General features: G+C 71.6%; 418 protein-coding genes, 6 tRNA genes, 3 rRNA genes, 1 other RNA gene, 15 pseudogenes and 1 riboswitch (2 of these 444 only partly in view). Of the genes and pseudogenes, 266 read left to right on the top strand and 177 right to left on the bottom strand.

Going from position 1 to position 459595, the window contains the following annotated elements; translation table 11 throughout:
- From FA582_RS09430 to trmB, 4 genes are all read left to right on the top strand, one after another.
- Nucleotides 1-435, top strand: the end of a protein-coding gene (locus FA582_RS09430; RefSeq protein ID WP_010147586.1) for a molybdopterin-dependent oxidoreductase. The gene continues 1089 nt to the left of window position 1, outside the view; only the last 435 of its 1524 coding nucleotides appear in the window; its start codon lies beyond the left edge, outside the window; its stop codon occupies nt 433-435.
- Between the two features lie 31 nt (nt 436-466).
- Nucleotides 467-1162, top strand: a complete 696-nt coding sequence (locus tag FA582_RS09425; RefSeq protein WP_193559810.1) for a fasciclin domain-containing protein — start codon at nt 467-469, stop codon at nt 1160-1162.
- A gap of 168 nt (nt 1163-1330) precedes the next feature.
- Complete coding sequence (gene lepA, locus FA582_RS09420; protein ID WP_051125141.1) at nt 1331-3223, top strand: translation elongation factor 4; 1893 nt, start codon at nt 1331-1333, stop codon at nt 3221-3223.
- Nucleotides 3220-4044: a tRNA (guanosine(46)-N7)-methyltransferase TrmB gene (gene trmB / locus FA582_RS09415; RefSeq protein ID WP_010147583.1), complete on the top strand. Its 825-nt coding sequence runs from the start codon at nt 3220-3222 to the stop codon at nt 4042-4044. The genes lepA and trmB overlap by 4 nt, the downstream gene beginning before the upstream one ends.
- 89 nt (nt 4045-4133) lie before the next feature.
- On the opposite strand, the gene ppk2 is transcribed toward trmB, so the two are convergent.
- Nucleotides 4134-5024: a polyphosphate kinase 2 gene (ppk2, locus tag FA582_RS09410; protein ID WP_010147582.1), complete on the bottom strand. Its 891-nt coding sequence runs from the start codon at nt 5022-5024 to the stop codon at nt 4134-4136.
- 84 nt (nt 5025-5108) lie between these two features.
- Between ppk2 and hemW the strand changes: the two genes are divergently transcribed.
- The 5 genes from hemW to FA582_RS09385 all read left to right on the top strand — a co-directional run bounded on the left by hemW (nt 5109) and on the right by FA582_RS09385 (nt 9613).
- A complete protein-coding gene (gene hemW / locus FA582_RS09405; protein ID WP_010147581.1) occupies nt 5109-6329 on the top strand; it encodes a radical SAM family heme chaperone HemW in 1221 nt (406 codons plus the stop codon).
- A gap of 129 nt (nt 6330-6458) precedes the next feature.
- Nucleotides 6459-6716 (top strand): hypothetical protein, encoded by a 258-nt coding sequence (locus FA582_RS09400; protein WP_010147580.1) that lies wholly within the window; start codon nt 6459-6461, stop codon nt 6714-6716.
- 191 nt (nt 6717-6907) lie between these two features.
- Nucleotides 6908-8074 (top strand): hypothetical protein, encoded by a 1167-nt coding sequence (locus FA582_RS09395; RefSeq protein WP_147899796.1) that lies wholly within the window; start codon nt 6908-6910, stop codon nt 8072-8074.
- 64 nt (nt 8075-8138) lie between these two features.
- The gene (locus FA582_RS09390; protein ID WP_010147578.1) at nt 8139-8948 is read left to right on the top strand and encodes a hypothetical protein; all 810 of its coding nucleotides are present in this window, start codon (nt 8139-8141) and stop codon (nt 8946-8948) included.
- A complete protein-coding gene (locus FA582_RS09385; RefSeq protein ID WP_010147577.1) occupies nt 8948-9613 on the top strand; it encodes a hypothetical protein in 666 nt (221 codons plus the stop codon). The genes FA582_RS09390 and FA582_RS09385 overlap by 1 nt, the downstream gene beginning before the upstream one ends.
- Before the next feature lie 421 nt (nt 9614-10034).
- On the opposite strand, the gene FA582_RS09380 is transcribed toward FA582_RS09385, so the two are convergent.
- The 3 genes from FA582_RS09380 to fumC form a co-directional block, all read right to left on the bottom strand.
- Entirely contained in the window at nt 10035-10526 is a 492-nt protein-coding gene (locus FA582_RS09380; protein ID WP_033228910.1) for a DUF4870 domain-containing protein, read from the bottom strand.
- 5 nt (nt 10527-10531) lie between these two features.
- The gene (locus FA582_RS09375) at nt 10532-11419 is read right to left on the bottom strand and encodes a DUF3097 domain-containing protein (RefSeq protein WP_010147575.1); all 888 of its coding nucleotides are present in this window, start codon (nt 11417-11419) and stop codon (nt 10532-10534) included.
- 293 nt (nt 11420-11712) lie between these two features.
- Complete coding sequence (gene fumC / locus FA582_RS09370) at nt 11713-13116, bottom strand: class II fumarate hydratase (RefSeq protein WP_010147574.1); 1404 nt, start codon at nt 13114-13116, stop codon at nt 11713-11715.
- Nucleotides 13117-13203: 87 nt separating this feature from the next.
- On the opposite strand from fumC, the gene hrcA reads away from it, so the two are divergent.
- The 8 genes from hrcA to era all read left to right on the top strand — a co-directional run bounded on the left by hrcA (nt 13204) and on the right by era (nt 21516).
- The gene (hrcA, locus tag FA582_RS09365) at nt 13204-14223 is read left to right on the top strand and encodes a heat-inducible transcriptional repressor HrcA (protein WP_010147573.1); all 1020 of its coding nucleotides are present in this window, start codon (nt 13204-13206) and stop codon (nt 14221-14223) included.
- Between the two features lie 94 nt (nt 14224-14317).
- Entirely contained in the window at nt 14318-15442 is a 1125-nt protein-coding gene (dnaJ, locus tag FA582_RS09360) for a molecular chaperone DnaJ (RefSeq protein ID WP_010147572.1), read from the top strand.
- 3 nt (nt 15443-15445) lie between these two features.
- Nucleotides 15446-16183: a 16S rRNA (uracil(1498)-N(3))-methyltransferase gene (locus FA582_RS09355; protein ID WP_010147571.1), complete on the top strand. Its 738-nt coding sequence runs from the start codon at nt 15446-15448 to the stop codon at nt 16181-16183.
- Nucleotides 16180-17577, top strand: a complete 1398-nt coding sequence (locus FA582_RS09350; protein ID WP_010147569.1) for an MFS transporter — start codon at nt 16180-16182, stop codon at nt 17575-17577. Before FA582_RS09355 ends, FA582_RS09350 begins: the two co-directional genes overlap by 4 nt.
- Before the next feature lie 13 nt (nt 17578-17590).
- Nucleotides 17591-18652, top strand: a complete 1062-nt coding sequence (locus FA582_RS09345) for a PhoH family protein (protein ID WP_010147568.1) — start codon at nt 17591-17593, stop codon at nt 18650-18652.
- Nucleotides 18649-19167 (top strand): rRNA maturation RNase YbeY, encoded by a 519-nt coding sequence (gene ybeY / locus FA582_RS09340; protein WP_010147566.1) that lies wholly within the window; start codon nt 18649-18651, stop codon nt 19165-19167. The genes FA582_RS09345 and ybeY overlap by 4 nt, the downstream gene beginning before the upstream one ends.
- Entirely contained in the window at nt 19164-20603 is a 1440-nt protein-coding gene (locus FA582_RS09335) for a hemolysin family protein (RefSeq protein ID WP_010147565.1), read from the top strand. The genes ybeY and FA582_RS09335 overlap by 4 nt, the downstream gene beginning before the upstream one ends.
- A complete protein-coding gene (gene era / locus FA582_RS09330) occupies nt 20593-21516 on the top strand; it encodes a GTPase Era (RefSeq protein WP_010147564.1) in 924 nt (307 codons plus the stop codon). The genes FA582_RS09335 and era overlap by 11 nt, the downstream gene beginning before the upstream one ends.
- A gap of 13 nt (nt 21517-21529) precedes the next feature.
- Here era and FA582_RS09325 read toward each other — a convergent pair whose 3' ends face one another.
- Nucleotides 21530-22126, bottom strand: coding sequence for a PH domain-containing protein (locus FA582_RS09325; protein WP_010147563.1), 597 nt, complete (start codon nt 22124-22126; stop codon nt 21530-21532).
- Here FA582_RS09325 and dhaK point away from each other — a divergent pair.
- From dhaK to ptsP, 3 genes are read left to right on the top strand one after another with little or no spacing between them, the layout of a single operon-like run.
- The gene (dhaK, locus tag FA582_RS09320; protein WP_010147562.1) at nt 22125-23126 is read left to right on the top strand and encodes a dihydroxyacetone kinase subunit DhaK; all 1002 of its coding nucleotides are present in this window, start codon (nt 22125-22127) and stop codon (nt 23124-23126) included. The genes FA582_RS09325 and dhaK overlap by 2 nt on opposite strands.
- A gap of 4 nt (nt 23127-23130) precedes the next feature.
- Nucleotides 23131-23757, top strand: a complete 627-nt coding sequence (gene dhaL, locus FA582_RS09315) for a dihydroxyacetone kinase subunit DhaL (RefSeq protein WP_010147561.1) — start codon at nt 23131-23133, stop codon at nt 23755-23757.
- Nucleotides 23750-26248, top strand: a complete 2499-nt coding sequence (gene ptsP, locus FA582_RS09310; RefSeq protein WP_202798087.1) for a phosphoenolpyruvate--protein phosphotransferase — start codon at nt 23750-23752, stop codon at nt 26246-26248. Before dhaL ends, ptsP begins: the two co-directional genes overlap by 8 nt.
- Nucleotides 26249-26302: 54 nt before the next feature.
- On the opposite strand, the gene FA582_RS09305 is transcribed toward ptsP, so the two are convergent.
- Nucleotides 26303-26938, bottom strand: coding sequence for an alpha-ketoglutarate-dependent dioxygenase AlkB (locus FA582_RS09305; RefSeq protein WP_010147558.1), 636 nt, complete (start codon nt 26936-26938; stop codon nt 26303-26305).
- A gap of 112 nt (nt 26939-27050) precedes the next feature.
- On the opposite strand from FA582_RS09305, the gene recO reads away from it, so the two are divergent.
- From recO to FA582_RS09290, 3 genes are all read left to right on the top strand, one after another.
- Nucleotides 27051-27782 carry a DNA repair protein RecO gene (recO, locus tag FA582_RS09300; protein ID WP_010147557.1) on the top strand — a complete coding sequence of 244 codons (732 nt, stop codon included), beginning with the start codon at nt 27051-27053 and terminating at the stop codon, nt 27780-27782.
- A gap of 5 nt (nt 27783-27787) precedes the next feature.
- The gene (locus FA582_RS09295; RefSeq protein WP_010147555.1) at nt 27788-28576 is read left to right on the top strand and encodes an isoprenyl transferase; all 789 of its coding nucleotides are present in this window, start codon (nt 27788-27790) and stop codon (nt 28574-28576) included.
- A gap of 95 nt (nt 28577-28671) precedes the next feature.
- Nucleotides 28672-28950 (top strand): hypothetical protein, encoded by a 279-nt coding sequence (locus FA582_RS09290; RefSeq protein WP_141567605.1) that lies wholly within the window; start codon nt 28672-28674, stop codon nt 28948-28950.
- A gap of 112 nt (nt 28951-29062) precedes the next feature.
- Here the strand turns inward: FA582_RS09290 and FA582_RS16755 are convergent, their stop codons facing one another.
- The 6 genes from FA582_RS16755 to FA582_RS09260 all read right to left on the bottom strand — a co-directional run bounded on the left by FA582_RS16755 (nt 29063) and on the right by FA582_RS09260 (nt 34343).
- Nucleotides 29063-30469 (bottom strand): GNAT family N-acetyltransferase, encoded by a 1407-nt coding sequence (locus tag FA582_RS16755; RefSeq protein ID WP_010147554.1) that lies wholly within the window; start codon nt 30467-30469, stop codon nt 29063-29065.
- A gap of 192 nt (nt 30470-30661) precedes the next feature.
- A complete protein-coding gene (locus FA582_RS09280) occupies nt 30662-31048 on the bottom strand; it encodes a Fur family transcriptional regulator (protein WP_010147553.1) in 387 nt (128 codons plus the stop codon).
- The gene (locus tag FA582_RS09275; RefSeq protein WP_010147552.1) at nt 31045-32139 is read right to left on the bottom strand and encodes a metal ABC transporter permease; all 1095 of its coding nucleotides are present in this window, start codon (nt 32137-32139) and stop codon (nt 31045-31047) included. Before FA582_RS09275 ends, FA582_RS09280 begins: the two co-directional genes overlap by 4 nt.
- On the bottom strand, nt 32136-32876 hold the full coding sequence (locus tag FA582_RS09270; RefSeq protein WP_010147551.1) for a metal ABC transporter ATP-binding protein: 741 nt from the start codon (nt 32874-32876) through the stop codon (nt 32136-32138). The genes FA582_RS09275 and FA582_RS09270 overlap by 4 nt, the downstream gene beginning before the upstream one ends.
- The gene (locus FA582_RS09265; protein WP_010147550.1) at nt 32873-33925 is read right to left on the bottom strand and encodes a metal ABC transporter substrate-binding protein; all 1053 of its coding nucleotides are present in this window, start codon (nt 33923-33925) and stop codon (nt 32873-32875) included. Before FA582_RS09265 ends, FA582_RS09270 begins: the two co-directional genes overlap by 4 nt.
- A gap of 76 nt (nt 33926-34001) precedes the next feature.
- Nucleotides 34002-34343, bottom strand: coding sequence for a DUF6703 family protein (locus FA582_RS09260; protein ID WP_010147549.1), 342 nt, complete (start codon nt 34341-34343; stop codon nt 34002-34004).
- A 55-nt stretch (nt 34344-34398) separates the two neighbouring features.
- Between FA582_RS09260 and FA582_RS09255 the strand changes: the two genes are divergently transcribed.
- On the top strand, nt 34399-35805 hold the full coding sequence (locus FA582_RS09255; protein WP_010147548.1) for a glycine--tRNA ligase: 1407 nt from the start codon (nt 34399-34401) through the stop codon (nt 35803-35805).
- A 36-nt stretch (nt 35806-35841) separates the two neighbouring features.
- Here the strand turns inward: FA582_RS09255 and FA582_RS09250 are convergent, their stop codons facing one another.
- Nucleotides 35842-36450, bottom strand: coding sequence for a LysE/ArgO family amino acid transporter (locus tag FA582_RS09250; RefSeq protein WP_010147547.1), 609 nt, complete (start codon nt 36448-36450; stop codon nt 35842-35844).
- A gap of 83 nt (nt 36451-36533) precedes the next feature.
- Between FA582_RS09250 and FA582_RS09245 the strand changes: the two genes are divergently transcribed.
- The gene (locus FA582_RS09245; RefSeq protein WP_010147546.1) at nt 36534-37430 is read left to right on the top strand and encodes a LysR family transcriptional regulator ArgP; all 897 of its coding nucleotides are present in this window, start codon (nt 36534-36536) and stop codon (nt 37428-37430) included.
- A gap of 49 nt (nt 37431-37479) precedes the next feature.
- Here FA582_RS09245 and FA582_RS09240 read toward each other — a convergent pair whose 3' ends face one another.
- Nucleotides 37480-38625: a glycerophosphodiester phosphodiesterase gene (locus FA582_RS09240; RefSeq protein WP_010147545.1), complete on the bottom strand. Its 1146-nt coding sequence runs from the start codon at nt 38623-38625 to the stop codon at nt 37480-37482.
- Nucleotides 38626-38723: 98 nt separating this feature from the next.
- Here FA582_RS09240 and dusB point away from each other — a divergent pair, with 98 nt between their 5' ends.
- Both dusB and FA582_RS09230 read left to right on the top strand, forming a co-directional pair.
- Nucleotides 38724-39923 carry a tRNA dihydrouridine synthase DusB gene (gene dusB, locus FA582_RS09235; RefSeq protein WP_010147544.1) on the top strand — a complete coding sequence of 400 codons (1200 nt, stop codon included), beginning with the start codon at nt 38724-38726 and terminating at the stop codon, nt 39921-39923.
- 44 nt (nt 39924-39967) lie between these two features.
- The gene (locus tag FA582_RS09230; protein WP_010147543.1) at nt 39968-40492 is read left to right on the top strand and encodes a type 1 glutamine amidotransferase domain-containing protein; all 525 of its coding nucleotides are present in this window, start codon (nt 39968-39970) and stop codon (nt 40490-40492) included.
- Between the two features lie 88 nt (nt 40493-40580).
- Here the strand turns inward: FA582_RS09230 and FA582_RS09225 are convergent, their stop codons facing one another.
- Nucleotides 40581-41450 carry a sulfurtransferase gene (locus tag FA582_RS09225; RefSeq protein ID WP_010147542.1) on the bottom strand — a complete coding sequence of 290 codons (870 nt, stop codon included), beginning with the start codon at nt 41448-41450 and terminating at the stop codon, nt 40581-40583.
- Nucleotides 41447-42694, bottom strand: a complete 1248-nt coding sequence (locus FA582_RS09220; protein WP_010147541.1) for an aminotransferase family protein — start codon at nt 42692-42694, stop codon at nt 41447-41449. Before FA582_RS09220 ends, FA582_RS09225 begins: the two co-directional genes overlap by 4 nt.
- A 61-nt stretch (nt 42695-42755) precedes the next feature.
- Here FA582_RS09220 and FA582_RS09215 point away from each other — a divergent pair, with 61 nt between their 5' ends.
- Genes FA582_RS09215 through FA582_RS17170 form a run of 5 tightly spaced genes read left to right on the top strand, consistent with a single transcriptional unit; the run spans nt 42756 to nt 46973 of the window.
- Complete coding sequence (locus tag FA582_RS09215) at nt 42756-43028, top strand: DUF2277 domain-containing protein (RefSeq protein WP_010147540.1); 273 nt, start codon at nt 42756-42758, stop codon at nt 43026-43028.
- Nucleotides 43028-43567 (top strand): hypothetical protein, encoded by a 540-nt coding sequence (locus FA582_RS09210; RefSeq protein WP_010147538.1) that lies wholly within the window; start codon nt 43028-43030, stop codon nt 43565-43567. The genes FA582_RS09215 and FA582_RS09210 overlap by 1 nt, the downstream gene beginning before the upstream one ends.
- Before the next feature lie 30 nt (nt 43568-43597).
- Nucleotides 43598-44872, top strand: a complete 1275-nt coding sequence (locus FA582_RS09205; protein WP_010147537.1) for a deoxyguanosinetriphosphate triphosphohydrolase — start codon at nt 43598-43600, stop codon at nt 44870-44872.
- Nucleotides 44869-45888, top strand: a complete 1020-nt coding sequence (locus FA582_RS09200) for an NAD(P)H-dependent flavin oxidoreductase (protein ID WP_010147536.1) — start codon at nt 44869-44871, stop codon at nt 45886-45888. Before FA582_RS09205 ends, FA582_RS09200 begins: the two co-directional genes overlap by 4 nt.
- The gene (locus FA582_RS17170) at nt 45885-46973 is read left to right on the top strand and encodes a hypothetical protein (RefSeq protein ID WP_238705434.1); all 1089 of its coding nucleotides are present in this window, start codon (nt 45885-45887) and stop codon (nt 46971-46973) included. The genes FA582_RS09200 and FA582_RS17170 overlap by 4 nt, the downstream gene beginning before the upstream one ends.
- A 32-nt stretch (nt 46974-47005) precedes the next feature.
- On the opposite strand, the gene FA582_RS17165 is transcribed toward FA582_RS17170, so the two are convergent.
- Together FA582_RS17165 and FA582_RS17725 are read right to left on the bottom strand one after the other, a co-directional pair.
- Nucleotides 47006-47260, bottom strand: coding sequence for a GlgC family sugar phosphate nucleotidyltransferase (locus tag FA582_RS17165; protein ID WP_238705433.1), 255 nt, complete (start codon nt 47258-47260; stop codon nt 47006-47008).
- A 178-nt stretch (nt 47261-47438) separates the two neighbouring features.
- Nucleotides 47439-48242, bottom strand: a pseudogene (locus tag FA582_RS17725) (sugar phosphate nucleotidyltransferase); the annotation flags it as partial.
- Nucleotides 48243-48566: 324 nt separating this feature from the next.
- Between FA582_RS17725 and FA582_RS09190 the strand changes: the two are divergent.
- On the top strand, nt 48567-52664 hold the full coding sequence (locus tag FA582_RS09190; protein ID WP_010147302.1) for a DNRLRE domain-containing protein: 4098 nt from the start codon (nt 48567-48569) through the stop codon (nt 52662-52664).
- Between the two features lie 17 nt (nt 52665-52681).
- On the opposite strand, the gene FA582_RS09185 is transcribed toward FA582_RS09190, so the two are convergent.
- Nucleotides 52682-54052 carry an IS256 family transposase gene (locus FA582_RS09185; protein WP_420853147.1) on the bottom strand — a complete coding sequence of 457 codons (1371 nt, stop codon included), beginning with the start codon at nt 54050-54052 and terminating at the stop codon, nt 52682-52684.
- Nucleotides 54053-54131: 79 nt separating this feature from the next.
- On the opposite strand from FA582_RS09185, the gene FA582_RS09180 reads away from it, so the two are divergent.
- The 3 genes from FA582_RS09180 to FA582_RS09165 all read left to right on the top strand — a co-directional run bounded on the left by FA582_RS09180 (nt 54132) and on the right by FA582_RS09165 (nt 60423).
- On the top strand, nt 54132-56744 hold the full coding sequence (locus FA582_RS09180; protein ID WP_029541312.1) for an RHS repeat-associated core domain-containing protein: 2613 nt from the start codon (nt 54132-54134) through the stop codon (nt 56742-56744).
- 1691 nt (nt 56745-58435) lie between these two features.
- Complete coding sequence (locus tag FA582_RS09170; RefSeq protein WP_010148349.1) at nt 58436-58945, top strand: SigE family RNA polymerase sigma factor; 510 nt, start codon at nt 58436-58438, stop codon at nt 58943-58945.
- Nucleotides 58942-60423 carry an AMIN-like domain-containing (lipo)protein gene (locus FA582_RS09165; protein ID WP_010148348.1) on the top strand — a complete coding sequence of 494 codons (1482 nt, stop codon included), beginning with the start codon at nt 58942-58944 and terminating at the stop codon, nt 60421-60423. The genes FA582_RS09170 and FA582_RS09165 overlap by 4 nt, the downstream gene beginning before the upstream one ends.
- A gap of 471 nt (nt 60424-60894) precedes the next feature.
- On the opposite strand, the gene ligD is transcribed toward FA582_RS09165, so the two are convergent.
- Both ligD and FA582_RS09155 read right to left on the bottom strand, forming a co-directional pair.
- Nucleotides 60895-61887 carry a non-homologous end-joining DNA ligase gene (gene ligD, locus FA582_RS09160; RefSeq protein ID WP_010148384.1) on the bottom strand — a complete coding sequence of 331 codons (993 nt, stop codon included), beginning with the start codon at nt 61885-61887 and terminating at the stop codon, nt 60895-60897.
- Between the two features lie 4 nt (nt 61888-61891).
- Complete coding sequence (locus tag FA582_RS09155) at nt 61892-63463, bottom strand: DHA2 family efflux MFS transporter permease subunit (protein ID WP_010148383.1); 1572 nt, start codon at nt 63461-63463, stop codon at nt 61892-61894.
- A gap of 160 nt (nt 63464-63623) precedes the next feature.
- On the opposite strand from FA582_RS09155, the gene dnaG reads away from it, so the two are divergent.
- From dnaG to FA582_RS17720, 4 genes and pseudogenes are all read left to right on the top strand, one after another.
- Nucleotides 63624-65558: a DNA primase gene (dnaG, locus tag FA582_RS09150; RefSeq protein WP_010148382.1), complete on the top strand. Its 1935-nt coding sequence runs from the start codon at nt 63624-63626 to the stop codon at nt 65556-65558.
- A 5-nt stretch (nt 65559-65563) separates the two neighbouring features.
- On the top strand, nt 65564-66142 hold the full coding sequence (locus FA582_RS09145) for a hypothetical protein (RefSeq protein WP_010148381.1): 579 nt from the start codon (nt 65564-65566) through the stop codon (nt 66140-66142).
- Between the two features lie 121 nt (nt 66143-66263).
- Nucleotides 66264-66336: transfer RNA gene (locus FA582_RS09140), tRNA-Asn, on the top strand.
- 476 nt (nt 66337-66812) lie between these two features.
- A pseudogene (locus FA582_RS17720) lies at nt 66813-67157 on the top strand (transposase); the annotation flags it as partial.
- An 81-nt stretch (nt 67158-67238) separates the two neighbouring features.
- On the opposite strand, the gene FA582_RS09130 reads toward FA582_RS17720, so the two are convergent.
- Nucleotides 67239-68291, bottom strand: coding sequence for an IS110 family RNA-guided transposase (locus FA582_RS09130; RefSeq protein WP_010148378.1), 1053 nt, complete (start codon nt 68289-68291; stop codon nt 67239-67241).
- A 202-nt stretch (nt 68292-68493) separates the two neighbouring features.
- Between FA582_RS09130 and FA582_RS09125 the strand changes: the two genes are divergently transcribed.
- On the top strand, nt 68494-69543 hold the full coding sequence (locus tag FA582_RS09125; protein WP_010148377.1) for an IS3 family transposase: 1050 nt from the start codon (nt 68494-68496) through the stop codon (nt 69541-69543).
- Nucleotides 69544-69998: 455 nt separating this feature from the next.
- Here the strand turns inward: FA582_RS09125 and FA582_RS09120 are convergent, their stop codons facing one another.
- Together FA582_RS09120 and FA582_RS09115 are read right to left on the bottom strand one after the other, a co-directional pair.
- A complete protein-coding gene (locus FA582_RS09120; RefSeq protein WP_010148376.1) occupies nt 69999-71318 on the bottom strand; it encodes an MFS transporter in 1320 nt (439 codons plus the stop codon).
- Nucleotides 71319-71437: 119 nt separating this feature from the next.
- Entirely contained in the window at nt 71438-72004 is a 567-nt protein-coding gene (locus tag FA582_RS09115) for a flavin reductase family protein (protein ID WP_010148374.1), read from the bottom strand.
- Between the two features lie 141 nt (nt 72005-72145).
- On the opposite strand from FA582_RS09115, the gene FA582_RS09110 reads away from it, so the two are divergent.
- Nucleotides 72146-72799, top strand: coding sequence for a GntR family transcriptional regulator (locus FA582_RS09110; RefSeq protein ID WP_010148373.1), 654 nt, complete (start codon nt 72146-72148; stop codon nt 72797-72799).
- 239 nt (nt 72800-73038) lie between these two features.
- Here FA582_RS09110 and FA582_RS09105 read toward each other — a convergent pair whose 3' ends face one another.
- Both FA582_RS09105 and FA582_RS09100 read right to left on the bottom strand, forming a co-directional pair.
- Nucleotides 73039-73749 (bottom strand): TetR/AcrR family transcriptional regulator, encoded by a 711-nt coding sequence (locus FA582_RS09105; protein WP_029541387.1) that lies wholly within the window; start codon nt 73747-73749, stop codon nt 73039-73041.
- 72 nt (nt 73750-73821) lie between these two features.
- The gene (locus tag FA582_RS09100; protein ID WP_010148371.1) at nt 73822-74094 is read right to left on the bottom strand and encodes a DUF4235 domain-containing protein; all 273 of its coding nucleotides are present in this window, start codon (nt 74092-74094) and stop codon (nt 73822-73824) included.
- 231 nt (nt 74095-74325) lie between these two features.
- Between FA582_RS09100 and FA582_RS17155 the strand changes: the two genes are divergently transcribed.
- From FA582_RS17155 to FA582_RS09085, 4 genes are read left to right on the top strand one after another with little or no spacing between them, the layout of a single operon-like run.
- Complete coding sequence (locus FA582_RS17155; protein ID WP_010148370.1) at nt 74326-74616, top strand: hypothetical protein; 291 nt, start codon at nt 74326-74328, stop codon at nt 74614-74616.
- Nucleotides 74609-75019, top strand: a complete 411-nt coding sequence (locus tag FA582_RS17150; protein WP_010148369.1) for a phage holin family protein — start codon at nt 74609-74611, stop codon at nt 75017-75019. Before FA582_RS17155 ends, FA582_RS17150 begins: the two co-directional genes overlap by 8 nt.
- Nucleotides 75016-75345, top strand: a complete 330-nt coding sequence (locus FA582_RS09090; protein WP_010148368.1) for a DUF3618 domain-containing protein — start codon at nt 75016-75018, stop codon at nt 75343-75345. Before FA582_RS17150 ends, FA582_RS09090 begins: the two co-directional genes overlap by 4 nt.
- Entirely contained in the window at nt 75342-76418 is a 1077-nt protein-coding gene (locus FA582_RS09085; RefSeq protein WP_033229179.1) for a YihY/virulence factor BrkB family protein, read from the top strand. The genes FA582_RS09090 and FA582_RS09085 overlap by 4 nt, the downstream gene beginning before the upstream one ends.
- A gap of 97 nt (nt 76419-76515) precedes the next feature.
- Here FA582_RS09085 and FA582_RS09080 read toward each other — a convergent pair whose 3' ends face one another.
- The gene (locus tag FA582_RS09080; RefSeq protein WP_010148366.1) at nt 76516-77331 is read right to left on the bottom strand and encodes a PRC and DUF2382 domain-containing protein; all 816 of its coding nucleotides are present in this window, start codon (nt 77329-77331) and stop codon (nt 76516-76518) included.
- 471 nt (nt 77332-77802) lie between these two features.
- Here FA582_RS09080 and FA582_RS09075 point away from each other — a divergent pair, with 471 nt between their 5' ends.
- Both FA582_RS09075 and FA582_RS09070 read left to right on the top strand, forming a co-directional pair.
- Nucleotides 77803-79791, top strand: a complete 1989-nt coding sequence (locus FA582_RS09075; protein ID WP_010148364.1) for a catalase — start codon at nt 77803-77805, stop codon at nt 79789-79791.
- A gap of 55 nt (nt 79792-79846) precedes the next feature.
- The gene (locus FA582_RS09070) at nt 79847-80707 is read left to right on the top strand and encodes an SDR family oxidoreductase (RefSeq protein ID WP_010148363.1); all 861 of its coding nucleotides are present in this window, start codon (nt 79847-79849) and stop codon (nt 80705-80707) included.
- Nucleotides 80708-81077: 370 nt separating this feature from the next.
- Here the strand turns inward: FA582_RS09070 and FA582_RS09065 are convergent, their stop codons facing one another.
- Nucleotides 81078-82322, bottom strand: coding sequence for a glucose-1-phosphate adenylyltransferase family protein (locus tag FA582_RS09065; RefSeq protein WP_158640868.1), 1245 nt, complete (start codon nt 82320-82322; stop codon nt 81078-81080).
- A 406-nt stretch (nt 82323-82728) separates the two neighbouring features.
- On the opposite strand from FA582_RS09065, the gene FA582_RS09060 reads away from it, so the two are divergent.
- On the top strand, nt 82729-83403 hold the full coding sequence (locus tag FA582_RS09060; protein WP_158640867.1) for a hypothetical protein: 675 nt from the start codon (nt 82729-82731) through the stop codon (nt 83401-83403).
- A 184-nt stretch (nt 83404-83587) separates the two neighbouring features.
- A pseudogene (locus FA582_RS09055) lies at nt 83588-84776 on the top strand (IS3 family transposase).
- Between the two features lie 309 nt (nt 84777-85085).
- On the opposite strand, the gene FA582_RS09050 reads toward FA582_RS09055, so the two are convergent.
- The 6 genes from FA582_RS09050 to FA582_RS09025 all read right to left on the bottom strand — a co-directional run bounded on the left by FA582_RS09050 (nt 85086) and on the right by FA582_RS09025 (nt 89170).
- Nucleotides 85086-86030, bottom strand: a complete 945-nt coding sequence (locus FA582_RS09050) for an amino acid ABC transporter permease (protein WP_010146537.1) — start codon at nt 86028-86030, stop codon at nt 85086-85088.
- Nucleotides 86027-86710, bottom strand: a complete 684-nt coding sequence (locus tag FA582_RS09045) for an amino acid ABC transporter permease (RefSeq protein ID WP_010146538.1) — start codon at nt 86708-86710, stop codon at nt 86027-86029. The genes FA582_RS09050 and FA582_RS09045 overlap by 4 nt, the downstream gene beginning before the upstream one ends.
- A gap of 74 nt (nt 86711-86784) precedes the next feature.
- Nucleotides 86785-87663: a glutamate ABC transporter substrate-binding protein gene (locus FA582_RS09040; RefSeq protein ID WP_010146539.1), complete on the bottom strand. Its 879-nt coding sequence runs from the start codon at nt 87661-87663 to the stop codon at nt 86785-86787.
- Nucleotides 87664-87686: 23 nt separating this feature from the next.
- The gene (locus FA582_RS09035; RefSeq protein WP_010146540.1) at nt 87687-88460 is read right to left on the bottom strand and encodes an amino acid ABC transporter ATP-binding protein; all 774 of its coding nucleotides are present in this window, start codon (nt 88458-88460) and stop codon (nt 87687-87689) included.
- 134 nt (nt 88461-88594) lie between these two features.
- Nucleotides 88595-88668: transfer RNA gene (locus FA582_RS09030), tRNA-Ile, on the bottom strand.
- An 82-nt stretch (nt 88669-88750) separates the two neighbouring features.
- Entirely contained in the window at nt 88751-89170 is a 420-nt protein-coding gene (locus FA582_RS09025; RefSeq protein WP_010146541.1) for a CBS domain-containing protein, read from the bottom strand.
- A 218-nt stretch (nt 89171-89388) separates the two neighbouring features.
- Between FA582_RS09025 and FA582_RS09020 the strand changes: the two genes are divergently transcribed.
- Complete coding sequence (locus FA582_RS09020; protein ID WP_029540402.1) at nt 89389-89892, top strand: DUF3145 domain-containing protein; 504 nt, start codon at nt 89389-89391, stop codon at nt 89890-89892.
- A gap of 47 nt (nt 89893-89939) precedes the next feature.
- Here FA582_RS09020 and FA582_RS09015 read toward each other — a convergent pair whose 3' ends face one another.
- From FA582_RS09015 to FA582_RS08990, 6 genes are all read right to left on the bottom strand, one after another.
- Nucleotides 89940-91058 (bottom strand): glycosyltransferase, encoded by a 1119-nt coding sequence (locus FA582_RS09015; RefSeq protein ID WP_147899792.1) that lies wholly within the window; start codon nt 91056-91058, stop codon nt 89940-89942.
- A gap of 65 nt (nt 91059-91123) precedes the next feature.
- Nucleotides 91124-92383 (bottom strand): beta-ketoacyl-ACP synthase II, encoded by a 1260-nt coding sequence (gene fabF / locus FA582_RS09010; protein WP_010146544.1) that lies wholly within the window; start codon nt 92381-92383, stop codon nt 91124-91126.
- 117 nt (nt 92384-92500) lie between these two features.
- Nucleotides 92501-92749 (bottom strand): acyl carrier protein, encoded by a 249-nt coding sequence (locus tag FA582_RS09005; RefSeq protein ID WP_010146545.1) that lies wholly within the window; start codon nt 92747-92749, stop codon nt 92501-92503.
- A gap of 84 nt (nt 92750-92833) precedes the next feature.
- A complete protein-coding gene (locus FA582_RS09000) occupies nt 92834-93865 on the bottom strand; it encodes a beta-ketoacyl-ACP synthase III (protein ID WP_010146546.1) in 1032 nt (343 codons plus the stop codon).
- 67 nt (nt 93866-93932) lie between these two features.
- Complete coding sequence (locus FA582_RS08995; protein WP_147899791.1) at nt 93933-94862, bottom strand: ACP S-malonyltransferase; 930 nt, start codon at nt 94860-94862, stop codon at nt 93933-93935.
- A 145-nt stretch (nt 94863-95007) separates the two neighbouring features.
- A complete protein-coding gene (locus tag FA582_RS08990) occupies nt 95008-96177 on the bottom strand; it encodes a PucR family transcriptional regulator (RefSeq protein ID WP_010146550.1) in 1170 nt (389 codons plus the stop codon).
- A gap of 50 nt (nt 96178-96227) precedes the next feature.
- On the opposite strand from FA582_RS08990, the gene FA582_RS08985 reads away from it, so the two are divergent.
- Entirely contained in the window at nt 96228-97289 is a 1062-nt protein-coding gene (locus FA582_RS08985) for a glycerophosphodiester phosphodiesterase family protein (protein WP_010146551.1), read from the top strand.
- 3 nt (nt 97290-97292) lie between these two features.
- Here FA582_RS08985 and aceE read toward each other — a convergent pair.
- Nucleotides 97293-100048, bottom strand: a pseudogene (aceE, locus tag FA582_RS08980) (pyruvate dehydrogenase (acetyl-transferring), homodimeric type).
- A gap of 128 nt (nt 100049-100176) precedes the next feature.
- Here aceE and FA582_RS08975 point away from each other — a divergent pair.
- From FA582_RS08975 to FA582_RS08945, 7 genes are all read left to right on the top strand, one after another.
- Complete coding sequence (locus tag FA582_RS08975; protein WP_237707470.1) at nt 100177-100626, top strand: DUF3052 domain-containing protein; 450 nt, start codon at nt 100177-100179, stop codon at nt 100624-100626.
- Nucleotides 100623-101099, top strand: a complete 477-nt coding sequence (locus FA582_RS08970; protein ID WP_010146554.1) for a peroxiredoxin — start codon at nt 100623-100625, stop codon at nt 101097-101099. Before FA582_RS08975 ends, FA582_RS08970 begins: the two co-directional genes overlap by 4 nt.
- A gap of 19 nt (nt 101100-101118) precedes the next feature.
- A tRNA-Val gene (locus tag FA582_RS08965) sits at nt 101119-101191 on the top strand.
- A 1-nt stretch (nt 101192) separates the two neighbouring features.
- Nucleotides 101193-102092, top strand: a complete 900-nt coding sequence (locus tag FA582_RS08960; protein WP_010146555.1) for a Nif3-like dinuclear metal center hexameric protein — start codon at nt 101193-101195, stop codon at nt 102090-102092.
- Nucleotides 102089-102826 carry a zinc ribbon domain-containing protein gene (locus FA582_RS08955; protein ID WP_010146556.1) on the top strand — a complete coding sequence of 246 codons (738 nt, stop codon included), beginning with the start codon at nt 102089-102091 and terminating at the stop codon, nt 102824-102826. The genes FA582_RS08960 and FA582_RS08955 overlap by 4 nt, the downstream gene beginning before the upstream one ends.
- A gap of 191 nt (nt 102827-103017) precedes the next feature.
- Nucleotides 103018-103698 carry a histidine phosphatase family protein gene (locus tag FA582_RS08950; protein ID WP_158640866.1) on the top strand — a complete coding sequence of 227 codons (681 nt, stop codon included), beginning with the start codon at nt 103018-103020 and terminating at the stop codon, nt 103696-103698.
- Between the two features lie 215 nt (nt 103699-103913).
- Nucleotides 103914-104852 carry a class I SAM-dependent methyltransferase gene (locus tag FA582_RS08945; RefSeq protein WP_010146559.1) on the top strand — a complete coding sequence of 313 codons (939 nt, stop codon included), beginning with the start codon at nt 103914-103916 and terminating at the stop codon, nt 104850-104852.
- 125 nt (nt 104853-104977) lie between these two features.
- Here FA582_RS08945 and FA582_RS08940 read toward each other — a convergent pair whose 3' ends face one another.
- Complete coding sequence (locus FA582_RS08940; RefSeq protein ID WP_010146560.1) at nt 104978-105736, bottom strand: YaaA family protein; 759 nt, start codon at nt 105734-105736, stop codon at nt 104978-104980.
- Nucleotides 105737-105784: 48 nt separating this feature from the next.
- On the opposite strand from FA582_RS08940, the gene FA582_RS08935 reads away from it, so the two are divergent.
- Nucleotides 105785-107254: an RNB domain-containing ribonuclease gene (locus tag FA582_RS08935; protein WP_010146561.1), complete on the top strand. Its 1470-nt coding sequence runs from the start codon at nt 105785-105787 to the stop codon at nt 107252-107254.
- Nucleotides 107251-108144, top strand: a complete 894-nt coding sequence (locus FA582_RS08930; protein ID WP_010146562.1) for an HAD family hydrolase — start codon at nt 107251-107253, stop codon at nt 108142-108144. Before FA582_RS08935 ends, FA582_RS08930 begins: the two co-directional genes overlap by 4 nt.
- Nucleotides 108145-108221: 77 nt before the next feature.
- On the opposite strand, the gene rnpB is transcribed toward FA582_RS08930, so the two are convergent.
- Nucleotides 108222-108609: RNase P RNA component class A (gene rnpB, locus FA582_RS08925), an RNA gene on the bottom strand.
- A gap of 63 nt (nt 108610-108672) precedes the next feature.
- Here rnpB and FA582_RS08920 point away from each other — a divergent pair.
- Entirely contained in the window at nt 108673-109791 is a 1119-nt protein-coding gene (locus FA582_RS08920; protein WP_051125096.1) for a VIT1/CCC1 transporter family protein, read from the top strand.
- Nucleotides 109792-109807: 16 nt separating this feature from the next.
- Here the strand turns inward: FA582_RS08920 and FA582_RS08915 are convergent, their stop codons facing one another.
- Nucleotides 109808-110479 carry an MBL fold metallo-hydrolase gene (locus FA582_RS08915; RefSeq protein WP_010146564.1) on the bottom strand — a complete coding sequence of 224 codons (672 nt, stop codon included), beginning with the start codon at nt 110477-110479 and terminating at the stop codon, nt 109808-109810.
- A gap of 38 nt (nt 110480-110517) precedes the next feature.
- Between FA582_RS08915 and FA582_RS08910 the strand changes: the two genes are divergently transcribed.
- On the top strand, nt 110518-111975 hold the full coding sequence (locus tag FA582_RS08910) for a GuaB1 family IMP dehydrogenase-related protein (protein ID WP_010146565.1): 1458 nt from the start codon (nt 110518-110520) through the stop codon (nt 111973-111975).
- Nucleotides 111976-112131: 156 nt separating this feature from the next.
- On the opposite strand, the gene FA582_RS17715 is transcribed toward FA582_RS08910, so the two are convergent.
- From FA582_RS17715 to map, 3 genes are all read right to left on the bottom strand, one after another.
- Nucleotides 112132-113085 carry a type IV toxin-antitoxin system AbiEi family antitoxin domain-containing protein gene (locus FA582_RS17715; protein WP_010146566.1) on the bottom strand — a complete coding sequence of 318 codons (954 nt, stop codon included), beginning with the start codon at nt 113083-113085 and terminating at the stop codon, nt 112132-112134.
- A gap of 241 nt (nt 113086-113326) precedes the next feature.
- Nucleotides 113327-114085, bottom strand: a complete 759-nt coding sequence (gene ppgK / locus FA582_RS08900; protein ID WP_010146567.1) for a polyphosphate--glucose phosphotransferase — start codon at nt 114083-114085, stop codon at nt 113327-113329.
- A gap of 69 nt (nt 114086-114154) precedes the next feature.
- Entirely contained in the window at nt 114155-115015 is an 861-nt protein-coding gene (gene map, locus FA582_RS08895; protein WP_010146568.1) for a type I methionyl aminopeptidase, read from the bottom strand.
- Nucleotides 115016-115080: 65 nt separating this feature from the next.
- On the opposite strand from map, the gene FA582_RS08890 reads away from it, so the two are divergent.
- Nucleotides 115081-115290 (top strand): hypothetical protein, encoded by a 210-nt coding sequence (locus tag FA582_RS08890; protein ID WP_033228590.1) that lies wholly within the window; start codon nt 115081-115083, stop codon nt 115288-115290.
- Nucleotides 115291-115312: 22 nt separating this feature from the next.
- Here the strand turns inward: FA582_RS08890 and FA582_RS08885 are convergent, their stop codons facing one another.
- Nucleotides 115313-116314, bottom strand: coding sequence for a TIGR03557 family F420-dependent LLM class oxidoreductase (locus tag FA582_RS08885; RefSeq protein WP_010146571.1), 1002 nt, complete (start codon nt 116312-116314; stop codon nt 115313-115315).
- 53 nt (nt 116315-116367) lie between these two features.
- Between FA582_RS08885 and FA582_RS08880 the strand changes: the two genes are divergently transcribed.
- Genes FA582_RS08880 through FA582_RS08860 form a run of 6 tightly spaced genes read left to right on the top strand, consistent with a single transcriptional unit; the run spans nt 116368 to nt 123488 of the window.
- The gene (locus FA582_RS08880) at nt 116368-116715 is read left to right on the top strand and encodes an MGMT family protein (RefSeq protein WP_010146572.1); all 348 of its coding nucleotides are present in this window, start codon (nt 116368-116370) and stop codon (nt 116713-116715) included.
- Nucleotides 116716-116719: 4 nt separating this feature from the next.
- Nucleotides 116720-118048 (top strand): glutamine synthetase family protein, encoded by a 1329-nt coding sequence (locus FA582_RS08875; RefSeq protein ID WP_010146573.1) that lies wholly within the window; start codon nt 116720-116722, stop codon nt 118046-118048.
- A 14-nt stretch (nt 118049-118062) separates the two neighbouring features.
- Nucleotides 118063-121365 (top strand): bifunctional [glutamine synthetase] adenylyltransferase/[glutamine synthetase]-adenylyl-L-tyrosine phosphorylase, encoded by a 3303-nt coding sequence (locus FA582_RS08870; RefSeq protein WP_010146574.1) that lies wholly within the window; start codon nt 118063-118065, stop codon nt 121363-121365.
- 10 nt (nt 121366-121375) lie between these two features.
- Nucleotides 121376-122020, top strand: coding sequence for a hypothetical protein (locus FA582_RS16400; RefSeq protein WP_010146575.1), 645 nt, complete (start codon nt 121376-121378; stop codon nt 122018-122020).
- Nucleotides 122017-122724 (top strand): 1-(5-phosphoribosyl)-5-[(5-phosphoribosylamino)methylideneamino]imidazole-4-carboxamide isomerase, encoded by a 708-nt coding sequence (locus FA582_RS16395; RefSeq protein WP_010146576.1) that lies wholly within the window; start codon nt 122017-122019, stop codon nt 122722-122724. The genes FA582_RS16400 and FA582_RS16395 overlap by 4 nt, the downstream gene beginning before the upstream one ends.
- Nucleotides 122721-123488 (top strand): SseB family protein, encoded by a 768-nt coding sequence (locus tag FA582_RS08860; protein WP_010146577.1) that lies wholly within the window; start codon nt 122721-122723, stop codon nt 123486-123488. The genes FA582_RS16395 and FA582_RS08860 overlap by 4 nt, the downstream gene beginning before the upstream one ends.
- Before the next feature lie 87 nt (nt 123489-123575).
- On the opposite strand, the gene FA582_RS08855 is transcribed toward FA582_RS08860, so the two are convergent.
- The gene (locus FA582_RS08855; RefSeq protein WP_010146578.1) at nt 123576-125144 is read right to left on the bottom strand and encodes a catalase; all 1569 of its coding nucleotides are present in this window, start codon (nt 125142-125144) and stop codon (nt 123576-123578) included.
- The gene (locus tag FA582_RS08850; RefSeq protein ID WP_010146579.1) at nt 125141-125599 is read right to left on the bottom strand and encodes a Fur family transcriptional regulator; all 459 of its coding nucleotides are present in this window, start codon (nt 125597-125599) and stop codon (nt 125141-125143) included. Before FA582_RS08850 ends, FA582_RS08855 begins: the two co-directional genes overlap by 4 nt.
- A gap of 284 nt (nt 125600-125883) precedes the next feature.
- On the opposite strand from FA582_RS08850, the gene FA582_RS08845 reads away from it, so the two are divergent.
- From FA582_RS08845 to FA582_RS08825, 5 genes are all read left to right on the top strand, one after another.
- Nucleotides 125884-130263, top strand: a complete 4380-nt coding sequence (locus FA582_RS08845; protein WP_010146580.1) for a S8 family serine peptidase — start codon at nt 125884-125886, stop codon at nt 130261-130263.
- 359 nt (nt 130264-130622) lie between these two features.
- A complete protein-coding gene (gene infC / locus FA582_RS08840; RefSeq protein WP_420853145.1) occupies nt 130623-131195 on the top strand; it encodes a translation initiation factor IF-3 in 573 nt (190 codons plus the stop codon).
- Nucleotides 131196-131297: 102 nt separating this feature from the next.
- Nucleotides 131298-131492, top strand: a complete 195-nt coding sequence (gene rpmI, locus FA582_RS08835) for a 50S ribosomal protein L35 (RefSeq protein WP_010146583.1) — start codon at nt 131298-131300, stop codon at nt 131490-131492.
- Between the two features lie 56 nt (nt 131493-131548).
- Entirely contained in the window at nt 131549-131929 is a 381-nt protein-coding gene (gene rplT / locus FA582_RS08830; RefSeq protein ID WP_010146584.1) for a 50S ribosomal protein L20, read from the top strand.
- 34 nt (nt 131930-131963) lie between these two features.
- Nucleotides 131964-132791: a TrmH family RNA methyltransferase gene (locus FA582_RS08825; protein WP_010146585.1), complete on the top strand. Its 828-nt coding sequence runs from the start codon at nt 131964-131966 to the stop codon at nt 132789-132791.
- A 112-nt stretch (nt 132792-132903) separates the two neighbouring features.
- Here FA582_RS08825 and FA582_RS08820 read toward each other — a convergent pair whose 3' ends face one another.
- A complete protein-coding gene (locus tag FA582_RS08820; protein ID WP_010146586.1) occupies nt 132904-133821 on the bottom strand; it encodes a hypothetical protein in 918 nt (305 codons plus the stop codon).
- A 356-nt stretch (nt 133822-134177) separates the two neighbouring features.
- On the opposite strand from FA582_RS08820, the gene pheS reads away from it, so the two are divergent.
- The 26 genes and pseudogenes from pheS to aspS all read left to right on the top strand — a co-directional run bounded on the left by pheS (nt 134178) and on the right by aspS (nt 165580).
- Nucleotides 134178-135323: a phenylalanine--tRNA ligase subunit alpha gene (gene pheS / locus FA582_RS08815; protein WP_010148362.1), complete on the top strand. Its 1146-nt coding sequence runs from the start codon at nt 134178-134180 to the stop codon at nt 135321-135323.
- A pseudogene (pheT, locus tag FA582_RS08810) lies at nt 135323-137861 on the top strand (phenylalanine--tRNA ligase subunit beta). The gene pheS and the pseudogene pheT overlap by 1 nt, the downstream one beginning before the upstream one ends.
- Nucleotides 137858-138622: an SDR family NAD(P)-dependent oxidoreductase gene (locus FA582_RS08805; RefSeq protein ID WP_010148360.1), complete on the top strand. Its 765-nt coding sequence runs from the start codon at nt 137858-137860 to the stop codon at nt 138620-138622. Before pheT ends, FA582_RS08805 begins: the two are co-directional and overlap by 4 nt.
- 2 nt (nt 138623-138624) lie before the next feature.
- Nucleotides 138625-139554 carry a phosphotransferase gene (locus tag FA582_RS08800; protein WP_010148359.1) on the top strand — a complete coding sequence of 310 codons (930 nt, stop codon included), beginning with the start codon at nt 138625-138627 and terminating at the stop codon, nt 139552-139554.
- Between the two features lie 68 nt (nt 139555-139622).
- Nucleotides 139623-140126: an arginine repressor gene (locus tag FA582_RS08795; protein ID WP_010148358.1), complete on the top strand. Its 504-nt coding sequence runs from the start codon at nt 139623-139625 to the stop codon at nt 140124-140126.
- A 12-nt stretch (nt 140127-140138) separates the two neighbouring features.
- Nucleotides 140139-141560: an argininosuccinate lyase gene (gene argH, locus FA582_RS08790; RefSeq protein WP_010148357.1), complete on the top strand. Its 1422-nt coding sequence runs from the start codon at nt 140139-140141 to the stop codon at nt 141558-141560.
- Entirely contained in the window at nt 141553-142188 is a 636-nt protein-coding gene (locus tag FA582_RS08785; RefSeq protein ID WP_010148356.1) for a DNA-3-methyladenine glycosylase, read from the top strand. The genes argH and FA582_RS08785 overlap by 8 nt, the downstream gene beginning before the upstream one ends.
- A gap of 46 nt (nt 142189-142234) precedes the next feature.
- The gene (gene tyrS, locus FA582_RS08780) at nt 142235-143497 is read left to right on the top strand and encodes a tyrosine--tRNA ligase (protein ID WP_010148354.1); all 1263 of its coding nucleotides are present in this window, start codon (nt 142235-142237) and stop codon (nt 143495-143497) included.
- 360 nt (nt 143498-143857) lie between these two features.
- Nucleotides 143858-145386: ribosomal RNA gene (locus FA582_RS08775) — 16S ribosomal RNA — on the top strand.
- Between the two features lie 480 nt (nt 145387-145866).
- A 23S ribosomal RNA gene (locus FA582_RS08770) occupies nt 145867-149007 on the top strand.
- Between the two features lie 105 nt (nt 149008-149112).
- Nucleotides 149113-149229 (top strand): 5S ribosomal RNA (gene rrf, locus FA582_RS08765).
- Together the 16S, 23S and 5S rRNA genes form the textbook arrangement of a ribosomal RNA operon.
- A 561-nt stretch (nt 149230-149790) precedes the next feature.
- Complete coding sequence (locus FA582_RS08760; RefSeq protein WP_010148634.1) at nt 149791-150597, top strand: tetratricopeptide repeat protein; 807 nt, start codon at nt 149791-149793, stop codon at nt 150595-150597.
- Nucleotides 150594-151424, top strand: coding sequence for an HAD-IIA family hydrolase (locus FA582_RS08755; RefSeq protein ID WP_010148633.1), 831 nt, complete (start codon nt 150594-150596; stop codon nt 151422-151424). Before FA582_RS08760 ends, FA582_RS08755 begins: the two co-directional genes overlap by 4 nt.
- Nucleotides 151421-151642, top strand: a complete 222-nt coding sequence (locus FA582_RS08750) for a hypothetical protein (protein ID WP_029541506.1) — start codon at nt 151421-151423, stop codon at nt 151640-151642. The genes FA582_RS08755 and FA582_RS08750 overlap by 4 nt, the downstream gene beginning before the upstream one ends.
- A complete protein-coding gene (locus FA582_RS08745) occupies nt 151639-152508 on the top strand; it encodes a TlyA family RNA methyltransferase (RefSeq protein ID WP_010148631.1) in 870 nt (289 codons plus the stop codon). Before FA582_RS08750 ends, FA582_RS08745 begins: the two co-directional genes overlap by 4 nt.
- A complete protein-coding gene (locus tag FA582_RS08740) occupies nt 152505-153434 on the top strand; it encodes an NAD kinase (protein ID WP_010148630.1) in 930 nt (309 codons plus the stop codon). Before FA582_RS08745 ends, FA582_RS08740 begins: the two co-directional genes overlap by 4 nt.
- Complete coding sequence (recN, locus tag FA582_RS08735) at nt 153431-155224, top strand: DNA repair protein RecN (protein WP_147899790.1); 1794 nt, start codon at nt 153431-153433, stop codon at nt 155222-155224. The genes FA582_RS08740 and recN overlap by 4 nt, the downstream gene beginning before the upstream one ends.
- The gene (steA, locus tag FA582_RS08730; protein WP_029541503.1) at nt 155221-156399 is read left to right on the top strand and encodes a putative cytokinetic ring protein SteA; all 1179 of its coding nucleotides are present in this window, start codon (nt 155221-155223) and stop codon (nt 156397-156399) included. The genes recN and steA overlap by 4 nt, the downstream gene beginning before the upstream one ends.
- On the top strand, nt 156396-157466 hold the full coding sequence (locus FA582_RS08725) for a copper transporter (RefSeq protein WP_010148627.1): 1071 nt from the start codon (nt 156396-156398) through the stop codon (nt 157464-157466). Before steA ends, FA582_RS08725 begins: the two co-directional genes overlap by 4 nt.
- A complete protein-coding gene (locus FA582_RS08720) occupies nt 157463-158260 on the top strand; it encodes a hypothetical protein (protein WP_010148625.1) in 798 nt (265 codons plus the stop codon). Before FA582_RS08725 ends, FA582_RS08720 begins: the two co-directional genes overlap by 4 nt.
- A complete protein-coding gene (gene murJ / locus FA582_RS08715) occupies nt 158257-159891 on the top strand; it encodes a murein biosynthesis integral membrane protein MurJ (RefSeq protein WP_158640865.1) in 1635 nt (544 codons plus the stop codon). Before FA582_RS08720 ends, murJ begins: the two co-directional genes overlap by 4 nt.
- Nucleotides 159881-160171, top strand: a pseudogene (locus tag FA582_RS17710) (glycosyltransferase); the annotation flags it as partial. The gene murJ and the pseudogene FA582_RS17710, both read left to right, overlap by 11 nt.
- Nucleotides 160172-160215: 44 nt before the next feature.
- Entirely contained in the window at nt 160216-161091 is an 876-nt protein-coding gene (locus FA582_RS08705) for a glycosyltransferase family 4 protein (RefSeq protein ID WP_147899789.1), read from the top strand.
- A gap of 70 nt (nt 161092-161161) precedes the next feature.
- Nucleotides 161162-162853 (top strand): CTP synthase, encoded by a 1692-nt coding sequence (locus tag FA582_RS08700; protein ID WP_010148622.1) that lies wholly within the window; start codon nt 161162-161164, stop codon nt 162851-162853.
- A complete protein-coding gene (locus FA582_RS08695) occupies nt 162853-163461 on the top strand; it encodes an NUDIX domain-containing protein (RefSeq protein WP_010148621.1) in 609 nt (202 codons plus the stop codon). Before FA582_RS08700 ends, FA582_RS08695 begins: the two co-directional genes overlap by 1 nt.
- A gap of 289 nt (nt 163462-163750) precedes the next feature.
- Nucleotides 163751-165580: an aspartate--tRNA ligase gene (aspS, locus tag FA582_RS08690; RefSeq protein ID WP_010148620.1), complete on the top strand. Its 1830-nt coding sequence runs from the start codon at nt 163751-163753 to the stop codon at nt 165578-165580.
- A gap of 271 nt (nt 165581-165851) precedes the next feature.
- On the opposite strand, the gene FA582_RS08685 is transcribed toward aspS, so the two are convergent.
- The 4 genes from FA582_RS08685 to FA582_RS08670 form a co-directional block, all read right to left on the bottom strand.
- A complete protein-coding gene (locus FA582_RS08685) occupies nt 165852-167357 on the bottom strand; it encodes an HNH endonuclease (protein WP_158640864.1) in 1506 nt (501 codons plus the stop codon).
- 92 nt (nt 167358-167449) lie between these two features.
- Complete coding sequence (locus FA582_RS08680; protein WP_010148618.1) at nt 167450-167902, bottom strand: HesB/IscA family protein; 453 nt, start codon at nt 167900-167902, stop codon at nt 167450-167452.
- Between the two features lie 127 nt (nt 167903-168029).
- On the bottom strand, nt 168030-168686 hold the full coding sequence (locus FA582_RS08675; protein ID WP_010148617.1) for a hypothetical protein: 657 nt from the start codon (nt 168684-168686) through the stop codon (nt 168030-168032).
- A gap of 40 nt (nt 168687-168726) precedes the next feature.
- Nucleotides 168727-169536 (bottom strand): GNAT family N-acetyltransferase, encoded by an 810-nt coding sequence (locus tag FA582_RS08670; RefSeq protein ID WP_010148616.1) that lies wholly within the window; start codon nt 169534-169536, stop codon nt 168727-168729.
- A gap of 18 nt (nt 169537-169554) precedes the next feature.
- Between FA582_RS08670 and FA582_RS08665 the strand changes: the two genes are divergently transcribed.
- The 9 genes and pseudogenes from FA582_RS08665 to aroB all read left to right on the top strand — a co-directional run bounded on the left by FA582_RS08665 (nt 169555) and on the right by aroB (nt 180010).
- Complete coding sequence (locus FA582_RS08665) at nt 169555-170928, top strand: replication-associated recombination protein A (RefSeq protein WP_010148615.1); 1374 nt, start codon at nt 169555-169557, stop codon at nt 170926-170928.
- Between the two features lie 111 nt (nt 170929-171039).
- The gene (alaS, locus tag FA582_RS08660) at nt 171040-173730 is read left to right on the top strand and encodes an alanine--tRNA ligase (protein ID WP_010148614.1); all 2691 of its coding nucleotides are present in this window, start codon (nt 171040-171042) and stop codon (nt 173728-173730) included.
- Nucleotides 173727-174263, top strand: coding sequence for a Holliday junction resolvase RuvX (gene ruvX / locus FA582_RS08655; RefSeq protein WP_010148613.1), 537 nt, complete (start codon nt 173727-173729; stop codon nt 174261-174263). The genes alaS and ruvX overlap by 4 nt, the downstream gene beginning before the upstream one ends.
- The gene (mltG, locus tag FA582_RS08650) at nt 174260-175507 is read left to right on the top strand and encodes an endolytic transglycosylase MltG (protein ID WP_010148612.1); all 1248 of its coding nucleotides are present in this window, start codon (nt 174260-174262) and stop codon (nt 175505-175507) included. The genes ruvX and mltG overlap by 4 nt, the downstream gene beginning before the upstream one ends.
- On the top strand, nt 175501-176328 hold the full coding sequence (locus FA582_RS08645) for a shikimate dehydrogenase (RefSeq protein WP_010148610.1): 828 nt from the start codon (nt 175501-175503) through the stop codon (nt 176326-176328). Before mltG ends, FA582_RS08645 begins: the two co-directional genes overlap by 7 nt.
- A complete protein-coding gene (locus tag FA582_RS08640) occupies nt 176325-177059 on the top strand; it encodes a prepilin peptidase (protein ID WP_010148609.1) in 735 nt (244 codons plus the stop codon). The genes FA582_RS08645 and FA582_RS08640 overlap by 4 nt, the downstream gene beginning before the upstream one ends.
- A 57-nt stretch (nt 177060-177116) precedes the next feature.
- A pseudogene (gene aroC / locus FA582_RS08635) lies at nt 177117-178377 on the top strand (chorismate synthase).
- Nucleotides 178374-178887, top strand: a pseudogene (locus tag FA582_RS08630) (shikimate kinase). Before aroC ends, FA582_RS08630 begins: the two co-directional pseudogenes overlap by 4 nt.
- Nucleotides 178872-180010 (top strand): annotated as a pseudogene (gene aroB / locus FA582_RS08625) (3-dehydroquinate synthase). The pseudogenes FA582_RS08630 and aroB overlap by 16 nt, the downstream one beginning before the upstream one ends.
- Before the next feature lie 90 nt (nt 180011-180100).
- Here the strand turns inward: aroB and FA582_RS08620 are convergent.
- Nucleotides 180101-181942 carry an FMN-binding glutamate synthase family protein gene (locus FA582_RS08620; protein ID WP_010148605.1) on the bottom strand — a complete coding sequence of 614 codons (1842 nt, stop codon included), beginning with the start codon at nt 181940-181942 and terminating at the stop codon, nt 180101-180103.
- Between the two features lie 124 nt (nt 181943-182066).
- On the opposite strand from FA582_RS08620, the gene efp reads away from it, so the two are divergent.
- The 25 genes from efp to FA582_RS08495 all read left to right on the top strand — a co-directional run bounded on the left by efp (nt 182067) and on the right by FA582_RS08495 (nt 210218).
- Complete coding sequence (efp, locus tag FA582_RS08615) at nt 182067-182627, top strand: elongation factor P (protein ID WP_010148604.1); 561 nt, start codon at nt 182067-182069, stop codon at nt 182625-182627.
- A gap of 3 nt (nt 182628-182630) precedes the next feature.
- Nucleotides 182631-183044, top strand: coding sequence for a transcription antitermination factor NusB (gene nusB, locus FA582_RS08610; protein ID WP_010148603.1), 414 nt, complete (start codon nt 182631-182633; stop codon nt 183042-183044).
- A gap of 160 nt (nt 183045-183204) precedes the next feature.
- Nucleotides 183205-183786 (top strand): bifunctional pyr operon transcriptional regulator/uracil phosphoribosyltransferase PyrR, encoded by a 582-nt coding sequence (gene pyrR / locus FA582_RS08605; RefSeq protein WP_010148602.1) that lies wholly within the window; start codon nt 183205-183207, stop codon nt 183784-183786.
- Nucleotides 183783-184718, top strand: a complete 936-nt coding sequence (locus FA582_RS08600) for an aspartate carbamoyltransferase catalytic subunit (RefSeq protein WP_010148601.1) — start codon at nt 183783-183785, stop codon at nt 184716-184718. Before pyrR ends, FA582_RS08600 begins: the two co-directional genes overlap by 4 nt.
- Entirely contained in the window at nt 184715-186034 is a 1320-nt protein-coding gene (locus FA582_RS08595) for a dihydroorotase (protein ID WP_010148600.1), read from the top strand. Before FA582_RS08600 ends, FA582_RS08595 begins: the two co-directional genes overlap by 4 nt.
- A gap of 23 nt (nt 186035-186057) precedes the next feature.
- Complete coding sequence (carA, locus tag FA582_RS08590) at nt 186058-187245, top strand: glutamine-hydrolyzing carbamoyl-phosphate synthase small subunit (protein WP_010148599.1); 1188 nt, start codon at nt 186058-186060, stop codon at nt 187243-187245.
- Between the two features lie 2 nt (nt 187246-187247).
- On the top strand, nt 187248-190586 hold the full coding sequence (gene carB / locus FA582_RS08585) for a carbamoyl-phosphate synthase large subunit (RefSeq protein ID WP_010148597.1): 3339 nt from the start codon (nt 187248-187250) through the stop codon (nt 190584-190586).
- A 12-nt stretch (nt 190587-190598) separates the two neighbouring features.
- Nucleotides 190599-191399 (top strand): iron-sulfur cluster-binding protein, encoded by an 801-nt coding sequence (locus tag FA582_RS08580; protein WP_010148596.1) that lies wholly within the window; start codon nt 190599-190601, stop codon nt 191397-191399.
- Nucleotides 191400-191647: 248 nt separating this feature from the next.
- On the top strand, nt 191648-192202 hold the full coding sequence (locus tag FA582_RS17410) for a nitronate monooxygenase (RefSeq protein ID WP_147899788.1): 555 nt from the start codon (nt 191648-191650) through the stop codon (nt 192200-192202).
- Nucleotides 192199-193071, top strand: a complete 873-nt coding sequence (pyrF, locus tag FA582_RS08570) for an orotidine-5'-phosphate decarboxylase (RefSeq protein ID WP_010148594.1) — start codon at nt 192199-192201, stop codon at nt 193069-193071. Before FA582_RS17410 ends, pyrF begins: the two co-directional genes overlap by 4 nt.
- A 141-nt stretch (nt 193072-193212) precedes the next feature.
- Nucleotides 193213-193530 carry an integration host factor, actinobacterial type gene (gene mihF / locus FA582_RS08565; protein ID WP_010148593.1) on the top strand — a complete coding sequence of 106 codons (318 nt, stop codon included), beginning with the start codon at nt 193213-193215 and terminating at the stop codon, nt 193528-193530.
- 47 nt (nt 193531-193577) lie between these two features.
- A complete protein-coding gene (gene gmk, locus FA582_RS08560) occupies nt 193578-194129 on the top strand; it encodes a guanylate kinase (RefSeq protein ID WP_010148592.1) in 552 nt (183 codons plus the stop codon).
- A 7-nt stretch (nt 194130-194136) separates the two neighbouring features.
- Nucleotides 194137-194406: a DNA-directed RNA polymerase subunit omega gene (gene rpoZ, locus FA582_RS08555; RefSeq protein WP_010148591.1), complete on the top strand. Its 270-nt coding sequence runs from the start codon at nt 194137-194139 to the stop codon at nt 194404-194406.
- A 26-nt stretch (nt 194407-194432) separates the two neighbouring features.
- Nucleotides 194433-195692: a bifunctional phosphopantothenoylcysteine decarboxylase/phosphopantothenate--cysteine ligase CoaBC gene (gene coaBC / locus FA582_RS08550; protein WP_010148590.1), complete on the top strand. Its 1260-nt coding sequence runs from the start codon at nt 194433-194435 to the stop codon at nt 195690-195692.
- A gap of 80 nt (nt 195693-195772) precedes the next feature.
- The gene (gene metK / locus FA582_RS08545; protein WP_010148589.1) at nt 195773-196987 is read left to right on the top strand and encodes a methionine adenosyltransferase; all 1215 of its coding nucleotides are present in this window, start codon (nt 195773-195775) and stop codon (nt 196985-196987) included.
- Between the two features lie 19 nt (nt 196988-197006).
- Nucleotides 197007-199154, top strand: a complete 2148-nt coding sequence (locus FA582_RS08540; RefSeq protein ID WP_238705432.1) for a primosomal protein N' family DNA-binding protein — start codon at nt 197007-197009, stop codon at nt 199152-199154.
- Nucleotides 199155-199366: 212 nt separating this feature from the next.
- Nucleotides 199367-201238: an ABC transporter substrate-binding protein gene (locus tag FA582_RS08535; RefSeq protein WP_029541492.1), complete on the top strand. Its 1872-nt coding sequence runs from the start codon at nt 199367-199369 to the stop codon at nt 201236-201238.
- Nucleotides 201239-201482: 244 nt separating this feature from the next.
- A complete protein-coding gene (locus tag FA582_RS08530; protein ID WP_010148586.1) occupies nt 201483-203015 on the top strand; it encodes an ABC transporter permease in 1533 nt (510 codons plus the stop codon).
- Nucleotides 203016-203079: 64 nt separating this feature from the next.
- The gene (locus FA582_RS08525; RefSeq protein WP_147899787.1) at nt 203080-204075 is read left to right on the top strand and encodes an ABC transporter permease; all 996 of its coding nucleotides are present in this window, start codon (nt 203080-203082) and stop codon (nt 204073-204075) included.
- A complete protein-coding gene (locus FA582_RS08520; protein ID WP_010148584.1) occupies nt 204075-205916 on the top strand; it encodes an ABC transporter ATP-binding protein in 1842 nt (613 codons plus the stop codon). The genes FA582_RS08525 and FA582_RS08520 overlap by 1 nt, the downstream gene beginning before the upstream one ends.
- Before the next feature lie 7 nt (nt 205917-205923).
- Nucleotides 205924-206865, top strand: coding sequence for a methionyl-tRNA formyltransferase (gene fmt, locus FA582_RS08515; protein ID WP_010148583.1), 942 nt, complete (start codon nt 205924-205926; stop codon nt 206863-206865).
- Nucleotides 206858-208366, top strand: a complete 1509-nt coding sequence (locus tag FA582_RS08510) for an RsmB/NOP family class I SAM-dependent RNA methyltransferase (protein ID WP_010148582.1) — start codon at nt 206858-206860, stop codon at nt 208364-208366. The genes fmt and FA582_RS08510 overlap by 8 nt, the downstream gene beginning before the upstream one ends.
- A 4-nt stretch (nt 208367-208370) precedes the next feature.
- Nucleotides 208371-209042, top strand: a complete 672-nt coding sequence (rpe, locus tag FA582_RS08505) for a ribulose-phosphate 3-epimerase (protein ID WP_010148581.1) — start codon at nt 208371-208373, stop codon at nt 209040-209042.
- A gap of 1 nt (nt 209043) precedes the next feature.
- Nucleotides 209044-209769, top strand: coding sequence for a nicotinamide riboside transporter PnuC (gene pnuC / locus FA582_RS08500; protein ID WP_010148579.1), 726 nt, complete (start codon nt 209044-209046; stop codon nt 209767-209769).
- Nucleotides 209766-210218 carry a PH domain-containing protein gene (locus FA582_RS08495; RefSeq protein ID WP_010148577.1) on the top strand — a complete coding sequence of 151 codons (453 nt, stop codon included), beginning with the start codon at nt 209766-209768 and terminating at the stop codon, nt 210216-210218. The genes pnuC and FA582_RS08495 overlap by 4 nt, the downstream gene beginning before the upstream one ends.
- Before the next feature lie 10 nt (nt 210219-210228).
- Here FA582_RS08495 and FA582_RS08490 read toward each other — a convergent pair whose 3' ends face one another.
- Both FA582_RS08490 and FA582_RS08485 read right to left on the bottom strand, forming a co-directional pair.
- Nucleotides 210229-211386: an FUSC family protein gene (locus FA582_RS08490; protein ID WP_147899786.1), complete on the bottom strand. Its 1158-nt coding sequence runs from the start codon at nt 211384-211386 to the stop codon at nt 210229-210231.
- Nucleotides 211387-211436: 50 nt separating this feature from the next.
- The gene (locus FA582_RS08485; RefSeq protein ID WP_010148575.1) at nt 211437-212084 is read right to left on the bottom strand and encodes a TIGR03085 family metal-binding protein; all 648 of its coding nucleotides are present in this window, start codon (nt 212082-212084) and stop codon (nt 211437-211439) included.
- Nucleotides 212085-212202: 118 nt separating this feature from the next.
- Between FA582_RS08485 and FA582_RS08480 the strand changes: the two genes are divergently transcribed.
- The 12 genes from FA582_RS08480 to FA582_RS08425 all read left to right on the top strand — a co-directional run bounded on the left by FA582_RS08480 (nt 212203) and on the right by FA582_RS08425 (nt 223260).
- On the top strand, nt 212203-214038 hold the full coding sequence (locus tag FA582_RS08480) for an ABC transporter ATP-binding protein (protein WP_051125206.1): 1836 nt from the start codon (nt 212203-212205) through the stop codon (nt 214036-214038).
- A 56-nt stretch (nt 214039-214094) separates the two neighbouring features.
- Nucleotides 214095-215840: an ABC transporter ATP-binding protein gene (locus tag FA582_RS08475; RefSeq protein ID WP_141567698.1), complete on the top strand. Its 1746-nt coding sequence runs from the start codon at nt 214095-214097 to the stop codon at nt 215838-215840.
- On the top strand, nt 215833-216438 hold the full coding sequence (locus tag FA582_RS08470) for a hypothetical protein (protein WP_010148572.1): 606 nt from the start codon (nt 215833-215835) through the stop codon (nt 216436-216438). Before FA582_RS08475 ends, FA582_RS08470 begins: the two co-directional genes overlap by 8 nt.
- Nucleotides 216439-216456: 18 nt before the next feature.
- Nucleotides 216457-216669: an HGxxPAAW family protein gene (locus FA582_RS08465; RefSeq protein ID WP_010148571.1), complete on the top strand. Its 213-nt coding sequence runs from the start codon at nt 216457-216459 to the stop codon at nt 216667-216669.
- A gap of 48 nt (nt 216670-216717) precedes the next feature.
- On the top strand, nt 216718-217554 hold the full coding sequence (gene trpC / locus FA582_RS08460) for an indole-3-glycerol phosphate synthase TrpC (protein WP_010148570.1): 837 nt from the start codon (nt 216718-216720) through the stop codon (nt 217552-217554).
- Nucleotides 217551-218804: a tryptophan synthase subunit beta gene (gene trpB / locus FA582_RS08455; RefSeq protein WP_010148569.1), complete on the top strand. Its 1254-nt coding sequence runs from the start codon at nt 217551-217553 to the stop codon at nt 218802-218804. Before trpC ends, trpB begins: the two co-directional genes overlap by 4 nt.
- Nucleotides 218801-219586, top strand: coding sequence for a tryptophan synthase subunit alpha (trpA, locus tag FA582_RS08450; RefSeq protein ID WP_010148568.1), 786 nt, complete (start codon nt 218801-218803; stop codon nt 219584-219586). Before trpB ends, trpA begins: the two co-directional genes overlap by 4 nt.
- The gene (locus tag FA582_RS08445) at nt 219583-220089 is read left to right on the top strand and encodes a MauE/DoxX family redox-associated membrane protein (RefSeq protein ID WP_010148567.1); all 507 of its coding nucleotides are present in this window, start codon (nt 219583-219585) and stop codon (nt 220087-220089) included. Before trpA ends, FA582_RS08445 begins: the two co-directional genes overlap by 4 nt.
- 1 nt (nt 220090) lies before the next feature.
- The gene (locus FA582_RS08440; RefSeq protein WP_010148566.1) at nt 220091-220822 is read left to right on the top strand and encodes a DsbA family protein; all 732 of its coding nucleotides are present in this window, start codon (nt 220091-220093) and stop codon (nt 220820-220822) included.
- 53 nt (nt 220823-220875) lie between these two features.
- Nucleotides 220876-222336: a pyruvate kinase gene (pyk, locus tag FA582_RS08435; RefSeq protein ID WP_010148565.1), complete on the top strand. Its 1461-nt coding sequence runs from the start codon at nt 220876-220878 to the stop codon at nt 222334-222336.
- Between the two features lie 61 nt (nt 222337-222397).
- A tRNA-Leu gene (locus tag FA582_RS08430) sits at nt 222398-222483 on the top strand.
- A gap of 54 nt (nt 222484-222537) precedes the next feature.
- The gene (locus tag FA582_RS08425) at nt 222538-223260 is read left to right on the top strand and encodes an ANTAR domain-containing response regulator (RefSeq protein WP_010148564.1); all 723 of its coding nucleotides are present in this window, start codon (nt 222538-222540) and stop codon (nt 223258-223260) included.
- Between the two features lie 34 nt (nt 223261-223294).
- Here the strand turns inward: FA582_RS08425 and FA582_RS08420 are convergent, their stop codons facing one another.
- A complete protein-coding gene (locus tag FA582_RS08420; protein WP_010148563.1) occupies nt 223295-223729 on the bottom strand; it encodes a PaaI family thioesterase in 435 nt (144 codons plus the stop codon).
- Between the two features lie 19 nt (nt 223730-223748).
- On the opposite strand from FA582_RS08420, the gene polA reads away from it, so the two are divergent.
- The 5 genes from polA to FA582_RS08395 all read left to right on the top strand — a co-directional run bounded on the left by polA (nt 223749) and on the right by FA582_RS08395 (nt 230616).
- Nucleotides 223749-226469, top strand: a complete 2721-nt coding sequence (polA, locus tag FA582_RS08415) for a DNA polymerase I (RefSeq protein WP_010148562.1) — start codon at nt 223749-223751, stop codon at nt 226467-226469.
- Between the two features lie 164 nt (nt 226470-226633).
- Complete coding sequence (locus FA582_RS08410; RefSeq protein ID WP_010148561.1) at nt 226634-227953, top strand: branched-chain amino acid ABC transporter permease; 1320 nt, start codon at nt 226634-226636, stop codon at nt 227951-227953.
- Between the two features lie 11 nt (nt 227954-227964).
- Nucleotides 227965-228954 carry a branched-chain amino acid ABC transporter permease gene (locus tag FA582_RS08405; protein ID WP_010148560.1) on the top strand — a complete coding sequence of 330 codons (990 nt, stop codon included), beginning with the start codon at nt 227965-227967 and terminating at the stop codon, nt 228952-228954.
- A complete protein-coding gene (locus FA582_RS08400) occupies nt 228944-229870 on the top strand; it encodes an ABC transporter ATP-binding protein (RefSeq protein ID WP_010148558.1) in 927 nt (308 codons plus the stop codon). Before FA582_RS08405 ends, FA582_RS08400 begins: the two co-directional genes overlap by 11 nt.
- Complete coding sequence (locus FA582_RS08395) at nt 229867-230616, top strand: ABC transporter ATP-binding protein (protein WP_010148557.1); 750 nt, start codon at nt 229867-229869, stop codon at nt 230614-230616. The genes FA582_RS08400 and FA582_RS08395 overlap by 4 nt, the downstream gene beginning before the upstream one ends.
- Before the next feature lie 123 nt (nt 230617-230739).
- Here the strand turns inward: FA582_RS08395 and FA582_RS08390 are convergent, their stop codons facing one another.
- Nucleotides 230740-232095: an ABC transporter substrate-binding protein gene (locus FA582_RS08390; RefSeq protein WP_029541481.1), complete on the bottom strand. Its 1356-nt coding sequence runs from the start codon at nt 232093-232095 to the stop codon at nt 230740-230742.
- Nucleotides 232096-232198: 103 nt separating this feature from the next.
- Nucleotides 232199-233026: a class I SAM-dependent methyltransferase gene (locus FA582_RS08385; RefSeq protein WP_010148555.1), complete on the bottom strand. Its 828-nt coding sequence runs from the start codon at nt 233024-233026 to the stop codon at nt 232199-232201.
- Between the two features lie 166 nt (nt 233027-233192).
- Between FA582_RS08385 and rpsA the strand changes: the two genes are divergently transcribed.
- From rpsA to FA582_RS08365, 4 genes are all read left to right on the top strand, one after another.
- Nucleotides 233193-234653 (top strand): 30S ribosomal protein S1, encoded by a 1461-nt coding sequence (rpsA, locus tag FA582_RS08380; protein WP_010148554.1) that lies wholly within the window; start codon nt 233193-233195, stop codon nt 234651-234653.
- Nucleotides 234654-234825: 172 nt separating this feature from the next.
- Complete coding sequence (locus FA582_RS08375; RefSeq protein ID WP_010148553.1) at nt 234826-236508, top strand: BCCT family transporter; 1683 nt, start codon at nt 234826-234828, stop codon at nt 236506-236508.
- A gap of 82 nt (nt 236509-236590) precedes the next feature.
- Complete coding sequence (gene uvrB / locus FA582_RS08370) at nt 236591-238696, top strand: excinuclease ABC subunit UvrB (protein ID WP_010148552.1); 2106 nt, start codon at nt 236591-236593, stop codon at nt 238694-238696.
- Between the two features lie 174 nt (nt 238697-238870).
- Nucleotides 238871-240013 carry a TerC family protein gene (locus FA582_RS08365; protein ID WP_147899785.1) on the top strand — a complete coding sequence of 381 codons (1143 nt, stop codon included), beginning with the start codon at nt 238871-238873 and terminating at the stop codon, nt 240011-240013.
- 78 nt (nt 240014-240091) lie between these two features.
- On the opposite strand, the gene FA582_RS08360 is transcribed toward FA582_RS08365, so the two are convergent.
- Genes FA582_RS08360 through gltB form a run of 4 tightly spaced genes read right to left on the bottom strand, consistent with a single transcriptional unit; the run spans nt 240092 to nt 247716 of the window.
- Complete coding sequence (locus FA582_RS08360; protein WP_010148549.1) at nt 240092-240988, bottom strand: EamA family transporter; 897 nt, start codon at nt 240986-240988, stop codon at nt 240092-240094.
- Nucleotides 240967-241653 (bottom strand): MBL fold metallo-hydrolase, encoded by a 687-nt coding sequence (locus FA582_RS08355; protein ID WP_010148548.1) that lies wholly within the window; start codon nt 241651-241653, stop codon nt 240967-240969. Before FA582_RS08355 ends, FA582_RS08360 begins: the two co-directional genes overlap by 22 nt.
- Before the next feature lie 23 nt (nt 241654-241676).
- A complete protein-coding gene (locus tag FA582_RS08350) occupies nt 241677-243137 on the bottom strand; it encodes a glutamate synthase subunit beta (RefSeq protein ID WP_010148547.1) in 1461 nt (486 codons plus the stop codon).
- Complete coding sequence (gltB, locus tag FA582_RS08345; RefSeq protein WP_010148546.1) at nt 243130-247716, bottom strand: glutamate synthase large subunit; 4587 nt, start codon at nt 247714-247716, stop codon at nt 243130-243132. Before gltB ends, FA582_RS08350 begins: the two co-directional genes overlap by 8 nt.
- A gap of 178 nt (nt 247717-247894) precedes the next feature.
- Between gltB and uvrA the strand changes: the two genes are divergently transcribed.
- The 11 genes from uvrA to FA582_RS08290 all read left to right on the top strand — a co-directional run bounded on the left by uvrA (nt 247895) and on the right by FA582_RS08290 (nt 260276).
- Nucleotides 247895-250885, top strand: coding sequence for an excinuclease ABC subunit UvrA (uvrA, locus tag FA582_RS08340; RefSeq protein WP_141567688.1), 2991 nt, complete (start codon nt 247895-247897; stop codon nt 250883-250885).
- Nucleotides 250882-251361: a Rieske (2Fe-2S) protein gene (locus FA582_RS08335; protein WP_010148544.1), complete on the top strand. Its 480-nt coding sequence runs from the start codon at nt 250882-250884 to the stop codon at nt 251359-251361. Before uvrA ends, FA582_RS08335 begins: the two co-directional genes overlap by 4 nt.
- Nucleotides 251354-253267: an excinuclease ABC subunit UvrC gene (uvrC, locus tag FA582_RS08330; protein ID WP_010148543.1), complete on the top strand. Its 1914-nt coding sequence runs from the start codon at nt 251354-251356 to the stop codon at nt 253265-253267. Before FA582_RS08335 ends, uvrC begins: the two co-directional genes overlap by 8 nt.
- Before the next feature lie 52 nt (nt 253268-253319).
- Nucleotides 253320-254243 (top strand): RNase adapter RapZ, encoded by a 924-nt coding sequence (gene rapZ, locus FA582_RS08325; protein ID WP_010148542.1) that lies wholly within the window; start codon nt 253320-253322, stop codon nt 254241-254243.
- Nucleotides 254240-255202, top strand: a complete 963-nt coding sequence (locus tag FA582_RS08320; RefSeq protein ID WP_170264315.1) for a gluconeogenesis factor YvcK family protein — start codon at nt 254240-254242, stop codon at nt 255200-255202. Before rapZ ends, FA582_RS08320 begins: the two co-directional genes overlap by 4 nt.
- 92 nt (nt 255203-255294) lie before the next feature.
- Nucleotides 255295-256275: a DNA-binding protein WhiA gene (whiA, locus tag FA582_RS08315; RefSeq protein ID WP_010148540.1), complete on the top strand. Its 981-nt coding sequence runs from the start codon at nt 255295-255297 to the stop codon at nt 256273-256275.
- Between the two features lie 128 nt (nt 256276-256403).
- Complete coding sequence (gene gap, locus FA582_RS08310; protein ID WP_010148539.1) at nt 256404-257408, top strand: type I glyceraldehyde-3-phosphate dehydrogenase; 1005 nt, start codon at nt 256404-256406, stop codon at nt 257406-257408.
- Nucleotides 257408-258625 carry a phosphoglycerate kinase gene (locus FA582_RS08305; protein ID WP_010148538.1) on the top strand — a complete coding sequence of 406 codons (1218 nt, stop codon included), beginning with the start codon at nt 257408-257410 and terminating at the stop codon, nt 258623-258625. The genes gap and FA582_RS08305 overlap by 1 nt, the downstream gene beginning before the upstream one ends.
- On the top strand, nt 258625-259437 hold the full coding sequence (tpiA, locus tag FA582_RS08300) for a triose-phosphate isomerase (RefSeq protein WP_010148536.1): 813 nt from the start codon (nt 258625-258627) through the stop codon (nt 259435-259437). Before FA582_RS08305 ends, tpiA begins: the two co-directional genes overlap by 1 nt.
- Nucleotides 259438-259550: 113 nt before the next feature.
- On the top strand, nt 259551-259793 hold the full coding sequence (gene secG, locus FA582_RS08295) for a preprotein translocase subunit SecG (protein WP_010148535.1): 243 nt from the start codon (nt 259551-259553) through the stop codon (nt 259791-259793).
- 114 nt (nt 259794-259907) lie between these two features.
- Nucleotides 259908-260276: an RNA polymerase-binding protein RbpA gene (locus FA582_RS08290; protein ID WP_010148534.1), complete on the top strand. Its 369-nt coding sequence runs from the start codon at nt 259908-259910 to the stop codon at nt 260274-260276.
- Nucleotides 260277-260323: 47 nt separating this feature from the next.
- Here FA582_RS08290 and FA582_RS08285 read toward each other — a convergent pair whose 3' ends face one another.
- From FA582_RS08285 to tkt, 5 genes are read right to left on the bottom strand one after another with little or no spacing between them, the layout of a single operon-like run.
- On the bottom strand, nt 260324-261442 hold the full coding sequence (locus tag FA582_RS08285; protein ID WP_010148533.1) for a glucose-6-phosphate dehydrogenase assembly protein OpcA: 1119 nt from the start codon (nt 261440-261442) through the stop codon (nt 260324-260326).
- Complete coding sequence (gene zwf / locus FA582_RS08280) at nt 261439-262992, bottom strand: glucose-6-phosphate dehydrogenase (RefSeq protein WP_010148532.1); 1554 nt, start codon at nt 262990-262992, stop codon at nt 261439-261441. The genes FA582_RS08285 and zwf overlap by 4 nt, the downstream gene beginning before the upstream one ends.
- Entirely contained in the window at nt 262989-264620 is a 1632-nt protein-coding gene (locus tag FA582_RS08275; RefSeq protein ID WP_010148531.1) for a glucose-6-phosphate isomerase, read from the bottom strand. The genes zwf and FA582_RS08275 overlap by 4 nt, the downstream gene beginning before the upstream one ends.
- The gene (gene tal / locus FA582_RS08270; protein ID WP_010148530.1) at nt 264617-265762 is read right to left on the bottom strand and encodes a transaldolase; all 1146 of its coding nucleotides are present in this window, start codon (nt 265760-265762) and stop codon (nt 264617-264619) included. Before tal ends, FA582_RS08275 begins: the two co-directional genes overlap by 4 nt.
- 44 nt (nt 265763-265806) lie before the next feature.
- A complete protein-coding gene (gene tkt / locus FA582_RS08265; protein ID WP_010148529.1) occupies nt 265807-268008 on the bottom strand; it encodes a transketolase in 2202 nt (733 codons plus the stop codon).
- A 218-nt stretch (nt 268009-268226) separates the two neighbouring features.
- Here tkt and FA582_RS08260 point away from each other — a divergent pair, with 218 nt between their 5' ends.
- From FA582_RS08260 to FA582_RS08200, 13 genes are all read left to right on the top strand, one after another.
- Nucleotides 268227-269195, top strand: coding sequence for a heme o synthase (locus FA582_RS08260; RefSeq protein ID WP_010148528.1), 969 nt, complete (start codon nt 268227-268229; stop codon nt 269193-269195).
- Nucleotides 269192-270214, top strand: coding sequence for a COX15/CtaA family protein (locus FA582_RS08255; RefSeq protein ID WP_010148527.1), 1023 nt, complete (start codon nt 269192-269194; stop codon nt 270212-270214). The genes FA582_RS08260 and FA582_RS08255 overlap by 4 nt, the downstream gene beginning before the upstream one ends.
- Nucleotides 270211-270948 carry an ABC transporter ATP-binding protein gene (locus FA582_RS08250; RefSeq protein WP_010148526.1) on the top strand — a complete coding sequence of 246 codons (738 nt, stop codon included), beginning with the start codon at nt 270211-270213 and terminating at the stop codon, nt 270946-270948. Before FA582_RS08255 ends, FA582_RS08250 begins: the two co-directional genes overlap by 4 nt.
- Nucleotides 270945-271724, top strand: a complete 780-nt coding sequence (locus tag FA582_RS08245; protein WP_029541470.1) for an ABC transporter permease — start codon at nt 270945-270947, stop codon at nt 271722-271724. The genes FA582_RS08250 and FA582_RS08245 overlap by 4 nt, the downstream gene beginning before the upstream one ends.
- Before the next feature lie 76 nt (nt 271725-271800).
- Nucleotides 271801-272625 carry a helix-turn-helix transcriptional regulator gene (locus FA582_RS08240; protein WP_010148524.1) on the top strand — a complete coding sequence of 275 codons (825 nt, stop codon included), beginning with the start codon at nt 271801-271803 and terminating at the stop codon, nt 272623-272625.
- A 1-nt stretch (nt 272626) separates the two neighbouring features.
- Complete coding sequence (gene sufB, locus FA582_RS08235; RefSeq protein WP_010148523.1) at nt 272627-274048, top strand: Fe-S cluster assembly protein SufB; 1422 nt, start codon at nt 272627-272629, stop codon at nt 274046-274048.
- Nucleotides 274048-275265 (top strand): Fe-S cluster assembly protein SufD, encoded by a 1218-nt coding sequence (sufD, locus tag FA582_RS08230; protein WP_010148522.1) that lies wholly within the window; start codon nt 274048-274050, stop codon nt 275263-275265. Before sufB ends, sufD begins: the two co-directional genes overlap by 1 nt.
- Nucleotides 275262-275600, top strand: a complete 339-nt coding sequence (locus FA582_RS08225; protein ID WP_010148521.1) for a non-heme iron oxygenase ferredoxin subunit — start codon at nt 275262-275264, stop codon at nt 275598-275600. The genes sufD and FA582_RS08225 overlap by 4 nt, the downstream gene beginning before the upstream one ends.
- A gap of 49 nt (nt 275601-275649) precedes the next feature.
- Nucleotides 275650-276411 carry a Fe-S cluster assembly ATPase SufC gene (gene sufC, locus FA582_RS08220; RefSeq protein ID WP_010148520.1) on the top strand — a complete coding sequence of 254 codons (762 nt, stop codon included), beginning with the start codon at nt 275650-275652 and terminating at the stop codon, nt 276409-276411.
- A 34-nt stretch (nt 276412-276445) separates the two neighbouring features.
- Nucleotides 276446-277783, top strand: a complete 1338-nt coding sequence (locus tag FA582_RS08215) for a SufS family cysteine desulfurase (protein WP_010148518.1) — start codon at nt 276446-276448, stop codon at nt 277781-277783.
- Between the two features lie 16 nt (nt 277784-277799).
- The gene (sufU, locus tag FA582_RS08210) at nt 277800-278288 is read left to right on the top strand and encodes a Fe-S cluster assembly sulfur transfer protein SufU (protein WP_010148517.1); all 489 of its coding nucleotides are present in this window, start codon (nt 277800-277802) and stop codon (nt 278286-278288) included.
- A gap of 37 nt (nt 278289-278325) precedes the next feature.
- Complete coding sequence (locus FA582_RS08205; protein ID WP_010148516.1) at nt 278326-278649, top strand: metal-sulfur cluster assembly factor; 324 nt, start codon at nt 278326-278328, stop codon at nt 278647-278649.
- A gap of 18 nt (nt 278650-278667) precedes the next feature.
- The gene (locus tag FA582_RS08200; protein ID WP_010148515.1) at nt 278668-279351 is read left to right on the top strand and encodes an acVLRF1 family peptidyl-tRNA hydrolase; all 684 of its coding nucleotides are present in this window, start codon (nt 278668-278670) and stop codon (nt 279349-279351) included.
- Between the two features lie 245 nt (nt 279352-279596).
- Here the strand turns inward: FA582_RS08200 and FA582_RS08195 are convergent, their stop codons facing one another.
- Nucleotides 279597-280931 (bottom strand): dicarboxylate/amino acid:cation symporter, encoded by a 1335-nt coding sequence (locus tag FA582_RS08195; protein WP_010148514.1) that lies wholly within the window; start codon nt 280929-280931, stop codon nt 279597-279599.
- Between the two features lie 94 nt (nt 280932-281025).
- Nucleotides 281026-281907, bottom strand: coding sequence for a KPN_02809 family neutral zinc metallopeptidase (ypfJ, locus tag FA582_RS08190; protein ID WP_010148513.1), 882 nt, complete (start codon nt 281905-281907; stop codon nt 281026-281028).
- Nucleotides 281908-282070: 163 nt separating this feature from the next.
- Here ypfJ and FA582_RS08185 point away from each other — a divergent pair, with 163 nt between their 5' ends.
- The gene (locus FA582_RS08185) at nt 282071-283669 is read left to right on the top strand and encodes an ABC-F family ATP-binding cassette domain-containing protein (protein WP_010148512.1); all 1599 of its coding nucleotides are present in this window, start codon (nt 282071-282073) and stop codon (nt 283667-283669) included.
- 35 nt (nt 283670-283704) lie between these two features.
- The gene (locus FA582_RS08180) at nt 283705-285552 is read left to right on the top strand and encodes an ABC transporter ATP-binding protein (RefSeq protein WP_033229225.1); all 1848 of its coding nucleotides are present in this window, start codon (nt 283705-283707) and stop codon (nt 285550-285552) included.
- Nucleotides 285553-285580: 28 nt separating this feature from the next.
- Here FA582_RS08180 and FA582_RS08175 read toward each other — a convergent pair whose 3' ends face one another.
- From FA582_RS08175 to FA582_RS08165, 3 genes are read right to left on the bottom strand one after another with little or no spacing between them, the layout of a single operon-like run.
- The gene (locus tag FA582_RS08175) at nt 285581-286399 is read right to left on the bottom strand and encodes an SURF1 family cytochrome oxidase biogenesis protein (RefSeq protein ID WP_010148510.1); all 819 of its coding nucleotides are present in this window, start codon (nt 286397-286399) and stop codon (nt 285581-285583) included.
- Nucleotide 286400: 1 nt separating this feature from the next.
- Nucleotides 286401-286622, bottom strand: coding sequence for a hypothetical protein (locus tag FA582_RS08170; protein WP_010148509.1), 222 nt, complete (start codon nt 286620-286622; stop codon nt 286401-286403).
- Nucleotides 286619-287029, bottom strand: a complete 411-nt coding sequence (locus FA582_RS08165; protein ID WP_141567687.1) for a DUF3099 domain-containing protein — start codon at nt 287027-287029, stop codon at nt 286619-286621. The genes FA582_RS08170 and FA582_RS08165 overlap by 4 nt, the downstream gene beginning before the upstream one ends.
- Before the next feature lie 28 nt (nt 287030-287057).
- Between FA582_RS08165 and fabG the strand changes: the two genes are divergently transcribed.
- Entirely contained in the window at nt 287058-287798 is a 741-nt protein-coding gene (gene fabG, locus FA582_RS08160) for a beta-ketoacyl-ACP reductase (RefSeq protein ID WP_169316067.1), read from the top strand.
- 56 nt (nt 287799-287854) lie between these two features.
- On the top strand, nt 287855-288610 hold the full coding sequence (gene fabI, locus FA582_RS08155) for an enoyl-ACP reductase FabI (protein ID WP_010148506.1): 756 nt from the start codon (nt 287855-287857) through the stop codon (nt 288608-288610).
- A gap of 45 nt (nt 288611-288655) precedes the next feature.
- Here fabI and glgC read toward each other — a convergent pair whose 3' ends face one another.
- A complete protein-coding gene (gene glgC / locus FA582_RS08150) occupies nt 288656-289912 on the bottom strand; it encodes a glucose-1-phosphate adenylyltransferase (protein WP_029541466.1) in 1257 nt (418 codons plus the stop codon).
- Nucleotides 289913-289976: 64 nt separating this feature from the next.
- Between glgC and glgA the strand changes: the two genes are divergently transcribed.
- Together glgA and FA582_RS08140 are read left to right on the top strand one after the other, a co-directional pair.
- Nucleotides 289977-291224, top strand: a complete 1248-nt coding sequence (gene glgA / locus FA582_RS08145) for a glycogen synthase (RefSeq protein ID WP_010148503.1) — start codon at nt 289977-289979, stop codon at nt 291222-291224.
- A gap of 54 nt (nt 291225-291278) precedes the next feature.
- Entirely contained in the window at nt 291279-291665 is a 387-nt protein-coding gene (locus tag FA582_RS08140) for a four-helix bundle copper-binding protein (protein ID WP_141567686.1), read from the top strand.
- Nucleotides 291666-291676: 11 nt separating this feature from the next.
- On the opposite strand, the gene FA582_RS08135 is transcribed toward FA582_RS08140, so the two are convergent.
- On the bottom strand, nt 291677-292441 hold the full coding sequence (locus tag FA582_RS08135) for a hypothetical protein (RefSeq protein WP_010148501.1): 765 nt from the start codon (nt 292439-292441) through the stop codon (nt 291677-291679).
- Nucleotides 292442-292485: 44 nt separating this feature from the next.
- Here FA582_RS08135 and FA582_RS08130 point away from each other — a divergent pair, with 44 nt between their 5' ends.
- From FA582_RS08130 to FA582_RS17705, 4 genes and pseudogenes are all read left to right on the top strand, one after another.
- Nucleotides 292486-293295 (top strand): ABC transporter ATP-binding protein, encoded by an 810-nt coding sequence (locus FA582_RS08130; RefSeq protein ID WP_010148500.1) that lies wholly within the window; start codon nt 292486-292488, stop codon nt 293293-293295.
- Complete coding sequence (locus tag FA582_RS08125) at nt 293292-294056, top strand: sulfite exporter TauE/SafE family protein (protein ID WP_010148499.1); 765 nt, start codon at nt 293292-293294, stop codon at nt 294054-294056. Before FA582_RS08130 ends, FA582_RS08125 begins: the two co-directional genes overlap by 4 nt.
- A complete protein-coding gene (locus FA582_RS08120) occupies nt 294053-294904 on the top strand; it encodes a TrmH family RNA methyltransferase (protein WP_237707537.1) in 852 nt (283 codons plus the stop codon). Before FA582_RS08125 ends, FA582_RS08120 begins: the two co-directional genes overlap by 4 nt.
- A gap of 127 nt (nt 294905-295031) precedes the next feature.
- A pseudogene (locus FA582_RS17705) lies at nt 295032-295322 on the top strand (class I SAM-dependent methyltransferase); the annotation flags it as partial.
- Nucleotides 295323-295679: 357 nt separating this feature from the next.
- On the opposite strand, the gene FA582_RS08110 reads toward FA582_RS17705, so the two are convergent.
- The 3 genes from FA582_RS08110 to FA582_RS08100 form a co-directional block, all read right to left on the bottom strand.
- Nucleotides 295680-296675 carry a bile acid:sodium symporter family protein gene (locus FA582_RS08110; RefSeq protein ID WP_051125205.1) on the bottom strand — a complete coding sequence of 332 codons (996 nt, stop codon included), beginning with the start codon at nt 296673-296675 and terminating at the stop codon, nt 295680-295682.
- A 113-nt stretch (nt 296676-296788) separates the two neighbouring features.
- The gene (locus FA582_RS08105) at nt 296789-297337 is read right to left on the bottom strand and encodes a YbaK/EbsC family protein (protein ID WP_010148494.1); all 549 of its coding nucleotides are present in this window, start codon (nt 297335-297337) and stop codon (nt 296789-296791) included.
- Nucleotides 297334-297864: a YbhB/YbcL family Raf kinase inhibitor-like protein gene (locus FA582_RS08100; RefSeq protein ID WP_010148493.1), complete on the bottom strand. Its 531-nt coding sequence runs from the start codon at nt 297862-297864 to the stop codon at nt 297334-297336. The genes FA582_RS08105 and FA582_RS08100 overlap by 4 nt, the downstream gene beginning before the upstream one ends.
- Before the next feature lie 79 nt (nt 297865-297943).
- Between FA582_RS08100 and FA582_RS08095 the strand changes: the two genes are divergently transcribed.
- Together FA582_RS08095 and FA582_RS08090 are read left to right on the top strand one after the other, a co-directional pair.
- The gene (locus FA582_RS08095; protein WP_010148492.1) at nt 297944-299380 is read left to right on the top strand and encodes a DNA polymerase IV; all 1437 of its coding nucleotides are present in this window, start codon (nt 297944-297946) and stop codon (nt 299378-299380) included.
- 56 nt (nt 299381-299436) lie between these two features.
- Nucleotides 299437-299520: transfer RNA gene (locus tag FA582_RS08090), tRNA-Leu, on the top strand.
- An 87-nt stretch (nt 299521-299607) separates the two neighbouring features.
- On the opposite strand, the gene FA582_RS08085 is transcribed toward FA582_RS08090, so the two are convergent.
- The 9 genes from FA582_RS08085 to FA582_RS08045 all read right to left on the bottom strand — a co-directional run bounded on the left by FA582_RS08085 (nt 299608) and on the right by FA582_RS08045 (nt 305704).
- Nucleotides 299608-300168, bottom strand: coding sequence for a DUF305 domain-containing protein (locus tag FA582_RS08085; RefSeq protein WP_010148491.1), 561 nt, complete (start codon nt 300166-300168; stop codon nt 299608-299610).
- Nucleotides 300169-300242: 74 nt separating this feature from the next.
- Nucleotides 300243-300593 carry a DUF6153 family protein gene (locus FA582_RS17700; protein ID WP_420181549.1) on the bottom strand — a complete coding sequence of 117 codons (351 nt, stop codon included), beginning with the start codon at nt 300591-300593 and terminating at the stop codon, nt 300243-300245.
- A 307-nt stretch (nt 300594-300900) separates the two neighbouring features.
- Nucleotides 300901-301173 (bottom strand): hypothetical protein, encoded by a 273-nt coding sequence (locus FA582_RS08075; RefSeq protein ID WP_010148489.1) that lies wholly within the window; start codon nt 301171-301173, stop codon nt 300901-300903.
- Between the two features lie 63 nt (nt 301174-301236).
- A complete protein-coding gene (locus FA582_RS08070; RefSeq protein WP_010148488.1) occupies nt 301237-302205 on the bottom strand; it encodes an ABC transporter ATP-binding protein in 969 nt (322 codons plus the stop codon).
- Entirely contained in the window at nt 302202-303023 is an 822-nt protein-coding gene (locus FA582_RS08065; RefSeq protein WP_010148487.1) for an ABC transporter permease, read from the bottom strand. The genes FA582_RS08070 and FA582_RS08065 overlap by 4 nt, the downstream gene beginning before the upstream one ends.
- Complete coding sequence (locus FA582_RS17135; protein WP_010148485.1) at nt 303016-303849, bottom strand: ABC transporter permease; 834 nt, start codon at nt 303847-303849, stop codon at nt 303016-303018. Before FA582_RS17135 ends, FA582_RS08065 begins: the two co-directional genes overlap by 8 nt.
- A 63-nt stretch (nt 303850-303912) precedes the next feature.
- Entirely contained in the window at nt 303913-304683 is a 771-nt protein-coding gene (locus FA582_RS08055; RefSeq protein WP_010148484.1) for an alpha/beta hydrolase, read from the bottom strand.
- Between the two features lie 50 nt (nt 304684-304733).
- Complete coding sequence (locus FA582_RS08050; RefSeq protein WP_010148483.1) at nt 304734-305339, bottom strand: pentapeptide repeat-containing protein; 606 nt, start codon at nt 305337-305339, stop codon at nt 304734-304736.
- Complete coding sequence (locus tag FA582_RS08045) at nt 305336-305704, bottom strand: hypothetical protein (protein WP_010148482.1); 369 nt, start codon at nt 305702-305704, stop codon at nt 305336-305338. Before FA582_RS08045 ends, FA582_RS08050 begins: the two co-directional genes overlap by 4 nt.
- Before the next feature lie 31 nt (nt 305705-305735).
- Here FA582_RS08045 and FA582_RS08040 point away from each other — a divergent pair, with 31 nt between their 5' ends.
- Nucleotides 305736-306329, top strand: coding sequence for a nucleotidyltransferase family protein (locus FA582_RS08040; RefSeq protein ID WP_010148481.1), 594 nt, complete (start codon nt 305736-305738; stop codon nt 306327-306329).
- Between the two features lie 18 nt (nt 306330-306347).
- Here FA582_RS08040 and FA582_RS08035 read toward each other — a convergent pair whose 3' ends face one another.
- The gene (locus FA582_RS08035) at nt 306348-306701 is read right to left on the bottom strand and encodes a GntR family transcriptional regulator (protein ID WP_010148480.1); all 354 of its coding nucleotides are present in this window, start codon (nt 306699-306701) and stop codon (nt 306348-306350) included.
- A gap of 69 nt (nt 306702-306770) precedes the next feature.
- Here FA582_RS08035 and FA582_RS08030 point away from each other — a divergent pair, with 69 nt between their 5' ends.
- Nucleotides 306771-307664 carry an AAA family ATPase gene (locus FA582_RS08030; RefSeq protein WP_010148479.1) on the top strand — a complete coding sequence of 298 codons (894 nt, stop codon included), beginning with the start codon at nt 306771-306773 and terminating at the stop codon, nt 307662-307664.
- A 12-nt stretch (nt 307665-307676) separates the two neighbouring features.
- Nucleotides 307677-308792 carry a vWA domain-containing protein gene (locus tag FA582_RS08025; RefSeq protein ID WP_010148478.1) on the top strand — a complete coding sequence of 372 codons (1116 nt, stop codon included), beginning with the start codon at nt 307677-307679 and terminating at the stop codon, nt 308790-308792.
- On the opposite strand, the gene FA582_RS08020 is transcribed toward FA582_RS08025, so the two are convergent.
- A complete protein-coding gene (locus tag FA582_RS08020) occupies nt 308741-309418 on the bottom strand; it encodes a hypothetical protein (RefSeq protein WP_010148476.1) in 678 nt (225 codons plus the stop codon). The genes FA582_RS08025 and FA582_RS08020 overlap by 52 nt on opposite strands.
- A 71-nt stretch (nt 309419-309489) precedes the next feature.
- Here FA582_RS08020 and FA582_RS08015 point away from each other — a divergent pair, with 71 nt between their 5' ends.
- The 9 genes from FA582_RS08015 (at nt 309490) to FA582_RS07985 (ending at nt 316846) form a co-directional block, all read left to right on the top strand.
- The gene (locus FA582_RS08015) at nt 309490-310626 is read left to right on the top strand and encodes an XdhC family protein (RefSeq protein ID WP_010148475.1); all 1137 of its coding nucleotides are present in this window, start codon (nt 309490-309492) and stop codon (nt 310624-310626) included.
- Between the two features lie 90 nt (nt 310627-310716).
- Nucleotides 310717-311199, top strand: a complete 483-nt coding sequence (locus tag FA582_RS08010; protein WP_010148474.1) for a (2Fe-2S)-binding protein — start codon at nt 310717-310719, stop codon at nt 311197-311199.
- Nucleotides 311196-312527 carry a xanthine dehydrogenase family protein molybdopterin-binding subunit gene (locus FA582_RS17550; protein ID WP_338093018.1) on the top strand — a complete coding sequence of 444 codons (1332 nt, stop codon included), beginning with the start codon at nt 311196-311198 and terminating at the stop codon, nt 312525-312527. Before FA582_RS08010 ends, FA582_RS17550 begins: the two co-directional genes overlap by 4 nt.
- Entirely contained in the window at nt 312463-312822 is a 360-nt protein-coding gene (locus FA582_RS17545) for a molybdopterin cofactor-binding domain-containing protein (RefSeq protein WP_338093021.1), read from the top strand. The genes FA582_RS17550 and FA582_RS17545 overlap by 65 nt, the downstream gene beginning before the upstream one ends.
- A complete protein-coding gene (locus FA582_RS17540) occupies nt 312782-313711 on the top strand; it encodes a xanthine dehydrogenase family protein molybdopterin-binding subunit (protein WP_338093020.1) in 930 nt (309 codons plus the stop codon). Before FA582_RS17545 ends, FA582_RS17540 begins: the two co-directional genes overlap by 41 nt.
- Nucleotides 313708-314562 (top strand): FAD binding domain-containing protein, encoded by an 855-nt coding sequence (locus tag FA582_RS08000; protein ID WP_010148472.1) that lies wholly within the window; start codon nt 313708-313710, stop codon nt 314560-314562. Before FA582_RS17540 ends, FA582_RS08000 begins: the two co-directional genes overlap by 4 nt.
- 4 nt (nt 314563-314566) lie before the next feature.
- Nucleotides 314567-315019 (top strand): SRPBCC family protein, encoded by a 453-nt coding sequence (locus tag FA582_RS07995; protein ID WP_010148471.1) that lies wholly within the window; start codon nt 314567-314569, stop codon nt 315017-315019.
- Between the two features lie 50 nt (nt 315020-315069).
- Nucleotides 315070-315336, top strand: coding sequence for a hypothetical protein (locus tag FA582_RS07990; protein WP_010148470.1), 267 nt, complete (start codon nt 315070-315072; stop codon nt 315334-315336).
- A 157-nt stretch (nt 315337-315493) separates the two neighbouring features.
- On the top strand, nt 315494-316846 hold the full coding sequence (locus FA582_RS07985; RefSeq protein ID WP_010148469.1) for a M20/M25/M40 family metallo-hydrolase: 1353 nt from the start codon (nt 315494-315496) through the stop codon (nt 316844-316846).
- Nucleotides 316847-316857: 11 nt separating this feature from the next.
- Here FA582_RS07985 and FA582_RS07980 read toward each other — a convergent pair whose 3' ends face one another.
- Complete coding sequence (locus FA582_RS07980) at nt 316858-317043, bottom strand: DUF5703 family protein (RefSeq protein WP_010148468.1); 186 nt, start codon at nt 317041-317043, stop codon at nt 316858-316860.
- Between the two features lie 80 nt (nt 317044-317123).
- On the opposite strand from FA582_RS07980, the gene FA582_RS16385 reads away from it, so the two are divergent.
- Genes FA582_RS16385 through mshC form a run of 6 tightly spaced genes read left to right on the top strand, consistent with a single transcriptional unit; the run spans nt 317124 to nt 322053 of the window.
- Nucleotides 317124-317525, top strand: coding sequence for a hypothetical protein (locus tag FA582_RS16385; protein WP_010148467.1), 402 nt, complete (start codon nt 317124-317126; stop codon nt 317523-317525).
- Nucleotides 317526-317528: 3 nt separating this feature from the next.
- Nucleotides 317529-318578: an LLM class F420-dependent oxidoreductase gene (locus FA582_RS07970; RefSeq protein ID WP_010148466.1), complete on the top strand. Its 1050-nt coding sequence runs from the start codon at nt 317529-317531 to the stop codon at nt 318576-318578.
- Nucleotides 318578-319315: an MSMEG_4193 family putative phosphomutase gene (locus FA582_RS07965; protein ID WP_010148465.1), complete on the top strand. Its 738-nt coding sequence runs from the start codon at nt 318578-318580 to the stop codon at nt 319313-319315. The genes FA582_RS07970 and FA582_RS07965 overlap by 1 nt, the downstream gene beginning before the upstream one ends.
- A 5-nt stretch (nt 319316-319320) precedes the next feature.
- Entirely contained in the window at nt 319321-319884 is a 564-nt protein-coding gene (locus FA582_RS07960) for a DUF3090 family protein (protein ID WP_147899784.1), read from the top strand.
- A 1-nt stretch (nt 319885) separates the two neighbouring features.
- Nucleotides 319886-320716, top strand: a complete 831-nt coding sequence (locus tag FA582_RS07955; RefSeq protein WP_010148462.1) for an SCO1664 family protein — start codon at nt 319886-319888, stop codon at nt 320714-320716.
- Between the two features lie 59 nt (nt 320717-320775).
- Nucleotides 320776-322053 carry a cysteine--1-D-myo-inosityl 2-amino-2-deoxy-alpha-D-glucopyranoside ligase gene (gene mshC, locus FA582_RS07950; RefSeq protein WP_010148461.1) on the top strand — a complete coding sequence of 426 codons (1278 nt, stop codon included), beginning with the start codon at nt 320776-320778 and terminating at the stop codon, nt 322051-322053.
- Here the strand turns inward: mshC and FA582_RS07945 are convergent.
- Entirely contained in the window at nt 322003-322743 is a 741-nt protein-coding gene (locus tag FA582_RS07945; RefSeq protein ID WP_010148460.1) for an HAD family hydrolase, read from the bottom strand. The genes mshC and FA582_RS07945 overlap by 51 nt on opposite strands.
- Nucleotides 322744-322813: 70 nt before the next feature.
- Here FA582_RS07945 and FA582_RS07940 point away from each other — a divergent pair, with 70 nt between their 5' ends.
- The gene (locus FA582_RS07940) at nt 322814-323671 is read left to right on the top strand and encodes a PAC2 family protein (protein ID WP_010148459.1); all 858 of its coding nucleotides are present in this window, start codon (nt 322814-322816) and stop codon (nt 323669-323671) included.
- Here the strand turns inward: FA582_RS07940 and FA582_RS07935 are convergent.
- A complete protein-coding gene (locus FA582_RS07935) occupies nt 323657-324484 on the bottom strand; it encodes a RecB family exonuclease (RefSeq protein ID WP_010148458.1) in 828 nt (275 codons plus the stop codon). The two genes, FA582_RS07940 and FA582_RS07935, sit on opposite strands and share 15 nt — an antisense overlap.
- Before the next feature lie 23 nt (nt 324485-324507).
- On the opposite strand from FA582_RS07935, the gene FA582_RS07930 reads away from it, so the two are divergent.
- From FA582_RS07930 to FA582_RS07890, 10 genes are all read left to right on the top strand, one after another.
- On the top strand, nt 324508-325608 hold the full coding sequence (locus FA582_RS07930; RefSeq protein ID WP_010148457.1) for a site-2 protease family protein: 1101 nt from the start codon (nt 324508-324510) through the stop codon (nt 325606-325608).
- 33 nt (nt 325609-325641) lie between these two features.
- Complete coding sequence (locus FA582_RS07925) at nt 325642-326634, top strand: tRNA (adenine-N1)-methyltransferase (protein ID WP_010148456.1); 993 nt, start codon at nt 325642-325644, stop codon at nt 326632-326634.
- Nucleotides 326631-328271 carry a proteasome ATPase gene (arc, locus tag FA582_RS07920; protein ID WP_147899783.1) on the top strand — a complete coding sequence of 547 codons (1641 nt, stop codon included), beginning with the start codon at nt 326631-326633 and terminating at the stop codon, nt 328269-328271. Before FA582_RS07925 ends, arc begins: the two co-directional genes overlap by 4 nt.
- A 47-nt stretch (nt 328272-328318) precedes the next feature.
- Entirely contained in the window at nt 328319-329320 is a 1002-nt protein-coding gene (locus FA582_RS17130) for an MFS transporter (RefSeq protein ID WP_237707536.1), read from the top strand.
- The gene (locus tag FA582_RS17125; RefSeq protein WP_237707535.1) at nt 329245-330333 is read left to right on the top strand and encodes an MFS transporter; all 1089 of its coding nucleotides are present in this window, start codon (nt 329245-329247) and stop codon (nt 330331-330333) included. The genes FA582_RS17130 and FA582_RS17125 overlap by 76 nt, the downstream gene beginning before the upstream one ends.
- Nucleotides 330334-330365: 32 nt before the next feature.
- Nucleotides 330366-331904 carry a depupylase/deamidase Dop gene (gene dop / locus FA582_RS07910; RefSeq protein ID WP_033229220.1) on the top strand — a complete coding sequence of 513 codons (1539 nt, stop codon included), beginning with the start codon at nt 330366-330368 and terminating at the stop codon, nt 331902-331904.
- Between the two features lie 13 nt (nt 331905-331917).
- The gene (locus tag FA582_RS07905; RefSeq protein WP_010148451.1) at nt 331918-332127 is read left to right on the top strand and encodes a ubiquitin-like protein Pup; all 210 of its coding nucleotides are present in this window, start codon (nt 331918-331920) and stop codon (nt 332125-332127) included.
- A 25-nt stretch (nt 332128-332152) separates the two neighbouring features.
- Complete coding sequence (gene pafA, locus FA582_RS07900) at nt 332153-333544, top strand: Pup--protein ligase (protein WP_033229218.1); 1392 nt, start codon at nt 332153-332155, stop codon at nt 333542-333544.
- A 43-nt stretch (nt 333545-333587) separates the two neighbouring features.
- On the top strand, nt 333588-334637 hold the full coding sequence (locus FA582_RS16630; RefSeq protein WP_147899782.1) for an FKBP-type peptidyl-prolyl cis-trans isomerase: 1050 nt from the start codon (nt 333588-333590) through the stop codon (nt 334635-334637).
- Between the two features lie 136 nt (nt 334638-334773).
- On the top strand, nt 334774-335172 hold the full coding sequence (locus FA582_RS07890; protein ID WP_010148447.1) for an FKBP-type peptidyl-prolyl cis-trans isomerase: 399 nt from the start codon (nt 334774-334776) through the stop codon (nt 335170-335172).
- 90 nt (nt 335173-335262) lie between these two features.
- Here the strand turns inward: FA582_RS07890 and FA582_RS07885 are convergent, their stop codons facing one another.
- The 5 genes from FA582_RS07885 to FA582_RS07865 form a co-directional block, all read right to left on the bottom strand.
- Nucleotides 335263-336621: a cation:proton antiporter gene (locus tag FA582_RS07885; protein WP_010148445.1), complete on the bottom strand. Its 1359-nt coding sequence runs from the start codon at nt 336619-336621 to the stop codon at nt 335263-335265.
- A 10-nt stretch (nt 336622-336631) separates the two neighbouring features.
- The gene (gene glsA / locus FA582_RS07880; protein ID WP_010148444.1) at nt 336632-337570 is read right to left on the bottom strand and encodes a glutaminase A; all 939 of its coding nucleotides are present in this window, start codon (nt 337568-337570) and stop codon (nt 336632-336634) included.
- Between the two features lie 75 nt (nt 337571-337645).
- Nucleotides 337646-338425 (bottom strand): hypothetical protein, encoded by a 780-nt coding sequence (locus FA582_RS07875; RefSeq protein ID WP_010148443.1) that lies wholly within the window; start codon nt 338423-338425, stop codon nt 337646-337648.
- Complete coding sequence (locus FA582_RS07870) at nt 338407-339600, bottom strand: hypothetical protein (protein WP_141567683.1); 1194 nt, start codon at nt 339598-339600, stop codon at nt 338407-338409. Before FA582_RS07870 ends, FA582_RS07875 begins: the two co-directional genes overlap by 19 nt.
- A 269-nt stretch (nt 339601-339869) precedes the next feature.
- Nucleotides 339870-341132 (bottom strand): DUF3866 family protein, encoded by a 1263-nt coding sequence (locus tag FA582_RS07865; RefSeq protein WP_010148441.1) that lies wholly within the window; start codon nt 341130-341132, stop codon nt 339870-339872.
- A 57-nt stretch (nt 341133-341189) separates the two neighbouring features.
- Here FA582_RS07865 and FA582_RS07860 point away from each other — a divergent pair, with 57 nt between their 5' ends.
- From FA582_RS07860 to FA582_RS07830, 7 genes are all read left to right on the top strand, one after another.
- Nucleotides 341190-342206, top strand: coding sequence for a helix-turn-helix transcriptional regulator (locus FA582_RS07860; RefSeq protein WP_010148440.1), 1017 nt, complete (start codon nt 341190-341192; stop codon nt 342204-342206).
- The gene (locus tag FA582_RS07855) at nt 342206-343186 is read left to right on the top strand and encodes a helix-turn-helix transcriptional regulator (RefSeq protein WP_010148439.1); all 981 of its coding nucleotides are present in this window, start codon (nt 342206-342208) and stop codon (nt 343184-343186) included. The genes FA582_RS07860 and FA582_RS07855 overlap by 1 nt, the downstream gene beginning before the upstream one ends.
- 66 nt (nt 343187-343252) lie before the next feature.
- On the top strand, nt 343253-343567 hold the full coding sequence (tatA, locus tag FA582_RS07850) for a Sec-independent protein translocase subunit TatA (RefSeq protein WP_010148438.1): 315 nt from the start codon (nt 343253-343255) through the stop codon (nt 343565-343567).
- Nucleotides 343568-343607: 40 nt separating this feature from the next.
- Nucleotides 343608-344432, top strand: coding sequence for a twin-arginine translocase subunit TatC (gene tatC / locus FA582_RS07845; protein ID WP_237707533.1), 825 nt, complete (start codon nt 343608-343610; stop codon nt 344430-344432).
- Nucleotides 344429-345316, top strand: a complete 888-nt coding sequence (locus tag FA582_RS07840) for a diacylglycerol/lipid kinase family protein (RefSeq protein ID WP_010148436.1) — start codon at nt 344429-344431, stop codon at nt 345314-345316. Before tatC ends, FA582_RS07840 begins: the two co-directional genes overlap by 4 nt.
- Nucleotides 345317-345330: 14 nt before the next feature.
- Entirely contained in the window at nt 345331-348216 is a 2886-nt protein-coding gene (locus FA582_RS07835) for a DEAD/DEAH box helicase (protein WP_010148435.1), read from the top strand.
- A 33-nt stretch (nt 348217-348249) separates the two neighbouring features.
- Entirely contained in the window at nt 348250-349455 is a 1206-nt protein-coding gene (locus tag FA582_RS07830) for an acetyl-CoA C-acetyltransferase (RefSeq protein ID WP_010148434.1), read from the top strand.
- Here FA582_RS07830 and FA582_RS07825 read toward each other — a convergent pair.
- Both FA582_RS07825 and FA582_RS07820 read right to left on the bottom strand, forming a co-directional pair.
- A complete protein-coding gene (locus tag FA582_RS07825; protein WP_010148433.1) occupies nt 349448-350074 on the bottom strand; it encodes a phosphatase PAP2 family protein in 627 nt (208 codons plus the stop codon). The genes FA582_RS07830 and FA582_RS07825 overlap by 8 nt on opposite strands.
- Before the next feature lie 52 nt (nt 350075-350126).
- On the bottom strand, nt 350127-351095 hold the full coding sequence (locus tag FA582_RS07820; RefSeq protein ID WP_010148432.1) for a 5'-3' exonuclease: 969 nt from the start codon (nt 351093-351095) through the stop codon (nt 350127-350129).
- A gap of 36 nt (nt 351096-351131) precedes the next feature.
- Here FA582_RS07820 and FA582_RS07815 point away from each other — a divergent pair, with 36 nt between their 5' ends.
- Nucleotides 351132-351365 (top strand): hypothetical protein, encoded by a 234-nt coding sequence (locus FA582_RS07815; protein ID WP_010148431.1) that lies wholly within the window; start codon nt 351132-351134, stop codon nt 351363-351365.
- A gap of 155 nt (nt 351366-351520) precedes the next feature.
- Here the strand turns inward: FA582_RS07815 and FA582_RS07810 are convergent, their stop codons facing one another.
- Nucleotides 351521-352906 (bottom strand): IS1380 family transposase, encoded by a 1386-nt coding sequence (locus FA582_RS07810; RefSeq protein WP_010148430.1) that lies wholly within the window; start codon nt 352904-352906, stop codon nt 351521-351523.
- Nucleotides 352907-353041: 135 nt separating this feature from the next.
- On the opposite strand from FA582_RS07810, the gene FA582_RS07805 reads away from it, so the two are divergent.
- On the top strand, nt 353042-353512 hold the full coding sequence (locus FA582_RS07805; RefSeq protein WP_010148428.1) for an Lrp/AsnC family transcriptional regulator: 471 nt from the start codon (nt 353042-353044) through the stop codon (nt 353510-353512).
- A 224-nt stretch (nt 353513-353736) separates the two neighbouring features.
- Here FA582_RS07805 and ybaK read toward each other — a convergent pair whose 3' ends face one another.
- Entirely contained in the window at nt 353737-354228 is a 492-nt protein-coding gene (gene ybaK, locus FA582_RS07800; RefSeq protein ID WP_029540318.1) for a Cys-tRNA(Pro) deacylase, read from the bottom strand.
- A gap of 119 nt (nt 354229-354347) precedes the next feature.
- Nucleotides 354348-355820: a KamA family radical SAM protein gene (locus tag FA582_RS07795; RefSeq protein WP_029540317.1), complete on the bottom strand. Its 1473-nt coding sequence runs from the start codon at nt 355818-355820 to the stop codon at nt 354348-354350.
- Between the two features lie 447 nt (nt 355821-356267).
- Here FA582_RS07795 and lnt point away from each other — a divergent pair, with 447 nt between their 5' ends.
- The 4 genes from lnt to FA582_RS07775 all read left to right on the top strand — a co-directional run bounded on the left by lnt (nt 356268) and on the right by FA582_RS07775 (nt 359720).
- Nucleotides 356268-357782, top strand: a complete 1515-nt coding sequence (gene lnt, locus FA582_RS07790) for an apolipoprotein N-acyltransferase (protein WP_010146107.1) — start codon at nt 356268-356270, stop codon at nt 357780-357782.
- Nucleotides 357783-357791: 9 nt separating this feature from the next.
- Nucleotides 357792-358592, top strand: coding sequence for a polyprenol monophosphomannose synthase (locus tag FA582_RS07785; protein WP_010146105.1), 801 nt, complete (start codon nt 357792-357794; stop codon nt 358590-358592).
- A complete protein-coding gene (locus FA582_RS07780) occupies nt 358589-359134 on the top strand; it encodes an FxsA family protein (protein WP_010146104.1) in 546 nt (181 codons plus the stop codon). Before FA582_RS07785 ends, FA582_RS07780 begins: the two co-directional genes overlap by 4 nt.
- A gap of 226 nt (nt 359135-359360) precedes the next feature.
- Nucleotides 359361-359720 (top strand): RNA polymerase-binding protein RbpA, encoded by a 360-nt coding sequence (locus tag FA582_RS07775; protein WP_010146102.1) that lies wholly within the window; start codon nt 359361-359363, stop codon nt 359718-359720.
- An 88-nt stretch (nt 359721-359808) separates the two neighbouring features.
- Here the strand turns inward: FA582_RS07775 and FA582_RS07770 are convergent, their stop codons facing one another.
- Complete coding sequence (locus FA582_RS07770) at nt 359809-361197, bottom strand: MFS transporter (RefSeq protein WP_010146101.1); 1389 nt, start codon at nt 361195-361197, stop codon at nt 359809-359811.
- Nucleotides 361198-361315: 118 nt separating this feature from the next.
- Between FA582_RS07770 and FA582_RS07765 the strand changes: the two genes are divergently transcribed.
- Complete coding sequence (locus tag FA582_RS07765) at nt 361316-361498, top strand: CsbD family protein (protein ID WP_010146100.1); 183 nt, start codon at nt 361316-361318, stop codon at nt 361496-361498.
- A gap of 98 nt (nt 361499-361596) precedes the next feature.
- On the opposite strand, the gene FA582_RS07760 is transcribed toward FA582_RS07765, so the two are convergent.
- Both FA582_RS07760 and FA582_RS07755 read right to left on the bottom strand, forming a co-directional pair.
- Nucleotides 361597-363045, bottom strand: a complete 1449-nt coding sequence (locus FA582_RS07760; RefSeq protein WP_010146099.1) for an AI-2E family transporter — start codon at nt 363043-363045, stop codon at nt 361597-361599.
- Nucleotides 363042-363899 carry a D-hexose-6-phosphate mutarotase gene (locus FA582_RS07755; RefSeq protein ID WP_010146098.1) on the bottom strand — a complete coding sequence of 286 codons (858 nt, stop codon included), beginning with the start codon at nt 363897-363899 and terminating at the stop codon, nt 363042-363044. The genes FA582_RS07760 and FA582_RS07755 overlap by 4 nt, the downstream gene beginning before the upstream one ends.
- 80 nt (nt 363900-363979) lie before the next feature.
- On the opposite strand from FA582_RS07755, the gene FA582_RS07750 reads away from it, so the two are divergent.
- Entirely contained in the window at nt 363980-365038 is a 1059-nt protein-coding gene (locus FA582_RS07750) for an acyltransferase (protein ID WP_010146097.1), read from the top strand.
- A gap of 1 nt (nt 365039) precedes the next feature.
- Here FA582_RS07750 and FA582_RS07745 read toward each other — a convergent pair whose 3' ends face one another.
- The 3 genes from FA582_RS07745 to FA582_RS07735 form a co-directional block, all read right to left on the bottom strand.
- Complete coding sequence (locus tag FA582_RS07745; protein ID WP_010146095.1) at nt 365040-365399, bottom strand: single-stranded DNA-binding protein; 360 nt, start codon at nt 365397-365399, stop codon at nt 365040-365042.
- Between the two features lie 109 nt (nt 365400-365508).
- Nucleotides 365509-366333 carry an aldo/keto reductase gene (locus FA582_RS07740; RefSeq protein WP_010146094.1) on the bottom strand — a complete coding sequence of 275 codons (825 nt, stop codon included), beginning with the start codon at nt 366331-366333 and terminating at the stop codon, nt 365509-365511.
- 47 nt (nt 366334-366380) lie between these two features.
- Nucleotides 366381-367421: a YihY/virulence factor BrkB family protein gene (locus FA582_RS07735; protein WP_010146093.1), complete on the bottom strand. Its 1041-nt coding sequence runs from the start codon at nt 367419-367421 to the stop codon at nt 366381-366383.
- A 140-nt stretch (nt 367422-367561) separates the two neighbouring features.
- Between FA582_RS07735 and FA582_RS07730 the strand changes: the two genes are divergently transcribed.
- Nucleotides 367562-367957 (top strand): cupin domain-containing protein, encoded by a 396-nt coding sequence (locus tag FA582_RS07730; protein ID WP_010146092.1) that lies wholly within the window; start codon nt 367562-367564, stop codon nt 367955-367957.
- A gap of 199 nt (nt 367958-368156) precedes the next feature.
- Here FA582_RS07730 and FA582_RS07725 read toward each other — a convergent pair whose 3' ends face one another.
- The 3 genes from FA582_RS07725 to FA582_RS07715 form a co-directional block, all read right to left on the bottom strand.
- Nucleotides 368157-369044: a hypothetical protein gene (locus FA582_RS07725; RefSeq protein ID WP_010146091.1), complete on the bottom strand. Its 888-nt coding sequence runs from the start codon at nt 369042-369044 to the stop codon at nt 368157-368159.
- A 167-nt stretch (nt 369045-369211) separates the two neighbouring features.
- Complete coding sequence (locus tag FA582_RS07720) at nt 369212-369790, bottom strand: hypothetical protein (RefSeq protein WP_141567437.1); 579 nt, start codon at nt 369788-369790, stop codon at nt 369212-369214.
- Nucleotides 369791-369909: 119 nt separating this feature from the next.
- A complete protein-coding gene (locus FA582_RS07715) occupies nt 369910-370623 on the bottom strand; it encodes an alpha/beta fold hydrolase (protein ID WP_010146089.1) in 714 nt (237 codons plus the stop codon).
- Nucleotides 370624-370722: 99 nt separating this feature from the next.
- On the opposite strand from FA582_RS07715, the gene FA582_RS07710 reads away from it, so the two are divergent.
- The 4 genes from FA582_RS07710 to FA582_RS07695 all read left to right on the top strand — a co-directional run bounded on the left by FA582_RS07710 (nt 370723) and on the right by FA582_RS07695 (nt 373243).
- Complete coding sequence (locus FA582_RS07710) at nt 370723-371121, top strand: HIT family protein (protein WP_010146088.1); 399 nt, start codon at nt 370723-370725, stop codon at nt 371119-371121.
- Entirely contained in the window at nt 371118-371633 is a 516-nt protein-coding gene (locus tag FA582_RS07705) for a DoxX family membrane protein (protein ID WP_010146087.1), read from the top strand. Before FA582_RS07710 ends, FA582_RS07705 begins: the two co-directional genes overlap by 4 nt.
- 29 nt (nt 371634-371662) lie before the next feature.
- Complete coding sequence (locus tag FA582_RS07700; protein WP_010146086.1) at nt 371663-372811, top strand: methyltransferase domain-containing protein; 1149 nt, start codon at nt 371663-371665, stop codon at nt 372809-372811.
- 105 nt (nt 372812-372916) lie between these two features.
- Complete coding sequence (locus FA582_RS07695) at nt 372917-373243, top strand: hypothetical protein (protein WP_010146085.1); 327 nt, start codon at nt 372917-372919, stop codon at nt 373241-373243.
- Between the two features lie 10 nt (nt 373244-373253).
- Here the strand turns inward: FA582_RS07695 and FA582_RS07690 are convergent, their stop codons facing one another.
- Nucleotides 373254-373862, bottom strand: coding sequence for a rhodanese-like domain-containing protein (locus FA582_RS07690; protein WP_010146084.1), 609 nt, complete (start codon nt 373860-373862; stop codon nt 373254-373256).
- A 53-nt stretch (nt 373863-373915) separates the two neighbouring features.
- Nucleotides 373916-375271, bottom strand: a complete 1356-nt coding sequence (locus FA582_RS07685) for an MBL fold metallo-hydrolase (RefSeq protein WP_010146083.1) — start codon at nt 375269-375271, stop codon at nt 373916-373918.
- 101 nt (nt 375272-375372) lie between these two features.
- Here FA582_RS07685 and FA582_RS07680 point away from each other — a divergent pair, with 101 nt between their 5' ends.
- Nucleotides 375373-375630: a metal-sensitive transcriptional regulator gene (locus FA582_RS07680; protein ID WP_010146082.1), complete on the top strand. Its 258-nt coding sequence runs from the start codon at nt 375373-375375 to the stop codon at nt 375628-375630.
- An 18-nt stretch (nt 375631-375648) separates the two neighbouring features.
- Here the strand turns inward: FA582_RS07680 and FA582_RS07675 are convergent, their stop codons facing one another.
- The 3 genes from FA582_RS07675 to FA582_RS07665 form a co-directional block, all read right to left on the bottom strand.
- Nucleotides 375649-376269 carry an L-threonylcarbamoyladenylate synthase gene (locus FA582_RS07675; protein ID WP_010146081.1) on the bottom strand — a complete coding sequence of 207 codons (621 nt, stop codon included), beginning with the start codon at nt 376267-376269 and terminating at the stop codon, nt 375649-375651.
- 128 nt (nt 376270-376397) lie between these two features.
- Nucleotides 376398-377216: an alpha/beta fold hydrolase gene (locus FA582_RS07670; protein ID WP_010146080.1), complete on the bottom strand. Its 819-nt coding sequence runs from the start codon at nt 377214-377216 to the stop codon at nt 376398-376400.
- A gap of 37 nt (nt 377217-377253) precedes the next feature.
- The gene (locus tag FA582_RS07665) at nt 377254-378261 is read right to left on the bottom strand and encodes a GNAT family N-acetyltransferase (protein ID WP_010146079.1); all 1008 of its coding nucleotides are present in this window, start codon (nt 378259-378261) and stop codon (nt 377254-377256) included.
- 72 nt (nt 378262-378333) lie between these two features.
- Between FA582_RS07665 and FA582_RS07660 the strand changes: the two genes are divergently transcribed.
- Nucleotides 378334-378957: a DUF421 domain-containing protein gene (locus FA582_RS07660; protein ID WP_010146078.1), complete on the top strand. Its 624-nt coding sequence runs from the start codon at nt 378334-378336 to the stop codon at nt 378955-378957.
- Nucleotides 378958-378990: 33 nt separating this feature from the next.
- On the opposite strand, the gene FA582_RS07655 is transcribed toward FA582_RS07660, so the two are convergent.
- Nucleotides 378991-379422 (bottom strand): OsmC family protein, encoded by a 432-nt coding sequence (locus FA582_RS07655; protein ID WP_010146077.1) that lies wholly within the window; start codon nt 379420-379422, stop codon nt 378991-378993.
- Between the two features lie 18 nt (nt 379423-379440).
- Between FA582_RS07655 and FA582_RS07650 the strand changes: the two genes are divergently transcribed.
- Nucleotides 379441-380070, top strand: a complete 630-nt coding sequence (locus tag FA582_RS07650) for a histidine phosphatase family protein (RefSeq protein ID WP_010146076.1) — start codon at nt 379441-379443, stop codon at nt 380068-380070.
- On the opposite strand, the gene FA582_RS07645 is transcribed toward FA582_RS07650, so the two are convergent.
- From FA582_RS07645 to FA582_RS07595, 11 genes are all read right to left on the bottom strand, one after another.
- Nucleotides 380067-381590: a glutamate-cysteine ligase family protein gene (locus FA582_RS07645; RefSeq protein ID WP_238705470.1), complete on the bottom strand. Its 1524-nt coding sequence runs from the start codon at nt 381588-381590 to the stop codon at nt 380067-380069. The two genes, FA582_RS07650 and FA582_RS07645, sit on opposite strands and share 4 nt — an antisense overlap.
- 82 nt (nt 381591-381672) lie before the next feature.
- The gene (gene gcvP / locus FA582_RS07640; protein WP_029540315.1) at nt 381673-384573 is read right to left on the bottom strand and encodes an aminomethyl-transferring glycine dehydrogenase; all 2901 of its coding nucleotides are present in this window, start codon (nt 384571-384573) and stop codon (nt 381673-381675) included.
- 83 nt (nt 384574-384656) lie between these two features.
- Nucleotides 384657-384753: riboswitch (glycine riboswitch) on the bottom strand.
- Nucleotides 384754-384811: 58 nt separating this feature from the next.
- A complete protein-coding gene (locus FA582_RS07635) occupies nt 384812-385405 on the bottom strand; it encodes a MerR family transcriptional regulator (protein WP_010146071.1) in 594 nt (197 codons plus the stop codon).
- Between the two features lie 103 nt (nt 385406-385508).
- Nucleotides 385509-386006, bottom strand: a complete 498-nt coding sequence (locus tag FA582_RS07630; RefSeq protein WP_010146070.1) for a bifunctional nuclease family protein — start codon at nt 386004-386006, stop codon at nt 385509-385511.
- Nucleotides 386007-386066: 60 nt separating this feature from the next.
- Complete coding sequence (gene ftsR, locus FA582_RS07625; protein WP_051125065.1) at nt 386067-386849, bottom strand: transcriptional regulator FtsR; 783 nt, start codon at nt 386847-386849, stop codon at nt 386067-386069.
- Entirely contained in the window at nt 386846-387307 is a 462-nt protein-coding gene (locus FA582_RS07620; RefSeq protein ID WP_010146068.1) for an FHA domain-containing protein, read from the bottom strand. Before FA582_RS07620 ends, ftsR begins: the two co-directional genes overlap by 4 nt.
- A gap of 91 nt (nt 387308-387398) precedes the next feature.
- Nucleotides 387399-387788, bottom strand: coding sequence for a glycine cleavage system protein GcvH (gene gcvH / locus FA582_RS07615; RefSeq protein WP_010146067.1), 390 nt, complete (start codon nt 387786-387788; stop codon nt 387399-387401).
- 64 nt (nt 387789-387852) lie between these two features.
- Nucleotides 387853-388671, bottom strand: a complete 819-nt coding sequence (locus FA582_RS07610; RefSeq protein ID WP_147899781.1) for a DUF881 domain-containing protein — start codon at nt 388669-388671, stop codon at nt 387853-387855.
- 3 nt (nt 388672-388674) lie between these two features.
- Nucleotides 388675-389007, bottom strand: coding sequence for a small basic family protein (locus tag FA582_RS07605; protein WP_010146065.1), 333 nt, complete (start codon nt 389005-389007; stop codon nt 388675-388677).
- The gene (locus FA582_RS07600) at nt 389004-389927 is read right to left on the bottom strand and encodes a DUF881 domain-containing protein (RefSeq protein WP_010146064.1); all 924 of its coding nucleotides are present in this window, start codon (nt 389925-389927) and stop codon (nt 389004-389006) included. Before FA582_RS07600 ends, FA582_RS07605 begins: the two co-directional genes overlap by 4 nt.
- The gene (locus FA582_RS07595) at nt 389927-390559 is read right to left on the bottom strand and encodes a CDP-alcohol phosphatidyltransferase family protein (RefSeq protein ID WP_010146063.1); all 633 of its coding nucleotides are present in this window, start codon (nt 390557-390559) and stop codon (nt 389927-389929) included. The genes FA582_RS07600 and FA582_RS07595 overlap by 1 nt, the downstream gene beginning before the upstream one ends.
- 166 nt (nt 390560-390725) lie before the next feature.
- Here FA582_RS07595 and FA582_RS07590 point away from each other — a divergent pair, with 166 nt between their 5' ends.
- Nucleotides 390726-391211 carry a glyoxalase family protein gene (locus tag FA582_RS07590; RefSeq protein ID WP_010146061.1) on the top strand — a complete coding sequence of 162 codons (486 nt, stop codon included), beginning with the start codon at nt 390726-390728 and terminating at the stop codon, nt 391209-391211.
- 1 nt (nt 391212) lies between these two features.
- Here FA582_RS07590 and FA582_RS07585 read toward each other — a convergent pair whose 3' ends face one another.
- From FA582_RS07585 to FA582_RS07575, 3 genes are read right to left on the bottom strand one after another with little or no spacing between them, the layout of a single operon-like run.
- Nucleotides 391213-391719 (bottom strand): DUF3830 family protein, encoded by a 507-nt coding sequence (locus tag FA582_RS07585; RefSeq protein ID WP_010146060.1) that lies wholly within the window; start codon nt 391717-391719, stop codon nt 391213-391215.
- A 22-nt stretch (nt 391720-391741) separates the two neighbouring features.
- Nucleotides 391742-393223 (bottom strand): amidase, encoded by a 1482-nt coding sequence (locus FA582_RS07580; RefSeq protein ID WP_010146059.1) that lies wholly within the window; start codon nt 393221-393223, stop codon nt 391742-391744.
- Nucleotides 393220-394221 (bottom strand): D-2-hydroxyacid dehydrogenase, encoded by a 1002-nt coding sequence (locus FA582_RS07575; RefSeq protein WP_010146058.1) that lies wholly within the window; start codon nt 394219-394221, stop codon nt 393220-393222. The genes FA582_RS07580 and FA582_RS07575 overlap by 4 nt, the downstream gene beginning before the upstream one ends.
- A gap of 70 nt (nt 394222-394291) precedes the next feature.
- Here FA582_RS07575 and FA582_RS07570 point away from each other — a divergent pair, with 70 nt between their 5' ends.
- The 4 genes from FA582_RS07570 to FA582_RS07555 are packed head-to-tail and all read left to right on the top strand — an operon-like array spanning nt 394292 to nt 398737.
- On the top strand, nt 394292-395110 hold the full coding sequence (locus FA582_RS07570) for a maleate cis-trans isomerase family protein (protein WP_010146057.1): 819 nt from the start codon (nt 394292-394294) through the stop codon (nt 395108-395110).
- Nucleotides 395107-396327 carry a M24 family metallopeptidase gene (locus FA582_RS07565; protein WP_010146056.1) on the top strand — a complete coding sequence of 407 codons (1221 nt, stop codon included), beginning with the start codon at nt 395107-395109 and terminating at the stop codon, nt 396325-396327. The genes FA582_RS07570 and FA582_RS07565 overlap by 4 nt, the downstream gene beginning before the upstream one ends.
- A complete protein-coding gene (locus FA582_RS07560; RefSeq protein ID WP_010146055.1) occupies nt 396324-397535 on the top strand; it encodes an aminotransferase-like domain-containing protein in 1212 nt (403 codons plus the stop codon). Before FA582_RS07565 ends, FA582_RS07560 begins: the two co-directional genes overlap by 4 nt.
- The gene (locus FA582_RS07555) at nt 397532-398737 is read left to right on the top strand and encodes a M20 family metallopeptidase (RefSeq protein WP_010146054.1); all 1206 of its coding nucleotides are present in this window, start codon (nt 397532-397534) and stop codon (nt 398735-398737) included. Before FA582_RS07560 ends, FA582_RS07555 begins: the two co-directional genes overlap by 4 nt.
- Here FA582_RS07555 and FA582_RS07550 read toward each other — a convergent pair.
- Nucleotides 398709-401603 (bottom strand): FAD-binding and (Fe-S)-binding domain-containing protein, encoded by a 2895-nt coding sequence (locus FA582_RS07550; RefSeq protein ID WP_010146053.1) that lies wholly within the window; start codon nt 401601-401603, stop codon nt 398709-398711. The two genes, FA582_RS07555 and FA582_RS07550, sit on opposite strands and share 29 nt — an antisense overlap.
- An 82-nt stretch (nt 401604-401685) precedes the next feature.
- Between FA582_RS07550 and FA582_RS07545 the strand changes: the two genes are divergently transcribed.
- Both FA582_RS07545 and FA582_RS07540 read left to right on the top strand, forming a co-directional pair.
- Nucleotides 401686-402471 (top strand): aspartate racemase/maleate isomerase family protein, encoded by a 786-nt coding sequence (locus tag FA582_RS07545; RefSeq protein WP_010146052.1) that lies wholly within the window; start codon nt 401686-401688, stop codon nt 402469-402471.
- Nucleotides 402468-403190, top strand: a complete 723-nt coding sequence (locus FA582_RS07540) for a GntR family transcriptional regulator (protein ID WP_010146051.1) — start codon at nt 402468-402470, stop codon at nt 403188-403190. The genes FA582_RS07545 and FA582_RS07540 overlap by 4 nt, the downstream gene beginning before the upstream one ends.
- On the opposite strand, the gene FA582_RS07535 is transcribed toward FA582_RS07540, so the two are convergent.
- Nucleotides 403178-404716 carry an NAD-dependent succinate-semialdehyde dehydrogenase gene (locus FA582_RS07535; protein ID WP_010146050.1) on the bottom strand — a complete coding sequence of 513 codons (1539 nt, stop codon included), beginning with the start codon at nt 404714-404716 and terminating at the stop codon, nt 403178-403180. The genes FA582_RS07540 and FA582_RS07535 overlap by 13 nt on opposite strands.
- A 47-nt stretch (nt 404717-404763) precedes the next feature.
- Between FA582_RS07535 and FA582_RS07530 the strand changes: the two genes are divergently transcribed.
- The gene (locus FA582_RS07530) at nt 404764-406014 is read left to right on the top strand and encodes an aspartate aminotransferase family protein (protein ID WP_010146049.1); all 1251 of its coding nucleotides are present in this window, start codon (nt 404764-404766) and stop codon (nt 406012-406014) included.
- 71 nt (nt 406015-406085) lie between these two features.
- Here the strand turns inward: FA582_RS07530 and FA582_RS07525 are convergent, their stop codons facing one another.
- Nucleotides 406086-407774, bottom strand: a complete 1689-nt coding sequence (locus FA582_RS07525; RefSeq protein ID WP_081480437.1) for a BCCT family transporter — start codon at nt 407772-407774, stop codon at nt 406086-406088.
- Between the two features lie 165 nt (nt 407775-407939).
- Complete coding sequence (locus FA582_RS07520; RefSeq protein ID WP_010146046.1) at nt 407940-408623, bottom strand: sulfatase/phosphatase domain-containing protein; 684 nt, start codon at nt 408621-408623, stop codon at nt 407940-407942.
- 36 nt (nt 408624-408659) lie between these two features.
- On the opposite strand from FA582_RS07520, the pseudogene FA582_RS17695 reads away from it, so the two are divergent.
- Nucleotides 408660-408713, top strand: a pseudogene (locus tag FA582_RS17695) (DUF6112 family protein); the annotation flags it as partial.
- 114 nt (nt 408714-408827) lie between these two features.
- Here FA582_RS17695 and FA582_RS07515 read toward each other — a convergent pair.
- The 12 genes and pseudogenes from FA582_RS07515 to xerD all read right to left on the bottom strand — a co-directional run bounded on the left by FA582_RS07515 (nt 408828) and on the right by xerD (nt 418715).
- Complete coding sequence (locus tag FA582_RS07515; RefSeq protein ID WP_010146044.1) at nt 408828-409847, bottom strand: hypothetical protein; 1020 nt, start codon at nt 409845-409847, stop codon at nt 408828-408830.
- 122 nt (nt 409848-409969) lie between these two features.
- Nucleotides 409970-410092 (bottom strand): annotated as a pseudogene (locus tag FA582_RS17120) (helix-turn-helix transcriptional regulator); the annotation flags it as partial.
- Nucleotides 410093-410282: 190 nt separating this feature from the next.
- A tRNA-Pro gene (locus tag FA582_RS07505) sits at nt 410283-410356 on the bottom strand.
- A gap of 86 nt (nt 410357-410442) precedes the next feature.
- Nucleotides 410443-412000 (bottom strand): annotated as a pseudogene (gene der / locus FA582_RS07500) (ribosome biogenesis GTPase Der).
- Nucleotides 411997-412488 (bottom strand): SufE family protein, encoded by a 492-nt coding sequence (locus FA582_RS07495; RefSeq protein ID WP_010146042.1) that lies wholly within the window; start codon nt 412486-412488, stop codon nt 411997-411999. The pseudogene der and the gene FA582_RS07495 overlap by 4 nt, the downstream one beginning before the upstream one ends.
- 3 nt (nt 412489-412491) lie before the next feature.
- The gene (locus FA582_RS07490) at nt 412492-413343 is read right to left on the bottom strand and encodes a sulfurtransferase (protein WP_010146041.1); all 852 of its coding nucleotides are present in this window, start codon (nt 413341-413343) and stop codon (nt 412492-412494) included.
- A 12-nt stretch (nt 413344-413355) separates the two neighbouring features.
- A complete protein-coding gene (cmk, locus tag FA582_RS07485) occupies nt 413356-414093 on the bottom strand; it encodes a (d)CMP kinase (protein WP_010146040.1) in 738 nt (245 codons plus the stop codon).
- 143 nt (nt 414094-414236) lie between these two features.
- Nucleotides 414237-415169 carry a pseudouridine synthase gene (locus tag FA582_RS07480; RefSeq protein WP_081480432.1) on the bottom strand — a complete coding sequence of 311 codons (933 nt, stop codon included), beginning with the start codon at nt 415167-415169 and terminating at the stop codon, nt 414237-414239.
- A complete protein-coding gene (scpB, locus tag FA582_RS07475) occupies nt 415166-415810 on the bottom strand; it encodes an SMC-Scp complex subunit ScpB (protein WP_010146038.1) in 645 nt (214 codons plus the stop codon). The genes FA582_RS07480 and scpB overlap by 4 nt, the downstream gene beginning before the upstream one ends.
- Nucleotides 415794-416705 carry a segregation and condensation protein A gene (locus FA582_RS07470; protein WP_010146037.1) on the bottom strand — a complete coding sequence of 304 codons (912 nt, stop codon included), beginning with the start codon at nt 416703-416705 and terminating at the stop codon, nt 415794-415796. The genes scpB and FA582_RS07470 overlap by 17 nt, the downstream gene beginning before the upstream one ends.
- An 11-nt stretch (nt 416706-416716) precedes the next feature.
- Nucleotides 416717-417601 (bottom strand): ParA family protein, encoded by an 885-nt coding sequence (locus tag FA582_RS07465; protein WP_010146036.1) that lies wholly within the window; start codon nt 417599-417601, stop codon nt 416717-416719.
- A gap of 133 nt (nt 417602-417734) precedes the next feature.
- Complete coding sequence (xerD, locus tag FA582_RS07460) at nt 417735-418715, bottom strand: site-specific tyrosine recombinase XerD (RefSeq protein ID WP_010146035.1); 981 nt, start codon at nt 418713-418715, stop codon at nt 417735-417737.
- Nucleotides 418716-418792: 77 nt separating this feature from the next.
- Here xerD and FA582_RS07455 point away from each other — a divergent pair, with 77 nt between their 5' ends.
- Complete coding sequence (locus FA582_RS07455; RefSeq protein WP_010146034.1) at nt 418793-419395, top strand: hypothetical protein; 603 nt, start codon at nt 418793-418795, stop codon at nt 419393-419395.
- A 3-nt stretch (nt 419396-419398) separates the two neighbouring features.
- On the opposite strand, the gene FA582_RS07450 is transcribed toward FA582_RS07455, so the two are convergent.
- The 11 genes from FA582_RS07450 to FA582_RS07400 all read right to left on the bottom strand — a co-directional run bounded on the left by FA582_RS07450 (nt 419399) and on the right by FA582_RS07400 (nt 428520).
- The gene (locus tag FA582_RS07450; protein WP_010146033.1) at nt 419399-420418 is read right to left on the bottom strand and encodes a Clp protease N-terminal domain-containing protein; all 1020 of its coding nucleotides are present in this window, start codon (nt 420416-420418) and stop codon (nt 419399-419401) included.
- Nucleotides 420415-420675 (bottom strand): hypothetical protein, encoded by a 261-nt coding sequence (locus FA582_RS07445; RefSeq protein WP_010146032.1) that lies wholly within the window; start codon nt 420673-420675, stop codon nt 420415-420417. Before FA582_RS07445 ends, FA582_RS07450 begins: the two co-directional genes overlap by 4 nt.
- A 53-nt stretch (nt 420676-420728) precedes the next feature.
- Nucleotides 420729-421343: a bifunctional phosphoribosyl-AMP cyclohydrolase/phosphoribosyl-ATP diphosphatase HisIE gene (gene hisIE, locus FA582_RS07440; RefSeq protein WP_010146030.1), complete on the bottom strand. Its 615-nt coding sequence runs from the start codon at nt 421341-421343 to the stop codon at nt 420729-420731.
- Nucleotides 421344-421480: 137 nt separating this feature from the next.
- Nucleotides 421481-422254, bottom strand: a complete 774-nt coding sequence (gene hisF, locus FA582_RS07435; protein ID WP_010146029.1) for an imidazole glycerol phosphate synthase subunit HisF — start codon at nt 422252-422254, stop codon at nt 421481-421483.
- Nucleotides 422251-423045: a 1-(5-phosphoribosyl)-5-[(5-phosphoribosylamino)methylideneamino]imidazole-4-carboxamide isomerase gene (gene hisA / locus FA582_RS07430; RefSeq protein ID WP_010146028.1), complete on the bottom strand. Its 795-nt coding sequence runs from the start codon at nt 423043-423045 to the stop codon at nt 422251-422253. Before hisA ends, hisF begins: the two co-directional genes overlap by 4 nt.
- Complete coding sequence (gene hisH, locus FA582_RS07425; protein WP_010146027.1) at nt 423042-423644, bottom strand: imidazole glycerol phosphate synthase subunit HisH; 603 nt, start codon at nt 423642-423644, stop codon at nt 423042-423044. Before hisH ends, hisA begins: the two co-directional genes overlap by 4 nt.
- Nucleotides 423641-424711 carry a bifunctional histidinol-phosphatase/imidazoleglycerol-phosphate dehydratase HisB gene (gene hisB, locus FA582_RS07420; protein WP_010146026.1) on the bottom strand — a complete coding sequence of 357 codons (1071 nt, stop codon included), beginning with the start codon at nt 424709-424711 and terminating at the stop codon, nt 423641-423643. Before hisB ends, hisH begins: the two co-directional genes overlap by 4 nt.
- A complete protein-coding gene (gene hisC / locus FA582_RS07415) occupies nt 424708-425886 on the bottom strand; it encodes a histidinol-phosphate transaminase (protein WP_010146024.1) in 1179 nt (392 codons plus the stop codon). Before hisC ends, hisB begins: the two co-directional genes overlap by 4 nt.
- The gene (hisD, locus tag FA582_RS07410) at nt 425883-427196 is read right to left on the bottom strand and encodes a histidinol dehydrogenase (RefSeq protein ID WP_010146023.1); all 1314 of its coding nucleotides are present in this window, start codon (nt 427194-427196) and stop codon (nt 425883-425885) included. Before hisD ends, hisC begins: the two co-directional genes overlap by 4 nt.
- Nucleotides 427193-428101: an ATP phosphoribosyltransferase gene (hisG, locus tag FA582_RS07405; protein WP_010146021.1), complete on the bottom strand. Its 909-nt coding sequence runs from the start codon at nt 428099-428101 to the stop codon at nt 427193-427195. The genes hisD and hisG overlap by 4 nt, the downstream gene beginning before the upstream one ends.
- An 89-nt stretch (nt 428102-428190) precedes the next feature.
- A complete protein-coding gene (locus tag FA582_RS07400; protein WP_010146020.1) occupies nt 428191-428520 on the bottom strand; it encodes a YerC/YecD family TrpR-related protein in 330 nt (109 codons plus the stop codon).
- 273 nt (nt 428521-428793) lie between these two features.
- Here FA582_RS07400 and FA582_RS07395 point away from each other — a divergent pair, with 273 nt between their 5' ends.
- Entirely contained in the window at nt 428794-429489 is a 696-nt protein-coding gene (locus FA582_RS07395; RefSeq protein ID WP_010146003.1) for a peptidylprolyl isomerase, read from the top strand.
- A gap of 123 nt (nt 429490-429612) precedes the next feature.
- On the opposite strand, the gene hisS is transcribed toward FA582_RS07395, so the two are convergent.
- Nucleotides 429613-431010 (bottom strand): histidine--tRNA ligase, encoded by a 1398-nt coding sequence (gene hisS, locus FA582_RS07390; RefSeq protein ID WP_010146002.1) that lies wholly within the window; start codon nt 431008-431010, stop codon nt 429613-429615.
- 72 nt (nt 431011-431082) lie between these two features.
- Between hisS and FA582_RS07385 the strand changes: the two genes are divergently transcribed.
- Together FA582_RS07385 and FA582_RS07380 are read left to right on the top strand one after the other, a co-directional pair.
- A complete protein-coding gene (locus FA582_RS07385) occupies nt 431083-431778 on the top strand; it encodes a GTP pyrophosphokinase (RefSeq protein WP_010146001.1) in 696 nt (231 codons plus the stop codon).
- Between the two features lie 137 nt (nt 431779-431915).
- Nucleotides 431916-433283 (top strand): IS4 family transposase, encoded by a 1368-nt coding sequence (locus FA582_RS07380; protein WP_202980108.1) that lies wholly within the window; start codon nt 431916-431918, stop codon nt 433281-433283.
- Between the two features lie 16 nt (nt 433284-433299).
- Here FA582_RS07380 and FA582_RS07375 read toward each other — a convergent pair whose 3' ends face one another.
- The gene (locus FA582_RS07375) at nt 433300-434016 is read right to left on the bottom strand and encodes an MBL fold metallo-hydrolase (RefSeq protein WP_010149434.1); all 717 of its coding nucleotides are present in this window, start codon (nt 434014-434016) and stop codon (nt 433300-433302) included.
- Nucleotides 434017-434156: 140 nt separating this feature from the next.
- On the opposite strand from FA582_RS07375, the gene FA582_RS07370 reads away from it, so the two are divergent.
- From FA582_RS07370 to FA582_RS17530, 3 genes and pseudogenes are all read left to right on the top strand, one after another.
- The gene (locus tag FA582_RS07370; RefSeq protein ID WP_081480659.1) at nt 434157-435911 is read left to right on the top strand and encodes a DUF349 domain-containing protein; all 1755 of its coding nucleotides are present in this window, start codon (nt 434157-434159) and stop codon (nt 435909-435911) included.
- A pseudogene (locus FA582_RS17535) lies at nt 435908-436774 on the top strand (zinc-binding metallopeptidase family protein); the annotation flags it as partial. The gene FA582_RS07370 and the pseudogene FA582_RS17535, both read left to right, overlap by 4 nt.
- The gene (locus FA582_RS17530; protein WP_338093019.1) at nt 436659-437243 is read left to right on the top strand and encodes a zinc-binding metallopeptidase family protein; all 585 of its coding nucleotides are present in this window, start codon (nt 436659-436661) and stop codon (nt 437241-437243) included. The pseudogene FA582_RS17535 and the gene FA582_RS17530, both read left to right, overlap by 116 nt.
- Before the next feature lie 3 nt (nt 437244-437246).
- Here the strand turns inward: FA582_RS17530 and FA582_RS07360 are convergent, their stop codons facing one another.
- The 9 genes from FA582_RS07360 to FA582_RS07320 form a co-directional block, all read right to left on the bottom strand.
- Complete coding sequence (locus FA582_RS07360) at nt 437247-439565, bottom strand: RelA/SpoT family protein (RefSeq protein ID WP_010149431.1); 2319 nt, start codon at nt 439563-439565, stop codon at nt 437247-437249.
- Nucleotides 439566-439628: 63 nt separating this feature from the next.
- Nucleotides 439629-440165: an adenine phosphoribosyltransferase gene (locus FA582_RS07355; RefSeq protein ID WP_010149430.1), complete on the bottom strand. Its 537-nt coding sequence runs from the start codon at nt 440163-440165 to the stop codon at nt 439629-439631.
- 17 nt (nt 440166-440182) lie between these two features.
- Entirely contained in the window at nt 440183-441409 is a 1227-nt protein-coding gene (secF, locus tag FA582_RS07350) for a protein translocase subunit SecF (RefSeq protein ID WP_010149428.1), read from the bottom strand.
- A complete protein-coding gene (gene secD / locus FA582_RS07345; RefSeq protein ID WP_147899780.1) occupies nt 441409-443400 on the bottom strand; it encodes a protein translocase subunit SecD in 1992 nt (663 codons plus the stop codon). Before secD ends, secF begins: the two co-directional genes overlap by 1 nt.
- A complete protein-coding gene (locus FA582_RS07340) occupies nt 443397-443765 on the bottom strand; it encodes a preprotein translocase subunit YajC (RefSeq protein WP_010149425.1) in 369 nt (122 codons plus the stop codon). The genes secD and FA582_RS07340 overlap by 4 nt, the downstream gene beginning before the upstream one ends.
- A gap of 146 nt (nt 443766-443911) precedes the next feature.
- On the bottom strand, nt 443912-445018 hold the full coding sequence (gene ruvB / locus FA582_RS07335) for a Holliday junction branch migration DNA helicase RuvB (RefSeq protein ID WP_237707602.1): 1107 nt from the start codon (nt 445016-445018) through the stop codon (nt 443912-443914).
- A gap of 44 nt (nt 445019-445062) precedes the next feature.
- Nucleotides 445063-445674 carry a Holliday junction branch migration protein RuvA gene (ruvA, locus tag FA582_RS07330; protein ID WP_010149423.1) on the bottom strand — a complete coding sequence of 204 codons (612 nt, stop codon included), beginning with the start codon at nt 445672-445674 and terminating at the stop codon, nt 445063-445065.
- Nucleotides 445671-446342 carry a crossover junction endodeoxyribonuclease RuvC gene (ruvC, locus tag FA582_RS07325; protein ID WP_010149422.1) on the bottom strand — a complete coding sequence of 224 codons (672 nt, stop codon included), beginning with the start codon at nt 446340-446342 and terminating at the stop codon, nt 445671-445673. Before ruvC ends, ruvA begins: the two co-directional genes overlap by 4 nt.
- Nucleotides 446343-446436: 94 nt before the next feature.
- Complete coding sequence (locus FA582_RS07320) at nt 446437-447207, bottom strand: YebC/PmpR family DNA-binding transcriptional regulator (RefSeq protein ID WP_010149421.1); 771 nt, start codon at nt 447205-447207, stop codon at nt 446437-446439.
- Between the two features lie 223 nt (nt 447208-447430).
- Here FA582_RS07320 and FA582_RS07315 point away from each other — a divergent pair, with 223 nt between their 5' ends.
- Nucleotides 447431-449761, top strand: coding sequence for a cell wall-binding repeat-containing protein (locus FA582_RS07315; protein WP_158640863.1), 2331 nt, complete (start codon nt 447431-447433; stop codon nt 449759-449761).
- A 32-nt stretch (nt 449762-449793) separates the two neighbouring features.
- On the top strand, nt 449794-450327 hold the full coding sequence (locus FA582_RS07310; RefSeq protein ID WP_010149419.1) for a GNAT family N-acetyltransferase: 534 nt from the start codon (nt 449794-449796) through the stop codon (nt 450325-450327).
- On the opposite strand, the gene pdxT is transcribed toward FA582_RS07310, so the two are convergent.
- A complete protein-coding gene (pdxT, locus tag FA582_RS07305; protein WP_010149418.1) occupies nt 450319-450921 on the bottom strand; it encodes a pyridoxal 5'-phosphate synthase glutaminase subunit PdxT in 603 nt (200 codons plus the stop codon). The two genes, FA582_RS07310 and pdxT, sit on opposite strands and share 9 nt — an antisense overlap.
- A gap of 106 nt (nt 450922-451027) precedes the next feature.
- Here pdxT and FA582_RS07300 point away from each other — a divergent pair, with 106 nt between their 5' ends.
- Complete coding sequence (locus FA582_RS07300) at nt 451028-451540, top strand: RNA polymerase sigma factor (RefSeq protein WP_010149417.1); 513 nt, start codon at nt 451028-451030, stop codon at nt 451538-451540.
- Complete coding sequence (locus FA582_RS07295; RefSeq protein WP_010149416.1) at nt 451527-452867, top strand: hypothetical protein; 1341 nt, start codon at nt 451527-451529, stop codon at nt 452865-452867. Before FA582_RS07300 ends, FA582_RS07295 begins: the two co-directional genes overlap by 14 nt.
- A 486-nt stretch (nt 452868-453353) precedes the next feature.
- On the opposite strand, the pseudogene FA582_RS17115 reads toward FA582_RS07295, so the two are convergent.
- A pseudogene (locus FA582_RS17115) lies at nt 453354-453742 on the bottom strand (pPIWI-associating nuclease domain-containing protein).
- A complete protein-coding gene (locus FA582_RS07290) occupies nt 453661-454239 on the bottom strand; it encodes a hypothetical protein (protein WP_202798123.1) in 579 nt (192 codons plus the stop codon). Before FA582_RS07290 ends, FA582_RS17115 begins: the two are co-directional and overlap by 82 nt.
- 81 nt (nt 454240-454320) lie before the next feature.
- Between FA582_RS07290 and FA582_RS16380 the strand changes: the two genes are divergently transcribed.
- Both FA582_RS16380 and FA582_RS07285 read left to right on the top strand, forming a co-directional pair.
- Nucleotides 454321-454482 (top strand): hypothetical protein, encoded by a 162-nt coding sequence (locus tag FA582_RS16380; RefSeq protein ID WP_010149412.1) that lies wholly within the window; start codon nt 454321-454323, stop codon nt 454480-454482.
- A gap of 882 nt (nt 454483-455364) precedes the next feature.
- Nucleotides 455365-456123, top strand: a complete 759-nt coding sequence (locus tag FA582_RS07285; RefSeq protein WP_237707599.1) for a DUF5131 family protein — start codon at nt 455365-455367, stop codon at nt 456121-456123.
- Between the two features lie 16 nt (nt 456124-456139).
- Here the strand turns inward: FA582_RS07285 and FA582_RS07280 are convergent, their stop codons facing one another.
- The 3 genes in view from FA582_RS07280 to FA582_RS07270 are tightly spaced (at most 28 nt apart) and all read right to left on the bottom strand, a layout consistent with a single transcriptional unit that may run on beyond the window.
- Nucleotides 456140-457252, bottom strand: a complete 1113-nt coding sequence (locus FA582_RS07280) for a three-Cys-motif partner protein TcmP (protein WP_010149408.1) — start codon at nt 457250-457252, stop codon at nt 456140-456142.
- Between the two features lie 28 nt (nt 457253-457280).
- On the bottom strand, nt 457281-458435 hold the full coding sequence (locus FA582_RS07275; RefSeq protein WP_010149407.1) for an HNH endonuclease family protein: 1155 nt from the start codon (nt 458433-458435) through the stop codon (nt 457281-457283).
- A gap of 8 nt (nt 458436-458443) precedes the next feature.
- Nucleotides 458444-459595 carry the 3' portion of an adenine-specific methyltransferase EcoRI family protein gene (locus FA582_RS07270; protein ID WP_238705469.1) on the bottom strand. It continues 120 nt past the right edge of the window, so 1152 of the gene's 1272 nt are visible here — the last part of the coding sequence; its start codon lies beyond the right edge, outside the window; the stop codon is at nt 458444-458446.

Here is a 459595-nt window from a genome sequence, read left to right as displayed (position 1 = left end):
TACGTGTCGGCGACCAAGTGGCTGACCGAGCTCGAGGTCACCCGGTTCGCCGACTTCACCGCCTACTGGACCGACCGCGGGTATGCCGCGAAGGCCCCGATCAAGCTCTCCTCCCGGATCGACGTGCCCGGCTCCTTCGCCCAGCTCGAGGCGGGCGAGGTCACCGTGGCCGGTGTCGCCTGGGCGCAGACCGTGGGCATCGAGCGCGTGCAGGTGCGCGCTGACGAGGGGGAGTGGCAGGACGCCGAGCTCGGCGCCGAAGACTCCGACCAGACCTGGCGCGCGTGGCGCTGGCGCTGGTCGGCCGAGCCGGGATCACACCGGCTCGAGGTCCGCGCGACCGATCGCGCGGGCACCGTCCAGACCTCCCGGCGGGAGCCCATCGCTCCTGACGGGTCCACCGGATGGCACAACGTGACCGTCTCGGTCTCGTGAGCGATCCGACCCCATCAGAAAGGAATGCATGATGCGTATCTCCAAGGGAATGCTTGCCGTCTCGATGGCCTCCATGTTCGCCCTGACCGCCTGTGGCGGCGAGGACATGGCCGCCGAGGACACCAACGCCGCCGCCGAGGACACCGCCTCGGAGGAGATGGAGTCCGAGGAGGACATGGCCGATGAGGACATGGAGACCGAGGAGGACATGGCGGGCGACGAGATGGACCCCGCCGCCAACCTCGTCGGTGCGGGCTGCGCGGACTACGCGGAGGCCGTGCCGGACGGCGCCGGCTCGGTCGAGGGCATGGCCCAGGACCCGGTCGCCGTGGCCGCCAGCAACAACCCGCTGCTCACCCAGCTGACCGCCGCCGTCTCGGGCGAGGTCAACCCGGACGTCGACCTTGTCGACACCCTCAACGGCGACGAGTTCACCGTCTTCGCGCCGGTCGACGAGGCCTTCGAGGCCATCGACCAGGAGACGATGGCCACCCTCGCCGAGGACGGCGAGCTGCTCAGCTCGATCCTCACCTACCACGTCGTGCCCGGTCAGCTGACCCCCGACGAGGTCGTGGGCGAGCAGACCACGGCGCAGGGCGAGACCCTCGAGGTCTCCGGCTCCGGCGACGAGCTCATGGTCAACGACGCCTCGGTCATCTGCGGCGGAGTCCAGACCGCCAACGCCACCGTCTACCTCATCGACGGGGTGCTGATGCCGCAGGGCTGACCCGCTGCCGCCGCCCGGACCGAGACACCGGTCGGCGGATGAGATGGACCTGCCCGCGTCCCCACCTCGGGGACGTGGGCAGGTCTGTGCCACACGGGCCGCCGTGACGCCCATACCGCCCTGTCGTGGGAGACTGGGGCCGACGACCACCGCCCACCGCCCATCACGATGTCCGTCTACGAGGTGCCCGCCCTGTCTCCGCTCGCCCGTCCCGACTCGGTGCCCCAACCGGCCTCGACCCCGCCCGAGGTCATCCGCAACTTCTGCATCATCGCCCACATCGACCACGGCAAGTCGACCCTGGCCGACCGGATGTTGCAGGTCACCGGCGTGGTGGAGGAGCGCGCCATGCGCGCGCAATACCTCGACCGCATGGACATCGAGCGCGAGCGCGGCATCACCATCAAGAGCCAGGCCGTGCGGATGCCGTGGAGCTCGGACACCCGCACCTACATCCTCAACATGATCGACACCCCGGGCCACGTCGACTTCACCTACGAGGTGAGCCGCAGCCTCGCGGCCTGCGAGGGCGCCGTGCTGCTCGTCGACGCCGCGCAGGGCATCGAGGCCCAGACGCTGGCCAACCTCTACCTCGCGATGGAGAACGACCTCGCCATCATCCCGGTGCTCAACAAGATCGACCTGCCCTCGGCGCAGCCGGAGAAGTATGCCGAGGAGCTCGCCGGGCTCATCGGGTGCGACCCGGGCGACGTCATGCGGGTGTCGGGCAAGACCGGCGAGGGCGTGCCCGAGCTGCTGGACCGCATCGTGGCCGAGCTGCCGCCGCCGGTGGGCGACGCGGACGCCCCGGCGCGCGCCATGATCTTCGACTCCGTCTACGACACCTACCGCGGCGTCGTCACCTACGTCCGGGTCATCGACGGCAGCCTCTCCCCGCGTGAGCGCATCGCGATGATGTCGACCAAGGCGACCCACGAGCTCCTCGAGATCGGGGCCATCAGCCCCGAGCCGGCGCCGACCAAGGGGCTCGGCGTCGGGGAGGTGGGCTACCTCATCACCGGGGTGAAGGACGTCCGGCAGTCCAAGGTCGGAGACACGGTGACGGGGGAGCGGCGCCAGGCCACCCAGGCGCTCGGTGGCTACAAGGACCCCCGGCCTATGGTGTTCTCCGGGCTCTACCCCATCGACGGTTCGGACTACCCGATCCTGCGCGACGCGCTGGACAAGCTCAAGCTCAACGACGCCGCGCTGGTCTACGAGCCGGAGACCTCCGGAGCCCTGGGCTTCGGCTTCCGGGTCGGCTTCCTCGGGATGCTGCACCTGGAGATCGTGCGGGAGCGGCTGGAGCGGGAGTTCAACCTCGACCTCATCTCCACCCTGCCCAACGTGTCCTACGAGGTGCGCCTCGACGACGGCACCGAGATCGAGGTGACCAACCCGAGCGAGTTCCCGGGCGGCAAGATCGCCGCCATCACCGAGCCAGTGGTGCGCGGGACGATCCTGGCGCCGAGCGAGTTCATCGGCGCGATCATGGAGCTGTGCCAGACCCGCCGCGGCACGCTGCTCGGGATGGACTACCTCTCCCCGGAGCGGGTGGAGCTGCGCTACACCCTGCCGCTCGCCGAGATCGTCTTCGACTTCTTCGACGCGTTGAAGTCCAAGACGCGGGGGTATGCCTCGCTCGACTACGAGCCCTCCGGCACCCAGGAGGCCGACCTGGTCAAGGTCGACATCCTCCTCCAGGGCGACACCGTCGACGCCTTCAGCGCCATCGTGCACCGCGACAAGGCCTACGCCTACGGCGTGCAGATGGCCGGCAAGCTCAAGGAGCTCATCCCGCGCCAGCAGTTCGAGGTGCCGGTGCAGGCCGCGATCGGCGCGCGCGTCATCGCCCGCGAGACGATCCGCGCCATCCGCAAGGACGTCCTGGCCAAGTGCTACGGCGGTGACATCAGCCGCAAGCGCAAGCTGCTGGAGAAGCAGAAGGAGGGCAAGAAGCGGATGAAGATGGTCGGCTCCGTCGAGGTGCCGCAGGAGGCCTTCATCGCTGCGCTCTCCCAGGACGGGAGCGGTGCCGAGATCGTCAAGAGCAAGAAGTGAGCGCCTCCGCCGAGGACCGGCCGCAGGAGAGGCCGGCCCCGCAGCCGGAGGGGGCGGCACCCTCCCCGCCCGCACCGCCGGCCGGGCACCAGGCCCTGGGGCACCCTGCGGTGGGGCCACGCCCGCTCGCGCGGACCCGCTCCTTCACCCGTCGTGGTGGCCGGATGCTCAAGGCCTCCCACCAGGACGCGTGGGACCGGTATGCCGACGGGCTCGTCCTGGACGTCCCGCGTCCGCACGGGGCGGACGGCTCGACGGCGGTGGACCCGGGTCACCGGCTCGACCCCGAGCGGATCTTCGGTCGGAGTGCGCCCCTCGTGGTTGAGATCGGCTCCGGCTCCGGCGATGCCCTCGTGCACGCCGCCACCGAGCGGCCGGACTGGGACTTCCTGGCCCTTGAGGTCTGGCGCCCGGGCATCGGGCACGCGATGGCCAAGATGGGCCAGGAACCGCTGCTCAACGTCCGCTTCCTCGAGGCCGATGCCGCGCTGGCCCTGCAGACCCTGCTGCCGCCGGGCGCGATCCACGAGGTGTGGACCTTCTTCCCCGACCCGTGGCCCAAGAACAAGCACCACAAGCGCCGCCTCGTCACGGCCGACTTCGCCTCGACCGTCGCCGACCTGGTGCCGACCGGTGGTCTGTGGCGCCTCGCGACCGACTGGGCCGACTACGCCCATCACGTGCGGGAGGTGCTGGACTCGCACCCTTCCTGGGAGCTCGCCTCCACCGAGCGCGCCCCGCTGCGCCCCATGACCCGCTTCGAGCGGCGTGGCATCGAGGCGGGCCGGGACATCGCCGACCTCGCCTACCGCCGCGTCTGAGCAGGCGCGAGCCCGCCGCGGGTCGCGTGGACCCGTGGGGACACGGCATACCCATCTGGGGAGAGCCGGACCGGGCCGCTCGGCGCCCCTCAGTCGCCCGCGGAGTCCCGGGCGCGCTTGACCAGTCGCGGGTCGGGCCGCAGGACGACGTCGTGGTCCTTGCCCTCGTACTCGAACTGTGACAGGAAGTGGCGCATCGCGTTGATCCGGGCACGCTTCTTGTCGTTGCTCTTGATCGTCACCCACGGAGCCCAGTCGGTGTCGGTGCGGCGGAACATCTCCTCCTTGGCCGCGGTGTAGGCCTCCCACCGGTCCAGGCTCTCGAGGTCCATCGGCGAGAGCTTCCACTGGCGCACCGGGTCGAGCTGGCGGATCGCGAAGCGCGTGCGCTGCTCGGTCTGGGTCACCGAGAACCAGAACTTCGTGATCGAGACCCCCGCGTCGACGAGCATCTGCTCGAAGAGCGGCGCCTGGATCATGAACCGTTCGTACTCCGCCTCGGAGGAGAAGCCCATGACCCGCTCGACACCGGCGCGGTTGTACCACGACCGGTCGAAGAGCACCATCTCTCCCGAGCTGGGCAGATGCTGGATGTAGCGCTGGAAGTACCACTGACCGGCCTCGACCTCGGTGGGCTTGTTGAGCGCCACGACGCGCGCGCCACGGGGGTTGAGGTGCTCGGTGAACCGCTTGATCGACCCGCCCTTGCCCGCGGCGTCCCGCCCCTCGAAGACGAGCACGTGCCGGCTGCCGTTGTCCTTGGCCCAGTACTGGAACTTCAGCAGCTCCACCTGCAGCAGCCACTTCTCGACCTCGTAGTAGTCACGGGTCATCCGCTCGCTGTAGGGGTAGTCCTCCCGCCACGTGTCGACCGCGCTGCCGTCGGGCGTGATGAGATCGGGATCGGAGCCCTGGTCGTCGCGGACCGTGTAGCCCTGGTCCCGCAGACTGTCGATGTATTCACGAAGCCGCTGCTGCACGCCTCCGACCCTAGCGCGCCGCGGTCACCTCGACGGACGCCCGGCGGTTCGGTGCGGGTGGGTGACGGTGGGAGACTGGAGGGTATGCCGTCGACGTTTCCCCCGGGTGAGCCCGCGCCCGCGGACGGCTCGCTCCCGGCCTCCGCGCTGGAGGGGCTGGGGCGGCGCCCCTTCTCCGTCTACCTCCACGTCCCGTTCTGCCGGGTCCGGTGCGGATACTGCGACTTCAACACCTACACGCTGCCTGAGCTCGAGGGGTCGGCGGCGCCGCAGGGGTACCTCGAGTCCGCCCACGCCGAGATCGCGCTCGCGGCCCGTGTCCTGGGGGAGCACGACCCCGCCCCGGTCTCGACGATCTTCGTCGGCGGCGGGACGCCGACGATGCTGCCCGCAGCGGCGCTGGGCTCGCTCGTCGCCGACGTCGTGGCGCGCTGGGGGCTGCGGGCCGGTGCCGAGATCACGACGGAGGCCAACCCGGACACCATCACCCCGCAGGTCGCCGAGGAGCTCGCCGCGTCCGGGTTCACGCGCGTCAGCCTCGGGATGCAGTCCGCGGTGCCCCACGTGCTGCGGACCCTCGACCGCACCCATGAGCGGGCGGGTGTCGCCGCGGCGGTCGAGACCGTCCGGGCCGCCGGGATGCAGGTGAGCCTGGACCTCATCTACGGCACGCCGGGGGAGTCGCTCGCGGACTGGCGGGCGAGCCTGGAGGCCGCGGTGGCGCTGGAGCCCGACCACGTGTCCGCATACGCCCTCGTCGTGGAGCCGGGGACGCGGCTGCACGGACAGGTGCGCCGCGGCGAGGTCGAGGCACCCGAGGATGACGACGAGGCGGACAAGTACGAGCTCGCCGACGAGCTGCTCGCCGCCGCCGGCTACGCGTGGTACGAGATCTCCAACTGGGCCCGGAGCCCGCAGCAGCGGTGCGAGCACAACCTGGCCTACTGGCGTGGGTCCGACTGGTGGGGGATCGGGCCCGGCGCACATAGCCACGTCGGCGGGGTGCGGTGGTGGAACGTCAAGCACCCCCGGGCCTACGACGACCGGCTCGGCCAGGGTCTGAGCCCGGCGCACGCCCGCGAGGTGCTCGCGCCGGAGGAGAGGTATGACGAGCGGGTCTTGCTGGGCGTCCGGCTGGCCGACGGACTCGCGGTCGAGGAGCTCGGGCCCGCCGGCCGGGTCGCGGTGGCGGGCCTGGTCGCCGACGGCCTGCTCGAGGGGCGGGCGGCGGTCGGGGGTCGCGCGGTGCTCACCCTGCGCGGGCGCCTCCTGGCCGACACGGTCGTCCACCGGCTGCTGGGCTGAGGCCCGGTCAGCGTCAGGTTGCGGTGTACATTTGGGACCGCCTGGACGGGCGATTGAGGGGTCGGGCGCGGGTGAGGTGTGAACCAGATGCGGGAGGTGTCCTAGATGGGCTTTTCCGGAGGTGATCCGGTGGCGCTCCGCGCTGCGGCGCGCGCGTTGGACGCGCTGGGGGAGGACTTGGCGCAGGACTCCGTGGGGTGCAAGGGGCCCGGCAGCGACATCGCCGGTGCGGCTCCGGGTGAGGTCGGAGTCCTGGCGGAGAACGCGATCGCCGCGGCCGGCGGTGCGGTGGCGGGTGCGGCGGTCCTCGTGAGTGCGATGGGCACGGGCAGCGACACCGCGGGGCAGCAGGTCGACCTCGCGACCGGCGGACAGGCGGCGAGGTGAGCGTCTTCTCCCGGCCCCCGGGCAACCCAGGCGGCATCCGACTCGGGGCGAGTCGGCTCACACTGTTGGCCGAGCGTGTTGGCGGTGACCGTCTGGACACCCTTTTTACGTCTGCTGGGTCCGCCGAGGCGGCCCTGCCGAGTCGGCGGAAGGCCGACTTCCAGGGTCTGTACGAGCACGGTGCAGCTGCGATGGAGGAGGCTGCCCAGGTCTTCGCCGACGTCGCCGTGGTCCTGGCCGACTACGCCGACGCGTTGGAGGCCGCGCAGTCTGCGGTGGACGTGGCCAGCGAGGAGTACGACGAGGCGCGCCGGTCGTGGACCGTGGCTCGCGACACCGGCGAGACCGAGATGGAGTCGCGGGCCCGCACCGACATGTCCCGGCAACGGGGAGCTGCTCTCAGTGCCCAAGACACGTTCGCCGAGGCTGCTGCTCGGGCACGCGCCTCCCTGTCCGGGCTGGCGGCGACGTGGTCGCCTGACGGAGCTGCCACGTCAGCCGTCGACGCCTGGGGGGCAGCGACAGCTGCGATCGTGCCAGGGCAGGTGGGTCTGTCCGAGGACCAGCTCGAGGCGATTTTCACGGGTGACACCTCACCCCAGCAGCTCGCCGAGGCAGGCAAGAAGGTGCAGAAGGCCCTGATCAACGGCTGGTACAGCTGGCAGGCGATTGCCGTCGGTCGTGACAGCGCTGCCTACCGGCGTGTTGTCGAGGCTATCCGCCAGTCGCGGGGTCAGGGAGGTTCTGCCCGGGCGGTGCTCAAGGCGACGCGACGCAGTCAGGGTCTGGCCGGAGCCCATCGTTACTACAAGAACATGCGCAGGCTTCAGACTGACACCACGGCGCTGCGTCATGCCCAGAGCCGTTACCCCAGGTCGCAGGGAACCCACTTCCGCTACGCCGAGATCAGGTCGGGGGCTCCCCGCAACGTCGCTGCGCCGACTGGCCTGCGGGGCGCGATGGGGCGGATCGGGAACAGTCGGATCGTCTCCGGGATGCGTGCTGGTGGGCGAGTTCTCGCGCCACTCGGGGCGGTCACTGGTGGTTACGACATCTACCGCGCCATCCGCGGCGGTGAGGATATGACCAACACCGACCGGGTCGTCACAGGGCTGGGCGGCGCTGGCGGTCTGGCGGCTGGTGGCCTGGCGACCTATGCCCTGGTCGCTGGAGTCGCCCTCGGTCCGGTGGGCCTGGGTATCGTCGCCGTGGGTGGTGCCGTGGCGGCGGGCGCCTGGCTCTACCAGAACCGTGAGGCCGTGGGCGATGCGGCCGAGAAGGTGGTCGACGCCGGCAAACAGGTCTTCGAGGGAGCCAAGGACGTGGGGCAGAAGGTCTGGGACGGACTGTTCGGATGACCGACTACACGCAGTGGGCCCACCACACGCCCTGACCCAGCCACCATCACGACGGAGACCTGCTGTGCCCGACCATGACCACCGTCCGACCCCTGACCACGCGGATCCGTTCCGCGACCCAGAGGTCATCTCGCTGCTCGATCAACTGGTCGAGGAGTCCGCTGAGGAGGCGATCAACCTCGGTTCGTATAGCGACGAGGAGATCGCAGCCCTGGTCTTCGAAGGCGAAGATCGCCCCGTCCCGCTTCCGTGGTTGGACACCCTGGATTCGTCGGAGCGCGAGCTGGCCGTGGCGATGGGTATGCGCTCCTTGACCGTCCGCGGCCTGGTCGAGGCCCTGCCGCTGGATGACGTGCAGGGCACGATCTACCAGTCCTCCCCGCCGGAGGTATGGGTGCTGCTGGGGCTTCGACGGCGCGCGCCCTCGATCGTGGTCGCGGAGCGCGCCACCACGCTGGGGACGGACTGGATCGTCCTGTACCAGCACGGGCCGGACTGCTGGCTGGCCGAGTTCATCACAGCTCAGGGCTTCCACGAGTTCGTCCTGGCGGCTAGGCAGGACACCGTCCTGGCGTTGATGTCCTGGGCCGGGGTAGACCCGGAGGCACCCGTTCCAGACCTGGACGTCCGTCTCCCCGTGGAGCAGGTGCAGGGGCAAGACCCGCTTCTCGAGCCCGTTGGTCAGGCACTGGTCGCGGTCACTCTGAGTAGGACCGAACCCGCAAGTTCGGAGCAGACAAGATTCTTCGGTCTGTACTCCGGCCCAGGGGGGACCTACCTCTCGCGGCAGGAGAGGGACGGGCTGATCCGCTTCAGAGGCGAGGGTTTCGATCCGGTGATGGAGTTCGTCGGCACACTTCTCCGGGAGAGCTGATGGGGGAGGCCTCGGAGCCGCTGCGCGGGAAGGATATGGGTCGGGTGCTGCAGACCTTCCGTTGCTGGCCCGGACCGATCTCGTCGGTGGTGATGACCGTGACCACCGTCGGGGTGGTGGCCTGGCAGTGGTGGGCCGTTCCGGACGACCCGCTCTGGTTCCGGTTCTTCGTGCTCTTCCTCATGCTGCTGCTGTGCTCCGCCGTGGCGCTGCCGGGGATCCTCGAGCGGCACCGGGTGTGCGAGCACGGTCTGGTGCTGGGCTACGGCCCCACCCGCAGCGCGAGGTATGTCGTCCCGTGGGCGAGCGTGGACCCCGAGCGGGTGCGCCTGCTGCGCCGTAGTCAGCTGATCTCGCGACACCAGGGGATGCCTCAGGTGAGCCCGCACTACCGGATCGGGACCGGGCCGTTGGCCTACCGTTCGGTGGCCGTGAACGGCCTGGACACGGTCAGCAGCGAAATGCAGCACCGACGACGCGAGTCCCGCTACGCGTGGTGGATCCTGGGCAGTCCGCAGCCGGAGAAGATCGCGAGGGCCATCGAAGACGCGATGGTGGCGGACGGGCATACCACGGCGCGAGGGCTGGCTGCCCGAGCCATGGAGCAGGAGATCGTCGTGCCCTGGACTCCTGGGCCCGCTCCTCTGCGGCCGCGCACGAGGTGACCGCGGCTGCCCGACGATTTCAGCGACACGCCGCCGATAGTTCCCGGTGACGACACCTGCTGCACCGATAATGACGTGAGACCCTGCCGGGTATGAGCCTGCAGGGCCTGAGACGTGAATGTGGTGTGGCCCGGTTCGCGAAGTATGAGTTCGCGAACCGGGCCACTGCCCAACCGTGATGCTGCCGGACGGTGCGCAAGGTGCCGGAGGCTCTGCTGCGGCATCACCGCAGGTCCGTCCCGGGGGACGGGGAGAATCCTCGACCAGTCTTGCGACCCGCTCTCCCCGAGGGGAGTGCGTAGGACCAGTTGTAGTCCGTCAAGGCAAGCGGCGCAAGGGGTAGCGCCGAAAGAATGACGATCCCCGGCGTGTCGCGATTGACACACCGGGGACCTGTGACGTGCGAGTCGGGAGTGACTGATCAGCTGAGCAGCTTGATCTGGAACGGGTACACGTAGACCTCACCGCGGGAAGCGCGCAGGGCGCCCTTGATGTGGCACCACAGCTGGACGACGACGATCGCGATCCAGCCCGGGATCGCCCAGATGAGCCCGACGAACAGGGTGAGGATGACGCTGATCCACAGCACCACGGTGGCGATGGTCAGGGTGAGGTTGAAGTTGAACGCACCAGCGGCCGCGGTGCGCACCGCCGGCGACTTGTCCTTGTAGAACAGCCAGATCAGCAGCGGTCCGAGGAAGGGCAGCCAGCCCACGCTGAGCAGCATCGAGATGGGTGCGGACAGGTGGGCGAGAAGCATCATCGTGCGCTCGTCCCCCTGCGGCGGGCTGGAGTAGCCCGACGGCTGGCCGGAGTACCGCGGCCCCGGGGGAGGGGGCTGATGGTCGGCGGGGCCACCGGTGCGGTGCGGGTCCTGCCAAGGCCCGCTCTGGGGCGGTGGTGTCTGGGTCATGCTGCTCACTCCTCGTGAGGTGGTGGAACCGTGACGAAGTCGATCAGCTCTTCGACGCTGGCGAGCAGCGTTGGTTCCAGGTCGCTGTAAGAACGTACGGTGCCCAGGATTCTCTTCCAGCCCAGGGCGACGTCGGTCTGGCTCCGGTGCGGCCACCCGAGCTCGGCGAGGATGCCGTCCTTCCAGGACCGGCCGCGCTCGATGACCGGCCAGGCCTCCAGCCCGAGGCGCGCCGGACGCACCGACTGCCATACGTCGACATAGGGGTGGCCGAGGATGCGGACCCACGGACTGACCCGCTCGGCCTCCGCGACGATCCGGCTCTCCTTGGTGCCCGGGACCAGGTGGTCCACGAGGATGCCGAGGCGTTGGTCGCGGCTCGGCCCGAAGGAGCGGATGAGGTCGGCCACCTCGTCGATGCCGCCCAGCATCTCGACCACGACCCCCTCCACCCGGAGGTCGTCGCCCCAGACCTTCTCGACCAGCTCGGCATCGTGCTTGCCCTCCACCCAGATCCGCGAGCCGCTGGCGACCCGGGCCGGCTGGTCGCTCACGCGCACCGACCCGCTCGCCGTGCGCGTCGCCGCCTCGCGAGCCTGGGCGAGTCGGCCTGCTGCGGCGGCATCGCTCGGCGGGGTGAGTACGACCGGAGCGCCGTCGATGAGGAAGCCGGGCCCGAGCGGGAACCCCTTGCGGCGCCCGCGGCGGTCTTCCAGGTGGACGACCCGCATACCCCCGACCTTCTCGACCCCCACGACGGCGCCGCACCAGCCGGTGTCGACGTCCTCGACCACCAGGCCGCGCTCGGCGGCCACCTCCTGGGCGCGTCCACGACGCGGGGCCCGCCAGTCGGACGCGAGGACATCGGTGCCGTAGCCGTAACGATCGCTCACAACGGTCGACCGTAACGCGTGTGGCTCACGTGACGCACGAGGCGCGCCCACCCCGCCCCCGCACTTCCTCCGCCCCCGCACCTCCTCCGCCCTCACGCCTACCCACCGACGCGCACCCCGACCGAGCGCCGCAGATGGTTGTTCACGACGTGACCGGGCGTCGCAGATGGTTGTTCACGACGTGACCGGGCGTCGGAGATGGTTGGCCGGACTCCCAGCAACAACCATCTGCGGCGCTCGGTGGGTGCTTAGGCGACCATCTGCGGCGCTCGGTGGGGGGTCGGGGGTGGGGGTCAGGGGGTGCGGGGGTGGGTCATGTCCAGCGGGACGACCCAGGCGTCGAACTCCTCGGCGGTGAGGTGGCCGCTCTCCAGGGCCGCCTCGCGCAGGGTCTGACCCGCCTTGTGCGCGGACTTGGCGATGGCGGCGGCCTTGTCGTAGCCGATGTGCGGGTTGAGCGCGGTGACCTGCATGAGGTTGCTCGCGAGGTTGGCCTCGATCCGCTCGGTATGCGGCTCGATCCCCTGGGCGCAGCCGGTGTCGAAGGCCAGGCAGGCATCGGAGATCAGCCGGATGCTCTCCAGCACCGCGTGCACCATGACCGGCTTGAAGACGTTGAGCTGGAAGTTGCCCTGGCTGCCGGCGAAGGCGACGGTCGCGTCGTTGCCGAAGACCCGGGTCGCGACCATGGTCATCGCCTCGGACTGGGTGGGGTTGACCTTGCCCGGCATGATCGAGCTGCCCGGCTCGTTCTCGGGGATGAGCAGCTCGCCGATCCCGTTGCGCGGGCCGGAGGCGAGCCAGCGGACGTCGTTGGCCATCTTCATCAGCGCACCGGCGAGCGTGCGCAGGGCCGCCGAGGTCTGCACGAGCGCGTCGTGCGCCGACAGCGACGCGAACTTGTTGTCCGCGCTGCGCAGCTCCAGCCCGGCCTCCTCGCCCATCTTGCGGGCGGCGAGCGCACCGAAGTCGGGGTGGGCGTTGAGGCCGGTGCCCACGGCGGTGCCGCCGATCGCCAGCTCGCGCAGGCCCTCGCCCGCGTGCCGCACCTCGCCCAGCGCGTAGTCGAGCTGGGCGACCCAGCCGCCGATCTCCTGGCCGAGGGTGATGGGGGTGGCGTCCTGCAGGTGGGTGCGGCCGACCTTGACGACGTCGGCATACTCCTGCGCCTTCGCGGCGAGCGTGTCGCGCAGCTGCCCGACCGAGCCCTCGAGCCGGTCGCGCAGCTCGAGCAGGACCGCGATGTGCATCGCGGTGGGGAAGGTGTCGTTGCTGCTCTGACCCCGGTTGACGTGGTCGTTGGGGTGGACCGGGGTCTTGCTGCCCAGCTCGCCCCCGGCCAGCTCGATCGCCCGGTTGGAGATGACCTCGTTGCTGTTCATGTTGCTCTGCGTGCCCGAGCCCGTCTGGAAGACGACGAGCGGGAAGTGGTCGTCGAGGTCCCCGGCGATCACCTCGTCGGCGGCCCGCACGATGAGGTCGGCGACCTCCTGCGGCAGCTCCCCGAGCTCGGCGTTGGCCTGCGCGGCGCCCTTCTTGAGGATGCCGAGGGCGGTGATGATCGGGCGGCCCCAGACGAAGGTGTCCTGGCCGATGGGGAAGTTGTGGATGCTGCGCTGGGTCTGCGCCCCCCAGTAGCGGTCGGAGGCGACCTCCACCTGGCCCATGCTGTCGGTCTCGATGCGCGCCGTCGTCATGGCGCACATGGTATGCCGCGCCCCCGGCTCGCGTAGACTGGCACTCCGCGTCCGTGAGTGCCAGCGTCGAGGAAGGAGGGTGCCGCCGTGAGCGAGGACCGCCGCCTGGAGATCCTGCGCGCCATCGTGCAGGACTACGTCCGGACCTCCGAGCCCGTCGGCTCCAAGGCGCTCCTCGAGCGCCACCAGCTCGGTGTCTCCGCGGCCACCGTGCGCAACGACATGGCTGCCCTGGAGGACGAGGGCCTCATCACCGCGCCGCACACCAGCGCCGGCCGCATCCCCACCGACGCGGGCTACCGCCTCTTCGTGGACCGGCTCCAGCAGATCAAGCCGATGAGCCGGGCCGAGCGCACCGCCATCGCCCGCTTCCTCGACGGCGCCCTCGACCTCGACGACGTCGTCTCGCGCACCACCCGGCTGCTCTCCAGTCTGACCCACCAGGTCGCGGTGATGCAGTACCCCAGCCTCTCCCGCTCCACGCTGCGCCACGTCGAGCTCGTCCCGGTCGGAGGCACCCGCCTCATGATCGTGCTCATCACGAGCACCGGTCGCGTCGAGCAGCGGGTCGTGGACGTGCGGCGCGACCTCACTCTCGAGCCGGACGCCGTCGCCACCCTGCGCACGCTCGTCAACGAGCTGGCCGTCGGCGAGCTGCTCGCCCGCATCCCGGCCCGGCTCGCCGCGGTGCAGGAGCGGGTGGCCCCGGGCGACCGTCCGCTGGCGCAGACCGTGGTCGACACCCTCGCCGAGGCGGCGCAGGAGCGCACCGAGGAGCGCATCGCCATGGCCGGGACCGCCAACCTGGCCCGGGTCGGCGGCGACTTCCCCACATCGCTGTCGCAGGTGCTCGAGGCGCTGGAGGAGCACGTCGTCCTGCTCCGCCTCATGGGCAGCATGGCCTCCCTCGACGACGGCGAGACCGTCGCCGTCGCGATCGGCGCGGAGAACCCCTACGAGCCGCTGCGCACGACCTCCGTCGTCGCCACGACCTACGGCACCGCCGGCGGGCTGGGCGTCGTCGGACCGACCCGCATGGACTACCCCCAGGCGATGGCCACGGTCCGGGCCGTGGCGCACTACGTCGCCGACATCCTCGACGGGTGAGCCACCTCACGGCATACCTGCGCCCGTCCCACCGTTGCACCATCCGGACCCGAACGAGACCGCACACGACACGACCGCAAGGACGTCCCACGCTGTGAACGACTACTACGCCGATCTCGGTGTCGCCCGCGAGGCCACCCCCGAGGACATCAAGAAGGCCTATCGCAAGAAGGCCCGTCAGCTGCATCCCGACGTGAACCCCGGCGCCGAGGCCGAGTCGGAGTTCAAGCGCGTCAGCCAGGCGTATGACGTGCTGGGCGATGCCGGCAAGCGCGCCGCCTACGACCGTGGCCAGGACCCCTACGGCGGCGCGACCGGCGGCTTCGGCCAGGGCTTCACCTTCAGCGACATCATGGACGCCTTCTTCGGTGGCACCGCCGCCGGCGCCCGCGGACCGCGATCGCGCACCCAGCGCGGCCACGACGCGCTCATCCGCCTGGACATCGACCTCCCGGCCGCGACCTTCGGCGGAGAGCAGACCCTGCAGATCGACACCGCGGTGGTCTGCAGCACGTGCACCGGCGCCGGCTCCCAGCCCGGCACCGGCACCCGCACCTGCGAGGTATGCCAGGGGCGCGGCGAGGTGCAGCAGGTGCAGCGTTCCTTCCTCGGCCAGGTCATGACCTCTCGCCCGTGCCAGGCGTGCCGCGGCTTCGGCGACGTCATCGAGCACCCCTGCTTCGACTGCTCCGGCGAGGGACGGGTCCGCACCCGGCGCGATCTCACCCTCAAGGTGCCCGGCGGTGTCGACACCGGGACCCGGATCGCGCTCGCCGGGGAGGGCGAGGTGGGCCCGTTCGGCGGTGAGCCGGGCGACCTCTACGTCGAGATCCAGGTGGAGCCGCACGACGTCTTCACCCGCCGCGGCGACGACCTGCACTGCACCCTCGAGGTGCCGATGACGGCCGCTGCCTTGGGCGCGACCCTGCCCGTGGAGACGCTAGACGGCCCCGTCGAGGTCGACCTGCGCCCCGGCACCCAGCCCGGCCAGACCGTCTCCCTCGACGACAAGGGCGTCACCCACCTGCGTGGCGAGGGGCGCGGGGACCTGGTGGTCCACCTCGACGTCAAGGTGCCGACGCGGCTCAACGACGCGCAGCGCGACCTCCTCGCGCAGTTCGCCGAGAGCCGCGGGGAGTCCAGCCCGACCGGACGCATGGGCTCCTCGGGCGGCGTGGGCCGCAAGCACAGCCTCTGGGACGCGCTGCGTGGCAGGTAGGCCGTGAGCGATCCGCTGTTCCACCTCCCCACGGAGTCCCTGACGGGTGAGGAGATCGTGCTCGATGGCCCCGAGGGCCGGCACGCGGCGACGGTGCAGCGGATCACGGCGGGGGAGAGCGTCGTGGTCTCCGACGGTCTGGGCCGTGGCGCCCGGTGCGAGGTGACCGACGCCGGTGACGGGGCGCTGTGGCTGCGCGTGCTCGAACGGCTCGTCGACGACGAGCCCGCGCCCCGACTCGTGCTCGCGCAGGCGCTCGCCAAGGGTGAGCGTGACCTGCAGGCCGTCGAGACCGCGACCGAGCTCGACGTCGACGAGGTCGTCCCCTGGCAGGCCGACCGGAGCATCGTGCGGTGGCGGGGCGACCGTGGCGCCAAGGCGCTGCGCAAGTGGGACCAGACGATCCTCGCGGCCACCAAGCAGTCCCGCCGCCTGCGCCGCCCGGTGCTGGCGGAGCCGGTCGGGCGACGCGGGCTGCTCGCGCGGGCCGCGGCCGCCGACCTGACCCTCGTGCTGCACGAAGAGGCGACCGAGCCGCTGAGCGCGGTCGCCGTGCCGGAGACCGGCGAGATCCTGCTCGTCGTCGGCCCTGAGGGAGGCATCTCGCCGGAGGAGCTGGACGACCTGATCGGCGTCGGCGCGCGGCCGGTGCGTCTCGGACGCAGCGTCCTGCGGACCTCGACGGCCGGTCCGGCGGCGTTGGCGGTCCTGCGCGCCGCGTCCTCCCGGTCGTGGCGATGACGGCGCCGGCCGGCGACCGGACGGAACAGGCGCCGCCGATCTCGGTCTTCGCGCCAGGGATCCGCAGCGCCTCCGTCGGGGCGACGGTCCTCATCGCAATCTTCGCGCTGGAATACATCGCCGTCGGGGCCGCCATGCCCACCGTCGCCGCAGCCCTGGACGGCTACCACCTCTACAACATGGCCTTCGGCGCGACCGTCGCAGCCAGCGTGGTCGGCATGATCGTCAGCGGCTGGTGGTCGGATCGCTCGGGCCCACGTCCGGTGGTGCTGGCCGGTGCCGCCACGTTCGTCGCGGGTCTGCTCGTCGCTGGCCTCGCGACCTCGATGGAGGTCTTCGTCCTCGGGCGCGGTCTGCAGGGTCTGGGCAGCGGCCTGGCGAGCGTGGCGATCTACGTCGTCATCGCCCAGCGGGTGCCGGACGGGCTGCGGCCCAAGGTCTTCTCGCTCCTCGCCGCGGCCTGGGTGCTGCCCGGTCTGGCCGGCCCGCTGCTCACCGGGGTGCTCGTCGAGCACCTGTCGTGGCGGTGGGTCTTCCTCGGCGTCGCGCCCGGCTTCCTCGTCGCGGTCTGGGTGCTGCGTCCGGCGCTGCGCGCCACCCGGCCGAGCAGCGAGGCAGGCTTCCTGCGCCCCCGCATCATCGGCTGGGCAGTCCTCGCCGCGGTCGGTGTCGGGCTGCTCAACCTCGCCGGCGAGAGCATCCAACCCTTCGAGTATGTCGTCGGTGCCGTCCTCCTGGTCCTGCTCGCGCTCGCCTCGACCCAGCTGCTGCCGCCGGGCGCGCTCGTGCTCGCCCGGGGGTTGCCGTCCGTGGTGGGTGTGCGGGCCGCCCTGGGTGGGTCCTTCGTCGCGGCCGAGGCCTACCTCCCGCTCATGCTCCGCGACGAGCACGGCTACAGCCCGGCCCAGGCCGGCGGGGTCCTGGCCGCCGCCTCGGTCACGTGGGCGCTTGGGTCGTGGTGGCAGGGCCGGGTCGGCCCCGAGCGCGACCGCTACCGGCTCATGATCGCCGGGGTCTCGGTGTATGCCGCGATCATGGCTGTCCTCGGGGTGGCCGTGTGGGGGTCCTGGCCCGGGTGGGTCGTCATCGGGCTCTACGGTCTGGCGACCTTCGGCGTCGGCGTGGCCTACCCCAGCACCTCGGTGCTCACCCTGCGCCTGTCCCCGGACAGCGAGGTGGGCCGCAACTCCTCGGCCCTGCAGGTCGGGGAGGCTCTCGCCAGCGCCCTGACCCTCGCCGCGACGGGGGTGGTCTTCGGCCTCACCTACGCGAGCGCACCGCATACCGCCTTCGTCGGGACCCTCGTCGTCTCGATCGGGGTCGGGTGGCTCTCGGTGCTCAGCGCAGTCCGGGCGCGGCCCGCACGGACGGCGGCTGTCGGCGCCGCCGTCTAGACTGGAAACCCTCATGACGCAGACCGACCCGAGCTCACGACCCCAGCCCACCCATACCGTCGTCATCCCCGACGAGGTGCCCATGGTCACCCTCCTCGGTCCGCGCGACGAGCTGCTGCGCACCATCGAGCGCGCCTTCCCCAAGGTCGACGTGCACGTGCGCGGCAACGAGTTCCGCCTCACGGGCGACTCCGCGGAGCTGGCGCTCGTCGAGCGTCTCGTCGACGAGCTCCTCGCCATCGTGGGCCGTGGCCAGCCGCTCAACCGCGACGCCGTGGAGCGCAGCATCGGCATGCTGCGCACCGCGACCTCGGACCGCCCTGCCGACGTGCTGACCATGAACATCGTCTCCAACCGGGGCAAGACGATCGGGCCCAAGACGCTCAACCAGAAGCACTACGTCGAGGCGATCGACGCGCACACCATCGTCTTCGGGCTCGGCCCGGCGGGCACCGGCAAGACCTACCTCGCCATGGCCAAGGCGGTCGCGGCCCTCCAGGCCAAGCAGGTCACCCGGATCATCCTCACCCGACCCGCGGTCGAGGCGGGGGAGCGCCTGGGCTTCCTGCCCGGCACGCTCACCGACAAGATCGACCCCTACCTCCGGCCGCTCTACGACGCCCTGCACGACATGGTCGACAGCGAGTCGATGTCCAAGCTCATGGCTGCGGGGACCATCGAGGTGGCGCCGCTGGCCTACATGCGCGGGCGGTCGCTCAACGACGCCTTCATCATCCTCGACGAGGCCCAGAACACCTCGCCCGAGCAGATGAAGATGTTCCTGACGCGGCTCGGCTTCGGCTCCAAGATGGTCGTCACCGGCGACACCACCCAGGTGGACCTGCCCGGTGGCACCCAGTCGGGGCTGCGGGTGGTGCAGGACATCCTCGCCGACGTCGAGGACATCCACTTCTCCCACCTCACCAGCCAGGACGTCGTCCGGCACCGGCTCGTGAGCGACATCGTCGACGCCTACGGCCGCTTCGACGAGCGGCGTCAGCGACGGGCCACGGGCCCGCGTCGGTCGTCGGCATCGGCCGGACCGGAGTCGGCCGCGGAGGACGGCGCCCGATGATCGAGGTGCTCAACGAGTCCGGTGAGGTGCCCTCGCCGGTGCCGGAGCAGGAGCTGGCCGACCTGGGCCGGCACGTGCTGGACCAGCTGCGGGTGAACCCGCGGGCCGAGCTGACGATCACCCTCGTCGACGAGGACACCATGGCCAACCTGCACCAGCGGTGGATGGACCTGCCCGGCCCGACCGACGTCATGAGCTTCCCCATGGACGAGCTGCGCCCGGGTTCGCACGGGCGGGGCGAGGGTGACGACGACGGTCAGGGGGGCATGCTCGGCGACGTCGTGCTCTGCCCGTCGGTGGCCCGCGAGCAGGCCCAGCGCGCCGGCCACGCGGTCGGTGACGAGGTCCTGCTGCTCACGACGCACGGGATCCTGCACCTGCTCGGCTTCGACCACGCCGAGCCCGCGCAGGAGCGCGAGATGTTCGACCTGCAGCGCACGCTGCTGCTGACCTTCCTCGCCCAGCGCGGACGCAGCACCCGCGCGGCCGACGACGACGTGATCGGGCGCTCGTGACCACCCTCGTGCTCGTCGCCGTCGCGACGACGATCATCGCCTTCCTGCTCACGGCGGGTGAGACCGCGCTGCAGCGCGTCACCCTGCGCCGGGCCGAGCAGCTGGCCGACGAGCGACGCGGGGGCGCGCGGGCGCTGCTGCGCATCGCGGGCGACCCGGCGCCCTACCTCGCCGTCGCGGCCTTCGTCCGGGTCGCGGCCGAGGCGGCCACCGCGGTCATGGTCACCGTCGCCGTCGACATCCTCACCGACTCCCACCTGCAGACCGCCCTCATCGCCATCGGGATCATGGTGGTCGTGACCTTCGTGGTCGTCGGGGTCTCGCCGCGCACGCTGGGCCGCCAGCACACCGAGCCGGTGGCCCTGCTGGCCGCGCCGGTCGTGCGTCTGCTGCGCCTCTTCCTCGGCCCGGTCGCCAAGCTCCTCGTTCTCTTCGGCAACGCCGTCACGCCCGGTCGGGGGTATGCCGAGGGGCCGTTCGCCAACGAGACCGAGCTGCGCGAGCTCGTCGACCTCGCGGGGGAGTCCTCGGTCATCGAGGACGACGAGCGGGAGATGATCCACTCCATCTTCGAGCTGGGGGACACCGTGGCCCGGGAGGTCATGGTGCCCCGCCCGGACCTCGTGACCATCAAGGCGGAGAAGGTCCTCCGGCAGGCGATGTCCCTCCTGCTGCGCTCGGGTTTCTCGCGCGTCCCGGTCGTGGGTGAGGACACCGACGACGTGCTCGGGATGCTCTACTTCAAGGATGTGGCGCGCGCCGTCAACAGCCGCGCCGAGTCCGCCAGCGCCGTGCCGGTGACCGAGGTGATGCGGCCCGTGCAGCGCATCCCGGAGATGAAGCGGGTCGATGAGCTGCTCAAGGAGATGCAGCAGGGGCGGCAGCATGTCGCGGTGGTCATCGACGAGTACGGCGGCACCGCAGGTCTCATCACCATCGAGGACATCGTCGAGGAGATCGTGGGGGAGATCACCGACGAGTACGACCGCGACGGCGTCGAGGTCGAGCAGGTCGTCGCCGAGGACGGCACCGAGCGCACCAGGGTCCCGGCGAACCTCCCGGTGGACGACCTCGCGGAGATGTTCGACGTCGAGATCGAGACCGAGGATGTCGACTCCGTCGGCGGGCTGCTCTCGACGGCGATCGGCATGGTCCCCATCCAGGGTGCGGTCGGCGAGGTCGCCGGGCTCGAGCTCACGGCCGAGCGGATGGCGGGCCGTCGTCGGCGGGTCGCGACGGTGCTCGTGCGTCGCGTGCCGGAGGCCGACTCCCGCGACCACGGGACCGAGCAGCAGGACGAGCGTGACGAGGACCGGCACGCCGAGGGGGAGCGCGACGAGCGCGCCCACCGCCCCAGCACCCGCGAGGACCCCACTGCGGGTCGCGGCGACCGACGAACCCACCACCGCGACGAGGTGAGCAGCAGTGTCCGCTGAGCCCGAGGCATACCGTGCCGGATTCGCCTGCCTCGTGGGGCGACCCAACGCAGGCAAGTCGACCCTGACCAACGCCCTGGTGGGCAGCAAGGTCGCCATCACCTCCTCCAAGCCGCAGACCACCCGGCACGCTGTCCGCGGCATCCGCACGACGCCGACCTCCCAGCTCATCCTCGTGGACACCCCCGGGCTCCACCGGCCGCGCTCCCTGCTCGGGCAGCGGCTCAACGACGTCGTCCGCGAGACGCTGCTGTCGGTCGACGTCATCGGGTTCTGTCTGCCGAGCGACCAGCGGGTCGGGCCGGGCGACACCTTCATCGCCCGTGACCTCCTCGACCTGCACCGGGTGCGCAGGGTGCCGGTCGTCGCGATCGCGACGAAGTCGGACGCGGTGACCCGCGACCGGCTCGCCGAGCACCTCGTGGCCATCGACCAGCTGGGGGACTGGGACGCGATCATCCCGTGCTCGGCGACCGGCGGTGAGCAGGTCGAGGAGGTCGCCGACGTGCTGGCGTCCTACCTCCCCGCCTCGCCCGCGCTCTACCCCGCCGACCAGATCACCGACGAGTCCACGCTCGTGCAGATCGCCGAGCTGGTCCGCGAGGCCGCGCTGGAAGGGGTGCGCGACGAGCTGCCGCACAGTCTCGCGGTGCAGGTCGAGGAGATCGTGCCCCGCGAGGACCGTCCGGAGGGTTCCCCGCTCTCCGACGTGCGGGTCAACGTCTTCGTCGAGCGCTCCAGCCAGAAGGCCATCATCATCGGCCGCGGCGGCTCCCGCCTGCGCGACGTCGGCACCGAGGCCCGCCGCGGCATCGAGGCGCTCCTCGGGCACCGGGTGCACCTCGACCTGCACGTCAAGGTGGCCAAGGACTGGCAGCGCGACCCCAAGGCCCTGGACCGCCTCGGCTTCTGAGGCCTGGGCAGGGTCAGCCGACCCCGTCGTCCGACCTGCCCCCGGTGAGGTGGACGCTGGCCGTGCGGACGTCCTCGACGTCAGCAGGCTGGACTCCGGGGAGCGGGAAGCGGCTGCCGTCGGTCAGCCGGGCCGTGACGGTGGTGGCCCAGCGTCCGCCCTCGGCGGTGATGTCCTCCAACTCGGCCCAGGGGACGAGGCGCTCCCGCGACAGGTGGCCACGGACGAGCAGTCCACGGTCGGTCGCGCGTGTGCGCGGGCGGAGGAACATCAGGGTGAGGAGGATCATGGGGATCCCGGTGATCCCCGCCGTCGCACCCAGGGTGGACATCGTCCAGATCCCCTGCGCCAGACGGAGCAGCTGCATGACCAGGAGCAGCGCAAGGAAGGCGATCAGCCATCGGCGGCCACGCCCCCGGTGATTCGGCCACTGGGTGGCGGCATCTTCCTCCCTCTGGTCGTCCTGGCTCACGTCGTCATCCTCTCGGATCTCGATCTGAGGTGCCTGTCGGGGCCACGCCGTGGCCACCCGGATGGGGACGACGCCGAAGAACCTCTTCTCGCCCACGGCATACCCCGGCGGCCTGTTCCGTGGCAGAGTGAGCGCCATGAAGAAGCTGCTCAACGACCCCGCTGACGTGGTCGTCGAGGCGCTGGCCGGGATGGCGGCCGCCCACCCGTCCCACCTGCGCGTCGACCTCGACCACAAGCTCGTGCTCCGCGCCGACTCCCCGGTCTCCGGCAAGGTCGCCCTCGTCTCCGGCGGTGGCTCCGGCCACGAGCCGCTGCACGGTGGCTTCGTCGGGCGCGGGATGCTCGACGCCGCCTGTGCCGGTGAGGTGTTCACCTCGCCCGTGCCCGACCAGATCCTCGCCGCGACCGTCGCCGTCGACGGTGGCGCCGGGGTCCTGCACATCGTCAAGAACTACACCGGCGATGTCATGAACTTCGAGATGGCCGCCGAGCTCGCCGCCGACTCCGGCATTGAGGTCGAGGCCGTGATCACCGACGACGACGTCGCGGTCCAGGACAGCCTCTACACCGCCGGACGCCGCGGCGTCGGGGTCACCGTGCTGCTCGAGAAGATCGTCGGCGCGGCCGCGGAGGAGGGGCAGGACCTCGCGGCCTGCGCCGACCTCGCGCGCCGCGTCAACGACCAGGGCCGGTCCATGGGGATCGCGCTGACCTCGTGCACCGTCCCCGCCGCAGGGAAGCCGACCTTCGAGCTCGCGGAGGACGAGATGGAGATCGGCATCGGCATCCATGGTGAGCCCGGCCGCTCCACCGAGAAGCTCGCCCCCGCGCGCGAGGTCGCCTCCCGCCTCGTCGATCCGGTCCTCGCCGACCTGGGGCTCGAGCGGGGCGAGTCGGTCATCGCCTTCGTCAACGGCCTGGGCGGCACGCCGCTGCTCGAGCTCTACCTCATGTACGGCGAGGTCTCCCGGCTCCTCGACGAGGCCGGCATCACGGTGGCCCGCTCGCTCGTCGGCAACTACATCACCTCCCTCGACATGGCCGGGTGCTCGGTCACGCTCCTCCGGGTGGACGAGGAGATGGTCCGGTTGTGGGATGCTCCCGTGGACACGCCCGGCCTGCGATGGGGAGGATGAGCACATGGCTGACCTGACAGCATTCCAGGCGTGGATCGCAGCATGCTCGGAGAGCATCACGACCCACGCCGAGCACCTGACCGAGCTCGACCGCGCGATCGGGGACGCCGATCACGGGAGCAACATGCTGCGCGGTCTCACCGCCTGCGCCGCGCTGGCCGACACCGAGGAGTTCTCCACCATCGACGCCTACCTCAAAAAGGTCGGTATGACGTTGGTGAGCACCGTCGGTGGCGCCTCGGGGCCGCTCTACGGCACCTTCTTCCTGCGGCTGGCCGGTCCGCTGGCCGCGAGCGAGGACGTCGGGGCACGCGAGTTCGGCCAGGCGCTGCGCGCCGGGGTCGAGGGCATCGTGGCGCGCGGCAAGGCCGAGACCGGCGACAAGACGATGTATGACGCGCTCTCACCCGCGCTCGACGCCTTCGAGGAGGCCGCCGGGTCGGGGGCCGAGCTCGCGGACGCCCTGCGCGCGGCGGCGGACGCCGCGGCGCAGGGGCGCGACGCCACCGAGCCGATGGTGGCGCGCAAGGGACGCGCGTCCTACCTCGGGGAGCGCAGCGCCGGGCACCAGGACCCGGGAGCCACCAGCGCGACCCTGCTCATCGAGGCCGCGGCGAAGACGCTTGCGTGAGCCGGCCGCGATGATCGCGCTGGTCGTCGTCTCGCACAGCCGGGCCCTGGCCACGGCGGCCGTCGCGCTCGCCGCGGAGATGAGCCCCGAGGGCGGCCCGAGGCTCGAGATCGCCGCAGGGCTGGACGAGGAGACGACCGGCACCGACGCGGTCGCCATCGCCGAGGCCGTGGGCCGCGCCGACGAGGCGTCTCAGGGCGCTGGCGTGCTCGTGCTCGTCGACCTGGGCAGCGCGGTGCTCTCCACTGAGATGGCCCTGGAGATGGTGGACCCCGCGGTCGCCGCACGGGTCGTCGTCAGCTCGGCCCCGCTCGTCGAGGGTCTCATCGCGGCCACCGTGGCCGCAGGCACCGGGGCCGACCTCGCCACCTGCGCGACCGAGGCGCGCCGCGGGCTCGACGCCAAGGCGGCCCACCTGGGTGATGCGCCGGCGGACCAGGCTCCCGGCCAGCAGGCCCCAGAGGACGAGCCGTGCGAGTGGGACTGCGTCGAGGTGTCGGTCACGGGGGAGCACGGTCTGCACGCGCGGCCCGCGGCCCGCCTCGTGTCGACCGCCGGCGGGGTGTCGCCCGGGACCAGGGTGCGGGTGCGCAACATGACGACCGGAACCGGACCCGTGGACGCGCTCAGCCTCTCCGGCGTCGCCACGCTCGGCGCGCTGCAGGGCCACGTACTGCGGGTCGAGGCGACGGGGGAGCAGGCCGCCGACGTCCTCGGCCAGATCGAGCGGCTGGCGGCCACCGCCTTCGGGGACGAGCCCGGCCCGGCGCAGCCGCTGGCCGATGAGCAGGCCCCCGCGCCCGCCGTGAGCGACGAGCCCGGGGTCGCCGGCTCCGGGCTCGAGGCCGCGATGGGCCCGGCCGTCCTCCACCAGACGGTGCCGGACCCCGGTGACCTGGTCTCCGAGGGGGCGGAGCAGGAGCAGGGGCGTCTGAGCGGCGCGGTGGCTGACGCTCTCGGCACGCTCGAGCAGCTCGCGACCCGGGCCCGGCGCCATCTCGGCCATGGGCAGGCCGAGGTGTTCGACGCGCACGCCGCGCTGCTGCGCGACCCCGAGCTGATCACCGATGTCGAGACCCGGATCGGCGCGGGCGAGGCGGCTGCCGTTGCCTGGCAGGGCGCGGTCGACACCGTGGCCGCCCGCTTCGAGGCCCTGCCCGACGCCTACCTGCAGGAACGCGCGCAGGACGTGCGCAGCATCGGCGAGCGCGTCATGCGGGTCCTGCTCGACGTGGCCGAGCCCGAGTCCCTGGGGGAGGGCGTCCTCGTCGTCGAAGAGCTCGACCCGGCCCTCGCGATCTCCCTCGACGCCGGCGCCATCCGCGGCGTCGTCACCCGGCACGGGGGCGCTCTGGGGCACGGCGTGCTCATCGCCCGGGCCCGCGGGGTGCCCGTGCTCACCGGCGCAGGTGCCCGCGCCGATGTCGCCCCGGGCACGGTCATCGCCTTCGACGCCCGCGCGGGACGGCTGGAGATCGACCCGCCGCCGGAGGTCCAGGCGGCCTTCTCCCAGGTGCTGGAGCGGCGCGCCGCCGAGCGGGAGCAGGCCCTCGCCGACACCCACCTGCCCGTCGTCACCAGGGACGGCGCCCGCATCACGGTCAAGGCCAACGTCTCCTCGCTCGCGGTCGCCCGGCTGGGAGCAGGGCTGGGTGCAGAGGGGTCTGGGCTGGTGCGGACCGAGGCGGTCTTCGCCCAGTGGCACCGCGCCCCGACCGTCGAGCAGCAGGTGGAGGTCTACTCCGCGATCGCGCAGTCCTTCGCCCCGCACGCCGTGACCATCCGCACGTGGGACGTCGGCGGCGACAAGCCGCTGGACTTCATCCCCATCGAGCCGGAGGCCAACCCCTTCCTCGGGGTGCGCGGGATCCGCGCCTTCCGGGACGACCCGTCGTTGTTGCTCGATCAGCTCGAGGCGCTCTGCCAGGTCGCCCGCGCGCACCGGGTCAACGTCCTCTTCCCCATGGTCACCTCGGTGGACGACGTCGACTGGGCCAGGGCGCGGCTGCAGGAGGCCGCCCGGCGGCTGGGGCTCTCCGCCCCGCCGCACCAGCTGGGCGTCGGCATCATGGTCGAGGTCCCGGCAGTGGCCGTGCGTCTCGCCAGGTTGGCCCGTGGGCTCGACGTCATCTCGATCGGCAGCAACGACCTCAGCCAGTACACCCTGGCCGCCGAGCGCGGCAACCCGAAGGTCGCGACGTGGTCCGACGGCCTCGATCCCTCTGTCCTGCAGCTCATCCGCTACATCTGCGACCGAGCTCCCGAGGGCGTCGTCGTCAGCCTGTGCGGAGAGCTGGCCAGCGACCCCGACGTCGCCGGGCTGCTCGTGGGCCTAGGGGTCCGTGAGCTCAGCGCGTCACCGAGCGCCGTGCCGACGATCAAGTCACGCCTGCGGGCCGGCTCGCTGCGCGACCTGCAGGATCTCGCGGCGGGCGCCGTCGCCGCCCGGGACGCCGCCGCGGTGCGCGACCTGCTCGCGCTCCACGCCTGAGGCCTGACGGTCCGGGCGCGGCGCGCGCCCGGCTCACCGCATACCCTTGCGTGCTCAGCGCACCCCGCGCGGGCGGAACTGGATGCTGATGCGCGGGCCCACCGGTGAGGTCGTCTTGGGCACGCAGTGGTCCCAGGTGCGCTGGCACGACCCGCCCATGACCAACAGGTCTCCGTGGCCGAGGACGTGCCGGATGCTCGTCCCGCCACCCCGCGGGCGCAGCATGAGGGAGCGGGGCGCGCCGAGCGAGACGATGGCGACCATGGTGTCGTGCTCCTTGCTGCGCCCGACCCGGTCACCGTGCCAGGCCACGCTGTCGCGCCCGTCGCGGTAGAGGCACATGCCGGCGGTGACGAAGGGCTCGCCGAGCTCGCCGGCATACCACCGGCTGAGATCCAGGCGCGCGCGCTCCAGGACGGGATCGGGGAGCGTCTCGCGCTCGCGGTAGAAGCGGAGCAGCCGAGGGGTCGTCACCTGCTTGTCCCACATCTGCCGCTCCTCGCCGTGCCACTCCACCCCCGCCGGTCCACCGAGGGCGAGGCGGGAGAAGAGCGCGTCCGAGCCGGTCACCCAGCCCGGGCGCAGGTCGATCCACGCACCGTGGTCGAGCGGGGTGCGGCGCACCCCGCCCGCCAGCGGCCGCAGACCGACCTCGTCGACCTGGTCGAGCAGTGAGCCCTGGAGCATCATGGTCCCCAGTCTAGAACACGTGTGCGAAGAGCGGGGTGTTCGGCGACGGCGGGTCGGGCGCGTCCCGGGGCGGGGTGCCGGGCTGCGACGGGGGTCGGTGGGACACTGGGGTATGCCCACCTACCGTGACGCCGCGATCGTGCTGCGGACGTACAAACTGGGTGAGGCCGACCGCATCGTCATCCTGCTGGGGCGGACACGCGGGCGGATCCGCGCCGTGGCCAAGGGGGTCCGGCGCACGTCCAGCAAGTTCGGGGCCCGGCTGGAGCCGGGGATGGTCGTCGACGTCCAGTGCTACGAGGGGCGCAACCTCGACACCATCACCCAGGCCGACGGGCTCGCGCCCTACGGCGAGGTCATCTCCCGCGACTACCCGTCCTACACCGCCGCCAGCGTCATGCTCGAGACCTGCGAGCAGCTCACGGAGGAGGGGACGCCCGCGCTGCAGCACTTCCGGCTGCTCGCCGGGGGGCTGGCGGCGCTCGCCGGCGGGGAGCACGATGCCCGCCTGGTCCTCGACTCCTACCTGCTGCGTGCCCTCGCCATCGCCGGGTGGCGGGCGAGCTTCGTCAACTGTGCGCGGTGCGGGATGACCGGGCCGCACCGCGCCTTCCACGTGCCCTCGGGCGGCGTGGTCTGCCCGGTCTGCCGCCCGCCGGGCTCGACCGCACCCGCGCCCGAGACGATGGCGCTGCTCGCGGCACTCTTCACCAGCGACTGGACCCTCGCCGACGCCAGCCAGAGCCGTCACCGGGGCGAGGCGAGCGGGCTCGTGGCGGCATACCTGCAGTGGCACCTGGAGCGTGGCGTGCGCTCGCTGCGACACCTGGAGAGGACCCCCTGAGCCAGATGAGAGCCGTCCGACCACCGCAGCCGCCGACCCCGCACCGCTCCGGTGCGAGGCCGCCGCAGATCCCGGCCGAGCTGGTGCCCCGCCACGTGGCGATCGTCATGGACGGCAACGGACGCTGGGCCAACCAGCGTGGGCTGAAGCGCACCCAGGGGCACGAGGCGGGCGAGGCCTCGCTGCTCGACGTCATCGCCGGCGGCATCGAGATCGGGGTGAAGTGCATCAGCGCCTACGCCTTCTCCACCGAGAACTGGCGCCGTAGCCCCGACGAGGTCCGCTTCCTCATGGGCTTCAACCGTGAGGTGATCCACCGGCGCCGCGAGGAGCTGGACTCCTGGGGGGTGCGGGTCGTCTGGTCCGGGCGGCGACCGCGGCTGTGGCGTTCGGTGATCTCCGAGCTGGAGTCGGCCGAGCGCCAGACGCGGGACAACGAGGTGATCACCCTCAACTTCTGCGTCAACTACGGGGGGCGTGCCGAGATCGGTGACGCCGTCCGCCGCATCGCCGAGGACGTCAAGGCCGGGCGCCTGTCGCCGCGGGGCGTCGACGAGCGCACCATCGGACGTTACCTCTACCACCCGGAGGTGCCGGACGTGGACCTCTTCGTCCGCAGCTCGGGGGAGCAGCGCACGTCCAACTTCCTGCTCTGGCAGAGCGCCTACGCCGAGATGGTCTTCCAGGACGTGCTCTGGCCCGACTACGACCGGCGCGACCTGTGGGCGGCGATCGAGCAGTATGCCTCTCGCGACCGACGCTACGGCGGCGCCGTGGACACGCCGAAGCCATGAGTGGCCGGGCGCGACGCGAGGGGTGGCTCGCGAGGGTGGCGGGGCGACGCGGGAGCGGACGGCGCGTGGACGGGGCTGCGAAGGCAGCTCCTGTGGTGCCCGGCCCGGTGGTGCCCGGCTACCGCTTCCTGGGGTGGGGACCCTCCGCGACGCCGGGCGGAGGCTGGGGCGGCGCGGCGGCATACCGTTGCCCCCGGTGCGGCGAGATGTTCGTCCTGGGCGGCGGGCCGCGGGACGAGACCGGCCGCCCCGCTCCCCACTCCTGCGCGTGCGGGTGCCTCCGTGAGGACCCCGACGCCGGCCGCTTCGGCTGCTGCGAGGGTGATGACGCCGTGGCGATCTACGCGCACGAGGCGAGTCGGCCCGGGCGCTGACGGCCCGCCCGCGCTGGGAGTGACCACGGCCTAGCCTGACCTCCATCGGCAAACTTCCCGATGGGGGTCGTGCTATGCCGTGGTCGGTCCGGGCAGGGGCGGGAAGGCCGGGTCAGGCGCGGCGGGGCAGCACGATGTGTTCCGCCGAGTCCGGGCCCGCTGGGGTGCCGTCCCAGTCGCCGGCGATCTCGACGATCTCGAACCCGGCCCGGCTGAGCGTCTGCTCCAGCTCGGCGCGCGTGCGGAAGCGCAGCGACTCCGGGTAGGCCAGGTGCTCTTCTCGTGCGGAGGTGCGCCCGGCGGGAGGCGTCAGCACGGTATGCCCGATGTGGGTGACGACCGGTCCGCGCGGCTCCCCGCCGACCTCGCCCGGGGTCGGCTCGACCCGGTCGACCTCGACCCACGCCGTGACCTCACCGCCCTCCGGATGGGGGTATGTCGTCCGCGTCGCCTCAGCGGTCCAGCCCTCCCAGCCGCGGGTGGCCGGGTTGCGCGAGTCGAAGGCGAGGTGGCCTCCCGGGGCCAGGTGCTGGTGCATCGCGGCCAGCGCGTCGTCCCATTCGTCATCCTCGATGAAGTACTGCGCCACGTGTGCGGTCATGACGACCAGGTCGGCAGCGGCGGCCGGGAGGAGATCGGCATACCCGTGGATCCAGGTGACTGCCTCGGCGCCGGGCTTGCTGCGCGCGACGGCCAGGCTCGCGGCAGCGGGCTCCAGGCCGATGACCTCGTGGCCGTCCCCGGCCAGGGCGACCGTGAGGGTGCCCGTGCCGCAGCCGACGTCGGTGACGCGGCGGGCGCCGACGCGCCGGGCCAGGGCGCGGAAGTAGTCGTGGTCCCAGGTGCCGGCGTTCTCCACGTCGTAGAGTGCCGCGAGGCGCGGGTCCTCCGGCCAGGCCGTGACGTCGAGGCGGCGCAGGAAACGTCGGCACTGGTGCACCCGGGCGAAGCGCTCACGCCACGGCCCGGGGTCCTCATCCGGCCCGTGGAAGAAGGCTTTGACCGGCGGGCCCAGCCCGAACGGCCCCGTGAAGCCGTCGTCGCCGTGCGCGTCCTCCGCCCCCTCCTCGCCGCCACGGTAGACGTGCAGGTAGGTGCTGTCGATCAGGAAGCCCTGCGCGGCATACCAGCCGCACGCTTCAGGGTCCTCCCGCGTGTAGGCGTCCACCCAGGCGAGCTCGTGCCCGCGCAACCGGTCCAGCGCCGTGGCGAAGAGAGCACCCGCGATGCCCTCGCGCTGGTGGTCAGGGTGCACGGCGATGGTGTCGATGGTGGCCACCGGCTGCCCGGCGTCCTCCCAGAGCTCCACGTCGAGGATGCCGACGACCTCGTCCGGGCCAGGCGTCGTCATACCCTCCGGCTTCGGTCTCACGGCGACGAGCTGCACGGACTCGCCGTCGAAGGTCGTGCGCCGGCTCAAGACGTCGTCGAAGTAGGAGGACCCGAGGAAGGACAGCGCCCGGCAGCGCAGCCAGGACGGTTCGTCGTGCTCGGCGTAGTCGCGGATCGTGAAGCTCATGGTCCGGTGAGGCTAGGCAGCCGACGACCGGCGGACAACCCGTTTTCGCGCAGGGGCGCCCCAAGCGGGACCGACCACGGCCTAGCACGGGTGTCATCGCCGAGTTTGCCGATGGAGGTCGTGCTATCCCGTGGTCACTCCCAGAGGGGGGCGGGGGAGGCGGGGAGGTGGGGCGGGGGAGGGGACGTCGGGTCAGCCGCAGTCGCGGCAGGTGCCGAAGATCTCCAGCGTATGGGCCACCTCGGTGAAGCCGTGCTCGGCCGCGATGGAGTCGGTCCACTGCTCGACCGCCGGGCCCTCGACCTCCACCGTGCGTCCGCAGCCGCGGCACACCAGATGGTGGTGATGGCCGGTGGAGCACTTGCGGTAGACCGCCTCGCCGTCGCCGGTGCGCAGCACGTCCACGTCGCCGGAGTCGGCGAGGGTGGACAGGGTGCGGTAGACCGTGGCCAGGCCGACCTTCTCGCCGGCCTCGCGCAGGTGGGCGTGCAGGTCCTGGGCGCTGGTGAAGTCCTGGGTCGAGCCGAGGGCGTCGATGACAGCGCTCTGCTGCCGGGTGGGTCGTCGGGTCGTGGTCATCGGGGCACCTCCTCGCGGTCGTCCAGGGTATGCCTTGCCTCGCCGCCGGCGCGGACCCGCCCCGCCTGCGCGGGGTCGGCGCCGTGGGGGTCGCCGTCATCCGGATGGTCGCCGCCTGCATGACCGTCGGTGGCGTGCTCGTCGTAGTGACCCTCGTGCGCGGCGTGCCGGTGCCCGTCGTGCAGGTAGTCGACGTGGTCGCCGTGCGGGACCGCCTCGTGGCCGCAGCCGAGGCCGTGCTCGTGCGGGTGGCGCTCGGCATACCGGTGCCGTGCGGCGGACAGGGCCCGGCGGGCGGTGCCTGCGACCGCCGCCAGGAAGAAGAAGCCGATCGCGAGCAGCACGACCGTCCCGCCCGAGGCGGTGTCGGCGTAGTAGCTCGTCGTGACCCCGCCGACCGAGGAGAGCACCCCGATCGCCACGGCCCACCAGCTCGCGGCGCGGAAGCTCGACGACACCTGCTGGGCGGCCGCGTTGGGGATGATCATGAGTGCGCTGATGAGCAGCAGCCCGATGACGCGCATGGCGACCACCACGGTGACGGCGGTGAGGATCGCCAGCACGATGTTGAGCGCCAGGACGGGCAGGCCGGAGGCGCGGGCGTACTCCTCGTCGCCGGCGACGGCGAAGAAGCGTTGTCGCAGCACGACCGTGACGACGACGATCAGGGCGCACAGGGCGGCGAAGACGAGCACGTCGGACCGGGTCGTCGTCGTGATCGCGCCGAAGAGGTACCCCGTGAGGTTGGCGGTCTGGGCCCCGTCGACCTTGTTGATGATGACGACACCGGCCGCGATGCCGCCGTAGAACATCAGCGCCAGCGCGACGTCACCCGAGGTGCGCCCGCGGGCGCGGATGAGCTCGATCGCGACCCCGGCCAGGACGGCCGCCACCAGCGCGGCCCACACCGGGCTGCCCTGGGTGACCACACCGATCGCGACACCGGCCAGGGCCACGTGGCCGAGGCCGTCACCGATGAGGGACAGTCGGCGCTGGACCAGGAAGATCCCGACCATCGGCGCGGCGAGCCCCACGACCAGCGCGGCCAGCAGGGCGTTGCGCATGAAATCCAGCGACAGCATCTCGCTCATGCCGCACCCCGCCCCACCGAGCGGGCGCGCTCGGCCTGGTGCTCGGCATACCGCTGCGGGGTGCCGTCGAAGACGAGGTGTCCGGTGTCGACCTCGACGATGCGGTCGACGACGCCCCGCAGGGCGGCGAGCTCGTGCGTGACGACGAGCATCGTCGTGCCGCTGGCGCCGAGGCGCTGGAGCACCCCCGCGAGCACGGCCTGGCTCGCGTGGTCGACCCCGGCGGTGGGCTCGTCCATGACGAGGACGTCGGGTCGGGCGACGAGCGCGCGGGCGATGAGGACTCGGCGCTGCTGGCCGCCGGAGAGGGTGTCGACGTCGAAGCGGGCGCGATCGGCCAGGCCGACCGTCTCCAGCGCGTCGCGCACGGCGTCGCGGTCGGCCCGTCCGGCCGGGCGCCACCACGGCCGGGCGGCGAGCAGGCCGGTGGCGACGACCTCGGTCACCGTGGCGCGCACGCCGCCGGTGAGGGTATGCCGTTGCGGCACGTAGCCCAGGCGCGTCCGGTCGCGCAGCCGCGCCAGGGGGGTGCCGAGCACCTCGGCGGTGCCGGTCAGGTGCTCGGACAGGCCGAGCAGGCCGGTGACCAGCGTCGTCTTGCCCGAGCCGTTGGGGCCGAGCACCGCGACAACCTCACCGCGGGAGACGGTGAGGTCGACGTCGGCGACGACCGGGCGGCCCTGGTAGCCGAAGGCCGCGTCGCGGAGCCGGAGGACCGGTGGGGCGGACTCGCTCATGAGCAGCCGAGCCCCTCCTGGAGGGCCGAGAGGTTGGAACGCATGACCTCAAGGTAGTCCTCACCGGCGGAGGCGTCGGTGATGCCCTCGAGCGGGTCGAGGACGAGCACCTGCGCACCCGTCTCCGTCGCCACCGTGTCGGCGATGGCGTCGGTGAGGATCGGCTCGGCATAGATCGTCCCGACACCGAGCTCGTCCACCTGGGCGGTGACCTCGGCCAGGCGTGCGGCCGAGGGCTCGGACTCCGGCGAGATGCCGGTGATGCCGACCTGGTCGAGGTCGTAGCGGGCGGCGAGGTAGCCGAAGGCCTCGTGCGTGGTCACCAGGTCACGCGTCGTGCAGTCCGCGAGTCCGGTCGCGAACTCCTCGTCCAGCGCGTCCAGGTCGGCGACGACCGCCTCCGCGTTGGCGGCGTAGCTCTGCGCGTTGTCCGGGTCGACCTCGCCGAGCCGGTCGGCCATCGCCAGGGCGACGTCGCCGTAGCGCTCGGGGTCGAGCCAGAAGTGGGGGTCCTCGCCGCCGTGGCCGTGGTCGTCGTGGCCCTCCTCGGCGGCTGCGTCCTCCTCGTCGGCGTGCTCGGCGTGCTCCTCCTCGGACTCACCCGCGTGCTCCCCGTGCTCCTCCTCGGACTCACCGGCGTGCTCGTCGTGCTCCTCGGCCGACTCACCCACCGCGAGCAGGTCGGCGCTCTCGCTGGCGTCGAAGGAGTTGTCGGCAGCCTGGCTCGCGACGGCATCGTCGACGGCCGGCTGCATCCCCGCGGAGTAGACCACGAGGTCCGACTGGCCGAGGGAGCCGACGTCGCGAGGGGACAGTTCGAGGTCGTGCGGGTCGATACCCGCCGCGGTCAGGGTGCTCACCTCGGCGTGGTCACCGGCGACGCGGGTGAGGAGGTACTCCAACGGGTAGAAGCTGGCGGTCACCTCGACCGAGGCCGAGCCCTCCGCGCCGGCATCGGCAGACCCCTCCGGTGTCGTGGTCCCGCCGCACGCGGCGAGGACCAGGGCGAGGGAGGAGGCGACCAGCACGGGGCGAGGGGAGATCGGCATACCCCGAGTATGTTGGGGATGAGAATGATTGTCAAAATGGGTGGCGGTCGCGATCCGGCGCCCGTGGCGGGTGCCGTCAGCCGCGCGGGACCAGCTGGATGACGGTCACGGCGAGGAAGAGCAGGAGGACCGCGACCCGCATGAGCCGCTCGACGCCGCTGAGGCGCGGCCAGGACAGGTAGAGCAGCCAGGCGACGAAGGCCAGGGCAGCGCCGACGAGGATCCAACCCAGGACGCCCCCGAGCAGACCGCCGCCGAGGATGAGCAGCAGTAGGGCCAGGAAGGGCAGCCAGACGGGCAGCTTCGCCAGCTGCAGGAGGGCGGGGCGGCTGGCCTGCTCCACGGCGTGGCGCACCGGGCCCGGGTCGGTCGCCGTGCGGGGTGGCTCGGGCTCGGGGGAGGGCTGGCTGGTGCTCACCGACCCAGCCTAAACCGCGTCGGGAGGGCTCCCTCGCGCCGCTTAGACTGGGGGTATGGCTCCCACCACCGTCGAAACCGTCGTGTCCCTGTGCAAGCGTCGTGGCTTCGTGTTCCCGTCGGGAGACATCTACGGAGGCACCCGATCGGCATGGGACTACGGGCCGCTCGGGGTGGCGCTCAAGGAGAACATCAAGCGCCAGTGGTGGCGCTCCATGGTCCAGACCCGCGACGACGTCGTCGGCCTCGACTCCTCGATCATCCTGCCGCGCCAGACGTGGGTGGCCTCGGGCCACGTCGGTGAGTTCTCCGACCCGCTGACCGAGTGCCAGTCGTGCCACAAGCGGTTCCGGGTCGACCACATGCAGGAGGCCATGGCGGAGAAGGCGGCCAAGAAGGGCAAGACCGGCGATGCGGTCGACCCCGACAAGATCTCCCTGGACGACATCACCTGCCCCAACTGCGGCAACAAGGCGTGGACCGCGCCGCGCGAGTTCAACATGATGCTCAAGACCTACCTCGGGGTCATCGAGGACGAGTCGGGGCTGCACTACCTGCGCCCGGAGACCGCCCAGGGCATCTTCGTCAACTTCGCCAACGTGCTCGGCACCTCCCGCAAGAAGCCGCCCTTCGGCATCGCCCAGACCGGCAAGTCCTTCCGCAACGAGATCACGCCGGGCAACTTCATCTTCCGCACCCGGGAGTTCGAGCAGATGGAGATGGAGTTCTTCGTCAAGCCCGGTGAGGACGAGGAGTGGCACCAGTACTGGATCGACGAGCGCACCCGCTGGTACACCGACCTCGGCATCAACCCCGACAACCTGCGCCTCGTCGAGCACCCGGCCGACAAGCTGTCCCACTACTCCAAGCGGACCGTCGACATCGAGTACCGCTTCAGGTTCGCGGGCAGCGAGTGGGGCGAGCTCGAGGGTGTGGCCAACCGCACCGACTTCGACCTGTCCACGCACAGCGAGCACTCCGGCCAGGACCTGTCCTACTTCGACCAGGCCAGCGGCGAGCGCTACACGCCCTACGTCATCGAGCCGGCGGCCGGGCTCTCCCGCTCCCTCATGACCTTCCTCGTCGACGCGTATGCCGAGGACGAGGCCCCCAACACCAAGGGCGGGGTCGACAAGCGGGTCGTGCTGCGCCTCGACCCGCGCCTCGCGCCGGTCAAGGTGGCGGTGCTGCCGTTGTCGCGCAACGCCGACCTCACGCCCAAGGCCAAGGACCTCGCGGCCCGGCTGCGTCAGCACTGGATGGTCGACGTCGACGACGCCGGTGCCATCGGCAAGCGCTACCGTCGCCAGGACGAGATCGGGACGCCGTACTGCGTCACCGTCGACTTCGACACCCTCGAGGACCACGCAGTGACGATCCGCGACCGCGACTCCATGGGCCAGGAGCGGGTCTCCCTCGACCAGGTCGAGTCCTACCTCGCGCAGCGTCTCATCGGCTGCTGAGGAGCGCCACCCGGCCTCGCCCCGCAGGTATGCCGGTCACCCGCCGGTGATGAGGGCGAGCCCGAGGGCCACCATGACGAGGGCGATGAGGGAGTCCAGCACCTGCCAGGCCCGGGGCCGGGCCAGGAGCGGGGCGAGGCGCCGGGAGCCGAAGCCGAGGACGCTGAACCACAGGACGCTGGCGCTGACCAGCCCGGCGTAGTACCACCACCGACCCTCGGGGCCATGGGTGTTGGCGATGGAGCCCAGCACGATGATGTCGAGGTAGAGGTGGGGGTTGAGCCAGGTCAGCGCGGCCATCGTCGTCAGGGCGCGCCGCAGCGAGACCCGCTGGCCGCCCTGGGCGACGAGGCTCTCCCCGGGTCGCAGCGCGCGCCAGCCCACGTGCAGCCCGTAGCCGATGACGAAGAGGCCGCCGCCCCACCGCGCGATGGTGAGGAAGGCGGGCCACTGGTCGACCGCGGCGCCCACGCCGAGCACGGCCAGCCCGATGAGGACGACGTCGGAGGCGGCGCACAAGGCCACGAGCGCGCCGACGTGCTGGCGGCGCAGCCCCTGCCGGAGCAGGTAGGCGTTCTGGGCGCCGACGGCGGCGATGAGAGCGATGCCGGTGAGCAGGCCGGCGCCGACGAGCGTGAAGGTCATGTCCTCAACGGTAGGACGCCCGAGGGTAGAAACTGGCATGAATCAGCACGAAGGATTCTGTAGAACCTTTAGCATTGCTTCACATGGACCTCGACCCCGTGGCGCTCGCCACCCTCAGTGCCGTCGTGCAGGAGGGCACCTTCGACCGTGCGGCCACGCGGTTGCGCGTCACGCCGTCCGCGGTCTCCCAGCGGGTCCGCGCCCTGGAGCAGGCCCTGGGCCGCGTCGTCGTCACCCGGACCAAGCCGGTGACGGCGACCCCGGCCGGCGAGGTGCTGCTCCGGCTGGCCGGGCACTGGGAGGTGCTCGTCGGCGACGCTCTGGCCGAGCTCGTCCCCGACACCAGCACCACGGCATACCCGCAGGTCTCCGTCGTGGTCAACGCCGACTCGCTCGCGACCTGGCTGCTACCCGCTCTGGCGCGGGCCCAGGCCGAGCTCGGGATCGTCGTCGAGCTGGTCCGGGAGGATGAGGAGTACGCCTCCGACCGGGTCCGCGCGGGCAGCGCGCTCGCGGCCGTCACGGCCGATCCGACGCCGGTCGCAGGGTGTCGGCTCACCCCGCTCGGGGCGATGCGCTACCTCGCCGTGTGCTCGCCGGACTTCCATCGCACGTGGTTCGCCGACGGGCTGCGGGCGACCGTCCTCGACGCCGCGCCGATCGTCCGCTTCGACGAGCGCGACCGGATGCAGCACCGGGTCGCCCGGCGTCTCGCCCGGCGCGAGGTCGACCCTCCCGCGCATGTCATCGGCTCCAGCCACGGCTTCGCCGACGCCGTCGTCCTGGGGATGGGGTGGGGCATGCTGCCGGTGGAGTGGGCCGAGCCGCTGATCGAGCAGGGCGCGGTGGTGGCGCTCGGTCCGCGGGCGCAGACCGAGGTGCCGCTGCACTGGCTCAGCGCCCGGCTCTCCTCACGGACCCTCGACGTGCTCACCCGGTGCGTCTCCGAGCAGGCGGCGCAGACGCTGCACCGCCGCTGAGGCACGCCCCCGGTCGCGCCTGGGGCGACCGGGGGCGTGACCGGAGACCTCAGCCGCGGCCGCGCGGCCGGGTCTGGACCGCCTCGACGCCGAGGTCGGGGTGGTCGGTGAACAGCTGGTCCATGCCGGCCGCGAGGAAGACCTGCACCTCACCGACCATGTCGCCCAGCTCGGCCGGGTCGTCGGAGGAGCGGAACTCAGCGGGGAGGAACTCGTTCTCCGCGCGGAAGGTCCAGCCGACGACGGTGAGGTGGGCGCGGTGGGCGTCCTTGATGACCGAGGTCGGCTCGCCGAGGGTGCCGTCGGCCTCCCGCGGGATCATGACGTCCTTGCACAGGCCGACCTGGTCGGCATACTCGCCGACGTCGCGCAGACCCTCCCGGGTCACCATGTCGGCATACGTCAGCCCGGTCCCGGCCTCGACCTGGTCGTAGGGGGCGCCGGAGCAGTTGACGAGCTGGGCCAGGCGGACGTCGGTGAGGCCGTCGAGCTCCTGCAGGTTGGCGACCTCGAAGCTCTGGATGACGGCCGGGTCGCGCGGGGAGTCGTAGCCGTGGGCGGCCAGGGCCTCGACGACCGGCTCCTCCATGGAGAGCCCGATGGAGTCGAAGTAGGTCCCGTGCTTGATCTCGGGGATGACCCCGACCGGGTCGCCGTCGCAGGTGCGCGAGGCCGCCGCGAGCTCGAGGACCTCCTCGAAGGTCGGCACGTCCCACCGGCCGTCGTAGGCCGTGTTGTCCGGGCGCAGCCCGGGCAGCCGCTCGACCGCCCGCAGCGTCTTGAGCTCGGCGAGGGTGAAGTCCTCGGTGAACCAGCCGGAGTAGGACACGCCGTCGACCACCTTGGTCGTGTAGCGGTCGGCGAACTCCGGGCGCTCGGCGACGTCGGTCGTGCCGCTGATCTCGTTCTCGTGCCGGTCGACGAGGACGCCGTCCGCGGTCATGACGAGATCGGGCTCGATGTAGTCCGCGCACTGCTGGATGGCCAGCTCGTAGGCACCGACCGTGTGCTCGGGGCGGTAGCCGGAGGCGCCGCGGTGGGCGATGACCTCCGTCGCGCGATAGCCGCGCCCCTCGTTGCCCTGGGCGGGCGGCGGGTCGGAGGGCGCGGCGAGAGCGGTGGTGCCGGAGGCGAGCAGGGCGAGGACGGCGGCGGTGCAGGCTGCGGCGGTCCCGGTGCTGGGTGAGGTGCGCATGCTCTGCACGCTAGGGCAGGAGGTATGCCGTTGTCGCGCGGTGCGATGGCGCTCGGGTGAACACCCGGTGGCCTGCGTGATGGGACAATGGGCAGGCCATGACGATCACCACACCCCTGCTCCCACCGCTGCAGATCGGCCCGCACACCATCGACAGCCCGGTCGTGCTGGCCCCGATGGCGGGCATCACCAACCGTGCCTTCCGGCGTCTGTGCCGCGAGTACGGCCAGGAGGGCCTGGCCGCAGCCGGCACCGGAGACGGCTCGGACTGCCTCTACGTCAGCGAGATGATCACCTCGCGGGCCCTGGTGGAGCGCACGCCCATCTCGATGAAGCTCATCGAGCACGACGCGGGGGAGTCGCCGCGTTCGATCCAGCTCTACGGCGTCGACCCGGCGACGGTCGGAGCGGCCGTGCGGATGCTCGTGAGCGAGGACCGCGCCGACCACATCGACCTCAACTTCGGCTGCCCCGTCCCCAAGGTGACCCGCAAGGGTGGCGGCGCGGCTCTCCCGTGGAAGATCGAGCTGTTCCGCGGCATCGTCCGGGAGGCGGTCCGCGAGGCCTCACCCGCGGGCATCCCCGTCACGGTGAAGATGCGGGTCGGGATCGACAGCGACCACGAGACCTTCCTCGACGCCGGCCGGATCGCGGAGGACGAGGGTGTGGCCGCGGTGGCGCTGCACGCCCGGACCGCGTCGCAGGCCTACTCCGGGGAGGCCGACTGGAGCCGCATCGCCGAGCTCAAGGCGGAGGTGACCTCCATCCCGGTGCTCGGCAACGGCGACATCTGGTCGGCCGAGGACGCCCTGGCGATGGTCGAGCGGACGGGCTGCGACGGGGTCGTCGTCGGGCGCGGCTGCCTGGGGCGTCCGTGGCTGTTCACCGACCTGGCCGCGGCCTTCGCGGGGTCCTCCGTGCGCGTCGAGCCGACCCTGCGCGAGGTATGCCGCGTGCTGCGCCGCCACGCCGAGCTCCTCGCCGAGTTCCACGGCGACGAGGGCCACGGCTGCCGCGACATCCGCAAGCACATCGCGTGGTACACCAAGGGTTTCCGGGTCGGGGGCCAGCTGAGGCACGAGCTCGGCCTCGTGCACACCCTCGCCGACCTCGACCGCCTCATCGACACCCTCGACCTTGACCAGCCGTGGCCCGGTGAGGCTGCCGAGGGGCAGCGGGGGCGCGCCGGGTCGGCCCGGGTCGTCGCGCTGCCGGACCGGTGGCTGGAGTCGCGCGACCTCGATGTCGAGCAGCGCTCCGCCGTCAGCCAGGCCGAGCTCTCGGTCAGCGGCGGCTGACGGCTCGGCCTGCATCAGGCGAGGATCTTTCCTACCGTGGAGACATGGCAACCCTTGAAGGTAAGAAGATCGCGTTCCTGCTCACCGACGGCTTCGAGGACAGCGAGCTGACCAGCCCCTGGAACACCGTGGTCGAGGCGGGCGGGACCGCCCACCTCATCGCTCCCGAGTCCGGCTCGGTCACGGGCAAGAAGGGCCACACCCAGGACGTCGACCTCGTGGTCTCCGAGGTCGACCCGGCCGACTACGACGCTCTCGTCCTGCCCGGCGGCACCGGCAACGCCGATGCGCTCCGCATGGACGCCGACGCCGTGGCCTTCGCCCGGCACTTCGGCCAGCAGGCCAAGCCCGTGTCGGTCATCTGCCACGGCGCGTGGATCCTCACCGACGCCGACGTGCTCGACGGCCGCCGGATGACGTCCTACCCCTCGCTGCAGACCGACCTGCGCAACGCCGGCGCCACCTGGGTGGACGAGGAGGTCGTCGTCGACACCTGGCTCGTCTCGAGCCGCACCCCCGCCGACCTCGCCGCCTTCAACCGCGAGATGACGGCACTCTTCTCCCGCTGACAGCTCCCGGCGATCCCGAGCCACCTGACGTGTCCTGCACTTCCGGGGTCGGAGCCCCGGCGGTGCCAGACACAGGTGTCATCGTCGGTCAGCCCGTCTCGACGGGCCGGTCGGGGTCGCTGATCCAGTCGCTCCACGAGCCGACGTAGACCGCCGGTCGGGGCCCCACCCCGCGCGCCTCGAGCGTCAGTGCGAGGTGGGCGGCCTGGACCCCGGAGCCGCAGTAGACCGCGGTCGGGCGGTCGGTATGCCCACCCGCAGCGCTCAGCGCCTGCACGACGTGCTCGCTGTCGACGAGGCCGCCACCCTCCTGGACGAGCGACAACGCCGGGAGGCTGAGGGCGCCGGGGATGTGTCCTGCCACCGGGTCGACGACCTCGTTCTCCCCGCGGAAGCGGTCGGCCGGGCGGGCGTCCAGCAGCTGCCCACCGGCAGCGAGATGCGCCTGCACCCCGTCGGCGTCGAGGAGCTCACGGCCGCCGGGCTCGAGCACGACGTCGCCCGGCTCCGGGGTGACCAGGCCGCCCTCCAGCGGCAGGCCGGCCGCGGCCCAGGCGGCGAGACCGCCGTCGAGCACCGCCGCGCCCTCGACGCCGTAGTAGGCGGCGACCCACCACGCCCGGGCCGCCCCGAGCCCTGTCGCCTCGTCGTAGAAGACGACAGGCCGACCCGCCCGCACGCCGGCGGCCCGCAGACCCTCCTGCACGCGCTCCAGCGACGGCATGGGGTGCCGGCCTCCACGGCCGTCGCCGGGCAGCGGGTCGGACAGCACCGCCTCCAGGTCGAGGAAGGCCGCACCCGGCAGGTGCGCCTCCAGGTGCGCGGCCCCGCTGGCGGCCGGGTCGGTGCCGAGGGCCCATCGCACGTCGACGAGGACCGGCCGTGCCTCGGGCGGGCCGACCAGGCCCGCCTGCACCTCGTCGACGGTGAGCAGCGGACCCTCCGGAGCGAGGCTCACGCGGCGTCCGGCATGGCGTCGAGGGCCGCGCGCAGCGCCGCGGCGAGCTCACCGACCTGCTCGTCGGTCATGACGAAGGCGGGGGAGACCTGGATGGCTCCGGCCCCGCACGCGCGGGTGGCGATGCCGTGCCGGCGCACGTCGACGGCGAAGCGCATCGCGGTCGGCGGGTCGGCCAGCTGGATCGCGGCGACGGCACCGAGGCCGGAGCGGACCTCTGTGACGTGCGGGTGCTCGGCCAGCGGCGCCAGCTCGCGGTCGAGGGTGGCGGCCAGCCGGGCCGCCTCGTCGAGCAGGCCCTCGGTCTCGATGAGGTCGAGGTTGGCGAGCGCGACCGCGGCGGCCATGGCGTGCCCGGAGTAGGTGTAGCCGTGGCGGAACCACACGCCGGCGTCGGGGGCGAAGAACGGCTCCCAGACCCGGGGGGCGACGAGGACGGCGCCCATCGGGGCATACCCGCTGGTCAGACCCTTGGCCGTGGTGACGAGGTCGGGCTCCAGGCCGAGCGCGGAGCTGGCGAACCACGATCCGCCGAAGCGGCCGTAGCCGGTGATGACCTCGTCGGCGACGAAGAGGATGTCGTGCTCGGTGCAGATCTTGCGCACCTGCGCGAGGTAGCCCTCCGGCGGGAGGTAGACCCCGCCCGCGCCGATGATCGGCTCGCAGAAGAAGGCGGCCACCCGGTCGGCGCCGACGGACTCGATCGTCGCCCGGAGCGACTCGGGGGAGTCCCACTCGACCTGCGCGGTGTCGGGGACCAGCTCGCCGTAGCCCTCGCGGTTGCCGGGGATCCCGGCCAGCGCCGTGCCGGCGTAGTGCATGCCGTGGTAGGCCTTGGAGCGGGACAGGAGCATGGTCTTCTCCGGCCGCCCCTGCTCCACCCAGTAGCGGCGGGCCATCTTGGCCGCGGTGTCGATGGAGTCCGAGCCGCCGGAGGTGAAGAAGATCTTGCTCCCGGGCACCGGGGCGATGCCCTCGAGGCGGTCGGCGAGCTGGACGGTCGGCTCGGTCGCGTAGTCGCCGAAGGTGGAGTATGCCGCGATCCGGCGCATCTGCTGCGCGGCTGCATCGGCGAGCTCGGCGCGGCCATGGCCGACGTTGGTGAACCACAGCCCGGCGGTCGCGTCGAGGTAGCGCCGCCCCTCACGGTCGCGGACGTGCACCCCCTCGCCGTGGGTGAGGATCAGCTCGCCGGTCTTCTCGACCGAGCCCATGTCGGAGAACGGATGCCACAAGGTGCCCATGGCGCCAAACCCTAGCGTCCGCCCCTGACGGGGCCTGCCCCGACGTGGCACAGTGAGCACCATGTGCCGCAACATCCGTCCGCTCAACAACTTCGAGCCGCCCGCCTCGCGCTCGGAGGTGCAGGCCGCCGCGCTGCAGTACGTCCGCAAGGTCGGCGGGTCCACCAAGCCCTCGCAGGCCAACGAGCAGGCCTACGCCACGGCGGTGGCGCAGATCGCCCGGGCGACCCAGGACCTGCTCGATGCCCTGGTGACGACCGCACCGCCCAAGGACCGGGAGACCGAGGCCGTCAAGGCCCGCGCCCGGGCGGCGAAGCGCTACGCCACGACGTGATGGCGACCCGGGCGCAGCGGGTCCGTCACCTGCTCAACTGGGTCAACCTCTCGACCCCGTTGGGGCTGGGCGTCGCCGCGCTCGGCGGGGCCCGGATCCGCCGCGGTCCCGCCCGGTGCTACCTCGCCGACCACTACCGCTGGGCCTTCCCGGCCGCGGGCGCATTCACCATCGGCGACGTGATCTTCTCGCGTCACGACCTCGACCGGCTGACCGCCCACCGCCCCGGCCTGCTCGAGCACGAGCTGACCCACTCTCGCCAGTGGGCGGCCTGCCTGGGTCTGCCCTTCCTGCCGCTCTACGTCGCCTCGATGGGCTGGTCGTGGCTGCGCACCGGGGACCGGGCGGCCCGTAGCGTCTTCGAGCGGCACGCCGGCCTGGAGATCGGGGGATACCGCGACGTGCCGACCCGACCGGTGGGGCCGGTCCTGGCCGACGGGGCGCGACGCGTCGCAGCGTTCGTGCGCGGGCGCCGCGGGCTCGACGCCGGGGTGGGCGTCGGTCGGGCGGAGCGCTCCGGGGGTGGGTCCACGCGCTGACGCGCGCGCCCACGGCATACCCTCGGCGGTGTGACCACCCAGCCCACCGGGGAGTATCCCGCCCACGCCCGTGAGCGCTGGGTGGCCGAGGACCCGGCGCAGAAGCGGTCGGACCGGCAGGACTTCGCCCGCGACCGCGCCCGGGTGCTGCACTCGGCGGCGCTGCGACGGCTGGCGGCCACCACGCAGGTGCTCGCGCCCACGACCGACGACTTCGTGCGCAACCGGCTCACCCACTCCCTCGAGGTCGCCCAGATCGGCCGCGAGTTCGGGGCGGCCCTGGGCTGCGACGCCGACGTCGTCGACACCGCGTGCCTGGCGCACGACATCGGGCACCCGCCTTTCGGGCACAACGGCGAGGCCGTCCTCGACGCCCTGGCCGCTCCGGCGGGCGGCTTCGAGGGCAACGCGCAGACACTGCGGGTGCTGACCCGGCTGGAGGCCAAGCGCAGCCACGACGACGGGCGTCCAGCGGGGCTCAACCTCACCCGCGCCAGCCTCGACGCCGCGACGAAGTACCCGTGGGCCCGGGGCGAGGGCCCGTCGGAGGTGGGGGTGGGCAAGTTCGGGGTCTACGACGACGACCGCGACGTCTTCGCCTGGCTCCGCGACGGCAGCCCGACGTCGGCGTCGCGGCAGCGGTGCCTCGAGGCCCAGGTCATGGACTGGTCGGACGACGTGGCCTACTGCGTCCACGACGTCGAGGACGCCATCGCCTCGCGCCGCGTCGACCCCAGGGCCCTGCGCGAGGAGGACGTGCAGGTGAGCGTCGCGGCGCTGGCGCGGGACTGGTATGCCGCTGACCTGCCCGAGGACACGCTGCGGGAGGCGCTCGCCGACATCCTCGACACCGGGTGGGTGCCGACCACCCATACCGGGACCCGGGCCGACCTCGCCGCGCTCAAGGACATGACCTCCCGGCTCATCGGGCACTTCGTCCACACCGTGGAGCTCGCGACCCGGGAGCGCCACGGGCCGGGGGCGTTGACGCGGTATGCCGCGGACCTCGTCGTGCCGGACCGGGTGCGGGGGCAGGCCGCCGTGCTCAAGGCGGTCGCCGCCCACTTCGTCATGCTCAGCGAGGAGCGCCGCACCACGATGGAGCGCGAGCAGCAGATCCTCACCCGGCTCGTCGAGCACTACGGCGCCGACGCCCGACACCTCGACCCCATCCACGCCGAGGCCGCGCTCGACGCGGAGCGGGCGGGCGACGACGTGGCACGGCTGCGGGCCGTGGTCGACCAGGTCGCGAGCCTGTCGGACGCCCGCGCGCTCGCGGTCCACGCCACCCTGGCCGTGTCGTGAGCCTCGTCCACGACCTAGACCTGCCGGTCCTCGGGGCGCCGATGGCGGGCGGTGCCACCACGCCGCTGCTCGTCGCCGCGGTGAGCGACGCCGGCGGCCTGGGCATGCTCGCCGCGGGCTACCAGACCCCGGAGCGGCTCGCCGCCGACCTCGTCCACGTCCGTGACCTCACGAGCCGGGCTTTCGGCGTCAACCTCTTCGTCCCCCAGCCGCTCGACCGGGCGGCGCTGGAGCCTGCGGTCGAGGACTTCGCGCAGCGCATCGAGCCGGAGGCCGTCGCGCTCGGCACCACCCTGGGGCGGGCCGACTGGCACGACACCGACCACTGGGAGGCCAAGGTCCTGCTCGTCGAGACCCTGGCGCCGTCGGTGGTGTCGTGCACCTTCGGGGTCCCGGACGCCGACGTCGTCGACCGGTGGCGTCGGGCGGGCTGCGAGGTCCACCTCAGCGTCACCTCGGTGGCCGAGGCCCGGGCGGCGCTCGCGGTCGGGGCCGACGCCCTCGTGCTCCAGGGGCAGGAGGCCGGCGGTCACCGGGCCACCCACGACCCGACGGTCGAGCCGGAGGCGCTGGACCACCTGGGCCTGCTCGAGCTCGTGCGCCCCGAGACACCGCTGCCGCTGGTCGTGGCGGGTGGCGTCACCACCGCGGGCGACGTGCGGCGTGCGCTCGCCGCCGGGGCGAGCGCGGTGCAGGTCGGGACGGCACTGCTCCTCGCGCCCGAGTCGGGAGCGAACCGCACCTACCGGCAGGCGCTGCGCAGCCCGCAGCTGGGCCGCCGGGTCCTGACCCGGGCCTACTCGGGCAGGGTGGCCGGCGCCCTCGCCACCGCGTGGACCGACCGGTATGCCGACGCCCCGGCCGCCTTCCCGGTGCTCGACCAGCTCACCAAACCGGTCCGGCGGGCCGCCGCCGAGCGCGGCGACCTGGGGCGGATCCACGTCTGGGCCGGGAGCGGGTGGCGCGCGGCGCAGGAGCGGCCGGCGGGGGAGATCGTGCGGGAGCTGGGGCGATGACCGGGTCGGGGTTGCTGCCCGCGGGCGTGGAGCTGGGCGAGGGGGAGCTGCTCGGTGGCTCGGCACGCTCACAGGTGCACCGCCGGCAGGTGCTCGCCGGGCCTGCGCAGTGGGGAGGTTCGGTGGTGCTCAAGCGCTTCCTGCCCCAGCCCGAGGGTCGGCGCGCGGCGATGGGCTGGCGCCGGGAGGTCGCCGGCCTGCGGCACCTGCGGCAGGTGCCCCGGCTGCTCGCCGCGGAGGAGTCGTCGCAATCGATCGTCATGGAGGACCTCGGACCCCACCCGACGCTCGCCGACGCCCTCCTGGGCGCCGACGCGGACGGTGCGTGGCGGCATACCGTCGAGTGGGCGGGGGCCCTGGGCGGGTCCGTCGTGGCCGGCGCGGAGCTGGAGCAGGCCCGGCGGGACCTCGGGTCGGCGGCGCTCGCCGAGGACCGCCAGTGGCAGGTCGACTACCCACGCCGTGGGCTGGACCGTCTCGCCGAGGTCGCCGGCATCCGGGCCGGGCGCGCGGCCGTCGCGCAGGCGCGCGACCTCGTCGACGAGCTGCAGCACGACACCGCCCGGCAGGTGCTCGGGCCGGGCGACGCCTGCCCGGACAACGCGGTGCTCACCCCGGGCGGTGTCCGGCTCCTCGACCTCGAGGGGACCGGGGTGCGGCACCTGGCCTACGAGGCGGCCTACGCCGCGGAGCCGTTCAGCACCTGCTGGTGCGTCTTCACCCCACCCCCGGGGCTGACCGACGCCATGCTCGAGGCCTTCACCCGGGCCGCGGCGGGTGCCGTGCCCGGTCTGGAGGACGACGAGGACTGGCCGCGGCAGGTCCGGGGTGCGGTCGCGCTGTGGGTCCTGTCGGGCATGTTGTGGCTGCTCGACGGTGCTCTGGACGACCGGGTCATGGCGCCCGAGGGACGGCAGGGGCCGCCCTTCCGCGCCCTGCTCGTCTCGCGCTGGCGGTGGGTCACGCGCGCGTGCGGCGAGGAGATGCCCGACGTCGCCGCGGCCTGCGAGGAGGCGCTCACCTGGGCGGCGCGGACCTGGCGCAGCAGCGACCTCGCGCTGCCGGCCTACCCGCCCTTCCGCTGACGGGGACCAACCCGACGCGCGGGAGGAGACCCTCAGGTGGTGCTGCCGGGCTCCAGTCGGGCGCCTTGGGCGATGCTGGTGCCGCGGCGCACGCGGCTGTCCTGGCCGACGAGGGTGATGGCCTCGTCGGTGAGCCGGGTGCCCGCGGGAGCGGCACCGACGGTGGCCTCGCGGCCGACGTGGACGCCGCGGTCGAGGATGCTCGTCCGCACCTGGGCGCCGGTCTCGACGACGACGTCGTCGAGCAGCACGCTGTCCTCGACGACCGCGCCGGGCTGCACCTGCACCCCGCGCCCCGAGCACGGACCGGACCACCCGACCGCGCACGCGCGAGCCCGGCCCGATCATCGCCTCGACGAGCTCGCCGCCCTCACCGACCCAGCCGGGCGGGCCGGGGAGGGTCTGGCCGAGGATGGGCCGCGTCGGGTGGTCGAAGACGTCGACCTTGCCCGTGAGCAGGTCACGGTGGGCCTGGAGGTAGGCCTGGGGTCGCCCGACGTCCTTCCAGTAGCCGCTCATCGGGGTGGCGTGGACCCGCCCGCGGCGGACCAGCGAGGGCAGGAGGTGGTCGCCGAAGTCGCCGAGGCCGGTGTCGTCATCGTCGTCCGCGGTGGCCTGGAGCCCGGCGCGCAGCTGCTCGAGCTGGGTCAGCAGGGTCGGCGGGTGGTAGAGGAAGATCTCGGTGGCGACGGTGCCCGACTCCGTGGAGGACGGCTTGGCGCGCACCGCGCTGACGAAGCCCGCGTCGTCGTGCTCGACCACCACCTTGTGCACCGCCTCCTGCACCCCGATCTCGGCGGTGACGACCGTGCACTCCGCCTCGCGGTCGAGGTGGGCGGCGACGACCGGGCGCAGGTCGAGGTTGAAGATGTGGTCGGCCGACATGACGATCAGCACGTGCGGGTCGGCGATCCTGATCGCCTCGCGCATCCGGAAGAGACCGTCGGCGTTGCCGTGGCTGAAGCCGTCCTCGTGGGCCGTCCCCGACCCCTCCTCGGGGGTGAGACGGCGGAATCCGCCGCGGGTCCGGTCGAGGTCCCACGGGCGGCCGCCCGCGAGGTAGCTGTCGAGGGAGCTGGACTGGAACTGTACGGAGACCCAGACGTCGCTCACCCCGGCAGCCGCCAGGACCGAGAGCGGGAAGTCCACGAGCGCGTGGCTCGCGGCGAAGGGGAGGGCGGGTTTGGCCCGCTCCCGGGTCAGCACGTCCATCCGGCTGCCCTGACCACCGGCCTGCACGACGGCCAGGGTGCGGAGGTCGGGAATCATCGTCACGGCAGCTACGGTAGTGCGGACCCGGGCGCTGCGCCGACCGGACGTCCGGAGGCTGTCTCACCCGCCGTGACACCGTCCGATGTCCCTCCGGGGGGAGGAAGAACCGCGCTCTCGCAACTTCCGTTACGAAATTGTGACCCTTCGGATCTATCAGTAGGCACCGTTGCTCGCCTATTTTTCCCTCTAGTTGCTTCGCGCTGGGCGGGGTCTTGCTGGAGTCAGGGGCTGCCTGTGCGCGGTGCTGGGGTGTCTATGGGTTGGGGTTGGGTCGGGTTTCCTGAGGCTTGGCGGTGATGGGTTCGTTGGCTGGCGTGGTCGATGGTCCTTGTTCTGGCGATGACTGTCGGGGATGTTCCGGGGGCTGTTGCTTCTCCTGGCAGCGAGGAGGCTTCTGAGGTCATCGAGGCGGCGGACGCTGGCGCCGAGCCGGTTGTGACTCCTGAGGGTGAGGAGGATCTGGTGGCCGCGTCGGTGGCTGCCCGGGTTGGCGGGGAGCCGGTGCTGGTGGAGTCGTTGACGGATGAGTTCTCGACGACGGTCGTGAATCCGGACGGTTCGTTCACCACGGCTTCGGCGTTGGGTCAGCAGCGCTTCGCGGATGGGGAGGGTGGCTGGGTCGAGGTCGATCTGGACATGGTGGAGCGTGCGGATGGTTCGGTGGGTCCGGCTGCGCACCCTTTGGGTTTGGGGTTGCCGGGCGAGGGCCGAGCCGAGGGGTTGTCTGATGTGTCGGTGTCTCATCCTGGGGCTGGGCGTGAGGTGGTTTGGCGGTTGCCGCTGCGTGGTGAGCCTGAGCTGGATGGTCCGGTGGCTCGGTATGCGGATTCGTGGCCTGGGATTGATGTGGTGATTGATGCCCGCCGCTCGGGGTTTGAGCAGACCTTTGTGATCGAGAGTGCGGACGCTGTTGCTGGCCTGCCTGGTGGGGACCAGGTGTCATGGTCCATCCCGCTGCAGGCCAAGGGTTTGGTTGCGCGGCAGGGCGGGGAGGAAGGGGTGGTGGAGTTCGTCGATGCCAAGGAGCGCGTCGTGTCGCAGGTGGTGGCACCTGAGGCGTTTGATGCGGTGGTGGATGAGTTCTCGGGGGGCCCGTCGAATCTGACGCCGGTGGACCTGCAGGTCCAGCAGGGTGCTGGGCGGGGGAAGGCCACGTTGACGTTGTCCGTGTCCCGGGAGTGGTTGATGGATCCTGCCCGGGTGTTCCCGGTGACGGTGGACCCCACGTATGCGGCGTTGAACGTTGCTCCCACGATGGACACGTACGTGCAGAAGGCGTACCCGTCGGCAGCGAACGCTAGTGATGACGAGTTGCTGGTGGGGACGTATAACGGGGGCACGGACGTGGCCCGGTCCTTCTTGAATTTCTCGACGGCCTCTCTTGTGGGGAAGCAGATCAAGAGTGCGCAGTTGTCGTTGTATGAGAACTGGGCGTGGTCGTGCACGGCGAAACCGGTGGGGGTGTATTCGACGAGCAGTACGGCGTCGTCGTCGGTGACGTGGTCGACGAGGCCTGCGGCGAGCTCGACCCCGGTGGGGAGTGTGGATGCGGCGAAGCGGTCGGACGGCACGGGTGACTGTGCGCAGGGGCGGGTGAAGATTCCGATGACGTCTCTGGTGCAGACCTGGTCGGGTCAGGCGGCGGGGACGAAGACGGTGATGGTTCGTGCGGGGTCGGAGACGGATTCGTCTGGGTGGAAGCGGTTCTACTCATCGGAGTCGTCGTATCCGCCGGTGTTGGAGGTGACGTGGAACCGGGCACCGGCGACGCCGGCGACCCCGGTGCTGGCCTCGTCGACGTCGAGCACGTATGTCAACCCAGGGGATGGGGCGGCGCAGACGTGGACGAAGTACAAGCGGCCTCGGTTCGAGTCGTCCACGTCGGACCCGGACGGGAACACGGTGAAGCTGGAGTTCGAGGTACACACCGCGAACTCGAATGTGTCGTCGGCGACGCTGGTGGCCTCGTGCATGTCGTTGTTGAGGACGGGTGGCACGGTTGTGGGGTGCACTCCGGGGGTGGATCTGTCGAACCACATGCGGTACTTCGTCAGGGCGCGGGCTCATGACGGGGGAGGCATGACTGGTTCCTGGTCGGGGTTCAAGATGTTCTACACCGACTGGACAGCCGGGGCGGCCCCGGTGGTGTCGTGCCCCGCGCCGTACACGGACGGGTCGTGGGCCACGAACGTTCCGACCTCGAATGTGACGTGTCGGGTCAGTGGGGCAGCGGCGTCGACGTGGGATCAGAACGTGCAGCTGAAGGTGCAGGTCGATGCCGGTGCGTGGAAGACCTATTCGATCCCGAACAGCACTGACCCAGCCGTAGCAGGGGTCAATGTGACGGTTCCGCGTGCTGCGGGTGGGCATAACGTTCGGGTGATCGGGGTGAACCGCACAGGGGTGGAAACCTCGCAGGTGGTGTACTCCTTCGGTTACGGAGCGGCAGGTATGGCGGCACCCGTGGGTGATCCTCGGCCCACGGTGACCGGGGTGGTACCGGTCAGTGCGGCCGCACCTCCGGCGCAGTCGGGGCAAACGGTGAGCGCGAAGATCCAGTACCGGACCGCGGGGTCGGCTGGTGGTTCCGATGCGTCGAACTGGTTCGATGCTGCTGACTCGGTCTCCGTTGCTCAGAAGGACGGACAGTCGGTTGCGACCGGGAACTGGAACACCGCTGCCCCGGCCGTGAACACCAATACTGGTGCGGATGAGCGAATGCCTGTGGTGCTTGAGGTGCAGGTCTGCTTCACGTACGGCGGTGGGGCGACGAAGTGCACGGGGGAAGCGGACGCCCGGTCGGTGTTCCGGGTGCCGCACGCTTTTGGTGACGGGTTCCCGGTGGCTGAGGCTGGCCCGGGCCAGGTGGCATTGTTCACCGGGGAGTTCAACACCACGGTCACGGATGTGTCCGTACCGGGGTACACGGGGCAGATGTCCCTGTCTCGCTCCCACGCGACGTATGGGCTGCCCGCCACGGCGGCCCAGGGCGTGTTCGGTCCGGGGTGGGTCGCGAATCTGGATGGGTCGGACGCTGGGTTGGCCGGGGCGACGCTGATTGACAACACCCTGCTCGACGGCTCGCTGGTGTTGGTCGGTGGCGACGGGGAAGCGATCGTGTTCGACCCTCCCTCCTCGAGCAGTGGAACGTACACCGCCCGCAAGGTCGCCACCCTGGAAACGGGGGCGTGGTTGCCTGGGAGTGAGGAGACGGCCGCGGCCGGGATCAGCGCTGCGGTCTCTGGATCGGGGTCGTCGACGAAGGTGGAGCTGACCGACCTGGACGGGAACGTCACCACGTTCACTCCGGCGTCCTCGACCCAGGCTCCGGCGGCGGGGAAGGCTGGCGTGTTCTCCCCGGCGAGTGTGGTGGAGATCGGGGTCCCGGGCCAGATGAGTTTCGCCCGGGACAGCGCCGGCAGGGTGACCCGGATCATCGCCCCGTCCCCGACCGGAGTGTCCTGCCCCGGCACCGGTGCGGTCACGGCCCCCGGATGTCGGGTGCTGGACATCACCTACGGGACCACGACCTCCGGAGGAGAGGTCAGTGGACAGGTCAAGTCGGTCTCCGCGACGCTGTTCAACCCGGCCAAGGCCGGTGGGGCGGGCATGGAGACGACCGTCGTCGCCTCCTACGCTTATGACGCGACGACGAAGCGCCTGGCGTCCGTGACGGACCCGCGGACGGGTCTGGCCACCGCGTACGCCTATGACAGTGCCGGACGTTTGACCTCCCTGACTCCGCCCGGGCTGAGCGCCCACACTCTGGAGTACACCGGCGGCACCGGGACGGTCCCGGCGCAGCTGACGGCGGTCAAGCAGGGCGGAACACAGGTCGCCCGGTTCGTGTACAGCATCAACCCGAGCACCCCACCGGCCGGTCTGCCGGCCTTGGACACCGCAACTGTGTCCGCGTGGGGTCAGGACGCTGCGCAGACCCCGACGTACGCCGCGGCGGTCTTCGGTCAGGACAAGCCCATCACCGCGACAACCCCGGCAGCGGTACCTGCGGGTGACTGGGTGCACGCTGAGGTGCAGTACACCACCGCGCGCGGGTACACCGTGAACACTGCGTCGTACGGTGCCGATCAGTGGCAGGTCACGGCGACCGGGTATGACCAGCACGGCAACGTCGTGCGAGAGCTCGACGCCTCAGCGATCGCTAAGACCGGTGTCTTCGGTCCCACCGGTCTCGAGGACGGCGAGCAGGTGTGGTCCGCCGACCAGGTTCAGACACTGGCAGAGCTGACGGTGTACAACAGCGAGGACCTCACCGCGGCTGACGGGACGGTCCTAGCGCCTGCAGGGACACTGGAGACGGACTCGTACGGACCGGCGAGGACCTCGCACGTGCCAGGGCTGGGCGTGACTGAGAACGTCCGGCCGCACACGAGCTTGTCACGATGTTTGTGTAAGTGATGTGGGTCACATTGGGTTTACAGGTAGGCGTTTACGCGGTCGGGGTAGACGAGGGCGAGCTCGCCAAGGGCGGCTTTCCAACCGGTGACGGCGGCGCCTTCGATCAGGCGGGGCACCGACTTTCGGTCTTTGCCCTTGCTGGCCTGCTTGGCTCGTTCTCGGGCTCGTTTGTCCTCGATGTTCATGATTGCCAGCCAGAGCAGCTTGATCACGGCCTCGTCGCTGGGGAAGTGGCCGCGGTTCTTGATGATCTTGCGCAGCTGGTAGTTCAGGCTCTCGATGCTGTTGGTCGTGTAGATGACCTTGCGCAGCGCGGGCCCGAACGCCAGGAAGGGGATGAACCGGTCCCAGGCGTTCTCCCAGGTGGCGACCGCAGCGGGGTACTTCTTGCCCAGGTTGGAGTCGGCGAAGGCGGCCAGCGCCATGAGCGCTGCGTCCTCGTCAGCGGCGGTGTAGATCGGGCGCAGCATCGCGGCGACGGCCTTGCGGTCGGCGTAGGAGACGAACCGCATCGAGGCCCGGATCAGGTGCACCACGCAGGTCTGCACCATCGCGTGCGGCCAGGTCGCCTCGATCGCCTCGGCCAGGCCGGTCAGCCCGTCGCAGCAGACGATGAGCACGTCCTTGACGCCGCGGTTGGCCAGCTGGGCGCACACGCCGGCCCAGAACTTGGCGCCCTCGGTGGCCTGGACCCAAATGCCCAGGACGTGCTTGACGCCGTCCATGTCGACGCCGACGGCCACGTGCGCCGAGCGGTTGGTCACGTGCGACCCGTCGCGGACCTTGACCACCAGGGCGTCGAGGTAGATCACCGGGTAGAACGCCTCCAGCGGGCGGGACTGCCAGGCCTTGACCTCCTCGAGCACGGCGTCGGTGACGTTGCTGATCGTCTCGTGGCTCAGCTCGGTGCCCAGCGTCGCGCCCAGATGATGCTGGATGTCGCGAACGGTCATCCCGCCGGCGTACAGGGAGATGATCATGTCCTCCAGCCCGCCGAGGCGGCGGGCGCCCTTGGGCACCAGCGCCGAGGAGAACGTGGAGTTGCGGTCCCTCGGCTGGTCCAGGGCGATGTCACCGACCTCGGTGCCCACCGTCTTGGGGGTCGTGCCGTTGCGGGAGTTCCCCGAACCTCGGCCGGCCGCGTCGCCCTTGGCGTACCCGAGGTGGTCGGTCAGCTCGGCTCCCATGCCGCGCTCCAGGACGGTCTTGATCATCTCGGGCAGGAAGCCACCGGCCCCGGTCAAGGACACCCCGCGCTCACCGGTCGCCGCGAGCAACTTGTCGACCAGCTCGTCGTCGAAGAACTCCTCACGCAGCCGCGCAGCCGCGGCCCGATGCTCCACCTCGACCTGGTCCAGATCCTCGGCCCTCATCTCGTCGTGCGTCATGCTCACAGTCAATCTCCTTCTCGGTCGGAGACCCGGCACTTACACAGACCATCTGACACCCCCCCCGCACACGAAGACCGTGTATGACCAGGGCGCACCCAACGGGGGTCTCAACCCGGCTTCCGGCACCGGGTACAACCTTGCGACCACGGTCACCGTGACCGCCGCCGGGACCAACCTCGAAGACATCCACGCCAACGGCAACCCTGTCGTCCTGTCCAAGACGGTGAACTCTTACGACCCGGTCGTGTCCGGTACCGGCTCGGGGTGGGAGTTCGCTGTCCCGACGAAGGTCGTCACCGGGTTCGGGTCGACGACATCAACCTCAGTGACCGTCCTGGATGCCGAGGGTCGGGTCACCCAGACCAGGCAACCTTCCGAGGCAACTACCGGTACGGGGCCGGGTACCCGCCGCAGCGTGTACTACAGCGCGGGCGCGAACAGTTCAGACGCGGCGTGCGGGAACAAGCCTGCCTGGGCTGGTCTGGTCTGTCTGGAAGGGCCGATGAGCACCCCGGCGACGGGGTTCCCCACCGAGCGGACCACTGGGTACTCGATGTGGTTGGCACCGACCACCACGGTCGAGACGTCCAACGGTGCGACACGTACCACGACGACGACCTATGACACCGCGTCCCGGCCCGTACAGGTCGCGACAGCAACCTCGGGACTGACCGGGGCCTCCCCGGTGCCTGACACGCGCACGACGTACAGCCAGACGACTGGCGCTGTGACCAAGACTGAATCGGTCCACTCCTCCGGGTCGGTCCTCGGCACGATCAGCCACAGCTACGACGACTGGGGCCGCCTGACCGGGTACACCAATGCCCAGGGCGAGACGACCACCACCAGTTATGACAGCGCCGGCCGAGTGGCCACCCTCACCGACCCGAACGGGACCGTCACCTACACCTACGACGGCACCGACGGGCTCGGCCGCCCAGAGCGCCGCGGGCTGCCCACCAAGGTCGTGCACGCCACGGGAGGACGGTCCTTCATCCTGACCGGTGCCTACGACGCGAACAGCACCCTGATCGCGCAGACCGCACCAGGGGGAATCTCCCACACGTGGCGCACCGACCCTGCCGGCGAACCCATTGAGCAGTTCGTCACCGGCCCACTGACCGACCCCGAAACCGGCGCCAGCACAACAGGTACTTGGCTCGGGTGGAGCATCCTGAACGACCCCCTCGGCCGCATCGCGTTGGAGTCCACCCCCGCCGGTGCCGTCCTCGACGGCTCCGACACCACCACCCCCGACGGGACCGGCGGTGTCGGGGACGGGTACGGGTACGAACGGGCCTTCACCTACGACCCACTGTCCCGCCTGACCCGGGTGGATGACCTGACGGCGACCACCCACGCCGGCACCGTCAACACCACCCCTGCCGACGGTGAGGTCTCAGCGCCCGGGGTCTGTCAGACCCGGACCTACAGCTTTGACGCGAACTCCAACCGGACCGCGTTGAAGACGACCCCGTGTGGGTCGACCACCGGCACCACGACCACCTGGGCGTACAACACGGGTGACGCCGCGACCACCGGGGCCAGCGGGCAAGGCGCGTATGTCTATGACCAGTTCGGGCGGCAAACCCTCATCCCCAAGGCTGATACGCACATGGGAACCGCTGACCTGACCCTGGGTTATTACGACACCGACGCACCCAGATCAATCAAGCAGGGCACCACCACGACCGCGTTCACCCTTGACCCTGCAGGCCGGCGCCTGGTGCAAACCACGGCGGGGCAAGGCCCGTTCCCCGGTGGAATCACCGCCAAGAGCGAGATCGTGCGCCACTACGGCGACGACTCCGACAACCCGACCTGGACCAGCTACGAGGGTGGCACCACCACCCGGTTCCTGCCCGGTATCGGTGGAGACCTCGGGATCAGCACCACCACCACAGGTGGGGCCACGGTTGCCGAGCTCACCATCGCGAACCCGCACGGAGACGTGGTCAGCACCATCAGCCTGCCCGAGACCGGGGCGGTCACCGGGATCACCGCCTGGTCCGACTACACCGAGTACGGCACTCCCCGCACCCCAGCAGCCAACGCTACGGTCAGCGGACCACTCGGCTACGGGTGGCTCGGCACCAAAGAACGCGCCACCCCAGGAGAAACCTTCGGCCTCACCCTCATGGGCGTCCGGTTCTACAACCCGGCCACTGGCAGATTCACCTCCACCGACCCCATCTACGGCGGAAACCACAACACCTACACCTACCCCTCTGACCCAATCAATGTTGAGGACTTAACAGGAGCGTGGGGCTGGAAGAAGGCAAGGAGTTGGGCCGGGTCGAAGGCTAAGTCCGCCTGGGGTGGCGTGCGCCGCGCTGCGCGGTGGAGCACGAACTCCCGTTGGGGTCGAGCAATAAAGTCTGGGTGCAACGTTTCTTGGGGAATTGTCGCGGCAGGCTGTGGAATCTATTTTGGGGGGGCTTATGCCATCCAGGGGAAGTGGCGGCAGGCCGGAAGCTATGCGGCTGGCTCTGCGGTCGGCGTCATCGGGGGAGGGGCGGCTAGGGCAGGATTTCGATATGCGGCACGAAAATCACAGGCGTATTCTTCCCGGCGAAGTATGCGAAGGCATCGTTACGCTGTAACCACAGTAGCTTCATGGTCATCGGGCTCATCGGCTTCGTGGGCGGTGTCAAAGAAGCGTTCGCGTTCAGTTAGGAGATACTATTAACGACAGGGCAGGCGAAGTGCGGTATCGTAGTCACCTTTCGATATGGCCCCACGTTCTAATTGCCTTAGCATCTTTCGTGATCGCGTGGGCGTCATACGCGGCTGGTGATACGAGGGCCCAGGTCGCATTTGCGGTAACGGCAGTCGCGGTGCTGTATTGTCTCCTAAGTCCGCGTCAGGGAATACGCCTGGAGACACACAGGGTGGTAAGCCAAGGTCTGTTAATCCACACTTCCATGCGCTATGAAGAGATAAAGCGAATTGACTATGCGCCATATGCTCCTCCATATCTCTGGTACGCGACTGTCCCCTTCTTCAGCCAACTTGTGGTGGTCTCACACGACGACAAGGAGCTGGAGCTGAACAAGTTTGGGGCAAAGAGTCACCGCTTAAGAGAAATTCGATCTAAGTTACTAAAACTGGCATGCTTGGAGGACAATCAGTCGAGCAGTGGGGGAAGGCACAGGAAAGAATGAAGCGCTGGAGCGCCTCGGAAGCGACCGGGCCAGGAGCAACAGTAACGCTGTGATTTGCGCTTTAGCGTGAATAGGCAGCGGGGATCCGGTGGGAGACTCGTCGGCGGGGACAAGACTACGAAATCTCACCGGGAAGAACACCGCAGCTACGGGCGGACTCCGGCCGCGGCGGAGCCGCTGGTCTGTCGGTCCGAATGACTCCGGCCCGGCGCGCAGGATGTTCTGGATCCCATCCAGCGGGTCGCCCTTGCGGCCGCGGTGCCCGGTGGTGTCCTGCTGCACCCGACGGCGGACCTCATCGACAACTTGGTGCCGAGCGCGACGACGTCTAACGCGTCCAAGACCGCGGTCGCGTCGGTGAGTTCATCGTGGATCGCGCTCTTGTACCCCTGGAAGGGGTCGAAGGTGGCCACGTCGACACCGGCGGTGAAATCTTCTCCGCGCTGGGTGAGTCAGTCGGCGTAGGCGGCCTTCGTCCTGCCCTAGACCAGGAGGAGCAGACGCGCCCTGACCTGCCCGTTCCCAACGACGGTGAGTCAGTCGGCGTAGGCGGCCTTCGTCCTGCCCTAGACCAGGACGAGCAGACGCGCCCTGACCTGCCCGTTCCCAACGACGGTGAGGTGGACCATGCCGGTCTGTTCCTTCGGTCCGTGGCCCCCCTCGGCGACCGGCTTGGTGGATGTTGCCAGACGTGCTTGTCGACCCAAGGTAGCCACGCCGGCGAGGCGGGGCCTCGTCGTCGGCCGCTGCTGCCAGAATCGGCTTGATCGCCGACCACGCGGTACGCAACCGCACCCCCAACTGTCGGGTTACGCCTTGCACCGAAGCGTGCTCGGAGCGGATCTGTCCGGGAGGGCGCGTCGACCTGGCGCACCACCCGCCGGCTGAGGGAGTCGGGGACCACCCCGCACGGCGAGCACCCGGTCGGCGCTGGTGCCGACGCGATCGTCACCTCAGCAGGTCAGGGGCTCGGTCGACAGCGGTCACGGCAGACCGCCCAGGCAACAAGCAGGTCGCAGTTGTCGCACTGCGCCCGCCAGCGCACAGAGCACGGCAGCAGGACGTAGGGCTCGACCTCATCACCACCTCAGGACCGCGCTCCCGCGCGTCGCCTCCCCACCCTCCAAGTCATAGAGGCCAGATTGCGGCGCGAACTGAACCGAACGGGCCGCTCGTGCGACATGCTGGGTATGAGGTGCCCGAGAGGAGGTGCGCGGTGCTGACGGCCGACCCCGCCTACAGCGAGTTCGTGCAGGCCCGGGGCCCTCGGCTGCGCCGGGCGGCCTACCTCCTGTGCGGTGATGCCGACCTCGCCGAGGACCTGCTGCAGGAGGCCCTCATCGCGCTCGCCGAGAAGTGGGAGGGCGTGGACAACCCGGACGGCTTCGTCCGGCGGGTCATCTACCGCCGCCGGGTGTCGTGGTGGCGCAAGGTGCGCCGTGAGGTGACGAGCGACCGGCTGCCGGACACCGGCATACCGGATGGTGCCGAGCAGCGTGCCAGGGACGACGAGGTGCATGCGGCGCTGCGGACGTTGCCGCCCCGGCAGCGGGCGGCGCTGGTGCTGCGTTACTTCGAGGACCTGACGGAGGCGCAGACGGCGGAGGTGATGGGCATCCGCCCTGGCACGGTGAAGAGCCTGTCGCACCACGCGATCGCCCGGCTCCGCGATGAGCTCGGGTCACAGGTGCTCGCGGGCGCCGAGGAGAAGGAGAGTCTGGCATGAATGCCGATGTGCGCGACCTGCTGGAGGGTGCTGCGCGCCTGGACGGTGACGAGTCGGTCACCGCGGAGGCGCCGTGGACCGCCGGTCGTCGCCGCCGCACGCGGCGCCGGGTCGGGGGAGCGGTGGTCGGGAGCGCACTCACCCTCGCCGCCGTGGGGCTGGTCTGGCAGACAGGGGTCGTGGGCGGAGGCGAGGGCTCCGGGCAGGGAGTCGCCGCGGAGTTCCCCGACGGCGGCACCACCTTCGTCTTCGCCGCGTCGGGCGTGTCCGGTGCGGACCCGTCGACCATCTCGGCCGTGACGCCGGTGGCCGCCGACGACCTGGAGGGCACGACCTGGGTGCTGCGCGAGGAGCTGTGGCGGGGTGGCGACGCTGCGGCCGTCGTGGGGTCGGGTGCGCCGACGGAGCTGGCCTTCGGTGACGCCGGCTGGGGAGTCTCGGTGGACGCGTGCGGCGAGGCCACCGTGCAGGGGCCGTTGACCCTCGAGCCGGACGGCGCCTTCGTCGCGCCTGCCCTGGGCACCACCGACATCGGGTGTCCTCCGGAGGTCCAGGCCGCCGAGGACTTCTGGATGGAGGCGCTGGCCGGGGGCGGGTCGATCCACCGGCTCGGTGCTGAGTCGGCGGGGCTGCTGCTCGTGACCGTCCGTGCGCCCGCGCTCGACGAGCCGGTGGCCCTGAGCGAGCCTCCGGCGCCGGTCACCGAGGAGCCCGACGAGACCGCCACCGCATCTGATGACCCGGACGAGGTCGCGTCCGAGAACCCGGACGAGGTCGCCGCACCGGCGCCCAGCCAGCCGCGGCCCACGCAGCCCGACCCGGCGACGCCGACGGAGACGAGCCAGCCGGAGCCCGTCGCGCCGGAGCCGACCGTGCCCGGGCCGCCTGCGGCCCCCGAGCCCGAGCCGGAACCCGAACCTGCGCAGCCGACGGTCGACCCGACCCCCGTCATACCCACCGTGGAGCCGGGGGTGGGGGTCGAGCCCGGGGGCGGGTCCGGCCCCGGGCTGCCCTGGAACCCGCCCGAGGCGCGCACCGAGGGCGGTGGCGGCCTGGCGGGTGGGAGCGGTCTCTATGCCCCCTCGCTCCGGGCCGGGCTGAACGACGGCTTCGACCGGGTCGTGATCGACCTCACCGCTGCTCCGGGGACCGCCGCCGGCTCACCGGCCTGGTTGGCCTCCTACGAGCCGTCGCCCACTCGGGACGGCTCCGGCGCCCCGGCCGGGGTGGCGGGCGACAGCGTGCTGCAGCTCGTGCTCGCCGGGATGCCCTACCCCGAGCCCGGGGACCCGGTCTACGACGCGGGCGACTACGGGCTCGACACGCACTCCCTGGCCGCCGTCGTCGAGGTCATCCGGACGACGCCCTTCGAGGGCCAGCTGCAGGTCTTCGTCGGGATGCAGGGCGAGCCGCGGCCCTACCGCGTCTTCGTGCTGGAGAACCCGCTGCGCCTCGTCGTCGACATCCAGACCCCCTGAGGATCCCACCGAGCGCCGCAGATGGTTGCTCCTGGGCCCACCGAGCGCCGCAGATGGTTGCTCCTGGGCCGACCGGGCGTCGCAGATGGCTGCTCCTGAGCCGACCGGGCGTCGCAGATGGTTCCTCCTGGGCCGACCGGGCGTCGCAGATGGCTGCTCCTGGGCCGACCGGGCGTCGCAGATGGTTCCTCCTGGGCCGACCGGGCGTCGCGAATGGTTGTTGACTCCGACCATCTGCGGCGCTCGGTGGGGGTGTGTACGACCATCTGCGGCGCTCGGTGGGGGTGTGTACGACCATCTGCGGCGCTCGGTGGGGGTGTGCGCGACCATCTGCGGCGCTCGGTGGGGGTGTGCGCGACCATCTGCGGCGCTCGGTGGGGGTGTGTACGACCATCTGCGGCGCTCGGTGGGTATGGGGAGGGCCAGCGCTTCGTGCCTGCCCGATCGGTGTCGGCCTACTCGGGCACGGTGTCAGGACGCGTCGGTGTCGTCCGCGTCGTCGACGTCGTCGACGCTCGGGGCGCCCTGGGCCTCGTCGCGCTCGGCCCACTCCAGCAGCGTGGCGAGGTCGAACACGGAGTCGGGGTCGTCGATGCCGGCGTGCAGGTCGCCGAGCTCGGCATACCTGTCAGGCATCGTGCGCACGGTGAAGTCGCCCGGCTCGCAGTCCGGCACCTCCTCCCACCGCAGCGGCGCCGACACCCGGGCGTCCGGCGTCGCCCGCACGCTGTAGGCGCTCGCGATCGTGTGGTCCCGGGCGTTCTGGTTGAAGTCGACGAAGACCCGGCGCGGGTCGCGGTCCTTGCGCCACCACACGGTCGTCGCCTCCTCGGTGCGACGCTCCACCTCGCGGGCGAAGGAGAGCGCGGCCCGGCGGACGTCGGTGAAGCCGTGCTCCGGCGGGATCCGGACGTAGACATGCAGCCCGTGCGAGCCGGTGGTTTTCGGCCAGCCCACCGCACCGAGCTCGCCGAGCACCTCCTGGGCGACGACGGCCACGCGGCGCACTGTCGCGAAGTCGCACTCCTCGCCGGGGTCGAGGTCGATCCGCCACTCGTCCGGCTGCTCCACGTGGCCGCGCCGGCTGTTCCACGGGTGGAACTCCACGCAACTCATCTGCACCGACCAGATCACCTGCGCCAGCTCGGTCACGCACAGCTCGTCGGCCGTGCGGTTCCACCGGGGGAAGGTGACGTGCACGGTCTCCATCCAGTCCGGCGCGCCGCGCGGCAGCCGCTTCTGGTGGACGCGCTCACCGGTGATGCCGTCCGGGAACCGGTGCATCATGCAGGGCCGCTCGCGCAGCGCCCCCACGATCCCGTCCCCGACGGACAGGTAGTAGTGCGCCAGGTCGAGCTTGGTCAGCCCCAGCTCGGGGAAGTAGACCCGGTCCGGGTTGGAGATCCGCACCGCGCGCCCGCCGACCTCGATCTCGGTGGCGGGACTCGCGGCGCGGCTCGGCATGGGGTCAGGCTACGGGCTCGGGGTATGCCGTGGGCTCCGGCTCGCTTGACGTCGCCGTCGGCGCCGCCCCGGACGCCGCGGTCGGGGTCTCCGACGCCTCACCGTCCGGGCGCGGTGCGCGGACGAACAGCGCGAGAGCGAGCACGCCCACCGTCACCGCGGTCGCGACGAGCAGCCCGGCGCCGATGCCGCCGCTGGTGGCGGCGGTCTCGGTCAGGCCCTGGCCCGCCAGCTGGTGGCTGCGGACCTCCATGACCGTGACGACGAGCGCGGTCCCGGCGGCGGCCGCCACCTGCTGACCCGCACCGAGCATCGCGCTGCCGTGCGAGTACAGATGCGTCGGCAGCGAGCCCAGCCCGGCCGTGAAGCACGGCGTGAAGAGGAAGGACAGCGAGATGCTGATGAGCATGTGCAGGCCGACGAGGCCCCACAACGGTGCGACCGCGGCGAAGATCGCCATCCCGGCCATGCCGGCGACCAGGCCGATGGCGCCGGGCACGACGAGCGGGCGCGGCCCGAGCCGGTCGTAGAGCCGGCCCACGGTCGGGCCGAGCAGACCCATCGCCAGCCCACCCGGCATGAGCACCAGGCCGGAGGCCAGGGTGCCGAAGCCGCGCACCTGCTGCAGCAGGATCGGCAGGAGCAACATCCCGCCGATGAGCGCCATGAAGGCGAGGCACATGAGCGCGAAGGTCACGGCATACCGGGGGATGCGCAGTGCCCGCAGGTCGAGGAAGACGGATCCGTTCCCGCGACGGATGAGCGACCGTTGCCGCCAAACGAAGGCGACCAGGGCGACCAGGCCGACACCGAGCGCGGCAAACGGGTTGATGCCGCCGCCGGCGCCCTCACCGAAGGAGCTGAGGCCGTAGACCAGGCCGCCGAAGCCGAGGGCGGTGAGCACGGCGCTGAGCACGTCGAGGTGGGCGGCGCGGCCGGGCTCGCTGCCACGCAGGAGCCGCGCACCGGCGATGAGCATGAGCAGCGCGATCGGCAGGACCAGCCCGAAGATCCACCGCCAGGAGGCGAACTGCAGGATGAGGCCGGAGACGGGCGGGCCCATCGCGGGGGCGACGGAGATCGCCAGGCTGAGGTTGCCCATGACGGCGCCGCGGCGGTGCAGCGGCACCATGGTCATGATCGTCGTCATGAGCAGCGGCATCATCACGGCGGTGCCGCTGGCCTGCACGATGCGGCCTGCGAGAAGGACCCCGAAGGTCGGCGCCAGGGCTGCGGTCGCCGTGCCGATGAGGAAGACGCTCATCGCGAGCACGAAGGCGGTCCTGATGCTCAGCCGCTGCAGCAGCCAGCCGGTCATGGGGATGACGACGGCCATGGTGAGCAGGAAGCCGGTGGTCAGCCACTGCCCGGCGCGCGCGTCGACGCCGAAGGCGTCCATGAGGGGCGGCAGCGCGTTGAGCATGAGCGTCTCGTTGAGGATGACGACGAAGGCTGCGGCCGTGAGGACGCTGATGACCAGCCGCACCCGACGTGGGTCGAGCTCAGCGACGTCGGGGCTGGTCGGTGGCGCGTCGGTGGCGGACGCAGAGCGCACAGGGGTCTCCTCGGAGTTCATGACAGGGTGGGACTCTAGAGCGAGGGTCAACTCATCGCGGGCGCGGAGCATTCCATGCTAGCGCCGACGGCCCGATGGAGGCAGCGGATTTCCGGGCGCCGCCGGGATCGTGGGTGGCGCGACCTACACTCGGGCGCAGGGCAGGTCGAAGGAGGTGCACGTGGCGCGGATCAAGGCCGAGGACATCCAGGTCGTCAAGGAGCGCGCCTCCATCGAGGAGGTCGTCCGCGAGCACGTGACGCTGCGCAGCGCCGGCGTCGGCGCGATGAAGGGCCTGTGCCCCTTCCACGACGAGAAGACCCCCTCCTTCCAGATCCGCACGGCGCTCGGGAGCTACCACTGCTTCGGGTGCGGCGTGGGTGGCGACGTCATCTCCTTCCTCATGGAGATCGACCACCTCACCTTCTCCGAGGCGGTGGAGCGGCTGGCCGACAAGCTCGGGATCACGCTGCGGTATGACGAGACCGGGCCGGGCGGTCGAGGTCGCGGTGAGCAGGCGCCGGTCGGGCAGCGCACCCGGCTCATGGAGGCCCACCGGGTCGCCGAGGAGTTCTACCACGAGGCGCTGCTGCGCTCGGGTGAGGGACGCAAGGGGCGGGACTTCCTGCGCGACAAGGGCTTCACCGGCGAGCACGCGACACAGTTCATGGTCGGGTATGCCCCGCGCGAGGGCACCGCGCTCGTCTCGCACCTGCGGCTCAAGGGCTTCACCGAGGAGGATCTGGTGCTCGGTGGCCTGGCCAACCGTCGGGGGCGGGGCCTGTCGGACCGCTTCCAGGGCCGGGTGCTCTGGCCGATCCGGGCGATCACCGGTGACACCGTGGGTTTCGGCGCGCGGCGGCTCTTCGACGACGACTGGAGCCCGGCGAAGTACCTCAACACCTCCGAGACCCCGATCTACAAGAAGACCGGCGTGCTCTACGGCCTCGACCTCGCCAAGAAGGCGATCTCGACCGAGCGGACGGCGGTCGTGGTCGAGGGCTACACCGACGTCATGGCCGCGCACCTGTCCGGCGTCGGCACGGCGGTCGCGACCTGCGGCACGGCCTTCGGCAGCGACCACATCTCGATCCTGCGGCGGATCCTGCGGGACGAGGCGGGCCGCGCCCCGGCCAAGGTCATCTTCACCTTCGACGGGGACGCCGCCGGGCAGAAGGCCGCGATGAAGGCCTTCGAGCAGGACCAGCGGTGGGCGGCGCAGTCCTACGTCGCGGTCGCCGCCGACGGCCAGGACCCGAACGACCTGTGGATCGCCACCAAGGACGCCGAGGGGGAGGAGCAGGGCCGCACCGTCCGCGAGCTCGTCGCGGGGGCGACCCCGCTCTTCGAGTTCGCGGTGCGGACCACCCTGGCGCCCTACGACCTGTCCGAGGCCGCGCAGCGGGTGCAGGCCATGCGGGCGGTGGCGCCGATCCTCGCCCAGATCAAGGACCGCACCCTGCGCCCGGAGGTCATCAGGGACGTGTCCGGGTGGATGGGCATCGACCCCGACGCGCTCACGACCGAGGTGCACCACGCGGCGACCCGACCGGCACCGACCACCCCGGCGGCGCGGACGCCGGACGCCGCCGCGGTGGAGGGTCCGGTGGCCCCGACCCTGCCCCAGCCCGACCTGCGCGACCCGGTCCAGGTCGCCGAGCGTCAGCTCGTCCAGGTCGCGCTGCAGTTCCCCTTGGCCATCGTCCCCGAGGACATGGACGACCTGGAGCCCGAGGCGTTGCGGGCGCCCATGCACCGGGCGGTCTGGCACGCGATGCGGCAGTCCGGCGGCATACCTGGGGCGTCGCAGCGCAGTGCGCGGGGGTGGGTGGAGGCCGTCCTGGCAGGCACCCCACCGCCGGTGCACCCGCTCGTGCACGAGCTGTCGGTGGCGACGCTGCCGGACCGTCTCGACCCGGAGAGCGGTATGCCGCGTGAGGCCTTCGTCGACTGGCTCGTCCTGCGGGTGCGGCTGGCCGGGGTCGAGCAGGAGGTCGCCGACCTCCTGGGGCAGCAGTCGCGGGCGCCGGAGGGCAGCCCGGACAAGCGCCGGCTGGACGAGCGGCTCATGGAGCTGCACCGCGAACGGGCCCGCTTGCGGTCCAGGATGGAGTGAGGACGATGCCTCTGTGGCGCTCGCGCACGATCGGTGCGGCCCCCAAGCCCGAGCGCGACCCGGGTGACCTGCCCCACGCCGTCCGACCCACCCTCGCCCGTGGTGAGCAGGTGCTGGCCAGTGCGCAGGAGGACGGCACCGGCCACTGGCTGCTGCTCACGACCTTCTGCCTGCGCGAGGTCGCCGACACCGGTGACGTGCTGCTCGAGTGGCCCTGGCACGAGGTGGACACCGGCGCGTGGGACCCCGACCTGTGGGCCCTGGCCGTCACCTTCGTGGACCAGCTCGGCGGCCGCCAGTGGGTGTTGCAGCGGCGCACTGGCCCCGGCATGGTCCCGCAGGTCTTCCGCGAGCGGACCTCGGCCACCGTTGTCCTCATGCGCGCCGTCGACCTCGGCCCCCGCCGCACGGCACGGGTGACGATCCGCAAGGTCCTGCCGACACGGGAGCTCGTCGAGCAGGTGCTGTGGGGCCGGGGGCCGGGGGAGTCCGACCCCGAGCTCGCGGCCGCGGTGCACGCCGTCCGCGTCGACCTGCGTGACCAGGTCGGGCTGCCACCGAACCCGCCGGTGACCGCCGACTGAGCAGGCCCCGCGGGGGTGGCCTGAGGCCACGCCTCGTGACCGCGCTCGGGCCGCCTGGCTCGGTGCGACGGGATTTCGGCGCGGGCTCACCCGTTTGCTAAAGTTCCTACTCGCTGCATAATCCCCTGTAGCTCAATTGGCAGAGCAGCCGGCTGTTAACCGGCAGGTTACTGGTTCGAGTCCAGTCGGGGGAGCACGTCTAAACCCCCTCTGACCAGCAATAATAGGTCAGAGGGGGTTTCCCGTGGGGGCTACGTGGGACATGGCATTCCCCCCGCTCAGTCCTGGATGGTGCGTGCGGCCATCTGCGGAGAGCCGGAACTGGTCGTCACCGCCGCTGACGAGGACCATCTCGGGGATGTTCTCGAAGTGGATGGTTGTCTGCGTCAGGGTCTCGGGGCTCGCCGCCTCTAGGCACGTCCGGGACGTCGCCAGGTAGCTGGGTGGGCCCTGCTGGAGGTCGTGGGCGAGGGGCCGATGGAGGAGGACGCGTGCAGTGGTCGCCCTGCCGGGGCCAGTGAGAGGTCGACCACTGCCGATCCTGGTCATGCGCGGCGCAGATGACGTATGAGCGGGCGAGCGGGACCACGGCTCGGACGAGAGGGTCGAGGGGGCTAGGTGCTGACCAGGGCGCCCCGGTACCGAAGACGACTGTCGCGTACCGGGTCTGATGGAGGCTCTTATTCCACGGAAGGATGAGAGTCATGGCAGCACCGAGGAAGTACCCCGAGGAGCTTCGGGGCGAGCGATCCGGATGGCGGTCGATCTGCGGCGTGATCCAGCGACGAGGTCGGGTGCGCTGCGCCGGGTCGGTGAGCAGCTGGGCATCAACCCCGAGACGTTGCGCAATTGGGTCTGCCAGGCCGAGATCGATCAGGGCCACCGCCCGGGCGTCACGACCGAGGAAGCGCGGCGGATCGCGGAGCTGGAACGTGAGGTCAAAGAGCTACGCCGAGCGAATGAGATCTTGCGCACGGCGTCGGCTTTTTTCGCCGTGGCGGAGCTCGACCGCAAGCTGAAGTGAGCACGACGGTGCTGGTCGACTACATCGATGAGCACCGCGACAGGTTCGGGGTCGAGATGCTCCTATCGGTTGTCAAGGGGTGCTGGGGGTGGCCTCCAGGACGCGGTAGAGGTGTCGGGCGAGGTAGCGCTTGGCGCAGCGGATGGCTTCGCGTTTGGTCTTTCCCTCGCTGACGCGGCGGTCGATGTAGGCGCGTGTCTCGGGGTGGGTCTTGGCGCGGATCACGACGGCTTGATGGAGGGCGCGGTTGAGTTGTCGGTCGCCTCCGCGGCTGAGGCGGTGGCGGGTCTGGTTCTGACCGGAGGTCGCCGGGAGTGGCGCGACGCCGGCCAGGCGGGCGAAGGCTGCTTCGGTGGGGCAGCTGCCCCGGTGTGACCAGGAGATCAGGATCTGCGCGGCCAGCAGCGTGCCGATGCCTGGTTCCTGCAGGAGTGCGGGACTGAGCCGCAGGACGAGGGCGTGCATCGCGGCCTCGAGTTCGTCCATCTCGCTGCTGAGGTCGGTGACCCGGTGGGCCGTAGAGCGGATGGCGCGTTTCGTCGCGGAGATCTCGGGGTCGGTGGTGGAGTCGGGGCCTAGGTGGCGGCACCGCTCGAGCAGCCGGGTGAAGGTCAGCTGTCGTAACTCCTCTCGCAGATCGGCGGGGGCGGTCAGAATGAGCGCCCGCAGGACGTTGATGGCTGACGTGCGGGGGACTTTGGCGCTGTCCCGGGCTGCGATCAGCGCACGCAGTCCTTCCCGTGCCTCGCGGGCCCGAGGGGTGCTCCAGGACTGACGTCCGAGGACTTCACGGGCGGCGCGAACGGCGTCCAGGCTGTCGGACTTGGCGCCGTCCTTGGCGGCGGGCGTGAGCGGGTGGTCGAACTCGATCACCATCTGCGCGGCGTCGGTGAGGGCGCTGAGCAGACCTGCTCCGTAGCTGCCAGCGCCTTCGATCGACCAGACTCGGGTACGGGTGTCGATGTGACGATCCGCCCACTGGATCGACTCGCGGTACCCGCGCGGTGTCGTGGGGAGCGTTGTGGTGGCCAGGACGGCGTGGCTGCGCGCATCCACGATGGCCAGGGTGATGCGATCCCGATTGGGATCGACTCCGATGACGTAGTCAGCAAGATCGGACAGCATGTGGTGCCTCCCAGAATTCGTCCGGCCAGGACCTGCTGCCGGCGGTGAGGCAGGACTGTGATGGGTCACTCGAGGGGACATGCTCCTGATCAAGCCATCGGTGTCGGCAGCGCGGCGATCGGACGAATCTCGACAAAGACACCTCGAAGGTGGGTCAGCCAATCTGTGAGTCACGACCGCCAACGCCACCTTGCCGCGATGCATGCTGCGCGGGATCACCCGCACCAAGGGGCCGCGGACCACCGTCCCAGGCGCCGGTCCCGAGACCCGCCCTGACCTACTGGAGCGCGACTTCGGTGCGCCGGCCCCGAACCGGGTCTGGGTCGCTGACATCACCTACTGCCGGACCTTCGCCGGGTGGGTCTACGCCGCGTTCGTCATCGATGTCTACTCCCGGCGGGTGGTCGGCTGGCAGCTGTCCAAGAGTCTGCGTACGGACCTGGCGTTGGACGCCCTGGAGATGGGGCTGTGGACCCGCGAGCACGCTGGCCAGGACACCACCGGAGTCATCGCACATTCGGATAAAGGCGTTCAGTATCTCGCCGTGCGATACACCCAGCGTCTGGCTGAAGCTGGCGCTGTCGCCTCGGTCGGTTCGACAGGCGATTCCTACGACAATGCGTTGGCCGAGGCCTTCAACTCGCTGTTCAAGGCCGAGCTGGTCCGCAACAAAGGCCCATGGAAGAACATCGACGACCTTGAGATCGCGGTCGCGGAGTACATCGACTGGTTCAACCACCGACGCCTCCACGGACAGATCGGACTCCTCCCACCAGTCGAGTTCGAGAACATCTACTACCATCACAACCCCGCACCGGCCACCGCCGACGCGTCAGTTCAGAGCCTCCACCAAACCCGGTACGCGACACTCGACCCCCAGAGCATTACGGTCGTTGGCGGGGAGGGCTCCGTCGGCGCGTCCGTGGAGTGGGAGCTGGGCGGGATCGCCCCGGTCACCCGGGTCTCCGGCAGCACCCGCTACGAGACGACGTCCCGGCTTTTCGCCGACTACCCCACCGGCGCCTCGATGGCCTACCTGGCCTCCGGGGAGCACTTCGCCGATGCCCTCACGGTCTCCGCACTGGCAGCCGCCGGGGGGGCACCTGTCCAGCTGTCCCGCAGATTCGGACTGATGGGTGTCACTGAGGACGCCCTGGTCGCGCTCGACCCCGCCGCAGTCCGGTTGGTCGGTGGCGAGACGGTGCTCGAGGACTTCGTGATGCAACAGGTCCAAGACTTGCTCTCGCCCTGACCTCCGCGACGCGCGGAAGCGGCGGTGACTCCCCCTTGCGCCTCGCTGAGCACGGTGGTGTCAATGAGGAAGCAGGTCACGGGTCTATGACGGTGCCGTCGGTGACTTCGAGACGGCCGCGGCTCGTGGAGCTTTCCCTGCCGGCCCGGCTGAAGGCGGCTGCCAGGTCATGCAGATCTGGGATACCTGCGGGGCCTCGGGCGCTTCAACCACCAGGTGTTCCTCCCCGCTGTCGCCAGACTCGGCGGCACCGGATGTTTGTAGTTCCTATCGTGCGCGACGTTAGCACCGTTGACGCCTGGATCGGCCAAGAGAAGCTGGGGCTGAGTAGTCACATACGGCACGCTACTGACGCTGTCCTCGCATAGCGGCCCTGGGTCGTCTTGGCGCATCGATTAGGGCCGCCATCTTCCTCTCGGTGATGGCGGCCCCAATCGGAGTGGCTGAATTCTCGTTCAGGTGGCCCGGTCCAGTTTCCAGTGGCGGGTTTCCGGGGCCAGGAGACCGGTGAGCAGGGTGATGGCGGTGACGGCCATGAGGTACCAGATGAAGACGTCCTGAAGGTCGTTGCTGGCGAACCAGGTGTTCAGGTAGGGCGCGGTGCCGCCGAAGATGGCCGTGGCCAGGGAGAGCGGCGCTGCGACGCCGGCGGCGCGGACTGCGGTGGGGAACACCTCGGCCCACACGGCTCCGTTGACTGCGAAGAGGCATGCGAGCAGCAGCAGTGCGATGGTCATGGCGAGGAAGAGTCCGCCGAAGCTGCCGTCGATCATGCGGTTGAGCGGGAACGACAGGGCCAGGAACCCGACTCCGAAGGCGATGATCATGGGCCGGCGGCCCACTCGGTCGCCCAGCAGGCCCATGAGTGGTAGCGCAACGAGGAAGACGACCTGAGCCAGGAGGGCGGCGGCCAGGGCACTGTCGGGGTCCTGACCGCGGGCAACCTGGGCGTAGGTCGGAGCGAAGATCAGCCAGGTGTAGAACATGATGGATCCGCCTGCGGACAGGCCCATCACGATGGCTACACCGGACAGGTGCGGGCGGAGCCGCTCCGAGAGCGGCTTGCGGGGACCGGCTGCGGGGGCAGCGTCCGTCTCGACCTTGGCGGTCTCCTGGATCTGGCGGCGCAGCCACAGGGCGTAGAGACCGAGGATGCCGCCGAGGCCGAACGCGAATCGCCATCCCCAGGACTCGATCTGTGCCTCGGTGAGCAGGCTCGTCACTGCCAGGCCGGTGAGGGTGGCCAGGATGGTGCCGAGGATCACGCTGACCCATGAGGAGCTGCCCCACAGTGCGCGTCGGCCTGCCGGGGCGCGTTCGACGAGGTAGGTGACGGCCGTGCCCATCTCGCCTCCGTGCGCGAGGCCTTGTACGAGGCGGGCGAGGAGCAGGATGACCGAGGCCAGCACGCCGACTGCGCCGTAGGTCGGTGCTACGGCGATCACCAGGCTGCCGATGGCTACGATGGCCATGGCCAGGGTGAGTGCGGTCTTGCGGCCGCGCCGGTCGGCGTACCTGCCGAAGAGCCATCCACCCAGGGGGCGGGTGATGAATCCGACCGCGAAGACCGCGAGAGTCGCGAGTAGTGCGGATACGGAGTCGTCAGAGCGGAAGAACTGGCTGGCGAAGTAGGGGGCGAAGATGGTGTAGATCGTCCAGTCGTACCACTCGAGGGTGTTGCCGGCGTTGACGGCGATGAGGTCGCGGGCCCGGTGCCCCTGGGTGTCGACCAGGGTGGTGCCGGTACCGACGGCGCTGTCGGGATTGGTGGTCATGTCAGTTCCTGTTCGGTGTGTGGGGACGTTCAGGCCGGGGCGCCCTCGAGGCCCATGCCGGCGGCCTCGTCGGCTCCGGGGACGCGCATCTCGAAAGTTTCGGTCACGGTCGTGTAGTGTTAGTAGCCCAGTCGCGCCAGCGGCCTGATGCGCGGGATGTCGAGCTTGCCCTCAGGTGTGACGACCTCGTCCTTGACGTGGATGCGCTCGACCCGACCGAAGACGATGTCGATGGAACCGACAGGTGAGTTGCCCGGAAGGCGGTGCGTGGAGAGGTAGCGGACCTCGAAGTGGCAGGGGCTGTCGGCGACCATCGGTGCGGGGGCCAGGTCGGCGTTGGCCCGCCGGACCCCGGCGCGCTCGAACTCACTCTCACCGGCCGGCAGTGCCATCGCGCTGATGTTCACCGCCTCCCGCAGGTCCCACGTGGCCATGTTCCAGACGAACCAGCCGGTCTCCTCGGCGTTGACAACAGTGTCCTTGCGGCGGCCGTCGGGGTACTGGTTCGCTGAGAACATCACCATTGGGGGGTCGAACGTGAGGTTCTGCCACTGGCTGTAGGGCGCGAGGTTCTCGGCGCCGTCGCTGCTGATCGTCGAGAGCCAGCCGATCGGACGCGGGACCGTGCAGCTCTTGAACGGGGAGTAGGGCAGGGGGCTCTTCTCGCGGGTGGGGTCGTACTTCATCGTCTCTCCAGCCGGTTGTGGACGGGGCATCGCCCCGTAGGATGACCGGTATACAACCAACATATTGGCTGCTTGGTAAGAGGTCGTTGCAGATTCGATGTCCTGCCGTCCTACACTGCGGCACGAGGCGAGAGGAGTCAGATGGGCAGCGGCGCCAAAGCAGAAGAGGCCTACAGTGCCCTGGAAGAGCTGATCGTCTTCCAGCGACTTGAGCCCGGCTCCCTCGTGTCCGAGGCGCAGCTCACCGAGCTCACCGGCCTGGGCCGCACCCCTATCCGAGAGGCTCTGCAGCGGCTGGCACGGCACCGCATGGTCCACATCTACCCCAACCGGGGTGTGCTAATCCCGGCCACGTCGGTCGAGGAACAACTTCGTCTGCTCGAGCTACGGCTCAGCCTGGAAGAGCTGGCGGTGCGCCTCGCCTGCGAACGCGCAACCGAATCGGATCGCCGCCCCATGGAGCAGATGGCCTCCAAGCTCGACCGCAACAACTTCACCATGGACGAGTACGCCGGGACCGTGCGGGACACCCACGGCCTGATAGTGCGCGCGGCTCACAACGACTACCTGGCGGATGCGATCGCACCCTTGCAAGGGCTCTCCAGGCGCTTCTGGTTCGCCCACGTCCAAGACATAGAAGTTGAGATCCACGCCGGCGCCCGTCTGCACCGTGCAATCTTGACCGCGATCCTCAGGAAGGACGTTGAGTCCGCCGAGGAAGCTGTCAAGAACCTCAACACGTACCTCGTTGAGTTCGCCTACGCAACGATTCGACTCAGAAGTACCGAGGTCTGATCACTCCGCCCGCAGGTACCGCTTGCTGGTGCTTCGGAAAGTCCATCGAAGCACCGTCATAACGAATCGGGCTGTAGTGAGCGCATCTCTCTGCTTCAAGGAGACGGGTTCGGTTTCCGACCACGCCTCCCTGAACTCTGCCCTGACTATGCAGCGCGTGCACTGCCTCGCGCTCACCGCGCAGGGCTGGACTCCCACTTCAGAGGTCTCATGAATTCTTGCGCGAGTAGGCAAGCTTGCTAGTGGGAGACTGTACTTTCGATCCGGTTGAGCAGGGTTTCCAGACCGATCTCGAACTCGGCGTCGCTGTGGTCTTGGCTGAGGTGTGCCCGCATGCGTTGTACGTGGGGGGCGGTCTCAGCCAGGTTCGATTCGGGTGTGTCCTGTTCGGGGATCTGGGCGCTTCCTTCGTTCATCGGTTCTTCGACGGCGCTGACGTTCTCCACGCGGGTGGAGACCTCGAGCAGCAATGACCCGACGAGAAAGCTGGTGAAGGCTTTGTAGGTGTCGACGGCTTGGTCGTCGGTGAACCCTTGAGCGGCGAGCGTGGCCAAGAGGTGCTCGACGATCTGGATGTCACGCAGTGGTGGCCGCAGCCACGGTGTTGCAGGGTGGCGGGACACGATGAGCGGGAACGCGGCTGGGTTCTCCATGGCGACACTTCGCACTTCGTGGGCCACGTGCTGCAGGTACTGCTGCCAGCTGCTGGTCTCGGCTGCTTCCACACGCTGGAGGAGTCCGTCCAGGAGGTGGGACACCACAGCTTCCAGGAGGTCTTCACGGCCAGAGACGTACCGGTACAGCGCCATCGCCTCCACGCCGAGGTCACGGCCCAGACTGCGCATGGTCATCTGCTCCACGCCATCGGCCTCGATGCTGGAGAGGGCCGCTTCTACGATGCGTTCGCGGTCCAGACGACGTCGCGGAGGGCTGTCACTGGGGGGATTCATGACGGGCTTCCCATGCCCCCAGCCTCTCATAACGCGTTGCACCTGGACCGGCGCCGGTCTCGGCCGGACGGATCAGCTGGCCACCGATGCGGGCAGGTGTCCCTTGCGCTTGGTGTAGACCTGGGTGGACTTGCGGTTGATGATGACCCTCACCAGTTGCACGATCGCTCCGGAGACGACCGCGAAGGCGACGGCCTCGCCCCAGTTGACCTCAGGGTCCTCAGGGTTGCTGGGGGAACTACTACCGGTGACGAACTTCCACAAGCCCTCGGTCACATTCTTGGCGATCACACCGCCGCCGATCGCGGCTCCGGTCGTCGCCAGGCTCCAGATCTTGTCGCTCATGCTGCTCACCTGTGTTCTCTCCGTGTGGGTCGGTCTGGGGCACGGACTCTCGACCGAGGGCATCGAGGGGCTGGCCCAGTAGCTTGCACACTTAGGGTCGGGGACCGTACGTTTACACTGTAATCGCGCGCAGGCATCTCAGCAACGCCCCGGCTGGTACTCCTCGTTGAGGCCCGCCGGACAGGTGCTGGGAGCCTACGCATCCGTTGACACAAGAAGGAGTGAGCCGCGATGAGCAAGATCATGATGGCTGCCGCGTTCGGGGCCGGGTACGTCCTGGGCGCCAAGGCCGGTCGGGAGCGCTATGACCAGCTGCGCGCCAAGGCGCAGGAGCTGTGGTCCAACCCCAAGGTGCAGGAGCAGGCCGGCAAGGTGCAGGAGCGAGCGGGCCAGGTGCAGGAGCAGGCCAAGGGCCGGTTGTCGAAAGGCAAGAGCGGTGCAGGCGCGGACGGAACCGACCCGTGGGCCGCCAGCCCGGACCGCGGCCTCGCGGGCGAGGACCCGGAGGACGTTCGTGGCTGAGCGGTTCAGGCCCGACGCCGAGCACGCGAGCACGGGCGAGCTGATCGCCCGGATGAGCGAGCAGACGAGCACGCTGATCCGGGACGAGATGCGCCTGGCGCAGGCCGAGCTGAGTGTGAAGGCGAAGACCGCAGGCGTGGGGATCGGCATGTTCGGTGCCGGTGGCCTGCTCGCGTTCTTCGGCATCGCCAGCCTCATCACCACGGCGATCCTCGCCCTCGCTCTGGTGCTGCCAGGGTGGGCGGCGGCGGGGATCGTGACACTACTGCTGTTCGTCGCTGCGGCAGTGGTGTCGCTGCTGGGCAAGAAGCGGGTCGATGAGGCCACCCCGGCCAAGCCCGAGCGCACGATGGACAACGTGAAGCAGGATCTCGCCGAGGTCAAGGAGGCAGCCCAGTCATGAGCACCCCACCGAACGACAGTCATGGCACCCAAGCCGAGCAGGACGACACCAGTCAGGGCCCCGAGCAGATCGAGGCCGACATCGCCAGACATCGGCAGGAGCTGGGTAACACCGTTGATGAGTTGACCGAGCGGCTGGACGTGAAGAAGCAGGCCCAGCTCAAGGTCGAGTCGGTCAAGACACGAGCCAGCACCGGGCTGCACGAGGCCAGGGCCCGGTTGCAGAGCGATGACCACCGAGACGTGCTGAGCGTGCTGGCACCAGTTTCGGGTGCCGTCGCTGCGGTGGTGCTGATCATCGGTGTCGTCCGGTGGGCCCGTCGATGAGCCGGACCGCCGACCGCGCGGCGACGCAGGCTGATGCTCCGGACCCGGAACGCGAGGACAAGCCGGACTCGCCCGCCGAGATGACGGGGCCGGCGTGGAGATACACCGCCGGGAAGGCGATCCGGGAGTTCCTGGACGACCAGTGCACTGACCTCGCCGCGGCGCTGACCTACTACGCGGTGCTGGCCATCTTCCCGGCGCTCATCGCGATCTTCTCGCTGCTGGGGCTGGTCGGGCAGAGCCAGCAGGTCGTCAACACGGTGATGCCGCTGCTCAGTGGCGTGCTGGGTGAGTCCGGCGCCTCGACCTTGGAGCCTGTGGTGCAGTCGCTGGCCACCTCTCCGGGTGCCGGGCTGGCGCTGGTCATCGGTCTGGCGACCGCGCTGTGGTCGGCCTCCGGCTATGTCACTGCCTTCAGCCGCGCGATGAACACGGTCTACGAGATCGAGGAGGGGCGACCGGTCTGGAAGCTGCGCCCGGTCATGCTGCTCATCACCCTGGTCATGGTCGTCATGGTGGTGCTGGTGGCGCTCATGCTGGTCCTGTCCGGTCCGGTCGCGACGGCGGTCGGCGAGGCCGTCGGTCTGGGATCCACCGTGGTCACCGTATGGCGCATCGCCAAGTGGCCGGTCGTTCTCGTGCTGGTCATGCTCATTGTGGCGATGCTGTACTACACCACGCCCAACGTGAAGCAGCCGAAGTTCCGGTGGCTGAGCATCGGTGCGGCCTTCGCGATCCTCGTCTGGGTCCTCATCTCGGTGGCCTTCGGCTTCTACATCGCCAACTTCTCCAGCTACGGCGCGACCTACGGGTCCTTCGCCGGCGTGATCATCTTCCTGCTCTACCTGTGGATCACCAACCTCGCGCTGCTCCTGGGCGCCGAGGTCGACGCCGAGCTGGAGCGGTCTCGCCAGCTCATCGCCGGCATCGAGGCGGAGGAGGACATCAAGCTGCCCCCGCGTGATGATACGAAGATCGTCGCGGGCGCGGAGAAAGAACAGGCCGACCAGGAGAAGGGTCGGGCCCTGCGTCGCAGCTCCGGGGACACCACCGACCCCGGCGAGGCGCCCTGACCCACCACCGCTCGACCCCCACAGCCGGGGGTATGAACCACAAGGGCTGCCCCCACCAGCGATGGCGGGGGCAGCCCTTGTCATGGTGCTGAGGTTCTCACCGACCGTCGCGGTGATCCTGGCCCGGCCCGTCCTGCGGCAGGTCAGTGTCGATCTGCTCCTTGCGGACCTCCTCCGTGACCTGACGGTCCTCGGTCACGGTTTCGGTGTCCAGCCGTACCTTCTCCACCGGCACGGTCTCCTTGTCCACCACGACCCGGTCCTCGCTCAGCGTGATCTCCTGCTCGTCCTCACCCAGCTCACCCTCACCCATCGAGGCCTGGTCACCCTCGGTGACCGGCTCTCGCTCGATGCGCACCTCTTCACGCTGCACCGGCACCGTGGTGGTCACGTTCTCGGTGACCACGTACTTGCGCAAGCGGGCCTTGCCCGTCGCGACCCGCTCCGTGCCGACCTGCACCTGCTCCTCGGAACGGATCATGTCGGCACCCTCCTGGCTCGGACGGTCCCCACCCTCGCGGCCCTCACGAATCTGCCCGTTGGTCTCCCTGCCGCGCGCGTCCTCATCAGCGTCGCGTCCTGGGGCCTGGGCAGCGAGGCCGTTGACGTCGTAGTACGCGAACAGCTCACGCTCTTCCTCGGGAGTGATGCTGCCATCGGCCTCGACCCGGGGGGCGTTCTTAACCATGTCCGCGTTGTACGGCACCCGCACCTGCCCATCCTGCACCGACGCGCCATGCAACGGGACGAAGGACTCCGACGTTCCGAAGAGCCCAGTCTTGACCGTCACCCACGTGGGTTCCCCGCTGGTGTCGTCGAGGTACACCTGACCGACCTTGCCGACCTTCTCGCCATTCTGGTCCACCACCACGCCCTCGTTCTGTAGGGACTGGATCTGATCCTGACTCGTCATGACTGACACCTCTCGCTCTGAAACGGGCGCCCAACGCGACCCGAGATTACGTCGTAAACGTAGACCGGGACCCCCCGCCTCGCAACCCAGCCAGGACGCACCTGGCCTCGTGTCGTATGCGCGGGGCGTCGGGCAGGTCGCTCCATGGGGTGGGCGGGCTGCTCGCCGCGACGTGCGCCCGAGCAGGTCCTAGCGTGGAAGTTCCGGCGGCTCCTCCGACGGATCCCGAACCAACCTTGTGGAGAGACGATGGCCACCAAGAAGTTGCCCGCGACGCCGACCGACCAGGAGCGCCCTGCCCGCGAGAGAGGTGGTCCGCACCTGCCGGGATACCCCCAGGCCCCGGCACCTCCGCGGCCGCCGACCCCCACCAACGCCGGTGCCGCGGCGGACAACCCGGTCCACACCGACCGCACAGAACCGGGGGCAGCGGGCGAACTTCACCAGTTGCCGGGAGACGGCAGACCCGTCATGACCGACTCCCAGGGCCACCCGCTCTCCGATGACCAGAACTCCCTCAAGGTCGGCGAGCGTGGGCCAGTTCTGCTCGAGGACCACGTCCTGCGTGACAAGCTCTTCCACTTCGACCATGAGCGCATCCCCGAGCGCGTCGTCCATGCCCGCGGCTATGGCGCGCATGGGACGTTCACCGCCACCGAGGACATCTCCGACCTGACCCGTGCCTCGGTCTTCAGCAAGGGCAAGGAGACGCCGCTCTTCGTCCGGTTCTCCACCGTCGCGGGGAATCTTGGCTCCTTCGACGTCCCCAGAGACGTGCGCGGCTTTGCGGTGAAGTTCTACACCGACGAGGGCAACTGGGACCTGGTCGGCAACAACATGCCGGTCTTCTTTATCCAGGACGCGATGAAGTTTCCCGACCTCGTCCATGCCGTCAAGGAGGAGCAGGACCGCGGTTGGCCGCAGGCGGCATCCGCCCACGACACCTTCTGGGACTTCGTCTCCCTCATGCCGGAGTCGACCCACATGCTCATGTGGCTCATGTCCGACCGGGCGATCCCGAGGTCCTTCCGTTTCATGCAGGGCTTCGGCGTGCACACCTACCGCTTCGTCGACGCCGAAGGGGCGAGCGCCTTCGTCAAGTTCCACTGGATACCCAAGCAGGGCCTGCAATCGGTGGTCTGGAACGAGGCCGTCAAGATCAACGGTTCCGACCCCGACTACCACCGCCGTGACCTGTGGAACGCGATTCAATCCGGCGACTACCCCGAATGGGATCTAGCGGTGCAGGTCTTCGACGACGAGTTCGCCGACTCCTTCGAGTTCGACGTCCTCGACCCGACCAAGATCATCCCTGAGGAGCAAGTGCCGCTGCGCTTCATCGGCACCATGCAACTGAACCGGGTCGTCGATAACGTCTTCGCCGAGACCGAGCAGGTCGCCTTCATGACGCAGAACATCGTGCCCGGCATCGACTTCTCCAACGACCCGCTGCTGCAGGGCCGCAGCTTCTCCTACCTCGACACCCAGCTCAAGCGCCTGGGCTCGACCAACTTCAGCGAGCTTCCGGTCAACGCCCCGCGCTGCCCGGTCATGCATTTCCAGCGTGACGGTCACATGCAGATGGGTCGGCAGGCGGGGCGGGCCAACTACGAGCCCAACTCCTTCACCGGCGCCGCCGGTGGGCCCCGGGCCGACCGGCAGGCCGGCTTCCGGACAGTGGAGCCTCCGGAAGCGGGTGACACCCGCCGCATCCGCGCCGAGTCGTTCGCCGACCACTACAGCCAGGCGGGACTGTTCTACCGCTCCCAGAGCACTCCCGAGCAGGAGCACATCCGGATGGCCTACGTCTTCGAGCTCTCCAAGGTCGAGATCCCGGCCATCCGCGAGAGGATGGTCGCCAACCTGCGCAACGCCGACGAGGACCTGGCTGCGGCTGTCGCCGACGGGCTCGGGATCGACCTGCCCGAGGCCACCGAACCGGCTGTGCCCCCGCGGCATGACCTACCGCCCTCGCCTGCGCTCTCGATGACGTCTCGCGCCCCGAAGTCGTTCGCCGGCCGCAAGCTCGGCGTGCTCGTCTCCGACGACACCGACCCCGACTTGCTCGGGGCCGTCACCGGTGCGGTCGAAGGAGTCGGCGGCACTGTCGAGACGATCGGACTGCGGGTCGGAGGCGTGCGGCTGAAGGGCAAGCGTTCCAGGACCCCCGTCGACCACAAGATCGACGGCGCCCCCTCAGTCCTGTTCGACGCGGTGGCACTGCTCGCCGCGGGCGAGTGCGCGACCGAGCTGTCGCGCCACCCAGCAGTCAAGGACTTCGTGTCCGACGCGTTCTCGCACTACAAGCACATCGGGTATGTCGAGGGCGCGCAGCCGCTGCTGTCGGTCGCCGGCGTCGCCGGGAAGCTCGACCAGGCGTGTCACGACCTCGGCTCGGTCGAGCCCGAGGCCTTCGTAGCGGCTCTGGCCAGCCTGCGTCGCTGGGAGCGTGACGTCTGAGTCGGCCACCCGCGAAACCGCCGACCTACCTCATACCCCTTTCGAAGGAGACACCATGACCACACCCGAGCTGGCCGACATCCCGGGCCAGGAACAACAGTGGCCAGGGACCGTTGCCGACCTGAAGCCCGTACCCGACCACGGCGAGGACTCCTGGATCGGGCGCGACCGATTGCCCGGCAAGCGCGTGCTGCTCACCGGAGGCGACTCCGGCATCGGCCGCGCCGTCGCGCTGGCCTTCGCGAAGGAAGGCGCGACGCTCGCGATCGCTCACCTGCCTGAGGAGGTCGAGGACGCCGCCCGGACCAAGGTGCTCGTCGAGAAGGCCGGGGGCACCGCCCATCTCTTCCCTGGTGATCTGCGCACCTACGAAGCCAACAAGAGACTCGCGACCGACGCCGTCGAGGCTCTGGGCGGGCTGGAGGTGCTGGTGGCCAACGCGGCCTACCAGATGACCCACGACACGCTTGAGGAGTTCCCACCCGAACAGATTGAGCGGACTTTTGCCACCAACGTGTTCTCACCGTTCTGGCTGGTCCACGAGTTGGCCAAGGAACTCGCGGACGGCGGTTCGATCATCATCACCACTTCGGTGCAGGCCTACTCTCCGTCCGACCACCTGCTCGACTACGCCGCGACCAAGGCCGCCCTCAACAACTTGGTTGTCAACCTTGCAGCCGAACTCGGCCCCCGGGGCACCCGGGTCAATGCCGTCGCACCCGGCCCGATTTGGACACCACTCATCCCCTCGACCATGTCATCCGAAATGGTCGAGGGATTCGGCTCCGACACCCCCCTGGGCAGGGCCGGGAACCCCGTCGAGGTCGCTGCGGCGTACGTCTTCCTGGCCTCGGACGAAGCCAGCTACGTCTCCGGCACGGTACTGGGCGTGACCGGTGGTAAGCCAGTCTTCTGATCCCTGACCGTGGAATCGGCAGAAACGACCCCGGCGCGGCGCATTTCCGGTGCAACGCGCACTGCCTATGCCGCTGTAAGCGATGGCGCCATGATCGAGCTGCGACCCCAGCAGCAGTAGACGTGGACGAAGAGATCTGAGAAGCCGTGACGGTCATCTGGATGCAGGAGAACCGGACCCGAGGCCGCCTGACGAAGGGCCACCCACCACCACCCTTCGCTGAGGTGTCACCTCCTGTCTCACAACATGGACCCTGCCCCACCGGTTCACGCCCGCGGCGCGGATCGTGAGCGAGCGAGGCGCAGACCGGGTGCCCCTCTCCACACAATTTAGACATGTTCACCGGGGTGCGCCCGAACGTTCTGGGGCGTCAGGTGGTGCTGCCGGGCTCCAGTCGGGCGCCTTGGGCGATGCTGGTGCCGCGGCGCACGCGGCTGTCCTGGCCGACGAGGGTGATGGCCTCGTCGGTGAGCCGGGTGCCCGCGGGCGCGGCACCGACGGTGGCCTCGCGGCCGACGTGGACGCCGCGGTCGAGGATGCTCGTCCGCACCCGGGCGCCGGTCTCGACGACGACGTCGTCGAGCAGCACGCTGTCCTCGACGACCGCGCCGGGCTGCACCGTCACACCTCGCCCGAGCACGGATCGGACCACCCGACCGCGCACGCGCGAGCCCGGCCCGATCATCGCCTCGACGAGCTCGCCGCCCTCACCGACCCAGCCGGGCGGGCCGGGGAGGGTCTGGCCGAGGATGGGCCGCGTCGGGTGGTCGAAGACGTCGACCTTGCCCGTGAGCAGGTCGCGGTGGGCCTGGAGGTAGGCCTGGGGTCGCCCGACGTCCTTCCAGTAGCCGCTCATCGGGGTGGCGTGGACCCGCCCGCGGCGGACCAGCGAGGGCAGGAGGTGGTCGCCGAAGTCGCCGAGGCCGGTGTCGTCATCGTCGTCCGCGGTGGCCTGGAGCCCGGCGCGCAGCTGCTCGAGCTGGGCCAGCAGGGTCGGCGGGTGGTAGAGGAAGATCTCGGTGGCGACGGTGCCCGACTCCGTGGAGGACGGCTTGGCGCGCACCGCGCTCACCAGTCCCGCGTCGTCGTGCTCGACCACCACCTTGTGCACCGCCTCCTGCACCCCGATCTCGGCGGTGACGACCGTGCACTCCGCCTCGCGGTCGAGGTGGGCGGCGACGACCGGGCGGAGGTCGAGGTTGAAGATGTGGTCGGCCGACATGACGATCAGCACGTGCGGGTCGGCGATCCTGATCGCCTCGCGCATCCGGAAGAGACCGTCGGCGTTGCCGTGGCTGAAGCCGTCCTCGTGGGCCGTCCCCGACCCCTCCTCGGGGGTGAGACGGCGGAATCCGCCGCGGGTCCGGTCGAGGTCCCACGGGCGGCCGCCCGCGAGGTAGCCGTCGAGGGAGCTGGACTGGAACTGTACGGAGACCCAGACGTCGCTCACCCCGGCAGCCGCCAGGACCGAGAGCGGGAAGTCCACGAGCGCGTGGCTCGCGGCGAAGGGGAGGGCGGGTTTGGCCCGCTCCCGGGTCAGGACGTCCATCCGGCTGCCCTGACCACCGGCCTGCACGACGGCGAGGGTCCGGAGGTCCGCGGGGATGAGGCTCACGGCACTCACGCTAGCCCCTGTCCCGGTGGCGCGCCCGGTGTGTCGACCACGACCTTCGTTTCGATCTGCAGGGGCCCTTGGCCCTTCGCCGGCTCCTCGCCGTAGGGCACGGTTCGCGGCCTCAACGCAGGGTGGGGGAGCAGTCGCGAGCACATTTGTGCCACTGCGAGCGCCGACATACGCTCTCATGCTTACGGTGTAATCACGAGTGGCGATCCAATGGATGATCAAGCGAGAGCAGAGGTGGGTCTGGGTGGTCTGGGATGCTCTACCTCGGGTGAGCCGAGGGGACCGCCCTCGGCTCGCGGTCAGTACCGTGGTTAACGGTGAGCACGGGGCTCTCTTGGGACAGGTCGAGGGACTATCGGTCAACGTTTGGCGCCCGGACATCCATGCGCCTGTCGCGGTGAGCGACCGCGAACTCAACCGGAACAAGCTCCCGATCCGATCAGACCGATGGGAGACGATCATCATTCAGGGGCATGAGAGTCGACGGACACCACGGGTCGCGTTCGTGTCAACGGTCACGCGCGCCATCGATGCGGCCATCGACGCTGGTGCCGAGGTCATCGTGCACCTCGACGTGCGATGCCTGCCTGGACACCGCTTGTTGAGGACGTTTGCAGAGCACGCGATGAACGCACCCTCGCCGGGACCAGTGGTGTGGCACGCCGGCTCGTCCGTACAGCTGCACGCTCCCGACGGCATCCTGCACCCGGTGTCCGGCGGGCTGGGAGACATCGTTGCGGATGGACGGATACGGGAGGACCCCGGACCGACCTCGGGCCCTGACGAACCGTGGGCTGAGTGCTTCGCTGTCCGAGCGCGCGACTGGGCGACGCTGCGAGATACATGGACCCACCCCGAGACGTCGTCGGCGTCGCTCTCCTCTCACCCCGAAGGCCAGTTTCCGGTGCCGTCGTTGGTGGACGCGGCCACCGCTGTCGGTGGCTCGGTGGTCCAGATTCCAGGCGGTCCGCACCTCTACCGGCAGCATCCGAACGTCGCCACCGCACGCTACGCGCCGGGAGTGATGGTGATCGACGAGGGCGGACAGCGCCTACGAGCCAGAGCGAGCTGAGAGATCCGAGCGAGGATGGGTTCTGCTCAGGCGCGACCGAGGACCGGCCAGGTAGCCGCGGTGCCGCATCTCATCCCCTCCAGACAGATGCGTGATCCTCGACGAACTCCCGGAGGGTGGGACTGCCCCGAGTTTGGTTGACACCTGACCTGTGAGGATCTGTCCTTGCTGGAAGGATGTGCCCGTGGCAAAGCCCTATCCCAAAGAGTTCCGCGATGACGTCGTGGCCGTGGCCCGCAAGGGCCACGCACCGCTGTCACAGGTCGCGAAGGACTTCGGCATCTCCGAAGGCTCGTTGACGAACTGGATGCAGAAGGCCGACATCGAGGACGGTCACCGTCCTGGTCTGAGCGAGGCTGATCGTGTCGAGTTGCGTGAGGCGAAGAAGCGGATCCGGCTGCTTGAGCAGGAGAACGAGGTCCTGCGCAGGGCTGCTGCGTACCTGTCTCAGGCGAACTTGCCGGGAAAATAGTCTTCCCGCTCGTCCGTGAGATGGCCGCGGCCGGTGCCCAGATCAGGGTGCCGGTCGCGGTGGCGTGCAGGGTCCTCAAGCTGTCCACCCAGGGCTACTACAAGTGGCTCCAAGAGCCCGTGTCCCAGCGGGACTGGGACGACGCCCACCTCATCGACGTCCTCTACGAGGCACGTGGCGACGACGCGACCTTGGGCTACCGGTTCCTCACCGACGAGCTGGACACCGAGTACGGCATCACCGTCGGGGAGAACCGTGTCCTGCGGCTGTGCCGCATCGCGGGGATCACCGCCAGCCACCACAAGAAGCGCTCCAAGGCCGGCACTGCCGGACCACCGCCGCACGACGACCTCCTCGCCGTCGTCGACGAGCACGGAGTGATCCGGCACGAGTTCAAGGCCGACGCGCCGAACAAGGTGTGGCTCTGGGACATCTCCGAACATCCCACCAAGGAGGGCAAGCTCGACATCTGCGCGATCAAGGACGTGTTCTCCAACAAGATCGTCGGCTACTCCATCGACATACGGATGGAAGGCAGCCTCGCGCGGGCGGCGATGCACAACGCGATCGGACTGCGCAGCCCAGTCGCGACGATCTGTCACTCGGACAGAGGCGGCCGATTTCGAGCCAAGCGCACCCAGCGACTGCTCGCCAACAACGCTCTGGTCGGCTCCATGGGCCGCTCCTACGGGGCCGGGGACAACGCCAGCATGGAGAGCTTCTTCAGCCTGCTGCAGAAGAACGTCCTCGACACCGCCGATGGGATAAGCGCGAGAACCTCCGTCTGGCGATCGTCACCTGGATCGAGACCAAGTACAACCGTCGCCGTCGACAACGCGGCCTCGGCAAGCTCACGCCCGTCGAGTTTGAGATGATCTACACGACCGCACGAGCGGCCTGACTAACCCAAACCCCGAGTGTCAACCAGACCGAGGGAAGTCCCATAGCTGGTCAGACCGTATATACGCAGGTCAGGGCCAGTGACCTCGGGTGTGCGTGTTACTGGTTCGAGTCCAGTCGGGGGAGCACGACAAGCGTCGGCACGACGCGAAGAACCCCCGGGGCCACGGCTGCGGGGGATCTTTCGTGCCGCGGACCGTCCCGACGGTGACCCGTGCCGTCGACACTCCCGCGCACAGCGGCTGAGGTACGCACGTGCGTACCTCAGCCGCTGTGGACCGCGCGTGGCGCGGGACGGCCAGACTGACCGCTAGGGGTTGCCGGATCCGACCTGCGACCGGAGGGCCACGCCTTCGGCGCGCTGCCCGGCCAGCTGCTCCTCCTGGGTGGGTTCGCCGCCACGGGGCGTGCCACGCCGCTTGCGCCGCTGGCGGCCCTCGATCCACTCCGCGAGCTTGGTGATCGCGTAGTTGATGAGGATGAAGATGATGGCGACGACGAGGTAGGCGACCAGGGTGTTGGCGTTGGCCGAGCCGAACTGGCGCGTCTTACTGAGCAGCTCGGGGTAGGTGATGATGTAACCGAGGGCGGAGTCCTTGGTGATGACGACGATCTGGCTCACCAGCGCGGGCAGCATCGAGGTCAACGCCTGCGGCACGAGGATCGACCGGCGCACCTGTGCGGAGTTCAGGCCGATGGACAGCCCCGCCTCTCGCTGTCCGCTGGGCAGCGAACCCACACCGTTGCGCACGATCTCGCAGATGACCGAGCCGTTGTAGAGCACGAGGGCGAACACCACGGCGATGAAGGTGGCGTTGGCGCCGGTCAGCCCGAGGGAGTCCACGAGGCGGACCAGCGTGGGGTTCTTCACGAGCATCTGCCAGGTGAAGATCATCATGATGAGCACCGGCACGGACCGGAAGAACTCGACGAAGATCCCGCTGGCCCAGCGCACCGGGCGGATGTCGGACATCCGGAGCATGGCCAGAGCGATCCCGATCACCATCGAGAGCACCACGGCGACCGCGGCCGCCTGCAAGGTCGCGATGAGGCCGGGGAGGAGGTAGAACGTCCAGGTGGAGCCCTCCAGGAACGGCGTCCACTTGGCGGCCTCGAACTGCCCCATGGTGGCCATCCGCCTCACGCCCAGCCCCAGCAGGGCCAGGATGAGCAGCGAGCCGACGACGCCGTAGATCAGGTGTCGGGCCCGGGCCCTCGGCCCGGGGATGTCGAAGAGGACCTGCTGCGCGCTCATCGCTTCACCGCCAGCTTCGCGGAGAGCCAGCTCGTGCCGAGCCCGATGGGGAGGGTGAGGATGACGAAGCCGACAGCGACGATGAGGAAGATGAGGATGCCGGCATCGGGACGGAACTCGATCATGTTGCGCATCTGGTAGGCGATCTCACGGTTGCCGATGGCCACGGCCACGGTGGTGTTCTTGATGAGGGCGATGAGCACGTTGCCGATGGGGGTGATGCCGCCACGGAAGGCCTGGGGCAGGATCACCTCGCGCAGGCTCTGGCCGAAGCCCAGCCCGATGGAGCGGGCCGCCTCGCTCTGGCCCACCGGGATGGTGTTGACGCCCGAGCGGATGGCCTCGCAGATGAAGGCGGCGTGGTAGACCGTGAGCCCGAGCACGGCGAGCCAGAAGTTGTTCTCGATGAGGAAGTTGGGGTTGCCCTCGCTCTCGGAGAACTCGATGCCCAGCTGCAGCCACAGGCCGAGGTTGGCGAAGAGGATGATGAGGGTCAGCGGTGTGTTGCGCAGCAGCGTGACGTAGCTCGCGCCGAACCAGTTCAGCACCTGGACGGGGGCGAGCCGCAGGATCGCCACGATCGTGCCGAGGATCAGGGCCAGCACGAAGGACACGGCCGCGAGCCGGATGTTGAGCCAGAACGCACCGATGACGTCGAATTGCTCGATCAGCTCAAGCACGGTGGGCTACTCCCTCCAGGGTGAGGCTGCGCCGGGGCCCGTGGGCACCGGCGCAGCGAGACAGGTCGAGCGGCTCAGGCGCAGTGGCCACCGATCTCGGCCGGCGGGTTGAGGTCGGCGTTGGGGGTGTAGTCCGCGGCGCCGAGGTTGTCCTCGATGATCTGCTCCATGGTGCCGTCGTCCCACAGGCCCTGGAGGATCTCGTTGATCTCCTCGCACTGGTCGGAGTCCTGGTTGAGGCCGACACCGTAGTTCTCCTCGGAGAAGGTGTTGCCGACCACCTTGAACTGACCGGCGTACTGCTCCTGCGCGGCGAAGCCCGCGAGGATGGTGTCGTCGGTCGTAAGGGCACCGATACGGCCGGAGGCCATCGCCTCCATGCACTCGGAGTAGCTGCCGTACTCCTGCAGCGCGACGCCGTACTCCTCGTTGACACGGGCGGCCGAGGTCGACCCGGTCACCGAGCACAGGATGGCGTCGCCCATGGAGTCCGGGCCGGCGATGTCGCTGTCGACCGGCACGAGGAGGTCCTGGCCGGCGACGAAGTACGGACCGGCGAACTGGACGCGCTCCTTGCGCTCGTCGGTGATCGAGTAGGTCGCGAAGATCATGTCGACCTGGTCGGACTCGAGCAGGTCCTCACGGGCGCTGGAGATCGACTCCTTCCACTCGATCTGGTCCTCGGTGTAGCCGAGTCCCTCGGCGACCGCCTTGGCGACGTCAACGTCCATACCGGTCGGCTCGCCCCCGTCGTTGAGGCCCAGGCCGGGCTGGTCGAACTTGATGCCGATGGTCAGGCTCTCGCCGTCGGTGCCGCCCTCGGCGGCGCTCTCGTCGCTGGACTCGCCACCGGCACCGGCGTCGGCCTCTCCACCGTCGTCCCCGCCACAGGCGGCGAGGGTCATGGCGGTGGCGGCCGCGAGCGCGGCGATCCTGAAGGTGGTGGAACGCATGAGATCTCCTTTGTCGTTGCTGGTCAGTGGGTCAGAAGCTTGCCGAGGAAGTCCTTGGCACGGTCGGACTGGGGGTTGGTGAAGAACTCCTCGGGGGTGTTCTCCTCGACGATCGCGCCGTCGGACATGAACACCACCCGGTCGGCGGCCTTGCGGGCGAAGCCCATCTCGTGGGTGACGACGATCATCGTCATCCCACTCTTGGCCAGGCTGGTCATGACGTCGAGGACCTCGTTGATCATCTCCGGGTCGAGCGCCGAGGTGGGCTCGTCGAAGAGCATGACGGTCGGGTCCATCGCCAGAGAGCGGGCGATCGCGACGCGCTGCTGCTGGCCGCCGGAGAGCTGGGCGGGGTACTTCTCCGCCTGGTGGTCGACGCCGACCCGCTTGAGCAGCTCCATCGCCTTGGCCTTGGCCTCGGCCGCCTTCTTCTTACGCACCTTGATGGGGCCCAGGGTGACGTTCTCGAGGATCGTCTTGTGGCTGAAGAGGTTGAAGCTCTGGAAGACCATGCCGACATCGGCCCGCAGCGTGGCGAGCGCCTTGCCCTCGCTGGGCAGCTCGTCGTCGTGGATGGTGATGGTGCCGGACTCGTAGGACTCCAGCCGGTTGATGGTGCGGCACAAGGTCGACTTCCCGGACCCGGAGGGTCCGATGACGACGACGACCTCGCCCTCGTGGACGGTGAGGTTGATGTCCTTGAGGACGTGCAGGTCGCCGAAGTGCTTGTTGACGTCCTTGAGCACGACCAGGGGTGCGCCCAGCCCGGTGCCGGGCGACTCACGGGTGTCGGTCATGTCGCGCACCCTATTCGGGTATGTCGTCGCCGAGCAGCAACTCGCCGCGGTTGTCACCGCATTGTGACCTTGGGGACTGGCCGGGGGAGGCGGGGAGCGCAGGGTGACCGGGACCCCGGTACCCCGTGCACGAGTGGGCCAGGTGGGGCTTGAACCCACGACCGACGGATTATGAGTCCGCTGCTCTGACCGGCTGAGCTACTGGCCCTCGACGGCCGAGTGTAGTGAGCGCGCGGCAGGACACCGGACCCAGGGCGGGTGGGCCGCGCAGCACTGACCGGGTGAGTGCGTCACTGACGCAGGTAGGACTCCAGGTGGTCGCGCTCGGCCTCGAGGGCGTCGAGCCGGGCCTTGACGACGTCACCGATGGAGACGATGCCCTGGAGCTTGCCGTCCACCACGACGGGTAGGTGGCGGAAGCGCCCCTGGGTCATCGTGGTGGCGAGGTGGGTGAGGTCGTCCTCCATCGTGCAGGTCTGCACCGCGGTCGTCATGAGCTCACGGAGCGCAGAGTCGCTGCCGGCCCCGGCCCGGAGGTGGTGGACGACGTCCCGCTCGGAGACGATGCCGGCGACGTCGTCCCCGTCGAGGACGACGACGGCGCCGATCTTCTGGTCGTCGAGCGTCTCGAGCAGCTCGGCGAGCGTGGCCGTGGCAGGCAGGGTCGTGACCGTGCTGCCCTTCTTCTTGATGAGGTCGGCGACGCGCATGGCGTGAAACTAGCAGAACGGGTGACGCGGCGTCACCCATCCGGTTGTGACCAGAGAGGCGGGGGAGACGGGACACGTTTGCTGGTGCACTTGCTCCCTGCGGGACAAGAGAGCACAATGTGACCCAGCACGCGGTATACCCGTGGGTCTCCCAGGTTGGTCGAGGTCGTTGGGGAAGACGTCCCTCACCACACAGGAGGCCTCGGATGTCCGCTGTCATGCCACGAGTCATGACTCGCGGGGTGGTGTTCATTCACTCCACCCCGACTGCGCTGTGCCCGCACATCGCCTGGGCCCTCGAGGGCGTCCTCGACACCCGGGTGGCGCTGGACTGGGTCGGTCAGCCGGCCGAGCCCGGCACCATGCGCACCGAGTTCGCCTGGACCGGCGAGGCCGGCACGGGTGCCACGATCGCCAGCGCCATGCGCGGCTGGGACGGCCTGCGTTACGAGGTCGTCGAGGAAGCCAGCCGCGGGAGCGACGGTGTCCGCTGGACCCACACGCCCGGTCTCGGGCTGCATACCGCACGCCTGTCCGCCAACGGCGACGTCGTCGTCAACGAGGACCGGCTGCGGCACATCATGGAGTCGGCCGCCGGCTCGGTCGCGACGCTGACCGCCGAGCTGGACCGCGCCATGGGCGCCGCCTGGGACACCGAGCTCGAGGTCTACCGCCACGCCGGCGAGGGCGCCCCTGCCACCTGGTTGCACAAGGTCGGCTGAGGCCACGGCCCGGCGGTCACCTGTGAGACCGATGGGCCCGAGGCTCCTCAGCGCCCGTGCACCCGCTCGACGACCCCCTCGTGCACGTCCAGCATGCGTCGGGCGCTCACCGGCCAGTTGAAGGCCTCGGCCGCTGCCCGTGCTCGCGCGCGGGCGGAGCGCCGGGCCAGGATCTCCTCTACGCCGTCGGCGAAGGCGGTCGGGGTCGAGGGCGCGACCACACCGCCCTCCCCGACGACCTCCTGCAGCGCTCCCTCGTCGCAGCAGACGACGGGTATGCCGCACGCCAGGAGCTCCAGCGCCGCCAGCCCGAAGGTCTCCAGCGGCCCGGGGGAGATCGCCACGTCCGCGCGGCCGAGCTCGACGGCGAGCTCACGCCGGTCGGTGACGTAGGAGTGGAAGGTCACCGGGAGGTTCTGCGCCCTCCGGACGAGCTCCTCCAGCATCGGCCCGGCACCGAAGACGGTGAGCTGCACGTCGTGCCCGCGCCGGACCAGCTCGCGCACCGTCTCGATGGACAGCGCCGGGTTCTTCTCCGGTGAGAGCCGGCTGCAGTGCGCGATCCGGACCGGTCCGCCGTCGGCACCAGGGGCCGGGCCGTCGGCCAGGTCGCGGGTGGGCACGAAGGTCTCCAGGTCCACGCCCAGCGGCACCACGTGGGCCTCGATGCCGTTGCGGTGGAACTCCTGCGCGGCGAACCGGCTCGGGCAGACGATCGCGTCGTAGTCGACGGCGCTGCGCCGGTTGATGACGTCGGCCGCCCAGTGCGAGGGCCGCTCGGGGACCGGGGTGCGCCGCACCATGATGCCCGTCATATTCTCGTGGCTGATCATCACCGAGCCCACCTGTCGGCGGGCCGCCCAGCGCCCCATCCACCGGGTCGTCGAGCGGTCCGAGACCTCGATGACGTCCGGTGCGATGGCGTCCATGAGCCGCGACATCCCGACCCGGCTCCACATGAGTGAGTAGCCGGTGCCCGGCACCGGCGTCGCCTGCACGCGGTAGACCAGTCCCTGGCTCTCCTCGGAGATCTCCGGACCCGGCCCGGGGATGATGAGCGAGGCCCGGTGCCCGGCCTCCTGGTAGTGCTCACCCCAGTGCCGCAGCGCCGTCTTGATGCCGCCGGAGGTGGGGCTGACGAAGTTGGCGACCCGCAGGATGTGCATGAGGTGGCGAGCCTAACCCGGGTGCCGGGGTCCGTCGGTGAGGACGCGCCCCGGCACCGCTGGGCTCAGGACGCCGAGGTGAAGGTCAGGGCGACGTTGACCCCGCCGAAGCCGAAGGCGTTGTTGACCGCCGCGACCTGACCGTCGGGCAGCGCCCGCGGGGCACCGGTGACGACGTTGAGGTCGATCTCCGGGTCCTGGTCCTGCAGGTTGATGGTCGCGGGCACCTGCCGGTGGTGCAGGGCCAGCACCGTGAGCAGCGCCTCGAGCGCCCCGGCGGCGCCGAGCAGGTGGCCGGTCATCGACTTGGTGGCGGTCACCGCGATGTTGCCGGTATGCGCTCCGAAGGCCCGGTGGATCGCGCGGGTCTCCGCGACGTCACCGACCGGGGTCGAGGTGGCGTGGGCGTTGATGTGGGCGATGTCGGTGGTGGTCAGCCCCGCGTCGGAGATGGCCTCTTCCATCGCGCGGGCCGCGCCCGCGCCCTCGGGCTCACCGGCGGTGATGTGGTAGGCGTCGGAGGACATGCCGACCCCGTCGAGGTAGGCGTAGATCCGGGCGCCGCGGGCCAGGGCGTGCTCCTCCGCCTCGAGCACCATGACGCCGGCGCCCTCGCCCATGACGAAGCCGTCGCGGGCGACGTCGTAGGGCCGGGAGGCGCCTTGCGGGTCGTCGTTGCGGTCCGAGAGGGCGGTCATCGCGGCGAAGGCGGCGATGCAGACGGGGTGGATGGCGGCCTCGGTGCCCCCGGCGACCATCATGTCGGCACGCCCGGTGCGGATCATGTTGAGCGCCAGCCCCATACCCTCCGCGCCTGACGCGCAGGCGCTGACCGGGCAGTGGGCGCCGGCCCGGGCCGTGAGGTCGAGGGAGACCGCGGCCGCCGGCCCGTTGGGCATGAGCATCGGCACGGTGAGGGGGAAGACCCGGCGGGGGCCCTTCTCTTTGAGGGTGTCCCACTGGCTGAGCAACGTGTGGACGCCACCGATGCCCGAGCCGATGGCGACGCCGAGGCGCTCCGGCTCGACCTCGGGAGCCCCCGCGTCGGCCCAGGCCTCGCGGGCGGCGATGAGGGCGTACTGGCCGGAGGGGTCGTTGCGCCGCACCTCGACCTTCTTGAGCACCTCGAGGGGGTCGGTGTGGAGGGAGGCGGCGAAGGTCACCGGCAGCTCATGCTCGGCGACCCAGTCCTGCTCGAGGGTGCGCACGCCGCTGCGCCCGGCCATGATCGCCTCCCACGTGTCCGGCGCGGTGCCGCCGACGGGGGTGGTCGCCCCCAGGCCGGTGACGACGACGCGGCGGGAGGTCTGGGTGGTCTCGGTCATGGGTGGCGGCCTCCTGGTTCAGGGACGTGCGGGATCAGGTCGACGGCAGCAGGGTATGCCGTCGGGGCTGGCCCGGCCCGGTGCGTCCCGCGAGGCGGGGCACCGGGCCGGAGCGGGTCAGCCCTGGTTGGTGGCGATGTAGGACACCGCGTCCTTGACGTGGGTGAGGTTCTTGACCTCGTCGTCGGGGATGCGGACGCCGAACTTGTCCTCCGCGTTGACGACGATCGTCATCATCGACAGGGAGTCGATGTCGAGGTCCTCGGTGAAGGACTTGTCCATCTGGACCTCCTCGGCCTCCAGACCCGTCTCCTCGTTGACGATCTCGGCGAGACCCGCGAGGATCTCCTGCTCGCTCAGTGCCATGGTGCGTTCTCTCCTAGCGTGGACAACAGTGGTCGACCCGGAACGTGCTCAACCCGCCGGGCCACGGGAGACATGGTGCCCCAGTCAGGGCATCTCGACGACCTGGGCGGCATACACCAGCCCGGCGCCGAAGCCGATCTGCAGCGCGAGACCGCCGCTGCCCACCTCACCCTCGTCGAGCATCCGGCTCATCGCGAGCGGGACCGACGCGGCCGAGGTGTTGCCGGTCTCGGCGATGTCGCGCGCGACGGCGACGTCCTCGGGCAGGTCCAGGGCCTTGACCATGGCGTCGGTGATCCGCATGTTGGCCTGGTGCGGCACGAAGGCGGCCAGGTCGGAGGGGGTGATCCCGGCGGCCTCGACCGCGCGTCGGGCGACGGGAGCCATCGAGAAGACAGCCCACCGGAAGACGGTCTGCCCTTGCATGGTGAAGGAGGGCCACTCCAGCGCGGTGGTGCGGGAGGCGTCCTCCATCGCCGGGCGCAGGTCGGTCCAGGCCTCGCGCTGGGTGATGGCGTCGGCCCGTTCTCCGAGGCTGCCCCAGATCGTCGGGCCGATGCCGGGCCGGTCGGAGACGCCGACGACCGCGGCGCCGGCGCCGTCGCCGAAGATGAAGGCCGACCCGCGGTCGTGCTTGTCGGTGAAGTCCGACAGCTTCTCGACCCCGACGACGAGCACGGTGTCGGCGCTGCCCGCGCGGACCATGTCGTTCGCCTGGGCGATGCCGTAGCAGTAGCCGGCGCACGCGGCCGAGATGTCGTAGGCGGCCGGGTCCTCCACGCCCAGGCGGTGGGCCAGGACCGGCGCTGCGGCGGGCGTCTGGAAGGGGTAGGTGACGGTGGCCACGATGATGGCGTCGACCTGCCCCGGCTCCAGCCCGGCACGCTCCAGCGCCTGCCGGGAGGCGGCCTCGGCCATGTCGATGACGGTCTCGTCCTCACGGGCGAAACGCCGGGTCACGATGCCGGAGCGCTGCTGGATCCACTCGTCGCTGGAGTCGATGAACTGGCAGATCTCCTCGTTGCTGACCACGCGCTCGGGTCGGTAGCCACCCAGGCCCAGGATGCGGGCGTGGCGCAGCGTGGTCGGTGCCGAGAGGGCGGGATGCGTGCTCACGGGCGGGCCTCCTGAGGATGGGTGGGTGGGATGACAGGCGGGGAGTCGATGCTGCGCCGCTCGCGGCTCAGCGGCTCCCGTGCTCGCGCACCATGCGCGCCGCCGCCTCGAGGTCGTCGGGGGACTTGAGCGCGAGCGTCTCGACGCCGCGCATGCCCCGCTTGGCCAGACCCACGAGCGTGCCGGCCGGGGGGATCTCGATGAGGCCGGTGACGCCCATGGCGACGAAGGCCTCCATGGTGAGGTCCCAGCGCACGGGGCCGGCGACCTGCGCGATGAGCCGGCGCAGCACCTCGCCGCCGTCGGCAACGACCTGCCCGTCGGCGTTGGACAGCAGCGGCACGCGCGGGTCCTGGGGGCGCAGCGACTCCGCGTGCCGGGTGAGCCGGTCGACGGCGGGCTGCATGTGCTGGGTGTGGAAGGCGCCGGCGACCGGCAGCGGGATGACCCGCGCGCGGGTCGGGGCGTCCTCCGCGAGGGCCGAGAGCTGCTCCAGCGTCCCGGCGGCCACGACCTGGCCAGCGCCGTTCATGTTGGCCGGCGTGAGTCCGTGCCGCTCCAGGGCGACGGCGACCTCGGTGGCGTCGCCGCCCACGACGGCCGACATCCCCGTCGGGGTGAGCGCGGCGGCCTCGGCCATGCCCAGACCCCGCTCCCGGACGAAGCTCACGGCGTCGTCCGCGGCGAGCACTCCGGCGATGGCGGCGGCAGTGATCTCGCCGACCGAGTGACCGGCCGTCGCGGAGACGTGCTGCGGCACGGCGTCGTGCTCGAGCAGCAGCGGGAGGATGGCCAGACCGGCGCTGACGATGAGCGGCTGCGCGACGGCGGTGTCCTTGATGGTCTCCGCGTCGGAGGTGGTGCCGTGCGTGACGAGGTCGAGGGAAGCGGCTGCGGCCATGGCCTCGAGGCGTTCCCGCACGCTCGGCTCCTCGAGCCAGGGAGCGAGGAAGCCGGGGGTCTGGGAGCCCTGTCCGGGCGCGACGATGACGAGCACCCCCCTACTGTGCCGGTGAAACCCTCCAGTCGGCGACTGCGCGACGCACGACAATCACCGATGATCTTTGGAGGGATCCTCCAAAAGGGCGTCGTGACACGGCCTGTCGCGCCGGGAGGTATGCCGTGCCACGAAGGGCGGCAGGTCAGCGCATCCCGCGCCAGAGCCGGGGGCCGGTGCCCATGCGCCCGAGCGCGAGGGCAACCTGCAGCACCCAGGCGTCGCGCGGGGTGTGCGGGTCGAGGCCGACGACCTCGCTCGCGCGGCGGAGGCGGTAGCGCACCGTGTTGGGGTGCAGGAAGAGCAGTCGCGCGGTCGCCTCCAGCACCATCCCGTGGTCGAGGTAGGCCTGCACCGTGGCGAGCAGGGCCGAGGGGTGGTCGTGCAGCGGGGCGTAGACGCGGTCGACGAGGATGCGGCGGGCGGGGCCCTCACCCAGCAGCGCGCGCTCGGGCAGCAGCTCGTCGGCGGAGACCGGACGCGGGGCGTCCCCCCACGCCGGGGCGGCATCCACCCCGGAGAGCGCGGCCCGCGCCGAGCGGCCGGCGGCGAAGAGGTGCGGGACCCGCGGGCCCACGACGACCGGCCCGGCGCCGAAGGAGTCGGCGAGCCGCCCGGCGTCCTCGAGCGGGTCGCTGGAGCCGCCGAGCACGCAGACCAGGCGTCGGTCGTGGGCCGCACCGAGGGCCGAGCGGCCGAGGGTCCGAGCGGCGGCCCGCAGCGCCTCCACCGCCGCCGCGGGCTCGCCCTCGGGCAGCAGCCCGGCCACGACGGCGACATCGGTGACCTCCTCCCAGCCCAGCTCGGCGGCGCGGGAGGCCATGGCGTCGTTGGCCTCGCCCCGGACGACGGCGTGCACGACGAGGGTCTCCAGCCGGCTGTCCCACCCGCCGCGGTGGTCGGCCGAGCGGGCGTAGACGTCGGCGGCGGCGAACGCCAGGTCGCGGGAGTAGCGCAGCACCGCCTCACGCAGGGCCTGCGTCTCGGTCCCGGGGACGAGCTCGGGCACGGCGCGCTCGACCGTCGCGATGGCGGTGCGGGTCAGGTCGAGGGTCTGGTGCAGCGTGATCGTCGCCGCGAGGCTCGGGGGAGCCGCCGCGAAGATCTGACCGGGTGGGGGACCGGGGCGCGCGCCCGCGGCATACCAGTCGAGCATGGCGCTGATCCCGGCCTGCGCCACGAGGCGGACCCACGACCGGTCGGCCGCCCCCAGCGCCCGGAACCACGCGTGCTCGGACTCCATCTGCGCAGTGGCCCGGCCCGCCAGCTCGGCGGCGTGGCGGGCGAGGCCGGGGTCGGGGGTCGGGGCGGGCACGCTCGCGAGCCTAATCCGCCGCGCCCCCTCGGGGCTGACAGGATCGGGGTATGCCGACCCCGACCCCCCTCGTCCTCGGTCACCGTGGCGCCTCCGGCCACCTGCCGGAGCACACCCTCGCCGCCTACGAGCTCGCCGCCCGGCAGGGTGCCGACTACCTCGAGCTGGACCTCGTCGCCACCCGCGACGGGGTGCTCGTGACGCGCCACGAGAACGACATCTGGGGCACCACAGACGTCGCAGACCACCCGGAGCTGGCGGGGCGGCGGCGCCGCGCCACGATCGACGGCCGAGACGTCGAGGGGGTCTTCACCGAGGATCTCGACCTGGCCGAGCTGCGCACCCTGCGGGCGCGGGAGCGGCTGCCACAACTGCGCTCGACCGCGCACGACGGGGACTGGTCGGTGGCGACCTTCCCCGAGATCATCGCGCTGCGCGCGGCGCTGAGCCAGGAGCTGGACCGCGAGATCGGCCTCTACGTCGAGCTCAAGCACCCCACCCACTTCCGGGGCCTGGGGCTGCCCCTGGAGGAGCGGATGCTGGCCGACCTGGAGGCCGCCGGGCTGACCGGCCGGGAGGCCCCGGTGTTCGTGCAGTGCTTCGAGCCGGGCACGCTGCGTCGACTGCGGGACGAGCTGGGCTGCGAGCTGCGGCAGGTGCTCCTGGCCACGGCGCCGGGGGACGTGCCCGCCGACCTCGTCGCGGCTGGCGAGCAGGTCACCTATGCCGAGCTCATGTCGCCGGACGGGCTCGGGGCGCTGGCGGGCGTGCTCGACGGGGTGGGCCCGAGCAAGCTCATGGTGCTGCCGTGGGCCGAGGACGGCACGCTGGGGGAGCCCACCTCCCTGGCCGCGGACGCCCACGCGGCCGGCCTCGTGGTGCACGCCTGGACGTTCCGCGCGGAGAACCGCTTCCTGCCGCCCGCGCTGCGCCGGCCCGGCATACCTGGTGATGGCGGGGGCGCGGGGGCGGCGGCCGACCCGGCCGCCCACGGCGACCTGGCCGCCGAGGTGCACGCACACCTGGCGGCCGGGGTGGACGGGATCTTCACCGACCACCCCGACCTCGTCGTGCAGGCGCTTCGCGCCGGGCGGGGCACCGAGGCGGGGTGAGCCTCAGGCGTCGCCGCCCGCGGTGCCGGAGGTGCCGGCGGTGACGTCGAGCAGGCGGTACTTCTGCGCCGCCTCCAGCGGCACCTGCGGGTCCAGCTCGCCGCGGTCGGCGAGCATCTGCAGCGCCTTGACGGCCATCGAGGGGCCGTCGATGTGGAAGAACCGGCGGGCCGCCGCACGGGTGTCGGCGAAGCCGAAGCCGTCGGCGCCGAGGGCGTAGTAGTCCTCCGGCACCCAGGGGGCGATCTGGTCCTGGACGGCGCGCATGTAGTCGCTGGTCGCGACGATCGGGCCGTTGCCCTCGGAAAGTCGCCTGGTGACGTAGGGCACGCGCCGCTCCTTCTCCGGGGTGGAGGAAGGCGTCGGTGTCGCAGGACATCGCCTCGCGGCGCAGCTCCGACCAGGAGGTGACCGACCACACGTCCGAGCTCACGCCCCAGTCCTGCTGGAGGAGCTCGGCGGCCTCGAGGGCCCACGGCACGCCCACGCCGGAGGCCATGAGGCGCACGTGCTTGCCACCCTGCTGCTCACCGGAGGCGATGCGGTGCATCCCCGGCGAGGATGCCCTCGACGTCCACGTCGTCCGGCTGCGCCGGCTGGCGCATCGGCTCGTTGTAGACGGTGAGGTAGTAGATGACGTCCTCGGGGTTCTCGCCGTACATCCGCTCCAGCCCGCGGGGCAGGATGTGGGCGAGCTCGTAGGCATACGCCGGGTCGTAGGCGATGACCGCCGGATTGGTCGAGGCCAGCAGCGGGGAGTGGCCGTCGGCGTGCTGGAGCCCCTCGCCGGTGAGCGTGGTGCGCCCGGCCGTGGCCCCGATCATGAAGCCCTTGGCGAGCTGGTCGGCGGCCGCCCAGATGCCGTCGCCGGTCCGCTGGAACCCGAACATCGAATAGAAGATGTAGAACGGCACCATCGGCACCTGGTGGGTGTCGTAGGACGTGCCCGCCGCGCTGAACGCCGCGACCGAGCCCGCCTCGTTGATGCCCACGTGCAGGATCTGGCCCTGCTCGGACTCCTTGTAGGCCAGCATGAGGTCGGCGTCGACGGAGGTGTAGTTCTGGCCGTGGACGTTGTAGATCTTCGCCGAGGGGAAGAAGCTGTCCATGCCGAAGGTGCGTGCCTCGTCCGGGATGATCGGCACGATGTGCTTGCCGAACTCCTTGTCGCGCATCCACTCCTTGAAGATCCGGACCAGCGCCATGGTGGTGGCCACCATCTGCTTGCCGGAGCCCTTCTTGGCCACGTCGTAGACCTTGAGGTCGGGCAGCGGCAGCGGCGAGCGGTCGGGCTCGCGCTTGGGAAGGTAGCCACCCAGGATGCGGCGCCGCTCCTTGAGGTACTGGATCGCCGCGTCGTCCTCACCCGGGTGGTAGTAGGGCGGGGCGTAGGGGTCGGCCTCGAGCTGCTCGTCGCTGATCGGGATCTGGAGCCCGTCGCGGAAGGCCTTGAGGTCATCCAGCGTGAGCTTCTTCATCTGGTGCGTCGCGTTGCGCCCGGCGAAGCTCTTGCCCAGGGAGTAGCCCTTGATGGTGTGCGCCAGGATGACGGTCGGCTGACCGGTGTGGTTCATCGCCGCCTGGTAGGCCGCGAACACCTTGCGGTAGTCGTGGCCGCCGCGCTTGAGCTTCCACCAGATGTCCTCATCGCTCCAGTCCTTGACCAACTCCTTGGTGCGCGGGTCGCGCCCGAAGAAGTGGTCGCGGATCCAGGCGCCGTCGTTGGCGCGGAAGGTCTGGAAGTCGCCGTCCGGGGTGGTGTTCATGAGGTTGACCAGCGCGCCGGAGGTGTCCTTGGCGATGAGCTGGTCCCAGCCGCGGCCCCACAGGACCTTGACGACATTCCACCCGGCACCGCGGAAGAAGCTCTCCAGCTCCTGGACGATCTTGCCGTTGCCGCGCACCGGGCCGTCGAGCCGCTGGAGGTTGCAGTTGACGACGAAGGTGAGGTTGTCGAGCTCGTCGTTGGCGGCGACCTGCAGCAAACCGCGCGACTCCGGCTCGTCCATCTCGCCGTCGCCGAGGAACGCCCAGACGTGCTGCTGGCTGGTGTCCTTGATGCCACGGTTGTGGAGGTACTTGTTGAAGGACGCCTGGTAGATGGCGTTCATCGGCCCCAGGCCCATCGACACCGTGGGGAACTGCCAGAACTCCGGCATCGACCGCGGGTGGGGGTAGGACGGGATCGCCTTGACGTCCTCGCGCAGGCCCTTGCTCTTCTCCTGCCGGAACCCGTCGAGGTCGGCCTCGCTCAGCCGGCCCTCGAGGAAGGCCCGGGCGTAGATGCCGGGGGAGGCGTGGCCCTGGAAGAAGATCTGGTCGCCGCCGCCCTCGTGGTCGCGACCGCGCCAAAAGTGGTTGAAGCCGACCTCGGTCAGCGTGGCCTGGGAGGCATACGTCGAGATGTGCCCACCGACGGAGATGTCCGGGTGCTGCGCGCGGTGCACCATGACCGCGGCGTTCCAGCGGATCCACGCGCGGTAGCGGCGCTCCATGTCCTCATCGCCCGGGAACCACGGCTCCTGCTCGGGGGTGATGGTGTTGAGGTAGTCCGTCGTCGTCAGCGAGGGGATGCCGACCTGGGAGTCCCTGGCGCGCTCCAGCATGCGGAGCATGAGGTAGCGGGCCCGCTGGCGACCGCCGGCGCTGATCGCGGCGTCCAGCGAGTCGAGCCACTCCTGCGTCTCCTCGGGGTCCGTGTCGGGGACCTGGCTGGGCAGACCGTTGAGGATGGGGCCGGTGGAGCGCTCCTGGGCCATCAGGGTGGATCCTTCCTGCAAGGGGGTGTCAGGGCCAGTCTGTCACGTCCCTGACGCCACGTCCGTCGCGGTCCGCCGCAGGGGGTGCCTTTACGTCACCGGTCGCGTTCTGCTTGTCTTGTCCCACCATGGACGCGCAGAACAGGACGGAGCAGCAGGCCGCGAGCACGGACGCGCACGGGGAGGATCCCCTGGCGGGGATGGTGCGCAAGCTGGGCCTGCGGAAGGACCAGATCGTCGTCGAGTACGGCTACGACGACGATGTCGAGGAAGGGGTGCGGCAGGCCGCCGCCTCGGTGAGCGGTGCGCCGCTGGAGGACGACACCTATGACGGCGTCGTCGACGTCGTGCTGCTCTGGTGGCGCGACGGTGAGGGTGACCTCGCCGACGAGCTCATGGATGCCCTCACCACGCTGGAGGAGGGAGGCTGCATCGTGCTCCTCACCCCCGGCGCGGGCCGCGAGGACCGCGTGCCCGCCGCAGACGTCCAGGACGCCTGCACGACCTGCTCGATGACGGCCTCCGGCGCGGTCAACCTCGGCGGCTGGCTCGGCCAGCGCCTGGTGGGCCGCAAGTGAGCCACGTGCGCGAGGCCTCACCCGAGGTCGGCGGACGCGCCCCCGAGCTGGCGCTCGTCGACCAAGCGGGGGAGCTGCATACCCTCTCCACGGTGGTGGCCGACCGGCACGCGCTGCTCGTCTTCTACCCCTTCGCCTTCTCCTCGATCTGCACCGGTGAGCTGCTGGAGATCCAGCTCAACATCGACGAGTTCGTCAACGACCGGGTGCAGGTCTACGGCATCTCCTGCGACCCGGCTCCGGCGCTGCGGGCCTGGGCGGCCCACGAGGGCTACCGCTTCCCGCTCCTGTCCGACTTCTGGCCGCACGGGCAGGTCGCCCGCGACTACGGCGTCTTCGACGAGGACTCCGGTATGGCGGTGCGCGGCACCTTCCTCGTCGACCCCACGATGACCGTGCGGTGGTCGCTCGTGCAGGGCCCCGGTGAGGCCCGCGAGATCGGCGCGCTGCACGAGGCGGTGCGCGACCTGTAACAATGTCGCCACATGTGAAGGGCCTGTAGCTCAGCTGGTAGAGCGCCGCGTTTACACCGCGTAGGTCGTCGGTTCGAGCCCGGCCGGGCCCACGTGAACGTCAGCACACCGCAGGCAGGCGTCCCCCTGGCCGACGTCGTCGCCGCCCTGGAGGAGCTCTACCCGCCCGAGACCGCCCAGTCCTGGGATCGGGTCGGCCTCGTCGCGGGCGATCCCGAGCAGACCGTGCGGCGGATCCTGCTCGCCGTCGACCCGACGCTGGAGGTCGTGCGCGAGGCGGTGCGGGAGGGTGCCGACCTCGTGGTCACCCACCACCCCCTGCTGCTGCGCGGCATCCACTCGGTCGCCACGACCTCCGCCAAGGGCGCCACGATCACCGAGCTCGTCGTCAACGATGTCGCGCTCTACTGCGCCCACACCAACGCCGACGTCGCCGACCCCGGGGTCGGTCAGGCCCTCGCCGCCGCGTGCGGGCTGGCGGCGACCGAGGCGCTGACGATCTCCGAGGAGCAGGAGCTCGGCCGGGTCGGTGAGCTCGCCGAGCCGGTGACGTTGCGGGCGCTGGCCGAGCGTCTGGGCGACGCGCTGCCGGCCACTGCGGGCGGGGTGCGCGTCAGCGGCGACCCGGAGGCCCTCGTGCGCCGGGTGGCCGTGCTGGGCGGGGCCGGCGACGGCGAGTTCGCCGCCGTGCGGCGCGCCGGGGCCGACGTCTATGTCACCGCCGACCTGCGCCACCACCCGGCGCTCGAGGCGCGCGAGGAGGCACGGGCCGCCGCCCGCGCCGGGGGCGCGGCGACGCCATACCTCATCGACGCGGGGCACTACGCCAGCGAGTCCCTCTGGCTGCCGGGGCTGCGCGAGCTGCTCACCAGCCGGCTCGACGTCGAGGTCGAGATCTCGGCCGTGCGCACCGACCCCTGGGACTTCGTCATCGGTGCCCTCGCACCGCAGGACCCCACCACCGACCACCCCGTCGAAGGAGACCGCCCGTGAAGGCAAGCCCGCAGATGCAGGCCCGACTGCTCGAGCTGCAGGAGCTGGACACCCGCATCGCGCAGCTGGAGCACCGGCTCGCCTCCCTGCCCGAGCAGATCGACATCACCCGGATGGAGCGGGAGCAGCCGGCGCTGGAGGCCGACGTCGTGCGGACCAGCACCGAGGTCAGCGACCTCGAGCGCGAGGTCGGCAAGGCCGAATCCGCCGTCCAGCTCGTGCGGGACCGCGCAGCCCGCGACCAGGAGCGCCTCGACGCGGGCAGCGGCACGGCCAAGTCGTTGCAGGGTCTCCAGCACGAGCTGGAGTCGCTCGCCCGCCGCCAGGGTGTCCTCGAGGACGCCGAGCTGGAGGTGATGGAGCGCCTGGAGCAGGCCCAGGCCGGTCAGGAGGCGGCGACGGCCGCCCAGCAGAAGCACGAGGGTCGGCTCGCCGAGCTGCGCGCGGCCAGGGACGAGAAGGCGGCCACTATCGGTGCCGAGCGCGACGAGGTCGCGGCGGGTCGGGCCGCCATCGTCGCGGACGTCTCCGCCGAGCTGCTCGCGCTCTACGAGCGGCTGCGCGCGCACAGCGGTTCCGGCGCGGCGCCGCTGCAGCAGCGTCGGTGCGGCGGCTGCCGGCTGGAGCTCAACACCGTCGACCTCAACCGGATCAAGGCGGCCGCCGAGGACGAGGTCGTGCGCTGCGAGGAGTGCGGACGGATCCTTGTGCGGACGGCGGAGTCCGGCCTGTGATCACACGGCCGCCGGTCGCTCCGACCGGTGACGGACCGGAGGGCGCGGCCTCGGGCGCTGATCGGGGCGGCGAGGGGGTGGCTACCGGCGGCCTGGAGGGTGAGGCCTCGGGACGTGGCCGCGGAGGCGCTGAGGTGGCCGGACAGGGACTCGAGGACCCGACCGGTGCTCACCCCCGCGGGAGTGACGAGGTGGCCGAGACCTACCTCTCGGACGAGACCGTGCCGGTCCTCGAGGGCAGCACCCGCCTCGTCATCGTCCGGCACGGTGTCACCGACTTCACCGTGGCCCACCGGATGGACGGGCGCGGCGGCGCCGACCCGGCGCTCAACGCGGCGGGTCGGGCCCAGGCGGCTGCGGCTGCCGAGGCGGTGGCCGAGCTCCTGGCTCGCTCGACGACCGGGGAGGTGCGGGTCGTCTCCTCCTCGTTGCGCCGGGCGCAGGAGACGGGGGAGGCCCTCGCGCAGCGGCTCGGGGTGGAGCGCGAGCAGGATCGCGACTGGGACGAGCAGGCGTTCGGTGACTGGGACGGTCGGTCGCTCCCTGCGCTGGCCGCCGAGGTCCCCGAGGAGGTCGCCGCCCTGCGCACCGACCGTGACTACGCCCGCCCCGGCGGGGAGTCCCGCCGGGACCTGGACCATCGGGTCGGCGCTGCGCTCGGGCGGGCGGTCGCCCTGGGCGGGACCGTGGTGGTCGCGACCCACCGGGTGGCGATCATGTCGGTGCTGTGCCGAGTCCTGGGCGTCGACCACGAGCGCGGGTGGAGCATCGCGACCGGCCCGGCGTCCCTGAGCGCCGTGGAGTTCTGGCCCGACGGCGGGGTCCAGGTGGCCTTCGTCAACGACACCCACCACCTGCTGCACCTGGCCTGAGCGGCCGCGGCGGCGCACGCCATACCCGCACTGGGACCCGCCCCCTCCGGGACCCGCCCCCTCCGGGACCCGGCACCTCCCGGACCCGACCCCCACCGGATCCCGCCCCTCCCAGACCGACCACGGCCTAGCACGACCCTCATCGGCGAACTTGCCGATGAAGCCCGTGCTATCCCGTGGTCGGTCCCGCCTGCGTCCCACCTAGCATCGCTGGTATGGATGTCCAGCCCGTGGCCCTGACCCCGATGGAGCGCGCCCGGATGACGCCGGAGGAGGGGTATGCCCTCAACCGCGACAACTGGGACGGCCGCGCCCTGGTGCACGCCGCGAGCAGCGACTACGACCTCGACGGGCTCGTGGGCGACCCGACCCGGCTGAGCACGGTGATCCGCGACGACCTGCAGATCCTGCGCCCCCACCTGCCGGAGGGGCTGCGGGACGGAGGAGACGGCCTACCCCGGCTGGACGGTCTCGACGTCTGCCACCTCCAGTGCCACCTCGGCACCGACACCCTCAGCCTCGCGCGCCGCGGCGGACGCTGCACGGGCGTCGACCTGTCGCCGGAGTCGTTGCGCATCGCCCGCGACGTCGCGGCCCGCGCCGGACAGGAGATCCGGTACGTCGAGGCGAACGTCCTCGACGCCGCGGCCGCAGTGGGTGCCGAGGTCGACCACGTGCATACCTCCATCGGGACGATCTGCCGGGTGCAGGACCTCGCCACCTGGGGCCGTCAGATCGCCGCTCTGCTGCGGCCCGGCGGCACCTTCTTCTTCCGCGACAGCCACCCCATGCTCAACGTCATGGACGACACCGACCCGGAGATCATGACTCCGGGCTACGGCTACTTCCCGCTGCCGGTGGGCGAGAGCTTCACGTATGCCGACGGCCAGACCTACACCGACGGCGACGCGGCAGCGATCACGCAGCCGCGCAACGCGGAGTGGTCGCACTCGGTGTCGGAGATCCTCGGCGCGCTGATCGACGCCGGGCTCCGGATCGAGCACGTGGGCGAGCACCAGCACCTGCCGTGGCCGGCGCACCCCGCGATGACGCTCGAGGACGAGGGCTTCGTGCTGCCAGAGCCGTGGCGTTCGCAGGTGCCGGTGGCGCTGAGCATCGTGGCCCGCCGCGAGCCGGGACCGACCACGGGGTAGGCCTTGAGCCGGGACCGACCACGGGGTAGCACGACCTTCATCGGCGAACTTCCCGATGAAGCTCGTGCTAGGCCGTGGTCACTCGCTCTGGGGAGGGCCGGCCGGGGGAGGGTCGGTGGGGACGGTCAGGGGTGTCTGGGGAGGGCGTCGAGGATCCAGGGAGCCCCGTCGCGGGTCGGCTCGTGCAGGGCCACCTCGAAGCGGTCGGCGAGCAGGTCGACCAGGGCCTGCGGGCGGCGCGGGTCCGAAGGCTGCTCGCACAGCGCCCGGGCGACCAGGCCCCGGGTGTGCTTGGCCATGTGCGTGGCTCCCGGCACCCGGACGTGCACCCAGCGGGCCGCGACCTCGGAGGACGGGGCCGGGACCCAGGCTGCGGCATACGTGCTGGAGCGGCAGTCCACGACGAGCCCGCGCCCGGCGGCGGCGGTGAGGACCGGGTCGAGCAGCGGCTTCCAGAAGCCGGCGAGCGGGCCGACGCCGGGCAGGTTGACGCCCATCGAGAGGCGGTAGGGCGCGAGCCGGTCGGTCATCCGCGCGACGCCGTAGAGCGCGGAGACCACCCGCAGGCGCGAGGTCGCCCGTCGCGCCGCACCAGGGTCGAGGGAGGGAAGGTCCAGCGCGTCGTAGAGCACCCCCGAGTAGAGGTCGCGGGCGGGGAGCGTGGGAGCGGTCCAGAGCCGGGTGTTGCGGGCGATCTCCTCGGTGAGGTTGGGGCTCACCCCGAGCACGCCGGGCGCGTCGGGCCGCTCGCTGACCTGGGCCAAGGCCGTCGCCACCTGGTCCCTGGCCGCGGTCAGCCCGGGCGAGGAGAGCGTCTCCGGGCGCAGCGCCGCCCCCCGGGCGCGGGTCTGCTTGGACTCGGACGGTGGGAGCAGGATGAGCACCGCGCCAGGGTAGGGCAGGTGTCGGACGTGACACGTAGGGTGGGCGCCATGGTGGAGCGAGCAACGAGCCTGGCCTGCGACCCCTCGGCCTCCGAGACGGGGCGGCTGCTGACCCAGGCCTTCCAGACGATCCGCGACGACCTCGAGGTCCGGCAGGCCTTCCCCGAGGCCGCGCTCGCCGAGATCGAGCAGGCGGTGGCCGACCCCGAGCTGCCCGAGCGCGACGAGACCGACGTGGAGTTCGTCACCATCGACCCACCGGGCTCGATGGACCTCGACCAGGCGATGCACATCAGCCGGGACGGTGCGGGTTTCCGGGTCCGGTATGCCATCGCCGACGTCCCCGCGTTCCTCCACGAGGGCGGGGCGCTGGACGCCGAGACGCGGCTGCGCGGGCAGACGATCTACTGCCCCGACACCCGTGTGCCGCTGCACCCGCCGGCCCTGAGCGAGGAGGCGGCGAGCCTGCTGCCGGACGCCGTCCGACCCGCCTACGTCTGGGACATCCGGCTCACCGCCGACGGTGAGCGCGAGACCGCCGAGCTCTACCGCGCGATGGTGCGCTCCCGCCGCCGCTACACCTACACCGAGGCGCAGGAGCTCATCGACGGTGGCGACGCCGAGGAGGCCCTGCTGCTGCTCAAGGAGGTCGGCGAGCTGCGGATCGCTCGCGAGATCGACCGGGGTGGGGCGAGCCTGCCGATGCCCGAGCAGGAGGTCGGCGTCGGCACCGAGGAGGACGGCTGCGACTACACCCTGAGCCTGCGGCCCCTGCTGCCCGCCGAGGACTGGAACGCCCAGATCTCGCTGCTCACCGGCATGGTCGCGGCCCGGATCATGCTCGACGGCGGTGTCGGCATCCTGCGCACCATGCCCGAGCCCACCGAGGGGGCGGTGGCGCGCTTCCGCCGCGAGGTCGAGGCGTTGGGTGCGCAGTGGCCGGAGGGTATGCCGTACGGCGAGTTCCTCCGCACCCTCGACAGGACGGACACCCGTCACCTGGCGATCGTCAACGCCGCGACCTTCCTCTTCCGCGGGGCGGGCTACACCGCCTTCGACGGCGAGCTGCCGCCGGAGGACGAGCAGGTGCAGTCCGCGATCGCCGCTCCCTACGCCCACGTGACCGCACCGCTGCGTCGGCTGGTCGACCGATTCGGGCTCGCCGTGTGCGAGGCGCTCTCGGCGGGGCGGGAGGTGCCCGACTGGGCCCGCGCCGCCCTGCCCGACCTCCCCGACGTCATGGAGGAGACCGGGCGCCGCGCCAAGGCGGTCGACCGCGCCTGCGTGACCGCCGTCGAGGCGGCCGTGCTGCGCGACCGCGTCGGGGAGGACTTCGAGGCGGTCGTCGTCGACGGGGTGGACGGCGACCGCGTGCAGGTCCAGCTGATGGACCCGCCCGTGAGCGATGTCGCGACGGGCAGCGCTCGGCTGGGCAGCGCCATCACCGTCCGGGTGGAGCGGGCCGACATCCTGGCCGGCGAGGTGGACCTGCGGATCGTGGGTCGGGACGAGCAGTGACCTCGGTCGGTGCGCGCGGCTCCGGGGAGGGTGACACGCCCTGGGGATCGTCCCGGGAAGCCCTTCGGGGCCGCGCGGCCAGGACGCCCCGTCGCGTCGTCGCCTCCGACTGCGACGGGACCCTGCTGCGCACCGACGGCACAGTCTCCGCCTACACCCGTGATGTCCTGGCACGCTGCGCCGCAGCCGGAGTCACGGTCGTCCTGGTGACGGCGCGCCCGCCGCGCTGGATGGACGAGCTGGCCGACCTGGGCGTCGAGGCGCTGGCCCTGTGCGGCAACGGCGCCTTCACCTACGACATCGCCCGGCGCGAGATCGTGTCGCACCGGCTGATGAGCGCCGACCTGGTGGGGCAGCTGCTGATCGACCTCAAGGCGGCCATGCCGCAGGCCGCGCTGGCCACCGAGTCGTTGCGCGGCTTCGCACGGGAGCCGCACTTCCATCGCGCCGACGACCGGGCCGACGGTCAGTGGCTCGTGGGTGGGCTCGAGGACCTGGCGCAGGAGCCGGCCGGCAAGATCCTCGTCCGCCACCTCGATTGGAGCACCGAGCAGATCAGCGCGCGGGTGGCCGAGGTCGTGGGGGAGCGGGCCGAGGTCGCCAACTCCGGCGCGATCCAGATGGGGGAGGTCACCGGCCGCGGGGTCACCAAGGCGCTGGCGCTGTCGACCTGGTGCGCCGAGCAGCCGGAGCCGGTCTCACCGGAGGAGGTGTGGGCCTTCGGCGACATGCTCAACGACCTCCCGATGCTGGCGTGGGCCGGCCGCGCCCACGCCGTGGCCAACGCGCACGCGGAGGTCCTGGCGCTCGCCGACGAGGTGGTGCCGAGCAACGACGAGGACGGCGTCGCCCGCACCCTCGAGCGGCTGCTGGAGCAGACTTCCGTCTGAGCCAGACACCCGCGCGACGCTGGACCTCACGCCCGAGCGGGGGATGAGGTCGTGCGCGGGGCTCACCCCCGGAGGGGTGGATGAGCCGGCCGGTACGCCGGGTTCTGTCCCCTCGCGCCGTCACCGGCACTGCGAGGGTGGCGACCATCCATCTACGGCATGCGTTGCCGCATACCTCCAGCGACCTACCCGTGCGCTCGGGCGGGCCGCCCTCGGACACGCACATATCTGGTCTTGCTCCAGGTGGGGTTTACCGAGCCACGCCAGTCACCTGGCGTGCTGGTGGTCTCTTACACCACCGTTTCACCCTGACCCACCGCCGAGGCGGCGGGCGGTCTGTTTTCTGTGGCACTGTCCCGCGGGTCACCCCGGGTGGCCGTTAGCCATCACCTTGCCCTGTGGAGCCCGGACGTTCCTCGGCGGGTCACCCCGAGGGGCGCCCGACGCGGCCGCCTGGCCGACTCATCCACGCGGGTGATCCTACCGCGACCCCGTCCCGCTCCCTGCCTCCCGGGACAGGGATCGGTGATGGGTCACGTACCATGGCTCTACGTGACTCCCCAGCATCCTGCGCCGACCGACGTCCGGCGGTGGCGACGCCACCTCGCCGACGAGCACGCCAACATCCGCGCCTTCCGCGATCTCGCCGCGCGGCGGCAGGGTGAGGAGCAGTCGATCCTGCTCTCCCTGGCCCAGGCCGAGGAGCGGCACGCGCAGCACTGGGTGCAGCTCCTGGGGGAGCGGGCCGAGCCCGCGCCGCGCGCCACCCTCGGCCACCGGGTGCAGACCTGGCTCGCGCGCCGCTTCGGGTTGGTCTTCGTGCTGGCGCTGCTCCAGCGCTCCAAGTCCGACAACCAGTATGCCGACGAGCGCGACGCCGCCTCCTCGATGGCCGCCGACGAGCAGGTGCACGAGGAGGTGCTGCGCGGCTTGGCGGCCCGGGGCCGGCTGCAGCTGTCGGGCAACTTCCGGGCCGCGGTCTTCGGCGCCAACGACGGTCTGGTCTCCAACCTCGCGCTCATCATGGGGATGGCCGGCACCGGCGTCTCGGCCGCCGTCGTGCTCGCAGCGGGTATGGCGGGTCTCCTGGCGGGTGCGCTGTCGATGGGCGCGGGGGAGTACATCTCGGTGCGCTCGGCGCGAGAGCTGCTCGCCGCCTCCCAGCCCGCGCACGGCACCCGCGATGCCCTGGGCGACCTCGACCTGCAGACCAATGAGCTGGAGCTGGTCTACCGCGCCCGGGGGATGGACAAGGACCACGCCCGGGCGCGCGCGGCCGACGTGCTCGGTCAGGTGCAGCAGGCCGGGACGGCGCCGGACGACGCCGTGCCGGCAGCGGCCACCGAGGCCGACGAGCAGGATGCCGTGCTCAACCCGTGGGGCGCTGCCGTGTCCAGCTTCGGCTTCTTCGCCTCGGGCGCGCTCATCCCCGTGCTGCCCTACCTCTTCGGCATGACCGGGCTCGCGGCGGCCGGCCTCGCCATGCTGCTGGTGGGTCTGGCGCTCCTGGTCACCGGTGGCGTCGTGGGTGTGCTCTCGGGTGCCTCGCCCCTAGGGCGCGGTGTGCGGCAGCTGCTCATCGGGTATGGCGCGGCGATCGCGACCTACCTGCTCGGCCTCGCCTTCGGCGCGGCCGGCATCGGCTGACCCGGGCGCGTCCCGCTCAGACCGTCGTGGCCCCGGCCCCGCGCAGGTCGAGCACCTCGACGCCGCCCTCGGCGCCGAAGTCCCCGATGTGCGTGAGGTACATCGCGCGCCCACGGTCGTTGAGCAGCCCGTCGTGGATCGGGACGATCCCGCGGGCAGGAGCCAGGCGGCGCACGAAGGCGATCGCCTCGGCGACCTTGCCCCACGGGGCGCTCACCGGCACGGCCAGGAGGTCGACCTCCCCGGGCTCGCCGTCCAGCGCGTCGCCGGGGTGGTAGAGCACCGGCTCACCCGCGGCCCGGACCACGACGCCGGTGTTGCCGACCCGGGGCACGTAGGGGTGGTTGTCCGCGTGCCGCTCACCGACGCCGGTCAGCGTCACCGCGCCCTCGCCCGACCCGAGCTCCACGGTGCTGCCGGCACCCAGGACCTCGACGCGGTCGGCATACCCCGAGTCTGCGACCGTGGCCGCCGTCTCCGCCTCCATGAGCACCCGGGCCTCGGGGTTGGCCGCGAGCAGGGCGCCGCCGCGCTCGGGATCGAGGTGGTCGGCGTGCTGGTGCGTGACCACGACAGCGGTGAGCCCGTCGACGTCCTCGAAGCTCGAGAACGAGCCGGGGTCGATGAGGATGCGCTGGTCCCCGACCTCGACGAGGAGGCAGGCGTGTCCGAGGTGGGTGATCTGCATACCGCCACCCTAGGTGCCGCCACGTAGCCTTGCTCCTCGTGGAGTTCCTCAACGGCACCGAGCCGGTGCACGACCTGACCTACAACGACGTCTTCATGGTGCCCTCCCGCTCGTCGGTCACCTCCCGCCTCGACGTCGACCTCTCGACCGCCGACGGCACGGGCACGACGCTGCCGCTCGTCGTCGCCAACATGACGGCCGTCGCGGGGCGCCGCATGGCCGAGACCGTCGCCCGGCGTGGCGGCATCGCGATCCTCCCGCAGGACATCCCGCTGCCGCAGGTGCGGGCCACCATCGAGGCGGTCAAGGCCAGCCACCCGGTCTACGAGACACCGATCGTCATCGAGCCCGGCGCCCCCGTCGCGCAGCTGCTGTCGGTGATGTCCAAGCGGGCCCACCAGGCCGCAGTCGTCGTCGAGGACGGCTCGCCCGTGGGGATCGTGCTGGAGTCGGACACCGAGGAGGTCGACCGCTTCTCCTCGGTGCGTGACGTCATGCAGCCCCCGCGGGTCGTGCTGGAGGAGGGCATCGAGCCGCGGGCGGCCTTCGACCAGCTCGAGCAGACGCGGGCCGGTATGGCGCCGGTCGTCGTGGATGGTCGGCTCGCCGGGGTGCTGACCCGCACCGGCATCGTCCGCTCGGGGATCTACACCCCCGCGCTCGATGCCCAGGGGCGGCTGCGCATCGGTGCGGCGGTCGGGATCAACGGCGACGTCGCCGGCCGGGCGACCGAGCTCCTCGGCGCGGGCGCCGACGTGCTCGTCGTGGACACCGCCCACGGGCACCAGGACAAGATGATCGACGTGCTCCCCGCGGTGGTCCGGGCGCGCGACGAGCACGAGGCCCGCACCGGGGTCCGGGTCGCCATCGCGGCGGGCAACGTCGTCTCCCGCACCGGCACCCTCGATCTCGTCGAGGCCGGGGCGGACATCGTCAAGGTCGGGGTCGGGCCGGGGGCGATGTGCACCACCCGGATGATGACGGGGGTCGGTCGCCCGCAGTTCTCCGCCGTGCTGGAGTGCTCCGATGCGGCCCGGGAGGTCGGCGCCCACGTGTGGGCCGACGGCGGGGTGAAGTATCCCCGCGACGTCGCCCTCGCCCTCGCCGCCGGCGCCGGGTCGGTCATGGTGGGCTCGTGGTTCGCGGGCACCCTGGAGTCCCCCGGCGATCTCATCCGGGACGCCGACGGGCGGCTCTACAAGGAGTCCTTCGGTATGGCGTCGGCCCGGGCGGTCCGCCACCGCACCCGGGAGATGTCGGCCTTCGACCGCGCCCGGGCCGGCCTCTTCGAGGAGGGCATCTCCTCGGGCCGGATGTTCGTCGACCCGGCCCGCCCCGGGGTCGAGGACCTCATCGACCAGATCGTCTCGGGCGTGCGCTCCTCCTTCACCTATGCCGGGGCACGCACCATCGGGGAGTTCCACATCCGCGCCGTCGTCGGCATCCAGGGCGCGGCGGGCTACGACGAGGGGCGCCCACGGCATACCTCGTGGTGAGGCCTGCCGGGTGACGCAGCTCCCGGGCGCCCACGGCATACCTCGCGCTTGACTCTCAGCCGCCCCGTCATCTGTCGTCCCCGTGGTCATCTGTCGTCCGGTTCGAGGCGGACGACACATGACCTGGCGGACGACAGTGGGGCGCCGGTCCGCCGGTCACGAGGCCCTGGCGACGATGACGTGCGGGCGTGCGGCGCGGGCCGCGTCGGCCACCACCCGCGAGACCGCGACCGGCTGACGCAGGGAGCCCCAGGTGAGCCGACCCACGCCGTAGCCGAGCGAGCGGATGCGGTCCTCCCGGATCTTCTCGGCCACGAGGGCGTCCCGCCCCTCATGGCCGTCGTACTTCAGCCGACCGTCGAACTCGAGGACCACGCCGAGCTCGGGCAGGTAGAAGTCGACCCGGGCGATGACGACATCGCCGTCGCGCACGGGGTACTGCGGGATGACCGTGAGCCCTAGGTCCACGAGGATGAGGCGCAACAGCGACTCGCCCGGCGACTCGCTGCGCCCGTCGGCGCGCCCCATGGCCAGCCTGGCCGCCACGACCTGCGGCACGCGTGCGGCCCGGTCCAGCTCGGCCTCCAGCTCGGCCCGGGTCACCTGACGACGCTGCAGGCCGGCGTCGATCGCCGCGACCGCGGGGCCCGTGGCCACCTTCATGGCCGTGCCCACGAGCGCGGTCGCCGGAGCCACGACCCGGAGGCCCTCGTGGACGACGATGCGCTCGCTGCCGGGGCAGAGGTGCACCGTGTATGCCGCGCGTCGGCGCGAGGTGCCGACCGGCTGGGCGTGGCAGACGTGCAGCCGGGCGAGGTCGACCTCGGGGACGGGCAGGTCCCAGAGCAGGGTTGCGGTGAGGTGACTGGCCGCCCAGTCCGCCGGGCGGCTCCTCAGCAGGGGCCGAGCCCGGAGGACGTGCCGGTCGGCGGCATGAGCGGCCTGCTCCAGAGCACTCGTCTGGACGTAGACGCCTCGGGCCACGCGCGTGAGGATCTTGCGCTGGACGAGGAGGCGCAGGACCTCCCGGTTGATGCCGATCCGGGCGGCCTCAGCGGTCGTGATGCCGAAGTGATGGGTACGGAGGAAGCCCTCGAGAGCCGGGTTCATGGAGCCACGCTGCCACGCCTGGGGCACGCGCTGCCGGGCTCATCCCCCCTGCCTGTGGACAAAGCCCGGCGCGGGCCGGCGCACTGTCGTCCGCGAGGTCAGATCCAGCCGGCACTGTCGTCCGGCAAGTCATGTGTCAGCCCCCTCGAGGGGGCTGACACATGACTTGGCGGCCGAAGGATGACGAAGGGGCTGAGAGATGGCCTGACTCCCGGCGGGCACTCACCCCCGGGTTGCCTCGTCAGCCTAGGTGCTGGGCCTGCCAGGCGGCGCCGATGATCCCGGCGTCGTTCTTGAGCTGGGCGGGGACGATGGGCGCGCGGGTGTGCAGCAGGGGCAGGAACTTCTCCGCCTTCTTGGAGACGCCTCCGCCCACGATGATGAGGTCGGGCCACAGGAGGTCCTCGACGTGGGAGTAGTAGCGCTGCAGCCGTTCGGCCCAGTCCTCCCACGACAGCTCCTCGCGCTCCCGGGCGCTGCTCGCGGCGCGGGTCTCCGCGTCGTGACCGTCGATCTCGAGGTGACCCAGCTCGGTGTTGGGCAGCAGCTCGCCGCCCATGAACATCGCGGTCCCGATGCCGGTGCCCAGCGTGGTGAGGAGCACGACGCCCTCGTTGCCCCGCCCCGCGCCGTAGTGCATCTCGGCGACACCGGCGGCGTCGGCGTCATTCATGACGTGCACCGAGCGGCCCACCCGCTCGGTGAACAGCGTGTCGGCGTCGGTGCCGATCCACGACGGGTCGATGTTGGCGGCCGTGCGCACCACGCCGTGGTGGACGACGGCCGGCACGGTGATCCCGATGGGGGAGCCCTTGGCGATGTCGCCCCCGAAGTGCTCGACGATCTGGGCGACCACCTCGGCGACGGCCTCCGGCGTCGACTCCTCCGGCGTGGGGATGCGCTCGCGCTCCGTGGCGAACTCCCCCTTGTCGAGGTCAACCGGCGCGCCTTTGATGCCGCTGCCCCCGATGTCGATCCCGAGCACGTGCTTCTTCGCCATGACTGGTCCTTTCCGCTGACTCGCTGGACCGAGTATGCCGTGCCTCACCGCAGGACGGCGGGCGAGGGGTCAGGGGAGGGTGAGGATCTCGGCGCCGTCGTCGGTGATGAGCAGGGTGTGCTCGAACTGCGCCGAGGGGCGGCCGTCCGCGGTGAGCACCGTCCAGCCGTCGTCCCACTCGGTCCAGTCCGGCGTGCCGAGGTTGAGCATGGGCTCGATGGTGAAGGTCATCCCGGGCTCGATGATCGTCGAGTAGTCCGGGGCCGCGTCGTAGTGCGGGACGACCAGGCCGGAGTGGAAGGCCTCGCCGACCCCGTGCCCGGTGTAGTCGCGCACCACGCCATACCCGAACCGGCTGGCGTAGCTCTCGATGACCCGGCCGATGACGTTGATCTCGCGCCCCGGGCGGGTGGCGCGGATGGCGCGCGCCAGCGCCTCCTCGGTGCGCTCCACGAGCAGCCGCGTCTGCTCGTCGACCTCGCCGACGAGGAAGGTCGCGTTGTTGTCGCCGTGGACACCGCCGAGGTATGCCGTGATGTCGATGTTGCAGATGTCACCCTCGCGCAGCTCCCGGTCGTCGGGGATGCCGTGGCAGATGACCTCGTTGATCGAGGTGCACAACGACTTGGGGAAGCCCCGGTAGCCCAGCGTCGAGGGGTAGGCGCCGTGATCGAGCAGGAACTCGTGCCCGACCCGGTCGATCTCGTCCGTGGTCACGCCGGGGCGCACCATCTCCCCGCACAGGGCCAGTGCCTGAGCGGCGAGCCGCCCGGCCGCACGCATGGCCTCGATGGTCTGGGCGTCCTTGACCTCCGAGCCACGGAACGGCTTCGGGGAGGGGCGGTCGACGTACTCCGGCCGGGCGATGGAGGCCGGCACCGGCCGACGGGGGCTGACGCGTCCTGGGGCGATCGGGGTGAGCGTGGGCATAGGCTCCAGTCTAGGTGCCGCCGACGGACCGGCGGCACGTGTGCGACGAGCCGAGAGGTGTGCTGATGCAGTACTGGTACAACACGAAGACCGGTCAGGTGGAGTCCGAGATCGACGAGCAGCGCGCTCGCTCCGCGGACCTGCTGGGGCCCTACGGCAGCGCCGACGAGGCGACCCGCGCCCTGGAGATCGCCCGCGAGAAGACCAAGCGGTGGGACGAGCAGGAGCAGGACGAGGACAACTGGGACAACAACCCGCTCAACGACAAGGACTGAGGCCCCGACGCCGGGGCCGCCCTCAGCGGTGCAGCGCGGGCAGCACCTCGCGCCCGAAGACCTCGAGCCACTCCTGCTGGTTCCTGCCGACGTTGTGGAGGTAGACCCGGTCGAAGCCGAGGTCGAGCAGGCTCTGGATGTGCGCCCGGTGCACGTCGGGGTCGGAGGAGATGACCATCCGGCCCTCGAAGTCCTCGGGCCGCACGAGCTGGGCCATCGCCGCGAAGTCGTGCGGGCTGCGGATGTCGGCCTTGCCGAACTTCATCCCGCCGTTGGGCCACTCGGTCATCGCGTTGGCCAGCGCCTCCTCGTCGGTCGGCGCCCACGACAGGTGCAGCTGGAGGACCTTGGGCATGGTGTCGGGGTCCTTGCCCGCCTGACGGGCACCGTCGGCGAACTTGCCGAGCAGCATCTCGATCTTCTCCGGCGGTGCGCCCACGGTGATGATGCCGTCGGCGAGCTGCCCGGTCTTGCGCGCGTTGATCGGCCCGGCGGTGGCGACGAGGATCTCCGGCGCGGTCTCGGGCATCGTCCACAGCCGGGTGGTCTCCATCCGGAAGAACTCGCCGGCGAACTTCGTGTCCTTGCCGGCGGCGGAGGCCGTGAAGAGCTGGGTGATGAGCTCGACCGCCTCGAACATCCGGCGCGAGCGCTCGCCCGCCTCCGGCCAGTAGCCGCCGAGGACGTGCTCGTTGAGCGCCTCCCCGGCGCCGACGCCGAGCCAGGTGCGCCCGGGGTACATCGCCTCGAGGGTGGCGGCGGCCTGCGCCACGACGGCGGGGTGCCACCGGAAGCTCGGGCACACGACACCCGGGCCGAGGTCACCGGTGGTGCGTTCGCCGACGGCGGTGAGGACGTTCCACACGAAGGCCGACTGCCCCTGGTGCGGCACCCACGGGGCGAAGTGGTCGGCCGCCATGCACCCGGAGAAGCCGTGCTCCTCCGCCGCCGCGGTGAGCGCCACCGCCTCGGAGGGGTGGAACTGCTCCAGCATCGCGGCATACCCGACGGTGAGTTCGCTCATGCCGCCCAGGGTATGCCTCGTCCCCGTCAGACCCGGCGGGTAGCGTGCGGCGCGTGGACGAGGTGGTCGTCGAGAAGGTGTTGCGCGCGGTGGAGCAAGTGCCACCCGGGCGGGTCGTGAGCTACGGCGACGTCGCCGCCGTGGTCGGCATCGGCCCCCGCCAGGTCGGCTCGATCATGCGCCACTGGGGGAGCAACGTCACGTGGTGGCGGGTGACCAACGCCCAGGGCGACCTGCCCGTCGAGGTGCTGGCCCGCGCCCGCCCCCACTGGCGCGAGGAAGGCATCGAGCTGCGCCCCGGTGCACCGGGGTGCCGGATCGCGACCTACCGGGCCGACCTGGAGCAGCTCGGACACGACTACGCCCGGGCGACGCGCGACCTGCCCCATGCGGCAGGATGAGGCCATGAACCGCCAGCAGGAGTATGTCCTCCGCACCATCGAGGAGAGGGACATCCGGTTCGTCCGGCTCTGGTTCACCGACCTCATGGGCACCCTGAAGTCCGTGGCGGTCGCCCCGGCGGAGCTCGAGCAGGCCTTCACCGAGGGCATCGGGATCGACGGCAGCGTCATCGAGGGCTTCACTCGGGTCTACGAGGCCGACATGATCGTCCAGCCCGACGCCGACACCTTCCAGGTCCTGCCCTGGCGGGACCGCACAGCCCGGATGTTCTGCGACATCAACATGCCCGACGGCACCCCGGCGGCCACCGACTCGCGCAACATCCTGCGGCGCACCCTCGACGTGGCGGGGGAGCAGGGCTTCACCTTCTACACCCACCCCGAGATCGAGTTCTACCTCTTCAAGGAGCCCTACGACCGCACGGTCGGCCCCACCCCGGTCGACCAGGCGGGCTACTTCGACCACGTCGCCCGCGGCGACGGCCACGACTTCCGCCGGGCTGCGATCGAGATGCTCGAGCAGATGGGGATCTCGGTGGAGTTCAGCCACCACGAGGGCGGCCCGGGCCAGCAGGAGATCGACCTGCGCTACGCCGACGCGCTGTCGATGGCCGACAACATCATGACCTTCCGCACGGTCGTGCGGGAGGTGGCGCTGCACGAGAAGGCCTTCGCGACCTTCATGCCCAAGCCGTTGGCCGGGCACCCCGGGTCAGGGATGCATACCCACGTGTCGTTGTTCGAGGGCGACAGCAACGCCTTCTACGAGCCGGGCGCCAACTACGAGCTGTCCCAGACGGGCCGCCGGTTCATGGCCGGGGTGCTCATGCACAGCCGGGAGATCTGCGCGGTGACCAACCAGTGGGTCAACTCCTACAAGCGGCTGTGGGGCGGCGGCGAGGCACCGGCGCACGTCTGCTGGGGGCACAACAACCGTTCCGCCCTGGCGCGGGTGCCGATGTACTCCATCGGCAAGGGGCACTCACGTCGGATCGAGGTGCGCTCGATCGACGCCGCGTGCAACCCCTACCTCACCTATGCGCTCATCCTGGCCTCCGGGCTGAAGGGCATCAAGGAGGGCTACGACCTGCCCCCCGAGGCCGAGGACGACGTGTGGGTCCTCACCGACGCCGAGCGGCGCGCGATGGGCATCGATCCGCTGCCGCAGAGCCTGGGCGAGGCGGTGGCCGTCATGGAGGAGTCCGAGCTGGTGGCCGACGTCCTCGGTGAGCAGGTCTTCGACTTCTACCTGCGCAACAAGTGGCAGGAGTGGGGCGACTACCGCTCCCAGGTCACGCAGTTCGAGCTGGACCGCTACCTGCTCCACCTGTGACGCGAGGGTATGCCGTGTCCACCTCCCGCCCCTCCGACCAGGCCGGCGCCGCTCGCGCCGGGCGGGAGGGGCGCGCGAGCGGCCGTCCCGAGGGTGACCGGCTCGGGGCCTCACAGCTGGCCCGTGGCGGTTTCGAGGACAGCAGGCGGGCCGGGCAGCTGCTCACCGAGGTGCTCGAGCGGCTCGCTCCGGCGGGCGAGGGCGAGGGCGGCAGCGAGGTCGACACCGCGGACCTGGTCGCCGACCTCGGCAGCAGTGCCGATCCCGACGCGGCCCTGCTGCTGCTCGTGCGCCTGCTGGACCCGCGCTCGACCGGTGCCCGGGGCGAGCGCACCGACGCCCTGACGCTGCCGGTGGTGCGTGCCGGGGGTGCGCCTCGTCGCCGGCTCCTCGCCCTGCTGGGCGGGTCGGTGGCCCTGGGCGAGTCGCTCCTGCGCCACCCCGAGCACATCGAGGACGTCGCCGAGGGCGGGTCGCCCGAGGCGTGGGCGATCGTCGAGGCGGTGCGGGGCCAGGAAGGACGTGCGGGCGCCGATGCCCTGCGCGTCGCCTACCGTCGACAGCTGTTGCGGGTCGCGACGGCCGACCTGACCAGCGACGATCCGGTGGCCCTCCTGCCGGCCGTGGGCGGGGCGCTCGCGGACCTCGCGTCGGCCGCGCTGGAGGGCGCGCTGCTCCTCGCCCGCGCCGAGGTCCCGGGCGAGGAGCAGTGCGACCTGGCCATCGTGGGGATGGGCAAGACCGGGGGGCGGGAGCTCAACTACCTCTCCGACGTCGACGTCATCTTCCTCGCCGCGCCCCGGCAGGGGGAGGAGGAGTCGCAGGCCCTGGCCGTGGGGGCCCGGCTCGCCTCCGCGGTGATGCGGATCTGCGGCGAGTCCAGCGCCGAGGGCTCGCTCTGGCAGGTGGACGCGGCGCTGCGCCCGGAGGGCAGGCACGGCCCGCTGGTGCGCTCCCTGGCCTCGCACCGGGAGTACTACCAGCGCTGGGCCAAGACGTGGGAGTTCCAGGCGCTGCTCAAGGCGCGGGTCGTCGCCGGTGACGGCGATCTCGGTCGCCGCTGGCTGGAGATCGTCGAGCCCCTGGTCTGGGAGGCCGCCGGCCGCGACAACTTCGTCGACGACGTCCAGTCGATGCGTCGCCGGGTGGAGCAGCACGTCAAGCGCGAGGAGGTCGACCGCCAGATCAAGCTCGGCCCCGGCGGCCTGCGCGACATCGAGTTCAGCGTCCAGCTGCTGCAGCTGGTCCACGGGCGGGCCGACTCCGGGCTGCGTTCACGCACCACGCTGGAGGCGCTGGCGGCGCTCCGCGACGGGGGCTACGTCGGGCGCGAGGACGCGCACGCCCTCGACGAGGCATACCGGCTGCTGCGGTGCCTGGAGCACCGCGTGCAGCTGCACCGGATGAAGCGCACCCACCTCATGCCGACCGGCGAGGCCGACCTGCGCCGCCTCGGTCGGGCCCTGGGCGAGCGCGGCGAGGCCGACAAGGCCGTCCTGACGCGCTGGAAGGGGGTGCGCCGCGAGGTCCGTCGGCTGCACGAGCGGTTATTCTACCGGCCCCTGCTCTCGGCGGTCGCGCGGCTGTCCTCCGACGAGGCCCGGCTGTCGCCGGAGGCTGCCCGCGAGCGGCTGGCCGCCCTCGGCTTCCGCGACCCGGCCGGCGCGATGCGCCACCTCGAGGCGCTGACGGAGGGGGTCAGCCGCCGCGCCACGATCCAACGCCACCTCCTGCCGGTCATGCTCTCCTGGTTCGCCGACGGCGCCGACCCCGACGCCGGGCTCCTGGCCTTCCGGCAGATCAGCGACGCGCTCGGCACGACCCACTGGTACCTCGGCATGCTCCGCGACGAGGGCAGCGCGGCGCAGCGTCTCGCGCGGGTCCTGTCCTCGAGCAGGTATGCCGTGGACCTGCTCATCCGCAGCCCGGAGACGGTCGCGTTGCTGGGCGACGAGGGCGAGCTTATGACACCCGACAAGGACGCCCTCGTCGCGCGGATGACGGCGGCAGCGGTGCGCCAGGAGAGCGCCGAGGAGGCGTTCGCGTCGGTCCGCTCGGTGCGCGCCCGGGAGCTGGTCAGGATCGTCCTCGGTGACCTGGCGGCCGGCTGGGAGGGCCCTCAGGTGCGCCAGGCCCTGAGCGACCTGACCGACGCCTACCTCGAGGGGGCGCTGGGGGTGGCGACCCGCCGGGTGCTGGCCCGTCGGGGTGAGGAGGCCGCCGCTGCGGTGCTGGTCGTCGGCATGGGTCGCCTCGGGGGCCGCGAGGTGGGCTACGCCAGCGACGCCGACGTGATGTACGTCTACGACACGCTCCCCGGGGCCGACCCGGAGCGGGCCGCCGAGCAGGCGACCGCGATCATCACCGAGCTGCGCAAGGGCCTGACCGGCACCGGCCCCGACCCGGTGCTCGAGCTGGACGCCGCCCTGCGACCGGAGGGCAAGGCCGGCCCGCTCGTGCGCAGCCTGGAGGGCTACCGCAGCTACTACGAGCGGTGGTCGGCCGGCTGGGAGTCGCAGGCCCTGCTGCGGGCCAGGCCCGTCGCGGGCGACCCCGCGCTGGGGGAGGCGTTCACGGAGATGATCCGGCCGTTGCGCTGGCCCGAGGGGGGCATCGAGGACTCGGCGGTCCGGGAGATCCGCACCCTCAAGGCCCGGATGGAGGCCGAGCGCCTGCCCCGCGGAGCGGACCCCCGCACCCATCTCAAGCTGGGTCTGGGCGGGCTGTCCGACGTCGAGTGGGTGGCCCAGCTGCTGCAGCTGCGCCACGCCCACGACCACCCAGGGCTGCGGACGACCAGCACCATCGACGCCCTGCGCGCGGCGGGTGACGCGGGCCTGCTCAGCGAGCAGGACCGGGCGCCGCTGCTCGAGGCGTGGTCCGTGGCCTCCCAGCTGCGTGACGCCGGCATCGTCTGGCGCGGCAGGCCCGTGGACAGCGTCCCGAGCAACCTGCGCGACGCCGAGGGTATGTCGCGCGTCATGCGCCGTGGACCCGGCAGCGGGGCCTCTCTGGCACAGGACTGGCGACGCACGGCACGACACTCCCGCGAGGTGGTCGAGCGACTGCTCTACGGCAACCGCCCGCCCCGCACCGGGGTCGAGGGCGAGCCCGCCCAGCGGCAGGCGCGTCCGGGCGCGCCGGGTCGTCGGCCGGACGCCCCGAGCCGTGACCGGCGCACCGACGGCTTCGGCCGCCCCCGGGTCGCCTCGCCCCCGCGGGCGGCGGACCACTACCCACCACCGCGCCGGGACCCCTTCGGGCGCTCGGAGCGACGTCGACGTGGCGAGGGTGGAGCCGGGCCGGCCGGTCCGTAGGATGAGCCGGGTGAGCCCCGCCGACGACCCCACCCCGTCCGGACGCTCCCAGGGACTGGTCCTCGCGGCCGGCCCACGCCCCGAGGTGGACACCTGGGTCGCGGCGAGCATCGTCCCCGTCACCGTGGTGCCCCTGCAGGGCTGGGTCGCCGTGGTCACCCGAGGGCCGTCCCGTGCCGGCTCGCCCTACGACGACGGGGGCCTGGTCAACGCCTGCCGGGCGCTGTCCGCTCGCGCCGCGCCGGGGCTGGGGTTCTTCGAGATCGACGGGCGGGCCCTGGTCACGGTGCACGCGCCGGGCCGCCGCCGGCGGGTGCGCTGGGTGGTGTGGGAGCCCGAGCAGGGTCTGCTGCGACCGCCGGGCCTGGAGCTCGCCGGCCCGTCCGAGCTCGTGCGCCTCGCCGGGGCCGAGGCGCCGGTGCGCGACGAGCTGGTCGACCTGCTGCACGAGACGCGGGTGCGCCCGGCCCGGATGCTGCAGGCCGTCATGGCCACCCTCGGGCTGCCCGGCACCCGTCTCCTCGACGACCCCGCCCACGCGGACACGCTTCCCGGCGCGGTGCGGCGCGACCCCGACCCTCAGCAGGTGGAGTGGTTCGAGGACGCCGTGCGCGACTCGGTGCGGCTGCGCCGCGAGCTGGGCGTCCTGTCGTGACCGGAACGCTGGACCTGCTCCCTGCCGTCGACGTCGCCTCCGGGCGGGCGGCACAGGTGGACGCCGACCTCCCGGCACGGCCGCTCGATGTCGCGCAGGCCTTCGTCGACCAGGGCGCCCGGAGGATCCATCTCGTCGACCTGGACCGCGCCTTCGGTCGTGGGGGCGACCCCCGGCTCATGGAGCTCCTGGTCGAGCAGCTGCCCGTGCCGGTGCAGCTCTCCGGGGGGATCACCGGGCCCGAGGACCTCGCGTGGGCGGCGCGCACCGGTGCCGCGCGGGTGGTGCTGGCCAGCTCGGCCCTCGCCTCTCGCGACGTGCTGGAGCGCGCGGTAGACCTGCTGGGGGAGCGGCTGGTCGTCGCGGTCGACGTGCGGGAGGGACAGGTCGTCGCCCGCGGCACCCCGCTCGTCCTCGGCACGCTCGAGACGGTCCTCGCCGGGCACGCCGTCCTGCGCGAGGGACATGTCCGGGTGCTCGTCGCCGATGCCTCCCGCGACGGGCGGCGCACGGGCGCCGACCTCTCGCTCTTCCGCTCCGTGGCCCAGCTCGTGGGTGCCCCGGTCACCGCGTCGGGGGGCGTGGCGGTGCTGGACGACCTCGGCGCCCTGCGGGACTGCCAGGAGGTCGACGAGGTGGTGCTGGGGGCGGCGCTGCACGACGGGGCGTTCACCCTGGCCCAGGCCCTGGAGGTCACCGCATGAGCGACCGCTTCTCGGGGCACCGACCGCAGGAGGGGGCTGACACCGGCGGGGTGCCCTGGGCGGGGCGCACCTTGCGCGGCACCGGCTTCGACGACGACACCGGCGCGGCCGACCAGGCCCTGGCGGCACTCCTCGCCGGTCCCGACCCGGCTCCCCAGGAGGTCGTGGCCGCGGTCGCGCGCGCCCGGCTCGTCGTGCCGATCGTCGCGGTCGCCGCCGAGGTCGACGACAGCTCCGGCGTCCCGGTCGACGCGCGCAGCGACATGGCCTCGGTCACCCTCGTCGCCCCCGACGGTCAGCGCGCGCTGCCCGCCTTCACCAGCACGGGAGCCCTCACCGCGTGGGACCCCTCGGCCCGACCCGTCCCGGTCACCGCGCAGCGTGCCGCCCGGGCCGCCGTCCAGGAGGGCTGCTCGGTCATCCCGCTGGACCTCCCGGCGGCACCCGGCCCCGCGGCATACACCTTGACCGGCTCGATGGTGTGGGCGCTGGCGATGGCCCGCCCCTGGGTGCCGGCTCATGCCGACGACCACGTGGCGGCGGCCGTGGCGCAGGCCGCGCGCCACGAGGAGGCGGTGAGCGCCCACCGGCTGGGCGGCGAGGCGGGCGACCTCCTGGTCGAGCTGGCGCTGTGCCCGGGGCTCACCGCAGCGCAGGTGCAGGCGGTGGTGACCCGGATCGGTGAGCGGCTGGCGGTCGACGCCGAGACCCGCGCCCGGATCGACGCCGTGGCCTTCCGGCTGCTCCCCGCTTCGTCCGAGTAGGCCACTCGCCTCACCCGGACGCGCCGCGGGCGCCGGACCAGGGTGTGGTCCGGCGCCCGCGGCGGCTGGTCTGCTCCTGCGCTCGACTCAGCGCTGGCCGCCCACGAGGTCGCCCTCGCGCTCGCGCAGCGTCCCAGCGTCGTCGCCGGCCTCGTCGGACGCGGAGTCCGCGCCGGAGCCGATCTGCTCGATGCGGTCACCGAGCTGCTGGTCGACGTTGCGCCAGTAGGCGTAGACGCGGGTCCGGACCTCCGGCTCGCAGGCGCCCATCATGCCGCCCACGGTCTGGGCGAGGCGCTCGCGCTGCTCGTCGGTGTAGACCTCACGCACGAGGAGTCCAGCCTGGCCGAAGTCGTCGTCGTCCGGGCGCAGGTCGTAGGCCTGGCGCACCAGCTCGCCGTCGGCCTCCCAGCCGTTCTCCACCGGGCCGGTGGTGTCCGACCACGGACGCCCGTAGGCGTTGGTGGCATACGTCGGCTGGCTGCCCGAGTGGAGGTAGGCCATGGGGCCGTCGAACTGGTAGGCGTTGACCTGGGTCTTGGGCTGGTTCACCGGCAGGTGGGTGAAGTTGGCGCCGATGCGGTGCCGCTGGGCGTCCGGGTAGGAGAAGACCCGGGCCAGCAGCATCTTGTCGGGGGAGACGCCGGTGCCGCGGACCTGGTTGGAGGGGCTGAAGGCCACCTGCTCGATCTGGGCGAACCAGTTCTCTGGGTTGCGGTTGAGGGTCATCCGGCCGACCTTGACGAGCGGGTAGTCGGCGTGCGGCCACACCTTGGTGAGGTCGAACGGGTTGTAGCGGTAGGTCTTGGCCTCGTCGTAGGGCATGACCTGCACCGACAGCGTCCAGCTCGGGTGGTCACCCCGGTCGATGGCCTCGAAGAGGTCGCGACGGTGGTGGTCGGCGTCGGCCCCGGCGAGGCGCTCCGCCTCCTCGTTGGTGATGTTGGCCACACCCTGGTCGCTGTGCCAGTGGTACTTCACCCAGAAGCGCTCACCCGACTCGTTGACCCACATGTAGGTGTGGGAGGAGTAGCCGTTCATCTCGCGCCACGTGCGCGGCAGGCCGCGGTCGCCCATGAGGTAGCTGACCTGGTGCGCGGACTCGGGGTTGGCGGTCCAGAAGTCCCACTGCATGTTGGGCGAGCGCAGGCCGCTGTCGGGCATCCGCCGCTGCGAGCGGATGAAGTTGGGGAACTTCATGGGGTCGCGGACGAAGAACACCGGGGTGTTGTTGCCGACGATGTCGAGGTTGCCCTCGTCGGTGTAGAGGCGCACCGAGAAGCCGCGGACGTCGCGCCAGGTGTCGGGGGAGCCCTGCTCACCGGCGACGGTGGAGAAGCGGGTGATGACCTCGCTGCTCGCGCCCTGCTGGAAGATCCCGGCCTTGGTGTAGGCCGAGACGTCCTCGGTGGTCTCGAAGACGCCGAAGGCGCCCGACCCCTTGGCGTGCGGCAGTCGCTCCGGCACCTTCTCGCGGTCGAAGTGCGCGAGGTTCTCGATGAGGGTCACGTCGTGCAGGAGGAGCGGACCGTTGGCGCCGACCGACAGGCTGTTGCGGTCGGAGTCGTTGGGCGCGCCGTTGCTGGTGGTCGACCCCTCGGGGGCCACCCCCTCACCGCTGTGCTCGGCATTGACGTAGCCGGGATGACTGCTCATGGCTTCTCCTTCGTCGTGCTGTCGGTGGTGTTCTGGCACTGCGGGCACCGCCCCCAGTAGATGACCTCGGCCTCGTCCACCGTGAACCCGAGGGACTGGGCCCCGGCCGGATCGAGGCAGGGCGCCGACCCGACGGGGCAGGGCACGTCCACCAGCACGTCGCAGTCGCGACAGACGACGTGGTGGTGATTATCACCCCGGTCCAGCTCGTAGCGGGCGACCGCGTGCGCCGGCTCGATGCGACGCACCAGGCGCGCCGCCGTGAGGGCGGCCAGCACGTCATACACCCCTTGGACGGAGACGCCCTGGTGTCGGGCGCGGGTGAGGTGGACGACCTCCGCCGCCTCCACGTGCGGGTGGCGCTCGAGCGTGTCGAGCACCGCCAGCCGCGGCGACGTCACCCGGAGACCAGCGGCCCGGAGGGCGGCGGCGGGTGGCGCGGTGGTCGAGGTCATGGGCTCACCCGATCACGAAATCTTGAATGATTCAAGTGCACGACGCGGCGTGGCGCCGGCTCCGGTCTGCCTGCGGCAAAGGTTTGGTATGGAGTGCGTCAAGTTCGTTGCCCTCCACGAGCGCCCCTCCCTAGGGTCGAGGGGCACCGGGACAGAACGTCCCGGTGCGGACCACGGGCGGACGTGGGGAGGGTGGTAGGCCGCGTGGGGCGGCCCTGGGCGACGCAGTGACGAACCGGCGGGACCGCCGGGTCGGGACAACGATGCTCTCAAGGAAGAGGGACATGTCGATGCACTCACTACCACGACGGCGCTGGTGGGCCACCCTGGCCACCGGCACCCTGCTCGTCTCGGGGATGGCGACCGTGCCGGCCGCTGCGGCCCCGGACGCCACCGATGACGCCGGCACGATCGATGCGGCGGTCGACGCCGAGCTGGAGAGCGAGGGCAGATCCGACGTCTGGGTCCGCTTCGCCGACCGACCTGATCTGGAGCAGTTCGCCACGATCACCGACTGGGACAAGCGTGGCCAGGCCGTCGCGGATGCGTTGCGGGCATCCGCGACGGCGAGCCAGGCCGACCTCCGGCAGGAGCTGGACGCGGCAGGCGTGGACTATCGCGCCTTCTGGGCCACCAACTCGATCCGGGTCGACGCGGCGGACCTCGCGCTCGTGACCTCCATGGCGGCCACCGATGGTGTCGAGGGCATCTACGCCCCGATGGAGATCGAGCTGCCCGAGCTCAAGGAGGAGGAGCCGCGGATGGCTCCGGCTGCCGTCGAGTGGGGCGTCAACGACGTCAACGCACCCCAGGTGTGGGACGACCTCGGCATCCGAGGGGAGGGAGTGGTGGTCGCCACCATCGACTCGGGCGCGCAGTACGACCACCCGGCCCTGGTCACCTCCTACCGCGGCAACAACGGCGACGGCACGTTCGACCACGACTACAACTGGTTCGACGCCGCCGGCACCTCACCCGACGCACCGGCCGACGGCAACGGCCACGGCACCCACGTGACCGGCACGATGGTCGGCGACGACGGCGGGGACAACCAGGTCGGCGTCGCGCCGGGCGCCACCTGGATCGCGGCCAACGGCTGCTGCCCCAGTGACGCGGCCCTCATCGCCTCCGGCGAGTGGATGCTCCAGCCCACCGACCTCGAGGGCGACAACCCCGACGTCACCAAGCGCCCCCACATCATCAACAACAGCTGGGGCACCAGGACCCCCTCGACGGCCCCCTTCATGGAGGACGTCATCGAGGCCTGGGCGGCCAGTGGGCAGTTCGGCGTCTTCGCCAACGGCAACTCCGGGCCCGCCTGCGAGAGCTCGGGGTCACCGGGCAGCCGCATCGTGGCCTACAGCGTCGGCAACTACACCATCAACCACACCATCGCCGGCACCTCCGGGCGGGGCGCCGGCCAGGACGGGGAGATCAAGCCCAACATCTCGGCTCCGGGCAGCGCGGTGCGCTCCTCGGTCCCCGGCAACGGGTATGCCGTCTACAGCGGCACCTCGATGGCCAGCCCGCACGTCGCCGGGGCCGTGGCGCTCGCCTGGTCCGGCGCGCCGGCCCTGGTCGGGGATGTCGACGCCACCCGCGACCTGCTCAACGGGTCGGCGGTGAACACCGAGGACCTCCAGTGCGGCGGCACCGCCGAGGACAACAACGTCTTCGGCGAGGGCCGGCTGGACGCCCTGGAACTGGTCACCTCGGCACCGATCGGTGACGCGGGCACGCTGGAGGGGACGGTGACCGACGCCAGCAGTGGCGACCCGCTCGCCGACGCCTCCGTGCTGGTGGACGGTCCCATCGAGCGCAGCCTGCTGACCGACGAGGCCGGTGCCTACTCCGCCACGCTGTCCGCGGGCGACTACGACCTCACGATGAGTCGGTTCGGCTATGCCACCGAGTCCGCGTCCGCGACCGTCACGGCCGGCGGGACGACGACCGTCGACGCCGCGCTGGAGCCGGTGCCGAGCGGCGCCGTCACCGGGACGGTCACGGACGGCTCCGGATACGGTTTCCCGTTGTATGCGCGGGTGGCGGCCGAAGGGACGCCGGTGGCGACGTATACCGACCCCGAGACGGGAGAGTTCTCCCTCGACCTCCCGCAGGGCGAGACCTTCGAGCTCACCGTTCAGGTGCAGTACCCGGGCTACCTCACCTCCACGGTGGAGGCGAGCTCGGGGGGTGAGCCGCTGGACGTCTCGGTGCCCGTCGATGCGCAGACGTGCACCGCACCCGGCTACTCCTACGTCGTCGACGGGGTGACGGAGAGCTTCGACGCCACCACGGTGCCCGACGGGTGGGAGGTCGTGGACCACGCCGGCTCCGGCGAGGTCTGGGCCTTCGACGACCCGGGCGAGCGGGGCAACCTCACCGGTGGTGAGGGCGGCTTCGCGATCGTCGACTCCGACTTCTACGGCTCGGGCGGCAGCCAGGACACCTCCCTGGTGAGCCCCGCCGTGGACATGAGCGAGCTGGCCAACCCGGTCGTCGGGTTCGCGCAGGACTGGCGCGGGCTCGGCGACGACCTGGCCGACGTCGAGGTGAGCACCGATGGTGGGGAGACCTGGACGACGGTGCTCTCCCAGGACCTGTCGGTCCGCGGCCCGGACGAGCAGGTCGTCGCCCTGCCGGACGCAGCCGGTGAGTCCGACGTGCGGGTGGCCTTCCACCTCTCGCAGGCGGAGTACGACTGGTGGTGGCAGGTCGACGACGTCTTCCTGGGCAACCGCGACTGCTCGCCGTCCGGCGAGGGCGGGTATGTCGTGGGCAACGTCTACGCCGGTGAGGGCGGAGAGGCCATCGACGGCGCGACCGTGACCAACCTCGACGTCCCGGAGGAGACCGCGCTGACGCAGGAGACGCCGGCGGACGACAACCTGGACGACGGGTTCTACTGGATGTTCTCGGCCCACCCGGGCGACCATCCGTTCGAGGCCAGCGCCCGCGGGTACTCCTCGCAGACGCAGGACGTCACGGTGCAGCACGCGGAAGCGGTGCGGGCCGACTTCACCCTGGGTTCGGGCTTCGTCACGGTGGACACCGACAGCATCGAGGTCTACCAACCGTTGGGGTCGGAGCGGCGACACCGCCTCACCTTCGACAACACCGGCACCGGCGCGGCCGAGGTCACGCTGAGCGAGCTCGCCGGTGAGTTCGAGATCCTGCGTGTCGACGGGTCGACGGACACCATGGGTCTGGCCGCCGCTGACGACGAGGGGGGTGAGGTCGTCCGGCTGGACGTCGACACCTCCCTGGCTGCCGGTGCCTCGGGCATGGGCGCCCAGGGGACCAAGGACCCGGCACGGGTCGCCGCGGACCCCTGGACCCCGCTGGGCAACTACCCGCGGGTGGCCATGGACAACCGCGTCGTCAACCTCGACGGCACGTGGTACACCCTCGGTGGGACCACGGGCACGGCGGCCTTCGCGGACGTCAACCGGTACGACCCGGTGGCCATGGCGTGGACCGCCGCGGCGCCTCTGCCGGAGGCAGCCTCGGCCGTCACGGCAGGAGCAGTCGACGGGCAGATCGTGGTCTCCGGCGGCTGGGTCAGCGGCGGGGTCTCCACGGACACCCACCTGTACGACGCGGCTGCCGACTCCTGGTCGGCCGGCGCGCCGGCACCCGCCGCGGTGTCGGCGGCCGGCACGGCCGTCATGAACGGCACGGTCTACTCCGTCGGAGGGTGCACGACGAGCTCGTGCACACCGATGACGTCGGCTGTCATGGCGTATGACGTCGCGGCCGACAGCTGGACCGAGCTGGCCGACTACCCGGTCGCGGTGGCCTTCGCCTCCTGCGGCGGGGTGGACGGTCAGGTCGTCTGCACCGGGGGCAACCCCGGCTCGGGCGGCATCGCGGACAGCTACGCCTACGACCCGGACGCCGACGCCTGGTCCGAGCTGCCGGACGCACCGTCCGACAGCTGGGCCGCCCAGGCGGCCGCGGCCAACGGCCACCTGGTGGTCAACGGCGGCGTCCAGGCTGGCGCGGTGACCAACGCCAGCTTCGCCTTCGACGGCGCAAGCGGGACGTGGGTCGAGATGCCGGCCAGCGGCGCCGCCGTCTACCGCGGGGGTGCCGCGTGCGGCATCGCCAAGGTGGGAGGGTCCAGCGGTGGCTTCACCCCGGTCGACGTCGCCGAGCAGCTGCCCGGCTTCGACGACTGCGGTGCCGCGGCTGCCGATGTCGACTGGCTCACGGTGGACCCGATGGAGTTCACCCTCGAACCGGGCGAGCGGCTGCGGGTCACCGTCACCACCGATGCGGACGTCGCCCAGCCGGGCACCTACACGGCCGGGATCGGGATCCGCACCGACACCCCGCAGCGCTTCGACCCGATCGACGTGACGATGCACGTCACGCCGCCGCGGAACTGGGGCAAGCTGCAGGGCGACGTCGAGGGGATCCAGTGCGACACCTCGCGGGTCGGCCTCGGCGGGGCGGTGGTGGACCTCACGCCCACCAGCGGTGACGACCCCGGCTACAGCCTCATCACGCAGGAGGACGGGTCGTATGCCTACTGGGTCATCACGGGTCGCTACCAGACGATCGTGGCCAAGGACGGCTACCGTCCGACGGTCGACGACATCCGGGTGCCCCGGGGTCGGATCGTGACGGAGGACTTCGCCCTCCGCAGGATCGGCTGCTGACCGCGCGCTGACCTCACCGGTCGACGCGGAGCGCGGTGGCCCGTCCCGACGTTCGGGGCGGGCCACCGCCGTCTGCTACCCTGGTGACTTGACCAGTCGGGCGTTCGCACGCCCGACGTGCAAGAGAGGCCTTCGCCTCCACCCGCGATGACCGAGAGGTCGCCGGGTCCTGGTCTCGCGCCGTGTCCGCACGGAGCGAGTGCGGCGCCCACGCGCATACCTGGCGTGGACCGTCGTCGTCGGCCTCTTGCGCACCCGGTGCCAGGAGGCCTTTCTGGTGCCTGGGGGTCAGGACACGACGACGAAGGAGCAGGCACATCAGCGAGCCTCGCATCAACGACCGCATCCGGGTCCCGGAAGTGCGGTTGGTGGGCCCCAACGGGGAACAGGTCGGCATCGTGCGCGTCGAGGACGCGCTGCGACTGGCGGCCGAGGCCGACCTCGACCTAGTCGAGGTGGCCCCGATGGCGCGCCCTCCGGTCGCCAAGCTCATGGACTACGGCAAGTTCAAGTACGAAGCCGCCATGAAGGCCAGGGAAGCACGGAAGAACCAGGTCAACACGGTCATCAAGGAGATCAAGCTCCGCCCCAAGATCGACGACCACGACTACGGCACCAAGAAGGGCCACGTCGTCCGCTTCCTCAAGGCCGGCGACAAGGTCAAGGTCACCATCATGTTCCGCGGGCGCGAGCAGTCGCGTCCCGAGCTCGGATTCCGGCTGCTGCAGCGACTGGCCGAGGACGTCATCGAGCTGGGTCACGTGGAGAGCGCGCCCAAGCAGGACGGCCGCAACATGGTCATGGTGCTCGGACCCACCGCCAAGAAGGCCCAGGTGCGGCAGGCCAAGCGCCGTGACGCCGAGCGCGCCCACGACGAGCAGCCCGCCGACGTGAGCGTCGACGAGACCACCCTGGCGACCGACACCCCGTGAATCACGGGCCGAGCACCCGTGCTCACGGCCCTGACCGACGGCATACCCCCAGAACACCGCCCGGCACCCCGGGCGAGACGAAGGACGTAAGGAGATCGGCTCATGCCGAAGATGAAGACCCACAGCGGCGCCAAGAAGCGTTTCCGCGTCACCGGCACCGGCAAGATCATGCACCAGCGTGCGCGCCACGTGCACAAGTTCCAGGAGCGCACGAGCCAGGCCGCGCGCCGGCTCGTGAACGACAAGGAGGTCGCGCCCAGCGACGTCCGCAAGGTCAAGAAGATGCTCGGTCTCTGACCGGGATCCTCCCCCTCGAACTCACCCCCCTGAAGAACTAGTCAAGGAGTACTCACGTGGCACGCGTGAAGCGGGCGGTCAACGCCCACAAGAAGCGTCGGGTCGTCCTGGAGCGCGCCAGCGGTTACCGCGGGCAGCGCAGCAGGCTCTACCGCAAGGCCAAGGAGCAGGTCACCCACAGCCTGGTCTACAGCTACAACGACCGCCGGGCCCGCAAGGGTGACTTCCGTCGCCTCTGGATCCAGCGCATCAACGCCGGCGCCCGCGCCAACGGCATGACCTACAACCGGTTCATCCAGGGCCTCAAGGCCGCCGGTGTCGAGGTTGACCGCCGCATGCTCGCCGAGCTCGCGGTGCACGACGAGGCCGCCTTCACGGCTCTGGTGGAGATGTCCCGGGCCAACGTCCCGGCGGCCGGCGCCGAGTCCGCCGCCTGAGCCTCGCCCACGGCACCCCACGACGCCCCAGCGCATGAGCGCGGCTGACCGTCCGCTGCTGAGCAACCCTCGCAGCGAGCGCGTCAAGCAGGTCGCGGCGCTGGGGCGTCGTGCTGCCCGGGAGCGGTCCGGCACGTTCCTGGTCGAGGGACCGCAGGCGGTGCGCGAACTCCTGGGGTATGCCGCCTCCGCCGCCCGGGCGCTCTACCTCACCGCCACCGCCGAGGAGCGGCACGCCGAGATCGCCGACGTGGCGCTGGCCGCGGGCGTGCCGATCTGGACGTGCACCGAGGAGGTGCTCGCCGCCATGGCCGACACCGGCGCCCCCCAGGGCATGGTGGCCGTGGCCGACCGCGTGGACGCACCGCTCCCGGACGTGCTGGACGCCATCGGCGACGGTGACACCGTGGTCGTCCTCACTCACGTGCGCGACCCCGGCAACGCCGGCACGGTGCTGCGCGGGGCCAGTGCTTTCGGGGCGGCCGCGGTCCTCGTGAGTGATGCGTCTGTTGACGTCTACAACCCCAAGGTCGTGCGCTCCACCGTGGGCGCGCTCTTCCACCTGCCGGTGAGCATCGGCATACCCGTGGCGGAGCTGCTCGAGGCCTGCCGGGAGCGGGGGATCCGGTTGCTCGCGGCCGACGGCTCGGGCTCCACGCCCCTGCCCGATGCCGACCTGAGCGGCACGCACGCCTGGGTGATGGGCAACGAGGCCTGGGGCCTGGCTCCCGAGGTCCTGGACGGCTGCGACCAGGTCGTGTCGATCCCCATCGCCCGGGCCGAGTCGCTCAACCTCGCGATGGCGGCAACCGTCTGCCTGCACGCCTCGGCCGCCACCCGCGCCAGCCGTGCTCGTCGCTGAGGCCCGCCCTGCCGGGGAGGATCGGTGCACGCGCGCCCATGCTCTTCGCTGAAGGCCGCCCTGCCGGGGAGGATCGGTGCACGCGCCCCCATGCTCATCGCCCTGCTTGCGGTCACGGCAGCCCTGGACGGTCCGGGAAGTGCCGCCGCCACTCGTCGGAGAGCCGACCGACCTGCATACCGCGTGCGCGGAAGATCCGCTTCAGTCGGTGGACGGTCTTCCCAGGAGTCCGGTAGATGTCGGGGGAGACGAGCGTCACCAGCCGCCACCCGTCATCCTCGAACCCCTCGCGCCGGCCCAGGTCAGCGACCCACTGGTCCTCGCGCTGGATGTGGTGCCTCCCGTCGTACTCCACCGCCGTCCTCGTGGCGCGGTCGCCGGCATCGAGTCGCCGGGTGAGCCGCCCCTGCGCGTCGTAGAACCGGATGTCGGTCTCCAGCTCGGGCAGGCCCGAGAGCACCCGAAGCAGCCGAGCCCGCGTCTCCATGGCCGAGTCGACCCCAGCGCGGACCAGTGACGCCGCCCGCTGGGCGAGCCGGCGGTTGCTGACCGGTTCAGCGGCCGCGGCAGCCACGAGGCCCTCCGGGGTCGCGCGGCCGCGACGGACGAGAGAGTCGCCGAGGACGACCAGATCGACCAACCCCAGGTCGTCCACCAGGTCCAGGAAGGTGTCGGTGGGTGAGGTGAGAGGCACGCCCCGGAAGACGACGGGCGTCCGACGGGACTGGTGGGCAGCGACGTCTCGGCGGTCGGATCGCGATCGCCCCGCCGGCACGCTGAAGTGCAGCAGGTCGGTGTCCGGGACGACGCCGCCCCACAACCGCGCGGCCTGATGGCGGGAGGCGAAGGCGTGGGCACCGCCGACCAGGACGGCAGTGCGCGCCTGCGTCAGGGCATCGAGGGCCACCTCCGCCGAGAGGTAGGCGCCGTAGCCCAGCCGGACGAACTCCGAGGACCGGAGGCGTCGATCGGAGATGCCGTGCCGCCGTCCGGTCGCCCAGAGGAAGGGGCGGGTCGGGTCGAAGTTCATCGGTCTCACTGTGGCAGGAACCATCGCAGCGACCCGGCGACTATCCACAGGCTGGGGGGAGTAGGCGGTGAGCTTGGATGCGCGTGTACCGATCCTCTTCGCGGTGGGGCCGGTCTGCGGTGAGGACGGGTGCGCGTGCACGGATCCTCTCCGCGGTGGGGCCGGTCTGCGGTGAGGACGGGTGCGTGTGTACGGATCCTCTTCGCGGTGGGGCCGGTCTGCGGTGAGGACGGGTGCGCGTGTACGGATCCTCTCCGCGGTGGGGCCGGTATGCGGTGAGGACGGGTGCGCGTGTACCGATCCTCCCCGGGAAACCCGGTCGAGAGCGCCGCGACGGCGCACCTAGACTTGCGCAGGTGTCCGAACCCAACAGTCATGACAGCGCTGCCGACGAGCCGGCGGGTGGGGGGCAGTCGGCCGGCGGGCCGACGAACCCCACCCCTGGCGGCGAGCTGACCCAGGAGTCCGTGGACGGCCACGTCGCCGCCGCGCTGACCGCCATCGACCAGGCCGCCGACCTCGACGAGCTCAAGGACGTGCGGCTCGCGCATGCCGGGGACCGCTCGCCGCTCGCGCTGGCCAACCGGTCGATCGGCTCCCTGCCCGGCTCGGAGAAGGCCGCCGCAGGCAAGCTCGTCGGCCAGGCCCGAGGCCGGGTCAACCAGGCCCTCGCCCGACGCCAGGAGGCGCTGGAGGCCGAGCGCGACGAGCGCATCCTCGTCGAGGAGGCGATCGACCTCACCGTCGCCCCCGGCCGCCGGCCGCTCGGGCGCCGGCACGTCCTCACCGTCACGGCCGAGCGCATGGCCGACGCCATGGTCGGCATGGGGTGGGAGATCGCCGAGGGGCCACAGGTCGAGGCGGAGTGGTTCAACTTCGACGCGCTCAACTTCGACAAGGACCACCCCGCACGCCAGATGCAGGACACCTTCTTCGTCGACCCGGCCAAGGCAGGTCTCGTCCTGCGCACCCACACCTCGCCGGTGCAGGCCCGGTCGCTGCTCGAGCGCGGGGTGCCGCTCTACGTCGCCGTCCCGGGCAAGACGTTCCGGACCGATGAGCTGGACGCCACGCATACCCCCGTCTTCCACCAGCTCGAGGGCCTGGCCATCGACGAGGGCCTGACGATGGCCCACCTCAAGGGCACCCTGGACCGACTGGCCGAGGCGATGTTCGGCCCCGGCATCGTCAGCCGCCTCCGGCCGGCCTACTTCCCGTTCACCGAGCCCAGCGCCGAGATGGACTTCCGTTGCTTCGTCTGCCGCGGTGACAATCCGGCCTGCCGCACCTGCGGCGGCACCGGCTGGATCGAGTGGGGCGGCTGCGGCATGGTCAACCACAACGTGCTGCGCGCCTGCGGGGTCGACCCCGAGCGCTACCAGGGCTTCGCCTTCGGTATGGGTGTGGAACGGACCGCGATGTTCCGGCACGGGATCGCCGACATGCGGGAGATGATCGAGGGAGACGTGCGCTTCAACGCGCAGTTCGGGATGGAGATCTGATGCGGGTTCCGGTCGACTGGCTGGGCGACTACGTCACGCTGCCCGAAGGGGTCACCGGCGAGCAGATCGCCGCCGACCTCGTGGCCGTGGGGCTCGAGGAGGAGGGACTGCACTCCAGCGGCGTCGGCGGCCCGCTCGTCGTCGGGCGCGTCCTGGAGATGACGCCCGAGGAGCAGAAGAACGGCAAGACGATCAACTGGTGCCAGGTCGACGTGGGCGACTCCAACGGCACCGGCGAGCCGCAGGGCATCGTCTGCGGGGCGCACAACTTCGGCGTCGGCGACCTCGTCGCGGTGATCCTGCCCGGCGGCACGCTGCCGACCCCGCAGGGACCCCTGACGATCAGCGCCCGCAAGACCTACGGCCACGTCTCGGCCGGGATGATCTGCTCGGTCCGCGAGCTCGGGATCGGGGAGGACCACGACGGGATCCTCGTGCTCCCACGCCTGCTGCCGGAGCCGGTCGTCGCCGGGCTCTCCCCGGGTGACGACCTCATCGGGGTGCTCGGCCTGGACCGCGAGACGGTCGAGGTCAACGTCACCCCCGACCGTGGCTACTGCTTCTCGATCCGCGGCATCGCGCGGGAGTACTCCCACGCCACCGGCGCGGCCTACACCGACCCGGCGTCGTTGCCCGTGGACCAGGGTGAGGAACAGGGGTATGCCGTCCGCCTCGCCGACGATTCGCCGCTCGAGGGGGTGCCGGGCTGCGACCGCTACCTCGCGCGGGTCGTGCGCGGTATCGACCTCACCCGGACCACCCCGGAGTGGATGGCGCGGCGGCTCACCGAGGCCGGGATGCGCCCGATCGGGCTGGCCGTGGACGTCACCAACTACGTCATGCTGGCGCTCGGTCAGCCGCTGCACGCCTTCGACCTGGCCACCCTCAACGGCCCCGTCGTGGTCCGCCGCGCGCGCCCGGGGGAGCGGCTCACCACCCTCGACGACGTCGACCGGCCCCTGGACCCCGAGGACCTGCTCATCACCGACGACGGCTCCCGCGTCCTGGCGCTGGCCGGTGTCATGGGCGGTGAGGACGGTGAGGTGACCCCCCGGGGTCACCACCGACGTGCTCATCGAGTCGGCGCACTTCGACGCCCGCACCGTCGGGCGAACCTCCCGTCGGCACAAGCTGTCGAGCGAGGCGGCCAAGCGCTTCGAGCGCGGCGTCGACCCGGACGTCACGGCGGCGGCGGCCCAGCTCGCGGTGGACCTGCTCGTCGAGCACGGTGGCGGCACCGCCGACGCGGCGATCACCGACGTCGACGAGCGACCCGGACGGCCCTCGATCGACTTCGACCTGACGATGTCCAGCCGCTACGTCGGCGTCAACTACGACCTCGGCCGGGTCCGCGAGATCCTGCAGCTCATCGGCTGCGAGGTGTCCGGCACGACCGACCCGCGCCGGGTGTCCGTGCTCCCGCCGAGCTGGCGACCCGACCTCACCGACGCGCCCACCCTCGTCGAGGAGGTCGCGCGGATCGACGGCTACGACAAGATCCCGTCCGTGGTGCCGCGCGCCGCCGGTGGCCGCGGTCTGACCCACGGGCAGCGGGCCCGCCGGGCGGTCGCGACGGCCCTCGCCGGTCAGGGGCTGCAGGAGGTCCTCACCTACCCCTTCGTCGGGGCGCACCGCTTCGAGGAGCTGGGGCTGGCCGAGGACGACCCCCACCGCCGTGCCCTCTCCCTGGCCAACCCGCTGTCCGACGAGGCGCCGCTCATGCGCACCGCGCTGCTGCAGACCCTCCCGGACGCGCTGCGCCGCAACGTCTCCCGTGGCAGCCGCGACGTCGCGCTCTTCGAGATCGACAGCGTCACCCTGCCCGAGGGCGAGCCGATGGCCCCGGTCCCGGGTGTCGGCGAGCGACCCTCCGACGACGTGCTGGCCGAGATCCGTGCCGCCGTCCCGGCGCAGCCCTGGCACGTCGCGATCATGGCTGCCGGTCAGGCCGACCGGGCCGGTTGGTGGGGTCGCGGTCGCCCGGTCGACGTCGTCGACGTCGTCGGGTGGGCGCATGCCGTCGCCGACGCGCTCGGGGTCGAGGTGCTTCGCCAGCAGAGCGAGCGCGCTCCCTTCCACCCCGGCCGGTGCGTCGACCTGACGCTCTCCGACGGCTCCCGCGTGGGCTGGGCCGGTGAGCTGCACCCCCAGGTCGTGCAGCGCCTGGGTCTGCCCCCGCGGACCAGTGCGGCGGAGCTCGACCTCGACGTGCTCGTCGCCGCGAGCGACCACCGCACCCAGGTCAGCCCACTGTCCACGCACCCGTTGGCCACCTCCGACGTCGCGCTCGAGGTCCCGCGCGGGGTGCGGTTCAGCGCGGTCGAGGAGTCCCTGCGCGCCGGGGCGGGTGACCTGCTGGAGAGCCTGGAGCTCTTCGACGTCTACGCCGGTGACCAAGTGGCGCAGGACCGCCACTCACTGGCCTTCCGGATGCACTTTCGGGCACCCGACCGGACCCTCACCACCGGTGAGGTCAACGCCGCCCGCGACGCCGCGGTGAGCCGGGCGGCCGCCGACCACGGGGCGGTGCAGCGGTGAGCGTGGCCCTGGTCACCGGTGCCTCGCGCGGCATCGGCGACCTCGCCGTCCGGGCGCTGCTCGGTGCTGGGTGGACCGTCGTCGGGCTGTCCCGTTCCGGTGCGGTCGCCGACGGCGCGGAGGGTATGCCGTGCGACGTCACCGATGCCGACGCGGTCGCCACGACGGTGGGTCAGGTGATCGACCGGCACGGGCGGATCGACCTGCTCGTCAACAACGCAGGGCTCATCGAGACCGAGGTGCCGCTCTGGGAGGCCGACGTCGACGAGTGGTGGCAGGTCATGGTCACCAACGTGCGAGGCCCTTTCCTGCTGACCCGCGCCGTCGTCCCGCACATGATCACCGCCGGCGGCGGGCGCGTCGTCAACATCAACTCCGGCGCCGGCACGAAGGAGCGCGGTGACCTCACGGCATACTGCGGCTCCAAGTCGGCGCTGGCCCGGATCACCGGCGGGGTCGCCCTCGCCGGTGCCGAGCACGGCGTGCTGGCCTTCGACCTCGCCCCGGGCGTCGTCGAGACGGACATGACCCACTCGATGCGCATGCACGACGGGCGCACCGAGTGGACCGCCCCGCAGGACGTCACCGATCTGCTCCTGGCCTTCGCCGCCGGCGAGCTCGACGGCTTCTCCGGCCGCATGGTGCGGGCTGGGGCCGACGACCTGGACACCCTGCGGGCACACTCCCGCGCCGGCCTCCCGGACGACGCGCGGATGCTGCGGCTGCGCCCGTGGGGCGAGGACGACCCGGTCGCCGGCTGAGCATGAGCGAGTTCGGCACCCGGGCCTCGTGGTGGGACCTTCCGCCGTCGGTGCACGCCTGGGCCGAGGACGCGCTGGGTGCGCCCGTGGTGGAGGCGGTCTCGCAGGCCGGCGGCTTCTCACCGGGCACGGCCGACCGGGTGGGCACGGCGGAGGGGCGCCGCGCCTTCGTCAAGGCGGTGAGCACCGCGCACAACCCGGACACCCCGGGCCTGCATCGCCGCGAGGTCGGCGTCCTGCGCAGCCTGGCCGAGGACGACCTCGACGTCGCACCCGCGCTGCTCGCCTCCTTTGACGACGGTGACTGGGTCGCGATCATGACCGAGGAGGTCTCGGGGCGGCACCCGCACCAGCCGTGGACCGACGCCGAGCTGGCGGCGACCCTGGAGGCGTTGACCGAGATCGCGGCCCATCGAGCACCTTCCTCCTGGCCCGACCTGGCCGAGGAGCTCACCGGTGAGTTCGGCTGTTGGGCCCGGCTGGGCGAGGACCCTCCCGTCGACCTCGACCCGTGGGCCGTGGAGCGCCTGGAGGAGCTGCACGACATCAGCGTCCGCACGGTGCGCCGGCTGTCGGGGGACGCGATCACCCACACTGACGTCCGCGCCGACAACCTCCTGGTCGAGCCGCGGGGGAGGGTCCGGGTCGTGGACTGGCCGTGGGCGAGTCGCGGGGCCGCCTGGTTCGACGCGAGTTCGCTGCTCGTCGACGTCTGGGCGGTGGGGGAGGTCGACCTGCGCCCGCATCTGCCGGCGATCGAGGCACTGGGCGCCAGCCGTGAGGACATCGCCGGTGTGGTGGTCGGGCTGGGTGGCTTCCTGCTCGATGCCGCACGACGCCCTCCCGCGCCCGGGCTGCCCACGCTGCGGGCCTTCCAGCGCTCGCGCGGTGACGCTGCCGTGCGCCTGCTGCAGCATCTCCGGGCCGACTGAGCCGTCACCCGGGCCACTGCATACTCATGCAGCCACCGGTATACTCGTGCATCGTGACGTCGATCCCCATGACCCGCGCTGCACGCCACCAGCGCATCACCGACCTGCTGGAGCGGCACGCCGTGGGGTCCCAGGGGCAGCTGCTGGACCTGCTCTCCGAGGACGGCATCTCGGTCACCCAGGCGACGCTGTCGCGTGACCTCGTCGAGCTGGACGCCGTCAAGGTGCGTCGCGGACGACAGCTGGTGTATGCCGTGCCCGGCGAGGGCGGCGACCACACCCCGCGCCCGGCGCAGGACCAGGTCGAGGTGAGCCACCGGCTGGCGCGTCTGTGCCAGGAGCTGCTCGTGAGCGCGCGATCCGTCGGCAACCAGGTGGTGCTGCGCACGCCGCCCGGGGCGGCGCAGTTCCTCGCGTCGGCGATCGACCGCAGCGACGCCGAGGACATCCTCGGCACGATCGCCGGCGACGACACCATCCTCGTCATCACCACCGATCCCGCCGGTGGCCCGGACACGGCCCAGCGCCTGCTCTCGCTGGCGGCCGAGCCCGAGTCGCGCGACGGCGCCTGACACACTGGTGTCATGACCGTCAGCCTGTGGGGAGGCCGCTTCACCGGCGGCCCCAGTGATGCCTTGGCCGCTCTGAGCAAGAGCACGCACTTCGACTGGCGCCTCGCGCCCTACGACCTCGCCGGGTCCCGGGCGCACGCGCGGGTGCTGCACCGGGCGGGCCTGCTCTCCGAGGCCGACCTCGGCGCGATGCTCTCGGGGCTGCGGCAGCTCCGCTCCGATCTCGAGTCCGGCGACTTCGTGGCCCTCGAGGACGACGAGGACGTGCACACCGCCCTCGAGCGCGGGCTCATCGAGCGGGCCGGTCCCGAGGTCGGTGGACGCCTGCGGGCCGGTCGCTCGCGCAACGACCAGGTCGCGGCGCAGTTCCGGATGTACCTCCGCGACCAGGCCCGACTCCTCGGGGCCAAGGTGCTCGACGTCGTGCAGGCTCTCGTCGACCAGGCGGCGGCCCACCCCGAGGTCGCGATGCCCGGTCGCACCCACCTGCAGCACGCCCAGCCGGTCCTGCTCGCCCACCACCTCCAGGCGCACGCCTGGGCGCTGCTGCGTGACGTGGAGCGACTGGTGGACTGGGACGCCCGCGCGGCGGTCTCGCCCTACGGCTCCGGCGCGCTCGCCGGGTCCTCGCTCGGCCTGGACCCCGAGTCGGTGGCGCACGACCTCGGTATGCCGCGGGCCGTCGACAACTCCATCGACGGCACGGCCTCGCGCGACTTCGCGGCCGAGTTCGCCTTCGTCACGGCGATGACGGCGGTGAACCTCTCGCGCATCGCCGAGGAGGTCATCCTGTGGGCGACCGCGGAGTTCGGCTTCGTCACCCTCGACGACGCCTTCTCCACGGGGTCGAGCATCATGCCGCAGAAGAAGAACCCGGACGTCGCCGAGCTGGCGCGGGGCAAGGCCGGGCGGCTCATCGGCGACCTCGCAGGACTCCTGGCGACCCTCAAGGGGTTGCCGCTGGCCTACAACCGCGACCTGCAGGAGGACAAGGAGCCGGTCTTCGACGCGGTGGACACCCTCGAGGTCCTGCTCCCGGCCGTGAGCGGGATGGTCGCCACGCTGACCTTCCACCCCGAGCGGCTGGAGGAGCTGGCACCGCGCGGTTTCTCCCTCGCGACCGATGTCGCCGAGTGGCTGGTGCGGGAGGGCGTGGCGTTCCGGGTGGCGCACGAGGTCGCCGGAGCCTGCGTCCGGCACTGCGAGGAGCGGGGGATCGGCCTGGAGGACCTCTCCGACGAGGACCTCACCTCGATCAGCGAGCACCTGCACCCAGGTGTGCGCTCGGTCCTCACCGTCCCCGGCTCGCTCGCCTCGCGCAACGCTCACGGCGGGACCGCACCGGTGCGCGTGACCGAGCAGCGCGCGCACCTGCTCAAGCAGCTCGCGCGGCTGCGGCACTGGGTGCAGGAGATGCCCGTCATCCGTGACTGAGCAGCTCGACCGCGCGTTCTTCGCCAGGCCCGTGCTCGAGGTCGCACCGGCACTGCTCGGCATGGTGGTGGAGCACGGTGGGGTGGCGATCCGGCTCACCGAGGTCGAGGCGTATGCCGGGTCCGAGGACCCGGGGTCCCACGCCTTCCGCGGGCCGACGCCGCGCAACCAGGTGATGTTCGGTCCTGCGGGCCACCTCTACTGCTACTTCTCCTACGGCATGCACTGGGCCACCAATGTCGTGACCGGCCAGGAGGGTTCGGCCTGTGCCGTGCTGCTGCGCGGTGGAGAGGTGGTGCGGGGAGTGGAACTGGCCCGTGAGCGTCGTCAACGCGGTCGCCGGACGCCGGTCACCGCACGCGATCTGGCGCGGGGGCCGGGCAACCTCGCGCGGGCTCTGGAGCTGGGGCAGGAACAGTACGGCTCCGACGTATGTGCGGTGGACGCGGCGGTCCGCTTCGTCCGCCCGCAGTCCCACGAGACGCCGGGTGGTCGGCGGAGGCAGGGACCGCGCGTGGGGGTGAGCGGCGACGGGGGATCGGCCGAGGCCTTCCCCTGGAGGTTCTGGCTCGAGGACGAGCCGAGCGTGTCGGCCTACCGACCGGCGACCCGTAGGCTGAGCAGGTGATGAGGTCGGCCGCCGTCGACCACGACCGAGACGAAGGAGCCGTACGGTGAGCAACATCCTCGACGAGCTGCAGTGGCGAGGCCTGGTGGCGCAGTCCACCGACGAGGCCGCGCTGCGCGACGCACTCGACGACGGGCCCCTCACCGTCTACTGCGGCTTCGACCCGACAGCGCCGTCGCTGCACTTCGGCAATCTGGTCCAGCTCATCGTGCTGCGCCACCTGCAACGCGCCGGGCACCGGGTCATCTGTCTGGTCGGCGGATCCACGGGTCTCATCGGCGATCCCAAGGCCACCGCGGAACGGGTGCTCAAGACCAAGGACGAGGCCGCGTCCAACGTCGCCAAGATCCAGGAGCTGGTGCAGCCCTTCCTCGACTTCGACGGCGACAACGCCGCCATCATGGTCAACAACCTGGACTGGACCGCGCCGATGAGCGCTCTGGACTTCCTGCGCGACGTCGGGCAGCACTTCCGGGTCAACCAGATGATCCGCAAGGACGCCATCGCGGCGAGGCTGGAGAGTCAGGAGGGCATCTCCTACACCGAGTTCAGCTACCAGCTGCTCCAGGGGCTGGACTACCTGCACCTGTTCAGGGAGTACGGCTGCACCCTCCAGACGGGGGGCCAGGACCAGTGGGGCAACCTCACCGCCGGGGTCGACCTGATCCACCGGGTCGAGGGGGCCTCGGTCCAGGTCCTCACGACCCCGCTCATCACCGACGAGAACGGCATGAAGTACGGCAAGTCGGAGGGCAACGCGGTCTGGCTCTCGCCGGAGATGACCAGCCCCTACGCCTTCTACCAGTACTGGATCAATGTCGCGGACTCCGAGACGGGCAAGCTGCTACGGGTGTTCACCGACCGGAGTGCGGCGGACATCGCCGCGCTGGAGGAGTCCGCGCGGGACCGCCCGCACCTGAGAGAGGCGCAGAAGGCCCTGGCCGCGGACGTGACGACCCTTGTCCACGGCGCCGAGGCCACCGCCCAGGTGGAGGCGGCCAGCCAGGTGCTCTTCGGCAAGGCTGACCCGGGCGCGCTCGAGGCCGGCACGCTGCGCGACGCCACGGCAGAGCTACCCGGCGGCCAGGTCGGCACCGGGACGACCCTCGTGGAGGCCCTTGTCGCCACCGGGCTGGCCGAGAGCCGCGGCTCGGCGCGGCGTCTCATCGGCGACGGGGGAGTGAGCCTCAACAACATCAAGGTCGACGATGTCGAGGCCGTCCTGGGTGACGAGGACTTCCTGCACGGACAGGTGGCCCTCCTCAAGCGCGGCCGCAAGAGCCTGGCCGCGGCGCGCAAGGGCCTCTGACCAGCGGATTTGTCGATCCCCCCGACTGTCACCTAAAGTTTCATCTCGCCGCACCGACAGGGAGGCACGGACACCGAGAGGTGGCCGGTCCCGGGTCTGGCAGTACGCATCTCGGCCCCGAGCATCGCCCGGAGGCGGATTTGACTCCCAGAAGTCGGGGTGCGTAACCTTGAAGGAAGAAAGCCCCGGACATCACGGCGCGAAAGCGTACGGATCATGGTGTGTGTCCGATTCTTGAGAACTCAACAGCGTGTTTGTTTTTTGATGCCATGTTTTGTTTGCCATGGCTGGTGCCCGCCCCCCGGGTGCTGGTTGTGGTTTTTGTTGGGATCGTTATCTGTTCGGTAATGGTTTTGTTTTTTATCGGAGAGTTTGATCCTGGCTCAGGACGAACGCTGGCGGCGTGCTTAACACATGCAAGTCGAACGATGAAGCGGTGCTTGCACCGTGGATTAGTGGCGAACGGGTGAGTAACACGTGAGTAACCTGCCTTCCACTCTGGGATAAGCGCTGGAAACGGCGTCTAATACTGGATATGACATTGCCTCGCATGGGGTGGTGTGGAAAGATTTTTTGGTGGTAGATGGACTCGCGGCCTATCAGCTTGTTGGTGGGGTAATGGCCTACCAAGGCGACGACGGGTAGCCGGCCTGAGAGGGTGACCGGCCACACTGGGACTGAGACACGGCCCAGACTCCTACGGGAGGCAGCAGTGGGGAATATTGCACAATGGGCGAAAGCCTGATGCAGCGACGCCGCGTGAGGGATGACGGCCTTCGGGTTGTAAACCTCTTTCAGCTCTGACGAAGCTTTTTGTGACGGTAGGAGCAGAAGAAGCACCGGCTAACTACGTGCCAGCAGCCGCGGTAATACGTAGGGTGCGAGCGTTGTCCGGAATTATTGGGCGTAAAGAGCTTGTAGGCGGCTTGTCGCGTCTGCTGTGAAAGCCCGGGGCTTAACTCCGGGTCTGCAGTGGGTACGGGCAGGCTAGAGTGTGGTAGGGGAGACTGGAATTCCTGGTGTAGCGGTGGAATGCGCAGATATCAGGAGGAACACCGATGGCGAAGGCAGGTCTCTGGGCCATTACTGACGCTGAGAAGCGAAAGCGTGGGGAGCGAACAGGATTAGATACCCTGGTAGTCCACGCCGTAAACGTTGGGCGCTAGGTGTGGGTCCCATTCCACGGGGTCCGTGCCGCAGCTAACGCATTAAGCGCCCCGCCTGGGGAGTACGGCCGCAAGGCTAAAACTCAAAGGAATTGACGGGGGCCCGCACAAGCGGCGGAGCATGCGGATTAATTCGATGCAACGCGAAGAACCTTACCAAGGCTTGACATACACCGGACGACTGCAGAGATGTGGTTTCCCTTTGGGCTGGTGTACAGGTGGTGCATGGTTGTCGTCAGCTCGTGTCGTGAGATGTTGGGTTAAGTCCCGCAACGAGCGCAACCCTCGTTCCATGTTGCCAGCAGCACCTTTGGGTGGCTGGGGACTCATGGGAGACTGCCGGGGTCAACTCGGAGGAAGGTGGGGATGACGTCAAATCATCATGCCCCTTACGTCTTGGGCTTCACGCATGCTACAATGGCCGGTACAAAGGGCTGCGATCCCGTGAGGGGGAGCGAATCCCAGAAAGCCGGTCTCAGTTCGGATTGGGGTCTGCAACTCGACCCCATGAAGTCGGAGTCGCTAGTAATCGCAGATCAGCAACGCTGCGGTGAATACGTTCCCGGGCCTTGTACACACCGCCCGTCAAGTCACGAAAGTCGGTAACACCCGAAGCCGGTGGCCCAACCCTTGTGGAGGGAGCTGTCGAAGGTGGGACTGGTGATTGGGACTAAGTCGTAACAAGGTAGCCGTACCGGAAGGTGCGGCTGGATCACCTCCTTTCTAAGGAGCACTTCGTGTGAAGTTAGTGCCTCGTGGTGCACCCGTTCGTGGTGCCCGGGGTTGCTCTGGGTGGAACATCGAAGGACTGTCGCCCCTGCTGGTGGGTGTCATCGTTGGTGAGTACGGCTCGCGCTTCCCTTTGGGGGGTGTGGGTGTGGAAAGTCTGGTGGTGGCTGCTGGTGGGTGGTGCAAACACGCTGTTGGGTCCTGAGGGATCGGATCCTGTGCTCTTCTGGGTGCGCGCGCTTGGCCACGGTTGTGGTGGGTGTGTGGCCTGGTGGGGTGTGGGGTGTGGTGCTTCTGGTGGCTGGGATCACGTGGTTGGGGTTATACCCGCGGCTGGGTCCTTGGTGTCTGCTCCCTGTGTGGGGGTGGGTGACCGAGGGTTTGGGTGTGTGTGGTGGCTTTGGTCTGGTGGTGGCTGGTTGTTGGTTGAGAACTGTACAGTGGACGCGAGCATCTGTATCTTTGTGGCTTTTTTGTTAAGTTTTTAAGAGCGCACGGTGGATGCCTTGGCACGAGGAACCGAAGAAGGACGTAGGAATCTGCGATAAGCCTCGGGGAGTCGATAACCAGACTGTGATCCGAGGGTGTCCGAATGGGGAAACCCGGCCAGCTTCATCGCTGGTCACCCGCACCTGAATATATAGGGTGTGTGGAGGGAACGTGGGGAAGTGAAACATCTCAGTACCCACAGGAAGAGAAAACAACATGTGATTCCGTGAGTAGTGGCGAGCGAAAGCGGATGAGGCTAAACCGTAGTTGTGTGATACCTGGTAGGGGTTGCAGCTGCGGGGGTTGTGGGAGTGGTGCGTACTGGGTCTACCAGCCTGGTGCACAGTAAGAAATCGCGTGGTTGTAGGTGAAGGGTCTGGAAAGGCCTGGCGTAGACGGTGAGACCCCGGTAGCCGAAACATCCGTGACTGTGTGTGCCGCCTCCCGAGTAGTACGGGGCCCGAGAAATCCCGTACGAATCTGGCAGGACCACCTGCTAAGCCTAAATATTCCCTCGTGACCGATAGCGGACAAGTACCGTGAGGGAAAGGTGAAAAGTACCCCGGGAGGGGAGTGAAATAGTTCCTGAAACCGTGCGCTTACAATCCGTCGGAGCTGGCCTGCGGGCTGGTGACGGCGTGCCTTTTGAAGAATGAGCCTGCGAGTTAGTGCTCAGTGGCGAGGTTAACCCGTGTGGGGAAGCCGTAGCGAAAGCGAGTCCGAATAGGGCGTTTGAGTCGCTGGGTCTAGACCCGAAGCGGAGTGATCTACCCATGGCCAGGGTGAAGCGCGGGTAAGACCGCGTGGAGGCCCGAACCCACTTAGGTTGAAAACTGAGGGGATGAGCTGTGGGTAGGGGTGAAAGGCCAATCAAACTCCGTGATAGCTGGTTCTCCCCGAAATGCATTTAGGTGCAGCGTCATGTGTTTCTTGCCGGAGGTAGAGCTACTGGATGGCTGATGGGCCTTACCGGGTTACTGACGTCAGCCAAACTCCGAATGCCGGTAAGTGAGAGCATGGCAGTGAGACTGCGGGGGATAAGCTTCGTAGTCGAGAGGGAAACAGCCCAGATCACCAGCTAAGGTCCCTAAGCGTGTGCTAAGTGGGAAAGGATGTGGAGTTGCGAAGACAACCAGGAGGTTGGCTTAGAAGCAGCCACCCTTGAAAGAGTGCGTAATAGCTCACTGGTCAAGTGATTCCGCGCCGACAATGTAGCGGGGCTCAAGCACACCACCGAAGCTGTGGCATCAGCACTTTGCTCAGCCCTCTCCCCTTTGCGGGGGTGGGTTCAGGCGTGTTGATGGGTAGGGGAGCGTCGTGCCGGGAGTGAAGCATCCGAGTGATCGAGGTGTGGATCCGGCACGAGTGAGAATGCAGGCATGAGTAGCGAATGAAGAGTGAGAAACTCTTCCGCCGAATCACCAAGGGTTCCAGGGTCAAGCTAATCTGCCCTGGGTAAGTCGGGACCTAAGGCGAGGCCGACAGGCGTAGTCGATGGACATCCGGTTGATATTCCGGAACCGGCGAAGAACCGACCCATACCGAATCCGGGGATGCTAAGCGCCTGAAGCCACCCATTGCTGCACGCCCTTGTGGTGTGTGGTCGGGTGGTGGAACGCGTGACCCGAGCTGGTAGTAGGTAAGCGATGGAAGGACGCAGGAAGGTAGCCTCCGCGTGGCGATGGTAGTCCACGTCGAAGAGCGCAGGGCCGGGGAGTGGTAAATCCGCCCCATCAGTGCCCGAGGCTTGATCGTGACCGCGTATGCGGGAAGCAGGGTGATCCTATGCTGCCAAGAAAAGTTCCTAGCGAGGTTCGAGCCGCCCGTACCCCAAACCGACTCAGGTGGTGAGGTAGAGAATACCGAGGCGATCGAGTGAATCGTGGTTAAGGAATTCGGCAAAATGCCCCCGTAACTTCGGGAGAAGGGGGGCCGGACGCGTGAAACCCCTTGCGGGTTAGCGTTGAAGGCCGCAGAGACCAGGGAGAAGCGACTGTTTACTAAAAACACAGGTCCGTGCGAAGTCGCAAGACGATGTATACGGACTGACGCCTGCCCGGTGCTGGAACGTTAAGGGGACGGGTCAACCCACGTGTGGGTGAAGCTCTGAACTTAAGCGCCAGTAAACGGCGGTGGTAACTATAACCATCCTAAGGTAGCGAAATTCCTTGTCGGGTAAGTTCCGACCTGCACGAATGGCGTAACGACTTCTCCACTGTCTCAACCGCGAACTCGGCGAAATTGCATTACGAGTAAAGATGCTCGTTACGCGCAGCAGGACGGAAAGACCCCGGGACCTTTACTATAGCTTGGTATTGGTGTTCGGTACGGCTTGTGTAGGATAGGTGGGAGACTATGAAGCGGCCACGCCAGTGGTTGTGGAGTCAACGTTGAAATACCACTCTGGTCGTTCTGGATATCTAACCTCGGTCCGTGATCCGGATCAGGGACAGTGCCTGGTGGGTAGTTTAACTGGGGCGGTTGCCTCCTAAAGAGTAACGGAGGCGCCCAAAGGTTCCCTCAGCCTGGTTGGCAATCAGGTGTCGAGTGTAAGTGCACAAGGGAGCTTGACTGTGAGACAGACATGTCGAGCAGAGACGAAAGTCGGGACTAGTGACCCGACGGTGGCTTGTGGAAGCGCCGTCGCTCAACGGATAAAAGGTACCCCGGGGATAACAGGCTGATCCTGCCCAAGAGCTCATATCGACGGCATGGTTTGGCACCTCGATGTCGGCTCGTCGCATCCTGGGGCTGGAGTCGGTCCCAAGGGTTGGGCTGTTCGCCCATTAAAGCGGTACGCGAGCTGGGTTTAGAACGTCGTGAGACAGTTCGGTCCCTATCCGCTGCGCGCGTAGGAAACTTGAGGAGAGCTGTCCCTAGTACGAGAGGACCGGGATGGACGAACCACTGGTGTGTCAGTTGTCCTGCCAAGGGCACCGCTGATTAGCTACGTTCGGACGTGATAACCGCTGAAAGCATCTAAGCGGGAAGCACACTTCAAGATGAGGTTTCCATCACCCCTAGGGTGGAGAGGCTCCCAGCTAGACTACTGGGTTGATAGGCCGGACGTGGAAGCACAGCAATGTGCGTAGCTGACCGGTACTAATAAGCCGATAACTTAACAAAACCAACAAAGTCTCAAAGCTCTTACAGACATCATGCTCGCGTCCACTGCACGGTTCCCGACCCACAACCAACCCAGCAACAACGGTTGGACAAGGTCGAACATGTTACGGCGGTCATAGCGTCAGGGAAACGCCCGGTCACATTCCGAACCCGGAAGCTAAGCCTGACAGCGCCGATGGTACTGCACTGGGAACGGTGTGGGAGAGTAGGACACCGCCGGACCACCCTTACGAAAGGGCCCGCCCACCAGGGCGGGCCCTTTCGCTATGCCTGGCGTCCTCGGTGTGCCGGGCCTGACACAATGGCCGCCACGCCAGACGTGGAGTGCGCGATCGAGAGGAACATCCCGTGGACCAGGACCGACCTGTTTCGTCGCCCCAGGGTGGGGCGGAGGAGGGACGCCGTGCCGAGGTTTGGCGCGATGCCCCGCGTCGTGACGGGGAGCGCCCCCGTCGGGACGAGCGCGGGGACCGTCGGCCGGTGCGGGACGGTGACCGGGATCGCCCGCGACGGGACGAGCGCGGGGACCGTCGGCCGGTGCGCGACGGTGACCGGGATCGCCCGCGACGGGACGAGCGCGGAGATCGGCGGCCTGATCGTGACTCGGATCGGCGTCCTGGTCGTGACCGCGACAGCCGCCCGACGCGAGACGGGGATCGGGAGCGTGGGCGTCGGGGAGAGCGACGTGGACGTGATGTCGGCGGGTCCGATGGCCGGTGGGGAGATCGCGGAGGCCCGGGCTCAGACCGTGAAGGCCGTCCGGACGTGCGCCGCCCGCCGAGTGTGCCCGAGCCGCCCCTTCCCGAGGATGCCGACGCCGGCGGTCTCGACCGCTCCCTGCGCAGTGAGCTGCGCACCCTGAGCAAGGAGAACGCCGAAGGGGTCGGTGGTCACCTGGTGATGGTCGGTCGGCTCCTGGATGCCGAGCTCTTCGACCAGGCCCTGGCGCACGCGGAGGCCGCCGCCCGTCGGGCGGGCCGGGTCGCAGGCGTGCGGGAGGCGCTGGGTGTCGTCTACTACCGGCGCGGTGAGTGGGCCAAGGCACTGGCCGAGTTCAGGACCGCGCGTCGGCTCAGCGGCTCCCATCACCTGCTGCCGCTCATGGCCGACGTCGAGCGAGGTCTGGGTCGCCCCGAGCGTGCCATCGAGCTGGCGGCGACGCCGGAGGCCCGGCAGCTTGCCGCCCCCGAGCAGGTCGAGCTGGCCATCGTCGTCTCCGGGGCCCGCGGAGACCTGGGCCAGCACGCGGCCGCGGTGCAGCACCTCGAGCACCTGGCCCGTGGCACCACGGCCCGCCACCCGTGGGCGGCACGGGTCCGCTACGCCTATGCCGCGGCCCTGGAGGGCGCGGGCCGCGAGGACGAGGCGATGGAGTGGTATGCCCGCGCGGCCGAGGTCGACGAGCGCGGCGAGACCGATGCGGCGCAGCGGCTGGGCTCCGCCGACGACGCGTGGGTCGTGGATCTCGGTGACGACGAGGAGCCCGAGGACGACGCGCCGAGCCGTGGTCGGCCGACGGATCAGTCCGACCGGCGGCCGGAGGGTCGCCGTCGCGAGGATGGTGAGGGTCGCTCCGGAGGTCCGGCGTGATCTCGGCGCTGCTCTGCGACCTCGACGGGGTCGTCTACCGGGGACAGGAGGCCTGCCCGGGCGCGGTCGAGGGCCTGCAGCAGGCCCGGGCTGCGGGCCTGCAGATCCTCTTCATGACCAACAACGCCTCCCGGACCCCGGCTGCGGTCGCGCAGCACCTCCGCGACCTCGGGGTGCAGGCCGACGTCGAGGAGGTCCTCACCGCGTCCCAGGTCGCGGCCGAGGTGCTCGGCGAGCGTCGTCCGGACCTCCTGCGCGGGGCGCCGGTGCTCGCCGTCGGCGGCGAGGGGGTCGCGGACGCCCTGACCGCGTCGGGCTTCCACGTGGTGACGCCGGTGCAGGCGGGCGACGAGGGGGAGCGAGGGGTGCCACCCCAGATCGCGGCCGTGGTGCAGGGCTACGGGCCGCAGCTGACCGTGGCCGACCTGACGGAGGCCGCCTACGCCATCAGGGAGGGCGCGCTGTGGGTCGCCACCAACGACGACGCCACCCTGCCGACGGCGCGGGGGCTGGCGCCGGGCAACGGATCGCTGGTGGCAGCGGTCGCCCACGCCACCGGCGCAGCGCCCCTGGTGGTCGGCAAGCCCCACGAGCCGGCCTACACCGTGGCGCTGCGGCGGCTCGGCCTGCCTCGTGAGCAGTCCCTCATGGTGGGGGACCGGCTGGAGACCGACATCGCCGGAGCGCGCGCAGCCGGGGTGCCGAGTGCCCTCGTCCTCACCGGGGTGTCCGACCGAGCCGACGTCGACGCAGCCTCCGACGCGCAGCGTCCCGACCACGTCGCCGAGACGATCCTGGACCTCGCCCACCTGTGGAGCACGTCATGACCGAGCACCCGCACACCGAGTCCTCCTCCGCACCGCGCACCGGCGACGAGGAGGTGGACGCCACGCTGCGGGCGCTCGACGAGGCACTCACTGACGAGGACCCGGCGGCCGCAGCGGCCGCGCTCTCCGAGGCGCACCGCTCGCTCCAGTCGAGGCTGACCACACCGGCCACCTCGGACGAGCCGGGCTCGCCGGGCGCCCGACCGCGACCCCGGTGACACCCCGGCTCGACCAGGCCCTCGTCGCCCGCGGTCTCGCGACGAGCCGCACCCAGGCGCAGCTGCTCATCCGTGACGGTCTCGTGCGGGTGGACGGACAGGTCGTGCGACGACCCGCTCAGCGTATCGAGGATCCCACCGTCCTCACGCTGGACGGTTCTGGCGAGGGGACGGAGTCGGCATGGGTCCTGCGGGGCTGGGTCGGTCGAGGCGCGGTCAAGCTCGCCCACGCGCTCGAGACCTGGCCCCAGGTCGCCGACCGGGTCGGGGACTCACGCGCGCTGGACGTCGGTGCCTCGACGGGGGGCTTCACCCAGGTCCTCCTCGAGCACGGCGCGCGAGAGGTGCTCGCCCTCGATGTCGGTCACGGACAGCTGGCGCCGGTGCTGGGGGAGGACCCGCGCGTGCAGGACCGGTCGGGCCTGTCGGTCCGCGACGCGACGCCCGAGGCCCTCGGTGGTCGGTTCGACCTGGCGGTCGGGGACCTGTCGTTCATCTCGTTGTCCGTCGTGCTGCCCCACTTGTCGCAGCTGACGTGTCCTGGCGCCGACCTGGTGCTGCTCGTCAAGCCGCAGTTCGAGGTCGGCGCAGCGGCACTGGGCCGCACGGGGGTCGTGCGGTCCGTCCGCCAGCGCGCCGACGTCCTGCTCGACCTGGACGAGGTCGCGCGCGCCCACGGGATGTGCCCGCAGGACCTGGTGCGCTCGCCGGTGCGGGGCGGCACGGGCAACGTGGAGTACCTCTGGTGGCTCCGGCGGTGCGCCCACCCGGGAGCCTGCCCGGACCCGGAGGGCATGATGGGCTGTGGTCCAGGGCCGACCGACATGGCGTCCCTGCTGAGGGCACGAGCACAGGAGGACGGATGAGCCGGCGCATCATGCTCGTCACCCACCCGACGCGCTCCGACGTGCCGAGGCTGGCGAGGGTGTTCGCCGAGCGTCTGGGACGGCACGGCATCGAGGTCGAGGTCGTGCCCGAGGCGGACCCGACCCACCAGGTCGTCACCGACGACGAGGTCGTGGCCATCAAGAGCCCGGTGCCCGCGCACGTCGACGCCACCGGGTGCGAGCTGGTCGTCGTCTTCGGCGGCGACGGCACGATCCTGCGCGGCGCCGAGATCGCCCGACCCGCGGGAACCCCGCTGCTGGGCGTCAACCTCGGGCGCGTCGGGTTCCTCGCCGAGGCCGAGAAGGACGACATCGACGCCATCGTCACCAGGATCGTCGACGGCGACTACCACGTCGAGCGACGGATGACCCTGGAGGTCGACGTCGTCCACGACGGGCGCGTCGTGTGCCACAACTGGGCCCTCAACGAGGCCAGCGTGGAGAAGTCCGCGCGTGAGCGCATGCTCGAGCTGGCGGTCGAGGTCGACGGGCGACCACTGTCGACCTGGGGGTGCGACGGAGTCGTGATGGCCACCCCCACCGGCTCCACGGCCTACGCCTTCTCCGGCGGCGGCCCGATCGTCTGGCCCGATGTCGAGGCCCTCCTCGTCGTGCCGATCTCCGCGCACGCGCTCTTCGCCCGACCCGTGGTCCTGGGCCCGGACGCCCACCTGGCCGTCGAGGTGGTCCCGCACAGCCACGTCACCGGCGTCATGTGGTGCGACGGCCGACGCACGGTCGAGCTGCCTCCCGGTGCCCGCATCGAGGTGCGGCGGTCGGCGACCCCCGTCCTCCTGGCCCGCCTCGGCACGGCACCCTTCACCGACCGCCTCGTCGCCAAGTTCGCGCTCCCCGTCTCGGGCTGGCGTGGCCCGGCCGGCGGCGCGCCGGAGGACCCGACGTGACGCTGCGTCGGATCCGGCTGCAGCAGCTGGGCGTCATCGAGGAGGCCGAGCTCGACCTGGCCCCCGGTCTCAACGTCATCACGGGTGAGACCGGGGCCGGCAAGACCATGGTCGTCAGCGGCCTCGGGCTGCTGCTGGGCGAGCGGGCCGACGCCGGTCTGGTGCGCGCCGGGGCGGACCGTGCGGTGGTCGAGGGAGAGGTGGACGTGCCCGCCGACCACCCGGCCGCCCGACGCGTCGAGGAGGCAGGTGGCGACGCCGAGGACGGGCTGATCCTCGTCCGCACCGTGGCCGCCGAGGGTCGCTCGCGCGCGAGCGTCGGCGGCCGCAGCGCGCCGGTCTCGGTGCTGGCCGAGGTCGGGGAGCACCTCGTCGCGGTCCATGGTCAGGCCGACCAGTGGCGGCTGCGGGACGCCGAGCAGCACCGGATCCTCCTGGACACCGCTGGGGGAGCGGCCCTGGAGACCGCGCTCCAGGAGTATGCCGGCGCCTGGGAGGCCTGGCAGCGGGCCAGGGCCCGGTCCATCGAGCTGACCCGGAGCGCCACGGACCGGTCGCTGCGGGTGGGAGCCCTGCGCACCGCCCTGGAGGAGATCGAGCGGGTCGATCCGTCGTCGGGGGAGGAGGACTCCCTGCGCTCCGAGGCGGACCGGCTGACGTATGCCGAGGAGCTGCGCCTCGCAGCCCAGGGGGCTCACGAGGCGCTCGTGGGTGCGGACCCGGCCAGCGGGGCCGCGGAGGGTCCCTCGGTGGGCAGCCTGCTCGGCTCGGCGGCGGCAGCGCTCGCCTCGGCGGCCGACCACGACGAGGAGCTGGCCCGGCTGCTGACCCGGCTGCAGGAGCTGGCCTATCTCGCCGCTGACCTCGGCCCCGACCTCGCGGCCTACGCCGCGGCGGTGGAGGTCGACCCCCAACGGCTCGATGCCGTGCACGCGCGACGCGCGGAGCTCACGACCCTGCTGCGTCGCTACGGCTCCACCACGGACCCCGTCCTCGAGTTCGCCCGGGACGCCGCCGCCGAGCTCGACGCCATCGACGTCTCCGACGAGGACCTCTCTGCGTTGGCGCAGGAGGTGGCGCGCCTCCGCCGTGAGGTGGGGCGCATCGGCGCGGAGCTGACGCGGCTGCGACGGGACACCGCAGGCAGGATCGGTGTGCAGGTCACCGAGGAGCTCGCCCACCTGGCCATGGGGTCGGCCACCGTGAGCATCGACGTGGCCCACCGTCGCGTGGAGCGGACGACCGAGGGCGACGGCACGGACCCCGAGGGGGAGGCCGGTGGCAGCGTCGTCGAGCTCGCCGACGGGACGACGGTGCGGGCCACGAGCTCGGGCCTCGACACCGTGGAGATCCGGCTGGCCGCGAACCCGGGCGCACCCGCGCGCTCGGTCACGAAGGCGGCCTCGGGCGGTGAGCTGTCCCGGGTCATGCTGGCGCTGGAGCTGGTGTGCGGCGAGGGGACGGTGCCGACCTACGTCTTCGACGAGGTCGACGCCGGCGTCGGCGGCGCCGCGGCCCTGGACCTCGGGGCGCGGCTGGCGCGTCTCGCGGCCTCCTCCCAGGTCATCGTGGTCACCCACCTCGGCCAGGTCGCCGCCCACGCCGACCGCCACCTCGTCGTGCGCAAGAGCACCGACGGGCAGGTGACGAGCAGCGGGGTGAGCGTCGTCGAGGGGGCCGCGCGCGAGGCCGAGCTCGCCCGCATGCTGGGTGGCGTCGCCGACTCCGACGCCGCCCTCGAGCACGCCCGGGAGCTGCTCTCCCGCCGTGCGACCATTGACGCCGGATGAGCAAGAGGCGCCGAGGAACCCCCGACCCCGCCGTGCCCGTGGCGGGCCCGGTGCGCGTCGACGTGCGCACCAAGCGGCTGACGGCCCGCCTCCAGCCGGGGGACGTGGCGGTGATCGACCACGCCGACCTGGACCAGGTGAGCGCCAACGCCCTCGTCGCCTGCGCCCCGGCCGCGGTCGTCAACGCCGCGCGGTCGACGACAGGCGCCTACCCCAACATGGGCCCGCAGATCCTCATGGATGCCGGCATACCCCTGCTGGACGCCGCAGGCCCGGAGGTGATGTCGCTGCCCGAGGGCGCCCACGCGACGGTGACCGGTGAGCAGCTGCGCGTCGACGGGGTCGTCGTGGCGGAGGCGACGTGGGTGACGCCGGCCATGGTGCAGGAGCAGCAGGAGCACGCCCGGGGCAACCTCTCGGAGCAGATCGAGGCGTTCTCGCACAACACGATGGAGTATGTCCGAGCCGAGCGCGAGCTGCTGCTGGACGGCATCGGCGTTCCCGAGTTGCGCACCAGCTTCACGGGTCGCTACGCCCTGGTGGTCGTGCGCGGCTACCACTACAAGGAGGACCTGCAGACCCTGCGTCCCTTCCTGCGCGAGGCGCGGCCGGTCCTCATCGGGGTGGACGGGGGCGCCGATGCCCTGCTGGAGATGGGGCATACCCCCGACATGGTCGTGGGTGACATGGACTCCGTGTCGGACGCCGCCCTGACCTGCGGGGCCGAGCTCGTCGTCCACGCCTACCGCGACGGCCGCGCCCCGGGGCTGGAGCGCGTGGAGGCCCTCGGGGTGACCGACGCGGTGGTGCTGCCGGCGCCGGGGACCAGCGAGGACATCGCGATGCTGCTCGCCGACGAGCTGGGCGCCGAGCTCATCGTCGCCGTCGGCACCCACGCCACCCTCGTGGAGTTCCTCGACAAGGGCCGGCAGGGGATGGCCAGCACCTTCCTCACCCGGCTCCGGGTGGGGAGCAAGCTGGTCGACGCCAAGGGCGTGAGCCTGCTCTACCGCTCGCGGATCCCCACCGTCTCGCTCGTGTGGCTGCTGCTGGCCGGGCTCCTGGCGCTGCTCGTGGCGCTGGCGGTGACCCCCGGCGGTCGGGCCCTCCTCGGGGTGCTGGCCGTACGATGGGATGACGTCTGGGCTTGGATCGAGGGGCTGTTCTCATCGTGATCGACTTCCGCTACCACCTGGTGTCGCTGGTCGCGGTCTTCATCGCCCTGGCGATCGGGATCGTGCTGGGTGCGGGGCCGCTGCGCGAGGGGATCTCGGAGACCCTCGACGAGGAGGTCGGCCAGCTGCGCACCGAGCGCACCGAGCTGCGCCGGGAGCTGGAGGTGCAGTCCCAGCAGGCCGCGGCCAAGGACGAGGCCGTCGACCTGCTCAGCCCGCGCGGGGTAGCGGGAACCCTCAACGGCACGCGGGTGACGATGGTCGTCCTGCCCGGCGCGGACCGCAACGACGTCGCGCTGCTCGAGGACCGGCTGAGCGAGGCCGGGGGAGTCCTCGCGCTCCAGGTGGAGGTCGATGAGTCCTTCGACGCCGCCGAGATCGACGACGGGATCCTTGAAGGACTGGCCGGCACCCTGGAGGTTCCCGACGTGGCCGAGGGCGAGGGTGCTTCTCTCGGAGCCGTGCTGGCCGCGACGGTCGCGGGAGCCGACCGCGACGGCGAGGTGGGGGCGTGGCTCGCTGCGGGCGAGCGCCTCGAGGACGAGGGGATCGTGGACCTGCGGTGGCAGGAGGACCAGGCCCAGGTGACCGATCGCCGTGCCCCGGAGGCCCTGCTCGTGGTCGGTAGCGGGGTGCCGGCGGACGGCCTCGAGGCGGGGGAGGAGCAGGCCGAGCAGACCCGGCTGCAGACCCGGTTGGACCTCGTCCGGGCCCTGGACGCGCTCGGGCTGCCCCTGGTCGTCGCCGCGGCCGGCACCGAGTCCCAGGCCCTGGCCGACGGCGGCGGCGAGGACGGACTGGTCCAGACGATCCGGCGCGAGGGCGACCTGCGCGGTGCGGTCTCGACAGTCGACGACCTCGAGAGCGCGAGCGGCCGCGCCGCGGCGGTGCTCGGACTGGCCTGGGAGCTGCAGGAGGAGACGGGGCACTACGGGCTGGGGGAGCAGGCGGAGGCTCCCGTCCCCGCCCCGCCACCGCTGAGGTTGAGCTCGACCCGCAGCAGCGGCCTGGAGCCGCCCGCGACCGAACCGGTGCCCGACGACGCCGCGGCGACCACGGACCCGTGAGCCGGACCCTCCCGACCGGTGGTCTCCTCATCACCGGCGCCGGGACCCTCGCCGCCGCGGTGACCCGGATGGACCGGTATGGCGTGCTGCCCGGCGGCGGACGCCGCTGGGTCCGGCGCAACCACCGGGGCGACGACGTCACCCTCGTCGAAGGGGTGGCGCTGGCCGTCGGCACGGCCACCCCGCTCGCCCTCGCGGACCCTCCGGCGGCGCTCGCGGTGCTGCTGGCCGGCGGAGCCGGTGCGGTGGACGACCTGGGAGGAGACACGGGGGTCAAGGGGTTGCGCGGACACCTGGGGGCGCTGCGGAGCGGCCGGGTCACGACGGGGACGCTCAAGATCGTCGCGCTGAGCGCCGCCGGGGCCGCGAGTGCCTGGGCGATCGACCGCGACAGGGGGCGGGGCCGGCATACCCTCGCCGCCGCCGGGATCGTCGCCGGCGCGGCGAACCTCGCCAACCTGCTCGACCTGCGCCCGGGGCGCGCCCTCAAGGTCGGGCTGGCCGTGGGGGTGCCGCTCTCGGTGCGCCAGCCCGCGGCAGCGGCGTGCGTCGGGGCCGGTCTCGCCGTGCTGCGCGACGACCTCCGGGGTACGAGCATGCTCGGTGACACCGGGGCCAACGCCCTCGGGGCGGCGCTGGGCGTCGCGGCGGCGCGCGAACTGTCAGCCGGGGGCCGCTGGCGCTGCCTCGGTGTGCTCGCGGGCCTCACGATCCTCAGCGAGCGGGTGAGCTTCTCCCGGGTCATCGACGCCACTCCCGTGCTGCGCGAGCTGGACCGGTGGGGTCGACGGTGAGCAGCCCCGCGTCGGGGCCGAGCCCGCGCGTCCTCACCCAGGGTCTGCTCGCCGCGGCGGGCATCGTCGCGGTGACCACCCTGCTCGCGCGGGTGGCCGGCATCGCGCGGTGGCTGGCCTTCTCCGAGGCGGTCGGCGCGACGTGCGTCGGGCAGGTCTACGTCACCGTCAACCAGGTCCCCAACGTCCTGTTCGAGATCGCCGCGGGAGGCGCCCTCGCGGCCGTCGCCGTCCCCCTCGTCGCACGGCACCTGCAGGACGGCGACGAGGACCTCGCCGACCGGACCGCCTCCGCGCTCCTGGGCTGGACGCTCGTGGTTCTGCTGCCGCTGGCCCTGCTCGCCGCCCTCCTGGCCGGACCCCTCACGGGCGCCCTGCTCGGCTCGGCCGGCACCGGGGGCTGCGACCCCGCGGAGGCGGGGCGGACGGGGCGGCTCATGCTCCTGCTGTTCGCTCCGCAGATCGCGCTCTACGGCGTCGGGATCGTGCTCACCGGCGTGCTGCAGGCCCACCGCCGGTTCCTCGCCGCCGCGGCTGCCCCGCTGCTCTCCAGCATCGTCGTCATCGCCGTCTACCTCGCCTTCGGAGCGAGCGTGGACCCGACCGTGCCGCTGGCGCAGATCCCCGACCGTGCGATCGTGCTGCTGGCGGGCGGCACGACGCTCGGCGTCGTCGCGCTGAGCCTGCCCCTGCTCCTGCCCACCCGGCGGGCCGGCGTGCGATGGAGGCCCACACTGCGGTTCCCACCGGGCTCGGGCCGGACGGCCGGCGCCCTGGCCCTGGCGGGGCTGGTGACGGTCGGGGCGCAGCAGCTGTTCACCGTGGTCGTCATCGTCGTCGCCAACGGCACCGGGGTCGCGGCCATCACCGTGTGGACCTACGCCCAGACGGTCTACCTCCTGCCCTACGCCGTGCTGGTCGTGCCCCTGGCCACCGCGGCCTTTCCCCGCCTCGTGGGCGACGTCGAGCGCACGGAGCCGGTGCTGCGCCGCACGGCGATGGCGGTGACGGTCGCCGCGGTCGCCGGAGCCGCCTCGCTCGTCGCCGCACGCGAGGAGGTGGGTGCGGCCTTCCTCGCGCTCGACGCGGGTGCCGGTGGCGTGGGCCAGGAGGCCTTGGAATCCCTGCCCGACGCGCTGGCCGCCCTGGCTCCTGGTCTGGTGGGCTTCGGTCTCGTCGCGCTCCTGACCCGCGCGCTGTACGTCGTCGGTCGACCGCGCGCCGCGGCGGCGGGGGCCGCGGCGGGCTGGCTGCTGGCTGCGGCCGTGGCCCTGGCGGGCGCCGGGCCCGCGGCGCAGGCCGGTGTCGCCGGTGTCCTCGTCCTGCTCGCCGCGGCGTCCTCGCTCGGCATGGTGGTCTCGGCGGTGGTCCTCGCCTGGTCGGTCCACCGGGCGTGGGGGTCCACGAGCCTGACCGGGGTGCCCCGCGCCCTCGTGGTCGCGTCGGCCGGTGCGGTGCTCGGCGTGCTGCTGGCGGCGCTGCTGCCCGGCGCGCCCACCTCGATGGCCGGTGCGGTGGCCCTCGGCCTGCTGCGGGGTGTCGTCGCGCTGGGTGTCGTGGTGTCCACGGTGCTGCTGCTCCACCGCGTGGCGATGGCCCCGGTCCTGGAACGGCTGAGGAGTGACCGATGAGGGGGTGGCCCGGGTGCGCGTCCTGCTCGTGACCGGGGTCGTCGGCGGCGGCGTGGGCCGCCACGTCCGCGAGCTGGCCCACGACCTGGTCGCCGCGGGGCACGACGTCGTGCTGGCCGCCCCACGGGCCGTGGTCGTGGGGTTCGACCTCCCCGCGACCGGGGCCACGGTGCGCGAGGTGGAGGTCGGGGTGGCCGGGCCACGGGCTCTGGCGCGTGCCCAGATCCGGCTCGGTGCGCTGGCGCGGGGCGCCGACGTCGTGCACGCGCACGGCATGCGCGCCGGGCGGCCGCAGCTCTCGCCGTCGGGCGGTCAGGTCACCGGGTGGGTGCCCCGTCGCGGCGCCGGGGGTCGACGCCGCTCGTCGTCACGAGCCACAACGGCCCGCCCGAGGGGCGCGCCGCGGCCTGGACGTATGCCGCGCTCGAGGTCGTGGTCTATCGGCGCGCCGATCTCGTGCTGGGGGTGTCCGCCGACCTCGTGGAGCGGGCCCGGGCCCGGGGCGCCCGCGGCGCGGGCCTGGCGGTCGTGCCGTCCGCGGGCGCAGTGCCGGCGACCGACGCCGAGCGGCAGGCGGCCCGTCAGGACCTGCGCACCGAGCTCGGGGTGCCGCCCTCCGCCGCAGTGGTCCTCACCGCCGGCCGCCTCGCGGCGCAGAAGCGGGTCGACCGCCTCATCGAGGCCCACCGGACGCTGGTCAACGACCCGCGCCTGGCCGCGCCGCCGGTTCTCGTCGTCGTCGGGGACGGACCGCTCGGGGCCGCCCTGCGGGAGCAGGCGGGGCGGGGAGGGGGAGGAGTGCACTTCCTCGGTCGCCGGGCCGACGTCCCACGGCTGCTCGCCGGCGCCGACGTGGTCGTCTCCTGCGCCGTGTGGGAGGGGCAGCCGCTGGTCCTGCAGGAGGCGCTCGCCGCCGGGGCGCCGATCGTCGCCACCGACGTCGGCGGCACGGCAGCCCTGCTGGAGGGTGCGGGGGTGCTCGTCACCGGTGGCGGGTGCGCTGGTCGCACGACGCAGCCCGACCCGGTCGTCGCCGCCCTCGTGGGTGCCATTGGCGACCTGCTCACCGATCCCGACGCCCGCGACGCGCTGTCCGACCGGGCCCGCGCCCGGGCCGCGCGGCTGCCGACCGGACGCGATGCGCTCGAGGCGGCGCTGACGGCATACCGCAGCGTCCTCGGGCGTTCGGCGACGCCCTGACGGCGCCTGCGCCACGCCGCGCGACCACCCCTGTGGTCGGCGCCGAGCGGGTCACGTAGACTGCAAGCCCGTGGCGGAGACGACGAAGCACATCTTTGTGACCGGAGGCGTCGCCTCCTCGCTCGGGAAGGGACTGACGGCCTCGAGCCTGGGGTTCCTGCTCCGCAGTCGGGGGTTGCGGGTGACGATGCAGAAGCTCGATCCCTACATCAATGTGGATCCGGGCACGATGAACCCCTTCCAGCACGGTGAGGTGTTCGTCACCGAGGACGGCGCCGAGTGCGACCTGGACATCGGGCACTACGAGCGCTTCCTCAACACCGACCTGTGGGGCCGCTCCAACGTCACCACCGGGCAGATCTACAACGACGTCATCGCCAAGGAGCGCCGCGGCGACTACCTCGGCGACACCGTCCAGGTCATCCCGCACATCACCAACGAGATCAAGGCGCGCATGCGCGCGGCGGCCGAGCTGCCCGAGGGCGAGCGCCCGGACATCATCATCACCGAGGTCGGCGGCACCGTCGGCGACATCGAGTCGTTGCCCTTCCTCGAGGCCGCGCGCCAGGTCAGGCACGACATCGGGCGCACCAACTCCTTCTTCTTGCACGTCTCGCTGGTGCCCTACCTCGCGCCCAGCGGGGAGCTCAAGACCAAGCCGACGCAGCACTCGGTCGCCGCGCTGCGGCAGGTCGGCATCACCCCGGACGCGCTGGTCCTGCGGGCCGACCGGGAGATCCCCGAGGGCATCAAGCGCAAGATCTCGATGATGTGCGACGTCGACTCCGACGCGGTCGCGGCCGCCGTCGACGCCCCGTCGATCTACGACATCCCCAAGGTGCTGCACACCGAGATGCTCGACGCGTATGTCGTGCGCCACCTCGGGCTGCCGTTCCGGGACGTCGACTGGTCGGCCTGGGACGCCCTGCTCGAGCGGGTCCACGAGCCCGAGCACCGGGTGGAGATCGCCCTGGTGGGCAAGTACGTCGACCTCCCGGACGCCTACCTGTCGGTCACCGAGGCGATGCGCGCGGGCGGCTTCCGGCACGACGCCAAGGTCGACATCCGGTGGGTGGCCTCCGATGAGTGCCGCACCGAGGCCGGTGCGGCCAAGGCCCTGGGTGGCGTCGACGCCATCCTCGTGCCGGGCGGGTTCGGGGTCCGCGGCATCGAGGGCAAGATCGGGGCGCTGCGCTGGGCCCGGGAACGCCAGGTGCCGACGCTCGGGATCTGCCTGGGGCTTCAGGCGATGGTCATCGAGCACGCCCGTCACGTCGCCGGTATCGAGGCCGCCAGTTCGACCGAGTTCGACCCGGGCACGCCTGCCCCCGTCATCGCCACCATGGAGGAGCAGAAGTCCTTTGTCGAGGGTGCGGGCGACCTCGGCGGCACGATGCGGCTGGGCTCCTACCCGGCGGTGCTCACCGAGGGGTCGGTCGTGGCGGAGGCCTATGCCGCCACGGAGGTGACCGAGCGGCACCGGCACCGCTACGAGGTCAACAACGGCTTCCGCGACCAGCTCACCGCAGCCGGCCTCGTCGTCAGCGGCCAGTCTCCGGACGGCGGCCTCGTGGAGTTCGTCGAGCTGCCGCGCGAGGTCCACCCCTACTACGTCTCCACGCAGGCGCACCCCGAGTTCAAGTCGCGCCCGGACCACGCGCACCCGCTCTTCGCCGGCCTCGTCGCGGCCGCCCTCGACGCCCAGCGCAGCCAGCGCCTGGTCGAGGTCGAGCGCCAGCACCAGCACGAGCTGCCGGACTGATGACGCTCTCCGCGCCTCGCCTGCCCCTCGCCGAGCTCATCGATCTGCCCGGCTCCCGGCCGGTGCGTCGTTCCGAGGTGGCGTTGGAGGGTGCCGTCTGGAACGTCCACCGCGACGAGGTCGAGCTGGACGACGGCCCGGCGGTGCGGGAGTACGTCCGTCACACCGGTGCCGTGGCCGTGCTCGCGGTGCGCGAGGACCGCGGTGAGCCGGAGATCTTCGTCATCCGGCAGTACCGCCACCCCATCGCGACGCAGGACTGGGAGATCCCCGCGGGCCTGCTCGACGTCGAGGGCGAGGCGCCCGTGGACGCCGCGCGGCGCGAGCTGGCCGAGGAGGCCGACCTGCACGCCGACCACTGGGAGCCGCTGGTGAGCTTCACCCCCTCTCCGGGAGGGCTCTCGGAGACGATCCACACCTTCGTCGCCACCGGGCTCACCGACGTGCCCGCGGAGCAGCGGCACGCCCGGGAGGGCGAGGAGGCGGGTATGCCGTCCGGCTGGGTCAGCCTCGCCGACGCCGTGGCCGCGGTGCTGGGTGGTCAGGTGCATAACGGGCCGCTCATGCTGTCCGTGCTGGCGCTGGCGACCCGTCGAGGGGATCGCTGACCTGACGTCGGGATCACGTGTGCGTGGTCCACTGCCTGGTCGCCGTAGGATGGGGGCGTTCCCGGGGCGGCCTGACGACCCGCCGGGGCGGACGGAGGCGGCATACCCCGACCTCCGGACGCACCACCCGGGGCCGCGCGTCCGGCGAGACCGACGAGAGGTCGAGGTCCCCTCGACAAAGGTGTGGTGGCACCGCGACCTGGCCCCCGCCCACACCTCCCGGGCTGCCATGGCGGGCCCGGGCCGTCGCATCGATCGACCCCGGCGCTCCGCACCGAGAGGAGAGATCATGCTACGCACCCACGAGTCGGGCACCTTGCGACCCGCGCACGTCGGGCAGACCGTCACCCTCACCGGCTGGGTGGCCCGACGCCGTGACCACGGCGGAGTCGCCTTCATCGACCTGCGCGACGCCAGCGGTGTCGTCCAGGTCGTCGCCCGGGACGAGGTCCTGACCGGCACCGCCCACGACCTGCGCAGCGAGTACTGCGTCAAGGTCGTCGGCGAGGTCACCGCGCGCGCCGACAAGGACGTCAACCCCGAGCTCCCGACCGGCGGCATCGACGTCGTCGCGACGCAGATCGAGGTGCTCAGCGCCGCCGCACCGCTGCCCTTCCAGATCGACGAGCGGGTCACCGTGGGGGAGGAGGCGCGACTGCGCCACCGCTACCTCGACCTGCGCCGGCCCGGTGCCGGGTCCGCCGGGCAGAACCTCCGGCTGCGCTCCAAGGTCAACGCGGCCGCCCGCACCGTCCTCGCCGAGCGTGACTTCGTCGAGGTCGAGACCCCGACCCTGACCCGGTCGACCCCCGAGGGCGCGCGCGACTTCCTCGTGCCGGCCCGCCTGCAGCCGGGCAGCTGGTACGCCCTTCCGCAGAGCCCGCAGCTGTTCAAGCAGCTGCTCATGGTGGCCGGGATGGAGCGCTATTACCAGATCGCCCGCTGCTACCGCGACGAGGACTTCCGGGCCGACCGGCAGCCGGAGTTCACCCAGCTCGACATCGAGATGAGCTTCGTCGAGCAGGACGACGTCATCGCGCTGGGCGAGACCATCGCGACGGCGGTGTGGCGCACCATCGGGGTCGAGCTCACGACGCCCTTCCCCCGGATGACGTATGCCGAGGCGATGCGGCGCTACGGCTCGGACAAGCCGGACCTGCGCTTCGAGGTGGAGCTCGTGGAGTGCACCGACTACTTCGCCGACACCTCCTTCCGCGTCTTCCAGGCGGAGTATGTCGGTGCTGTCGTCATGCCCGGTGGCGGCAGCCAGCCGCGTCGGCAGTTCGACGCCTGGCAGGAGTGGGCCAAGCAGCGCGGGGCCAAGGGTCTGGCCTACGTCACCGTGGGCGAGGACGGGACGCTCGGTGGACCGGTCGCCAAGAACCTCTCCGACGCCGAGCGGGAGGGTCTGGCGGCGCACGTCGGTGCCGCGCCGGGCGACTGCGTCTTCTTCGCCGCCGGCGCCACCAAGCCGTCCCGGGCCCTGCTCGGGGCGGCCCGGCAGGAGATCGCCGAGCGCGTCGGGCTCGTCGACGAGAGCGCCTGGAGCTTCCTGTGGGTCATCGACGCGCCGCTCTTCGAGCCGGCCGGTGACGCGGTCGCGGCGGGTGACGTCGCGGTCGGCGCCGGGGCCTGGACGGCGGTGCACCACGCCTTCACCTCGCCGAAGGAAGAGTTCCTCGACACCCTCGAGCAGGACCCGGGGGCGGCGCTGGCCTACGCCTACGACCTCGTGTGCAACGGCAACGAGATCGGTGGCGGATCGATCCGTATCCACCGCCGCGACGTCCAGGAGCGGGTCTTCGCCATCATGGGGCTCTCCCCGGAGCAGGCGCAGGAGAAGTTCGGCTTCCTGCTCGAGGCGTTCAAGTTCGGTGCGCCCCCGCACGGCGGGATCGCCTTCGGCTGGGACCGGATCGTCGCGCTGCTCGCCGGCACCGACTCGATCCGCGACGTCATCGCGTTCCCGAAGTCCGGTGGCGGCTTCGACCCGCTGACCGCGGCTCCGGCCCCGATCACGCCGGAGCAGCGCAAGGAGGCCGGCGTGGACGCCGAGCCCGAGCCCGAGCCCGAGGCGGAAAAGGAGACGGCGGACGGCGCGGGCCCCGCGCAGGGCTGATCTGCCTGAGCCGAGCGCGGCATGCGGCGGTGAGTGGATCCAGGCGCCCGATGCGGCGGTGAGTGGATCCAGGCGCCCGATGCGGCGGTGAGTGGATCCAGGCGCCCGATGCTGCGGTGAGTGGGACCCGAGGGCCCGTGGGCTGAGCTGAGCCAGGGACGCTGCCCGCAGGCCGGACCGGAAGTCCCGGTCCGGCCTGCGGGCAGCGCTGCTCTGTCGTCCCCGTGGCGCGTCTCAGCGCTCAGCCGGCTCTCGTGTTCTGGTCCCGCGCTCAGCCCGCCCTTTCCCGCGCGGCGTGGTCCGGCGGGTGTGCACTCCTCAGCCGCGGGAGCACCGAGCTGGCTCTGAGGTAGAGCGTCGGTGGGACCGCGGTCTGACGAGGTCGCTCCCGCCCCTGGTTGCAGCGCTCACACAGACCCTGCCCGTTGTGTGTCGAGGTGCCGCCCCCGTCGCGGTGTCGGATGCGGTGGTCGATATGCCTGATCGGGGCGCCGCACCAGGGACTCCGGCAGTAGCGGTCCCGGCTGACGATGAGGGCCCGGTCCGCGGCCGGGAAGAACCGACGCCGGCTGTCGCGGGCGAAGACCTCCCCGGTCAGGGAGTCGGCATACAGACGCCGGACGAAGACCCGCGCCGACGCCCGCTTGGCCTCCTCGACTGATTCCTCGTCGACAGATCCCTGGTCGACGGATTCCTCGTCGACTGGCCCTTCGCTCGCGGGCGCCGCGTGGGTCGGCGGCTCGTGACCATCCTTGTCCTCGGCCGGCTCACCCTCGGCCTGGGGCTGTGCCGTGTGGTCCACCGTCCCGTGGACTCGGGAGCAGGACGAGTCGGCGCACTGCGACCCCTCCGGGCAGAGTTCTCGCTCGAGGCCCGGCTCAGCATCCGGGCCGAGCTCACCCATCGGACCTTCGGAGGCCGCCGGGGGGATGAGCAGGTCGCGAGCATTCTGGGCAGGCACGGGCCCGTAGCCGTCGAGGAAGGCCGCCACCGTGTCACCGGACATGAGCGTCGCATCGGTCATCACGAGGTGGAGCTCGATGTCCGGCAGGGTCACGGGGTCGAGCCCGGTGAGGGTGGCGTAGAGCGTGTCGGCCATGATCTTGCCGTGGTTGCGGGGGTCACCTGAGGCCCGCAGACCCTCGGCGTGGCGCTTGAGCGCGGCATACACGGCGACACCTTGGGCCGCTGGCAGCATGGCCGAGATCACGCACATGACGTCCGGCGCTGGTCGCATCGAGACGTAGGCGTCCTCGGCGGCTCTCCGGGCCCGGCGCACGATCACCTGCGGATCCAGCTCGTAGACGAGCGCGTTCACGGTGTCCCGGATCTGCTTGGTCGACAGACCGGTCAGCCGGCCCGACAGCTCCCCGTCGACGGTCGCCCGATCCTCGACCGAGAGACACGCAGTGGCTCGGGTGATGATCTCGGCCTGGGCGAGGTCGATGACGCCGGAGGCCAGGGCGTCCAACGTCTGCGGCATCTCCCGGGCGAGCGCCCGGGAGCAGGCGAGGCGGTTGGAGGAGCGGGCGGGGGAGAGCTTGCCCGCGAGGGCGAGGTCGTCCGCGACTCCGGTGCCCACCCGCTCCGCGGGCACCCCTTCGGCCTCCTGCTGTGCCCGTTGGGAGCGCTCGAACTCCTCTGACAGCACGGCCTGGGCTGCGGCACTGGCGCGGTTCAGATCCTCGAGGGCGCGGATCAGTTCCAGCCGCTCCGGGTCCGTGGCATCAGGGCGGGGGAGCGCCAGGCGGGCGGTCAACGACGTGACCTGGCTCACGCTCGCAGGTTCCCGTTCCCCCGCCATGCTGGCACCCCCTCCCGGTGTCATCTACCCTCTCCCCACAGTGTAATCGAACAGATGTACGAGTGTCAATCCAGCGAGCCCCATTCGGTCTGTCGCCGCCACGCCCTCGGAGGGTCGAACTCCTCATCCCACGGCATCGGCGCATAGCTCCGGCACGTCGGTTGCCGCGGACCGGGCCACGGTGCGCCGAAGGACCGTCGGCACGGACAGACGTCGACCGTGGTGGGGTTCCTGAGGATGCGGAAGCGCGGCGGCCTCAGTCTGGCTGCGTAGTCGAGCTCAGCTCCGGTGAGCACCACCTCGGCCTGGGGCGAGACGACAAGCCATGCGCCCGGACAGCCGTAGCGTGCGTCGGGGGCCACGGTCGGTGACTCCGGGTCGACCAGGGCGAAGACGTAGGTGCGGCCGCAGCAGCCGCCGTCCTCGACGTCCACCCGCACGGCACCTCCCAGTTCTTCGATCGCACAGCGCGCGGACGCGGTGACAGCGAAGGGCGGCAGGACGGTCCTGATCTCCATGCCACGTGTCTAGCGCGGCCCACCGACACACCCACCGCCGTAACCCGTGGCTGGTCGAGTCAGCCGGTGGCGTTCTCCAGCATCCGTGAGTGCCAGGCGTGCACGGCGACGCCCTGCCCGGGCAACGTCAGCGTTGGCGCTGCGGGACGTGGTAGGTGTCGACCGGCCAGTCCCAGGCGGTCATGTCGTGCGGGTCCAAGTTGAGCAGGGAGTTGATCATGGTGGCCATGAGGGCGTCGGAGAACTCGACCCACAGGCCCTCTCGGTCGGGCATGATCCCGTCCTCATCGGGGATGGGATCGGCGTTGGCGATCCAGGTCCAGAACGGAGCCTCGAACTCGGGTGGTTCACCCACCTGGACCCCGGTCTCGGACTCGTCGAGCCCGTAGGACAGGCGTCGCTTGAGGTCTCCTCGGATCCACCAGTCGAACTCCTCCCAGCCGACCCGGGTGTTGCGGGCGACGTGCCGCAGCTCCCCGGCGGTGACGTCCAGGCTGCGCCACGGGTCGCTCTGGGGGTTCAGGTTCAGGATGGTGGAACTGGCCATGTAGTAGGTGTGCTGGTCTGCGCCGAAGGCGACGATCTCGGGGTCCTCCTCGCCCAGGAGGAAGTCACCCAGGCGTAGACCGGTGCCGACCGGCCGCACCGGAAGGCCTCTGAGCTGGTGGTACTGCTCGACCACCGAGCGGGGACCACCTCTGGGCCGGAGCCACTGCACGATGTCGAAGTTGTCCGCCACCGACAGGACGGTCTCGATCGATTCTGCGCCGTCAGATGCCTGCATCAGGCCAGCCTATGTCGGCCCTGCGGCTCGTGCTGGGCGTTCACGGCACCAGGTGACGCGAGTGCCAGGCGCGGGCCGTGCGGTAGCCCAGCCGCGCATACACCCGCCGTGCGGCGAGGTTGTCGCTGAAGACGCCCAGCGTGCAGACACCGCGCTCGGCCACCGCCCAGCGGGTGAGCGCGGCGCTGACGACCGTCGCCAGGCCCGTGCCGCGGTGCTCACGCGCGGTGACAATGCCGGCGAGGTGCGCCACACCCGTGGCCTCGCGCTCGGCGCCACCGATCGCGACCAGGCGCCCGGCCCCGTCTCGCAGCCCCACCCAGTGGTGGACCCGCCCCGTCCCGATCTGCGTCCACACGCGAGGGTTGTGAGCGCGGGTGAAGGTCTCGAGCTCGGCGGCGTCGCGGCGGTCGTCGAGAGGTATGACGTCGCGCTCGCGATCGTCGACGTCCGGTTCGACGCTCGTCCACATCCACTCCCACTCACCCCCGGCGCCGAGGTCGAGGACCTCGTGCGCCAGGTCGGCGTGCTCCTGGGGCACCGACACCGCCCTGGCTCCGAGGCGGGGGAGATGCCCGCCGTCGCGCAGGGCCACCAGGGCCGCCCGGACCCGGGCGCGCTCCGTCGTGCCCGCCGCCTCGGAGCCCAGGACGGAGCCACCCCCACCAGGGCGCGGCATACCGGAGAGGGGGGCGACCCAGAATCCGGGGCGCTCGCCGAGGCGCTGCACCAGCGCCACGCCCTCGTGCACCCAGACCTCGCCCGGCAGCGGGTCGGGGACCACCCACCGCACCCACGGGTCGTCGCCGGAGAGCGCCAGGAGGTCGGCGTGCCGGGTCAGTCGGTCCACGGCGTTAGCCTGACATCCGTGTCCGACCTGTTCACCACCGCCCAGAGCGCGGACCCCGGCGACGCGAGCGGTGCGCTGCTCGCCCCGCTCGCCGTCCGGATGCGCCCGCAGACCCTGGACGAGGTCGTCGGGCAGCGCGACGTCCTGCGCCCGGGCTCGCCCCTGCGCCGGCTCATCGAGGGGCACGGTGGTGCGGCCGGGCCGCTCTCGGCGATCCTCTGGGGGCCGCCGGGCACCGGCAAGACGACCCTCGCCCACCTCGTCGCCCAGGCCGCCGACCGCACCTTCGTCGAGCTGTCGGCGGTGACCGCCGGTGTCAAGGACGTGCGCGCCGTGATGGAGCAGGCGGTGCGGGAGCGCTCGCTGCACGGCCGCCAGACGGTGCTCTTCCTCGACGAGATCCATCGCTTCACCAAGGCCCAGCAGGACGCCCTGCTGCCCGGGGTGGAGAACCGCACGGTCATTCTCGTCGCGGCGACGACGGAGAACCCGTCCTTCAGCATCATCGCGCCGCTGCTGTCCCGCTCGGTCCTGGTGACGCTGGGCTCGCTCGACGACGACGATGTCCGCGGGGTGCTCGCCCGCGCCCTGGCCGACGAGCGCGGCCTCGATGGCGCGTTCACCCTGGGCGAGGCCGCCACCGAGCACGTCGTGCGGATGGCCGGCGGCGATGCACGCCGGGCACTCACCACGCTGGAGGCCGCCGCAGGGGTGGCCGCCGACGACCGCGCGGCCGGCCGGGAGGACGACGTCGCGGAGATCACGCTCGCCCAGGTCGAGCAGGCGATGGCGCAGGCCGCCGTGCGCTACGACCGCGCCGGCGACCAGCACTACGACGTCGCGAGCGCCTTCATCAAGTCGATGCGGGGCTCGGACGTCGATGCGGCCCTGCACTACCTCGCGCGGCAGCTCGAGGCGGGGGAGGACCCACGGTTCATCGCCCGCCGGATCGTCATCGCCGCCAGCGAGGACGTCGGCATGGGTGACCCCACGGCCCTCCAGACCGCCGTCGCGGCCATGCACGCGGTCGCGCAGATCGGGATGCCCGAAGCCCGGATCATCCTCGGCCAGGCGGTCGTCCACAACGCGCTGGCGCCGAAGTCCAACGCGGCATACTCCGCCATCAACGCGGCGATCGCCGACGTGCGGGCCGGCAAGGGCGGCCCGGTGCCGCCGCACCTGCGCGGGACGGGGTATGCCGGTGCCGCGCGCCTCGGCCACGGTGAGGGCTACCGCTACACCCACGACGAGCCCGCGGGCGTGGGCGAGCAGCAGTTCCTCCCCGACGACCTCGTCGGTGCCGACTACTACCGGCCGACGGGTCGCGGCTGGGAGGAGCGGCTCGGGCCACGGTGGCGCGAGCTGCGGCGCATCATCCGCGGCCGCGACTGAGCCGACCGGCTGGCGCGCAAAGGCGTTCGATGCGCAGTGGCACGGTCGTCTAGAGTGGATCAGCCCCTAGTCGCACCGTCGGCGCACCCGCGCCAGGCACACGAGGAGATCATGGAAACCGCCGAGATCCGCCGCCGTTGGCTGACCTTCTTCGAGGGCAAGGGCCATGCGGTGGTGCCGAGCGCCTCGTTGGTCAGCCAGGACCCCACCCTCCTCTTCACGGTGGCCGGGATGGTGCCCTTCATCCCCTACCTCACCGGGCAGCAGACGCCGCCGTGGCCGCGGGCCACGAGCGTGCAGAAGTGCGTGCGGACCCTCGACATCGAGGAGGTCGGCAAGACGACCCGGCACGGCACGTTCTTCCAGATGAACGGCAACTTCTCCTTCGGCGACTACTTCAAGGAGGAGGCGATCGCCTACGCGTGGGAGTTCGTCACCGGCTCCCAGTCGCAGGGGTGCCTCGGATTCGACCCAGAGAGCATCTGGGTCACCGTGCTCAAGGGTGATGAGGAGGCCGCCGAGATCTGGGGCCGGGTCGCGGGGCTGCCGCCGGAGCGGATCCAGGAGCGCGGGCTGGAGGACAACTACTGGCACACCGGAGTCCCCGGCCCGGGCGGTCCGTGCAGCGAGATCTACGTCGACCGGGGGGCGGAGTTCGGCCCCGACGGTGGGCCGGTCGTCGACGAGGACCGTTTCCTGGAGATCTGGAACCTCGTCTTCATGCAGGAGGAGCTCACCGAGGTCCGCTCCAAGATCGACTTCGACGTCGCGGGGGAGCTGCCGAGCAAGAACATCGACACCGGGATGGGGCTGGAGCGGGTGGCCTACCTCCTCCAGGGGGTCGACAACCTCTACGAGATCGACGAGGTCTACCCCGTCATCGAGCGGGCCGAGGAGCTCAGCGGCCGGACCTACGGCGCCGACCACGAGGACGACGTGCGCTTCCGGGTCGTCGCGGACCACGTGCGCTCCGGCCTCATGCTCATGGGCGACGGCGTGGTGCCGGGCAACGAGGGACGCGGGTATGTCCTGCGTCGGCTCCTGCGCCGCGCGGTGCGCTCGATGCGCCTGCTGGGTGTGGAGGAGCCCTCGCTGACGCACCTGCTCACGGTGAGCAAGGACGTCATGAGCGCGTCCTACCCCGAGCTGCAGGAGCAGTGGGAGCGGATCAGCGAGATCGCGGCGGCCGAGGAGGAGGCCTTCGGGCGCACCCTGGTCAGCGGCACGAGCATCCTCGACGACGCGGTGGCCAGGGCCCGGTCCGCCGGATCCACCCGGCTCGGCGGTGCCGAGGCGTTCGCGCTGCACGACACCTACGGCTTCCCGATCGACCTCACCCTCGAGATGGCCTCCGAGCAGGGGCTGTCCGTGGACGAGGACGGCTTCCGTGCCCTCATGCGTGAGCAGCGCGACCGCGCCAAGGCCGACGCCCGGGCCAAGAAGTCCGGACGCGGCGGCCCCGGTGCCTACCGCGGGCTGGTCGACCGGCTGGGCACGCAGACCGCGTTCACCGGCTACGAGCAGATGAGCGGCGAGGACCGCGTCGTCGGGCTGCTGTCCGGTGGGCAGGAGATCGACCGCTTCCGCCTCGACGGCGCTGCGGAGCAGGACGGCGCCGAGCTGGAGCTCGTGCTCGGCAGCACGCCGTTCTACGCCGAGGCGGGCGGCCAGCTCGCCGACCACGGCACGATCCGGCTCGGGAGCGGTGCCGTCTTCGAGGTCACCGACGTGCAGCGCCCGGTGCCCGGTCTCGTCGTGCACCGCGGCCGCCTCGTCGAGGGCGAGGTCGCCGTCGGTGAGCACGCCCACAGCGAGATCGACGTGCGCCGCCGCGCCTCGGTGTCGCGGGCGCATACCGCGACCCACATCGTGCACAAGGTGCTGCGCGAGACGCTGGGGGAGAGCGCGACCCAGGCGGGGTCGGAGAACGCGCCGGGCCGCCTGCGTTTCGACTTCCGCGCCACCCGGGGTCTGGACGCGGCCGAGCTCGCCGACGTGGAGGCCCGCATCAACGAGCGCCTCATGGCCGACCTGCAGGTCAGCGCGGCCGAGATGAGCTTCGCCGAGGCGCGAGAGATGGGCGCCATGGCGCTCTTCGGCGAGCGCTACCCCGACGTCGTGCGGGTCGTCTCGGTGGGTGGCCCCTGGAGCCTGGAGCTGTGCGGTGGCACGCACGTGCTCAACAGCGCGCAGCTCTCCCTCGTCAAGATCATGGGGGAGTCCTCCATCGGCTCCGGCGTGCGGCGCGTCGAGGCGCTCGTGGGCGCCGACGCCTATGCCCACCTGGCCCGGGAGAACGTCATCGTCAACCAGCTCACCGACACCCTCAAGGTGCGGCCCGACGAGCTGTCCGACCGGGTCGCCCAGCTCGTGGCGCGGCTCAAGGACGCCGAGAAGGAGATCTCGCAGGCCAAGGCCTCCCAGGTCCTCTCCGCCGCCTCGGGCCTCGTCCAGGAGGCGCGCGACGTGGCGGGCACGACCTACCTCGGGCACGACCTCGGCGACGGGGCCGGCGCGGACGACCTGCGCAAGCTCGTCACCGACCTGCGCTCGCGGCTGGGCTCCGACCGTCCGGTCGTCGTCGCCCTGACCGCGACCGGCGGAGGCCGGCCCTCGGTGGTCGTGGCCACCAACGAGGCGGCGCGGGAGCGCGGTACCAAGGCGGGCGCGCTCGTCCGGGTGGCCGCGCAGACGCTCGGCGGTGGCGGCGGCGGCAAGGACGACCTCGCCCAGGGCGGCGGGCAGGACCCGGCCGCCACGGGCGCGGCGCTGGCCGCGGTCGAGGACGCCCTCCGGGCGTGAGCGGACCGCGCGAGGAGCCCGCGAGCAGCGCCACCGGCGTCCTGCTGGGCGTCGACGTGGGCGAGGCCCGGGTCGGCGTGGCGGCCTCCGACGCGCTCGGTCTGCTCGCCCACCCGGTGGCGACCCTGCGCCGGGACCACGACGGCGGCAGCGACCTCGAGCAGATCGCCGAGGAGGCCCGTCAGCGGGAGGCCGTGCTGGTCGTGGTGGGTATGCCGCGTTCCCTCGACGGCACCGAACGAGTGGCAGCGCTGCGCGCGCGCGGGTACGCTGAGCGGCTGCAACGGTGCCTGGAGGTGCCGGTACGACTCTGGGACGAGCGACTGTCCACCGTCGACGCCCACCGGGCGCTGCACAGCAGCGGCGTTCCCGGGCGCGACCAGCGTGGCGTCGTGGACCAGGTGGCAGCGGTGCTTATCCTCCAGGCAGCCCTGGATTCACGTCGAGCCGGCCGTCCCGCCGGTGTCCCCTTGTCGGCGAGGAAGCCCCGGGCCCGACGGTCTCGCGACCCTGACGCGAAGGACGCCCCATGAGCCAGCCGCCCGAGGACGACTGGGACGAGCACGACGCCCGCGGTGCCGCCGAGCGTTTCGACGACGACGTGCTCGGCCTGCGTGGTGCCCGCCACCACGACGAGTCCCTCGCGGACGACGTGCTGGACCCGGCCGATCCCGACGCGTACCACTACCGACAGCGGCGCCGCCGGCACCGCAACCCCGTGCTCAAGGTGCTGGCCCTGACCCTGGCCGCTCTCGTGGTCGTCGTGGCCGGTGTCTACTCCTTCGGGTCGATGCGCTCCCTGCTGCCGGACCTGTCGGCTGGTGAGGCGGTCTCCACGACCGACTACGAGGGTGAGGGCAGCGGGGAGGTGATCGTCGAGATCCCCCAGGGTGCGGCCGGCGCACAGATCGCCGAGATCCTCGTCGAGGAGGACGTCGTGGGCTCGGTGGCGGCCTTCTCCACGGCGCTGCAGGCCAACCCGGACTCTTCCGCCATCCAGCCGGGTACCTACCGGATGGCCAACCAGATGAGCTCGGAGGCGGCGCTGGGCCGCCTCCTGGACCCGGAGTTCCGCGAGTTCAGCGGGGTCACCGTGCGCGAGGGCCTGTGGGTCGACGAGACCTTCCAGGTCCTGGCCGAGGGCACCGGGCACGACGTCGCCGACTACGAGGCGGTGGACCCGGCGGACCTCGAGCTGCCGGAGGCGGCTGAGGGCGAGCTCGAGGGCTTCCTCTACCCGAGCACCTACGAGTTCGGGCCCGACAGCACCCCCGCCGAGCAGCTGCAGGCCATGATCGACCAGGGCGTGCAGGTCTACGACGAGCTCGGGATCGCCGACGAGGACCTGCGCGAGGTGGTCGTCAAGGCGAGCATCGTGCAGGGTGAGGGGCAGTTCGCCGAGGACCTCCCCAAGATCGCCCGGGTCATGGAGAACCGCATCGAGGGCAACTCCGAGACCAGCGGTTTCCTCCAGATGGACTCCACCGTCCACTTCATCTACCAGGAGCGCGGTCGCGCGGGCACCACGGAGGAGCAGCGCTCCAACGACAGCCCCTACAACACCTACGTCCACCCCGGGCTGCCGCCGGGTCCGATCAACAGCCCGGGAGAGGACGCCCTGCGCGCCGCCAACGAGCCGGAGGCCGGCGACTGGGTCTACTTCGTGACCGTCAACCCCTCCACCGGTGAGACGAAGTTCGCGGAGACCTACGAGGAGCACCTCGCCAACCAGGACGAGTTCCTCCAGTGGTGCGAGGACAACCCGGACCAGTGCTGACCCGCGCGGCCGTCGTCGGCTCCCCTGTCGCGCACTCGCTCTCCCCGGTGCTGCACCGCGCCGCCTACACCGCACTGGGGCTCACCGACTGGTGCTACGACCGGGTCGAGGTGCCCCAGGGTGCCCTCGCGGCGCACGTCGCGGCGCTGGGCCCGGAGTGGGTCGGCCTGTCGGTGACGATGCCCGGCAAGGAGGAGGCGCTCGACCTGGCCGACGACACCGGTCCCGCCGCGCGCGCGGTCGGCGCCGCCAACACCCTCGTGCGCCGCGAGACCGGGTGGTATGCCGACAACACCGATGTGCACGGGCTCCAGGCCGCGCTCACCGAGGCCGGTGTCGGCACGGTCTCCCGGGCCGTGGTCGTCGGTGCGGGGGCGACCGCCCGGTCGGCGATCTTGGCGCTGCACACCCTCGGAGCGCAGGAGGTCACGCTCTGCGTCCGCGACTGGACCCGCCCCGCGACCGACGCCCTCCTCGAGCGCCTCGGGATGCGCGTGCACCGACGAGCGCTGAGCGAGGGCATACCCCTGGACACCGAGGTCGTCCTCAGCACCCTGCCGGGCGGGGTGCCCGCCCCACCGGTCCTGCCCGCCGGCGCCCAGCCGCCGGTCGTCATGGACGTGAGTTACGCCCCGTGGCCGAGCGCCCTGGCCGACGTGGTCGCCACGGCGACGCACGATAGGGTCCGGGTCGTGAGGGGAACGCGCATGCTGCTGCACCAGGCCGTGCGGCAGGTGGAGCTGATGACCGGGCTCGATGCCCCGACGCGGGCGATGGACGCCGCGTTGCGGGGCGCGCTGGACGACCGGGCGGGGTCGTGACCGACCTCCCCGTCTCCGACCTCGTCCTGCCCGCCGTGGTCGCCGTCGTCGTCGCGCTGCTCGGGGTGCCCGTGGCGCGCTGGCTCGAGCAGACGACCTACCGCAAGCCCGACGAGGTGGACGTGCCCTACCCCGGGCGACGGTGGTGGGTCCCCGTCGCCCTCGGGCTCTCCGCGGCGGTGGTCATGCACCGCGTCTGGCAGGTCCCGGACGACGCCGTGCCGGGCTGGCCGGTGGCCGCGGTCCTCACCCCCACGCTGCTCCTGGTCACGTTGGCGTGCGTGTGCCTGGCGGCCATGGACCTCGACGTCCACCGGCTGCCGGACCGCATCATGTGGCCGACCATGGGGGTGCTCCTCGTCGGGCTTCCCGTGGCGGCGATCGCCGGGGGCGGCCTGGACCCGCTCGTCCGTGCCCTGCTGGCCGGGCTCGCCGCCGGCGGGTTCTACCTCCTCATCGCGCTGCTCTCGCTGGCCCGCGGGTCGCTGGCGCTCGGGCTGGGTGACGTCAAGCTCGCCGCCGTCCTCGGCACCGGGCTGGGGTGGTTCGGCTGGGCCGAGGCGATCCTCGGGATCTACGCAGGGTTCATCGTCGGCGGGCTCTTCGCGGTGGGGCTGCTCCTGGCCCGGCGGGTGAGCTGGAAGGGTGACTTCGCCTACGGCCCCGCGATGATGCTCGGGGCCCTGGTCGGGCTGCTCCTGGGGTCGGCGACGATGAGCGGGCTGGCCTGAGCCGTCCCGCCCGGGCCGCGCCGGACCGGTGACCCGGTGCGTGGGAAGATGGCGGTCATGCTGCGTTGGTTGACCGCCGGTGAGTCGCACGGACCCGCCCTCACCGCCGTCCTCGAAGGTCTCCCCGCCGGGGTGCGCGTCGAGCGCGAGGCCGTGGAGGGGGCGCTGGCCCGCCGGCGTCTGGGGTATGGACGTGGGGCGCGCATGAGCTTCGAGGCCGACCGGCTGCACTTCCTCGGGGGTATGCGCCACGGCCTGTCGCTGGGCTCACCGCTCGCGCTGCAGATCGAGAACTCCGAGTGGCACAAGTGGCAGGAGGTCATGGGCCCCGAGCCCGTGGACGCGTCCTCGCTGCAGGGTGCCGACGACGTCGGGGCGCCCCAGGAGCTCGCCCGCAACCGTCCGCTCACCCGGCCCCGGCCCGGTCACGCCGATCTCGTCGGGATGACGAAGTACGGCTTCGAGGAGGCGCGGCCGATCCTCGAGCGGGCCTCGGCGCGGGAGACCGCGGCCCGGGTCGCGCTGGGGGCCGTCGCGGCCGCCTTCCTCGAGCAGGCCGTCGGGGTCCGGCTGGTCTCGCACACCGTGAGCATCGGACGCGCCGGCGTGCCCGCGATCGACGACGACGCACCGGAGCCCGACTCGCTGCCCCGACCCGAGGACGTCGACCGGGTCGACGCCGACCCCGTGCGGACCCTCGACGCCGACCGGTCCGCGGCGATGGTCGCGGAGGTCGACGCCGCGAAGAAGGCGGGCGACACCCTCGGTGGCGTCGTCGAGGTGCTGGCCTACGGCCTCCCGCCGGGCCTCGGCTCGCACGTGCACTGGGACCGCCGGCTCGACGCGCGGCTGGCCGCGGCCCTCATGGGCATCCAGGCGATCAAGGGCGTGGAGGTCGGGGAGGGCTTCCGCACGGCGGCCCGCCGCGGCAGCGAGGCCCACGACGAGATCGACCGCGACGACCAGGGGCTGATCCGCCGCGCCACGCTGCGCAGCGGTGGCACCGAGGGGGGCATGAGCACCGGTGAGGTGTTGCGCGTGCGGGCTGCGATGAAGCCGATCTCGACGGTCCCGCGCGCCCTGCGCACGGTCGACACGACGACGGGAGAGGCCGGCACGGCCATCCACCAGCGCTCCGACGTGTGCGCGGTGCCGGCCGCCGGAGTCGTGGCCGAGGCCATGGTGGCGCTCGTGCTCGCGGACGCCGTGCTGGAGAAGTTCGGGCGACTCGGTGCCGGAGGTCGCCCGCAACCATGCGGCATACCTCGCCGCCGTCGCGGAGCACCAGCGCACCCCGGCGACGGAGCAGGCGCGATGAGCGGCCCGCGCGTGGTGCTCGTCGGTCCGCCCGGGGCTGGCAAGTCGACGGTCGGGCGCGGTGCTCGCCGAGCGACTCGGGGTGGCGCTGCACGACACCGATGCCGCGGTCGAGGCCGGGGAGGGCCGCTCGATCAGCGACATCTTCGTCGAGGACGGCGAAGCGGCCTTCCGTGCGCTGGAGCAGGCGGAGGTGCTCCGCGCCCTGCGCGAGGAGACCGGCGTCGTGGCGCTCGGTGGGGGAGCGGTGATGCAGGAGCCGGTCGCCCAGGCCCTCGGTGAGGGGGAGCACCGTGTGGTGTTCCTCGACGTGAGCATCGCCGACGCCTCCGTGCGGGTCGGCTTCGACGCCTCGCGGCCGCTGCTGCTCGTCAACCCCCGCGCGTCCTGGACCCGGCTCATGAACGGCCGGCGTCCGACCTACGAGGCGGTCAGCGGACTGCGCGTCGATACCGCCCAGCGGACCCCGGAGCAGGTGGCCGACGAGATCGTGGCGTGGGTGGCGCCGTGAGCCCGGCGGCCGGCGGGAGCGGGCGCGCCGACGGGGACGACGCCGCGGGTGACGCCCGGACCGTCGAGGTCGGGGGCGAGAGCCCGTATGCCGTGCACGTCGGCCCGGGGTGCTGTCCCGGCTGGCCGCGCACGCCGAGCCCGGCCGTCGCGTCCTCGTGGTCCACAGGGCCGGGAGGACTTCGCCCGGGAGGCGGCCGAGCTGCTCGCCGCGCAGGGCGCCGCGCCAGAGCTGGCCGTGGTGCCCGACGCGGAGGCGGCCAAGAGCGTCGAGGTGCTGGCCGGGCTGTGGGCGCGCCTGGGGCAGTCCGGCTTCACCCGCTCCGACCTCGTCGTCGGCATCGGGGGTGGGGCCACGACCGACCTCGCGGGTTTCGTCGCGGCGAGCTGGCTGCGTGGCGTGCAGGTCGTGCAGGTGCCCACGTCGTTGCTGGCGGTCGTCGACGCCGCCGTCGGGGGCAAGACCGGTATCAACACCGCCGAGGGCAAGAACCTCGTCGGGGCCTTCCACCCGCCGGTCGAGGTCCTGTGCGACCCGGCCTGGCTGCAGACCCAGCCGCGGGCGGACTACGTCTCCGGGTTGGCCGAGGTCATCAAGTGCGGCTTCATCGCCGACCCGGCGATCCTCGACCTCATCGAGGCCGCACCCGAGCGGGCGGTCGACCCCAGCCTCGACCCGGCGCTGGCCCTGGAGCTCATCACGCGGGCCGTCCGGGTCAAGGCCGAGGTGGTGGCCGCCGACCTCACCGAGAGCTCGCTGCGCGAGATCCTCAACTACGGCCACACCTTCGGGCACGCCATCGAGCAGGTCGAGCACTTCACCTGGCGGCACGGGGACGCCGTCGCCGTCGGCATGGTCTACGTCGCCGAGCTCGCCCACCGCGCGGGGGGTGACCGACGCCGACCTCGTGGAGCGCCATCGGCGCGTGCTGGGCGCCGTCGGGCTGCCGACGGCATACCGGCCGGGGCGGTGGGAGGAGCTGCGCACCGCCATGGGGCGCGACAAGAAGACCCGCGGCTCGACCCTGCGCTTCGTCGTGCTCGAGGGCCTCGCCCGCCCCACCCGGCTCGTCGCGCCGTCCGAGGAGGACCTCGAGGCGGCCTACGCCGCCCTCAGCGGCTGACCGGGAGCGCCCGCGCATCGGCGGGGGCGGTCACGTCTGCCGGAGGTCACCCTCAGCCGGTTCGTCATCCTTCAGCCGCGACGTCATGCATCAGCCTGCTCGAGGGGGCTGAGACATGACCTCGCGGCTGAGAGTCGGGGCGGGCGACCGTTCGGCCGGAGAGGACGGGTCCACGCGCAAGGATCCTCTCCGGTATGCCGCCCGTCGCCGGGGAGGATGGGCGGGCATCCTCTCCGGTATGCCGCTCGTCGCCGGGGAGGATCGGTGCACGCGCGGGCTTCCTCTCCGGTATGCCGCCCGTCCCCGGGGAGGATCGGTGCACGAGGAGCCATCCTCTCCGGTCGTCAGTGCGGCAGGTGCTCCCGCGCCGTCGCCGAGGGCTCGGCGGAGCCGCCGTGCGGGGCGCCGCGCATGAGCTCGTGCAGGGCGGCGTCCTGCTCCGGCGACGGCAGACCCCAGTCGGGCGAGTCGTAGCCGACCTGCTGCCACAGCGGCGTGGCCTGACGCTGCCCGAGCAGGATCTCCACGCTGTCGCCACGGATGAGCGGGGTGCACGACGCCGCACGCCTCCGCGAGCTTGAGCATCTCCCGCCGCCAGGAGCGCAGGTAGTTGGCGGCACGCACCGACTTGAGGCCGGGGTCCAGCCCGCGGGTCAGCCAGGCGTTCTGGGTGGCGACGCCGGTCGGGCAGTGGTCGTCGTGGCAGCGCTGGGCCTGGATGCAGCCGATGGAGAGCATCGCCTCCCGCGCCACGTGGCACAGGTCGACGCCGAGGGCGAAGGCGACGGCGGCGTTGGTGGGCAGGCCGAGCTTGCCGCCGCCGACGAAGACGACGTCCTGGGCGATGCCGCGCCGGGCGAACTCGGCATACACCCGGGGGAAGCCGACGCGGAAGGGCAGCGCCACCGAGTCGGCGAAGGGCAGCGGAGCGGCACCGGTGCCGCCCTCGCCGCCGTCGACGGTGATGAAGTCCACCCCGCGGGCGCCGCCGTCCATGGCCCGCGCCAGGTCGCTCCACATCCGCTGGTCGCCGACCGCCGACTTGATGCCGACCGGCAGCCCAGTCTCCGCGGCCAGCAGCTCGACGAAGTCCAGCATGCTGTCGATGTCGGAGAACTCCGCGTGCCGGCTGGGGGAGTGGCAGTCCCGGTCGCGCGAGATGCCGCGGATGCCGGCGATCTCCTCGGTGATCTTGTCCTTGGGCAGCAGACCACCCAGGCCCGGCTTGGCGCCCTGTGAGAGCTTGACCTCCAGCGCCCGCACCGGGTTGGCGGACACGAGGTCCTTGAGCCGCGACAGGTCGAAGCGGCCCCGGTCGTCGCGGCACCCGAAGTAGGCGGTGCCGATCTGGAAGACGAGGTCGGCCCCGTGCTGGTGGTGCACGCTGATGCCGCCCTCCCCGGTGTTGTGCAGCGCCCCGGCCTCGCGGCAGCCGCGGTTGAGCGCCTCGATCGCCGGACCCGACAACGAGCCGTAGCTCATGGCGGAGACGTTGATGGCCGAGCGCGGCCGGAAGGCCCGGGCCCGCCCCCGGGCCGCCCCCAGCACCTTGGCGCACGGCAGGTCGGTGGACTCCCCGGCGTGCGGGTCGACCGAGGGCGCGACCTCGGCGAAGGTGGCGTGCTTGAGGATGGCGTAGCCCTCGTCGTGCTCGATGTCGTTGTCGGTGCCGAAGCCGAAGTAGGGGTTCTCCTGCTTGCTGCTGGCGTAGACCCACCGGCGCTGGTCGCGGCTGAAGGGCCGCTCCTCGTTGTCCCCGGCGACGATGTACTGGCGCAGCTCGGGGCCGATCTTCTCCACGGCGTAGCGCGCGTGCCCGATGACGGGGAAGGTGCGCAGGATCGCGTGCTTCTTCTGCAGCAGGTCGTGCGCCGCCAGCGCGGCGAGGCCGGCGGCGGGCAGCGCGGCGGCGAGTCGGGTCCACGAGGTCATGCGGACCACTGTGCCGTATGCCGTGACGCAGATCACGCCGACCGGCCGCGCTCGGGGCGCGGGTAGACTCGATGCGGTAAATCCCTGAACCCGCCGACCGGCATACCGAAGGAAGACACGCGACGTGGCAAGCACGAACGACCTGAAGAACGGCATGGTCCTCGACATGGACAACGGGCTGTGGCAGGTGCTGGAGTTCCAGCACGTCAAGCCCGGCAAGGGCCCGGCCTTCGTCCGCACCAAGCTCAAGAACGTCCTCACCAACAAGATCGTGGACAAGACGTTCAACGCGGGCACCAAGGTGGAGACGGCCACGGTCGACCGCTCGGACTACCAGTACCTCTACAACGACGGTACCGACTACATCTTCATGGATGAGAAGACCTACGAGCAGGTCCCGGTGAGCCCCGAGGCCATGGGCACCACGGCCAACTACCTCCTCGAGAACAACCGGGCCATGATCGCCCAGCACGAGGGTCGTGTCCTCTATGTCGAGCTGCCCCCCTCGGTGGTGCTCGAGATCACCCACACCGACCCCGGCCTGCAGGGCGACCGGTCCACGGGTGGCACCAAGCCGGCCACGCTGGAGACCGGCGCGGAGATCCAGGTCCCGCTGTTCCTCGAGTCCGGCACCAAGGTCAAGGTCGACACCCGCGACGGGTCCTACCTCGGCCGCGTGAACTGACCCGTGGCCGCACGCACCCGGGCACGCAAGCGGGCCCTGGAGCTGCTCTTCGAGGCCGAGCAGCGGGGGATCAACGTCGGTGAGCTCCTGGAGTCCCGGATCGCGACGCCGACCACCCAGCACGCCCTGCCGGACTACACCGTCGAGATCGTGCGGGGCGTGATCTTCCACTGGTCGCAGATCGAGGAGATCCTCGCCACCTGGTCCCAGGGCTGGAGCCTGGAGCGGATGGCCGCGGTCGACCGCGCCGCCCTCCGGGTCGGGGCCTGGGAGATCCTCTGGAACGACGAGGTGCCCGACATGGTCGCGGTCTCCGAGGCGGTCGAGCTCGTCGGGCGGATGAGCACCGACGACTCACCGAGCTTCGTCAACGGTCTGCTCGCCCGCATCGCCGAGGTCAAGCACACCCTCGTCTGACCCCGCACCCCGCTCGGGTATGCCTGCTGCGCGAGGTGCCTCCGCATCCGCCCGGGGCGGGGTCGGGGCGGGGACCCTGCCCCGGTGGGGGTAGGGTGGTACGCGCACCGACACGTCCTTTAACCACCGTCCTGTGAGGCGGGGAAGGAGAGTGGGCCTGATGAGCCCTGCCCGTGAACGAGACGCCGCTCCCCCCGCGGGAGCGCCTCGGACCACCGGAGGACGTGAGGTCCTCACCCCCGACGACATCCAGCGGGCGCTCAAGCGCATCGCGCACGAGATCCTCGAGGGCAACAAGGGGCCCGACGACCTCGTCCTGCTGGGGATCCCGACCCGCGGCGTGCCGCTCGCCCACCGCCTCGCCGCGTCCATCGCGGCCGTCGAGGGGACCGACGTGCCCACCGGGTCGTTGGACATCACGATGTACCGCGACGACCTGCGCACCCAGCCCACCCGGGCGCCCGAGCCGATGAAGGTCCCCGCCGGCGGCGTGGACGGCAAGGTCGTGGTGCTCGTCGACGACGTGCTCTACTCCGGCCGGACCGTGCGGGCGGCGCTCGACAGCCTCGCCGACCTCGGTCGTCCCTCGGTCGTCCGGCTGGCGGTGCTCGTCGACCGCGGTCACCGCGACCTGCCGATCCGCGCGGACTACGTCGGCAAGAACCTCCCCACCTCGCGCTCGGAGCGCGTCATGGTGCGGCTGGCCGACGGGGACGGCACCGAGGGGGTGTGGATCGCGTGAAGCACCTGCTCTCGATCGCCGACCTGTCCTCCGAGGAGATCACCGCCATTCTCGACACCGCGGTCTCCATGCACGAGGTGCAGGACCGCCAGGTCAAGAAGCTCCCGACGCTGCGCGGCCGCACGATCATCAACTTCTTCTTCGAGGACTCCACCCGCACCCGCGCGTCCTTCGAGATCGCCGGCAAGTGGATGAGCGCCGACACGATCAACCTCACCGGTAAGGGCACGTCGGTCTCCAAGGGGGAGTCGCTGCGCGACACCGTCCTCACCATCGACGCCATGGGCGTGGACATGATGATCATCCGTCACCCCGCCAGCGGCGCCCCGGCGCAGGTCGCCGACTGGACGAACTGCTCGATCGTCAACGCCGGCGACGGCACGCACGAGCACCCGAGCCAGGCCCTCCTCGACGCCTACACCCTGCGCCGCGCGCTCGGTGGCGACCTCGAGGGCCGGCACGTCGCGATCGTCGGTGACCTCACCCACTCCCGGGTCCTGCGCTCCAACCTCCTGTGTCTGCGCGCGCTGGGCGCGCACGTCACCCTGGTGGCGCCGCCCACGCTCATGCCGAGCGGCATCGCCGGCTGGGCCGCGGCGGACGGCTTCGACACCTCCTACGACCTCGACGAGGTCCTCCCGCAGGTGGACGCGGTGATGATGCTCCGCGTCCAGCGCGAGCGGATGTCCGGGGGCTACTTCCCGACCGCCCGGGAGTATGCCGTGACCTACGGCCTCACCGCCCGTCGCCTGGGCCTGCTGCAGGAGCACGCCGTCATCTGCCACCCGGGCCCGATGAACCGCGGTCTGGAGATCTCCGCGGACGCGGCCGACGCGGCGCGCTCGCTGGTGCTCGACCAGGTCAGCGCCGGGGTGGCGGTCCGCATGTCCATCCTCTACCACCTCCTCGCCGGGGAAGGAGACGCACAGTGAGCCCCACCACCGCCCTGCTCGTCCAGGGTGCCGATCTCGCCGGGGACGGCGCCGGGGACGTGCTCCTCGTCGACGGCACCCTCCGGGCGCTCGGTCCGGACGCCGCCGCCGAGGCACCCCAGGGCGTCCAGCGCCTGGACGCCGACGGCCTGGTGCTGCTGCCCGGCCTCGTGGACCTGCACACCCACCTGCGCGAGCCCGGCCGCGAGGACGCCGAGACGATCGACTCCGGCTCCCAGGCCGCGGCGGTGGGCGGGTTCACCGCGGTGCTGGCGATGGCCAACACCTCGCCGGTCACGGACACCGCGGAGGTCGCCGAGACCGTGCTCGACCTCGGCCGACGCGCGGGCTATGTCGACGTCCAGCCGGTGGGAGCCGTCACCAAGGGCCTGGCCGGCGAGGAGCTGGCCGAGCTCGGGCTCATGGCCCGCTCCCGGGCCCGGGTCCGGGTGTTCTCCGACGACGGCCGGTGCGTCCACGACGCGCGACTCATGCGGCGGGCGCTGGAGTACGTCAAGGCCTTCGACGGCGTCGTCTCCCAGCACGCGCAGGACCCGCGCCTGGCCGACGGCACGGCCTGCTGCCACGAGGGCGAGCTGTCCGGGCGGCTGGGGCTGCCCGGCTGGCCCTCGGTCGCCGAGGAGACGATCGTCGCGCGCGACGTGATGCTGGCGCGGCATACCGGCTCCAGGGTCCACGTGGCGCACGTCTCGACCGCGGGCAGCGTCGAGGTGATCCGCTGGGCCAAGGCGCAGGGGATCGCGGTGACCGCCGAGGTCACGCCGCACCACCTCATGCTGACCGAGGGCGAGCTCGTCGGCTACGACCCCACCTTCAAGGTCAACCCGCCGCTGCGTCCGGCCGAGGACACGCTCGCCCTGCGCGAGGCGCTCGCCGACGGCACCATCGACGCGGTCGCCACCGACCACGCCCCGCACGTCCGGCAGGACAAGGAGCACGCCTTCTCCGACGCGGCCTTCGGCATGCTGGGGCTGGAGACGGCGCTGCCGGTCGTCTCGACGGTCATGGTGGCCGAGGGGCTCATGGGGTGGTCGGACGTGGCGCGGGTGATGTCGAGCGCTCCGGCGCGGATCGCCGGGCTGGCCGGCCACGGGCAGGGGCTGCGGGTCGGGGCACCGGCCAACCTCACCCTCGTCGACCCGACCCGCAGCCACACGGTCGACCGGGCCCTGTCCCGGTCGCTCTCCCGCAACAACCCGTGGCACGGGCGCCGGCTCACCGGCGCCGTGCACCTGACGATGCTCCGGGGCAAGGTCACCGCGCGTGAGGGCCTGGTCTGGGGAGCGGCGTCATGACGAACGACACGAAAGAGGCAAGGGTGACCCACGCACAGCCAGAGCCGGCCCTCCTGGTGCTGGAAGACGGGCGCACCTTCCACGGCGAGGCCTACGGCGCCCGCGGCGTCACGGTCGGTGAGGCGGTCTTCTGCACCGGGATGACCGGTTACCAGGAGACGCTGACCGACCCCTCCTACCACCGCCAGGTCGTGGTGATGACGGCGCCGCACATCGGCAACACCGGCGTCAACACCACCGACATGGAGAGCCAGCGGATCTGGGTGGCGGGCTACGTCGTCCGCGACCCGGCGATCCGTCCGTCCAACTGGCGCTCCCAGGGCGACCTGGCCCAGGCCCTCGATCACGCCGGGGTGGTCGGCATCAGCGGCGTCGACACCCGTGCGCTGACCCGGCACCTGCGGGACCGCGGGGCGATGCGGGTCGGCATCTTCTCCGGTGACGCGGCGCAGGAGGGCACGCCGGAGATGCTCCGCCAGGTGCAGGAGGCGCCACGCATGGCGGGCTCGGCGCTGGCGGCGGAGGTCTCGACCCCCGAGGCGTATGTCGTGTCCCCGCCGGAGGGCGTCGCGACGCGCTTCCGGGTGGCGGCGCTCGACCTGGGCATCAAGGGCATGACGCCGGCGCTCATGGCGCAGCGCGGGATCGAGGTGCACGTGCTGCCGAGCCGGACCTCGGCGCAGGAGCTGCTCGAGCTGAAGCCCGACGGCGTGTTCTTCTCCAACGGCCCGGGTGACCCCGCGACGGCCGAGCACGAGGTGGAGCTCCTGCGGGAGGTGCTCGACCGACGCATCCCCTTCTTCGGCATCTGCTTCGGCAACCAGCTGCTAGGCCGGGCCCTGGGCCTGGGCACCTACAAGCTGGCCTTCGGGCACCGCGGCATCAACCAGCCCGTGCTGGACCGCGAGACCGGCAAGGTGGAGGTGACCAGCCACAACCACGGCTTCGCGATCGCCTGGCCCGACGGCATACCCACCGACCAGCCGGCGGACACCCCCTACGGACAGGTCCGCTGCAATCACGTGGCCCTCAACGACGACGTCGTGGAGGGGCTGTCGTGCACGGACGTCCCGGCCTTCAGCGTGCAGTACCACCCGGAGGCCGCCGCCGGCCCGCACGACGCGGAGTACCTCTTCGACCGCTTCGTGGACCTGCTGGAGCGGCATACCGCCGACGCGCCGTCCCCCGCCCCCACCACCCAGGAGTCCTGAGCGTGCCCAAGCGTGACGACATCACGAGCGTGCTGGTCATCGGGTCCGGCCCGATCGTCATCGGCCAGGCCGCCGAGTTCGACTACTCCGGCACCCAGGCGTGCCGGGTGCTGCGCGAGGAGGGGGTGCGCGTCATCCTCGTCAACTCCAACCCGGCGACCATCATGACCGACCCCGGGGTCGCCGACGCCACCTACGTCGAGCCGATCACCCCCGAGATCGTCGAGTCCATCATCGAGCGCGAGCGTCCCGACGCCGTGCTGGCCACCCTGGGTGGGCAGACGGCGCTCAACACCGCCATCGCCCTGCACGAGTCGGGGGTGCTGGAGCGCTACGGCTGCCCCCTCATCGGCGCCAACGTCGAGGCCATCCAGCTCGGCGAGGACCGCCAGGCGTTCAAGGGGGTCGTCGAGCGGTGCGGTGCCGAGTCGGCGCGCTCGGCCATCTGCCACACCATGGACGAGGTACTCGCCGCGGCCCAGGACCTCGGCTACCCGGTGGTGGTGCGTCCCTCGTTCACCATGGGCGGTCTGGGCTCCGGCTTCGCCTTCGACGAGCCGAGCCTGCGCCGGATCGCCGGTGCCGGGCTGCAGGACAGCCCGACCACCGAGGTGCTCCTGGAGGAGTCGATCCTCGGGTGGAAGGAGTACGAGCTCGAGGTGATGCGCGACCACGCCGACAACGTGGTCGTCGTCTGCTCCATCGAGAACCTCGACCCGATGGGGGTGCACACGGGGGACTCCATCACGGTCGCCCCGGCGATGACCCTGACCGACCGCGAGTACCAGCGGCTGCGCGACATCGGCATCGCCGTCATCCGCGAGGTCGGCGTCGACACCGGCGGCTGCAACATCCAGTTCGCGGTGAACCCCGAGGACGGGCGGATCATCGTCATCGAGATGAACCCCCGCGTCTCCCGCTCCTCGGCCCTGGCGTCCAAGGCGACCGGCTTCCCGATCGCCAAGATCGCGGCGAAGATGGCGCTGGGCTACACCCTCGACGAGGTGCCCAACGACATCACCCGCAAGACGCCGGCCAGCTTCGAGCCGACGCTGGACTACGTCGTCGTCAAGGTCCCCCGGTTCGCCTTCGAGAAGTTCCCGCTGGCCGACCCCACGCTCACGACGACCATGAAGTCGGTCGGCGAGGCGATGGCGCTGGGCCGCAACTTCACCGAGGCGCTGCAGAAGGCGCTGCGCTCGACCGAGGCGAGGCACACGACCTTCCACTGGCGGGCCGAGGAGGCACCGACCCGCGAGATGGCGCTGGCCCTGCTGGAGCAGGCCGCGACGCCCACCGACGGGCGGCTCGTGCTCGTGCAGCAGGCCCTGCGCGGGGGCGCGAGCGTCGAGGAGGCCCACGAGGCGACACGTATCGACCCGTGGTTCCTCGACCAGATCGCCGCGATCAACGACATCGCCGAGCTCATCCGGACCCAGGCCAGGGCCGCCAGCGGCGGACGGCTCACCCCCGAGCTCTTGCGCCTGGCCAAGCGGCACGGCTTCTCCGACCCCCAGCTGGCCCAGCTCACCGGGCTGAGCGAGGCCGTCGTGCGCGGGGTGCGGCAGGCGCTCGGGGTGCGCCCGGTCTACAAGACCGTCGACACCTGCGCCGGGGAGTTCGAGGCCAGCACGCCCTACCACTACTCCTCCTACGACGAGGAGACCGAGGTGGCGCCGCGCGAGCGGCCGGCCGTCATCATCCTCGGCTCGGGACCCAACCGGATCGGTCAGGGGATCGAGTTCGACTACTCCTGCGTGCACGCCTCCCTCACGCTGCGCGAGCACGGCTTCGACACCGTGATGGTCAACTGCAACCCCGAGACCGTCTCGACCGACTACGACACCTCCAGCCGGCTCTACTTCGAGCCGCTGACGCTCGAGGACGTCCTCGAGGTCGTCCACGCCGAGCGGCAGGCGGGCCCGCTGGCCGGCGTCGTCGTCCAGCTCGGCGGCCAGACGCCGCTGGGTCTCGCCGCAGCGCTCAAGGCCGAGGGGGTGCCGATCGTCGGCACCTCGCCGGAGGCCATCCACCTCGCCGAGGACCGCGCCGCCTTCGGTCGGGTCCTGCATGAGACCGGGCTGACCGCACCGCGGCACGGCACGGCATACACCGTGGAGGACGCGCTCGAGGTGGCGCACGAGGTGGGCTACCCCGTGCTCGTCCGCCCGTCCTACGTCCTGGGTGGACGGGGGATGGAGATCGTCTACGACGACGAGTCGCTCACCGCCTACGTCGGGCGGGCGACCGCGGCCGCTGTTGGCGAGGGCGTGGTCCACCCGGTGCTCATCGACCGGTTCCTGGACACCGCCGTCGAGATCGACATCGACGCGCTCTACGACGGCAGCGACCTCTACGTCGGCGGGATCATGGAGCATATCGAGGAGGCCGGGATCCACTCCGGCGACTCGGCCTGCGTGCTGCCGCCCTTCACCCTCGGCCGCTCGGAGCTGGAGCAGGTCCGGGAGGCGACGCGGGCGCTGGCCGAGGCGATCGGGGTCCGCGGGCTCATCAACGTGCAGTTCGCCCTGGCCCAGGACGTCCTCTACGTCCTGGAGGCCAACCCCCGGGCCAGCCGCACCGTGCCCTTCGTCGCCAAGGCGACCGGGGTGCCGCTCGCCCAGGCCGCCGCGCGCGTCATGCTCGGCGCCACCATCGCCGAGTTGCGCGAGGAGGGGGTGCTGCCGCGCCACGTGGACGGCGGGTCGCTGCCCGGGGATGCGCCGTTCTCGGTCAAGGAGGCGATCCTGCCCTTCCGCCGGTTCCGCACCCAGACCGGGGAGGCCATCGACTCGATCCTCGGCCCGGAGATGCGCTCGACCGGCGAGGTCATGGGCATCGACGCCTCCTTCGGCTCGGCCTTCGCCAAGAGCCAGCTGCGCGCCGGCTCGAGCCTGCCCACGCAGGGCACGGTCTTCGTGTCGGTGGCCAACCGCGACAAGCGCTCGATGATCTTCCCCGTCAAGCGTCTGGTCGACCTCGGCTTCTCCGTGCTCGCGACCGAGGGGACGGCGGACGTGCTGCGCCGCAACGGCATACCGGCCGAGGTCGTGCACAAGCACAGCGCGGCCCGCGCCGACGGATCGGTCCGCAGCATCGTCGACCGGATCAGCGACGGCGAGGTGGACATGGTCATCAACACGCCCTCCGGCCGGGACGCCCGTGCCGACGGCTACGCCATCCGGGCGGCGACGACCTCCCTCGACAAGCCGATCATCACCACCGTCCAGCAGCTGTCGGTGGCCGTCCTCGGCATCGAGGCGATGCGTGAGGGGCCCCTCTCGGTCGCCCCGCTCCAGGAGCACGCCGCGAAGCTGGACCTCTTCGGCCGCGCGGGGTGAACGGGTGATCCGGTGAGGAGGACCGGGGTCGGTGGCGCGGACCCGGTGACCTGGGCCGGCGTCACGCTCGCGCGCGCCGCCGGTGCCTACGACATCGTCAGCCTGGCGGTGCCGCCCGGCCCGGGGTGGGAGTCGGCGCGGCCGGGCCAGTTCCTGGTGCTGCCGGGGGACCCGGCCCGCGGTGAGGTCCTGCCCACCCTGCTGTGGGTCGCGGAGGTGTCTGTGGACCCCGTGCACGGGACCGCGGTGGACGTCGTGGTGCCCGCCGGTGGCGGGTGGGCCACCGGTCAACGGGTGCGGGTCCTCGGGCCTCTCGGGCGGGGCTTCGGCCTCCCGGCGGAGCCCGTGCCCGCACTGCTCGTGGGTCAGGGGGGCTCGGTCGTCCCGCTGCGCTGGCTCGTGCCCGTGCTGCGGGCCAAGGGGTGCGAGGTGCACCTGGTGCTCGCGGCCGACGACCCCGACGCCCACCTGGACCTTTCGCCGCTGCGCCGGCAGGCCGCCTCGGTCGTGCTGACCACACCCGGTGACCTCCTCGGCGTCGTGGCGCAGGCGCTGGACCAGCACCCTGGGCTCGGTGTCGTTTTCGCCGCCGGACCCCGGGGCGCGGTCCGTCGGGTGGCGGAGGTGACGCGGACGCGGGGTCGGGCCTCGCGGGTCTGCGCGCTGGACCTCGACGAGACCCTGCTGTGCGGGACGGGGCTGTGCGGCCAGTGCGACGTCGCGGTGGTGGACCCGCGCGGCGCGCGCACGGCTCGGCCGTGCCTCGAGGGGCCCGTGGTCCCGGGGGAGTGGTTGGTCGATGCTGCGCGGTGAGCCGCTGCCGTCGGTGTGGATCGCGCCCGGAGCCGTCGACGACCCTCGCGGGCTCCTGCGCTTCGGTCGGCTCGAGGAGATCCTCGTGCCGGTGGGCCCGGTCGTCGCGGCGCCCCGGTGCTCCCGGAGCCGCGCTCATCCACGGCACCGGTCCGGGAGGGCTCGACCACGCGGGGTCGCCCGGGATCGGGCTCGTCGAGGCCGTGGGCCGGTTGCGGTGGTGCGCCACCCGTGGCCTGCGCTGCGTCGTGGCCGTCCGGGGCGGGTCGCCGGGGGAGCCGGCCACCCTCGCCGGTCGGCTCAGCCGCGGGCTGGAGGGCGACGCCGTCGCCGCGGTCGAGGTCGACCTGCGGGGCACCGACGACCAGCACTGCCTCAAGGTCATGGCGAGGGTGCGCGAGGAGACCCCCCGCGACCTGCTGATCCTGGCCCGGTTGTCGGCACTGCAGCCGGACCTCGTGGCGTCCGCCCGCGGCGCGGTGGCCGGGGGAGCCGGTGCGGTCGTGGTCTGCGGCTCGGTGCCCCTGGGCGCCGGACGCTGGTGGTCGGGCCCCTCCACCGCCGCGGTCTGCCGCGCGGGCGTCCGTGCCCTCGCGGAGGCCGCCGTCGACGGACGCTGGCCCCCCGTCCCCGTCGTCGCGGCCGGCGGGGTCCACGACGGGGACTCCGCCCGGGCCGCCCTGCGCGAGGGCGCCCGAGCCGTGCAGCTCGGGTCGGCGCTGTGGGCCGACCCGACCCGCCTGTGGGCCGTCCGGGAGGCCCTCGACGATCCTGGAAGCCCCGACCCGAGGAGGACTGCATGACCAGCACGGATGAGGCCGGCACGACCACGGCGGACGGCGGTGGCGAGCGGTTCGGGCTGCGCCTGCACCGCGCCATCGCCGCGCACGGACCGCTGTGCGTCGGGATCGACCCGCACCGCGAGCTCCTGGCGTCCTGGGGACTGCCGGACTCCCCGGACGGGCTGCGTGAGTTCTGTGCCGTCACGCTCGAGGCGGCAGCCGGGCGATGCGTCGCGGTGAAGCCTCAGTCGGCCTTCTTCGAGCGCCACGGGGCGGCCGGGGTCGCCGTGCTGGAGGACGTCCTGCGCCAGGCCCGGGAGCGTGGCCTGCTCACCGTCCTCGACGCCAAGCGCGGTGACATCGGCTCGACGATGATGGGGTATGCCCAGGCCTACCTCGACGAGGGGGCGCCGCTCGGTGCGGACGCGCTGACCGTGAGCCCCTATCTCGGCTACGCATCGCTGCGCCCGGCGCTGGAGCTCGCCCGGCAGGCCGGACGCGGCGCCTTCGTGCTGGTGCGCACGTCCAACCCGGAGGCGGTCCAGGTGCAGTCGGTCGGCTCGCCCAGCGTGGCTCACCGGGTGCTCGAGGAGGTGGGCCGCGACAACCTCGGACAGGAGCCGTGCGGCGACATCGGCGTGGTGGTCGGGGCGACCGTCGACCTCGCGACAGAGGACCTGGGACTCGCCGACTCGCTCGCACCGGTGCTCGCCCCAGGAGTGGGCGCCCAGGGGGCCGACGAGCACGACGTCGCGCGGTCCTTCGCCGCGGTGCGGGGACGCGTCCTCGTCCCGATCTCACGGGGTGTGCTGGGTGCCGGACCCACGCGGGTGCGCGGGGAGGTCGAGCGCTGGAGCGACCGGCTCGCCTCCGCGGTGGGTGCCGGCTGAGTCCTCGACCCGACCCCCTGGCATCCTGGACGCCGCCCCCGGGCAGGTCCGTCGTGACGCGCGGGTTGGCACCGGGGCGACAGGGTCGCTATGTTCGTCGGCACCAGGGTTCCCTGGGACCGGATGACAAGGAGTAGGACCGTGGCCCTTCCCGAGCTGACCCCGGAGCAGCGCGCCGACGCGCTGGCCAAGGCCGCCGCCGCCCGTCGTGAGCGTGCAGCCGTCAAGAACCGCCTGAAGAACTCGCAGGGGTCCCTCAAGGACGTCATCGCCGAGGGCAAGGAGAACGACGTCATCGGCAAGATGAAGGTCTCGGCCCTGCTCGAGTCGATGCCGGGGGTGGGGCGCGTGCGTGCGCGTCAGCTCATGGAGGAGATCGGCATCTCGGAGAGTCGGCGCGTGCGGGGGCTCGGCGCCAACCAGGTGCACCACCTGCTCGACCACTTCAGCGACCGCTGAGCACCGCGGCGACGCCGGGCGAGGGGGTCTCCCCGGACCGGCGACTGGTGGTCCTGGCCGGCCCGACCGCGGTGGGCAAGGGCACGGTGGCGAGCTACGTCAGGGAGCACTACCCGGACGTCTGGCTCTCGGTCTCGGCGACGACCCGTCCCCCTCGCCCGGGGGAGGAGGACGGCCGTCACTACTTCTTCGTCGACGAGCCGGAGTTCGACCGGCTCGAGCGGACCGGCCAGCTGCTGGAGTCGGCGACGGTCCACGGACGGGCGCGCTACGGCACCCCGCGGGGCCCGGTGGAGCAGGCGCTGCTCCAGGGACGACCGACGATGCTGGAGATCGATCTGCAGGGTGCTCGACAGGTGCGCCAGGCCATGCCCGAGGCGCTGTTCGTCTTCCTCGCGCCCCCGAGCTGGGAGGAGCTGGTGCAGCGGCTCGTGGGCCGCGGCACCGAGTCCGAGGCCGAGCGTGCGACCCGGCTGGAGACGGCGCGGACCGAGCTGGCGGCCGTCTCGGAGTTCGACGTGACCATCGTCAACGACGATGTCGCCCGCGCGGCCGAACACCTCGTATCATTGATGGTTGACCCCCGAGCTAAGGACTGAGACCAACGTGAGTGGAACCGGCACCATCGCCCACCCGGACGGCATCACCAACCCGCCGATCGACAGCCTGCTGCAGCGCGCGGACAGCAAGTACGCCCTGGTCATTTACGCCGCCAAGCGGGCCCGGCAGATCAACGCCTACTACTCCCAGCTGAGCGAGGGCCTGCTGGAGTATGTCGGCCCGCTCGTCGAGGCCGACGCCACCGACAAGCCGCTGTCGATCGCGCTCCACGAGATCGACCAGGGCAAGCTGCACACCAGCTCCCCCGAGAACTGACCGACCCGACGACGGACGGCAGCGGTATGCGCGTGGTCCTGGGCGTCGCCGGCGGCATCGCCGCCTACAAGGCGTGCTCGGTGCTCCGGTTGCTCACCGAGGCCGGCCATCAGGTCACCGTGGTGCCCACGGCCGCCGCGCTGCACTTCGTCGGGGCGGCGACGTGGGAGGCGCTCAGCGGCCGACCCGTCTCCAGCGAGGTCTGGGACGACGTCCCGGCGGTCCCGCACGTCCGGCTCGGCCAAGGGGCCGACCTGGTCCTCGTGGCGCCGGCCACCGCCGACCTGCTGGCCCAGGCCGCGCACGGCCTGGCCGGTGACCTGCTGACCAACACCCTGCTCACCGCCCGCTGCCCGGTCGTGCTCGCGCCGGCCATGCATACCGAGATGTGGACGCACCCGGCCACGGTCGACAACGTGGCGACCCTGCGCTCGCGCGGGGTCCACGTGATCGAGCCGGCCCCGGGGCGGCTCACCGGGGCGGACACCGGCCCGGGCCGCCTCCCGGAGCCCGACGACATCGTCGCCCAGGCCCTGCAGGTCCTCGCCGAGCAAGAGGCGTCCGACACCGCCGCTGGCGCCGCTACCGCCGCCGAGGGCGACCTCGCCGGTCGCCACGTGGTGGTCACCGCGGGAGGGACCCGCGAACCGCTGGACCCCGTCCGCTTCCTCGGCAACCGGTCCTCCGGCAAGCAGGGGTATGCCGTGGCCGCCGCGGCGCGTCGGCGCGGCGCGCAGGTGACGCTGGTGAGCGCCAACGTGAGCCTCAGCGCCCCCCAGGGCGTGGAGGTGCTGGAGGTGGGGACCGCCCGCGAGCTGGAGGAGCAGGTCCGGGGGCTCGTGGGCGCCGGGGGCGTCGACGTCGTCGTCATGGCTGCCGCCGTGGCCGACTTCCGCCCCGCGCACTACACCGACGCCAAGATCAAGAAGACCCACGGCGAGGGGGACGACAGCGCCCCGACGCTGGAGCTGGTCCGCAACCCGGACATCCTCGCGGGACTGGTGGCGACCCGCGGTGGCGCGAGCACGCCCTACCTCGTCGGCTTCGCCGCCGAGACGGGCGACGCCACCGGCGACGTGCTCTCCCTGGCATGGGCCAAGCTCGAGCGCAAGGGGTGCGACCTGCTCGTCGCCAACGAGGTGGGCGTGGACAAGACCTTCGGGCAGGACGACACCACCGTCCACCTGCTGCGACCCGGCACGAGCGAGGTCGTGTCCGTCGGCCCCGCCACCAAGGACCACGTCGCGGACGCGATCTGGGCCGTGGTCGCTCCCGCGCTGCCCTGACCGGCGGGTCTGTCGGGGCGCCACCGTAGACTCACCCGCGTCAGTCAGCAGCCGCTGCACCCGTTCGCGAAGGAGTCTCGATGACCCGCCTGTTCACCTCCGAGTCCGTCACCGAGGGCCACCCCGACAAGATCTGCGACCAGATCAGTGACGCGATCCTCGACGACCTGCTCGCGCAGGACCCGCAGTCCCGGGTCGCCGTGGAGACCATGGTCACCACGGGCCTAGTGCACGTGGCGGGGGAGGTGCGCACCCAGGGCTACTCCAACATCGCCCAGCTCGTGCGCCAGACGATCCTGGACATCGGCTACGACAACTCCTACAAGGGCTTCGACGGACGCACCTGCGGGGTGGAGATCTCTATCGGGGACCAGTCGATCGACATCGCGACGGGCGTGGACGACGCGGTGAGCAGCCGCGGGTCGGCCGACGTCGACCCCTTCGACCAGCAGGGCGCGGGTGACCAGGGGCTGATGTTCGGCTACGCCTGCGACGACACTCCCGAGCTCATGCCGCTCCCGGTCTTCCTGGCGCACCGGCTCGCCGAGCAGCTGGCCGCCGTGCGCAAGAGCGGGGAGCTGGACTACCTCCGCCCGGACGGCAAGACCCAGGTGACGATCGCCTACGACGGCGACACCGCGGTGCGCCTCGACACCGTCGTCCTCTCCACCCAGCACGCGACCGGGGTCGACCTGGAGGACCAGCTCACGCCTGACATCCGGGAGCGGGTGATCACCCCGGTGCTGGAGCAGGCCCACGAGGCCGGGGTGCAGCTCAAGACCGACGGCTACCGCATGCTCGTCAACCCGACCGGGGTGTTCACCATCGGCGGTCCGATGGGCGATGCCGGGCTCACGGGGCGCAAGGTCATCGTCGACACCTACGGTGGCATGGCGCGGCACGGCGGCGGGGCGTTCTCCGGCAAGGACCCGTCCAAGGTCGACCGCAGCGCCGCCTACGCCATGCGCTGGGTGGCCAAGAACGTCGTGGCCGCAGGCCTGGCGCGACGCTGCGAGATCCAGGTGGCCTACGCCATCGGCTACCCGCACCCGGTGGGGCTCTACGTCGAGACCTTCGGCACGGAGACGGTGCCGGTCGAGCGGATCCAGCGTGCGGTCGACGAGGTCTTCGACCTGCGGCCGGCGGCGCTGGTGCACCAGCTGGACCTCCTGCGCCCGATCTACCGGCCCACCGCCGCCTACGGCCACTTCGGCCGGACCGAGGCCCCCGGTCTGGTCGACGGGTTCACCTGGGAGCGTCTCGACCGCGTCGACGCGTTGCGCTCCGCCGTCTGAGGGGTCCGGGGTCGGCGACGTGAGCGAGCAGCTCGAGCTGGTCCCCGCTCCGGCGGTGCCCCGCCGCCGGTCCACGGCGCCCGCCGCGGACGTGCCGCTCGCCGAGCAGGACCCGGTGGCGACCGTCCTCGTCGACACGCCGCTGGCCCACCTGGACCGGCCGTTCGAGTATGCCGTCCCGGCAGACCTCGCCGACGCGGCGCAGCCGGGGGTCCGGGTCAAGGTGCGCTTCGCCGGGCGCGACCACGACGGCTACCTCCTGACCCGCACCTCCAGCGCCGAGCACACCGGGCGGCTGGCGCCGCTGCGCACCGTCGTCAGCCCCGAGCCGGTGCTCACGCCGCAGGTCCTCGCCCTGGTCCGGGAGGTGGCCGGGCACTACGGCGGCACGCTCGCCGACGCGGTGCGGCTCGCCGTGCCACCTCGTCACGCCCGTGCCGAGAAGTCGGTCCCACCGGCCGTCGCCGGAGGTGGCGCGAGCGGCGCAGATGCTCAGCCCGGCGGGGGAGCGGACGCTGCCGAGCAGGCCGGGCCGTCCGCTAGTGCCCCGTCTCTCGCTCCCGCCGCGCCCGGCGCCTCGCCGTGGGACGCCTACCCCGCCGGTGCGGCCCTGCTGCGCCGGCTGCGCGACGGTGAGGCGCCGGCGGGCCGCCTGGTTGGCCCTGCCGGGGCAGCCCCCGCAGCTGGACTGGCCGGAGGCCATCGCCTCGGCGGTCGCGGAGTGCGTCGCCGGGGGCGGGGCGCCGTGGTGGTCCTGCCGGACCGACGCGACGTCGAGCGGGTCGTGCCCGCGATCGCGCGTGCCGTTGGCGAGGACGACGTCGTGCGGCTGACGGCGGACCTCGGCCCGGAGGCGCGCTACTCCGCGTTCCTGCGGGTGCTCCGCGGGCACGCCCGCGTCGTGGTGGGCACCCGGGCCAGCGCCTTCGCGCCGGTGCGCGACCTCGGCCTCGTCGTGGCGTGGGACGAGGGCGATGACCTCCACCAGGAGCCGCGGGCCCCCTACCCCCACGTGCGGGAGGTGCTGCGCCGCCGTGCCCGCTCGGAGGGTGCCGGCCTGCTGGTCGGCGGCTTCACCCGCAGCGTCGAGGTGCAGCAGTGGGTGCAGGAGGGGCTGCTGGCCCCCGTCGTCGCCGACCGCACCACCCTGCGCCGGCTGGCACCGGGCGTCGTCGTCGCCGGGGAGGGATACCAGGAGGAGCGCGACGCGGCGGCGCGCACCGCACGGCTCCCCGGGGTGGCGCTCACGGCTCTGCGCTCCGGTCTCCAGCGCGGCCCGGTCCTGGTGCAGGTGCCACGGCAGGGCTACGTCCTCGGGCTGGCCTGCCAGGATTGCCGCTCGGCGCTGCGGTGCGCCGCCTGCCACGGCCCGGTGGGCGCAGGAGATCGCGTGTCGGTCGCGGCCTGCCGCTGGTGCGGCACCGCGTTCCCCTCCGACCGCCCGTGCGAGGCGTGTGGTTCGTTGCGTCGCCGCACGTCGGGGCTCGGTGAGCGCCGGACGGCCGAGGAGCTCGGGCGGGCCTTCCCCGGGACCCGCGTGGTCTCCTCCGGGGGGGAGCATGTCGTCGACGAGGTCGCGGCTGATCCCGCTCTCGTCGTCGCGACGCCCGGTGCCGAACCCTGGTGCGCCGACGGGTATGCCGCCGTCGTGCTGCTCGACGGGTGGCGGCTGCTCGAGCGCGCGGCCCTCGACGCGGCGCCGGAGACCCTGCGTCGCTGGTGCGCGGCCGCCGCGCTGGCCCGACCTGCCGCCCGCTCCGATGGTCGCCGCGGTCCGGAGGTCGTCGTGTGCGGGGTCCCGCCGCACGGGAGCGTCCCTGCTGTCGAGGCGCTGGTGCGCTGGGATCCGGCCTGGCTGGCGGCCAGGGAGCTGGAGGAGCGCGCCGAGCTCGGGCTGCCCCCGTCGCTGCGCCAGGTCGAGGTGACCGGGCCGGCTCCGGTGGTCGACCAGGTGGGCCGGGCCCTCGTGGAGGGCGGCCTGCGGGTCCTGGGCACCGTGCCGCTGGACGGCACGTCTTCACGTCAGGACGACGCCCGGGTCCGGGCCACCCTCCGCCAGGGCGAGGGCACGGTGCCAGCGGCGGTCCACACCGTGCGGGCCGAACGCAGCGCCCGCAAGGCGGAGGACGTCGTGCGCATCCGGATCGACGGAGACGGGACGTCCTGACCTGCGCCGGCGGCGCGTCGAACGCTTGACGTAGCGTCACTGCTACGGAAGTCTCAAAAGGGTAACGATCGCGTCACCGTGTGGGCACGGTGGTGGCGTCGGGCGCGGACCCATGCCTAAGTTGCATCTGCAACCCCCCCGGTGCGTCGCCAGAGCATGCGGTGGACCACGACGGTCCACCACCGCGAGACGCCCATTCACTAGGAGGAACATTGAAGATCAGGCGCGCGACCATGGCCGTCGTGGCGGCCGGTGCCCTGGCGCTGGCTGGCTGCACGTCCGGCGGCGGTTCGGAGGACAACGACACCGCGGCCGAGGGCGGCGGCAGCGAGGACTCGTCCGAGGAGAGCGGTGGGACCGAGGAGGACTCCGAGGGCTCTGAGGACATGGGTGGCGAGGAGGGCTCGACCGCGAAGGCCGACCTGGGCGACGTCACCACCAACACCGAGGAGACGGTCTCCTTCTCCAGTGGTGCCGAGGAGTACAACGCCTACAACGGCGACACCGCCTCCACCAACTCCACCTACAACGCGGTGGTCAACAACCAGCTCTTGAGCAGCTTCTGGTACTGGGGCACCGACGGCACGGTCTACCCCAACGAGTGGTTCGGCTCCTACGAGGTGACCTCCGAGGACCCGCTGACCGTCGAGTACACCATCTCCGACGACGCGGTCTGGTCCGACGGCACCCCGATCACCTCCAACGACTACCTGCTCGAGTGGGCCTCGTCCAACCCCGAGGCCCTCGGTGGCGTGGACGCCCTCGGGTTCGACCCGGTCTCCGACACCTTCGGCAAGTACGTCCCGGAGGCCCCGGAGACCGAGCCGGGCAGCAAGACCTTCACGGTCGTCTACCCCGAGCCCTACCCGGACTGGGAGCTCGTCGTCAATGACGCCTTCCCCTCGCACGTCGCGGCGGAGCAGGCGGGCATGGAGCCCGACGAGCTCGCGCAGGCGATCCTCGACGGCGAGGGCGAGATGGTGGCCGAGGTCTCGGAGTTCTGGAACACCGGCTGGCTGTTCCCGGACTACTCCGTCACCGACGAGGCGCTGGTCCCCTCCTCCGGCCCCTACACCCTCGAGGGTGCGGCCTGGGAGAGCGGCAACCAGCTCGCGCTGGTCCCCAACGAGAGCTTCTTCGGCCCCGCGCCGGCGACCGGCAACCTCGTCTACAAGTTCGCCGCTCCGGACACCCACGTCCAGGCGCTGCAGAACGGTGACATCAACGTCATCGAGCCGCAGGCGACCGTCGACACGCTGCAGCAGCTCGAGGGCATGGGCGACACGGTCGCCGTCGAGACGACGGCCGAGATGACCTGGGAGCACCTGGACTTCAACTTCGCGGAGTCCTCTGCCTTCAGCGATGACAACGGTGGGCTCGCCGCCCGCGAGGCGTTCGCCATGTGCGTCCCGCGGCAGAACATCATCGACAACCTCATCAAGCCGATCAACCCCGACGCGCAGGTCATGAACCTCCGCGAGAAGTTCCCCTTCCAGGAGGACTACCAGGAGGTCGTGGACGAGGCGTACAGCGGCCAGTACGACGAGGTCGACATCGAGGGTGCGCAGGCCAAGCTCGAGGAGGCCGGCCTGGAGTCGCCCGTCGAGGTGCGCATCGGCTACTCGGCGCCCAACCCGCGCCGGACCGAGCAGGTCGCCCAGATCAAGTCCTCGTGCGACGAGGCGGGCTTCAACATCGTCGACGCCGGCAACCCGGACTTCTTCGAGGCCGGTGGCACGCTGGAGTCGGGTGACTGGGAGGTCGCGCTGTTCGCCTGGGCCGGCTCGGGCCAGATCGCCTCGGGTCAGCCGATCTACTCCACCGGTGGTGGCCAGAACTTCGGTGGCTTCTCCAACGAGGAGGTCGACGCGGCCTGGAACACCCTGGCCTCGTCGAACGACCCCGAGGTCCACATGGAGCAGATCAAGGTGATCGAGAAGCTGCTGTGGGACAACCTGTACGGCATCCCGCTCTTCGCCCACCCGGGCGTGACGGGCTACGACAGCACCCTGGAGAACGTCCGGGCCACCTCGGTCCAGACCGGTGTCTCCTGGAACGCCGAGCAGTGGATGCGCGCCAGCTGACGCGCTCCTGGTCGACGGTGCGCCGCTGAGCGCACCACGACCGGCACGCTGACGGGGCGGGAGGGTCAACGCCCTCCCGCCCCGTCCGTGTGTCCGCACCGCTTCCCACTTCTCTGGTTGACACGCGGTGGCGGCCCCCGACACGCTTCCGGGGGTTCCGTGGTCCTGACCCCACGTGAGGGGTTAGAGTCTGCGGGCAGTCCCGTCACACCGCCGTGAACCCTCACCGCAAAGGTCCGAACCCGTGCTCCAATTCATCCTCCGCAGGATCGCGATCTCCACGCTGATCATGTTCCTGGGGTCCGTGCTGATGTACGTCCTCACGATCAACTCGGCCGACCCGCTTCAGGATCTGCGCGAGTCCCGCGCCGAGAACCGCGACCAGCTGATCCAGGCGCGGATCGACAACATGGGGCTGAACGACCCGTGGTGGGAGCGCTACCTCGGCTGGCTGACCGGCGTGAGCAAGTGCTTCGTGCTGCAGTGCGACCTCGGTGCCACGCGGGACGGGGCCAACGTCAACAACCTGCTCGTCGCCTCGGCGGGCGCGAGCCTGCGCCTGGTGACCCTGGCGACCTTCCTGGCGATCTTCATCGGTGTGGCCCTCGGTGTGCTCTCGGCGATCCGCCAGTACTCCGGCTTCGACTACGTCATCACCTTCGCCGCCTTCGTCTTCTTCTCCCTGCCCTCCTTCTGGGCCGCGGTGCTGCTCAAGGACTTCGGTGCCATCAAGTTCAACAACTGGATCGCCGACCCGGCGATCTCGACCACGGCGATCGCGGTGATCGCGGCCGTCTTCGCGGTCACGGTGGCCTCGGTGCTCGGGGGAGCGCTACGCCGACAGCTCCTCACCGCCCTGGTCGCCTTCGTCGTCGTCTTCGGCCTGGTCTTCTGGTTCGACCGCATCGACTGGTGGCTCCAGCCGGCCCTCGGCCTGCCGCTCATCCTGCTCGGCTCGCTGCTGGGTCTGGCCTTCATGCTCGTCATGACGGTCGGTCTCGCGCACCGCAAGGTGATGTATGCCGGCCTCGTCACGGTCGGCCTGGGGCTGGTCTCCTACTTCGTCACCGGGCCCATCCTCGAGGACCCGTCGTGGCTCATCATCATCGCGCTCACCGTCGTGACCGTCCTGGTCGCCCTCGCCGTCGGGTGGGTCATGGGCGGCTACGAGCGTCGCGTGGCGAGCATCGTCACCGTGGGCACCGCGCTGAGCATGGGCTTCCTCATCTTCATGGACAAGCTGCTGCGCGGCTGGGCCGGCTTCCTCGACATGGCACCCAGCGGCCGCCCGGTCGGCACCATCGGTCAGAACCGCATCATCCCCGAGCGCTTCGAGGGTGACTTCTGGGAGGGGATCTTCAACTGGGGGATCCAGCTCGTCCTGCCGACGATCGTGCTCACCCTGATCTCCATCGCGACCTACAGCCGCTACACCCGTGGCTCCATGCTGGAGACGATCAACCAGGACTACATCCGCACCGCCCGCTCCAAGGGGCTCTCGGACCGGGTGGTCTTCACCAAGCACGCGCTGCGCAACGCGCTCATCCCCATCACGACCATCGTGGCCTTCGACTTCGCCTCGCTGCTCGGCGGTGCGGTCATCACCGAGACGATCTTCGGGTGGCGCGGGCTGGGCGCGATGTTCCGCCTCGGCCTGGACACCGTCGACCCCAACCCGGTCATGGCCTACTACCTCGTGGCCGGAGGCGCGGCGGTGCTCATGAACATGTTCGCCGACATCGCCTACGCCTTCCTCGACCCGCGGATCAGGCGGTGAGCCCGGTGACCGTGCCTCACCCGCCCGCCGACCGCCTCACCGCCTCGACCCGAAGGACCCTGCGATGACCGACAACCACCGCCCGGACCGGCCGGAGCACACCCCGGCCGCGAGCACCGTCGAGGAAGCCTTCTCCGTCGAGAAGGAGATCGACCTCAGCCAGAAGTCCTACTCCCAGGGCCAGCTGGTCCGACGCCGCTTCTTCCGGCACCGCGGAGCGATGGCCTCCCTCATCCTGCTGCTCTTCATCGCCGGCATCGCCTTCACCTCGATCGGCTACGGCATCATCCCGGGATGGTGGGGCAAGACGTTCTACGACGCCGGCGCCGCCGTCGACGGAGGACGACCCACGATGCAGCTGTGGCCCTTCCAGATCGGGGAGCACCCGTTCGGGCAGGACACCATCGGCAAGGACTACTTCGCCCTGACGATGCGCGGCACCCAGCGCTCGCTCATCGTCGCCTTCACCGTGGGGCTGCTCTCCACCCTCGTCGGCACCCTCATCGGCGCGATCGCGGGCTTCTTCCGCGGCTGGGTCGAGGCCATCCTCATGCGGGTCACCGACCTGTTCATCATCATCCCGCTGCTGGTCCTGGCGGCCGTCCTCGGCAAGATGGCCGGCGGTGGCATCTGGTCGCTCGCGCTGGTGCTGAGCCTGGTCTCGTGGACCGGTCTGGCCCGCCTGGTGCGCGGCGAGGTCCTCTCGCTGCGCGAGCGGGAGTTCGTCACCGCGGCCGAGGCCATCGGCACGGGCTCGGGGCGCATCATCTTCAAGCACATCCTGCCCAACACCATCGGCACCATCATCGTCAGCGCGACCCTGACGATCGCGGCCACCATCCTGCTCGAGTCGGCACTGTCGTTCCTCGGCTACGGTGTCCGACCGCCGGACACCTCGCTCGGACTGCTCATCTCGCAGTACCAGAACGCCTTCCAGACCCGGCCCTGGCTGTTCTGGTGGCCCGGCCTCTTCATCCTCGGGATCGCGCTGTCCGTCAACTTCCTCGGCGACGGACTCCGTGACGCCTTCGACCCCCGTCAGAACAGGACCGCTGACTGATGACCACCACCACCCAGAGCAACTCCGGCGAGCCGGTCTTCACCGGGTCGGGCACGCCCACCAGTGACGAGGAGGTCGTCCTCGCCTTCGACGACGTCGACGTCCGCTTCAAGACCGAGTTCGGCAGCGTCCACGCGGTCAAGGGGGTCGACCTCAGGGTCCGTCCCGGCGAGGTCGTGGCCCTGGTCGGCGAGTCCGGCTCGGGCAAGTCCGTCACCTCGATGACGGCGATGCGGCTGCTGCCGCGCAACGCCACCATCGGGGGAGCGGTCAACGTCGCGGGCCGCGAGGTCGGCCGGCTCTCGGAGAACAACATGCGTCGCCTGCGCGGCAACGACGTCGCGATGGTCTTCCAGGAGCCGATGACGGCGCTCAACCCGGTGCTCAACATCGGCACCCAGCTCGTGGAGTCGATGGAGCTGCACGGCGTCGCCCGCGGCGCCGCCGCCTGGAGCCGCGCCATCGAGCTGCTCGGCATGGTCGGGATCCCCGAGCCCGCCCGGCAGATGAAGAAGTACCCGCACGAGCTCTCCGGCGGGCAGCGGCAGCGCGTGGTCATCGCCATCGCGATCAGCTGCGACCCCAAGGTCATCATCGCCGACGAGCCGACGACCGCGCTCGACGTGACCGTGCAGGCCGACATCCTCGACCTGCTCCGCTCGCTCAAGGACAAGCTCAACACCGGCATCCTGCTCATCACCCACAACATGGGTGTCGTGGCCGACATGGCCGACCGCGTCGCCGTGATGTTCAAGGGCGAGATCGTCGAGCGGGGCACCGTCGAGGAGGTGCTGCTGCACCCCAACCACGACTACACCAAGATGCTGCTCGGCTCGGTGCCCCGGATGGGTCATGGTCGCGGCCAGATGGGCATCAGCGTGAAGGAGGAGATCGACGCCGACGCCCCGCTGGCGATCGAGCTCAAGAACCTCGTCATCGAGTACCAGCGCCTCGGCAAGGCACCGTTCCGCGCGGTCGACGACGTCAGCTTCGACGTCCGCCGCGGCGAGATCGTGGGCCTGGTGGGCGAGTCCGGGTCGGGCAAGAGCACCATCGGCCGCTGCGCGCTCGGACTCATCCCCGCGGCGTCCGGGGAGTTCCGGCTGCTCGGGGAGAACATCACGGGCATGAAGCGCAAGGACCTCAAGCCGCTGCGCAAGCGGATCGGCGTGATCTTCCAGGACCCCGCCGCCTCCCTCAACCCGCGACTGCCGATCGGCGAGTGCATCGCCGAACCCCTGGTGGTGCACAAGGTGGGCAACCGCAAGTCGCGCGAGGAGAAGGTCTACGAGCTCCTCGAGGCCGTCCAGCTGCCCCGTGAGGTCTACAACCGCTACCCGCACGAGGTCTCCGGCGGGCAGCGGCAGCGCATCTCCGTGGCGCGTGCTCTCACGCTCGACCCCGAGCTGCTGGTGGCCGACGAGCCCACCTCGGCGCTGGACGTCTCCGTGCAGGCCCGGGTGCTCAAGATCTTCGCCGAGCTCCAGGAGCAGTTCGGCTTCGCCTGCCTCTTCATCAGCCACGACCTGGCCGTGATCGACCTGCTCGCCCACAAGGTGGTGGTCCTCCAGAACGGCAAGGTGGTCGAGGCCGGGCCGCGCGGGCAGATCATGGAGAACCCGCAGGAGGAGTACACCCAGCGGCTCATCGCGGCCGCGCCCGTCCCCGACCCGGTCGAGCAGGGTCGGCGTCGGCGGGAGCGGCACGAGCTGCTGCGGGAGCAGGGTGAGGAGATCGTCGAGCTCAAGGTCGACGGCGAGCAGTTCCACCAGTCCTCCGCGGAGGCCGAGGTCGTCGAGGTCGAGGAGCTCGACCGCGGCGACGACCAGCCGCGTCGCTGACCGCGGCGTGCGCGTCGTCTTCGCCGGGACCCCGGCGGCCGCCGTCCCGAGCCTGCGGGCCCTCCTGGACTCGCGGCACGAAGTCGTCGGCGTCCTCACCCGCCGGGACGCCCCGGCCGGCCGTGGCCGCACCCTGCGCCCCTCACCGGTGCGGCAGGTGGCCCAGGAGGCCGGCATACCGGTGCTCACGCCACGGTCGCTGCGTGAGCCCGAGGCTCTCGAGCGACTGCGCGAGTGGGCGCCCGAGGCGTGCCCCGTCGTCGCCTACGGGCTCCTCGTGCCCCCGGACCTGCTGACCGTGCCGGCCCACGGGTGGGTCAACCTGCATTTCTCGCTGCTTCCCGCCTGGCGCGGCGCCGCGCCCGTGCAGCACGCCCTCCGGGCGGGCGACGACGTGAGCGGCGCCGTGACCTTCCGTCTCGAGGAGGGTCTGGACACCGGCCCGGTGCTCGGCCGCCTGACCGAGACGATCCGCCCGACGGACACCGCGGGCGAGCTGCTCACCCGGTTGGCCGACGCCGGTGCCCAGCTGCTCGTCTCCACCCTCGACGCCCTCGAGGAGGGCACGGTGCACGCCGTCGCCCAGCCCGCGGACGGCGTGAGTCACGCACCCAAGCTCGAGGTCGACGACGCCCGGGTGCGGTGGGACCGCCCGGCCTTCGCGATCGACCGGCTGGTGCGCGCCTGCACCCCTGAGCCCGGTGCCTGGACGATGCTCGCGGGCGAACGCGTCAAGCTGGGCCCGGTCGCTCCGCTGCCGTCCGAGGCCGCGTCAACGACGGTGCTCGCGCCCGGGGAGATCGGGGTCGGCCGACGCGAGGTCCTCGTCGGCACCGGCACCGGCCCCGTGCGGCTCGGCGAGGTACAGGCGCCGGGCAAGCGAGCCATGCCCGCACCGGACTGGGCGCGCGGCGCCCGGCTGGGGACAGGAGTGCACTTCGATGGGTGAGACGCCACGTCGGCAGCCGGCACCGGACCGCGGGGGAGACCGCGCCCCGCGGCGAGGTCCCCGGCGACGATCGGCACAGACGCCGACCCAACGCGCCAGGGAGGCCGACCCGGCCCGCGCGGTCGCCTTCCGGGTCCTGCGCCAGGTCGACACGGACGAGGCCTTCGCCAACCTCGTGCTGCCCGGGGCCCTGCGCACGGCGGGCCTCCGGGGCCGCGATGCCGCGTTCGCGACCGAGCTGACCTACGGCACCCTGCGGCTGCGAGGTCTCTACGACGCCGTCATCGCCGAGGCCGCGAGCCGGCCCGTCACGGAGATCGACAGCCCGGTGCGCACCGTGCTGCGCCTCGGGGCGCACCAGCTGCTCGGTATGCGGGTCCCCGACCACGCCGCCGTCAGCGCGACCGTGGGCCTGGCCCGCCAGCAGGTGGGCCAGGGCGCCGGTGGGTTCGTCAACGCCGTGCTCCGCCGCATCAGCGAGCAGGATCGCGACACCTGGGTCGCCCAGCTCCTGGCGCCGATCACCGAGCCGTCCTCCCGCCTGGCGCTCGAGCACTCCCACCCCGAGTGGATCGTCCGCGCGCTGCGGGCCGCCCTCGTCTCCGCCCGTGGTGTCACGCAGGCGGACACCGAGCTGCCCCTGCTGCTCGCCGCCCACAACACCCCCGGCCCGTTGACCCTCGTGGCCCGTCCCGGCCTCGGCGCCGAGGACGAGCTGGCCCAGGCGGGTGCCCGCCCGTCGCCGCTCGCGCCGACCGCGTGGGAGCTGCCGCAGGGTGACCCCGGGGCGCTGGAGAGCATCCGGGACGGTCGGGCCGCGGTGCAGGACGTCGGGTCCCAGCTGCTCACCCTGGCCCTCGCCGCGGCGCCGATCGGGGGCCCCGACGAGCGCTGGCTCGACCTCTGCGCAGGCCCCGGCGGCAAGGCCGGGCTGCTCGCCGCCCTGGCCGCCGGGCGCGGAGCGCGGCTGCGCGCCAACGAGGTCAGTGAGCACCGGGCCGAGCTCGTGCGGCATACCCTCGTCGGTCCGGTGCACGGCGGTGCGCAGGTGGACGTCACGGTCGGTGACGGCCGCGACGTGGGCGCGGAGGAGCCGGAGACCTACGACCGCGTCCTCGTCGACGCACCGTGCACCGGGCTCGGCGCCCTGCGGCGGCGCCCCGAGGCGCGCTGGCGACGCAGCGCGCAGGACCTCACCACCCTGGGCCCCCTGCAGCGCGAGCTCCTCGACTCCGCGCTCCGCGCCACCCGGCCCGGCGGCGTCGTGGTCTACGCCACCTGCTCCCCGCACCTGGCCGAGACCGAGCTCGTCGTCAAGGACGTCGTCAAGCGGCATCCGGACGTCGAGGTGCTCGACGTCCGCCCCCTCCTGCAGGACCGCGCCGGGGAACCGATCCCCGACACCGGCCCCGGGCCGACGGCCCAGCTCTGGCCCCACCTGCACGGCACCGACGGGATGTTCGTGGCCCTCCTGCGTCGCTCGGAGCGGTCGTTAGGCTGAGCCCATGGCTGCGCCCGTGACCCCCCAGATCAGCCCCTCCATCCTCGCCTCCGACTTCGCCCACCTGGCCGCGGAGCTCCAGGCGATCGAGACCGCCGACTGGGCCCACGTCGACGTCATGGACAACCACTTCGTGCCCAACCTCACCCTCGGGCTGCCCGTGGTCGAGGCGCTGGCCCGGGTCACCCCCGTGCCGCTGGACTGCCACCTCATGATCGAGGACCCCGACCGGTGGGCCCCGGACTACGCCGAGGCCGGTGCCTCCTCGGTCACCGTCCACGTCGAGGCGGTCCGCGACCCGGTCGCCACCGCCCGGGCGATCCGCGCCGCGGGGGCCAGGGCCGCCCTCGCCTTCAAGCCGGGCACCCCCTTCGCGCCCTACGCCGACCTCCTCCCCGAGCTCGACATGGTCCTCGTCATGACCGTCGAGCCCGGCTTCGGCGGCCAGTCCTTCATGGACGACCAGCTGGCCAAGGTGCGCGAGGTGCGCCAGGCGGTCAGCCGCCACGGCGGCCAGGTCTGGGTGCAGGTCGACGGGGGAGTGGCCGCCGACACCATCGCCCGGTGCGCGGAGGCCGGCGCCGACGTCTTCGTCGCCGGCTCGGCGGTCTACGGCGCACATGACGTGCCCGCGGCGATCGCCGACCTGCGCCGGCTGGCGACCGAGGCGTCCTGAGGTGGACGTCTGGGGCGACCTGTTCAACGCCGAGCTCACCGTCCTCGGCCACACCATCGCGTGGCGGGAGGTCGTCGGCAACCTCTTCGGCTTCGCCTCGGCCATCCTCGGCATGCGGCGCACCGTGTGGGCGTGGCCGGTCGGGATCATCGGCAACCTGCTGCTGTTCACCGTCTTCATGGGGGTGTGGTTCACCAACCCGCAGGAGCACAGCCTCTTCGGCCAGGCCGCCCGGCAGGTCTTCTTCATCGCGACGAGCGTCTACGGCTGGTGGCGCTGGCAGCAGTCCCGCCGGACCCGCGCCAAGGGTGAGCCGGCCATCACCCCGCGCTGGGCCACCGCCGGTGAGCGGACGGCATACCTCGTGGTGGCGGTGGTGCTCATCGTCCTCGCGCAGTGGGTCTTCGCCCAGGTCGGGGCCGGCTGGCCGGCGCCGCGCTGGTACTACTGGACCGACGCCTGGATCTTCGTCGGGTCGATGCTCGCGACCTACGCCATGGCTCGCGGCTGGGTCGACTTCTGGCTCGTCTGGATCGCGGTGGACCTCGTGGGGGTGCCGCTGCTCTGGCACTCCGGCTACTACCCCTCCGCCGTGATGTATGCCGTCTACGGCGGCCTCGTGCTGTGGGGTTTCGTCGTGTGGCGGCGGGCCGCGCGGGACGAGGCGCCCCAGGGCGCGGTGACCGGTGGGGGCCCACCGCACGCCGGCGAGCGAGTGGTCTCGTGAGCGCGGGTTCGGCCGACCCCTACGCGCCGTTCCGGCCGGTGACGGGGGCGCGCGTCGCCCGGGTCACGGCGGTCGCCTCGGTCCTCGTCTTCGGTCTCATCGCGGTCCTCGGCCCCTCCTACGCCGGGTCCACCCTGGCCATGTCGCTGCTCAACCGCGTCTTCATCGCCGGTTTCGGCGTCGCCATGGCGGCCTTCCTCTGGAGGTATGCCCTCATCCGCGCGGTCCCGAGCCGCACCGGGCTGACCGTGGTCAACCTCGTGCAGCGCGAGGAGGTCGAGTGGGGCCAGATCGTGCACGTCGGCTTCTCCGGCGGTTCGCCGTGGGTGGTCCTGGAGCTCACCGACACCGAGGAGCTGGCCGTCATGGCGATCCAGCGCGCCGACGGGGTGCGGGCCCGGCGCGAGGCCGCCCGGTTGGCCGCGCTGGTGGAGCACCACCAGCGCTGACCCGTCGGGCTCAGCCCGCGGGGTCGATCTCGTCGCGGGTGGGCGGGACCCGGCGACGCGCCTCCTGCAGCGTCATGCCGGACAGCACGAGCAGGTCCACCACGGTCGAGCGCACCTGCGCCCGCAGGACCTCGGCCGACAGCCCCGGCCGCGAGTGCCCCCAGGTCGACTGCCGGGCCAGGTGCACGAGGTCCTCCTGGGCGGCGCCCAGCGGCTCGCGGCGGGTGAGCTGCTCCTGCAGCACCGCGGCCGCCTCGGCGAGCCCCTCGACCATGTCGGTGTAGGAGTCGGGCACGAACTCGTCGTTGCCGACGGCCGACTCCGCGCGGCGCGCGAGCACCCTGACGTTGCGGATCGCGAGGTCCAGGGGCTGGAGCAGCCGCTTGATCTCCAGCACGTCGGCGCGGTGCACGCCGGAGAGCAGGGGAGCCAGGCGGGCCGCGGCGGCCGCCTCGGCCGTCGTGTCCTGCAGCGCCTCCAGCTCCGCGGAGAGCCCGCGGGCGGTCTCCAGGGCGCGGGTGGCCCGGCCCTCGTCCCGGTTGCGCAGGCTCTGCGCCGTGTCGGTCAGCACCTCGGCCAGGTGGCCCACGAGGGCGATGATGCGCTCCCGGGGACGTTTCGTCGTGGACCGCATCGGCGCGACCATGGCGATGACCATGGCGACCGACCCGCCCACCGCGGCGTCCAGCCACCGGCTGAAGGCCTGCCCGTCATCGGCCACCAGGGTCGTGATGATGACGCCCTGGATGCCGGCCTGCATCATGAGCAGCTGCCCGGCGCCGGCCAGCACCGCCAGGCTCATCGCCACGACGCAGACGGCGAAGATCTGCCACAGCCCGGTGCCGAAGGCGTGCACGAAGAGGTCGCCGATGGCCACCCCGATCGCCACCCCGACGGTGAGCTCGGCGATCCGGCGGATGCGGTCGCCGTAGGTCAGGCCGAGGCAGACCATCGCGGTGATGGGGGCGAAGAAGGGGAGCGCGTGCCCCAGCAGGTCGTGGGCGATGAACCACGCGAGGACGGCGCCGGTGGCGGCCTGGAGGATGAGCCAGGCGCGAGCCCGCAGCCGCAGGACCCGGGTCCGGGCGGCGCTCGGGCGGATCTCCTCGCGCAACGGGTCGAGGACGACGTGGCGCGCGGCCCGGGCGTGCTCGCGGGCGCTGCTCATGGCACCAGTGTGACGGACCCGGCGGTGGCGTGCCGGGGCGGGCCGACCGTTCAGGCGCTCCGGCGGTGCGCCGCCAGGACCGCGAGGTCACGGTCGTCGCCCGCGGCCTCCACCCGGGCGACCTGCTCGCGACCGAAGGCGTGCAGCGCGAGCTCCAAGGGGTCCCCGGTGAGGACGACGCTGCCCCGGCCCTGCGGGGGCCGTCGCAGCGCGACCCGACCGTGCCCCGGCGCGACCGCCACGACCCCGCACGGTGCCGAGCGGTAGAGCATCCGGCCCGCCGTCCGCACGGTGCCCCAGATCTGGGCCTGCACGCCCTCGGGCAGGACCGTCGGCTCCCAGCCGGGCCGGGCCCGGGTCATGTCCTCGTGGTGGATGCTCAGCTCGGCGACGTTGACCGTGCGGTCCAGCGCCGGCACCTGGGTGGGCCAGAACCGCGCGGGGCCCCGGCGCACCTCCTCGACCAGCTGCGCGAAGGGTCGCGCGGCCACCCCCTCCTGCACCTTCTCGGTGTGCCGCTGCAGCGCCAGGACGGGCAGCCCGACCCCGGGCAGCGCGTCGACCCGGGACTCGCGCACGACGAGGTGGGCCAGCAGGTCGCGCACCGTCCACGGGGAGCACAGCGTGGGGGCGTCCGGGCCGAGGTCGGTGGCGGTGCGGGCGACGAGCCCGCGCAGGAGGTCGGGTGTGTGCGGCATACCGCTCATCGAAGCACGTGAGACCGTGTCGGGCGCGGGAAGGTCTGTCGGGGGCGCATGGTTGGATAGGAGGCGGTTCCCACCCCCACCACCTCGCCCTCCGGGAGGCCCTTTCTCCATGTCCGCTTCCGCCGCCAGCGCACCGGTGCCGCGTCCAGTTGCCGACCGAGCCGTGCTGCGGCGCGGGCTGCGGGTGATCTGGGGCGGCATGGTCGCCCAGAAGCGGCCGGTGCTGGTCGCGGTGCTGGGTGCGGTCCTGTGGGCGGCGGCGACCGTGGCGACCGCCGGGGCGATCGGGTGGCTGACGGGAGAGGTCGTCGAGCCCGCGGTCCGGGCCAGGCGGGTCGACGCGGCCGGCCTGTGGCTGATCTTCGGGGTGCTCGTCGCGGTGCTGGTCGTCAATGTCATCGGGGTGATCCTGCGCCGCGTCTACGCCACGATCGCCGGCTTCAACCTGCAGGCCGACTACCGCCAGCGGGTGAGCCGCCAGTACCTCCGGCTCCCGCTGTCGTGGCACCACGCCCACCCCTCCGGTCAGCTGCTGTCCAACGCGCACGCCGACGTGGAGGCGACCTGGCAGGTCTTCAACCCGTTGCCGATGGCGATCGGCGTCATCTTCATGCTGCTCATCGCGGGCACGATGATGGTGCTCGTCGACCCGTTGCTGGCCGTGCTCGGGCTGCTGGTCTTCCCCGGCCTCTTCGCCGCCAACCTCGTCTTCCAGCGGGTCATGTCGCCGCGCATCACCCGGGCGCAGCAGCTGCGCGCGGAGGTCGCCGAGGTCGCGCACGAGTCGTTCGAGGCCGGCCTGGTCGTCAAGGCCATGGGCCGGGAGGACCAGGAGACCGAGAGGTTCCGGGGCAAGACCTACGAGTTGCGTGATGCTCTCGTCCTCGTGGGCCGCACGCGCGGCGTCTTCGAGCCGGTCATCGAGGCCATCCCGACGCTGGGCACGCTCGCCGTCCTCGGGGTCGGGACCTGGCAGGTCTCCCGCGGCGCGCTCGAGGCCGCCGATGTCGTGCAGATGGCCTATCTCTTCTCCATCCTCGCCTTCCCGGTGCGCGCGCTGGGCTGGGTCCTGGCCGAGATTCCGCGCTCGGTGGTGGGTCATGACCGGGTCAAGCACGTGCTCGACGCCCAGGGAGGTATGCCGTACGGCCGGGAGTCCCTGACCCGTGAGGAGCCGGCGTCCTCGCGGATGGCGGGCGTGACCTACGCGCACGCCGGCGAGGAGCGCCCCACCATCCGCGGGGTGACCCTCGACGTGCCGTCGGGGAGCACGGTCGCCCTGGTCGGCCCGACGGGGTCGGGCAAGAGCACCCTGGCCAACCTCGCCCTGCGCCTCATCGACGCCGACAGCGGCTCGGTCCGCTTCGACGGCATCGAGGCCCGCGAGCTGGCCCGGGGAGAGCTCCCCGCCAGCGCCGCCCTCGTGGCCCAGCAGACCTTCATGTTCGACGACTCGGTCCGCGGCAACATCACGCTCGGCGAGGACTCCGACGACGAGGCGGTCTGGGAGGCGCTGCGCATCGCCCAGGCCGACGGCTTCGTCCGCTCGCTCCCCTCCGGTCTCGACACCGTCATCGGGGAGCGCGGGGGCACCCTCTCCGGCGGGCAGCGGCAGCGGATCGCCCTCGCCCGGGCGATCTGGCGCCGACCGCGACTGCTCGTGCTGGACGACGCCACGAGCGCCGTCGACCCCTCCGTGGAGCAGGCCATCCTCACCGGCCTGCGGGACGCGCGCGGCGGCATGACGGTGCTCGTGGTGGCCTACCGCATGGCGACGATCCTGCTCGCCGACGAGGTGGTCTACGTCGAGCACGGGGCCGTCGTCGACCAGGGGTCGCACGACGAGCTGCTGGGACGGTGCCGTGGCTACGCCGACCTGGTGCAGGCCTACTCCCGGGAGGCGGCCGAGCGGGCTGCCGTGACGCGACAGGAGGAGCCGTCGTGAGCACGGCCGAGCACAGCACGTCGAGCCGGATCGGAGGCCAGGGCCAGCTCGCCACGATGGCGACCCTGCGCCGGGGCCTGCAGCTGTCTCCCGAGCTGCGCGTCGGGCTGGGGCTGACGATCGCGCTGGCGGTCCTCGCGACCGTGGGCCGGGTCGTCATCCCCTTCGTGGTCCAGCAGGCGACCGACAACGGCATCGGCGCCGAGGGTGGGCCGGACGTCGGGTTCGTGCTGCGGGCGATCGGGCTGGCGGCGTTCGTCGTCCTGCTCACGTCGCTGGCGCAGTATGCCGTCAACGTGCGGCTGTTCACGGCCGCGGAGTCCGGGCTGGCGACCCTGCGGCTCAAGGCCTTCCGGCACATCCACGACCTGTCCGTGCTGACCCAGAGCACCGAGCGCCGGGGCGCCCTGGTGTCCCGGGTGACCAGCGATGTCGACACCATCTCGATGTTCGTGCAGTTCGGTGGCCTCATGCTGCTCGTCAGCTCGGCGCAGATCGTGCTGGCCACGATCCTCATGGTGGTCTACAGCCCGATCCTGGCCCTCGTGGTCTACCTCTGCCTGGTGCCGCTGGCGCTGCTGGTGCGCCGGTTCCAGCCGATCCTCGGGCGGGCCTACACCGCGGTGCGCGAGCGGGTCGGCGACCTGCTCGGCTCCATCAGCGAGTCGATCGTCGGGGCGACCACGATCCGCGCCTACGGTGTCGAGGACCGCACGGCGGCCCGCATCGACGAGGCGATCGAGGCGCACCGCACCTCGGCGGTGCGGGCCCAGGTCCGTTCGGTCATGGCCTTCGTCTCGGGGCAGACCTTCGCCGGCGTGACGACGGCCGTGGTGCTCGTCGTCGGCACGGTGCTCGCCTCGCGCGGCGAGCTCACGCTCGGGCAGCTCCTGGCCTTCCTCTTCCTCGTCAACCTCTTCACCCAGCCGGTGCTCATGGCCACCGAGATCCTCAACGAGATGCAGAACGCCGTCGCCGGCTGGCGCCGGGTCATCGGCGTCATCGACACCCCCGCGGACGTCTCCGACCCGGGCACCGACGGGGTGGTGCTCGACCGGGGGCCCATCACCGTGGACTTCGACGGCGTCTGGTTCTCCTACCCCGGCGGTGAGCCCGTGCTGCGCGACATCGACCTGCGCATCGAGCCGCATACCCGGGTCGCCGTCGTCGGCCAGACGGGGTCGGGCAAGACGACGCTGGCCAAGCTGCTCACCCGCCTCATGGACCCCAGCGAGGGCGCCGTGCGGCTCGACGGCACCGACCTGCGCGAGGTGCGCTTCTCGAGCCTGCGGCAGCGCGTCGTCCTCGTGCCGCAGGAGGGCTTCCTGTTCGACGCCGACCTGGCCGACAACATCCGTTTCGGACGTCCGGAGGCGACCGACGAGGAGCTGCACCTCGCGGTCACCGAGCTCGGCCTCGACGCCTGGGTCGAGGGGCTGCCGCAGGGGCTCAGCACCCAGGTCGGGCAGCGCGGCGAGTCGTTGTCCGCGGGGGAGCGCCAGCTCGTGGCGATCGCGCGGGCCTACCTCGCCGACCCCGACCTGCTCGTCCTCGACGAGGCGACCAGCGCCGTGGACCCGGCGACCGAGGTGCGGGTGCAGCGGGCCCTGGAGGGCCTCACGACGGGCCGGACCTCGGTCGCCATCGCGCACCGGCTCTCGACCGCGGAGGCAGCCGACCTCGTGGTCGTCGTCGACGCCGGACGGATCGTGGAGCTGGGTCACCACCGCGACCTCGTGACCGACGGCGGGGTGTATGCCCGCATGCACGGCTCGTGGGCGGCTCAGCAGAGCAGTGGCTGACCCTCGGCGACGGGCGCGAGCGCTAGCCCTGACCCTGGTCGGGGCGGGCGCGAGCCTGCTCGCGGTCGGGCAGCCGTGGTCCGTGCAGCAGGGCGTGGACCCGGCCGGGGTGGCGGTCCAGGAGTCGTGGACCGGGCAGGACCTCGCCCCCGGGGTCGCCGCCCTGGTCCTGCTCGTGGTCGTGACCTCCGTGGTCGGACTCGTGTGGCGGGGGACCGCCGGCCTGCTGGCGCGGTCCGCGGCGGTGGTGACGGCGCTCGTCGCGACGGTCATGGTGCTCGGCGTCCGTCCGGACGCGCCCACGGCCTGGTGGTGGATCGCGCTCGGCGGGGCCGTCCTGGCGGGCCTGGGTGCCGTGCTCGCCCTCCGTCCCCGGGCCGGGGGCGCCAGGGGTCACGGCGCCACGACCGGACCCGAGGTGCTCGCCGACCCGGTTCCCGCGCCGGCGGATCCGCACGAGCGCGCACGCCGGTCCCAGGACGCGGCCTGGTCGGCCTTGTCGGCCGGTGAGGACCCGACGCTGGGACCTCGTCCGGCGCCGGGCCCGGGGGCTGGCACAATGTCCGACGAGGGTCAGGTCGACCCCTCCGGTCGTTGAGTCAGGAGCACCACGCACATGCATGAGGACAGCCACGGTCACAGCGTCGCCGCCTGGGTGGGCGTCGGCATCATGCTCGTCGCCAGCGTCATCGGCAGCTGGGGTGTCGTCTTCTCCCCGGACTGGCTGCTCTACGTCGGGCTCGCGCTGGGCGTCGTCGGTGCGCTCGCGTGGTACCTCCTCGACCGCGCCGGCATGGGTGAGCTGCGGGAGCACGCGGGCGAGCACTGACCCCGGGGCGGTCCCGGAGCACCCTCGCGCGCCGACTACGCTGGAGGCGTGTCCACCGTGCTCGAGGAAATCGTCCAAGGGGTCCGCGAGGACCTCGCCGAGCGTCGCGCCACGACGCCCCTGGAAGACGTCCAGGAACGCGCCCGCCAGGCCCCTGGCTGCCGCGACGGTTGGGCGGCGCTGAGCCGCCCGGGTGGCACCCACGTCATCGCCGAGGTGAAGCGGAGCAGCCCCTCCAAGGGGGCCCTGGCGGCCATCGCCGAGCCGGCCTCGCTGGCCGCTGACTACGCCGCGGGTGGGGCGAGCGTCATCAGCGTGCTCACCGAGGGCCGACGCTTCGGCGGGTCGCTCGCCGACCTCGACGCCGTGCGGGCCGCCGTCGACATCCCCGTCCTGCGCAAGGACTTCATCGTCGACCCCTACCAGGTCTGGGAGGCCAGGGCGCACGGCGCCGACCTCGTCCTGCTCATCGTCGCGGCACTGCCGCAGGAGGTCCTCGTGGGGCTGTTGGAGCGGACCGAGGCGCTGGGGATGCACGCCCTCGTGGAGGTCCACGACGAGGCCGAGCTGGAGCGGGCCCTCGCGGCGGGGGCCCGCATCATCGGGGTCAACAACCGCAACCTCAAGACGCTGGAGGTCGACCGCGACACCTTCACCCGCATGGCGCCCGGCATACCCACCGACCGGGTGGCCGTCGCGGAGTCGGGCGTGCGCGGTCCCCTGGATGTCGTGCAGTTCGCCGAGGCGGGGGCGCAGGCCGTTCTCGTGGGTGAGGCGCTGGTGACGGTGGGGGCGCCCCGTGACGCCGTCGCGGAGATGGTCGCGGCCGGGTCGCACCCGGCCCTGCACGGCGCGGCGCACGCCCGGGCGGGAGGTGCACGATGACGACGGCGCAGGCCACCGACCGCTTCGGCGACTTCGGCGGGCGCTATGTCCCCGAGGCCCTCGTGGCGGCCCTCGAGGAGTTGGACGCCGCGCGGCTCGAGGCCCTGGCCGGCCCGGACTTCCGGGCCGAGCTCGACCGGCTCCAGCGCGACTACACCGGTCGGCCGAGTCCGCTCACGGAGGTGCCCCGGTTCGCCGAGCACGCCGGCGGCCCCCGGATCTTCCTCAAGCGGGAGGACCTCAACCACACCGGTTCGCACAAGATCAACAACGTCCTCGGGCAGGCGCTCCTGGCCGTCCGCATGGGCAAGCGCCGCGTCATCGCGGAGACCGGGGCGGGCCAGCACGGTGTCGCTACCGCCACCGCCGCCGCGCTCATGGGCCTGGAGTGCACGGTCTACATGGGTCGGGTGGACACCGAGCGCCAGGCGCTCAACGTCGCCCGCATGCGCCTGCTCGGGGCCGAGGTCGTGGCCGTCCACACCGGCAGCGCCACCCTCAAGGACGCCATCAACGAGGCGATGCGTGACTGGGTCACCAACGTCGGTCACACGCACTACCTCCTGGGCACCGTCACCGGGCCCCACCCCTTCCCGACCATGGTGCGCGACTTCCACGCCGTGATCGGGCAGGAGGCGCGCAAGCAGATGGACGACGTCGTGGGCGGCCTGCCGGACGCCGTCTGCGCGTGCGTCGGCGGCGGTTCCAACGCCATCGGCATCTTCCACGCCTTCCGCGACGACCCCTCCGTCGCGCTCTGGGGTTTCGAGGCCGGCGGCGACGGCGTCGACACCGGGCGTCACGCCGCCCGCTTCTCGGGCGGCCAGCCGGGCGTGCTGCACGGTGCCGCGACCTACGTCCTGCAGGACGAGGACGGCCAGACCCTGGAGACCCACTCGGTGTCGGCCGGGCTCGACTACCCCTCGGTCGGTCCCGAGCACGCCTTCCTGCACGACTCCGGCCGCGCCCGCTACGCGCCGGTGACCGACCAGGAGGCCATGGACGCCTTCTCGCTCCTGTGCCGCACCGAGGGGATCATCCCCGCCATCGAGAGCGCGCACGCCCTCGCAGGTGCGCTGAAGATCGGACCGGAGCTGGGCGAGGGCACGACGATCCTCATCAACCTCTCCGGTCGCGGTGACAAGGACGTCGACACGGCAGCGCGCTGGTTCGGCCTCGTCGACGGCGAGGGGGAGGCCCGCGTGGACGCCGAGACCGGGGACGCCGGGTCGCGGGAGAACGACGCATGAGCGCGCTCGACGCCGTCTTCCGCGACTGCCGTGCGGAGGGGCGAGCGGCCCTCGTCGCCTACCTCCCCGCGGGCTACCCCGACCTGCCGACCTCCCTGGAGGCCGTCCGCACGTTGGCCGCCCACGGCGCCGACATCATCGAGGTGGGCGTCCCCTACACCGACCCGCTCATCGACGGCCCGGTCGTCGAGCGGGCGGCGAGCACCGCGCTGGCGGCCGGCTTCCGGCTGCGCGACGTCTTCGAGGTCGTGGCCGCGGTCCGCGAGGCGGGCGCCGTGCCCGTCGTCATGACCTACTGGAACCCCGTCCTGCGGTATGGCGTGGACCGCTTCGCGGACTCTCTCGCCGACTCCGGTGGTGCCGGTCTCATCACCCCCGACCTCATCCCGGACGAGGCGAGCGGGTGGCGGGCGGCGGCCGACCGGCTGGACCTCGCGCCCGTCTTCCTCGTGGCGCCGAGCTCCACCGACGAGCGGTTGCGGATGACCACGCAGGCCTGCCGAGGCTTCGTCTACGTCGCCTCGACCATGGGTGTCACCGGGGTGCGATCCAGCGTCGGGTCCGACGCCCAGGGCCTCGTGGCGCGGACCCGCGAGGTCACCGAGCTGCCGTTGTGCGTCGGGCTCGGGGTGAGCACGGGGGAGCAGGCGGCCGAGGTCGCCCGCTTCGCCGACGGCGTCATCGTCGGGTCCGCCCTCGTGCGGTCCCTGGGAGAGGGCCACGACCTCGACCGGCTCGGGGCGCTCACCGACGAGCTGGCCGCGGGGGTGCGCGGGGCGTGACGCCCCCGGACCTGCAGCGGTCGCGCACGGCCCGGTCGCGCACCGGCGTCGCGGACCTCGTGGGTCTGGCGCTGCGGCTGGGGCTGGCCGGGGTCCTCGGCTACGCCGGATGGACCAAGGTCGTCGATCTCACCGGGTCGGTCCAGAACGTCCTGGCCTACGAGCTGTTCAGCTACGAGATCGCCCGCGCGGTCGGCGTGCTGCTCCCGGTGCTCGAGCTCGCGCTGGCCCTGCTGCTGCTCCTCGGGCTGCTGACCCGGGCCTCGGCGACGGTCACCGCGGTGCTCATGGTGGTCTTCGTCGCCGGCATCGCCTCGGCCTGGGCCCGCGGCCTCTCGATCGACTGCGGCTGCTTCGGCACCGGTGGGCCGGTCGCGCCGGAGGACACGACCTACCTCACCGAGATGCTCCGCGACCTCGGTTTCCTCGCGATGGCGCTCTGGCTCGCCGTCCGTCCCCGCAGCCTCTACTCCCTCGACTCCCGGCTCCAGAAAGGCTCCTGACATGCCCCGTCAGCCCGCCCCCGACATCAAGCCCGTCAGCTCCGGTGGCCCGTCCCTGCCGCTCATCGGCGGGGTGGTGGTCCTCGTGGTCGCCCTCATCGGTGGCCTGGTGCTCTGGGCCGTGTCCCGGGATTCCGGGCTCGGGGCGCAGGGCAGCGCCAGCGCGCTGCCCGAGGGCGGGGGTGTCCAGGTGGGCGCCGATCCCGCGGCCGACGTGCCGCAGGTCCACGTCTACGAGGATTTCCAGTGCCCGTTCTGCGGTGACCTGGAGGCCTCCGTCGGGGCGGAGCTGGAGGAGCTGGCCGAGGCGGGCGAGATCTCGCTGACCTACACCGTGATGTCCTTCCTCGACAGCACCCTCGGCAACGACTCCTCCCACCGCGCGGCCAACGCCGCGATGTGCGCGGACGACGCGGGCGCCTTCCTGCCCTACCACGCTGCCGTCTTCGCGGGTCAGCCCGCGCAGGAGGGCGCCGGCTGGACCGACGAGCAGCTGCTGGCCTTCGCGAGCACCGCCGGAATCTCCGAGGGCGACCTCGAGTCGTTCACCGCGTGCCTCGAGGGTGACGCCTACGGTGACTACGTCGAGGACATGCAGGAGCGCGCCAACCGCGACAACATCAGCGGGACCCCGAGACTGCTCATCGACGGCGAGCCGGTCTCCGACGAGCAGATGCTCTCCCTCATGGGGGGCAGCGGCACCGTCGAGGAGCTCCTCGGGTCGGGGTCCTGACGTAGCGGCAGGCGATGCGCGGATCGGCCCACGCGACCACTAGGGTGGAGGGTATGCGTCGCGCCAAGATCGTCTGCACCCTCGGCCCCGCCACCGCCTCCTACGAGCAGATCGAAGCGCTCGTCACAGCCGGTATGGACGTGGCCAGGCTCAACCTCTCCCACGGCTCCTACGACGAGCACTACGAGCGTTACCTCCGGGTCCGGCAGGCCAGTGACGCCACCGGTCACGCGGTCGCGGTGCTCGCCGACCTGCAGGGCCCGAAGATCCGCACCGGCACCTTCGCCGGCGGGCCGGTCACGCTCGCCGTGGGCGACACCTTCACGATCACCACCAGGACGGTTCCCGGCAGCCAGGAGGTCGTCGGCACCACGCACTCCGGCCTCGCCGCCGACGTGCATCCCGGCGACGACCTGCTCATCGACGACGGCAAGGTCCTGCTCCGCGCGACGACGGTCACCGACACCGATGTCATCTGCGAGGTCCTCGTCGGTGGCGTCGTCTCCAACAACAAGGGGATCAACCTTCCCGGTGCCGCGGTGAGCGTCCCCGCCATGTCCGACAAGGACGAGGAGGACCTGCGCTGGGCGATCCGCAGCGGCGTCGACTTCATCGCCCTGTCCTTCGTCCGGTCGGCCGTCGACGTCGAGGACGTCCACCGCATCATGGACGAGGAGGGCCGGCGGCTGCCGGTCATCGCCAAGATCGAGAAGCCGCAGGCGGTCGACAACCTGGGCGGCATCGTCGACGCCTTCGACGGCATCATGGTGGCCCGCGGCGACCTGGGCGTCGAGCTGCCCCTCGAGCAGGTGCCGCTCGTGCAGAAGGACGCCATCCAGCTGTGCCGGGAGAAGGCCAAGCCGGTCATCGTGGCGACGCAGGTGCTGGAGTCCATGGTGGACAACCCCCGTCCCACGCGGGCGGAGGCCAGCGACTGCGCCAACGCGGTGCTGGACGGCGCCGATGCGATCATGCTCTCCGGGGAGACCTCGGTCGGTGCATGGCCCATCCGCGCGGTGGAGACGATGGCCAGCATCATCTCCAGCACCGAGGAGCACGGGCTGCACCGCATCGCGCCGATCGTGCGGAAGCCGAAGACGCCGGGCGGTGCCGTCACCCGCGCGGCGATCAACCTCGCCGACGCCCTGGGCGACCAGGTGAAGTTCCTCGTGACCTTCACCCAGAGCGGTGACACCACCACCCGGATGGCCCGGGTGCGACCTGCCACCCCCATGCTCGCCTTCACCACCGAGCAGCACACCCGGTCCCGCCTGGCCCTCACCTGGGGTGTCGAGACCTTCCTCGTGCCGTTCGTGTGGCACACCGACCAGATGGTCAAGCAGGTGGAGGAGACGTTGCTGCGCGAGCAGCGGTGCCAGGAGGGTGACATCGTCGTCATCGTGGCGGGCTCACCTCCTGGGGTCTCCGGCACGACCAACGCCCTGCGGATGCACCGGGTGGGCGACGCGATCCTGGGCCAGGCTCCGGCCTACACCCACGACCCTGAGGTCTGAGGCCCGCGTGCCGGTATGCTGACACGGCCCTGACGCGGCCCGGTTCCGCGTCGGCACGCCCGCCGGGGTGGTGGAATGGCAGACACGGAGCACTCAAAATGCTCTGCCCGAAAGGGCGTGCGGGTTCGAGTCCCGCTCCCGGCACCAGGTCCGCGTCGGTGAGGTGCCGGCGGGGTGGATGTGACAGAGAGGCATGGGACCGTGAGCGAGACGACACCGCAGGATCCGCAGAGCGAGCAGACCGACGCGCAGGACGGACCCTCAGGGTCTGCGGAGGAGCGCGACGCCACCGCGGCCGCGGCCCCGGACCCGGGGTCGGACCCGTCGACCACAGGCCCCGAGACGGGGCTGCGCATCCTCCTCGCCGAGGACGAGGCGCTCATCCGCATGGACCTCGCGGAGATGCTGACCGACGCCGGACACACCATCGTGGGTCAGGCGGCCGACGGGGAGCAGGCCGTGGCGCTGGCGCAGGAGTCCACCCCCGACCTGGTGGTCATGGACATCAAGATGCCCGGGATGGACGGCATCAGCGCCGCCGAGCAGATCGGTCGCGAGGGTCTCGCGCCGGTCGTCATGCTCACCGCCTTCAGCGACAAGAACCTCGTCGAGCGGGCCCGCGACGCCGGCGTGATGTCCTACGTCGTCAAGCCCTTCAGCGCCGCCGACGTCCTGCCCGCCATCGACATCGCCCGGGCCCGCTGGGCCGAGCGCAAGGCGCTGGAGTCCGAGGTCGCGGACCTGGGCGAGCGGTTCGAGACCCGCAAGCAGGTCGACCGTGCCAAGGGTCTGCTCATGACCCAGCTCAAGCTCAGCGAGGCTGACGCCTTCCGGTGGATCCAGAAGGCCGCGATGGACCGCCGCCTGTCGATGCGCGAGGTCGCCGACGCCGTCATCTCCGGGATGCCCGCGAAGAAGGCCTGAGGCGCGGACCCCGCCTCGCGGGGGGAGCGGCCGGCTACGCCGTGGGGGGCCGGTCGCGGAGGGCACAGGTCAGCCGGGCCGTGCAGACGCGTCGCCCCTCGTCGTCGGAGATCGTGATGTCGTAGGTCGCGATCGAGCGGCCCCGCGAGAGAGGGGTGGCGACCGCGGTGACCTCGCCGGTGCGCACCGCCCGGTGATGCGTGGCGCTGAGGTCGACACCGACGGCGATCCGACCCTCCCCGGCGTGCAGCATGGCGGCGACCGACCCGACGGTCTCGGCGAGCGCGGCGGAGGCACCACCGTGCAGCAGCCCGTAGGGCTGGGTGTTGCCCTCGACCGGCATGACGGCCACGGTGCGTTCGACCGAGACCTCCACCAGGCGGATCCCCATCCGTTCGGCGAGGTCGCCGCGGGGCACGTCGTCGGGGGAGAGCGGGGCCGGGGGGCGCGGGGTGGCGTTGTCAGTCATGGGACATAGGCTGCCACCCGTGAGTCGCTTGCTGCTGCTGGACGGACATTCGTTGGCCTACCGCGCGTTCTTCGCGCTGCCCGTGGAGAACTTCTCCACCACGACGGGGCAGAGCACCAACGCGGTCTACGGCTTCACCTCGATGCTCATCAACGTCCTGCGTGATGAGGCGCCCACGCACCTCGCGGTGGCCTTCGACGTGTCCCGGCAGACCTTCCGCACCGAGGACTACCCCGACTACAAGGCCGGTCGTTCGGCGACGCCCGACGAGTTCCGCGGGCAGGTGGACCTCGTCAAGGAGGTCCTCGACGCCCTCCGGATCACCCACGTCGAGGTCGACGGCTACGAGGCGGACGACGTCATCGCCACCCTGACGACGAGGGCGCGCGAGGCGGGGATGGAGGTGCTCATCTGCTCGGGCGACCGTGACGCCATCCAGCTCATCGACGCCGGCACGACCCTGCTCTACCCCCGCAAGGGGGTGTCCGACCTGGCGCGGATGACCCCTGCCGCGGTGGAGGAGAAGTATGGCGTCCTCCCGGAGCGCTACAGCGACCTCGCCGCCCTCGTGGGCGAGTCCAGCGACAACCTCCCGGGCGTCCCGGGTGTGGGGCCCAAGACGGCTGCCAAGTGGCTGGGCCAGTTCGGTGACCTCGCGGGCATCGTCACGCACGCCGACCAGCTGACCGGCAAGGCCGGCCAGGCGACGCGCGACCACCTCGATCAGGTGCTGCGGAACCGCAGGCTCAACCAGCTCGTGGCCGACGTGCAGCTGCCGGTGGAGGTGGCCGACCTGGAGGCGCGCGGGTGGGACCGCGAGGAGGTGCACCGGGTCTTCGACGGCCTGGAGTTCCGCGTCCTGCGCGACCGGCTGTTCTCCACGCTGGAGTCGGCCGAGACCGAGGCCGAGGGCGGCATCGAGGTCCACGGGGCGGTCCTGGCCCCCGGCGAGCTCGACGCCTGGCTCCAGGAGCACGGCGGGCAGGGGCGGCTCGCCCTGGTCGTGGAGGCCGGTCCGCGCACGGCGGCGGGGCCGGGAGAGGCCCTGGGCGTGGCGCTGGCGGGGGCCGAGCACGCCGGTTACGTCCAGCTGGCGGAGATGGACCCGGCGGACGAGGCCGCGCTGAGCGCCTGGCTGGCCGACGCGTCCCGCCCCAAGGCCCTGCACGGAGGCAAGGAGCAGGTCGCCTCGCTGGAGGCGGTGGGGCTCGCCGTCGAAGGCGTGGTGAGCGACACGGCGCTGGCCGCCTACCTCGCGCGTCCCGACCAGCGCTCCTACGACCTGACCGACCTGTCCCTGCGCTACCTGCACCGAGAGCTGCGCCTCGACGGGGACGCCGCGGCGGCCACGAGCTCTCAGGGTCAACTCGACCTCGCCTTCGACACCGGTGAGGAGCAGGAGCGGTCGGCCGCGGCACGATCGGCGATGGTCCACGCCCGTGCCGTGCACGACCTGGCGGTCGCGCTCGATGAGGACCTGGAGGACGAGCAGGAGCAGCATCTCCTGCGCGACGTCGAGCTGCCCCTCGTCGGGGTGCTCCGCCGGATGGAGCGGGCCGGCATCGCCGTGGACGTCGGGGCGCTGGCGGCGCTGGAGAGTGAGTTCGCGGCCGGCGTCGCCCAGGCCCAGCAGGACGCCTGGACGGCCATCGACGACGACACCGTCAACCTCGGGTCGCCCAAGCAGCTGCAGACCGTGCTCTTCGAGACGCTCGAGCTGCCCAAGACCCGGCGGACCAAGACGGGCTACACCACCGACGCCGACGCGCTGGCGGGCCTCTACGCCCAGACCGAGCATCCCTTCCTCGAGGCGCTGCTGCGCCATCGCGACGCCACCCGGCTGAGGATGACGACCGAGGGGCTCATCGCCTCGGTCGCCGACGACGGCCGGATCCACACGACCTTCCAGCAGACCATCGCGGCCACCGGTCGGCTGAGCTCGACCGAGCCCAACCTCCAGAACATCCCCATCCGGACGGCCGCCGGGCGCCGCATCCGCGAGATGTTCGTCGTCGGCTCCGACCTGTCCTCCGGCACCCGCTACGCCTCGCTCATGTCCGCCGACTACAGCCAGATCGAGATGCGCATCATGGCGCACCTGTCCGGCGACGAAGGCCTCATCGAGGCCTTCCGGGGCGGGGAGGACCTGCACCGTTTCGTCGGGTCGCGGGTCTTCGGCGTCGACCAGTCCGAGGTGACCACGCAGATGCGCTCCAAGGTCAAGGCGATGAGCTACGGCCTGGCCTACGGGCTGTCCGCCTTCGGGCTCTCCAAGCAGCTGGGCATCTCCACCGCCGAGGCGAAGACCCTCATGGAGGAGTACTTCGAGCGCTTCGGCGGGGTGCGCGACTACCTGCGCGACGTCGTGTCGGAGGCGCGCAGGACGGGCTTCACGGAGACCATCCTGGGTCGCCGTCGACACCTGCACGACCTCACGAGCGACAACCGCCAGCGGCGGGAGATGGCCGAGCGGATGGCGCTCAACGCCCCCATCCAGGGATCGGCCGCAGACATCATCAAGGTCGCGATGCTGCGCACCGAGAGCGCGTTGCGGGACGCCGGGCTCGCCTCGCGCATACTGCTCCAGGTCCACGACGAGCTCGTGCTGGAGGTCGCTGCCGGGGAGGAGGCTCAGGTGGAGGAGCTGGTGCGTGCGCAGATGGGCGCGGCCGCCGACCTGTCCGTGCCGCTCGACGTCAGCGTCGGACTGGGGCACAGCTGGCACGAGGCCGCCCACTAGGTCTGCGGCGCACCCCCGGGCGACGGCCGCCGAGGCGGCGGCCACGGCGCGCAGGCGGCGTCCGCACGACCGCTGGCCCGACCGCTCGGCACCGACGCGAGGTGGTGCTGTGCAGGGGGGTCGACCTGTGGTTTACTCCCCGTGTCCGCATCGAAGGAGATCCCGTGACCCCCCGCCTGTGGGCAGCCTTGGCTGCCATCTTTCTCTGGATGCTGCTGGCCGCAGCCCCGGCAGGAGCCGTGCCCGTCCACGTGGCCCCGACGGCGGTGGTCGGCGCCGCGGAGGAGGCGGCGGAGATGGTCCAGGGGACCCTGCGTGACCCCGACCGCGAACCCCTGGAGGGGGTCACGATCACCGTCAGCCAGGACGGCTCCGAGGTGGGCACCGCGACGACCGACGCGGAGGGGAAGTGGGCGGTCCCGCTGCCCGGCCCCGGGTCCTACACCGTGACGCTCGACGTCTCCGGCCTTCCCGAGGGGGTGGCCCCCCGAGCAGAGGGGGGCGAGGTCCTCGACGGGGTGACGGTGCGGCCAGGAGCCTCGCAGGGGGTGATCTTCCAGCTCGGGACCGGCGAGGTGGAGGAGGCCGCTGGCGGCATCCCCGTGGGCCGGGTGCTGCAGCTCGTCGTCGACGGCGTGAAGTTCGGCGCGATCATCGCCATCACGGCCGTGGGCCTGTCCCTGGTGTTCGGGACGACGAAACTCATCAACTTCGCCCACGGCGAGTTCGTCACCATCGGCGCCGTCGCGGCCTACTTCCTCAGCACGGCACCGGGCAACCTGCCCATCGTCCTCGCCGCGGTCCTCGCCATGGCCGTCGGTGGTGCGGTCGCCGGAGGCTTCGAGGTCGGCCTGTGGCGTCCGCTGCGCCGACGGGGCGCCGGGCTGATCCAGATGTTCATCGTCGCGATCGGGCTCTCCCTGCTGCTCCGACACCTCGTCCTCATCGTCTTCGGGTCCCGCCGCCAGCAGTACGACGAGTACTCCCTGCAGACGGCCTGGACCCTCGGGCCGGTCAGGATCACCCCGCGCGACCTCATCATCACCGTGCTGGCCTTCGCCATCATGATCGCCGTCGCCGTCGTGCTGCAGCGCACGCGGATCGGTACCGCGATGCGTGCGGTCAACGACAACAAGGACCTCGCGGAAGCCTCCGGCATCGACGTGCAGCGCGTCATCCTCGTCGTCTGGGTGCTCGGCGGCGCGCTGGCCGCGATCGGCGGAGTGTTCTTCGGGCTGACCCAGGCGATCTACAGCGAGATGGGCTTCGAGCTGCTCCTGCTCATGTTCGCCGGTGTCATCCTCGGCGGGCTCGGCAGCGCGTACGGCGCGATGCTCGGCTCGCTCGTCATCGGCCTGGTCTCGCAGCTGTCCACCCTGTGGTTCCCGGCCTCGTTGTCCTACATGTGGGCGCTGCTCGTCATGATCATCGTGCTCCTCGTCCGGCCCCAGGGCATCCTGGGCCGACGCGAGCGGGTCGGCTGAGGAGAGGAACGATGGACTTCCTGGCAGTGCTCTCGGTCGCCGTCCGCGGCGCGCTCGGCCCCGAGGCCGCGATCTACGCGCTGGCCGCGATCGGGCTCAACATCCACTTCGGCTACACCGGTCTGCTCAACTTCGGCCAGGTCGGGTTCATGCTCGTCGGTGCCTACGGCACGGCCATCTCGGTGCTGTCGCTCGACCTGCCGCTCTGGGCGGGCGTGCTCGTCGGGATGGCGTGCGCCGTCGTGCTGGCGCTCATCCTCGGCATCCCCACCCTCCGGCTGCGGGGTGACTACCTCGCCATCGCGACGATCGCCGCCGCCGAGGTGCTGCGTTACGTCTTCCGGTCCTCCTTCGCCGAGCCGGTCACCGGTGGGGTCTTCGGCCTGGTCCAGTTCGCCGGAGGGTTCTACGCCGTCAACCCCTACACCGGCCCGCTCGAGCTGGGTCCGCTGAGCTTCAGCGACCGTGCCCTGTGGCTCATGACGGTGGCCTGGGGCGCGACGCTGCTCGCGGCGGCGCTCGTGTGGCTGCTCATCCACAGCCCCTGGGGTCGCGTCCTGAGGGCCGTCCGCGAGGACGAGGACGCCGCCCGCAGCCTGGGCAAGAACGTCTTCGCCTACAAGATGCAGGCCCTGGTCCTCGGGGGAGTGCTCGGTGCGCTGGCCGGTTCGCTGCTCGCCATCAACAGCCAGGCCATCACCCCGGACGCCTTCATCCCCATCATCACCTTCTACCTCTGGACGATCACGATCCTCGGGGGAGCCAGCCGCGTGGCGGGGCCGATCCTCGGGTCGATCGTCTTCTGGTTCCTCCTGACCTTCCTGGACGCCTTCCTCCGGAGTGCCATGTCGGCCGGGTGGATCCCCACGAGCATCCTCGCGCCCAGCGACATCGGCGCCGTCCGGTTCGCCGCGGTCGGGCTCGGTCTCATGATGCTCATGATGTTCCGACCGTCCGGGCTCATCGGCAACCACAAGGAGCTGCGTCTCGATGTCCGATGACACGCAAGAGGACCTGCTCGCCCAGCGCGAGGCGGTGCACGAGCGGGAGCAGGAGAAGACCCTCTCGGTCGGTGCCCGGCGCGCGGCCGCGGCGCTGGCCGGGGTGGCCAACGTCCCCGGCGTCGCCAAGCCCGACGCCATCCTCGTGGCCGACGACATGTCGCGGCACTTCGGTGGGGTTCGTGCAGTCGAGGTCGAGCACCTGGAGATCCAGCGGGGGACCATCACGGCGCTCATCGGGCCGAACGGCGCGGGCAAGTCGACCTTCTTCAACCTCATCACCGGCTTCGACAAGCCCGACAGCGGCCAGTGGTCGTTCGAGGGCAAGGACATCAGTGGTGCCCCGTCCTACCGCATCGCCCGGCAGGGCATGGTCCGGACCTTCCAGCTGACCAAGGCCCTGACCCGCCTGACCAGCCTGGAGAACCTCATGCTGGGCGCCACCGGCCAGCGCGGTGAACGCCTGCTCACCTCGCTGCTGCGCCCGTCGTGGGCCGGTCAGGAGGCCGGGATCCGCAGCCGGGCCGAGGAGCTGCTCGGCAGGTTCAACCTCACCCACATGCGCGACGAGTTCGCCGGCACCATGTCCGGCGGGCAGCGCAAGCTGCTGGAGATGGCCCGGGCCCTCATGGTCCAGCCGGCGATGATCCTGCTCGACGAGCCGATGGCCGGGGTCAACCCCGCCCTGACCCAGTCCCTGCTGGGGCATATCGAGGCCCTGCGGGACGACGGTATGACGATCGTCCTCGTCGAGCACGACATGGACGTCATCATGTCGATCAGCGACTGGGTCGTCTGCTTCGCGCAGGGCAAGGTCATCGCCGAGGGACGCCCTGATGACATCCGCAAGGATGCCGCGGTCATCGACGCCTACCTCGGCACCCACCGCTCACTCAAGGACGGGGAGCAGTCGTGAACGAGCACGCGAGCACCGGCGAGCGGGTCCTGTGGACCGAGGAGCTGGTGGCCGGCTACATCCCCGACGTCGACATCCTGCGCGGGTGCTCGGTCGAGGTGCGGACAGGGGAGCTGGTCGGCATCATCGGGCCCAACGGTGCCGGCAAGTCCACCCTCATCAAGGCGATGTTCGGGCTGGTCCCGGTCCGCTCCGGCAAGGTCATGCTGCAGGGCACCGACATCACCTCCCGCCCTGCCCACAAGCTGGTCACCGACGGGCTGGGCTACGTCCCGCAGAACAACAACGTCTTCCCCTCCCTCACGGTCGAGGAGAACCTCCAGATGGGGCTCTACCTCCGGCCCAAGGAGTATGCCGAGCGCTTCCGCGAGGTCAGCGACCTCTACCCCCTGCTCGCCGACCGCCGGGCCCAGCGCGCCGGGTCGCTGTCCGGTGGGGAGCGGCAGGTCGTCGCTATGGGACGCGCCCTGATGACCGGTCCGCACGTGCTCTTCCTCGACGAGCCGTCGGCCGGGCTGTCGCCCCTCATGCAGGACTCGGTCTTCGAGGCCGTGTCGAGGATCAACGAGGCAGGGGTGTCGGTGCTCATGGTCGAGCAGAACGCCCGCCAGTGCCTCGACATCTCCGACCGGGCCTACGTCCTCGACCAGGGCCAGGACGCCTACACCGGCACCGGCGCGGAGCTGGCCACCGACCCGAAGGTCATCGAGCTCTATCTCGGCACCCTGGCACGCATCCAGGAGTGAGGCCTGGTCCCCACCACCCCCCAGTACGTCGGACGGCCCTGCACCCTCGAAGGGTGCCGGGCCGTCCGACGTGGACGTGGTGACCGAGGCGGTGCCCCGGTCACCACGGGGGGTCATACCGACCTACTCCACAGGGTTGGCCTCGACCGTCTCCACCGACTGCAGGTCACCGGCGTCGTCGAACTCGTAGACCTCGATGGTGGCCGTCCCCGGCTCGCCCGCCTCGGTGAAGTCCAACGGACCGCTGGCGCCGTTGTAGTCGATGTCCTCGCCGTCCTCGATGAGGCCCTTGCACTCCTCGAAGGAGGTGCACTCGGTGCCCTCGCTGGTGACGCCGTTGACCTCGGCCTTGAAGTCGGCGGCGTTGACCGAGCCGGCGACCTCGGCGGCGAGCGCCATGGTGACGGCGCAGTCGTAGACCTGCGGCGCGAACTGCGTCTCCTCGAGGTCGGGCGCGAACTCCTCCAGCTTCGTGATGAAGTCGGGGTTGTCGGCCGAGGCCGGGGCGGTGCCCTTCATCCCGGCGATGACGCCCGGGTCGGACTCGTTGACGATGCTGCCGAGGTCGGCGGAGCGCAGACCGTCGGCGCCGTAGACACCCACCGCGTCAGGCGTGAGGCCGGCCTCGAACATCCCCTGGAGAATCTGCGCGCCCTCCTCGAAGGCGATGACGACCACGGCGTCCGGCTCGGCGGCCTCCACCGACGACACGACGGCGTTGAACTCGCGCGCCAGCGGGTCGTAGGTCTCGTTGAGGGACACGGTCGCCCCGGCGTTCTCCAGGGCGGTGGCCGTGGCCTCGGCCAGGCCCGAGCCGTAGTCGTCGGCACGGGCGACGATGGCGACATTGCTGTAGCCGTCGTTGACGATGGTGTTGGCGAGCACCGGTCCCTGCAGCGCGTCCGAGGGCGCCGTGCGGATGTAGAGCCCGTCGTCCTCGTAGTCGGTGAAGGTCGGCGCCGTGTTGGAGCCGGAGCACTGCATGACGTTGGCGCCGGTGACCCGGTCGACGATGGCCAGGGACATGCCGGAGGCCGCAGCGCCCACGATGGCGCTGGGCTGCTCGGAGAGGATGCGGTCGGCGGCCTGCTGGGCGGCGGCCTCCTGGCCGGCCTCGTCACCGGCGATCGGCGCGGGGACCTCGTTGCCGAGGACGCCGCCCGCGGCGTTGATGTCCTCGATGGCCAGGCCGAGGGCCTCGATCTGGGGCGGGCCGAGGAAGGCCAGCTGGCCGGTCTCCGGGAGCACGTAGCCGAAGGTGAAGGTCTCGGAGGTGTTCCCGTCACCGCCGGCCGCGGGCTCCTCGCTCTCCATGGTGTCGTCGGCGGACTCCGTCTCCTCTGCCTCGGCATCCTCGGCGGGGGTGTCCTCGGCGGAGGCCTCGCTGTCGGTCTGCGGCTCCTCGGCGTCGCCGCAGGCGGCCAGCAGGGCGAGCGCCGACAGTGCGGCTGCGCTCCTCAGGTGCGTCTTCACACGCATGTGTCACCTCTCTGATGTGTCGGTGGGCATCGTTGCCCGGTCCACGGGATCTCACCCTAGGCCGCAGGTGGCTGCGGGGTGGTCATCGTCACCAAACTGTGACCTACCCGGGACGATGGGCCACCAGGACGGCCGTACCGGGCAGCAGACGACCGCGGAGCGGACCCCACCCACCCCAGACGAGGTCGCGCGACTCCGGCCACTCCAGCTCCACGAGATCGGTGAGGACGAGCCCGGCCCGGTGCACGGCCCGGACGAGATCGCCGACGGTGCGGTGGTGCTCGGTGTAGGTGGCCACCCCTTCCTCGGTCTCCTCGACGTAGGCCGCGTCGTCGAAGTAGGGGTAGCGCGCCACGAGGCCCGACTCGTCGGCGGCGTCGGGGAAGACCCAGCGGAAGGGGTGGGGGAGGGAGAAGACCACGCGCCCTCCGGGGCGCAGCACCCGCGCCCACTCCGTCAGGGTCGCTGCGGCGTCGGGGACGAAGGCGAGCACGCCGTGCGCGGTGACGACGAGGTCGAAGGTCGCGTCGGGGAAGGGCAGCACGGCCCCGTCGCACTGGGCGTAGCCCGCCGGGGTGCTGCCCGCGTGCCGGGCGTCGATCCTCCGGGCGACCTGAAGCATCCCGCCGCTGACGTCGGTGCTGACGACGCGTGCGCCCTGCCCGGCGCACCAGCGCCCGCCCTGCGCGCCACCGGCCCCGACCTCGAGGAGGTCACGGCCGGTCAGGTCCCCGAGCAGACCCAGATCCCGCTCGGTCCATCCCTCCGGGCCCCAGGTCAGCTCCCCATCGCCCAGCTGGGCGCCGTGCTCGCGGTAGTAGGCGTCCGCCTCCGCGTCCCACCACGACCGTCCCGCCCGGACGGACTCCGCGTGCGTGGCCGGGCGCCGCAGGGCGCGGTCGGGGGTCGGGGCCGGGCCGGTGCCGCTCATACGACCCAGTGTGCCCGCTTTGACCTGCACCGCGCGCCTCGATAGGCTGTCATCGCGCGATCCGCGTGTTCGTGGTGCCCGAAATCCTCGGTGTCACCGGGAGTGACGGGGCCGCTCACCGCACACATCATCCATAAATCCTGTCCACAATCGGAGTCCCTACTACATGACTGCCACCACGGCCGATAAGGCCATCTCCCAGATCGCTGTCAACGACATCGGATCTGAGGAGGAACTGCTCGCGGCCATCGATGCCACGATCAAGAACTTCAACGACGGCGACATCGTCGAGGGAGTGATCGTCAAGGTCGACCGCGACGAGGTCCTGCTCGACATCGGCTACAAGACCGAGGGTGTCATCCCCTCCCGCGAGCTCGCCATCAAGCACGACGTCGACCCGTCCGAGGTCGTCACCGTCGGCGACGAGGTCGAGGCCCTGGTCCTCCAGAAGGAGGACAAGGAAGGCCGCCTGATCCTGTCCAAGAAGCGCGCGCAGTACGAGCGCGCCTGGGGCTCGATCGAGAAGATCAAGGAGGAGGACGGCGTCGTCACCGGCACCGTCATCGAGGTCGTCAAGGGTGGCCTCATCCTCGACATCGGTCTGCGCGGCTTCCTGCCGGCCTCCCTGGTCGAGATGCGCCGCGTGCGCGACCTCCAGCCCTATGTCGGCAAGGAGATCGAGGCCAAGATCATCGAGCTGGACAAGAACCGCAACAACGTGGTCCTGTCCCGCCGCGCCTGGCTCGAGCAGACCCAGTCGGAGGTGCGCACCACCTTCCTCAAGGAGCTCGCCAAGGGCCAGGTCCGCTCCGGTGTGGTCAGCAGCATCGTCAACTTCGGTGCCTTCGTGGACCTCGGCGGCGGTGTGGACGGCCTCGTGCACGTCTCCGAGCTCTCGTGGAAGCACATCGACCACCCGGGTGAGGTCGTCGAGGTCGGCGACGAGGTCACCGTCGAGGTGCTCGACGTCGACATGGACCGCGAGCGCGTGTCGCTCTCGCTCAAGGCGACCCTCGAGGACCCGTGGCAGACCTTCGCCCGGACCCACGCCATCGGTCAGGTCGTGCCCGGTAAGGTCACCAAGCTCGTCCCCTTCGGTGCGTTCGTGCGCGTCGAGGACGGCATCGAGGGCCTGGTCCACATCTCCGAGCTGGCCGAGCGTCACGTCGAGCTGCCCGAGCAGATCGTCACCGTGGGTGCCGAGGTCTTCGTCAAGGTCATCGACATCGACCTGGAGCGCCGCCGCATCTCGCTGTCGCTCAAGCAGGCCAACGACGCGGTCGCCAACGAGTTCGACCCGACGCTCTACGGCATGGCCGCGGAGTACGACGAGCAGGGCAACTACAAGTACCCCGAGGGCTTCGACCCGGAGACCAACGAGTGGCTCGAGGGCCACGAGGAGCAGCGGGAGAAGTGGGAGAAGGAGTACGCCGACGCCCACGCCCGCTGGGAGGCGCACAAGGCGCAGGTGGATGCCGCCTCGGAGGCCGACGCCGACAGTGGTGTCGAGGTCGCCCCGGCCTCCACGTCCTACTCCTCGGACGACTCCAGCTCCGACGACAGCACCGGCACGCTGGCCTCTGACGAGGCCCTGGCCGCGCTGCGGGAGAAGCTGACCGGCGCCTGATCCGGCCGGCGCGACCTCGTTCGCGCCCGTCGTCGACAGGGGGCCCGACCGTCACGGTCGGGCCCCCTTTCATCTTTTCCTGAACTTTTACTGTGTTAGCCTGCTGGCTGCCAGATTTCATGATGACGTGTTTATTTTTTTCCCGTATGCATTCACGAGAGAGAGGCGATCCGTGACCACCTCGACCGACTCCCCGACGCCCACCAGGGCGCGCCTGACCGAAGGGCTGGCGCCGCGTGTCTTCTGGCCCGCGGCCGTCTTCATCATCGGTTTCGTGCTCCTGGCGGTGTTCATGCCGGCGACGATGAACAGCGCGCTGTCGACGGCCAACGAATACGTCGTCAACACCATCGGGTGGTACTACGTCCTGCTCACCTTCGCCTTCGTGGTCTTCAGCATCTGGCTGGCGGTGAGCGACTACGGCGACATCAAGCTCGGTGACGACGAGGAGAAGCCCGAGTTCGGATACCTCTCGTGGTTCGCGATGCTCTTCAGCGCCGGCATGGGGATCGGGCTGATGTTCTGGGGCGTGGCCGAGCCGCTCAACCACTTCGCCGGACCGCCCCCCGGCACCGGCGGCGGCAGCGACGCGGACATGGCGAACGCGGCCCTCGGGCGGACGTTCCTGCACTGGGGTCTGCACGCCTGGGCGATCTACATCATCGTCGGCCTCGGCGTTGCCTACGCCGTGCACCGACGCAAGCTCCCGGTGTCCATCCGGTACGCCCTCAAGCCGATCCTCGGCGACCGCGCCGAGGGCTGGATCGGCGACCTCATCGACATCGTGGCCATCGTCGGGACCCTCTTCGGTGTCGCCACCTCGCTCGGCTTCGGCGTGGCCCAGGTGGCCGCGGGGCTGAACTTCGTCGGCCTCACCGACAGCACGAGCCCCTGGCTCCAGGTCCTGCTCATCGCCGTCATCACGGTGATCGCCACCGCGTCGGTCGTCTCCGGCATCGGCAAGGGCATCAAGTGGTTGTCCAACATCAACCTCACCCTGGCTGCCGGGCTGCTGATCTTCGTGCTCATCGCCGGTCCGACGCTGTTCCTGCTCAACGACATGGTCCAGTCGATCGGCTACTACCTCCAGAACTTCTTCTCGATGAGCTTCGCGACCTTCGCCTACCAGGAGGAGGGCCCCGCCTGGCTGGGCGGTTGGACGACCTACTACTGGGGCTGGTGGATCAGCTGGTCGCCCTTCGTCGGCATCTTCATCGCCCGTATCTCCCGCGGCCGGACGGTCCGCGAGTTCATCACGGGCGTGCTGCTCGTGCCCACCCTCCTCACGACGGCGTGGTTCGTCATCATGGGTGGCACGGCCCTGCACCGGGAGATCTTCGGCGAGGGCGGCCTGGTCGGCGAGGACGGCAGCGTGTCCACCAACGACGCGTTGTTCCAGATGCTCGACGGCCTGCCGGGCGGTCCGTTCCTCTCCGGCCTGGCCATCATCATGATCGTCATCTTCTTCGTCACCAGCTCGGACTCGGGTTCCTACGTGGTCGACATGATCGCCAACGGCGGCAACCCCGACCCGCCGGTGTGGAGCCGGGTGATGTGGGCCGTGCTCGAGGGCGCCATCGCCGCAGTGCTGATCCTCGCGGGTGCCGCGGCCGGGGTCGAGGGCGGCGGGCTCGCCTCCCTGCAGACGATGGCGATCATCACCGCCGTCCCGTTCACGATCGTCATGATCGGCATCTGCATCTCGCTGGTCAAGGCCTTCTCGGCCGAGGACAAGGAGCGTGACCGGATCGAGCGCAAGGTCATGGCGCGGGAGCTGGCGCTCGAGGCCCAGGAGATGGACGTGTGGCCCGACAGGGGCACGGCCCACGGGGCTGACACCCACGTGAGGCGCTGACCCGCGAGCGACGCACCTCGACCGTGGTGGCCCGGCCCTCGGCCGGGCCACCACTGTCAGTGGCGGGGGCTACCGTAGAAGCATGCGTCCGACCACCGACCTGCAACGCACGGTCAACCCCTTCCGCGTCGTCTCCGACTTCTCCCCGAGCGGCGACCAGCCGCGCGCCATCGCCGACCTCACCCGCCGCGTGGGAGCGGGGGAGGAGGACATCGTCCTGCTGGGGGCCACCGGCACCGGCAAGTCGGCGACGACCGCCTGGATGATCGAGCAGGTCCAGCGCCCCACGCTGGTCATGGCGCCCAACAAGACGCTCGCCGCCCAGCTGGCCAACGAGTTCAAGGAGCTGCTGCCCCACAACGCGGTGGAGTACTTCGTCAGCTACTACGACTACTACCAGCCCGAGGCCTACGTCCCGCAGACCGACACCTACATCGAGAAGGACTCGTCCATCAACGATGAGGTAGAGCGGCTGCGCCACTCGGCGACCAACTCGCTCCTCACCCGCCGCGACGTCGTCGTCGTCGCCTCGGTGTCGTGCATCTACGGTCTGGGTACCCCGCAGGAGTACGTCGACCGCATGGAACGGCTGCGGGTGGGCGACACCGTGGAGCGCGACGACCTGCTGCGGCGGTTCGTCACGATGCAGTACACCCGCAACGACATGGCCTTCTCCCGGGGGACCTTCCGGGTGCGCGGCGACACCGTCGAGATCATCCCCCAGTACGAAGAGCTCGCCGTGCGGATCGAATTCTTCGGTGACGAGATCGACCGGCTCTACACCCTCAACCCGCTGACCGGCGAGGTCGTGCGCGAGGAGCGGGAGATGTATGTCTTCCCGGCCTCGCACTACGTCGCGGGCCCCGAACGGATGGAGCGGGCGATCGGCAGCATCGAGAGCGAGCTCGCCGCCCAGCTCGAGACCTTCGAGAAGCAGGGCAAGCTCCTGGAGGCGCAGCGACTGCGGATGCGCACGACCTACGACATCGAGATGATGCGCCAGGTCGGGTCCTGCTCCGGCATCGAGAACTACTCCCGCCACATCGACGGGCGGAGCGCCGGCACGGCACCCAACTGCCTGCTCGACTACTTCCCCGAGGACTTCCTGCTCGTGCTCGACGAGTCGCACGTCACCGTGCCCCAGATCGGTGCGATGTACGAGGGCGACATGTCGCGCAAGCGGACGTTGGTCGACCACGGCTTCCGGCTGCCGAGCGCGATGGACAACCGGCCGTTGAAGTGGGAGGAGTTCCTCGAGCGGATCGGGCAGACGGTCTACCTCTCGGCCACGCCGGGGGACTACGAGATGGCCAAGAGCGACGGCTACGTCGAGCAGATCATCCGGCCCACCGGGCTGGTCGACCCCCAGGTCGTCCTCAAACCCACCAAGGGCCAGATCGATGACCTGCTGCACGAGATCGGGGAGCGCACCGCCAAGGACGAGCGGGTGCTCGTGACGACCCTCACCAAGAAGATGGCCGAGGACCTCACCGACTACCTCCTCGACAAGGGGGTGCGGGTGCGCTACCTCCACTCCGAGGTGGACACCCTGCGTCGCGTCGAGCTGCTGCGCGAGCTGCGGTTGGGGGAGTACGACGTGCTCGTCGGGATCAACCTGCTGCGCGAGGGTCTGGACCTGCCCGAGGTCTCCCTCGTGAGCATCCTCGACGCCGACAAGGAGGGCTTCCTGCGCTCCAGCCGCTCGCTCATCCAGACCATCGGTCGGGCGGCCCGCAACGTCTCGGGGCAGGTGCACATGTATGCCGACACCGTCACCCCGTCGATGGAGCAGGCGATCGATGAGACCAACCGTCGCCGGGACAAGCAGCTGGCCTACAACGCCGAGCACGGCATCGACCCGACGCCCCTGCGCAAGCGGATCGCCGACATCACCGACATGCTCGAGCGGGAGGACGCGGACACCGAGACGCTCATGGGCAGCGGGCGCAGCCAGTCCCGCGGCAAGGGCCGGGGCAGGGCCGCCGCCGCGGTCGTCGGGACCGGCGCGGTGGAGCGCCGCACCGGTGACCAGCTGCCGGCGACCGAGCTCGCCGACCTCATCCACGAGCTGACCGAGCAGATGCACCAGGCGGCGACGGACCTCCACTTCGAGCTCGCGGCCCGGCTCCGCGACGAGATCGGTGACCTCAAGAAGGAGCTGCGTCAGATGCGGGAAGCCACCGGCTGACGTGAGATCATGGAGGTGTTCATCGGAGGGGAGTATCCCCGCCCCGCGACCCCATCGTCACCACGGCCCCGTGCCCGGTGCGGTCGGCAGCGCGTCGTCCTGCCCGGGACGTCCCGCTGCGGGAGAGACCTCCGGTCCGGCTCGTTCGCCCTGATCGGAAGGTAGTACCCACGCATGGATGTCCCCGGCTGGGTGTGGACCGTCACGCTGGTCCTCATCACCCTCGTCTTCGCCTTCGACCTGCTCGTGCTCGGTCGACGCCCGCACGAGCCCTCCCGGCGGGAGGTCAGTGTCGCGCTGTCGATCTACATCGGACTGGCGCTGCTCTTCGGCCTCGGGGTGTTCTTCACCTCCGGCGGCCAGTTCGCCGCGGAGTTCTACGCCGGCTGGCTCATGGAGTACTCCCTCTCCATCGACAACCTCTTCATCTTCCTCATCATCATGGCCAAGTTCGGCGTGCCGAGGAAGTACCAGCAGTTCGCCCTCATGGTGGGGATCGTCATGGCCCTCGTCATGCGCGCGATCTTCATCCTCGTCGGCGCTGCCGCGATCGAGCGCTGGTCATGGGTCTTCTACCTCTTCGGTGCCTTCCTCATCTACACCGCCGTCAAGCTGGCCAAGGAGAACCTCGGTCACGACGACGAGGAGGACGACTACGAGGAGAACGCCCTGCTCCGCTGGGTGGAGAAGCGATTCCCCGTGACGCAGTCCTGGGACGGCGGCACCAAGCTGCGGATCGTCGAGAGCGGCAAGCGGGTGCTCACCCCGATGGCCATCGTCATCCTCGCGCTGGGCACCACGGACCTGCTCTTCGCCCTGGACTCGATCCCGGCCATCTTCGGGCTCACCCAGGAGCCCTACCTCGTCCTCATGGCCAATGTCTTCGCGCTCATGGGTCTGCGACAGCTCTACTTCCTGCTGGGCGACCTGCTCAAGAAGCTCGTCTACCTTGGCCTGGGCCTGTCGGTGCTGCTCGCCTTCATCGGCGTCAAGCTCATCCTGCACGCCATGCACGAGAACGAGCTCCCGTTTATCAACGGCGGTGAGCACCTCAACGTGCCGGAGGTGCCGATCTGGCTGTCCCTCCTGGCCATCATCGGCATCCTGGGCGTCACCGCGGTCGCGAGCCTGCTCAAGACTCGTCGGGACGCCGCCCGCGGCATCACCCGCGAGGGCGACGAGGCCCGGCTCGACATCAACGAGGTCGGACTCTTCGGCGACTCCCAGCACCATGGCCACCGCGACGCCGCCGAGGGCGACAGCGGAGCGCGTCGGGGCAGCCAGGACGGCGGCGCCAGGACCGACCGGCACCGCTGAGCGGGTCCGGTGGGCGCAGGACGCAGGCCCACCGGAGGCGGCGCCGTGCCCCGGGTGCTGCGCACCTGGGCGCGGGCGTCAGCCTGAGTGGGCGCGCCGCCGTGGTGGACGGCCCAGCACCGCGATGCTCGCCACGACGACGAGCACCATGCCGACCAGCTGGGTCGCCGTGAGCACCTGACCGAGGACGAGCAGCCCGGCCAGGGCCGCGGCGGCCGGCTCGAGGCTGAGGAGCACGCCGAAGGTGCCGGAGCGCAGGTGCCGCAGGGCCAGCAGCTCCAGGCTGTAGGGCACGGCGGAGGAGAGCAGGGCGATCCCCAGGCCCCGGAGCAGGGCCTCGGGGGCCCACAGGGCGCTGCCGGCCGTGAGCAGCCCCATCGGGAGGGTGACCACGGCGCCGAGGGCCATGCAGATGGCGATGCCGTCCAGCCCCTCGAAGCGGGCACCCGTGCGCCTGCTGAGCACGATGTAGGCCGCCCAGCAGGCTCCCGCGGTGGCGGCCAGGAGGATGCCGAGGAGGTCGAGCTCGGCCCAGGGGGTGGTGAGCGCCTCCGAGATGAGCACCACCCCGGCCAACGCCGCGAGCACGGCGACGGCGTCACGGAGCCGTCGGGACAGCACCGCTGCCAGCGCCAGCGGTCCCAGGAACTCGATGGTCACCGCGACACCGATGGGCAGCCGCGCGAGGGAGCCGTAGAACGCGAGGTTCATCGACGTCAGGGCCAGCGCGAAGAGCGCCACCACGCCCCAGTCGGCCGCGCTGCGCCCCCGCACCCGCGGCCGGACGAAGGCCCACAGCAGGGCCGTGGCGAGCGTGAGGCGCAGGGCGACCGAGCCGACCACCCCCACCATCGGCAGGAGCGTCGCCGCCAGGGCGCCACCGAACTGGACGGACACGACCGCCAGCAGGACGAGCGTGACCGGGTGGCGGGTCAGCGAGGAGCGGTCAGCGGTCACCACCCGCGGTCGCGCCACTGCGTGAGCGCGGGGCGCTCCGCGCCGAGAGTGGTGTTGTCGCCGTGACCCGGGAGCACCAGCGCGTCGTCGTCGAAGACGGCGAAGACCCGTGACTCCAGGTCATCCATGAGCAGGGTGAAGTCGGCCGGCGAGCCCGTCTTGCCGGGGCCGCCGGGGAAGAGGCTGTCGCCGGTGAAGAGCAGCGTCGTCGTGCGATCGGCCGCGGTGCTCAGCGCGAGTGCCACCGACCCGGGCGTGTGCCCCCGCAGGTGCACGACGTCGAGGACCAGGTGCCCCACCCGCAGGGTGTCAGCGTCCAGCAGGCGTGTCTGCACCGGGACCGGGAGGTCCTCGGCGTCCGCCGCACCTGCGAGCGTGCGTGCCCCGGTGCGCTCCACGAGGGCAGGCAGGGCCCGGTGGTGGTCCCAGTGGCGGTGCGTCGTGAGCACCTGTCCGAGTCGGCGGTCCCGCGGGCCGCCGTCCTCGTCCAGCAGCGCGAGGATGCGCTCGAGGTCGTCCGCGGCATCGACGAGGAGACGGTCGCCACTGGCCGTGCAGGTGATGAGGTAGACGTTGTTGTCCATCTCGCCCACGCTGCACTTGCGCACCACGACCGACCCGAGGTCGTAGGTCCAGCTCGCGCCCCCGGGCGTGACGTGGCCGGTCAGGTCGGAGGGATTCACCTGCCCGAGTCTAGGTGCCCCGCTCAGGCGGTCAGCGGGCGGTCGGTGGCCTTGATGGGGGAGGGCAGCGTCGTCGTGCCGGAGAGGTAGCGGTCGACGGTCGCGGCGCAGGCGCGCCCCTCGGCGATCGCCCAGACGATGAGGGACTGCCCTCGACCGCAGTCGCCGGCCGCGAAGACGCCCGGCACCGGCGTGGCGAAGGTCTCGTCCCGCTCGTAGGTGTTGCGGGGCGAGCGCGGGAGGACCTCGGGCGGAGCTGCCTGCTCGTCCGGCCCCACGAAGCCCATCGCCAGCAGCACCAGCTCGGCCGGGATCTCCCGCTCGCTGCCCTCGCGGGGCACGAACCGTCCGTCGGTGAACTCGCCGTCGACCATGACCAGGCCGCGCACGCGCCCGTCGTCGTCGCCGAGCACCTCGACGGTGGACACGCCGTAGCTGCGTTCGCCGCCCTCCTCGTGCGCCTCGCTGACCTTGTAGAGCATCGGGTAGGTCGGCCACGGCTGGTTCTCGGGACGTTCCCCGGGCGGGGTCGACATGATCTCCAGCTGGAGCACCGACGCGGCCCCGTGCCGGTGCGCCGTGCCGAGGCAGTCGGCACCGGTGTCACCGCCGCCGATGATGACGACATTCTTGCCCTGGGCGTCGATGCCCCGCTCGGCGCCCAGCGCCTCCTTGTTGGCCGGGACCAGGAAGTCCATCGCCGGGTGGACCCCGTCGAGGTCGGCACCCGGGACCTGCAGCAGTCGGGGCACCGTCGAGCCGGTCGCGAGGACCACGGCGTCGAAGCGCTCCCGCAGCTGCTCGAGGGACTCGTCGTCCGGCCCGTCGCCACCGATGGTGACGCCGGTGACGAAGCGGATGCCCTCGCCGCGCAGCTGCACGAGCCGGCGGTCCAGGACCGCCTTCTCCATCTTGAACTCCGGTATGCCGTAGCGCAGCAGGCCACCGACGGCGTCCGAGCGCTCGTAGACGACGACCGTGTGACCGGCGCGACCGAGCTGCTGCGCGGCCGCGAGGCCGGCCGGGCCCGAGCCGACCACGGCGACGGTCCGGCCGCTCAGCCACTCCGGCTCCTGCGGGGTGACCCGGCCGTTGGAGAACGCCCGGTCGATGATCGAGACCTCGATCTGCTTGATGGTCACCGGAGGCTGGTTGATGCCGAGCACGCAGGCGGTCTCGCACGGCGCGGGGCACAGCCGGCCGGTGAACTCCGGGAAGTTGTTGGTCGCGTGCAGGCGCTCGATGGCCTCGGCGAAGTTCGCCCGCCGGGTCTGGTCGTTCCACTCCGGGATGAGGTTGCCGAGCGGGCAGCCGGTGTGGCAGAAGGGGATCCCGCAGTCCATGCAGCGGCTGGCCTGCCGCTGCAGCACCGAGGTCTCCTGCTCGCCGTGCACCTCCTCCCAGTCCATGATCCGGACCGGGACCGGGCGCGAGGGCCGGTTCTCCCGCTCGCGGTGGGTCAGGAAGCCTTTGGGGTCAGCCATGGGAGTCCTCCAGGATGAGCTGCCAAGCGTGGGGGCCGTTGGGGTCGTCGCCGCGCTCCTGCGCCTCGCGACGGATACGCAGCACGCTGGCGTACTTGCGCGGGGTGATGACGGTAAGCCGCAACGCCCAGTCGGGGTCGTCGAGCAGCGCCCGCGCCACGGTGCTTCCCGTGAGCTCCAGGTGCTCCTCGACGAGCCGTCGGACGTCGTCGACGTGCTCGGTCTCGGCGAGCGGGGCGAGCAGGAGATCGTTGGTGGCCACGGCGAGCGGGTTGAGGGTCCCGCGGTCGAGGTCGAGGACCACGGCCGTGCCGCCCGACATACCGGCGCCAAGGTTGCGCCCGGTGCGTCCGAGGATGAGGGCGAGCCCACCGGTCATGTACTCCAGCGCATGGTCGCCGACGCCCTCGACGACGGCGGTGGCGCCGGAGTTGCGGACGCAGAAGCGCTCACCCACGAGGCCGCGCAGGTTGACCTGGCCGGACGTCGCGCCGTAGCAGATGACGTTCCCGGCGATGACCTGGTCGGTGGCCACGAAGGGCGAGCCCTCCTCCGGGCGCACGACGATCCGGCCACCGGAGAGGCCCTTGCCCACGAAGTCGTTGGCGTCTCCCACGAGGCGCAGGGTGATTCCGCGGGGGAGGAACGCCCCGAGGGACTGACCTGCCGACCCGGTGAGCGTGAGGTCGATGGTGCCGTCCGGTAGCCCGTCGGGTCCGGCCGCGACGGTCACGTGGTGGCCGAGCAGCGTCCCGACGGTGCGGTTGACGTTGGTGATCGGGAAGTCACCCGTGACCGGGGTCCCGTCCCGCAGGGCCGGCCCGGCGAGCTCGACGAGCTGGTTGTCGAGGGCCGCCTCCAGCCCGTGCTCCTGGGTGGTGATGCACCGGCGCGAGGCTCCCTCGGGGACCTCGGTGAGGTGCAGGACGGGGGAGAGGTCGAGCCCGTCGGCCTTCCAGTGCTCGACCGCCCGGGAGGTGTCGAGGAGGTCCGCACGGCCGATGACCTCATCGAGCGAGCGGTACCCCAGGCTCGCGAGGAGCTCGCGGACCTGCTGGGCGATGAACTCGAAGAAGGTCACGACGAACTCGGCCTTGCCGGTGTAGCGCTCGCGCAGCTCGGGGTTCTGCGTGGCGATGCCGACCGGGCACGTGTCGAGGTGGCAGACCCGCATCATGATGCAGCCGGAGACCACGAGGGGAGCGGTGGCGAAGCCATACTCCTCGGCCCCGAGCAGTGCGGCCACGAGCACGTCGCGGCCGGTCTTGAGCTGCCCGTCGCACTGCACCACGATGCGGTCCCGCAGACCGTTGAGCAGCAGGGTCTGCTGCGTCTCCGCCAGGCCGAGCTCCCACGGGGTGCCGGCGTGCTTGAGGGAGGTGAGCGGGCTGGCCCCGGTCCCGCCGTCATGACCCGAGATGAGCACGACGTCGGACTTGGCCTTGGAGACACCGGCCGCCACGGTGCCGACGCCGATCTGGCTCACCAGCTTGACGTGGATCCGGGCCCGGGGGTTGGCGTTCTTGAGGTCGTGGATGAGCTGCTTGATGTCCTCGATGGAGTAGATGTCGTGGTGCGGCGGCGGCGAGATGAGGCCGACGCCCGGCGTGGAGTGCCGGGTGCTGGCGACCCACGGGTAGACCTTGCCCGGCGGCAGCTGCCCGCCCTCACCCGGCTTGGCACCCTGGGCCATCTTGATCTGGATGTCGTCCGCGTGCACGAGGTAGGGGGAGGTCACCCCGAAGCGTCCGGAGGCCACCTGCTTGATCGCCGAGCGACGCTCGGGGTCGAGCAGCCGGTCGACGTCCTCGCCGCCCTCGCCGGTGTTGGACTTGCCGCCCAGCCGGTTCATGGCGATGGCGAGCGTCTCGTGGGCCTCCTGCGAGATCGAGCCGTAGCTCATCGCGCCGGTGGCGAAGCGCTTGACGATCTCGCTGACCGGCTCCACCTCCTCGACGTCCACCGGCTCACGGTCAGGGTTGAGGCCGAACAGCCCGCGCAGCGTCATGAGGCTCGCGGACTGCTCGTCCACGAGGTTGGTGTACTCGGTGAACACGTCGTACCGCCCCTGGCGGGTGGCGTGCTGCAGCCGGAAGACGGCCTCGGGGCTGAACAGGTGCGGCGGGCCCTCCCGACGCCACTGGTACTCGCCGCCGATGTCGAGAGCGCGGTGGTAGGGCGGGATGCCGGAGACGGGGTAGGCGACGGCGTGCCGGCGCTGGACCTCCTCGGCGATGACGGAGAGCCCGACGCCGTCGATCTGGGAGGTCGTGCCCGTGAACCACCGGGTGACGACGTCCTGGGACAGGCCGACGGCCTCGAAGGTCTGCGCGCCGCGGTAGGACGCGATGGTCGAGATGCCCATCTTCGACATGACCTTGAGGACGCCCTTGCCGAGCGCCTTGATGAGGTTCTTCAGGGCGACGTCCGGGTCCAGGCCGTCCAGCACCTGACCGGCCGAGCAGAGGTTCTCCACCGTCTCCATGGCGAGGTAGGGGTTGACCGCCGCGGCGCCGTAGGCCACGAGCAGGGCGACGTGGTGCACCTCGCGGACGTCGCCGGCCTCGACCAGCAGCCCGACCCGGGTGCGGGTGTTGTTGCGGACGAGGTGGTGGTGGACCGCGCTCGTGAGCAGCAGCGAGGGGATGGGTGCGCGCTCCCGGTCGGCGTGCCGGTCGGAGAGCACGACGAAGAAGGCGCCGCCGGCGATCGCCTCGTCGACCTCGGCGCAGATCTCCTCGAGCCGCTGCTCCAGCGCGTCCGCCCCGCCGTCGACGCGGTAGAGGCCACGGACGACGACAGCGCCGAGCTCGGGGTGCTCCCCGTCGGCGTTGATCCGGCGCAGCTTGGCGAGCTGGTCGTTGTCGATGACCGGGAAGGGCAGGACGACCTGCTTGGCGTGGTCGGGGGTCTCGTCGAGCAGGTTGGGCTCGGGGCCGGTCGAGCCCTCCAGCGAGGTGACGATCTCCTCTCGGATGGCGTCCAGCGGGGGATTGGTCACCTGGGCGAACGCCTCGACGAAGTAGTCGAAGAGCAGCCGCGGCCGGTCGGAGAGCACCGCGATCGGGGTGTCGGTGCCCATCGCGCCGAGCGGCTCGGCACCGGCCTGCGCCATGGGAGCCAGGATGATCCGCAGCTCCTCCTCGGTGTAGCCGAAGATCTGCTGACGCCGGGTGACCGAGGCGTGGGTATGCCGGACGTGCACCTGGGTGGGCAGGGACTCCATGTGCACGAGCTGCTCGTCGAGCCACTCCCGGTAGGGCTGGCGGGCGGCGAGGTCCCGCTTCACCTCGGTGTCGTCGAGGATCTCGCCGCGCTCCAGGTCGACGAGGAACATCCGGCCGGGGGCCACGCGGCCCTTGCGGACGACCCTCTCGGCGGGCAGCGGGAGGAGGCCGGACTCCGAGCCGAGGACGACGAGCCCGTCGTCGGTCACCCAGTAGCGCGAGGGCCGCAGCCCGTTGCGGTCCAGCACCGCGCCGATCTGCGTGCCGTCGGTGAAGACGAGGTTGGCCGGTCCGTCCCAGGGCTCCATGAGCATCGAGTGGTACTCGTAGAAGGCCCGGACCTGGGGGTCCATCGTGTCGTCGTTCTCCCACGACTCGGGGATCATCATGAGCACCGCGTGGGGCAGCGAGCGTCCGCCGAGGCTGAGCAGCTCGAGTACCTCGTCGAAGGTGGCCGAGTCGCTGGCGTCGGGGGTGCAGATCGGCAGGGCGTCCGCGAGGTCCCCGGGGAAGAGGTCGCTGCGCAGCTGGGACTGCCGAGCACGCATCCAGTTGCGGTTGCCCTTGACCGTGTTGATCTCCCCGTTGTGGGCGATGACGCGGTAGGGGTGGGCCAACGGCCACGAGGGGAAGGTGTTGGTCGAGAACCGCGAGTGCACGACCGCGAGGGCACTGGTGTAGCGCTCGTCGGTGAGGTCGGCGAAGTAGGCCGGGAGCTGGTCGGTGGTGAGCATCCCCTTGTAGGTGATCGTCCGGGTCGAGAGGGAGACCGGGTAGGCCGGCGTGCGGCGCTCGATCCGCTTGCGGGCCAGCCAGACCCGGCGCTCCAGCTCCAGTCCCGACTCCTGCGGTGCCTCGTCGCCGGCGGCCACGAGCAGCTGGCGCATCACCGGCATGACCGACAGGGCCGTCGGTCCGATCATGCTCGCGTCGACGGGCACCTCCCGCCACCCCAGCACGCTCAGTCCGGAGGTCTCGACGATCTCCTCGACCTGACCGGCGACCTCGTCCGCCTGGCCGTCGCCGGGCAGGAAGACGATGCCGACGGCATACCGACCGACCTCGGGCAGGTCGAAGGGCAGGATCGCGCGGAGGAAGGCGTCGGGCACCTGCGTGAGGATGCCGGCCCCGTCACCGGTGTTGGCCTCGCTGCCGACCGCACCACGGTGGTCGAGGTTGTGCAGGGCCGTCAGGGCCTGGGCGACGATGTCGTGCCGGGGCACACCGTCCAGCGTCGCCACGAAGGCGACGCCGCAGTTGTCGTGCTCATGGGCACCGTCGTAGAGGCCCTGGGGGGCGGCCCCCGGGACGGGACGCAGGGCAGAGGAGGTCGGGACGATCGACTCTGTCATGGGATCACCGGATTTCAGGACGGGGCACGCCACCACGGGGAGCGGGCCGGGAGACAACGATCGGGACGGCGACGGCCCGGCGAGGGTTTCATGCAGAGGTCAGCATACCTATGCAATTGCCCTGACGGAAAAGACCGTGAGGGAGAGGTGTGTCGGACTCTGGACCTACAGTGGAGACGTGCCATCTTCCTCCCCCGCTCCTGCCGTGACCCGCGCCCGGCACGACCGCCTCGTCGTGCAGGGCGCCCGCGAGCACAACCTGCGCGACGTCTCGGTCGACATCCCCCGCGACTCGTTGGTCGTCTTCACCGGACTGTCCGGCTCGGGCAAGTCCTCGCTCGCGTTCGACACCATCTTCGCCGAGGGCCAGCGACGCTACGTCGAGTCGCTGTCCGCCTACGCCCGGATGTTCCTCGGCCAGATGGACAAGCCCGACGTCGACTTCATCGAGGGCCTGTCGCCCGCGGTCTCGATCGACCAGAAGTCGACCAACCGCAACCCGCGCTCGACCGTAGGCACGATCACCGAGGTCTACGACTACCTCCGACTGCTCTACGCCCGCGTCGGGCGGCCCCACTGCCCCGTCTGCGGAGAGCCCGTGGAGCGCCAGACCCCTCAGCAGATCGTCGACCGTCTGCTCCAGCTGCCTCCCGGCGTCCGCTACCAGCTCCTGGCGCCGGTCGTGCGCGGCCGCAAGGGCGAGTTCGTCGACCTCTTCGCCGAGCTGCAGTCCAAGGGCTTCGCCCGGGCCCGCGTCGACGGCGAGCTCGTGACCCTGACCGACCCGCCCGTGCTGGAGAAGCAGAAGAAGCACAGCATCGACGTCGTCGTCGACCGTCTCGTCAGCAAGAGCGGCGAGCCTGCTGACGACGGCTCGGGGGCGGGTGCACCGGACCGTGCCTACGCGCGGCGGCTCACCGACTCCGTGGAGACGGCGCTGTCCCTCGCCGACGGCATCCTCGTCGCCGAGTTCGTCGACGTCCCCGAGGGCACCGACGAGGACACCGGTCGGCCGCTGCCGGCCGACGAGCACGGCGAGCCGCTGCCGCGGGAGCGCCGGTTCTCCGAGCGGATGGCCTGCCCCAACGACCACCCGTTGTCCATCGACGAGGTCGAGCCGCGCTCCTTCTCCTTCAACAGCCCGTTCGGTGCCTGCACGAAGTGCACCGGCATCGGCGTCGAGCTGGAGGTCGACCCCGAGCTGGTCGTCCGCGAGGACCTCAGCATCCTCGGCGGCGCCCTCGTGCCCTGGTCGACGGCCTCGGGGCTGAGCGATTACTTCCTCCGCGTGCTCGGCGGGCTGTCCGACGACCTCGGCTTCCGCATGGACGTCCCGTGGAAGCAGATCCCGGGGCGTGCCCGGGATGCCATCCTCGAGGGCTACAAGCACAAGGTGCACGTGCGCTACAAGAACCGCTTCGGGCGCGAGCGCAGCTACTCCACCGGCTTCGAGGGGGTGCTGCCCTACGTCAAGCGCAAGCACGCCGAGACCGAGTCCGAGAGCAGCCGCGAGCGCTACGAGGGCTACATGCGGGAGGTGCCGTGCCCGGCCTGCAGGGGCGCCCGGCTCAAGCCGGAGATCCTGGCGGTGCTCGTCGGGGGTCGCAGCATCTCCGAGGTCTGCGCCATGCCGATCGACCAGTGCGCGGATTTCCTCTCCTCGGTGGACTACACCCCCCGGGAGGCGGCGATCGCCGGGCAGGTGAGCCGCGAGATCGACGCCCGGCTGGGCTTCCTGCTCGACGTCGGCCTCGACTACCTCTCCCTCGACCGCCCCGCCGGCACGCTCAGCGGCGGTGAGGCGCAGCGCATCCGGTTGGCGACGCAGATCGGCTCGGGTCTCGTGGGCGTGCTCTACGTCCTGGACGAGCCGAGCATCGGGCTGCACCAGCGCGACAACCACCGCCTCATCGAGACCCTCACCCGGCTGCGCAACCTCGGCAATACCCTCATCGTCGTCGAGCACGACGAGGACACGATCGCCACCGCCGACTGGGTGGTGGACATCGGTCCTGGGGCGGGGGAGCACGGTGGCCACGTCGTGCACAGCGGGTCGGTCAAGGACCTCCTGACCCACCCGACCTCGTTGACCGGGCAGTACCTCTCCGGCCGCAAGGTCATCGAGACCCCTCGGGAGCGCCGCCCGCAGGACGGACGCCGCGTGGTCGTGCGGGGCGCGCGCGAGCACAACCTGCAGCAGGTCGACGTGGGCTTCCCGCTGGGCAACCTCGTCGCCGTGACGGGAGTGAGCGGATCGGGCAAGTCCACCCTCGTCAACGACATCCTCTACCGCGTCATGGCCAACCAGCTCAACGGAGCCCGGCACGTGCCCGGTCGGCACCGCAAGGTCGAGGGCCTGGACCAGCTGGACAAGGTGGTCCACGTGGACCAGAGCCCCATCGGCCGGACCCCCCGGAGCAACCCGGCCACCTACACCGGTCTGTTCGACCACATCCGCAAGCTCTTCGCCACGACGACCGAGGCCAAGGTGCGCGGCTACCAGCCGGGGCGCTTCTCCTTCAACGTCAAGGGCGGGCGCTGCGAGGCCTGCTCCGGTGACGGGACGCTGAAGATCGAGATGAACTTCTTGCCCGACGTCTACGTCCCCTGCGAGGTCTGCCACGGCCGCCGCTACAACCGGGAGACCCTCGAGGTGCACTTCAAGGGACGGACCATCGCCGACGTCCTCGAGATGCCGATCGAGGAGGCCGCGGAGTTCTTCTCGGCCGTGCCGGTCCTGTCACGGCACCTCACGACACTCGTGCAGGTCGGTCTGGGCTACGTCCGGCTGGGCCAGCCGGCGACGACCCTCTCGGGGGGCGAGGCGCAGCGGGTCAAGCTGGCCGCCGAGCTCCAGAAGCGGTCGACCGGTCGCACGATCTACGTCCTCGACGAGCCCACGACGGGTCTGCACTTCGAGGACATCCGGCGGTTGCTGGGCGTCCTGCAGGGACTCGTCGACAAGGGCAACACCGTGCTCGTCATCGAGCACAACCTCGATGTCATCAAGTCGGCCGACTGGGTCGTCGACCTCGGCCCGGAGGGCGGACGCGGGGGCGGCACGGTCGTCGCCGAGGGCACGCCCGAGGAGGTCGCGCTGGTGGACGCCAGCCATACCGGTCGCTTCCTGGCACCCGTCCTCGGTCTGGAGCGGAGGTCCACCGCATGAACTTCCACCCGCATCCCCGCGACCCGGTCCAGGGCTGCCCGGCGACGTGCCGCCCCGCGGTGGCGCGCCGCCAGGTGCTCCGAGGCGGTGGCGGCGCGGCCCTGGCCGCCACGGTCGCCGCGTGCGGCGGCGAGGCGCCGGACGGGTCCACGGACGCCGGGCCCGCCACCGGTGCCGACGGCGAGGTCCGGGTGCCGCTCAGCGACGTGCCCGTGGGTGGCAGCCGCTACCTCCAGGACGCCGAGGTCATCGTCGTGCAGCCCACCGAGGGCGAGGTCGTGGCCTACGACGCCACCTGCCCGCACAGCGGATGCATGGTCTCCGAGACCGGTGACGACGGCACACTGGTCTGCCCCTGTCACGGCAGCGCCTTCGCCGCCGCGGACGGTGCACTCGTCTCCGGGCCCGCGACCGAGGGCCTCAGCCCGCTGACGGCCCAGGTCGACGGCGCCGACGTCGTCATCGTCAGTGGCTGACCCGCGCAGCTACCGGCCGCGGCCGGGCGAGATCCCCACCGACCCCGGCGTCTACCGCTTCCGGGACCAGCACGGGCGGGTCATCTACGTCGGCAAGGCCCGCTCGCTGCGCCCTCGGCTCTCGTCCTACTTCCAGGACCTCGGTGCGCTCCACCCCCGCACCCGCCAGATGGTGACCTCGGGCGCGAGCGTGGAGTGGACCGTGGTGCGCAACGAGGTCGAGGCGCTGCAGCTGGAGTACTCCTGGATCAAGGAGTTCGACCCGCGCTTCAACGTGAAGTACCGCGACGACAAGTCCTACCCCTACCTCGCTGTGACCATGGGCGATGAGTACCCCCGGGCCCAGGTCATGCGCGGCCGCAAACGTCCGGGGACCCGCTACTTCGGTCCCTACACCCACGCCTGGGCCATCCGCGAGACGCTCGACACCCTGCTGCGGGTCTTCCCCGTCCGCACCTGCTCCGCTGGTGTCTTCCGTCGGGCCGAGCAGGTCGGGCGGCCGTGCCTCCTGGGCTACATCGACAAGTGCTCAGCGCCCTGCGTGGGCCGTGTCGACGCGCAGGAGCATCGCGAGATCGCCGAGGACTTCTGCGCCTTCATGGCCGGTGACAGCAACCGCTTCGTCCGGGACATCGAGGAGCGGATGCATCGGGCCTCGGCCGACCTCGACTTCGAGACGGCCGCCCGGTTGCGGGACGACGTCGGCGCCCTGCGCAAGGCCCTCGAACGCTCGGCCGTCGTCCTCCCCGATGCGACCGACGCCGACGTCTACGCCCTCGCCGAGGACGAGCTGGAGGTGGCGGTGCAGGTCTTCCACGTCCGTGGCGGGCGGATCCGCGGCCAGCGCGGGTGGGTGAGCGAGAAGGGGGCCGAGTCGACGCCGGACGTCGTCGAGCACCTGCTGCAGCAGGTCTACGGCGCGGAGCGGGGTGAGGACGTCCCCCGCGAGGTGCTCGTGCCCATCCTCCCGGCCGGTCACGAGGAGGTGCAGGAGTGGTTGAGCGGGCTGCGCGGGTCGCGGGTCAGCGTCCGGGTGCCCCGACGGGGCGACAAGCGGACCCTCCTGGAGACGGTGGAACGCAACGCGCAGCAGGCGCTGGCCCGGCACAAAGTCACGCGCGCCGGCGACCTGACCCTGCGGTCGCAGGCCCTGCAGGAGCTGCAGGAGGTCCTCGAGCTCGACGACGCGCCGCTGCGCATCGAGTCCTTCGACATCAGTCACGTCCAGGGAAGCGACGTCGTCGGGTCCATGGTCGTCTTCGAGGACGGGTTGGCCCGCAAGGGTGAGTACCGCCGCTTCATCGTGCGGACGGGGACGGGAGACGACACGGCGGCGATGCACGAGGTGCTCAGCCGCAGGTTCCGCCACCTCACGCAAGCCCCTGCCCCCGGCGCCGACGAGGAGGGACGACCGGCGAAGTTCGCCTATCCCCCCAACCTCGTCGTCGTCGACGGAGGGCGTCCGCAGGTGCGTGCCGCCCAGGCCGCCCTGAGCGCGGTGGGGGTGACCGACGTGGCGGTCGTCGGTCTCGCCAAGCGCCTGGAGGAGGTCTGGAGCGCCGACCAGGACTACCCGGTGGTGCTGCCGCGGACCAGCGAGGCGCTCTACCTCCTGCAACGGGTCCGCGACGAGGCGCACCGCTTCGCCAACACCTTCCACCGCCAGCGCCGGTCCCGCAGCATGACCACGAGCGCCCTGGACGGCATCCCGGGTCTCGGGCCGTCCCGGCAGCAGGCTCTGCTGCGTCACCTCGGGTCGGTCAAGGCGGTGCGGGCCGCGAGCGTCGAGCAGCTGCAGGAGGTGCCCGGGGTCGGCCCAGCGCTGGCCGCCGTCGTGCACGCGCGGCTCGCGGGCGAGAGCGTCACCCCTGCCGTTAACCTGAGCACGGGCGAGGTGCTCGAATGACCAGGCGACGTGCCGGTCGGCCAGCCCGGGACGAGCGACGGGAGGAGAGATCGTGACGTCACGCCGATCCGATCTGGGGGAGCAGGCGCCCACGCGCCCGGAGGCGACCGGGCGGGCCGACGTCGTCATCCTCACCGGGATGTCGGGCGCCGGCCGGACCACGGCCGGCGACGTCCTCGAGGACCGCGGATGGTACGTCGTGGACAACCTGCCTCCCGCGATGATCGTCCAGCTCATGGACACGACCGCCGACGACCCGCAGCGCCAGCGCGTGGCGGTGGTCGTCGACGTCCGCAGCCGCGACTTCACCAGTGAGCTGTCGGGGGCGCTGGCGACGCTCGCCGACCGGGGGTGGCGTCCGCGGGTGGTCTTCGTGGACTCCTCCGACGAGTCGCTCGTCCGACGTTTCGAGGCGGTGCGCCGCCCCCATCCGTTGCAGGGGGAGGGGCTGCTGCTCGACGGCATCCGCCGGGAGCGGCGGATGCTCGGGGACCTGCGCTCGGACGCCGACCTGGTGCTGGACACCTCCAGCTACAACGTCCACGAGCTGTCCGCCAAGATCGATGCGCTGCTCAACGTCGACGCCGACGTGAGGCTGCGCCTGGCCATCATGTCCTTCGGCTTCAAGTACGGCATACCGCTGGATGCGGACGTCGTCCTCGACCTGCGGTTCCTCCCCAACCCTTACTGGATCCCCGAGCTGCGGCCGCACACCGGCAGGGAGGCCCCCGTGCGCGACTTCGTCCTCGGGCACGAGCTCGCTCAGAAGTTCATCGAGCACGCCGAGCAGCTGCTGCGGACCAGCGTGCAGGGCTACCTCGCGGAGGGCCGTCGCTACGTCACGGTCGCCGTGGGGTGCACCGGCGGCAAGCACCGGTCGGTCGCCACGGCGGAGGAGCTCACCCGCCGGCTGTCGGACCTGCAGGAGGAGGGCGTCCAGCTGTCCACCTTCCACCGCGATCTGGGGCGCGAGTGAGCGGCCCGCGCGTGGTGGCGCTGGGCGGGGGGCACGGCCTCTCCGCGAGCCTGCGCGCGCTGCGTCACCTCACCGAGGCCATCACCGCCGTCGTCACGGTGGCCGACGACGGCGGGTCCAGCGGGCGCCTGCGCCAGGAGTACGACATCCTGCCGCCCGGTGACCTGCGGATGGCGTTGGCCGCGCTGTGCGAGGACACCGCCTGGGGGCACCAGTGGTCGGCGGTCCTCCAGCACCGGTTCCGTGGCGAGGGCGAGCTCTCGGGGCATGCCCTGGGCAACCTGCTCATCATGGCGTTGTGGGACCTCCGACCGCACGAGCAGGTCCGCGGCCTCGACCTCGTGGGCCGGCTGCTCAACACCCGCGGGCGGGTGCTGCCGATGGCCCTGGAGCCCCTGGAGATCGAGGCCGAGCTCGAGGCCGAGGGGGCCGACGGGACCTCGGTGCGCAGCACCGTGCGCGGCCAGTCCTCCGTAGCCCGCCACCCGGGCACCGTGCGCTCGGTCCGGCTCATCCCGGAGGCACCGCACGCCTGCCCGGAGGCGGTCGAGTCGATCACGCTCGCCGACCTCGTCGTCCTGGGTCCGGGCTCGTGGTTCACCTCGGTCATGCCCCACCTGCTCGTCCCTGAGCTGCGCCGGGCCCTGTGCGACACCCCCGCCCGCCGCATCCTCACCCTCAACGTCAGCCTCAGCGACGACGAGGCCAGCGGCTACAGCCTCGCGGAGCACGTCGGCGCGATCGCGGCGCACGCGCCGGACCTCACCTTCGACCACGTCATCGCCGACCCCCAGGTGGTGCGCACGGACGCGGAGCGCGCCGCCCTGGAGGCCGCGGTCGACCAGGTCGGCGCGAGCCTCGTGCTCACCACCGTGGGCAAGCCCGGACGCCCCGGTGTGCACGACACGCTGCGGCTCGCGGCGGCCTATCGCGACGTCATGTCGGAGCAGGGTCTGTGAGCGCCGCGCCCCTACCAGAGGGTAGCCTTCCGGGGTCGTCCGGGGACACCGCTCCGGGAACCACGACCGGCCGACCGAGGAGGATGACTGCTGTGGCGATGACCGCGAAGGTCAAGGACGAGCTCAGCCGGCTCCCCGTCACCAAGACCTGCTGCCGCAAGGCCGAGGTGTCGACCATGCTGCGCTTCGCCGGGGGACTGCACATCGTCGGGGGACGCATCGTCATCGAGGCCGAGCTCGACACCGCCCAGAGCGCCCGACGTCTGCGCACCTTCATGGCCGAGGTCTACGGCTCCAGCAGCGAGCTGGTCGTCATGAGCCCGGGCGGGCTGCGCAAGCAGACGCGGTATGTCGTCCGCGCCACCTCCGACGGGGAGTCCCTCGCCCGCCAGACCGGGCTCATCGACCACCGCGGGCGCCCTGTCCGTGGCCTTCCGCCGCGCGTCGTCGGAGCCTCGGTGTGCGACGCCGAGGCGGCGTGGCGTGGCGCCTTCATCGCCCATGGCTCGATCACCGAGCCCGGCCGTTCCTCGGCGCTGGAGGTGACGTGCCCGGGGCCCGAGGCAGCCCTGGCCCTGGTCGGCGCGGCCCGCCGCCTGGGGGTCCAGGCCAAGGCCCGCGAGGTGCGAGGGGTCGACCGGGTGGTGATCCGCGACGGCGACGCCATCGGGGCGATGCTCACCCGGCTGGGGGCGCACGACGCGGTCCTCGCGTGGGAGGAGCGGCGGATGCGCCGCGAGGTCCGCGCCACCGCCAACCGGCTGGCCAACTTCGACGACGCCAACCTCCGGCGCTCGGCCCGCGCCGCGGTGGCCGCCGGTGCCCGCGTGGAGCGTGCCATGGAGATCCTGGGGCCAGAGGTGCCCGAGCACCTGCGGGTGGCAGGGGAGCTCCGGCTCGAGCACAAGCAGGCCAGCCTCGAGGAGCTCGGCCAGCTGGCGGACCCGCCCATGACCAAGGACGCCGTCGCGGGGCGGATCCGACGACTGCTGGCCATGGCCGACAAGCGGGCCGAGGAGCTCGGCATCGACGGCACCGAGGCCAACCTCACGGCAGACATGCTGGAGGACTGACGCAGGGTCAGGCCGATGTGGTGCCGGGCACCCCGGGCCGATAGGTTGGGGTCAGGACGACGGCGTCTGACCGACAGGCAGCGGGAGCCATCCTGCCGCCGACCAACCATCGAAGAAGGGTGTCCTCCATGACCGTTCGCGTAGGGATCAACGGCTTCGGTCGCATCGGCCGCAACTTCACGCGGGCCGTGCTCGCCTCCGGGGCCGACATCGAGATCGTGGCGGTGAACGACCTCACCGACAACGCGACCCTGGCCCACCTGCTGAAGTACGACTCCATCCTGGGTCGCCTGGACGGCGAGGTGACGAGCACCGAGGACGAGATCAGTGTGGACGGCAAGGCCTTCAAGGCCTTCGCCGAGAAGGACCCGTCCGCCCTGCCCTGGGGCGACCTGGGCGCTGACATCGTCGTCGAGTCCACCGGCATCTTCACCGATGCCACCAAGGCCAAGGCGCACCTCGACGCCGGCGCCAAGAAGGTCATCATCTCCGCGCCCGCCAAGAACGAGGACATCACCATCGTCATGGGCGTCAACGAGAAGGACTACGACCCGCAGGCGCACACGATCATCTCCAACGCCTCGTGCACGACGAACTGCCTCGCGCCGATGGCCAAGGTCCTCAACGACGAGTTCGGGATCGTCAAGGGACTCATGACCACGATCCACGCCTACACCGCGGACCAGAACCTCCAGGACGGCCCGCACAGCGACCTGCGCCGTGCCCGCGCCGCCGCGCTCAACATCGTGCCCACCAAGACCGGCGCGGCCCAGGCCGTCGCCCTGGTGCTGCCCGAGCTCAAGGGCAAGTTCGACGGCTACGCCCTGCGCGTGCCGACCCCCACCGGCTCGGCCACCGACCTGACCTTCCAGGCGGGTCGTGAGGTCACCGTCGAGGAGGTCAACGCCGCGGTGAAGAAGGCTGCCGAGGGTGAGCTCAAGGGCATCCTGGTCTACACCGAGGACCCGATCGTCTCCAAGGACATCGAGACCGACCCGGCCTCCTGCATCTTCGACTCCGGCCTCACCAAGGTCATCGGGGACCAGGTCAAGGTCGTGGGCTGGTACGACAACGAGTGGGGCTACTCTAACCGGCTGGTGGACCTCGTGGCGCTGGTGGGCAGCAAGCTCTGATGCGGACCCTCGAGCAGCTGAGCGAAGAGCTCGGCGGGCTGTCCGGCCGGACGGTGCTGGTCCGCAGCGACCTCAACGTCCCCCTGGATGGCTCCACGATCACCGACGACGGCCGCGTGCGGGCCTCCGTGCCGACCATCACCGAGCTCTCCCAGGCCGGTGCGCGCGTCGTGGTGTGCGCCCACCTCGGTCGTCCCAAGGGTGCCCCGGAGGCGAAGTACTCCCTCGCCCCGGTGGCGGCCCGGCTGGACGAGCTCCTCGGTGAGGACGTCACGGTGAGCTTCGTCGAGGAGACCGTCGGGGAGCGGGCCAGCGCCGCGGTGGCGGCGATGGCCGACGGGGACGTCGTCGTGCTGGAGAACCTCCGGTTCAACCCCGGCGAGACGGCGAAGTCCGAGGCGGAGCGCGCCGAGTTCGCGACGGCCCTGGCCGGGCTCGCCGACGGCTTCGTCTCCGACGGCTTCGGCGTCGTGCACCGCGCCCAGGCCTCGGTGTACGACGTGGCGACCCTCCTGCCGCACGCGGCCGGTGGACTGGTGCGCTCCGAGGTCGAGGTCATGCGCCAGCTGCGCGAGGACCCGGCCCGCCCCTACGCCGTGATCCTCGGTGGCGCGAAGGTCAGCGACAAGCTGGGGGTCATCGAGTCCCTCATCGCGGTGGCCGACCGGTTGCTCATCGGCGGTGGCATGGTCTTCACCTTCCTCAAGGCCCAGGGCCACGAGGTCGGCACGAGCCTGCTCGAGGAGGACCAGGTCGACACCGTCCGCGGTTACCTCGAGACGGCTACCGAGCGGGGCGTGGAGATCGTCCTGCCCACCGACATCGTCGTCGCCGACGCGTTCTCCGCGGACGCGGCGCACGAGGTCGTCCCGGCCGACGAGATCCCCGCCGACCGGATGGGCCTGGACATCGGTCCCGACTCCGAGGCGCTCTTCGCCGAGAAGCTGGCCGATGCTCGCACCATCTTCTGGAACGGCCCGATGGGTGCCTTCGAAATGGAGCCGTTCGCCTCCGGGACGCGCGCCGTGGCGGCGACCCTGGTCGAGCGGACGGCGGCGGGTGCCATGACCGTGGTCGGCGGGGGCGACTCGGCCGCCGCGGTCCGTGAGTTCGGGCACGCTGATGACGACTTCGGGCACATCTCCACCGGTGGTGGGGCGAGCCTGGAGTACCTCGAGGGCAAGGAGCTCCCGGGCCTGCAGGTGTTGGAGGACTGATGGCTACGCAGCAGACGTCGACCCGTACCCCGCTCATGGCGGGCAACTGGAAGATGAACCTCGACCACCTGCAGGCGACGCACCTCGTCCAGAAGCTGGACTGGACCCTGCGGGACGGCAAGCACGACTACGCCGACGTCGAGGTGGTCGTCCTGCCACCCTTCACCGACCTCCGCTCGGTCCAGACGCTGGTGCAGGGTGACAAGCTCTCCCTGCGCTACGGCGGACAGGACCTCAGCCCGCACGACGACGGGGCCTTCACCGGTGACATCTCGGGCGCCTTCCTGGCCAAGCTCGGGTGCACCTACGTCGCCGTCGGCCACAGCGAGCGACGGGACGGCCACCAGGAGTCCGACGAGCTCGTCGCTGCCAAGGTCCGGGCCGCCCTGCGGCACGACCTGGCGCCCATCCTGTGCGTCGGGGAGCCCCTGGAGGTCCGACAGGCCGGCACCCACGTCGAGCACGTCGTCGCCCAGCTGCGCGCCGCGCTGGAGGGCCTGGACGCCGACCAGGTGTCCCGGGTCGTCGTGGCCTACGAGCCGGTCTGGGCGATCGGCACCGGCGAGGTGGCGACTCCGGACGACGCGCAGGAGGTCTGCGCCGCAGTCCGTTCGGCCGTCGGGGACCTCGTCGGTGGTGACGTCGCCGAGGGTCTGCGGGTGCTGTACGGCGGCTCGGTGAAGCCGGGCAATGTCGCCGAGCTCATGCAGCGACCCGACGTCGATGGCGCCCTCGTGGGCGGAGCCTCGCTGTCGGTGGAGGACTTCGCCTCCATCTGCCGCTTCCGCTCGCACGCCGGCGCCGCCGGCTGAGGCGCGGCGGTTCGTCGGCCCGACAGCTCGTCGGTTAGGCTGTCTGGTGCTCCGCGGATCGTCGTGTCCCGGAGCACCTGACCGCTGCCCGTTCGACGACAAGGTGTGCCCACGTGGAGTACGTCCGCTGGTTCCTGGACGCCCTGCTGGTGATCACCAGCCTCTTCCTGGTGCTGCTGATCCTCATGCACAAGGGGCGCGGCGGGGGCATGTCCGACATGTTCGGCGGCGGGATGAGCAGCAGCCTGGGGGGCAGCTCCGTCGCGGAGCGCAACCTCAACCGCATCACCGTGGCGATGGCCCTGGTGTGGGTCGCGGTCATCGTGGGCCTCGGCGTCCTCGTCCGCTTCAGCTGACCGGTCTGGTCCTCGCCGGACGACTCCCCGCACCGCCTCACCCCTGCGGGGGAGCCCGTCGGGCCGGGTGGGCGTAGGCTGACCTTGTCGTAGCGTCCGGCGAAACGAGGCACCATGGTCAACACGAATGCCATCCGCGGATCCCGCGTCGGGTCCGGCCCCATGGGGGAGACCGAGCGCGGCGACGCCGCCCCCCGGATCCGGGTGAGCTACTGGTGCGCCCACGACCACGAGACACGGCCCAGCTTCGCCGACGACGGCGAGGTCGAGATCCCCGAGGTCTGGGACTGCCCGCGCTGCGGGCTCCCGGCCGGACAGGACCGTGCCACGCCCCCTGAAGCGCCCCGCACCGAGCCTTACAAGACCCACCTCGCCTACGTCAAGGAGCGCCGTAGCGACTCCGACGGTGCGGCGCTCCTCGACGAGGCGCTCCAGCGGATGCGCCAGCGCGGCGTCGGAGGAGGGTCGTCCAGCTCGTCGTAGCCGCCCTGGCGGACACGACCGAGGACGACGGCGAGCCGGCGTCGTCCTCAGTCGTCGTCAGAGGTCTGTGCGAGCCCTTCCTGCACCGCCTCGTCGACCGCCCCCGACGCCGGGGAGTCCGACGGCTCGTCGGCCCGTTCGAGGGCACGACTTCCGACCGACGCCCGACCGGAGGCCTCGATGTCCGCCGGGCCGGAGGGGCTCATCCCGGCGCGCGCGGCCGCGGAGCGGGTGCCTCCCCGGCGCAGCGCGGGCAGCCCGGTGCACAGGGCGCGAGAGTAGACCTCGTCGGCGTCCAGCCGGCGCAGCTCCGCGGTGAGCGCCTCGGACGCCGTGGGGGAGTGCAGCGCGACCAGGCGCGGCTGGCTCGCCGGCACCGACAGCGTGGCGGTGTCTCCCTCGTCGTCGGTCCGGACCAGGTCGATGGGCCCGGAGGCCCGGCTGAGGCGGACGCTCTGGAGACCGGACCCGGCAGGGGTGCGGACCACCTCGACGGGGCACCGCAGCGCCGCCGCCAGCCAGCCCGCGAGCAGGTCGGCGCTGGGGGAGTCGGCCTCGGCGGCCACGGTGGCGCTCTCGACCGGCTCGAAGGGCTCGCTCTCCAGGGCGGCGGCCAGCAGGGCCCGCCACCGCGTGACGCGGGTCCAGGTGAGGTCGGTGTCCCCGGGCCGGTAGTGCTTGGCCCGGCGCCGCAGCTGGGTCGCGGCGGCGACGTCGGGCGAGTTCGCGGCGTCAGTGATCCGGCGGTGGGCCATCTGACCCAACGGGGAGCCGGCCACGTCGGTCTCGACCCGCCCCGGCCACCAGGCGACGACGGGGGAGTCCGGGAGCAGCAGCGGTGTCACCACCGAGCTGCCGTGCCGGGTGAGCTCTCCGTAGAGGCGCAGCACCACGATCTCCGAGGCACCCGCGTCACCTCCCACACGGATCTGTGCGTCGAGGCGTCCGCGTCCGCGGGCGTTGGCGGAGACGACCACGAGGATGCGGGCCGGGTGCTGGCGGGTGGCCCGGGTCGCGACCTCCACCGCCTGGTCCGCATCGTCCTCGTCGACGACCACGAGGAGGGTGAGGACACGGCCCATGGCCATCGCCCCCACGTCGTTGCGCAGTCGCACGAGGTTCTTGGCGACGTCTGCCGCGCTGCAGCTGGGAAGATCCACGATCATGGCAGCCTCCACTCCCGTCCGTCGCGTCGCATGAGGTCGTCGGCGGCCTCCGGTCCCCAGGTGCCCGCGGCGTAGTCCTGGGGTGCGGTGTCTTGCCGGTGCCAGTGCTCGATGACCGGGTCGAGGATCCGCCAGGACTGCTCGACCTCCTCGTGCCGGGGGAAGAGCGGGGGCTCGCCGAGCAGGACGTCCAGGATGAGGCGCTCGTAGGCCTCGGGGCTGGACTCGGTGAAGGAGGAGCCGTAGCCGAAGTCCATCGACACGTCGCGCACCTCCATCTGGCTCCCAGGCACCTTGGACCCGAAGCGCATCGTCATGCCCTCATCCGGCTGGACCCGGATGACGATGGCGTTGGAGCCCAGCTCCTCGGTCGCGGTGGAGCTGAAGGGCAGGTGAGGTGCGCGACGGAAGACGACCGCGATCTCGGTGACCCGCTTGCCCAGACGCTTGCCGGTGCGCAGGTAGAACGGCACCCCGGCCCAGCGTCGGGTGCGGACGTCCACCTTGAGCGCGGCATACGTCTCCGTGTGGTTGCCCTCCTGGACGCCGTCCTCGTCGAGGTAGCCCCGCACCTTCTCGGTGCCCTGCCACCCGGCGGCGTAGCGGCCCCGGGCGGTCGCGGCGTCGAGGTCCTCGGGGAGGCTCACCGCGGCGAGGACCTTCTCCTTCTCGGCCCGGACGGCGTCGGCGGTGAAGGCGACCGGCTCCTCCATCGCCGTCAGGGCGAGGAGCTGCAGGAGGTGGTTCTGGATGACGTCGCGGGCCGCGCCGACCTCGTCGTAGTAGCCCGCCCGGCCACCGATGCCGATGTCCTCGGCCATGGTGATCTGCACGTGGTCGACGTAGTTGGCGTTCCAGACCGGCTCGAAGAGCTGGTTGGCGAAGCGCAGCGCCAGGATGTTCTGGACCGTCTCCTTGCCCAGATAATGGTCGATCCGGAAGACCGAATCCGGCGGGAAGACGCCCTCGACGATCGCGTTGAGCTCCTGGGCGCTCTCGAGGTCGTGCCCGAAGGGCTTCTCGATGACCACCCGTCGCCAGGTGCCGGGGCTGGGGTCGGACAGCCCGGACTCCTGCAGCTGGGTGCAGACTGCCGCGAACCAGTCCGGGGGGATGGAGAGGTAGAACGCGTGGTTGCCGCCGGTGCCGCGTTCCTCGTCGAGCTCGCGCACCGTCCTGGCGAGGAGCTCGAAGGCGTCCGCGTCGTCGAAGGCACCCGGCACGAAACGGAAGCCCTCGGCCAGGGACCGCCAGACCTCCTCGCGGAACTCGGTGCGGGCATACCGGCGCACGGAGTCGTGGACGACCTTGGCGAAGTCCTGGTCGGCCCAGTCCCGACGGGCGAAACCGACGAGGGAGAAGCCCGGCGGGAGCAGCCCACGGTTGGCCAGGTCGTAGATCGCCGGCATGAGCTTCTTGCGCGCGAGGTCACCGGTGACACCGAACATCACCATGCTGCACGGCCCGGCGATGCGGGGGAGCCGCTTGTCGTCCGGGTCGCGCAGCGGGTTGTCGTCGGCGGTGACGGGCGCGGGGGAGGAGCCGCTCACCGGGCGAGCACGGAACGCAGCTGGGCCAGCCCCTGCTCCTGGTCGGTCAGGTGCAACCGCAGGATGGGACGACCGTGGTCGGCCAGCACCGCGGCGTCACCAGCGGCCTGCGCCGCGAGGAACTCGCCGAAGGTGAAGTCCTTGCCCGGCACCGAGAGGTCCTGGGCGGGAGCACCGGTGACCTGGAGGTAGACACCCTGGGCCGGGCCGCCCTTGTGGTACTGCCCGGTCGAGTGCAGGAACCGCGGGCCCCAGCCGAAGGTGACCGGTCGTCCGGTGCGCTGCACCAGGTCGGCCTGCACGTCGGCGAGACCGGCGTGCTCCACCCGGTCGAGGTAGACCATGACGGCGAGGTATCCCGTGCGGGGATCGAGCTGCTCCAGCAGCGCGGTGACCGCACCGTCGAGGGTGTCGACGTCCTGCGCCGGCCAGTCTCCACCACCGGTGCGGATCTCGACCGCGCCGTCGGTGACGGCCGCCGCATCGGCCGAGCCGGCTCCGTCCTCCATGATCTCGCGGGCAGCCTGCTTGGCGCTCTCGACATCGGGCTGGTCGAAGGGGTTGATCCCGAGGAGGCGACCGGCAACCGCCGTGGCGACCTCCCAGAGGAGCAGCTGCGCACCGAGCGACCCCGCGACCTCCACGACGGACTCCGCGCCCTCGACCGGGGTGGGCTCCTCCTGGTCCTCAGGCGCCAGCACCACGACGGTGCAGTCGTCGGTGGTGGTCAGCCCGGCGGTGGGGGAGGCCCCCGCCGGGGTGACGACCGGAAGGACCCCGGTGCCCTGCTTGCCCGTGGACTCGGCGATGAGCTGCTCGGCCCAGTCGGCCAGACCGGCGATCCCGGACCCGGCATCGGTGAAGAGCAGCTTGTCGCGCAGCGGCTGGGTGCCGGCGAGGGCGGCGCCCAGGCGCAGACCCGGGTTGGCCTCGTCGTCCTCCGCGAGGAGGTCGGCGACCTCCTCGGCGTCGTCGAGGAGCGCACCGAGGTCGACCCCGGCCAGCCCGGAGGGCACCAGCCCGAAGGCGGTCAGCGCGGAGTAGCGACCGCCGACGTCGGGGTCGGCGTTGACGACGCGGTAGCCGTCTGCGCGCGACTGCTCGTCGAGCGGGCTGCCCGGGTCGGTGACGACGACGACCCGCTCGGTCGGGTCGATACCCGCCTCGGTGAAGGCGTGGACGAACGCGCGACGCTGACTGTCGGTCTCCAGCGTGGAACCGGACTTGGAGGACACGACGACCGCCGTGCGCTCCAGCCCGTCCTCGAGCGCGGTCCTGACCATGTCGGGGTCGGAGCTGTCCAGCACCACGAGGTCCACGCCGGCGGTGCCGGTGATGACCTCAGGGGCCAGGGACGATCCGCCCATCCCGCAGAGCACGATGCGGCTGACGCCGCGCTCGCGCAGCTCCTCGCGCAGCGCCTCGATCTCGCCGACCAGGGGTCGTGAGCTGCGGTGCAGGCCGACCCAGGAGAGCCGCTTGGCAGCCTCGGACTCGGCGTCCTCGCCCCACAGGGTGGCGTCCCGATCGAACAACCGGGAGGCCACGCGGTCGCCCACGAGGGTCGGGAGATGGCGCTCGACGGCGGCGGCCACCGCGCCCAGTGCCTGGACGGTGAGGGTGCTCATCGGGAGTTCTCCTGACCGTCCTGGGACGTCGCCGCCTTGTCCAGCTCGTCCTGCACGGTGCCGAGCAGCTCGCTCCAGGAGGCCTCGAACTTGTCCACGCCCTCGGTCTCGAGCTGGTCGACGACCTCGGCGTAGGAGACGCCCACCCGCTCCAGGTCGTCCAGCACCTGCTGGGCCTGGGCGTAGGACCCGGTGACGGTGTCGCCCTCGAGCTCGGCGTGGTCGACCGTGGCCTCGAGCGTCTTGGCCGGCATCGTGTTGACCGTCTGCGGCGCGACGAGCCCGGTGACGTACATCGTGTCGGAGTAGTCGGGGTTCTTGACCCCGGTCGAGGCCCACAGCGGGCGCTGCAGCGTGGCCCCGTCGTCGGCGAGGTTCTGCCAGCGCGGTGTGCCGAAGACCTCCTCGAAGGCCTGGTAGGCGAGCCGTGCGTTGGCCAGCCCGGCCTGCCCGCGCAGGGCGAGGGCCTCCTCGGTGCCGATCTTCTCCAGCCGCGCGTCGATCTCGGCATCCACGCGGGAGACGAAGAAGCTCGCCACCGAGCGGATCGTCGAGAGGTCCACCCCGTGCTCACGGGCCTGCTCCAGGCCGGTGAGGTAGGCATTCATGACCCCGCGATAGCGGTCAAGCGAGAAGATGAGCGTGACGTTGACGCTGATCCCCTTGGCCAGGGTCTGCGAGATGGCTGGCAGTCCCTCGACGGTGGCGGGGATCTTGACCAGGAGGTTGGGCCGGTCGATCTCCGACCACAGGCGCTCGGCGATCTGCACGGTGCGCTCGGTGTCCTTGGCGGCCCCCGGGTCGACCTCGATCGAGACGCGACCGTCCTGACCGCCGGTCCGCTCGTAGACGGGCATGAGCACGTCGCAGGCGTTGCGGACGTCCTCGGTCGTGAGGGCGAACACGGCCTCGTCCACGTCGGCCCCAGCAGCCGCGAGGTCGCGGACCTGGTCGGTGTAGGCCTCTCCCTCGGCCAGCGCCGCGGCGAAGATGGTGGGGTTGGTGGTGACGCCCAGGACGCCTCGGTCGACGTAGGCCTGGAGCTCGCCGGAGGTGATCATCGGGCGGTTCAGGTCGTCGAGCCAGACGGAGACCCCGGCGTCGTCGAGGTCGTGCAGGGTGGTGCGGGCGTGGTCAGTCATCGCTCTCCTCGGGTGAGTGAGTAGGAAGGGGTCGCACAGCTGGGTCAGGCGCCCACGGTCTCGGAGCCGCCGTCGTCGGGGACCTCGGCGCCGCCCGGGACCGGGACACCGGAGGCGTCCTCGATCGAGTCGTGCGCGGCGGCGGCGACGGCCTCCGCGGTGATGCCGAACTCGGTGTAGAGGCGCTCGTAGTCGGCCGAGGCGCCGTAGTGGTCCAGGCTCACGATCCGACCCGCGTCGCCCACGATCTCGCGCCAGCCCTGGGCCACCGCGGCCTCGACGCTGACCCGGGCGCGCACGGACGGGGGCAGCACCTCCTCGCGGTAGGCGCGGTCCTGTGCGCTGAACCACTCGCGGCAGGGCATGGACACGACCCTCGCGTGCACCCCCTGGGCCTCGAGCTGCTCGCGCGCCTGCACCGCCAGCTGCACCTCGGAGCCGGTGCCGACGAGGATGACGTCGGGGGTTCCGCCCACGGCGTCGACCAGGACGTAGCCACCCCGGGCCGCACCCTCGGCCGGGTTCATGTCGCTCCGGGAGAAGGTCGGGACGTTCTGACGGGTGAGGATGAGCGCCGTCGGGTTGTCGGTGATCCCGAGGATGGCCCGCCAGGCCACGGAGGTCTCGTTGGCGTCGGCCGGTCGGACGACGTCGAGACCCGGGATGGTCCGCAGCGCGGCGAGGTGCTCGATCGGCTGGTGGGTCGGGCCGTCCTCGCCCAGCCCGATGCTGTCGTGCGTCCACACGTAGATCGGGTTGACCTGCTGGATCGCGGCCAGCCGGATCGAGGGGCGCATGTAGTCGGAGAAGGTGAGGAAGGTCCCGCCGTAGGGACGGGTGAGCCCCTCGAGGCAGATGCCGTTGAGCATCATGCCCATCGCGTGCTCGCGGATGCCGAAGTGCAGCGTGCGGCCGTACTCGTCGCCGGGGAACATCTCGGTCGACTTCGAGGACGGGACGAAGCTCGGCTGGCCCTTCATCGTCGTGTTGTTGGAGCCTGCCAGGTCGGCCGAGCCACCCCACAGCTCCGGCATGACGTCGGCCAGCGCGGTGAGCACCTCGCCGGACGCCTTGCGGGTGGCCATGCCCTTGGCATCGGCCGGGAAGGTGGGCAGCGCGGCGTCGAGGCCGGCCGGGAGCTCGTGGGCCCGCAGCCGGTCGAGCAGCGCGGCGCGCTCCGGCTGGGCCTCGCGCCAGGCCTGGTAGGTCTTCTCCCAGGCCGCGTGGGCCGCCTGACCGCGGTCGACGACACCGCGGGCGTGAGCGAGGACCTCCTCGTCGACTTCGAAGGTCTTGCGGGCGTCGAAACCGAGGAGCTTCTTGGTCGCCGAGATCTCCTCGGCGCCGAGCGCGGAGCCGTGGGCGGCGCCGGTGTCCTGGGCGTCCGGCGCGGGCCAGGCGATGATGGTCCGCAGCAGCACCAGCGTCGGGCGGTCGGTGCGCGCCTTGGCGGACTGGAGCGCGGCATACAGCGCGTCGATGTTCTCGGTGTAGGGCGCCTTGGCTCGCCAGTCGACCACCTCCGTCGCCCAGCCGTAGGCCTGGTAGCGCAGGGCGACGTCCTCGCTGAAGGAGATGTCGGTGTCGTCCTCGATGGAGATGAAGTTCTGGTCGTAGATGACCGTGAGGTTGGACAGCTCCTGGTGCCCGGCGAGCGAGCTGGCCTCGGAGGAGACCCCCTCCATGATGTCGCCGTCGGAGGCGATGACCCAGATCTGGTGGTCGAAGGGCGACTCACCGGGAGCGGCCTCGGGGTCGAACATGCCGCGCTGACGGCGCTGCGCCATGGCCATGCCGACCGCGGAGGCGAGCCCCGAGCCCAGGGGACCGGTGGTGATCTCCACCCCGTCCGTGTGGTGGACCTCCGGGTGGCCGGGGGTCTTGGAGCCCCAGGTGCGCAGGGCCTGGAGGTCCTCCAGCTCCAGGCCGTAGCCGGAGAGGTAGAGCTGGACGTACTGCGTCAGGCTCGAGTGGCCCGCGGAGAGCACGAACCGGTCGCGACCCAGCCAGTGCGGGTCGCTCGGGTCGTGCGTCATGACGTTCTGGAAGAGCAGGTAGGCCAGCGGGGCCAGGCTCATCGCGGTGCCCGGGTGGCCGCTGCCGCACTTCTCGACGGCGTCGGCCGCGAGGAGCCGGGCCGTGTCGACGGCACGGACATCGGCGTCGGTCCACCCGACCTGCGAGGAGACCGGCCGGGTCAGCGCGCTGTCGCGACCGGCGGTGTAGTTCTCGGTGGAGGTGGTCACTGGTTCATCTCCTGACGGTGCATGGGCACGTAACCCGGGACGACGTGAGGTGCCCCGGCATACCCCCGACCTTAGTCCCTCCGAGCCGGTGCGCGACCGGGGCGGGTCCGCACCCTGCCCCGGCGCCGGACGCTCGTCCGGGCGGCTACGATGGGAGGTGCGACGGCGGTGCTCGGCACCCCTCGCGCGACCTGCACCGCGACCCTCCGAAGGATGCCGTGACCACGCTCGACCCACGCCCTGCCCACCCCGGACGGGGACGGCCCGGGGCCTCGGGCCACGGCGGTCGGGGCTGGCGGCAGGTGCTCCGCGACTACGTCTCGCTCACCAAGCCCCGCATCATCGAGCTGCTGCTGGTGACGACCTTCCCCGTGATGTTCCTCGCCGAGCGGGGCGTCCCTCCCGTCTGGTTGATCGTCGCCACGCTGGTCGGTGGGACCCTCGCCGCCGCCTCGGCCAACGTCCTCAACTGCTACCTCGACCGCGACATCGACGCGCAGATGCACCGCACCTCCACCCGCCCGCTGGTCACCGGCGCCATCGCCCCCCGGGACGCCCTCGTCTTCGGTGGCGTCCTCGGGGTCGGTGCGGTCCTGTGGCTCGGCCTGGTCGTCAACTGGCTCTCGGCGTGGCTGGCGCTCGGGGCGATCGCGCTCTACGTCGTCTTCTACACGATCGTGCTCAAGCGCCGCACCAGCCAGAACATCGTCTGGGGCGGGGTGGCCGGGTGCATGCCGGTCCTCATCGGCTGGTCGGCCGTGACCGACGGCCTGTCGTGGTCGGCGCTCATCCTCTTCCTCGTCGTCTTCTTCTGGACGCCACCGCACTACTGGCCGCTGTCGATGAGGTTCAAGGAGGACTACGCCAACGCCGGGGTCCCCATGCTCCCGGTCGTCGCCGAGGACGTCGCCGTCGGTCGCCAGGTCGTCGCGTACGCCTGGGTCACCGTGCTCGTCTCGCTCGTGCTCGTGCCGGTCGCGCCCATGGGATGGATCTACACCGTGGTGGCCGTCGTGGCCGGCGCGGTGTTCGTCGCCGAGTCGCACCGGCTGCTCTCCCGCGCGCGGGCCGGCGTCACCGGGCCCGCCCTCGGGGCGATGCGGCTGTTCCACTTCTCCATCAGCTACCTCACCCTGCTCTTCCTCGGGGTGGCGGTCGACCCGCTGCTCTTCCTGCCGCTGCGATGACGACCTCCACGACCTCCGCGCGCGCGTCCGCCTCGCCCGGGGCATACCTCCTGGAGCGGTTGCTGCCCCGCTCGCCCGGCCGGTGGCTGCGGGTCACGGCCTGGGCCTCGCTGCTCGCCAACGCGCTGCTCGTCCTCACCGGCGGGCTGGTGCGTCTCACCGGGAGCGGGCTGGGGTGCCCGACCTGGCCCCGGTGCACCGACGCCTCGTGGACCAACACCCCGGAGATGGGGGTCCACGGCGTCATCGAGTTCGGCAACCGGCTGCTCACCTTCCTGCTGGCCGCGATCGCCGTCCTCACCTTCCTCGCCGTGCTGCGGCTGCGCCGTGAGCACCGTGACCTCTTCGTCATCGCGCTGCTCATGGGACTCGGCATCCCGCTGCAGGCGGTGCTCGGGGGGATCACCGTCATCACCGGCCTCAACCCCTGGGTGGTCGGCATCCACTTCGTGGTCTCCGCCGTCCTCATCGCCCTGGGCGGCGTCCTCGTCAACCGCGCGCGCCGCGCGAGCCTGCCGCAGGTCGCGCACGCCCACCGCGGCGGCCAGGTGAGGTCGGACCGCCGGGCCCTGCGCACCCTGGGCCTGGTCATCGCGGTCAGCGTCGCCTTGGCCGTCTACCTCGGCACCCTCGTCACCGGCACCGGTCCGCACTCCGGCGACTCCGGTGAGGTCGCCCGCCACACCTTCGACGCCTACCTCGTCACCAGGGCGCACGCCGTTCCGGTCTACGTGCTGGTGGCCGCGACCTTCGCGGCGCTCGTGGCGGCGATCGTCCGGGCGTGGCCCACCCCCGTGCGGCGCGGGCTGCTCGTGCTCGCGGTGGTGGTGCTCGCGCAGGGTGCGGTCGGCTACTACCAGTTCTTCTCCGGTCTGCCGATCGGTGCCGTCACGCTCCACCTCGTCGGGGCCGCGACGCTCGTCGCGGTGAGCGCCATGACCGTCGAGACGATGTATGCCGTGAGCGCCGCGGTCCGCCCGACGACGGTCCCGTCGTCGCCGCGGGTGGCGAGCCGGTGACGCAGGCCGGCGCCCACCCCTGGGCCGTCGAGCTGCGCGAGGTCTCCCGTCGCTTCGGCCGCACCGAGGCCCTGCGCGGTCTCACGCTGCGTGCCGCGCCGGCCGAGGTCACCTGCGTCCTCGGGCCCAACGGCGCGGGGAAGACGACCGCGGTCGAGATCGCCGTCGGGCTGCAGCGACCGGACGGGGGAGAGGTCCGGGTGCTCGGCCAGGACCCTCTCGCCGCTCCTGCGGCCCACCGTGACCGCGTCGGCGTCATGCTCCAGGACGGCGGGCTGCCGCAGGCGGTCACGGCCCGGGCCCTGCTGCGCCATCTCGCTCAGCTCTACGCCGCACCCGTCGACGTGGCGGGGCTCTCGGCGCGGCTCGGGATCACCGACTTCGACCGGACGACGGTCCGGCGGCTCTCCGGTGGGCAGAGGCAACGCGTAGCCCTCGCCGCGGCTCTCGTGGGGGACCCGGATGTCGCCTTCCTCGACGAGCCGACCGCGGGCCTCGACCCGCACGCCCGCCGGGAGGTGCACGCCCTCGTGCGTGAGGTCGCCACGGCCGGGACCGCCATGGTTGTGACGACGCATTCTTTCGAGGAGGCGCAGCGCCTGGCCGACCGGGTCGTGGTCGTGGTGGGGGGCCGCGTGGGTGCGGCGGGCACCGTCGAGCAGGTCTGCGCGGAGGTGGGGGAGCCGGGGCTCGAGGAGGCCTACTTCGCCCTCACCGACCGGGTGCTGCGATGAGTGCCGCACCGGCTGTCCCGCGCGCTGACACCGTCCCAGCAGCCCGTCGCGTGCTCGCCCAGGCTCGCTTCGAGGCCCTGGGGCTGCTCCGGCACGGGGAGCAGCTGCTCGTCTCGGTGGTGCTGCCCGTGCTCGCCCTCGTCGGCCTGAGCCTCGTGACCTTCCCCGAGCTCGCCGTCGGCCGTTGGGCCGGCGCGGCCCGGATCGACGCCCTCACCCCCGGGGTCTTGGCCCTCACCGTCCTGTCGACCGCCTTCACCGGGCAGGCCATCCTGCTCGGGTTCGAGCGGCGCTGGGGGGTCCTGCGGCTCCTCGGCACCACGCCCCTGGGCCGGGGCGGCCTGCTGCTGGCCAAGACCACCGCCGTGCTCGGCGCCCTGGCCCTCCAGCTGCTCCTCGTCGCGGTGGTGGCCCTGCTGCTCGGATGGCGCCCCGACCCCCTCGGGATCCTTCCTGCGGCGGTGGCCGTGGTCCTCGGGACCCTCGCGCTCGTCGCGCTCGCGGTCTGCGTCGGCGGGGCGCTGCGTGCAGAGGCGGTCCTGGCGCTGGCCAACCTCGTGTGGGTCCTGCTCGCCGGCGTGGGCGGCACCCTCGTGCCGGCGAGCACCCTGCCCGGCGGTGCGCTCCTCTCGCTGCTGCCCACCGCGGCCCTGGGGGACGCACTGCGGGACGCCTTCATCCTGGGGGGCTGGAACCTTCCTGCCCTGGTCGTGCTGCTGGTGTGGGGGGTCCTCGGGGGGCTGCTCGCGCGGGTGCTCCTGCGCTGGTCGGACTAGGCGCGGGTCCCGACCGGGGTGAGGGTGCCCTACCTTGGCGTGGGCCCTCGCAATACGTCACACTGGCATGGTGAATATGGCACAGGTGCCCGCAGCCATGGCGGAGGTGCACGACGAGTCCCGGACCCGGGACCGGGTGCGCCGCGCCGTCGGCGAGCAGGCGCCGGTGACCGCCAGCGTCCTGGCCAAGGACCTCGGCCTCACCCCTGCTGCCGTCCGGCGCCATCTCGACGCGCTGGACGAGGCCGGGCTCATCGCCGAGCACGACGGGCCGCTGCCGGGGCGTCGTGGTCGCGGCCGACCCGCCCGGGCCTACGTCCTCACCGCCCTGGGCCAGGAGCAGTTCCGCACCAGCTACGATGGCGTCGCCAACGCCGCCCTGCACTACCTCGCCGACCGCGTGGGGGTCCCGGCCGTCGAGTCCTTCGCCGAGGCCCAGATCGCCCAGCTCGAGCAGCGCCTGCGTGCCTCGGTCGATCGCACCCTGGCCGAGGCCGGTACCGACGACCTGCAGACCCGCACCACCGCGCTGGCGTTGGCGCTGTCGCAGGAGGGGTATGCCGCATCGGCGCGCCCCGTGGGGGAGGGCACCGGGCTCGCCGGCATCCAGCTGTGCCAGGGGCACTGCCCGGTGCGCGAGGTGGCCACCGAGTTCCCGCAGTTCTGCGAGGCCGAGACCAAGGCGATTGCCCGCATCCTCCACGTCCACGTCCAGCGGCTGGCGACGCTCGCGGGCGGGGAGCACGTCTGCACGACGTTCGTGCCGACCGGGGCCCTCGGAACTGCACCCCCGAGCCCGGAAGAAAGAGCGAGCGCCCCGCCGTTCGTCATACCGAGGACCCCTGCACCACCACAGACCCCACCGAACCACCCCGAGCACCGCACCGACGAGAGGACGTGAGATGAGCACCAACATCGAGGAGCTCAACCCAGGCCTGAAGGATCTGGGCAAGTACGAGTACGGCTGGGCCGACCGGGACGAGGCCGGAGCATCGGCCCGTCGTGGGCTGTCCGAGGACGTCGTGCGCGACATCTCGGGCCGGAAGGACGAGCCGGAGTGGATGCTGGAGCAGCGGCTCAAGGCGCTGCGCCTGTTCGGCAAGAAGCCGATGCCCCACTGGGGCGCCGACCTCTCCGACATCGACTTCGACAACATCAAGTACTTCGTGAAGTCCACCGAGAAGCAGGCCACCAGCTGGGAGGACCTGCCCGAGGACATCAAGAACACCTACGACCGGCTCGGCATCCCCGAGGCGGAGAAGCAGCGCCTCGTCGCCGGTGTCGCCGCGCAGTACGAGTCCGAGGTCGTCTACCACCAGATCCGTGAGGACCTGGAGGAGAAGGGTGTCCTCTTCCTGGACACCGACACCGCCCTGCGCGAGCACGGCGACCTCTTCCGGGAGTACTTCGGCTCGGTCATCCCCTCGGGCGACAACAAGTTCTCCGCGCTCAACACGGCCGTCTGGTCGGGCGGGTCGTTCATCTACGTCCCCAAGGGTGTCCACGTCGACATCCCGCTGCAGGCCTACTTCCGGATCAACACCGAGAACATGGGTCAGTTCGAGCGGACGCTCATCATCGCCGACGAGGGCTCCTCGGTGCACTACGTCGAGGGCTGCACGGCGCCGATCTACAAGACCGACAGCCTGCACAGCGCCGTCGTCGAGATCGTCGTGAAGAAGAACGCCAAGGTCCGCTACACCACGATCCAGAACTGGTCCAACAACGTCTACAACCTCGTCACCAAGCGGGCGACCTGCGACGAGGGCGCGACGATGGAGTGGATCGACGGCAACATCGGCTCCAAGGTGACGATGAAGTACCCGGCCGTCTTCCTCCTCGGCGAGTACTCCAAGGGCGAGACGCTGTCCGTCGCCTTCGCCGGTGAGGGCCAGCACCAGGACGCCGGTTCCAAGATGGTGCACGCCGCACCGCACACCTCCTCGACCATCGTCAGCAAGTCGGTGGCGCGTGGCGGTGGCCGGTCCTCCTACCGTGGCCTGGTCCAGATCAACGAGGGCGCCCACCACAGCCGCTCCTCCGTGGTCTGCGACGCGCTGCTGGTCGACCAGATCTCCCGGTCCGACACCTACCCCTACGTCGACGTCCGCGAGGACGACGTGCAGATGGGTCACGAGGCGACCGTCTCCAAGGTGTCCGAGGACCAGATGTTCTACCTCATGTCCCGAGGCATGTCCGAGACCGAGGCCATGGCGATGATCGTGCGCGGCTTCGTGGAGCCGATCGCCCGCGAGCTGCCCATGGAGTACGCCCTCGAGCTCAACCGCCTCATCGAGCTGCAGATGGAAGGAGCCGTCGGCTGATGTCGCTTCTGATCGACGACAGCACCACCCACACCGACCCGCAGGCCCAGATCGGCGGGGACCACCGGATCCCCGACCAGTCGCGGGCCGCGCGCACCCGGTCCTTCGACGTCGACGCCTTCGGCGTCCCCACCGGACGCGAGGAGGAGTGGCGCTTCACCCCGGTCGACCGCCTCGGCAACGTCTTCACCGACGCCGCGACGGACGAGCAGGGCGAGCAGCCAGCCGCGTCCTACGACGTCCAGGCGCCGGGCGACTACCTCGTCGGCACCCTGGCGCCGGGCCAGGCACCCCGCGGCACGGTCCTCGTCCCCGAGGACCGCGGCGCGGCCGTGGCGAGCAGCAACACCGCGGACGCGGCATACCTGCGGATCCCGGCTCAGGAGCAGGTGAGCGAGCCGATCCGGGTCAACGTCCACGGCAACGGCGCGGGTCGCCGGTCCAACGCCCACTACGTGGTGGAGTCGGGTGCCCACAGCAAGGCGCTGGTCATCCTCGACCACACCGGTGCCGCCGACCACACGGGCAACCTCGAGGTCACCGTCGGCGACGGCGCCCACCTCACCGTGGTGTCGCTGCAGCGCTGGGACGACGAGGCGCTGCACCTGGCCCAGCACGAGGCGCTCGTGGGCCGCGACGCGACCTACAAGCACATCGCGGTCTCGATCGGCGGAGGCATCGTCCGGATGAACTCCAACGTCCGGTATGCCGGCCCCGGCGGCGACGCGACCCTGCTCGGCGTCTACTTCGCCGACGCCGGTCAGCACCTGGAGCACCGCTCCTTCGTCGACCACAACGCCCCCCGGTGCACCTCGCTGGTGACCTACAAGGGCGCGCTGCAGGGCGACACCGCCCGGACGGTGTGGGTGGGCGACGTGCTCATCCGGGCCGAGGCCGAGGGCATCGACACCTACGAGCTCAACCGCAACCTCGTGCTCACCGACGGCGCCCGCGCCGACTCGGTCCCCAACCTGGAGATCGAGACCGGCGACATCGCCGGCGCCGGCCACGCGAGCTCGACCGGTCGCTTCGACGACGAGCAGCTGTTCTACCTCATGTCGCGCGGGATCACCGAGGACGAGGCGCGCCGCCTCGTCGTCCGGGGCTTCTTCGCCGACATCATCGCCAAGATCGGCGTGCCCGAGGTCGTCGAGACGCTCATGACCGCCATCGACGAAGAGCTCTCCCTCACCATGGGGAGCACCCCGGCCGCATGAGCACCGCCGTCCGCGTCTGCTCGGTCGAGGAGCTGCCCTCCGAGGTGGGGGCCGTCGTCGCCGAGATCGAGGGTCGCCGGGTCGCGATCGCCCGGGACTCCCAGGGCGCGCTCCACGCCTTCGACGACACCTGCAGCCACGCCAACGTCAGCCTCGCCGAGGGCGAGGTCGAGGGCCGGCTCATCGAGTGCTGGCTGCACGGCTCGCAGTTCGACATGAGCACCGGGCAGCCCGTCCAGCTCCCGGCGACCGTGCCGATCGCCGTCCACGAGGTCACCGTCGACGACCAAGGCAGCGTGCTCGTCACCCTCAGCACCACCGCGGGGCGCAGCTGAGCGACCCGGCCGCACCGCATACCCCAGACACACCGCGACAAGGAGAAGCATGACCACCCTGGAGATCAAGAACCTGCAGGTCAGCGTCGAGACCGAGGACTCCGCCAAGGAGATCCTCAAGGGCGTCGACCTCACCATCAACTCGGGCGAGACCCACGCCATCATGGGGCCGAACGGCTCCGGGAAGTCGACCCTGGCCTACGCCATCGCCGGCCACCCGAAGTACACCGTCACCGGCGGCGAGGTGCTGCTGGACGGCGAGGACGTCCTGGCGATGGGCGTCGACGAGCGTGCGCAGGCGGGGCTCTTCCTCGCGATGCAGTACCCCGTCGAGGTCCCCGGCGTGACCGTGTCCAACTTCCTGCGGACCGCCAAGACCTCCATCGACGGCGAGGCCCCCAAGCTGCGTCACTGGGTCAAGGACGTCAAGGTCGCCATGGAGGCGCTGCGGATGGACTCCTCCTTCGCCGAGCGCAACGTCAACGAGGGCTTCTCCGGTGGTGAGAAGAAGCGCCACGAGATCCTGCAGCTGGAGCTCATCGAGCCCAAGATCGCCATCCTCGACGAGACCGACTCCGGCCTCGACGTCGACGCGCTCAAGGTGGTCTCCGAGGGCGTCAACCGGGTCAAGGACAAGACCGGCCTGGGCGTCATGCTCATCACGCACTACACGCGCATCCTGCGCTACATCCAGCCCGACTACGTGCACGTGTTCGTCAACGGCCGCGTCGCCGAGTCCGGTGGCCGCGACCTGGCCGACCGGCTCGAGGAGGAGGGCTACGACCGCTTCCTCACCGCCGCCGGGGCCTGAGGGCCAGGACGAGCACACGGAGGAGACGAGAGGTATGCCGAACGGTCGACCGGTGGCGCAGCCGCTGAGCGGGGTGGAGATCGCCCGGATCCGGGCTGACTTCCCGCTGCTCGGGCGGACGGTGCGCGACGGTCGACCGCTCGTCTACCTCGACAGCGGCGCCACGTCGCAGAAGCCGCGCGTGGTCCTCGACGCCGAGCGCGAGTTCTACGAGCGGCACAACGCCGCCGTGCACCGCGGCGCCCACCAGCTCGCCGAGGAGGCGACCGACGCCTTCGAGGGGGCGCGCGCCAGGGTCGCGGGCTTCCTCGGCGCCGACGCCGGTGAGGTCGTCTTCACCAAGAACGGCACCGAGGGGCTCAACCTGCTCGCGTATGCCTTCTCCAACGCGTCGGCGCCCGGCGCGCTGGACGGTGCGGAGGAGGCGTGGGCGCAGCGGCTGCGGATCGGCCCGGGCGACGAGGTCGTGGTGACCGAGATGGAGCACCACGCCAACCTCGTGCCCTGGCAGGAGCTGTGCCGCCGCACCGGGGCGACCCTGCGCTGGATCGGGGTGAGCGACGACGGCGAGCTCGACGTCGACACCCTGGACGACGTCGTGGGGGAGCGCACCCGGGTGGTGGCCCTCACCCATGTCTCCAACGTGCTCGGCACGCTCAACGACATCGGTCCCGCCTCACCCGTCGTGCAGGCGGCGCGCGACGTCGGCGCGATCGTCGTCCTCGACGCCTGCCAGTCCGCGCCGCACCTGGACATCCGAGCACTGACCGCACCGGACTCCGGCGTCGACGCGCTCGTCTTCACCGGCCACAAGACCCTCGGCCCCAGTGGCGTCGGCGTCCTGTGGGCCCGGCGCGGGCTCCTCGAGGCGATGCCGCCCTTCCTCACCGGCGGGTCGATGATCGAGATCGTCCGGATGGAGGGGTCCACCTGGGCACCGCCCCCGGCGAAGTTCGAGGCGGGGGTGCCCATGGCGGCGCAGGCCGTCGGCCTCGCCGCCGGCCTCGACTACCTCACCGAGGTGGGGCTGGACCGCGTGCACGCCCACGACCAGCAGCTCATGCGGCATACCCTCGATGTGCTGGCCGACCGGCCCTGGGTCCGCGTCCTCGGGCCGGAGGACCCGGCGCGACGGGTCGGTGCGGTCGCCTTCGTCGTCGACGGCGTCCACCCCCACGACGTGGGGCAGGTGCTCGACGACTCCGGCATCGCCGTGCGCACCGGGCACCACTGCGCCTGGCCGCTGCACCGCCGCCTGCGCGTGCCCGCCTCGACCCGGGCGAGCTTCGCGGTCTACACCGGCCTGGAGGAGATCGACGCCTTCGCGCAGGCGCTGGACCGGGTGCCCGACGTCTTCGGACTGGCCGGATGAGAGGCAGGGACCGCTGATGGATCTGTATGGCGAGCTCATCCTCGACCACGCCAAGCGCCCGCAGCACGCCGGGTTGCGGGAGCCCTTCGACGTCGAGGTCAACCACGTCAACCCCACCTGCGGTGACGAGATCAGCCTCCGGGTTCACCTGGAGAGCGTGACCGGCGGCCCGCAGGACGGGGCGCAGGTGCTGCGCGACGTGTCCTACGACGCCCTCGGCTGCTCGATCTCGGTCGCCTCCGCCTCCGTGCTCGCCGAGGAGTGCCTGGGCCGCCCGGTCGCCGACACGCTGCAGACCTACCGCCACCTGCACGCCATGCTCACCAGCCGCGGGCAGGACCCCGGTGACGCCGAGCAGATCGGTGACGCCGTCGCGTTCGCCGGCGTCGCGAAGTACCCCGCCCGGGTGAAGTGCGCGCTGCTGCCCTGGACCGCCTACCTCGACGCCCTCGCGCGCGCCGGTGCGGACATCTCCGCCGCCAGCGAGCGACCCGAGGGCGCCTGACCCGACCACCGACCCTTCACCACCCTTGGAGGAACGCATGACCACCACCACCCCGCCCAATGTCGCCGATGTCGAAGAGGCCCTGCGCGACGTCGTGGACCCCGAGCTCGGCATCAACGTCGTCGACCTGGGTCTCGTCTACGGCGTCACGGTCGACGCGGCCAGCCACGCCGTCATCGACATGACCCTCACCTCCGCCGCGTGCCCCCTGACGGACGTCATCGAGGACCAGGTCGCGCAGAGCCTGGAGGGCCTGGTCACGAGCCACCGGATCAACTGGGTCTGGATGCCGCCGTGGGGCCCGGACAAGATCACCGAGGACGGCCGCGAGCAGCTGCGTGCCCTCGGCTTCAACGTCTGAGGCGCGAGAGCCTCACCGATGGTCTCGACCCACCTCGTCGACGTCGCTCCCGAGCGGCTCGCGGGGTGGGTCGAGCGGTTCGTGGCCTCGCACGGGCCGGTGAGCTGGTCGGTCGCCGAGGCTGAGGTCGAGGGGGCCGCGGGGTCTGTGCCGGGCTGGCGTGGTCTGGCGGCCGACGGCTCGTGGGCGGCCCTGCGCTCGTGGCGACCGGCCGAGGGGGCGGGGGAGCCCGGCCCGGTGCCGGGGTGGGAGGTGCCGCCCGGCCTGCTCGTGGTGCTCGTGCGTCGTGGGGGGTATGCCGTCGCTGTCGTCGCCGAGGACGGCTCGCTCGTGCGGCACAAGGTCGGCACCCGGCATGTGCAGTCACGCACCGCTGCCGGTGGCTGGAGCCAGCAGCGGTTCGCCCGCCGACGGGGCAACCAGGCCGACGCCCTGGTCGAGGCGGTCGCGGGGCATACCGCTCGGGTGCTGGGGGAGGCAGAGGAGATGACCACGGCGGCTTCCGTGGCGCTCGGGGGCCTCGTCGTCGGCGGCGACCGCACGCTGGCCGAGGCCGCCCTGCAGGAGCTGCCTGCCGCACGGTCGTCCGTCCGAGAGCTGCCCCGCCGTGAGCTGTGGGACCTGCCGGACCCGCGACGCACGGTTCTGGACGACGCCGTGCGCCGCGGGCGCGCAGTGCGGGTCGTGGTCCACAACGCCTGAGCAGGCGCAACCGTTCGCGTCACGAGGAACGTGGAGGATGCCTGCGCGTGGACGGATCCTCGTCGGCAGTGGGGCCGTGGTGGGGAGGATGCCTGCGCGTGGACGGATCCTCATCGGCAGAGGGGCCGGGGCTGGGGAGGATGCCTGCGCGTGTACGGATCCTCCCCGCTGGTCGTGACAGCAGCAGGGGCCGCCGGCTGCCGGTGCGGCAGCGGGCGGCCCCTGCTGGGGTGGGATCTCGTGCGTCAGGCGTGGGCCGGGACGCCCTCGACCTCACGCTCCTCCCGCCAGGGCAGGCCCTTGCGGTCGGCGTTGTAGACGTCCTCGTCGAGGATGCCCTCGCGCTTGGCCACGATGGTCGGGATGAGCGCCTGACCGGTGACGTTGGTCGCGGTGCGGCCCATGTCGAGGATCGGGTCGACGGCCAGCAGCAGACCCACGCCCTCCAGCGGCAGACCCAGGGTCGACAGCGTGAGGGTGAGCATGACGGTCGCGCCGGTGACGCCGGCGGTCGCGGCCGAGCCGATGACCGAGACGAAGGCGATGAGCAGGTAGTCGGTCACCCCGAGGGAGACGCCGAAGAACTGCGCCACGAAGATCGCCGCGATCGCGGGGTAGATGGCCGCGCAGCCGTCCATCTTGGTCGTCGCGCCCAGCGGCACGGCGAAGCTGGAGTAGGCACGGGGCACGCCGAGGTTGCGCTCGGTGACGGCCTGGGTGACCGGCAGGGTGCCGATCGAGGAACGCGACACGAAGGCCAGCTGCATGGCCGGCCAGGCGCCGGTGAAGAACTGCTTGATCGACAGGCCGTGCAGGCGCAGCAGCACCGGGTAGAGCACCGCGACGACGAGCAGCAGGCCGACGTAGACCGCCAGGGTGAAGCGGCCCAGCGACCCGATGGTCTCCCACCCGTAGGACACGATGGCGTTGCCGAGCAGGCCGACGGTCGCGATCGGGGCCAAGAGGATGACCCACCACAGGACCTTCTGGACGACTGAGAGCGCCGAGCGGGTGAAGGCCAGGAACGGGTCGGCCTCCTTGCCCACCTTCACCACGGCGATGCCGACGGCGATGGCCAGGACGAGGATCTGCAGAACGTTGAAGTTGAGGCTGATGCCGTCGTCGCCCTCGTTGGCGTAGATGCCCAGGCTGTTCGCCGGGATGAGCCCGGTGAGGAAGTCGAGCCAGCCGCCGGTGCTCGACGGGGCGACGGCGTCGGCCTCGGTCACACCGGCACCGCGGGCCGGGTCGATGACCCAGCCGAGGACCATACCGATGGACACCGAGATCAGCGCCGTGATGGCGAACCACAGGAGGGTCTGCCAGGCGAGGCGGGCGGCGTTGGTCACCTCTCGCAGGTTGGCGATCGAGGAGACGATCGCGAGGAAGACCAGCGGCGGCACGATGGTGCGCAGCAGGGTGACGAAGGAGGAGCCGATGATGGCGAGGGTCTCGGAGAGCCAGGTGGGGTTGTCGGCGCTGGCGCCGGTGGACCGGGCGACGAGGCCCAGCACGACACCGAGCACGAGGCCGATGAGCACCTGGGTGCCGAAGGACACCCGGCGAAGACGGGACAACACGAGCACGAACCTTCCGATGGGGATGAGATGACGCAACCGTCATCCCAACGGAGGGTTATGACCCGCTATTCCACCAGGCGGGCTGTGACCTCGCTCACCCCTGGAAGTCGTCGACGCTCTCGGCGTTGAGGGTGTCGCACTGGTTGGCGTCCTTCGACTCATACCCGCGCATGAACCACCCCATCCGCTGCTCGGAGCTGCCGTGGCTCCAGGTATGCGGTGCGACCTGGCCCTGGGTCTTCTCCTGGATGCTGTCGTCGCCGACGGCGGAGGCGGCGGACAGCGCGGACTCGATGTCCTCGCGGCTCAGCTCCTCCAGCAGGGCACCTCCCTCGGAGTCCTCGGTCTGGGTGGCGTTGCCCGCCCACGCTCCGGCGAAGCAGTCGGCCTGCAGCTCGACGCGCACGGCACCGGACTCCGGACCGCGCGGGTCCTGCTGGGAGTACTGCAGCGCGCCGGTGTAGTTCTGCACGTGATGGCCGTACTCGTGCGCCAGGACGTACATCTGGCTGAAGTTGCCGCCGTCGGCCCCGAGCTGGCTCTCGAGCTGGTTGAAGAAGCTCGTGTCGAGGTAGATCCGACTGTCCACCGGGCAGTAGAAGGGGCCGACCGCGCTGGTGGCCGACCCGCACTGGGTCTGGACGGAGCCGGAGAAGAGGATGGCGTTGGTGGGCTCGGCGTCGGGGAGGACCTCGGTCCAGTAGTCCTCCAGCGACACCATGGTCGCCTTCATCCGGCAGTCGACGTCGGTATTGGCATCCGCGCCCGTCTGGCACTCGGCGAGGTCGACATTCTCGGCCTGCGGGGCCTGGCCCTGCTGCCCACCCAGCACGTCGCCGGGGTTGCCGCCCAGCAGCATGACGACCAGGGCGAGCACCAGCGCGCCCAGCCCGCCGCCGACCGCGACACCACCACCGCCACCACCGCCGCGGCTGGCGCGCCCGCTGCCGATGTTGGCGTTCTCCCTGAAGGTCATCCCTGCTGCCTCTCGCCTGCGCCGGTCGGGCGACCAGTGCCTAGCGCGTAGACTAGTCACCCGGCCTTCCCGGTGCAGCCGCTGCACCCCCGGACCGCCGCCGGACCCCACCTCCCACGCAGTGCCCTCCTGGTGCTGCCCCGCGCACGAGAAGGAGCCCCACGTGATCAGCGCCTCCGGTGTCGAGATCCGCGTCGGCTCCCGCCTGCTCATGGAGGACGTCACCTTCCGGGTCGGGTCGGGTGACCGCGTGGGTCTGGTGGGCCGCAACGGGGCCGGCAAGACGACGCTCACCCGGATGCTGTCCGGTGAGGGCCAGCCGGCCGCGGGCACGATCACCCGGACCGGCCAGATCGGCTACCTGCCGCAGGACCCGCGCACCGGCGACCTCGAGGTCCTCGGCCGCGACCGGATCCTGTCGGCGCGGGGGCTGGACGAGATCATCCGCGGCCTGCGGAAGGCCGAGGAGACCATGGCCACGGCGGACGACGACGCGCGGGAGCGCGCCATGACGCGGTATACTCGGCTCGAGGCCGAGTTCACCAGCCGGGGCGGGTATGCCGCCGAGTCCGAGGCCGCCTCCATCGCGAGCAGCCTGGGACTGCCGGACCGGGTGCTGGGGCAGCCGCTGCGCACGCTCTCCGGCGGTCAGCGCCGACGGATCGAGCTCGCCCGCATCCTCTTCTCCGGCGCCGACACGCTGCTGCTCGACGAGCCGACCAACCACCTCGACGCCGACTCGGTGGTCTGGCTGCGCGAGCACCTCAAGGCGCACACCGGTGGACTCATGGTCATCTCGCACGACGTCGACCTCATCGAGACCGTCGTTACCAAGGTGTTCTACCTCGACGCCAACCGGCAGGTCCTCGACGTCTACAACATGGGGTGGAAGGCCTACCTCGCCCAGCGCGAGGCCGACGAGCGCCGGCGCCACCGTGAGCGGGCCAACACCGAGAAGAAGGCGTCCGCCCTGCTCGCCCAGGCCGACAAGATGCGGGCCAAGGCGACCAAGGCCGTGGCCGCGCAGAACATGGCCCGGCGCGCCGAGCGGATGATGGCGGGGCTGGAGGGGGAGCGGCAGACGGACAAGGTCGCCAAGCTGCGCTTCCCCACGCCCGCCTCCTGCGGCCGGACGCCGCTCACCGCGGAGGGCCTGTCCCGGTCCTACGGCAGCCTGGAGATCTTCACCGACGTCGACCTGGCGATCGACCGCGGCTCCCGGGTGGTCGTGCTGGGCCTCAACGGTGCCGGCAAGACGACCCTGCTGCGGTTGCTCGCCGGGATCGACGACCCCGACACGGGGGAGGTGCAGCCGGGGCACGGTCTCAAGCTGGGCTACTACGCGCAGGAGCACGAGACCCTCGACGTGAACCGCAGCGTGCTGGAGAACATGAAGTCCGCCGCGCCCGACCTCGACGAGACCGAGACCCGCAAGGTGCTCGGTTCCTTCCTCTTCTCCGGCGACGACGTGGACAAGCCGGCAGGTGTCCTCTCCGGCGGGGAGAAGACGCGCCTGGCCCTGGCGACGCTGGTCGTCTCGGCGGCCAACGTGCTGCTGCTCGACGAGCCCACCAACAACCTCGACCCGGCCTCGCGGGAAGAGGTGCTGGCCGCCCTGCGTTCGTACGAGGGTGCCGTCGTCCTGGTCAGCCACGACGAGGGTGCCGTGCAGGCGCTCGAGCCCGAGCGGGTCCTGCTGCTCCCGGACGGCGTCGAGGACCTCTGGGGACGCGACTACGAGGATCTCATCGCCCTGGCCTGAGGGGCGATCAGGAAGGTGGCCCGGTGACGGTCGGTATGCGTGGCGGGACGTTCCGCAGCTTCGCCAAGGACCGCGATGTCGCCGACCACAAGATCGGCCGGGAGACGGCCCTGCGGGTCGCCTCCTACGGCCTCCCCTTCGTCGCCAAGATCGCGGTCTACCTCGTCCTGACGGTGCTCGCCGGGGCCCTCGTCACCGCGATGCCGCTGCTGCTCGGACGCATCATCGACGACGGCGTCGACGTCGGGGACCGTGACCTCGTCATCCGGCTGTCGCTCGTCGTGGCCGCGCTGGCGGTGCTCGAGGCGGTCGTCACCGTCCTGAGCCGGTGGTTCGGCTCCCGCATCGGTGAAGGACTGATCTACAACCTGCGCCGCGAGGTCTTCAGCCACGTCCTGCGCCAGCCCATCGCCTTCTTCACCCGCGCCCAGACCGGTGCGCTGGTCTCCCGCCTCAACAGCGACGTCATCGGGGCGCAGACCGCCTTCACCTCGATCCTGTCCGGCTTCGTCAGCAGCCTCGTGCAGCTCGTGCTCATCCTCGTCGCACTCTTCTCGATGAGCTGGCAGATCACCCTGCTGGCGCTGCTCCTGGTGCCGTTGTTCATCGTGCCCGCCCGCTTCATGGGGGCCCGGCTCTCCACCCTGACGCGCCGCCAGATGGGTCTCAACGCCGACATGCAGGCGCGGATGACCGAGCGGTTCAACGTCGGCGGGGCCCTGCTGGTGCGCCTCTTCGGACGCCCGGCGACCGAGGACGCGGAGTATGCCGAGCGTGCGGCCGGGGTGCGCGACTCCGGAATCTCCATCGCGGTCAACCGGGTCTTCTTCACGGCGGCGCTCGGCCTCGTCGCGGCCCTCGCGACCGCGCTCGTCTACGGCATGGGTGGCGTGATGGTGGTGGCCGGCACGCTCACCACCGGCACCCTGGTCGCGATGTCGACCCTGCTGACCCGGATGTATGCACCGTTGACCGCGCTCTCCAACGTGCGGGTGGACATCATGACGGCCCTGGTGAGCTTCGAGCGGATCTTCGAGGTCCTGGACCTGCGACCCCTGGTCCGGGAGGCCGACGAGCCCCGCGACCTGCCCTCCGGGCCGGTGTCGGTGGAGCTGTCCGGAGTGAGCTTCTCCTACCCCGACGCCGACGAGGTGTCGATCGCGAGCCTGGAGCAGCGACCGGAGGCCGAGGTCACGGACGGCCACCGGGTGCTGGCCGACGTCAGCGCCGAGGTGCCCGCAGGGTCGATGGTGGCTCTGGTCGGCCCGTCGGGTGCGGGCAAGTCGACCTTGACGACGCTGGTGAGCCGGCTCTACGACCCGTCGGCCGGCACGGTCCGCATCGGGGGGGTGGACCTGCGGGAAGCCTCGCTCGACTCGCTGCGCGAGACCGTGGGCGTCGTGACCCAGGAGGCGCACATGTTCAACGACACCGTGCGCGCCAACCTGCTCTATGCCCGGCCCGAGGCGGACGACGCCCAGATCTGGCGGGCGCTGGAAGGGGCCAGGATCGCCGACCTCGTGCGTCGCCTGCCCGGCGGGCTGGACACCGTCGTCGGCGACCGGGGACACCGGCTCTCCGGCGGGGAGAAGCAGCGTCTGGCCATCGCCCGACTGCTGCTGAAGTCACCGGCGGTCGTCGTGCTCGACGAGGCCACCGCCCACCTCGACAGCGAGTCCGAGGCGGCCGTGCAGCGCGCTCTCGACGAGGCGCTCTCCGGCAGGACCTCCCTCGTCATCGCCCACCGGCTGTCGACGGTGCGCGACGCCGACCAGATCCTCGTGCTCGAGCGCGGCGAGATCGTCCAGCGAGGAACCCATCAGGAGCTGCTCGCCGAGGGTGGCCTCTACGCCGCGCTCTACCGCACGCAGTTCCGCGACTGAGGGCCGACGCGCCTCAGGCGCACGAGGATCAGCCGTCCTCCTCGTCCCAGATGCGCACCTTGCGAGGCTTGCGTGGACCGGGCGGCCGACCGGGTCTCCCGGTGGGCGCGTCCGGGGTGGACGCCAGTCCCTCGTCCTGCGCCTCGCGACGCGCCATGACGAGCACCAGGACCAGACCGACGGGCACGGTGAGCCACCACTGCAACGCGTAGGCGAGGTGCGAGCCGAGGCCCGTGTCGGGCGCAGCCAGCGGGGTGGGCCGCGTCGGCGGCGCGGGCGCCTCCGACTGGAGCACGAGATAGCCCGCGCGTAGGTCGAGCGAGGTGGCGCGGGTCAGGTCCTCGATGCTGATCGAGGCGAGCTGGCCCTCCACCGGCTCCCGGCCCAGGGAGGGCTCCGAGGGCTGCACCCACCCGGTCACCGTGACCTCACCCGTCGGCGCGTCGGGCACCTCGGGCAGCTGCTCGGCCGTCGGGGCGTTGCGCACCCAGCCCCGGTCGACCGCGACGGCGGTGCCGTCCGCCAGCTCCAGCGGCACCACGACCTCGTAGCCATAGACCCCTGCGTACGGGCGGTTGCGGACGAGGTGCTGCTCCTCGGGGAGATAGCGGCCGGTCACCTCGACGCGGCTCCACCGCTCGCCCTCCTGCGGCGGGGTGTCCGTCCCCAGCACCCCGTCGATCGGCACCGGCGCCCCGCCGTAGTTGGCCTCGACGACCGCCCGTCGCTCCACCCTGTCCTCGTGCCGGTTCCACTGCCACAGACCGAGGCCGGCCGTGGTCACCGCGAAGACGACGGCGAGCGCGAGATAGCCGAGCCATCGCGGCCGGCGCAGGACCTGCCACACCTCAGCCGTCCGCCTCGGTGAGCTCCTCGACAGCGATGACCTCGAGGAGGAACCCCCGCAGCTGGACGAAGTCGCGCAGGTGGTCGCGGTGGTCTGCGCAGGCCAGCCAGACCTTGCGCCGGTCTGCGGTGTGCAGGGTCGGGTTGCGCCAGATGACGGCACTCTCCGCCTGCCGACGGCACGCCTTGGCGCTGCAGATCAGCTCGGCAGGAGCGGGGGTCACGACGCGTCGGGGCCGTTCGGGGTATGCCGGTCGCTCACCACGGTGCCGGAGATGACCGCGCCGCTGCGCGAGCCGTCGGTGGGCGTGGACGTCGCGGGGCCGGTCCCCAGGCCCCGCGTGGGCGCCTGGGGAGTGGTGGCGGGGCCCCGGCGCTGGTCCACGGCGTTGGCGACCATGACCGCGAAGGCGGGGATCACGACGGCGAGGGCGACGGCGACCCAGGCGATGGCATACCGCTGCGTGGTGAACGCCCAGACCGCGATCGGGAACGAGGCGGTGCGGATCCCCATGGCCGTGAGGTACTGCCACATCCGACGGCGACGGTCCTCCTCGACCGAGCGGCGCGCGCTCGTCACCGCCTGCGCGGGGCGACGCGCTCCGGCACGGGGGGCGGAGGAGGTGGGCACGTTTCCACGATACGGCTACGGTGGCCCCGTGACGAATCCCAGCACCCCTTCCGCTCCTGCACCCTCGGCCGCCGTGCTCGTGACCGGCGGCAACCGCGGCATCGGCCTGGCCATCGCCCGCGCCTTCGCCGACGCCGGCGACGACGTCGTCATCACCCATCGCAGCGGCGAGCCGCCCGAGGGGCTGCGCGGCGTGCGCTGCGACGTGACCGACTCGGCCAGCGTGGACGCCGCCTTCACCGAGGCGGAGCAGATCCTCGGCCGCCCGGTGGAGGTGCTCGTCGCCAACGCCGGGATCACCAAGGACACCCTGCTCATGCGGATGACCGACGAGGAGTTCGACGCCGTCCTCGACACGAACCTCACCGGCGCCTTCCGCTGCGCGCGGCGGGCCTCCAAGGGCATGATCCGCGCCCGGGCCGGGCGGATCATCCTCATCTCCTCGGTGGTGGGGCTCTACGGCTCGCCAGGGCAGACCAACTACGCCGCGTCCAAGGCGGCGCTCGTCGGGCTGGCCCGGTCGATCACCCGCGAGCTCGGCGGTCGTGGCATCACCGCCAACGTCGTCGCTCCCGGCTTCATCGAGACCGAGATGACCGAGCAGCTGCCGCAGGACCGCCGCACCGCCTACCTCGCGGGCATCCCCTCGGGTCGCTTCGCCCGGCCCGAGGAGGTCGCCGGGGTCGTGCGCTTCCTCGCCGGCCCCGACGCGGGCTACATCAGCGGCGCGGTGATCCCCGTCGACGGTGGCCTCGGGATGGGCCACTGAGCGACACGACCGCGCAGCGGCCTCACCCCGGCGGGGGAACGCATTAGAGTTCCCCCATGCTCCTCGAGGGAAAGAAACTTCTGATCACGGGTGTCCTCATGGACAGTTCCATCGCCTTCCACGTGGCCCGGCTGGCCCAGGAGCAGGGTGCCGAGGTGGTGCTGACCTCCTTCGGGCGGACGATGAGGATCACCCAGACGATCGCGCGGCGGCTGCCGAAGCCGGCGCCCGTCCTCGAGCTGGACGTGCAGAACACCGAGCACCTCGACTCCCTCGCGGAGCGCGTGGGCGAGCACGTCGACCACCTCGACGGGGTGCTGCACTCGATCGGCTTCGCCCCCCAGGGCGCCTTCAACTTCCTCGGGGCGCAGTGGGAGGACGTCGCGACGGCGATGCAGGTGAGCGCCTTCTCGCTCAAGTCCCTGGCCGTGGCCGCGCTGCCGCGGATGAGGGAGGGGGGAGCCGTCGTCGGGCTCACCTTCGACGCGCAGTACGCGTGGCCGGTCTACGACTGGATGGGTGTCTCCAAGGCGGCCTTCGAGGCCACCAGCCGCTACCTCGCCCGCGATCTCGGGCCCAAGGGCATCCGGTCCAACCTCGTGTCGGCGGGCCCCATCTCGACGACGGCGGCCAAGTCGATCCCGGAGTTCGAGCAGTTCGCCCGGTGGAGCGAGCACTCGCCGCTGGGCTGGGACGTCAAGGACCCGGTGCCCGCGGCGCAGGCCTGCGTGGCGCTGCTCTCCGACTGGTTCCCGGCGACCACGGGCGAGATCGTCCACGTGGACGGCGGCTTCCACGCCACCGGCTTCTGAGCCGGTCACCCGCCGCCGACGTGCTGGCCGGCAGCGGCGGCATCCTCACTCGGTGATGACCGTGCCCTTGCCGACGACGACGATGCCAGAGTCGGTGACGGTGAAGCCGCGGGCGCGGTCGTGGTCGTGGTCGACGCCGATGTGGACCCCCGAGGGCACCTGGACGCCCTTGTCGATGATCGCCCGGTGCACCTGGCAGGACCGCCCGATGTCCACGCCGTCCATGAGGACCGAGCCGGTGACGTGGCTGAAGCTGTGCACCATCACCCTCGGGGAGAGCACCGAGTCGGTCACGGTTGCGCCGGAGATGACGCATCCCGGTGAGACCGCGGAGTTGACGGCGTGCCCGACACGGTCACCCGATCCGTGCACGAACTTCGCCGGGGGTTGCGGTCCGTAGTTGGTGTAGATCGGCCAGGCGCCGTTGTAGAGGTTGAACACCGGGTGGACCGAGATGAGGTCCATCTGGGCGTCGTAGTAGGAGTCGAGGGTGCCGACGTCGCGCCAGTAGCCGCGGTCCCGGTCGGTCGCCCCGGCGATCTCGTTGTCCTTGAAGTCGTAGACCCAGGCGTCGTCCTTGTCGACGAAGGCGGGGACGATGTCGCCACCCATGTCGTGCTTGGACCCCTCGTTCTGCGCGTCCATCCGGACGGCCGCCTCGAGCGCGTCGGCGGTGAAGACGTAGTTGCCCATGGAGGCCAGCACCTCCTCGGGGGAGTCGGGCAGGCCCTGGGGGTCGCTCGGCTTCTCGAGGAACTCGCGGATGCGCCGGGGGTCCTGCGGCTGGACGTCGATGACCCCGAACTGGTCGGCGAGGCTGATCGGCTGACGGATCGCGGCGACGGTGCAGGCGGCGCCGGTCTCGACGTGCTGCTCCACCATCTGGGCGAAGTCCATGCGGTAGACGTGGTCGGCCCCCACGACGACGACGATGTCGGGACGCTCGTCGTGCACGAGGTTGAGGCTCTGGTAGATCGCGTCCGCCGACCCCGAGAACCAGCTCTTGCCCAGACGCTGCTGGGCCGGGACCGGAGCGACGTAGTTGCCGAGCAGGGTCGACATACGCCAGGTCTTGGTGATGTGGGCGTCCAGGCTGTGGGACTTGTACTGCGTGAGGACGACGATCTTGAGATAGCCGGAGTTGACGATGTTGGACAGGGCGAAGTCGATGAGCCGGTAGATCCCGCCGAAGGGGACGGCCGGCTTGGCGCGGTCGGCCGTCAGCGGCATGAGTCGCTTCCCCTCCCCACCAGCCAGGACGATCGCCAGAACCTTCAGCCGAGTGCCTCGTTGCGCTGCCATGGGACCAACCTAGACGCAACGTCAACCCATGGCGAGGGGAGGGGCCAGGGGCTACGTTAAGAGGGTGCGCATCGACATCCTGACCCGCGAGTACCCACCCAACATCTACGGGGGAGCGGGCGTCCACGTCGCCGAGCTCACCCGGGCGCTGCGAGCGATCGAGGAGATGGAGGTGCAGGTCCGCGCCTTCGACGAGCCGGAGGACGAGCCGGGCACGACCGGGTATGCCGTCCCCGAGGATCTCGCCGACGCCAACGGTGCTCTGCGCACCCTCGGGGTCGATCTGCTCATGGCGCGCGACGTCGCCGACGGCGGCGCCGACCTGGTGCACAGCCATACGTGGTACGCCAACCTCGGCGGGCACCTCGGGGGCGCGCTGGCGCAGATCCCGCACGTGGTCAGCGCCCACAGCCTGGAGCCGTTGCGCCCGTGGAAGGCCGAGCAGCTCGGGGGAGGGTATGCCGTCTCCTCCATGGCGGAGAAGGTCTCCTACGAGGGCGCGGCCGGGATCATCGCGGTCTCCGCCGGGATGCGCCGGGACATCCTCGCGGCCTACCCGACCGTCGACCCGGATCGGGTCCACATCGTGCACAACGGCATCGACGCCGACCTGTGGCAGCGGGACACCTCGGCGGAGGCTGCGGAGTTCGTCCGGTCCCAGGGGCTGGACCCGCAGGCGCGCACGGTGGTCTTCCTGGGCCGCATCACCCGGCAGAAGGGGCTGCCCTTCCTCCTCAAAGCGCTGCGCGCGCTCGACGACGACGTGCAGGTCGTGCTCCTGGCGGGCGCGCCCGACACCGAGGAGATCAAGGCCGAGGTCATCGGTCTCGTCGACCAGCTGCGCGAGGACCGCGGTGAGCAGGCGGCACCCGTGGTGTGGATCGATGAGATGCTGCCGCGCGCCAAGGTCATCGCCGTCCTCTCCCACGCCACCGTCTTCATGTGCCCGTCGGTCTACGAGCCCCTGGGCATCGTCAACCTCGAGGCGATGGCCTGCGGTGCCGCGGTCGTCGCGACGGCGACCGGAGGCATACCCGAGGTCGTCGTGGACGGCGAGACGGGCTGGCTCGTGCCGATCGAGCAGGTCCAGGACGGCACCGGCACCCCGGTCGACGAGGACGCCTTCGTCGCCGACCTGGGCCGCGCGCTGGTCGAGGCGTGCTCGGACCCGCAGGAGGCCCGGCGTCGCGGTGAGGCGGGCCGGGTGCGTGCGGTCGAGCAGTTCAGCTGGACGACCGTGGCGCAGCGGACGGTCGAGGTCTACCGCGCGGTGCTCGAGGGCCGGGCACCCGACCTGCCGGAGCCGCGCTGAGCCGTCCCACGGCTTCGGGTCGCGGGGCCGCGCGCGGGGTCCTACGGTGCCAGGATGACCGACATCCTCAGAATGCACCCCGACCGCGACACCTTCGACCTCGCCCAGCTGCGGGCCGCCATCGACGCGGCGTCCGCCTGCGCCAGCACGTGCGCGTCCTGCGCGGACGCCTGCCTGCGGGGTGACCACCCGGGCGAGATGGTGCGCTGCATCGACCTGTGCAACCAGTGCGCCGCGATCTGCCGCACCACCGCCGACATCCTCTCCCGCCCGGGCCCCAACGGGGACAGCTGGGAGGAGATCGTGCGCGCCTGCATCGCGGTGTGCCGCGAGTGCGCCGACGAGTGCGGCGGGCACGACATGGACCACTGCCAGGCGTGCGCGCAGGCCTGCCGCGAGTGCGCGGAGGCCTGCGAGGCCCTGCTGTCCGTCGTGGACTGAGGCGCTCGACCTCAGCGCCAGCCCGCGAGGTGCAAGACCGCGGTGTTGGTGGCGTCCGCGAGGGCCGTGGAGGCCACGGCCTGCAGCCAGCGCAGCGTCTGGCTGCGGGCGCTGGTGGTCGCCAGGTCCACGGACTCCAGGGCCGGGTCGAGGCCGGCGTCGGCCAGGGTCAGCACCGTCGCGGCCAGGGCGATGAGCCGCTCAGCCCGCCCCGGCAGCCCCGTTGGCAGCCCCCACGGCTGGGCCTGCGAGGCCGAGCGGAGCCCGGCCAACCGCCCGTCGGCAGCCGCGCCGAAAGGGGCGCCACCGGCCGCGACCAGGGCCTCGGTGTGCGTCGCGAGCTCGGTGCGCAGGCCCAGCTCCACCTGCCCCAGGTCCAGCGCCTCCACGCGGTGGGTGGGGAAGGGATCGGCCTGGTGCAGCGTCCACCGTGCCGACCAGCCGCGGTCGCCCTCGGGCCCGAACTCCTCCAGGCTGGGCACCAGCGCGCCCCCCAGGCCCGGGATGAAGACGCACTCGGCGGCCTCGCTCGCCTCCGCGCGCAGCTCGGCCGAGCCCTGCGGCATACCGGTGAGGTCCCCGGGCCGGGGGAGGGCGACGAGGACGGCGCGCTCACCCAGGCTCTGCCACATCGCCAACGGCTCGATGAGCCCCTCCACGTGGTCGACGTCCGGCAGCGCGCGGGCGGCGACCGTGGCGACGTCCGCGCGGCCCGCGAAGGCCGCCGTCGCCCACAGCGCCACGCGCACGCTCGCCGGGAGCTCGTGATCAGGCATGGGGGCGATGGTAGACACCGACGTCCCGACTAGAGTGGCCCGCCATGAGCGATGTCCTCGAATTCGCCGGTGTCGGTGTGCGGCGCGGCACGACCGACCTGCTCAGCGGCGTCGACTGGTCGGTCGAGGAGGGTGAGCGCTGGGTCGTCATCGGCCCCAACGGCGCGGGCAAGACCACCCTCCTGCAGCTGGCGTCCGGGCGCATGCACCCCACGACGGGTGTCGCCGGCGTCCTGGGTGAGGTGCTGGGTGCCGTCGACGTCTTCGAGCTGCGCCCGCGCATCGGGGTGTCCAGCGCCGCGGTCGCCGACCGGATCCCCGACGAGGAGCGCGTCAGTGACGTCGTCGTGACGGCGGCCTACGGCGTCGTCGGCCGGTGGCGCGAGGAGTATGACGCGACCGACGACGAGCGCGCCGCCGACCTGCTGGAGGCGCTGGGGGTCGCGCACCTCGCCACGCGACGCTTCGGCACGCTGTCGGAGGGTGAGCGCAAGCGCGTGCAGATCGCCCGCGCCCTCATGACCGACCCCGAGCTCATGCTGCTCGACGAACCGGCCGCCGGGCTGGACCTGAGGGGCCGCGAGGACCTCGTGGGGCGCCTCAGCGTGCTCGCCCAGGACCTCGACGCACCGGCGCTGGTGCTCGTCACGCACCACGTCGAGGAGATCCCGCCCGGCTTCACCGACATCCTCATGCTGCGCGAGGGGCGCGTCGTCGCCGCCGGACCCCTCGAGCTCACGCTGACGGCGGAGAACCTCTCGGAGACCTTCGGCATACCCCTGGTCGTCGATCGCCACGGCGAGCGCTGGGCCGCCCGCGCCGCCGACCCGCGCGCCCCGGCCACGCCCGCGTGAGCGCCCTCGAGGTCGTCGCCATCATCCTGGCCGGCCTGGCCGCCGGCACGATCAACACCATCGTGGGGTCCGGGACGCTCGTCACCTTCCCCACACTGCTGCTCTTCGGGTATGCCCCCGTCTCGGCCAACGTGTCCAACTCCCTGGGCCTCGTGCCGGGGGGTCTCACCGGTACCTGGGGCTACCGGCACGAGCTGAGGTCCCTCGGGCCGATGCTGCGGCGACTGGGCCCGGCCAGCCTGGTCGGGTCCGTCATCGGGGCGCTGCTGCTGCTCGTGCTCCCGCCGGCGGCCTTCGAGACCATCGTGCCGGTGCTCATCCTCGTCGCGCTGCTGCTCGTGATCTTCGGGCCCCGGCTGCAGCGGTGGGCGGCCAGCCAGCACGCCGACCGCATCACGCCCGGTCGCTGGGTCGCGCTCATCGTCGGGATCCTGCTGGCCGGGGTCTACGGCGGCTACTTCGGGGCCGCGCAGGGGGTGCTGCTGCTCGGCATCATGAGCATCCTGCTGCCGTTGGGCCTGCAGCAGATCAACGGCATCAAGAATGTCCTCGCCACCATCGCCAACCTCGTCGCCGCCATCGTCTTCCTCGTCGTCGCGCCGGAGCTCGTCGACTGGATGGTCGTGCTGCTCATCAGCATCGGCTCGCTCGTCGGCGGGGTCGTCGGCGCCAGGGTGGGGCGCCGGCTGCCGCCGGTGGTGCTGCGCGGCGTCATCGTCGTCATCGGCACCATCGCCATCGTCAACCTGCTCCTCACGTGAGTGCCGGGACGACCGGGGCCCCTGAGGGGCTGCCCGACGGGGTGCAGTGGATCGAGGACCCGCGCGATGAGCGGGTGCGCGACTACTTCCAGCTCACCGATGTGGCGCTGCGCCGGGTGCTGGAGCCCGCTGAGGGGCTCTACCTCGCCGAGTCCGACAAGGTCATCCGCCGGGCCCTCGCCGCGGGCCACCGGATGCGCTCGCTGCTGCTCACCCCGCGCTGGGCGAGCGAGCTCACCGGCCTCGTCGCGCCGGCGCTGGCGGACGGCATACCGGTGTATGTCGGCAGCGCGGGCGTCATCGAGGAGATGACCGGCTTCCACCTGCACCGGGGCGCCATCGCCGCCATGCACCGCCCGACGATGCCCTCCGTCGAGTCGGTCGTGGCCGGCGCGCGTCGGGTGGCGGTGCTCGAGGACATCGTCGACCACACCAACGTCGGGGCCGCCTTCCGGTCCGCAGCGGCTCTGGGGGTGGACGCCGTGCTCGTCACGCCGCGGTGCGCGGACCCGCTCTACCGCCGCAGCGTGCGCGTGTCGATGGGCACGGTCTTCCAGGTGCCGTGGACGCGGATCGACCCCTGGCCCCACGGGGTGGAGATGTTGCGTGGCCTCGGCTTCACCGTCGCCGCCCTCGCGCTGAGCGATGACGCGGTGAGCCTGGAGGAGCTGGAGCGTCGTGCACCGGAGCGCCTGGCGCTCGTCCTGGGCACCGAAGGAGACGGGCTCTCGCGGCAGACCGTCGACGCCGCCGACCTGGTCGTCCGCATCCCGATGGGCGGGGGAGTGGACAGCCTCAACGTCGCCGCCGCCTCCGCCGTGGCGTTCTGGGCCGTGCGAGCGCGCTGAGCGCCGGGAGCGATGCGGGACGGTAGCGTCGGTCTCGTGCCAGACGCCGACCGTCCCACCGTCAGAGGCCTTCGCCGAGGGCGGTGCGGACTACGACCGGCTGCGTCCCGGCTACCCGCCGGAGGCCGTGTCGGTGCTCGCGCCGGGGTCGGGCAGCGACGTCGTGGACGTCGGGGCGGGCACGGGCAAGCTCACCAGGGCGTTGCTGGCGCGCGGTCATCGCGTCGTCGCCGTCGAGCCGTCCGCGGACATGCGCGCGAGCCTCACGCGATCCGTGCCGGGTCTGCGGGTGGTCGCCGGGACCGGGGAGGACACCGGCCTCGCTGCGGCTTGTGCCGACGCGGTGACGTATGCCCAGGCCTGGCACTGGACCGACGCGGAGGCCGCGGGACGGGAGGCCGCGCGTCTGCTGCGTGCAGGGGGCACGTTGGGGATGGTGTGGAACATGTTCGACACCGAGACAGCGTGGATGACCGACCTCGAGCGGGCCATGCACGCGAGTCTGCGTGCGTGGCGCCCCGAGCCTGCCGGTGGGGTCGCCGCGCTGGAGCCTGGCGGACCCTTCGGGCCGCGCCACCGGGAGGTCGTGCGGTGGACCGACATCGTGCCGCTCGTAGACCTGCGCCTGCAGGTGCGGACCCGGTCCTACTACCTCGAGGGCACGCCGCAGGAGCGCGCAGATCGACGACGCCGTGGCACAGGCGATCTCGGTGCACTTCCCCGGCGCCGCCCAGGACACCGACGTCGAGGTGACCTACGTCACCACCGTGGACCGTTACGAACGGGCTTGAGCCGTCCGCGCGTCGCGGCGGCGGAAGAAGCCGGCGAGCACGGCACCGGAGAGGTTGTGCCAGACGGAGAAGACTGCGCCGGGCAGGGCCGCGACAGGTGTGAAGAAGGCGGCGGCGAGCCCAGAGGCCAGGCCGGAGTTCTGCATCCCCACCTCGATCGCCATCGTGCGGGCCGACCGCTCGCCGACGCCGGTGACCCGACCGATGGCATACCCGAGGGACAGGCCCAGCAGGTTGTGCAGGATCACCGCTGCGGTGACGAGCAGACCCGCCTCGAGGAGCTGGTCGGCCGAGAGGGAGACCACGAGCGCGACGACGACGCAGATGACGAGCACCGAGAACCACGGCATGACGGGAAGCACCCGGCGGACGAGCCCGGGCAGCAGCAGCCGGACCAGGAGCCCGAGGATGACCGGTACGAGCACGATGACGACGATCGTGCGGGCCATGCCCCAACCGTCGACCGGCAGCCGCTCACCGACCAGCCACAGCGTGAGCAGCGGCGTGAGCAGCGGGGACAGCAGGGTCGAGACGGAGGTCATCGTCACCGACAGGGCGGTGTCGGCGCGGGCGAGGTAGGCCACGACGTTGCTCGCCGTGCCGCCAGGCACGCAGCCGACGAGGATGACCCCGGCGGCGATCTCGGCGGGCAGGCGCAGCACGGTGACGACGAGCAGCCCGACGAGGGGCATGACGGCATACTGCGCGGCCACCCCCAGCAGGACGGGCCCAGGTCGCTTGGCGACCAGCGCGAAGTCGGGCAGGGTGAGGGTGAGCCCCATCCCGAACATGATGACCCCGAGCAGCGGGGTGATGAGGCCCGCACCGCCCGAGATCGGCCCGGCGAAGGCATACCCGAGGCCCCCGGCGAGCAGCACGAGTAGCGGGAAGATCGTCACCGCGCGGTAGGCGCTGCGGTCCTCGGCCTGAGAGGTCGGTGTCGTGTCGTCGATGAGGCTCACGGGGCCAGGGTGGCGCATAGCGCCTCGCCGTGCGGCGAGGCGCGCGGGGAAGTCGCGGGCCGGGGGCGGTTGGGGGAGCGTCCCGTGAAGGTCGGGGTATCTGCCGACTCCTACGGGACGCTCCCGTCCGCTCAGCCAGTGGTCTCGCGTGCCAGGGCCTCGACGACCTCGACGGAAGGCAGGTCGGCCGCCATGACCCCCGGCAGCCGGAGCTTGCTGCGGCGCAGCCCCGACCCGATGACGATCTCCTCGCGCTCCAGCACGCGGGAGTCGACGAGCACGGGCCAGTCCTGCGGCAGCCCGAGCGGCGTGATGCCGCCATACTCCATGCCGGTGCGCGCGACAGCGTCCTCCATCGACATGAAGGAGCACTTGCGCACGTCCAGCCGCTTGCGGATCACCGTGTTGACGTCGGCGCGGGTATGCCCGAGCACCAGCGCCGCGCACACGCGCTCCTCACCGGCGCGGGAGCCGGAGATGACGATGCAGTTGGCCATGTCGCGCAGGTCCCACGACATCGACTCCACGAGCACCGCGGTGTCGGCCTGGTCGGGGTCGATCTCGGCCACCTCGATGCGGGTGACGTCGACACCGCTCCCGGCCATCAACTCCAGGGCACGACGGACGGGCTCGGCGAGCAGGTCGGAGCGGTCCAGTGCCGGGGACCAGTCGAGGGTCACAGCTGGTAGGTGCCGGTGATCGAGCCGCGGGCCAGCACGTTGCCCAGGGTGGTGAACTGCGCCTTGGCGATGGAGCTGGACGCATCGATCCCGGTGTTGTCGGTGTCCAGCGCCCAGAGGGTGAAGACGTAGCGGTGCGGCACGTCGCCGTCCGGCGGGGCGCAGCCGCCCCAGTCACGGGTGCCGAAGTCGTTGGCCAGCGTGATGGCGCCGTCTCCGTGCTGCTCGCCGTACTCCCCGGCACCGGCGGCCAGCGAGGTGACGTCGGCGGGCAGGCCGACGATCGCCCAGTGCGAGAAGCCACCGACGACCGGGGCGTCCGGGTCGTGGCAGACGAGGAGGAAGGACTTCGTGCCCTCCGGGGCCCCCGACCACGACAGCTGCGGCGAGGTGTTGCCCTGGCCGTAGCCGGCCGACTCCGGCAGCGGAGCACCGTCGGTGAAGTCCTCGCTGGTCACGGTCAGCTCGGCCGGTGCCGCCGGGAGGATGTCGATCGGGTGGGGTGCGGGGGTGCGCGCGAGACTCATGGCTCGAACCTAACCCGAGCACGGTCGGCCACGCACGCGGTGGCGTCGGCTGTCGGTGCCGCGTGGCACAGTGGGCGCCATGGCGAGCGAGGAGCGTCGGTGCATCATGCACCTCGACCTCGACGCGTTCTTCGCCGCGGTGGAGCAGCGCGACAAGCCCTCGCTGCGGGGGCGGCCGGTCATCGTCGGTGGCCTCGGGGGCCGTGGCGTCGTCGCCACCGCGTCCTACGAGGCGCGCCGCTTCGGTGCCCGCTCGGCGATGCCGACCATCGAGGCCCGGCGCCGGTGCCCGGCCGGGACGGCCTTCCTGTCCGGGCGGTATGCCGCCTACCGCGCGTCCTCGGAGGTCGTCATGGGGCTCCTGCGCGAGCGCTCGCCCCTCGTGGAGCAGGTCTCGGTGGACGAGGCGTATGTCGACCTCACGCCGCCGGCGGGCCCCCTCGGGTGGGACGACGGTGATCTCGAGAGGTGGTGCGGCGGGCTGCTGACCGAGATCACCGAGGCGACCGGTGGGCTCACCGCGTCGATCGGTCTCGCCCCGAGCAAGATGATGGCCAAGCTGGCCAGCGAGATGAACAAGCCCGCCGGCGTCACCGTGGTGCGCCCCGGGCACGAGCTGGCGGTCCTCCACGCGCTGTCGGTGCGGGCGATCCCCGGCATCGGCCCGGCCACGGGCGCCCGGCTGCACAGCTTCGGCGTCGATACCGTCGCCGACCTCGCCCGCATGTCCGAGGCCGACCTCGTCTCGATCTTCGGCACCGCCCAGGGCGCCGCCCTGCACCGGTTGGCGCGCGCCGAGGACGACCGGCCGGTCGTCGTGGAGCGGGAGGCCAAGTCGATCTCGGTCGAGGAGACCTTCGAGAGCGATGTCGTCGACCGGGGCGAGCTGGAGACCGAGCTGGGGCGGATGTCGCAGGGCTTGGCGCGACGGCTCGAGAAGGCCGGGGTCTTCGCCCGCACCATCACCGTCAAGGCGCGCCAGCACGACTTCACGACCCAGACGAGGTCGGGCACGCTGCCCTTCGCCACCGGCGACCCCGGCGTCATCCTGCGCGAGGGCCGTCGGCTGCTCCGCTCGGTCGACGTCACGTCCGGGCTGCGCCTGCTCGGGCTGGGCGTCGCGGGGTTGACCGCCCACGCGCAGGAGGAGCTGACCCTGGACACGGCATACCCCCTCCTGGGCCAGATCGAGCTGCCGGACGCCGTGGGGCTCCCGGAGATCGACGACGACCTGCAGGGCGCAGGGAGCGGCGACGAGCCGGGGAGCATCGATGCGACCGAGGTCGGTGAGGAGCCCCGGGCCGTCGCCGGGCGCCTCCTGCCGGGCTGGCGCACCGGTCAGGACGTGCTGCACGACGAGCACGGCGCGGGCTGGGTGTGGGGGAGCGGTCGCGGCGTGGTGACGGTGAGGTTCGAGGGGCCCAGGACCGCTGCGGGGCCGGTCCGCACCTTCGCGCACGACGATCCAGCGCTGCATCCGGCCGACCCCCCGGAGTGGCGTGATCCACCCTCCTGAGCGTGCTAATGTTGTCGGTCGTTGCGCACTTCCCACAAGTGCTCGCAACATCACCTGTCCGGGTGGCGGAATGGCAGACGCGCTAGCTTGAGGTGCTAGTGCCCTTAACGGGCGTGGGGGTTCAAGTCCCCCTCCGGACACAGCGTCCTCGACGCAGGACAGGACGAAACCCCCGGGCCCTCGGCCCGGGGGTTTCGTCATCTCGTCAGCGCGGCGTGGGCCGGCTGTCAGCCGTCCGTCCGGAGCATCTCCTGCATCTGCGTGATCTCGGCCTGCTGGGCCTCGGCGATGTCCTCGGCGAGCCCGATGGCGTCGGCGTTCTGCCCGTCGGCCACCTGATCCTCCGACATGGCGATCGCGCCCTCGTGGTGCTCGATCATCATCTCCAACCACAGGGTGTCGAACTCGCCACCCTCGGCGGACTCCAGATCCTCCATCTGCTCGGGGGTCATCATGCCGTCCATGCCCGAGTGGTCCATGCCGTCCATCTCCATGTGGTCCATGTCCTCGGGCACCTCTTCGCCCCAGGACTCGAGCCACCCGGTCATGGTCTCGATCTCCGGGCCCTGAGCCGCCTGGATCTCCTCGGCCAGGGTCTCGACCTCGGGCCCGCCCTGCTCCAGGGCCAGGTCCGCCATCGTGACCGCCTGCTCATGGTGCGGGATCATCCCGGTCGCGAACTCCACGTCCGCGTCGTTGTGGTCGGCCTCGCCACCGCAGGCCGTCACCGACAGGAGTGCGGCCAGGGCCAGTCCGGGCATGCCGAAGGCAGGGGTGAAACGCGTCATCAGATCTCGTCTTTCGTGTGTGGGGGTAGGGAGACGTGCGTCGGTCGGGGCGTGTTCCCCGACCATCGCGTCTCCTACGTCCGCATCACGCACAGCTGGTGGAGATCGGGCTGGTCACGGGGTCGGGAGGTCCGGGCGAGGGCGGGTATGCCGCGGTGCTGGGGACGCCGGGCCCGTCGCCTGCGGTCGCCCCGGAAGCGCTGGACGGCGAGGGCTGCGAGGGCGACCACGGTGAGGACGGCCACGCACATCTGGGCCCAGTCGTGGTGCCCGGAGTCATCCCGGTGATCTCCGGACGGCGACCGAGGGTGGGCCGGGGACTCGTGCGGTGACGGTGCCGGCTGGTGCGTCGCGTGCGCGGCCGCCGGTGCGGACGCGACGTGGGTCAGCCCCGACGTGCCGTGGCCCAGCCCGAGCCCATGCATCAGCACCAGGCCGATGACCAGGGCGGCAAGGACCATCACCCGCCGCCACACGCCCCACGGAGCCGGGCGCGTGGCCGGTGGCCAGCTCCTCACACCGGTTCGGGGGGCCGTTCTCACGCCCCCCAGCATACGAAGGGTGTCATGACTCAGTCTCGCGTGGTGACCTCGAAGGTCGTGGTGGTGCCCGATACCTCGGCGCCCAGGTCCCCGGCAGCGGCGACGGCGGCGTCGACGTCGTGGACCTTGACACCGCCGATGCGCTCCAGCCCGATGGCGTGAACAGCACGGGTCCATCAGAGGGGTGGTCTCACCCAGGGGTGGCGAGCGCGGCGAGCATGAGGAAGGTCACGAAGAGGGACAGCAACCCGCAGGCCGCACCGAGCACGAACCGCCACGAGCTGCCGACGAGATCCTGGCGCAGGAAGCCCCGCAGCCCCAGCACCACGGCCGCGATACCGGCAGGGACGGCGACGAGGTCGCCGACGACCGGGACGACGCAGAAGAAGAGTGAGACAAGACCCCAGAAGAGCGCGCCCTCGCCGCGGCTCGGTGCTGGGGGAGCATCACGGTGCGGGACCACCCGGCCTCCTGGGGCGCGCGACTCTGGCGAGGACGGCGAGAGCCTATCGCCCGGGCGCGGGGCTCAGCGGCGCGCGGCGTAGATCCGGCGGACGACGTCCTCGACGTCGGGCTCCTCGATCGCCAGGTCGCGCACCTCACTCCGCCGCGACACGGCGGCGAGCACCGCCGCCGCCGTGGTCTGCTCGGGGTCGAAGGCCAGGCGCTGCTGCAGGCCTTGCGCCTCGCTACCGAGGTGTTGCGTCGCGGGTATGCCGGTGAGCGGCTCGGTCGGTCGCTCCAGGTCGACGACGAGCACCCGTCGGGCGCCGACGGTGCGGGAGAGCCCGGCCAGCGACCCGTCGTAGGCGAGCCGTCCGTCGTCGATGACGAGCACCCGCCCGCAGAGCCGCTCGACGTCGCCCATGTCGTGCGTGGTGAGCATGAGGGTCGTCCCGTGCTCCCGGCGCTGCTCGATGAGGAACTCCCGCAGCCGCTGCTTGGAGAGCACGTCCAACCCAATGGTGGGCTCGTCGAGGATGACGAGCGCGGGGGAGTGGAGCAGGGCGGCGGCGACCTCGGCCCGCATCCGTTGACCGAGGGAGAGCTGGCGCACCGGCGTGTCGAGGTAGGACCCCATCTCGAGCCGCTCGACGAGCTCGGCGGTGCGCGCCCGCTCGGTCGGCCGGTCCAGGTGGTGGACGGCCGCGAGGATCCGGAACGACTCGGCGACCGGCAGGTCCCACCACAGCTGGGAGCGCTGGCCGAAGACGACACCGATGCGCCGGGCCAGCGCCCGGCGGTCCTGGACCGGCCGCAGCCCGCACGTGCGGACCTCACCCTGGCTCGGCACGAGGATCCCGGCGAGCATCTTGATCGTCGTGGACTTGCCGGCGCCGTTGGCGCCGATGTAGCCCACCGCCTCACCGGGGCGGATGGTGAAGTCGAGGTCGTCGACGGCGCGGACGCGGCGACCGCGCAGCCGGTGCCCGCGCGAGCGCACGACGAAGTCACGGGTCAGGCCCTCGACGGCCACGACGGGCTGCTCGTTCATCCGCCTGCTCCTTGGTAGTGCCGGGTGCCCATCCGCCAGCAGCCGAGCGCGAGCCCCCACGTCCACACCGCGGCGACCGGTGTCAGCCACGCCACCCACGACGGCGCCCCGAAGGGCACGGGCAGGTCCAGCAGCGCCAGGGCGGGGAGGTAGCCGGTGAAGACGACGGGGAAGACCAGACCGAAGACGAGCACCAGCGACCGGGGCCAGACCGCGGCGGGCTGGCTCGCGGCATACCGTCCGCCGTAGACGAAGGCGTTGGTCGTCTCCGCGCCGTTGATGAGGAAGAACTGCAGCCCCGCCGCCGCGATGAACATCCCCGCGTAGATCGCCGTGGCGGCAGGGATGGTGATCGCCAGGAGCAGCACCTTCTCCGGCGTCCAGGACACGCCGCTCACCAGCAGCCCGACGACGAGGATGGCGACGCCACCGAGCACCCGGGCCAGCCGTCGCAGGTCGAGGTCGCTGGTCATGAGCTGCAGGAGCACCGGCTGGGGGCGCAGGTAGAAGACGTCGAGGGTGCCCGCCCGGACGTAGGTCGGCATCCGGTCGCAGTGCCCCACGAGGAGGTCGGCGAGGCTGAAGGAGATCTCGGCCAGGCCGAAGACGAGCATGACCGAGGCGAGGGTCAGGCCCCCGATGGCGTCGACCTGGTGGAAGATCACCCACACCTCGGCGAACTCGATGAGCGTGATGAGCCCGGCACCGGCGAGGTCGAGCCGGAAGGACGTGGAGTAGGACCGCTGGGCCCGGATGCGGGAGGCCAGGACGGCGCGGTATGCCGGCAGGTCGGCCCGGAGCGTGCTCGCCTCAGCCACCCTGCACCTCCAGGTGGCGTCGCCCGGCCCGGGTGAGCACGTGGCCGAGGAGGCCGACCGCCACGACCCAGCCGACCTGCATCCCGACGAGGCGCAGGGCGTCGGGGCCGGCCGCATACCCGGAGAGGACGTCGATCGGGGTCATGAGCATCGAGGGGAAGGGGGTGAGACGGGCGACCGCCTCCAACCAGCCCGGGAAGATGCCCACCGGGATGTAGAGGCCGCAGAAGAAGCTGGCGACGATCATGTAGCTCACCTGGAGACCCCGGATGTCGACGAGCCACAGCGCGCTCATGCTCAGGGCGTAGACCGCGAGGTAGGACAGGCTCATCGCCAGCAGCACGCTGACGGCACCGAGGAGGTAGGGCGTGGCCCCCGCGGGCAGGGCGAGGCCGGTCGTCAGCAGCCCGACCGTCAGGGTGGGCAGGCCGCGGGGGAGCAGGGTGAACAACCGGCTCCCGAGGTAGGTCGACAGGCCGGCGAGCTGCAGGTCCAGCGGCCGGAGGAAGTCGATCGCGATGTCGCCGCTCTTGATGCGCTCGGCGAGGACGTCGCGCCCGTAGACGTTGACGAGGCCGAGCATCGCCTGGCTCAGCCAGACGTAGGCGAGCATCTGGCCGGCGTCGTAGCCGGCCAGGGTGCCACCGGCTGCCGCCAGGGTGGCGAGCAGGATCGAGGCCTTGAGGAAGCCGAAGGTGACATTGGCGACGAGTCCTCCGACGGCGGCGGCGAGGTAGGCGCTCTGCTGCCGGAATCCCGCCGCGAAGAGGCGCGCATAGGCCCGCGCCGGGGCAGGCGCGAGCAGCGGTGGGTGGGCCAGGGTCACAAACGCACGACCTTACACCCGACGCAAGGGTTCAGGCCGGGCCTGGTGAGGCTGGGCCGGGCCTCAGGAGGGCAGCGGCAGCCAGGCGAGGACGTCCTGGATGACGTCGTCCCAGTAGTCCCAGGTGTGGCCTCCAGGCGCGTAGCGCTCGGTGACCTCGGCGCCGCGGGAGCGGGCGGCCTCGGCGAAGCGGTGGGAGTGACCCACGAGGACGTCCTCGGTGCCGGAGGCGACGAAGAGCGGGGGGAGCGCGTCGACGTCCGCCTCGGCGAGGAGGTGGAACAGGTCGCTGCGGCTGCCCCGGACCGGCTCGTCACCGAGCACCAGGCGCATCGTCTCCTCCCGCTGGCCCTGCTCGGTGAAGCTCACGAGGTCGAGCGCGCCGGACAGCGACGCCGCGGCGGCGAAGCGCTCCGGCTGCCGCAGCGCCAGCTGCAGCGCGCCGTAGCCGCCCATCGACAGGCCGGCCACGAAGGTGCGCTCCCGCTCGGTCGAGACGCGGAAGAGCTGCGCGACGACCTTCGGAAGCTCCTCGGAGACGAAGGTCCAGTAACGCCCGCCGTGGCGCATGTCGGTGTAGAAGCTGCGGTGCACCGCCGGCATGACGACCGCGAGCCCGAGCCGCTCGGCATGCCGCTCGATCGAGGTGCGCCGCGACCAGATCGTGTCGTCGTCGCTCAACCCGTGCAGGAGGTAGAGCACCGGCGGTGGCGCGTCGGTGGCGGGCGGCTCGTCGATGCCGATCCGGCTCTCGACCCGTTGCGGCAGGATCACCGTCATCGAGGTCGACAGCTCGAGGGCGTCGGAGAAGAAGTCGCACCGGATGAGGGCCATGGGTCTCGCTCCTGTCGTCAGGGGTGTCGTGGATGAGGTATGCCGTGTCGTCAGGTCTCGACGAGCGCACCGAGCGACTCGGCGACCGCGAGGGCGCCGGCCAGGTCGAGCCGCGCACCACGCAGGGCGGCGTCGGTGAGGTCGGCCCCCACGAGACCGGCCTCGCGCAGGTCGGCCCCCTCGGCGCGGGCCGAGCGCAGGACCGCGCCGGACAGGTCGGCGCCGCGCAGCGAGGTCTTGCGCAGGTCGGCGTCGCTGAGGTCGGCCTCGGTGAGCCGCAGCCCGGCGAGGTCCTGGTCGCGCAGGTCGGCCCCGCGCAAGGACACGCCCCACCACGACCCGCCCGAGACGGTGAGCGGGCGCAGGTCGCAGCCGGAGAAGCTGCTGCCGTCCAGCCGGCACCCCTCCAGGGTGGCGTCGAAGAGCGAGGTGTCGGTGAAGGTGCACGCGGTGAAGGAGGTCTGCCGGTGGGTCGAGGCGTTGAGCCGGCACCGATCGAAGGTGCAGTCCACGAAGCGACAGCCCGAGGTCAGCGCCTCGGTGAGGTCGACCTCGCGGAAGACGCAGCCGCGCCAGGCCTGGCCGGTGAGCTCGACGGCATACCAGTCCTCGTCAAGGAACGTCCGGCCCACCTCCTCGGCGACAGCACCGCTCACGACAGCGGCTGACAGTCGTTGCCGCACCCGGTGGCCGACGGCGGCGAGTCCGCGCGGGGGCGCCGGTGCAGCACCGCGTGGGTCGGCGTCACGTGCAGCTCCCCGTCGACCAGGGCGGCTTGGCCGTCGACGATGAGGCTGTAGCCCTCCGCCTCGCCCGGCGGCAGCAGCAGGGTCACGGCCGGGCGCTCCGGCGCCACCCGCTGGGCGGTGCGCCCTGGTGTCGAGACCACGACCACGCCGTCGCGCAGCGTGACCTCGACCTCGCCCACGTGCGGCCGCTCGTCGGCGGACAGCAGGAGGTAGGCCGTCGGGTGCCGGGCCAGGGCCTGCCCCAGGTCGGCGAGATCCACCACGATGCTCATGCCCCCATCATGGACCGGCACACTGACATCCATGGCGACACCCTCGGCACGCATCACCGGTCTCCTGCTCGCCGCCGGGGCGGGGCGGCGCTTCGGCGGGCCCAAGGCACTGGCACGGACCGATGAGGTGCCGTGGGTCGTGCGGTCCACCCAGGTGCTGCTGGACGGCGGCTGCGGCGACGTGCTGGTGGTCACCGGTGCGGAGGCGGACCAGGTCGAGCAGCGGCTCGCCGACGCCTTCCCCGGTGATGGGCCGGTGTCCACGACCTTCTGCGGCACCTGGGAGCAGGGGATGGGGCACTCCCTCGCGGCCGGCCTGATGCAGCTGGTCGCCCGGGGACGGACCGTCCCGCTGGCCGCCGTCGTCCACCTCGTCGACCTGCCCGACATCGGCCCCGACGTCCTGGTCCGGCTGCTGCAGGACGGTGCACGACCCTCCAGCCTGGCGCGAGCGGCCTACGACGGCGTGCCCGGTCACCCGGTGCTGCTCGGCCAGGACCACTGGCAGGGGGTGCTGGCCGACTCCCGCGGCGACCACGGCGCCCGGTCCTACCTCCGGCGGGCGCGGCCCACCCTCGTCGAGTGCGGCGACCTCGCGACCGGCGTGGACGTCGACACCCGCTGAACCGAGGTCACCGGAGCCTCACCAGCTGCGGCGCAGCAGCCCGATGGCCTGGGCGAGGTCGAGGCCGTCGGCACGGGATGCGCGCGCGAAGTCCTCGGCGGCGCCGCGGCTCGGCAGCGAGGGGGCGAGCTCGCCGCGCACGAGGGTGCCGCCCCGGCCCCGCGTCTCGACGTGCCCCTCCTCCTCGAGCTGGCGGTAGGCCTTGGCCACGGTGTTCGGCGCGACCCCGAGGTCGGTGGCGAGCTGCCGCACGGACGGCAGCTTCTCGCCCGGCACGAGGTGCCCGTCGCGGATGGCAGCGACGACCTGCTCCACGATCTGCTCGAAGACAGGGGTGGGGGAGTCGGCACTGACCTCGAGGCTGGCGCTCACACGCCGCAGACTACGACGCCCCCGCACCCCGCCGTGGACAACGCCCGGCGCGTCCGCGATGCTGCCGGTATGCCGCACCCCGCCCTGGCCAGCCCGGACACCCTGCGCGACGCCCTGGCCCAGACGGCCTACCTCGCCGACGACGGGCTGGCGACGGTCACCTGGCTGGCCCACGCGCTGCAGCGGCCGCTCCTGCTCGAGGGGGAGCCGGGGACCGGCAAGACAGCGCTGGCCGAGGCGATGGCCCAGCTGATGGGGGTGCCGCTCATCCGACTGCAGTGCTACGAGGGGATCGAGGCCAGCCAGGCGCTCTACGACTGGGACTTCCCCCGGCAGATCCTGCACCTGCGCGCGGTCGAGGCGCTCGCCGGCGAGGCCCGGGAGGGGCAGGTCGCCGAGCTGGAGGCCGAGCTCTTCGACGAGCGTTTCCTCCAGGCCCGCCCGGTGCTCCAGGCGCTGCGCGAGGCTCCCTGCGTGCTGCTCATCGACGAGATCGACCGGGCGGACGACGAGTTCGAGGCCTTCCTGCTGGAGGTCCTGTCGACGTGGTCGGTGAGCATCCCCGAGCTCGGTCTGGTCGCGGCGAGCACGCCGCCCTTCGTCGTGCTCACCTCCAACCGCACGCGGGAGCTGCACGACGCGCTCAAACGGCGCTGCCTCTATCACTGGATCGAGCACCCGGGTCTGGACCGCGAGCTGGAGATCGTGCACGCGCGGCTGCCCGAGGTGCAGGAGGAGCTGGCCCGCGAGGTCGTCACCCTCGTCCAGCAGCTGCGCGCCGACGAGACGATGGTCAAGCCGCCCGGGGTGGCCGAGACCCTGGACTGGGCGCGGGCGCTGACCGCGCTCGGCCAGAGCCGACTCGACCCCGAGGTCGCCGCCGCGACGATGGGGGCCGCGGTGAAGTACCGCGAGGACGCCGAACGCGTGCGCGTCGCGCTCGACCGGATGCTCACCCGCTAGCGGAGGTATGCCGTGACGCAGGTCGAGGGATGGAGCCCCGGTCAGGCGCTGGGCGGGTTCGCGCGGGCCTGCCGCGCCGCCGGCCTGCCGGTGAGCGCCGACCGGGAGCGGACCTTCCTGCAGGCCTGTGCCGCAACGGGTCTCGGCGACCGGGCGCGCGTCTACTGGGCGGGGCGTGCCACCCTCACCGCGGGACCTGCCGACCTCGAGCCCTACGACCGGGTCTTCACCGGGTGGTTCGGGGGCCGGCCCATGCAGGCGGTGAGCCGGGACGAGCCGCCCGCCCCCACGGCGGTGCAGGCCTCCCTGGACGAGCCGTCGGGGGAGGGCGAGCCGGGCTCCGAGGATGACCTCGTGCGGGTCGCCGCCTCGGCGCAGGAGGTGCTGCGCCATCGCGACATCGCCGGTCTGGCGCCCGCGGACCGGGCCGCTCTCCGCCGGCAGTTCGGCACGCTCCGGTTGCGCCACCCCACCCGGCCCGCGCGACGGCATACCCGGTCACGGCGGGGGGAGGTGGACGGGCGGGCGACGGTCCGCGCGCACCTGCGGAACCTCGGTGAGCCCACCCGGATCCGGTTGCGCGACAAGACGATCCGTCGCCGTCGGGTCATCCTCCTGGTCGACGTGTCGGGCTCGATGGGGTCCTACGCCGACAGTCTGCTCCGGCTGGCGCACACCGTGGTCCAGGAGAGCCCGCACACCACCGAGGTCTTTAGCATCGGCACCCGGCTGACCCACCTCACGCGAGCCCTGCGCGAGCGCGATCCGGACCGGGCCCTGCTCGCGGCCGGTGAGACGGTGCCGGACTGGTCCGGCGGGACGCGACTGGGCGAGGCGATCGACGTCTTCCTGCGGCGGTGGGGCCGGCGCGGGATGGCCCGCGGCGCGGTCGTCGTCGTGCTCAGCGACGGGTGGGAGCGGCAGTCGCCGGAGCTGCTGGGGGAGCAGCTGCGACGACTGCGCTCGTTGGCGCACCGGGTGATCTGGGCCAACCCGCACCGCGGCAAGGAGGGGTATGCCCCCGTGCAGGCCGGGATCGTCGCAGTCCTGCCGCACGTGGACGACTTCGTCGCCGGTCACTCGCTGGCGGCCTTCCAGGAGATCCTCGACCGCGTCGCCTCAGCCTGAGGTTCACGAGGACGTTCGTCGACGTCCCGTGGATCTGGGGCATATGCACCACTCCCACGGGACGCTCCAGACCGGCGCCGGATCAGGTCGAGAGGGTCACCGCGGCGGCCACGACCAGCGCCACCAGGGCGGACGACGAGCGCCAGCACCGCAAAGGTCAGCCCGACCTTGGCGGGCGTGTTCATCCGCTTCTCCAGGCCCAGCTCCGCAGCCTCCCTCTCGACCAGCTTGCGCCCCCGGGCCGAGTCGAAGACGTGGTCCAGAACGGTCTCCGGACGCCCGTCCGCACCCACCTGCGTCCGGTAGGAGCGCCGCACCTGCCGGAACGTCCCGAGCGACCGGCTCATCGAGGCCCGCGGGACGAACTTCGGCCCGGCCGCCCCCGCCTCCCACGTCGCGGCCCGAAGGTCGTCGGTGACGGTATAGGTGCCGTTCACCTCGTCCACGGCGACGTGGTGGATGGTCAGCTCGCGGATGCCGGCGCGGTAGGCGGCGCCGACCCAACGGTGGTCCTGCACGTCGGCCTGCACGTCGAAGCCGGTGGCGGTGCGCTCGACGAGGAACTCCCCACCCCCGGCCGCGACAGCCTGCGCCACCCGGTCGTACAGCGTCTCTGTGGTCCCCATGACGGCTGATCGTCGGCGTCCGTCACGGTCTCCGTCGTGCCGATGCTGCACCTGCGTGCCATCCTGACGCCATGCGCGATGTCCTGGACAGGCTCCTCACGTGGTGGCAGGACGACCAGCAGGTGGCCCTCGCGACCGTCGTCGGCACCTGGAAGTCGGCCCCCCGCCAGCCGGGTGCGGCCATGCTCGTCGGCGTCGACGGCGAGGCGGTCGGCTCGGTCTCCGGGGGGTGTGTCGAGGGCGCGGTCTACGAGCTCGGCCAGGAGGTGATCGACAGCGGCGCCCCGGTGCTGCAGCGGTATGGCGTCTCCGACGACGAGGCGATGGGTGTAGGCCTGACGTGCGGCGGGATCCTCGACATCTACGTCGAACGCGTCTCCCGCACGGACTTCCCGGAGCTGGGGGAGATCGCCGCCGACATCGACGCGGGTCGACCGGTCGCCGTGGTCACCGTGGTCGCCCACCCCGAGGAGGCCCACCTCGGGCGGCGGCTCGTGGTCCGCCCGGAGCCGGCGTCGGTCGTCGGCACGCTCGGCAGCGACCGGGCCGACGCCGCCGTCACCGACGACGCGCGCGGCATGCTCGCGCAGGGTCGGACCGCCACGCTGGAGTACGGCCCGGACGGTGAGCGGCGCGGCGAGGGCATGCGCGTCTTCGTCGCCTCCTACGCCCCCCGCCCGCGGATGCTCGTCTTCGGCGCGATCGACTTCGCCTCCGCGGTGGCCCGGATGGGCAGCTTCCTCGGCTACCGCGTGACGGTCTGCGACGCCCGCCCGGTCTTCGCGACGCGCAGCCGCTTCCCGGACGCCGACGAGGTCGTCGTCTCCTGGCCGCACCGGTATGTCGAGTCCCAGGTCGAGCAGGACGCGCTCGACGCGCGCACGGTCGCCTGCGTCCTCACCCACGACCCGAAGTTCGACGTGCCCCTGCTCGAGGTGCTGCTCGGCCCGGACGCCCCCGACCTGGCCTACGTCGGCGCGATGGGCTCGCGCCGCACCCACGAGGACCGCCTGGCCCGGCTGCGCGATGTCGGCCTGACCGAGGACCAGCTCTCCCGCCTGCGCAGCCCGATCGGTCTCGACCTCGGTGCCCGGACGCCGGAGGAGACGGCGGTGAGCATCGCCAGCGAGATCATCGCGCTGCGCTGGGGCGGCGGCGGGGAGCCGCTGCGCGAGACCGCGGGCGCGATCCACCGGCATATCGTCTGACCCCGCTCCTATCTGTTGCGCGTGACCCACCGTCACGGCAGGATCGGGGAGGACAACGAAGTCCCCTCATCTTCCGGACGGGAGAGCCGTATGAAGATCACCGTGACCGTGGACGGCACGACGTACACCGACGAGGTCGAACCCCGAACCCTCCTCGTCTTCCACCTCCGCGAGACGCTCGGCAAGACCGGCACCGTCGTGGGCTGCGACACGAGCAACTGCGGCGCCTGCACCGTGCTCCTCGACGGGCGCAGCGTGAAGTCGTGCAACGTGCTCGCCGTCCAGGCCGACGGGCACGAGGTGACGACGATCGAGGGCCTGGCCGACGGCGAGACCCTCACCCCGGTGCAGGAGGCCTTCCGCGACTGCCACGCCCTCCAGTGCGGCTTCTGCACCCCCGGCATGATCATGCAGGCCACCGACCTGCTCAACACCAACCCGAGTCCCACCGAGGACGAGGTCCGGCACGGCATGGAGGGCAACCTCTGCCGCTGCACGGGCTACCACAACATCGTCAAGGCGGTCCTGCAGGCCTCCGGCCAGTCCGCCGCGAGCGGAGGTGAGCAGTCGTGACCGCCGTCGACGACCGGCCACAGACCACGAGTCTCGAGGTCGGCCGCGACCGACGTCGCAAGGAGGACCAGCGGCTCATCACCGGCCGCACCAAGTGGACCGACAACCTGCAGCTGCAGGGCATGCTCCACCTGGCGATGGTCCGCAGCCCGGTCGCGCACGCGAGCATCACCGGCATCGACGCCAGCGCCGCCAAGGAGGCTCCGGGCGTCATCGCCGTGCTGACCGGCGAGGACGTCAAGGACCTCCAGGGCAGCCTGCCGTGCGCCTGGCCGATCACCGAGGACCAGATGGCCCCGCCGCACCCGGCGATCGCCGTCGACCGGGTCGCCTTCTCCGGCGAGGTCGTGGCCGTCGTCGCCGCGCGCACCGCTGCGGCAGCGCGGGACGCCGCCGAGCTCGTCGACGTCGACTACGCCGAGCTGCCCGCCGCCCTCGACCTCAAGAAGGCCGCCGCCGACGAAGAGCTCGCCCACCCCGACCTCGGCACCAACCGCTCGGCCACCTGGGTCTTCGACTCGGCCGAGGCCGGCACCGGCTCGAGCGTCGAGGACGCCATCCGCGACGCCGACGTCGTCGTCGAGCGCGAGTTCCGCCAGCAGCGACTCATCCCCGCGTTCATGGAGCCGCGCTCCACCGTGGTGGACCCCACCGGCGAGCAGTTCGTCATGTGGTCGGCCACCCAGGTGCCGCACATCCTGCGCCTCATGCTCGCCATGACGCTCGGCGTCGACGAGGGCAAGGTCCGCGTCATCGCCCCCGACGTCGGCGGCGGCTTCGGCGGCAAGCTGCAGGTCACCCCGGAGGAGATCATCACCTTCCTCGTGGCGCGGCATACCGGCCGCCCGTGCAAGTGGACCGAGACCCGCAGCGAGAGCCTGCTCTCGGCCCACCACGGTCGCGACCAGTGGCAGAAGCTCACGCTGGCCGCGAAGTCCGACGGCACCGTCACCGGCCTCAAGGTGGAGCTGCTCGCCGACATGGGCGCCTACCTCGGCCTCGTGACGCCGGGCGTGCCGATCCTCGGCGCGTTCATGTTCAACTCCATCTACAAGTTCGGTGCCTACCACTTCTCCTGCACCAACGTCTTCACCAACAAGACGTGGACCGACGCCTACCGCGGCGCCGGGCGGCCCGAGGCGACCTTCGCGATCGAGCGGATCATGGACGAGCTCGCCCTCGAGCTCGGCCGCGACCCGATGGAGGTCCGCGAGCAGAACTGGATCACCCCACGAGGAGTTCCCGTTCACGACCGTCTGCGGGCTGGAGTACGACTCCGGCAACTACGAGGCGGCCACCGAGCGGGCCAAGGAGCTCTTCGGGTATGACGAGCTGCGGGCCGAGCAGCGACGTCGCCGGGAGAGCGGCGACCGCGTGCAGCTGGGCCTGGGCATCTCGACCTTCACCGAGATGTGCGGCCTCGCCCCCTCGCGGGTGCTCGGCTCGCTCAACTACGGTGCCGGCGGCTGGGAGCACGCGTCGGTCCGGATGCTGCCGACCGGCAAGGTCGAGGTCATCACCGGCTCCTCGGCGCACGGCCAGGGCCACGAGACGGCCTGGAGCCAGATCGTGGCCGACCCAGCTGGGCGTCCCCTTCGACGACGTCACGGTCCTGCACGGTGACACCCAGATCAGCCACAAGGGCCTGGACACCTACGGGTCCCGGTCGCTCGTCGTCGGCGGTCAGGCGGTCATCAACGCCGCCAAGAAGGTCGTCGAGAAGGCCAGGCCGCTGGCCGCGCACATGCTCGAGGCCAATGTCGACGACCTGGAGTTCACCGACGGGAAGTTCACCGTCAAGGGCGCCGGGTCCGACCAGGAGGGACTCGGCCTCGCCGGCCTGGCGCTCGCCGTCTTCGCGGCGCACGACCTGCCGGACGGCATGGAGCCGAGCCTGGACGCCGATGCGACCTTCGACCCGGTCAACTTCTCCTTCCCGCACGGCACGCACCTGTGCGCGATGGAGATCGACACCGAGACCGGTGCCTCACGGATGCGCTCCTACGTCTGCGTCGATGACATCGGCAACGTCGTCAACCCGCTCATCGTCGAGGGTCAGGTGCACGGCGGCCTCGTCCAGGGCATCGCGCAGGCGCTCTGGGAGGAGGCGGTGTATGACGACCAGGGCACCCTGGTCTCCGGCTCCTTCGTCGACTACACGCTGCCGACCACGGCCGACACGATCAACTTCGTCACCGACCGCACGACCTCACCGGCCACGTCCAACGACCTCGGCGTCAAGGGCGTCGGGGAGGCCGGCTGCATCGCCTCGACCCCGGCGGTCGTCAACGCCGTGCTCGACGCCATCCGGCAGTTCGGTGTCACGGACATCCTCATGCCGTGCACGCCGGAGCGCGTGTGGCGGGCCATCCAGGACGGCACGGCGGGGGCGATGACCGACACGGCCGAGTCCGCCGCCGGGCACTTCGCCGAGGGCGAGCCCAACCAGGATCCACCAGGAACTGCGGCGAGCTCCGCCGGCAGCACGACGCAGGAAGGCGGTCAGGCATGATCCCCCCGGAGTTCGACTACGCCGCTCCGGCCTCGGTGGCCGAGGCGCTCGACCTGCTCGCCGAGCACGGCGACGAGGCCAAGGTGATGTCCGGCGGCCAGTCGCTGCTACCGGTGCTGCGGATGCGCCTCAACGCGCCCGGCATCATCGTCGACATCTCCCGGATCGAGGAGATCAAGGGCATCACCGAGGTGGGCGACGCGATCCGGATCGGTGCGGGCGCGACCTACCAGGACGTCCTGGACTCCCCGCTCGTCGAGGAGCACCTGGCCCTGCTGCATACCGCGCTCGCCGAGGTCGCCGACTCCCAGATCCGGCACCGCGGCACGGTCTGCGGTGCGCTGGCGCACGCCGACCCCGCCGGTGACGTCGGGGCGCCGGTGCTGGCGCTGGACGGCCGCATGGTCATCCAGGGGCCGGACGGCGAGCGCACGGTGGAGGGGGCCGACTTCTTCGTCGACCTCTTCGAGACCGCCGTGGGCGAGGGTGAGCTGCTCACCGCTGTCGAGATCCCCAAGCACACGGGGTGGGGTGCGCACTACGAGAAGTTCGTGCGGGTCTCCCACCAGTGGGCGATCATCGGTGTCGCCGCGGCCGTGCGGACCGAGGGCGGCACCATCGCCGAGGCCAAGGTGGGGCTGACCAACATGGGCAACACCCCGCTGCGGGCCCGTGCCGTGGAGGAGGCGCTCGTGGGCAAGGAGGCCACCGAGGACGCCGTCGCCGAGGCGTGCGCCCAGGTCGCCGATGGCACCGACCCGCCGTCGGACCTCAACGGCCAGGCCGACTACCGCAAGCACGTCGCCGGCGTCCTGACCCGGCGCGCGGTCCTCGCGGCGGCAGGGGCCTGACGCCATGGCGATGGAGCTGCACCACACCTTCACCGTCGATGCCCCGCCGGAGGACACCTGGGCCCTGCTCACCGACCTCGAGCAGGTCGGGGGCTGCTTCCCCGGGGCCACCGTCACCTCGGCCACCGAGGAGGAGTTCACCGGCAACGTCAAGGTCAAGCTCGGCCCGATCGGGGTGACCTACCAGGGCGAGGGCCGCTTCGTGGAGCGGGACGACGAGACGCACCGGGCCGTGATCGAAGGGCTCGGCAAGGGGTTGCGCGGTCTCGGCAACGCCTCGGCCAATGTCATCCTGCAGCTCGCGCCCGACGGCACCGGCACCACGGCCGATGTCACCACCTCGCTCAACATCACCGGCAAGCCGGCGCAGTTCGGCCGGGGCGTGATGCAGAGCGTGTCGGACAAGCTGCTCGGCCAGTTCGTCGAGTGCATCGAGGGCAAGCTCACCGCCGGATGACGGGGACGCCTCTCCCACCTCCGGAGCCCGAAAGCGGTGGGGGCGACCCGATGATCCGGCTCGGCGCCGACGGCCCGGACCTCTGGCAGCGGGCGCGGAGTCGCTGCACGGCGTGCGGGAGCGAGGGTCTGCAGGACGAAGGGCACCTCACGGTGGGCGGAGACGGCGTGCTCGGGCACGTCGACTGGGTCGGAGAGCCGCCGGCGACGCACATCTTCGGATTCACCGCGCTCGACGAGGCCGCCCGCCACCGCGTCCGAGCCCTCCGGTGCCGCGAGTGCCGCCACCTCGAGCTGTTCGCCGAGGACCCCGAGTAGGCGCACGGATTCTCCCCGCCACAGGCCCGCAGACCGGAGAGGATCGGTGCACCTGCACGGATCCTCCCCGGCACAGGCCCGCATACCGGAGAGGATCGGTGCACCTGCATAGATCCTCCCCGCTGGCGGCCACGGCGCGCCTGGTTAGGGTGGCGGGATGACGTCCATGACAGACGACCTCGGCCCCTCCAGCACAGCAGAGGAGGAGGCGGTCCGGATCTGCAAGGAGCTCATCCGGATCGACACCAGCAACTACGGCGACGGCAGCGGCCCGGGGGAACGGGCTGCGGCGGAGTATGTCGTGGAGCTGCTGCGCGAGGTGGGTCTGGACCCGCAGGTGACGGCTCCGGCGGACCACCCGGAGCGCACGAGCGTGGTCGTGCGGACCCCGGGCCGGGACAGCTCGCGTCCCGGTCTCGTGCTCCACGGTCACCTCGACGTCGTCCCCGCGGAGGCCTCCGACTGGTCGGTCGACCCGTTCGGGGCCGAGGAGAAGGACGGCATGATCTGGGGTCGTGGTGCGGTCGACATGAAGGACATGGACGCCATGCTCCTCGCGACCCTGCGCCAGCTGGCTCGCTCGGGGGAGAAGCCGCCGCGCGACATCGTGTGGGCGTTCTTCGCCGACGAGGAGGCCGGGGGTGTCCAGGGGGCCGGCCACGTCGTCGCCGAGCACCCGGAGTGGTTCGAGGGCTGCACCGAGGCGATCAGCGAGGTCGGGGGCTTCTCCATCACGCTGCCGGACAAGGCGACGGGCGCGCCGACGCGGGCCTACCTGCTGCAGACCGCGGAGAAGGGCATCGCGTGGCTGCGGCTGCACGCGACGGGCCGCGCGGGACACGGCTCGGTCCCCAACGAGGAGAACGCCATCGTGCGCCTCGCCGAGGCGATCGCCCGGATCGACGCCCACCCGTGGCCGCGGACCTACATCGCCTCGGTCCGCGAGCTCTTCGACGGTGTGGCCCAGGTCACGGGGGAGTCGTGGAACGAGGAGGGGGTCGAGGACATGCTCGCCCGCCTCGGCGGCGCCCGACGGTTCGTCGAGGGCACCTTGCAGGACACCTCCAACTTCTCCATGCTCGACTCCGGCTACAAGATGAACGTCATCCCGCAGAGCGCCTCGGCCTCTCTGGACTGCCGCTTCCTGCCCGGGCACGAGGACGAGCTGCTCGACACCATCCGCCGGCTGGCGGGGGAGCACGTCGAGGTCGAGATCGAGCACAAGGATGTCGCCCTCGAGGCGCCCAGCAGCGGCGAGCTCGTCGACTCGATGAAGCGGGCCCTGCTCAAGGAGGACCCCGGGGCGCACGTGCTGCCCTACTGCCTCTCCGGCGGCACCGACAACAAGCACCTGTCCCGGCTCGGGATCACCGGCTACGGCTTCGCCCCGCTGCGGCTGCCCCAGGAGCTCGACTTCGTCGGGATGTTCCACGGGGTCGACGAGCGCGTGCCGGTCGATGCGATCAGGTTCGGCACCCGCGTCCTCGGCCAGCTCGTCGCCGACTGCTGAGGGGAACGAGGTCAGGCGGTGCGCCGCACCCGGATGATCTTGCGACGCAGGAGCACGCGACGCATACCCCCGAGGTAGACGCGCACCCGCGCCAGCTCCCAGGAGCCGTACTCCGCGTGCTCGGTCAACGCCTGCCGCACCTCGCCGCGACCCTGGTCGCGGTGGAAGGTGATCTCTCGGTACTCGTACTCGACCATCGCGCACCAGCATAGGCACGTCCCCGCGGGAGCGGAGGTATCCCCGCCCGTCAGGGCCGATTTCGCGCTACCGTCACACCATGACCGCAGACCCGCGCGCCGCCCTGACCGCCCTCGTCGCCGCCCTCGAGACCCACCTGGAAACCGCGGCGGTCAGTCGTGGTGACGACGACCCGTCCGTGGTCGAGGCCTACGAGCGGATCGCGGAGGCGTTCACGGCCTACGACGACGCCCTCATGGACGCCTTCGGCGAGGTGACGCCGCTGGAGGTCTACGACGAGGACCTCGCCGGGGACGAGGACGAGGACGACGACGACTTCGAGGACGATCTCGACAGCGACGACGACGATGACGATGACGACCTCGAGGAGCTCGAGGACGACGAGGAGTTCGCCGCGACCGGTCGGGAGGCCGACGACGACGACGAGTACTCCGGTCTCGAGGACGAGGAGTACGACGTCGACGAGACGCCGCGGGGCTGAGGGGTGCGCCTCGGACTGAGCTGCGGGTTCTGGGGGCAGGGCCGCGACGAGGACAACCTCGCGCTGGTCCAGCGTGCCGACGAGCTCGGGCTGGACGTCGCGTGGGTCGCGGAGGCCTACGGTCCGGACGCCGTGAGCATCCTGTCCTTCCTCGCGGCGCGCACCTCCCGGATCGGGCTGGGCGCCGGGGTGATGCAGATCCCGGCCCGTACCCCGGCGGCGACCGGGATGGCCGCGGTCAGCCTGGACAGCCTCTCGGGCGGACGCTTCCGGCTCGGGCTGGGCGTGAGCGGCCCCCAGGTCTCCGAGGGGTGGCACGGGGTGCGCTTCGCCAAGCCGTTGACCCGGACCCGGGAGTATGTCGACATCGTGCGCTCGGTGCTGGCGCGCCGACCGGTGACCCACGACGGCGAGTTCTTCACCCTTCCCCTGCCCGACGGGCCCGGCAAGGCCCTGCGCCTCACCCACGTGCACCGCTCCAGCATCCCGGTCTACCTCGCCGCGGTCGGACCCAAGAACCTCGAGCTCGCGGGGGAGATCGCCGACGGGTGGCTCGGCGTCTTCGTCGCCCCCGACTTCTTCGCCGATCAGCTGGCCCACCTCGAGGCGGGCCTGGCCCGGCGCACCACCCCGCCGAGCAGGCCGTTCGAGACCGACGCCACGGTCGCGCTCGCCGTGGGGGACGACCTCGAGGCGTGCGCACGCACGGTCAGCCCCTACCCGGCGCTCTACGTCGGCGGTATGGGCAGCAAGGAGCACAACTTCTACAACCAGCTGGCCGGGCGCATGGGCTATGAGGCCGAGGCGGCCCGGGTCCAGGAGCTCTACCTCGCGCGCCGCTACGGCGAGGCGGCGCAGGCCCTGCCCGCGCAGTTCGTCGACGACACGAGCCTGCTCGGCGATGTAGGTCGGATCACCGAGCGCATGCGAAAGTACGCGCAGGCGGGCATCACGACCCTCACCATCGCCCCCTGGGGCGCCGACCTCGCGACCCGCATGGACGCGTTGGAGGCCGCGGTCGAGGCCCACGCCCGGCTCGAGGAGGACCACTGATGGCCATCTGCATCCTGCTGCGCCACGGCCGCACCCGCGCCAACGCCGAGGGCATCCTCGCCGGCTGGACCCCCGGCCTCGGGCTCGACGACACCGGCGCGGGTCAGGCGCGCACGGCCGGTGAACGCCTCGCCGCGACGCCCTTGGCCGCGGTGGTCGCCAGCCCGCTGCAGCGGTGCCAGGAGACCGCGGCCGCCGTGCTCGCCGCGCAGCCCGCGGACCGACCGGTGGCGCGGCATACCGAGGACCGCCTGGGGGAGGCGAGGTATGGCGCGTGGACGGGCCGACCGCTGACCGAGCTCGCCACAGAGCCTCTCTGGCGGGACGTGCAGGACCGCCCCTCGACGGTCACCTTCCCGGCCGACGAGGCTTTCGCGCACGAGTCGATGGCGCAGATGGCGGCCAGGGCGGTCGAGGCCGTCACCGAGTGGGACACGCGGGTCGAGACCGAGCACGGACCGGGGGCGGTCTGGGTGGCGGTGAGCCACGGTGACGTCATCAAGGCGATCCTCGCCGACGCGCTCGCCACGGGCCTCGACGACTTCCAGCGGATCGTCGTCGACCCCGCCTCGCTCAGCCTCGTGCACCGGACGGCGACGCGCCCCTTCGTGCTGCGCACCAACGACACCGGGAGTGATCCGGTGGACCTCTCCGGCCTCGTGGCGCGGCTCGCCGCCGACGGCGCCTCCGGCGATGCCGAGGTGGGTGGGGGCGCCGGCAGCAAGGACGTAGGCTGACCCCCATGGCTGAGCACGTCTTCGACCCGCCCGAGCGGTGCGTCGCCGGAAGCGTGGGCCCCCCCGGTGGGCGCACCTTCTTCCTCCAGGCCACCGACGGCCAGCGGGTCATGACCGTCTCGCTCGAGAAGGAACAGGTCCGCCTGCTCGGGGAGTCGCTCGCCGAGATGCTCGACGACGTCGCGGGGCCCGACGGCACCGAGGCGGCCGGTCAGGCGTTCGTCGACAACGCCCCGCTCGACACCCCCATCGAGGACGACTTCCGCGTCCAGCGGCTCTCGGTGGCCTGGGAGGCCGGGCAGCGTCGCGTGGTGCTCGAGGCCTTCGACCGGCCGGAGGCCGAGGACGTCGCCGCGCTCGAGGAGGACGGCGAGGAGACCGCCGAGCTCCCCTGGGCCGGGTTGCCGCCGCAGTCGATCAAGGTCGTCCTGGAGCCCGGCCGGGCCCGCGCCTTCGCGATGCGATGCACCGCCTCGATCGAGGGGGGACGCCCCTCCTGCCCCTTCTGCGGGCAGCCGCTCGACCCGACCGGGCACATCTGTCCCCGCGCCAACGGCTACCGCCGCTGACGTGCACGACGACGCGGCGCTGGAGCTGCTGCGCACCCTGACCATCGAGCCGGTCGGCGTGCTCACCCAGGCGTCCAACCTCACGCTCCTCGTCGACCTCACCGACAGCCGGCACGACGGCCAGCCCACCGGCCACCGCGCCGTCTACAAGCCGACCAAGGGTGAGCGCCCGCTGCACGACTTCCCGCCCGAGACGCTGGCCGCCCGCGAGGTCGCGGCCTACCTCATCTCCCGCGCCGGAGACTTCGACGTCGTCCCACCGACCGTGCTGCGCGACGGACCGCTCGGGCCGGGCTCGCTGCAGTGGTGGGTCGAGCAGGACCCCGAGCGGCTGGCCGACCCCACCGCCGGTCTCGTCGACGTCATGGCTCCCGAGGACCTCCCCGAGGGCTGGTGCCCTGTCGTCCAGGCCGAGGACGAGCAAGGCCAGGCGCTGGTCGTCGCCCACGCCGACGACCCCGGGCTGCGCACCGTGGCCGCGCTCGACGTCGTCCTCAACAACGCCGACCGCAAGGCCGCGCACCTCACCCGCGACACCCGTTCCCGGCTGCGGGGGTTCGACCACGGGGTGAGCCTGCACGAGGAGGGCAAGCTGCGCACGGTGCTGTGGGGCTTCGCCGGCGCCCCCCTCGCCCCGGCCGACGACGCCCGGCTCGCGCGCCTGCAGGAGTCGCTGGCCGACGACGGCTCCCGCCTGCGCGAGGACCTGTCCGAGCTGCTGTCGACGGGGGAGATCGCGGCGCTGCGGGCACGGGTGGGGGACCTGCGGACCGCGGGTCTCTACCCCGACCCGCCGGCCGAGCGCTACCCGCTGCCCTGGCCGCTCTGGTGACGCCCCGCCCCGGGTGGGCGGATGCGGGGCGGCGCGGGGTCGACGGTTAGGCTCCCGACGTGAAGACCTGGTCGACCACCGCTGTGCCCCGGCTGCCGATCGAGCACGACGACAGCCCCGTGCGTGTCCACGACACCGCGAGCGGAGGGGTCGTCCCCGTCGCCGGTCAGGACGGCACCGCCCGCCTCTACGTCTGCGGCATCACCCCCTACGACGCCACCCACCTCGGCCACGCCGCGACCTACGTCACCTTCGACGTCCTGCAGCGCGCCTGGCGCGACGCCGGCCTCGCCGTGACCCACGTCCAGAACGTCACCGACGTGGACGAGCCGCTCCTGGAGCGTGCGGAGCGTGACGGGATCGCGTGGGAGGACCTCGCCGCCCGGGAGATCGACCTCTTCTTCGCCGACATGGAGGCCCTGCGGGTCCTCCCGCCGGACCACTACGTCGGAGCGGTCGAGGGCATCCCCGACGATGTGCGTGCGGTGGAGCAGCTGCTGGCGGCGGGCACGGCATACCTCGTCCCGGTGCCGGAGGACGAGGCGCTCGCCGACGGGGCCAGCGGCCAGGACGTCTACCTCGACCTGTCCACCCAACCCAGCTTCGGCGCGGTCTCCGGGTGGACCCGGGAGCAGATGCTCGACGTCTTCGCCGACCGCGGCGGCGACCCCGACCGGGCCGGCAAGCGGGACCCCCTCGACCCGCTCCTGTGGCGTGCCGGGCGTGCCGGGGAGCCGCACTGGGCGGGCGCCGGCCTCGGGCAGGGACGACCCGGCTGGCACATCGAGTGCTCGACGATCGCCCAGCGCTACCTGGGCCGGGCCTTCGACGTGCAGGGCGGCGGGACCGACCTCGTCTTCCCGCACCACGAGATGAGCGCGGTGCAGGCCGCCGCCCTGTGCGGTGACGACTGCTTCGCCCAGGCCTACGTCCACCAGGCGATGGTCGGCCTCGACGGCGAGAAGATGAGCAAGAGCAAGGGCAACCTCGTCCTCGTCTCCCGGCTGCGCGCCGCCGGCGTCGACCCGATGGCCATCCGGCTCGCCCTCCTGGCCCAGCACTACCGGACCGACTGGGAGTGGACCGAGGACATCCTGCGCGAGGCGGGGGAGCGGCTGGACCTCTGGCGGCGCGCGGCCGACATGGCGGCGCACGAGTCGGTCACCGAGCTCGGGAGCACGACCCTGCAGCGGATGCGCGAGCGCCTCGCCGACGACCTCGACACCCCCGGCGCCCTGGACGCCGTCGACGACTGGGCCACCACGGTGGCCGCCGGCGAGCCCGCCTCAGGACTCGTCGTCGACGCCGTCGACGCGCTGCTCGGGGTGCAGCTCTGAGCTGAGCGAGCGCACCACCTGCGCCAGGTCGGCGGGCTCCAGACCCGCCAGGCTGCCCACCTGCATCGTCCCCGGGATGCTCGGCACGGCGACGGTATGAGGCACCACCAGCGTCGGCACCCCCGCGGCGGTCGACGACGTGGCACCGGTCGGGGAGTCCTCGATCGCGACGGCGCGGGCCGGGTCGACCCCCAGGCGCCGTGCCGCCTCGAGGTAGGCCTCCGGGTCGGGCTTGCCGCGGCTCACCTGGTCGCCGGTGACGACGGTGTCGAAGGTCCCGGGCGGCAGCTGCTCCACGAGCACGTCCGCGAGCTCGTTCCACGACATCGTCACCAGCGCGCACGGCACCCCGTGGGCCCGCAGCGAGGCGAGCAGCTCGCGGGCACCGGGCCGCCAGGGCACGTGCGCCCGGGTGCGGGCCACGACGCCCTCCAGCAGGCGGCGCACCACCTGCTCCGGGTCGCCCTGCACGGGGGTGCGCTCGAGGATCATCCCGGCCGAGGTGAGCAGGTCCTGACCCACGAGGTCGTGGGCGTCCTCCTGCGACCACCTCCCGCCGGCCTCCTCGACGAGGAGGTACTCCTCGGCGATCCAGGACGGCTCGGTGTCCACGATCGTGCCGTCCATGTCCCAGAGGACAGCGGCGGGCAGGTCGAGGTCATCGGTCCGGGGCTCGGGGTGGCGCGTCACCTGCCCCACGCTAGAGGAGGCCGACTAGGCTGGACCAACGGCGTGGCTGTCGAGTGGAGAGGTGAGGCCCGTGATCGAGCTGCAGGACACCGGGGAGCTGCGCGACCCGATCGTCATCGCCGCCTTCGAGGGCTGGAACGACGCCGGGGAGTCCGCCTCCAGCGTGGTGGAGCACCTCGCCACCGTCTGGGAGGCGGAGGTGGTCGCCGCCATCGACCCCGAGGACTACTACGACTTCCAGGTCAACCGCCCGCAGGTCCTCACCGTGGACGGCCGTCGGATGATCCGCTGGCCCACGACGCGGGTCATGCTCGCCCGCGGCACGCCGCTGGGCCGGGACGTCCTGCTCGTGCTGGGCATCGAGCCCTCGGTGCGGTGGCGGACCTTCGCCAGCGACCTGCTGGACTACCTCCTGGCTCGCGACGCGCAGCTGCTCGTCGTCCTCGGCGGGCTGCTCGCCGACGTGCCGCACACGCGACCCATCCCGATCAGCGTGAGCTCGGACGACACCGAGCTGCTCGCCGGCAGCGAGGACATCGAGCGCAGCACCTACGAAGGCCCCACGGGGATCGTCGGGGTCCTCACCGACGAGGGACGCCAGCACGACCTGCCCACGCTCTCGTGCTGGGCGGCGGTGCCGCACTACGCCGGGGGCCCGCCCTCGCCCAAGGCCTCGCTCGCGCTGCTGGGGCAGCTCGAGGAGCTGCTCGACTGCGTCATCGACGACACCGCGCTCGCCGAGGCCGCGCGGGCCTGGGAGCGTGGGGTGGACGACCTGGCCGCCACCGACGACGAGGTGGCCGACTACGTCCGTCAGCTCGAGGAGGCCCAGGACACCGCCGACCTGCCGGAGGCCTCGGGCGACGCGATCGCCAAGGAGTTCGAGCGCTACCTCCGCCGCCGGGACGACGGGTCACCCCGCGGCTGACCGCGGGTCGAGCGCGAGCGCCGTCGCACCCTCCGGCAACGGCGGGGGCGTGCCGCCCCAGGCGGGACAGACGTGCTGGTGGGCGCACCAGGTGCATGGTCGGCCCCGGCGCGGGCGCCAGTCGCCGCTCGTCGCGACCTGCTCGATGGCGGCCCACAGCGCCTGGATCTTGCGCTCGGTGGCCAGCAGCTCGGCCTCGGTCGGGTCGATCCACAGCATGGTCCGGTCGCGCAGGTAGACCAGCTGCAACCGGGTCGGCAGCACGCCGCGGCTGCGCCACAGGGCGAGGGCGTAGAACTTCAGCTGGAAGAGCGCGCGGCCCTCGAAGGTCTCCGACGGCGCGCGGCCGGTCTTGTAGTCCACGACCCGCAGCCGTCCGTCCGGGGCCTCGTCGAGCCGGTCGACATACCCCCGGATGACCAGGCCGTCGAGGTCGGCCTCGACGTAGAGCTCGCGCTCGGCCGGCTGCAACCGGGTCGGGTCCTCGAGGGAGAACCAGCTCTTCAGCAGCTCGTCCGCCCCGCCGCAGGTCTCCTCCAGCGCGAGCTCGGCCAGCTCGGGCTCAGCCTGCACGAGGCGGTCCCACTCGCCGGGCACCAGACCGGCCGCCGCCTGCAGCGTGCGTCGCTCGGCCGGGAGGTCGAAGACCCGGTCGAGCACGGCGTGCACGAGGGTGCCGCGGGCTGCGGCCGCGCTGGGCGGCTCGGGGAGCCGGTCCACCACCCGGAAGCGGTAGAGCAGCGGGCACTGCATGAAGTCGGCCGCCCGCGAGGGGGAGAGGGCCCGGGTGTAGTGCTCCGTGACCGCCTCCATGCGCGGCACTCTACGCTCGGGCCATGGATCGATCACCCGGGTGGCGCATCGGCACCCTGTCCGGCATCCCGATCTACCTCGGCCGGAGCTGGGTGCTCGTCGCGGCCCTCATGGTCGGGCTCTTCGGACCGACGGTGGACCGCATCCTGCCCGAGCTCGGGCCGTGGAGCTATGTCGTCGCCCTCGCCTTCGTCGTGCTGCTCCTCGCGTCGGTCCTGGCGCACGAGGCGGCGCACGCGCTCGTCGCCCAACGGGTCGGCTTCGGTGTCTCCCGGATCGTCGCGGACTTCTGGGGCGGGCACACCGCGCACGACGGGGCCGGCGGCACCCCGGGCCGCAGCGCGGCGGTCGCCGTCGTCGGCCCGCTCGCCAACGGCGTGCTGGCCCTGCTCGGGTGGTGGCTCATGGGCGCGCTCGACACGACGGGGGTCCCGCTGCTGCTCGCGTATGCCTTCACCTGGGCCAACTCGTTCGTGGCCGTCTTCAACCTCATCCCTGGCCTGCCGCTGGACGGCGGCTTCCTCCTGGAGTCCCTCGTCTGGAAGGTCAGCGGCAACCGGCACCTCGGCACGATGGTCGCGGGCTGGACCGGCCGACTCGTCGTCGTGCTCGTCGCCATCGCGGTGCTGCTGCCGCCGGTGCTGCAGGGGGAGCGGGTGCCCTGGACCCGGGCGGTCTGGGTCGTGCTCATCGGCGCCTTCCTCTGGCAGGGCGCGAGCCAGGCGATCCGCTCCGGTCGGACGGGGGCGCGTGCCTCCCGACGGACGCTCGCCGACACCGCGCACCGCCCCGGCGTCGTCGCCTCCGACGCGAGACTGCATACCGTGCCCTGGGCCGAGCACCCGCTGTGGGTGGTGATCGGCCCCGACGGGTCTCCGGACGGCCTCGTCGACCCGCCGGCGCTGCAGGAGGTGCCGCGGGAGGCGTGGGCCAGCACCCCGGTCGCCGCCGTGGCCGTCCGGCTGCCTCCCGGGTGGGCGGTGCCGATGTCGCCCCAGGCTCGTCTCGACGCCGTCATCGAGGTGATGCGCAGCTCGGGCTCCGGCGTCGTCGCCCTCCTCGACGAGCAGGGTCGACCGTGGGGCGTGGTGAGCACCCGCGACCTCGCCGAGCCCCGCTCGTAGACTGACCCGGTGAGCAGGCCGACGGGCGCCGACATGCGGCGCGGACCCTTCCAGGCGGGCGACCGCGTGCAGCTGACCGACCCCAAGGGCCGGATGCACACCATCACCCTCGAGGACGGCAAGGAGTTCCACACCCACCGCGGTCACCTCAAGCACGACGACCTCATCGGGGCAGCCGACGGCTCGGTGATCCGGCACTCCTCGGGCGCCGACTACCTCGCGCTGCGCCCGCTGCTCTCCGACTTCGTCCTGTCGATGCCGCGTGGTGCGCAGGTCGTCTACCCCAAGGATGCCGGGCAGATCGTCACGTATGCCGACATCTTCCCGGGCGCGACCGTGGTCGAGGCGGGGGTCGGCTCCGGGGCGCTGTCGTTGTCGCTGCTGCGCGCCGTGGGGGAGCGCGGGCGGCTGCTGAGCTTCGAGCGGCGCGAGGACTTCGCCGACATCGCCCGCGCCAACGCCCGCGCCTTCTTCGGCGAGGACCACCCCGCGTGGACCGTCACCGTCGGCGACCTCGTGGACGCGCTGCCGCAGGCCGTGGAGCCCGGCTCCGTGGACCGCGTCGTGCTCGACATGCTCGCCCCGTGGGACTGCCTGGAGGTGGTCGCCGAGGCGCTCGCCCCTGGCGGAGTGCTCATCTGCTACGTCGCGACGACGACCCAGCTGTCCCGGGTGGCGGAGGCGGCCCGCGCCGCCGGCGGCTGGACCGAGCCCACGGCGTGGGAGTCGATGAACCGCGGCTGGCACCTCGAGGGTCTGGCGGTGCGCCCCGAGCACCGGATGCACGGGCATACCGGCTTCCTCATCGTCCTGCGCCGCCTCGCGCCGGCCACCGAGGCCCACCTGCGCAAGAAGCGCCCCGCACCGGGCGCCCACGGCGAGGACTACGTCGCGGCGACCGGGGAGTGGAGCGCCGCCGACCTCGGTGAGCGGCCGGTGTCGGACAAGAAGCTGCGCCGCACCCGGCGGGACGCCACGGCGACCGCCGATCGGGTGACCGGCGAGCAGCCGGGGGAGGACGCATGAGCGAGGCCACCTCACGGGAGCGCCACCTCGAGCAGCAGGTGCAGTCGCTCAGCGGGCGGGTCAGCGACCTCAAGGGGCAGAACGACGCCCTGACGACGACGCTCAAGAGCGCCAAGGCCCAGATCGTGGGGCTGCGCGAGGACCTCGACGCGCTCGCCTCGCCGCCGCTCACCATGGGCCTCGTGCTGCGCCTCGTCGGCGACGGCACCGCGGACGTCTCGCTGTCCGGGCGGCGGATCCGCACCCAGATCTCCTCTGAGGTCGACACCGGTGACCTGCGGCCCGGGCGCGAGGTGCTGCTCAACGACGCCCAGGCGATCGTCGGGGTCGCCGACTACGAGCGCGCCGGTGACGTCGTCACCTGCAAGGAGGTGCTCGACGACGGTCGCCTCACGGTGCTCGTGCGCGGTGAGGACGAGCGGATCGCGCGGCGTGCCGGGTCGCTCGCCGACGCGCCGGTGCGGGTCGGGGACGCCCTGCTGCTGGACTCCCGCAGCGGCTTCGTCACCGAGCGGATCGAGCGCCCGGAGGTCACCGAGCTCATGCTCGAGGAGGTGCCCGACATCTCCTATGCCGACATCGGTGGGCTGACCGGGCAGATCGAGCAGATCCGGGACGCCGTCGAGCTGCCCTTCCTGCACGCCGAGCTCTACGAGACCCACGACCTGCGCCCGCCCAAGGGCGTGCTGCTCTACGGCCCTCCCGGCTGCGGCAAGACTCTCATCGCCAAGGCGGTCGCCGCCTCGCTTGCCCGGCAGGCGGCCGAGCAGAAGGGGCAGACCGCGGGCGGCGCACGCAGCTACTTCCTCAACATCAAGGGCCCCGAGCTGCTCAACAAGTACGTCGGGGAGACCGAGCGGCACATCCGGATGATCTTCCAGCGGGCGCGGGAGAAGTCGGCCGAGGGCGACCCGGTGGTCGTCTTCTTCGACGAGATGGAGTCGCTCTTCCGCACCCGGGGCTCGGGGGTGTCCTCCGACGTGGAGACCACGATCGTGCCGCAGCTGCTCGCCGAGATCGACGGGGTCGAGCGGCTCGACAACGTCATCGTCATCGGCGCCTCCAACCGGGAGGACATGATCGACCCGGCGATCCTGCGCCCCGGCCGCCTCGACGTGAAGATCAAGATCGAGCGCCCCGACGCCGACGGCGCCCGCGACATCTTCTCCAAGTACCTCACCTCCGGCATACCCCTGCACCCCAGCGCGCTCGCCGCGCACGGGCAGGACCGCGAGGCGACCGTCGCCGCGCTCATCGACGGCGTCGTGCAGCGGATGTATGCCGTGTCGCCGGCCAACGCCTTCCTCGAGGTGACCTACGCCGGGGGTGACAAGGAGGTGCTCTACTTCCGCGACTTCGCCTCCGGGGCGATGGTGCACAACATCGTGGACCGCGCCAAGAAGCTGGCGATCAAGGACCTGCTCACCCACGGCGAGGAGGGGCTGCGCGAGCGGCACCTCGAGCAGGCCTACCTCGATGAGTTCAAGGAGAACGAGGACCTGCCCAACACCACCAACCCGGACGACTGGGCGCGGGTGTCGGGCAAGAAGGGGGAGCGGATCACCTACATCCGCACCCTCGTCGGCGACGCGTCCGGCACCCAGCCGGGCCGCTCGGTCGATCTCGGGGAGCGCTGAGCCGCCACCCTCCGCCGCCGCGAGGGCGCAGGCGTAGGGTTTGCCGCATGGCAGTTGCTGCGGGCGAGAAGACCACACCGGCGTCCGCACCCACCACCCCGACCACGGCGATCATCATCGTCCTGTCGCTGTGCGGCACGCTCGTCTCGCTCCAGCAGACGCTCGTCCTGCCGCTGCTCCCGGACTTCCCGGAGATCCTCGACACCACCAGCGACAACGCCTCGTGGCTCGTCACGGTGACGCTGCTCACCGCCGCCGTCGGCACCCCGATCGTCTCCCGCCTCGCCGACATGTTCGGCAAGCGGCTGCTGCTCATCGTGTGCATGTGGGCCGTCATCGCCGGGTCGATCGTCTCCGCGCTGAGCAGCGAGCTGGCGCTGGTCCTGCTCGGGCGCGGCCTCAGCGGGCTGGGGGCCTGCCTGGTGCCGGTCGGGATCAGCATCATGCGCGACCACCTCCCCGCCGACCGGGTCGGCTCCGGCGTGGCCCTCATGTCGGCCACCCTGGGCATCGGCGGCGCCATCGGTATGCCGCTCGCCGGCGTGATCTACGACAACCTCGACTGGCACGCGCTGTTCTACGTCTCCGGTGGCTTCGCGGTCGTCATGCTCGTGGCCGTCTACCTCGTCGTGCCCGAGTCGACGGTCAAGACCCGGGGCCGCTTCGACTACCTCGGCGCCGCCCTGCTCTCGCTCGCGCTCACCGGCTTCCTGCTCGCCGTGAGCAAGGCCGGCACGTGGGGCTGGTCCTCGCCGCTGACGCTCAGCCTGCTCGTCGGTGCCGGGCTCGTGCTCGCCGCGTGGGTGCCGTGGGAGCTGCGGACCGGCCAGCCGCTCGTCGACATCCGCACCTCCATGCGGCGCACCGTGCTGCTCACCAACGCGGCCTCGGTGCTCATCGGCTTCGCGATGTTCGCCAACTTCCTCACCTCGGCGCAGCAGGTGCAGATGCCGGCTACGGCTTCGGCCTGTCCGTGGTCGCGACGGGGCTCGTGCTGCTGCCCAGCGGCCTGCTCATGGTCGCGATGTCCCCGGTCTCGGCGGGGATGATCCGGCGCTACGGCGCCCGGGCGGTGCTCATCGCCGGGGCGATCACCATCGCCGTCGGCTTCGTCGGCCGCTCCCTGCTGCACCGCAGCGTGCTCGAGGTCGTCATCACCTCCAGCATCGCCTCGCTCGGCACGGCGCTCGCCTTCGCCGCGATGCCCACGCTCATCATGCGGGCCGTGCCCATCACCGAGACCGCGTCGGCCAACGGCCTCAACACGCTGCTGCGCTCGCTCGGCACCTCCTCGGCGTCCGCGCTCGTCGCAGCCGTCTTCGCCGCCTCGATGACCGCCACCGCCAGCGGCGAGCTGGCGCCCAGCTTCGAGGCATACCAGCTCATCTTCTGGGCCGGCGCCGCGGCGTCACTGGGTGGCGGGCTCATCGCCGCCTTCATCCGTCGGCCGCAGCGGGCGCAGGTCGAGGAGCCAGGCGTCGCGTCGGGGCCGGCCGGGGAGCGCACCGAGGTCAAGCACGGGATGGGCGACCTGCCCGAGCTGCTCGTCCGCGGCCGCGTGGTCGGACCGCGGGGCGGACCGCTGCGCCAGGCGGTGACGACCGTGCTGCGCCCCGACGGCACCCACATCGACTGGGGCCGCACCGACAACGACGGCCGCTACACCCTCGCGCTGCCCGAGCCCGGGGCCTACCTCCTCGTCGTGTCGGCCGACGGCTGGGCGCCGCAGTCCTGCCTCGTCGACCTCTCGGTCGGGCACGAGGAGGACGTGACGATGACGCGGCGGCTGCTGCTGTCCGGGCACGTCTTCGACGAGGGCGCGCCGCTGGGGGAGGTGCTCGTCTCGCTCATCAAGCACTCCGGGGAGTTCGTCGCGACCGCGCACACCGACGCCGAGGGCTACTACGAGGTCGGGCTGCCGCCGCCGGGGCGCTACGTCCTCACCGCGGTCGACCACGGTTCGGGCCGCACCCGCTCGCGGGCGCTGACCGTCCTCGCGACCTCGACCACCCTCGACCTCGACATCGTCACCGGGGTGCCGCGGCCCCGGGTCGACGCGTGAGGAGCGTGCAGGGCGTGGGCGTGGGCCGGGTCATGGGCATCGAGACCGAGCTGGGGATCACGAGCACCCAGCGCGACGCGGTCGGCCAGCCGGTGACGCCGATGGTCCTCTCCGGGCAGGTGGTGCGGGCCTATGCCGCGGGCGCCGCGCCCGGGGACGCCCTGCCCTCCGGCGCGGGCTGGGACTACGCCGACGAAACCCCGCTGCGGGACGCGCGCGGCTTCGAGATGGCCCGGGCCCTGGCGCACCGCTCGCAGCTCACCGATGTGGACGACCCGACGATCGCCACCTCGGTGCTCTCCAACGGGGCCCGTTTCTACGTCGACCACGCCCACCCGGAGTACTCCAGCCCGGAGGTCACCGGGCCGCTGGCCGCGGTCCGCTACGACCGGGCGGGGGAGGAGGTGGCGCTCGCGGCGGTCCGCACGCTGGCCGAGCAGGGGCTGGACGTGCGGCTCTACAAGAACAACGTCGACGGCAAGGGCGCCTCCTACGGCACCCACGAGAACTACCTCGTCCCGCGGTCGGTGCCCTTCGCCCGGTTGGCGACGCTGCTCATCCCCTTCCTCGTGGCGCGGCCGGTCATCGCCGGCGCGGGGCGGGTCGGCCTGGGTCAGGCCAGCGAGCGCCCCGGCTTCCAGCTCTCCCAGCGAGCCGACTACCTCGAGGCCGAGGTGGGCCTGGAGACGACGCTGCGCCGGCCGATCGTCAACACCCGTGACGAGCCGCACGCCACCCCCCACCTGCACCGCCGCCTGCACGTCATCGTCGGCGACGCGACCATGGCCGACGTCACGACCTACCTCGCCCTGGGGACGCTGTCGGCGGTCCTGCGCGTCATCGAGACCCACCCCGACCTGCTCGACGGTCTGACCCTGGCCCATCCCGTCGCGGCCGCGCAGAGGATCAGCCACGACCCGACGCTCACGACCGCGGTCGACCTCGCCGACGGTCGCCGGCTCACCGGCCTCGACCTGCTCGAGGCCCACCTCGACGCGGTGGAGCGGGCCGCGGCCTCCGGGCACGAAGCCTGGCAGGAGCCGGAGCACGCCCCTCAGACCGGCGACGTGCTCCACCGCTGGCGCGCGGTGCTCGACACCCTGCGGAGTGACCCGGCGACGGCGGCCGGCCAGGTCGAGTGGGTGGCCAAGCACCAGCTCCTGCAACGCTTCGCGGCGCGCGCCGGGGTCGGCTGGGACGACCCCAGGCTGGCCGCCATGGACATCCAGTGGCACGACCTCGACCCCGCGCGGGGTCTGGCCCGCAAGCTGCGCGCCTCCGGCCAGCTCGAGCGGCTGGTGGGGCCGGAGGAGATCGCGCACGCCGTGACCCACCCGCCCGAGGACACCCGCGCATGGTTCCGCGGGGAGGCCGTACGCCGCTACGGGCCCGGCGGGGGAGTGCGGGCGGCGTCCTGGGACTCGGTCGTCCTCGTCGACGCCAGCGGCTCACCGCGCCGCGTGCGCATGGACGAGCCGACCGGGGGACGGCGCGAGCGCGTCGAGTCGCTGCTGGACCGGCATACCGACGCCGCGAGCCTGCTCTCCGAGCTCGCCAGCGACGACGTCTGACTAGGATCGGTCCATGTCACAGCAGCAGTTCGACCGTCGACGGGACGAGGACGCCGGGGACACCGGGCCGGACCCGGACGCCACCCCGCCGCCGAGCGCCCCGACCGCGCAGAGCGCCGAGCGCGACGCCGCGCTCGACTCCCTCCTCGACGAGATCGACGGGGTGCTGGAGACCAACGCCACCGAGTTCGTCCACGGCTTCGTCCAGAAGGGCGGTCAGTGATCGTGGCGCCGTGCTGAGCCGCATCATGGGCGTCGAGACAGAGTTCGGCGTCAACGCGACCTTCGCGGGTGGCTCGCGACTCTCCCCGGAGGAGGTCTCGCGCTACCTCTTCCGCAAGGTGGTCGCGTGGGGCCGCTCGTCCAACGTCTTCCTCGGCAACGGTTCTCGGCTCTACCTCGACGTCGGCTCCCATCCCGAGTACGCCACGGCCGAGTGCACCGACCTGCTCGACCTCGTCGCGCACGACCGGGCGGGCGAGCTCATCGTGCAGGACCTCGCCCACGACGCCGAGCAACGGCTCGCGGCCGAAGGCTTCGACGCCACGGTCTACGTGCTCAAGAACAACGTCGACTCGCGAGGCAACTCCTACGGCTCGCACGAGAACTACCTCATCGAGCGGCGCACCCGGATGGAGCGGGTCACCGACACCCTCGTGCCCTTCCTCGTCACCCGGCAGCTCGTGACCGGGGCGGGGCGCCTGCACGTCACCGAGCAGCGGGCGACCTACCTCGTCTCGCAGCGCGCCGATCACATGTGGGAGGACCTCTCCTCGGCCACCACCCGGTCGCGGCCCATCATCAACACCCGCGACGAGCCGCACGCCGACCCCGAGCAGCACCGCCGGCTGCACGTCATCGTCGGCGACTCCACGATGAGCCAGACCACGACGATGCTCCGGCTGGGCACCACCGACCTCGTGCTCAAGATGCTCGAGGCAGGCACGGCCGTCCCCGACCTCGTCCTCGCCAACCCCATGCAGGCGATCCGTGACGTCAGCCGGGACCGCACCGGGCGGACCCCGCTCGCGCTGCGCAGGGGCGGGACGATCACGGCGCTGGAGCTGCAGTCGCGACTGCTCGAGCTGACCAAGGGGTATGCCGAGGGCGCCGGACTGGCGGACCAGGCGGCATACCGTGACGTGCTGGAGCTGTGGGAGCGCGGACTGCACGCCATCGACACCGACCAGCTGCACCTCGTCGACACCGAGATCGAGTGGGTGATGAAGAAGAAGCTGCTCGACTCCTACGCCCAGCGGCACGGGCTCGAGCCGTGGGACGCCCGGTTGCAGCAGCTCGACCTCGCCTGGCACGACATCCACCCGACCCGGGGCCTGGCCCGCATCCTGGAGCGCTCCGGTGCGGCCCGAACGGTGATCGACGAGGCCCGGGTGCAGGCCGCGACGACCGACCCGCCGCAGACGCGGGCACGGTTGCGCGGTGACTTCGTGCGCACGGCCGCCGAGCACCGGCGCGACTTCACCGTCGACTGGGTGCACCTCAAGCTCAACGACGCCGCGCAGCGCACCGTGATCTGCAAAGATCCCTTCGCCGCGCAGGATGCACGGGTGGATGCACTGATCGAGCACATCCGGGCCACGAGCGGTGCTCCCACGAAAGGTCCAGGGTCGCCGGGTTAGGCTGGTCCGGACTCCTCACCCCCGATCTGCAAAGGACGCACCCGTGCGCTCTTCCCGACTGCGCTATCTCGCGGCTGCCGCCGCGCCCCTCATCGTCCTGGCCGGCTGCAGCCCCGAGTCGAACGACGAGGGCTCGAGCAGCGACGACGCCGCGATGAGCAGCGCACCTGGCGACGACGCTGCCGCCACCTCGGCCGCGCCCAACGGCGACCTCGCCGACGTCGAGGTCGACACCGAGGGTGATGCTCCCGCGCTGACCTGGGAGGGTGAGCCCTTCGCCGAGGGTGACCTGCCCTTCGTCGCCGGCGGGACCGAGAGCCGCACCCTCACCGAGGGCGACGGCGAGGAGGTCGCCGAGAGCCACGAGGTCCGGGTGAAGTACCTCACCGTCAACGGCTCCAACGGTGAGCAGCTCGTCTCGACCTTCGAGAACGACGAGGCCGTCACGCTGGACCTCACCGACGAGACGCTCTTCCCCGCCTTCCGCGACCAGCTGCCGGGCACCAGCGTGGGCGACGAGCTGCTCATGTCCATCCCGGCCAGCGAGGCTTTCGGCGAGGCCGGCAACCCCCAGCTCGGGGTCGGCCCGACCGACACCATGCTCTTCTACATGGTCGTCGAGGGCACCGGCGAGCCGCTGACCGAGGCGCAGGGCGAGGAGGTCGAGCCCGAGGAGGGTCTGCCCGCCGTCACCATGGGCGACGCCGGCCCGGAGATCGACGTCGAGGGCGTCGAGGCTCCCGAGCAGCTCATCACCCAGCCGCTCATCAAGGGCGAGGGCCCCGAGGTCGTCGCGGGTCAGACGATCAGGGTGCACTACACCGGGGTGAAGCTCTCCGACGGCGAGCAGTTCGACAGCTCCTGGGAGCGCGGCGAGCCCACCGAGTTCCCCATCGGCGTCGGGAGCGTCATCACTGGCTGGGACGAGGGCCTGGTCGGCCAGACCGTCGGCTCCCGGGTGCTCATGGTCATCCCGGCCGAGGAGGCCTACGGCCCCGCGCCGGAGGACACCGAGGGCGAGACTGCCGCGCCGGCCCACGAGCTCGCCGGTGAGGACCTCGTCTTCGTCGTCGACATCCTCGGCGCCTCCTGATCCCTCCCACCGAGCGCCGCAGATGGTCGCCCCTGACCCGACCGAGCGTCGCAGATGGTTGCCTGAGGGCCCACCGAGCGTCGCAGATGGCTCCACCGCACGACATACCCGACATCACCACGACAAGGAGAACCCCATGACCGACTCTCCCTTCGGCCAGGTCCAGAAGGCCAAGCCCGAGATCGACTTCCCCGGCGACGAGCCGCCCACCGAGCTCGTCGTCGAGGACCTGGAGGTCGGCAAGGGCGCGGAGGCCACCGCCGGCTCCACCATCTCCGCGCACTACGTCGGCGTGTCATGGTCCACCGGCGAGGAGTTCGACGCCTCGTGGAACCGCGGCCAGCCGCTCACCTTCACCGCTGGTGTCGGTCAGGTCATCCAGGGATGGGACCAGGGGCTGCTCGGCATGAAGGTCGGCGGTCGCCGCAAGATCATCATCCCGCCGCACCTGGGGTATGGCGACCGCGGCGCCGGTGCCGCCATCAAGGGGGGCGAGACCCTCATCTTCGTCGTCGACCTCATGGACGTGCGCTGAGGGAACCATCTGCGACGCCCGGTGGGGCCCAGAGGAACCATCTGCGACGCCCGGTCGGGCCCAGGGCAACCATCTGCGACGCCCGGTGGGTCAGGGAGAGGCGGTCAGCCTCTCCCTGTCCCGTTCCAGGCGGGCCATGACCGGGGTGACGAGGACTCCGTGCAGCACCACCGAGAACACGATGGTGAACAGGCACGTGGCCCACAGCCAGCGTTCGCCGGTCCAGGTCGCCTCGGAGAGGGCATACGCCAGGTAGTAGAGGGTGCCCACGCCGCGGATGCCGAAGAACGCGGTGATGAGCTGCTCGCGGCGCGCCAGTGGGCGGTGCGCCGGGTCGGCCATCCGCCAGCGCCCGGGTCGCAGCGCGATCCAGCCCGCCAGCGGGCGGATGACGAGCACGAGCGAGACCCCGACGAGCACCCCGCGCCAGTCGAGGTGCTCCAGGGCACCGTCGGTGAGAGAGATCCCGACGAAGAGCAGCACGATGAGGGTGAGCAGACGCTCCAGCCGCTCGACGACCCCGTGCATGTGCTCGTGGAACTCGTGCCGCCTGGCCCGGGACCTCATCGTCATGGCGCAGACGAAGACGGCGAGGAAGCCATACCCCTGCGCGACCTCGGCGACGCCGTAGGCGAGGAGCATCGCTGCCAGCGCGAGCAACGACTCGCCCTGCTCGGCGAGCCGCAGCGCCTGCTGGCGTGAGCGGAAGGCGAGGTAGGCCATGGCCCAGCCTACGGCGATCCCGATCAGCAGGCCCACCACGATCTTGCCGACGAGCTCCCAGGCCAGCCAGTGCAGCCCCCACTCGCCGATCGGGCCGAGGGTCATGAGGAAGATCGCGGCGTAGACGAACGGGAAGGCCAGCGCGTCGTTGAGCCCGGCCTCGGAGGTCAGGGCGAAGCGGACCTCGTCGTCGTCGGTGATCTCCTCGTCCTGCAGCTGCTCGGTGAGGGTGTCCTCGGAGGTGTCCTCCAGGTCCTTCTCCGAGATCTCCGGGCCTCCCACCTGAACGTCACCGGCGAGCACGGGATCGGTCGGGGCGAGGACGGCACCCAGCAGCAGGGCGGGAGCAAGGCCCAGCCCGAGGCCCCACCAACCCAGCAGGAACACGCCGAGGATGGTGAGGGGCATGGCGATGCCGAGCAGCTTCCAGGTGGCCGACCAGGTGCGAAAGCTCGCCCGGTGGCGCCAGGACAGCGGGCGGTCGAGCGCGAGGCCGACGCCCATGAGGGCCAGCAGGACGGTGAACTCGGTGACGTGCTCGATCGTGTCGCGCTGGTCGGTCGGGTCGAAGGAGAAGCCGGCGCCGAACGGCAGCAGACCGACGAGGGCGCCCACGAGGATGAGGACGACCGGCGCGGACAGCCAGGCACGGTTGAGCAGACTGGGCAGGGCCACTGCGAGCAGCAGCACCCCGCCGCCCAGCAGGAAGATCAGGTCGGAGGACATACGGCGGCTCTCAGTCGTTCGGGCGCGGGGCGCGCATGAGGTGCAGGTCGAGGTCCGGGCTCAGCCGCTCGAGGACGAGGATGCCGCGCACCGGGTTGCCGTGGGCGTCGAGCCTCGGCGAGTACGTCGCCACTCCACAACGGCGCGGCACCGCGCCGAGGATGCCGCCGCTGATGCCGCTCTTGGCGGGGATCCCGACGGTCGACACCCAGTCGCCGGCTGAGTCGTACATCCCGCAGGTCAGCATGACCGACATCACCTGCCGGCACGTGTCCTCCCGCAGGACGCGCTCGCGCGTCCCCGGCAGCACACCTCCACCGGCCAGGGTTGCGCCGATCCGGGCCAGCTCGATGGTGCTGACCTCGAGCGCGCACTGGCGGGTGTAACCGTCGACGACGTCGTGCGGATCGTCCGGCAGCTCGCTGAGCGCCTGCACCATGTGCGCGATGCCGAGGTTGCGGTGCGCCCCGCCGATCTCCTGGGAGTAGCAGTCCTCGTTGATCTCCAGCCGTCGCCCCGCCATGGTCGAGAGCAGGTCTCGGATGCGCTCGAAGCGCTGCGGCGCGTCGGGTCCGGGCACGAGCGAGTGGGCGGTGATGGCGCCCGCGTTGATCATCGGGTTGGCCGGCCGGTTGGAGCCGTCGTCCAGGCTGATCCGGTTGAAGGCGTCGCCGGAGGGCTCGACGTCGATGTGCCGGTGGACCTCCTCGACCCCCAACGACTCGATCGCCAGGCCGTAGACCAGTGCCTTGCTCATCGACTGGATCGGGAAGCCGTGGTCGGCGTCGCCAGCGGCATGCACGGTGCCGTCGAGGTCGACGAGAGCCACGGCGGTGCGTGAGGTGTCGGCCTGGGCGTGCACGGGCAGCTCGTGCGGTTCGCCCTCCTCGACATCCCGGACCGAGGCCAGGACGTCCTCGAGGTATGACCTGAGGCCAGGGGAGCTCATGGCGCTCACCCTAGGTGACCAGCGCGGCTGGGGTGTCATCACCTGATTCGCCCGCTGCCGGGAACCACGGAGTGCTCAGAAGGGCGGGGACCCGGGCGACGTCGAGCCCCAGGGCCGGTCGTCGTGGGGCCCCTCGTCGTCGGGTCCTTCGTCGTCGGGTCCTTCGTCGTGGAGTGCCGTGTCGTGGGTTCCCTCGTTGTCGAGTTCCTCCTGGGGTGCGTCGAGGGAGGTGGTGTCGGCGGGGACGAGGATCTCCTCCACACTGGGGCCGGTGTCCGCCGGAGCACGTGATGGGCGCACGGTCGCCCAGCTCGTGAGCGGGCTGCCGTCGTCGGCCTCGTCGTCGAGGTCGGACAGGAACGCATCGGGGCCACGATGATGGAGTGCGGCCAGCAGAGCACGGCAGGCGAGGTCTCGACGTGCGGCGAAGTCGTCGCGTTCGGCCGGATGCTGGTCGGCCAGGTCGGGGTCGAGGGGCGCCAGACGGTCCAGGTAGGCACGGTAGTCGTGCACCCGCGTCGTCATGGCCTGCCCGAGGAGGGTGTGCCAGCGGACGTCACGGCGGTGGTTGATCGCTGCCGACCATGCCCGCGCGGTCTTGAACTGGTGGGAGCGGACATCGAGGGCCTGCAGGTTGAGCTCGCCCGTCACCCCGCCAGGGGCACCGAACGGGATCACGTGGTCGAGCTCGCCGGCGCCGGCGGGGACACGCGACCCGGGCGCCCGCGAGTGCACGTCCGCCGCGATCACCTGTCGTCTCATGTCGGCATCGGGGCGGTAGCGCGTGATGGTCCGCTCGACGAGCCGCCCGTCCGCGGGGTCGACCAGCAGTCGGGTCAGGGTGGTGCCCGGCACCAGGCGAGCTCGCGGGCGTGACCGGGGCTGATGAAGGCAGGGTGGTGCCCCAGCACCTGACCCACGCACCCGCGGGCGGCAGCATCGTGACCGCCGGGACCGCCCGGGTCGCCGCGGGCGCCCGGGTCGCTGGGTGCGCCTGGGGCGCCGTGACCCATCGTCGGGCGCTTCATCGAGGCTCGGCCCGCCACCGCGTCCCAGGGCACGACGACCTGCAGGTTCACAGGTGGGGAGGCCGAGACGATCCGGGCGATCGACTCCAGGTCGGCGACCGTCAGGGCCTCCTCGCCAACGCCCACGTCCGTGGTGGGGGCCTCGGTGGGCCCGGCATCACCGAGAACGTCGGTGATCACGCGGGCCGCAGACCCAGGCGCAGGCGCGGCGTGGGGGAGCGGGAGGTGGCCGTAGAGCAGGAGGGCCGAGGGCACGTCCGAGCGCAACTGGTCCAGGGTGCGCGGATCGCCGGCCTTGCGCAAGGCCCGGACCGCGTGCTCGACCCGCGCGTGGATCCCGGCCATGGTGGTGAGCGGTCCGGTGACCGACAGCGTCGCGGTGCCGTCGTCGTGCACCGACAGCCACGAGCGGCGCGCGCGGTAGGCAGCGCGGCGACGCTCCCGCTCGGCCTGGACGTCCTGGCCCTCGACGCGGACCGCCTCACGCTCCAGCGCCGCCCAGTAGTCGGCGTGCTGCCACGGGGCGTCACCCAACCCTCCGTCGGCATCGAGGCGTTCCGGGGCCGCCGTCTCTGGCTCATCCCCGAAGAGGGACTCGGCGACCAGCCCGACCCGGTCGGCCGGCAGCCGACCACATCTCTCCCAGAAGCCGCGCACCAGACCCCACGACACCTCCGCCCGCCCCAGGGCTCCGAGCACGTGGTCGCGGACGTCCGCCGGTGCACACGACACCCCGATCAGGGCGCGCGCCTCTCGTTCACCGAGCCCGAGCCGCACCCGCACCTCGGCCACGCACAGCCGTTTCGCCTCCGTCCGCCAGCGTCGGCGCTCGGTGGTCGACAGCTCCTCCACACTGCTGAAGCCCTTGTGCCCGAGGAGGGCTGCCCCGGTCACCGCGAGGAGCTCACGAGCGACGACCAGCAGCCCGCGTTCCACGCGGGACCGCTCGGCCGACGTCGTCTCGAGATCGGCCAGGACGTCCGCGGCGTCACGCGACCTCATCACGTCACCGTGGTCGCCACTCGCCGGCCCACCCCCGGTCGGGTCCGGCCACGTGTCTTCCTGCCCCATGTCGTCCTGCCTGGACGCCCCTGCGTCGTGGTTCACGATCGCCACCCCCTTCCCTGCGGTCACACCCGCGGTCGCACCTCCTGTGCGACCTGCATCCCCCTGCTTTCGAACAAGTGTATGAGGTGCCTCTGACAGACCTCGCTCCCACGCCGGAGTGTCGCGAGACGCGAGCCGCCTGAAGCCGCGTGGAGTGCCCTAGGTCAGGAAAGGAGGCGCGCGGCGTGACGGCCTGCTGCGGCCGCGGCCAGGAAGGCGGCAGGGTCGTCCTCGAGACCGCGGCCCATCGTCGTCAGGCGGACCGGCACGTCCTCCAGCGCCTCCGGAAGACCCTCGGTCGCGACCTCCACGAGCGTCAGGTGCGGCGCACGTGCGACGAGCTCACGCGCCTGCTCCTGCACCTGCTCCAGGCAGGCGAGGAGTGACGTCCCGTCCCACAGGGACGCGGTCTGCGGGGGGTGCGGAGGAGTGGAGGGTGCGCGAGAGGTCATCGCGGAGTCGGTCGGCGCGCCCACCGCAGTGAACCCCTCCGCAATCCCCACGGTCGACGGCACGGGGAGGTCCGCCGCCCGGGTGAGGACCCGCCCGAAGGCGGTCGCGCTGTGGTGTGACAGGCCGCGGTGCCGTGCCCGCGCGTCGGCCTGCGACACCCGTACCCCGGCGACCGGTCGACCCCCGAGCACGCTGGCCGCGTTGAGCGCCTCGCCCGCGGCCACGCCGGAGAACCCCCACCGCGTGTCGGTCCCGAGGTTGCCCGGGCCCTGGATCACCACCGCCACGTCGGCGCCCACGACGTGGCGAGCGGCCAGCAGCGCGGTGTGCACCGTGACGGCCTCCAGGTCGCCGCCGAAGGTCTGCCCGGCGGTGATCGTGCTCGCCAGCCAGCCCGCGTCACGCAGCCCGGCGACCGTCCTCGACCAGGCCAGTGGCAGGGCCGCGCCGTCCGTCATGACGTAGGCCACCCGCGCGTCCGGGTGCCCGGCGCGGATCCCGGCCAGCACGGCGGGCAGAGCGGAGTGCAGGTCGGTGGCGAGCACCGGCATACCCTCCAGGTCGTCGGCCTCCTGCAGCGCCGCGTGGTGCTCACCCTCGGGGTCGTCGACGCCCAGCACCATCGGCTGCAGCGGGGTGTAGCGCGCCTTGACCAGGTGCCCCGGTGGCCGGGCGCACCCCTCGGTCGCGTCCCCACCGGTCACGTCCCCACCGTTCGAGTCCCCCTCAGCTGCCCCCGGCCAGGCCGCCGCGCGGTCGGGGATGGCGACGACGAGGGCAGACCCACCGGTGCCGAGCCCCCGCTCCAGCGCGGTGACGTTGAGCAGCACCCGATCACCCACGGCAGCGGTGCCGACGACGTCCGGGTAGGCCAGGGCCAGGACCGGATCGCCCCCGACGTCGACCCGGAGCACCTGCACCCCGGTCCAGCCGGGGAGCAGGTCGCGCACCTCGCCCTCGCGCCACGTGATCACGACAGGTCAGCCTATAGATCACCGGATCCGGGGCGCCCGGACGGTAGCCTGCGAGGCATGGCGAAGAGCACGAGCACCGCCCCGAGCCCGGCCGCGGCGAAGACCGAGCGGCTGCTCAACCTCGTCATCGCCCTGCTGCACACCCGTCAGCCGCTGTCCCGCGCCAAGCTGCGCCAGGCGGTGCCGGACTACGCGCGGAGCAGCCCGGAGGCCTTCGAGCGGATGTTCGAGCGCGACAAGGACGAGCTGCGCGCGCTGGGGATCCCGCTGCGCACCGAGCCGATCGACGCCTTCTTCGACGACGAGCCGGGCTACCGCATCGACCAGCGGGAGTACGCCCTGCCCGAGATCGACTTCGCCCCGGACGAGCTCGCGGTCCTCGGGCTCGCGGCCCGCGCGTGGAGCCAGGCGAGTCTCGCCGGCCCCGCGGCGATGGCGCTGCGCAAGCTCGACGCCGCCGGGGTGGTCCGCGACGAGTCCTCGGTCGCGGGGATCGAGCCGCTGCTGCACACGCCGGACCCCGCCTTCGAGCCGGTGCGCGACGCCGTGCTCGAGCGGTGCCCGATCACCTTCGACTACCGCGGTGGCACGGGCGACCTCGCGCGCCGCCGGGTCCAGCCGTGGGGGCTGACCAGCTGGCACGGCCGGTGGTACCTCACCGCCCACGACCTCGACCGCGACGCACCACGGGTCTTCCGTCTGGACCGCGTCGTGGGCACCCCGACGCGGTCCGGCAGGCCGGGGGAGTATGCCGTGCCCGACGACCTCGACGCGCTCGCCATGATCCGGCGCAGCGCCGGGGAGGACGGCGAGCGCACGGTGACCGCCAGACTGCAGGTGCGCGACGGGGCCGCCGCCTCGCTGCGTCGTCGGGGGCGGCCGGTCGCCGGCACCACCGACCTCCCCGAGGGGTGGTCGCGGGTGGAGCTCGACGTCGCCTCGCTGCCGCCGCTGGCCCGCGAGATCTGCGCCGCCGGGCCGGACGTGCGGGTCGAGGAGCCGCCGGAGCTCGCCACCCAGGTGGCCGAACGGCTGGGCGCCGTGCTGGCCGCGCACGGAGGAGGACAGGGCTGATGCCGACCTACGAGAGCGCGACCTCCCGCGTGTCCCGGATGCTGACGATGGTGCCCTGGCTGCTGCACCGGCAGGGCATCGACCTGGCGACGGCCGCCGCCGAGCTCGGTGTGAGCGAGACGCAGGTCGTGGACGACCTGCAGGTCCTCTTCCTCTGCGGCCTACCGGGCCACTACCCCGACGACCTCATCGAGGCCTCCTGGGAGGGTGGGCGCGTCTTCGTCGGCAACGCCGACACCATCGCCCGGCCGCTGCGCCTGGGGCGTGACGAGGCGCTCGCGCTCATCGTGGCGCTGCGGGCCCTGGCCGACACGCCGGGCCTGGCCGAGCGCGACGCCATCGACCGGGCCCTGGGCAAGCTGGAGGGAGCCGCGGGGGAGACCGCTGCCGCCGCCGCCGCGGTGCGGGTCGACCTCGAGCAGCCCGCCGACGACGCGGTCGCGGCCAGCGTCCGCCGGAGCCTGACCGAGCGCCGTCGCCTCCACCTGCGCTACACCTCGGCCAGCCGTGACGAGACGACCGAGCGCGACGTCGACCCGCTGCGGGTGCTCTCGGTCGACGGCCGGTGGTACCTCGAGGGCTGGTGCCACCGAGCGCAGGGGCTGCGCCTCTTCCGGCTCGACCGGATCGAGGCCGCCGACGTCCTCGAGCAGCCGGCCACCCCGCCGGAGGACCTGCCTGATCGCCCGGTCGGCACCGGCGTCTACCGCCCCGACCCGCAGGACCAGTCCGTCACCCTCGACCTCGACCCCGGCTCGGCCTGGGTGGCCGAGCAGATCCCGGCCGAGGAGGTCACCCCGCGGGAGGACGGCTCGGTGCGGATGGTGCTGCGCGTCGCGGACCCGCGATGGCTCCTGCGGCTGGTGCTGCGCGAGGGCGGGGGAGTGCGTGTCGTCGAGCCCGCTTCCCTCGTCGCCGCCGTGCGTGAGGGGGCGCGCGAGGCCCTCGCCGGGAACCCCTCGTCACCACCGGCCCGTTAGACTGACCACGCACCCGGTGCGCCGCAGCAGCGGTGACACCCCGACCGAGAGCGAGTGTGCACCTCTATGCGACTCCAGGCCTGGCACGTCGTCATCCTCATCGTCGCCTTCGTCGTCCTCTTCGGGTGGAAGAACCTGCCCAACATGGCCCGCTCCATGGGGGAGTCGATGCGGGTGTTCAAGTCCGAGGTCGACCAGATGAAGGACGAGGGTGAGGCCCGCAAGACCGAGAAGGACGCCGAGCGTCCCGCCCTCGACGACCGCCGCGCGAGTGCCGACGGCGACACCGCCCGCGCCGAGTACGACGCCATGAAGCGGCGCGAGGGCGACGGCTCCACGGGCACGACCGGCACCTCGGGCACCCCCGGCACCGGCGTCTGAGCCGACTTCCACGACGACGTCCGACGCGGCATACCCACCGGTGACCCGGCCCACCCGCGCCCGCCGCGCCAAGGACCCCGAGGGGAGGATGTCCCTCGGGGAGCACTTCCGTGAGCTGCGCAACCGGCTGACGATCAGCGTGATCGCCGTGCTCGCGGGCGCCGTGGTCGGGTGGATCTTCTACGAGCCGGTCATCGACTTCATCTCCGCCCCCGTGGAGGCGGTGCGCGACAGCGAGGGCGACCGCATCGTCAGCCTCAACTTCGCCGGCGTGACCGACGCCTTCGGGATGCAGGTCAAGGTGGCGTTCTTCGTGGGGATCGCGCTGGCCAGCCCGGTCTGGCTGTGGCAGGTCTGGGCGTTCCTGCTGCCCGGCCTGACGCGGCCGGAGCGGCGGATCGCGCTGTCCTACTTCTGCGTCTCGATCCCACTCTTCTTCGCCGGCGCCAGCCTGGCCGGGTTCACCTTCCCCCGCCTCTACGCCATCCTCCTGGAGTTCGCCCCCGACGGCTTCAGCAACATCCAGAACGCCAGCGCCTACCTCACCCTCGTCCTCTACTTCTGCCTGGCCTTCGGCCTCGCCTTCCTCCTGCCGGTCGTCCTCATCGCGCTCAACCAGATCGGCATCCTGCCCGCCCCGCTCATGCTCAAGGGCTGGCGGGTCACGCTCTTCGGCATCCTCGTCTTCTCGGCGTTCATGACCCCCGACCCCAACGCGGTGAGCATGCTGCTCATGGCAGCGCCGGTCTTCGCGCTCTACTGGTGCGCGGTCGCCTTCGCCTTCGTCCTCGACCGACGCCGCGCCAAGAAGAACCCCGGCCGGTATGCCGGGCTGTCCCCGGACGAGGCGACCCCGCTGACATGAGGTATGCGCTCGTGCACGGTCGGCGTTCCGGCCGTGGCGGCGCGGCAGGGGTGGGGGAGCGGGCGACTGCCACGCTGCGTGACGCCGGGCACGACGTGGTGCAGGTGAGCGCGGGGACCCTGGAGGAGGCCCGCGCCGCGTGCACCGCCCTGGTGGCCGACGGCGTCGAGGTGCTGGCGGTCGCCGGTGGCGACGGGCTCGTCAGCCTCGGCGCGGACGTCTGCGCCGGCACCCCCACGGCCCTGGGCATCCTCCCGGCGGGCACCGGCAACGACAACGCCCGCAGCCTGGGCCTGCCGAGCGGGCCCGCAGCCTGCGTCGACGTCCTCCTCGCGGGCCACACCCGCACGGTCGACACGCTGCTCCTGCCCGAGCTGGGCCGGCACGTCCTGGGCTCGGTCTGCGGCGCGCTCGACGCCCGGATCAACGCCCGGGCCAACCGGCTGCCGAGGCGGCTGGGCGCGGCGTCCTACACCGTGTCCGCCCTCGTCGAGATCGCCCTCCTGCGCCGTCAGCCGCCCCTGCACTACCGGCTCACGCTCGACGGGCGCAGCCGCGAGCTGGACGCCCTGGTCGTCGTCGCGGCCTCCATGCCCTCCATCGGCGGCGGGCTCCCCATCGCCCCTGCTGCCGACCCTGCCGACGGCGAGCTCGACGTCGTCCTCATCCACCCCGTGACGCCGGCCCAGGCCCTGGGGCTGCTGCGCGCCGTCCGGGCGGGGCGGCATACCGGACATCCGGCGGTCGAGATCCTGCGCGCCCGCGAGGTGCGCGTGGAGGGACCACCGGATGTCGTCGCCCACGGCGACGGCGAGGCGCTCGGTCCGCTGCCGCTGACCGTGCGGGTGGACCCCGCGAGCCTGCAGGTGGTCGTGCCCCGCTGACGTAGCCTGGAGGCATGCCCAGCCCCGCCGAACGCTACGCCGCCTCGCGCGCCCGGGCCGCGAAGCAGGCCACCCCTGCCGGGCGGTTCACCGAGTCCCTCGGCCTGGAGCTCGACGACTTCCAGAGCGAGGCGATCGAGGCGGTCCAGGAGGGTGCGGGCGTGCTCGTCGCGGCACCGACCGGGGCCGGCAAGACGGTCGTGGGCGAGTTCGCGGTGGCGCTGGCGCTCGAGACCGGCCGCAAGGCGTTCTACACCACGCCGATCAAGGCGCTGTCCAACCAGAAGTACCACGACCTCGTCGCCCGCCACGGCGCCGCCAACGTCGGGCTACTCACCGGGGACGCCTCGATCAACGGCGAGGCCCCCGTGGTCGTCATGACTACCGAGGTCCTGCGCAACATGATGTATGCCGCGTCCCCGACCCTGCGCGGCCTCGGTTTCGTCATCATGGACGAGGTGCACTACCTCGCCGACCGGTGGCGCGGCGCGGTGTGGGAGGAGGTCATCATCCACCTCCCCGAGGCGGTGCAGGTCATCTCTCTGTCGGCCACGGTGAGCAATGCCGAGGAGTTCGGCGACTGGCTGCGCCAGGTGCGCGGCCGGGGCAACCCCGAGTCGCTGCGGGTCATCGTCTCCGAGCACCGCCCGGTGCCCCTCTGGCAGCACATGATGGTCGGCCAGCGGCTCTACGACCTCTTCGTCACCGACGGGCTGCGCGCCGCACCCGGCGTGGACGGCACCACCCGCGTCAATCCCGAGCTGCTGGAGGCGATCTCGGCGGCCGAGCGGTCGGCCCGGGCCGACAGCGGGTGGCGACGCGACGACCCCGGCGGACCGCGAGGACGCCGTGGGGAGCCCCGCGGGCGGGGCCGGTCGGGGCAGGCGCGTGGTCACTCCCGGCGCTACGACGACGCGCGGGGGAGCGGCGGCGGTGACGCGGGCTTCTCGCGGGGGTCGCTCCCCGGTGGCGTGGCGAGCCGGGCCCAGGTCATCGACCGGCTCGACCGCGACGCGCTGCTGCCCGCGATCACCTTCATCTTCAGCCGCGCCGGGTGCGACGCCGCCGTGCAGCAGCTCCTCGGGCGCGGCACCCGGCTCATCCCCGAGGACCAGGGACAGACGATCCGCGCGCTCGTGGCCGAGCGGGTCGCCGAGGTCGACCCCGCCGACCTGGGCGTCCTGGGCTACCACGACTTCGTCGAGGGTCTCTCCCGCGGCTATGCCGCGCACCACGCCGGCATGCTCCCGCTCTTCCGGGAGATCGTCGAGGAGCTCTTCACCGCCGGTCGGGTGCGCTCGGTCTTCGCGACCGAGACCCTGGCGCTGGGCATCAACATGCCCGCGCGCACCGTCGTGCTGGAGAAGCTCGTGAAGTTCAACGGCGAGGAGCACGCGCCGGTGACCCCGGCGGAGTACACCCAGCTCACCGGGCGGGCCGGGCGGCGCGGCATCGACATCGAGGGCCACGCCGTCGTCCTGTGGCGGCGCGGGGTGGACCCGATGGACGTCGCCGGGCTCGCCTCGACCCGTACCTACCCCCTGCGCAGCTCCTTCCGGCCCAGCTCCAACATGGCGGTCAACCTCGTCGCGCAGTACGGCCGGGACCGCGCCCACGAGCTGCTGCAGGCCAGCTTCGCGCAGTTCCAGGCGGACCGGTCGGTCGTGGGGCTCACCACCCAGATCCGGCACAACACCGAGGCGCTGGAGGGGTATGCCGCGTCCATGGTCTGCGACCGCGGCGACTTCCGGGAGTACGGCCGCATGCGGCACCAGCTGTCCGAGGTGGAGAAGAAGGCCGCCCGCACCCGGCAGGCCCAGCGGCGCAGCGACATCGGGCAGGCCCTGGAGTCGCTGGAGCCCGGTCAGGTCATCCAGCTCGACGGGGGGCGGCACGGCACGATGGCGGTCGTCATCAAGGGTGCGCGCGGTCGCTCCGCCGGACCGGAGCCCACGGTCGTCACCTCCAACGGCCGGGTCCAGCGACTGAGCATCCCCGGCTTCCGCGACGTCCCGGAGATCATCGGCACCCTGCGCGTGCCCTCCCACTTCAACGAGCGTAGCCCGAAGGCCCGCAAGGACCTCGCCGCCGCCCTGCGCTCCACCGTCCGCGAGCCGGTGCCCGGGCGGGGCGGCCGTGGGCGCCGGGGTGACGGCATACCTGAGGGGACGCAGGCGCAGGTCGAGGAGCTGCGGGCGGCACTCGCCGCGCACCCGTGCCACAGCTGCCCGGAACGGGAGGACCACGCGCGGTGGTCGGCCCGCTGGTGGACGCTGCGCAAGGAGACCGACGACCTGCAGCGCCGGGTCACCCACCGCACCAACACGCTCGCCGCGACCTTCGAGCGGATCTGCGACCTGCTCGGCGCCATGGGCTACCTCAGCGAGGACGGCCGGGAGGTCACCGACCAGGGGCAGCGGCTGCGGCGGATCTACACCGAGCTCGACCTCGTCGCCGCCGAGTCGCTGCGGCGCGGGACCTGGCGGCGGCTGACCCCGGCGGACCTCGCGGCCGTGGTCTCCACCCTGGTCCACGAGGCCCGCGGTGACGAGCCCGGCGACCCGCCCACCCCGAGCGTGGAGGTGGCCGAGGCCCTGGGCGAGATGGGCTCGATCTGGACCGAGGTGCAGGCCGGCAAGCTGGCGCACAACCTCACCGGCGACCGCGAGCTCGACCCGGGCATCTCCTGGATGGTGCACCGGTGGGCCTCCGGCCGCGGCCTCGAGGAGGTGCTGCGCTCGGGCGACCTGTCGGCGGGCGACTTCGTGCGGCGGGCCAAGCAGGTCGTCGACCTGCTCGGTCAGATCGCGCATGCCGCCGACGACGACGTGGCCGCCACGGCGCGCCGGGCCTCCGCGGCGATGCTGCGCGGCGTCGTCGCGGCCGACCGCCTCGACTGACGCCCCGCGAGGGCCGGTGCGTAGGCTGACCACATGCCCGAGATCGTCATCTGCTCGCCCCTGCGGACGCCCGTCGGGGGCTTCCTCGGCAGCCTCGCCACCTTGTCCGCCGCCGACCTGGGGACCCAGCTGCTCACCGAGCTCCTGGCCCGCACCGGGCTGCAGGACGGCGACGTCGACGACGTCGTCGTGGGCAATGCCAACCCCTCCGGCGAGATCCCCGCACTCGGCCGGATCCTCGCCCTCAACACCGGCCTCGACTCGGCGCCGGGGATGCAGCTGGACCGCCGCTGCGGCTCGGGCCTCCAGGCGCTCCTCACCGCCGCCGCCCAGGTCGCGAGCGGGGGGAGCCGGCTGGTCGTCGCCGGTGGGGCCGAGTCGATGAGCCAGGTCGAGCACTACGCCCTGCTGCGCCAGGGCGTGCGCGCCGGGGTCGAGCTGGCGGACCGGCTCGCGCGGGCCCGGTCCACGGCCGGGGGAGAGCACCACCCCATCCCCGGCGGGATGATCGAGACCGCGGAGAACCTCCGCCGGGACTACGGCATCACCCGCGAGGCCCAGGACGCGCTGGCCCACCGCTCGCACCAGGTGGCCGCCGCGGCCCAGCGGGAAGGACGCTTCGCCGACGAGGTGGTGCCCGTGGAGGTGCCGGGCCGCAAGGGCAGCACCGTCGTCGAGGCGGACGAGCACATCCGCCCCGACACGACGACCGAGAGCCTGGCCGGGCTGCGCCCGATCCTCGGTCGCCAGGACCCCGACGCGACCGTCACCGCCGGCAACGCCAGCGGGCAGAACGACGCCGCCGCCCTCTGCGTCGTCACCACGCGCGAGCGCGCCGAGGAGCTGGGCCTCCATCCGATGCTGGCGCTGCGCTCGTGGGCCGTGGCCGGCGTGGCACCGGAGACGATGGGCATCGGCCCGGTGCCCGCGACCGCCGCGGCGCTGGAGCGCGCCGGTCTCACCCTCGCCGACCTCGACCTCATCGAGCTCAACGAGGCCTTCGCCGCACAGGCCCTCGCCGTGCTCACCGAGTGGGGGATGGCCGACCCGGCCTCGTGGGACCGGCTCAACGTCAACGGCTCGGGCATCTCGCTGGGCCACCCGGTCGGGGCGACCGGCGCCCGCATCCTCGCGACGCTCGCCCACGAGCTGGGCCGCCGAGAGGGCCGGTATGCGCTGGAGACGATGTGCATCGGTGGCGGTCAGGGACTCGCCGCGCTCTTCGAGCGGGTCAGCTGAGCGGGCGGCCGCGCACGAGCAGGCCGAGGCCGCCAGCGCCGACCGCCAGCATGACCGAGGCCAGGACGTCGCTGGGCCGGTGGTAGCCGAGCAGCACCACCGCCAGGCCCATGTAGGCCGTGAGCGCGGTGCCGACCACCGCGGCGGCGGGCACGAGGCGCGCGGGGCTCACGAGGAGCAGGGCGAGCGCCAGGGCGGCCGCCGCGCCGGTGTGACCGCTGGGTAGGGAGTTGGACATCACCCACGGGTCGGCGAGCGTCGGGCGCGGCAGGAGGGGCTTGAGCACCTGGGTGGACACCACGAGCAGCGGCACAGCGACGAGCACCGCCAGCCCCGTCCGGGTCCGGCGCAGCAGCGCGAGCAGCCCGATCACCAGCGCGCCCCCCAGCAGCAGGTAGGGGTTCGGCAGGGCCGCGGCCACCGCGTCGTGGCGGCTGCCCGACAGTGTGACCGCGTCCATGAGACCGCTGTCGACGCTCTGCCCGCGGGTGCTGAGCACCGCCATGACGTAGGTGGCGACGAAGCCCAGGGCACCGATGAACATCAGCGCGAAGGGCAGCGTGACGGGGCGCGGCTCGTCGGCCGGCCTCGTGTCCTGCGGTGCTGCGGTGGTCGTCATCACCCTCCAGGTTAGGGCGCGTGCCTGAGTAGGCCCTGTGGCGATCTGCTGCTCAGGGCCTGACCTTGAGGGCCGCCATGAGCCGCCCGACAGGGTTGCCGAGGTCGTAGGTCTCGATGAGCTGCTGCAGGGTCCCGGGGTCGGCCAGCTCGCGGGGGAGGGTGAGCGGGATGTCCTCGACAGGGGCGTCCTCGGCCACCAGCACCACGCGCGGAGCCACGTCGAGGTAGGCGGCGCCCGCCTCCAGGTTGGTGCGCCTGGCCCCCTTGATGGCCGGGTCACCGGAGTCGACCGCCGCGCGCAGGGCCGCGAGGGTGCCGTACTGCTCGATGAGGGCGGCCGCGGTCTTCTCCCCGATGCCCTTGACACCGGGAAGTCCGTCGGAGGTGTCCCCGCGCAGCATCGACATCTCGGCGTACGCGCGACCGGTCGGCACGGCATACCGTGACCGCAGGCCGGCCTGGTGGATCTCCTCGGCGTCCCGGACCCCCTGCTTGGCGGTGTAGATCACCGTCACCCCGGCCACGTCGTCGACGAGCTGGAAGAGGTCGCGGTCACCGGTGACGACCCCGACGGGCAGCCGCCCGCGGTGCCGGGCGGTGAGGGTGCCGATGACGTCGTCGGCCTCGTAACCGTCGGCCCCGAGCACGGGGATCCCCACGGCCTCCAGGACCCGGCGCAGGATCGGCACCTGGACCTCCAGCTCAGGTGGAGCCTCCTCCTTCTCCTCCGAACCCTCGACCAGACGGTGAGACTTGTAGGAGGGGATGGCCTGGACCCGGAAGTCCGGCCGCCAGTCGTTGTCCCAGCAGCAGGCCAGGTGGGTGGGGGAGAAACGCCCGACGAGCGTGGCGATCATGTCGAGCAGCCCGCGGATCGCGTTGGTGGGCGTGCCGTCCGGTGCCTCCCGCAGGTCCTTCACCCCGAAGTAGGCGCGGAAGTAGAGCGAGGCGGTGTCGAGCAGGAGCAGCTGCGGCGGCGCCACGGCCACCTCGGTGTCGGCGGCGGGGGAGGTCGTCATGGGGCCTCACCCTAGTGGGGTGGGTTAGCGTGAGGTATGCCTCGACAGCGCGCCCTCGCCCTCGCGCTGCTCGGCGGCGGGCTCCTCGTGGCCGCGGCCCTGCTCTTCGGGCCGTGGTGGGACACCGCCCACGGGGAGAACCCGCTCACCCGGCCGTCCGGGCCCGACTACGCCGCCGTCCTGCGGCTCAGCCTGCCGACGCTGGGAGTCGCGGTCCTCGTCGGTCTCGTCGTCGTCGCGTCGCGCAGGGATCGGGGCACGCCGCACTAGCCTCGGTCTTTCATGCGGTCGGTCTGGAAGGGCCTTGCTGGCCGCTCGGGAGCGGGTCGGCCCGTATGTCGGTGTCGGGGCGTGAGTAGTGCCCGGCTGTCGCGCCGGGTGGGCGATTTTCCAAGGTCCTTGGTCGTCGGGACGGGGGTCTGCGTTCAGGTGAACGAGGTGCGGATCCGTTCCCAGCCGGTGGCGATCGTGGTGGCCCAGGCCCAGGTCTTGTCGATGCGCAGGCGGACCTGTCGGGCGCCGTGGGTGATCCGCGCGGCGACGTGCAGGACGCGGTAGCGGAACGCGGCGATCTCGCACCTGGCCAGGGTCGGGTTGTCGGCGAAGGCGATGAGCTTGGTCCAGGCGATCAGGTCGGTGGCCATCAGGACCACTTCGAGCCAGGCCGCGTTCTCGTTCCACGCCCTGCAGGGCAGGTTGCGCAGGCCGGTGGCCTTGGCCTGGCGGATGCGGTCCTCGACCCGGGCGTGCTGGCGGTGGCGTAGTTCCAGCCCAGCGATCTGCCCGGGAACTACCCCGGGGCCGGTGTCGGTCAGGAACGCAGTGACTCGCATCCCGTCGGCGTCGGTGAAAGTCAGTTGCGCACCGGGGTGGGGACGTTCCTTGCGCAGGATCAGCCGGGAACCCGCCGGCCAGGCCGACAGGTCCACGTTGCCGGTGACCTCGGCCACCCAGGCCCCGTCCCGCAGGTCGCCGTCGGTCTGGATCGCTGGGTGCCAACAGTCCTCGGGGATGGCATCGACGATGTCCTGGACGCGGAAGTCGACGGGAAACCCGAAGGAGAACCCGACCCCAGCCTTGCGGCACGCGGCGGCGAAAGCGTGCGTGGCACCGGCGGAGTCCGACCGGGCCAGCACCCGCGGGCCCTCCGGGTCACCCGGACGGGGTCGGGCGTGCTCGGGCAGCGCGGCCAACGCCTGCTTCAGCACGGTGACGTGGTCCGTGGCGGTGTTGGACCCGGCGTTGCCCTTGCGCAGCAACCCGGCCAGCGCCTCCCCGCCGGCGATCTCCGGACGGTCCAGGAACGCCAGCAGCGGATGGAACCCAAACGTGCGTTTCCAGGTCGCGGCCGCGTTCTCCTTCTCACTGTGGGCGATGGTGATCGTGGCATCGAAGTCGATCGCCAGCTCCTGCGATAGGTCAGGGCCCGCCCCCGCGGCCCATGCCTTGGCCCGCGCCGCGGCCCGCGCGGCACGCACCGCGCCCAAGTGGTCGGCATCGACCCGGTCCAGGACCCGCCACGCGGTAGGCATCGAGGCCACCGGCCCGAAGACCCCTTCCCGGTCGCCCAGCACCTCGATCCCGGTGATCGCGTCGGCGCCATCGCCAACCGCAACGGCGACATCGGTCAGCACCCGGCCCGGGGCGTGGACCCACGGCCCGCGGTAGGTGTCGGCCAGCACCTCGTCCAAAGCGTTGACCAGGCCGGTGTACTCGGCCATCTCCCGCAACATCCCCAACCCCGCGTGGGACACCACGCCCTCGCCATCAGCGCTGACCTTCACCCGACGAACTGACCCGTTACGCTTCACCTTGGAAGTGCTCCTCGAACTGCGATGACGTGGACTCTCGACAAGTCACATCGTCCCAGTTCAGGAGCACTTTCCATGTCATCTCAAGGCCCGCGTCGCCCCACCGCGTGAAACGCCGAGGCTAGGGTTGCCCCCATGGAGCCCCTGGATCGCCACATCGTCACCGTCCTGGCCCAGGACGGACGCATCAGCTTCGCCGACCTGGGGCGACAGGTGGGCCTCTCGACCTCGGCGGTGCACCAGCGGGTGCGGCGCCTGGAGGAGCGGGGCATCATCACCGGTTACCGCGCCGTCGTCGACTACGCCTCGGTCGGGCTGCCGCTCACCGCGCTCATGTCCGTCACGCCCTTCGACCCCTCCGACGACGACGACATCCCCGAGCGCCTCGCGCACATCGAGGAGATCGTCGCCTGCTGGTCGGTCGCCGGCGACGAGAACTACGTCTTGCTCATCCGCGTCCCCCGACCGCAGGACCTCGAGGAGCTCCTCGGCCGGATCCGCCAGGTCGGCTCGTGCTCGACCAACACGACGATCGTCCTGTCGACGCCGTGGGAGGACCGCCTGGGCGCCCTGCCGCTGGAGTCCCCGGATCCGCCCACGACCTGAGCAGGGCGACCATCTGCGGCGCTCGGTCGGGTGTGGGGCGACCATCTGCGGCGCTCGGTCGGGTGTGGGACGACCATCTGCGGCGCTCGGTCGGGTGTAGGGCGACCATCTGCGGCGCTCGGTCGGGGGTGGGGCGACCATCTGCGGCGCTCGGTGGGGTGTGGGGCGACCATCTGCGGCGCTCGGTCGGGTGTGGGGCGACCATGTGCGGCGCTCGGTCGGGTTCAGCGGCGGGCGATCGGAGCCGTGGTCCCGCGGGTCGCCGTCAGGAGGTCCTGCGGGGCCAGCTCGAGGTCCAGCCCACGCTTGCCGCCGCTCACCAGGACGGTGTCGAAGCCGAGAGCTGAGTCGTCCAGCACCGTGGGGAGCGCCTTGCGCTGGCCGATCGGGCTGATCCCGCCCACGACATACCCCGTGCTGCGCTCAGCGAGGGCCGGGTCGGCCATCGCGACCTTCTTCATGCCCATGGCGGCAGCGATCGCCTTGAGGTCCAGCAGCGCGTCGACGGGCACGATCCCGACGGCCAGCCCGTCCTCGGCCTGGACCAGCAGTGTCTTGAAGACCCGCTCGGGATCCACGCCCAGGGCGCTCGCCGCCTCCAGCCCGTAGGACTGCGCCGCCGGGTCGTGCTCGTAGGACCGCACGGCATACCGGACCCCGGCGCGGTCGAGCGCGACCGTCGCCGGGGTGCCCCCGGACTGCTTCTTCTTCGCCACGACGTCAGGGTATGCCTCCACTCACCACCGAGCGCCGCAGATGGTTGCTCTACGACCCACCGAGCGTCGCAGATGGTCGCCCAGCGACCCACCGAGCGTCGCAGATGGTTGCTGGCTCCTCAGGCGAGCTGGTCGACCGAGGCCTGTCGGGAGGCGGCGGCCGCCGCCACGGCCTTCTCCTGCTGGCCGGCCTCGTCGGTGCCGTGCACGTCCTCGGCCTGCTGACGCCACCACTCCTGGCCGCTGGACGGGAGGGTGTCGATCGGGTCGTAGTAGACGTACTCGGCGCTGGTGACGTCGACGTCCTCCGCCTCGATCGAGGTGCGGTAGTTCTTGCGCCAGTAGGAGATGCCGCGCTCGGTGTCGTAGGTGTCGACCTGGTGCACCCACCGCTTGCCGACGAAGGGCACGTCGCAGACGATCCGCGGGGTGGCGAAGCCGGGCAGGTAGCCCAGAATGGAGTGCTGGAGGTGCTGGGCGTGCGCCAGCGAGACCCGCCAGTGCTCGCTGAACGGGATCATGTCGCACATGTAGAAGTAGTAGGGCGTGATCATCGCCTCGTCGGCCATGGCGAAGCACAGGTCGAGCAGCTGCGCCGAGGTGTCGTTGACCCCGCGCATGAGGACGCCCTGGTTGCGGACGTCGCGGATCCCGGCCTCCAGCATGACCTTGCTCGCCTCGGCGACCAGCGGGGTCACCGACTGGGCGGCGTTAGTGTGGGTGTGGATGGCCAGGCCGACCCCGCGCTCGCGGGCCTTGCGCGCGACCCGGGTGACGCCCTCGACGGTGTCCGGCGCGAGCCAGTGCTGAGGCATACCCATGAGCGCCTTGGTCGCCAGCCGCACGTCGCGGATGTTGTCGATGTCGAGCAGCTGGTCCAGCCAGGACTCGAGGTTCTTCCACGGCATGTTGGCCACGTCACCGCCGGAGACGACGACGTCGCGCACGCCCGGCGTGGCCCGCAGGTAGTCGAGGATCGCGGTATGCCGGTCCACCGGCTTGCCGGCGAGCTTGAGCTTGGTGACCGTCGGGGTGGAGTTGCCGACGAGATCCATGCGGGTGCAGTGGCCGCAGTACTGCGGGCAGGTCGGCAGCATCTCGGCCAGCACCTTGGTCGGGTAGCGGTGGGTCAGCCCCTCAGCGACCCACATGTCGTGCTCGTGCAGGCTGTCGCGCGTGGCGTAGGGGTGGCTGGACCAGTCGGTGCGGCGGTCGGAGAAGACCGGGAGCATGTAGCGCCGCACCGGGTCGGCGTAGAACGCGGCGGTGAAGTCGGCCCCGGCGGCGGGCATACGCCCGTCGGCCCAGGTGGGCTCGCTGACGATGGTGTTGAGCATCTGCGGGGGGAGCAGCATCGACATCGTCGCCCGCTCGGTCTGGTCCCGCTCCAGGTCGGTGTAGAACTCCTCGGTCAGCAGGTCACCCATGACGGTGCGCAGCTGACGGATGTTCTTGACGCAGTTGACCCGCTGCCACTGGACGTCGGCCCACTGCTGGGCGGTGATGTCCTTCCAGCCGGGCAGGCGGGTCCAGTCGGGCTCGACCAGCTCGCGACGTCGGTACGCGTAGGGCTGCTCCATCTGTGCGCTCATACCCACATGCTACGGAAATCGTACGGTGAAGGCGAGCATCTGCCGGAGGATTTCTTGCAAGATGCGGATTCGGCAGGATGATTGAGCGTCTACAGTCCTTCTGGCGCAGAGAATGCTGTCCCCACGGCCAGTATCAAGCCCGACGGCGTGTCCGCATCCGACACGCCGAGCAGGGTGGGAAGTTCCGCGCGAGGGGCTGCGTCGACCTGCCCCACTGACCAGCAGATTTGCGCATCGTCGCAGGTCAGGGCAATGTTGACAGGGTGGCACACGGCCACCTACCTTCGAACCTGTCCCTCGGGCGTGATGCGCCCGTCTGGGGAGCCAGGACCCCGAGCACCGAGTAGACAACGAGTTCGCGCGAGCCGCCAGCCACGCACGACTCGGCCCCAAAGGTGCCGGGGTCCGGCCATGTCCGGACCCAGTCCGGGCACGTACCCTGCTCTCATGCTCCTGCCTCTGCGTCTGCTGCTCGCGACCCTCGGCGGAGTGTCGTTGTGGCTGGCCTTCCCGGGCTTCGACCTGTGGTTCCTCGCGCCGGTGGGGTGCGCCGCCCTCGCAGCGGCCACCGCGGGCGCCTCGATCCGTACCGGCCTGGCCGCCGGGATGCTGCTCGGTCTCATCTGGTTCGGCCCGATGTTCACCTGGGCCAGCACCTACGCCGGGATCGCGCCGTGGCTGGGCATGGTCATCGCCTCCGCGCTCTACCCCGCCGCGCTCGGGGGCCTGCTGGCGTTCCTGCAGCGCGGGGGAGCGGTGCGACCCGTCGTCGGCGCCGCGGCCTGGGTGCTCATGGAGTATGCCCGGTCCACCACCCCCTTCGGCGGCTTCCCGTGGGCCCGGCTCGGCTTCAGCCAGGCCGACAGCCCGCTCCTCGGGGTGGCCGGCGTGGTCGCCGTCACCGGGCTGGGGTTCGTCGTCGCCCTCGTCGGAGGGTTGCTCGCCCGGGCCGGCCAGCTGCTGCTTAGCGGACCCCGCGGGTCTCGCCGCCCCTGGCCCGCCCTGGGGATGGCCTCGCTGGCGGTGGCGGTGACCATCGCCCCGCTGCTCCTGCCTCGTCCGCAGGACGGAGAGCCGCTCCAGGTCGCCGCCGTGCAGGGCGACATCCCTCCCGGCTTCACCCGCACGCTCACCGCCGAGCCCGGCGCCATGCTGGAGCGCTACACGACCATGACCGACGACCTGGCGACCCGGGTGGAGGCCGGGGACGCGGCATACCCCGACGTGGTGCTCTGGCCCGAGGGCGCCAGTGACCTGGACCCGCTGCGCCCGGTCTCGGGGGAGCGGGCGACGGCACAGATCATGCGTTCGGTGGACGCGATCGACGCCCCGGTCCTGCTGGGCACGACCTCCTACGGAGAGGGGGACGCACCCCGCAACCTCATGCTCGAGATGGTGCCGGGGGAGGGCGTCGACGAGATCTACCAGAAGGTCTACCTCGCTCCCTTCGGCGAGCGGATGCCGTTGCGCGGGCTGCTGCGCCACCTCTCACCATGGGTGGATCGGATCACCGACTTCGAGGCCGGCACCGAGCCGGGGGTCCTCGACGTCGACCTGCGCGACGGCAGGACGGTGCCCTTGGGCCTGGCCATCTGCTTCGAGGTCGTCGTCGACCCGGCCATGCGCGACCTGGTCGTGGGTGGTGCCGAGCTCATCGTGGTGCCGACCAGCAACATCTGGTTCGGTGAGGGTGACCAGTCCGTGCAGCACCTCGCCTCCTCCCGGGTGCGCGCGGTGGAGTACGGCCGGTCGGTGGTCCACATCAGCAATGTCGGCGTCTCGGCGCTCATCACCCCTGACGGCGCGGCGCACGAGCGCACGGGGTTGTTCACCCAGGCCCTGCTCGAGGGTGAGGTCCCGCTACGCAGCGAGCAGACCCTGGCCGTGCACACCGGACCGTGGGTGGTCCCGGCGGCGCTGCTCGTGGTGCTCGTGGGTCTGCTGCGCCGTCGTACTCGTTAGGCTGCGCCGATGACCTCCCGTGATCCGTTGCGCCGCGTCTGCGTGTGCATCCCGACCTACCAGGAGCGTGCCTCCCTCCCCGGGGTGCTGCAGCGGCTGCGGCAGGCCGTGCCCGAGGCCGACGTCCTGGTCATCGACGACGCCAGCCCGGACGGCACGGGCGCGCTCGCGGACGGCATCGCGGCCCACGACGACCGCGTCCACGTCCTCCACCGGCCCGGCAAGGAGGGCCTCGGCCCCGCCTACCTGGCCGGGTTCGCGTGGGCGGCCGAGCGCGGCTACGACGCCGTCGTGGAGATGGACGCCGACGGCTCGCACCAGCCCGAGCAGCTGCCCGCGCTGCTCGCGGCGGCCGACAGCGGCGGGGGTGCGGACGTCGTCATCGGGTCGCGGTGGATCCCCGGCGGATCGGTGCACCGGTGGCCCCAGCACCGCAAGGCCCTGTCGGTGGGCGCCAACACGTATACCCGCCTGGCCCTGGGCCTGCCCGTCCACGACGCGACCGCCGGGTTCCGCGTCTACCGGCTGCCGCAGCTGACCCGGCTCGTGTCAGGCCCGGTCGCCTCCCAGGGCTACTGCTTCCAGGTCGACCTCACGCTGCGGGCGGTCGAGCAGGGGCTGCGCGTCGTCGAGGTCCCCATCGCCTTCGTGGAGCGCGTCGAGGGCACCTCCAAGATGACGGGAGACATCGTGCGCGAGGCGATGGTCCGCGTCGGGGTATGGGCCGTGATGCGCCGGTCACGACAGGTGCGGGAACACCTGACCCGCCGGAGCCGTTCTCGTTGGCACCACCCGGAGGAGGCCATGTGAGTACCACCGACCACCCCGGCAGGACCCGGCGGAGACCGGTCCTGCGCTGGATCCTGCTGGCCATCGTGCTGCTGCCGATCGTGGAGATCGCGGTGCTCATCATGGTCGGCCAGAGCATCGGGCTGTGGTGGACCCTCGCGCTCATCGTCGCGGTGGCCGTCCTCGGCACCTGGCTCGCCCGGCGCGAGAGCGGCCGGACCTATCGCGCCCTCCAGCAGGCGGTGAACTCGGGCCGGATGCCCGCCGATGAGGTCACCGACGCGATCCTGCTCATGGTCGGGGGGTTCCTGCTCCTGCTGCCCGGCTTCGTCAGCGACGTGCTGGCGCTGATCCTCGTGCTGCCCTTCACCCGCCCGATGGCGCGTCGTCTGCTCCAGGCGGTGGTCGCGAGCCGGGCGCTGGTCGTCGTCAGTGGGTCTCCAGGTGCCGCCGGGCGCCGCCCGGGGCGGGCTCCCGGGTCCGGCACGGTCATCGACGGCGAGATCGTCGACGAGCAGCCTCCCCCGTGGGATGGCGGGACGCGGCCACCGCTGTCGCGTTGACGCGTCAACTGGTCAGCGGTGCGCCTCCGGCGCTATACTTATACGTCACCCCCACGGAGACCTCTGCGTCCGGCCTGCCCGGAACCGCTGTCGCCCGGGGAACACGGGGCAGTCAGTCAGCGTTGACACCGGAAGAATTGCGCCGCCGGTCCACGTCGACGGTGCCCCGACCACGAGACATCGATCGATCACACGTGTCCGAGGACACGATGGGAGTGGAAGACTTATGGCAGAGAGGTCCCTACGCGGCACCAACCTCAGCTGGCTCTCCTTCGAGAGCGACGAGGGCGTCACCTTCAGCGACCGCGAGATCAGCCGCTACGTCTGCCCCGAGGGGCACGTCAGCGAGCTGCCCTTCTCGGTCGAGGCGGAGATCCCGCCGCTCTGGGAGTGCCGTTGCGGGCTCGACGCCAAGCTCGAGAACGGCCCGGAGCCGGAGGTCAAGGCGACCAAGCCGCAGCGCACCCACTGGGACATGCTGCTGGAGCGCCGCTCCATCCCCGAGCTCGAGGAGCTGCTCGAGGAGCGCCTGGCCCTCCTGCGCGAGATGCGCGGGGAGAAGCCGCGCCGCAAGCGCAGCGCCTGAGGCATACCCAGCACGCATCACCCACAGGGGCGGGGCACCAGCGATGGTGCCCCGCCCCTGTGCGTGCTTGCCCGGACGGGCGTGGACCTCACACCTTGCGCGGCTGCTCGTTGCCGGCCATCTCGATGCCCCGCCGCATGTCCACGCGGGTGAGGATGAGGCCACCGACGACGAAGAACGCGATCGTCACGAGGATCGCGGGCCGGTAGGACCCGGTGAGCTGGTAGGTCAGGCCGAAGGCGAGTGTCCCGAACCAGCTCGTTCCGCGCTCCATCGCCTGGTAGAAGCTGAAGTACTCCGACTCACGGCCCGTCGGCACGAGCTGGGAGTAGAGCGAGCGCGACAGGGCCTGGGTGCCACCCATCACCGTGCCGATGAAGACCGCGCAGACCAGCCAGATGGTGAAGGCCCCGGTCGGGACGAAATAGGCGAAGGCGACGACGAGGGTCCACATGACGAGGCCGCCGAGCACCGTGCGCTTGGCCCCGACGCGGCTCGCGATCCACCCGAAGACGAGCGCTCCGCCGAAGGCGACGAACTGCACGAGCAGGATCGTGATGATGAGCTGGCTGGTGTCGAAGCCCAGGGCCTCGCTGCCGTAGAGGCTGGCCGAGGAGATGACCGTCTGGATGCCGTCGTTGAAGAAGAGGTAGGCCAGCAGGAAGAGCAGGGTGTGCGGGTAGCCGCGCAGGTCGCCGAAGGTGTCCCGCAGCTGGGTGGCGGTGCCCCGCAGCACGCCGGCGGAGCGTTCGACCGGGGGAGCGGTGGTGCCTCTGATCCGGCGCAGGCCGATGACGGGGATGAGGGTGAACAGCCCCCACCAGAGGCCGGCGGACAGCAGGTTGAGCCGCACCGCCATGGTGTAGGAGATCCCGAGCGCCTCGTGGGCCTGCATGAGACCGAGGTTGAGCGCCAGGAGCAGGCCACCACCGAGGTAGCCCAGGGCCCACGCGCGTGAGGACACGCGGTCGCGGTCGTCGGGTGAGGCCACCCGGACCAGGAGGGCGTCGTAGACCACCGTGGAGGCGCCGAGGCACAGGTTGGCCACGACGATGAGCAGCACCCCCAGCTCCCAGTTGCTGCCCTGCAGGAAGAACATCGAGGCGGCCGCTGCCGCACCGACCCAGGCCAGCCCGCCGAGGAGCCAGGTGGGCCGCGGGTGGCGGTCGGCGATGGCTCCCACGAAGAGCAGCACGATCGCCGACACCAGGGTGGCGACGGTGATGGTGTAGGGCGCGACGGCGCCGACGGCGACAGGGATGCCGAGCACCGACAGCATCTGGTCGCAGGATTGCCCCTCGGCGAGGTCGGGGCAGGCGTCCGCCCGGGCCAGCGCGGTGAGGTAGGGGGCGATGAGGACGGTGCCCGTCGTGGTGACGTAGGCCGAGTTGGCCCAGTCGTACCACCCGAAGGCGCGTTGGTGGGACCGGGTGCGTTCGGCGGCGGGGTCGGCCCGCGTCGCCGGGGGAGTGGTCATGGCGTCATCGTAGGGAACGTGTCACCGGCAGCGCGCAGGCGCGACGACGACCTTTCGGGTTGCGCGAGCCAGCCACCGGGGTGAGGCTGGGGGTGTTTCCCGACGAAAGGAGCCGGACATGGGTCTCGGAGACAAGATCTCGAACAAGGCTGAAGAGCTGATGGGCAAGGCCAAGGAGGGCTACGGCGACGCCACCGACAACGAGCGCGTCGAGGCCGAGGGCCAGGCCGACCAGGCGAGCGCCAACACCAAGCAGGCCGGCGAGCACGTCAAGGACGCCTGGAAGGACGCCACCAAGTAAGTCCTTGGTCGGTCCGTCAGGACCTCTCAGCGACGACACCCCCGGGCGCATCGGCCGGGGGTGTCGTGCGTCGGCAGTCAGTGGGGGTCCGGACGACCCTAGGACCGCGTGGCGTCGGTGTCCTCGAGGTCGTCGCGGTCCCGACGCCGGATGGGGGAGAGCAGCCGGTCGCGCAGCGAGGCGGCGATCTCGGTGGTCCGGCCCAGCATGGCGACCCTGGCCGCGCCCTGCTCGTCCTGGGCCTGGAGGTAGGCCTGGCGGGCCCGCAGCTGGAAGAGCGGCGCCTCGCTCTCGGCCCGGGCGGCCGCCTCGCGACCCTCGGCCGTGACGTTGCGCAGGTCGTCGACGTGCAGCTCCCCGGTGCGCAGGTCGAGGTGCTCGCTGCCGAAACGCATGAGGGTGAGCGCGGAGGCCAGCACCGGCACCGCGAGGAAGGCACCGAGCACCCCCCAGAGGGTGCCTCCGGCGGCGACGCCGAGCAGGACGATGACCGGGTGCATCGCCATGACCCGGCTGTGCATGAGCGGGGCGACGAAGGTGCTCTCCAGCTGCTGGACGAGCAGGACGATGGCCAGCACCCACAGCGCGGCGCCCCAGCCCAGCGACACCAGGGCCACGAGCACCGCGAGCCCACCGGCGACGAAGGCGCCGACGATGGGGATGAAGGACAGGAAGAACGTGATCACGGCCAGGGCGAAGGCCAGGGGCACCTGCAGGATCACCAGGCCGAGACCGATGAAGAGCGAGTCGACGGCGGCGACCACGGCCTGGGCCCGCAGGAACCCGCCGAGGGTCACCCAGATCCGCGCCAACGCCTCGGTGAGGTAGAGGCCGGCCGTGCGACCGACGGACTTGCGGACCCAGGGCAGGAAGCGATGGCCGTCCTTGAGGAAGAAGAAGGTGAGGACGAGCACGAGCACCGTGGTGACGAGGATCGACCCGACCGCCGTGATGGTCGAGAGAGCACCCTCGGCGACGATGCTGGCCCGTGACTCGAGCCACTGCGTGGCGCGCGTCACGTAGTCGTCCAGCTGCTCGCTCTGCAGGTTGACGGGAGGCCCGGAGAGCCAGTCCAGCACGATGTCCGCCCCGGCAGCGGCGTTGTCGGCCACCTGCCGCAGCTGTCCACCGACGCCGGGGGCGATCGCGGCGATGATGCCGCCGAACACCCCGAGCGCGCCCAGCAGCACGGTGGCGGCCGCGAGACCGCCTGGCCACCGGTGGGCCCGCAGCCAGCGGACGGTGGGCCACAGCACCGAGCTGACGATGAGCGCGAGGATGATCGGCAGGACCCCGACCCAGATGCGGCCGACGATGTAGAGGATGACGACGGCCGCGGCGACGACGAGCAGGAAGCGCCAGGACCACGCCGCGGCGCTGCGCAGGCCCTGGAGGATGAGCGCCCCGCGGTCGACCTCGGGTGTCCTCGGCGCCTCCTCGACCACGCCCTCCTGGTCGCCCTCCGAGGGGAGGTCGGTGTCGAGGGTGGGGGCGTCCTCGACCTGGTCCGTGTCGTCCCTGGCGCTCGTCGTCCCCTCCGGCCTCATGCCTGCACCTCGACGGTGATCGTGCACTCCACGGTATGCGTGGCGCCGGGCGCGATCTCGAGCCTGCGGTCACCGGTGGCGGCGGTCTCGACGCAGAGGAAGCGACGCCACTCCTGCGCGCCGAGGTCACCGATCGTGGCGGCCTTCTCCTCCCCGGGGTTCCACACCACCGTCTGCGTCGACCCCTGCGTGGTGAGCACAAGGCGCCGCCGGCCGTCGTGGACCTCGACACACGGGTCACCGGGGGAGTCCAGGACGCTGTCGGTCTCGCCCTCGATCCGCATCAGCCCCTCCTGCCGGTCGCGTCGGCCGGTGACCTTGTCGAGGTAGTCCGCACCGTCCAGGCCGGTGACCGTGACCCGCTCCACGTCGCCGATGCCGAGGTAGGTGTGCAGGGCGGCCTCGACCGCAAGGACCGCGGTGCCCGGGTTGGTGATCGCCAGGCTCAGCCGCAGGCCGGGGTGCGGGTCCTCCTCGAGCAGGGTGACGGCATACCTCAGCCGGAAGGGGCCCGGGACGTGCTCCGCCCCAGGGGCGTCGGCGACGTCGGCGTCGGTGAGCGTCCACGCCCACACCTCCTCGCCCTGCGCCGGGTCGGTGCTCCACCTCGTCGTCCGGACCGGTCCGTGGCTGGGGGAGAGGTCGCCCTGCGGCCCCGCGGCGAACCACGGGAAGCAGAGGGGCACCCCGCCCCGGATCGGTCTGCTGCCGTCCAGCACGGCCCGTTCGCTGCACCAGATCACGGGCTCGCCGTCGACGTCCCAGGTCGCGAGGTGCGCCCCGACGTCGTAGGCGACGAGGCGGGATCGGCCCCGCTGTGCGGTGAGGGGGGTCATGGAGGTGGCGGAAGGCATACCGCACAGGCTACGGCGACCCACCGACGAAGTGCCGTCCGATCCGCCCGGATCAGCGTCCTCGATGAGAGGGTGGGGCCATGCCGGGCACGGAGTGGATCAGCTGGCTGCGGTGCGTCGCGGTCTACGGCGTGGTCCTCATCCACACGGTCGGGGCGACGGCCACCGCTGGCGCCGACGGCGCCGTCGGCCCGGTCGACGGCTGGGTGGCGCGTGCCCTCGACCTCCCGTTCGTCTGGGTCGTCCCCGTCTTCGTCATGGTCTCCGGGGCGTTGACCCTGGATCCGGCACGTTTCCGGGGGACGGGGGAGTTCGTGCGCAAACGGGTGTGGCGACTCGTCCCGGCGCTCGTGGTCTGGAACCTCGTCTACCTCACCTACCTCGGTCTCACCCGCCCCGGTTGGCTGGCCGGCCCGGCGGACGCGCTACAGCGGGTCCTCGTCGGCCAGGTCGCCCCGCACCTCTACTTCTTCTGGATCGTCCTCGGCCTGTCGCTGCTCACCCCTGTGCTGGTGCCGTGGATCGATCGCACCGGACGCAGGGAGTGGGTCCTCGCCGGTGTGGTGGCGTATGCCGTGCCCATCCTGTCCCTCTGGCCGCTCGGCCCTGGCGGGGAACCGGTCGGGGTGACGCACGCGGCGTGGACCTGGTGGCTGCCCTACCTCGGGGCCTACCTCCTCGGCTGGGGCCTGCGTGGCGTGCGTCTGCCGACCCGGTGGGTCCCGGTGCTCCTCGCGCTGGTCCTGGCTCTGGCCGTGCTCCTGACGTGGCAGTGGAAGAATCCGGGCGCCCCGGCATGGCTGCAGGACTGGGCAGGGGCGCACTACTACTCACCGACCGTGGCGCTGCTCTCGGTCAGCGTCTATCTGCTGGCGCAGACGCTGGTCCGGTCCGGAGGCGCTCTGGCGGTCCTCACCTCCTCGCGGGTCATGGCGCTGGTCGACCCGGTCGGGCGGGCGACCCTGGGGATCTTCGCCGTGCACTTCCTCGTGCTGCTCGTCGTCACCGACACCGGCGTGCTGGGCGAGCCGGTCTCCTCGTGGCCGCTGCTCGTCCTGCGCTTCCTCGTGGTGGCGGCGATGACGACGGGGCTGGTGCTGCTGCTGCGCCGGGTGCCGGTGGTGCGCGCGGTGCTGTAGGTCATGGCTCCGTGAGCGACACCTTGCGCAGCGACGTCGCCTCGACGTCGTAGCGGGAGGCCGCGCCGGACCCCGTCCGGAAGAAGCGGCGCCGCAACGCACCCGTGACCTCCACCCCGACGCCGTCGTCGAGTCGGAGCGCGGCGGCCCGGGCCCGTGCGCTCCAGCAGCTCACGTCGATGGTGTCGACCCGTTGCGTCGACCCCGAGGAGCCGGCGCGTGAACGGGTCGTCGGTCGGGGGATGACCACCCTGAGCTGGACGAGGACGTCGCCGCTGGGGAGGTCGCGTTGCTCAGGGGCGCCGCTGACGCGGCCCCGCAGGTGCACCTCGTTGGCCGGTGCCGCCGCCGTTGTCGTCATGGGGACCACCCTGCGGGGTCCCGGACGTGCAGGGGAGGGGCCGTCCCCGATCTGTGGACGACTGGGCCCCGCCGCACCCGGTTGTGGACGACCCGAGGTCGCCCGGACCTCACATCTCCTCGTGGGTCTCCGGGTCGCCGTCGAAGAGCCGCCCGTCCTCGCGGCCCAGCGCGCTGATCGCGGCCACCTCCTGCTCGGTGAGCTCGACGCCGAGCACGTCGAGGTTGTCGCGCTGCCGCTGCGGCGTGCCGGACTTCGGCAACGGCATGATCCCGCGCTGCAGGTGCCAGCGCAGGATGACCTGGGCGGGGGAGACCCCGAGCCGCTGGGCGGGGGCGAGGACCGGTGCGGCGTCATACTGCGCCTGGCGCTTGCCCAGCGGGCTCCACGCCTGGGTGAGGATCCCCAGCTCCTCGTGGACCGGGAGGAGGTCGGCCTGGGGGAAGAGCGGGTGGCACTCGACCTGGTTGAGCACCGGGGCCTCACCGGTGGCCGCGACGACCTCGCGCAGGTGCGCCGGGGTGTAGTTGCTCGTGCCGACCCAGCGCACCAGCCCGCGCTCGCGGCACTCGATGAGCGCCTCCACGGCCTCGACGTAGCGGCCCTTCGACGGGTTCGGCCAGTGCACGAGGACGAGGTCGAGCCGGTCCAGCCCGAGCCGCTCCAGCGACTGCTCGACGGAGGCGATGGCCGACGCCCGCTCGTGCGCCCGACCCGGGAGCTTCGTGGCGACGAGCACCTCCTCGCGCGGCAGTCCGCTGCGCCGCAGCGCCTCGCCGACCTCCCGCTCGTTGTCGTAGTTCACCGCGGTGTCGAGGTAGCGGTAGCCCACCTCGAGCGCCGAGGTGATCGCCGTGACGCCCTCCTCGCCGCGCAACGGGTAGGTGCCGAAGCCGACGTGGGGGAGCGGGGTGCCGTCGCGGAGGGTATGCATACCCCCACCGTAGGTGCCGAGGCTTCGGGACGCCCGGGCACCGGTGGTCAGTCCGCGGACGCGGTGGTGCCGCGACTCTCGCCGTGCGGGATGAGGGTGCCGGTGACCTCGTGGTGGGGCCAGGCGAGAGTATGCGGCGCGGTCTGGGTGACGTAGTTGGGCGTCTCACGGGCATGCACCTCGGTCGGGACGACCGGCAGGTTGGTGTGCGGGGGGTTGGCGGTCCAGGCGGCGGTGAACATCACCCAGCGCAACCCCAGGTTGATCCAGACGATGAGGGTCGCCAGCACGGCGAAGGAGGCGAAGAGGGGGTTGTCCCAGGCCCCGATGACCTGCGTGCCCGCCAGCCGGAGCACACCCCAGCCCGCAGCCCCCAGCAACGCGCCCTTCCACCAGTCTGGGGAGGGCATACGCACCTTGGCCGTCACCCGGAACAAGAGGTAGAAGACGACGGCGTCCACGACGAAGGCGGCCAGCACGGCCGCGAGCCGGATGAAGAAGCCGCTCGTCCCGGTGCTGACCTCGAGCTCGCCCAGGACCGCCCGGGCCATGACGGCGGACCCGCTGAGCAGGGCGGAGGAGAGGAGCACCGCGAGGCTCAGCAGCACGATCCCCACGACGTCCCACCCCTTGCCCCGGAAAGGTCTCAACGGGGCACCAGTGAGGCCGAACATCGAGCGGATGCTGTTGCGCAGCCCGGTCATGACGTTGGTGGCGGTCCACAGCAGGACGGGGATCGAGATGAGGGTGGCCAGCGTCAGCGAGCGCTCCAGGACGAGCCGTTCGGGGTCGATGATCCCGCCGTTGGAGCCGTCGTTGATGAGACCGGGAAAGGCGGTGTTGATCGCCTGGATCACCCGGTCGAAGAGTTCGGGCTGACGGCCCAGCGTCGCTCGGAAGCCGTTGGTGAGGATCGTCACGGCGGCGGTCAGGGACACCAGCGCGGAGATGGTGACGCCTCCGGCCGACAGGTTGCCCCGCACCAGCAGGTAGCGCACGAAGGCCCGCACCACCCGGGAGGTGTCGACCCGGTGCACGGCGCGCCAGAACAGGTTGCGTTGCACCCCGTCGTCCTGTCCCTCTGCCACGCACCCTCCTCGCGCTCGTCCTGCTGAGGAGGTCACGGTATACCGCGTCCCTGCGGCATCCTGCACTCGCGCCGCCGGGGGGGATCCCGCCGACGGGAGCGGCGGTGGACAGACCGCTCGTCACGGGGTCGAATGGGGCTATGGACGAGCGAGCCGCGGTGCCGTGCCGCCGGATCCCCGACGGTGCGTTGGAGCCGGCCGACCCGACGCCGGGCATGAGCCGACAGATGGCCGAGCACTCCGAGGGGATGTGGACCGGGACCGTCGACACCGAGCCGGGCGCGGTCACCGGGTGGCACCACCACGGCGATCACGAGACCACGCTCTACATCGTGTCCGGGACGTTCCGGCTGGAGTCCGGGCCCGGCGGCGCCGAGGTGGTCGAGGCCAGGCCGGGCGACTTCGTCCGGGTGCCTGCCGGTGCGGTGCACCGCGAGTCCAACCCGGGGCGCCAGCCGTCGCGGGCGGTCATCGTGCGCTGCGGCTCCGGTGCACCCACGGTCAACGTCGACGGACCCGCGGTGGACAGGGCCTGAGAAACTGCGCGAGTGCAGGGGTTGTGTCGCCAGAAGTGCCGCTGCGCCGACATACCCGGTGCAGTCGCGGCTCTCACGGCAGAACCGACTACCCACATCGCCGATAAGTCACATTATGTCAAGTAAACGGTGTTCGAGGAGGGCGGCCCACTCCTCCGGACCCTCCGGCACCGACCGGGAGCGCCTCGACTGCTGCGGGTCAGCGCCCGCGCCGTTGCCGGTCGACGAGGACCGCGGCATCGACCGGCGCCATGCCGCGCACGAGATCCACCGCCTCGTCCTCGGCCCAGGGCTCGCGGCCAGGCTGGCTCTGGTCGGACGCCCGCAGGTGGCTGTCACCGAGGTCGCGGAAGAGGACCCAGTGCTCGCCGCCCGCCTGCCGGTAGACGCTGAGCCCGTCGCCGAGGTCGGTGCACGGCTGCAGCCCGCTGGCCGTGCAGCCTCCTCCCCCGCGCCGCAGGGTGACGTCGAGGTATGCCGCGTCGGGTGACTCTCCGCGTGCCAGGGTGTATCGGACGAGGTCGTCGGACGCGGTGAGGGTGGTCACCCGGAGGTCTGCGGGGTTCTCCGGCGCGATGAGCGGCACGTCCACCGCCTCGATCTCGGCGATCTCGCTCGCTCGCTCGCGGCGATCCAGCATCCACCACGACCCCGCGAACAGCACAGCGGCAGCGGTCAGCGTCGCGACGCCCCGGACCCACCGGCGAGGCCGGCCCTCGGCCTGGTGCCGGCTGTCCGTCCCCTGCTCGCGCACCGCCGTGAGCGCGGCGATCACCGGCGCCAGCGCGCACAGGACGATCCCGAGCCCCTGTGCCAGGTGACCGAGCAGCGCACCCACGCCGACGAGGATGAGGGTCGTCGGGAGCCACCACCAGTGCAGCACCCGTGCCGCGAGCAGCGCCGCGGCCAGGGCTCCGAGCAGAGCACCGACGAGCGCGCCGCCGAACGGGTAGGTGAGGCACTCCAGGCCTCGCTCGCACGGGACGAGCGCGCCGAGCCAGAAGCCGACCGCTCCGAGGGCGAGGGCCAGGGCGTACCAGGCGACCAGCGCCTGGAGGATGGTGCGCGGGCGCCCTATACCGGGCACGGAGCCCCTTCGCAGCAGGGCCGGATCCAGCCGCAGCCGTCACAGCGCTCGTGCGAGGTCTCCCACCGCATGAGGGTGCCGCAGCTCGGGCAGGGTTCGGTCAGGTCTGCCATGGGCCCAGTGTGTCAACCACCCCACCGGGCCCACGGCAGCCACGCCGCCATCGGTCAGGAGGTGGCAGCGGCCGCGAAGTCGTCGGCGAAGGTCACGAGGACGTCCAGCAGATCACCGTTGGCCGTCATCGTGATGACCCCGCCCTCGATCTGCTGGTAGCAGACGGCCGAGGTGCCGCCGGAGTTCAGTCCGCAGCTCCCGGTGCCCGCCTCGGTGTTGTCGGTCTCGATCTCGGCGAGGAGGTCCTCGTAGGGCGAGGCGAGCACATTGGTGTCGACCGTGACGTACTCCCCCGTCTCCATGTCGTAGATCATCGCGGGACCGCTGTCGTCGCTGAGGGTGAACTCCCCCACCGTCTCCGGCGGCGCGTCGATGACGCCCGCGGGCAGGGTGTCGACCGCTGCCGCGTCACCCGAGTCCTCGGACTCCGCCGCCGTGGTCTCCGCGGCCGTGTCCTCGGTGGTCTCCTCCTCGGTGGTCTCCTCCTCCGTGGGCTCCTGCGCCGCCTCGGCGGAGGGCGACTCCTCCATCGCCGCGTCGTCCGAGGCCGAGTCATCACCCCCGCACGCAGACAGCGTCAACGCCAGAGCGGCGGCGACCGCGACACCAGATCCGTACCTACGCATAGCCATGAACCGAAATCCTCCCCAGTCGGAAAACATCCTGTGGCCACTGCAGCCACACCGTCACTCTAGACACATCTGCGCGTGCCAGCCATACGGAAGTGCACGTCACATACCCGGTGGGGGCATCAGTCGGCCGCCACCCCCGCGAGGAGCGAGGCAAGCTCCTCGGGCCGGGACCACATGGGCCAATGCCCCGTCGGCAGGTCGACGTAGGTCAGGGCGCGGTAGTCCGGCAGCGCCTTGAGGAAGCCCACGCCCTGCTCGGCGTAGGACCGGAACTCAGCGGAGGGGAAGGTGGTGCACACCACGGTCGAAGGCACGTCGTGCCGGGCGTCGTCGGTGAGCGAGACCGGTGTGCTCACCACCGGGCCGGGCTCGGGCACCGCACGCTCGCGGAAGGTCGCGAGCTGCTCGTCGGTGAGGTCGCGCATCGAGCCCTCGGCGAGCTCGTCGTCGTAGCGGTCCTCCAGGCGCAGCACCTCGGACGAGAAGTCAGGGTCCATCGCGGAACCATCCGCGGAGGGCGCGGTGTCGACCCAGACGACGTGGTCGACGAGCTCGGGGCGCTGGTCGATGACGAGCGTGCCCGGGATGGCCGCGCCGCTGTGGACGGCCAGCACCCGCCGGTGCGCCGACGGGTCGAGGGCCGCGATGATCGCGTCGGCCTGGTCCTGCGGCGTCACGACCGCGCGGTTCGGGTCGTCGTGACCCCGGCCGGGCAGGGTCAGTGCACTCACGGCATACCCCTGTCCGGAGAGGGACCGGGCGACCTCCTCCCAGGCCCACTCCCCCAACCAGAACCCGGGCACCAGCACGATCTGTGTCTTCTCAGCTGTCATGAGGACATCGTGTCATCGGAGGCGGACACATACCGTCCGGTATGCCGCTGCCGTCGCGCGTCCGCCCCTCGCCGCGCGCAGGCTGGCTACCCTGGGCAGATGCCGAGCATCTTCAGCAGGATCATCGAGGGCGACATCCCCGGCCACGTGGTGTGGAGCGACGAGGTCTGCGCGGCATTCCTCGACATCGAGCCCCTCACGCCCGGGCACGCCCTCGTCGTGCCCCGCGCGGAGGTCGACCACTGGCTCGACCTCGACGCGGACACCGTGGCGCACCTCATGACCGTCGCGGCAACCATCGGTCGCGCCCAGCAGCAGGTCTTCGGCTCCGAGCGCGTCGGTCTCATCGTCCAGGGGTTCGAGGTCCCGCACGCCCACGTGCACGTCTTCCCCACCTCGGACCCGGGCGACTTCGACCTCACCCGCAAGGGTCCCCGCGCCCAGGACGACCTGGCAGCGGACGCGGCCGCCCTGCGCGGGGCCCTCGCCGAGGGATGACGTCCCCCGAGCACGACGACGCCTCCGACTACCACCGCGAGGTCGATGATCGCTGGGACGACGGGTATGCCCTCACCGGACCACTCGAGGCGCACGGACGGGGCCTGGACTTCGGTCTGCTCCTCCTGCGACTGTCCGTCCTCCCCCTGGTCGCTCACGGGGTCAGGGCCGCCACCGACATGCCCGCGTTCACCGCGCAGGTGTCCGACACCTTCCTGGGCGCGCAGGCGCCGGACGTCGTCGCCTGGGCCGTGATGATCGCCCTGGTGGGGCTCCCGGTGCTCGTCGTGGTGGGGTTGTTCACCCGCCCCGCCGGCTTCCTGCTGGCCGCCCTCATGGCCACCATCTGGACCACGGCGATCTACCTTCGGCAGGACTTCCAGCTCGTGGGCGCCGACGGCGGGCTCACCGGCGAGAACGCCCTGCTCTACCTCGGCCTCAGCCTCCCGCTCGCCTTCACCGGCGCCGGTCGCCTGTCGGTCGACAGCCTGCGCACCGCCGGACGACCGTGACGGCGCCGCCGCTCCCCTAGGCTGGCGCGGTGCAGTGCGACTACTTCGACGCCGGGGTCTGCCGCTCCTGCCGGCTCATGGGCCAGGACTACGCCGAGCAGCTGCGCCGCAAGCAGACCACCGTCGCCCAGGTGCTCGCGCCGTGGGTGGAGGCCCCGCAGTGGGCGCCAGCGGTGGCGAGCCGTGAGTCGGGCTTCCGCAACAAGGCCAAGCTCGTCGTCGGAGGACGCAAGGGCGCACCGACCGTCGGCATCCTCGACACCGAGGCCAGGGGCGTAGACCTGCGCCACTGCGGCCTCTACGAACCCGGTCTGCACCGGGCCGTGCTCGACCTCGCCGACCGGTTGCCCACCTCCGGCCTCACGCCCTACGACGTCCCGACCCGGCAGGGCGAGCTCAAGCACGTGCTGCTCACCCACTCCCCGGACGGCGACCTCATGGCCCGGTTCGTGCTGCGCTCCCCTGGACAGCGTCGCCGTGTGGAGGACCTCCTCACCACCCTGTGCGACAGCGCCGACACCCCACGCCTCACCGTCGCGAGCCTCAACCTCCACCCCGAGCACACCGCCCGGCTCGAGGGGTCGCAGGAGGAGCTGCTCACCGAGGAGTCCACGCTGTCCATGGCGGTGGGGACGCTGCGTCTGCACCTGGGCCGACGCAGCTTCTTCCAGACCAACACGCCGGTGGCGACCGAGCTCTACCGCCAGGTCACCGAGTGGGTGCGGGAGATCGGGCCGACCGCCGTCTGGGACCTCTACTGCGGTGTCGGGGGCTTCGCCCTGCACCTGGCCGCCCCCGGACGGGCGGTGACCGGCGTGGAGGTGTCCGACGAGGCGATCCGCAGCGCGCTGCGCACCCGGGCCGAGCTACCGGTCGAGCACGCGGCGGGTCTGTCCTTCGTCGCCGCGGACGCCACCCGGTATGCCCTGACGAGCGATCCGCGGGCCCGACCCGATCTCGCGGTGGTGAACCCGCCGCGGCGCGGCATCGGTGAGGAACTCGCCGGCTGGCTGGACACCTCGGGCATCAGCCACGTCGTCTACTCCAGCTGCTCCGCCGCGAGCCTGGCCCGAGACCTCGCCCGGATGCCCGCCTACCAGGTGGTCGCCGCCCGGCTCTTCGACATGTTCCCGCAGACGGACCACCACGAGGTGGCGGTGCTCCTCCGCCGCCGCTGAGCGGGATGCGGGGCGCGGCCCTGCGGGTCGCCGGGGTCAGGAAGGGGCACCTCTGCCATGATGGAGGCTCCGCGACATCCCCGACGACGAGGAAGTGCCAGAGCCATGCCCAACACCTTCGAGGCCGTGTCCCACTCAGGCCACGAGCGCAGCACGGCCTTCCTCCCGGTCGAGCAGCCGAACGACCGGCTCGAGGACTACATGGAGCGCTCGCAGCTGCACCGCGGCTCCCTGCGCGAGCAGGACGGCTACACCGTCCCGTTCCGCGACGGCGGACAGGTCCGGATCACCGTGCGTGAGGGCGACGCAGAACCCGCCGGCCTGCTCTTCGAGGTCGACGCACCCACCACGGAGCGGCGCGACTACATCGAGGGCGAGGTCGCCAGCGAGCTCGGCGACGGCGCCGACAGCCTCACCTGGGAGCGCGGCTGACGCTCAGCCGTCAGGCGTTCTGACCTCGCGAGGACAGACCTGCCAGGGCACTCTCCAGCTGTCGACGACCACCTCGGTTCCACGGCATCCGCATCAGCCCTGCGCCCATCGCGCAGGTGTTGCTCACCGCGGCGAAGGTCAGCCCGCCGCCGATCCCGGCAGCCACCCACTTGGCCTGCGGCACGAGCGTGCTGGTCAGCACCGAGCCCAGGACGATGCTGCCGGCGACGAGCCGCACCTGACGCTCGAGATCCCACGGGCCGGAAGTCTCCCGCACCTCCCCTCCGGAGGCGGTCCAGGACTGCATCCCGCCGGTGAGCACGTGCATACCCTCGGTGCCGGTGCGGGCCAGCGCCTGCCCGGCGGCGCTGGCCCGGGCGCCGGACCGGCAGATGAGGACGACGGCGTCGTGGTCGTCGAGGTGGTCGGCGACGGACCGCGCGTGCTCGGTGAGCGTCGCGAGCGGGATGTTGTAGGAGCCCGGAACGTGCCCGGCGGCGAACTCGCCGGGCGTGCGCACGTCGAGGACGCGCGGGGCCGAGTCACCGGCGAGCCACTCCTGCAGCTCGGCGGCGCTGACCTCGACGGGGTGGGTGGTGCGCAGGGGCGCACTGGTCATGGGGATTCGCTCCTCGTGAGGGAAAGGGTGGTCGACGACGGACGTGGTCGACCTCAGGACGGGGTGACCGGGAGACCGGACTCGCGGGCGTGGTCGAAGCTGTCGTCGACGGCGACCGTCGTCCGGCCCTGAGCGGCCACGACCGAGGCCGCCACCGACGCACGGTAGCCGCCGGCGCAGTGGACCCACACCTCGCCCCCCGGCACCTCGCCGATCCGCCCGACCAGCTGGCCCAGCGGGATGTTGAGCGCACCCTCTATGTGGCCCGCCGCGAACTCCTTGGGGTTGCGGACGTCGAGGATCGACACCTGGCGGTGATGGCGGACCTGGGCGAGGTCGCCGAAGGTCGCCTGCTCGAGGGTGGCGAGCTCGCCGTCGGTCCAGCCGGCGGGCTCACCGGTGTTGTGCCCGGCCAGCTCATCGATGCCGATCCGGACGAGCTCGCGCTGGGCCTGGCTGATCTGCTCCGGGCTCTCGCCGAGCAGGGTGAGCGGTGTCCCCCAGGGGATCACCCAGCCCAGCCAGGTCGAGAACTGCCCGTCGAGACCGATGTTGACCGTCCCCGGGACGTGCCCGGCGGAGTAGGCCTGACGCGTCCGCAGGTCGACGACCCACTCCCCCGCCTGCAGCCGTCGCCGGAGCACCTCCTGGTCCGCCTTCTCCGGCAGCTCCAGGCTGATCTCCTCCGGCCCCTTGGCGTTGGCCGGACCCATGTGCGCGTAGTAGGCGGGGTAGAGGTCGAGGGCGTCGAGGGTCTCCCGGACGTAGTCCTCGACGTACTGCCGGAGCACCGGGTTCTGGGCCTTCTCCGTGCCGATCGTGGAGCCATCGCCCTCCGCCTGGGTGGCCGAGCAGAACGAGCCGAAGCCGTGGGTAGGCATGACCTGCGTCGCCTCGGGCAGCTCCTCGGCCAGGCGGTGCGCGGAGGCGTGCTGGTGCCGGGCGAGCGTCTCGGCGTGGTCCTGCCCGAGAAGGTCCGGCCGGCCGGTGGAGCCGAAGAGGAGGGAGCCACCGGTGAAGACGTAGGGGTGCTCACCCTCCAGCGCGTAGGACAGATGGGTGAACGTGTGCCCCGGCGTGTGGATCGCCCGCAGTCTCAGCGCGTCGGAGATCTCGACCACGTCGCCGTCGCTGACGGCCGCGCGCTCGAAGCCCACCTCGTCGTCGGCGTTGACGTGATAGGCCGCCCCCGTCTGCCGGGCGAGCTGGTAGCCACCGGTGACGTAGTCGTTGTGCAGGTGCGTCTCGAAGACATGGGTGATCCGGACACCTTCCTGCGCGGCCAGGGCCAGGACCCGGTCGATGTCGCGCTGCGGGTCGACGACGAAAGCGACCTCACCGTCGTGGACGAGGTAGCTGCGGTCGCCGAGGGAGGTGGTCTCGATCGGCAGAACCGTGGGGGCGTTCATCGCTGCTCCTTCATCGTGGGATGCGCTCGTGCGGCACTTCTTGGATACCCCCTAGGGTATACCACGTGACCGCGCCATGCCCCCAGGGGTATCCTGGAAAGGTGGAACTCGCCCCGGAGACCGTCAAGCCCTCCATCACCCGCCTGCGCCGCGCCCACGGGCAGCTCGCCGCGGTGATCCGCATGCTCGAGGAGGGTCGTGACTGCGAGGACGTCGTCACCCAGCTCGCGGCGGTGAGCAAGGCCCTGGATCGCGCCGGCTACAGCATCATCGCCACCGGCCTGCGGCAGTGCCTCGTCGAGGAGGACGGCGACGTCGACCTCGCCAAGATGGAGAAGCTCTTCCTCTCCCTCGCCTGAGCGACCTGCCACGGTGCGTCACTGGAAGGGCGCGGGGTCTCCCGATCCGACGCGCAGGACCTCGGCATACCCCTCCGACAGGTCCACCACGGTGGTCGGCTCGCAGCCGGTCTGGTCCCCGTCGACGACGACGTCGACCTGGTGGTCCAGCCGCTCCTTGACCTCCCAGCCGTAGCCGAGCGGCTCCTCTTCACCCGGCATGAGCAGGGTGCTGGTAAGCAGCGGCTCCCCCATCTCCGAGAGCAGCGCACGACAGATCGGGTCGGCCGGTATGCGCACCCCGACGGTCTTCTTCTTCGGGTGCAGCAGGCGCCGTGGCACCTCCCTGGTGGCGGGGAGGATGAAGGTGTAGCACCCGGGGATCGCGGCCTTGACCGCTCGGAACACCGCGTTGTCCAGCTGCACGAACTGCCCGAGCTGGGCGAAATCGGCGCACATGAGGGTGAAGTGGTGCCGCTCGTCGACCTGGCGGATGGCCACGATCCGGGCCTTGGCGTCCGGGTCGTCGAGGTGGGCGCCCAGGCTGTAGCAGGCGTCGGTCGGGAAGGCCGCCAGCCCTCCCTCGCGCAGCACCTGCGCCACCTGCTGGATCAGCCGCGGCTGCGGGTCGACGGGGTGGATGTCGAGAAAACGTGCCATGCCCGACCATAACCACCGAGCGCCGCAGATGGTCACCCACGGGCCCACCGAGCGCCGCAGATGGTCGCCCCCGGGGCCACCGAGCGCCGCAGATGGTCGCCCTCAGCCCCACCGAGCGCCGCAGATGGTCAGCGGGCGCGCAGGAAGTGCCGCAATGTGGCGGTGAAGGCCGCCGGTTGCTCGGAGTGCACCCAGTGGCCGGCCCCCTTGATGGTCACCTGCACCGTGCGCGGGAAGAGCTCGCGCATCGGCCCCTCGTGAGCGGTGGTGACGTAGGGCGACTCGCTGCCGGCGATCCACAGCACCGGCCCGTCGAAGGTGCGTCCCTCGTGCGGGACGTCCCCGGTGATCGTGCCGAGGTCGCGCAGCAGCACCTCGAGGTGGGGCTGCCACCCGAAGGCGTGGGTCTGCGGATCGCGACGGAGGTTCTGCAGCAGGAAACCTCGCAACATCCGTGAGTCCACCGCAGCGGCCAGCTCGGCGTCCGCCTGCCCGTGCGAGGTGATGGCGTCGAGGTCGATCGCCAGCAACGAGGAGATGAGGTGCTCGAACTCCCCCACCTCCCCTGCCCCGGTCGGGCTGATGTCCACCACGACGAGCCGGTCGACGAGTGCAGGCGTCTCCAGGGCGGCCGTCATCGCGGTCTTGCCGCCCATCGAGTGCCCGACCAGGTGCACGGGCCCGTCGGTCGCGAGGGTCTCCAACTGCTGGACGAGCAGGGCTGACGCGCTGGCGTAGTCGATGCGCTCGGTCCACGGCGAGGCGCCGTGGTCGGGCATGTCTAGCAGCACGCAGCGGAAGTCCGGCTGCAGCGCCTTGGCGATCCCGGTGAAGTTGCGCCCCCGGCCCAGCAGGCCGTGGCAGAAGACGACGGTCGGCCCGCTGTCGCCGATGACGGTCTGGGCCAGTGGCCCCAGGCTTCCCGACGCTGCAGACGTGTCGCTCACCGCCCGAGACTAACCTCCGGCTCGCGCACCCGTCCGGCTACCCCGCGTCCGGCGCCGGCTCGGGACCAGAACCGGGCACCGGGCGGCGCATCGCCGCCGTGGTGTGCTTGAGCCGGAAGCCCAACCGGTCGTAGAGCCGGGTGGCGCCGGTGAGGCTCTCGGAGTCGACGTCGAGCTCGATGACGTCGAAGTCTCCGGTCGCGGCCACGACCGCGATGGTGCGGGCGAGGGCGGCTGCCGCGAGGCCGCGCCCGCGAGCGCTCGGGACCGTCCCGACGATGTTGACGTAGGACTCCCGCTCGACCCACTGACCGACGAGGATGTAGGCCAGCACCTGGCCGTCCTCCTCCCCGCCGACCCCGCGGGCGAGGGTCGACAACGCCGGCCGCGAGCTGCGGGAGACCCAGTGCTCGTGCCAGCGCTCGGGATCGATCTGCCCCGAGCCCCAGTGGTCGCGGAAGGCTGCGTTGTGCGCGATCCGCACCGCCTCCTCGTCCTCGGGCCTCGGCGTCACGAGCTCGATCCCCTCGATCTCGGGCGCCTCCGGGACGTCGTCCAGACCACGGGTGAGGAAGTTGTAGTAGCGGACGATGGCATAGCCGCGATCGTGGAGCAGGTCGCGCACCGGCGCCCCTGGCAGCTCCCCGCCCGCCGCGAGGTAGGCGGACACGCCCGGGTGGCGCTCACGCAGCAGCTCGACCCCGCGCGCCTCGGCAGCGTCGAACAGCGCCGTGCCGAGCCCGCGGCGGCGGTGCTCGGCGTGCACCCCGCCCCCGAGGTAGGCGCGGGCCTGCCCCTCGTTGTCCGGCGTGGTCGGCACGACGACGGTGGCGACGGCGATCAGCCGCTCACCGGCCCAGACCGCCCAGGTGTCCCGCTCCGGGTCGTGCCCGGGGCTGGCGAGCTCCTCGGCGAGGTCCTCGGCGCTGACGAACTCCTCGGTGCGGTCGACGACGGCGAGGTGGTTGACCAACTCCGCCCACGCGTCGAGGTCCGCCGGGGTCAGCGTCGCCCAGCGGTATGCCGTCGTCTCGGTGGTGCTCATGGGTCCAGCCTGCCGCACGGCACCGACGGACCACCACTGGTTTGTCGGGTGCCGTCTGCCACCATGTCTGCCATGCGCGACCTGTGGCACTACATCGGAATCACCCCCGCCGGGGCGATCGCCGTCGTGCTCAGCACCGTGACGATCTACTTCGTCTTCGGCGCGGTCCTGCGGCTGTGGGGCCAACGCCTCTACTCCAGCCCCCGCAGCCTCGACCTGGCCATCGTGACCGTCCTCGGCGCCATCGTCGGCCGCTCCACGATGGGGCACGTGCCGACGCTCAGCGGGGGTCTCATCGCGCTCGGCACCCTGGCCACGCTGGAGGTGCTCTTCCGCAACCTGCGCCGGCTGCCGCTGCCCCAGCTGGACGGCCAGTCCCGAGCCCGCGCCGTGGTCCTCGTGGTGGCCGGCAAGGTGCAGAACGACACCATGCGCAGCTACGGCCTCACCACCACCATGCTCTGGAGCTCGTTGCGCCAGGCCGGGGTCAGCCACCTCACCCAGGTCGCCCTCGTCGTCCTCGAGCCCAACGGGCGCATCTCCGTGGTCCGCGCCGGGCAGGCCATCCACCCTCGCGCACTGCTCGGGGTCAAGGGCGCCCACCGGGTGCAGGAGCAGCTGCGGGACGCCGGCCACCTGCACACCGGGCCGGCCGAGCAGCCGCGCCCCGCCCACCCCTCGAAGCCGCCGCCGTGACCACACCGGCGCGGGGCATACCGAGGGCCGGGCTCAGCTGATCTCGAAGTCGACCGGGGTGGGCAGCGCGACCGTGCGGGACACCGTGCACAGTCGGTCGCGGGACTTCGCGACCGCCTCGGGCAGCCGCTCGCGGGCCGCGTCACCCTCCGCACCGTCGGGGAAGTTCACCTGCACGGTCACCGTCACGGGCCCGAGGTGGTTGCCCTCCTCGTCGCGCACCTTCTCCGCGCCCGCGCCGATCTCGAAGGACGTCGGCTCCGCCTTGCGGGAGGTCAGCAGGTCGATGTCGATCCCGGAGCACCCGGCGACCGCCACGAGCAGCAGCTCGACCGGGGAGAAGGCCCCGCCGTCGTCACCGGCACCCATGCCGACCGGGATCGTGCCGCCCCGGGCGTTGCGTGCCTCGAAGTGACCGGGGCCGGTGCGGGTCAGGGACACGGAGCGGTATGCGTCGTCAGCCATGCCGGTAGTGTGCCAGGGATGAGTGACGCGACGAGCCAGACCGAGATCCCCGGCCCTGCGATCCCGCCCCACCGGCTCGTCCTCATCCGGCACGGCGAGACCGAGTGGTCCCGGTCGGGTCAGCACACCGGTCTGACCGACCTGCCCCTGCTGCCCGAGGGAGAGCGTGCGGCCGCCGGGCTCACCGACGTGCTGGCCGGGCGTTCCTTCTCCCACGTGCGGTGCTCACCGATGCAGCGCGCCCGCGACACGGCGCGACTCGCCGGGCTCCGCGTCGACGAGATCGACGAGGACCTCCGCGAGTGGGACTACGGCGGCTACGAGGGCCGCAGCACACCGGAGATCCGGCGCGAGCTGGGCTACCGGTGGAATGTCTTCCACCACGGGGTCGTGCCCGGCGACACCCCGGGCGAGACCGTGGAGCAGGTGGCCGGGCGGGCCAGCGTCGTGCTGGAGCGCGTGTGGCCCCACCTCTTCGAGGGTGACGTCGCCCTCGTGGGGCACGGCCACGCGTTGCGGATCCTCACCAGCGTCTACCTCCGTCAGGCCCCGAGGTTCGGTCAGCACCTGACCTTCGAGGTGGGTGCCGTCGCGATCCTGGGCCACCACCGCGAGCAGCCCACGATCGAGGCCTGGAACCACCGCTAGGCCGAGCGCTCCTCCGCCACGGGGGGCTGACCGGTCCTCGCCTCGACCGTGGGGACGTCCCAGGTATGCACCGGGATGTTCTCCTCGGAGTGGTCGAGGTAGTGGCCGAACATCGCGCGCAGCGCCTCGTGCCGGGAGTAGCCCGCGGCCTCGTAGGCCTCGGTCACCGCGACCTGCCAGCTCGCACCGTTGGTGGCCGCACGGCAGCGCCCCTCGATGATCGACAGGTAGTGGCTGCGGACCTCGCGGCGCAGCCCCAGCGCGGCCAGGCCGTCGTCGGCGACCGACAACAGGTGGTCGGCGATGAGGTCGACCGCCGGCAGGGTGCCGAGCCCCGGCCACGCCTGGGTCGCCTCGATGCCGTGCTTGGCCGCCTCCCGGAAGTTGCGGTCGGCGTCGGCGAAGGTCATCTTCGTCCAGATCGGGCGTCCGCTCGTGGTGAAGGACTCCAGCAGCCCGTAGTAGAAGCACGCGTTGGCGACCGTGTCGACGGCCGTCGGCCCGGCCGGCAGCACGCGGTTCTCCACCCGCAGGTGCGGCACGCCCTGGGTCATGTCGTAGATCGGCCGGTTCCAGCGCCATACCGTGCCGTTGTGCAGCTTGAGGTCGGACAGCTTCGGCACCCCGCCCGAGGCGAGCACCGCCTTGGCATCCTCGTCCGAGGTCTCCGGCAGCAACGCCGGGAAGGACCGGACGTTCTCCTCGAAGAGGTCGAAGATCGAGGTGATCCAGGTGCGGCCGAAGTAGGCCCGGGGACGCACTCCCTGGTGCTTGAGCTCGATGGAGCGGGTGTCGGTCATCTGGGTGAACAGCGGGATCCGGGTCTCGGCCCACAGCCGCTTGCCGAACAGGTAGGGCGAGTTGGCGCCGACCGCGATCTGCAGGCTCGAGATCACGGTGGCGGCGTTCCAGTAGACCGGGAAGTCCAGCGGGGTCACCTGCTGGTGCAGCTGCACCGAGGTGCACCCGGACAGCGGCCCGATGGTGTCGTGGTAGCTCTGGACCCGCTCACCCGTCGCGCCCTCGATGTCCAGCTCGAAGCCCTCCCCGCGCTCCCGGATCAGGGAGTCGTTGAGGGCGGTGTAGCGCACGCCGTCGGACAGCCACGGCTGGTCGAAGAGCTCGGCCTCCAGCGTCGGGACGATGCCGACCGAGGCGACGCGGCACTGGTGACCGCGGGCCGCATCGCCCGCCCGGCGCATCGACTGTGCCAGCCACCGCTCCAGACGCACCGCCTGGTCACCGGCCATCGGCCGCGGCGGCACGTTGAGCTCGATGTTGTAGCGGCCGACCTCGGTCTGGAAGTCGACCTCACCGATGTCGGCCAGCACCTCGCGGTTGCGCAGCGCCGGGTCCAGGGACTCCTCGTCGACGAGGTTGAGCTCGATCTCCAGGCCCATCTGCGGCCGGGTGAAGTCGAACCTGCTGCCCTCGAGCATCTGCTCGAAGCAGTCCAGGTCGTCGCGGACCTTGGCACGGAACGCCAGCCGCTGCTCACGCGTGAACTCGCTGTGACTCACCTCTTGGCCCATGCGCTGAATCCTCACACAATGTGGGCCGCTCCACCACTACCGGAGCCCTGCGGGGCGCAGACCCCGTGGCTCAGTCCTCGAAGGCCTCCGGCGGCGGGCAGGAGCAGACGAGGTTGCGGTCGCCGTAGACCCCGTCGATGCGGCGCACCGGCGGCCAGTACTTCCGGTCCGGGTCGACGCCCTCGGGGTAGGCCGCACGCATCCGGTCGTAGGAGGCCTCCCACTCCCCCGCGAGCGACAGCGCGGTATGCGGGGCGCCGCGCAGGGCGCTCGCCTCGACACCACCCTCGCTCGCGGCCGCCTCGTCCATCTCCCGGCGGATGGCGATCATGGCGTCGATGAAGCGGTCGATCTCCCCGAGGTCCTCCGACTCGGTCGGCTCCACCATGAGGGTGCCCGCGACGGGGAAGGACATCGTCGGGGCGTGGAAGCCGTAGTCGATGAGCCGCTTGGCGACGTCGTCGACGCTCACGCCGGTGGTCTTGGTCAGACCTCGCAGGTCGAGGATGCACTCGTGCGCGACGAGACCCTCATCACCGGTGTAGAGGACCGGGAAGTGCTCGTGCAGCCGCCGGGCGACGTAGTTGGCCGACAGCACCGCGACCTGGCCGGACCGGGTCAGCCCCTCGCCGCCCATGAGCCGGATGTAGGCCCACGGGATCTGCAGGATCCCGGCGGATCCGAAGGGCGCGGCGGAGATGGGGCCGGGACCGGTCTCGGGTCCGGCCTGCGGGTCCAGCGGGTGGTTCGGCAGGTAGGGGGCCAGGTGCTCGCGGACCCCGACGGGCCCGACACCCGGGCCACCCCCGCCGTGCGGGATGGTGAAGGTCTTGTGCAGGTTGAGGTGGCTGACGTCGCCGCCGAACTCCCCCGGCTTGGCGATGCCGAGCAGGGCGTTGAGGTTGGCGCCGTCGACGTAGACCTGACCGCCGGCCTCGTGGACGAGCTCGCACAGCTCGGTGATGGTGTCCTCGTAGACGCCGTGCGTGGAGGGATAGGTCACCATGATCGCCGCGAGCTGGTCGCGATGGGTGTCGATCTTGGCGCGCAGGTCCTCGAGGTCGATCTCACCGGTGCCGGTGCTCTTGACGACGACCACCTTGAGCCCGGCCATCACCGCGCTCGCGGCGTTGGTGCCGTGCGCGCTGGCCGGGATGAGGCAGACGGTGCGCTCCGCGTCGCCGTTGGCCAGGTGATAGCGGCGGATCGCGAGCAGGCCCGCGAACTCCCCCTGGGCACCGGCGTTGGGCTGCAGCGAGACGGTGTCGTAGCCGGTGATCTCCTCCAGCCAGCCGCAGAGCTGGGCGATGAGCTCGCGGTAGCCCTCGCTCTGGTCGGCCGGGGCGAAGGGGTGCAGCGACCCGAACTCCGGCCAGGTGACCGACTCCATGGTCGTGGTGGGGTTGAGCTTCATCGTGCAGGACCCGAGCGGGATCATGCCGCGGTCCAGCGCGTAGTCCCTGTCGGCGAGGGAGCGCAGGTAGCGCAGCAGGGCGGTCTCGCTGCGGTGGCTGGAGAACACCGGGTGGGTGAGGTATGCCTCGTCCCCGGCGCGCGCGAGGTCGCCGGCGTCGGCGTCGGCGCGGTCCTCGGCGGACTCCGCGAGCCCGTCGAGGGTCATCGTGTCCGGGTCGGCGCCGAAGGACTCGGCCACCGCCCGCAGGTCCGCGGTGGTGGTGAGCTCGTCGACGGACAGCAGGACGGTGTCGTCGTCGACCCGCCACAGGTTGATGCCGCGCTCGAGCGCCGCGGCGAGCACCTGCCCGGCCCGCCCGGGCACCCGCACGCTCAGGGTGTCGAAGAACCGGTCACCCGCGAGCTCGAGACCGGCGCCGGTCAGCGCCTCGGCCAGGGCGGCGGCCTGGGCGTGGACACGTGCCGCGATCCGCCGCAGCCCGTCCGGGCCGTGCCACACGGCATACATCGAAGCCATGACGGCGAGCAGCACCTGGGCGGTGCAGATGTTGGACGTCGCCTTCTCCCGGCGGATGTGCTGCTCCCGGGTCTGCAGCGCGAGGCGGTAGGCCTGCTTGCCGTCGACGTCCTTGGACACGCCCACCAGTCGTCCGGGCAGGGTGCGCTCCAGGCCCTCGCGCACGGCGAGGTAGCCCGCGTGCGGTCCGCCGAAGCCGAGCGGCACGCCGAAGCGCTGCGTCGTGCCGACTGCGACGTCCGCGCCCCACCGGCTCGGCGGGGCGATGAGGGTGAGGGCGAGGAGGTCGGCCGCGGCCGTCACGAGGGCGCCCGCCTCGTGGGCGGCGTCGGTGAGGGCGGCGAAGTCGCGGATGAGGCCGTCGGCGCCGGGGTACTGCACCAGCACGCCGAAGACGTCGCGGTCACCGGCGGCGGCCCGGAGGCTGTCGACGTCGGTGACCGCGGTGACGTCGGCGGTGACGACCTCCCAGCCGACCGCCTCCGCCCGGGCGCGCACGACGGCCTCGGACTGCGGCAGGAGGTGCTCGTCCACCAGGAGCACGGCGTCCTGCGCCACCTTGCTGCTGCGCCGCATGAGGGCCATGGCCTCGGCGGCCGCGGTGCCCTCGTCGAGCATGGACGCACCGGCGACGGCCAGACCGGTGAGGTCGGTGACCACGGTCTGGAAGTTGAGCAGCGCCTCCAGCCGGCCCTGGGAGATCTCGGGCTGGTACGGTGTGTAGGCGGTGTACCAGGCGGGGTTCTCCAGGATGTTGCGCAGCACCACCGGCGGCGTCTGGGTGCCGTAGTAGCCCAGGCCGATCATCGGGGTGACGACGGTGTTGCGGGCGGCCAGGGCGCGCAGCTCGGCGATGACCGCCTGCTCGCTGTCGGCCGCCTCGATCGCGAGCGGTGCCGCACCGCGGATCCCCTCCGGGGTGGCGGCCTCGACGAGGGCCTCCAGGCTGTCGTAGCCGACCACCTCGAGCATCCGGTCGACGTCCTCCTGGCGGGGACCGACATGGCGGGCGACGAATTCTGGCGTGGGGTGGCTCATGGACGTACGGCTCCTTCGGGCTCGGGCCTGCGCTGGCACCTCCCCCTTTGCCGGTCCCGAGCAACGGGACGTTCCAGAGTTGCCTGTTCCGCGTGGTCCCGGGCGCCTGAGAGCTTGGTGGGGAGTATGCCCCTTCGGCGCCTCACCGCAGTGCGAGGAGGACTCTCCCACGCGACGTCATCGGCAGCCCACAATCTAGCAGGACCGTACCGCCGCGCCGACCGGGAGCGGTGCCCCCTCAGGAGGTCTTGCGGGCGCGTCGCCGCGCGGACAGCTCGTCGCCGGGGTGCTCACCCACGGGCTCGTCGGCCCGCTCGCTCGGCAACTGCGCCAACTGGCCCTCGACCTCGCGCCAGACGCTGCCGACGGCGATGGCGAAGACGCCCTGCCCGCCGCGGACCAGATCGATGACCTCGTCGTCGCTCGTGCACTCGTAGACGCTGGCCCCGTCGCTCATGAGGGTGATGTGGGCGAGGTCCTGGACGCCTCGCTCGCGGAGCGCGTTGACGGCGACCCGGATCTGCTGCAGCGAGATGCCGGTGTCCAGCAGCCGCTTGATGATCTTGAGGACGAGGATGTCGCGGAAGCTGTAGAGCCGCTGGGTGCCGGACCCGGAGGGGTTGCGCACGGAGGGCTCGAGCAGGCCGGTGCGGGCCCAGTAGTCGAGCTGGCGGTAGGTGACGCCGGCCGCGCCGCAGACCGTGGGGCCGCGGTAGCCGATGCCGTCGTCCAGCGCTGCGGTGTCGTCGGTGAACAGCAGACCCTGGGACCCGACCGGCTGCTGTGCCGGCCCGCGTCCCGTTCCGCCTGGCGCGTCTGCTCCAGCGTTCACCGGTCCTCCTCGCAGTTGTGACTCGTGTGACTGACGTGCCTCATGTGCACAGGTCGACGGTATGCGGAGGGGGACCCGGGGTCAACGGCGCCACGCCGGGACATCAGGGGCGGTCCTCGTCCGGCCCGGGCCCCCCCGGCGACTCGAAGTCCTCCGCGGACACCTCGTCGAGGAACTCGCGGAACTTCTCCACCTCGTCCTCCTCCTCGACCGCCATCGTCACCCCGACGTCGTCCAGCAGCTCCTCGGTGGTGAGGATCGGCGTGGCCGAGCGCAGGGCGAGGGCGATGGCGTCCGAGGGCCGTGCCGAGAGCACGGTGCCGGCGTCGAAGTGCAGCTCGGCGTGGAAGATGCCGTCCTGCAGCTCGGTGATCCGCACCTGCTCCAGCGTGCGACCGAGGGCCTCGATCATCGTCACCATGAGGTCGTGGGTGAGGGGACGCGGCGGCTCCACCCCCTGCTGCGCGTAGGCGATCGCCGTCGCCTCCGGTGCGCCGATCCAGATGGGCACGTAGCGGTGCCCGTCCCGCTCGCGCAGCAGGACGATCGGGCTGTTGTTGGGCATCTCCACCCGGACACCGAGCACGTCGAGCTCTCTCACCCCGTTACGATACCGCTCCCGACCCGGGAGCGCCGGTCAGGTCCCCCGCGGCGGTGCTTCTCAGCGCTGCTGGTTGAGCCCCGAGCGGACCAGCGCCACGTGCAGCGACAGCGTGTGCGCGAGGAGCTCGGCCTCACGGTCGGCGGGGTCGGGCCCCGTGCCGCCGCGGGCGCGGCGACGACGCAGCGGCTCGAGCAGCTGCTGGGTCAGCCCGATCTCGCGGTCGGCGACGACCCGGAACAACCGCAGGTGCCGTGCCTCCAGGCCGTAGCGCGACAGCGCCACCGCGGACTCGGCCACGTCGACGTCGTCGGCATGGTGCTTGCCGCCGGAGTCGGTGCGCAGCAGCCCGAAGGCCTTGAGCTGGGTGTAGGCGGCGGGGTCCAGGCCGGTGCGCTCGCGCAGCTCCAGCGGCGAGAGCCGGACACCGCGCCGACGACGCAGAGCGCTCGCGCTGAGGTCGGTGACCGGCGCCGCGCCACGCTCCTCGGCCGGCGGGGCCGGGGCCGGGGAGGTCGGGCCGGGCTCCGGCGAGGGCGTGGTCAGGCCGGGCACGTCCAGCCCGCGGTCGAGCCGGTCGAGCGCGTCCTTGATGACCTTGTGCGGCCAGAAGCGGTCCCGCTGGGCGGTGAGGATGAACCGCAACCGCGCGATGTCGGCCTCGGTGAAGAGGCGGTAGCCGGAGGCGCGCCGCTCGGGGCTGACGAGCCCCTCCTGCTCGAGGTAGCGGATCTTGGACTGGGTGAGGTCGGGGAAATCGGTCTGCAGCTCGCGCAGGACCGCCCCGATGGACACTCCCCCGGCCGGTGCGGCCGGAACCTCGTCGTGGGCGGGTGAGCTCACGACCGACCGCGGTAGTAGACCAGCCGGAACTTGCCGATCTGCACCTCGTCGCCCTGGTTGAGCGGCATCTCCTCGATCCGCTGCCGGTTGACGTAGGTGCCGTTGAGCGAGCCCACGTCGCGCACGGCATAGCCGTCCTGCTCCTTGACGAACTGCGCGTGGCGCCGGGACACCGTGACGTCGTCGAGGAAGATGTCGCTGTGCGGGTGGCGCCCGGAGGTCACCTCGTCGGCGTCCAGCAGGAAGCGGGCGCCAGAGTTGGGGCCACGCAGCACGATGAGCAGCGCGGTCCCCGGACGCAGGGCGTCGACGGTCCGCTGGTCGTCGGCCGACAGGCGCGGGGCCTCGTCGTCGAAGGTGTACTCGGCCGCGGGAAGGTCCGTCCCGCCAGGGATCCGCGCCGTCGTGGGGTCGGCTCCCACGTCGTGGTGCTCGCGGTCACGATCGTTGCCACTCATGGTGCGGACCTCCTCGTCGATCGGTGGGATGTGCGGCCATCGACCCAGGTCGACGGTGGTGGAGCCAACTCTACGTCAGAGCACCGACACCTCAGTCGAGCTGGGCCTCGTAGGTCTGCGCGTCCATGAGACCGTCCAGCACCGAGGTGTCGGTGAGTGTGAGCTCATACATCCACCCCTCGCCGTAGCTGTCGGTGTTGACCAGCTCGGGCGTGGCGTCCAGCAGCTCGTTGGCGGCGGTCACCTGACCGGCCAGCGGTGCGTAGATGTCGCTCACCGACTTGGTCGACTCGACCTCACCGCACGAGTCGCCGGGGGCGACCTGGTCGCCCACGGAGGGCAGCGAGACGTAGACGACGTCACCGAGGGCGTCCTGCGCGTAGCTGGTGATCCCGACCCGCACCACCCCGTCACCGAGGTCGCGGACCCACTCGTGGTCGGTGGTGTAGCGCAGGTCATCGGGGTACTGCAGGGTGCTCATCGCTCTCCTCGGACGGACGTACCGGGTGCCGAGCCCGTGTCGGACGGCAGTGGCCAGCCGCGACCTAGGGGTCCTGGGTCGACGGCACAGGCTGAGCGTAACGAGGCTCGCTCGGCTCGTGCAACGCGTCGATGAGGACCGTGGCGCCCTCGACCACCGTCACCGTCGCTCCGGCGGACCGCAACGAGTCGGAGAACCCGCCGGGGATCGCCATCGCACCGGCGAGGGTATGCGCGTCGCCGACGGCGGTGATGGTGTAGGGCGTGCTCAGCGGCTCGCCGTCGAGCAGGACCTCGCCCTCCGGTCCGGTCCTCACGAAGGAGGAGGCCACCACCCGCACCGGGCCCACCTGGATCGCCTCCGCCCCGGCGTCGCGCAGCTCCTGGATGCCGTCCAGCAGCATCGTCTGCGTGATGATGCCCCCGTCGTCGTCGACGAGCACGGTGATGCCGGGACCCTCCACCGGCACCGTGCCGGCGAGGATCTGGTAGGACTCCAGCCGCTCCCGGGCGGCCTCCGCGGCGGCCTCGTCCCCCTCGGCACCCAGGAGTCGCGACCGGTCGTCCTCGAGCTCGGCGACCTCGGCGCTCAGGGCCTCCGCGCGGCTCGTCACGTCGTCGAGCAGCGCGACGAGCTCGGTCTGCCGCAGCTGCTGCAGGCCGGCCTCCTCGGTGACCCGGGCCTGGGCCACGAGGGCCACCCCCAGCAGGGTGGTGAGCAGGGCGGCGACGAGCTGTCCTCGCGTGGGGTGGAAGCGCCCGAAGGCGCGCAGCCGGCGCCGCGCCTCCTCGCGGCTGGGCGCCGGGCGCCGCCGGAAGCGTGCCCGGCGGGCGGTGGGGCGCTCGCTGGGGCCGGGGGGCGGTGCGGGGCCGTGGTCCTCCATGGCTCAGGCTCCCAGCAGGTGTCGGCGGATGGCCGCGACGTTGGAGAAGATCCGCAGCCCGAGCACGACCACGACACCGGTCGACAGCTGGGCCCCGACGCCCAGCTGGTTTCCGAGGAAGACGATGAGCGCGGCGACGACGACGTTGGAGAGGAAGGAGATGACGAAGACCCGGTCGTTGAAGATGCCCTCCAACGAGGCCCGGGCCGCGCCGAAGACGGCATCGAGGGCGGCGATGACGGCGATCGGCAGGTAGGGCTGGAGCCAGGAGGGCACCTCTGGGCTGACGACCAGCCCGAGGACGATGCCGACCATCAGGCCGAGGACGGGGATCATCGTGGCTCCTCACGGGTGGGGTCCGAGGCGGGACCGAGGTCCGGCCCGGGGGTCTGCGGCGCCAGCTCGGTGGGGATGCGGCCTTCCCGGGTGGTCAGCCGGGCGCCGGGCGCGAGGGTGATCTCGCCCGGGTCGAGCACCTCGGAGTCGAGGCCGAACTGCCGCTCCAGCTCCAGGAGGTAGGCGCCGGTCATGCCCGAGGTCAGCTCGTCCTGCAGCGCCGCGGGGTCGCCGATGGCCCGGACGACGTAGGGCGGGGTCAGCCCACGGAAGTCCACGATGATGGCCTGCCCGGCGAAGCGGATCGCCGAGGTGCTGGTCATCCGGTGGTCGTTGATCGAGATGGCCTCGGCGCCCGCGCTCCACAGGCCGTTGACCACGAGCTGGAGGTCGCGCGAGGTGACCCGCTCGGGCTCGCTCTCGTCGCCGGGCGAGGCATCGGTGGGGCGCTCCGCGTCGTGCAACGTGAGCTCGACGCCGGGGCCGCGCAGGGCCACCCCGCCGGCCTGGCGCTCGGCCACCGCGAGGCGCGCGCCGGAGCCGGTGCCGCTGCCCTGGAGGGCCTGCTGCTCGATCTCACGGATGTCGGCCCGCAGGTCGGACACCTGCGTGCTGCGCTCGTCGCCGAGCGTCTGCGCCGTCTCGATCCGCTCGATGAGCTGCTGGCGACCGGCCGCCTCGGCGGGGTCGGGGGTGCGCAGGGTCACGGCCGTCACCGTGAAGAGGAGCCCGAGGCCCACCGCGGTGCCGAACATCAGCCAGGTGCGGGTGCCCGACGAGGGCGGCAGACCGCGGTCGCTACGGTCCTGGGCAGCAGAGTGGTAGCCAGGCCCCACCGGCGGATCGAGGACCTCCTCGAGGAGGGCCATCGACGCCGCGGGGTTGGGGTCGGGGTCGGACTGCCCGTGCCGCAGCCGCATCAGCGCGCCGCTCCGGCCCGGCGACGCTGGCGCACCATGACGGCCACCTGCCAGCCGTAGACGAGACCGGTCACCCAGTAGAGGACGGTCCCCCACCAGACGAGCGCCCAGCCGGTGGCCAGGCAGGCCACGCTCCACCACCCGGGGACGTGCCCGAGCAGCACGAGGGGGAACCCACCCAGGAGGTTGAAGGTGGCGGCCTTGCCGATGAAGGTGACCTCGGGGATCGGCAGCCGGTGCGCCCGCACGACGGGGTACATCAGGACGATGAAGGTCTCGCGGGCGAAGAGGACGGCCACCAGCCACCACGGGATGACGCCGACGGCGGCCAGACCCAGGACGGTGGCGGCGATGTAGAGGCGGTCCGCGATCGGGTCGAGGACCTGACCCAGCCGGCTCGTCAGGCCGTAGCGTCGGGCGATCTTGCCGTCGGCGAAGTCGGACGCGCCCGCCACGACGAGCACCAGTGCGGCCCACCCGAGCTCACGCTCGACCAGGGCCCAGACGAAGACGGGCACGAGCGCCAGGCGCAGCATGGACAGGAGGTTGGGCACCGTCCACAGCCGGTCCGTCACCGGCAGCACCCGCTGCTGGTCCGCCGGACCGGAGCTGTCCCCCTGGACGTCCGTCATGGGGGCGAGTCTAGGCGGTGCGGACCCCCGGACCCCCGCCGCGACCCGCCCGCCGGCGCCGTTGTGAGGAGTCTGACACCACCCCGGCGATGAGTCCGCGGCGCGCGGGTGGTCATACCCTCACCAGCACCCACCGCGGTCGACGCGGTCCAGACGAGAGGACCTCATGATGATCCACCTCGGGCACTGCCTGTGGTTCGACGACCAGGCGCAGGAGGCGGCCGAGTTCTACTGCTCGATCGTCCCGAACTCGCGCGTCCTGCAGGTGAGCAGGTATGCCGCGGACACCCCCTCGGACAAGCCGCTCGGCTCGGTCCTCACGGTCGAGTTCGAGCTCGACGGCGTGCGCTGGACCGCGCTCAACGGCGGTCCGCACTTCCGCCCCGACGAGGCCTTCTCCTTCGTCGTCCGGACCGACACCCAGGAGGAGAGCGACCACTACTGGGACGCCCTGCGTGAGGGCGGCGGCGAGGAGAGCATGTGCGGGTGGCTCAAGGACCGCTTCGGCGTCTCCTGGCAGGTCTACCCCACCGAGCTCGACGAGCTCACCACCCACGCGGACCCGGAGGTCGCGCGTCGGGCCACCGAGGTCATGCTCACCCAGCGCAAGATCGAGATGGCGCCGATCCGCGAGGCCGCGCTGGGTGGGTGACCTATCCCTCGGCGCGGGCCAGGGTGAGGGTCTCCCCCCTCGCCCCGCCCATCCAGACGTCCTGACAGGCCGCCGCCATCTCCGGCAGCCCCTCGACGATCTCGCCGAAGACGTTGCCCGGCACCCAGCCCTGGTCGCCGTTGATGAGCAGGTTGTTGCGGCCGTAGAACACCGCCAGGTCGATAATGCCGCCCTCACCCGCGGCCCGGTGCTCGCCCTCGGTCTCGTAACCGTAGGCCGGGTTGCCCAGGTCTGCCCCGTCGAAGGTGAACCAGCAGACGTCGCCCGGGATGGGGGTGATCGTCGTGTTCTCCTTGCCGGGGTCCTCCCCGAAGCGTGGCAGCAGGGTGTAGATCTCGTTGCGCGCGTACTTGCCGTGGAAGACCGGCGCGGTGAGCGGCAGCGCCGACCACACCGCGGCGCACGTGCGCGGCGCTTCCTCCTCCAGCAACCGCACCCGGCACGTCACCCCGCGGGTGTCGAGGGTGATGGTGATGAACCTGCTCATGTGCTCCTCCTGTGGTCGGCGCTCAGCCCCGCAGCAGCGGGGGGACGACGTCGGTCCGGTCGCTGCCTGACTCCAGCGCGCGCCCCACCCGCAGCACGAGGGCGTCGGTATGCCGCGCGCCGACGAGCTGGACGCCGACAGGCAGGCCGTCCGCGGTCAGCCCGAGGGGCACCGACAGGGCCGGCTGCTGGGTCATGTTGAAGGGGTAGGTGTAGGGCGTCCACGAGGTCCACAGGTCGGCGCCCTCCCCGCCATCACCCTCGCCGTCGTCGCTCTCGTGGGACGGTCCCTGGCGGGCCAGGTCGAAGGCCGGCATCGGCATGGTCGGGGTGAGCAGCACGTCGTGGCGCTCGTGGAACAGCCCCATCCGCCGACCGAGCTCCATCCGCACCGCGGTGGCGTCGAGGTAGTCGCCCGCGGTGGCGCCGTGGGCATACCGCTGGATCGCGCCCCGCAGCCCGGGGTCGATCCGCTCCAGGGCGCCCTCGCCGTAGGCCTGCACGACCTTGTCGGCTCCGGTGAACCAGAGCGTGTGGAAGGCCCCGAGGACGTCGAGGTCGGTGAGCTCGGGATCGACCTCCTCGACCCGCGCACCCGCGGCAGCCAGGACCTGCGCTGCCTCGGCCACGGCGCGGTCGACCGCCGGGTGGTTGTCCACGGCGAGGCCGAGCCGGGGCGACACCGCGACCCGCACCCCCTCGACCCCGTCGTCCAGCCCGTCGAGGAAGGTGCGGGGCGGTGCCGGCAGGGCGGACCAGTCGCGCGCGTCGGGCATTCCGATGAGGTCGAGCAGGAACGCGGCGTCAGCGACCGTGGTGGTCATCGGCCCGGCGTGCGCGAGGGTGCCGTACGGGCTGGCCGGGTAGAGCGGCACCCTGCCGTAGGTCGGCTTGAGGGCCACCGTGCCGGTGAAGGCTGCCGGGATCCGCACCGAACCACCGCCGTCGGTGCCGACCGACCACGCGCCCATGCCCAGGCCCACCGCGCTCGCCGCTCCCCCGCTCGACCCACCCGCGGTGAGCCGCGGGTCGAAGGGGTTGCCGGTCGGCCCGTGCCGCAGCGAGTCGGTCACCCCCTTCCACGCGAACTCGGGGGTCGCGTTCTTGCCGAGCAGGACGCACCCCGCCTCGCGCAGGCGGGCCACGGCCGGGGCGTCCTCGGGCCACTGCCGGGCCCAGTCGTCCGGCGCGTGCTCGGGGATGAGCCGGCTTCCCCGCAGAGTGGGCCAGCCACGGGTGAGCAGGATGTCCTTGATCGTCGTCGGTATGCCGTCGGCCGGCCCCCGCTGCCGACCCTGCCGCCAGCGCTCGGTGGACTCGTGCGCGGCCCGGCGGGCCCCGTCGGCGTCGAGGAGCACCATCGCGTGCACGAGCGGGTCGTGCCGCTCGATCGCCGCCAGCGCCGCCTCGGTCGCCTCCACCGGGGTCGTGCTGCCGACGGCGTAGGCCTCGGACAGCTCCAGGGCGGTCGGCCGCGCCGCGTGCCGCGGGGTGAAGGCGCTCATGCCCTCTCCTGTCCGGTGCTGCGGGGCACGTAGCCCAGCTCCTTGTCGACGACGCCGGTCAGCGCCTCTCCCGCCAGCCACCGTCGCGCGTTGGCGACGAACTGCTCGGCGAGGGTGTCGCGCCAGCCGACGACATCGCCGGACAGGTGCGCCGAGACGACGAGGCCCGGGGCGTCCCACAGCGCGGAGTCCGCTGGGAGCGGTTCCTCCTCGACGACGTCGATCGAGGCCCCGCCGAGGTGACCGGAGCGCAGCGCCGCCAGCAGGTCCTCCTCGACGAGGCTGGCGCCGCGGCCGACATTGACGACGTGCGCGCCAGGTCTCATCGCGGCGAAGACCGTGCCGTCGAGCAGCCTGCGCGTCTGCGGGGTGAGCGGTGCGGCGTTGACGACGTGGTCGGCCCACCCGACGTGCTCGACGAGGGCGTCGCTGCGCACCACCGTGCCGAGGTCGGGGTCGTCGGCCACCTCGCGGCGGCCCGCGCCCCGGACCTCGCAGCCGACGGCTCGCAGCAACCGGCCGATCTCCCGGCCGATGCCGCCGGTCCCGACGACGAGCACCCGCTGGCCCTGCAGCGACGTGGTCTCCCGGTGCTCCCAGCGGTGCTGCCGCTGCAGCGACATGCTCTCGTGCAGGCGCTTGCCGTGGGCGAGCACGGAGGCCAGCACGAACTCCGCGATCGGCCGGTCGAAGACACCCTGGGCGTTGGTCACCGTGACCGGCGAGCGCTGCAGGTCGGGGAAGAGCAGGCTGTCGACCCCGGCGGCGGCCACGTGGATCCACTCCAGCGTGTCCGCCTGGCCCCAGGCGTCCTGGACCGCGGAGGAGAAGAAGTCCCACAGGAGGAGCACCTGCGCCCCGGGAAGCGCGTCGGCCAGCCCCGCCGCGTGCACCACCTCGACATCGAGGTCCTCCGAGAGTGCGTCGAGCGCTGCAGGTGGTGCCAGCCCGGGTGCGGTGAGCACCACCGCGCGGGGCCGAGGTCGACGTGCGATCACATCGTGACCGTAGAAAGGCCGTGTCGGATTGTCAACAATCCTCGGTGTCGGGCATCGTGGGGTCGTGCGCGTGACGACGACCGTGGCCGGCCGGCTGCCGAGCGATGCGTCCGCCTCCCCCGGGGGGACGGCCTCCCTCGAGCGCGGGATCGGCGTCATCGTGCCCTACGACTTCGCCCTCGACCGTGAGCTGTGGCGCTGGTGCCCCGACGTCGCCACCCTGCACCTCACGCGGACCCCCCACGTGCCGCTGCCCGTCGGCCTCCCCCAGGCCCGGGCGGTGCGCGCGCCCGGAGCGGTGGTGCAGGCGACCCACGACCTGTCCACGCCTCGGCCCGAGGTGGTGGCGTATGCCTGCACCTCCGGCAGCTTCGTCGCCGGGGTGGACGGCGAGGCGGCGCTGAGGGAGGCCCTCACCGAGGCGGGCGCCCCGGCGGCGGTGACGACGAGTGGGGCGGCGGTCAGCGCCCTGCAGACCCTCGGGACGAGCCGGGTGGCCGTGGTGACGCCCTACGACGAGACGGTGACCAACAGCCTGTCCCGCTTCCTCACCGAGGCCGGGCTCGACGTCGTGGCCAGCGGCCATCTGGGGCTGGCGGGCGAGATCTGGACGGTGCCGGAGCGGGTGACCGCGGACCTCGTGCGCCGCACCGTCGCGCCGGACGCGGAGGCGGTCTTCGTGTCGTGCACCAACCTGCGCACCTACGACCTCCTCGCGCCGCTCGAGGCCGAGCTGGGCATACCCGTCCTCAGCGCCAACCAAGTGACCCTGTGGGCCGCGATGGCCGCCCTGGGTCTCGACGCGCGCGGCGAGGGCCAGTCCCTGCTCGTCCGCGGACGCCCCGGCCCGGGGACCCCACGTGCCGCCACCCCGGTGGAGACCCCGTGAGCCAGTCCGCCGAGATCACCAGCGCCGCGCAGACGGCCGACCCGCACGCCCTGCGGATCGAGCACGAGCAGCGGATGGCCCGTGCCCAGGCCGTCCTGCGCGAGCGCGGCCACGACGCGCTCGTGGTCACCGACCCGGCCAACCTCTACTACCTCACGGGCTACAACGCCTGGTCCTTCTACATGCCCCAGGCGCTGCTGGTGCCGGCCGAGGGCCCCGCGCACCTGGTGCTGCGGGCCATGGACGCCAAGGGCGGGCACCACACCGCGACCCTGCCCCGTGAGCAGATCCACGGCTATCCCGAGCACTACGTCCACCGCCACGACATCCACCCCTGGGAGTGGATCGCAGAGCGTGGACGCGAGGTGGGGGCGCTGCCCGCGGGGCCGTGCACCATCGCGATGGAGCTGGACGCGCACTACTTCTCACCACGTGCCTACCTCGCGTTCGGCGCGACCCTGCCCGACGCCCGGCTCGTCGACAGCCGCGAGCTGGTCAACTGGCTGCGGGTGGTGAAGTCCGACACCGAGATCGCCCTCATGCGGGCCGCCGGTGAGGTGACCGTGCGCGCCATGCGGGTGGCGGTGGACGCGTTGCGCGAGGGCCGCCGCCAGTGCGACGTCGTCGCCGAGATCCAGCAGGCCCAGGCCCACGGGACCGAGGCGCTGGGTGGCGACTACCCGGCGATCGTGCCGATGCTGCCCTCCGGGGAGACGGCCGGCACGCCGCACCTCACCTGGGTGGAGGAGCCCCTGCGGGGTGGTGAGGCGACGACGATCGAGCTCGCCGGCGTGCACCGGCGCTACCACGTCCCCCTCGCCCGCACGGTGAGCCTCGGCACTCCCCCACGGCGCCTGGCGCAGACCGCCGAGGCCACCGGGCGCGGTCTGGAGCAGGCGCTCGCCGCGCTGCGCCCGGGAGCGAGCACCGCCGACGTCCACGCCGCCTTCACCCGGGAGATCGCGCGGCACGGCCTCACCAAGGACTCGCGGATCGGCTACTCCATCGGCATCGGCTATCCCCCCGACTGGGGCGAGCGCACCGTCAGCCTGCGCGCCGAGGACGACACCGTGCTGGCCCCCGGCATGTGCTTCCACCTCATCCTCGGGATGTGGATGGACCGCTGGGGCTACGAGACCTCCGAGTCGGTGCTCGTCACCGATGACGCCCCCGAACTGCTCGCCCCCCTCGACCAAGGACTGGTGATCCATCCATGAGCACGACCGACAGCCCGACCCTCCCCCTCGCCTCGCGCGCCGACCTGCTCGTGGGGTCGGTGATCGACTCGAGCACCTCGCTGCTGGCCCGGCAGACCCACGACGTCGTCCGCTTCGCCATGGGCAGTCCTGCCGCGGAGGCGATCCCCACGCAGGCGCTGGGCGAGGCCGCCCGGGGCGAGCTCGGGACGCCGGACGCCTTCGACTACGCCGCGACCGAGGGCGACCCGGCCCTGCGCTCGGCCCTGCTGGAGATGCTGGCCGGCACCACCGACGAGACGACCGACGAGCGGCTCACCATCACCGCCGGCGGCATGCAGGGCCTGGACCTCGCGGCCAAGCTCTTCATCGACCCCGGCGACCTAGTCGCCGTGGAGTCGCCGACCTACACCAACGGCAGCGCGACCGCCCTGGCCTACCAGGCCGAGCTCGCCGAGATCGAGGTCGACGAGCACGGTATGTCGATCGAGGCGCTGCGTGCGGCCGTGGACCGGGCCGGGCGCACGCCCAAGGTCATCTACACGATCCCCACCTTCCAGAACCCCTCCGGCACCTCGATGTCGCTGCCGCGTCGGCGCGAGCTGCTCGAGCTGGCGCGGTCCTGGGGCAGCGTCATCCTCGACGACGACCCGTACGGCATGCTCCGCTTCGCCGATGACCCGGTGCCCAGCCTGCACGAGCTGGCCGACGGTGACCCGCTGGTCTTCTCGGTCCGGACATTCTCCAAGATCGTCGCGCCCGGGCTGCGGGTCGGGTGGGTGGACGCCGATCCCTCGCTCGCCCAGCTGCTCATCCACGCCAAGCAGTCGATGGACACCTGCGCCAACCTGCCGGCCCAGCGTTTGGTCGCCCACTTCCTGCGCTCCGGCGGGCTGGAGGAGCACCTCGAGACCCAGCGGGCGGAGTACCGCCGGCGCAAGGAGGCCATGCAGCAGGCGCTCGCCGAGCACTTCGGGGGCCGCGCCACCTGGACCGACCCCGAGGGCGGCTTCTTCCTCTGGGTCTCCTTCGGCGAGTCGGTCGACACCGAGGCGCTCTTCCCCGCCGCCCTGGCCGAGGGGGTCGCCTACATCCCGGGCAACGCCTTCTCCCCCGGGCGCCGCTTCCCCCACGACCTGCGGCTGTGCTTCGCCTCCACCCCGCCGGAGCGGATCCGCGAGGGGGTGGCCCGGCTGGCCCGCGCGGTCGATGCCACGGCGGCCGGATGATCCCCGCCGAGCAGGCGGTGCTCTCGAGGATCACGGCCGAGCGGGTCACCGCCCTGACCCAGGCCCTCGTGCGGGCCCGGGGCGCCAACCCGCCCGGTGAGGAGGCCGCCACCGCCGCCGAGCTCACCCGGCTGGCGAGGGAGCTGCACCTGCAGGTGGAGTCCGAGGAGGTCGAGCCGGGGCGCCCCAACGTCCGGGTCACGCTCGCCGGCGGCGAGGGGCCCGGGTTGCTCTTCCTCGGGCATACCGACGTCGTCCCGCCCGGCGAGGCGGCCGACTGGAGCACCGCCCCGTATGCCGCCACCCTCGCCGAGGGGCGCATCACCGGCCGGGGCAGCGCCGACATGAAGGGCGGGCTGGCCGCCGTGCTGCTGGCGATGGCCGCGGTGCGGGAGACCGCCGTGGTCCCCTCGGGCCCGGTGCGGCTGGACGCGCTCTGCGACGAGGAGCAGAACGGCCTGGGGATCCGCCGCCTCGTCGAGCAGCCCGCCCCCGACCTGCTGGGCTGCGTGGTGGCCGAGCCGACCGACCTGACGACGGTCGTCGCGGCTCGTGGCGCGAGCTATCTGCACGTGGAGGTGCGTGGCGTCGCCGCCCACGCCGGCCGGCCGCAGGACGGGCGCAACGCGATCAGCGGGGCCGCCCTCGTCGTCGCGGACCTGGACCGCTGGCATACCGAGCTGGCCACCCGGGCGCACCCGCTCGTGGGACCGCCGACGGTCAACGTCGGGGTGATCGCGGGCGGGACGTCCGGCTCCGCGGTCCCCGATCTGTGCCGGGTCGAGGTCGACCGGCGGCTGCTGCCGGGCGAGGCGATGGCGGACGTCGTCGAGGCGGTCCGGCGTCGGTTGTCGGCCCTCGACCTGGGCTCCCGCGGGCTCACGTGGTCGCTGACCTCCCCCATGGACATGCCGGGCTTCGAGACCGCCCCGGACGAGGAGTTCGTCGTCGTCGCCGATGCCGCCATGGGCGAGTCCGGTCGCGGCCGGAGGGACCTGCAGGGGTGGACCGCGGCGTGCGACGGCGGCTTCGTCGCCGACGCGTGGGGGATCCCGGTGATCGTCCAGGGCCCGGGGTCGGTGGCCGAGCAGGCCCACCGCCCGGACGAGTCGGTCGCGGTCGAGGAGCTGCTCGTGGCCGCCCGCGGCTACGCCCGCACGATCCTGCGCCTGCTCACGCCCTCCGGTCCGCAGGTGCGCTGAGGCCCTCGGCCAGGAGCTCGGCGAGGTGACGCCCCCGGCGCTCGGTCAGGTCGGCGATCTGCGTGCGGCAGGAGAAACCGTCCGCGAGCACCGCGGTCGAGGGGGCGGCGCCGCGGACGGCCGGGGCCAGGACGCGCTCGCCGATCTGTCGGCTGAGGCCCTCGTGCCCGGCTTCGAAGCCGAAGTTGCCCGCCAGCCCGCAGCACCCGGAGTCGGGGACCTCGGCCCGGACCCCGGCCCGCTCCATGAGGGCGCGGTCGGCGTCGAAGCCCAGGACGGCGTGCTGGTGGCAGTGCACCTGCACCACGGCCTCCTGGTCCAGCTGCGGGGGCTCCCAGCCCGGCGCGTGCTCGGCGAGCGTCTCCGCGAGGGTCCGGACCTGGGCCTTGGCCAGGATCGCGCGCTCGTCACCCGGCAGCAGCTCGACCGCCTCGTGACGGAAGAGGGCCGTGCAGCTGGGCTCGAGCCCGACCACCGTGGCCCCGGCGCGCAGGGCGGGCTCGATCGACGTCAATGACCGGCGCAGCACCCGCTGCGCGACCCCGAGCTGGCCGGTCGAGACCCAGGTCAGCCCGCAGCACACGGGGCCTCGGGGCAGGTGCACCTCCATCCCGGCATCCTCCAGGACCGCCACCGCGGCCCGGCCCACCTCCGGCGCGAGGTGGGTGGTGAAGGTGTCCGGCCACAGCAGCACCGGGGTGCGCCCCTCCCCCCGGGCCGGGGTGTGCTCCCGGGAGAACCACGAGGTGAAGGTCCGCGGGGCGAAGGCCGGCACCTCCCGGTCGGCGGCGATCCCGCCGGCCCGCTTCAGCGCGCCGGCGAGCCTGGACCTCATGAGCGCGTTCGTCGTGCCCGGGGCGAGTGCCGCGCCCTTCGCGAGCGCGGGCAGCCACCCCATCGACCAGTGCGAGCGGGGCCGCGCCCACGGGCGGCCGCGGTAGTGCTGGTGGGTGAACTCGGCCTTGTAGGTCGCCATGTCGACATTGACCGGGCAGTCCCCCACGCAGCCCTTGCAGGACAGGCACAGGTCGAGGGCGTCGCGGACCTCCTCGGCCCGCCACCCCTCGGTGATGACGTCACCCTCCATCATCTCGAAGAGGACCCGGGCCCGCCCGCGGGTGGAGTGCGTCTCGTCCCTGGTCACCTGGTAGCTCGGGCACATGACCCCGCCGGAGGTCTGGATGCACTTGCCGACCCCGACGCAGCGACGCTGTGCCTGGGCGAAGCTGCCGGCGTCCTGGGAGAAGGCCAGCGTGGTGCGCTCCGGGAACCCCTGTGCGTGACCGTGCTGGCGCAGGGCCACGTCGACCGCCGGGGGGTCGACGATCACCCGGGGGTTGAGCAGGCCCTGCGGATCCCAGGCCCGCTTCACCTCCGCGAAGAGGGCGGTGGCGTCGGCGCCGTACATCCGCTCCAGCAGCCCGCCCCGGGCCCGGCCGTCACCGTGCTCCCCCGACACCGACCCGCCGAGCGAGACGACGAGGTCGGTCGCCTGCTCGACGAAGGACCGGTAGTCGCGCACGCCCTGGTCGGTGACGAGGTCGAAGTCGATCCGCAGGTGCATGCATCCCTCGCCGAAGTGGCCGTAGGACGCGCCGGAGTAGTCGTAGCGCGCCATGAGCTCCTCCAGGGCGCGGAGGTAGTCGCCGAGCCGCTCCGGTGGCACCGCGGCGTCCTCCCAGCCGGCCCAGGCCTCGGCGCCGTCGGCGCGGCGGGTCGCCAGACCGGTGCCGTCCCGGCGGCACCGCCACAGCACCGCCTGCGCGGCGGGATCGGTGACGACCGCCGCGGTCGTCCCGGGTATGCCGTCACGCACCGCCTCGGCCACCTCGGCGGCGCGGGTGCGCGCCTCCTGCGCGTCCTCCCCGCCGATCTCGACGAGCAGCCACATCCGTCCCTCGGGCAGCCCGGCCGCCTCCGCAGCCCGGCGGGTGTCGTCCGGCAGCCGCTCGACCAGCGTGGCGTTGATCGACTCCATGGTGAGCGGGGCGTGGGGCAGGACCGTCGGCACGCTGCGGGCGGCGCTCACCGCGTCCGGGAAACCGAGGGTGAGCAGCACCACGGCCGGGGGCAGCGGGGCCAGCGCCACGGTCGCCTCGAGGGTGGTGGCCAGGGTCCCCTCGCTGCCGCACAGGAGCCGCGCGAGGTCGACCCCGCGGTCGGGGAGCAGGTGCTGGAGCGCATACCCCGAGATCTGCCGGGAGAAGGTGCCGAACCGGCGGCCGATGAGCGTCGCGTGCTCGCGCCCCAGCCGCTCCATGGCCGCGTGGATCTCGGCGAGGGCCGGCTCCGGGTCCGCCGACGCACCACCTGCGGCGAGGTGGTCACGGGCGTCCAGCCGCGCCTCACCGCCCGCCGCGGTGAGCACCCGCAGGCTGCGGACGTTGTCGGCGGTGGTGCCCCAGGCCACCGAGTGAGCCCCGCAGGCATTGTTGGCGATCATGCCGCCGAGGGTGCAGCGGCTCGCGGAGGAGGGGTCGGCGCCGAAGGTCAACCCGTGCGCCTTCGCCGCGGAGACGAGGTGGCCGAGCACGACGCCGGGTTGCACGGTGGCGGTGCGGGCGACCGGGTCGATCTCCAGGATCCGGTCCAGGTGCCGGGAGACGTCCACCACGACCCCACCCAGCGCGTTGCCGGCCATCGAGGTGCCGGCTCCGCGCAGCGCGACGGGCGCGCCGGCGTCGCGGGCCAGGGCCAGGGTGGCCACGAGGTCGGCCTCGTCCCGGGGCAGGACGACGACGTCGGGCACGACGCGGTAGTTGGACGCGTCGGTCGCGTAGAGCGCCCGGCCGAGGGAGTCGGCCCGCACCTCACCGCGCAGCTCACCCGTCAGCCGACGGGCCAGTGCGTCCACGTCGTAGCTCATCGGGACCCTCTCTCCGGCGCGATTGTCTACAATCTAAGCATCCGTCCGCCGTGACGACGCGGACGGCCGACGACAGGGGCGCATGACCATGAGCACGATCGGCATCCTCTACCCCGGGCACAGTGCGGAGGACGACTACCCCTGGCTCGAGGAGAGGCTACGCGGCGAGGGGTATGCCGTCCGCCTGCCCCTCGTGCACACCTCGGTCGGCGAGGACGCCCACCGGGTCGACGCACTGCTCGACCTCGGGGGGCCCGACCGGCTGGCCCACGGTGCCGACCAGCTCCTGCGCGGCGCACGTCCCGACGCGGTCGTCTGGGCGTGCACGTCCGGCAGCTTCGTCTTCGGCTGGGAGGGCGCCCACGCGCAGGTGGCCGAGCTGGCGGCCCGCACCGGGGTGCCGACGACCTCCACCTCCCTGGCCTTCGTCCAGGCCTGTCGGCGTCTTGGGCTCACCCGGGTGGCGGTGGCGGCGTCCTACCCGCAGGACGTCGCGCAGGCCTTCGTCGACTTCCTGGGCCGCGCCGGCATCGAGGTGACCGCGACGGGCAGCCACGACATCATCACCGCCGCCGAGGTCGGGACCCTCGGCCGCGACGCGGTGCTGGCCCTCGCGGGCAGCGTCGATGCCACCGGCGCCGAGGCGGTGCTCGTGCCGGACACGGCTCTGCATACGCTGGCCTGGCTGGAGGACCTCGAGGAGGCCACCGGGCGGGTGGTGCTCACCGCCAACCAGGTGTCCGTCCACGAGGGGCTGGCCCTCGCCGGCGAGGTGCCCGCCGTCCCCGGCCTGGGGACGCTCTTCGCGACCGCGCGGCCCGCCGCGCGATCGGCGCAGCCGGGCACGCCGACAGGAGACACGAGATGACCACGCAGATCCCACCCGCCACCACCCCCTCCGCGATCCGACCGGTGCAGCGGGAGTCCACGCCCAGCATCGTCGCCGCGCAGATCCGCGAGGCCATCGCCAGCGGCGAGGTCGCCCCGGGGAGCCAGCTCGGCGAGGTGGAGTACGCCCACCGCCTGGGGGTCAGCCGGGGCCCGCTGCGCGAGGGCCTGCAACGCCTGACCCAGGAGGGGCTGCTCGTCTCGCACCGCAACCGCGGGCTCTTCGTCATCGAGATGACCGATGACCGGGTGCGCGACCTCTACCTCGCCCGCTCGGCCGTCGAGCGCGCGGCCGGGGACCGCATCCACGAGACCCGCCCGCAGAAGGCGACCGAGGCGCTCCTGCGGGTCGTCGAGGACATGGCTGCTGCGGCGTCCGAGGGCGACGTCCGCGCGGTGAGCACCGCCGACATCCACTTCCACCAGGTGCTCGTCGACCACGCCGACAGCCCGCAGCTCTCGCGCTTCCACGCGACGCTGCTCACCGAGACCCGGATGTGCATCCACCTGCTCGAGCCGACGTATGCCGTCGACGAGGCGCGCGTCGGGGAGCACCGGGAGATCGCGCGGTCCTTCGCCGCGGGCGACGCCCGGCAGACCGACGCGCTGCTGCTGCACCACATGCGCGACGCCGTGCAGCGGCTGACCGGTTCCAGCCGGGGCAGCCTCGGGCCAGAGCCCGGCGCTCAGCCGTCCTGAGCGGGGCGGGGCCCGGCGATCCCGACATACTTCACCTCGAGGAACTCCTCGATGCCGACCGCGCCACCCTCGCGACCCAGGCCCGACTCCTTGATGCCGCCGAAGGGCGCGGCCGGGTTGGAGACGACACCCTGGTTGAGGCCGACCATCCCCGACTCCAGCGCCTCGGCCATCCGCAGCGCCCGGTCCAGGTCGCGGGTGTAGACGTAGGAGACCAGGCCGAAGGGGGTGTCGTTGGCGAGCGCGACCACCTCGGCCTCGGTGGTGAAGGGGGTGAGGGGGGCGACCGGGCCGAAGATCTCCTCGCTGGCCATCCGCGCATCGCGCGCCACCCCGGTGAGCACCGTGGGCGGGTAGAAGTAGCCCTCGCCGTCAGGGACGTCTCCCCCGGTGAGGACCTGCGCCCCGCCGTCGACGGCGTCGGCGACGAGGTCGCGCACCTTGTCCTGCGCCGCCCGGTCGATGAGCGGGCCGACGTCGACCCCCTCCTGCGTGCCGGGACCGACGGTGCGGGCGGACATCTCCTGCGCGAGCCGCGCGCCGAAGTCGTCGGCGATCGAGGCGTGGACGTAGATCCGGTTGGCCGCGGTGCACGCCTCGCCCATGTTGCGCATCTTGGCGGCCATGGCCCCGGCCACGGCGTCGTCGAGGTCGGCGTCGTCGAAGACGATGAAGGGGGCGTTGCCCCCGAGCTCCATCGAGGTCCGCAGGACCTTCTCGGCGCACTGCTCCAGCAGGATCTTGCCCACCTTGGTGGACCCGGTGAAGGAGAGCTTGCGGGCCAGACCCGAGCGGATCATCGGCTCCATGAGCTCACCGGCCCGGCTGGTGGTGACGGCGTTGACGGCTCCCGAGGGAACGCCGACCTCCGCGAGGATGTCGACCAGCGCCAGCATCGACAGCGGCGTCTGGTGGGCCGGCTTGATGACGCTCGTGCACCCGGCGGAGAGGGCCGGGCCGATCTTGCGGGTGCCCATCGCCATCGGGAAGTTCCACGGGGTGATGAGCAGCGAGGGCCCCACCGGCTGGCGCATGACGAGAAAGCGCGCGTCGCCGGCCGGGGCCTGCTGATAGGAGCCGCTGATCCGCAGCGCCTCCCCAGCGAAGTGCCGTAGGAACTCCGCGGCGTAGGTGATCTCCCCCTTGGCCTCGGCCAGCGGCTTGCCCATCTCGAGGGTCATGACGAGGGCGAGCTCGTCGGCGCGGTCCATGACCGCGTGGTAGGCGGCGGTCAACCAGTCCGCCCGCTGGCGCGGGGAGCTGGCCGCCAGCTCGGCCTGGGCGCCTGCCGCCGCCTGGAGCGCGCGCAACCCGTCCTCGGGGCCTGCGTCCGCGACCGAGGCGATCGGGCGGCCGGTCGCGGGGTCGTCGACGTCGAAGCGCGCGCCCGACCCCGCGGGCACCCACTCTCCTCCGATGAACAGGTCGGTGGGGACGTGCTGGAGCGTCGGGCCCGTCGACCGTCCGCCGTCCTGCTCTCGCTGTGCCGGCTGTGCTGCGTCGCCGCTCACGGGCGCCTCCTTCATACGGTACGTTCAGATTGTCAACAATCTACCAATCGCAGGAGTCGATCGTGGCGCACCTCAGCCCGCTGCTCAAGCAAGCCACCCCCGTCGTCGCCGCCCGTGGTGAGGGCGCCCTGATCTTCGACGAGCAGGACCGCAGATATCTCGACTTCACCGCGGGCATCGGAGTCACGAGCACCGGCCACGCCCACCCGGACGTCGTCGCCGCCGCCCAGGAGCAGGTCGCCAAGATCGTCCACGCGCAGTACACCACGGTGATGCACCGTCCGCTGCTCGACCTCGTGGACCGGATGTCGGACGTGCTCCCGGCGGGGCTGGACTCGATGTTCTTCGTCAACAGCGGCTCCGAGGCCGTCGAGGCTGCCCTGCGGCTGGCCCGGCAGGCCACCGGGCGTCCCAACGTCGTCGCCTTCCACGGCGGGTTCCACGGCCGCACCGTCGCCGCCGCCTCGCTGACCACCTCCGGCACGAAGTTCCGCTCCGGCTTCGCGCCGCTCATGCCCGGGGTAGCGGTCGCCCCCTTCCCCAGCCCGACGCACTACGGCTGGAGCCAGGAGGAGGCCACGGCCTTCGCGCTGCGTGAGCTCGACTACCTCCTACAGACCGTCACCTCCCCGCAGGACACCGCGGCCTTCCTCATCGAGCCGGTCCTCGGCGAGGGTGGCTACGTGCCCGCCTCGCAGGAGTTCCTCGCCGGGCTCCGGGAGCGCGCCGACCGGCACGGGATCCTCCTCGTCCTGGACGAGGTGCAGACCGGCTGGGGCCGCACCGGGAAGTTCTGGGGGCATGACCACTTCGGCGTCTCCCCCGACGTCCTCATCACCGCCAAGGGCATCGCCTCGGGCTTCCCGCTCTCGGCGATCGCCGCCTCCGAGGAGCTCATGGGTCGGGCCTGGCCCGGCTCCCAGGGCGGCACCTACGGCGCCAACGCGGTGGCGTGCGCCGCTGCCCTCGCGACCTTGGACGTCATCCGGCGCGAGGACCTCGTCGGCAACGCCGCAGCCCGCGGCGCCCAGCTCCGGTCGCGGCTCGAGGCGGCGGCGCAGCGGCATACCGCCATCACGGACGTGCGAGGCCTCGGCCTCATGCTGGGGGCGGAGTTCCGCACCCCCGACGGTGAGCCCGACGGCGCCACCGCAGCCCGGGCCCAGCAGGCCGCCGTCGACCACGGTCTGCTGCTCCTCACCTGTGGCGCGTGGTCGCAGGTGGTGCGCTTCATCCCCGCCCTGGTCGTGACGCAGGAGCAGGTGGACGAGGCCGCCGATGCCTGGGAGGCCGCGCTCGCCGACGTCCTCTGAGCCGACGAGGTATGCCGAAGGGCCCGGGCCCGCCACGTGGCGGCCCGGGCCCTTCGTCGGGCGCAGCGTCCTCAGCCGGAGCGCTCCTTCTCCTTCGGGACGCCGTTCTCCGCCTCCTCGCGCCGGCGCTCGGCCTCGGCGCGATCCCGCGCGTCCTCCTCCTGCTGCAGCTTGATGTGCTCCAGCGGAGTGACGCTGTGGTCGCCTCTCTCCACCCTCTTCTTCTCGCTCCGGAGCCCCACGAAGAGGGCCGGGATCATGGCGAAGACGAGGATGAAGATCGGTAGCCCGACGACCGTGATGACCTCTTGCAGGGCCGGCAGGGCGTCGTCACCGCCGAGGACGATGAGCAGGGCGGCCAGTGCGCCCAGGCAGATCGACCAGAACGCGCGCTGCGCGACCGGGCCCTCCTCGTTGTCACCGCTGCACAGCATGTCGATGACGAGGGCGGCCGAGTCGGCCGAGGTGGCGAAGAAGAGGGCGACGATCACCACGACCAGGCCCTGCATCACCGTCGTCAGGGGGAAGTTTTCGAAGAAGGTGAACATCGCCAGCGGCACGCTCTCGGCGACCGCGGCCGACACCGTCCCACCGTTGCCCCCGATGCCGTCGATCTCCATGGCGGACCAGCCGAAGATGACGAACCACACGAGGGTGAAGAGCGAGGGGGCCACGAGGACGCCGCCGACGAACTCCCGCACCGTGCGGCCACGGGAGATCCGGGCGAGGAAGACACCCATGAACGGCGCCCAGGTGACGGTCCAGGCCCAGTAGAAGACGGTCCAGCCTGCCTGCCAGCCCCAGCCCTCCTCCTGGGTGGCGTTGGCGAGCGCGTCGTTCCAGAAGGACAGCGAGGGGAGGGCGGCGAGGTAGTTGCCGGCGCTCTCCACCAACGAGCGCAGCAGGAAGACGGTCGCCCCACCGGTGAAGAGGACGAAGAGCATCATGCCGACGGCCATCCCGATGTTGAGGTTGGACAGCCGCTTGATGCCCTTGTCCAGGCCCACGGCGACCGAGACGGTCGCGATGGCGGTGAGGACCGTGATGACGATGACGCGGATGAAGACCGAGTCCTCGACCCCGATCAGCTCGGACAGCCCGGTGCTGATCTGCGAGGTTCCCAGGCCCAGACTCACGGCGAGGCCGAAGAGCGTGCCCACCACGGCGAAGACGTCGATGGCCTTGCCGATCGGTCCGTGGATCCGCTCCTTGAGGAAGGGGTAGAAGACCGAGCTCACCCGCATCGGCAGGTCGTAGCGGTAGATGAAGAAGCCGAACGCCAGACCGGGCAGCGTGAAGATCGCCCAGGTATGCAGGCCCAGGTGGTAGAGCGCGATGTTCATCGCGTCCTCCGCAGCCTCGGCGCTGTAGGGCTCGACGTCCGGGAACGGTGGTGTGGCGAAGTGCGAGATGGGCTCCGCGACCCCCCAGAACATGAGGATCGTGCCGATGCCGCCGGCGAAGAGCATCGTGAACCACGAGGTCCGGGTGTAGGCCGGGACCTCATCGCCCTTGCCCAGCTTGAGGTCGCCGTACTTGCTGCTGGCGATCCAGATGAGGAAGACCAACCAGAAGGTCACCCCAAAGATGAAGAACCACCCGAGGTTGGTGGTCACCCAGGTCCGGGCGGCCGCGAAGCCGTCCCCGATGCTGCTGGGGAAGATGAGCAGCAGGGCCAGGATGATCACCATCAGCCCGGCCGAGGTGAAGAAGATCTGGGGGTTGGTCTTCAGACCCAACCGGCGTGCGAGGTCGTCCACGGTCGTCTCCTTGGGGTCGCGCACGGGACAGCGCAGAATGTTGATTGTCTAGTTGTCGACAATGCGAACCTTAGCGAGAAGGCCCCCGCGTGGCTAGCGACTCCGGGCGGAGGCCGGCAACGAATGCGCAACGATGCGTCGGACGGTTTGTCCTACCGGGCCGACTCACCCCTGGCCGTCGGCCAGCTTGGCGTAGCGGAACGCCGCCCAGAAGTCGCCGCGCACATAGCGCTCCTGCTCCTGGACGGTCAGGTCCCAGGGGCGGGTGCGCCCCTGAAGGAGGGCGTGCGCGACGACCGAGCGCCGGCGCTGGCTCGCGAGCACCTCGACCTCCAGTGCCTCCAGGTCGTAGCGTGCCTCGATCTCGGCCCGCATGGCCGCCACGACGTCGGCATACCGCGGCTCCTGCGCGACGTTGCGCAGCTCGTCCGGGTCGGCCCCGAGGTCGAAGAGCTGGTCGGGGTCACCTGGGCAGCGCACCAGCTTGAGCGGGCCGCGGACGAGGGTCACCTGGGGGTGGTGGGTCCCCTCGGCGAGGTACTCCACGACGACCTCGCGCTCCTGCGGCGACACGCCGGAGACCTCGCGCCGCGCGCTCTCGAGCAGCGAGACCCCGGCCCCGTCGGTGGACGGCGGCTCCGCCCCCGCGAGCTCGACCAGGGTCGGGAGCAGGTCGAGCAGGCTCACCGGGTTGGCGAAGCGCCCGGCCGGGACCAGCTCGCGCGGGCCGCGCAAGATGAGCGGCACCCGGCTCGACCGCTCGTAGGGCGACATCTTGTACCAGAGCCCCTTCTCACCCAGCATGTCGCCGTGGTCGCTGGTGAGCACCACCACGGTGCTCTCCGTCATGCAGATCGTCGCGCCATCGCGTAGGCACTATCGACCGTGAACGGCCACCACGCCGCCGCCACCAAAGCCCGCATCGGCGCCTGGACCGCGCTCGGTGCCGCGGTGCTCGCTGGTGGAGGAGTCGCGTGGTTGAACTGGCTGATGACCTCGGCCAGCAACTCTAAATGCCTCCATGCCTCTCGGTTGAGAGACAGCCGTGGATGGTCAGGCGTTGAGGTCGATGGCTCCCGTGGCGAGGAAGTAGGGCGAGGGCACCGGCAAGCGCCGCGCCTGGGCGAGTCGGAACCGTGCGGCCTGGCCCCAGGAGGCGGCTTGGTGGGTGCCTGTGAGGAGTATCAATCGTCGGCCATCGCGAAGCGGCACGTTCGAGGGGCCGCAGACCCCACGCCTCATCCACGGCGGAGTCCCGGGAGCGTCGGTGTCGAGCACCCGCTCCGGTGGTGACCAGTCCGCCCGATCCGGCGACGGCGACGCGGCCTGGATAACCCACGGCCCCTGACCGGGGTAGGGCGTCGTGCCGTGCAGATTGGTGCCGCGAGCCAGCAGCATCTCCCAGCCCTGCACCGTCGGGTAGACCGCATTGTCGAAGAATCCCTCGGCGGTGGTGGCGAACCGGCGCGGCGGCTGCCAATCGATGCCGTCGGCGCTGTCGGTGACGTGCAGCTCGAAGTCGGGCTGCTCACCGGGGCCGACCTCGTGCGGGGTGGCGAGGAACCACATCCGGTAACCGCCCTCGACGGCGATCACCAGCGGTTCCAGCACGCTCGCCCGACCCGGCCAGCCCCGCAACACCGGAACCTCGTGCCGCTGCCACCCGCCGTGGTCGTCGAGGGTGAGGACTCCGATCGCGTAGGCGCTGCCCTTGCCGTAGTGGCGCGTGGAGGCTCGGCCTGCGTAGTAGAGGCGCGCCGGGTAGCCGTGGTGAGCAGGGACGTAGCTCGGGGTGTGCATCCCGCCGGTATCCCACGCACGCTTGGGCGGGTCGGTGACGATCGGCTCTCGGTCGAGCACCCAACCGCCCTGGTCCGGCTCGGCCCCGGCGGGCAGCCGGGCACGGTAGAGGCGGTTGCGGAAGCTGGTGGAGAACCCGCCGATGAACATCACCCAACGGTCCTCGATCAGATGAACGTCCGGATCGCTCAGGCCGAGCACCCCAGGAGGCATTCGGGGGCCGAGCATGTCCCAGATCGGCCCGACGGCGATCGGCTCGTATGGGTGCGGCATAGCGACCTCCCGTCGGGTGCGCGCGCGCAGGCGCGGACTCCCCTGAGTGCCAGGTATGTCAACACCAGCGTAACGAACCACCGGGCGGTCTGTATCGCGGGCCTTTCGAGCCGCAGCCTGTCGCGGGCCAGCTCGCGGTAACGGGCCGGCGTCACGCCCACGGCCTGTCGGAACAACCGCGCGGCATGGCCGCGGCTGTTCCAGGCGACCTCGTGCATCGATGCCTCGATCAGCAGGTCGGTCTCCGCACCAGGAAGGGAGCACCACGCCACGACGGACCCCACCTGTGACGTCCTGCACCAACCCGCTCCGACCGCTCCACGGCGGCTGCAGCACCCGCCAGGACCTCGCAGGTCCGGCTCGCACGGGCACCGGAAATCGACCCCGGACACGACGAAGCCCTGGTGGGGAAGGACTCCCACCAGGGCTCATACGTCGGGCTGACAGGATTTGAACCTGCGACCCCTTGACCCCCAGTCAAGTGCGCTACCAAACTGCGCCACAGCCCGTGGCGTCACCGCCGAGGCGGCAACCTGCGGAATATTACCCCACGCCTCGGGTCAGATCCGAACCGGCCGGGGCACTCCGGAGGCCCTCAGCGACGGCGCTTCTCGCGCACCCGCACCGAGATCTCGATCGGGGTGCCGGCGAAGCCGAACTGCTCGCGCAGACGGCGCTCCAGGAAGCGCCGGTAGCCGGCCTCGATGAAGCCTGAGGCGAAGATGACGAACTTCGGCGGACGCGTGTCGGCCTGGGTCGCGAAGAGGACCCGCGGCTGCTTGCCGCTGCGCACCGGGTGCGGGTGGGCCGCCACGACCTCCCCGAAGAAGGCGGTTGAGCTTGGCCGTGGGGATGCGCCGGTCCCAGGACGCCAGTGCGGTGTCGAGGGCGGGCACGAGCTTGGCGACGTTGCGCCCGGTCGCCGCCGAGATGTTGACCCGCGGCGCCCAGGTGATCTGCACGAGCTCGCGCTCGATCTCCCGCTCGAGGTAGTAGCGCCGCTCCTCGTCCAGGGTGTCCCACTTGTTGTAGGCCACGACGAGGGCACGCCCAGCATCGACGACCTGCTGGATCACCCGGATGTCCTGCTCGGCGATCGGCTCGGAGACGTCCACGAGCACGACGGCCACCTCGGCCTTCTCCAGCGCCGCCTGGGTGCGCAGCGAGGCGTAGAAGTCGGCGCCCTTGGTCTGGTGCACCCGGCGGCGGATGCCCGCGGTGTCGACGAACCGCCATACCCGGCCGTCGTCGCCGAGCTCGATGAGCTCGTCCACCGGGTCGCGGGTGGTGCCGGCCACGTCGTCCACGACGACACGGTCGGTGCCGGCGAGCTTGTTGAGCAGCGAGGACTTGCCGACGTTGGGCCGCCCCAGCAGGGCGACCCGGCGCGGACCGCCGCGAGGGTATGCCCCCGCCACCGCCGAGGTCTCCGGCAGCACGTCGAGCAGGGCGTCGAGCGCGTCGCCCGACCCGCGACCGTGGAGCGCCGAGACGGGCCAGGGCTGCCCGAGGCCGAGGCTCCACAGCATCGCGGCGTCGGCCTCGAAGCGCTGGTCGTCGACCTTGTTGGCGACGAGGACCACCGGCTTGCCGCTGCGCCGCAGCAGGCGCACGACCTGCTCGTCGGTGTCGGTGGCGCCGACGGTGGAGTCGACGACGAACATCACCGCGTCGGCAAGCTCGACGGCGACCTCGGCCTGCTCGGCGACCCGCAGGTGGATCCCCGTGGCGTCGACCTCCCAGCCACCGGTGTCGACGAGGGTGAAGCGTCGGCCCGACCACTCGGCGTCGTAGGCGACCCGGTCGCGGGTGACGCCCGGCACGTCCTCGACGACCGCCTCACGGCGGCCCAGGATGCGGTTGACCAGGCTGGACTTGCCGACGTTGGGTCGCCCGACGACCGCGACGACCGGGCGGCCGGCGAGGTCGTCCTCGAGCCCCTCGGGCAGTTCACCGCGCTCGACGAGCGCCTGGTCCTCCTCGGAGAGCTCGAAGTCGACGAGCCCGGCCCGCAGGGCCTGCTCCAGCGCCTCGTCCTGCTCCGTGGGCTCCAGGTCGGGCAGCGCGTCGGGGTCGCCGCCGGTCCACTCGACCTCGACGTCCTCCCCCGGCTCCTGGGGTATGCCGTCGGTGCCGGTCTCGGGTCTGCTCATGCGCTCTCCTGCTCAGCGGTGCGGGCGTCGTCGCGCAGCCGCACCTGTCGTTTGATCCGGCCGAGCATGCCGACCATGCCCCGCATCCGCAGCGGCGACACGGCCTCGGCGAGCCCGAAGCGGTAGGGGGCGTCGTCGGGCACGGCCAGCACCTGCTGGGCGGGCAGACCATCCAGGCCCTCGTGCAGGATGCCGGCGAAGCCACGGGTGGTCGGTGCCTCGGCGGGTGCGTCGAAGAACAGGCTCACGGTCCGGTCGGGGTCGTCACCGACCTCGACGGCCAGGAACAGCGGCGACTGGCACTCATCGACCCGCTCCATCTTGTCCAGCTGCCCGTCGTAGCGCTCGGGGAGCCCGGGCAGCTCACGGGACAGCTCGAGCAGCAGCTGGAGGCGTTCGGGCTGGCTGACGGCGTGGAAGTCCTCGGCCAGCTCGGCCATCGCCGGGGGGAGCTCGGTGACGCCGTTGCGGTCGTCCTGGACCGGCATACCTCAGCGCTCCACCGGCACGCCGACCGAGTTGCCCCACTCGGTCCAGCTGCCGTCGTAGTTGCGGACGTTGTCGAAGCCCAGCAGGTGGGTGAGGACGAACCACGTGTGGCTGGAGCGCTCCCCGATGCGGCAGTAGGCGACGACGTCGTCCCCGCTGGTCAGGCCCTGCTCCTGCAGGTAGATCGCCTCGAGCTCCTCGCGGGACTTGAAGGTGCCGTCCTCGTTGGCCGCGCGGGCCCACGGCACCGACCTCGCGCCGGGGATGTGCCCGCCGCGCATCGCGCCCTCCTGCGGGTAGTCGGGCATGTGCAGCAGCTCACCGGAGTACTCCCCGGGGGAGCGCACGTCGACCATCGGCCGGCCCAGGTGCTCCAGGACGTCGGTCTTGAACGCGCGGACCCCGCTGTCGTCGCGCTCGACGACCGGGTAGTCCACCGGTGCCACCTGCGGCACGTCGGTCGTCATCTCCCGACCCTGCGCGACCCACGCGGCGCGGCCGCCGTCGAGCAGCCGGACGTCCTCGTGGCCGAAGAGGGTCATCACCCACAGGGCGTAGGCGGCCCACCAGTTGGACTTGTCGCCGTAGATGACGACGGTCGTGTCGCGGCCGATGCCGCGTGCGCCCATGACCTCGGCGAAGCGGGCGCCGTCGACGTAGTCGCGGGTCAGCGGGTCGTTGAGGTCGAGGTGCCAGTCCAGCTTCTGGGCGCCGGGGATGTGCCCGGTGTCGTAGAGCAGGACGTCCTCGTCGGACTCCAGGACGACCACGGAGTCGTCGTCCAGGTGCTCGGCCAGCCAGTCCGTGGTGACCAGGCGCTCGGGGTGGGCGTAGGCCTCGATCTTCTCGCTCATGTCCGGTTCTCCTCAGGGGGCGTCGATGTCAGGGGTATGCGGTGCGTCCGCCTCGTGGCGTGGCGTGACCTCGCCCTGCACCAGGGCGAGCACGGCCGCGACGACCTCCTCGAACGTGAGGTCCGAGGTGTCCAACGTCACGACCCCGTCGGCGGCTTCCATGAAGGCGCTGACGGTGGAGTCCTGCTGGTCGCGGCGCACGACCTGGTCGCGGGTCGCCGCGACCTGCTGGGCGTCGGCCCCGCCGTGCAGCTCGGTGCTGCGGCGGGCCAGCCGGGCCTCCTCGGAGGCCGTGATGAGGATGCGGTGCTCGGCGTCGGGGGCCACGACGGTGGTGATGTCGCGGCCCTCGGCGACGATGCCGCCGCTCGCCTCGCGCTGGGCGCCGATGATCTCCCGCTGCCGCCGGCGCAGCTCGGCCCGCACGTCGAGGTTGGTGGCGACGGCGGAGACCTGCTCGGTCACCCGCGGCTCACGGATGGCCGAGGTGATGTCGGTGCCGCCGACGGCCAGGCTCTGGTCGTCGGGGTCGGTCGGCATCTCCAGCGGCAGGTCGCGCGCCGCCTCGGCGACCGCGTCCTGGTCGGTGAGGTCGAGCCCCGCCTCCAGGCAGTGCCAGGCCAGCGCGCGGTACATCGCGCCGGTGTCGAGGTAGCCCACGCCGAGCTCTCGGGCCACGGCCTTGGACACGGAGGACTTGCCGGACCCGGAGGGCCCGTCGATGGCGACGGTGAGGGGGCTGGACTGCACCGACCCAGCCTAACGTGGTCGGGCCCGCTCCCCCGCCGCTTCACCGCTGAGCCCGGGGCGGTCAGCACGCGAGCGTCCCGTAGGAGTCGGCATATCTGCCCACTCCCACGGGACGCTGATGGCGATGCGGGGCTGGGCCGAGCTCACTCCCCCGCGGAGCGGTAGAGCTGGGCGACCTCCTCGGCCGAGAGGGCGCGGTACTTGCCCGGGCGCAGCTCCGCGAGCTTGATCGGGCCGATCTGGACGCGGGAGAGGGCCTCGACGGGGTAGCCGACCTCCTCCATCATCCGGCGCACGATGTGCTTGCGGCCCTCGTGGAGCACGACCTCGATGATCGAGTGACCGGGGATGTTGTCGACCAGCCGGAAGCTGTCGGCCTTGGCCAGGCCGTCCTCCAGCTGGATACCGTCGCGCAGCTGCTTGCCGATCCCCGGGCCCATCACGCCGTGGACCTGGGCGACATACGTCTTGGGCACGCCGTAGGCCGGGTGCTGGAGCTTGTGCGCGAGGTCGCCGTCGTTGGTGAGCAGCAGGAGGCCCTCGGTGTCCACGTCGAGGCGACCGACGTGGAAGAGCCGCTGCGAGAGGTGGCCGACGTAGTCGGTCAGGCACGGGCGGCCCTCCTCGTCCTCCATCGTGGAGACGACACCGGCGGGCTTGTTGAAGGCGAGGTAGACCTTGTCGGCGTCGACGACGACGCGGTCGCCGTCGACGTGCACGGTCTGGCTGGAGGGGTCCACGCGGACGCCCAGCTCGACGACGACCTGGCCGTCGACCTGGACGCGGCCGTCCTCGATGAGCTTCTCGCAGGCGCGGCGGCTGCCGAAGCCGGCCCCGGCGAGCAGCTTCTGCAGGCGCACGCCCTCCGGGCTGTGGACGTCGCGCGAGGCGGGGTCCGCCGGGGTGCTGGGTCGGCGTCGCCGCGGGGGCTTGCTGCCACCCGCGCGTCGTGGGCCGGCGCCACCGCCCTGGGAGGGCACGCGCGGCCCCGAGCCTCGAGCGCCACCACGTAGCTTCCCCTGGCCGGCGCCACCGCCTGATCCACGACCTCGTCCCTGCTGCTTGCCGTTGCTCATGCGAGTCCTTCCGATGCGAGCTCCTCGAGCACTTCGGCCGAGGGAAGATAAGGGGCCAGCGCGGGCAGGTCGTCCAGGCTGTCCAGGCCCATGCGCTGCAGGAACAGGTCAGTGGTGCCGTAGAGCACCGCGCCGCCGGTCGGGTCCTGACCGGTCTCGGTCACCATGCCGCGGGCCAGGAGGGTCCGCACGACACCGTCCACGTTGACCCCGCGGATGGCGCCGATCCGGGCCCTGCTGATGGGTTGACGGTAGGCGATGACCGCCAGCGTCTCCAGGGCGGCCTGGGTGAGCCTGGCCTGCTGGCCACCCAGGAGGAACCGCTCGACCACCGGTGCGTATTCCGGGCGGCTGTAGATCCGCCACCCGCCGCCCAGCCGGCGCAGCATGAAACCGCGCTGCTCGTGGGCATACTCCTGGGCAAGCTCGTCGAGAGCCACCCCGACGTCCTCGATCGGCAGCTCCAGAGCGCTGGCCAGTGCCTCCTCGGTCACCGGCTCGTCGACGACCATGAGGACAGCCTCGATCGCCGAGCGCGCGCCGCCGGGGAAGTCGTTGATGTCGAAGGCCACCTGCTCCTCGCTGGCGGCCACCTCGGGCTCTGGCGACCCGGTCGGGTCCACGTCATCCTGCTGGCTCATCGGCCACCTCCTCGTCGAACTCGGCGCCCACCTGGGCCACGTCACCTGTGTCCGGCCCCGTCCAGCGCACGGTGAGCTCCCCGAGCGCCTCGTCCTGGTCCAGTGCGATCACCGTGTCGCGGAAGAGCTCCAGCAGCGCCAGGAAGCGCGCGACGATGACCAGCGTGGTGTCGGCGTCGGCCACGAGCTCGCGGAAGCTCGCGTGACCCCGCTCCCGCAGCCGGGACACCACGATCGAGGCCTGCTCCCGCACCGACACCTGGGCCGCGTGGAGGTGGTCCACCCCGACGGCCGGGGGCGGCTTGGGGATCATCGCGTGCCCGGCGATCATCGCCAGCTGCTCGGGGGTGATGGTGAGGATCAGCTCGGGCAGGAGGGAGGCGAAGCGCTCCTCGACGCCGACGTCGCGGGCGAAGATCCGCCCCTTGCCCTCCATCTGCAGGCGCAGCTCGTCGGCGACCTGCTTGAACGCGCGGTACTGCAGGAGCCGGGCGAAGAGGAGGTCGCGGGCCTCGATGAGCGCGAGGTCCTCCTCGTCGTCCTCCCGCGCACTGGGCAGCAGCCGGGCCGCCTTGAGGTCGAGCAGGGTCGCGGCGATGAGCACGAACTCGCTCGCCTGCGACAGGTCCCACTCCCCGCCGTCCTCCTGCGCGGTGCGCAGGTAGGCCACGAACTCGTCGGTGACCGTGGCCAGCGCGATCTCGGTGACGTCGAGCTTGTGCTTGGCGATGAGGCCGAGCAGCAGCTCGAAGGGTCCGGAGAAGACGTCGAGGTGGACCTCGAAGCCCGCCCGCCCGGCCACGAGCACCCCGCCCGGGGTGCCGGGGACCGGCGCGTCGCCCCCCGTGACCTCGGCCCGCGGGGCGTCCGCCTCCGGGGCCGGGGCGGAGGGCATACCCACCTCGCTCAGGGTGCGCCGCCGCGCGAGACGAGCTCGCGGGCCAGCTGACGGTAGGCCTCCGCGCCCGAGTGGGTGCTGGCGTAGCTCGTGATCGGCTCGGCCGCCAGCGTCGCGTCGGGGAACTTCACGGTGCGGCTGATGACCGTGTGGAAGACGGTGTCGCCGAAGTGGTCGACGACACTGCGGACGACCTCGCGCGAGTGCAGGGTGCGCCCGTCGTACATCGTCGCGAGGATGCCGTCGATCTCCAGGCGGGGGTTGAGGCGGTCGGTGATCTTCTCGATGGTCTCGATGAGCAGGGCCACGCCGCGCATGGCGAAGAACTCCGTCTCCAGCGGGATGACCACCCCGTGCGCCGCGGTGAGGGCGTTGACGGTGAGCAGCCCGAGGGAGGGCTGGCAGTCGATGAAGACGACGTCGTAGTCGTCGAGCACCGGGCGCAGCACCCGGGCCAGCACCTGCTCGCGGGCGACCTCACCGACGAGCTGCACCTCGGCGGCGGACAGGTCGATGTTGGCCGGCAGGATGTCGATGCCCGGCACGCGGGTGGGCTGGATGACGTCGCGCACGTCGTGGTCGCGCTCGACGAGCAGGTTGTAGACGGTGACGTCCAGGTCGTGGGTGCGGACCCCGAAGCCCACGGACAGCGCCCCCTGGGGGTCGAAGTCGACCATGAGGACCTTGCGGCCGTACTCCGCGAGGGCCGCGCCGAGGTTAATCGTCGACGTCGTCTTGCCGACGCCGCCCTTCTGGTTGCACATCGCGATGATGCGGGCCGGTCCGTGGCTCGCGAGCGGGGCGGGTACGGCGAAGTCGGGCAGCGGGCGGCCGGTGGGGCCTTCCTGCCCCACGCCCGAGGTCTCGGTGCCGGGCAGCCGGTCGTGGGTCACGTGGTGTCTCCAGGTCCGTTCGGAGGTCGTGGTCGGCGTCCCGCCGATCGGTCCGACCTTAATCCACCGGTGGAGGTCAGGACCATCGGCCTGCACCTCGACCTGAGGTTGAGACCTGGCCCGTGCGAGGGTCTCAGGCGCGGGCGGAGCGGGCGCGCGGGTGGGCCTGGGCGTAGACCTCGCGCAGGTGCTGGGTCGACACATGGGTGTAGATCTGGGTGGTCGCCACCGAGGCGTGGCCGAGCAGCTCCTGGACGACCCGCACATCGGCGCCCCCGTCGAGCAGGTGGGTCGCGAAGGAGTGACGGAGGGTATGCGGTGAGATCTCGCCGCGCAGGTCGGCCCGCTGCGCCGCCGCCTTGATCGCCGTCCACGCCGACTGGCGCGACAGGCGTCCACCGCGGGCGTTGACGAAGACCGCCGGCGTGCCCGCGCCACGGCTCGCCAGCTCAGGCCTGCCCCGGACCAGCCAGGTGTCGAGGGCGTCCCGGGCATACCGGCCCATCGGCACGATCCGCTCCTTGCGCCCCTTGCCGAAGAGCCGGACCACTCCCCCCGTGCCATCGCCGGCCCGACCGAGCTCGAGGTCGTCGACGTCCAGCGCGATGGCCTCGCTCACCCGGGCCCCGCAGCCGTAGAGCACCTCGAGGAGCGCGCGGTCCCGCAGCGCCGCCGGGGTGTCGCCGACCGCGGCCGCCTGGAGCAGCCGCTCCACGTCGGTCACGGTGAGCGCTTTGGGCAGGCGGCGCGGCGGGGTCGGTGGCGTCACCTCGCGGGCCGGGTCGTCGCTCACCTCGCCCTCGACGGCGAGGAAGGTGTGCAGCCCGCGCACCGCGACGACCGCTCGCGCTGCCGACGTCGCCGCCAGCGGCTGATGTTCCTCGTCGCCGGCCCTCAGGTGGGCCAGGAAGTCGGTGACGTGCTGCTCGCGCACCTCCTCCGGCGCGCCGACACCCTGCCCGGCGAGGAAGCGCAGGTAGCGGTCGAGGTCACGGCGGTAGGCCCGCAGCGTGTGCTCGGACCGTCCGCGCTCGACCCGCAGGTGGTCCAGCCAGTCGCCGGCCGCGCGCGCCAGCGGCGAGCGGGGCGCGGGCTTCGGCGCGGGCGTGGTCACGCGACCGATCATCCCAGGTCACGGCATACCGGTGACGGAGCGGGCGCGCCCGGGCGGGGTGAGGGAGACTGCGCTCCATGCGCTGGTATGCCGATGCTCCCGCCCGTCGCTCCCGCCAGGTCACCGCCGACCTGCTCGTCCTGGGCTGGGTGGTCGCCTGGGTGCTCGTCGGGCGGTGGGTCTTCGGTCTGGTCATGACGCTCGCCGCCCCGGCCGACCCCTTGCGTTCGGCCGGCACCGGCCTCGAGTCCCGGATGACCGAGGTCGCGGGCCGGGTGATCGAGATCCCGCTGGTCGGTGACCAGCTGGACGCGCCCTTCACCGGCGCCGCCGGCGTGGGGACGGACCTGGTCAGCGCCGGTGACCGCCTGGAGAGCGGGGTCCGGACAGTCGCCTGGCTGGTGAGCCTGCTGTCGGCCGGCACCCCCATCCTGCTCGTGCTCCTCGTCTGGGCCGCGCTGCGGGTGGCCTGGGTGCGGCGGGCTCGTGCCCTGGGCCGCGAGGTCGCCGATCCGCACTCGCAGCAGCTGCTGGCGCTGCGAGCACTGGTGCACCAGGACCCGGGTCGACTGCAGAGCCTCCACCCTGATCCCGTGGGGGCGTGGCGTTCCGGAGACCCCGAGGCGGTCCGGGCGCTTGCCGACCTCGAGCTGTCCAAGGTCGGCCTGCGCAGCCGCTGAGGCTCACTCCCCTGTCGCGGGCGACGCGTCGCACAGCAGGCCGAGCTGGTAGAGCGCGTTGCGGTTGGCGATCGCCAGGCCGGCAGCGACCGCCGGTCGCAGCGGGGCGGCGAGCAGGCTGCGCCGCTGGTCAGGCTGACGCACCACCCCGGAGACGAGCTCCACGCGGGTGCCCCGGACCTCGGGGACCAGCCGGACGTGGTGGAACGTCCCCGGACCCGACCGTCGGCGTCCCCAGACGCGCAGGTCCCACGAGGACTGCCACAGCGCGATGCCAGCGGCCCCGTCCGACGGCTCGTGGACGAAGACGCGCTCGCGGGTCAGGGTGCCCGGGCCCCGCCACGGCATGACCCGCGAGCGGGAGAGGCTGTCGGTGATCGTCGTCTCCGAGCGGGCGGTGGCGCTCGGCGACAGGCTCAGCCAGGGCTTCGTCCCCGCGGCCGTGCCGACGCGTGGCCACAGCGACCGCAGGTCGCCGGGGAGCAGCCTGCTGGCCCGCCGGGCCAGGACCGGTATGCCGTCCAGCTCACCGATCCCCGGCAGGGTGCTGACGTCGAGACCCGGGTCGGGCGCGTCGCCATGGTTTTCGAGGTCGGCGGCGACCTGGTCGGGGTCGGCGCCCTGGTGCAGCAGGAGCCCCCGGACGGTGCCGCTGGGCTCCCCGACGAGCCGGGCCGCGAGGCCGGCGACCGAGGTGGTGACCCGCATCAGCTCACGGGCGCGCGGCGTGACCGGCAGGGTGCCCACGGCACCGTGGTGCAGGTCCTGCGGGGCGCGACGCGGGGGCGAGGTCAGCGCGGCCGTCTCGACGCCGAGAGCGTCCACCTGGGCCCGGAGCACCTCGCCCACCGCCGCCCGCGTCCCCTCGGCGTCGACGCCGTGGGGCAGCAGGACCCTCGACACCCCCTCGTCCTGCAGCGTCGCGAGGAAGACGTGCTCGACGTCGATCTCCCGGTGGCCGAGGTGCGCGCACTCCTGCCAGGACGTCTGTGCGAGCCAGAGGGTGGAGCGCCATGCGGTCATCGAGATCGACTCCCCTTCACCAGGTCCGGGCGCACCCGCGACCGGAAGCGTTTGTGCGCCGCCTGGCGCGTGACGCCCAGGCAGTCGGCGATCTGGGCCCACGACAGGCCGGCCTCGAGGGCCGCCTCCACCTGCCGGAGCTCGACCGCCTCGGTCAGCTGACGCAGCCGGGCCGCGGCGCGCAGCGCTGCGGCCGGCTCACCGGTCTCGGAGGCAGCGCGGGCCGCCTGCCCGAGATCGAGGAGCGGAAACGTCATACCGTCAACGTAGGTTGACAGCGGTCGAGTGTCAACCCTGGTTGACGATAAGCTCAGCCGTGACGCTCGCGCAGCACCCGCTCGACGTCGCCGAGGCCGAGGTCGCGGGAGCGGAGGAGCACGAGGAGGTGGTAGACGAGGTCGGCCGACTCCCCCAGCAGCGCCTCGTCGTCCTGGGCGACAGCAGCCAGTGCCGTCTCGACGCCCTCCTCACCGACCTTCTGGGCGATGCGCCGCACGCCGCCCTCGAAGAGGCTGGTGGTGTAGGACCCCTCCGGCCGCTCCTGCGCCCGGGTCTCCACGACCTCGTCGAGCTCGTGCACGAAGGACCCCGGCTGCGCACCGGGATCGAAGCAGGTCGGCTCACCGGTGTGGCACGTCGGGCCGGTCGGTATGGCGTGCAGCAGCAAGGTGTCGCGGTCGCAGTCCAGCTCGACCCGCTCGACGGCGAGCACGTTGCCGCTCGTCTCCCCCTTGGTCCACTGCGCACCCCGGCTGCGGCTCCAGAAGGTGGCCAGGCCGGTCTCGAGCGTCGTGCGCAGGGCCTGCTCGTCGAGGAACCCGACCATGAGGACCTGTCGGGTGCGGGCGTGCTGCACGACGCCGGGGACGAGACCAGGCTCGCCGAGCTTGCTGAAGTCGACGTCCTCGACGGCGAAGTCGACCATCTGCGGCGCTCGGTGGGGATCAGGAGCAACCATCTGCGACGCCCGGTCGGGGTCAGGAGCAACCATCTGCGACGCCCGGTCGGGGTCAGGAGCAACCATCTGCGACGCTCGGTCGGGGGACGGGGGCGGGGTGGTGGTCATGCGCGCACCTCGATCCCGGCGGCGGCCAGGCTCTGCTTGAGGGAGGGGATGGGGATGGAGCCGTCGTGGAAGACCGTGGCGGCCAGGGCCCCGTCGACGTCCGCCTCGGCGAAGACGTCGATGAAGTGCTGGGTGGCGCCGGCGCCGCCGCTGGCCACCAGCGGCACCGGGCACACCTCGCGGACGGCGGCCAGCTGTTCCAGGTCGTAGCCCTCCCGCACGCCGTCGGAGCCCATGCAGTTGAGCACGACCTCGCCCGCGCCGAGGTCGACGACGCGGCGCACCCAGTCCAGCGTGGTCACCTCCAGGGCGCGGGTGGCGTCCGGGTTACCGGTGAACTGACGGATCCGCCAGTGGCCGTCCTCGTCGCGCAGGCTGTCGACCCCGACGACGACGCACTGCACTCCGAAGGCCTCCGCGAGCTCGCCGACGAGCTCCGGGCGCTGCGTGGCGGGAGTGTTGACCGACACCTTGTCCGCCCCGGCGTGCAGGACGGCCCGGGCGGTCTCCACCGAGCGGATGCCACCGGCGACGCAGAAGGGGATGTCGATGGCCCGGGCCACCCGCTCCACCCAGCCGACGTCGACGCCGCGCCCCTCGGGGCTCGCGGTGATGTCGTAGAACACGAGCTCGTCGGCGCCGGAGGCGGCATACCGCTGCGCGAGCTCGACGATGTCGCCCATGTCCCGGTGGTCGCGGAAGCGGGTGCCCTTGACGACCCGACCCTCGCGCACGTCCAGGCACGGGATGATCCGGCGGGCGAGCGTCATACCTGCTCCTCCAGCATCGCGTCGGCGACGGTGAGGCGGCCCTCGAGGAGCGCCTTGCCGAGGATGATCCCCGCGCACCCCTGCCGCTTGGCGGCGCGGACGTCGTCGACCGACCGGGCCCCGCCCGAGGCCTGGATCTGCAGGGCCGGGTTGGAGCGGGTGAGCATGGTGTAGAGGTGGAAGTTGGGGCCGGACAGCGTGCCGTCCCGGCCGATGTCGGTGCACAGCACGTGCCGCAGACCGGAGCCGTGGTAGTCGTGGAGCGTGGTCGTGAGGTCCTGCTCCCCCACCGAGGTCCAGCCCGAGGTGGGCAGCACCCACCGCCCGTCCTCGCCGATGCGGGTGTCGAGCGCCACGGTGATGCGGTCGGGCCCGAAGCGGTCCAGCCAGCCGCGGACCGTCTGCGGCTCGCGGACCGCGAGCGACCCGACGACGACCCGCTCCGCGCCGGCGTCGAGCAGCTGCTGCACGTCGTCGCTGCTGCGCACGCCGCCCCCGGTCTGCACCCGCAGACCGGTGGTCTCGACGACCGTGGTGAGCGTGTCGATGAGGGTGTAGCCGCCGGCGCGGGCCGCGTCGAGGTCGACGAGGTGCAGCCAGGCGGCGCCGGAGCGGGCGTAGTTCTCGGCGACCGCCACCGGGTTGTCGGTGTAGCGGGTCTCCTGGTCGTAGTCGCCCTTGTGCAGGCGCACGACGGCGCCGCCACGCACGTCGATGGCGGGATAGACGGTGAACGGGCCGCTCTGGGTCACGGGGATCTCTCCGGTGTCGGTGCGAAGGTCAGGCGTCATCGATCGACCTCCACGAGAAAGTTTCGCAGAAGCCGCGCGCCGAGCGACGAGGACCTCTCCGGGTGGAACTGCGCACCCCACCGCAGACCGGAGCGCACCACGGCGCTCCAGCTGCCGCCGTGGTCGGTCGAGGCGAGGGTGTGCGGCCCGGTGGGCGCGGCGTAGGAGTGCACGAAGTAGGCCCGCTCGCCCTCCTTGATCCCGGTGAGCAACGGGTCGTCGACGAGGCCGGTGAGGGAGTTCCACCCCATGTGCGGCACCCGCACCCCCGCCGAGGCCGGTATGCCGACCACCTCGCCCGGGACGAGGCCCAGGGTCGCCACCCCGCCGTCCTCCGCGGAGCGCTCGAAGAGCAGCTGCATCCCGAGGCATACCCCGAGCAGCGGCGCCTGCACCTGGGCGAGCACGTCGACGAGCCCGAGCTCGCGCAGCCGGCGCATGCCCGCCCCGGCCGCGCCGACCCCGGGCAGGATGACGCGGTCGGCGGCGAGGATGTCGGCGGGGTCGGCGGTGAGCCGGCTGGTCGCGCCGAGGCGCTCCAGGGCATAGCTCACCGAACCGATGTTGGTGCCGCCCCCGTCGACGAGCGCGACCCTCACAGGACGCCCTTCGTCGAGGGCAGCTCGGCGGAGTCCCCCTGCCGGGAGATCCCCATCCGCAGCGCCCGCGCGACCGCCTTGAAGCCGACCTCGATCATGTGGTGGGTGTTGCTGCCGGTCACCGACAGGTGCAGGGTGCACCGCATGGCGTCGGCGAAGGAGCGCCAGAAGTGCTCGACCATCTCGGTGGAGAAGTCGCCGACGCTCTCCCGCTCGAAGGTGCCGTCGTAGGCGAAGTAGGGCCGCCCGGACAGGTCGAGCGCCGCGGTGGCCTGCGCCTCGTCCATGGGCAGGGTGAAGCCGTAGCGGCCGATGCCGCGCTTGTCGCCGAGGGCGGTGCGGATCGCCTCGCCGACCGCGAGGGCGACGTCCTCGACGGTGTGGTGGTCGTCGATGTGCAGGTCGCCCTGGCAGTCGACGCGCATGCGGAAGCCGCCGTGCTTGGCGAGCTGGTCGAGCATGTGGTCGTAGAAGCCGATGCCGGTGGAGATCTCGCTGCCGCCGGTCGCGTCGAGGTCGACCTCGACGACGATGCTCGTCTCGGAGGTGGCGCGCTCGACCCGGGCGGTGCGCGGGGCGTCGGCGAGCTCGTGCGCTATCTGGTCCCAGTCATCGCCCGGCAGGAGGTAGGTGCGCACGCCCAGGCGCTCGCCGAACTCCCGGTCCGTCGGCCGGTCCCCCACCATGACGCTGCGGTCCCAGTCGACGCCGCGGTCCTTGAGCAGGTGGGCGACCATCCCGATGCCCGGCTTGCGGGTCCAGGGCGCGTCCGGGCCCGCGTGGTGGGGGTCGATGAAGACGTCCTTGAAGCGCACGCCCTGGCTGGTCAGCACCTGCATGACCAGACCGTGCGCGGCGTCGAAGTCGGCCTGCGGGAAGGCGTCGGTGCCCAGGCCGTCCTGGTTGCTCACCAGGACGAGGTCGTAGCCGGCGCCCTGGATGCGCAGCAGCGCGGGGATGACGCCGTCGACGAAGGCCACCTTGTCGAGCGCGTCCACCTGGTGGTCGTGCGGCTCGGTGATGATCGTGCCGTCGCGGTCGACGAAACAGATCGGGCGGGGGCTCATGCGGGGCTCTCCTCGGTCGGGGTCGGTCGGGGTGGGGCTGGGGTGCTCGCGGCGGAGGTCGTGGCAGCCGCGTCGCCGTCGCGGTCGAGCGCCGAGCGCAGCTCGGCCATCTCCGGGCCGGTGCCGATGGTGATGCGCAGGGCGTCGTCGAGTCCGGGCAGGTGACGCATGTCGCGGACCACGATGCCGGCGGCGCCCAGGGTATGCAGCAGCGCCTCCGGGTCGTCGCACCGGATGAGGAAGAAGTTGGCCTCGCTGGCGTAGACGGTGCGCACCCCGGGCAGGTCGCGCAGCCAGCGGCCGACCTGGTCACGCAGCCGCAGCACGGCGCCGACGTGCTCGCCGGTGGCCTCCAGGGCGGCCGGGGCCAGCGCCCGCAGCGCCAGCTCGGTCACCGGCTCCGGCAGCGGGTAAGGCGCCTGGACGCGGCGCAGGACGGCGGTGAGGTCCGGGTGGGCCAGGGCGATCCCCACCCTGGCCCCGGCGAGGGCGTGCGCCTTGGACAGCGTGCGCAGCACGACCAGCGTCGGGTGCTCCTCGAGGAGGGTCACCGCCGAGCGCTGGGCCGCGAACTCGCCGTAGGCCTCGTCGACGACGACGACAGCCTGGTCGGCGAGCGCCTCGGTGAGGCGGGCGATCTCGCGCAGCGGCACGACGGAGCCGGTGGGGTTGCCGGGCGAGGCGAGGAAGACGATGCGGGCGCCACCCTCGCGGGCCGCGCGGGCGACCGCCTCGGTGTCGACCCCCCAGCGCGGCTCGTCGTCGACCTGGGGAACGTCGATGACCGGGACCCCGTGCAGGCGGGCGGACACGGCATACATCCCGAAGGTCGGTGAGGTGACTACGACGGCGTCGCCGCCGGGCCGGCACAGGCTGCGCACGAGCAGCTCGATGGCCTCATCGCTCCCGCGTCCGACCACGACCCGGTCGGGGGTGGTCGCCCACAGGTCGGCGAAGGCCTCGACGAGGGCGGGCGGCTGGGGCTCGGGGTAGCGACGCGACGCGCCGTCCGCGTCGGCGGGGTTGGGGACGCCCGACTCGTTGGCGTTGAGCCACACGCGGGCCGGCGTGCCGGTCGGGGCGCTGGTGCGGGCCGAGGAGTAGCCGGTGAAGTCACGCAGGTCGGGCCGGATCAGCTCGACGGGGAAGGCGAGCTCCGGGCGCTCCAGGCTCATGTCGCCGCCTCCGTGCCCAGACGGGCCAGGCGACGGGTGACCGCTCGCTGGTGGGCGTGCAGCGCCTCGGCCTCCGAGAGGGTGACCGCGCAGGGACCGACCGTGGCCAGGCCCTGCGGCGTGGCCTGCTGGACGGTCATGGCGATCTGGAAGGCCGCGACGTTGACCCCACCGGTGAAGCGCGCCGCCCCGGCGGTCGGCAGGACGTGGTTGGTGCCGGAGCAGTAGTCGCCCAGCGTCTCCGGGGTGTGGTCGCCGAGGAAGACCGAGCCGGCCCGGTCGATCCGGCCCACCCAGTCGGCGGCGTCGCGCAGGGCCAGGATGAGGTGCTCGGGGGCGTAGTCGTTGGAGACCTCGACCGCCTCGTCCAGGTCGGCGGTGACGACGAGCCGGGAGGAGGCCAGGGCCTTGCGCGCGATGTCGGCACGGGGCAGCGACTCCACCTGCTCGGCGACCTGGTCGGCCACGGCCGACGCCAGCTCCGGGCTGTCGGTGAGGAGCACGACCTGGCTGTCGGGGCCGTGCTCGGCCTGGCTGAGCAGGTCCGCGGCGACGAACTCGGGGTCGGCGCCGGCATCGGCGATGACGAGCACCTCCGAGGGGCCGGCCGGCATGTCGATGCCGGGCCCGCCCTCGGCGGTGCTCACCTGCCGCTTGGCCTCGGTGACCCAGGCGTTGCCGGGGCCGAAGATCTTGTCGCACCGCGGGACCGACGCGGTGCCGTAGGCCATCGCCGCGACCGCCTGGGCGCCGCCCACGACGACGACCTGGTCGATCCCGCACTCCGCGGCCGCCGCGAGCACCGCCGGGTCGGCGGTGCCGTCCGGGCGCGGGGGCGTGCAGAGCACGACCTCGGGGCACCCGGCGAGCTGCGCGGGGACCCCGAGCATGAGGGCCGTGCTCGGCAGCGGCGCGGAGCCCGCGGGGACGTAGAGCCCCACCCGCCGGATCGGGCGCACCACCCGCTGGCACACCACCCCCGGGGCGGTCTCCACGGCATACCCCTGCTGCATCCCGGCCTCGTGGAAGGTCCGGATGCGTCCGGCGGCCTCCACGATCGCGGCCCGCAGCTCGGGGTCCAGGCCCGCGACCGCGGCGTCGCGGTCGGCGACCGGCACCCGCAGGTCGGTGAGCTCGGCGCCGTCGAGGCGCCTCGTGAGGTCGACGAGGGCGGCATCGCCGCGCTCGCGGACCTCCTCCAGGATCCGGGCGACCCCGGCCGTGACCTCCGGCCCGGCGGCCGCGGTGCCGCGGCGCAGGGCCTCGACCCGCTGGGCGTCGTCGAGCTCGCTCCAGGTGAGGACCTTCATGCCAGCATCCCCTCGACGGGCAGGACCATGAGGTTGTGCGCGCCGGCGCGCTTGAGGTCCTCGAGCCGGGCCCAGGACACCGAGCCGTGGACGAGCATCTGGAGCGCGACCTCGTCGCGGTCCTCGACCGACATGAGGGTGGGCTCGTGGCCGCCGGGCAGCAGCGGCAGGACCGCCGGCAGCGTGTCGCGGGCGACCCGCAGCATGAGCAGACGCGACTCCTTGAGCTGCACCGCGCCGTCGATGCGCCGGATGAGCAGGTCGGCGATCTCCTGGCGCCCGTCATCGAGCTGCTGACGGGGGCCGGCGATGACGGCCTCGCTGTGCAGGATCGTCGTCACCGGCTTGAGCTGGTTGGCCCGCAGGGTGCCGCCGGTGGAGACCAGGTCGCAGACGACCTCCGCCTGCCCCAGGCGTGGGGCGATCTCGACCGACCCCGACAGGACGACCGGCTCGGCGCGCACGCCGTGCTCGTCGAGCCAGCGCGAGAGGGTCTGGGGGTAGGACGTGGCGATGCGCATCCCGGCCAGCTGCTCGGGGCCGGTCCACTCCTGCTCCTCATCGATCGCGATGTCGAGCCGGCAGGTGCCCCAGCCCAGCTGGCGCCACTCGGTGAGCTCCATACCGCGGCCCTGGGCCTGGTGGGCCAGGCCGTGCTCCACGAGCACGTTGCGCCCGACGATCCCGAGGTCGCAGACGCCGTCGGCGATGAGACCGGGGATGTCGTCGTCGCGGACGAGCAGCAGGTCGACCGGCAGGCTCTCGCCGTAGCAGAAGAGCTTGTCGCGGCTCTCGCGCCAGGTCAGCCCGCAGGACGCGAGCAGCTCACGGGCCGGGTCGCCGAGGCGGCCGGACTTCTGGATCGCCACACGCAGGCGTTCGCGCGGCTGGGCAGGCGGGGTCATGGGGGCCTTCCGTGGACGTGGGCGCCGCACCGGGTGCGGCGGGCAGGCAGATCGTGGGGCGTCGGGGGCGGCGCACGCCGTCGGGCGCCTCAGGCGGAGGTCGTCGCCGCCGGATGCTCGCGGCGATGGGCCAGCGCGGCGCGGTAGCCGCCGGCGCCGCCCTCGACGCACCGGGCGATCCGCCCGACCGTCGTCACGCTCACGCCGGTGACGTCGTGGATCTGGCGGTACGACATACCGTCGGCGAGCAGGGGCACCACGGACCAGCGGTCGGCCATCGCCTCGATCTCGGCCGGCGTGCACAGGTCGTCGAGGAAGGCGTCCACGGCGTCGGGGTCCGGGAGCGCAGCCAGCACCGCGACGAGGTCGGCGCGGGCGCGCTGCTGGGCGCCGGTGCCACCTCCGTCACGCTGCTTCATCCGCGCTCCCTCTCGGTCTGGTCTTGGCCCTGCTCGTGGCCCTGCTCTTGGGTCTGGCCTTGCCCTGCTCTCTGGCCTTGCCCTGCTCTTCGGTCTGGTCGTCGCCGTGTTCGCGGGGCCCTGCTCTGTCATAACGCGCTAACACGCTAACACATCCCCACCGAGCGTCGGAAATGGTCGCCCCACGCCCCACCGAGCGTCGCAGATGGTCGCCCCACGCCCCACCGAGCGTCGCAGATGGTTGGCCCGGCCACGGATGACAGACTGTCCGGCGTGCGCCTCCGACCTGCCCTCCCCCTCGCCGCTGCCCTGCTCACACTGACCGCCTGCGGCGGTCAGGCGACCTACTCTGGCTCCGGGGGCGAGGAGTCCGCCGGCTCCTCCCCGGCAGCGCTGGACTGCGACGAGGCGCCCGCCCCGCCGGAGGACGTCGCGACCTACTCTCCCGAGGACCTCCCCGAGCCGCTCGGCGGTGACCCGGCGACGCTGGACGCCACGCTGGAGACGACGTGCGGCGACATCGAGCTGGAACTGTATGCCGCGGACGCCCCGCAGACCGTGGCCTCCTTCGCCTTCCTCGCCGAGGAGGGCTACTGGGAGGACAGCCCCTGCCACCGCCTCACCACGGCCGGCATCTTCGTGCTGCAGTGCGGCGACCCGACCGGCTCCGGCCAGGGCAACCCTGGCTACGGCTACGGCATCGAGAACGCCCCCGAGATGGGGATGTACCCGCCCGGCACGCTCGCCATGGCGCGCACCCAGGACCCGGAGAGCAACGGTGGCCAGTTCTTCATCGTGTATGCCGAGACCCAGCTCCCCGTGGACGGCGGCGGATACAGCATCTTCGGTCGGGTGACCGAGGGGCTGGAGATCGTCGAGGCGCTGGCCGCCGAGGGCACCTCCACCGGCGGCAACGACGGCACCCCCGCCCAGCCGATCAGCCTGGAGTCGGTCTCGGTCGACGACTGAGGGGCTCCGCAGAGGGCTGTCACCCACTGGCCGGCACCTATGTCTGGCATCGGCGGTGCCCCGACCCTGTCGGTGCAGGACACAGGTGCAGGACACACGTGCCAGACGGCGGCCCGGCGGCCCTCAGACCAGCGGCTGGGCCAGCTCCACCCGCAGGGCGCTGACGACCTCGTCCCGCGGGACGGTGAACTGGTCCTGACGGCGCAGGTCCTTGAGCGTGACCGTGCCGTCGGCGACCTCCTGCGGCCCCAGGATGGCGACGAAGCGGATGCCGGCCCGGTCGGCATACTTCAGCTGCTTGCCGAGCTTGCCGCCGTCGAGCACCGCCTCGGTGTTGATGCCGCCGTGGCGCAGGTGCGAGGCCAGCGCGAGCTGGTCGTCGAGCAGCTCGGGGTCCACCTGCGGCACGAGCACCTGCACGGTCGACTCCGCGGCGGAGGCGTCGATCAGACCGGCCTCGCGCAGCTGCCAGAACAGCCGGGACAGCCCGATCGAGATGCCGACCCCGGGCAGCCGCGACTTGGTGTACTGCCCGGCGAGGTCGTCATACCGGCCCCCGGAGCAGATCGAGCCGAGCTCGGGGTGCTCATCGAGGGTCGTCTCGTAGACCGTGCCGGTGTAGTAGTCGAGCCCGCGGGCGATGGAGAAGTTGAGGCAGTAGTTGCTCTCAGGGACGCCGAGCGCCCGCACGAGGGACAGCACCTCGCGCAGCTCGGCGACACCCTCGGCGAGGGCGGCGCTGCCGGCCGAGCCCGCCTCGACCGCGTCGAGGCGGGCCAGCGCGTCCTCGTGACCCACGGAGCGCACCTGCACGAACGCCAGGATCTGCTCGACGACCTCCGCGGCGAGCCCGAAGCCCTCACCGGTGAGCGTGGTCCGCAGGTAGTCGGCGCCGCGCTTGTCGAGCTTGTCGACCTCGCGCAGGACGGCCGCCTGGGTGTCGGCGTCGGTGATCCCGAGGTCCTCGTAGAACCCGCGCAGCAGCTTGCGGTTGTTGACCTGGATCGTGAACGTCCCGATCGCGAGGTCGGTGAAGATGGCGTTGATGATCGCCGGCGCCTCGGCGTCGTGCCGCACGGACAGCGCGTCCTTGCCGATGATGTCGACGTCACACTGGTAGAACTCCCGGAAGCGGCCACGCTGGGGCCGCTCGCCGCGGTAGACGCGCTGCATCTGGTAGCGCCGGAACGGGAAGGTCAGCTGGTGCTCGTGCTCGGCGACGTAGCGCGCCAGCGGCACCGTGAGGTCGAAGCGCAGCGCCATCTCCGGCAGCGCGTCGGGGGTCTCGTCGCCCCGGGCCTTCTCCAGCGCGCCGGTGGACTGCACGAAGTAGACCTGGCGCTCGGTCTCCCCGCCCGTCTTGGTGAGCAGGACGTCGGAGCGCTCGAAGACCGGGGTCTCGATCGGCAGGAAGCCGAAGCGCTCGTAGCCGGAGCGGATGGCCTCCAGCATCCTCTGGAAGGCCACCTGCTCGGGCGGCAACAGCTCGAGGACACCGGACGGCGTGCGCGGGGAGATCACCCGGTGAGTCTATCGAGCGGTATGCCGTGCCCTACCAGGCCGTGCACACGAACGCGCGGCATAGTGGGGGCCATGAGCACCGCCGACGCTGCCGAACCGCCCTCCCTCGCCCTGGCCACGTCCGGCGGCATCACCCCCGCCCAGCTGCGGGAGGTCGGGGAGCAGCTGCAGCGCTTCCTGCTGGAGTACGAGTTCGGGCTGCGCGAGGTGGAGACCAAGATCGAGATCCTGCGCGATGAGTTCGCGCACATGCACGACTACAACCCGATCGAGCACGTCTCCAGCAGGGTGAAGTCGCCGGACAGCCTGCGCGAGAAGGTCCTCAAGCGCGGGCTGACCCTCGACCTGGAGACCATCCGGCGGGAGATCACCGACGTCGCCGGGATCCGGGTGACGTGCAGCTTCGTCACCGACGCCTACCGGATCTTCGACCTGCTCACCCAGCAGGACGACCTCACGATCCGGCGCGTGTCGGACTACATCGCCGAGCCCAAGTCCAACGGCTACAAGAGCCTGCACGCCATCGTCGAGGTGCCGGTCTACCTCTCCAGCGGTCGCGTGGACGTGCCGGTCGAGGTCCAGCTACGCACCATCGCGATGGACTTCTGGGCCAGCACCGAGCACAAGATCCACTACAAGTACGACGGCAACGTCCCGGACACCCTGCTGTCGGAGCTCAAGGACGCCGCGACCAGCGCCTCCGAGCTGGACGCCCGGATGCAGCGGCTGCACCGCGAGCTGCACGGCGCCGCCGGTGGCCGGGGCTAGCGCCAATGCCGCGCAGTTAGTGGTGTGGCTGGTGTTGCAAGTGTGACTGCTGGTCGGCGTGTCGGGCGCAGAGCAACGGAGCTCCCCCGGTAGTGAAGGGATGTCCTGCAAGACGTCCCGCTACCGATGGAGCTCCGTTGTCGTCCCAGTCTGTCATCTCTGCGCGGGTGCTCGCGCCGGTGGACCCCTTCGCCGCAGGTCATCTGGGCGAGCTGACCCGGATCGTCTCCGTCGATCTGGTCGACGCGGCGATCGAGACCGCGGGGGCGGCCCAGAAACGGGTGCGGCGCCTGCCCACGAGGGTGGTCGTCTACCTCCTGCTGGCCGCGGTGCTGTTCGCCGACGTCGGCTACCAGCAGGTGCTGCGACGCTTGGTCTGCGGTGCGGGCCTGAGCGTGAAGCCGCCGGGAAGCTCGGCGCTGTCCCAGGCCTTTCGGCGCATCGGGGTCGCCCCGTTGCGCGAGCTGTTCGACCTGGTTCGTGGGCCGGCGGCCGGGTCCCCGCGCTGGCACGGCCTGTTGGTGTGCGCGATCGACGGGACCACGATGGCGGTCCCGGACAGCGCCGCCAACGCGGCGGGCTTCGGCCGGCAGACCGCCCGTCCGGGCTCCCCGGCCGGGTATCCGATGCTGAGGCTGGTCAGCATCATCGCGTGCGGCTCACGCACCGTCCTGGACGCTGTCTTCGGGTCCTACCTGGTCGGTGAGACCACCTACGCCCCCCGCCTGGCCGGCTGCCTGCGACCCGGCATGATCCTGCTCGGTGACCGCAACTTCGCCGCCACGGCACTGCTGGAGCAGTTCGCCGCCACCGGCGCCGACCTGCTCATCCGGTGCAAGAACGACCGCCGCTTCCAGGTCCTGTCCCACCTGGGCGACGGCACCCGGATCGTGGCCCTCGGCCAGCTGCGGGTGCGTGTCATCGACGCCCGGATCACCGTGGACCTGGGTTCGGGCGGTGAGCAGCGCACCGGCCGGTACCGCCTGGTCACGACCCTGACCGACCCCCTCCTGCACCCGGCAATGGAGATCGTGGAGCTCTACCACCAACGGTGGGAGATCGAGACCAGCTACCGAGAGGCCAAGGCGAGGATCCTGGATGGGCGGGTCCTGCGCGCACGCACCCCCGCCGGCATCGCCCAGGAGGTCTACGCCGTCCTGATCGTCCACCAGGCACTACGAACCGCGATCGCCGACACCGCCCTGAGCACCGCCGGCGGCGTCGCGCCCGACCGGCTCAGCCTCACCATCGCCCTGACCGCCGCCCGCGACAGCATCCACAACGCGGCGAGCATCCTCACCCAGAGCGGCACCGACCTGACCGGGCGCATCGGGGCAGCGGTCCTGGACGGCCTCATGCCCGCCCGCCGATCACGCTCAAGCCCCAGAGTCACCAAACGCGCCATCTCAAAGCACCGCGCCAAAGGGACCGTCGACCGGAACAACTACCAGACCACGATCACGACACACCTGCTCACCGTCCTTGACACCAACCACGACGGCTAACTGCGCGGCATTGGGGCTAGCGCTCGCCGTCCGCCGACAGACCGGTGAGATAGGGGTTGGTCACCCGCTCGCGGGCCATCGTCGTCGCCGGGCCATGGCCGGGCAGGACGAGCGAGGAATCCGCGAGCGGCAGCACGACGTCCCGCAGGCTGCGCTGCATCGCCCGGGAGTCGCCTCCGGGCAGGTCCGTGCGCCCGATCGAGCCGGCGAAGAGCACGTCGCCGGAGATGACGGTGCGGTCCAGCTCCTCGGCCGGGATGCCGTCGGGCACGCCCTGGGTGGTGAACAGCACCGAGCCCTCGGTGTGGCCCGGTGCATGGGCCACACCGATCCGCAGCCCCGCGATCTGGAGGTCCTGCGCGTCGGAGAGCTCGACGACGTCCTCCGGCTCGGTCCACGTCGAGCGGCGGCCGAACTGCTGCTCCATCGCCAGCACCAGCTCGGGGCTCAGCGACGACAACGGGTCGCGGAGGCGGTAGCGGTCGTCGGTGTGGATGTAGGGGCTCACCGCGGTCGTGCCCGCGCACACCGGCGTCACGGCATACACGTGGTCGAGGTGACCGTGGGTGAGGAGCACCGCGGCGGGGCGCAGGCGGTGCTCGGCGAGGAGGTCCTGGACGCGGTTCTCGACGCCGATGCCGGGGTCGACGACGATGCACTCCTCCCCCTCGGCGGGGGCCACGATGTAACAGTTCGTGGCGAAGGCGTCGGCGACGATGCTGCGGACGAACATGCTGGTGACCCTACGCACCCGGGCGCCTCGGACCTCGCCCGGGCCAGGCGACGCCGCGTTGGGTAGGGTCGTGGCGTCAACGCCATGTCGAGGCGGCCCCGATGGTCGTGCTCGCGGTCCCTATCCGAGAGGCCACCACCATGTCCGAGCAGACGCCCTCCCCGACCGAGCCCGACGACCAGGGCGCCGAGCCCCAGGTCGCCGCCACGCAGGACGTGGAGCCCCAGAGCGCGCCGGACGCCCCGACGGGGGCGCAGGCCCAGCCGCCCGCCGAGGAGCCGCGGGGGACCTCCGAGCCCGCACCTGAGGCGCCTGAGGCTCCCGCCGAGGAGCCCGAGCCCGAGCCCGCCGAGGATTCCGAGGCAACTGAGCCGACCAAGGTCGAAGCCCCCGCGGAGGAGCCGCACGAGGCATCCGAGGTCTCCCAGGCGACCGAGCCCGAAGCCGCCCAGGCCGAGACCGTGACGCAGACGCCCGACGCGGCTCCCGTCGAGGACACCCCGGCCGAGCCCGAGGCCCCGACGGCCCCGGCGGCTCCGCGACCCGCTGCGCCCTCCCCCGCGATGTTCGCCGCCCGCAAGCCCGCAGCGCCGCAGCCGGCCGCGGGCGCCGTGGCCGCCGCGCCCGAGCACCACCCCGACCCCAGCGAGTCGATGAAGCACGGCCGCGTCGCCGAGGACGGGACGGTCTTCGTCGTCGCCGCCGACGGCTCCGAGCGCGAGGTCGGTTCCTACCCCGGCGCGACGCCGGAGGAGGCGCTGGCCTACTTCGCCCGCAAGTATGACGAGATGCTCGCCTCGGCGGACCTGCTCAAGGCCCGCCTGGCCGGCACCGAGGTGTCCGCGCACGACGCACGCCAGTCCCTGGCGCACCTCAAGGAGCAGATCGGCGAGGCGCACGTCGTCGGCGACCTGGCCGCCCTCGAGTCGGTGGTCAAGGAGCTGGAGGCCGAGGTCAAGACCCGCTCCCGCACCGAGCAGGAGGAGCGGGTCAAGGCCAAGGCGCAGGCCGTGCAGGAGCGCGAGAAGCTCGTCGCCGAGGCGGAGGAGCTGGCTGGCACCGACCCGGGCAAGATCCAGTGGAAGCAGAGCAGCACCCGCATCCGGGAGCTGCTCGAGGAGTGGAAGGCCCACCAGCGCTCCGGTCCGCGCCTGGACAAGGACGCCGAGAACGCCCTGTGGCAGCGCTTCAGCCACGCCCGCTCCGCCTTCGACAGGATGCGCAAGACGTGGTTCGCCCAGCTCGACGAGGAGCACGGGCACGCCAAGGCCACTAAGGAGCGACTGGTCCGCGAGGCCGAGACCCTGGCCGCCAGCAAGGACTGGGGCGCCACGGCCGGTGCCTTCAAGCGCCTCATGCAGGACTGGAAGCGCGCCGGTCGCGCCTCCCGCGCCGACGACGACGCGCTGTGGGCCCGCTTCAAGGCCGCGCAGGACTCCTTCTTCGACGCCAAGGACGAGGTCGTGGCGGCCGAGGAGGCGGAGTTCTCCGAGAACCTCAAGGTCAAGGAGGCGCTGCTCGTCGAGGCCGAGGCGGTCACGGTCGACGAAAAGCACCTCGACCAGGCCAAGGCCCAGCTGCGCAGCATCCAGGACCGGTGGGACGCCGCGGGCAAGGTGCCCCGCGGCGACATCAAGCGGGTCGAGAACCGCCTGCGCGCCGTGGAGCAGAAGGTCCGCGACATCGAGGACTCGCAGTGGAAGCGCTCGGACCCCGAGCTCAACGCGCGCGCCCGGTCGATGGTCGACCAGCTCGAGCGCGCCGTCCAGGGGCTGGAGTCCGACCTCGAGGCCGCGCGAGCGGCCGGCGAGGACCGTAAGGTCACCGACCTCGAGGCCGAGCTGGCCACCAAGAAGCTCTGGCTGGACTCGGCGCGCGGGGGTCTCGGCCGGTGAGCTCCCTGACCCGCCTCGCCACCCAGGTCGGCGAGGTCGCCGACGGCCTGTGCGCCTACCTCGACGCCTCCCCCTCGCCGTTCCACGCGGTGCGCTCGGCGGCCGACCTCCTGGTCCGGGCCGGCTTCACCGAGATCGACGAGGTCGACCCGACCCCCACCGAGCCGGGTCACTACGTCGTGCTGCGGGGCGGGTCGCTCCTGGCGTGGTCCACGGCCCACCTGCCGACGGACCGGCCTGCGCACACGGCATACCGCGTGGTCGGTGCCCACACCGACTCCCCCAACCTGCGCATCAAGCCGCAGCCGGACTGGAGCCGTTCCGGGTGGCAGATGCTGGGTGTCGAGGTCTACGGCGGCGCGCTGACCAACTCCTGGCTGGACCGTGACCTCGGGCTGTCGGGGCGGGTCGCCGTCCGCAACACCGATGCCCCGGGCGGGATCTCCCGCCGCCTCTGGCGCTGCGACGACCCGCTGCTGCGGGTCTCCCAGCTCGCGATCCACCTCGACCGCACGGTGCGCACCGACGGCCTCAAGCTCAACGACCAGCAGCACCTCGCGCCGCACTGGAGCCCTGGTGGCGACGCGCCGCGCACGTTCCGGGAGTGGCTGGCCGCTCAGGTCGGGACCGCGCCGGAGGACCTGCTCGGCTTCGACGCGATGACCCACGACCTCACCCCGGCCCGTCGCATCGGCGGCGAGGGTGAGCTCGTCGCCTCCGGGCGCCTGGACAACCTCGCCACGTCGTATGCCGCGGTGCGGGCCCTGCTCCAGGCGGTCGCCGAGCCCGGTGGTGCCTCCACGGTGCCCGTCATCGTGCTCTTCGACCACGAAGAGGTCGGCAGCAGCTCCGAGCGCGGCGCCCAGTCGACCTTCCTCCCCGCCTGGCTGGAGCGGATCGTCCTGGCGGCCGGCGGCGGTCGGGAGGGACTACTGGCGCGCCCTGGCCGGCTCGGTCATCGCCTCCGGCGACATGGCCCACGCCACGCACCCCAACTACCCCGACCGGGCCGAGCCCGAGCACCCGATCCTCATGAACGGCGGGCCGGTGCTCAAGGTCAACACCAACCTGCGCTACGCGACCGACTCCGTCGGGGCGGCGGCCTTCTCGCTGGCGTGCGAGCAGGCGGGCGTGCCCATGCAGACCTTCGTCACCCGCTCGGACCTGCCCTGCGGCTCCACGGTCGGGCCGGTCACCTCCGCCCTCACCGGCGCGACCACGGTCGACTTCGGCGCACCGGTGCTGTCGATGCACTCCACGCGGGAGATCTGCGGCACCCTCGACCAGGCCGGGTATGCCGCGGCCCTGGCCGCCTTCCTCGCCCCTGCCTGACCCTCAGGGCTGGGTGCGTCGGTGCGGGTCGGTGCTCGTCGTGCCGGTGACGCGGTAGGCGTCGAGGACGGCCGGGATCCGGCGCACCGCGCGCAGGACCGACTCCAGGTGTGACGGGTCGGCCATCTCGAAGGTGAACTTGGACAGCGCCACCCGGTCGCGGCTCGTCTGCACCGAGGCGGACAGGATGTTGACGTGCTGCTCGGAGAGCACCCGGGTGATGTCGGAGAGCAGCGCCGAGCGGTCCAGCGCCTCGACCTGCATGTTGACCATGAAGAGACTGCTCGAGGTCGGGGCCCACGCCACGCGGATGATCCGCTCGGGTGACTTGGCCTGCAGCTCCGCGGCGTTGGTGCAGTCGGTGCGGTGCACCGAGACGCCCTTGCCGTGCGTGACGAAGCCGAGGATCGGGTCGCCCGGCACCGGGGTGCAGCACTTGGCGATCTTGACCCAGACGTCGTCGGCGCCGACGACGGTGACCCCGGGGTCGGACTGGGTGACCCGTCCGCGCCGCGGACGCACCGCCTCGGCGAGGTCCTCCTCGGTGCCGTCCTCGCCCCCGAGCGTCGCGGTGAGCTGCTTGACGACGTGCTGCGCCGAGACATGGCCCTCCCCCACGGCGGCGAAGAGTCCGTCGATGTCCCGGTAGTTGAGCCCCTGCGCCACGGCGGTCAGCGTGTCGTGGCTCATGAGTCGCTGCAGCGGGGCCTTCTGCTTGCGCAGCACCTTGGCGATCTCGTCCTTGCCGGAGTCGACCATCTCCTCGCGCCGCTCGCGGGTGAACCGCTGGCGGATCTTGTTGCGGGCGCGGGCGCTCTTGACGAAGCTCAACCAGTCACGGCTGGGGCCGGCGTCCTGCGCCTTGCTCGTGATGATCTCGCAGACGTCGCCGTTGGTGAGCTCGGAGTCCAGCGGAACGAGCTTGCCGTTGACCCGCCCCCCGACGCAACGGTGCCCGACCTCGGTGTGGACGGCATACGCGAAGTCGACGGGCGTGGCTCCCGCGGGCAACGCCATGACGTCACCGTCCGGGGTGAAGACGTAGACCTCGGCCGCGCCCATCTCGAAGCGCAGCGAGTCGAGGAACTCCAGTGGGTCGGAGGTCTCCTGCTGCCAGTCGATGAGCTGGCGCAACCACTGCATCCCCTCGAGCGCTCCGGGGCCTCCGTCGACGCCGGCGGCGGCGCGGGCGCCGTCCGGCCCCTGCTCCTTGTACTTCCAGTGCGCCGCGACGCCGTACTCCGCGCGACGGTGCATCTGGAAGGTGCGGATCTGGATCTCGACCGGCTTGCCCCCGGGCCCGATGACCGTCGTGTGCAGCGACTGGTACATGTTGAACTTCGGCATCGCGATGTAGTCCTTGAACCGCCCGGGCACCGGGTTCCACCGGTTGTGCAGGGCGCCGAGCACCGCGTAGCAGTCCTGGATCGAGTCGACGAGCACGCGCACGCCGACCAGGTCGTAGATCTTCTCGAAGTCGTGCCCCCGCACGATCATCTTCTGGTAGACCGAGTAGTAGTGCTTGGGGCGACCGGTGACGGTGGCCCGGATCTTGGTCGACTTCAGCTCCTCGGAGATCTCCCCGCGGATCCGCGAGAGCATCTCCTCCCGCGCCGGCGCCCGGTCGGCGACCATGCGCACGATCTCGTCGTAGACCTTGGGGTAGAGCTGGGCGAAGGAGAGGTCCTCCAGCTCCCACTTGATGGTGTTCATCCCCAGGCGGTGGGCGAGCGGGGCGTAGATCTCCAGGGTCTCCGACGCCTTGCGGGCGGCGCTCTCCGCGGAGACGTAACGCCAGGTCCGGGCGTTGTGCAGCCGGTCGGCCAGCTTGATAACGAGCACCCGGATGTCGCGCGCCATCGCGACGACCATCTTGCGGACGGTCTCGGCCTGCGCCGCGTCGCCGTAGGTCATCTTGTCGAGCTTGGTGACCCCGTCGACCATCATCGCGATCTCGTCGCCGAAGTCGCGGCGCAGCTGCGCCAGGGAGTATGGCGTGTCCTCGACCGTGTCGTGCAGCAGCGCCGCGGCGATGGTCGAGGGCGTCATACCGAGCTCGGCGAGGATCGTCGCGACCGCGAGCGGGTGGGTGATGTAGGCGTCACCGCTCTTGCGCAGCTGGCCCTTGTGCATCTCGTCGGCGACGGCGTACGCGCGTTCCACGAGCGGGAGGTCAGCCTTGGGGTGGGTCGCCTTGACCGAGCGGAGCAGCGGCTCCAGCGCCGGGTTGCTCGAGGCGCGCGTGCCACCGAGGCGGGCCCAGCGCGGCCGCAGGCCACCCCCCACCCTCGCGGGCGGTGTCGTGGGTGCCGGCTCGCTCATGCACAGATCATAGGTGCTGGCGGGGGGCGGTCGGCACGCCGGTGACGGCACCGGCGGGCGGGCTCAGACGCTGGTGAGGCAGTGCAGGTCGTAGGCCGCGAGCCTGTCGCGACCGGACAGCGCCTCGATCTCCAGGACCAGCTCGATGGCGGCGACGCTCGCGCCGCAGCGCTCGATGAGCTCGCAGGTCGCCGAGAGCGTGCCGCCGGTGGCCAGCACGTCGTCGACGACGAGCACCCGCTCCTGGTGGGAGACGGCGTCCTGGTGGATCTCCAGGGTGGCCGTGCCGTACTCCAGGGTGTAGGTCTGGCGGTGCACGGCGGCGGGCAGCCTGCCCGCCTTGCGCACCGGCACGAAGCCCACGCCGAGCGCGTGGGCGATCATCGAGCCGAGGATGAAGCCGCGCGCCTCGATGCCGGCCACGACGTCGACCTGGCCGCGACGGCGCTGCACGGTGTCCTGCACGATCCGGTCACGCAGTGACGTGTCGAGCAGGACGGGGGTGAAGTCCTTGAAGACCACGCCCTCCTCGGGGAAGTCCGGGATATCCCGCATCCCCGCGAGGACGTCGGCGGCGAGCTGGGCGTCTGGGGTCGCCATGGTGTCCTGCCTCGTCCTCAGCGTCCGCGGCGCTTGCGCTTGGGCTGGTTGCGGGGACCCCGCTGGGCGTAGGGGTGCAGCTGGCGACCGGGGGCCGCCTCGGCCCGCGCGGCCGTGCCCTGGCCCGCACCACCGTCGGCACGGGCCGCGGTGTCCTGCGCGCCGGCGCCGACGAGAGCCCCGTCACCGGTCTCGGACGCGGACTCGGCCGGGTCCAGCAGCGCGTCGTCGTGCCCCGCGCTGGAGGATCGCGCGTCGTGGCGCGCACGACGCTTGGTGACCTGCGCGTCGTGCTTGCGCACGGTCAGCTCCCCCTCGCGCAGCTGCACGAGCAGCGGGGTCGCGATGAAGATCGAGGAGAAGGTGCCGACCGCGATGCCGATGACCAGGGCCCAGGCCAGGTCGACCAGGGTGCCCGGCCCGATGAGCGTGATCCCGACGACGAGGATGACCGCGACCGGCAGCAGTGCCACGACCGAGGTGTTGATGGAGCGCACCAGGGTCTGGTTGACGGCATGGTTGGCCGCCTCGCCGTAGGTCTCCCGCTTGGTGTCGAAGGCGTGGTCGGTGTTCTCTCGCACCTTGTCGAAGACGACGATGGTGTCGTAGATCGAGTAGCCGAGGATGGTGAGGAACCCGATGACCGACGCCGGTGAGACCTCGATGCCGAGCAGGGCGTAGATGCCGATGGTGAAGAGCACGTCGTGGATGAGCGCGACGAGGGCCGCCACCGCCATCTTCCAGGTGTGGAAGTAGAACGTGAGCACGAGCGTGACGAGGGCCAGGAAGACCACCAGGGCGATGAGGGCCCGCTGGGTGACGGTCTCGCCCCACGACGGGCCGACGAAGGAGCTCGTGACATCGGCGGTCTCCACCCCGAAGGTCTCCGCGAGGTTGGCCCGGGCCGTCTCAGCGTCGTCGCTGCTGAGCTCGCCGGTCTGGACGCGCACGGTGTCGTCGCCGATCCGGGTGATCGTCGTCGTGCCGCCAGGGTCGACCGGCTCGAGCGCGCTCTCGGCGTCCTGCTCGTAGCCCTCGATCTCCTGGCTGCTGATGCCACTGACCCGCAGCTCGGAGCCCCCGCTGAACTCGATGCCGAAGTTGAGCCCACGACCGAAGAGGCCGAACAGCGAGACGGCGATGAGCACCGCCGACACGAGGTACCAGACGGTGCGGCGTCCGACGATGTTGTAGGAGCGTGCGCCGGAGTAGAGGTCGTTGCCGAGGCGGGAGAAGCGCGACATCAGACCACACCGCCTTCCAGTTCTTCGCGGGTATGCCGCCGGCGCCCGGGGGCGATGACGTCGGGCTCGCGGGTCTGACCCCGGCCGAGGTAGGCCGAGCGCTTGGCGCCCAGCCGCTCGGGCTCCATCCCCGACCACTTCTTGCCCTCGCCGAAGAAGCGCGTGTTGGCCAGGATGCTCACCAGCGGGTGGGTGAACATGAAGACGACGAGCAGGTCGATGACCGTCGTGAGGCCCAGCGCGAAGGCGAAGGCCTTGACGCCCGACTCCGAGAGGAGGTAGAGCACCGCTGCGGCCAGGAGGTTGACCAGGTCGGAGATGATGAGGGTCCGCTTGGCGCGGTCCCAGCCGGTGTCGACGGCGAACCGCAGGGGTCGCCCGGCCCGCACCTCGTCACGGATGCGCTCGAAGTAGACGATGAAGCTGTCGGCCGTGATACCGATGGCGACGATGAGGCCGGTGACCCCGGCCATGGTGAGCCGGAAGTTGTTGGCCCAGCCGAGCAGGGTCACCGAGCCGTAGGTCAGCAGCGCGGCCACGATGAGCGAGCCGATCGCGACCAGGCCGAGCGCGTGGTACTGCACGAGCATGAAGGCGAAGACCAGGAGCAGGCCGATGACGCCGGCGATGACGCCGTAGCGCAGCTGCTCACCGCCCAGGGTCGGGCTGATCTGCTCGGAGGTCTGGACCTCGAAGCTCAGCGGCAGGGCACCGAACTTCAGCTGGTTGGCCAGCCCCTGGGACTCCTCGGGGGTGAAGTCGCCGGAGATGGTGGCGGTGCCGCCGGAGATGACCCCGTTGACGGTCGGGGCGGTGATGACCTGACCGTCGAGGACGGTCGCGAAGCGGTTCTGCGCCTCCCCCTGCGGGTAGCCGAAGAGGCGGGAGGTGATGTCGGCGAAGGTCTGTCCGCCCTCGCCGTCGAAGGTGAGGATGACCTGCCAGCGGCCGGTGACGGCGCCACCCTGGACGGTCTCGGGCCCGGCGCTGGCGTCGGTGACGCTGCTGCCGGTCAGCTCGACCGGGCCGAGGATGAACTTCTCGTCCCCCTCGGCGGAGCAGGCGACGGTCGGCTCGTCGGCCGGGGCGGCCGCGACCTCCTGGGCGACGCCCTCCGCCGCGCAGTCCAGGGAGGAGAACTGCTCGGACAGCTCGGGGGTGATCTGCGCCAGGCTGGAGGGGTCGGCGGGCGGTGCCGTCTCCTCCTGCGGCGGCGCGGTGGTGTCGGCGCCGTCCTCGGCGGGCACCCCCGGTGCCTCGGTGGCAGCGGCGTCGCTGTCGCTGGCGCTGAGCCGGGTGCCGCCGCGGTTGCCCTCGGTCTGCTCGGACTCATCGGTTGAGCCCTGGTCGGGCGCGCCCTCGTCGACGCTGTCGCCCTCGGTCTCACCCTCGGCGGGCGGCTGGGACTGCTCGAGCTCCTCGAGCTGTTCCTGGATGAGGCTGGGCGGCAGCGGCAGGGTCCGCTGCGGCGGCGCCTCGGCCTGCGGGCCGGTCGGCTGCGCCACGAGCACCGGGCGGAAGCGCAGCTGGGAGGAACGGCTGAGCGCCTCGACCTGGGCTGCGGTGGGGTTGCCGGGGATGGCGACCGAGACGTTCTGGCCCATCCGGGTGACCTCGGCCTCGGTCACGCCGCCGCCGTCGACACGGCGACGGATGATGTCGATGGCCTGGTCGAGCTGCTCGGAGGAGACGGCGTCGCCCTCCTCGGTGAGGGGCGCCATGACGATCTGGCGGCCGCCGGCGAGGTCGAGACCCAGCTGCGGGGTGAGCGAGGCGGCGGGCTCGGCCCAGAGGCGGGCCGCGCCGATGCCGCCGAAGAGGAGGAGGGTCACGACGAGCAGGCTGAGCAGCGTGCGCAGCGGGCCACGGAGCCGCGCGTTGCGGCGGCGCGGCGGCCGCCCGCCTCGACCGGCACGCTGGCGGCGACCGCCGCGCTCCCCCGCGCCGGGCAGGTCCTCGTCCCGGCGCGGCGCCGGGGTGGACGTCGTCATCGCTGGGGCTCCTCGTCGCCGTCGGTGGTGCCGGTGCGGCCCTCGGCGTCCGGGGAGGAGGTGGGCGCGGAGCTGCCGCCGACCATGGTCAGCGGCAGGATCGCGCGGCGCTGGAAGCGGAAGGTCGCCCCGCCCGCCTCGAGGTGGATGATGTCGCCCTCGACGGCCCGCACGACGCCATACATGCCCGAGGTCGTCATGACCTCCTGCCCCGGCTGGAACTGCGCCTGGGCGTCGGTGACGGCCTTGGCCCTCCGTCGCTGGCTGAACATGAGGAACAGCAGGAAGAGGATCGGCAGTGCCAGGATGAGCATCGTGAGGCCGGAGCCTCCCGCGCCCGCAGCGGCGCCGGTCGCCAGTGTCATGGAGTGACCCTTCGAAGGTGCGTGTCTCGTGGGGCGCCGGTGCGACGCCGTCGTCCCGCCCTCACGCTGACGCGCGCGGCAGGCACCCGGGGCAGTCTAGGTGAGTCCGCCGGGGCGGCCAAAGAGGCGGGTATGCCGTGTCCACCTCATTCGCCCAGCGGCAGGGTCGCGGGGTCGGTGTCGTCGCGGCGGAAGCGGCCCGGGGTGCCCGACCCCGGCACCTCCTGACCGGACCCGGCGGGCGGGGTCAGCCCGAGATGGCTCCACGCGGCCGGGCTGGCGGCGCGCCCGCGGGGGGTGCGGATCATGAAGCCCTCGCGGACGAGGTAGGGCTCGGCGACCGTCTCGACGGTGTCCGGCTCCTCCCCGACCGCCACGGCGAGCGTGGAGAGCCCGACCGGGCCGCCCCGGAAGCGCGTGCACAGCGCCTCGAGCACGGCGCGGTCCAGGCGGTCCAGGCCCAGCGCGTCGACGTCGAAGAGCGCCAGCGCCTCCATCGCCGCCGGCTCGTCGACGATGTGCTGGCCGTGCACCTGCGCCCAGTCGCGGACCCGGCGCAGCAGCCGGTTGGCGATGCGGGGCGTGCCGCGGGAGCGGGAGGCGATCTGGGTGATCCCGGGCTCGTCGGCCTCGATCTCCAGCAGCGCGGCGTTGCGGTGCAGGATCGTCACGAGGTCGGCGGTGGCGTAGTAGTCGAGGTGGCCGGTGAACCCGAAGCGGTCGCGCAGCGGCGCGGGCAGCAGCCCGGCGCGCGTGGTGGCGCCGACCACGGTGAACGGCGGCAGCTCCAGCGGGATGGCGGTCGCACCCGGCCCCTTGCCGACGATGACGTCGACCCGGAAGTCCTCCATGGCGAGGTAGAGCATCTCCTCGGCCGGCCGGGACATGCGGTGGATCTCGTCGAGGAAGAGCACCTCCCCCTCGACGAGCGAGGACAGCACCGCGGCGAGGTCTCCGGCGTGCTGGATGGCCGGGCCGCTGGTGATCCGGATGGGCTGCTCCAGCTCACCGGCGATGATCATGGCCAGCGTCGTCTTGCCGAGCCCGGGCGGCCCGGAGAGCAGCACGTGGTCGGGCGGGCTCCCGCGCCGCCGCGCGGCCTCGAGCACGAGGCCGAGCTGGTCGCGGACCCGTTGCTGGCCGGGGAACTCCGAGAGCCGGCGGGGCCGCAGAGCGGCCTCGATCCGACGCTCCTCATCGGTGCCCGACGGATCGACCACGCGCTCCGTCCCGGCGAGCGACTCCTCGGGCACCTCGACCTCGTAGGACCCGTCGGCGGCGGCCCCGCCCGCGCCGCTCACCGGCCGAGCTCCCGCAGGGTGGCACGCAGCAGCGCGGCCACGTCGGTGGGCGCCTCAGCACCCTTGGCGACCGTGTCGAGCGCACCCTCGGCCTGCTTGGCCGTCCAGCCCAGGCCCTGCAGCGCCTCGCGCACCTGGGTCTGCACGGCGTCCTCACCGCCGGCCGCCGCGACCGCTCCCCCACCGGCCAGCCCCGGCTCGACGCCGAGGGCCAGGATCTTGTCCCTGAGCTCGAGCACGAGCCGCTCGGCCGACTTCTTGCCGATGCCCGGCACCTTGGTCAGGGCGACGAGGTCGCCCTGGGCCAGCGCGGTCCGCACGGCCCCGGGTGAGTGCACCGACAGCATGGCCAGCGCCAGCCGCGGGCCGACCCCGCTCACGGTCTGCACCTGCTCGAAGAGCGCCTTGGCGTCGGCGCCGTCGAAGCCGTAGAGGGTGAGCGACTCCTCGCGGACGACGAGGGTCGTCTCCAGGGTGAGCTCCTGACCGGTGCGGCAGCCCGCCGCGGTCTCCGGGGTGGTGTGCACGAGCAGGCCGACACCACCGACCTCCACGACGACATGGTCGAGGCCGACGTGACGGATGGGTCCGCGGACCGAGGCGATCACCGGGGGTTCCTCCTGCTGGTGACGGTGGTGGGGCGGCCCGCCGCCCGCGCCGAGGCGCGGGAGGCCGCCGAACGGGCCGCGGTGCGGTGCTCGGCGTGCAGCTGGGCGAGCCGGTTAGGGGCGGAGCGGGAGGCCTCGAGCTCGGCGTCCTGGAGCCGGTTGCGCGACGGTGTGCCGTCATCCACCCGGGCCAGCGCCGCACCACGCCACAGGTGGCAGATGGCCAGGGCCAGCGCGTCGGCGGCATCGGCCGGCCGCGGCGCCTGCTCCAGGGTGAGGATGCGGATGACCATGTGCGTCACCTGGGCCTTGTCGGCCCGACCGTTGCCGGTGACGGCGGCCTTGACCTCCGAGGGGGTGTGCAGCGCGAGCGGGAGCCCCAGCCGGGCTGCAGCGAGCATGGGCACGGCCGAGGCCTGGGCCACGCCCATGATGCTGCTGTTGCGGGTGCTGGCGAAGACCCGCTCGACGGCGATGGCGTCCGGCGTCGTGCGGGCCAGCCACTCGTCGAGCTCGGTCTGCAGGGTGAGCAGGCGCTCGGCTGGCTCATCGGTCGGCGGGGTGCGGATCACACCCACCTCGACCAGTCGCAGGGACCGGCCCGGCAGCCCCTCCACGACCCCGAGGCCGCACCGGGTCAGACCGGGATCGACGCCGAGCACACGCATACCGCTCCCGTCGATCGTGTGGACAGATGTTCGGACCCACGCTACAAGCCCACGCTGACGCACCCGGCGCACGACACGCCCCGCGACCTGGCGCTCAGTCCTCGGCGTCGAGCTCGGCGAGGACCTCGTCGGAGATGTCGGCGTTGGAGTAGACGTTCTGCACGTCGTCGCAGTCCTCGAGCGCGTCGATGACGCGGATGACCTTCTTGGCGCCGTCGGCGTCCAACGGCACCTGCATGCTCGGCACGAAGGTCACCTCGGCCGAGTCGTAGTCCATCCCGGCGTCCTGCAGCGCGGTGCGCACGGCCACGACGTCGCCCGCCTCGGAGATGACCTCGAAGGACTCGCCGGCGTCCTCGACCTCCTCCGCGCCGGACTCCAGCACGATCTCGAGCAGCGAGTCCTCGCTGGCCGCACCGCCCTCCTGGTCCTTGGGCACCACGACCTGGCCCTTGCGCTCGAAGAGGTAGGCGACCGAGCCGCTGTCGGCCATCGACCCGCCGTTGCGGGTCAGCGCGGTGCGGACCTCCATGACGGCACGGTTCTTATTGTCCGTCAGGCACTCGATGTAGAGCGCGACGCCACCGGGCGCGTAGCCCTCGTAGACCAGCGCCTCATAGCTCGCCCCGCCCGCCTCGGCGCCCGACCCCCGCTTGACGGCTCGGTCGATGTTGTCGTTGGGCACCGAGCTCTTCTTGGCCTTTTGGATGGCGTCGTAGAGCGTCGGGTTGCCGGTCGGGTCTCCCCCACCCATGCGGGCCGCAACCTCGATGTTCTTGATGAGCTTGGCGAAGAGCTTGCCGCGCTTGGCATCGATCGCGGCCTTCTTGTGCTTGGTCGTCGCCCACTTGGAGTGACCACTCATCGTTTGCTCCTCGAGTCCTTCGGTCTGCGTACGGGGTCGGACGTGCGGGCGCCGAGCGCGCGCCGCACCGGCCACCCAGGTTACCTGCCACCCCGCCCGCGGCCCGCGTCGCGGGGCGCACGAGATCATCCGCCACTCTTGCCCCAGGCATACCTCGTGTCGCATAGTGGTGCCCCGCCCGGGTATGTCCCTGCCCAGGCGCCTACCCACCTCTGGAGTCATCGTGCGACGACCATCCATCGTGGGGCTCACCCTCGCGCTCGTCCTGTCCCTGGTCACGGGCGCACCCACCCTGGCGAACCCGCAGGAGCCCGAGTCCCCCGACGCCCTGCCCTACGCGCAGCGCGCGGAGTCCGTCACCGAGCCCCAGACGCCCGAGGAGCTCGGGGAGACCACCGTGGTCACGGACAGCCCAGTGCTGCCCGCCCCGGTGCCGGGCTCGGAGGTCTACCCCGTGCCCGCCGACGGCAGCTATGACATCACCGGCGGCGGCTACGGCCACCGCATCGGCATGTCGCAGTGGGGTGCCCACGGAGCGGGGCTCCAGGGCGTCAGCCACGACAAGATCCTGGCGTTCTACTACGCCGGCACCCGGTTGGAGACCTGGGCGTCCTCGGACATCTCCGTGGGCCTTACCGTCGACCACGACGGCGTGACCCAGGTCGCCCACCGTCCCGGGCAACGGGTGGGCGCCTCCGCCGGGGGCACCACGTGGGCCCTGCCCGCGGGCCGGACCCACTGGCGGGTCCGCGCGACCGGCACCTCCGCGACGTCCTGCGTGCTGCAGGGGTATGACGGTTCCTCCTGGTCGGCGTGGTGGCCCTCGGGCATGTCCCGCCGTTGCCCGGTGACCTTCAGCTCGCCGTCGGAGGGCACGGTCGACGTCGTCCTGCCCGGCGCCGGGACCCGCATCTACCGCGGAGCCGTGACCGCCACCCATCACGGCAGCACCGCGCTCGCCACCGTCAACCACCTCCCGCTGGAGCACTACCTGCGCTCCGTCGTCGCCGCCGAGATGGGCCCGTCGTTCCACCAGCAGGCGCTGCGGGCCCAGTCCGTCGCCGCCCGCACCTACGCCAGGCGCAGCGCGAGCACGGGCTACTACGACATCTGCGACTCCACGGCCTGCCAGGCCTACCGCGGCCGCGGCGTCCGCCACTCCGACGGCACGATGAGCAGCTACGAGTTCTCCGCCAACACGACGGCGGTCGACGCCACCTCCGGGCAGGTCCTGACCTTCGCCTTCCCCAACGGGCGCCGGCTCGCCACGACGATGTACTCCGCCTCGACGGGCGGGCAGACCATCGCCTCCGGCAACGGCCACGACTACCTGCGCGCCCAGCGCGACCCCTACGACGCGGTCGCGGCCAACCCCCGGCACCGGTGGACCGCCTCGCTGCCGCGGACCTCGCTGCAGCAGCGCTACGGCATACACCGGGTGGAGCGGGTGCAGGTCCTCACCCGCGACGGCGTGGGGGCCTGGGGCGGCCGGGTCCTCACCGCGCGGGTCGAGGGCTTCACCGCGGGCGGCGCATACACCTACGCCCACGCGACCGGCAGCGGCCTCATGCTCGCCCGCTACTGGCCGACCTACTCCGACGGCCTGTCCTCCGACTACTTCACCTTCGCCGCCCCGGCCCCGACGCCGACCGAGCCGGTGCGGCTCGGGGGCGCCGACCGGTTCGCGACCGCGGCGACCGTCGCGGAGCAGTGGTCACCGGGGCTCGAGGTCGTCTACGTCGTGTCGGGCCGCGACTACCCCGACGCGCTCGCGGCCGCCGCGCGGGCCGGGGTCTACGATGCGCCCATCCTGCTCACCCGCCCGGGCGACGTGCCCGCCGCGACGCAGCGCGCGCTGAACCGGCTGCGGCCGGACCGCCTCGTGGTGCTGGGGGGCACGGGTGCGGTGAGCGGCGCCGTCCTCACCGAGCTGCGCGACTACGCCCGCACCGGGAGGGTGGACCGGGTCGCAGGGGAGGACCGCTACGGCACCGCCGCCGCGCTCGCCGCCTACTACCCCGCCGGGGTCGACCGGGTGCTGCTGGCCAGCGGCCAGGCCTTCCCCGACGCGCTCTCCGGCGCCGCGGTCGCCAACGGCCAACAGGTTCCGCTGCTGCTGACCCGCCCCGGCGAGCTGCACCCGAGCACCGCCAAGGCGCTGGCGCGGCTGCGACCGCGCGAGGTGGTCGTGCTCGGGGGCGAGGGCGCGGTCTCCCGGGCGGTGATGCGGGCCGCCGGGCGGTACGCCTCCGACGGCGCCGTGCGCTGGTCCGGCTCGGACCGCTACCGCACCGCGGCGGCGATCGCCCGGACCTTCCCGCCGGGGACCGACCCGTCCTTCGTCGCGCTCGGCACCGACTACCCGGACGCCCTAGTGGCCGCCGCGCTCGCGGGACGGCACGACGCCCCCCTGGTGCTGACGAGCGGTGACCGGGTCGTGCGCGGTGCCGACCTCGCGCTCACGCACCTGCGGCCCTCGTCGATGTACGTCCTCGGTGGCACCTCCGGCATCACCGACGACACGCTGCGGGCGTTGGACCGCTACCTGCGCTGAGGGTCGGGCCGTCCGACCCTAGGCTGCGTGCCGTGCCCTCCTCCCCCGACGACGTCCGGATCCGCCCGCGCGAGGACGGCGACGTCCCGGAGCTGGCGCGGCTGTTGCTCGCGCAGCAGCCCACGACGGGCTACCCGATGCGCAACCCGCTGCCCATGCCGGCCGAGCAGTTCGTCGCGCGCGGACGCGACCTGGCCGCCTGGGTCGTCGAGGTGGGGGGCACGCTCGCCGGGCATGTCGCGGTCGACCGCGTGGACGACGGGGAGCTCGGCCGGGCCTTCGCCGCCGCCACCGGTAAGCCGCTCCACCGCCTCGGCTCCGTCTCCACCCTCTTCGTCGGGCCGGGTCGGGCGGGCCTCGGCCTGGGCGGCCGGCTCCTGGGGACCGCCATCGACTGGGCGCGCGCACAGGCGCTGCTGCCGGTCCTGGACGTCTTCCCCGACCACGCGGACGCGCGTCGGCTCTACCTGCGGCGCGGCTGGCGCGACGTCACCACGGTGCGGCCCGACTGGGTGCCGGACCACGCGGACGACCTCGTCCTCATGGTGCTGCCGGACTCAGCCTGAGCAGGCCTTGACGAAGAGCTCGTGGACCCGGTGGTCGCCGGTCACCTCGGGGTGGAAGCTCGTGGCGAGCAGGGGGCCCTGCCGGACCGCGACGGGGTGGCCGTCGACCGCGGCGAGGACCTCGACGTCCTCCCCGAGCCGCTCCACCCAGGGCGCCCGGATGAAGACGGCGACGAAGGGCCGCTCGGGGTCGCTCAGCCCGGTGATCTCCAGGTCGACCTCGAAGCTGTCGACCTGACGGCCGAAGGCGTTGCGGCGCACGGTCATGTCGATGCCGCCGAAGCTCTGCTGCTCGGCGTGGCCGTCGAGGATCTCCTCGGCCAGCTGGATCATCCCGGCGCACGACCCGTAGACCGGCAGCCCGCCCGCGATGAGCCGACGGATCGGCTCGTGCAGCCCGAAGATCCGGCAGAGCCGGTCGATGGTGGTCGACTCCCCTCCGGGGATCACGAGCCCGTCGAGGCCGTCCAGCTCGGCCGGACGGCGCACCAGGCGCGTCGCCGCTCCGGCGGCGCCGAGCGCCGCGACGTGCTCGCGCACGTCGCCCTGGACGGCGAGGACGCCGATGGTCAAGTCAGGCGAGGGATCGGGCACGGGCCTACCCTGCCACGTGGCGAGCCGACTGACGATCTTCGCGGTACGTGTTCGGTGGTCGAGGTCCGTGAGGGAACGATCCGACCCTGCGGGGAGACTAGAGGCCGTGGACGCACCCGGCGAGACGCGCTCGAGGGACGCGGCGAGGAGTCCGGCACCACCGGCCGAGTCGCTGCGCCAGTCCTTGGTGCGCCTCGGCGCGGCGGTGACGGGCGACCTGGAGACCGGGCACGACCTGGCGCAGGAGGCACTGCTCGCCCTCTCGCAGCGCGACGACGTGCGAGATGCGCCTGCATGGCTGCGTCGCGTCGTGGTCAACCGAGGGAGGTCCTGGCTGCGACGACGGGCCCGGCACCAGGCATACCTGAACCACTGGGAACGCTGGCGTCGCGGTCGGGCCGACCAGCTCACCGAGACCGATCTTGCAGACCAGCTGGCCGTGCGGGAGGCGCTGGGGCGGCTCTCGCCGGAGCACCGGGCCGTGCTGGTGCTGCGTTTCTACGACGACCTGAGCGTGCCGCAGATCGCGGCGACGCTGAAGGTGGCGGAAGGCACGGTGAAGTCGCGCCTACACCGTGGTCTGGCGCGGATGAAGGAGGCCGTCGATGTCGAGGACTAACCCGCAGCAGAGCGAGCGCGCGGTCCGGGCGCTGCAGGGACTCCTGCACGATCTGCCCGACGTGCCGCTGCCCGTGCGGCGACGAGGCCGTCCACCGGTCGGTCCGCTCCTCGTGGCGGCGGCCGTGACACTGGTGCTGCTGCTCCTTCCGTTGCACGTCGCCGAGCGCGACCGCTCACCCGCCGCCACGGGGACGCACGCCGTGCTGCCGGACCCGTTCCCGGCCTACGCACATGTGCCGGCCACCGTCGAGCGGCTCCCAGCCGGCCCGGCGTCGATGGTCTTCACCCACGGCTCAGGGGTCGAGTTCCTGGATCACCCGCAGGCCATCGCCCTGGGCGCCGACGGGACGTCCTACCGGCGCCTCGACACCGCCGACGACGCGAGCGTGCCCAGCGACCAGGGTGACCCAGGGCCGATCCTGTTGTCGCCAGACGGACGCACCGTCGCCGTCGGTGGACGTGGGGGCGAGGGTGACCTCTTCACGGTGTCGCTCGAGGACGGGTCGGTCCGTACCTGGCCGTTACCCGAGGGACGTTCGAGCGTGCCGCTGGGATGGTCGGCGGACAGCCAGTCGGTCTTCGTCGGGCTGGTCGAGGGCGTCTACGACAGGTATGCCGGGCTCTCCAGCGCGTCTCAGCTCGCCGTCGACGACGTGCGACGAGCCGACCTGAGCGCCGCCGAGGGCACCGGCCCCACGCCGCTGCCCGACGTCTCCAGCGTCACCGGCGTCGCACCGCTCCCATACGGCGAGGGAGTGCTCGTGGCCGGGACTGCGGGGACCGAGCTGCGCAGCCCCGACGGTATGCGGGTCGTCGCGAAGGACCTCGATCTGGGGCCCGACCTCGGGCCGGCCGCCGTCAGCCCAGACGGACGGTCTGTGGTCACCGGGAGCAGGGGTGAGCTGAGAGTCAACACGCTCGCGGACGGGACCGTCACATCGACCTACTACCTGGACCTGAGGGCGACAGAGGGGTCGAACGAGGTGGCCCTGACGGCCGAACCGCTCGGGTGGCTCGGCGAGGACCGGATCCTGGTGTCGGCCTACCAGGAGGCGGGGTCCACCAACCGTCTGCACCTGTGGTCGGTCGACGCGGGCACCGGCTCGACCACGGAGCTGCTGGTCGCAGAGCCCGGCTGGACGGGCGCATCGATCGTCGAGGTGTCCATCGCCGCCGACCTGCTGGACGGGGCGGAGGTGAGCGACCCCGGGCCGATCGATCGCGGACGGGCAGGCCTCGCGCTACGCGCGGCGCTCCTTCTGGCGCTGGTCGTGCTCACGGTGCGGGCGGCGATGCAGCTGCGCTCGGTCCGGCGGGACAGGTGAGGGATGCCCGGCTCACCAGCCGCGCTCGGCGAGCCGGTGCGGCTGCGGGATGTCGTCGACGTTGATGCCGTGGTCCATTCTTGACGAACTTCGGGCGTCGGACCAAGGTGCTGCTACGCGTATGGGCATACCGACGAGATTAGTCCAGTGCTCAGGCACCGTCCCGATTGTCCGCCTGCATAGGTGGGGTCTTCGCGCGTGCGCTCCGTACCTTGGAAGAGCGCGCGCAATTTCCATCGACCGTGGACCGACTACCCCGGGCCGAGCGTGTCCCTCGTGCGGGTGCGTGTGCGGTTACCAGAGCGGCCTCGCGCCGAACAATATGGCGACCACCGAGGCTGAAGCTTGGGCGACGTTCTGGACGAAGATGGCGGCCATCTGGGTTCGCTGCCACCGGCGGTGCAGCAGGAGTGTCTCAACGACGCGCGCGGACACCGGGTCGCAGCCGCAGCAAGACTGAGGCCGGGCTCTGAGTGAGTACCAACGTTAGGCCCTGCACAGGGCGTGGATGAACGTGATCGCCGACTCGACACGCATCCGAATGGCGATCAAATGCGTGACCGTGAAGCGCCCCGCATGGCCATGCGTGCCGTCGTTGAAATCCCGGAACAACGCGAGCACGTTGTTCATGTCTTCGTCCACGAGATCCTCCAGGGCCTTGTCGTCGATACCTTTCCGCCCAAGCAGGTACCGGACCTTCGCGCGCCGAGTCGGCGGGCCCTTGTCGGTCTTGTCGCAATCAGGAAGCTCCGCGGGACGGCCGCATCTGGTGCTTCCTGGTCGAGCATCGCGATCAGAACCTCGCGAGCGCTCGTGCAGAAGTGCCGCGCGGCATCGGGCTTCGTGGGCTGAGAGAGAACAGCGCGCCAGTCCATCGGTCCACGGGATCCTGACCGAAGGCCGCGAGTTCTGACTGGATACTCGGGCCGCGAAGCTCCTCCTCGGTGGGGTCGTCCTCGGCAGCGCCATCGCCATCCATGGCGTTCAGCAGGTAGACGCTGTTGCCGGCCTCTTCGCTGCCGCGGTTGACGAGTTCGCGTCCAGCGTTCGTCAGGTGTCCACTCGCAAGACGTGTCTCGGCCGCCATGTATGTCTGTGTCAGGGTCGTGACCGACGTCCTGTAGGTGACGAACGTCGTCGGGGTCCGGCGGGACTGGAGTCGCCGGATCTCCTGATTGAGCCGCTGTCGCTGGTTCTCGACTCTGGAGTTGTGTGCCCGCGCCTTGGCGTTATAGGCACGTACCTCGCGGTTGAAGTCGTTGACAGCCTTGTTCACCGCGCCGCTGTGCAGGCGCACCTCGCGGTTGTACTTGTCAATCGCCTGCTTCTGCTGCGCAGACCGAATCGCTGCTCGCGCCAGCGCGGGCGTCATCCTCCGTGGCATGAGGTCAGAGTGACCGTGGGCACTGACATTCCTGGGCCGTCATCGAGCCGGCGGCATAGGATCGTGCCTATGGAGCACGCGAGCAACACCATGTTCTTTCCCTGGATGCTCGCACTGCCACCGGATGATCGGAAGGCTTGCGAGCGGGACCTCGCCGAAGACGCGCGTACAGATCAGCCGCTGGCGGCGGCCGCCGAGCTGACATCCTGGGAGGAGACGGCGGCGTCGTAGCTGCGGGTCTAGGAGACGTCGACTTGAGTGGCTCGACGAGGCCGAGGCTGTCGAGCGCCCGTAGCAGCGACTTCAGCGCCTCACTATGCTGGCACTGAGTCACCCCACACGTGGTCTTCGGGCAGGCCCACGCCCACGTCAGCGGCGAACTCGCGGTCTGCCAGGGGCAAGAGCACTGGCGCATCCGGCTCATCGATGTGCAGCAAGTCCCACCGATCCTCATATCGTTCGAGGATCGGCAGAAGCACCCGAGCCTGATCGACCGGAGCGTTGCGCTCCCCGGCCGACACACCTGGCTCGGTCAGCCAATACATGTGACTGATCCACGCCGCAGCGGCCACATGCGAACGCGGCACAATGAAGGTCCTTAAGGAAGTCGCTCGTCGTCGGGCACGGCAACCAGGACGAAGTACTCACGGTCGTGCGCGCTGCGCACCTGCGTCGTCGCACCGAGAGCCGAACTGAGGCGGTCCATCCGACTACCTCTCGCGGTCTCTACTTGGGCCTCGACCTGCGGCCGTTCGTCCCCGTCCACAGCGAGAATGTCCGTCCGCCCTAGCACGTCGCGAGTGAGTGCCGGAGCCCATCCGCGCCGTGCCAGTTCCGACGCGACGTGACGCTCGCCGACAGTCTTCGTCTGCTTGGTGTCGAACCCCACAAGGGTACCTGCCCCCTCGTGCGCTCCTTCTGGACCGCACGATGGCTGACCGCCAACCGTTTGACATCGGAACGTGACTACGAAGCCGATTCTGTCGGAGGGTAGTGGCACGATCCAGTGCCCGCACGAGGTCAGCTTCTCCGCTGCGAACGCCAGTGCGGCGTGCCGCGCCCCCTAGTCATGTTCGTGCCCGCCCAGAACGGCTACGCTCGAGGAAGAGAGAGGTGAGGCCATTGGCCACCAACAGCGGGATCGAATGGACTGAGGTCACCTGGAACCCCGTCACCGGCTGCGACCGCGTAGCCGCCGGGTGCGACAACTGCTACGCGCTCGCGCTGGCCAAACGGCTCAAGGCGATGGGGGCTGAGAAGTACCAGAACGACGGCGATCCGCGAACCTCGGGCCCCGGCTTCGGCGTCACGATCCATCCGAAGTCGTTGTCGCAGCCCTATCGATGGCGGACGCCGAAGATCGTGTTCGTCAACTCCATGAGCGACCTCTTCCACGCCAGGGTGCCTCTGGCCTTCATCCGCGATGTCTTCGACGTGATCCGCGAGACTCCACAGCACACGTATCAGGTACTCACTAAGCGCGCGCACCGCACGGCACGCATCGCGGAGAAGCTCGAGTGGCCTGACAACCTTTGGATAGGCGTCTCGGTCGAGTCGTTCGACGTCGTCGATCGGATCGACCATCTCCGTGCTGTTCCCGCGGCGACGCGCTTTCTGTCGTGCGAGCCTTTGCTGACCGCGCTGCCCGATCTCGACCTCGAGAGGATCGACTGGGTGATCGCGGGCGGCGAGTCCGGTCCGAGGGCCCGGCCGATGGACGCGGCCTGGGTAGTGGACATCCGCGACCAGTGCGTCCGGGCGGAGGTCGCCTTCTTCTTCAAGCAGTGGGGCGGACGGACGCCGAAAGCCAACGGCCGCGAGCTCGACGGCCGCACCTGGGACAACATGCCAGTCCTGGCTGCCGCACTGTAACGAGAGTGGCTCTCAGCTACTCGGGGCCGAACGTGATCCAGGTGCCGTGGGGGAAGGTGTTCTTCCGCTTCTGATTCGGCGAGGAGATGCGTCCCGCCTCCTGCATGGGCTTGAGAGTCATCTTCTTGACCTGGCCGCTGTGGAACGGCGTCTTCGTGACGACGTAGTCAGCGACGTCCTCGATCAGCACAGTGCGGCCCGCGAAGTGCTGCGCCAGCACGTCCTGGAGAGGGCCGGTATTGGCCTCGTCTTCGAAGAGGACAGGACGCCCGGCGAGGCGGTCGTCGAACCTGTAGCCCCCGCCAGGAGCGAGCTTCCACATCGCTTCCTTCATCTTGTCGTAGGCCTGGTCGTCCCGGGTGCAGAAGAAGAGGTAGCTGCCCGTGTGCCCGCTCTGGTTGATCATCTCGAAGCTGCAGATGTGGGCGAAGCGGCATTCCTGCCGCAGCTGCCGCTCATACAGGTCGTGGATGTACTGGCCGCGTCCGTTGTCCGAGGCGGGAGCGTTCTTGTAGTCATCACATCCGAAGAGCGCCGTGAAGTGCGGATCGACGATGCCGGCGTTCGCGAACCGATTGACGCTGTTGAAGTCGAAGTAGATGAAGAGCTCGCACGACAAGTGGCTGACCAGATCGCGGATCAGCGCCATCGGCACGTCCTTGTAGCCGAATGGGTCGACGAACGCGAACGTGGGGGCTAGCTTCTTGCCAGCAGGGATGGAGTCCAGCAGCTCACGGGCCAGTGCCTGAAAGTTCAGGTTGCGCTCGATGACCTTCACGTTCTGCGGCCATGCCGCGCGGCCCGTCTTCATGTCGGCGAGAACGCCCTGCAGAGTTGCGAACCTCTCGGCGTTCCACTCGTTGAAGACGAAGTTGAACGTGGTGTCACCGAAGGAAGGGAACGACCGGTGATCCAGCAGCGTGTTGAGAGTAAGCACCGGCGACCCTGGCTCGTTGTCGTCGTAGCGGCCGGGGCCCGCGAAACCGTCCAGCACGTTGACCCGCTGGTGGTATCTGCTCAGCCCGAAGATGCCGAACCACGCGCCGAGGTACCGCGTGAGGATGTCGTGCTTGGCCTTAGTGTGCGGGGGCCGTTCCCACACGGTCGGCAGCTTGTCGCCCTTCGGCATTGTCGCCCCCTCACCCCGATGACGGGAGTTACTTGTTGCCCTTAGCGCGGTTGTGCGTCTGGCACAGCATCGTCAGGTTGGACAGGTCCGTCGCCCCGCCCTTGGACCAGGCCGTCACATGGTCCGCGTCCATCTCGGTCTGGTTGTAGATCCGCGCCTTGTTGCTGTCCCCGGCGATCGTGCACAGCGGGCAGTTGGACTGGCCGGCGGCCTTGGCCTTCGTTGTCTGCTGCTCGTAGGCGATGCGCTTGTCCTTGGGCTCGAACAGGCGGATGTCGAGCAGCTGGGGCTTCGTCTCGCCACCGAGCAGGTACTCGTAGATGCCCTTGCTGCTGTTCACCGCGGGGTCGCCCCGCAGGTCGTTCACCCGTTCCTCGAGCTTGGCCGCGTTGTAGGAGGTTCCGTGGTGCTGCTCGTAGAGGCGGCCCCACTCGAGACCCCGCATCTCCGTGTCCGGGGGGCGCGTGAAGACGCTCCCGACCCAGTCGATGACGGACGTAAAGTAGGACCTCAGCTGGACGATGTCCTGGTCCTGCCGGTGCTGCGCGAGGTACGCGTCGATCGTCATGCCCTGCGAGGAGGCGACCCAGTCGAGGGCCTCCTCGAGGATCTGCTGCCTCTTGGGGTCTCCGTTGACGTACGAACGCCACTTCTGCATGTTCGCGTTGTTCGAGTTGCTGTACTCGGCCTTCGCCTTCGTGATGAAGGGTCCAGAGTAGATCGCGTTGAGCAGCTCCTGCTTGTTCAACGGAATGCCGGAGATGTTGATTGTTTGGAACCAGGCCTTGATTTCGTCCTCGGTGCCGTCGCACTCGTAGATGTCGAGCCGCGTGTTCAGGATTCGGCTCTGAAGATCCTTGGGCAGCGACGAGAACGTCTGCTCCCTTCCACTGACCTTGATGGCGAACTTGCCAGTCACGAAGCGACCGATGCTCGTGATGCGCTGCTGTCCGTCGAGCACCTCGAGCGTCTGCCCCTCGACGTTGAAGTAGATGAGCCCGAGCGGATACTCTTTGAGCAGCGAGTCGATGACCGCGACGTCGCGCTTGCCGTCGTTGTAGATGTAGTTGCGCTGATACTCCGGCTGGATCACCAGCTTGCCACCCAGCCCGAATAGGCCCTTGCCCTCGAGCTCGTTGTACACGAAGCCCTCGAGTACCTCCTCGACGGAGTAGTGCTTCATCTCGGTTTTCACGAGGCGGCCTTCCTGTGACGGATAAAGATTCGCTTGTACATCCTCTTGACGGGGTAACCCACGTCGAAGAAGGTACCCGACCCGAACGACTCGGCGCGGATGTAACCACCGCCAGACCCGGTGTTCGACTTGACCGGGCTGCCGTTCACGACCTTGCGCTTGGACTTGTAGGTCTTCGTCGGCTCGTAATCGGTCTCGTCGGTGCCGAGGATCTCGAACTGGTCGGGGTTGTACTTGGCGAGCCATGTGATCGGAACGCCCATCACACCGTCGTAATCGGAGGGGATCGCGTCCGTGTACGGGACCTCGATCGCATCGAAGTTGTCGTAGCGCTGGTACTCGGTGCCACCGTCGAGAGTCGAGACCAATTTCTTGTTGTACCTGAGGTTGTCCTCCATTGACATGAGCTGCAACGGCTCGTGACGCCGACCGTGTTCGATGTTGGTGAACCAGCAGGAGTTCCCCAGACGCGTGTACTCGTGCTCGCCGTCCGAGGGGTAGCCCAGCTTCTCGGCCTTGAGCCGGTCCGCCTCCTTCACCACCGTGCCCTTGGGCACAGCGAACACCATGTCGGTGCTGTTCGCCGTCGCGCCCTTCCAGATCTTGTTGTCCTTGATCAGCCGGAAGACGTTCTTGTAGGCGATGGCATTCTCATTGCCGATGATCGAGAACTGCTTCCCGCCCTCTTGTATCCACGTCAAAAACTCGCGGAAAAGACTGAAAGGAGGGTTGGTGATGATGATGTCGGCTTCGTCGCGAAGAGCGGTCACCTCTGCGCTGCGGAAGTCGCCGTCGCCCTCGAGGTACTCCCAATGGAGATCATCGATGTTGATGACGTCGTCCCCGTTGAGGTCCTTCGGCTCGAGGATGAACTTCTTGCCGTTGGCTCGCGACTTCGTGGGGTCGAACTTCGGGTCGTCCAGCTCAAAGAGCGTCGGCTCATAGGAGAAGGTCGCCGGGTTGCTGTCCGGTGCGTAGGACGCCGAGATGAGCTTCTTTAGACCGAGGTTCACGAAGTGCAGGGCGAAGAACTTCGCGAAGTTGCTCCACTCCGGGTCGTCGCACGGGAGCAGCACGACCTTGTCCCGGAACACGTCGGGGTCGAACTCCAGGTAGGCGTTGACCTCGCGCTCGATGTCGGCCCACTG

The organism is Serinicoccus profundi (assembly GCF_008001015.1).
Lineage (GTDB): Bacteria > Actinomycetota > Actinomycetes > Actinomycetales > Dermatophilaceae > Ornithinicoccus > Ornithinicoccus profundi.
The sequence above is the reverse complement of the archived record's forward strand: the minus strand, read 5'-3'. Positions and strand labels throughout refer to the sequence as shown.

Bases quoted from the DNA above. Each gene is read 5' to 3' on its own strand.
- rpe (WP_010148581.1), top strand. From the start codon at position 208,371: ATGGCTGCGCCCGTGACCCCCCAGATCAGCCCCTCCATCCTCGCCTCC.
- FA582_RS08200 (WP_010148515.1), top strand. From the start codon at position 278,668: ATGGTCTCGACCCACCTCGTCGACGTCGCTCCCGAGCGGCTCGCGGGG.
- FA582_RS07515 (WP_010146044.1), bottom strand. From the start codon at position 409,847: ATGCCGCACCCATACGAGCCGATCGCCGTCGGGCCGATCTGGGACATG.
- FA582_RS08975 (WP_237707470.1), top strand. From the start codon at position 100,177: ATGGACGCGCAGAACAGGACGGAGCAGCAGGCCGCGAGCACGGACGCG.
- FA582_RS08860 (WP_010146577.1), top strand. From the start codon at position 122,721: ATGAGCGACCGCTTCTCGGGGCACCGACCGCAGGAGGGGGCTGACACC.
- FA582_RS17130 (WP_237707536.1), top strand. From the start codon at position 328,319: ATGGCAGTTGCTGCGGGCGAGAAGACCACACCGGCGTCCGCACCCACC.
- FA582_RS16755 (WP_010147554.1), bottom strand. From the start codon at position 30,469: ATGAGCTTCACGATCCGCGACTACGCCGAGCACGACGAACCGTCCTGG.
- FA582_RS08695 (WP_010148621.1), top strand. From the start codon at position 162,853: ATGACGCTCTCCGCGCCTCGCCTGCCCCTCGCCGAGCTCATCGATCTG.
- FA582_RS08205 (WP_010148516.1), top strand. From the start codon at position 278,326: ATGACCACCACCACCCCGCCCAATGTCGCCGATGTCGAAGAGGCCCTG.
- gltB (WP_010148546.1), bottom strand. From the start codon at position 247,716: ATGACAGAGTCGATCGTCCCGACCTCCTCTGCCCTGCGTCCCGTCCCG.
- ypfJ (WP_010148513.1), bottom strand. From the start codon at position 281,907: ATGACCTTCAGGGAGAACGCCAACATCGGCAGCGGGCGCGCCAGCCGC.
- FA582_RS08915 (WP_010146564.1), bottom strand. From the start codon at position 110,479: ATGCAGATCACCCACCTCGGACACGCCTGCCTCCTCGTCGAGGTCGGG.
- FA582_RS07660 (WP_010146078.1), top strand. From the start codon at position 378,334: ATGCGCGACCTGTGGCACTACATCGGAATCACCCCCGCCGGGGCGATC.
- FA582_RS08400 (WP_010148558.1), top strand. From the start codon at position 228,944: ATGTCCGATGACACGCAAGAGGACCTGCTCGCCCAGCGCGAGGCGGTG.
- FA582_RS07855 (WP_010148439.1), top strand. From the start codon at position 342,206: ATGCCGACCTACGAGAGCGCGACCTCCCGCGTGTCCCGGATGCTGACG.
- FA582_RS09075 (WP_010148364.1), top strand. From the start codon at position 77,803: ATGACCGACTCCCAGGGCCACCCGCTCTCCGATGACCAGAACTCCCTC.
- hisD (WP_010146023.1), bottom strand. From the start codon at position 427,196: ATGAAGGTCCTCACCTGGAGCGAGCTCGACGACGCCCAGCGGGTCGAG.
- fumC (WP_010147574.1), bottom strand. From the start codon at position 13,116: ATGACGACGGCGCGCATCGAGACCGACAGCATGGGCCAGGTGGAGGTC.
- FA582_RS07925 (WP_010148456.1), top strand. From the start codon at position 325,642: ATGCGGCGCGGACCCTTCCAGGCGGGCGACCGCGTGCAGCTGACCGAC.
- FA582_RS07755 (WP_010146098.1), bottom strand. From the start codon at position 363,899: ATGCCTTCCGCCACCTCCATGACCCCCCTCACCGCACAGCGGGGCCGA.
- FA582_RS07275 (WP_010149407.1), bottom strand. From the start codon at position 458,435: ATGAAGCACTACTCCGTCGAGGAGGTACTCGAGGGCTTCGTGTACAAC.
- tal (WP_010148530.1), bottom strand. From the start codon at position 265,762: ATGACTGACCACGCCCGCACCACCCTGCACGACCTCGACGACGCCGGG.
- scpB (WP_010146038.1), bottom strand. From the start codon at position 415,810: ATGAGCCAGCAGGATGACGTGGACCCGACCGGGTCGCCAGAGCCCGAG.
- dhaL (WP_010147561.1), top strand. From the start codon at position 23,131: ATGGCTGACCTGACAGCATTCCAGGCGTGGATCGCAGCATGCTCGGAG.
- FA582_RS09185 (WP_420853147.1), bottom strand. From the start codon at position 54,052: ATGACGCACGACGAGATGAGGGCCGAGGATCTGGACCAGGTCGAGGTG.
- FA582_RS08485 (WP_010148575.1), bottom strand. From the start codon at position 212,084: ATGCCGCACACACCCGACCTCCTGCGCGGGCTCGTCGCCCGCACCGCC.
- FA582_RS07605 (WP_010146065.1), bottom strand. From the start codon at position 389,007: ATGATCCCCGTCCTCGGCCTGATGGTCGGCATCGTCCTCGGGCTGGTC.
- FA582_RS08110 (WP_051125205.1), bottom strand. From the start codon at position 296,675: ATGCGCCACCCTGGCCCCGTGAGCCTCATCGACGACACGACACCGACC.
- sufB (WP_010148523.1), top strand. From the start codon at position 272,627: ATGAGCACCAACATCGAGGAGCTCAACCCAGGCCTGAAGGATCTGGGC.
- FA582_RS08040 (WP_010148481.1), top strand. From the start codon at position 305,736: ATGGCGACACCCTCGGCACGCATCACCGGTCTCCTGCTCGCCGCCGGG.
- FA582_RS08855 (WP_010146578.1), bottom strand. From the start codon at position 125,144: ATGAGCAGTCATCCCGGCTACGTCAATGCCGAGCACAGCGGTGAGGGG.
- hisIE (WP_010146030.1), bottom strand. From the start codon at position 421,343: ATGGTCGACTTCGCCGTCGAGGACGTCGACTTCAGCAAGCTCGGCGAG.
- FA582_RS09345 (WP_010147568.1), top strand. From the start codon at position 17,591: ATGACGCAGACCGACCCGAGCTCACGACCCCAGCCCACCCATACCGTC.
- FA582_RS07795 (WP_029540317.1), bottom strand. From the start codon at position 355,820: ATGAGCGCACAGATGGAGCAGCCCTACGCGTACCGACGTCGCGAGCTG.
- FA582_RS16380 (WP_010149412.1), top strand. From the start codon at position 454,321: ATGGAGCACGCGAGCAACACCATGTTCTTTCCCTGGATGCTCGCACTG.
- FA582_RS09270 (WP_010147551.1), bottom strand. From the start codon at position 32,876: ATGAGCGAGTCCGCCCCACCGGTCCTCCGGCTCCGCGACGCGGCCTTC.
- FA582_RS07355 (WP_010149430.1), bottom strand. From the start codon at position 440,165: ATGGCGACCCCAGACGCCCAGCTCGCCGCCGACGTCCTCGCGGGGATG.
- lnt (WP_010146107.1), top strand. From the start codon at position 356,268: ATGCTCCTGCCTCTGCGTCTGCTGCTCGCGACCCTCGGCGGAGTGTCG.
- FA582_RS07820 (WP_010148432.1), bottom strand. From the start codon at position 351,095: ATGACGACCTCCCCCGCCGCCGACACCGAGGTGGCCGTGGCGCCGCCG.
- FA582_RS07280 (WP_010149408.1), bottom strand. From the start codon at position 457,252: ATGCCGAAGGGCGACAAGCTGCCGACCGTGTGGGAACGGCCCCCGCAC.
- FA582_RS07760 (WP_010146099.1), bottom strand. From the start codon at position 363,045: ATGAGGCCGGAGGGGACGACGAGCGCCAGGGACGACACGGACCAGGTC.
- sufC (WP_010148520.1), top strand. From the start codon at position 275,650: ATGACCACCCTGGAGATCAAGAACCTGCAGGTCAGCGTCGAGACCGAG.
- FA582_RS07705 (WP_010146087.1), top strand. From the start codon at position 371,118: ATGACGTCCCCCGAGCACGACGACGCCTCCGACTACCACCGCGAGGTC.
- FA582_RS07590 (WP_010146061.1), top strand. From the start codon at position 390,726: ATGATGATCCACCTCGGGCACTGCCTGTGGTTCGACGACCAGGCGCAG.
- FA582_RS08440 (WP_010148566.1), top strand. From the start codon at position 220,091: ATGCCCCGTCAGCCCGCCCCCGACATCAAGCCCGTCAGCTCCGGTGGC.
- rpmI (WP_010146583.1), top strand. From the start codon at position 131,298: ATGCCGAAGATGAAGACCCACAGCGGCGCCAAGAAGCGTTTCCGCGTC.
- FA582_RS07765 (WP_010146100.1), top strand. From the start codon at position 361,316: ATGGGTCTCGGAGACAAGATCTCGAACAAGGCTGAAGAGCTGATGGGC.
- FA582_RS08510 (WP_010148582.1), top strand. From the start codon at position 206,858: ATGGGTGAGACGCCACGTCGGCAGCCGGCACCGGACCGCGGGGGAGAC.
- FA582_RS07665 (WP_010146079.1), bottom strand. From the start codon at position 378,261: ATGAGCACCACCGAGACGACGGCATACCGCTGGGCGACGCTGACCCCG.
- FA582_RS09265 (WP_010147550.1), bottom strand. From the start codon at position 33,925: ATGCCGATCTCCCCTCGCCCCGTGCTGGTCGCCTCCTCCCTCGCCCTG.
- FA582_RS08845 (WP_010146580.1), top strand. From the start codon at position 125,884: ATGTCGATGCACTCACTACCACGACGGCGCTGGTGGGCCACCCTGGCC.
- FA582_RS07960 (WP_147899784.1), top strand. From the start codon at position 319,321: ATGGCTGAGCACGTCTTCGACCCGCCCGAGCGGTGCGTCGCCGGAAGC.
- metK (WP_010148589.1), top strand. From the start codon at position 195,773: ATGACCCGCCTGTTCACCTCCGAGTCCGTCACCGAGGGCCACCCCGAC.
- FA582_RS07815 (WP_010148431.1), top strand. From the start codon at position 351,132: ATGCCTCGACAGCGCGCCCTCGCCCTCGCGCTGCTCGGCGGCGGGCTC.
- FA582_RS09250 (WP_010147547.1), bottom strand. From the start codon at position 36,450: ATGACCTTCACGCTCGTCGGCGCCGGCCTGCTCACCGGCATCGCTCTC.
- hisB (WP_010146026.1), bottom strand. From the start codon at position 424,711: ATGAGCCCCCGCCCGATCTGTTTCGTCGACCGCGACGGCACGATCATC.
- uvrB (WP_010148552.1), top strand. From the start codon at position 236,591: ATGCGTCCGACCACCGACCTGCAACGCACGGTCAACCCCTTCCGCGTC.
- FA582_RS07560 (WP_010146055.1), top strand. From the start codon at position 396,324: ATGAGCACGACCGACAGCCCGACCCTCCCCCTCGCCTCGCGCGCCGAC.
- FA582_RS17715 (WP_010146566.1), bottom strand. From the start codon at position 113,085: ATGAACCCGGCTCTCGAGGGCTTCCTCCGTACCCATCACTTCGGCATC.
- argH (WP_010148357.1), top strand. From the start codon at position 140,139: ATGACCGTCAGCCTGTGGGGAGGCCGCTTCACCGGCGGCCCCAGTGAT.
- FA582_RS08100 (WP_010148493.1), bottom strand. From the start codon at position 297,864: ATGAGTCTCGCGCGCACCCCCGCACCCCACCCGATCGACATCCTCCCG.
- FA582_RS09070 (WP_010148363.1), top strand. From the start codon at position 79,847: ATGACCACACCCGAGCTGGCCGACATCCCGGGCCAGGAACAACAGTGG.
- fabF (WP_010146544.1), bottom strand. From the start codon at position 92,383: ATGACCGAGACCACCCAGACCTCCCGCCGCGTCGTCGTCACCGGCCTG.
- FA582_RS08290 (WP_010148534.1), top strand. From the start codon at position 259,908: ATGGTCAACACGAATGCCATCCGCGGATCCCGCGTCGGGTCCGGCCCC.
- pafA (WP_033229218.1), top strand. From the start codon at position 332,153: ATGGGCGTCGAGACAGAGTTCGGCGTCAACGCGACCTTCGCGGGTGGC.
- FA582_RS07450 (WP_010146033.1), bottom strand. From the start codon at position 420,418: ATGACCGCATGGCGCTCCACCCTCTGGCTCGCACAGACGTCCTGGCAG.
- FA582_RS09005 (WP_010146545.1), bottom strand. From the start codon at position 92,749: ATGGCACTGAGCGAGCAGGAGATCCTCGCGGGTCTCGCCGAGATCGTC.
- map (WP_010146568.1), bottom strand. From the start codon at position 115,015: ATGCCCACGCTCACCCCGATCGCCCCAGGACGCGTCAGCCCCCGTCGG.
- FA582_RS08045 (WP_010148482.1), bottom strand. From the start codon at position 305,704: ATGAGCATCGTGGTGGATCTCGCCGACCTGGGGCAGGCCCTGGCCCGG.
- FA582_RS07655 (WP_010146077.1), bottom strand. From the start codon at position 379,422: ATGGCTGACGACGCATACCGCTCCGTGTCCCTGACCCGCACCGGCCCC.
- FA582_RS08255 (WP_010148527.1), top strand. From the start codon at position 269,192: ATGACGACCTCCACGACCTCCGCGCGCGCGTCCGCCTCGCCCGGGGCA.
- FA582_RS09220 (WP_010147541.1), bottom strand. From the start codon at position 42,694: ATGGGCACCTTGTGGCATCCGTTCTCCGACATGGGCTCGGTCGAGAAG.
- FA582_RS09395 (WP_147899796.1), top strand. From the start codon at position 6,908: ATGGAGGAGGCTGCCCAGGTCTTCGCCGACGTCGCCGTGGTCCTGGCC.
- FA582_RS09350 (WP_010147569.1), top strand. From the start codon at position 16,180: ATGACGGCGCCGGCCGGCGACCGGACGGAACAGGCGCCGCCGATCTCG.
- FA582_RS07540 (WP_010146051.1), top strand. From the start codon at position 402,468: ATGACCACGCAGATCCCACCCGCCACCACCCCCTCCGCGATCCGACCG.
- FA582_RS09165 (WP_010148348.1), top strand. From the start codon at position 58,942: ATGAATGCCGATGTGCGCGACCTGCTGGAGGGTGCTGCGCGCCTGGAC.
- gcvH (WP_010146067.1), bottom strand. From the start codon at position 387,788: ATGAGCACCCTGCAGTACCCCGATGACCTGCGCTACACCACCGACCAC.
- FA582_RS08070 (WP_010148488.1), bottom strand. From the start codon at position 302,205: ATGAACGAGCAGCCCGTCGTGGCCGTCGAGGGCCTGACCCGTGACTTC.
- FA582_RS08010 (WP_010148474.1), top strand. From the start codon at position 310,717: ATGAAGATCACCGTGACCGTGGACGGCACGACGTACACCGACGAGGTC.
- FA582_RS08675 (WP_010148617.1), bottom strand. From the start codon at position 168,686: ATGCAGGCATCTGACGGCGCAGAATCGATCGAGACCGTCCTGTCGGTG.
- glgC (WP_029541466.1), bottom strand. From the start codon at position 289,912: ATGGCAGCGCAACGAGGCACTCGGCTGAAGGTTCTGGCGATCGTCCTG.
- FA582_RS07580 (WP_010146059.1), bottom strand. From the start codon at position 393,223: ATGAGCGCCTTCACCCCGCGGCACGCGGCGCGGCCGACCGCCCTGGAG.
- FA582_RS08875 (WP_010146573.1), top strand. From the start codon at position 116,720: ATGAACCGCCAGCAGGAGTATGTCCTCCGCACCATCGAGGAGAGGGAC.
- pyk (WP_010148565.1), top strand. From the start codon at position 220,876: ATGCGTCGCGCCAAGATCGTCTGCACCCTCGGCCCCGCCACCGCCTCC.
- FA582_RS09215 (WP_010147540.1), top strand. From the start codon at position 42,756: ATGTGCCGCAACATCCGTCCGCTCAACAACTTCGAGCCGCCCGCCTCG.
- FA582_RS08225 (WP_010148521.1), top strand. From the start codon at position 275,262: ATGAGCACCGCCGTCCGCGTCTGCTCGGTCGAGGAGCTGCCCTCCGAG.
- FA582_RS08285 (WP_010148533.1), bottom strand. From the start codon at position 261,442: ATGATCGTGGATCTTCCCAGCTGCAGCGCGGCAGACGTCGCCAAGAAC.
- FA582_RS08015 (WP_010148475.1), top strand. From the start codon at position 309,490: ATGCGCGATGTCCTGGACAGGCTCCTCACGTGGTGGCAGGACGACCAG.
- FA582_RS08465 (WP_010148571.1), top strand. From the start codon at position 216,457: ATGCATGAGGACAGCCACGGTCACAGCGTCGCCGCCTGGGTGGGCGTC.
- secF (WP_010149428.1), bottom strand. From the start codon at position 441,409: ATGTCGCGCTTCTCCCGCCTCGGCAACGACCTCTACTCCGGCGCACGC.
- FA582_RS07495 (WP_010146042.1), bottom strand. From the start codon at position 412,488: ATGCCGGTCCAGGACGACCGCAACGGCGTCACCGAGCTCCCCCCGGCG.
- FA582_RS07885 (WP_010148445.1), bottom strand. From the start codon at position 336,621: ATGTCCTCCGACCTGATCTTCCTGCTGGGCGGCGGGGTGCTGCTGCTC.
- FA582_RS08750 (WP_029541506.1), top strand. From the start codon at position 151,421: ATGACCGAGCACCCGCACACCGAGTCCTCCTCCGCACCGCGCACCGGC.
- FA582_RS07870 (WP_141567683.1), bottom strand. From the start codon at position 339,600: ATGAGGTCGCGTGACGCCGCGGACGTCCTGGCCGATCTCGAGACGACG.
- fabI (WP_010148506.1), top strand. From the start codon at position 287,855: ATGCTCCTCGAGGGAAAGAAACTTCTGATCACGGGTGTCCTCATGGAC.
- FA582_RS08985 (WP_010146551.1), top strand. From the start codon at position 96,228: ATGCCGACCCCGACCCCCCTCGTCCTCGGTCACCGTGGCGCCTCCGGC.
- secD (WP_147899780.1), bottom strand. From the start codon at position 443,400: ATGACGACGTCCACCCCGGCGCCGCGCCGGGACGAGGACCTGCCCGGC.
- sufU (WP_010148517.1), top strand. From the start codon at position 277,800: ATGGATCTGTATGGCGAGCTCATCCTCGACCACGCCAAGCGCCCGCAG.
- FA582_RS07740 (WP_010146094.1), bottom strand. From the start codon at position 366,333: ATGCATACCCTCCGCGACGGCACCCCGCTCCCCCACGTCGGCTTCGGC.
- alaS (WP_010148614.1), top strand. From the start codon at position 171,040: ATGGAAACCGCCGAGATCCGCCGCCGTTGGCTGACCTTCTTCGAGGGC.
- pyrF (WP_010148594.1), top strand. From the start codon at position 192,199: ATGACCAGCACGGATGAGGCCGGCACGACCACGGCGGACGGCGGTGGC.
- FA582_RS08825 (WP_010146585.1), top strand. From the start codon at position 131,964: ATGAGCGCGGCTGACCGTCCGCTGCTGAGCAACCCTCGCAGCGAGCGC.
- dusB (WP_010147544.1), top strand. From the start codon at position 38,724: ATGACGATCACCACACCCCTGCTCCCACCGCTGCAGATCGGCCCGCAC.
- hisF (WP_010146029.1), bottom strand. From the start codon at position 422,254: ATGACGCTCGCCCGCCGGATCATCCCGTGCCTGGACGTGCGCGAGGGT.
- FA582_RS07905 (WP_010148451.1), top strand. From the start codon at position 331,918: ATGTCACAGCAGCAGTTCGACCGTCGACGGGACGAGGACGCCGGGGAC.
- aspS (WP_010148620.1), top strand. From the start codon at position 163,751: ATGCTACGCACCCACGAGTCGGGCACCTTGCGACCCGCGCACGTCGGG.
- FA582_RS08945 (WP_010146559.1), top strand. From the start codon at position 103,914: ATGGATGTCCAGCCCGTGGCCCTGACCCCGATGGAGCGCGCCCGGATG.
- FA582_RS07985 (WP_010148469.1), top strand. From the start codon at position 315,494: ATGACGTCCATGACAGACGACCTCGGCCCCTCCAGCACAGCAGAGGAG.
- FA582_RS07930 (WP_010148457.1), top strand. From the start codon at position 324,508: ATGGATCGATCACCCGGGTGGCGCATCGGCACCCTGTCCGGCATCCCG.
- FA582_RS08525 (WP_147899787.1), top strand. From the start codon at position 203,080: ATGACCGACAACCACCGCCCGGACCGGCCGGAGCACACCCCGGCCGCG.
- FA582_RS07650 (WP_010146076.1), top strand. From the start codon at position 379,441: ATGAGTGACGCGACGAGCCAGACCGAGATCCCCGGCCCTGCGATCCCG.
- sufD (WP_010148522.1), top strand. From the start codon at position 274,048: ATGTCGCTTCTGATCGACGACAGCACCACCCACACCGACCCGCAGGCC.
- FA582_RS07675 (WP_010146081.1), bottom strand. From the start codon at position 376,269: ATGGCACGTTTTCTCGACATCCACCCCGTCGACCCGCAGCCGCGGCTG.
- FA582_RS07520 (WP_010146046.1), bottom strand. From the start codon at position 408,623: ATGACGGAGAGCACCGTGGTGGTGCTCACCAGCGACCACGGCGACATG.
- FA582_RS07455 (WP_010146034.1), top strand. From the start codon at position 418,793: ATGCGCTGGTATGCCGATGCTCCCGCCCGTCGCTCCCGCCAGGTCACC.
- FA582_RS08620 (WP_010148605.1), bottom strand. From the start codon at position 181,942: ATGACCTCGTGGACCCGACTCGCCGCCGCGCTGCCCGCCGCCGGCCTC.
- hisC (WP_010146024.1), bottom strand. From the start codon at position 425,886: ATGAGCCTGGAGCGCCCGGAGCTCGCCTTCCCCGTCGAGCTGATCCGG.
- FA582_RS07535 (WP_010146050.1), bottom strand. From the start codon at position 404,716: ATGAAGGAGGCGCCCGTGAGCGGCGACGCAGCACAGCCGGCACAGCGA.
- FA582_RS08000 (WP_010148472.1), top strand. From the start codon at position 313,708: ATGATCCCCCCGGAGTTCGACTACGCCGCTCCGGCCTCGGTGGCCGAG.
- FA582_RS17170 (WP_238705434.1), top strand. From the start codon at position 45,885: ATGACCGGGTCGGGGTTGCTGCCCGCGGGCGTGGAGCTGGGCGAGGGG.
- FA582_RS07595 (WP_010146063.1), bottom strand. From the start codon at position 390,559: ATGACGGACGTCCAGGGGGACAGCTCCGGTCCGGCGGACCAGCAGCGG.
- gap (WP_010148539.1), top strand. From the start codon at position 256,404: ATGACCGTTCGCGTAGGGATCAACGGCTTCGGTCGCATCGGCCGCAAC.
- FA582_RS07730 (WP_010146092.1), top strand. From the start codon at position 367,562: ATGGACGAGCGAGCCGCGGTGCCGTGCCGCCGGATCCCCGACGGTGCG.
- FA582_RS07550 (WP_010146053.1), bottom strand. From the start codon at position 401,603: ATGAGCTACGACGTGGACGCACTGGCCCGTCGGCTGACGGGTGAGCTG.
- FA582_RS07360 (WP_010149431.1), bottom strand. From the start codon at position 439,565: ATGAGCGAGCCGGCACCCACGACACCGCCCGCGAGGGTGGGGGGTGGC.
- rpsA (WP_010148554.1), top strand. From the start codon at position 233,193: ATGACTGCCACCACGGCCGATAAGGCCATCTCCCAGATCGCTGTCAAC.
- FA582_RS09105 (WP_029541387.1), bottom strand. From the start codon at position 73,749: ATGAATCCCCCCAGTGACAGCCCTCCGCGACGTCGTCTGGACCGCGAA.
- FA582_RS08240 (WP_010148524.1), top strand. From the start codon at position 271,801: ATGGCACAGGTGCCCGCAGCCATGGCGGAGGTGCACGACGAGTCCCGG.
- FA582_RS09050 (WP_010146537.1), bottom strand. From the start codon at position 86,030: ATGAGCGCGCAGCAGGTCCTCTTCGACATCCCCGGGCCGAGGGCCCGG.
- FA582_RS07995 (WP_010148471.1), top strand. From the start codon at position 314,567: ATGGCGATGGAGCTGCACCACACCTTCACCGTCGATGCCCCGCCGGAG.
- FA582_RS09145 (WP_010148381.1), top strand. From the start codon at position 65,564: ATGCCTCTGTGGCGCTCGCGCACGATCGGTGCGGCCCCCAAGCCCGAG.
- FA582_RS09295 (WP_010147555.1), top strand. From the start codon at position 27,788: ATGAGAGCCGTCCGACCACCGCAGCCGCCGACCCCGCACCGCTCCGGT.
- FA582_RS09245 (WP_010147546.1), top strand. From the start codon at position 36,534: ATGGACCTCGACCCCGTGGCGCTCGCCACCCTCAGTGCCGTCGTGCAG.
- FA582_RS09085 (WP_033229179.1), top strand. From the start codon at position 75,342: ATGAGCCGGACCGCCGACCGCGCGGCGACGCAGGCTGATGCTCCGGAC.
- FA582_RS09090 (WP_010148368.1), top strand. From the start codon at position 75,016: ATGAGCACCCCACCGAACGACAGTCATGGCACCCAAGCCGAGCAGGAC.
- FA582_RS08275 (WP_010148531.1), bottom strand. From the start codon at position 264,620: ATGAGCACCCTCACCGTCCAGGCACTGGGCGCGGTGGCCGCCGCCGTC.
- FA582_RS08890 (WP_033228590.1), top strand. From the start codon at position 115,081: ATGCAGTACTGGTACAACACGAAGACCGGTCAGGTGGAGTCCGAGATC.
- FA582_RS07370 (WP_081480659.1), top strand. From the start codon at position 434,157: ATGTCCGAGCAGACGCCCTCCCCGACCGAGCCCGACGACCAGGGCGCC.
- steA (WP_029541503.1), top strand. From the start codon at position 155,221: ATGAGCAAGAGGCGCCGAGGAACCCCCGACCCCGCCGTGCCCGTGGCG.
- FA582_RS07695 (WP_010146085.1), top strand. From the start codon at position 372,917: ATGCCCAACACCTTCGAGGCCGTGTCCCACTCAGGCCACGAGCGCAGC.
- FA582_RS08365 (WP_147899785.1), top strand. From the start codon at position 238,871: ATGGATGTCCCCGGCTGGGTGTGGACCGTCACGCTGGTCCTCATCACC.
- FA582_RS07775 (WP_010146102.1), top strand. From the start codon at position 359,361: ATGGCAGAGAGGTCCCTACGCGGCACCAACCTCAGCTGGCTCTCCTTC.
- FA582_RS08135 (WP_010148501.1), bottom strand. From the start codon at position 292,441: ATGCCTGATCACGAGCTCCCGGCGAGCGTGCGCGTGGCGCTGTGGGCG.
- lepA (WP_051125141.1), top strand. From the start codon at position 1,331: ATGTCCGTCTACGAGGTGCCCGCCCTGTCTCCGCTCGCCCGTCCCGAC.
- FA582_RS08920 (WP_051125096.1), top strand. From the start codon at position 108,673: ATGGGTCACGTACCATGGCTCTACGTGACTCCCCAGCATCCTGCGCCG.
- FA582_RS09280 (WP_010147553.1), bottom strand. From the start codon at position 31,048: ATGACCACGACCCGACGACCCACCCGGCAGCAGAGCGCTGTCATCGAC.
- FA582_RS08305 (WP_010148538.1), top strand. From the start codon at position 257,408: ATGCGGACCCTCGAGCAGCTGAGCGAAGAGCTCGGCGGGCTGTCCGGC.
- FA582_RS09210 (WP_010147538.1), top strand. From the start codon at position 43,028: ATGGCGACCCGGGCGCAGCGGGTCCGTCACCTGCTCAACTGGGTCAAC.
- FA582_RS09155 (WP_010148383.1), bottom strand. From the start codon at position 63,463: ATGAACTCCGAGGAGACCCCTGTGCGCTCTGCGTCCGCCACCGACGCG.
- FA582_RS08475 (WP_141567698.1), top strand. From the start codon at position 214,095: ATGGCGACCCTGCGCCGGGGCCTGCAGCTGTCTCCCGAGCTGCGCGTC.
- FA582_RS09040 (WP_010146539.1), bottom strand. From the start codon at position 87,663: ATGCGTTCCACCACCTTCAGGATCGCCGCGCTCGCGGCCGCCACCGCC.
- FA582_RS08335 (WP_010148544.1), top strand. From the start codon at position 250,882: ATGAACTTCCACCCGCATCCCCGCGACCCGGTCCAGGGCTGCCCGGCG.
- tatA (WP_010148438.1), top strand. From the start codon at position 343,253: ATGCGACTCCAGGCCTGGCACGTCGTCATCCTCATCGTCGCCTTCGTC.
- FA582_RS17155 (WP_010148370.1), top strand. From the start codon at position 74,326: ATGAGCAAGATCATGATGGCTGCCGCGTTCGGGGCCGGGTACGTCCTG.
- FA582_RS09380 (WP_033228910.1), bottom strand. From the start codon at position 10,526: ATGACCCAGACACCACCGCCCCAGAGCGGGCCTTGGCAGGACCCGCAC.
- FA582_RS08095 (WP_010148492.1), top strand. From the start codon at position 297,944: ATGGCGAGCGAGGAGCGTCGGTGCATCATGCACCTCGACCTCGACGCG.
- FA582_RS07685 (WP_010146083.1), bottom strand. From the start codon at position 375,271: ATGAACGCCCCCACGGTTCTGCCGATCGAGACCACCTCCCTCGGCGAC.
- mltG (WP_010148612.1), top strand. From the start codon at position 174,260: ATGAGCCAGCCGCCCGAGGACGACTGGGACGAGCACGACGCCCGCGGT.
- ligD (WP_010148384.1), bottom strand. From the start codon at position 61,887: ATGCCGAGCCGCGCCGCGAGTCCCGCCACCGAGATCGAGGTCGGCGGG.
- FA582_RS07545 (WP_010146052.1), top strand. From the start codon at position 401,686: ATGACCATGAGCACGATCGGCATCCTCTACCCCGGGCACAGTGCGGAG.
- FA582_RS17700 (WP_420181549.1), bottom strand. From the start codon at position 300,593: ATGCATGGGCTCGGGCTGGGCCACGGCACGTCGGGGCTGACCCACGTC.
- FA582_RS09240 (WP_010147545.1), bottom strand. From the start codon at position 38,625: ATGCGCACCTCACCCAGCACCGGGACCGCCGCAGCCTGCACCGCCGCC.
- hisA (WP_010146028.1), bottom strand. From the start codon at position 423,045: ATGACGCCTGACCTTCGCACCGACACCGGAGAGATCCCCGTGACCCAG.
- glsA (WP_010148444.1), bottom strand. From the start codon at position 337,570: ATGAGCTCCCCTGGCCTCAGGTCATACCTCGAGGACGTCCTGGCCTCG.
- hisG (WP_010146021.1), bottom strand. From the start codon at position 428,101: ATGACCCCGCCTGCCCAGCCGCGCGAACGCCTGCGTGTGGCGATCCAG.
- FA582_RS08740 (WP_010148630.1), top strand. From the start codon at position 152,505: ATGAGCCGGCGCATCATGCTCGTCACCCACCCGACGCGCTCCGACGTG.
- FA582_RS07990 (WP_010148470.1), top strand. From the start codon at position 315,070: ATGATCCGGCTCGGCGCCGACGGCCCGGACCTCTGGCAGCGGGCGCGG.
- FA582_RS07375 (WP_010149434.1), bottom strand. From the start codon at position 434,016: ATGTTCGTCCGCAGCATCGTCGCCGACGCCTTCGCCACGAACTGTTAC.
- FA582_RS07290 (WP_202798123.1), bottom strand. From the start codon at position 454,239: ATGACGCCCGCGCTGGCGCGAGCAGCGATTCGGTCTGCGCAGCAGAAG.
- FA582_RS09115 (WP_010148374.1), bottom strand. From the start codon at position 72,004: ATGAAGTACGACCCCACCCGCGAGAAGAGCCCCCTGCCCTACTCCCCG.
- FA582_RS07720 (WP_141567437.1), bottom strand. From the start codon at position 369,790: ATGGCTATGCGTAGGTACGGATCTGGTGTCGCGGTCGCCGCCGCTCTG.
- tpiA (WP_010148536.1), top strand. From the start codon at position 258,625: ATGGCTACGCAGCAGACGTCGACCCGTACCCCGCTCATGGCGGGCAAC.
- FA582_RS08030 (WP_010148479.1), top strand. From the start codon at position 306,771: ATGCCGCACCCCGCCCTGGCCAGCCCGGACACCCTGCGCGACGCCCTG.
- FA582_RS07890 (WP_010148447.1), top strand. From the start codon at position 334,774: ATGACCGACTCTCCCTTCGGCCAGGTCCAGAAGGCCAAGCCCGAGATC.
- FA582_RS08405 (WP_010148560.1), top strand. From the start codon at position 227,965: ATGGACTTCCTGGCAGTGCTCTCGGTCGCCGTCCGCGGCGCGCTCGGC.
- trpB (WP_010148569.1), top strand. From the start codon at position 217,551: ATGACGACGGCGCAGGCCACCGACCGCTTCGGCGACTTCGGCGGGCGC.
- gcvP (WP_029540315.1), bottom strand. From the start codon at position 384,573: ATGAGCCACCCCACGCCAGAATTCGTCGCCCGCCATGTCGGTCCCCGC.
- FA582_RS07750 (WP_010146097.1), top strand. From the start codon at position 363,980: ATGCCGGGCACGGAGTGGATCAGCTGGCTGCGGTGCGTCGCGGTCTAC.
- FA582_RS08795 (WP_010148358.1), top strand. From the start codon at position 139,623: ATGACCCGCGCTGCACGCCACCAGCGCATCACCGACCTGCTGGAGCGG.
- FA582_RS07490 (WP_010146041.1), bottom strand. From the start codon at position 413,343: ATGAGCGAGAAGATCGAGGCCTACGCCCACCCCGAGCGCCTGGTCACC.
- FA582_RS07965 (WP_010148465.1), top strand. From the start codon at position 318,578: ATGGCCATCTGCATCCTGCTGCGCCACGGCCGCACCCGCGCCAACGCC.
- FA582_RS08055 (WP_010148484.1), bottom strand. From the start codon at position 304,683: ATGGCCCTCATCCGGTGCGACTTCTTCTCCGACGCCCTCGAGCTGTCG.
- FA582_RS07600 (WP_010146064.1), bottom strand. From the start codon at position 389,927: ATGCGGCTGCGGCACGGGCAGTCCGACCCCGACCCCAACCCCGCGGCG.
- FA582_RS07805 (WP_010148428.1), top strand. From the start codon at position 353,042: ATGGAGCCCCTGGATCGCCACATCGTCACCGTCCTGGCCCAGGACGGA.
- FA582_RS09110 (WP_010148373.1), top strand. From the start codon at position 72,146: ATGGGCAGCGGCGCCAAAGCAGAAGAGGCCTACAGTGCCCTGGAAGAG.
- FA582_RS07785 (WP_010146105.1), top strand. From the start codon at position 357,792: ATGACCTCCCGTGATCCGTTGCGCCGCGTCTGCGTGTGCATCCCGACC.
- FA582_RS08385 (WP_010148555.1), bottom strand. From the start codon at position 233,026: ATGAGCGGCACCGGCCCGGCCCCGACCCCCGACCGCGCCCTGCGGCGC.
- ruvC (WP_010149422.1), bottom strand. From the start codon at position 446,342: ATGCGTGTGCTCGGCGTCGATCCCGGTCTGACCCGGTGCGGCCTCGGG.
- FA582_RS07745 (WP_010146095.1), bottom strand. From the start codon at position 365,399: ATGACGACAACGGCGGCGGCACCGGCCAACGAGGTGCACCTGCGGGGC.
- ppgK (WP_010146567.1), bottom strand. From the start codon at position 114,085: ATGGCGAAGAAGCACGTGCTCGGGATCGACATCGGGGGCAGCGGCATC.
- FA582_RS09080 (WP_010148366.1), bottom strand. From the start codon at position 77,331: ATGACGAGTCAGGATCAGATCCAGTCCCTACAGAACGAGGGCGTGGTG.
- FA582_RS09255 (WP_010147548.1), top strand. From the start codon at position 34,399: ATGGCTCCCACCACCGTCGAAACCGTCGTGTCCCTGTGCAAGCGTCGT.
- FA582_RS08935 (WP_010146561.1), top strand. From the start codon at position 105,785: ATGGTGGAGCGAGCAACGAGCCTGGCCTGCGACCCCTCGGCCTCCGAG.
- FA582_RS07830 (WP_010148434.1), top strand. From the start codon at position 348,250: ATGCCCGAGATCGTCATCTGCTCGCCCCTGCGGACGCCCGTCGGGGGC.
- FA582_RS17530 (WP_338093019.1), top strand. From the start codon at position 436,659: ATGCCGCGGTGCGGGCCCTGCTCCAGGCGGTCGCCGAGCCCGGTGGTG.
- FA582_RS09130 (WP_010148378.1), bottom strand. From the start codon at position 68,291: ATGCTGTCCGATCTTGCTGACTACGTCATCGGAGTCGATCCCAATCGG.
- FA582_RS07320 (WP_010149421.1), bottom strand. From the start codon at position 447,207: ATGAGTGGTCACTCCAAGTGGGCGACGACCAAGCACAAGAAGGCCGCG.
- recO (WP_010147557.1), top strand. From the start codon at position 27,051: ATGCCCACCTACCGTGACGCCGCGATCGTGCTGCGGACGTACAAACTG.
- FA582_RS07295 (WP_010149416.1), top strand. From the start codon at position 451,527: ATGTCGAGGACTAACCCGCAGCAGAGCGAGCGCGCGGTCCGGGCGCTG.
- FA582_RS08390 (WP_029541481.1), bottom strand. From the start codon at position 232,095: ATGCGTGTGAAGACGCACCTGAGGAGCGCAGCCGCACTGTCGGCGCTC.
- FA582_RS07585 (WP_010146060.1), bottom strand. From the start codon at position 391,719: ATGAGCAGGTTCATCACCATCACCCTCGACACCCGCGGGGTGACGTGC.
- FA582_RS09275 (WP_010147552.1), bottom strand. From the start codon at position 32,139: ATGAGCGAGATGCTGTCGCTGGATTTCATGCGCAACGCCCTGCTGGCC.
- FA582_RS08885 (WP_010146571.1), bottom strand. From the start codon at position 116,314: ATGAGCGAACTCACCGTCGGGTATGCCGCGATGCTGGAGCAGTTCCAC.
- FA582_RS08850 (WP_010146579.1), bottom strand. From the start codon at position 125,599: ATGACCTCGACCACCGCGCCACCCGCCGCCGCCCTCCGGGCCGCTGGT.
- FA582_RS07715 (WP_010146089.1), bottom strand. From the start codon at position 370,623: ATGACAGCTGAGAAGACACAGATCGTGCTGGTGCCCGGGTTCTGGTTG.
- ybeY (WP_010147566.1), top strand. From the start codon at position 18,649: ATGATCGAGGTGCTCAACGAGTCCGGTGAGGTGCCCTCGCCGGTGCCG.
- FA582_RS08420 (WP_010148563.1), bottom strand. From the start codon at position 223,729: ATGACTGACAACGCCACCCCGCGCCCCCCGGCCCCGCTCTCCCCCGAC.
- FA582_RS07825 (WP_010148433.1), bottom strand. From the start codon at position 350,074: ATGACGACCACCGCAGCACCGCAGGACACGAGGCCGGCCGACGAGCCG.
- hemW (WP_010147581.1), top strand. From the start codon at position 5,109: ATGCCGTCGACGTTTCCCCCGGGTGAGCCCGCGCCCGCGGACGGCTCG.
- FA582_RS08800 (WP_010148359.1), top strand. From the start codon at position 138,625: ATGAGCGAGTTCGGCACCCGGGCCTCGTGGTGGGACCTTCCGCCGTCG.
- FA582_RS09190 (WP_010147302.1), top strand. From the start codon at position 48,567: ATGGTCCTTGTTCTGGCGATGACTGTCGGGGATGTTCCGGGGGCTGTT.
- FA582_RS07480 (WP_081480432.1), bottom strand. From the start codon at position 415,169: ATGAGCAACGGCAAGCAGCAGGGACGAGGTCGTGGATCAGGCGGTGGC.
- FA582_RS07385 (WP_010146001.1), top strand. From the start codon at position 431,083: ATGAGCACCGCCGACGCTGCCGAACCGCCCTCCCTCGCCCTGGCCACG.
- FA582_RS07860 (WP_010148440.1), top strand. From the start codon at position 341,190: ATGGCGAAGAGCACGAGCACCGCCCCGAGCCCGGCCGCGGCGAAGACC.
- FA582_RS07555 (WP_010146054.1), top strand. From the start codon at position 397,532: ATGATCCCCGCCGAGCAGGCGGTGCTCTCGAGGATCACGGCCGAGCGG.
- FA582_RS09385 (WP_010147577.1), top strand. From the start codon at position 8,948: ATGGGGGAGGCCTCGGAGCCGCTGCGCGGGAAGGATATGGGTCGGGTG.
- FA582_RS07620 (WP_010146068.1), bottom strand. From the start codon at position 387,307: ATGAGTGGCAACGATCGTGACCGCGAGCACCACGACGTGGGAGCCGAC.
- FA582_RS07840 (WP_010148436.1), top strand. From the start codon at position 344,429: ATGAGGTATGCGCTCGTGCACGGTCGGCGTTCCGGCCGTGGCGGCGCG.
- FA582_RS09100 (WP_010148371.1), bottom strand. From the start codon at position 74,094: ATGAGCGACAAGATCTGGAGCCTGGCGACGACCGGAGCCGCGATCGGC.
- FA582_RS07340 (WP_010149425.1), bottom strand. From the start codon at position 443,765: ATGACACTGGCGACCGGCGCCGCTGCGGGCGCGGGAGGCTCCGGCCTC.
- FA582_RS07710 (WP_010146088.1), top strand. From the start codon at position 370,723: ATGCCGAGCATCTTCAGCAGGATCATCGAGGGCGACATCCCCGGCCAC.
- FA582_RS08520 (WP_010148584.1), top strand. From the start codon at position 204,075: ATGACCACCACCACCCAGAGCAACTCCGGCGAGCCGGTCTTCACCGGG.
- FA582_RS07770 (WP_010146101.1), bottom strand. From the start codon at position 361,197: ATGACCACTCCCCCGGCGACGCGGGCCGACCCCGCCGCCGAACGCACC.
- FA582_RS07445 (WP_010146032.1), bottom strand. From the start codon at position 420,675: ATGACGTTTCCGCTCCTCGATCTCGGGCAGGCGGCCCGCGCTGCCTCC.
- FA582_RS09230 (WP_010147543.1), top strand. From the start codon at position 39,968: ATGGCAACCCTTGAAGGTAAGAAGATCGCGTTCCTGCTCACCGACGGC.
- FA582_RS08215 (WP_010148518.1), top strand. From the start codon at position 276,446: ATGCCGAACGGTCGACCGGTGGCGCAGCCGCTGAGCGGGGTGGAGATC.
- FA582_RS09025 (WP_010146541.1), bottom strand. From the start codon at position 89,170: ATGCGCGTCGCCGACCTCATCAAGAAGAAGGGCAGCACGGTCACGACC.
- FA582_RS09035 (WP_010146540.1), bottom strand. From the start codon at position 88,460: ATGACCGACACCCGTGAGTCGCCCGGCACCGGGCTGGGCGCACCCCTG.
- FA582_RS09015 (WP_147899792.1), bottom strand. From the start codon at position 91,058: ATGCACATCCTGCGGGTCGCCAACTTCGTCAGCCCCACCTCCGGCGGC.
- FA582_RS07980 (WP_010148468.1), bottom strand. From the start codon at position 317,043: ATGGTCGAGTACGAGTACCGAGAGATCACCTTCCACCGCGACCAGGGT.
- coaBC (WP_010148590.1), top strand. From the start codon at position 194,433: ATGCGCGTGGTCCTGGGCGTCGCCGGCGGCATCGCCGCCTACAAGGCG.
- FA582_RS08020 (WP_010148476.1), bottom strand. From the start codon at position 309,418: ATGGGGACCACAGAGACGCTGTACGACCGGGTGGCGCAGGCTGTCGCG.
- trpA (WP_010148568.1), top strand. From the start codon at position 218,801: ATGAGCGCGCTCGACGCCGTCTTCCGCGACTGCCGTGCGGAGGGGCGA.
- FA582_RS08680 (WP_010148618.1), bottom strand. From the start codon at position 167,902: ATGGAGATCAGGACCGTCCTGCCGCCCTTCGCTGTCACCGCGTCCGCG.
- FA582_RS09305 (WP_010147558.1), bottom strand. From the start codon at position 26,938: ATGATGCTCCAGGGCTCACTGCTCGACCAGGTCGACGAGGTCGGTCTG.
- FA582_RS08140 (WP_141567686.1), top strand. From the start codon at position 291,279: ATGACCGACATCCTCAGAATGCACCCCGACCGCGACACCTTCGACCTC.
- FA582_RS08350 (WP_010148547.1), bottom strand. From the start codon at position 243,137: ATGGCTGACCCCAAAGGCTTCCTGACCCACCGCGAGCGGGAGAACCGG.
- FA582_RS07610 (WP_147899781.1), bottom strand. From the start codon at position 388,671: ATGGAGGACCACGGCCCCGCACCGCCCCCCGGCCCCAGCGAGCGCCCC.
- FA582_RS08180 (WP_033229225.1), top strand. From the start codon at position 283,705: ATGCGTGGCGGGACGTTCCGCAGCTTCGCCAAGGACCGCGATGTCGCC.
- FA582_RS07835 (WP_010148435.1), top strand. From the start codon at position 345,331: ATGCCCAGCCCCGCCGAACGCTACGCCGCCTCGCGCGCCCGGGCCGCG.
- FA582_RS08490 (WP_147899786.1), bottom strand. From the start codon at position 211,386: ATGAGCAGCGCCCGCGAGCACGCCCGGGCCGCGCGCCACGTCGTCCTC.
- FA582_RS08085 (WP_010148491.1), bottom strand. From the start codon at position 300,168: ATGACGCGTTTCACCCCTGCCTTCGGCATGCCCGGACTGGCCCTGGCC.
- FA582_RS07935 (WP_010148458.1), bottom strand. From the start codon at position 324,484: ATGGAGGCGGTCACGGAGCACTACACCCGGGCCCTCTCCCCCTCGCGG.
- arc (WP_147899783.1), top strand. From the start codon at position 326,631: ATGAGCGAGGCCACCTCACGGGAGCGCCACCTCGAGCAGCAGGTGCAG.
- FA582_RS09425 (WP_193559810.1), top strand. From the start codon at position 467: ATGCGTATCTCCAAGGGAATGCTTGCCGTCTCGATGGCCTCCATGTTC.
- FA582_RS09325 (WP_010147563.1), bottom strand. From the start codon at position 22,126: ATGGCGCTCACTCTGCCACGGAACAGGCCGCCGGGGTATGCCGTGGGC.
- FA582_RS16385 (WP_010148467.1), top strand. From the start codon at position 317,124: ATGACCGCAGACCCGCGCGCCGCCCTGACCGCCCTCGTCGCCGCCCTC.
- pyrR (WP_010148602.1), top strand. From the start codon at position 183,205: ATGAGCCCTGCCCGTGAACGAGACGCCGCTCCCCCCGCGGGAGCGCCT.
- FA582_RS09125 (WP_010148377.1), top strand. From the start codon at position 68,494: ATGCTGCGCGGGATCACCCGCACCAAGGGGCCGCGGACCACCGTCCCA.
- FA582_RS07400 (WP_010146020.1), bottom strand. From the start codon at position 428,520: ATGAAGCAGCGTGACGGAGGTGGCACCGGCGCCCAGCAGCGCGCCCGC.
- FA582_RS08820 (WP_010146586.1), bottom strand. From the start codon at position 133,821: ATGAACTTCGACCCGACCCGCCCCTTCCTCTGGGCGACCGGACGGCGG.
- FA582_RS08130 (WP_010148500.1), top strand. From the start codon at position 292,486: ATGAGCGATGTCCTCGAATTCGCCGGTGTCGGTGTGCGGCGCGGCACG.
- FA582_RS09120 (WP_010148376.1), bottom strand. From the start codon at position 71,318: ATGACCACCAATCCCGACAGCGCCGTCGGTACCGGCACCACCCTGGTC.
- FA582_RS07470 (WP_010146037.1), bottom strand. From the start codon at position 416,705: ATGCCCTCCGCCCCGGCCCCGGAGGCGGACGCCCCGCGGGCCGAGGTC.
- FA582_RS08480 (WP_051125206.1), top strand. From the start codon at position 212,203: ATGTCCGCTTCCGCCGCCAGCGCACCGGTGCCGCGTCCAGTTGCCGAC.
- dop (WP_033229220.1), top strand. From the start codon at position 330,366: ATGGGCATCGAGACCGAGCTGGGGATCACGAGCACCCAGCGCGACGCG.
- dhaK (WP_010147562.1), top strand. From the start codon at position 22,125: ATGAAGAAGCTGCTCAACGACCCCGCTGACGTGGTCGTCGAGGCGCTG.
- FA582_RS09020 (WP_029540402.1), top strand. From the start codon at position 89,389: ATGCCACGAGTCATGACTCGCGGGGTGGTGTTCATTCACTCCACCCCG.
- FA582_RS08245 (WP_029541470.1), top strand. From the start codon at position 270,945: ATGAGTGCCGCACCGGCTGTCCCGCGCGCTGACACCGTCCCAGCAGCC.
- FA582_RS07690 (WP_010146084.1), bottom strand. From the start codon at position 373,862: ATGACCAGTGCGCCCCTGCGCACCACCCACCCCGTCGAGGTCAGCGCC.